Here is a 461,373-nt window from a genome sequence, read left to right on the forward strand (position 1 = left end):
AATGTAGGGTTAGATTATCTCAGCCTTGCAAGGGAAACCAAGACACTTTCAGGGGGAGAATCCCAGAGAATAAGGCTTGCCACACAGATAGGCTCTGGTCTAACAGGTGTGCTCTATGTCTTAGATGAGCCAAGCATCGGACTTCATCAGAGAGACAACAACAAACTTCTCGCCACATTAAACAGGCTAAAAGACCTAGGAAACACCCTTATTGTAGTAGAACATGATGAGGATACAATGTTTCAGGCAGACTATATATTTGATTTAGGGCCCGGGGCAGGAAGGTTCGGGGGAGAGATTGTAGCCAAGGGAACTCCCAAGCAGATCATGAGATCAAAAAAATCTCTCACTGGAAAATATCTAAATAAAAATATAAAAATAGAGACTCCTGAAAAAAGAAGAAAATGGAAGAAAAGCATAAAATTACAGGGGGCTTCGGGAAATAACCTAAAAAATGTAGATGTGGAAATACCATTAGGAGTAATGACTCTGGTAACAGGGGTAAGTGGAAGCGGGAAATCCACCCTTATAAATCAGACTTTGTTTCCTCTGCTGTTTAATATGCTCAATAAAGGGAAGTTATATCCCCTTGAAAACAAGGGAATAAAAGGAGTGGAAAAGTTAGATAAGGTTATAGATATAGATCAGAGTCCTATAGGAAGGACACCGAGATCAAATCCGGCAACTTATACTAAAATTTTTGACGACATAAGAAATCTATTTGCAGAAACAAAAGAATCTAAGATCCGGGGATATAAAAAAGGAAGATTTTCATTTAATGTGAGAGGCGGAAGATGTGAGGCCTGTCAGGGAGCCGGAATAATAAAAATAGAGATGAACTTTCTCCCAGATGTATATGTAGAGTGTGAGGTGTGCAAGGGAAAAAGATACAACAGAGAGACTCTAGAAGTAACTTATAAGGGAAAAAATATCTCTGACGTGCTGGGAATGAGTGTAGGAGAGGCCTATGAGTTTTTTGAAAAGATACCCTCTCTTGAGAGAAAGCTAAGGGTTCTGATGGAAGTGGGCTTAGACTATATCAAACTCGGCCAGCCTGCCACAACCCTTTCTGGGGGAGAAGCCCAGAGAATAAAACTAGCCACAGAGCTCTCAAAAGTTGCTAGAGGTCATACTGTCTATATCTTAGACGAGCCTACAACAGGACTTCATTTTGAAGATATCAGAAAATTACTAGAGGTACTCAATAGGCTGGTGGACAAGGGAAATACGGTAATTGTAATCGAACACAATCTAGACGTGATCAAAACTGCAGATCATATAATCGATATAGGGCCTGAGGGTGGAGATGAAGGTGGAAAGATAATAGCGGTGGGAACACCTGAGCAGCTTATTGAAGTAGAAAAAAGTTATACAGGGCATTATTTGAAAAAAGTGATGGAATAAATTTTATAAATTGAAATTCCTAGTGAAAGTTATCAATATTTTTAGGGGTGGGGTAATTGGAGAAGAGGTTTGGTGCATTTAGTGGGGTTTTTCTCCCGACGTTTTTAACTATAATAGGTGTAATTTTTTACCTGAGATTTGGATGGATAGTTGGTAATGCTGGAATTATGGGGACTATCAGTATAGTTGTATTGGCTCATGTGATAACAATAGCAACGGCACTTTCTATATCTTCTATAACTACCAATATGGACGTCAAGGGGGGAGGAGCTTATTACCTTATCTCTAGAAGTCTGGGCTTAGAGATCGGAGGAAGTATAGGAATTCCTCTATACCTGTCCCAGGTCATATCTGTAGCCCTATACATACTTGGGTTTGTAGAATCGGTAAAGATGATATATCCGGCCATAAATGATAAAATTGTAGCCCTTGCAGTGACAGTAGTAATAGGGATTATATCTGCCGTAGGAGCAGATCTGGCTGTGAAAACTCAGTATGTGGTTTTTTCCGTGATTATTCTATCTCTAGGAACCATAGCTATATCTGGTAACTATGATATGGTACCTTTGTCTTTTGGAAGCTTTTCTTCTAGTGGAAACTATTGGAAGGCCTTTGCTGTGTTTTTTCCTGCAGTAACAGGGATATTGGCAGGGGTGAGTATGTCTGGAGATCTTAAAAACCCAAGGAAAGATATTCCTAAGGGAACCCTTGCGGCTATAGGGGTTACCTTTGTCATCTATCTTATACAGATATTCTGGCTTGGAATGAATATTTCCGAGGAAGACCTTCTGAATAATAAACTGATAATCATATCCAAGACAAGGTTTCCTATTCTTATAATCGGCGGGATATGGGCAGCTACTTTATCTTCTGCATTAGGGAGTATGGTAGCAGCTCCTAGAACTATGATGGCTCTGTCAAAGGACAGTGTATTTCCGAAAATTTTTGGTAAGGGAAGCGGAAAATCCAATGAACCTAGGATAGCTTCTTTGGTGAGTTTTGTCATAGCCATTATATTTATAATAAAGGTGAATTTAGATTTTGTGGCTCCTGTAATAACAATGTTTTTCCTAAATACCTATGGGGCAATAAACACAGTGGCGGCTCTCGAGACTCTGGTTGGTAACCCAAGCTACAGGCCTACCTTTAAGACTCCCTGGGTGGTATCCCTTATAGGGGCTTTAGGCTCATACAGAGTTATGTTTTTGATAAATTCCAATGCTACTATAATCTGCCTGGCCTTTACTCTCTGTATCTATCTATATCTAAGTAAAAAAAATATAAGCCGAACCTGGGGAGACTTGAGAGACGGAGTTTTAGTTTCTATCATAAGAATATGTCTTTTAAAACTCAGGTTTAACCAGAAAAAGGAAAAAAACTGGAAACCTGATGTGCTTGTTTTTTCAGGAGAACCAGAAAGCAGAAGTGATCTGGTTTATCTTGCCCAGCAGTTTTCAAAGGGAAGAGGAATAATAACTTTAGTTCACTATATTTTTGGAAGAATAGAGGATAAAAAAGAGGAAGTAAAAGAGGCAAAAAAAGGTTTGGAAAAATATATAAGAGAAAACAGCTTAAATGCTTTTTCTGAGGTGGTAGTAGGTTCAGATATGACTGCTACAATGGAAAAAACAGTACAGACCAACGGAATAGGCTTGCTAAAACCAAATACTGTACTTATGGGAATTCCAAAATCTTTAGAACGTGTCCCTCCTCTTATTAGGTTTATAAGAAAGATCACTTATTTTGATAAAAATCTTATTCTTTTGGTGGAAAATGACGAGAATTCCTTTGGAAATAAAAAGACCATAGATATATGGTGGAGGGGTCTAGAAAATAATGGAAATCTCATGCTGAACTTAGCACATCTTATGTCACTCAATGATGACTGGAAAAAATGTCGGATAAGGCTTCTCAGTATAGTGAGAACTCCAAATGAATCAGATGAAAGAGAAAGAATATTAAAAAAAATGCTAGATTATCTAAGGATAGATGCTGAGGTAAAGGTGGTAAGTAAAGAGAAGGAAAAGAGTATATCTGAGATGATATATGAAAACTCCTTTGAGACTGACCTGGTATTTATGGGGCTCGCAGTTCCAGATGAACACCGGGAAGAAGAGTATTATGAGAGGCTTATGAACATGACAAAGGGGCTAAAAACTGTGCTGCTTGTGAAGGGTAGATTGGTGTAGTTCTTTGTAAATTAAGGAATTAATTAAAGGCTTCTGTTACTTTCTTTTCTTAATAAAAGAAAGTAACCAAAGAAAATCAAGAATTTTCAAACGTCTAGAAAGTAGATATTTCTTTTATCGCCTTTGTAAGCTACAGTCCTCGGTTCCCTGCTCATCCACAGGATAAGGTGTTTCATAGTCGCTATCGCTCCTTGAACTCCCTTAACTTATTCTGTAGAACGGCTGAGTGCAGGTTCTTTTATGTATAAGCCCTGCGACTTGAAAATTCGATAGAGAAAAAATAACAACAAAGAGTAATAAATGGAATTATGCTATAATTATTTTAGAGGTGAATATAAATATATGGATAATAGAGGAATAGGGGTTTTTGATTCTGGATTCGGGGGCCTTACAGTTGTAAAAGAGATAAAAAAAGTACTTCCTGGGGAAAAAATATATTATTTTGGAGATACGGCGAGACTGCCCTATGGTTCAAAATCAAAGGAAAATATAATTCATTATTCTCTGGAGATAGCCGAATTTCTAAAAACCAAAGATATAAAAGCTTTGGTGGTGGCCTGTAACACAGCATCTGCCTTTGCCTTGGATGAGCTAAAAAAACACTGCTCTTTTCCTGTTATAGGGGTTATAGAAGCAGGAAGCAGAAGGGCTCTGGGAATAACTAAGAATGGTAAAGTAGGGATTATAGGTACAAAGGGGACTGTATCTAGTGGTGTGTATGATAGATCCTTATCTAAAGGAAGAAAAGGTATAGAGGTCTACTCTAAACCATGCCCGTTATTTGTGCCTCTTGTGGAAGAGGGAATGGTACAGGATGAGGTTACAGAGATAATGATAGACAGATATTTAAGAGAATTTAAAAACAAGGTTGACTCTCTTATCATGGGATGCACACACTATCCACTATTGGAAGATGAGATAAAAAGATATTTTGAAAAATATGAGCTGGAAGTGGTAAATCCCGCTGTGGAAACTGCCCTTGAGCTAGAAAAACTGCTGGCAGAAAAAGCTATTCTCTCTAAAAAAAGTAATGGGGAGATAGAGTTTTATGTCAGTGACTCTCCTAATCACTTTAAAGAATTAGGTGAGATGTTTTTGGGAGAAAAGATAGACAGGGTGGAAAAAATAAATATAGAAGATTATTGGAGAGGATAAAATGTTTGAATATCTAAAGGGCGAACTGACATTGAAAAAATTGGAATATGCAGTGGTAGATATAAATGGAATAGGCTATAAGGTGAATATTTCTCTTAAGACCTATGAGAAACTGGTTTTGGGAGAAAAGACAAAGCTGTATATATATAACTATATAAGAGAGGATATGTTTAAACTCATAGGTTTTGCAGAGGAGAAAGAAAGAAATTTATTTGAAATTCTCATAAATGTAAATGGTATAGGGGTTTCTTTAGCCCTTGCCATACTGTCAACCTTTGATGTAGAGGACATGAGGGATATTGTATCTAGGGAAGATGTAAAACTTCTAACCAAGGTTCCAAAACTTGGGATAAAAAAGGCACAAAAACTGATAGTAGATGTGAAGGACAAATTGAAAGGTCTGCAGCTAGAGGAGGGGGCATCTGGAAGTACGGCTTCAAAAGGAATTCAGATAGAGGAAGAGTTGTATATGGCCTTAGAATCTCTGGGTTATAGTAAAAAGGATATAGAGAAGTTAGTTACAAGGGAAGAGATCATGGCTTATGAAGGTATAGAGGCTGCAATAAAAGATGTTCTGAAAAAGATACAGAGCAAACTTTAATGTGGAAATTTAGGATAAAGTCTGAAATTATAAAGGAGTAGTACCTCTATCAAAGGTACCACTCTTTTTTATATGAAAAAAAAGTTTTATAGAGGTTAAACAAGAAACCTTGACTTTTATGATATTTTTATTAATTATCAAGATTCGTTCAAAATTTTTTATTAGTGTTTATTCATGACAAAACTGATTTTGATTTTTAGTAAAAATTTTAGTTTGATTTTCTTGGGAAATTTAATTGCAAAGTGGATAAATTTTAAGAGCTTAAATGTAAAGGAAATTTAGGTTAAAAGAGTAAAATACAGAAAGGGTATACTGGATAAAATTTTTTGAAAAGTAACAAAAGGAGTGGGATGATTATGAAGGTTATAATTTTGGCAGGAGGATGTGGAACAAGGTTGTGGCCTCTTAGCAGAGATCACTATCCAAAACAGTTTATAAAGATAAAAACTGAAGAACCCTCTCTTTTTCAGGAGACCTTTGAAAGAAGTCTTTTGATATCAGAGGTTGACGATATCTATGTGGTTACCAATGAAAAATATAAATTTCTGGTAATGGGGGCTATAGAGGAACTGGGATATGATTATAATGAATCTAATATTTTTGTAGAGCCTGAGGCAAAGAATACCCTTCCAGCTATTTATGCAGGTGTACACGGAGCTTCTAAAGACATTGACAGCACATTTGTAGTGTTTCCGTCTGATCACAGGATATTGAAATCAGATGAATTTACAGATATTATAAAGGCCTCAGAAAACCTGGCAGAAAACCATATAATAACCTTTGGAATCAAGCCTGACGGCCCAAATACCGGATATGGTTATATATCTCCTGCTGAAAAAAGATTGAACGGTTATATTGTAGAAAAATTTCATGAGAAGCCAGATTGTGAAACTGCCTTGTCTTATATTGAAAAGGGGTATTTCTGGAACAGCGGGATATTTATGTTTAATTCAGAGTTTTTTACAAATGAGGTTAAAAGTCACGCCAAAAATATCTACGAGGCATTTGATACCAGTACTGATATCAAAGAGGCTTTTTCAAAGATCCATACCAAGGTTTCAATGGATTACGGGATAATGGAAAAAAGCAGTAGGATAGCTGTCGTTCCTGTGGACATAGGATGGAATGATTTAGGGAGTTTTGATGCCTTTTATGATGTCTACAAGAGAGATGACAATGATAATATTGTAGAGCCTGAAAACATTGTTATTGATTCAAAGAATAACTATATATATTCTGAAACAGGCAAGCTTGTTGCGTCTATCGGAGTGGAAGATTTGATAATAGTCGACAACAGAGATGCTCTGCTAGTATGTAAAAAAGAACAGTCACAGAAAGTAAAACAAGTAGTTGAAACTTTAAATTTCAGAAATGATCTGAGATCGCAGTACCATGTGAAAGAATACAGACCCTGGGGACATTCTAAAGTTTTGGAAGAGGAAAAAAATTCATTTAAAATAAACAGAATAGTTGTAGGGGTTGGGAAAGAACTGAGTTACCAAGTCCATTATCATAGAAGTGAACACTGGGTAGTTGTGAAGGGAATGGCTAAGGTAATTCTAGAGAATAAAGAAAAACTTGTTTCTGCAGGAGAGAGTATATTCATAAAGCCTGGAGAAAAGCATAAACTTGAAAATCCCGGGAAAGTTCCCTTAGAAATTATAGAAGTACAAATGGGAGAATATCTTGAAAATGACGATATAATCAGATTTGAAGATTAAACATAGAAAGTAATTTGCTATAAGAAACTAATCTAAATTGATCTTTTATTTCCGATTAAAGTATTGAATTTATCGGGATTCTTTACTTTTCTCTTGAAAGAAAAGTAACCAAAAGTTCAAGAATTTTCAAATGTCTAGGAAGTAGATATTTCTTTTATCGCCTTTGTAAGCTACAGTCCTCGGTTCCCTGCGGAACTTATTCTGTAGGACGGCTTAGTGCAGGTTCTTTCCTGTATAAGCCCTGCGACTTGAAATTCAAAAGACATAAAAATAATAAAGCCCAAACAAATAGTATGCACACAGTTATTTTTTAATTTTTGACTATTATTAATTCTGATTTTAGCCATAGTATAGGAAGAGGAATAAAAAACCTCTCGCAATAGAAAATGTATATACTTTAGTTTTAACTCTGTGAAACTCTCTCTTTTTCTCTGCGTACTCTGTGGCCAAAAGGTTTTATCTTTATTCGTGTTAATTTTTTTGCCTTTTATCGGTTTTCATTCGTGACAAAATCTTTTGACTTTAATATTCTTGTAAATTCAGTAATTTACGAGAATTTGTTTCAACTAGCAACTTGAGTCAAATTAGATGAAAAGATAAAAGGAAAGGCGAACTGTTATCTAATATAATTTATATCAAGATGATACTCAAAGGGAGTGAGAGCTGTGAGGAAAATATATGTATTAGATACCAATGTATTGATTCATGATCCAAAGGCAATATTTAATTTCGTTGACAACGAAGTAATAGTCCCGATATCTGTTATAGAGGAAATAGACAAACTAAAGAGAGATCCCACTACAGGGGCGCAGGCTAGGATAACCTCTCGGGTTATTGATAAAATAAGAGAAAAAGGCTCTCTTTCCAAGGGAGTAGAGCTAGAAAATGATATATTTTTTAAGGTGGAAATAGGATATGGGACTATCAAACTCCCGGAATTTATGCATAAAGAACTGGTAGACAATAAGATACTGGCCGTCACCTTAGGAATAAAAGAAGAAAATCCAGATAAAAAAGTAGTAATAGTAACCAAAGATATAAACATGAGGATAAAAGGAGACTCTCTAGGTTTAGAGGTAGAGGATTATGAGACAGATAAGGTAAATTATTCTGAGCTCTATGAGGGAAGTTATGAGGTTGATGTATCTGATGAGACGTTTAAAACTTTTGAAAAAACCGGAAGAGTAAAAATAGAGGATGTAGCTTCTAAAGAAAATGAACCAAACTGTTTTTTTAAAATGAAAAATTCTGGGAAAGTGATTTCCGGGAGGTATTCTAAAACAAAAAAACGCATCGAAAGAATGGCTTTCGCCGATGTCAGTGCCTGGGGAGTCCGGGCTAGAAATGATGAACAAGAGTACGCTATGGATCTTCTCATGGACGATAATATAAGGGTGATAACCCTAGTGGGAAGAGCCGGTACAGGTAAGACCCTTCTTGCAGTTGCTACAGGTCTTGAGCAGGTAGTTGAAAGAAAAAAATACAAAAAACTTTTTATAGCTCGTCCTATCATACCTATGGGTAAAGATATAGGGTATTTACCAGGAAGTGAGAAAGAAAAACTAAAGCCATGGATGCAGCCTATATATGATAACATTGATTTTCTTTCTGAAAATAAGGAGGATAAGGCTGGAGAAAAAGTAGTTATGGGTCTAGAATCACTAGGGTTACTGAAAATAGAAGCTCTTACTTATATAAGAGGAAGATCTATACCTGCAGGGTTCATTATAATAGATGAGGCACAGAATCTAACTCCTCTAGAGATAAAAACCATTGTTACAAGGGCAGGTGAAGACACTAAGATAGTCTTTACAGGAGACCCAGACCAGATAGACAGTCCTTATTTGGATGCCAACACAAATGGTCTGACTTATCTTGCTGAAAAATTCAGAATGGTAGATATATCGGGGCATATAACCCTTAAAAAGGGTGAAAGATCAAAGCTGGCAGAACTGGCTGCAAAACTTTTATAAAAATATAGTTAAAATTTCATTAAAAAAAAGGGCCCACTCTTGGATTTTTGGGTCTTTTTTTTATAAAAAATTTATTATTGACAGATGGGGAAACATAATGTAATATATACTGCATAAATCGAAATATAAAAAAAAATATAAAAAGTGAATGGTGTTTCTTTGAAATGAAATAAAGTAACCCTTTATTTTAGCAGCGGAGAGTCCATTAAGCCAGATTACTTTCATTATTATGCACAATAATATGGGAGGAGTCTGTTTTTTTTTATAAAAATTTTAAAAACTATACCTGAGGAGAGTGAGATGTATGAAAAAAATTGTTAAGATTCTGGGTGTTTTGGGAATGATTATGGCTCTGGCTGCATGTGGAGGCAAAAAAGAGGAGGAAGCTTCGGTAATAAAAATCGGATCTATTTTACCTCTGACAGGAGACATTGCAACCTTTGGAGAGTCATCTAAAAACGGACTTTTGATTTTACAGGATGAGGTAAATGAAGCCGGTGGAATCAATGGTAAAAAAATCGAGTTTTTATTTGAAGATGACGAAAACAAACCTGCTAGTTCTGCCAGTGTTGCTCAAAAACTTATAAACAATGACAAAGTGGTAGCTATAATAGGATCTATCGCTAGTAAATGTAGTATCGCAGTTGGACCTATCGCAACACAAAGTAAAATACCTATGATAACACCTACTTCAACAAACCCTAAGGTAACTACACAAGGTGGAGAATATGTATTTAGAGCATGCTTTATAGATCCTTTCCAAGGAAAGATTCTTGCAAAGTTCTCTGCAGAAGATCTAAAAGCTAAAAAAGCTGCTGTACTTTATGACGTTGCAAATGATTACAGTAAAGGTCTTGCAGAATTCTTCCAAAAAGGATTTGAAGAAGCTGGTGGAGAAGTCGTATCAGTAGAAACTTATAATACAGGTGACTCAGACTTTAATGCACAACTTACAAAGATAAATGCTCTAAAGCCTGAAGTATTATTACTTCCTGATTACTACAATACTGTAGGACTTATAGCAAAACAAGCTAGATCAACTGGAATTGATGCAATATTCTTAGGTGGAGACGGTTGGGATTCTCCAGATTTATTCACTGTTGGTGGAGACGCAGTAGACGGAGGATATTTTACAAATCACTACTCTCCTGAGGACACATCTCCTGAAGTTGTTGCATTTAAAGAAGCTTATGAAGCAAGATTTGAATCTGTACCAAGTGCTTTCTCGGCTTTATCTTATGATGCAGGTAAAATACTTGTAGCTGCAATAGAAAAAGCAGGATCTACAGATGGAGAAAAAATCAAAGAAGCTCTAAAAGCTACAGATATAACTGCCGTATCAGGTAAGGTAAAATATGACGCAGACAGGAATCCTATCAAGGGAGCAGTAATACTAAAAACTGAAGCTGGTAAACAAAAATTCTTTAAGAAAATAAACATCGACTAATATTTAAATTTATAACATAAGAATAAAAAAAAGGCGGCCTTTCTGGTTTTCATATTAATAGAAAGGTCGCCCAAATAATTATTTTTAAACAGGTCAAATCAATTAATAAAAGATAAGAATTATTTATGTACTGGATTTGTGTAATTTTATGTATGAAAATTAAATTCTGAATAAAATCTTTGAGAAAATAAATTAAATTATAGTGGGATTACATAATTCAAGTAAAAAAAAAATTAAAATAATCTAAGAATGAGGTGAAATTATGGAAATAATACAACAGCTTCTAAATGGTTTGGCTTTGGGTAGTGTTTATGCTCTTATAGCCATAGGGTACACGATGGTTTACGGGATAATAAAACTAATCAATTTTGCTCACGGGGATATATATATGGCTGGGGCTTATTTTGGTTATGTGGCTGTGGCAAGACTTAATCTAGGGTTTATACCGGCTCTTATACTGGCAATGACTCTGAGTGCGCTGCTTGGGATTATAATAGAAAAAGTTGCTTATAAACGGCTTAGGAATTCTCCTAGAATAACACTTCTTATAACGGCAATAGGTATGTCCTTACTTCTAGAAAATGGTTTCAGGTTAATATTTGGACCAAATCCAAAGCCATTTCCAGAACTTCTGAAAACAAAAATATTTCATTTGGGATCTCTTCGTATAAATAATATACAGCTTATAATATTTGCAGTGTCCATAGTGCTAGTTATTATCCTTGAATACATTGTATTTAAGACAAAAACTGGTAAGGCCATGAGGGCTTCTTCCTATGATATAGAGGCAGCAAAACTAATGGGGATAAACGTAGACAAAATAATATCACTGACTTTTGCAATAGGATCGGCTCTTGCAGGTGCAGGAGGGATACTAGTGGGAATAGCCTATCCGAGAATAGAACCTTACATGGGTATAATGCCTGGACTAAAGGCTTTCGTAGCAGCAGTTTTAGGTGGTATAGGGGTATTGCCAGGTGCGATGCTCGGAGGTCTAGTAATGGGTGTGGCCGAGACATTTACAAAGGCATTTATTTCTACAAAGCTTTCTGATGCCATTATTTTCAGTATACTGATAGTGGTACTTATTGTAAAGCCAGACGGGCTTTTAGGAAAGCAAATCAAAGAGAAGGTGTAGGTGGACTATGAAAAAATTAAAAAATTTAAAATTGATTTTGGGTATAGTGGTTATGGTGATATACAGTATTTTCTTCTTACTTATTCAAACAGGAGCTTTAAACCCTTATTATGGTCAGATTCTTATTGTATTGGGAATAAATATAATACTAGCAGTAAGCTTGAACCTCGTAATAGGATTTACCGGGCAGCTGGCTCTAGGACACGCAGGGTTTATGTCTATAGGGGGATATACAGCGGCGATAATGAGTCTGAATTATAATCTTCCATTTTTTATATCACTTGTTATAGGGGGACTAGTTTCTGCAGTTATCGGGTTCTTAATAGGGATGCCTATACTGAGACTAAAAGGGGACTACCTTGCTATCACAACTCTGGGTTTTGGAGAGATAATAAGAGTAGCAGTGGTAAATATGGACTTTTTGGGAGGGCCTAGAGGTCTTGCTGGTATTCCAAAGAAGACAAATTTTACATGGGTTTATTTTATAACTTTATTTACTGTAATAATTATTTACAACATAATAAGATCACCTTACGGAAGAGCTATGCTTTCTATAAGAGAAGATGAGATAGCATCTGAATCTATGGGTATAAATACTACGAAATTTAAAATGATGGCCTTTGTAATAGCTTCTTTTTTTGCCGGGATAGCCGGAGGATTATATGCTCATCAGTTTATGTTTTTAGATCCAAAATCTTTTGATTTTCTAAAGTCCTTTGAAATACTGACATTTGTTGTTTTCGGTGGAATGGGAAGTCTTTCAGGAAGCTTGATGGCTACAACAGTTCTTACGTATCTTCCTGAAGTTTTAAGAACATTTGCTGAATATAGAATGATAATTTATGCAGCATCCCTTGTAATGTTGATGCTCTTTAGACCTCAGGGTATAATGGGAAATAAAGAGATAAACCTTGCTCACATAAAAGAATTTATTTTATGTAAATTATTAAGGAAATGTAAAAAAAAAGGGGGGGCTTTTAATGTCACTATTGAAGGCTAATAATCTGACAATGCAGTTTGGTGGTATAACCGCTGTATCGGATTTTTCTATAGAGGTTGGAGAAAATGAACTTATGGGTCTCATCGGACCAAATGGTGCGGGAAAGACAACAGTTTTTAATATGCTGACAGGAGTTTATAAACCGACTAAAGGTGATATAAACTTTGCAGGCGAGGATATCACCGGGCTTAAACCTTATGATATAACCAGAAAAAAAGCAGCAAGAACATTTCAGAATGTAAGGCTTTTTAAGGATTTATCGGTTATAGATAATGTAAAAATATCTCTGACATATCAGATAAAACTGGGTCTTTTTGAAAGTATATTAAGGACTCCTAATTATTATAAGGTAGAAAAAGAGATACATGAAAAAGCTATGAAAATCCTTGAGATTTTTAAGCTTGAAAATAAATCAGAAGAATATGCTAAAAACCTTCCCTACGGAGAACAACGTAGGCTAGAAATAGCAAGGGCACTGGCAGCATCTCCAAAACTACTTTTACTAGATGAGCCTGCGGCTGGAATGAACCCACAAGAAACCCAAGAGCTCATGGAACTGATTACTTGGATAAAAGAAGAGTTTAAAATAGCTATTTTACTTATAGAACACGATATGAAACTCGTAATGGGAATATGTGAAAAAATACTTGTACTGGACTACGGTAAAATTCTCACTGTGGGAACTCCTGACGAGGTAAAAAATAACCCAGAGGTTATAAAAGCATATTTGGGTGAGGAGGGTTAAAATGTTAGAGATAAAAAACTTGAACCTTCACTATGGGATGATACATGCCCTTAGAGATATAAATGTAAAGGTTAATAAGGGAGAAATTGTAACGCTGATAGGAGCTAATGGTGCTGGTAAAAGCTCCACTCTTAGAGCCTTATCCGGTCTTGAAAAAGCAAGTTCTGGTGAGATATTGTTTGAGGGAAAGGATATTGCAAAAAATCCTGCAAATGAAATTGTGGCCATGGGGATGTCTCATGTACCAGAGGGAAGAAGGGTTTTCGCTAACCTTACTGTTTATGAAAATCTGGAGTTGGGAGCTTATCTCAGAAAAGATAAAGATATAAAAAAAGATATTCAACTGATATTAGATAAATTTCCACGTCTTAGAGAGAGACTTTATCAAAGGGCCGGAACACTAAGTGGGGGAGAACAGCAGATGCTCGCCATGGGAAGAGCACTTATGATAAAACCTAAGCTTCTTCTACTAGACGAACCATCAATGGGACTTGCCCCTATAATAGTAAAAAACATATTTGATATAATACTAGAGATAAATAAAAACGGGACAACAGTCCTCTTGGTAGAACAAAATGCCCATGCAGCTCTTAAAATAGCTCATAAAGCCTATGTACTAGAAACAGGATCAATAGTCTACGAGGGAGATGCAAAATCTCTTCTTGAAGACGATACAATAAGAAGTGCATATCTTGGAGAATAAAACAGTAAATCTATGTTTTTTAAAGAGTTAAATACAATTTATTCTTATTAATACTAAATAAGTGAGTCTTATAAAGAACAAGAAGGATATCTATATATCTCTCTAGATTCTGACTATAGGGCTCTTTTATATTTAATGAATATCTGATAAGTGACGGCAGAATACCTATTTCCTAAAAAAAAGCTTTAATTTTAAAGGGGTATGTATTATAATGTGTAAGAAAACTAGTAGTAATTCAGGAGGAAAAAATGGTAGGATTTCTAACAGCTTTGCTCTTTATCTTTGCTCTATCCCTCATTATTTTGGTGCTGATACAGCCTGACAGAAGTCGTGGTATGTCAGGAAATATGGGTATGGGGGCATCAAATACTGTATTTGGTGTGTCTCAAGACGGAGGACCACTTGCAAAGATGACAGAGGTTGTTGCAGCTTTGTTTATTGTAACGGCACTTTTATTATACCTTTTAAAATAAGGTAGAGGGCGTGTTGGTAGCTCAACATGCCTTTTTATTTGCCACTTTTTCCCTGATTCAAGGATTTATCTGTTAACTTATACAATTAATTTTGATATAATAGGGGAAATTTGTTATGAAAAGTTTATTTCACGGAAATTATGATAATATAAGGCCTCTGGCATATCAGATGAGGCCAAAAACACTCTTAGATTATGTGGGACAAGAGGAAATTATAGGGGAAAAAAGTGTCCTCAGAAAACTGATCACCAAGGGTAAAATGATAAACTCCATATTCTTTGGACCACCTGGCACAGGGAAAACCTCTTTGGCTGAGATAATTGCAGAGGAGCTCAGTTATTCATTTGAAAAGATGAATGCCACAACTGCAAATCTAAGCGACTTCAGAGAAGTGGTGGAAAGGGCCAAAAAAAGAGTGGAGCTTGAAAACAGGAGAACTTTACTGTTTCTTGATGAGATTCACAGGTTTAATAAACTCCAGCAGGATTCCCTGCTTCCTTATACAGAGGAAGGACTCATAGTCTTGGTAGGAGCCACCACAGAAAATCCCTACTATACTCTTAATAATGCACTTCTTTCAAGATGTATGGTTTTTGAGTTTAAAAAGCTCGAAGAAAGGCATATAAGGGAACTTGTGAAAAAGGGCTGCAAACGCCTTGATATTCTAGAAAAACTGTCTTCTGAGATGGAGGATATCATATTAGAACTTTCCAGAGGGGATGCTAGAGTCGCTTTAAACTATGTGGAGCTTTTTGCAAATACCGCAGAAGACTTAAACGAGAATGAATTAAAAGAATTATTTAAGAAAAGAAACGATGCTTATCATAAAAAAGAAGATAAATATAATATAGTATCTGCATTTATAAAGAGTATAAGAGGAAGTGACCCAGATGCAGCAGTATACTGGATGGCCAGGATGCTCTCTGGAGGGGAAGACCCAAGATATATAGCAAGAAGGCTCATGATACTTGCCAGTGAGGATATAGGTATGGCAAACCCAGAAGCAATGCTAATAGCACATGCAGCAATGGATGCCTCTGAGAAGATAGGAATGCCTGAAGTAAGAATCATCTTGTCACAAGCAGCCATCTACCTAGCTATATCTTCTAAAAGCAACTCTAGCTACGAGGCTGTAAATTCAGCCCTTGATGATATATCAAAGGGGAAAATAGAAGATGTTCCAAAACATCTGAAGAATCAGTATGGTGAGTTGTACAAATATCCCCATAGTCATCCAGGGAACTTTGTGCAACAAGTATATAAAAAAGACAGAAAAAAATATTATAATCCCGGAGACAATAAAAATGAGAGACTTATATCACAGAAACTTTTAAAGTTGTGGGATGAAAAATAAATTTACTATGAGGTGAATCTATGAAATTACTGAAAGCAGTAAGAGGGACAAAAGATATTTTCGGGGAAGATGCCTTGAAATATAATCATATAGTCAACACAGCAAAAGAAGTATTTGAAGCTTATGGCTATTCTATGATAAAAATACCTATTTTTGAGGAGACAAACCTTTTTAAAAGAGGTATAGGAGAGGGAACAGATGTTGTGGAAAAGGAGATGTATACCTTTACTGACAGAGGTGACAGAAGTATAACCCTAAGACCTGAAGGAACAGCTTCTGTTGTAAGATCTTACTTAGAGCACAAGATATACGGTAAGGAAGAATTTACGAGATATTATTATACAGGATCTATGTTTAGATATGAGAGACCTCAGGCCGGAAGGCAGAGAGAGTTTAATCAGCTTGGTATAGAGGCTTTAGGAGAGGGATCTCCGATCTTAGATGCTGAAGTAATAGCTATGAGCTATACTCTTCTAGAAAAGCTAGGGATTACAGATTTAGAGGTGAATATTAACTCAGTAGGTGGGAATGAATCTAGATCAAAGTATAGAGACACCCTTATAAACTTTCTAACTCCGTCAAAAGATGAACTTTGTGAAGACTGCAGGGCTAGATACGAAAGAAATCCTCTGAGAGTTTTAGATTGTAAAAATCCAAAATGTAAAGAGATAACTGAAGAGGCTCCTAGCATTATAGATTCGCTTAACCAAGAAGAAAGAGAACACTATGAGTCGGTAAAAAAATACCTTGATATTTTCGGAATCAAATACAGAGAAAATTCGAGACTCGTAAGAGGCCTAGATTATTATTCTAGTACAGTGTATGAGGTAATCACAAATAAACTGGGGTCACAAGGGACTGTTTTAGGTGGGGGAAGATATGACAACCTCTTGAAACAATTAGGAAATAAAGAGATTCCCGCAGTTGGATTTGCAGCGGGAATCGAAAGACTGATGATGCTTCTTGAAGATTACCCGAAAAATAATCCAGAGGTGTTTATAGCGTGGCTTGGAAAAGATGAAGCAACCTACGCTTTCGGAATAGCCAAGGCTCTACGGGACGCAGGGATAAAAACTTGTATCGAGTTTTCAAGCAGGTCTCTAAAGGCTTCTATGAAAAAAGCCGATAAACTTGGAGTAGGGCATGCAATTATCATAGGTGATGAAGAGATGGCCAATAAAAAGATGGTTCTTAAGAACTTTCAAGAGAGAACACAGGAAACCCTGAGTATAGAGGATGTTATTAAAAGATTGAAAAAATAGATCGAAATAAAACTAGCAGAGGTGATTTTTAATAATGATATATAGAACGCATAACTTAGGTGAACTGAGAAAAGAGGATATTACTAAAAAAGTTACTCTTTCAGGATGGGTTGCCACAAAAAGAGATCTTGGAGGACTTACATTTATTGACCTTAGGGACAGAGAGGGAGTTACCCAGATAATATTTAACCCTGAAGAAAATGCTGATCTGGCTGAAAAATCTCAGAAAATCAGGACAGAGGCTGTAATCAAAATAACAGGTGAAGTGAGAGAGAGATACAGTAAAAATCCTAATATGCCTACTGGAGATATAGAGGTTTTTGTAGAAGAGTTAGAAATTTTGAATAATTGTGATGTTCTTCCTTTTCAGATATCCGGTGAAGAAAACTTAAGTGAGAATATGAGACTTAAATACAGATATTTGGATTTAAGAAAACCTAAAATGACAAGAAATTTAAAAATGAGACATAAAATGCTTATGGCAATAAGAAACTACATGGACGAAAAAGGGTTTTTGGATGTAGACACCCCTATACTTACAAAGTCAACTCCTGAAGGAGCAAGGGATTTTCTTGTGCCTAGCAGAACCAACGAGGGGGATTTTTATGCCCTTCCTCAATCACCGCAATTATTCAAGCAACTTCTAATGATATCTGGAGTAGAGAGATATTATCAGATTGCAAAGTGTTTCAGAGATGAAGATTTAAGAGCAGACAGACAGCCTGAATTTACTCAGCTTGATATAGAGATGTCTTTTGTAGAGATGGAAGATGTAATAAATGAGATAGAGGGACTAGCAAAGAGGGTATTCCAAAGTGTTACGGAAGAAGCTGCAGATTATGAATTTCAGAGAATGGAATACGCCGAGGCAATGGAGAGATTTGGTTCTGACAAACCTGACATCAGATTTGGAGTGGAGCTCAAAGAACTTACAGATATAATGAAAAACTGTGGTTTTAAAGCATTTTCAGGAGTTGCCAATTCTGGAGGACTTGTAAAGGCAGTAGTTGCCCCAGGTTCTGCAGAGAATTTTTCAAGAAAAGTCTTAGGTGAATATGAGGATTATGTAAAGACTTATTTTGGTGCTAAAGGACTGGCGTGGATAAAAGTAACTGAAGAGGGAGTTAACTCCCCTATAGCAAAGTTCTTCTCTGAAGAGGAAATAGCTACTATCCTAGCAAGAACAGGAGCAGTTGCAGGGGATGTAATAATGATTCTTGCTGACAGGGCAAAAGTGGTTTATGACGGACTAGGAGCCCTCAGATTAAAGCTTGGAAAAGATCTAGATCTTATAAATAACGATGAGTATAAATTCCTTTGGATAGTTGATTTTCCTATGTTTGAGTGGAGTGAAGAGGAAGAGAGATATAAGGCTCAGCACCACCCTTTCACATCTATAAAGGCAGAGGATATGGATGCATTTATGACTGGAGAGATGGACAAGGTAAGAACTAACTCTTACGACCTTGTGCTAAATGGTGCTGAAATCGGAGGAGGTTCAATCAGAATACACAATCCTGAAGTTCAGGCTAAGGTATTTGAAAGACTAGGACTTTCAGAAGAAGAAGCTCGTGAGAAATTTGGATTCTTTATAGATGCCTTTAAATATGGTGCTCCTCCTCATGGGGGACTAGCCTTCGGAATCGACAGATGGCTTATGGTGATGCTAAAAGAAAGTTCTATAAGAGACGTGATTCCTTTCCCTAAGACAAACAAGGGACAGTGTTTAATGACTGAGGCGCCTTCTAAAGTAGAAGATGGGCAGCTCGAGGAACTTTACCTTAAAAGTACTTATATTCCCGTTAAGTAACAGTTTACAAGTACCGATATTATTGAGATGAATAAAGATTTAACACTTGCAAAATAAATAATAGAATGATATAATTTAGTCAAGAAGAAGGGATACTGGCCTATTTGCTATCTTTCCTTGATGTTTTGGGCCTAAGGTCGTCAAGGGAGTTGGCGCTGTTCGCGGCACAACAGAAAAGTCACGAGGGTACAACGAACCCCTACGGACCCTGTATGTCAGCGTATATCTGACTACCACCTATAAGATATGGCGACCAAAACTATACAGGAGGCGGTAGGCTGGTTACTTTCTTTATGGACTTTAACTATTTAAGGTCCTTTTTTATTTTTTGGAATTATAGCTGCATAAAAGTTGAGGAGGAAATATGATTTTAATCGAGAAGGAGCTAGGGGCCATATTTGAAGAGACCATAAAAAATATTTATGGTGAACAAGAGATAAAACCCATAGATATAGAGGCTGCATCTAACGAGAAGTTTGGAGATTTCCAGACAAACTTTGCCATGGTAAATGCCAAGGTTCTCAGAAGTAATCCTAGAGCCATAGCAGAAAATGTAGTAAACAACCTTGTGGATAATAATGTAATCGAAAAAATAGAGGTTGCAGGTCCAGGGTTCATAAATATATTTTTAAAAGAAGAGTATCTCGGAGACAGAGTGAGAAAAATATCCACTGAAAAATATGATCTGTCATTTTTGGATACCCACGGAGACGTAATAATCGATTACTCTTCTCCTAATATAGCCAAAAGAATGCATATAGGACACCTAAGATCTACTATTATAGGAGACTCTATAAAGAGAATATATAGATATTTGGGATATAAGGTGGTGGCAGACAACCATATAGGGGACTGGGGAACACAATTTGGAAAACTGATAATAGGATACAGAAACTGGCTTGACAGAGAAGCTTATAAAGCTAATCCTATAGAGGAATTAGAAAGAGTATATGTTGAATTTTCCAAAAATTCAGAAGAAAATACAGAACTTGAAGACCAGGCCAGAGAAGAGCTTAGAAAACTCCATGAGGGAGATGAGGAAAACTACTCATTGTGGCAGGAATTCATCAAGGTTTCCTTAGATGAGTATAATAAAGTATACGGCAGATTAGGTGTAGACTTTGATACCTATTATGGTGAGTCTTTTTATCATGATATGATGCCAGCTGTAGTAGAGGAACTTCTAGATAAAAATATAGCCAAGGAAGATGACGGGGCGAATGTTGTATTTTTTGAAGAAAAGGACAAACTTCATCCTTGTATAGTCCAAAAGAAAGACGGAGCATTTCTTTATGCAACTTCTGATATCGCAACTGTAAAATTCAGAAAAGAAAATTATGATGTAAATCAGATTATATATGTAACTGATGAGAGACAGCAGGATCACTTCAGACAGTTTTTCAAGATAACGGATATGCTAGGGTGGGAAGTGAAAAAAAATCATGTTTGGTTTGGAATAATGAGATTCGCTGAAGGAATATTCTCTTCTAGAAAAGGTAATGTAATAAGATTAGAGCACCTTCTAGACGAGGGGAAGAAGAAAGCTTTAGAAGTGGTAGAGGAAAAGAATCCTACTCTTTCGGCAGAGGAGAAGGCGAATATATCTGAAGTAGTAGGTATAGGGGCTATAAAGTATGCAGATCTATCTCAAAACAGGCAGAGTCCGGTTATATTTGAATGGGATAAAATTTTAAGTTTTGAAGGAAACACGGCTCCTTATCTTCAGTATTCTTATGCAAGAATACAGTCTATCTTGAGAAAAGGTGCAGAAAACAGCAAGGTGTTAAAGGAAGATTCAAAAATAATTTTGGAAGAATCAGCAGAAAGATCTCTAGTTCTTTATATGAGTCTTTTCCCTAAGATGGTTATGAAGGCTGCAGAATCATTTAGACCCAACTTAGTTACTGATTACCTTTTTGAACTTTCAAGAAGATTTAACACATTTTATAATTCATGCCCAATATTAAATCAAGAAGATGAAATCTTATATTCAAGACTTCTTATCGCAGATAGAACAGCAAAAGTTCTAAAAGAGGGGTTAGACCTCCTAGGAATAGGAACTGTAGACAGAATGTAATTGAAAAAGAGGGATAGTTTTATATCCCTCTTTTTGTGTATTTTTTTAGGATATGGGTAAATTTAAAACTTTAACTGATAATTTATTTGAAGTAGACTTGTCTATCTGCTAAAATCTAAGTAGTATAAAGGGGTGTGAGATAATGAAAAATATTCAGCTGATAATAATAAGCGGACTAAGTGGAGCAGGTAAAACTTCTGCCATTAATTCCTTTGAAGATATGGGATATTTTACAATAGACAATATCCCGTGTACCATGGGGAATGTACTTTTGAAAGCCATAAAAAACGGAGACATGGACAAAAAGAAACTCTGTATGGGTATAGATGCAAGATCCTTTGAAAAAGTAGAGGAATTTAGTTCTTTGCTAGATGAATTAGAGGCTTCTGGCATCGACTACAGGCTGATATTTTTGGAATCAAAGGTAGAGGTTATATTAAACAGATATAATCTAACCAGAAGAAAACATCCTATAGAAGCTAAAACAATTTTAGATAGTATAATCGAAGAAAGAAGCATAATGGGTGACATAAGAAAAAGGGCCTCTGTGATACTAGATACAAGCTCATTGAAACCAAAGGATATAGGTCTGAAATTAAAAAAACTTCTTTTTGACAGACAGGATGAGGAGATAACAGTACATTTCCAGTCCTTTGGATTTAAGTATGGAACTCCTATAGATCTTGATCTCATGTTTGACGTGAGATTCCTAAAAAATCCCTATTACTTAGAGGAATTGAGAGATAAAACCGGTAACGATAAAGAGGTTTCAGAATATGTAATGGGATTTCAGGAATCACAGGAATTTTTTAAAAAACTCGTGGACATGCTGGAATTTCTCATACCTAAATTTATAACTGAAGGTAAGAGTCATCTCTCTGTGGGAGTGGGATGCAGCGGAGGAAGACACAGATCGGTTACCTATATTAACCTTTTAAAAGATTATTTTTCCGGGAGAAGTGATATCCGAGTGGTAACAAGTCACCGAGAGGAAGAGAGGGGGCACTGGCTCTGACATATGGATATAAAGAAAATAGATATTCCTGAAAATCCAGGTGTATACCTTATGAAAAAAGGCGATAAAGTAATATATGTGGGAAAAGCCAAGAATCTGAAAAAAAGGGTATCATCATATTTCAACAGGGAACATATAGATGAAAAGACAAGGGAACTTGTCAAAAATATCGAAAGCCTGGATTTTATAATATGTAATAGTGAGCTAGATGCATTGGTTCTTGAAAATAATCTGATAAAAAGATATTCTCCCAAATATAACATAAGCCTTAAGGACGAGAAAACTTATCCATATATTAAATTTACAAAGGAAGATTATCCGAAAATAACAATTATAAGGACTACAAAGTCTTTAGACACAGAAAGTGGTTATTATTTTGGTCCTTATCCTTATGGATGTAGAAATCTAAAAAAAACATTAATAAAAATTTTTAAAATAAGGGACTGTAAAAGGGATATGTCAAAAAAATATGACAGACCCTGTTTAAAATACTTTATGAACCTCTGTACGGGACCTTGTGTGTATAAAGATGTAATGCATGAGTATAGAGAAAATGTAGAAAATGCAAAGAAACTCCTAAAAGGAAGAGGCAAAGAGGTGATAGCACACCAGAAGGCAAAGATGGAGAAGGCTTCTGAGGAGCTAAGATTTGAAGAGGCGATTCTTTACAGAAATCAGCTAAAAGAACTTGAAAATGCAGAAAAAAGTCAGGTGGCAGAATACGACAAAGCAGTAGATGAGGATTTATTTGTATTTTCCATAGAGGGAGAAAGACTTTTTCTTTGTGTTTTAAATATGAGAGACGGGAAGATACTTGAAAAAAAATCTTCAGGGACAGACCTTAAGGGCAAGGTCTTTGATAATCTTTTTCAAGAAGTTGTGACTGATTATTATTCCAAGCATTCAATCCCAAAGAATATAGTGTTTCAGAAAGAAAATGAGGAAAACAGTGAAATAGTAGGAAAATGGCTGACATTGAAATCCGGTAAAAAAATTGACCTTTATTTCCCTAAGGTGAAAAGCCGTAGAATGGACTTGTTGGATATGGCCCTCTTAAACTTGAACAGGGATATAGAAAGTTATTTTACAAGAAAAAATGTTCTTGAGGAAGGTCTTATGAGTCTGTATTCAATATTAGAACTCAAAAAAATTCCAAGAAGGATAGAGTGTTTTGATATATCCAATATTCAAGGTAAGGACGCTGTAGCTTCTATGTCTGTGGCTATAGAGGGGAAACTATCAAAGAAAGAATACAGGAAATTTAAGATCAAGAGCAAAGATACTCCAGATGATTTTCAGATGATGAGAGAGGTGGCAGAGAGGCGCTACTCAAAGCTCAAAGAACATGAACTTCCGGATTTGATACTTATTGACGGTGGTCTAGGGCAATTGGGGTCAGTTGGAAATATACTTAAAAAATTGAAAAAGTCTGAATTTTTAGATATAATAAGTATTGCTAAAAGAGAAGAAGAAATTTTTAAATTGGGTGAAACTACTCCTTATATATTTCCTAAAAGTGAAGAGTCTCTTAAAATACTTCAAAGGCTGAGAGATGAAGCACATCGGTTTGGAGTGAGCTATCACAGGAAACTTAGGAGTAAAAGGGTATTGGCTAGTGAATTAGACAGTATAGAGGGTATTGGACCAAAAAGAAAAGAGGCTCTTTTGAAAAAATTTGGATCAGTTTCAGGTATAAAAAAAGCTGGTGAGGATGAGCTTTGCACTGTTCTTTCAGAAGCACTGGCAAAACGTGTAATCAGGGGGTTAAACGACGATGGGAAAAAAAAGGATACTGGTAATAGATGATGAGGAAAGTATAAGATTTCTATTAAGGGAAGTTATAGAGGATCTCGGTTATCATTGTCTTGAGGCAGAGAGTGCTATAATTGGTATTGAGGTAGTAGTGTCTGAAAATCCCGACCTTATTATACTGGATATACAGATGCCGCAAATGAATGGTCTAGAAGCTATTCAAAAGATCAGAAAAATAAATAAAAAAGTTCCAATTTTTATGCTCAGTGCATTTAGTCATATGGAAAATGTCATTGAAAATATGGGGGTAGATGTACAGGAGTTTATTCCAAAACCTTTTGATATAGACTATCTCAGTAAGAGAATAACAGAGGAAATGGGGTAAGGGGGCAAAATGAGAAAAATTATTAAAGTTGCTATTTTGGTTACTGTTTTTTTATTGACAGCAGGATGTAATCACGTTGTGCTAAGACAGGATCTTTATGAAAAAGTTGCCTTTAAAAGTGAAAAAATACAACCTGGAAAAAATATAATAAAGGTTTATTCACTTGAATTTCCAGAAAATTATTTTGAAAAACTAAAATATATGGAAGACTTTGAACTTATATCAAAGCAGCTTTTATTAGAAGATAAAAGTCTAAACCTTTTGGTTTCTCGTAGTATGTATGACACAATAGATAGTCTGAAAAAAGGTGATGTTCTTCCTGAAGAGAAGATCTATTTGAAAACAGCCTCAGATTTGACCGATGCTGAGTTGGCAGAAATAGATAAGAAGATAGATGTTTATGTAACAGACAGAGGAGGCAGTGTCCAGAGACATCTCAACAAACAGGTGTACTTTTGGATGGTGCTCAATGGTAACAAAAGTGAATTTGTAGGAGAAAACCTCTATACTGAGCTTGATAAGCAAAAACTTGTAGAAAAGGTCAGAACAAGCAGAAAAGAGTTTTCCAGAGTTTTAAATAATGTTAAATTGAATTTGATAATAAAAGAGAAGAACTTATATGCAACTAAAAATTCTGTGTTAGATACTTCTGAAGGGATATTAACGGAAGAAAAATCCATGTATCTAAAGGGTATGAAAGATAGTGATTTTAATAAGATTCTTGGAAAAGAAGTAAAGTTTAATTCTCCTCTTTTGATTTTAGACTCTGAAAAATTTAAAGGTTATACAGTGGTAGATGGAAATTACATATTTTTCTACGGAGGATCAGATGTGAAAAGCTCTTATCACAGATATGATTTTGAAGTTGAAATATCAGAGATCGTATTAAAAGATCTTCTTAAGGTGGAGAGTGGAATATTGTTAGATGAATTATTTGAGAGAACAAAACCTGAAATAAACGGGATAGAAGAAAAAGCAGCTCAACCTGATAAAAAGAGTGTGAACTGGGGGATAAATTAATGATTTATGCAGGTCTGATATTTGTTTTGTTTTTGACGTTTTTAAAGATCCTAAAAAGCCAGGAAAAGGCCTATAGGGGAGAGATAAGTACTATCCTGAGGAAACTCAGGGAAAAAGAGGAATACAACGGGATAATAGACAGTGTACATGAGGAATATGACCAGACTTTGCAGACAATACTAAAACAGGGAAAAGAGCTGGAAAACTCTCTAGAAGAGCTAAAAGAGTACAGGGTAGAATTAGATATTACTTATAACAGCTTGATAAAAAAATCCACCCAGCTTGAATATAGTAATGAAATATTGGAGAGAAGGGTGGCAAATCTCTCAAACCTCAATGCTGTTGCTAGAACGGTACTTTCCATAATTAAACTTGAAAAAATAATCGATATAATATTAGATGCTTATTTTGTTCTAACTGGGGCCAAAAAAATATCCCTGTATTTATGGGAAGATGGGATGTTGGTAAATAAAAAAACCAAGGGAAATATTATTTTTAAGGGAACTCTCAGTTATCCAATTGAAACCTTAGAAGGTTTTAGCAGAAATGATTTCAGGAGAGTTTACGAAGAACTTTCCCGTGGGTTTAAAGTAGAGGAAAATGAAGCTGTAATAATATCTGATCTCAATGTGAAAGGTAAAGAACTTGGAGTCATCTATATTGTAGAAGACAGGGAACGACTTATAGACAGTGACCAGGAAACAATATCAGCTTTAGCGATCCAGGTAGCGAATGCTATAAATAATGCTAAGATGTATGAAGAACTTCTTATTAAAGAAAGAATTTCTAAAGAGCTCGAGGTGGCATCTAGAATCCAGAAGAAAATACTTCCTGTGGAGATGAAGAAAGTCTGCGGATTAGAGATTGCAAATTATTTTGAACCTGCAAAAGAAGTTGGAGGGGATTATTATGATTATTGTCAGAGAGAAGAGGACAGAGTATCTATAACAATAGCAGACGTAAGTGGAAAAGGTGTCCCGGCGGCATTTTTGATGGCTCTTATAAGATCAGTTCTTAAGACCCTGAATTACAAGAATATCCAGCCTTCTGAGATGCTGACTACTCTAAATGAGATAATATACCCGGATATAACTGAAGATATGTTTGTAACACTATTTCACAGTAAGTATATTGCCAGTGAACGAACTCTCTATTATTCTAATGCAGGACATAATCCTCTTATAATTTATAAGGCGGATCTTGGAGAAGTAGTCGAATATAATGTAAAGGGAGTAGCAATAGGGTTTATTCCAGAATACCAGTATAAACTTGGGAAAGTAGAACTTTCTAAGGGAGATATTCTCCTTTATTATACTGATGGTATTACTGAAGCTGAAAATAGTAATAGAGATATGTTTGGAATAGATAGGTTGAAAGAGGTTATTTATGACAACAGAGGAAAAAGTGCAGAAGATGTCAAGAAAGCTATTTTAGATTCAATAAATAATTTCAGAGGAGATCATGAACAGGTGGACGATCTGACCTTTGTGGTAATAAGAAATAATGAGTAGGATTTATCCTGCTCTTTTTTTTATATTGGGTATTTAAGGGTGGTAAAGTTCTATATTCGAACTATAGGATATATAAAAGATATATAATATCCAATGTAATAGGACAAATGGCATATTTTTTTTTGAGAATATTCGATACCATAATATGTTAGATATTATGGCTTTTGTAGAGGAAATAACAGGTTTTATTTGGAGGGAAAATGGAGATAAACTGGATTGAATGGTTTGGGTATATATCATCCTTTGTGGTATTGATATCCCTTACAATGAGTTCTATTATAAAACTGAGGTGGATAAATCTTATAGGGGCGATTATGTTTTCAATTTTTGGATTTATGATTAATTCTTACCCGACGGGAACTTTAAACCTGGGGATAGCCTTTATAGATTTATATTATCTGTATAAGATTTATATGCGGAAAGAAGAGTTTTCTATGGTGAAAGCCAACTTTGACTCTGATTATTTTAAGTATTTTATAAATTTTAACAGAAAAGAGATAGATGAGCAGTATAATACATTATCTGAAACTTCTGATTACAAGGCATACTATTATCTTAGAAACAATAATATATCAGGGGTAATGATAGGAAGAGCTCTAGACAATGATACTTTTTTTATTGAGTTAGATTATGTCACTAAGGAGTTCAGAGACTTTAAAATAGGTAAATATTTCCTTGGGGAAAATAGGATAAAATTGCTTTTAAAGGGGTACAGTATTTTAAAGGCGAGGGCAAATTCAAAGCATCATGCCCAGTATCTTGAAAAAATAGGATTTAAAAAAGTCGGTGACGACACTAATGAGTATATTAAGACTATTTAAAAGACAATAAATTTAAACTTTGACTGATGGAGGGTTATTATGTACGATAAAGTAATGGAGACAGTTACGTATCTCAATGAAAAAGTGGCTTATAGGCCTAAAGTAGCTATTATTCTTGGTTCTGGACTTGGAGATTTGGTAGATTACATAGAGGAGAAGGTAGAAATATCCTATGAGGAAATACCTAATTTTCCAGTTTCCACTGTTGCAGGCCATGCAGGACAGCTTGTTTTTGGTAAGATAGGCGGTGTAGAAGTTCTGGCAATGAAGGGTAGATTTCATTACTATGAGGGCTATGATATGAAACAGGTGACTTACCCTGTATATGTGATGAAGCAGTTTGGTATAGAAAATATCATAGTAAGCAACGCAGCAGGTGGAGCTAACAGTACTTTTAAACCTGGAACACTGATGCTTATAACTGATCACATTAATGCCTTTGGGACAAATCCTCTTATAGGAAAAAATGACGAGAGATTCGGACCTAGATTCCCTGATATGAGTGAAACTTATACTAAAAAACTTCAGGAACTGGCTAAGACAACTGCTAAAGAAATGGGAATAGACTATAGAGAAGGAGTTTATCTAGGAACAACAGGTCCGACTTATGAGACAGCTGCAGAGGTAAGAGCTTTTATAAGTATGGGGGCAGATGCCATTGGAATGTCTACTGTTCCTGAGGTAATAATCGCAAACTATACCGGTATGAATATTTTGGGAATATCTTGCATTACAAATATGGCAACAGGTATAGCAAAAGAAGCCCATTCCCATGAGGCAGTGGTGGAAATAGCTAAAAGAACCGGAAATGAATTCTGCAGATGGGTTGCAGAGACTGTAAAAAAAATCTAGCTTTAGATATAAATTTGTTTAAATGAATATTTCTATTTCTGTTTCATTATTTTTAAAGGCAGGGATATAAAAAATCTTAATTTTTAGGAGGATTTCAGGTGAGTGAGTATATCTTAGAGATGAAAGATATTAGGAAAACCTTTCTCGACGGAAAAGTTGTTGCCAATGATAATATTACATTGAAGATTAAAAAAGGTGAAAAGCATGCCATAGTAGGAGAAAACGGAGCTGGAAAATCCACACTTATGAAAATACTTAACGGACTCTATCAGCCGACTTCAGGGGAAATATATTACCATGGGAAAAAAGTCGAGATAGATGGTCCGGGAGAAGCTTCTAAACTGGGTATAGGGATGGTGTATCAGCATTTTATGCTTATTCCGACACTGACAGTTGCAGAAAATATGATATTGGGAGTAGAACCTAAAAAAGGTATGATGCTCGACTTGAAAACTGCCAGAGAAGAGGTCAGAAGGGTATCTGAAAAATACGGATTGGAAATTGATCCTGATGCCCTTGTATCTGATATATCGGTGGGAATTCAGCAAAGGGTAGAAATACTTAAAATACTCTTTAAGGGTGCCAATCTTCTTGTTTTTGACGAACCTACAGCAGTTCTTACTCCGCAAGAGGTAAAGGAGCTTTATAAGATAATGGACAACCTTATAGAGGAGGGAAAGACCATAATATTTATATCCCATAAGCTACAGGAAGTTTTGGACATATCTGACAATATAACCGTAATAAGAAGAGGTAAGGATGTTTCAAATTTTCCTACTTCTGAAGCCACCAAGGAAAAAATTGCAAATGCAATGGTCGGAAGAGCGGTATTATTTACAACTGAGAAGCCAGAGGTAGAGCTAGGAAAGGAACTTGTAGCTGTAAATAACCTTATTGTAAAAAATAATAAGGGGATCTTGGCTGTAGACGAAGCCTCTTTTAATATAAGAGAGGGGGAGATTCTAGGGATAGCAGGTGTGGAAGGATCAGGTCAGACTGAGCTTATAGAGGCTATCACAGGTCTCAGGAAACCACAGGCAGGGACTATTCTTTTAGATGGAAAGCCTATAACGGGAAAATCTGCAAGAAAAATAATTCTTGATGGTGTGGCACATATACCTGAAGACAGGCATAAAAGAGCTGCAATATCTGAATTTTCAGTAAGAGATAATTTTGCCCTTGGAGTGCACAGGGATAAATATGCTAAAAACAGATTTCTTTTAAATTTTAAAAAAATGAAAGATGAGGCAATAGGTTTCATGGAAAAATATGATGTAAGACCTCGTGAAATAGGCACAGGTTTTGGAAGACTTTCAGGAGGGAACCAACAGAAACTCGTTGTTGCAAGAGAATTAGAAAAAGATCATAAATTTATAATAGCCTCTCAGCCTACAAGAGGAGTGGATATAGGGGCGATAGAATCTATTCATAGAATGATTTTGGAAGAAAAGAAGAAATCTAATGCCGTTCTTGTAGTGTCGGCAGAACTTTCTGAAATATTAAATCTTTCAGACCGCATAGCTGTAATGTGCGGAGGGAAAATAACAGGGATTCTAGACAGGGCAGATGCTACTGAAGAAAAAATAGGAATTCTAATGGCAGGAGGGGAATTGCATGAAAACTAAAATACAAAATGCCATGGTTCCTGTGTTGGCAGTGGCAATTGCACTTTTGATAGGAGCTGGAATTATCGCCTATCTCGGAGAAAATCCTTTAAATGCATATTATTATCTTTTTAAGGGTGCTTTTATGGGAGAGAGAGCCATTGCAAGAACTCTTTTAGAAGCAACTCCTATGATTTTTACGGGACTTTCAGTTTTATTTGCCTTTAAAGCAGGAATGTTTAACATAGGTGGCCAGGGTCAGGTAATAATGGGTGGACTCGCAGCTGCGGCAGTAGGTGCCTTTGTGCAAAACATTGGAATCAATAATCTGTTTGTTGTTCTTATACTCTCTGGGCTAGCAGGTTTTGCATGGGCTGCCATTGCAGGATATTTGAAAGCAAAACTCGGAGTACATGAAGTAATATCCACAATTATGTTAAATTATATTGCTATGAGTTTTGAGCAGTATGCATTGAATTATCCTCTAAAACAAGGGGGAATCATGGGGCCTAGTCCTCAGACTCCGCCTGTAATGATGGCATCTAGACTACCTCAGCTAATCCCTTCTACAAAAGAAGCTTTAAATGTAGGATTTATTCTTGCAATAATAGCCGCAATAGTTGTGTGGTATATATTTGAAAAAACTATTTTGGGATATGAGATAAAGGCGGTTGGTCACAACCCAACAGCTTCTGAAAATGCAGGGATAAATGTGGCTAAAATAACAGCACTCTCCCTTGGAATAGCCGGTGTACTTGCGGCCTTAGGAGGAGCAGAAAGAATTCTCGGAGGAGTGGGGCAGTACACTTACAGACAGGGGATAATGGCCTCTTATGGATTTGACGGTATAGCGGTAGCTCTTTTGGGTAAAAACTCTCCTGTGGGAGCTGTATTGGCCGCTATATTATTTGCATGTCTTCGTGTTGGCGGACGGGCTATGCAGTTTAACACAACTATACCGAGTCAGATAGTAATTATTTTACAGTCCATAATAATACTACTTATTGCTGCAGAGAATATGTTTAAATTTTTCCTGGAAAGAAAGAAGGTGAGTGAATAATGCCTATAATAATTAGTATAATAATGGCTACACTAAGACAGGCAGCCCCTATACTTATAACTGCAATAGGCGGCATGTTTTCTGAAATTTCAGGTGTTGTAAATATCGGCCTTGAGGGAATGATGCTAATGGGTGCATTTTCGGCTGCAGTAACATCATATTATACTGGCAGTCCACTCATTGGAATCCTAGGAGGGATGATGGCAGGGGGACTTACAGCAGCGATTCACGCTGTTTTGAGTATAAAGTACAAGGGTAATCAGACAGTTTCCGGTGTGGCGATAAACCTTTTTGCCTCTGGTTTTACTGTGTTTATGCTAAGAGTTCTTTTTAATCAGTCTGGAAACACACCTACTGTTCCCAAGGCACCTGCACTTTTCGGGGTCTCAATAATAGTTGTGCTTATATATGTCATTGCCATATGGTCTCAGTTTTTCCTGTACAAGACAACTACAGGTCTTCGAATGAGAGCTGTAGGTGAACATCCCCTTGCAGCAGATACAGTTGGAATAGATGTGGCCAAGATAAGATACTTTGGTGTAATAATGTCAGGTGTTTTTGCTGGTCTAGGAGGGGCTTATCTTTCTATAGGGGCTCTTTCACAGTTTACCAAGGAGATGTCTGCCGGTAGAGGATTTATCGCTCTTGCAGCTCTTGTGTTTGGTAAGTGGACTCCTAAAGGTGTTTTAGCAGCAAGTTTGCTTTTTGGTTTTGCAGATGCAGGTCAAACTCTCATACAGCAGTATGTAGATTTTATACCTCCTCAGTTTATACAGATGATACCTTATATATTGACACTTCTTGCTCTTGCAGGAGTTGTGGGTAAAGCTGTGGCTCCAAGTGCCTCAGGAAAACCCTATGACAAAAATTCAAATTAGAATATTAAATAAAAAAGAGTCGAATTCCTATAAGGAATTCGACTCTTTTTTATCTGCTGATATTTTTAGTATATAATCTCGTATTTATCTTCAGCTTTTTTAAATATTAATATAATAATAGAAGATACAGCTAAGTATATAAGTCCACATAAAATAAAAGGCATTATTGTGAAATCTCTAGCAACGATCTCTTTGGAATTTCTAAGAATCTCAGCCATACCTATTGAAGATATTAACGCAGTATCCTTGACCAGGTTCACCGCCTCATTAGATAGGGCAGGTAAAGACATTCTAAGGGCCTGAGGAAGTATAATATGCCTCATAGTCTTAAAATAATTCATACCAAGGACTCTAGAAGCTTCATATTGTCCTTTTGGAATACTCTGGATACATCCTCTTAAAATTTCACAGGTGTAAGCAGAATAGTTTAGGATAAATGTAAGTGAAGCCGCGGTAAATGGTGTAAGGGTGATACCCATAACCGGTAGTCCGTAGTATACGAAAAATAACTGAAGGAGAAGAGGGCTACCTCTAAATATCCAGGTATAGAGGGCGATACCTCTTCTGACGAATACACTTTTAGAAACTCCTCCTAAAGACAGAAAAAGTCCGAGGGGAAGAGCCAAAACTCCTGTGGCAATATACAGGAGGGCTGTTAACTTTAGCCCGCCTAGTATATAAATAAGCATACCCTGCGTTTCCATTACGCCTCCTTGCCACCAAACCACTTGTCGTGGATCGTGTCAAAAGTTCCGTCTTTTTTCATTTCGTCAAGAATTTTATCGATCTCTTTCTTTAATTTTTTATCTTCTTTTCTAAGTCCTACACCAAAGTCCTCTTTACCTAGGGCCTTATCTAGAGATTTGAAAATATCTTTTCCCTCTCTAGCTTCTTTTTTAGCCGCATAATATTCTCCTACAATTACATCCATTACTACTGCGTCGATTCTTTTTGCCTCAAGGTCCATAAGAGCTTCGGCATTAGTAGCGTATTTTTTGATTTCAGAAGCACTTTCTGAGATAGGGTTCTTCATAACGAGTGTGTAGCTGCTGCTTCCAAGCTGTACTCCTATGATTTTACCCTTTAGGTCTTCTGCTGTTTGGATTGGGCTGTCAGCTAAAGTCATTATAATTTGATCATTTGCAAAGTAAGGTTCAGAAAATGCTATCTGCTCTTGTCTTTCAGGAGTTATTGTCATTCCGTTCCAAACCATGTCTATATTTCCACTCTTTAATTCAAATACTATGCTGCTCCATTCACGAGGAGAAAACTCAGCCTCTACACCCATTCTGCTTGCCACTTCTTTTGCCAGGTCAATATCAAATCCTACAATTTCTCCACTTTCATCTCTGAATCCCATTGGAGCAAAAGTATCATCTAGACCCACTATAAATTTACCCTGTTCTTTGATTTTGTCATAAGAATCTGTGCTTTTCTTTCCACACCCTAAAAGTGCTATTGTAGCTAAAAAAATTAATACGATTTTCTTCATTTATTTTCCTCCTAAATTAAATTATTTATAAAAAAACATTAAAAAAAGCCACCTGGTAAAAAAGACCTAGATGGCTTAAGTTTCTAAAGAATGTAAATTTTTCTCTTAGCCACCAGTATAAAGCAATTTAAATATAATGCAGTAAAGGCTAGTATTCTTAATTACTAAAAAGAGATACAAACCTTATATTTGGTGGTGATGAATTTTAGTTAGAGGTCTATCGGATTTATAAAACATGACTAATTCTCCTAGTTTATCTTTCTGAAATAGTACAGGTAAAGCGTAAAAAAGTCAAGGGCTTTTTCCTGACTTAAAATTTCCCCTTTAATTAATATGAAGGGAAAAGATTGCTTTTTTTAAAGAAATTACTTATTATATTGTATATAAATTAGGAGGGTGCTTATGAAAGGAAAAAAAGGTGTGTATACGGCAAGCCTAGGTTTGATCGGATCAGCTATAGGTCTTGGGAATCTCTGGAGATTTCCATATATGGTTGGAAAAAATGGTGGGGGAGCTTTTCTTATAGTTTATTTTTGCTTTGTTGCTTTGCTTGGAATCCCCCTTATGTTAGGGGAGTTTGTACTTGGAAGAAGTTCACATGCAGGTATTGTGGGAGCTTTTAAAAATTTCACTCCTGGGAAACCTTGGTATCTAGCAGGGGGGTTAGGAATACTAACCTCTAGCCTTATACTGGGTTTTTACGGAGTTGTAGGAGGATGGTCATTGAGATTTTTCTACCTTTCCTCTACCAATGCCCTTATCAACAAAAACCCTGATGAATTGGGGAATGCTTTCAGAAGTTTTATTACTTCACCTGCAGACCCGATATTTTGGCAGGTTTTATTTATGGTGATAACGGCTCTTGTACTTATAAGTAAGATAGAAGGAAGCATAGAAAAAATAACCAAAATAATGATGCCGATGCTTTTTCTTATAATAATGGTTCTTTGTATGAAGGCACTTGTCCTTCCTGAATTAGGAAAGGGTATGGCATTTTTTCTGAAGCCTGATTTTTCCAAAATTACTGCAGGGGGAATACAGGCCGCCATGGGTCAGTCATTTTTCAGTCTCAGTATAGGGATGGGAGTGCTTATAACATACGGATCTTTTATGAAAAGAGATGAAAATCTTTTGGTTTCAGCTCTTCATGTTATAGGTACAGACACACTTGTGGCATTTTTGATAGGAGTTATTGTTTTTCCAGTAGCCTTTACTTACGGAATAGATCCTGAGTCAGGTCCGGGTCTTATATTTACTACACTGACGTCTCTTTTCAATGAGATACAAGGAGGATACGGATTAGGAGTGATGTTCTTTTTGCTTCTATTTTTGGCGGCTTTGACTACTGCGATCTCTTTATTAGAGTCTGTTGTGACGTGTCTTAATAATCAGTGTAAATTACCGAGAAATACAAGTGTTTTAATTGCAACTGTAATTATAACAGCTTTAGGAGCTGTAACTTCGTTATCTCTTGGAGTTTGGGGAGAAAGTAATATATTCTATGTCTTAGATTATATAACAGTGGACGTTTTTCTACCTGTTATGGCCATGCTGACCTCTTTTTATCTTGGTTATGTTCTAGAATTAAAAGTAATTAAAGAGGAGATGTCAAATGACGGAATTCAGTTTAAATATACTAAGCACTTACAGATGATGTTAAAATTTGTATGTCCTGTTATTATAGCTATTGTTCTTTTAGGTGGCTTGGCACTGAATTAGCATAATTGATAATATAAAAGGAATATGATATAATTTCTTTATTAAACTAATGAATAATAGGCGGTAGTGTATATGAAAAATAAAGAAATTACTGTAGGCGGACAGGCGGTTATAGAGGGTGTAATGATGAAAGGCTCTAAAAATCTGGCAACGGCTGTGAGGAAACCTGACGGTGAAATAGTCTATAGAAAGACGGATATTTCCAGTAAAAGTGGAAAGATTTCGAAACTTCCTTTTGTCAGAGGGTCTATAATTTTATTTAGTACCCTTATTTTAGGAACAAAAGAACTTACTTTTTCTGCTAATCAGGCAGATGACACAGAAGAGGAGCTTAGTGATAAGGAGCTTTTTATGACTGTTACATTTGCCCTTTTACTAGGAGTTGGACTCTTTATGGTTCTTCCATCGGCTATAGGGGGCTTATTGTTTTCGGCTAACAAGCTTTATGCAAATATTCTAGAGGCCTTTTTAAGATTGTTGTTTTTCGTAGTATATATCTGGGCAATATCTTTTTCAAAGGATATCAGAAGAGTCTTTGAATATCACGGTGCTGAGCATAAATCTATATATGCATTTGAGAATGGTTTAGAACTTACTCCAGAAAATGCAAAACAATATACGACGCTTCATCCTAGATGCGGTACAAGTTTTCTGCTTATTGTGATGCTCTGCTCTATATTTGTATTTTCTATTGTAGACTTTGTAATTCCTACACCTGCAACTATGTGGGGGCGTATCGGGTTAAAAGCAGTTCTGAGAGTTCTCTTCATGCCTGCTATAGCAGGGTTGTCCTACGAATTTCAAAGATTTACCAGTAGAAATCTTCATAAAAAGTGGGTAAGAACATTGGCTTCACCTGGTCTTCTTTTGCAGAAAATAACTACTAAAGAACCTGATTTAGATCAGTTAGAGGTTGCCATAGTTGCACTAAGAGTTGCAATGGGAGAAACAGTGGACAACGCAGTTGAAATAGAAAATAAAAACCTTAAAGTAAAAGAAGAGCACGCTTAGCGCTGCTCTTCTTTGCTTTTAGAGCTAGAAATATAGTTTTAACTTTTGTGGTATACCTCTACTCTGTTTCTTCCGTTTTTTTTGGCGAGATAAAGAGCTGAATCAGAATTTTTGATGGCTGCTTCAATTGTATCAAAAGAATCGTCTAAGGCTGAGATCCCTATGCTAAGAGTCACCTTGATACTGGTGTCATTGAAGATAAAAGTTTCTTCAGCTATTGTCTTTATTATTTTTTCTGCAACAATTTTTCCGGCCTTCAATTCTGTTTCAGGTAAGGCGATTAGAAATTCATCCCCGCCGTATCTTCCAAAGATATCTTCGTTTCGGATTTTATCATGAATAATTTTGCTTATAGCTTCAAGAATGTAATCTCCTGCAAGATGTCCGTAGTTATCATTTATGCTTTTAAAATGATCGATATCAAAAATCATACAGCACAGAGATAAATGGTGTCTTTTTAATTTTGTCAGTTCTTTTGAAAAAAGTTCTGAGAAGTATCTTCTGCTATAGGTTTTTGTCAGAGGATCTATTGTGGAATGTAAAAAAAGCTGTTCGTTTTTTTCTTCAAGATAAGTGTTCATTTTTTTTAAAGTTTCTTTTTTTGTTTCAATCTCTTTGTTTTTTTCTGTCAGCTCTGAGTTTTTTTCTTTTATCATTTCCAGACTCAGATATTCAGAATATTTTGACTTTGAATAAAGAAAAGCTAGAAGTGCAATAAAAATAGATATAATATAAAATTTCCAAATCAGCTTATGATTAATTTCTGATTTTATTTTAATAAAGTGCTTTTCAGGTATAGTGGAAATTATTATCCACCGATATTTTTCAAAGTCTTCATTGGAGTAATTATTCTGGGGATTTTCAGACAAAATATATTTGTCTTTTGTGGGGTTTACTTTTGTATATGTGAAAAGGCTATTGTCTAAAAAAAGCTGACCCATAAGATTATTTTTCATTTCTTCCAATAACTCAGGATTGTCATTTTTCATGTTGATTGACTTTTTTTCATCGAACATGAATCCCCATTCTTTATTTTTATCTTGATGTATCAGATAATAAGAACTGCTGTTTATCATAAAGTAAGAGCTTGAATTTTTGAGGTCGGAGTTATTTTCTATATCGCTTAATATATTTTTTCCTAAGTAATTTACAATAACTATTCCCAGTTTTTTTCCTGATTTATCAATTACCGGAGTGGCAAAACGAAGTACCGGTTTATAAGGTAATTCTATATTTTTATCTTCTATATTGAGATCAAAATCAGACATAAAAATTTCACCTTTGTTTAATTTGATGGAATTTTTAAAATAATAACGTTCTTCTTTGTTTTGTAACTGTGTATTTTCTACAATAACAGGATTCCCATCTTTATAATTCACCCTTATTTTTTCAAGACCTGAGTTATCTATATAGCGTATCTGATCATAAATTTTTTTGTATTTTATAAAGTTAAAATACTGGTGAGAAGTCTCTTTGAAATCTAAAGGGGATTTTTTTAAATCTTTGTATAAAGAAATGTTCTGGGAAAGATAAAGAACATCGGAAGTTACACTAGAAAGATCATTTAGTATAATTTCATGTACTGATTCTATAGAAATTTTTTCTGAAATTTTGATTTGATCTATTTCATTTTTTATACTGGAATTTCTGACAACTGTGAAAAAAATAAGAGTTAAAATAAAAAAAGGTGCAAAAATATAAAGGAAATATTTTATTTTGATATATTTACTTTCTGTTTTATTCATTGTTTCTCCCTGTAGAACATGATTTTATAATTTCATTATAATCTAAGAAGTGAATATATTCTACATGATATCAGGTTATTTATGATTAAATTTTTTTATAATTATAGACTTTATTTAGTTTAAAGTATAAAAAATTAATTTTAACAGAATTATTTTATGACTGAAAATTTTCTATCAAATAAAAAAGTTATTCTTAAGGGTTTGAAAGGAAATAAAACAGAAATGTAGAAACTATTACCTAAGTGGGGTGAGTACAATGAACTTAAAAAAAGAACTGGGATTCTGGGAAGTTTTCAGCATAGCCACTGGAGCGATGATTAGTTCAGGTATATTTATTTTGCCTGGCATAGCTTTTGAAAAAGCAGGTCCAAGTATAATATTGTCTTATTTTCTAGGTGGTATTCTTGCTCTTTCAGGGATACTCAATGTTATAGAATTAGCCACTGCAATGCCAAAGGCTGGAGGTGACTATTTTTTCGTCATGAGAACTTTGGGTCCCCTATTTGGAACCGTGTCTGGAGTTTTGAGTTGGTTTGCTCTGTCTCTAAAAAGTGCCTTTGCCATTCTAGGTATAGCAAGTTTTATTGACGGTATTTTTTACGGGTCTGTGACTGCCAATGATATGTTTTTTATATCCATATTTGTCACTATTTTTTTTATGGTATTAAATATAATAGGAGTAGATGTAGCTGCCAAATTTGAAGTTACTCTGGTAATTATTTTAATATGTGTAATGGTGCTGTATGTGATAGTAGGTTCGAGTTCTGTAGATGTTTCAAGGTATACTCCATTTATATCTTCTTTTGAAGATGGAAAGATAAAAGAAATTTTTCCGATATTTAAAAATTCAGGGATGTATAAAATAGTAGGTACAACTTCTCTTATATTTGTTTCTTTCGGAGGGCTTTTGAAGGCAACAACTGTGGCAGAAGAGGTAAAAGATGCAGGTAATAACATAACCAAGGGAATGATAGCCTCTATAATGACCATAACTATACTCTATGTACTTATGCTTACAGTTACTGTGGGTAATATCGATGGAGGGTACCTAGCAGGGTCCTTGTCCCCTATCTCAGATACGGCTAAAAGAGTTTTTGGACCGTGGGGATACTATCTTATAAATTTTGCAGCTCTTTTGGCTTTTTTTACCACTGCCAATGCAGGTATAATGGCTGCGTCGAGGTATCCCATGGCTCTTTCTAGAGATGGACTTGTACCTCCTATAATGAGTACGGTAAGTATTAAATTTAAAACACCTGTTCTATCAATACTTTTTACAGGAACATTCATAATGCTTTCTCTTATGCTGCCACTGGAGTTGCTTGCTAAAACAGCATCGGCAGTTATACTTTTGGCCTATATGTTAACAAGTCTGTGTGTAATAATACTTCGGGAAAGTAATGTCAAAAATTATAAGCCTATATTTAAGGCACCTCTATACCCCTGGCTTCAGATAAGCTGCATAATAATATTCAATTACTTTATGTTTAGTCTAGGATGGAAGGTCCTAAAGATAAATGTTTTACTGATAATAATAAGTATAATGGTGTATTTTCTTTACGGTAAAAAAAGAACATCACAGGAATATGCACTCCTTCACCTTCTTCTAAGAATAACTGAAAATCTAGGACTAAAGCATGGTCTTGAAGAAGAGCTAAGGGATATAATACATGAAAGAGACGAAGTGGAGTTAGATGAATTTGACAGGCTTATAAAAAATGCCAAGATTCTGGATCTTAAAGGACCAGTCACTCTAGATGAACTTTTCGATATAGAGGCTAGGCATCTGACAAGTGTAGTTGATAAACCAGAGCATGAACTGATAAAACTTTTTAATGACAGAGAGAGGGAATTTAGTACTGCCATAACTGATTTTACAGCCATTCCACATATAGTGGTAGATGAGAAGGATCTCTTTTATCTCATGGTTGTAAGATGCCGAGAGGGGATAAGGTTTAACGAAAAAAGAAACTCTGTCAAAGCTGTATTTTTATTTATAAGCAGTCCGACCCTAAGAAAAACTCATCTTAGAACCTTGGCCTCTATAGCCTCACTCACAAGAGAGGAAAGTTATGAGAGGAAGTGGATGAGTGCCAAAAATGAAAATTATCTGAGAGACATGATTTTGCTAAGTAAAAGAGAAAGGATACATCATAAATTTTAAAATATATTGACTTTTTAATGAGAGATTATTAATATAGAAACATCTTGATAAAGGGGGAATAAGATGAATTTGAGTAACCTTAATAACATCGATCCGGAAATTTACGATGTTGTATTAAAAGAAGAAGACAGACAGGAGTACGGGTTAGAGCTCATAGCTTCTGAAAATTTTGTGTCAAAGGCCGTAATGGAAACTACGGGGAGTGTACTTACAAACAAGTATGCTGAAGGGTACCCTGACAAGAGATATTATGGTGGATGTCAGTTTGTAGATGTCGCTGAAAAACTTGCTATTGAAAGGGCAAAGCAATTGTTTGGTGCAGAATATGTAAATGTTCAGGCACATTCAGGGTCACAGGCTAATATGGCTGTGTATAAAAGTCTTATAAACATCGGAGACACTATATTAGGGATGAAGTTAGACCATGGAGGACATCTTACTCACGGTATGCATGTAAACTTTTCAGGGAAAGACTATAAAGTGGTTTCCTATAGCGTGAAAAAAGATGATGAACTTATAGACTATGAAGAAGTAAGAAAATTAGCTCTTGAGTCTAAGCCAAAAATAATAATAGCAGGGGCAAGTGCCTACCCTAGAATAATTGACTTTAAAAAGTTTAGGGACATAGCAGATGAAGTAGGAGCTTACCTAATGGTAGATATGGCACATATAGCAGGTCTAATAGTGGCAGGAGAACATCCAAATCCTGTAGAGTATGCCCATGTAGTAACAACAACAACTCACAAAACACTCAGAGGACCTCGTGGAGGTATGATACTCACAAATGATGAAAATATAGCAAAAAAAGTTAATAAAACAATCTTCCCAGGTATCCAGGGCGGACCACTTATGCATATAATTGCAGCAAAGGCAGTGGCTTTCAAGGAAGCATTGCAGCCTGAGTTTAAAGACTACCAGATACAGGTAGTAAAAAATGCCAAGGTACTAGCAGATGCGCTACAAAAGGGAGGTTTAAGAATCGTCAGCGGCGGTACAGACAACCACATGATGTTAGTTGACCTTACACCTAAGGGACTTACAGGTAAGGCAGTAGAAGAGGGGCTAGGTAAGGCTCATATAACTGTAAATAAAAACGGAATACCATACGACACTCAAAAACCTATGATTACTAGTGGAATCAGAATAGGAACTCCAGCTCTTACAACAAGAGGAATGAAAGAAGAAGAGATGAAAAAAGTCGCTTCATTTATATTAGCCGTTGTAGATAATATCCAAGACGATGCTAAAATAAAAGAGGTAGGAGAAGAGATAAAAGAATTTTGTAAAGATTTCCCTCTCTATAGATAATTGACACATTAAGGCTGCTTTAGGCAGCTTTTTTTTTACCAAAGAGAAAAAAAGAACATTATTTTAGAAAGTTGAAATTTAATCTAAAGATGATTTATCCATTTAAAATTGCATAAAAATATAGGTTTTTTTTAAAATAATATGGATATAAATATTATTTTAAGTGTTGACATTTAGAGAAAGTGAAATTATACTCATACTAAGAAAAGTAAAAAGCTTTTCTAAATTATTGCGACGATCTGTAGGACGTGCAGAATCTCGTAAACAACAATCTACTACACCCACTTAAGACCAGGTTGCCCACCTGGTCTTATTTTTTGTGAGTTTTAGCTTTTATTAAATTCATCTGAAATGCTCTTTTATTATAAGTATAATAGATAAGATTATATTAATTACAAGATAAAAATGATAATATAGTATCAACACTTATTGGTAAAAAATAAGTGTTTTTATAACTGTAAATATTATTTTTTAGAAAGGGATGTGTAAAAGTGAAAAAAATTTATGAGATAAATTGTGATCAAAAAGGAAGTTTCATAGAGAGGCCTAACAGATTTATAGCCAAGGTAAAACTCGACAACGGATCATTAGAGACAGTACACGTTCATGACTCAGGAAGAATAAGAGAACTCCTTTTTGAGGGGAATCGTGTGAATATAAAAAGTGCTTCAAATCCAAATCGAAAGACAAAGTGGGATATGATAAGTGCATTGAGTGACGACGGGGAAGAGATACTTATAAACTCTGCCTACCATCGATATATATCTGAAAATATTATCCGTGATCCGGAAATTTCACCCTTTGGAAAGCTAGACAGCCTAAGAGCAGAAGTTAAATACGGAAAAAGCAGGATAGACTATATGCTGACTAAAAACGGTGAGAATATATGGGTGGAGGTAAAGGGAGTGTCTCTGTCTGTAGATAAAATGGCCATGTTTCCAGATGCTCCTAGTACAAGGGCTCAAAAGCATCTAAAAGAACTAATGGAGCTTTTAGAAAAAGGTGATAAAGCTGCAGTGCTACTTCTTATTTTCAGAAAATCAGAATGTTTCAGACCTAAATGGGAAACGGATCCTGTATTCTCAGCGCTTTTTTATGAGGCAATGGAAAGAGGGGTAGAAATTTATCCGGTTCAGTTAGAACTGAAGGATGGGAATATAAATTATAAAGGGTTGTTGCCTATAGAGGAAAGAAATGAAAGAAAGCCTGTTTGACTTGATTTAAAAGTCTAAAGTGAATTTTTTTCTTGATTTTAAGGTGCTATAGAGGTATCATCTAAATGAAAGTCATATATAAATTGGAGGTATTTAAGTGTTTGAGAGTGACGGTTTTAATTACAAATTTGTACAAAACAGCAAGTGTGAATATTTTCCATGTCACGATATCAAAGATAAGGAAAAATTCAATTGTCTGTTCTGCTACTGCCCTCTATACATGATGGGTGAAGAGTGTGGTGGTAATTTCAAATATACAGAACACGGAATAAAAGATTGCTCTAAATGTGTTCTCCCTCACATTAAAGATGTGGGATATGATCATGTTCAGGAAAAAATGATGACGGTTATAGATATGGTAAAAGATGAATATTTAATTAAGAAGGTAAAAAACGGAGGCTAGATAAAAGCCCCCGTTTTTTTTATAAATATTCTTTTATGTCGATGGTAGGATGGTTTTCGTAATCGATAACCACTCCTTCCCATGTTCTTATTTTTACTGAATTTTTACTTCTAGAAAGAAGGTATTGAGGCATAATAGGAGTTTTACCCTGTCCTTTAGGAGCATTTATTATATATGTAGGGATAGCCATTCCAGATGTATAACCTCTAAGGTATTCCATGATCTCTATACCATCATCTACAGATGTGTTGAAATGAAGAGTACCCTTTACGTGTTTTGCATGGAAGATGTAATAAGGTCTTACTCTTATTTTTAACATCTCGTGGTTCAAGAGTCTCATAACGTATTTATCATTATTGATCCCGTTTAAAAGAACGGCCTGATTCCCCAGGGAAATACCTCCGTTGGCCAGTTTATCACAGGCCTCTTTAACTTCTGGAGTTATCTCCTTTGGATGGTTGAAATGTGTGTTTATATATATAGGCTGGTATTTTTTTAGCATATCCACAAGCTCGTCGGTTATTCTCTGAGGCATTGTAACTAAGGTTCTTGTTCCTAGCCTGATATAGTCGACGTGAGGAATACTTTTTAATTCTTTTAGTATCCACTCTAGCCTCTTGTCAGACAGACACAAGACATCTCCACCTGTAAGAAGGACATCTCTTATTTCTGGATTATTTCTTATATAATCTATAGATTCCATTATAACAGCGTCACTTTTATGAGTGTCTGTTTCTCCTATATTCCTTCTTCTCTGACAGTGTCTGCAATACATTGCACATTCATTGGTAGTATTTATAATTAATCTGTCTGGATATCTTCTGGTGATACTTCCAGCAGGATTTGTAAATTCTTCTCCCATAGGATCTACTTCTCCTTCAGGGTGTGCTGCTTCTGAGCCTGTGGGTACAGAAAGAAGCCTAATTGAGTCATATTTATTTTCAGGATCTATAAGAGCGGCATAGTATGGTGAAATAGCCCATCTATATGTCGCGCCCACATTTTTGATCTCTTCTTTTTCTTTTTCAGTAAGATTCACAATAAGACTAAGTGTTTCTATATCACTGATTCTATTTATAAGCTGCCATTTATAATCATTCCATTGTTCTTCAGAAGCCCCAAAATGCTTCATTAAAATTTCTTTTGATTTTTTATACTGTTCCTGCACTTTTTCTGAAAAACCTGTCGGGATAGAGTCTCTTACACTGAGGTAATCCTCAATTCTTGATTTTAATTCACCGGCTCTCTCTAGAGAAATTTCACGTCTTTTGTTCATCTGTACCTCCTCGAAATTTGTAATGTTAGTTATATCGTATATAACCCCCCCTTGATGGATGGTTGAATAATGATAATATAAAACTTATCGAACTCTTTCATTATATATCAAATATATTTTTATGTCAACTTTTGTATACTTATTCTATTTGTTTGGTAATACAAACAACACAGTTTGGAACTTCGAGTTTCACAAAAGCCCTTTACGTTTTATTTCAGAACAATTACCAGATTGTAAAATTCATGAACTATACACCAGGTATATAGTGATAGATTGTAAGAGAGAGAAATTTAAGAGATTAGTTGTAAAATGATTTCATATAAAGGCTTAAATACGTTGGATAAAAAGTATAATTGTGATATAATTCTAGGTAGACTTTGAAACGAGGAGAAATCAGGGTGGATGGAATTATAAATATAGACAAATCTTCTGGAATGACATCCTTTGATGTGGTCAGAAGACTGAAAAGAATACTAAAGATGAAAAAAATAGGACACACTGGAACTTTGGACCCCATGGCTACAGGAATACTGGTGATCTGTACAGGACGAGCAACCAGGCTGGCCCAGGATATAGAGGGACAGAGAAAGACATATATAGCAGGATTTGAATTGGGTTACAAGACTACCACATACGACACTGAGGGAGAGATAACTCACAGAACAGACAAAGGTGCCAAGAGAGAAGAACTAGAAAAAGCCTTGGAAAATTTTAGAGGTGAAATAGATCAGATTCCTCCTATGTATTCTGCTCTCAAAGTGAACGGTAAGAGGCTTTATGAATTGGCTCGAGAAGGGAAAGAAGTAGAGAGAAAATCTAGAAGGGTTACTATAGAAAATCTGGAGATACTGGATTTTGACGGAAGAAAAGGGACCTTTACCTGCACTGTGTCTAAGGGAACCTATATAAGATCTCTTATTTATGATATAGGGGAACTCTTGGGAACCTATGGGGTGATGACTTCACTAAGAAGGACACAGGTAGGAGAATATACTCTTGATATAGCCTATACCCTAGAAGAGATAGAGGACATGATGGGAAAAGAGGATTACAGTTTTTCTAAAAGTATAGAGGAAAGTTTTTTATATCCTACTATTGAGATCTCAGGAGAAAAAAATATAAAATTATTTAATAACGGAAATACTTTGATTTATGAAAAAGAAGATGGAAGATACAGAATATATAATGACAAAAAATTCCTTGGACTGGCAGAAGTAAAAAAATGTCGTCTCAAGGGTTATAAATATTATAATGTGTAGAAAGGGAGTAGTATGAAGGTAAAGAATATAGCTATTATTGCCCATGTTGATCATGGGAAAACAACTCTTGTAGACGGTATGTTGAGACAATCAGGAGTATTTGGATCTCACGAAGTTTTAAGTGAGAGGGTAATGGACAGTAACGATCTTGAAAAAGAGAGAGGAATCACAATATTTTCAAAGAATGCTTCACTTAGATTTAAAGATTACAAAGTGAATATTGTAGATACTCCAGGCCATGCTGATTTTGGTGGAGAGGTGCAGAGAATACTTAAAATGGTTGATTCGGTTCTTCTTCTTGTAGATGCATTTGAAGGAGTAATGCCTCAGACAAAATACGTGCTGAAGCAGGCTCTTGAGCATGGGCTTAGACCTATCGTAGTAGTAAATAAGATTGACAGACCAAACTCTACACCTGAAGAAGTTGTAGATTCTGTATTTGATCTTTTTGTAGAATTAGGTGCAAATGATCTACAGCTTGAGTTCCCAGTAGTGTATGCTTCTGCGAAGAATGGTTTTGCAAAGTACAACTTGGAAGATGCTGATGAAAATATGCAGCCGCTACTTGAAACTATATTAGAGCATGTAGAAGATCCTGAGGGAGATCCTGAGGCACCGCTACAAATGCTTGCAACAAATATAGCTCCGGACAACTACCTGGGTAAACTTGGAACAGGAAGAATATATAACGGAGTTTTAAGTAAAAATCAGGAAGTTACCCTAATCAAAAGAGACGGAGAACTTATAAATTATAAAGTCACAAGAATATTCGGATATGAAGGGCTTAAAAGGGTAGAGATGGAAAAGGCTGTAGCTGGAGACATAGTTACAATAGCAGGTCTTGAGAAGATAGATATAGGGGAAACTGTTGCAGATAGAGAAAATCCTATGGCACTTCCTCTTATAGATATAGATGAGCCTACTCTTGCCATGACATTTATGGTAAGTGACTCTCCATTTGTAGGAAGAGAGGGTAAATTTGTAACCTCTAGAAATATATGGGACAGACTTCAAAAAGAACTTGAACATAATGTAAGTATGAAAGTAGAAGAAACAGAATCTGCAGACGCCTTTATTGTAAAAGGAAGAGGAGAACTTCAGCTTTCAATACTTATTGAAAATATGAGAAGAGAGGGATTCGAGCTTCAAGTGGCGAAGCCTCAGGTAATCTTCAAAGAGGTAGACGGGGTAAAATGCGAACCTATCGAGCTTGCTATAATTGACGTTGCTGATGAATTTACAGGAGTAGTTATAGAAAAACTTGGTATCAGAAAAGGTGAAATGATCAACATGGTACAGGGGACAGACGGTTATACAAGAATCGAGTTTAAAGTTCCGGCAAGAGGACTTATCGGATTCAGAAATGAATTTATGACTGAAACAAGAGGTACAGGTATCCTAAACCACTCATTCTATGACTATGAAGCTCACAGAGGAGAGGTTCCTACAAGACAAAGAGGAGTACTTATCTCTATTGATGCTGGTACGACTACAGCATACTCTCTTGGAAATCTTCAGGACAGAGGAGTATTATTCGCACCTCCAGGACAAGAAGTATATGCTGGAATGATTATTGGAGAACACTCTAGAGAAAATGATCTTACTGTAAATGTAACTAAAGGAAAGCAGCTTACTAATATGAGAGCTTCGGGATCAGATGCAACTGTTAAACTGGCTCCCCCAAGAGAGTTTACTCTTGAGCAGGCTTTGGAATATATAGCTGATGATGAGTTAGTAGAGATAACTCCGGAAAGTATAAGAATGAGAAAGAAAATATTAGACGAAGGTGCTAGAAAAAGATCTCAAAGAAAGGGATAATCATATGAAGAAAATAGTCTTTATGCTTTTGACAATTTTGATATTAATAGGTTGTAGTAATAGACAGACTGATGGAGGGATCGATATTGACAATGTCAAAGTGACTCCTGAAGATGTTTATACATCTATATTTTTAGATGACTCGGACAGTGTAAAACTTTTTTTAGATAATGGATTTCCAATAAATTATAAAGATGAATTGGGAGAAACCCTTTTAATAAAAGCTGTAAAAGGTAATTCCAAAAATGTGATTAATCTTCTAGCTTTAAGGGGTGCTCTTCTTGAGGAAAGAACATTTTCAAAATCAAGAAAAAACACAAACATAACTGTACCTGGAAGAACAGCGATTTATTTTGCAGAAAATCTTGACATTTTAAATCTTCTTGTAGATAATGGTGCAAATGTTAACTTTGTTAACGGTGAAGGAGAACCACTTTTAATTTATTTCATAAAGCATAAGCCAGATGAATATACAAAACTTCTTATAAAAAAAGGGGCCAAAGTTAATTCTGTTGATGAAAATATGTGGACTCCTTTAATATGGGCCGTCGTGAACTCAAAAGAGGAAATAGTTAAGGAACTTATAATAGAGGATGTAGATTTATTTTACAGAGATTCTCAGGGGAATTATGCTGTCTATTATGCTTTCAATAAAAACATTATCTCTCTTCTTTTAGAAGATGGATATAGAATAAAGGCTGAAAATAAAGATGATGAAACAATTATGGGAGAAGTTTATCTCAAATGTGTATCCAACGGATACTATGACGAGGTAGAAAAGCTCTTGGAAATGGGGATTGATGTAAACTATATGTCTTATGGCGATAGTGCCCTTTCTCTTGCAAAAGAAAATAAAGATGCAAAAATGACGGTTTTGCTGAAAAGTAGAGGAGCCGTTGAATAATATACTAAAATGCATAAGTTTGCCCTAGGTAGAAAACTACCTAGGGCAAACTTATTTTTTGTTTGGAAAATTTATAAATAATATTATTTTTCTTTTGAAAAACTAGAAATTAGATTTAATAAGCTTTCCAGAACAAATGTTTGGAACAAATGTAAAAAAATTCTTTTTATCCCTTGACATTTGTAAAATACAAATGTATAAATTAGTAGAAAGACTTAATAAATAAGTTGTTTAGGATGGATGGAAATGATTTTAAACAAAGAAAATTTTGTAGATATGCTCAATTCAAGTTGTCAATTAATAGATAAAAACATAGATAAACTTGGAAATATAGATGCAAAATTTGGTGACGGTGACCACGGTGTAACAATGTCAAAGATAAGCAATATCATAAAAAAATGCATAAATAATTGGGAAAATGAATCGGTATATGAATTTTTTGAAAATATGGGAGAAGAAATAATGGATGTAAATGGAGGGTCTGCGGGACCTCTCTACGGAACTTTTTTTCAAGGATTGGGAGAAGGGATAGAAAACTCAGAAGAGATAGATAATAAAGTATTTAAAAAAATGATTTTAAGTTCTTTGGAAAATATGCAAATGATCACAAAAGCGAAGGTAGGAGATAAAACAATGATGGATACACTTATTCCTGCAGCAGAATGTGCAAAAAAATCTTCTTTAGAATTACCAGAGTGCATAACCGAGATAGCAGATGCTGCCTGTAGAGGAGCAGAAAAATCTAAAGAGTTTCCTTCTAAATTTGGAAGAGCTAGATTTTTTAAAGATGAAACAATTGGCTATATGGATGCAGGTGCTATGTCTTTAAGTTTAATTTTTATGGGATTCAATGAAGGAATAAAAAAATAACAGGGGAGGATTAAAAAATGAAAATGAAGAAATTTATAAACAACCCGGAGAATTTAACACAGGAATTATTGGAAGGACTGGCACTGGCCAACAAAGAGATACTTACTTTGGTAGAGGGACATCTGGTTGTAAGTAAGGATCTAGAAACAGCAGATCGTGTGACAGTGGTAACATTAGGCGGTACAGGTCATGAGCCGGCACTACAAGGGTTTGTAGGTAAAGGTATGGTTGACATAGCAGTTTGTGGAGATATATTTGCTGCACCTGGTCCAGATAGTTGTGTAAAGGCAATTCAGATGGCAGACAAAGGTCATGGGGTTTTGTTTGTAGTATTAAATCATTCGGGGGATATGTTGACAGCAAACCTTACTATGAAAAAAATAAAAAAAATGGGAATTAATGTAGCTAAAGTAGTAACACAAGAAGATATCTCGTCGGCTCCGAGAGAAGATGCAGATAACAGAAGGGGTTTTGTAGGGTGTGTTCCTTTATACAAAATTGCAGGAGGAGCAGCTTTACAGGGAAAATCCTTAGAAGAAGTAGCAAATGTGTCTCAACGTTATGCAGATAATATGGCAGCGATCTCTGTATCACTCCGTGGAGCTACTCATCCAGCAACCGGTGGACCTTTGGCAGAGTTAGATGAGGAAGAAATGGGTGTCGGAATGGGACAGCACGGAGAAGGGGGCGGAGAAAAAATACCTATGGAGACAGCAGATGTGACTACTGATATTTTAATGGAAAAAGTATTGGATGATTTGAAAATAAAGTCAGGGGAAAAGTTAATGGTTGTGGTAAATGGATCTGGAGCAACAACTTTAATGGAGATGCTAATTGTTTACAGAAGGGCTGTAAAGCACTTGGAAGAAAAAGGTATAGAGGTAGTCGGAAATATGGTAGGTGAAATTTTGACAGTTCAAGAAACGTCTGGATTCCAGTTATTCATAGCAAGAATGGATAATGAGTTACAATCTTACTGGAATGAACCTTGTAAAACACCATATTATTCTAAATAATAATTTTAAATATTGAGGAGAGATAAAATGGCAGATTTAGAAGGAAACAAAGTTTCCAAGAATTTTCATTTAGATAAAAAATCAACATTAGAAGGATTTCATGTGAAGGGCTTAAATCACAGCGATTGGGGAATGAAAACAAGGCTTTCAAAGATATTTAACGAAGAATCTGGGAACTCGGTAATTTTAGCTTTTGATCATGGATATATAATGGGGCCAACATCTGGATTGGAAAGGTTGGATATAGTGGTTCCTCCATTACTGCCTCACATCGATGTATTGATGGCAACAAGAGGAGGACTAAGGAGTTGTATATCTCCGGCTTGTGGTAAAGGAATAGCTTTGAGGTGCACTGCGGGAAGATCTGTATTAGATGATGATCTGTCAAATGAATTTAAGGTGGTGGATACAGAAGAAGTTATAAGAATGAATGCTTCTTGTATGGCTATTCAGGTTTTTATTGGTTCTAAAAATCAACATGAAAATTTGAAAGAGTTAAACAGAGCAGTAAATGAGGGAACTAGGTATGGTATACCAACAATGGGGGTAGTTGCAGTAGGGAAAGAAATGAGTAGAACAAAAGAATATTTTTTATTGGCAACTAGGATGATTGCTGAATTCGGAGCTCATATAATTAAAACATATTATTGTGAAGGATTTGAAGAGGTAGTTGCAGCCTGTCCTGTTCCGATTGTAGTTGCAGGAGGGAAAAAAATACCAGAAAAAGATGCCTTAAATCTTACATACATGGCTATAAAAGCAGGTGCTAGAGGTGTAGACATGGGAAGAAATATCTTTCAAGCTGAAAATCCTGTAGCCATGGCAGAGGCTGTAAGTCTTATTGTACATAAAAATTACACAGATGAGGAAGCATATGAAATTTATCTGAAGAATAAATAAAAATAATCAGTTTATATGTAAGAAGTAAGGAGGGCGAAATGACTAAAAAAGAATATATAGTTGGTCCGATAATTGTAGCAGCTATTGCAATGGTAGTACAAGTGATAGATCAAACTTCAGTTTTAAATATTTCATCGGTAGGTACGGGGTTTGGATGGGTTTCTTTTCAAGCGTGGGCCTGTTACTTTTTAGCCGGTTGTACACCTAAAGGCGCTATTAGAACATTTAATAGTTATCTACTAGGATGCATCGCTTCTATTATCATAATGATATTAGGGGGAACTTTGGCGTCAATATTGGGATTTTTCGGGTTTCCGATGGCGATCTTAATATGTGTTGTACCTGTTATATGTCTAGAAAAATCAGGTGAATGGTTTGACTTTGTACCGGGTCTTTTTATAGGGGCAGGAGCATTCTTTGGTTTCATGAGTTATGTTCCAGGAGCATCATTTTTAAATGCGACTGTTACAATAATGATCTATTGTATATTGGGGTTATTAGCAGGATATTTTACTATTTTATTTAGAACAAAATATGAAATGGTTTTAAGCAAATAAAAAAAGGAGAAAAAAATGGAGATATTACATGTTGGAGTTATAACAAATGTACCTGTAGACGGGGAAGCATATAATGATGGTTTAAAAGTTCACTTAACAGATCCGGAAAACCATCCTTTTAAGTATGAATTTTTAAGATTTGAAGACGGTTCTCCCTTACATAAAAGAATCCAAACAGAACCTCATATTGCAATAAAAGTAGATTCGATAGAGGAAGAAGTTTCAAAGGCGACTGAAATTTTATCAGAAGAGATGGACTGTGGCGGAATGTTTATAAGGTTTGCTGATATAGATGGTTTCATATTTGAATTTACAGAATTTAGAAATTAATATTGAAGAATAAGACCTTTTCGGTTACTGATCTTATGTCATCAATAACCGAAAAGGTTTAGTTTTTATTTTAAGAATTTTTAATTGGAGAATCTTTGGGTGACAAAATTTATTACTTTATTGTATAATGTTTTAAAAAATAATATTTTGGAGTGTTTTCTAATGATTTATGAGATTGATAAAATAAAAAAAATTGTAGATGTTGCCAGGATGTATTATGAACAAAATTTGACACAAAATGAAATAGCCAAAGCTTTATCTATCTCTAGGCCATCTATAAGCAAAATGCTGGCCGAGGCAAAGAATTTGGGGATTGTTAAAATAACGATAACCTCTCCTCTCGAACAAAATGAAGAGCTTTTAAAAAATATAAAAGAGACATTTAATTTAAAGGGTGGAATTATAGTCCATGGAGCAGCTTCTGAGAAAGTAAATAATGCTTTTATAACCAATGAAAGTGCAATATATATCATGAATAAACTAACTAAATCCAATAAAATAGGACTTGGTTGGGGTAAGATGATGAATTCTATTGTGAAAAGAATAAGTGAAACATCTTCTGTAAAAACTTCGGGGAGTATCTGTCCATTGTTAGGTAACTCGGTAACTCCTTATGAAGAATATCATCCTGACTCACTTGTCAGAAAATTAGGAGAAAAAATGGGACTCAAGCCATTTTATATATATTCTCCAACATTTTTTGCAAGTAAAGAAGAATTTGAAGGTTTTTTAAACTTGGAAAATCAAAAGATAATAAATAATCTTTGGAATTCTCTGGATATTGCCATATTAAATATAGATAATCACCCGTCAGTGCCTGATTTTGCAACGGCCTCACGTTTTGGTGAAAGCCTAAATACAAAAAAAATTATTGGTCATATGATTTCATATTATTATAATATAAATGGTGAAATTTTAAAGAGTTCAAGTGACTATACAAATCATATTAGTTTATCTGATCTTAAAAATACTGAAACAGTTATCGGGGTTTGTTCTTCTGATACAAATGTTAAAGCAGTAATTGGGGCTCTGAAAACTGGATTAATAACGCATCTTATTATAGATGATGAGTTAGCAACTAAGGTTCTAGAAACAATAAGCAAATAGGAAGCATTGCCAATAAAGTTATGATTGTGCAATGCTTCCTATTAATTTGAAAGTTTATTATTGAAATTAACTTTTATATCTGAATGTCTCCGAGTCGTCTAAAATTTCAATTTTTACAGGTATCACTCCGCTATTGAGCGAGGCTATACTTTTAAAGGCCTTAGGACTGAGGTCTATAACTCGACCTTTAACAAAAGGGCCACGATCATTTATTTTTACTCTTACACTTTTTCCATTGTTTAAATTAGTGACACGCACGATAGTTCCAAAAGGAAGGGATTTGTGTGCAGCAGTATAATATCTAATATTATACTTTTCTCCGCTGGCAGTTAACCGCCCATGAAAATCTTTTCCATACCATGAAGCCATACCTTTTAGAGTGTGAGTCTTGGAATAAACTTCGGTTTTTTTTGATACGGCAGAACATCCAGATATAAGTAAAAGTATCAAAATTATAAAAATATTAAATTTGTTTTTCATAAATCACTCCTTTACCAAACCTTTCTCTTTTAAAAGCTCATCATATGATTTTCCTGTTTTTTCACATTCTTTCAGAATTTCCGATAAAAGCTCATAACCTAGTTGGTCTATATGACTTGTTATAGTTGAGAGGCTAGCTCTCAGGTGTTTTTCACATCTTTCTTTATCAGCGGTAATTCCTTTGATAACCTTTTCTCTAAACATTTTTATACCATCTCTTAAAACCTCTATACTTTCAAGAACAGATTCAGAAATAATTGGAGTGAGTGCATTTAATTCAAACTCTCCTTCAGCTGCCGCCGCTGAAACAATAAGGTCATTTCCCTGTACCTTATGAAATATCTGTTTTATAAATTCTGCTCCTACAGGGTTTATTTTTCCCGGCATTATAGAGGATCCCATCTGTATTGAAGGAAGTTTTATCTCTCCTATACCACCATTTGGACCTGAAGACATAAGCCTTAGGTCGTTAGATATCTTATTTAGGTTGACGGCCATTGTTTTAAGAAGGCCTGAGATTTCTACAAAAACATCTAGGTTTTGAGTGGCATCTATTAGGTTCTCTGCCCTTGCAAGGCCGTATCCGGTGAGTCTCTTAAGCTCTTCAGTCACATAATAACGATACTTTAGGCTAGCCCCTATACCGGTTCCTATGGCAGTTCCTCCGATGTTGATTCTTCTGATTCTTTCTTCTATTTTGTACAGTCTCCACCTGTCTCTAGAGACAGCTTCGGCAAATGCACCGAAACTTTGTCCTAAGGTGAGTGGGACGGCATCTTGAAGCTGTGTTCTTCCTAATTTGAATATAGGTGAGAACTCTTTTTCTTTTTTTTGAAGTTCTTCTTGCAGAGCCATGGCTTCTGTTACTAATTCTCTCAAGATTCTGATCACAGTTATTTTAACTGCAGTGGGATATGTATCATTGGTACTCTGGCTGAGGTTGACATCTTCTATGGGGTTTATGAGATCATATCTTCCCTTTTCTTCTCCCATCTCTTCTAGGGCAGCATTTGCAACTACCTCATTTGCATTCATATTTGTAGAAGTACCTGCACCACCCTGGATTGAAGAAAGAGGGAACTCAGATTCTAGCTCTCCATTATAAACCCTTTCACAGGCTCTAACTATGTAGTTTTTTTTATCTTCATCAAGTTTTCCAGCTTTGAAATTGGCTTCAGCAGCAGCAAGTTTCACCAGAGCAAAGCTTTTTATCAATTCTGGATTTGTTTTTTTCCCATTTTTAAGGTAGAAATTATCTATTGCTCTTTGAGTGTGGATTCCGTAATATTTGGTTTTAGGTATTTCTAGTTCCCCTATACCGTCTTTTTCAATTCTCATCTGTAGGTATCCTCCTTAATCTTCTAGCCACTGGAAATATACCTCTGGGAAAGGTTTCAGTGCCCTGTCTAAAATTCCATGGAGAGTGGCTATGCAGAGTCCGTAATTCAGTACAGGGACTCCTTGTACTGAACTCACCTCGATTCTAGAAAGCATCTCTTTCCTGTTTAGAGTGCAGCCTCCACAGTGTATCACAAGCTTGTAGTCTGAAAGGTTGTCTGGATAATCTCTTCCTGCACAAAAGTCAAAAGTGAGATCATTTTCTATGTTCTGACGAATCCATCTAGGAATTTTTACTTTTCCGATATCATCAGGCTGAGCATGGTGTGTACATGCTTCTGCCATAAGTACTTTGTCCCCGGCTTTTAAATTCTTTAAAGCTTTTGCGCCTTTGACCATCTTCATGAGATCTCCCTTGTATCTTGCAAAAAGTATGGAAAAAGATGTAAGGAGGATATCATCTGGAGTATCTGCTGAAACTTTTGAAAATTCCTGGGAATCAGTTATTACCAGTTTCGGTTTTTCTTTTAACTTATCGAGAGTCCAACGAAGCTCCCTTTCTTTGCAAACATGAAAGACTCCGTCATTGTCTAGAATGTCCCTCATAGTCTGTACCTGAGGGAGGATGAGCCTTCCCTTGGGCATTCCTGTATCTACCGGGATTACTAAAACGATGCTCTCTCCAGGATTTATAAGATCTCCAACTATGGTAGGTTGTTCAAATTCCTTAGGAGAGTATTTAATAATGAGCTCTTTTAAAGTGTGTATCTCTTCTTTTAGTTGTGCCGATACAGCTACATAAGGGATATTTTTTATTTTCAATTCTTCTGTGAATTCTGAATTTGCAGGTATTATATCTTTTTTGTTTATAACTGTTATAAAAGGAATATTTTTTTCCTCTAAAAGTTTTATTATCTCTCTGTCAAAGTCACTAAATCCTTCTCCGGTAACTGTGAGAAGAGCAATATCGGTTTTTTTTAAAACTTCGAGACTTTTTTTGACTCTCAATTCTCCTAGATCTCCCAAGTCATCTAGTCCTGCGGTGTCTATTATGACACAGGGACCGATTGGAAGGATTTCCATAGCTTTGTAAACAGGATCTGTTGTGGTACCTGCATATTCTGAAACTATAGCAAGGTTTTGCCCTGTGAGGGCATTTATCAGTGTGGATTTTCCCATATTTCTTTTTCCAAATATAGCTATATGAAGTCTGCTAGAACTAGGAGTTTTATTAAGTTCGGACATGGTTCCTCCTTGAAAAAAATATTATAGTTAATTTTTTTATTATAAATATAAAGATAGTTATAAGATCATTATATTATAACTATGTGATTTTGTGCAAACTTCTATTTGAAAATAAATAAATACCATACCTAACCAAAGTTTATTTATCGCTTTATTTAGGTTAAAGTATTGAATTTCTCCAAAGTTCCGTTACTTTTCCTTGATGAAAAGTAACCAAAAATCAAGGCCTGTGAAAAATAAGCTAAATGCCTTCGGAAATCTAAGTAAAAATCAAAACTCGCTGCGCTCAGACAGTTGATTTTTTCTAGAGATTTCTCTCAGCCATTCTTAACGCTTATTTTATCAATGGCCAAAAACTTAAAAAACCTTTTGTGTGCATAAACCTTGGTAAACCTTTGCGCTTGCTTTTTAAGTGAGAACATATGGTTTTAAATTTTTTTGAATTTTCAAGTCGCAGGGCTTATACAGAAAAGAACCTGCACTCAGCCGTCCTACAGAATAAGTTCCGCAGGGAACCGAGGACTGTAGCTTACAAAGGCGATAAAAGAAATATATACTTCCTAGACATTTGAAAATTCTTGAACTTTTGGTTACTTTTCTTTCAAGAGAAAAGTAACAGGTTCAAATAAAGTCAGTAATTTATCAGAATTCATTTCAAATATCAACTTGAACTACATAATATTAGAGTTTGGGATGTTATTTTAAGTTGAGATTTTTTTAAAATAATTTAATGGTTCACAAATAAGTTTAATTATCTTATAATAAATCTAAAAATGGAGGTACTAATAACTATGAAAATAAAAACTTTTTATTTGGGCGAGATGATGTCTTGTGCTTATCTTACTTGGAATGAGGATACAAAAGAGGCTTTTCTTTTTGACTGCGGTGGAGAAAACCTAGAAAATCTTTTTGCATTTTTAAGAGCCAATGAACTGACTTTAAAAAAAGTAATATTCACTCACGGACACCACGATCATATAGTGGGACTAAAGAAACTTCTTCAGCATGTTTCAGATGTAGAGATTTATATAGGGGAAGAAGAGGAAAAATTTCTTACTGATGCCAACTTAAACCTTTCAGCTTTCTTAGGAAAAAGTTTCACTTATGAAGGGAAGGTAAAAACTGTAAAAGAGGGAGATATGATAGGAGGATTCAAGGTTATTGATACTCCAGGGCATACAGTGGGATCAAAATGCTATTATAATTCCAAGGAAAAAATAATGCTTTCAGGAGACACTCTTTTTAAAAGAAGTTATGGTAGATATGATCTTCCAACAGGTAATGGAGAAGTTTTATTTGTGAGCTTGGGGAAAATATGTAATGAATATCCAGGTGAAACAAAGGTTTACAGCGGTCATACAGAGGTAACTACCCTTGGAGAAGAAAAAGTATTTCTTCAGATGAATGGGCTTATTTAAAATTTGACAATGCATAGGGAAAGTAGTATTCTGATATTATAATATGTAAATAGGAGTAGAGTTGTGGAAATTGATAAGGCTGTCTTACTGTTTAAAATGATGTCAAATCCCATAAGGCTTGGAATCTTAAAGGAGCTTTCTGAAAAAGGTGTTCTTTGTGTAAGTATGCTAGAGGAAGCTATAGGGTCTTCTCAGTCTAGTACTAGTCAACATCTGGCACATCTCAGAAATTCTGGAATACTTACCTGTCAAAAAAATGGTAAGAAGGTGTGCTATACCATAGCTGACAAGAATGTGGAGGAACTTATAAAACAACTTAAATTAGAGGAAAACTAAATTTAGAGACTGTCTTCTCATAGCGGATGGCAGTCTCCTTTTGTTTTGAAAGGAGAGAACTGTGGAAAAAATATATGACATGATAATTATAGGGGGGGGACCTGCAGGGCTTACAGCTGCCATATACGCAGGCCGTGCACAGTTAAATGTTCTGGTAATAGAAAAAAGAGAACTAGGAAGTCTTATTTCAGCCCATAAAATAGACAATTATCCTGGATTTCCAGACGGGATAACAGGCAGAGAGTTATACCAGCTGAAAAAAGAACATGCTTTAAAATATAATGTAAATATTGTAGAGGGGACTTTTCTTGAACTTGATATTTTCTCTGAACCAAAGATCGTAAAGACAGACGTAGAAAATTACCACGGTAAATCAGTTATAATAGCCAGCGGTTGGCCTAAAAATAGTGTTAAGAAGATAAAGGGAGAGCAGGAATTTATAGGAAAGGGGGTATCCTATTGTGCCACCTGTGACGGGGCTTTTACCAGAAATCTAAAGGTGGGCTTATTCGGTCAGGGGGATGAAGTTGCAGAAGAGGCACTTTTTCTCACAAGATACTCTAAGGAGATATTTATTTTCTCAAAGGAAAACAGTCTAAAATGCAACGAGGAACTAAAAAATGCTCTTTTATCCCATGAAAATGTAAAAATAATTCCAAATAGCAGTATTGTTGAAATAAAGGGAAATGATTATGTGGAAGAAGTTGTTGTATCAAGAGATGGCCTAGAGGAAAGTTACTCTTTAGATTATACTTTTTTATATTTAGGAACGAGGTCCACAGAGGAACTTTTTTCTGGATTTGCCAAACTAGATCCAAACGGATACATAATAACAGGAGAAGATATGAAGACCGAGGTAGACGGAGTCTATGCAGCGGGTGACATAAGATCAAAGGCTATAAGGCAAGTTACCACAGCGGTGGCAGATGGAACAATAGCCTCATTAGAAGCTGCCAAGTATATACTGAAACAAAAAAAAGAGAGTTAACCCTCTCTTTTTTTACATAGTATACCTAAACTTATCTCTTAACTTATCGATAGCTTTGAGCTGAATTTGCCTTATTCGCTCTCTGGTTAGGTTCAGATGGTTTCCTATCTCTTCTAGAGTAAGAACATTTTTGTTGAAAAGTCCAAATCTGTGTATGATGACGTCTCTTTCCTTGGAATTAAGTATTTTTAAATTACTTATAAGTTCTTCGTTTACACTGTCTGTTATTATCTGCTCTTCAAAAAGATCATCACTTGGAATAATGCTGTGAAGGTCTCCGTTTTCACCGTAGGATTCTTCAAGTGAATTCAGGGATTGTTCAAAAATATTGAGGTATTTCTCCACATCTTTTTTCTTGAATTCAAGGCCTGTGGCGATAACTTCAATAGATGGAACGGAACCATATTTATTTTTGTAATCTCTTATGAATTTGTTTATTTTTGAGATATTATCATAGATATAAGTAGGATATCTTATAACCCCTTTATTTGATGAAATATATCTTAAAATACTCTGCTTTATCCAAAAAGTGGCATAGGTGGAAAACCTTTTATCCATGGTGGTATCAAACTTACTGACAGCTTTTATCAGTCCGATATTTCCTTCTTGTATGAGATCTAAGACAGGAATGCCGATATTTATATATTTTTTTGCTATACTTACTACGAGTCTTAGGTTGGATGTAACCAACTTTTCATGAGCTGATTCGTCTCCATTCTGGGCTTTCAAGGCAAATTCTATCTCTTCTTCCTTGGTTAAGAGGGGATAGTGGCTTATCTCTTTTAGATAATTGGATATATTCATTTTACGTAGCCTTTTAAGGCCCCCTCCTTTCAATATAAGAGTTTGTTTTCTAAGTAAGATATACGTTGCAGTATGAGAAATCCTTTTTTATAGAATTTTTTTTTAATCTATGGTAAACTTTTAAATAGGGGTGAAATAAATAGTGAGAGTTTTAGGTATTGATCCGGGAACTGCAACAGTGGGATACGGAATCGTAGATTTTAAAAATAATAATTATGATACGGTAACTTATGGATGTATATATACAGACAAAGATCTTCCCATGTCAAAAAGGCTTGAAAAAATATATGATGAACTTTATGCTCTCATAGAAGAATATAAGCCCGCTCATATGGCTGTGGAGGAGCTTTTTTATTTTAAAAACAATAAAACAGTTATAAGTGTAGGTCAGGCAAGAGGAGTAATAATCCTCTGCGGTGAGAAACAGGGACTCTGTTTAGACAGTTATACACCTCTTCAGGTAAAAATGGGGATAACTGGATACGGGAAATCTGAAAAAAAACAGGTTCAGATTATGGTTCAGAAGATATTAAAACTAAATGAGCTTCCAGAGCCTGATGATGCTGCAGATGCCTTGGCTATAGCAGTGACTCACATAAATTCACTAAACTCAGGATGCTACAGCATATCTGATAATAAAAAAATATGCGGGAAAAAAATAGGAAGTGGGAAACTAACAGCGAAGGAATATAGGGAATTGTATAATATCAAGTAAACCAGAATAAAGGAGGTGATTGTGTGTGGGGTAAAATAAATTATAATCTAAGCAGAAAAACAATTATTGGAAAAAAACTTACAAATAATGAAAAAGATATCTCACATATGATCCAGGAATTTGAATCTATAGAAAAGATGATGTCAGTTATTTATAGTGAAAAAAATGAAGGTAGAGTGATATTCTGCATTCTTCTTCTTTTGATCGGGAAACTAGACTTAGGGTATGTTGAGAGTTATTACTTCCATTATGATGAAGAGTCTAAGACTCTTCAGTATAAGGAGGGATATTTTAATCTAGATAAAATAGAGGAAGAGGAATTAGATGAGATATATGATTCTCTCAGTGACATTATAGAGGTAGATCAGGCACCATTCTTAAAAGAGATATTAGAGATTGGGGAACCAGTTTATGATATAAAGAAATTTACAGAATTGACTCCCTATACATTTCTCAGCAGGCTGAATAATTTTTCTGTGATCCCAGTGGGTTATGCAGATAAAAATTATGGCGTGCTTATTATGGCGGGAAACAAAAAACTTCTTAAAATGGGTAAAAGAAAACGGGAACTCGTAGATATATTTAAGTACAATTTATCTATGTATCTTTATAACAGAGACTTAGAAAAAAAAGAACTCAAAGACGATAGATTAAAAACCATAGGATATTTTGCCAACTCCATAGTTCATGAGTTTAAAACTCCTGTATCAGTAATAAAGGGCTTTGCAACTCTGGCTAAAAATAAACTAGATGATCCTGAAAAGCTAAAGATATATCTAGAAAATATAATTAATGAATCAGATAGGATAATAGAGATGTCTGACGAGGTTGGGGAATATGCTCAGACAAGGAATTCACTTAGTATAGAGGAAGAGTTTTATTTTCAGGATGTTGTAAAGGAAATCTATAAAAAATTCAAAAACAAATTTGAAAGACTGGAAATAAAACCAATATTCATGGAGGAGAAAAAAATATTGGTAAAAGCCAATAAAAAAACTTTTTCAAGAACAGTATGTCATATCCTAAAAAATGTAGCAGAAAATGTGGACTATAAGAAAGATAACAGATATATACTGTTTAGATTTGAGGAACAAGACGGAAGAGATGTTGTGGTATTTGAAGACAATGGCTGCGGGATACCTGAAGATAATTTATCGAAAGTATTTTCACCATTTTATACTACAAAAATAAATGGAACAGGTCTTGGAATGACCATAGTAAAAGAATACTACGAAAAAATAGGAATGGAAATAAAACTAGAGTCAGTTTGTGGAAAGTACACTAAGCTGACAGTAATATTATAGGAGGAGTTAGATGAATATAGTTTTGCTGAATCCAGAGATACCTTACAATACAGGAAACATAGGAAGAAGTTGTGTTCTTACCAATACCTCACTTCATCTTATAAAACCAATGGGATTCTCTCTAGATGAAAAGCAGGTGAAAAGGGCAGGCCTAGATTACTGGAACAGTGTAGATCTTCATACTTGGGATAGCCTAGAAGAACTTATAAAAGCCAATCCTGATTCAAATTTTTATTTTGCTACGACCAAGACAAAAAAAAAATATTCAGATGTAAAATATGAAAAAAACGATTTTATTGTTTTTGGACCTGAATCTAGAGGAGTGCCAGAAGAGATACTAGAGGCAAACAAAGAAAACTGCATAACAATACCTATGATAAAAATGGGAAGATCTCTGAATCTTTCAAATTCTGCAGCAATAATATTATATGAAGCTTTAAGACAAACTGGCTTTGATTTTTAAAATAGATTTTATGGGGTAATATAAAAGATCAATTTATGGGATATTTCAACAAATTATTATACTTACAAATTGAAAATAAGGGGGCATTATATGAGTATGGAATACACAGGGTTTCAAAATGAGATGGAACCGGCTTTACGTTTGGTGGCGATGCCAGCAGACACAAATCCAGCAGGTGATGTATTTGGGGGATGGATCATGGCACAGGTGGATTTGGCAGGTGCAGTTATTGCATCACAGAGAGCCCAGAGCAGAATTGTAACGATAAAAGTAACTGACTTTGTTTTTAAAGAACCTGTCTATGTAGGGGATTTGGTAACATGTTACGGAAAGATAGAAAAAATTGGAAATACGTCTATTACTGTAAAAGTAGTTGTCTGTGCCCAAAGAAACAGGTATGAAAAAACTTGTATAAAAGTAACAGAGGCTACTGTAGTATATGTGGCAATCGACGAAGATGGTAATCCTAAGGAAATATCAAAGTAATTTAAATTTTGAAAAGATATAAATGTATATTTTTTCAGAAAACATATTAAGAAGCATTTGAAATAAGGTTTTGTCTTTTAAAGTCCTTCTCTTAATTATTAAATGATACTCTAGTATCTATTTGATTAAGGGGGGACTTTTTTGTTGCTGGCTATGTTCTCTTCTAGTAAAGTTTTAAAAGTTCTTTGTGATGCATCACTATATATGTTATTTAGATTCTACATAATAAAGAGAATCTTTATTCATTAAATAGAGAGTTCAGATAATGATAAATATTCTATTTTTTAGTTTTATAGAAAAAAATTGCGTGATATAAATTTTTTAAAGGATGTATCTCCTCTATTTTAAGGCTTTGTGTCTTGTATTTAAAAGCTTTAAAGCAAAATAATATTAGTTTGACTAGAATTTTTATCAATAATTATATTTTGAAAATATTTTTTAACTATTGTAAGTTCTTGTGCTTAAATACTTAAGGATCAGCCATTAATTTTATCTTTATATACTCTTTTTGTGACGCGTCACAAAAAAATTAGAGACCTGTACCATTGTGATTTAAAAGAAAACCCTTTATAATCTTAGTATATTAAATCTTACAAGTCAGTTTCCGGAACTATTTTCAAGTAAATAACTATGGTAATCGACTTTGATAAAATATTGAATTATCTATCATTAAATAATATATCATATAAAAGTAAATGGCATCTTATCAGCAAAAAGAAGAGATCCCTCTTTAATACCCTGGAAAGGTACAAAGTCGTTTTACTTTCTCTGAATATCAGATGGAAGTAATGCGACTTTTTTGTTATAGATATATTGTTTGGTATAAATTCAATTTAATTTGATTTAAAAAAATTATTAGGAGGTTTAAAGTATCGGTAGAAGCTGGTATCATTAATGCTCTAGAAATGGATATCCTTCCTGAAGTTTAAAATTTATGAGATGAGAATTCAACTATTTAATTTTCTATTTAACACTTTTCATTACTTGGCATCTGTTCAAAGCCTTTTCTTGAATTTTTAGATCTATTGAGATAATCAAAATCAGGAGATTATCACTATAATATTTTGAAAATGCAAACAACAATCAAAAAATAAGGTAAAAAATATGGGAAACAATATTATGGGATATTCAAGGGCATATTTTAACTAATTATTCAATAGGAGGTTACAGTATGACAAATCAAAAATTAGGGTTATCGAGTGCAATTTCAGCAGGTATTGGTCTAATTGTGGCGACCAGTTGTTTAGTAACATTATCACAAGGTGTTGGTTTTGCAGGTAAGGGATTTATCATCGCTTTGGCTATTGCCTGTGGATTAAATATTTTAGTATCTTTTTCTTTTGCAGAACTCAACGGATTAATGCCTGTTACTGGTGGGTTGGGTCAGTACACATTAGCAGCAATGGGGCCTTTTGTATCGATGATTGCCGTTATTGGAGGATATATCATCTGTGGTATTTTGGCAGCCAGTTCAGAAGCCGCTATGATTGGTTTTGTGGTTAATTCATCTATTTTACCCAATGTCAGTCCTTTATTGATTACACTTATTTCGATTTTATTCTTATTTATAATTAATGTTTTCGGAATTCGTTCCTATGCAAGAACTCAGATGATTACCACAGTTATAATGATAGGTTCCATGATCATAATAGGTGTAATGGGAGCTTTGAAACTTGGCTCTGGTGAAGTAGTTACCCAAGCGAATCAGGCTTTCAATCCTATGGGATTTGGAGTTGTTTCTATGACAGCTTTGGCTTTCTGGTTGTTTATCGGAGTTGAATTTGTATTACCTTTAACAAAGGATATGAAAAAACCAGAGAAAGACATTCCTAGGGGGATGATACTAGCCTTACTTATACTAATGGTGGTTCAATCAATTATGATATTCGGTATCTCTAATTATGTACCTTATGAAATATTGCAGACATCAAATCAGCCACATATGGATTTCGCCAGACTTTTGTTAGGAAAGGTAGGGACCGGATGGATGACTATTATAAGTATAGGTGCAGTTGTAAGTACATTAAATACAATCCTTGCCGGTATTCCTAGAATGCTATTGGGAATGGCTGAAGGTGGAATGCTTCCAAAAGCTTTTACAAAAACTAATCGTTACGGAGTGCCATATAATGGATTGTTTCTTATTACAGGTGGAATTGTAACAGCTCTACTTACAGGTATTACATCAGCCGATGATTTAATAATATTTATTCTGACAGGATGTCTATTCTGGATGGCGTCATATATTGTAGCACATTTAAATGTCTTGGTTCTTAGAAAGCGTTATCCAGATGCTAAGAGAAGCTTCTGTGTCAAATTATTCGGGCTACCTCAAATTGTTGGGATTCTAGGAATGATCTATATGATGACACACATTATAGATGTACCTGATTTAAGAAATGCTATCTATTCAAACGCTGCAATCTTAATGATGGCTTTAGTTGCTTATTGTTTTGTGTGGGTTAAGTTTGTTATGAAAAAAGGTCTTTTTGAGACTATAAGTATGGAAGAAGTAATTGCTCAAGATGAGAATAGTTCCGATCTAGATTTAAATAATGATCCAGATTACGATGATGAAAAAAAATTAGAAACTGTTTTCAGTTAATTAAAAAAGGGATTATAAAAATAATTTTTTAGGGGGAAATGAATATGAAAGATAGTAAAGTAGATTTTATTTATTTAAGTGAAAAGGATATGATTGAAGCTGGAGTCAAAGATATGGGTGGTTGTGTAGATGCTATGGAGGAGATGTTCAAACTTCTTAAGGTTGGAGATTTTAGAATGGGTGGGTCTAACGGATTTTCTCACGGCTGTATGGTAACTTTTCCTGAAGAATCACCTTTTCCTAATATGCCTTTAGACGGCCCTGACAGAAGATTTATGGCAATGCCTGCATATCTTGGTGGTCAATTTGATATGGCTGGAGCAAAGTGGTATGGATCAAACTCTGACAATAGAGAAAAGGGATTACCAAGATCTATTCTTATGCTAACACTGAATGATAAAGATACTGGTGCACCTGTAGCACATATGTCAGCTAACGTTCTCAGTGCCTACAGAACAGGAGCTATTCCTGGAGTGGGAGTGAAATATCTGGCACATGAAAATGCCAAAGTCTGTGGTATTGTCGGTCCTGGAGTAATGGGGAAAACAGCTTTAGCTTCATTTATAGCTGTAAGACCTGGGATTGAAACAGTGAAAATAAAGGGGAGAAGTCAAGGATCAATAGATTCTTTCGTAAAATATGTAAAAGAGGAGTTCCCAACTGTTAAAAACATTGAAATCGTTGATGATATAGAGTCAGCAGTTAAAGATGCTGATGTTGTATGTTTAGCTACTTCTGCAACACTTGGAAATCTTGATGAATATCCATATGTAAAAGAGGAATGGATTAAACCTGGAGCAGTAATATGCTGTCCTGCGTCAGCAAGATTTGATGAAGATTTTATTGTAAATAAAGCCAGAACAGTTGTAGATTGTTTACATCTATATGAAGCATGGGCAGAGGAATATCCATATCCAACATTCCATACTATTCCTATTCCAGCTTGTTACAATATGGATTTACTGCATGAAGGGAAAATAACAAAAGATGACATACATGATCTCGGAGATATTTTAATGGGAACAATTCCTGCCCGTCGTAATGATGAAGAGATAATAATATACTCTGTAGGTGGTATGCCTGTTGAAGACATAGCATGGGGAACGATAGTATACAGAAATGCACTTAAAAAAGGCATCGGTACAAAACTTAACCTTTGGGAAAAACCAGAGTTGGCCTAAGAAAAATAGTTGACATAAAAAAGTTAACTTAAAAAATTGAAAAATTAGGAGGGTCTCCACATGAGAATAGAAGAACACCCGGTACTGGGAAAGATAGAAAAAGGTGAATTAGTGGATTTTACCATGGACGGTAAGCCGCTAAAAGGACATGAGGGAGAACCAATATCTGCAGCTTTAAAAGCTGCAGGTGTTATGGTTCACAGACACACACACAAGCATTCTCCAAGGGGAGTATTCTGTGCTATAGGACGTTGTACAGACTGTGTTATGGTGGTTAATGGCAAGGCAAATGTGAGAACCTGTGTTACTCCTTTAGAGCAGGGAATGGTAGTTGAAACTCAATATGGTGTTTCGGCAAAGGCAAAATAGACGAAATTAAATAAAGTTACTTTTTGAATAATTGATGTAAGTTATTGATTTTCTTATATTTTTAGTCACAAATCATAAAAATAAACTAAAAGAATGTAAAATTTTGGACACAGAGTATAACAGAGGAAATAAATGAGTTTATTAGAGTCCTAGCAGAAGAGTTCAGTTTAATTTATAGATTTTAATTATAGAATAGCAAAAAGGATGGGATGAATATGAAAAGATATGATCTTATAGTAGTCGGTGCAGGACCTGCAGGACTTTCAGCTGCCATTGAAGCTGCAAAAAGAGGTCTCGAAGTAGCTGTTTTCGATGAAAACTCTAAGCCAGGTGGCCAACTATTTAAGCAAATACATAAATTTTTCGGATCCAAAGAACATAAAGCTAAAATAAGAGGGTTTAAAATCGGGGATGAGCTCCTTGAAACAGCTAATGAGCTGGGTGTTAAAGTTGTGTTGAATGCAATTGTTATTGGAATTTATTCTGAAAAAGAGATAACAGTTAATATAGATGATGAAATAATACACTATAAAGCAGATTCAATTATAGTAGCTACAGGGGCATCTGAAAACATGGTTACATTTGACGGGTGGACACTTCCAGGTGTTATAGGTGCAGGAGCTGCACAGACTATGATGAATTTACACGGAGTGAAACCTGGTAAAAAAATACTAATGCTTGGGAGTGGTAATGTAGGCTTGGTTGTAAGTTATCAACTGTTACAAGCAGGATGTGAGGTAGTTGCAGTTGTAGATGCAGCACCAAAAATCGGTGGATATGGTGTTCATGCTGCAAAAATAGCACGTTGCGGTGTTCCTTTTTACCTGTCACATACAATTATCAAAGCAGAGGGTGATGACTGTATTAATGGAGTTGTGGTAGGAGAAGTTGACAGTAAATGGCAGATTGTAGAAGGAACGGAAAAACACTTTGATGTAGACACGATATGTCTGGCTGTAGGTCTATCTCCTATATCTCAGCTATTAAAAATGGCAGGGTGTGAAATGATTGAAGATCCTAAAAAAGGAGGACTGGTTCCTGTCTGTGATAATTATGGTGCCACGTCACTTCCAGGGATATTTGTTGCAGGGGATGTATCGGGTATAGAGGAAGCGAGTTCTGCAATGATAGAAGGAAGAATAGCTGGAATTGCAGCTGCTCACGCTTTGGGTTATATAGAAAAAGAAGAATTGATAAAAGAAGCTGAAGAACTAGAATCTTCTCTTATAAGCTTACGTCAGGGAATGTTTGCCCCTGAAAATCGAGGTAAAGACATTCTTAAAACTGATGAAGGTTTTGATGTTTCAAACAACTTACTAAGAAAAGGTTATTTAACAGATGACGAAGTGACAAAATATCCTGGTGTAAAATCAGTAAGCGGAGTACATCCTATTATTGAGTGTTCACAAAATATTCCGTGTAATCCTTGTCAGGATGCCTGTCCTAAAGGATGTATAAAAATTGGTTCTGATATCACAACATTGCCAGCTTTTGACGAGTCAACAAAATGTACTGGTTGTGGCTTGTGTGTAGTATCGTGTTCAGGACAATCAATATTCTTAATAGATGAGGATAAAGAAAAAGGATATACTCACATTACTATGCCTTATGAATTTTTACCATTGCCTGAAAAGGGTGACAAAGGAAAGGCATTGGATCGTAGTGGTAAACCAATTTGTGAGGCTGAAGTTGTTGGTGTGAGGACATCAAAGAATTTTGATCAAACAAGTTTGCTAACTATTAAAGTTACAGATGATATGGGGATGAAAGCCCGTTTCTTCAAGCAGTTGCAGGAGGTAAAATAATATGAGTAAAATAAATGATCGTTCAAAAGATATAGGAAAATTTATTCCTCAAGCTGATGATGATACGATAATCTGCAGATGTGAGGAAGTAACAAAGGGTGAAATTCGTCAAGCAATACATGCAGGGATGTTTACGCTTCAAGAAGTACGTAAATATTTGAGAACTGGAATGGGGTTGTGCCAAGGTCAGACCTGCGGGAAACTTGTTAAAAAGATTATTTCCCAAGAATTGGGGATTTCTCCTTTAGAATTGGAATCGGCTGTATCAAGAGCTCCAATGAGACCCATCGAAATGAAAGTTCTTGGGAACGAGAGGAAGGGGTGAGAAGATGATAAATAAAGCAGATGTAATTATAATAGGAAGTGGAGTTATAGGGAATGCCACTGCATATAATCTTGCAAAAGCAGGGAAATCCGTTATTGTACTGGAAAAAGATGAAAGCATCGGTGACGGGGGATCGACACGTAACGGTGGAGGTGTGAGACAGTCTGGGCGTCATTCTGCCGAGCTTCCACTGGCAATGTACGGTGTAAAAAATCTTTGGCCAAACCTTTCTGAGGAATTGGGAGTAGATGTTGAGTACTATCAAGAAGGGAATCTTCGGTTGGGGAAGACTGAAGAACATCTGAAAGTACTGCAGGGAATAGTGGACAGAAGTAAAGCCTTAGGTTTGGATCTAAAAATGGTAGAAGGAGACGAGGCCAGAGAAATATGTCCTTACCTCTCTGATGAAGTTATAGGGGCGAGCTGGTGTCCTACAGATGGCCACGCGAACCCTATGCTGGTCACTTTGGGATATTATAAAAAAGCCCGTGAACTTGGTGCCTGTTTTATTACAGGGGAAGAAGTTGTCGAGATAAAGAAAATTAAAGGTAAAGCCCGGCAGGTAGTGACAAAAGAAAATATTTATGAAGGGGATAAAATCATCCTTGCAGCAGGATATGGAAGCCGTAAAATTGCAGAAACAGTAGGTGTCGATGTACCGATGAATCCTATTTTAATGGAAGTATTGGTCACAGAAGCACAATCTCCGATGTTTTATCAGATGCTGGGAACAGCAGAAGCGGATTTTTATGGACACCAAAGTACCCACGGTTCCTTTGTTTTTGGAGGAACTTCAGGACATGAAGCCTTTAACAAAGATGGTGGAATCCATGCTACTAACAGTAAAACAGCATCGGCAGTCTGCAGAGGGATCATGAAGTATTTTCCTGATTTAGGTGATCTTAAGATCATCCGTACATGGGCCGGACATCTAGATTATTGTGTAGACGGTATCCCTGTAATGAGTCATGTGGAGGAAGTTCCGGGACTCATTCTTGCATGTGCTTTTTCAGGGCACGGATTTGGTATCGCACCTACTGTAGGGATGCTGCTTAGTGAAATGGCGATGGATAAAGAGACAACACTGGATGTGACTCCGTTCAGATATGACAGATTTAAAGCTAAAATATAGATGATTTAAAATTTAAAAATGTGGAGGAAAATATATGGAAATGGTAAGAACAAATTATTCTTCAGGTGCACCTTTAGAAGAAAAAGCAGGATATTCAAGAATGGTTACAGTGGGACCTTTTGTATATTTAGGAGGGACAACATCTGTAAAACCAGATGGAACAGTACACGGTGAAGATGACCCTTATGAACAGACAAAATTTATTTTTGATAAATTATTGAAAATTATGGAAAAAGCAGATTCCGGAGCTGAAAATGTCGTAAAAGTAAAAGCCTATGTTACTGATATGAAATATGCTCCTGAAGTTGCGAGGGCTTATTCTGAATACTTTTTAAATATAAAACCACTTTTTACTATGGTTGGTACAACTATGCTTAACCGTCCAACTCAGTTAGTTGAGATTGAAATGGATGCAATAAAATATTAATTCACATAAATAAAATAATTAATTGAAAAAGGAAAAACCGGGCCTAATTAGGCTCGGTTTTTTACTGGATAATTGTAGTGATAACAGAACAATACAGCCTTCAGGCTATATTTTAATATGTAGGAGGAAAAAGATGAATTTTATTTTTGATATACCAGCAACTGTATTTTTTGGAGATAATAAAATAGTAGAAACAGGTAACTTATTAAAAGGTTTTGGTACAACTAAAACGATGATTGTTTGTGATAAAGCTATGTTAGACTTAGGGTTTGTAGATAAGGTTATTAGTTCGCTTGAAGAAGAAAATATAGAATATGTTATTTTTGATTCGGTTATGCCAAACCCCACAGATGTATTGATGCATGAAGGTGCTAAAATTGCTGAAGAAAAAAATATTAATTCTTTCGTTGCAATTGGTGGTGGAAGTGTTATGGACAGTGCTAAAGCTATTAATATTTTACTTACTAATAAAGGTAAGATAGCTGATTATGAAGGGATAAACAAAGTTGCAATATCTACACTGCCGTTGATTATGATTCCGACAACATCAGGGACTGCCAGTGAAGTGACCTCTGTGAGTGTTGTGACAGACACAAAACGTCACAAGAAAATGGTCATTGCCGGTCAATTTGTTGGTGGGAATATAGCACTATGTGATCCAAGCTTAACTATGAAACTGCCAAAAGGCATAACTGCTTCTACTGGTATGGATGCATTAACTCATGCAATAGAGGCTTATGTTTCCAAATGGGCATCCCCTGTAACAGATGCCATGGCATTAAAATCAATTAAATTGATAATGGAGAGCCTTGAAGAAGCTGTTCTTAAAAGTAGTAAAATATCTAGAGAGAAAATGATGTTAGGGAGTGTTACAGCAGGAATGGCTTTTAACTCTGCATTGTTAGGGTTAGTACATTCTCTGGCTCATCCGCTTAGTGCTCATTATGATATTGCTCATGGGGTAGCCAATGCTATTTTTCTACCTTATGTAGTTGAGTATAATATTGAAACCTTCGGAGATAAACTTAAGCCTTTGGCTGAATCCATGGGTATTGAAATTGGTGGACTTGATGAGAAAACATTGGCTGACTCGGTTGTAAATAAGCTGATAGATTTATCAGAAACCATAAAGATTCCAAAGCTCAAATCATTAAATATTCCAAAAGAAGATTTTAAAATGCTCGCAGAAGAAGCGATGCTTGAAATGAGTACGATGACTAATCCTAAGGAAACAAATGTTGATGATTTGATTATGATAATTGAAAAAGCATACTTGAGATAAAAAGATACAATAATAAGTATGGGAAATTTTATCTTCTATTTTTTAATTGTGCAAAAAATATTTTAGATTACAATTCCCATAGAATAACCCCTAAAAAATAAACTTAAAAAGATCTAGAATCCTAAATATCTATTCTAAATATATTAGGAGTACTCATGAAAACATATTATTAAGATTATATTAAGCTCGTTCAGGACGAATCAGTAGATATAAATATTGATAAAATAATGATATAATAAAATATGAGCTCGGAAGGATTTTGAATATTATATCCTTATAGGATTGTAAGATTAAAAAAAGGGGAAATTATGGCTATAAAATTAAGTGAATTATATAAATCTACTAGCAGAAAAAATATGAAATTAATTGCCGGTAAAAATGGTATTAATAATATTGTTACATGGGCACATATGATTGAAAGTATTGAAACATCAATTTTCTTGGATGGTAAGGAGTTGGCTTTTATAACTGGTATTGCTCTAGAAAAAGTTGATATAGAGGAGAAATTATATGAGCTAGTTGAGCATACTTATAAACATAAGGCCAGCGGCATAGTTATAAATACAGGTCCGTATATTGAAAAAATACCAGAGGATGTTATACAGTTCTGCAATGAAAATAATTTTCCACTTTTTGAAGTTCCATGGCATACTCATTTGGCTAATCTTATGAAAGATTTTTGCTATCAAATAACCCTATCAGATAAAACTACCCTCGAACTGTCAAGTGCTCTAAATAATGCGATCTTTTTTCCAAGCCAACATGAACTCTATATTCCCTACTTAGAAAGCAAAGGTTTTAGAACTATATGGCCATATTGCGTTGTTCTTATAGAAATATTTGAGCGAGACGGAATAACGGCAGTTAATAGTAAAAAGAGAATTAAACTTTTAAGATTCATAGAAAATATTTTGTACTCCTACGAAAGAACTATCATTTATGATGTGGATGCTAAGATTACTCTTGCTTTCGCCAATTATACTCAAGAAGAAATAAAAAATATACTTGATGAAATAAAAAAAAGATGTATGGAAATATTGAAAAAAGATGAAAAAATATATTTATGTGTTGGAGAAAATACTAAAAATATCCAATGTATTGCAAAAAGTGCTCGGCAAGCAATGGATGTATTGAAACTCCAAAGAAAAAAAGAAATTTATGATAAGGTCAGTATGTATAGTGATTTGGGGGCGTACAAACTACTCTTGGCAATAGAAGATAAAGAAATTATTAAAAAATACTTCCGAGAAACCATAGAGGAACTTGTTAAAAATGATGAATTAAAGGGGACAGATTACTTAACAGTATTAGAAAGTTATCTTAGAAATAGCGGAAGCATCAAAGCAGTTTCTGAAGAACTTTTTTATCATAAAAATACCGTGTGCTATAAATTGTCCAAAATTGAGGGTATACTAGGGTGTAATTTATCCTACTTAGATAATAGAATGACATATAGGTTGGCTCTTATGATAATGGATATAATTTAAAAAATATTTTAGAACCTCTGCCGGGAGGTCCTTTTGTAATGTTAATCTATTCAATGATAAGATGTAAAATTCTATATAAAAATTCATTTTTTATGATATGATGTAAAAAAAATAGGCAGGTAATAATTTATGATTGATAGAAATTCAAGAACACCTATATATGTCCAAATAGAAAAATATTTTTTAGAACTAATTCAAGAAAATAAGATAAAAGTCGGAGAGCAGTTTCCATCTGAGACTGTTCTGTCAAAAGAACTTGGTGTAAGCAGAATGACAATAAGACAGGCAATAAATAGTCTTGTTATAAACGGTTATCTCGTTAGAAGTAGGGGGAAAGGTACTTTCGTTAAAGAAAGAGATACTAAAAAAATAGAGTTACCGTTGGATAAACTTCGAAATTTTTCAAAAGAAGTGCAAAAATCTGGTAAAGAACCTGTAAATATAGTTGTGGTCTTTAAGCTGACAGAAGCACCATTAAATATTTCTAAAATTTTAAAGATAGCAGATGGGGAAAAAGTTTTTTATATGGAAAGACTTAGGTGTTTGGGCGATGTACCAGCAGTATTAGAACAGACATATATGCGTAATGATCTTTTTGACGATCTTACAGAGGATGTCATACTTTCTTCTAAATATAAATATATTCAAGAAAAAGGTTATAAGATAAAAGAAAGTAAGAGAGAAATCATGGCCGAAATTCCATTGGAAAATGTAGCAAGTCTTTTAAAATTAAATAGAAATGAGCCTGTTCTCAAGGCTAAATCCATAACTTTTTTAGCCGATGGAACCCCTTTTGAATACTCGGAAATAAGCTATAATCAAAAAAAATATAAGTTCACTTTGATAGCAGAATATGATTAAAAACACACAATGGCTGTTCTAAAAAAAAACTTTATGTTGACAGAATTGTTTTTTTTAACTATACTTGAATTGTCTAGACAATTAGACAACTTGGAAATTTGTTAAATTTGTAATATATTTTTAAAGAGGAGTGAGATGATGGATAAGAGATTTAATATTGTATTAGTCGGTGGAGGATCTACATGGACTCCAGGAATTTTAAAGGCAATTTGTAAAAAACAGAAAGATTTTCCTTTAGCGAGTATAGTATTATATGATGTTGATGAAGAAAGGCAGGAGGTTATTGGAAAGTTTGGAGAAATTCTTTTTAGGGAAGAATATCCAGAAGCAAAATTTATTTATACAACGGATAAAAAGGTAGCTTTTACAGATATGGATTTTGTATTCTGCCAAATGAGGACAGGCGGATATCCAATGAGAGAACTAGATGAAAAGATACCATTAAGTGAGGGTGTTATTGGTCAAGAAACTTGTGGTCCAGGAGGATTTGCATACGGTATGAGATCAATAAGAGATATGATAGAATTAGTTAATGACGTAAGAGAAATGTCTCCAGATGCTTGGATACTAAACTATACAAATCCTGCCGCTATAGTAGCAGATGCTTTAAACAGGGTATTTCCTGATGATAAAAAAATTCTCAACATCTGTGATCAGCCGGTAAATCTTTTGAGGTCATATGGAAGGTTGCTTGATATGGATCCAAGTGAATTTGAACCTGTATATTTTGGACTCAATCACTTTGGATGGTTTACACACCTGTATAATAAGAATGGTGTAGACATGGCACCTAAGTTAAAGGAGATAATTACGACTGGTGGATTTATTCCTGTAGATGCCGAACAGAGAGATCAATCTTGGCTCGATACATATGCAATGGTTAGAGATATGCTGGTAGACTTCCCGGAATATCTACCGAATACTTATCTTCAATATTATTTATATCCTGATTATAAAGCAAATAAGTTAGATCCTAATTATACAAGAGCCAATGAGGTAATGAACGGAAGAGAAAAGAGAGTGTTCCAGGAGTGTAGAGATGCTGTAAATGCCGGAACAACAAAGCTTTCTGATGTAGTTCACAATGATGCTCATGGTGATATGATTGTTGAAGTAGCTGAGGCTATTGCATTTAATAAAAATAAAACATATATTGTTATTATTCAAAATAATGGACTTGTTGAAAATGTTCCTAACGATGCCATGGTAGAAGTAGCTGCGTCACTAGGGATAAATGGTCCCAAACCTTACGGTGTTGGAAAAGTAGATACTTTTTATAAGGCTATGATAGAAAATCAATTTGCATATGAGAGACTAACTGTGGAGGCTTACTTTGAAGGGTCATATAATAAGGCACTGAAAGCACTTACGCTAAACAGAACTGTTGTTGATGCAAAAAAAGGAAGGAAAATATTGGATAAACTTATTGATGCTAATAAGGATTATTGGCCTAAATTAGTGTAGAATAATTTGAAATAGGGGTGAATTATGAAGGATAAGGTTATGAAATATCTGCAGGATTTTGGTAGAAGTTTAATGTTACCAATTGCCCTCTTAGCAGCGGTGGGTATATTGTTTGGATTCACTGCTGCATTGAGTAGGCCGCAAATTAAAGATATGCTGCCCTTCCTTAATGGTGGTGGAGTAGCATATGTGCTTTTCTTGATTAGAACTATGAGTATTAAAATATTTGGTCTAATTCCTGTGCTATTTGCAATTTCTATTTCTTTGGGACTTGCAAAGAAAGAAAAAGAAATAGCTGCACTTGCAGGGTTTGTATGTTATTACACATTAATGTGGAGTTCAAGTTACATGGTAGCATCAAACTATATATCATTTCCAAATTCAGCATTGGGAAGCGCCTTAGGACTAGGTGGAGTTCCTGAAATGGGAGCTGTCGGAGGAATGATAGCAGGTACACTCACTGCTTATATTCACAATAAATATTATAATATTAATCTTCCTGTTGCTATAGCCTTCTTCGGAGGAAAAAGATTTGTGGCAATCGGGGTAATTATTGTGGGATCAATATTAGGTCAAATTCTTCCATTTATCTGGCTACCTATAAGTAATACAATACAATTTGTAGGTATTGGAATATCCAATCTGGGACTTTTTGGAACATTTCTATATGGTTTTTTAGAAAGACTTTTAATTCCTACTGGGTTGCATCATATTTTAAATGGTATATTCAGAACTACAGCTGTAGGTGGAGAACTAAATGGAACTGTTGGAGTATGGAATATCTTCTTTGAGTATTTTGGTAAAGTAGATATAAACGAGTTGAAAGAATATACAAGATTTTTATCTCAGGGAAAAATTCCTTACATGGTATTCGGTCTACCTGCGGCGGCCCTAGCTATGTATAAAACCGCCCCAGAAGGTAAAAAGAAAACCACAGAGGCACTTCTTATAGCAGGAGTTCTTGCTTCTATGACTACAGGAATTACAGAACCTTTAGAGTTTACATTTCTATTTATAGCTCCATTATTATTTGTTTTCCATTCGGTAATGGCTGGTCTATCATTTTTACTAATGGATTTATTCAGTGTAGGAATTGGAAATACTCAAGGTGGTCTTATTGATCTATTGGTATATGGAACTCTGGTACCAGGCTCAAATTGGATATATCCAGTTATAGTTGGTCTGGGTTACTCTGGAATATATTACTTTACCTTTAAATATTATTTCACCAAAAAAGGAATAATTATAGACTCAGGTGTAGAAAGCACGGAAAAATCATCTACAAATATATCCGAAAGCAAAGATGAAAAAACAGCATTAATAATAGATGGTCTCGGTGGAGATTCTAATATAGTGTCGGTGGACAACTGTTTTACTAGACTTAGACTTGAGGTTAAGAATTCAAAAGACATTGACGAAGTGAAACTAAAATCAACTGGTGCAGCAGGAATAAAGATAATTTCTGAGACACAGGTGCAAGTTATATATGGTCCGAAAGTAAATATTATAGCAAGTGGGGTCAAGGATCATTTAGGTTATTAAATTAAAAAGGATAGAGGTGTCTATCCTTTTTAATATTAGATATTTTAAAATTAAAGATTTCTTTGAATAATCTAAGTCTGGTTGTATTTGGGGGTAAGGATTTTAATGAAAGTAGTTATTGCGGTAGATTCCTTTAAGGGAAGCCTTAGTTCATTAGAGCTTGGACAGCTTATAGAAAATGGTATAAAAAAAATATATGAAAATGCAGAGGTAAAAAAAGTCCCTGTGGCAGACGGGGGAGAAGGAACAGTAGATGCCCTTGTAGAGGGAACAAAGGGTCAATTTGTAGATGTAAAAGTACACGACCCTTTTATGAGACTAATAGATGCTAAATATGGAATAATGGGAAATAATGTGGCTGTTATAGAGATGGCAGAGGCATCGGGACTACCCCTTTTAAAACCGGAAGAGAGAGATCTCAGAAAAGCCACAACATATGGTACTGGGGAACTTATAAAAGATGCAATTGAAAAAGGGTGTAGAGAGTTTATTATAGGTATAGGTGGAAGTGCAACAAATGATGCAGGTCTTGGAATGATGCAAGCATTGGGATATAAATTTTTGGATAAAGATGGAGAACTTCTTGGTTACGGCGGCGAGATAATGGGAAAAGTGGCTGAAATAGATTCTAGTGGTACCATGGACGGTCTTAATAAATGCCGGTTTTCTGTAGCCTGTGATGTGGATAATCCTTTTTATGGTCCTAAAGGAGCGGCTCATGTGTATAGCAGGCAAAAGGGTGCCGATGATGAAACGGTGGAATACTTGGACTTATCTCTTCAAAAACTAGCTTTGACTCTTAAGGAAAAAACAGGTAAAGACATATCTGATATACCTGGAGCAGGAGCGGCAGGAGGTCTAGGAGGAGGCTTTGTAGCTTTCCTAGATGGGGAGCTGAAGCCTGGGATAGATATAATCCTTCAGGAGGTAGGACTTGCTGAGAGTATAGAGGGTGCAGACTTTGTAATAACTGGTGAAGGAAGGATAGACTTTCAGTCAGTTATGGGGAAAGCCCCAATGGGCGTATCTAAAATGTCTAGGGACAAAGGAATTCCTGTAATAGCAATAGCAGGATGCGTGGCAGATGATGCAGGAGCCATGCATGATCACGGCTTAGATGCCTTCTTCTCTACTATAAATTACCCTGTTTCTCTTGAAGAAGCAATGAATAAAGAGAGAGCCGGAACTTTTGTAGAAAAAAACGTTGAAGAGATATTTAGATTAATAAAGGTTTGTGAAATAAAATATAAATCGAGATAAAAAAATCAACTTTATTCTTAGGAGGTTAGTATGGGATTATTTAATTTTTTTAAAAAGGAAAAAACAATTGAAGATAATTGGTTTGATATCTATTCACCATTAAATGGTAAGGTTATAAATATTTCCGAAGTTCCTGATGAAGCTTTTGCAAGCAAGATGATAGGAGACGGGTGTGCAATAGAACCATATGAAGGGTCAATATTTTCTCCAGTTGCAGCGGAAATAAATATTTTTGAAACTAATCATGCTGTTAGTTTTGAAGTGGAAAATGAAATTGAAATGATAGTCCATTTTGGAATAGATACTGTTAATCTTAAGGGAAATGGGTTTGAAAGGATTGCTGAATCAGGATTAAAAGTAAAAATAGGAGAAGAGCTTGTTAAATATGATATTGACTTTATAAAAGAAAATGCCAAGTCTGTAAGAACTCCAGTTATCATAAATAATATGGACTTGGTTGAAGAGTTGAAGATTGTGGCCAATGGAGATGTCAAAGTCGGAGATTTGCTGATGAGAGTCAAAATGAAAAAATAGGTATATTCGAAATTAAGTTTAAATAACCTTTTAAATTACCGATAGGGCTCTAATCAGGGCTCTTTTTTTTATCCCGAAGGTGGTAAAATTTGAAGAGTTATAGTACCAGATCTTTTGTCATAGTGAATTATATTTTTGTGGAAACAGAAAAAACAGCATAATAGATAATTTTATTGATTAAAATAAAATATCAATCAAAACTAACTATATGAAAAATTTTTAAAAGTTATTTGAAAAAGTGTTGTCATTATAGATATTTACTACTAAACTTATATAATGAGATAAAAAAGTTGTGGGTACTTTATACAATGTCAATTTTAATAAATACTGGGGTAAAATATTTACGGTTAATAAAAAAATGTTCTGAATATTCAGATCATTACGAGAGGGTTTTTAATATAATTGTAGAACTTAGGAGAAATTATTATGAGTAAGTATATAATAGGCATAGATAATGGTTCACAAAGCACTAAAGTTACTATTTTTGACTTGGAAGGAAATGAAGTTTGCTATGGATCTAAAACTTTAAAAAGCCTCTATACAGCCGAAGGCGGTGTAGCATTACATCCTAATGATGATCTATGGGATAGTGTCCTAGGTGGATTAAAGGACTGTCTAAGTAAATTTACTGGAAATAAAAATTCTATCTTGGCCATAGGACTTTGCACAATAAGGTGTTGTCGTGTACTCCTAAAAAAAGATGGTTCACTAGCCTATCCTGTTTTAAGCTGGATGGACAAAAGGTTGTCTGCACCCTATGTGCATGATAATGATGAGGTGAAATATGTTACAACTACTTCAGGTTACTTAGCTAGCAGAATGACAGGCGAATTCAAAGATACCTGCAGTAATTTAGAAGTTTACTGGCCAATTGACAGAAAAACTCTTGACTGGTCAACAGATGACCAAGTTATAAAAGATAATGGACTAAAGAGAGATCAATTATTTTCTATAATAAAACCGGGCGAGAGCTATGGTTCTTTAAAAACTGAGTTGTGCAGAGAATTTGGTCTGAAAGAGGGAATTCAAGTTGTATCAAGTGGTAATGATAAGGCTGTGGAAGTACTAGGTTCTGGCATCAATGACGATAAATCAATTATGATCTCTTTGGGAACTTTTATATCTTCTATGCTTTTGAGAGAAGATTATTTTGAAGATGCCAAGAGTTTCTTTCCAACATTAGCCTGTGTTCCTTTTAAATATGTCTATGAATCTAAAGGAATAAGAAGGGGAATGTGGACTGTAAGTTGGTATAAAGACCTTCTAGGTGAAGAAGTAATCAAAAAATCTAAAGAATTAGGTGTTTCTGAAGAAGATTATTTAAATCAAATTGGGGAAACAATACCTCCAGGAAGTGATGGGCTGATCACTTTATTAGACTGGCTAAACAATTCAGATTATGAGTTCAGGAAAGGAGTTATGCTAGGTTTTGACCATAGGCATACAAGTGCTCACATATACCGTTCTATTCTAGAGGCCATCTCCTACAACATTAAAAATAATATATATGAGATGCTAGATGAAATAGGAGCTGAGATCGATAATATTACTGTAATCGGTGGAGGCTCTAAGAGTAACTTAATGATGAAGATAATAGCTGATATGTTTGGTTTACCGGTTAAAAGAAACAAAGCAACGAGTTCTGCTTGTCTTGGTGCAGCAATATGTGCTGCCAAATATCTAGGCATATATAAATCCTTTGATGAAGCAATGGAAAAAATGGTTAGAGTCAGTGAAGTCTTTGAACCAGATAAAAATCTTTATAAATTTTATGATGAGATAAATACAAAGGTAATTAAAAATATAAGAAAACATACTGATGAAATTTTGAAGATAACACATTCAGTCTTTTAATCTAGGAGATACTTTATTTAAATTTTTTTAAAAAAATCTACGACTTTTTTTACAGCTTTTTCTTTTCCTTTGGCCTCTATCTCAACGTCGAAAAGGTCAAAGTATTTTCTGAATTTTATTAGATCCTCGGTGGAGATATACTCTGAATGGGATTTATAGCTGTTTTTTTCATCTCCAGCAGGAGAACTTATATGAGCCAGTGGAACTTTGTTTTTAGAAAGGTTCAATATTTTTTCTATATAGTTTTCGAAACTTTGAGAAGATGGCTTTATCCTGTCGTGATGAAAATCCAAACACGGTCTAATGCCGGTCTTCTCACAAATTTCTATGACATCCTCTATACCCACACTATGACAGTTTTCCAATAAAATCTTGGCCTTTAATTTTTTATTTAAAAGCTTGGTGTTTTTGATAAATCTTTCCTTGTAATCTCCCTTTGAACTTCCCACATGGATGATAATATCCTCTACTCCTAAAAGCTCAGATATTTCATAATGGTGATTCAATATTTTAATGGAATTATGAACCACTTCATTATTCTCACTGTTCAATACAGTAAATTGATCTGGATGCATTATTAGTCTTATATTATTATCCTTAGCGAATTTTTTTAAAATCTTAAGTTTTTCTAAAATACTATCAAAATTTTTCCAATTCCAAAATTCATTGTAGGGTATAAGGCTGCTAGAAACCCTAAACATACCTTGCCCGTGGTTTTTTACCCATTTTAAGCATTCTAGGGTGTAGTCTATATTATAAAGTGCTGCCTCACAGGCTTTTTTATCAATTTCAACTTGGCTTAGTTTTTCTAGTGCCTTTATACCTGTAAACCCTTTTTTCATACCTCTTCCTTTTAGCATACAGACTAAACCTATCTTCATATTATCCCCCTTAATTTGACTATGATAAAAGTTGGAATTTGTATAAAAAGTATAACTCAACTATTTCACTTTTCCAAGTATACTTTAGAATTTTATACTTTAGATATGGGAAAAGTTGACTTTTGTGTGTTAGATGTACTATACTGTAACTAGAATCGCTTGTGATAAAATGTACTAAGTTTTACTGCTGAGGTGATAAATGAACGAAAGAATAGCTACACTTTCTGTTTTTATAGAAAAAAAAGAGAGTGTAAAGAAAGTAAATGACATACTGTCAGAATTTTCAGAGCTTATTATCTCAAGGATGGGGATACCCTACCGGGAGAAAAGAGTGTCTGTAATAGTGCTTATATTAGACGGAACCAACGAAGATATGAGTGCACTGTCTGGAAGAATAGGCAATCTTGAAGGAGTATCTGTAAAGACTGCTGTGAAAAAATAAATAAAGATGATATTCCTAATTACAAAGATGAGAAAAGATGATTCTGAGTAAAAGGGAAGGTTGAATCTGAAAAAAGTACTATATTTTATATAGGTTTATTGAATTTTTATTGGGAGAATTATAATCTCTAAAAATACTTTAAAATCTTTATAAAAAACTTTTTAAATGATTTTAAAGGCCTTCCTAAATTTAGGAAGGCCTATTTTTATTTCTTTTAGATTACTTAAATAATGTAAATTAGGGGGCATAAATGAAGAAAACATGGAAAGATGAAGTGGAAGAAAAAAGTTTTATAAACGGAGAGCTCATAGAAACCCTTTTGGAAAAGAATAACAATCCCTCAGATTCTGAGTTTGACCTTGTTATGGAAAAGGCAAAGAGACAGGAAAGACTCTCTATAGATGATGTATCAATACTTTTAAACAGTGACCAGGAAGATAGGGTAAATAAAATATTTTCCCTGGCAAAAGATATAAAGGAAAGAGTTTATGGAAACAGGGTTGTACTTTTTGCCCCCCTATACATAGGAAACAAATGTACTAACTCATGTACATACTGCGGATTCAAGGTGACCAATGACATAATGAGAAAAAGTCTGTCCCTTGATGAGGTGCAGCACGAGGTAGAGGCATTGGTAGACGAGGGTCATAAAAGAGTAATCATGGTTTATGGAACTCACCCTGACTATCCTGCAGAGTATATAAAAGATACTGTAAAAAAGGCATATACAGTAAAAAAAGGTAAGGGAGAGATAAGAAGGGTAAATATAAATGCCTCTCCTATGGACGAGGAAGATTATAAAATAGTAAAAGAGGCTGGAATAGGAACTTATCAGATATTCCAGGAAACCTACCATGAGGAGACTTATAAGAAGGTACATCCTAGGGGAGAAAAATCCAACTTCAAATGGAGACTTTTCGGTCTTTCAAGGGCTATGAAGGCTGGAATCGATGATGTAGGTATAGGGGCCTTATTCGGTCTTTACAAATGGAAGTTCGAAGTTATGGGACTAATGCAGCATGTAGAACATCTAGAAAGTAATTTTGGTGTGGGACCTCATACTATTTCATTTCCGAGACTGAATGAAGCAACTGGGTCTAAAAAAGATCCTGAGTTTATTGTGGGAGATATGGAACTAAAGAGGATAATAGCCATCTTGAGACTTGCAGTACCTTATACAGGACTTATCCTTACTGCCAGAGAAAATGCAGAACTAAGAAGAGAATGCATGACCCTTGGTGTGTCACAGATAGATGCAGGAACACAGATAGAGCTTCAAGGATACAGTAAAAAGAAAGAGGAGCAGGATCTTTCTAAAGAGCAGTTTAAAATAGGAGATACAAGATCTTTAGATGAAGTTATGGGAGAACTTATGTCTAGTGGATTTACTCCTTCATTCTGTACAGCCTGCTATCGTCTAGGAAGAACAGGTGAACACTTTATGGAGTTTTCAAAACCAGGCTTCATACATCATTTCTGTACTCCTAATGCTATACTGACCTTGGCAGAGTATTTGGAGGATTATGCAGGAGAAGAAACAAAGGCTGTGGGATACAGCCTTATATTTGAGCAGATAGAAAAAAGTGAACTTTTACCTGAGGTAAAAGAAACTCTGAAACTAAAGCTTGAAAAAGTAAAAAAAGGTGAAAGGGATCTTTATTATTAATTATGATAAGTTTAATAGTGGCCTTTGATGAAAACAGGGTTATAGGTAAAAATAACAAATTACCTTGGAATATACCTGAAGATATGGAAAAGTTTAAAAAAGCAACCATGGGAAATATTATAATTATGGGAAGAAATACCTTTGAGGGGATAGGAAGACCCCTTCCAGGAAGAATAAATATTGTGATCACAAAAGATGAAAGTTTTCATTATAAAGGGGTAGAAGTTTTCCACAGCGTTGAAGAAGCCCTAGAAGAAGCTTTAAAACTTGGAAAAGAGGTATTTTTCATAGGTGGAGAGAGTATATATCGTCAGGTGGCAGATCTTGTAGACAAGTTTTATATTTCATATATTCACGGAAAGTATGATGGAGATTCATATTTTCCAGAAATAAGTTTGAGCAATTTTCAAATTATTAAAGAAGAGATTTATGATGATTTTATTTACAAAGAATATGAGAAAAATACCCTGGCTCTTTAGCCGGGGTATTTATATTAAAATAAAACTTATTATATAATGGAATCATTACAAGTTTAAATCTAAAATATCTTATCCTAAGTCAGATTTGACAAAGGGATGAGGTTTTTAAAAATTACTTATGGTTTTTTAAAAAGTTTAAAAATTATTTTATATTAATTAAAAGTTAATTTAAAATTAATTAAATTCTGATATATTACACCGTTGATTAAATAAGAAACACAATGACCATGTGCTTAAAGGAGAAAAATAAGATTATGAAAATAATAAAACTGACTACTGGAATATTAGGGATACTTTTTTCAACGGTGTCATTTGGAGCCTCTATAGACCACGTACAGAACTTATCAATGGAGTATAACGCCAACCCTGCTCAGCAGGGAGCCATAAGTCCTGGGTCTAGTCCTTACTTTAACCCTGCAGGTTTAATGCAGCTTGAAAACGGAAATTATTTTGGTGTGGGACTTCAGCTTGCTATAGGTGAGGAAAAGATGGAATACGACGGGAAGGAATATAAGGCTGACCTACTAGAACCTATGCCAAACGTATCATTTGTAAGTAAGAATGATGAAAGAGCCTGGTACTGGACTCTGGGAGGTATAGGGGGCGGAGGTGACCTAGAATATGAAGACGGTGTTGCCGGGATAGGTTTTCTTACTGATTTAGAGGTTTCTGGCATGTCTCCGGTTACCTCGGTAAATGATAACTATGCAGAAGGATCTAACAAATATATTCAGTCAACCTTGGGAAGAGCGTGGTTTGTGACAGATAAAATATCTGTATCTGCTGCAGGTCGGGTAGTTTACGGTATGAGAAGCCTTGTTGCAGAAGCGGACTTGACACTTTTAAATGGTGACGATGAAAGCATATCCATAGATTCAGAAAGAACTGCCTGGGGGTATGGAGGACAGTTTGGTATGAACTATAAGGCGACGGAAAAACTCAATATAGGGATGAGGTATGATACAAGAATTGTCATGGAATTTGAGGCAGATGCAGATGAAACCTATGTAAACAGCTATCTGGGAAGTGTATTTGATTCTATTCCTAACTTAGGGAATGGTGACGGGTATTTTGGAATATCAGATTTTTATCCTGAATATGCTGACGGTGTAAAGATGAGAAGAGACCTGCCTGCTGTGGCGGCTATAGGGGCTTCTTATGCAGTCAATGACAGGTGGAATTTATATGCAGGAGGGAATTACTACTTCAACAAAGACGCTGATATGGATAGAGAAGTGGAAGAGGCTAACAGCAACTATGAAAATGGATGGGAGCTTGCAGCAGGTTCTGAATACTGGCTCAATAATAAATGGGCATGGCTTATAGGGGTAAATTATGCCTATACTGGTGCCCCTGAAGAAACTTATGACGATGTAGAATATGCCCTAAACTCAATCATGCTTGGAACAGGGTTTAAATACAGACAGTCAGAGACTACTGAATGGGTTGTATCTGTGGCAAACTACTGGTATGAAGGAAATGAAGGTATCTATTCAGAAGACTATGGTACAGAAGAAAATCAAAAATATGATAAATCAATAGTTTCAGTGGGAGTTGGACTGACTAAGAAATTTTAGTAAAAGCTGTGGCCTATGCCACAGCTTTTTATATTAAGTTTAGAGATAGTTTTAAATTAAGTTGCTATTTGAACTAACTTCAGATAAATTACTGAATTTACAAGAATATTAAAGTCAAAAGATTTTGTCACGAATGAAAACCGATAAAAGGCAAAAAAATTAACACGAATAAAGATAAAACCTTTTGGCCACAGAGGACACAGAGAAAAGAAGAGAGTTTCACAGAGTGAAAACTAAAGTATATGCATTTTCTTTTGCGAGAGGTTTTTTATTCTTCTTCCTATACTATGGCTAAAATCAGAGTTAAGAATAGTCAAAAATTAAGGAATAACTGTGTGCATACTATTTGTTTGGCCTTTATTATTTTTATGTCTTTTGAATTTTCAAGTCGCAGGGCTTATACAGGAAAGAACCTGCACTAAGCCGTCCTACAGAATAAGTTCCGCAGGGAACCGAGGACTGTAACTTACAAAGGCGATAAAAGAAATATCTACTTCCTAGACATTTGAAAATTCTTGAACTTTTGGTTATGCCCTGACCGAAGGGAGGAAATGCCCTTGGGGTGCTTTTCATCAAGGAAAAGTAACGAATCCCAATAAATTTAATACTTTAACCTGAAATAAAAGGGTAACTTGTTTATTTTAGGTTATCTTCTTTTCTTTGAACTTAGAGGATAGAATCTTATATTTTGAAAAGAAATTTTAATTAAGATAAAGCTACTCTTTTGTAAAGAGTATAATAATTTAGTTGAAAAATAAAAAATTAAGTGTTATATTATAGGTGTAATTTTATTTTGGGAGGTTGGAATGCCAAAAAAAGCAATTTTCACTAAAGATCATATATTAAATAAAGCCTTTGAAATGCTAGAAAAAAAAGGCCTTGAAGAGATAACAGCCAGAAATCTGGCAAAGGCTCTTAAATCCTCGCCTGCACCTATATATGGTTTTTTTAAATCTATGGACGACTTAAAGAAAGAACTAATAGAGAGGTCTAAGAGTGTTTTCATGGAGTATGTAAAAAATCAAAATACCGAACTTCCATTGTTGAATATAGGGATGGGGATAGTTACCTTTGCAAGGGAGGAGAAACAGCTCTTCAGATCTATATTTCTGAGAGAAAAATCTTATCAGGGTCTGATACAGGAATTTAAAGAACTTGTAGAGGAAGAAATAACAGCTGATAACAGATTTATGGGACTTCCTAAAGAGGTAAAAGAGACATTGTTTTTAGACTGTTGGACTTATGCCCACGGGATGGCGACCCTCACATGTACAGGATATTTTGAGAACCCTTCAGATGAGTTTATAAAAGATAGGCTCATGCAAAGTGCAGCTGGTATTATATACAGAAGGCTAGAAGAGGCACCGGAACTGGAAAATTTTTTTAAGGATCAGGGATAACCTGGTTCTTTTTTTGTTTTTTAGATAGTAAAAAAAGGCCTTTTAAAAGACCCTTTAGAAAATATCTTTATCAAAAAAATGCGAGAATATCTTTTGTTGAGAAAATTTCAGTGTAATTTTTTATGTTTTTTAGTATTTCTATTTTTTCCTTATAAGGTAGTTTTTTTGTATAGAATATTTTCTGTATATCATATAATTTTACCAGTTGAGATTCAGGTAAAATTTTGATATTTTGAGGCAGTGAATAGCTGTCCTTTATCTTATGGAATCCTTCTATAGATATATCTGTATGAGAAATTACAAGTATATTTTCACGAAGAGTTTTCATCTCATTTCCAGGGGTTGTATTCATAAAAATATAATAATCATACCCCTCTAGATATTTTTCAGAAACCTGAGTATAATTTTTTAATTTCTCTGGAATATTTCCCTGTGTAACAAGAAGGAGTTTTTTTCCAGAAATAAAATTATAAATACCGATGGTTTCAATAACAGCCCCTATACCCCGTCCTGGGTCTGTTATTGCGAGGGTTCTCTTACCCTCCTTAAAAACTGATGAGAGTATTTTTTTCTGTATTGAGTTATAATTTAACTCTCCAAGAATAAATTTTTTGATTTCCTTAAATATCTCATTTTTCTTATATGCAAGGGTTGAAAAAGAATAATCTCTTTTTATATTGAGATGTATGTTGTAGTTTTCAGGTTTTTTAACAACTTTCTTGATTTCAGTGATAAAATTAAAGTTATAAGAATATTTCAGTCTTTTTAAAACTGCTGCAGTCTGATAATCTATGAATCCAGCAACCCTTCTTTCTTGTATAAGTTCTACACCATCAGAAAAACTTAAATAAACATCCTTGTCCGACGGCTCTCTTCTGCTGTAGATAACTGCCTCCATGGGAAAAACCGTATCATAAATTGCTATACTTTCTTTGAGATAGTTTCTCTCGTTTTGTGAGGGATTAAGGTCCTCTATGTATATCTTATTCATATATCTGTCCTTGAATATCTCTTGTTTCAGCTTGAATGCCACGTCAATCTCCCTCATATGAGCTATCTCCTGAAAATTATGACCGCTGCTGAACCAGACACAGTTTTTGATCTCATTTCCATCTTTTAATATGGTGAACATCATGTGGTTTTTATCTTTACCTATCATTCTCAGGTCTTTGAAAAGGCAGTTTTTTATGGAAAATATGGGAGTGGGGTTTCCGAAACCAAAGGGTTCTAAAAGTCTGAGTTTATCCAAAAATTCGTAGGAGATCTTATGAAAAAGAATCTCTTTTTCTATTTTTACAGGCTTTTGAAAATCACTTTCATCTAATATAGAACCTGCATAACTGTTTATCCTGTCACTAAATTCTTGGATTTTATCTGCAGGTATTGAAAAACCTGCTGCCCCGTCGTGACCTCCGTATTTTAAAAATATATCAGGCATGGTGTTCAAGGCATCAATCATACTGAAGTTATCTATACTCCTGCAAGATGCAACAGCTATATTTTCTTTTTCCTTTATCTCCATTATTATTGTAGGTTTGTAGTATTTGTCCACTATCTTTGATGCTACTATCCCGATTACTCCGTGGTGAAAATCTTTGCTGGCAACTACTATTACGTTTTTCATATCCAGGGATTCTTCAGATATATTTTTTTCCACAAGATCTAAAATTTCACTCTGAATCTCTTTCCTTTCATTGTTTTTTCCCATGAGGTTCTGAGATATCTCTCGGGATTCCTTTTTAGAGTCAGAAACAAAGAGTTCGACCCCGATTTTGGCGTCTTCAAGTCTTCCTGCAGCATTAAACACAGGGGCAATGACAAATCCCACATCATATGTATTGAAAACTTTTGTTTCATATTCTGGGTAGAGAAAACCAAGAAGAGTCCGAAGTCCCAGATGTTTTGTATTTTCCAAAAGTTTCAGTCCGAATTTTGAAAAAATCCTGTTCTCCTCAACAAGGGGAACTATATCGGCAATTGTACCAATGGCAACAATATCAAGGTACTGGTGCATTTTTTCCCCTATACCCATCTTCCTGTAAATGGCATATAAGAACATAAAGGCAGTCCCCACCCCTGCTAAAAATTTAAAGGGGTAGACATTGTCTTCTCTTTTGGGATTGATAACTGCATAGGCAGAAGGCAAGGCGTTGTTTATCTCATGATGGTCGGTGATTATGACATTTAGCCCTATTTTGTTGGCATGCTCTATCTCTTCTATAGATGAGATTCCGCAGTCTACAGTTATTATTACATCTCCCCCTTCATTTTTTATATATGAAAGAGCCTCTTTATTGAGTCCGTATCCCTCGTCTCTTAAGGGGATATAATATCTCACATTGAGCCCTATATCTCTAAGGGCCATAAAACACATAGAAGTAGAGGTGATGCCGTCTACATCATAATCTCCGTAGATCCATATCTCTTCTTGTTTTTCCTTGGCTTTTAAAATCCTGTTCACAGCCAGATCCATATCTGCTAGGGTCATAGGGTCTCTAATATCCTCTATAGAAGAGTAAAGAAATCTGTTTATCTCCTTTTCATCTTTTATACCTCTGTTATAGAGGATGTTCAGTATATCTCTGTCTATGGGAAGGGAGCTATTTTCATGAAGATAGTCCCCTTTGTATATCCATTTTGTATTATTCATCGTCTTATCTTCCCCTTTATAAAATAATCAGTTTAAACTTTTCATTTGTTTATTCAGTTAATTTAACAGTCAAATAAATTATATCATAGGAATTATCATAAATCATAATTTAACCTAAGCTGATGTTCTATTTTAAATTATAGTTTAGTTGATATCTCTGCTTTTTATTGATTTTAATTCGTGGAAAAATATTTTGACTCTGATATTCTTATGAATTTCACTATCTTTTATAATGTAAGGCAATTAAAAAACAGGAGGATAAATTTAAATAAAAGAGAATATATAAGAAAAGAGCAGGAGGTCCAATAATGTACAAAACCAAAAGCATATATACACAAGTTGCGTTAAGTAGTATCATGGAAAATTTTGCAAAAGAAGAAAAAATATTATCAATACCTGATGAGCTCAAAGTAAAGGCCGCATGTTTTGTGACTCTTCATAAAATAAATGGTGAATTGAGGGGATGTATCGGAACCTTAGAGCCATTTCGTGAGAACCTTTATGAAGAGATATGGGGAAATGCAAAATCAGCAGCCTATGATGATCCTAGATTTCCACCCCTAAGAGAATATGAGCTAGAAGAGATAGAGATTTCTGTAGATGTGTTGGAAAAAGCTGAAAAAATAGACAAAATAGAAAAACTCGATCCCAAAATATACGGAGTCATAGTATCTAGCAGAGGACGAAGAGGTGTGCTACTCCCAGATATAGAGGGGGTAGACAGCCCAGAAAAACAAGTCTCTATAGCCAGGGAAAAGGGAGGGATACTACCTGGTGAAAATGCTGATATTTACAGATTTCAGGTAAAGAGATATCACTAGGAGGAAAAAATATGAAAAAAGCACTTTTTTATAATTCAGAGGGAGAAAATATACGCTGTTTTCTCTGCCCCCACAACTGCCTTATAGGTGAAGGAAATTATGGGATATGCAATATGAGAAAGAATATAGAGGGGGAGCTTTATACCATGAATTACGGTATATCGTCAGCTGTGAGCCTAGACCCTGTAGAGAAAAAACCCATGTACCATTTTTATCCGGGATCAAAAGTTCTTTCTGTAGGAAGTATAGGATGCAACCTAAAATGTAAATATTGTCAGAACTACACCATAGCCCAGGGAAAGTTTGAAGAGTTTGAAGGATATACAGAGGGACTCTCCCCTGAAGGGATAGCAGGAGAGGCAGTGAGGCTGAAAGAAAATGGAAATATAGGGGTTGCCTATACGTATAATGAACCTATTATATGGTATGAGTTTATGTATGATATATCAAAAGTTATAAAGTCCAGGGGAATGAAAAATATAATGGTTTCCAACGGATTTATAAATCCAGAACCTTTAGAAAAACTCCTTGAAACAATAGATGCCTTTAGTATAGATTTAAAGGGTTTCACAGATGAATTTTATAAAAAAATAACAGGCAGCAGACTAGAGCCTGTGAAAAGGACTCTAGAAACAATAGCGGCATCAGACAGACATTTAGAGGTTGAATACCTTGTTATACCTGGTCATAATGATGATAAAAAGAAGTTTTCAGAGATGCTAGACTGGTATGAAAAATCCCTTGGAAAAGATGTTCCCCTTCATATAAACCGATATTTCCCCATGTATAAGATGACAGAACCTGCCACTCCTATGAAAACCTTAAAAGAATTATATGAGATGGCTAAGAATAAGCTAGATTATGTCTATCTGGGAAATACAGAGAGTGACCTAGGAAGTGACACTTATTGTCCTAACTGCGGCAGCCTAATTGTGAAAAGGTCGGGATATTTTTCAGAAGATTTGGGATCAAAAAATGGGAAATGTAAAAAATGTGGTTTAAAGATAAGAGGTGAAGGGTTATGACAGTTAGAAAATGCGGTGTAGCAGGAAGTTTCTATCCAAATTCTCCAGAGGAGATAAAAGAGATATTTGAGGAGGCCCTCCAAAAAGAAAGTGACAATATAAAAACAGAACTTAAAAATAAAAATATAATAGGAGGTGTAAGCCCTCATGCTGGCTATGTTTACTGTGTCAGAGAGGCGGTGCATCTTTTTGAGATACTGAGAGAAAAGGGTGAAAAATATGATACGGTGGTATTGGTGAATCCCAATCACACAGGTTACGGAGAAGCAGTCTCGATAGATTCCAATAAGGCTTGGGAGACACCCTTTGGTAGTATAGAGTTGGATAGTGAGTTTGGAGACGAGCTTTCTTTCCCAGTAGAGCCAATGGCACAGAGGTTTGAGCATTCAGGGGAGGTTATGCTTCCTTATCTATATTATTTTATTAAAAAAGGCTTTAAAATACTTCCAATATGCATGATGAGGCAGGATCTCAAAACAGCAAAAAATATAGCAGAAAAGATAAAAAATGCCTCAGAAAAGCTAAACAGAAAGATATTAATTCTCATATCTTCAGATTTTACACATTTTCACTCTTCTGAAGAGGGAGCAAAATTAGACAGCTATGCAATAGAATCATTGCTCAAGATGGATTCTGGTGAATTTCAGGATAGGATACTAGAAAAAGATATATCCATATGCGGAATGGGTCCTATAATGGTACTTTTGGAGTACAGTAAGATGATTCTTAAAAATCCAAAACTGGAGATACTAAAGAGAGGACATTCAGGAGAAGTCTATCCTTCTGATGAGGTTGTAGACTATGTATCGATACTTGTTTATGAAGAATAAATAAACCCCTACAGTTTATCTGTGGGGGTTATTTTTATGAAAATTAGTTGAAGTTATCTTCTTCCCACATGCTTTCATCTTTCATATCATCTGGAAATGACATGCTATCACTTAGAGGCTTATATACAATAACTCTAGGAATAATATATGAGGAGGAAACAATATCTATCCTGCAGAAGGGAGAGCTGTCGCTTTTTTGAACCAGTATAGAGGGGTGATATTTACTGTAAAATCCGTTTTTCAGAAGAGTTCCGTCATTATCGTAAGTTTCAGTTAGGGTTCCGTCATCTGCAATTTTAAAAACAACATTGTCAGAAGTTACTAACTCAGTTGTCTCACCCTTAGAGGAGTCTCCCATTTCATCATCGTCTGTTTTTGTTACTGCGAAAAAAGAATAAGAATAATTTTGAGGTAATTCTATCTCATTGCTTCCCTCCTTTATATATTTAGAAGATAAGTTTATCTCTATCTCTTTCTCATCTCCGTCTTCAAAGGCTTTGTTAGTCTCTGTAAAGATAATTTTAGGAATAAAAGTAGCTATCTTTTGATAATCATTTCTTTCAATGGCTTTTTTTATAGATAAACCTGCTATACCCAGTACCACAAGGGTAATAGCAATTACTACAACAAGTTCGATCAAGCTAAATCCATTTTTTTTCATTCAAACACCACCGCCTGTAAATTTAGTATATTTTATAATACTACACTTCCTTGTAAAATCCCTTTTTATTAATTTGATTTTATAAAGATATGCTTTTTAACTTAAAAATTAATGTTTTTAGAAGGAAAAACCAATGCTGAAAGCAATAGCTATTTATAAAGTTTATTTACAGGAGTGATAGATATGTCCAAGAAAAAGGGAACTATTATGCTAGAGGTGGTTATTGCAATTGTAATATTCCTGATAGGGATTTTACCGATTATCGGTTTTACGGTAAAAGTTCTCGGACAAAACAGGAGAACCACAGAGATAGAGGAAGACACAAGGGTTGTAACCTCAGTAATAGATTATATAAAATCCATGGGATATGACTATGTATCTGACTATGTTTTGAGTGGTGTATCAACTTTGGATAAAGAATATGTGTTGGAGTACGAAGAAGCTGAAGACTCTTATGTCGTGGATACTGTGAAATCAACTTCAGATTTTGAAACAGACTTTTGGGGGGAAATATACAATGAAAAATCAGATGAGGCTGATGCATTATTTTTGTTAGAGAGCCGTGGACTTGACCTAGAAGGTGCAAAACTGAGTATTGTTATAAATAAGACAGACCTCTCCATGAATGAGAACAGTTATAAAAATCCTGTAAATAATCAAACAACGACTAATATTATAGGATATGAAGGAGTAATAGACGACAAAATCTTATACGGAAGAGTAATCTTAGAATATACTTCTACCAAAGACAACTCAGGGGAGACAAAGGAGTATGGACAAAACTTTCTGCTGACTCCTGTAGAGAATTGGGGGCATTTATATGAATAAAAGAGGATTTACAGTTATAGAGGCATTAGTGGCAGTGGCGGTTTTGGCAGTGGTCTTTCTTTTATCTTCACCTCTCATAAAAGGCTTCGGAATGGTGAGCAGACGTGTACAGATGCAGAAAAAAGTGGATCATAAATTTTCAGTTGTGACCAAGTTCATGAAGAGCAAGGTCAGAAGTGCAAAAAACAGCAGAGATCTGTCGGGATATAACGATAAATTAGGTTATGTAGGAGTGTTTAAGAAATTTAAATCAAAAGATGTAGATGATGTAGATTATTATTCAGAAGATTATTATGAAGCCAAAGATTTTTTCAAAGAATTGGAAACTGATGAAAAAAAGAGTGGCCCTATTCTTTTTCTAGAGATACCTGCTGATTCAACATCAGACTCTGTAAATTCAAAATTTGTATTTTTTATGTTTGAAAAAGATAAAATAAAGTACAGAGAATCAAAGGAGTTTACAGAGTCTGACGAAACAGATGACACCTTTACTTTTGACGGGAATGGGTGGGAGACTATTATGGATGATGTAGAAGACTGTAGTTTTAAGTACAGAGAAGGAATCGTAACATTTTTTATAGATATGGATGTAGATGAGTTTGAAGGTAAAATAAAAGACACAGTGAGAGATACTGTAATAAGCAGAATTGATATAAACAGCCTTTAAGGGAGGGTGAGTTATGAAAAACTTTATATTTTTAAAATCCGTTTTCCCTTGTAGGAGAAATAAAAGTACAAAAGGGGAAAAAAATGGATCAGCAATAATACTATCTGTGATGTGCCTTGCCTTTTTTCTAAGTATGTCTCTGAATATATATTATACAGGTGCAAAAAAAGCAGAGTCGGCCATTGACAAAGTAACAGGAGAAAAAATCACCAACAATATAGATACTGCTTCAAGTATCGGTTATCAGGAGCTGTATCTGGCTGAGAATTTCGTCAGAAAAGGATTTATATATGATGATGATCATCCTTCCAGTTTTGGAGATACAGACAGTTATGCAGTGCCTAATGAAGATGGTCAATCATCGTATTTTAATTACGGTACCGGTGAATACACTAGTGAATATTATGGAATTCAATTAAATAGTTTCTCGGAATATTTTGACTCACACTGGGACTACACTCTAACAGATAGTTCAAAACAAAAGACAATGATCAGTGAAAATATAGAAGAAATAAAATATACTTATAACAAAGCAAAAGATGATAAGGTCTACAGGGTAATGGAAAGATCCTGGCAGTCTGGAGGTGTACCGGAGAAAACACAAAAATTATGGAAAAGTACAGGTTCATCTTATGATGAGGAAAAAAAGGTGAGTATAGGAGGATACAGGCTGACACATATTATCCTCAAAGATTCAAGTGGAACTGAAAAATACAATGAGGATGTGACAACAACTACAACTCTGAAAAGTGATATAGAGGACATACTAGCCACTGGAACGGTAGGGGATGAGTACAGTATAGAGGCTACCTTTGAAAAAACTGTTGTCCTAGCAGCTTATGAATCAGACGGAGATGTCAAGATACCAGAGATGAGCTTTGACATAATAGTAAATGAAACTATTGATCTAAATACAGATGACGGACTTCTCCTCACAGATGTTGAATATGAAAATTCAGCGATTTCAATGGAGATAAATCAAGTTAATTAGAATAATTAAATTTTAAATAATAAAAGAGGCTGGATTATCAGCCTCTTTTATTATTTTATTTTTATAAAGTTTTATTTGGATATTCTTTTTATCTTGAAACTGTTATCACCATCACTGACATCCATTATTTTTATCCCTATGTCACTATTTCTCTGACGATCACTTTCTGGTGAATTAGTGATCATAGAAGTAGCTGAATCGACTTCCACTCCTTCGTCAGTAATAAATGTCATCGTTGCACTTTCACTAGAATTTGAATAAAGTTTAATCAGAACAACAAAATCCTGCATATCAGAATAAGATGCAGTTGAACTATAATTTCCTCCGTGTTCAAAAAGGATAAGGGCGTCATTGCTTCCCATGGTTATATTATAATAATCTGGATTATCTGCATCTTGATCTTCTGGAACTTCAAGAGCGATATCTTCGTCATCTTCGTCTTGTACAAAATCAATATAGGATGTCTGGTCATTTAAACCGGGAATTGGTAGGATGGTGTCTCCGTCTTTCTTTACAAAGATGTACTCACCACTATGAGTGCTAGAATCCGAATCGATAATCTGATCTTCATTCCCACTCCATTTTTGGGTTCCGGATCCCTGTCTGCTGTAAACTGTTATTACATCGCCGGCATCTCCTGAAAGACTGACAGATAAAATTCCTAAGAGACTATAGTCACCGGTACTTGCATTTTTTCCAGTGACAGAGTTTGTGACAACTTTACCGTCAGATGAGGTTGTTGAAGAGACAGATTCGCCAGGGGTCCAGTTTGTATATTCTCCATTTGAACTATAATAGGAATCAAATTCGGTTTTGAAATCATCAGATTCTTTCCATTCCTTTATTTTGGAATTTCCGTCCTTGTCAGTCACCGTAACAGCTCCTGATATATTTGACTGGGTATATTCAGAAGCGATAACTTTAGCAGTTCCTGTATATTTATCTGTTGTAATTATCTTACCGTTCTCTATGGTAAAGGGAGCCGGGAAAGGTATCTCTTCTATAATATTAGAAGAGATGTTTGAAGAGTCGTCTCTTACTGGCACGGCAAAGAACCTCATATCACTTGTGACTTCAACTCCCGGGAAACTGGAATACGCGGAATAGTAGGATGTATTTAATATATCCAAATAATCATAATCGCCATCAGAATCATTTTCTACTATGGTGTCTCTGACATCTTCAAAACCATCGGCAGCTTCGTTGGCTAATAAGACATAATAGTCATCATAACCTTCACCACCTTTCCAATCATATCCTGCAGCGACCTTTATTTTTTCCTCGTCTGTATCTATGGATATTTTTACAGTATCGTATTCATCCCCATCTGTCTTGGTGGTGGTTATACCGGTAATTTTGTTTCCGCTGGTATCCATGGCAGATACAAAAAAATTACCACTTCCTACCTCTGTATTTTTATGCACTATAAGGTAAACTTTTCTTTTACCAAATGAATTGAGAGATATAATAAAAATAAATATTAAAAACACAGCTTTTTTCATAAAAATCTACCTCCTGAAAATTATGCTATAGGGAGCTTTACCATACTTCAGGTTTATTTCCTGTCAATTTTAAATTTAGAATTTAAAATAAAAAAAACTCCCCTGTGTAAGTTTACAGGAGAGTTTTTACTCGGCTTTAAAGATCAGTAGTGATATATTCTCTTATATTTATAATAATTATTTATGACTCTTTTGACGTATTTCTTGGTCTCAGAAAAGGGTATCTTTTCTATATCCAGATCACCTTTTTTGTCAGACTTCCATTTGACTACATTGCCGGCACCTGCATTATAAGCAGCTACTGTTTTTGGAATGTTTCCGTCAAATTTAGTCAAAAGACTTTTTAGGTATCTAGATCCTAGTTCTATATTTATATCTGGAGCAAGAAGTTTCTCCTGTGTTATATCTGGGTCCATATCTTTGGCTGTAGAGAGCATTATCTGCATGAGTCCTGTGGCTCCTGCCTTTGATATAAGAGATGGTTCAAAGACACTTTCCTGAAGGATGACACTGTAGATCAGTGCTTCTTCTATATTATATTTTTTAGCTGCCTTTTTTACCATAAAATCATAATATCTGGGATAAAGGAAAGTTATTAAATTTGAATATTTTGAAAAATCATTTTGATATTTCCTGGACTTTAAGACTGCACTCAGATAAAACCCGCCCTTTTCATATATACTGCTCATGAGATATTCTCTGAAAACTCTGTCTTTTTCAGGAAAGTCCATATTTTCAATTTCTATTTTTAGTATTTCTCCGTCTTTTAGTTCTGCCAGTGATTCTAGTCTTTGGACTTTTTCCCTGTATATTCTTGATTTATAATTTAGAGGGTAGGCCTCGAGATTTCTCATGTTTTCCATGATAGAATAAGCCAACTCATAATAATAGGTGTTTATATTATATTTTATTATCCAATTTAGATAATTTGGATTTTGACTCTCTTTATAGAGGAGGAATCTATAATATGCTGCCTGATCGCTATAGGGGTATTTTTTTATATAGTTTACAGAAGCTTTTTTAAATTCTTCTGTCATCCCTGCCTTTATGTATGTTTCCATAAGAAGGTTGTTGGCATAGGAAGATTTGATGCTTTTTAATATTGAAATAGCCTTTTTATATTCTCTTCTTGAAGACAGGATCCTTGCAATACTTATAGAGGCGGCTTTTTTATATTTTCCGGTTTTTACTTTGGAGAATGTTTGTTCTGCATCTGATTTTTTTCCTAGCTGCATCTGTGCAAGAGCCAGATAGTAATAAAAGTCACTGTTGTCGGATAAAGTTATAAAGTCTGAGGATTTCTCCAGGAGGACATCATATTTTTTTGATCTTTTGAGAGTTTCTAAAAGTGATAACTTTACCTGATGAACATCTTTTTTCTCAAGATTAAGATATTCTGAATATACCTTTTCTGCAGATTGGTAGGAACCTTTAGATAGAAAAAAATCTCCCAATGCCAGAATATCCTCATTTTTTAAAGATAAAAGAATAGGAAGGGCATTTTCATATTTTACCATGTATAAAATTTCAAAATAGGGGTCGTGCTTTTCAAGTTCTTTCAGAGCCATTTTCTCATAGGTTTCTAATTCCTTTGAATAGTAGTTTTTTACGAGGAATTTAAAATGTTTTAGAGCCTCATCTTTAAGTCCCTGTTCCAGATAAATTTTAGCCAGATAATAATTTCTTTTATATTCAAACAAGTGTTTTTTAGATTTTTGGAAATAAGGATCCTCTGCTTTGAAGTCCTTTGGTGTGTATATAGCTCTTTCTAAGAAATTTCGGGCATTGTCATAGTCACCGAGATTATAATAAGTTATTCCTATGTAATAATTGGCATAATTACTTTTGAATAATAGTGATTCTGGATACTTTTCTGACAAAAGTTCAAATTGAGTTAAAGCATCTTTGTAATTATTTTGGGAAAGAAAGTTTTTTCCAGATGCAAAAATTTTATAGTCCTTAATGTTGACATCATCAGCTGCAAAGCTTATAAGAGAATTTATAGCTAAAATAATAAAAAAAAGTATTTTTTTCAAAATGTTTCACCCCTTGCCAGTTTGATTTTCTATTGCTATTATTGCAAAATTTGAAAAAAAGAGCAACTTGATTTAAAGTGTTAATGAAGTATAATAGAAGAAAAAGATAAAAATATTAATTTTATCAAAGGATTTTTATGAAATTTTATAAAATATATATAGTTTTTAGAGATGTTCAGCAGCTTGAAAAACCAATAATACTAATGTCATGTAGCTGAGAAATTTAATCAAAAATTTATAGAAAATTATTTTTAAATCTGCTATAATCAGTTTTGGAAAAAAATAGGCTGGTGTCTGCAGGCAACAGAAGAGTTGCCTTTTTAATTTTACCGTTTTTTTAAGGGGGAATCCATGGGAGTTATAAAAATTTTGGACGAGTCAGTCTCTAATATAATAGCTGCCGGTGAAGTAGTGGAGAATCCAGCGAGCATGATAAAAGAGATTCTAGAAAATTCTTTGGATGCAAAGAGCACAAATATAAGAATTCAGGTAAAAAACAGCGGACGTGATGTCACAATATCCGACAATGGCGTAGGAATGTCAAAGGATGACCTTCTTCTTTGTATAGAAAGGCATGCCACCAGTAAGATTTTTAATAAAGAGGATATTTTTAACCTCTATACCTACGGATTCAGAGGTGAGGCACTGGCCTCAATAGCCTCGGTGTCAAAGATGAGAATAACGTCTAAAAGAGAATCAGACGAGCTAGGCACTGAGATAAAAGCACTAGCAGGCAAGGTCACCAAGGTTTCTCCTGTGTCTGTCAATGAAGGGACAGAGATAGAGATAAAGGAACTTTTTTATAACACACCTGCAAGACTGAAGTTCTTGAGAAAAAAAAGTACAGAGTATGGAAAAATAAAAGAAACGGTTCTGAAGGAATCTCTTGCAAATCCAAATGTGGGATTTTCTCTGGAAATAGACGGAAGAGAGCTTTTGAAAACCAGCGGTAAGGGGATTCAAAATACTATCTTAGAATTATTCGGAAGAAACGTTCTAAAGAATCTAAAAGAGTTTCCATTAGGTTTTTTGGGTAACTTAGAGATAACCAGATCTTCTAAGGATTATATGCATACCTATGTAAACGGGCGATATGTAAAATCTCAGATATTAGAAAAAGCCATTATAGACGGCTATTATACCAAACTCACTAAGGGCAGATATCCCTTTGCAATAATTTTTCTGGAAATAGATCCTAAAGAGATAGATGTCAATGTGCATCCTTCTAAAAAAATAGTAAAATTTTCAGAAAGTTCTTTTGTGTATAACCAGGTCTTTTCTGAGATAGAAAAGGCAATAGGTGAAGATGAAGATATAGTATCACTAGAAATGAGTTTTCAAAATAGAGAAAAAAATGTGGAAAACTTTTTGGACTTAGATGAATTTAAGGGGATAATTGATAAAGAGATTAGTACTCCTAAAAAAACCCCAGATAAAGAACACTCGGAAAAAGAAAAAACAGAAGAGAAAAATAATGAAAAAACTGTACCATCCTTTAAAGAAGAAGTAATAAAAACCCAAGAGGTAAGTTTATTAGATGGTGAAGGTGTTTTTCAGAAAAAATATTCTGCAGAAGATAAAAATATAAAAAATAGACCTGAGGTTTTACAAGAGGAAAAGAAAATCTATCAGAGTATTGATGTTTCAGAAAAAAAGCCTGAAATACCTGAAAAAACAATAGAAGAAAAAAATTATTTCAGAGTAATAGGGCAGTTTATGAACTCCTATATAATTGTAGAGAGGAATAAAACCTTAGAGATATATGATCAGCATATAGTACAGGAAAGAGTATTATATGAGACTCTGAAAAAAAGGCATTTTTCAAGAGAGGTAGCCACACAAAATCTTTTGGTTCCCTTGAAGTTACGGCTGAGTTATGAGGAAAAAAATATAGTTTTTGAAAATTTAGAAATTTTTAACGAGTTTGGATTTGAGATAGAAGACTTTGGAGATGACGAGGTTCTTTTAAGAGGTGTCCCTGTATTTGACTTTCGGACGAGTATAGAAAATACCTTTAGATTTATGCTAGAAGAGCTTAAAAATGAGACAGGAGTAAAGGACTTTAGGGAAAAAATAATAATATCCATGTCATGCAGAAATTCAATAAAGGCAGGAGAAAAACTTTCTTTTGACGAAATGGAACTCCTCATAAAAAGGCTTCACGATGTTGGGAAATATACCTGCCCCCACGGGAGACCTATTATACTCAAAGTTACTTTAGAAGAACTTGAAAAGAACTTTAAAAGAAGATAAAAAAGCAAAATTTTTAATAAATATAGTGTATTAAGGAGATAAGGGTGATAAGTGTAAACCTGATCTGTGTAGGTAAAATAAAAGAAAAGTATATAAAAAACGGGATAGATGAGTTTCTAAAAAGAATGAGTCTCTATGCAAAAGTAAAGATAATAGAGCTAAAGGAAGACGGTAATGACAGCAACAGAAAACAGTCTTTAGAAAAAGAGTCTATGGAAATCATAAAAACAGCAGAAAAAAATAAAGGGTATAATGTTCTTTTGGATATAGGTGGAAAGAACCTTTCCTCTGAAGAGATGTCTAAAGAGATAGAACGACTTACAGTTACTGGAACAAGTACCATAAATTTTATAATCGGTGGTTCTTACGGTGTTTCAGAGGAAGTTCGGAAGATATCCCAAATGAGGCTTAGTTTTTCCAAGATGACTTTTCCACATCAGCTTATGAGGCTTATTCTTATGGAGCAGATCTATAGGTGGTTTAGTATTTTTAATAATAGTAAATATCATAAATAATATGAAAGAGGTGTCTTAAAATGTATGCTGTAGGCGAGACTTTTTATTATGAAATTTTTGATGAAGAGTACGAGCTCCATGTAGTTGGAGATATAATTCTTAGCGGAAAAGAATACATAATAGCAGAGGATTTTGAAGGAGAAAAAAGAGCTTTTTTATTTGATGAGAATGAAGAGGATATAGTTCTTCTAGAGGATGATGATGCTATTGAAGTAATAGAGCATTGGGAAGAGGAGTATTTTGGAACCAGCTCTGATATCGGTGACTGGGACGAAGACGGATACTATGACAGAGAGGATAGTGTTGCCATATCTGATGATGGTGATGAGGAGAGCTATATAAGTGAGAATTATATAGAGGAAGAGCCTGTTTATGACGAGTATGAGGAAGATGTAGATTCCTTTATAACTGGGTTAATGGGGAAGTAGGAGGAGATTATGTACCTTATCATAGAAAGCCGAGACAGTTTCGGTGAAAAAAGCAGTGAAAAGGTCAGCTGCCAGAAAGAAGTAACTTCAAAAGGAATAAAATATTCCTATAAAAATGAGCACGGGGACTGTAAGATTTTTATTTTCAAAGATATGGTGCAGATCACAAGAAAAGGAGTTATAAATAGTGCCCAGATATTTAAGGACGGGAAGACAACTTTTTTTCATTATCAAACCCCCTATACTTCAACTAAATTTACCCTGAAAACCACAGAGATGAAACAGAAAAAAGAGGGACTTTTTCTGAGCTATGAAATCTATGACGGTGAGGAAAAGGTAAACGATATTGAGGTAGCTATAAAAGAAGTTTGGAATTAATACTATTTAGATTTTTAAATAAGATAAAATCTGTTATAATAGAGCATGTATGTGCTCTATTTTTTTTATTTGAGGGTGATTTTATGAAAAAGTATACTATAGCGGCATTTATTATGGCAGTCTTTTATCTTGGAGCATTGCCATATAATAAACTGTACGCCATGGGAAGCAAGAAGGAAAAAGTACTAAAAGAGGAAGTTCAGGATATAAATCCCTATGGAGGGAAATCCAAAAAGGTGGACTATAAAATTGTTTCAGAAAAGATAAATCTCAATGAAAACAATGTTAGTGAGGTCTACAAAGAAATTGTGAAATCTATAAATACAGCCGGGGTAAGAAGATATCCAGATTCCTATAGGGGTGAAGACTATGAGATTCTCACTGGAGAAACCCTAAATGTGAGTTTTCCTGAACCAGGTGAATATAAGGTGGAGATTATAGAAAGTCCATACCTTTCCAGATCATCTGTTGTTGTGAAAAATCAGAATATATTTTTTGAGACTGGATACCAGGGGGAATACATCCTAAATGTCACAAAGGATGGTATGTTTTATAAGCGATTCAGAGTGAATTCTAAGCTTAAATATAGTTTTACTCAGGAAAAAAATTATGATATAATATTGAACAGTTATGAAAATGAGAAATTAGATATTTTGTTAACCTCTGTGAAACTATCAAGAGTTGCTTTTCCAGATGCCTTATATCATAAGGATACTGCATTTATGATATTGGAAAAAACTCTTGTCAGCAAAAAAATGGCTGAGGCAGAAGAAGCTGCAAAATTTATACGAAACAACTTTCAGTTGGATTTTATGGAAAAAAAGCAACTTTTTTACTTTGACATGGAGATAGCAAAAGATGACCCTTTTAAATATAGGGATTTCTTAGAAAAAAATATTCATGAACCAGGGTTTTCAGATAAACTGGTAAATATAATTTTGTCAGGTAAAACTTTAAGAGAGAAGGATGAACTCTTTCTTAAAAAAACATATAGCGAAACCCTGAATCCAGAGATAGCAGTATATCTAGGAAAATGGTATATGGATAAAGGGAATATCATAGATGCCGAAAGATATCTTATCTACGGAAAAGAATATTACACTCTTTGCATGCTATATCTTCAAAATGAAGATTTGGATAGATTTGATGCCACTCTTTCTAAAGTTTCGGAAGATAAAGTACATCAACTGAAAAAAGAGAGGGAGATATATCACAGAGCGAAGCTTATAAAAAAAGAGGTGGACCTTGGAGATGAAAAATATCAAGGGGAAAACTATGAGGAAGCGGTGCTTTTTTACAAAAGAGCTGAGGAAAAGGATATAGAGGCAGCTAGAAAATTGGACACTGATATGAAGATCGGGATGAGTTATTATTATATTACCCGTTATGAAGATGCTGCCAATTATTTTGAAAAAGCCATGGAATCAGAGAAAACTCCCATGAAAAAAGCCGAAATAGCTTATCTCACCGGAGTATGCTATTACAGGATGCAGGATAAAGAAAAAAGTATGAAAACTTTTGAAAAACTGGCGAAAGATTATCCCGGGACTACCTGGTCTAAAAAAGCTATGGTTTATATAATCAGATTAAGATAAAAAAATTATAAATATAAAGGAGATGTGGAATGGAAAGATACTTTGACAGAGTAGCAGATGACCACGTTATTATGGATAAGTGGGAAAAAGTTAAAGAAATTAAAGAGGCTGGGTTAGAGCCTTTTGGAAGAAAGTATGATAAAAAACATATGGTGGGGGAACTTCTGAGCCATACTCTGAAAGAGGAAGATTCTACAGTTTTTAAAACAGCCGGAAGGATAATGGCCTGCAGAGGACAAGGAAAGGCTGTATTTGCTCATATAGAAGATGAAACAGGAAGAATACAGGTATACCTCAGAAAGGATACCCTAGGGGACAAAGTATTTGAAATTGTAAAAAAAATGGGTACAGGAGACTTTGTAGGAGTAGAGGGAAGTCTTTTTGTAACTAAAAAGGGAGAACTTACTTTAAGAGTCGCTGGATTTGAATTTCTTTCAAAAAATATAAGACCACTTCCTGAAAAGTACCACGGACTTACAGATGTGGAAACAAGATACAGAAAAAGATATCTTGATCTTGTTATGAATAAAGAGGTAAAAGAAACTTTCGTCAAGAGAATACAGATAGTAAACTCAGTAAAAACTCTTCTTAACAGCAAAGGATTCATGGAAGTGGAAACACCTATTATGCACCCTATCGTAGGAGGAGCATCTGCAAAACCATTTGTGACTCATCACAATACCCTTGATATGACTCTTTACCTGAGAATAGCTCCAGAACTTTATTTGAAAAGACTTATTGTAGGTGGATTTGACAAGGTATATGAGATAAACAGAAGCTTTAGAAATGAAGGGATATCCACAAGACACAATCCTGAGTTCACAATGATGGAGCTGTACCAGGCTTATGCAGACTTTAATGACATGATGGATTTAACTGAAGAGATAATAATGAATGCTGCAAAAACAATAAACGGAACTACTACTGTAGAGTACAACGGAAAAGAACTTGTTCTTGAAAACTTCAAGAGAGTACACATGGTTGACTTTGTAAAAGAGATAACAGGTGCAGACTTCTGGGGAGATGTTTCTGTAGAAGATGCAAGACTTCTTGCAAAGCAGAACAACGTAGTACTTGCACCTCATATGAACACAGTAGGACATATAATAAATGAGTTCTTTGAGCAGAAATGTGAAGAACATATCATCCAACCTACATTTGTCTATGGACACCCTGTGGAGATATCTCCATTGGCCAAAAGAAATGCAGATGACCACAGATTTACAGACAGATTTGAGCTGTTCATTGACGCAAGAGAATATGCAAATGCTTTCTCTGAACTAAATGACCCAGCAGATCAAAGGGGAAGATTAGAGGCTCAGCTAGAAGAGGCTATGCTTGGTAATGAAGAGGCCAACGCAGAGATCGATGACGATTATATAGAGGCTCTAGAGTACGGAATGCCTCCAACAGGTGGTTTAGGGGTAGGAATAGACAGACTGGTAATGCTTCTAACTGGTGCCCCGTCAATAAGAGATGTAATCTTATTCCCACAAATGAGAAAAAAGGACTAATATTTTAGAATTATAATAAAATTATTGGAAAAATGGTAGAGCCATATGGTTTTACCATTTTTTTTAATTCTATTTCGAATATTTTTAAGAAAAAAAATAAATTTTGTAATAATTGTGGTAATATTTTAACGATCCAAAAAAATGGATATGATTCAGATTCGTCGAAAGGAGAGATTATTATAAATATAGATATGAGAACCATACTGCTGAGCCACAGCATAAGTGATACTGTAATCACTCTTGTTTTGTATTTTGTATGGAAGCAGAATAAAGGAAGATTTGAGGGAATATCAGACTGGGTGATGTGTTTTGCACTTCAGTCTGTTGGCATAACAATGATACTTATGAGAAATTTGATTCCAGATTTTTTATCTATTGTAGTGGCCAATGTTTTATTAATAGCAGGGTCTGTGAAATTTTATTTTGGAACTGCACTTTTTATAGACAGGAAAATAAATAAAAATTTTTACTTTGGACTTCTGGGAATTTTTACTCTGATATACCTATACTTCGGATTAGTTGAGCCAAAACTTACGGTTAGAGCAGTTGTATTTTCTCTTTTCGTAGCATTTATAAATATCGATGCTGCCAGAATACTGTATAAGAGTGATAATAAAAAGATGGCAAACAATTATAGGTTTACTTGGGCTTTGTTATTACTTATTTCTTTATTATATTTACTGATGGCAGGATATTATATAATTGGTGCTGCCGGCGTGAAGTTTTTAAAAGTTGGTTTCGTAATATCTCTCATGACAATTATATCTCAGATGCTGCTGATCTGCATAACATTCTCTATTTTGGTGATGATAAACAGTAGGCTTGTTCTTGGCTTAGAGGAGGAATCACAAAAGAGGGATAAAATACTTGAGGATTATAAATATTTAGCTACTGTAGATGGACTTACCAAACTATGGAACAGGAAAACTATAGAGGGAAGGCTTAGAGAGGAGTTTGACAGGAGTCAGAGATATAGAAGCAAAATGTCGGTAATTCTTCTGGATGTGGATCATTTTAAGAAGGTCAACGATAACTTTGGACATCCAACAGGAGACTTGGTACTTGAAAAAATCTCTGAGATACTAAAAAATACCCTTAGAAAAACGGACTTTATTGGTCGGTGGGGGGGAGAAGAATTTATAGTTGTGTGTGTAGAAACTGATCAAAGAGCTGTGTGGAAAGTTGCAGAAAAGTTGAGACAAGAAATTGAACATTATAACTTTGGGCTAGAGTCTCAGGTGACTATAAGCCTAGGGACAGCTACCCTAGACAGAGGTGAGAGTCTAGAGGATATATTGAAAAGGGCAGATGACAATATGTACAGGGCGAAAAAAGCTGGGAGAAACAAAACCATCCCATCTTTAAACTCTAAAGAAAAGTTTTATGAGAAGCTGGAAAATGATTTTGAAATCTGCGATTTAAAAGTTTAAAGAAGGGAATCTGAAATTTTTTTTGAAGGTTATTTTATAGATTGATTAAAGGGGGTCTTAAAAATGCTGGATAAAAAATATATTGGATTTTTGAAAGAGTTAAAGAGCCTGAAATCAAGTGCATCAAACCTTTTAAAAAGTGATTCTGGAGAGGAGTTTGAAAACATAAAATGCCATGAAATCATAGGATATCTCAAAGTAGAGATCGAAAATGCATTACATGAGATGGAGCTCCTCAGCAAAACAACCTTAGAGGGAAAACTTGTTTTAAACAGTCAGGGACGGTTCAATCTAGACACAGCCCAGGAGCTTTATTTTACTTGTGGAAGCCCTATAGAATTACTAATAGATGGTGAGTGGTATAGGGGAAGAGTGGAAAGTGACGGCGATGATTATTATTTTTATAATTATGAAAGTGAAAACCAGACTCTAGAGGAAGGTATGAAAGCGAGGATCAGAGTTGACCGGGGATAGCCTATAGGCTATCCTTTTTTTTGTATAATTATAAACAGAACCGTAATTTAAATTGGTTTAGCACTTAATAGTTTTTAATTTAAAAATATTATTCAGGAGAAATATCTCTCATAAAGGAAAGAAAAACTAAAATGAGTACAATATTTTAATTAGTAATTTTGTGGAGGTAGAAATTCATGAGAAGTATAAATGAAGTAAATTTAAAAGAACTAGCCAAAGATAGAGAGTATTATAAATCTCCCCAAAACTGGGAAGATGAAATACTTTATTTTCTTTTGGTAGATAGGTTTTCAAATGGTGCAGAAAAGGATCTATACAGGCACACAGATTATGAAAATGTACTCTGTAACGAAGAGACCAAAAAAATATGGGAAGAGTTTGGAGATAAGTGGAACGGTGGAAATTTAAAGGGAATAAAGAGTAAAATAAGCTATTTAAAAAATATGGGGGTAACGGCTATATGGATAAGTCCCGTACTAAGGCAGGTGGCCTTTGAAGAAAGTTACCATGGATATGGGATACAGAATTTTTTAGATATAGATCCACATTTTGGCGTAAAGGAAGATCTGAAAGAACTTGTAGATGAAGCTCACAAAAACGGCATATACGTAATCATGGATATAATATTAAATCACACTGGAAATGTATTTGCCTATGAAGAAACAGAGACAGTTTATAACGGAAGTCAATTTCATGTAAAGGCTTTTCGAGATAAAAACGGGCAGCCGGTAATTCCGTTGGATAATCCTCCAATTGATGAGATATGGCCAGATGGAGGAGTGTGGCCCCTAGAGTTAATGAATAGAGAGACTTTTACCAGAAAGGGTCACATAATTAATTGGGATGTGTATCCTGAATATGCAGAGGGTGATTTCTACTCTCTTAAAAATATATATACAGGTAGTGGTGACTACACTGAGTTCAATCCGTCAGAGGCCCTTAAAATACTCACAGAATGTTATAAATACTGGATTGCATATGCTGATATAGATGGTTTTAGGCTAGATACGGTAAAACATTTAGAGCAGGGAGCCACAAGGTACTTTACAACTGAAATTCACGAATATTCAAAAACAATAGGTAAAAATAATTTTTATATTATAGGTGAAATTACAGGGGGGATCGAATTTGCAATTGAAACTTTAGAAAAAACAGGTCTAAATGCAGCTCTTGGAATAAATAAAATACCGGAAAAATTGGAAAATATAACAAAGGGATATGCTGATTCTGTTGAATTTTTTGATATTTTTAGAAATTCAAACCTTCTAGGAGAAAATGAAAACACGTGGTACAGGGATAATGTCATAACCATGTTTGATGATCATGATATGGTCATACACAGAGATCAAAAGCATCGATTCTGTGCAGACAAAAGTACTAACTCTCTTATAGTGAATGCACTATTTTTAAATCTTTTTTCTCTGGGAATCCCATGTATATACTATGGTACTGAACAGGGCTTTGATGGCAGTGGAGACAGAGAAAAATATGTAAGAGAAAATATGTTCGGAGGGGAATTTGGAACTTTTAGGACAAGAGGAAAACATTTTTTTGACGATAAGAACCCCCTATACCTTAATATTTCTAAAATGTGTAAGGTGAGAAAGGAAAATCTCATATTAAAGCAGGGAAGACAGTACCAGAGGGAAATTTCCTATGATGGATTGGATTTTTCTTTTCCTCATAAGTTGGGAGATGGCAGGCACGAAGGAGTTGTGGCGTGGTCACGTATTCTCAGCCAGGATGAGGTGGTCATGGCAATGAACTCCCACATAGAAAAAGACCTGAAGGTTGATGTAGTCTTAGATCCAGGGATTCACAAAGAGGGAGAAAAATTTACATGTATTTACTCATCAGAAGAATCTTTTGAGGAAACTACGGTCAGTAGTTTTTTTATAGGAGAGAGACTTGTGATACCGGTTAATGTACCAAAGCATGGCTGTGTAATATACAGTAAAAAACAATTATAGTAAAAAAAGAGGGTATTTTACCCTCTTTTAGTTTTTATAGAATATTTTACATGGAATCTCTGAATAATTGAATTATCTGATTTTTAGATGATTTTCTGGGATTTGTGGCAATACATACATCTTTTAAGGTGTTATCAGCAAGAATAGGAAAATCTTCTTCTTTGACTCCTAATTCTCTAAGACCAGAAGGTATCCCAACATCTTTTGATAATCTTTTGATTGCGGATATGGCTTTTGCTCCAGCTTCCATTGGTGAAATTCCCTCTATATTTTCTCCCAATGCTCTGGCGATATCTGCAAATCTTTCTGGATATGCAATGAGGTTGAACTCTTGAACCTGTGGAAGAAGGATAGCGTTACACACTCCATGGGGAAGGTTGTAAAAACCACCTAGCTGATGAGCCATAGCATGAACATTTCCAAGGCTGGCGTTGTTGAAAGCCATACCTGCTAAAAATGCAGCATATGCCATCATTTCCCGGGCCTCTATATTTTCTCCATTAGCAACTGCCGGACGCAGGTATTTGCTAATGAGTTCAACTGCCTTGATTGCTGCTGAGTCTGTAACAGGAGTGGCAATAGTGGATACATAAGCTTCTATGGCATGAGTTAGGGCATCCATTCCTGTGGCAGCAGTAAGGGAAGCTGGCATACTGATCATAAGTTCAGGGTCATTTATAGAAACTGTAGGAGTCACGTGCCAGTCAACTATTGCCATTTTTACAGAAGTATCTGTATTTGTAATAATTGTAAAACGAGTCATTTCACTTCCTGTACCTGCAGTTGTGTTTATTGTGATAAAGGGTGGCATAGGATTTTCAGATTTGTCCACACCCTCATAGTCACTTATGTTTCCACCATTGGTGGCCAAAATACCAACACCTTTTGCGCAGTCGATAGAACTACCTCCACCTAATGCGATTATAATATCGCATTTTTCATTTTGATAAACAGAAAGAGCATCACTTACATTTTTTACCGTTGGATTGGGATTAACTTTGTCATAAACAGATGTTTCGACACCACTTTCATTTAAAAGTGAAATAATTTTTTCAGCAACACCAATTTTTACAAGTATTTCATCTGTGATAAGTAAAGCTTTAGAACCGTTTAAAATTTTGGCCTGTTTTCCAACATTTGATACTGCACCTCTGCCCATTAGATTTACCGTTGGTATAAAATACGAATACATAACACTTCCCCCTTTAAAAAAATTATTATATAAAAAAAAATATCAACTTTGGTTTCAAATGTTGAATTTGAAAACACAACTGTTTCAGTAATAACCAATTATTGAAATTGTGGATGTAATAGATTATTTCTTATAATCATGAATTGTTCAAGAATAGTTAAAAAAATACTTTAATTTTAAATCCTTATTTTGTTGAGGTTTAATGCATTCAGAAGCGTAGGTTAAATTATTCTTTTGTATAAAATAATTTTTTATTGTGAATATAGTGAAAAAATTTTTAAAAAATACTGAGTTTAATTTAAAAAAAGAGCTTAAAAAGATCATCATAAAAGTTTTAAATATGATAAATGTAGATTTCATTGTGGTATAATGAACATTAAAAAGATCTATTAACCTTAAAAAAATTAGGAGGAACCATGATAAATGAAATTGCACCAAATATTTTTAATATATCACTCTTGAGCAGAGAGGCTATAAAGTCAGAAGAACAGGTTTTATGCTATAAAAATGGAAAAGTTCTTATGAAAACTTTAGAGGATAAATTTCTTATCCCTAAAAAAAATGAGCTGGGTGAATGGGTAACAGAAGGGATATTATTAGGAGAGGTAGACGGAGAAAAATGTTTTATTGCAGAGGGGAAAGACAAGATGCCCCAGGGATTTGAATATGTGGGAATGAGGGATATTAGAGGCCAGTCAGATAAACTTTTTAAGTGGGTTACTGCCGTTGGATTTCATCTTTTTAGCTGGATCTCTGACAATAAATTTTGTGGCAGGTGTGGTAGTTCTATGGAGTTTAAAGAAAACGAAAGGGCTTTAAAATGCACAAGTTGCAAAAATATAATATTCCCCAAATTATCTCCAGCTATAATTGTGGCCATAACAAAGGGAGATAAACTTCTACTTGCAAAAAACAAACTGCATCCAGGATCTTTTTACAGTCTTATAGCAGGATATGTAGAGGCTGGAGAAACAATAGAGGAGACTGTAAAAAGAGAGGTTATGGAAGAAGTGGGGATAAATGTTAAAAATATAAGATATTACAAGAGCCAGCCCTGGCCTTTTTCCAGTTCTCTCATGCTTGGATTTTTTGCTGAGTATGATGGAGATAAACCTATAAAAGTAGATGGAATAGAGCTTTCACACGCAGACTGGTTTGATGCAGATAATTTACCTGAAATACCAAACAAAGACTCTGTGGCTGGAGAGATGATAAGAATCTTCAGAGAAAAAAATAAAATATAGAGGTTTTAAAATTATAAAAGGAAAAGCTAAAACTGATTGAAAATTCTAAGTAAGGAGTTTTTATATAAACTACTGAATTCATCTGAAAATCAGAATCAAAAGATTTTGTCACGAATGGACACTAATAAAAGATAGGGAAATTAACACGAATAATAAAAAAACCTTTTGGTCACAGAGGACGCAGAGAAAAAGAGGGAGTTTCACAGAGTTAAAACCAAACTATAGATGCTTTCTTTGCGAGAGGTTTTTTATCCTTTTTCCCGTACTACCTATAAAATCAGAATTAATAATGGTCAAAAATTAAGGAATAATTGTGCACATATTTTTTATTTAGGTTTATATTATTTTTTGTTTTTTGAATTTTCAAGTTGCAGGGCTTATACAGGAAAGAAACTGCACTCAGCCGTCCTACAGAATAAGTTCCGCAGGGGACTGAGGACCGTAGCTTACAAAGGCGATAAAAGAAATATCTACTTCCTAGACATTTGAAAATTCTTGAACTTTTGGTTATGCCCTGACCGAAGGGAGGAAACACTCTTGGGGTGCTTTTCTTTCAAGAGAAAAGTAACGAATCCTTATAAATTCAATAATTTAATTTTAACTTATTAAAATATATTTAGAAAGGTAGGTGTTGGTATGGAATGGAAAATAAAGAAATTTGATGAACTTAGCAACAGAGAACTGTATGACATAATTCAGCAGAGAGTAGATGTATTTGTGGTAGAGCAGAACTGCCCCTATGCAGAGGTAGATGGAAAAGATATAGATGCCTACCATCTTTTTGCAACTGAAGATGGGAAGATAGCTGCTTATACTAGGATACTACATCCTGGAGTCTCTTTTGACGAGGTTTCCATAGGGAGGGTACTTGTGAATATGGGGTATAGAGGTGAGGGCCTAGGACAGGAGCTTATGAAAAAAACAATGGAATTTGTAACTAAAGATCTGAAAGAAAAATCCATAAGAATTTCTGCTCAGGAATATCTTTTGGAATTTTATCTTAGCCTTGGATTTGAAGAGGCATCAGATGTTTATCTAGAGGACGGAATACCGCACATAGATATGCTATTTACAAAAGGCCAGTAACAAGATAGATAAAATTCTGTATAGGGGGCTACTATGAAGAGTTTTCTTAAGATTTTTATAATTTTTTTAACTTTTTTTATATATTCCCAGTCTTATTCGTGGAGGAGACAAGAAAAAAAATATGGTATTTCAGAGTTTCAATCTGAAAAGTACCTCGGTAAATGGTATGAAATTGTCAGAAAAGACCATGGTTTTGAAAAGGGCCTTAGTAATGTGACTGCTCAGTATGAGCAACTGGGAAAAAACAAAGTAAAAGTAGTAAATAGAGGATATGATATAAAGAATGAAAAAATAAAAACTGTTGTAGGAAAGGCAAAGATAAAATATAAAAATGTTGACAATATACTCAAAGTCAGTTTTTTCTGGCCTTTTTATGCAGACTATATAATAATGGATTATGACAGAGAAGAGTATAAATATGCTTTAGTTAGGGGAAGAAGTGACAAGTATCTGTGGATATTATCTAGGACTCCTGTTTTAGACAGTGAAATCTTGGAAAAATTACTTGAAAAGGCAGAGAAAGACGGAATAAAGCTAGACGACCTTATCTACGTGAAACATGATAAATCTCAATAGACTGATTTTAAAAGCCGGATACTACCGGCTTTTAAAATTGATTTATTCAAGTTATTGGATAAAAAATAAAGTGGATTTTCTCTATGAAACTTACTTTTATTTTCTATAGATAAGTATCTGTTGAGTATGATCTTTATATGGTGTATAATTCACCTATAAATGGAAATACTATAAATAAAGGAGAAAAAAGCATGATAGAGTTTTTTATTGCTAAAAAACACATAATAGAGAGAAAAAAACAAAGTATAATCTCTATTCTCGGTATGACCATAGGAATAGCTGTTTTGATAGTGTCTATAGGGATAGCAAATGGTCTAGATAAAAATATGATAGAAAGTATCTTGTCTATAACCTCTCATGTGGTGGTACAGGACAACGGAGATATGGAAAATTACAGAGATATACAGAAAAAAATAGAGAGTATAGAGGGGGTAAAAGGAGTGGTTCCGAAAACTTCTACCCAGGGGATACTGAAATATAACGGTGTACTAGGAAGTTATGTATCTGGAGTAAAAATAGAGGGACTAGATTTAGCCGATGCCAAAAGAGCCATGGAACTGGATAAAAAAATTGTTCAGGGTACCATGGATTTTGATAATCCTACACAGCTTCTTATGGGGAAAGAATTATACGAGCAGTTAGGTGCAAATCTTGGAGATGAGGTTTCTATAGTTTCTGCAGACAACCGAGAGGTCAGGTTCAAAATAGGGGGGGTTTTTCAGAGTGGATATTATGAGTATGATACCAGCCTTGTGATGCTGCCGCTAAGAGCAGTACAGGTCCTGACATACTCTGGAAATACAGTGAGCAAAATGGATGTGATGCTTTATGATGCCTATAAATCAGATGAGGTGGCATCTGAAATAAACAGTACTACAGGCTTGAATACCAAAACATGGGGACAGCTGAACAGAAATCTTTTGTCTGCCTTATCCCTAGAGAAAACAGTTATGATAATAGTGTTTTCTCTGATCGTTGTAATTGCAGGGTTCGTGGTTTGGGTGACTTTGAATATGCTTGTAAGGGAAAAAACAAGGGATATAGGAGTTATGAGGGCTATGGGGTTTTCTAGTGAGAAAATAATGAAAATATTTCTTATAGAGGGTATGGTTCTGGGAGTTATGGGAATAATAATAGGTACAGCAGTTGCTCTTGGAATACTTTGGTATGTAAAAAATTATTCAATTGCTCAACTGACGAGCATATATTATCTTACAAAGATACCAGTTGAGTTATCTTTGAAGGAGATTTTCACCATAATAGGAGCCAATCTAGTAGTGATATTTATTTCAAGTATTTTTCCAGCATACAGGGCAGCAAAATTACAACCGGTGGAGGCGTTAAGATATGAGTAAAATAGTACTGAATCTAGAAAAACTTAATAAAAACTATAAGGATAAAAAAAGGGAACTTCATATTATAAATAATCTGGATTTGAAAGTAGAGGAGGGGGAGTTTATCTCTATACTGGGTAAATCAGGTTCTGGAAAATCTACTTTGCTCAATCTTATGGGACTTTTGGACAAGCCTGACAGTGGAAAGATATATTTTGATGGTATAGAGGTGGATAACCTAAAAGGCAGCAACATTGATAAGATAAAAAATGAGATGCTTGGATTTGTATTTCAATTTCATTATCTTCTTCCTGAGTTTACTGCTTTAGAAAATGTAATGCTGCCAGCCTTATTGAAAAATTTCAAGGATAAGACTGAGATAAAAGAGAGAGCCATAAAGCTTCTAGAAGAGGTAGAGCTTGGAGAAAGAATGGGGCATAAACCCAATGAACTTTCTGGAGGAGAGAAACAGAGGGTTGCCATAGCGAGGGCCCTAATAAACTCTCCTAAGATACTTTTGGCAGATGAACCAACTGGAAATTTAGACGAAGAAACCAGCGAAAAAATACACGCTCTTTTGAGAAGAATAAATTGTGATATGAACCAATCTATAATTGTGGTTACTCACTCAAGAGAACTTGCTAAAATATGTCACAAGAGATATTATCTAAAAAAAGGATACCTACATTTGGAAGAGGAAATAAAGTAAATAAAAATAATAAAAAAACTTTTGAAAAAAAACTAGGAAATACGTTAAATAGTTGTATAATCTTAATAGTTGACAACGATTCAACAAATACACCGGAGCTTATGCTAAGGATCGACGAAAGGAAGTGGTTTTATATGAGATTAATCATCCACGGGAGACATTTAAACGTTACAGAACCAATCAGGCTACATGCTGAGAAAAAGATCAACAAGATAAAAAAATATTTCGACAATATTATGGAGGTGGATGTAACATTATCGGCTGAAAGTTTGAAAACGGGAGATTACCATACTGCAGATGTATTGGTCTATATGAATGGTAATAAAATCAAAGCTACTGCAACTGATGAAGATCTATATGCATCAATAGACGAAGTGGTGGACGTATTAGAGCAGCAGGTAAAGAAACATAAAGAAAAATTAAGAGATAATAAGCACAATGCAGGACGTAAAAATACTATTAAGTATAATCCTGAAACTAAGACAATAGATAAAGAGGACAGTAAAAAAATTGTTCAAACAACAATCTCTGCAAGACCAATGTTTGTAGAAGAAGCTGTAATGCAGATGGAAGTTCTTAATAAACAGTTTTATGTTTTTATGAATGCTGATACAGAGGAGCTCAATGTAGTCTACAGAAGAAATGATGGAGATTATGGTCACGTAGAACCAGCATAAAAAGATCAGGACCGGCTGAGCCGGTCCTTTTTAATTGTAATTACAAAGCCCTTTGTTATTGATATTTTGTTCTGTAAGTGATATAATAAAAATTGTGATAACTTAAGTTTTTAAAGGGGGAAACATGGGTAGAATCATCTATGTTACTGGTGGTGCCAGAAGCGGAAAAAGCAGCTTTGCAGAAGACCATGTGGCGGCGAGTAAGTTGAAAAGAGTATATTTAGCCACCTCTATTCCTTTTGATAATGAGATGAAACTCAGAGTAGAAAAGCATAAGGAGCAGAGAGGTGAAAATTGGCTGACCATAGAGGCCTATAAAAATCTCTATGAGATCCTCCAAAACAAAATAAGAGATGAAAAAATTATTCTTTTGGACTGTCTCACAGTAATGGTGACTAACCTAATGATAATGGAAGAAGAACGGGACTGGGACAACATAGGAAAAGATGAACTTTATTCTATTGAAAAATCTATAGAGGCTGAGATAAAGGGAGTTTTTAATTTTGTAGAAGAAAAAGATTTAGAACTGGTAGTGGTGTCAAATGAGCTTGGAATGGGACTTGTTCCACCCTATGCATTAGGAAGACACTTTAGAGATATAGCAGGGAGAATGAACCAGCTAGTAGCCAAAAGAGCAGATGAAGCCTACTTAGTTGTATCAGGACTGCCGATGAAATTAAAATAATACGGAGGGAACAAATGAAGGGAATTTTACTTTTATTTCAATTTATGACCAGGTTACCTATACCTGTTAAGGTGGAATATGATGCAGACGAAGTGGGGAAAAGCATGAAATTTTTTCCTGTTGTGGGAGTGATTATAGGGGGGATACTTTGGGGGGCTTATCTTGTGCTGAGCAAGTATATAAATAATCCTTATGCCATTGCATCTCTTGTGGTACTTCTAGAAATAATATTGACTGGAGGACTTCACTTAGACGGTCTGGCAGATACATTTGACGGTATATTCAGTTACAGAAGTAAACATCGAATGCTTGAGATAATGAAGGATTCAAGACTGGGATCTAATGGAGCTCTTGCACTGATTATTTATTTTATACTTAAAATATCTCTAATTGTAGAGGTGGGATTTGCAATTATACTTATAATGCCTGTAATAGCAAGGCTAAACAGTGTACTTAATGCAGCAATAGGGCCTTATGCAAGGGCTACAGGAATGGGAAAATCCATAGTAGAGCACACTAATGCCATTGGGGTATTGATTTCTACTGTTTTGACCTCCCTTTATGTATATTTTATAGGTTGGCATTTTGGAGAGTTTGAGTTAGGACTTAGACTTCTTGCAATAATACCGCTTGTGATGCTACCTGGAGCTTATTTTGCAAAACTTATGGACAGAAAGATAGGCGGAGTTACTGGAGATACATTAGGAGCTGTTCTTGAAATGACAGAGATTTTAGTTATTTTCTTTGCAGCGATTATATTATAAAAAAATTAGGAAATGGTGAATATATGGGAAAAGTCATACTGGTAAGACATGGTGAAAGTGAGATGAACAGAGACGGCCTGTTTTTCGGATGGCTCGATCCTAAACTCACAGAAAAAGGTATAAAGCAGGCACATAATGCTAAAAGCGTAATACAAAGTTTTGAATATGACGAAATATATTCTAGTGACTTATCTAGGGCAAGGGAAACTGCAGATATAGTAAATTATCAAGGACTTCCTGTAAAGCTGTCTCAAGAACTTAGGGAGATTAACTTTGGAATTTTTGAAGGGCTCACTTATAAAGAGATAAAGGAAAAATATCCTGATGAAGTTAAATTGTGGAGAGAAAAGTGGCAGGAGTATGACTACGAAAACGGAGAGAATGTAACTCAGCTTCAAAGAAGGGCTGTGGAATTTCTAAAATCACTGGATAAAGAGAAAAAGGATATAGTTGTAGTAACCCACTGGGGAGTAATAAACTGTATATTAAGTTATTATATAACCGGAGGTCTAGAAGGGTATTGGAAATTTGCACTAGATACCGGGGGAGTCAGCATATTAGAATTCAGAGAGGGATTCCCTGTGCTGCACGGCCTTAATATAGGGGGAAAATAAATGAAACTTTTTGAAGAAACCTTGAGAAGTATAGGGGGTCTAGATAAAGATGCCGTAAAAAGGGCTCAGGCTAGGCTAGATTCTAGAATGAAACCTAAAGGGAGTCTAGGGAAACTTGAAAGGATAGCAGTACAGTTTGCTGGTATTACTGGAAAAGTTTTTAATAAAGCCGACAGAAGATGTCATATAGTGGCATCAGCAGACAACGGTGTCATAGAAGAGGGAGTTTCGTCATGTCCTTTGGAATTCACAGAAATAGTATCTGAGGCTATGCTAAATGAGATAGCAGCCATAGGTATACTGTGCAAATCTATAGGGGTTGACTTTAAATTGATAGATATAGGTATAAAAGGTGGTATAAAAAGAGACTATCCAAATTTACACATAGAAAAAGTGAAAAATGGGACGGCCAATCTGAGAAATGAACCTGCTATGACCAGGGAAGAGTGTATAGAGGCTATAGAAACAGGTATTAGGACAATAAATAATCTAAAGGATAATTATGATATATTTTCTAACGGTGAGATGGGAATAGCCAATACAACTACTAGTTCTGCAGTGCTTTATGCACTAACAGGTGAAGACATAGAACTTATAGTTGGAAGAGGAGGAGGCCTTAGTGACGAGGGGCTTCTCAAAAAAAAGAGAGTTATAAAAGAGGCTTGTGAACTGCACAAAGTAATGGAAATAGACCCTGTAGATGTAGTTGCAAAGGTTGGTGGACTAGATATAGCCTGTATGACAGGGATGTATCTAGGGGCCGCAGCAGCAAAAAAACCGATGTTGGTTGATGGATTTATATCTGGAGTAGCAGCTCTGGCTGCCTCTAAGATAGCTCCTCTTTCAAGAGACTATATGATAGCTACTCATAAAAGCGAAGAGCCTGGAATGAAAGTTTTACTAGATAGCTTGGAACTTGATGCTATGCTTCATATGGATATGAGACTCGGTGAGGGAACCGGAGCAGTTCTTGCTTATCCTGTAATAACGGGAGCCCTGGAAATTATAAAGAAAATGAAAAAAGTCGATGAAGTGTATGAACTTTTTGCCTAAAAAAATCCCTGCCTAAGCGGGGATTTTTGACAAAATGACGTTTTAAAGTATATAATTGATGGAATTCTTTTATAAGGTGATGGTCTATGAAAGAGACAATAGGGCACAGGAAAAGACTCAGAGAAAAGTATATAAAAGGTGGGTATGATTCCTTTTTAGACTATGAAAAACTTGAACTGCTTTTGACATATAGCATAGTTAGAAAAGATGTAAAACCTGTTGCAAAGGAACTTTTAAAAAGATTTAAAACATTGGAAGGTGTTATGAAGGCTCCTTTTGATGAACTTTTTAAAGTAGATGGCTTAGGAGAGGGAAGTGTAGTTTTTTTGAAACTTATCTCAGAGACATCTAAAGATATATTTAAAGGTTCCTATTCGAAAAAAGACGTCACTACCATATCTGGGACCAGAGACCTTTTGGCTTTTTTGAGAAATGACATAGGATTTTCTCCTATAGAGGAGTTTAAAGTTATTTTTCTTGATACTGCTAATAATCTTCTTTGTGAGGAAACCCTGTTTAAAGGGACTATTGACAGAAGTGGTGTATATCCTAGAAACATAGTAGAAAAAGTCTTAAAACATGGAGCCAAATCCGTAATTTTTGCACATAACCATCCCTCTGGGAATTTGAACCCTTCTAAGGCGGATATAGATTTTACGGACAAGATAACAAAAGTATTAAATGCCATTGAGATAAGGGTATTAGACCATATGATAATAACTAGAGACTCTTATTTTAGTTTTTTGGAAAAGGGACTCATTTAATTGGGAGGATAGAATGAAAAAGGATGTAGATGTCAAAAATAAAAAAATAAATTCAGAGGAAACAAAGCCCTCAGAGGCAAAAGAAGAACATGAGAAAAAAACCTATAAAGTATTAGGAGTTATATTTGAAGTCACAAAAAAAAGATATTATTTCGAGGTGACAGATAATACTGAATATAAAAAAGGCGATAAAGTCGTTGTAGATACTGCCAGAGGTAGAGAATTAGGGGCTGTCTATGCTGAGGCTAGGGAACTTCCGGAAAAAGAACTTGTACTTCCACTTAAGCCTGTAATTAAAAAAGCATCAGAAGAGGAGTTGGAAAGATACAACAATTTAAGAGATGAATCCGAAGCAGCTTATCTAGTGTGTAAGGTAAAAATAGCAGAACATAAATTACCAATGAAGATTGTTGCTTCAGAGTTTACTTTTGACAAGTCAAAACTTATATTTTATTTTACGGCAGAGGGAAGAATAGATTTTAGAGAACTGGTAAAGGATCTTGCAACTATATTTAAACTTCGAATAGAGCTAAGACAGATCGGTGTCAGAGATGAAGCTAGAATCCTTGGAAGTATAGGTATCTGCGGAAAGGAACTTTGCTGCAGAACATTTATAAATAAGTTTGATTCGGTATCAATAAAAATGGCCAGAGATCAGGGGCTTGTAATAAACCCTTCGAAAATATCAGGGGCCTGCGGAAGACTGCTATGCTGTATAAAATATGAGCACAGTCAATATGCAGATGCTTTAAAGAGTTTCCCAGCAGTAAATCAGACAGTAGGAACTGAAGATGGAGACGGTAGAGTAGTAGGAGTAAATCCGTTAAATGGTTATCTTTATGTGGATATACCTACTAAAGGCATGATGAGAAAAGATTTAGTGGATATAAAGTTTAATAAAAGAGAGGCTAGAAAACTTCAGAATAAAACCAGTGCCGAAGAGCGTAAATTGAAAGGGTTAGAGAAGGAGTAATGATTCTACCAGATGAAGATATAACCATTTTAGGTGAAGTGGAAAGGGATATAATCCAAAAGAAAAATGGATTTAGATTTTCTATAGATGCCGTGATATTGGCAGATTTTTTTAAGGGGAAGAAATTAGGGAAATTACTGGAAATAGGTACAGGTACAGGTATAATTTCCATACTGCTTTCAGACAGGGAAGAGATAGAAAAAATAACTGCCCTTGAGGTGCAGGCTGAAATGGCGGAGTTAGCTGAAAGAAACGTGAAAAGAAACTCTCTGGAAAAACGTATAGAAGTAGTTTTAGGAGATGTAAAAGAGATGAAAGCTGGGAATGTTTATGATTATGTTATAAGTAATCCCCCCTATATGCCTTTAGACGGAAAAAAGATAAATTTACATGACAACAAGGCCCTGTCTAGGCATGAAATAAATCTTAACCTGGAAGAATTGATAAAAAATGCAAAAAGACTTTTAAAGCCAAGAGGTCAGTTTTTCATGGTCCATAGGACTTATAGATTTGCAGAAATATCAACGGTTCTTGAAAGAGAAGGATTTTCCATAAAAAGGGTTAGATTTGTGTATTCTGATCATAAGAGTAGTTCCAATTTGGTGCTTATAGAGGCATCTAAGGGGAGAAAAGAAATATTAGAAGTAGAAAAGCCATTATATTTGAACAATTAAGAGAGATCGTTTTTAACGGTCTTTTTTTTTATAGAAATTTCAAGAAATAATTCTTTGTAATCTATAGATTTATAAGGGGTTGGAGAAGAGTATTTTCTATAATATTAAAAATATATTTTTTAAATCATTTTGAGTTAAAAAATGTATGATTCTAAGGTGAAATCTAATTGACTTTTATCAGGAAAAGAAATAAAATACCTTACTAAATAGCCATTTTACAAGGTTAAAATAGATTTTTATAAGTTTTATTTGAATTGCATTTAGAAAATATCCTGAAAAAATAGTTTATTTCAGAGTTTTCAATAACTTTCAGCTTTTATAAGGAAGGGGCTCCTGACAAAAGCTGGGAGGGTTTAAAAATATAGTGTGTTTGTAAAAATTTATAGAGGTGGATGATGGAACTTTTAAACTATTTAAAAGAGGAAAATGCGGAACTTTTTAAGGAAAATCTTCATGTGGATCTTATTGATGAAAAAGATGAAAATGGATATACATTTCTTCATCATGCTGTGACAAAAGGAAATTATGAGATTGCTGATTTTCTGGTTTACAATGGCGTAGATGTAAATATCAGGGACAAAAATGGAAATACTCCTGTTCATTTGGCTGCAGAGTTTAATGAAAAAGAGATTTTCAGTCTTTTACTTGAGTACGGAGGAGATCTAAAAATAAAAAATAATAATCAAAGAACTCCGGAACAAGTTGCCAGAATGAACAAATCATCAGCCATCCTTAAGTTACTAAAGAATTACAGTGAGGACTATGGATATTGTGAAAAAATGCATGCCCCTAAAAAATGGGATGAGTAAATCCTGAAAATGCACCAAAAGAATATATAAAAAAAAGCGGGTGATAAACCCGCTTTTAAATTTCTCTGGGGATATATTTTTTACAGACTTTAAAATAATTTTTTCTAAGATTTTTAATTGCCAGAGAAATATTTTCAAGCATCCTAGTCGGAAGGACACCGTCTTCACCGTATCTTTCAGAAGTAATATCTCCTGTGTATCCGTGGACAAAAACCCCTGTAGAACAAGCTTCTAAAGGCGGAAGGGTACAAAGTTTCATGGCTATTATTCCCACTAAAAGATCACCACTTCCAGCCACTCCCATGCCGCTGTTACCAGTAGTACTAAATAAGAGCTCTCCCTGAGGAGATGCTATTATGGTAGTTGCATCTTTTAAAACAATATAACTTTTTAAATTCTTGGCTGCTTCTCGTAAGATATTTACTCTGTCTCTTTGTATTTGCTCAATTGAAAGTCCGGTAAGTCTTGAAAATTCCCCTATATGAGGAGTTAGAATAGTAGGGGATTTACGATTTTTTAAAATTTCTAAATTTTCAGAAATAGCGCTAATACCGTCTCCGTCAATGATTATAGGATTTCTGCATTTTTCTATTACCTTTCTTGCAAGGTTTAGAGTATGCGGATCAATGGAAATACCGGAACCTATAGCTACAACATCATTTTTTTTAGAGAGTTCTATTATGTCTTCAAAATTTGATAGAGATAAGCTTCCAAGATCTGTGGCAGCCCCCCTTTTAAATACAAGTTCCCTTGCAAAATTAGAAACTGAGTTGATTACCTCTTCTGTTGAAAAAAGGGTAGAATAACCTCCCCCAGAGTTCAAAAAAGAGTATGAGTTCAGCAGAGGTGCTCCAAGATAGTCTCTGGATCCGGAGATGAAAAGAGCTTTACCAAAACTTCCCTTGTGACCTGTTATATTCCTTGGTAAAAGAGGATCTGGAATATTAATAGATGTTTTGAAGTCGGTTGTAAAATATTCTGGGAAAGAGATGTTGCAGTTAAATAATTTTCCACAAAATTTCCTTCCTTTGTTGATCAAATGGCCATATTTTAAAGTTCCAAAAGATATGGTGTAGTCGGCCTCTATACATCTTCCCATGATACAACCATTGTTTCCGTTTAAGCCTGAGGGAATGTCAAGAGACACAATTTTCGCCCTTGATAAATTGATCATGTCTATGAGTTCACCTGGAGTTCCAGTGATATCTCTGTCTAGTCCTGTCCCAAAGATGGCATCTATAATGAGATCCGCCTCTGAAATATCTTTTTTTATTCTGTCTGTGCTGTTGCCATTTAAAATCTCCCACTTTATTCCCAAATTATCTGCAACCTTGAAATTGGTAAGAGAAGCATCTTTAAATCTGTTTGGCTCCTTTAGGAAATAAATCTTTATGTTATCGTTGAAAGAGAATATTTTTCTGGCTAGAGCTATGCCGTCTCCGCCGTTGTTTCCTCCACCACAGAAAACCAGAATTTTTTCAGATAGATGCAGATTCTTTTTTCTCATAATTTCAAAGGCACCAAGGGAAGCGTTCTCCATAAGTACTCCTTGGGGAATTCCGAATTTGTCTATATATGAATTATCAAGGTCTCTCATCTCCTGAACACTCAATATTTTCATTTTTTAACCTCCTGATATTTTGGATTTATTTTTATTATATTATACATCGGGACCTGATTCTTTTTTTAAATTTTTTAGATGAGTGTTTTTTTATAAATTACTGACTTTATTTGAACCTGTTACTTTTCTCTTGAAAGAAAAGTAACCAAAAGTTCAAGAATTTTCAAATGTCTAGGAAGTAGATATTTCTTTTATCGCCTTTGTAAGCTACAGTCCTCGGTTCCCTGCGGAACTTATTCTGTAGGACGGCTTAGTGCAGGTTCTTTCCTGTATAAGCCCTGCGACTTGAAATTCAAAAAATATAAAATCGTATGATCTATCTATAAGAAATAAGCGCAAAGGTTTACCAAGGTTTATTCACACAAAAGTTTTTTTTAAGTTTTTGGCCATTGATAAAATAAGCGTTAAGAATGACTGAGAGAAATCTCTAGAAAAAATCGACTGTCTGAGCGTAGCGAGTTTCGAGTTTTTCTTGGATTTTCAAGGTTATTTAGCTGATTTTTCACAGGCTTGAACTTTTGGTTACTTTTCTTTCAAGAGAAAAGTAACGAATCCCGATAAATTCAATAATTCAAACTAACTAAAATTATAAAATAAGCTAAATTTTCAATTAATCACAATAAAAAATGAAACTTATTTGTACCAGGTGAAGAAATCTGTTAGAATTCAGATATATATTGCTGAAGAAGGGGGATAAAAGATGTTTAAACTCCATTCAAACTATAAACCAACAGGAGATCAGCCTGAAGCTATAAAAAAAATATCTGAAAATATAAAGGAGAATGTAAAGGACCAAGTGCTTTTGGGGGTAACAGGATCTGGAAAAACCTTTACCGTGGCAAATATAATAAAAGATACTGGAAGACCTGCAATTATAATGGCTCCTAATAAAACCCTGGCAGCTCAGCTTTACTCAGAATATAAATCTTTTTTTCCGGAAAATGCTGTGGAATATTTTGTCTCGTACTATGATTATTATCAGCCTGAGGCATATATTCCATCTACAGATACCTTTATAGAAAAAGATTCATCAATAAACGATGAGATAGATAAGTTGAGGAATGCCGCCACTGCAGCACTTATAAACAGAAGAGACGTAATAATCGTGGCATCTGTATCTGCTATATATGGTTTAGGATCTCCAGAGACCTATAAAAAGATGACCATTCCAATTGATCTTAAGACAGGAATAGAAAGGAAAAAGTTTCTTGAAAAACTTGTTTCCCTGAGATACGAAAGAAATGACATAGCCTTTGAAAGGGGAAAGTTTAGGATAAAAGGGGATGTAGTAGACATATATCCTTCATACATGGAAACAGGCTACAGACTTGAATTCTGGGGGGATGACCTCGAGAGCATATCTGAAATAAACACCCTTACTGGGAAAAAAGTAAGAAGCGGACTTGAAAGAATCAGTATAATGCCTGCCACACATTATGTTACAGAGGAAAATGAAATAGAAAGAATAATCGAAGATATAAAAGAAGACCTCAAAATTCAGATAAAGAAATTTGAGAGTGAAGGAAAACTTCTTGAAGCTCAGAGAATAAAACAAAGGACAGAATATGATCTAGAGATGATTAGAGAAGTGGGATACTGTAAGGGTATAGAAAATTATTCTAGATACCTGGCAGGAAAAGAACCTGGGGAATCCCCGCATACACTCTTAGAGTATTTTCCAAAGGATTTTCTGATATTTATAGATGAGTCTCATATAGCTGTTCCACAGATAAGGGGAATGTACAAGGGAGACCGTTCTAGGAAAGAAACTTTAGTTGCCAACGGGTTCCGACTTCCATCTGCGTTAGATAATAGGCCCCTTAGATTTGAAGAATTTCGTGAGATAGCAAATCAGACTGTCTTTGTATCTGCAACTCCAGGAGACTATGAGATGGATGTAAGCAAAGGACAGGTGGCAGAGCAGCTGGTTAGACCTACAGGTATACTCGAGCCCCTTATAGATGTGAGGCCGACTGCCAATCAGGTAGACGACCTTTTAGAAGAGGTGAGAATAAGGTCAGAAAAAAAACAAAGGGTTTTGGTTACCACTCTCACCAAAAAAATGGCGGAGGAGCTTACAGAATATTACATAGGATTCGGAGTAAAGGCAAAATACATGCATTCAGATATAGACACACTGGAAAGAATAGAAATTATACGAGGACTGAGACGTGGAGAGTTTGATGTCCTTGTGGGAATAAATCTATTGAGAGAGGGTCTAGACATCCCAGAGGTCTCTCTTGTGGCGGTGCTAGAAGCAGACAAAGAAGGCTTCCTTAGAAGCAGAAGATCCTTAATACAGACCATGGGAAGGGCAGCAAGAAATATAGAGGGAAAAGTTATACTTTATGGAGATGTCATGACCGGTTCTATGAAAGAAGCTATAGAGGAAACAAAAAGAAGAAGAAAAGTACAGAAAGAATACAACAAAACATATAATATAGATCCTAAGACAGTTATAAGAGAGATATCTGAAGAAGTTTTAAATTTTGACTATGGAGTGGATATAGACAGTTATGAAAAAGAAAAAGTAAAAAGAGTATTTACTTCTAAAAAGGATATAGAAAAAGAGATTGGAAAATTAAAGAAAGAGATTAAAATCTTGTCAGAAGAACTGGATTTTGAAAAAGCGATCATAAAAAGAGATGAGATGATCAAATTACAGGAACTTTTACTGGAACTATAAAATTCTAGAGAGAGGTGAGATTATGATATGGGAAAAATCCTGTGGAGGAATAATATTTTTTTCAGAAAATGGTAAAGATAAATTTTTGGTGATAAAACAACTGAGTGGTTATTACGGATTTCCAAAGGGGCATATAGAAGATAATGAGACGGAGGAAGAGACTGCTCTAAGGGAGGTATATGAAGAGGTAGGTTTGAAAGCAGTGATAATAGAGGGATTCAGAGAAACTCTAGACTATCAGATAAATAAGAATATAATGAAGGAAGCTGTTTTTTTTCTTATGAAAAGTGACGAAAAAAATGTTATCCTAGATAAGAATGAAGTATTGGAATATGCGTGGCTAGATTATAAAGAAGCCTGGCAGAAGATAACCTTTGAAGAGGAAAAAGAAGCTTTTTTACGAGCCTATGAATATCTGAAAGAGGTGAAAAATGGAAGATAGGATATATACAGTTTCCCAGTTTAATAAGATGGTCAAAGATTATCTAGAAGATAACAATAATCTGAAAAACTTTTTTTTAAAGGGTGAAATTTCAGGGGTTAATTATTATAAAAGCGGCCATCTTTATTTTAGTCTGAAAGATAAAAACTGTCAGGTAAGATGTACTGCCTTTGGCTATAGATATAAAAAAATACCTGAGGATCTAAAAGAGGGAGACAGTGTAAAAATATTCGGAGATGCCACACTCTATGAGGCCAGAGGTGATTTTCAGATTATGGTACGTCACCTAGAGAAAGAGAATAAAATGGGTGCTCTCTATGAAGAGTTGGAAAAGGTTAAAAAAGAACTTTCTGAAAAAGGGTATTTTGACCGGGATAAAAAAAGGCCCATGCCATCACTGCCTCAGACAATAGGAGTTATAACCTCAGGAACAGGTGCCGCAGTGAGAGATATAATAAATACAGCAAGACTCAGATATCCAAATATAAATATATATGTATATCCTGCAAAAGTACAAGGACTAGGTGCGGCAAAAGAGGTCATAAGAGGAATAGAGGCTTTGAATAAAATAGAGGAGATCGATTTGATAATAGCCGGAAGAGGTGGAGGAAGTATAGAGGATTTATGGACATTTAATGAAAAAGATGTGGCTCTGGCGTATTTTAATTCTAAAAAGCCCATCGTCTCAGCAGTGGGGCATGAAATAGACGTATTACTTACAGATTTTACTGCTGATCTAAGATCTTCTACACCTACCCATGCTTCAGAAATGGTAGTTCCTGAAAAGAAAAAACTTCAGGAAAGTATTGAAAATCGTGAAAAATACCTGAAAAGTTATCTGAGAAAATATATTCACAAAAAAAAGGATGAGATCAGCAATAGAAGGAATTCCTTTGTTATAAAAAATTTCCAGAGATTAGTTCAGGAAAAAAATATGGAAGTTTTAGACAAAGAGCGGGAGTTTATAAAAAGTTATGAAAGATATATTTTGAAAAAAAGACAGGAGATGGAGATGAAAGTGGAAAAACTAAAGGCTCTAAATCCTGATAATATACTCAAAAGGGGATATAGTATAACCAGCTCTAATGGAAAAGTAATAAAAAATGCCCATGATATAGAACCTGGGGAAATACTGGAAACTATTTTTCATATAGGGAAATCAACTAGTGTAGTAAAGGAGATAGATGTTGATGAAAAAGGCATTATTTAGTCTTATTTTTATTTTTACAGGGATATTTTCCTATTCAATGGAAAAATCAGAGCTTATAAATGAAGGTATTTATCAAATTCAGATGGGAAATTACTGGAGAGGAAAAGAGTATCTCGAAGATTATCTGACCTTAGAAGAGGATATAGAGGCTTATCTTTATCTTATAGAAGCAGATAAAAAACTAGGAAATTTAAACCGGGCAGACAGCGTAGCTTCAACAGCTTCGAAAAAATATCCAGAAGATACAAGACCTTTATATGAGAGAGTCTTGATAAGAAAACTCATGGCAGATAATGAGAAAACAGGGTGGAAAAAAAATAAATATAATAAAGAATATTATGAGATGTTTGAAAAGTACCTGGCCAAAACAAAATATACAGACAGCGACAAAATATTCCAGCTTGGGAGTATATACTTTAAAAATAATTTATATGAAAAGGCCAATAATATTTTTGTAAAAGAAAAGAACCACGATGAGAGAAATATCTTTGGTGCAGCGACAACATATAGATTTTTGGGAGAGTATAGAAAAGCGGCTCTTTTATACGGTAAGATACTTCAGGTAAATCCGGATTTTTATGAGGCCTACCTTGGAAGAGGGGTATCCTATCAGCTGCTAGGTGATTATGGAAGAGCTGCAAAGGATTTTGAAATATGTCTCGAATATAAAAAAAATATAAACATTTATGTAGGGCTGGCAAACATGTATATTAATATGGAGAGATATAACAGTGCAAAAGAAATCTTGGAAAAAGCACAAAAGGATTATCCAGGTTCTCAGAATATAAAACGCCTTCTTATAGAGGTGTATTCTAAAATCGAGAGATAGGTGATTGGATGGAATGGTATAGACTCAGGGTGGCAGGAGTAAAGGATTCTCTTATAAGAAAATTCATGAAAAATTTTGATAACTATGAAGATATACTGAAATTGGACGGATCACAATTAGAGAGATACTACAATCTTAATTCAGAAGAGGTAAAACTCATCATGGGCTCTTGTAATCTGGATTCTGAGCTAGAAAAAGAAATGGATATACTGGAAAAAAACAAAATAAAAATTATGAGCCTACATGACAGCAGATATCCTATTTTTCTGAAAAATATAGCATCACCTCCTGTGTTTCTTTATGTAAAGGGAAAGGGAGAGTTTTGTGATAAGAATATAGGGGTTGTAGGGACTAGAAAAATGACTGCCTATGGACAGACGGCCTGTGAACGTATAACAATGGATCTAGTAGATGCAGGTGTAACTACAGTAAGCGGACTGGCTTTAGGGATAGACGGTGTCTGTCACAGGAAGACCTTGGAAAAAAACGGGAACAGTATAGCTGTAGTAGGCAACGGCCTGGATATAGTATACCCCCAGGAAAACAGCAAAATATGGGAAAGAATGGAAAGAGAGGGTACGATAATAAGTGAATTTCCTTTGGGGACAAGGCCCAATCACTATAATTTTCCCATGAGAAACAGAATAATAGCAGGTCTGAGCAAGGGAGTGGTGGTAGTAGAGAGTATGGCTAAAGGTGGCAGCCTTATCACAGCTGGACTTGCTTTGGAAGAGGGAAGGGACGTATTTGCAGTTCCTGGGGATGTTTTTTCACCTTCTTCAGAAGGATGCAACGATCTTATAAAAAAAAGTGAAGCAAAATTAATAGTATCGGGCATGGACATCTTAAAAGAATACGGATGGGACAGGGGAAAAGAAAGTATTTCCCAAAATGCCGGTGTAAATCTTAAAGGAAAAGAAAAAATTGTTTTTAATATTTTAAAAAAGGAAATGAACCTTGATGAACTTATAATGTCTACAGGCATAAGGGCTGGAGAACTGTTAGCAGTTCTTATGGAGCTTGAATTAAAGGGCCTTATATGCGGAGCTCCAGGGGGGAAATACAGACGAAAAGTCGTCTAACCTTGATTTTTTAAGACTTTTCGAATATAATTAAAATCAACATACCACAAAATATTCAGATAGGAGTGGAGACATTGGCGAAAAAAAATCTAGTTATTGTTGAGTCGCCTGCCAAGGCAAAGACCATAGAAAAAATACTGGGAAAGAATTATGAGGTAACCGCCTCGTTCGGACATATAAGAGATCTGCCTAAAAGTAAAATAGGCGTTGATATAGAAAATAATTTTGAGCCTTCTTATTCTACAATAAAGGGTAAAGGCGAGATCACAAAAGCTCTGAGAGCCCTTGCAAAGAAATCAAACAAAATCTATCTAGCATCCGATCCGGATAGAGAGGGAGAAGCCATAGCCTGGCATATCGCACATATTTTAAAGTTGGATGAGGGTGAATCAAACAGAATAGAGTTTAATGAGATAACTAAAACAGCCATAAAAGATGCAGTTAAAAACCCTAGGAAAATAGATATAGACAGGGTAAATGCACAGCAGGCCAGAAGAATATTAGACAGACTTGTGGGATATAAGATAAGTCCCCTTCTTTGGAAGATAATATCATCAAATACAAGTGCAGGAAGGGTTCAGTCAGTTGCACTGAAGCTTATTTGTGACCTTGAAGACAGCATAAAAAAGTTTGTACCAGAAGTATACTGGGAAGTATCCGGTGACTTTACCGGGGGAATAAACCTTAATCTCAATAAAATAGATAATAAAAAAGTCGATAAAATAAAAGACGAAGAGATAATAAAACAACTTAAAAAAGAGATTCCAGGTAAATCCTTTGAGGTGACAAGTGCCAAAATATCAGACAGAAGTAAGAAACCACCTCTTCCGCTTAAAACCAGTACACTTCAGCAGTTAGCCTCATCTTACTTGGGATTTTCAGCATCGAAGACAATGAGGGTAGCTCAGACTTTATACGAAGGACTGAATATAGACGGAAACCAAAAGGGTCTTATAACATATATGAGAACAGACTCCACAAGAATTTCAGATGAAGCCAAAGAGAGTGCCAAGGTCTTTATCGAAGAAAAGTACGGGAAAGAGTATGTGGGGAATTACACAGAGAAAAAAGGAAAAGGTAAGATACAGGATGCCCACGAGGCAGTAAGACCTACAGATGTACTTCTAGAACCTTTGAAGATAGAAAAACATCTGAATACAGACCAATTTAAACTTTACAGACTTATATGGGAAAGATTTATAATTTCTCAGCTGGCTCCGGTGAAGTTTAAGCAGTTTGAGCTTCTGACTAATTATGATAAGTACCAGTTTAGAGGTGTGGCAAATAAGATAATTTTTGACGGTTATTATAAGGTATTTAAAGGTGAAGATGCCATAGAGTCGGTAAAATTCCCGTCTATAAAGCAAGGAGACGCCCTTGTTCTTGAAAAATTAGGAGTAAAAGAGGGAATCACAAAGGCTCCTGCAAGATTGACAGAATCCTCTCTGGTAAAAAAACTTGAATCTGAGGGAATCGGAAGACCTTCTACTTATGCATCTATAATAGAAACTCTTAAAAAAAGGGAATATGTGGTGAGTGAAGGAAAAAGCTTTGTACCTACATCATTAGGCTACGAGGTAAAGGAAAATCTTCAGGAAAATTTCCCTCATATACTTAATGTAAAATTTACAGCTGGGATGGAAGAAAAACTCGACCGTATAGAAGAAGGAGAGCTTGACTGGAAAGAGACTTTAAAGGAGTTTTATGATGACCTTTCAAAATATCTCACAGTTTTTGAAAAAAAAGTGGAAGAGATGGAAAATAGGATCATTGTTTCAGATGTTCTTTGTCCATGCGGTAAGGGTAAAATGCTCATGAAAAGCGGGAGATTCGGAAGATACCTTAAATGTGAAGATGAAGAGTGTAAAGAAAAGTTTTCCCTAAAGGGAATAGATATACCTAAGGAGCAAATAGAAAAAGGCGAGATAATAGTAAATGAGATAGTTCAGGAAAGAGAAAAGCTAAAAAGGGGAAAACCTACTGATGTCTATACAGACAAGGGAGCCAATTTATTCCTAAAGGCAGGAAGATTCGGAAGTTATCTAGAAAGTGAAAACTTTGCAGAGGATGAGATCAGGACACCGTTACCTTCTGAAGTGAGAAAGATGCTGGCAGAAAACAGAGTAATAGAAAAAGACGGAGTGGTACAGCTGAACTCTATATTGAAAAAGATAGAAGAGGAAGAGGCTGAGCTTATAAGAAAAGCCGGACCTTGTGAAAAATGTGGAAGTCCTTTTGAGGTAAAAAGGGGAAGATGGGGGAAATTCCTGGCTTGTACGGGATATCCTGAATGTAAAAATATAAGAAAGCTTCCCAATGATAAAAAGAAAGAAGCAAATAAAAAGAAATAAACCCGCCTAGGCGGGTTTTATTTATGGGGATAAAAAAACTTCCTATAATTTTTAAAATATTGTATAATAAGGATAAATTGTATAGTGTAAAAAGTATAGAGGAGTAGAATATTTATGATAAAAGAGGTAGTGATAATAGGGGCGGGTCTTGCAGGTAGTGAGGCAGCCTATCAATTGGCTAAAAGAGGAATAAAGGTAAAACTTTATGAGATGAGGCCTTTAAAAAATACAGAGGCACATAAAAGTGAAAAATTTGGAGAACTTGTATGCAGTAACTCCCTAGGGTCTAATGCAACTTCTAATGCATCGGGACTAATGAAGGAGGAACTTAGACAGTTAGGGTCACTTTTGGTGGAAGTTGCAGATAAAAACAGAGTACCTGCAGGTCAGGCACTAGCTGTAGACAGAGAAGGGTTTTCTAAAGAGATAACTGAAACTCTGGAAAACATGGAAAATATAGAGATAATAAGAGAGGAACTGACAGAAATACCAGAGGAAGGAATAGTTCTTATAGCAAGTGGGCCTCTCTCATCAGACAGTATATCAGAAGAGATCAAAAAAATAACCAAGGACGAGCATCTTTATTTTTATGATGCTGCTGCTCCTATAATAGCCTTTGATTCTATAGATAAAGAGAAGGTATATTTTCAGTCAAGATATGATAAAGGTGACGGAGAATATATAAACTGTCCTATGAATATAGAGGAATATACAAATTTTTACAATGCACTGATAACTGCAGAAAGAGCTCCTTTAAAGACCTTTGAAGAGGAAAAACTTTTTGAGGCCTGTATGCCAGTTGAAAAAATGGCTGAAAGAGGAGAAAAAACTCTTTTGTTTGGGCCTTTAAAGCCAAAGGGTCTTACAAATCCAAGACATCCAGATATAAAGGATTATGCTGTAATCCAACTGAGACAAGATGACAAAGAGGGAAGACTTTACAACATGGTGGGATTTCAGACAAACCTCAAATGGGGAGAGCAGAAAAGAGTCTTTTCTATGATACCAGGTCTTGAAAATGCTGATTTTGTCAGATACGGTGTTATGCACAGAAACACTTTTATAAATTCAACGAAACTTCTCAAAGATACCCTTAATTTAAAATCCAATGAGAATATCTATTTCGCAGGACAAATAACAGGAAGTGAAGGGTATGTGGCTGCTATGGCTACTGGAATGATGGCTGCTATTAATATAGCCAATAGACTAGAGGGAAAAAAAGAATTTGTATTAGATGACAGAAGTGCTATAGGGGCGATAATAAAATATATAACAGAAGAAAAAAAGAATTTTCAGCCGATTGGTCCTAATATAGGTATAATAAGACCTTTAGAAGGAAAAAAGATAAGAGATAAAAGAGAGCGTTATACAAAGGTGGCAGAAAGAGCCCTGGATTATCTAAAGGAAAAACTGGGGGAAGAATAGTTCTTTTGGGGGATAGTCATGGAACCTTTTTTATTAGAAAAACTTATAAAAGATTTTATATATTTTGAGGAATTCGGAGACGGGAAGAGTCTGAATACTATAAAATCATTTAAAAAAGATCTTGGACAGCTGAGAGATTATCTCAGCAAAAAAGAAAATATAAATAATCCCAAGGATATAAAAGAGATGGCTCTCAGGGGTTTTTTGGTAGAATTGCAAAAGGAAAACATAGGAAAAAGATCTCTCAATAGAAAGATATCTTCCTTGAGAACCTTTTTTAAATACCTGAAAAATCAGGGATATATTGAAAAAAATCCCACGATTCTTCTTACTGGCCCGGCTTTTAAGGCAGATCTTCCTGAAATATTAACAAAAGAGGAGATAGACAGAATCAGAGAGGTCATAGATATAGAAAAAACAAACGGAATAAGAGACCGTCTTATTGTGGAGCTTTTGTATTCTAGCGGCATAAGAACCAGTGAACTTCTTTCTCTAGGAGAGAGTCTTTTTGATCTTGAAAAAAGACAGCTCAGAGTCACAGGGGGAAAACAACCTAGAATTGTATTTTTCAGTGAAAGAACAAGGGAATATTTTAAAAGATATGTAGAGTCTAAGAAAAAAAAGTACAGAGCAAAATACACAGCAGATATACTTTTTGTGAATGGTTCTGGAACGAGGCTGAGTGACCGGTCGTTGAGAAGAATAATAGAACGTTATGCAAAAAAGGCTGAAATACAAAAAGAGATAAGTCCCCATACTTTTAGACATACTTTCGGAGTGTATATGCTGACTCATGGAATGGGCCTTATGCACCTTCAGGAACTAATGGGACATGTGAGTGTTGAAAGCACTAAAATATACGAAGAGTTTGTAAATAAACCCAAAATTTTAAAGGGATATAATAATTATTGATTGATAACTGAGGTGGCAGATGGAAAAGTTTAGAGCAACAACGATAATAGCTGTAAAAAAAGATAACAAGGTGGCCATAGCCGGAGACGGACAGGTAACTTTCGGAGACACTGTATTTAAAAGCGGAGCTAAGAAAATAAGGAAAATGTATGATAATACAATACTCATGGGATTTGCAGGAAGTGCTGCCGATGCCTTTGCCCTTTTTGATAAATTTGAGGGGAAGCTTGATGAGTTTGGTGGGAATCTTAAAAAAGCTTCTGTAGAACTTGCAAAAGAGTGGAGACACGATAAAGCTCTGAGAGTCCTTGAAGCAATGCTTGTGGTAGCAGATAAAAGCAATGTACTAATTGTATCTGGAAATGGTGATGTAATAGAGCCAGACGACGGGATAGCGGCAATCGGAAGCGGAGGAAGTTATGCCTATGCTGCAGCTAAGGCTCTTGTAATGCATAGTGATTTAGGGGCTCCACAGGTAGCGGAAGAGGCTCTTAAAATAGCTGGGAATATGTGTATATATACAAATCTCAACATCAGTGTTGAGACTCTTTAGAGGAGGTTTAAATTGGCAAAAATAAAAAAATGTATCGGCTGCGGAATAGAGCTGCAAAATGAAAGCTCTGAAAAGCAGGGATTTGTACCTAAAAGTGTCTTAGAGAGTAGAAAAGAGATTTACTGTCAGAGATGTTTTAAAATAAAAAACTATGGAGAATATCTTCCGGTGGAGATGACAAAGGAAGACTATAGGAAAGAGGTTGGGAAACAGGCAGAAAGAGCAGATGTGGTCTTGGCTGTTTTTGATATAATCGACTTTGAAGGATCATTTGACGATGAGATACTAGATATTCTAAGGGAAAAGGATTCTATAATAGCAATAAATAAACTCGACCTTGTACCTGGGGAAAAGCACCCTTCTGAAGTATCGGACTGGGTAAAAGAAAGACTGGCTGATGAAGGGATAGCCCCACTAGATATAGCTATATTAAGTGCAAAAAGTGGATATGGTGTAAACGGGATAATAAGAAAACTCAGACATTTTTTCCCTGATGGTGCCAAGGCAATGGTCCTAGGAACTACAAATGTAGGTAAATCAAGTATAATAAACGGACTTTTAGGAGATAAAAAGGTAACTACATCTAAATATCCTGGAACTACTTTGAAAAGTCTTGAAAATATTATTTCAGGAACAAAGTTAACTTTGATAGATACTCCAGGGCTTATTCCTGAGGGAAGAGTTTCGGATATGGTCTGTGAAGAGTGTAATCTAAAAATAGTACCTGCCAACGAAATTTCTAGAAAAACATTTAAACTGGAAAAAGACAGGGTTCTCATGTTTGGAGGACTTCTCTGGATGAAGGTTATGAACTCTGAAAAGGCTATATTCTCTGCCTTTGCATCTAAAGATGTTAGTTTTCACGAAACAAATGAGGGAAGGCTAGAGGATCTCTTAAGAGATCATTCTGGAGATGCCATCTCACCTCCCTGCGAAAAATGTAGAGATGAGTATGCAGCTCTTCCTATGAAAAAAGAAGAATGGACTGTAGAGTCTGGAGAAGAACTGGTATTTAAAGGCCTAGGATGGATCTCTGTGAAAAGAGGCCCTCTGACTATAGAGGTTACTATTCCAGAAGGGGCAGAAATAATCTTAAGAGATGCCTTTATCAAACCAAGAAGATGATATGGGGGAGAATTCTCCCTCTTTTTTTGGATCTTTATTTTTGAGGTAAGTTATTGAATTTATCCAAAGTTCCGTTACTTTTCCTTGATGAAAAGTAACCAAAAATCAAGGCCTGTGAAAAATCAGCTAAATGCCTTCGGAAATCTAAGTAAAAATCAAAACTCGCTTTGCTCAGACAGTTGATTTTTTCTAGAGATTTCTCTCAGTCATTCTTAACGCTGATTTTGTCAATGGCCAAAAGAATTTCAAAAGATTTTAAATTCCCCTTTAAAAAATGCCGTTAAGAAATCATCTTGTGAAATCCACTTTCATTGAAATAAGGAGGTTTACCGACTATATTTCAATAGAAAGTTAGTTCAGAAGTGATTTTAGGTATTTTTTAGGGGTGCCTTTTCTTTGGTTACTTTCTTTGGGCAAGCAAAGAAAGTAACACAGCTTTTGGATAAATTCAGTAACTTATTTTAAATTCAATGGAAAATTGTAAAAATAAAAGTTCAGATGTAATTGTGTAAAGCAGGAGGTGGTGGATGTGAAAAAAGGTTTTACAATATTGGAGCTCATAATTGTGCTAGGTGCCTTGGCATTGTTTTTTGTAATGGCAGTACCTAGACTGAGTGATGTAAGGGATTCTACCAAGGCAGCAAGGGTACAGAAAGACCTTGTGGGAATGAGGGTGGCTCTGGAAAGTTATTATACTGCGACTGGTGAGTATCCCGACCTTATATCAGAAGGAATGAAAGATAACCTGAAACTTATAAAAGCTGAGAGTATAGAGGGGAAAAAGGTAAATTTTGCTCAGTTTCTGGAAAGAGACAGTATACCTAAGACTCCTAAAAGTGGTCTAATAGAAGAGAGTAACCTGGTGATAGACTGGGAAAATTCAGAGCAAATAGGTATAGGGGGATGGAAATATAATTACAGTGGAAAGACAGGGGAAATACACGCGAATCTTCCAGAGAATATGTATAATCAGCTTATAGAGTGGAGTGAGGAATAGGAACTGTAACAGACATGTAAAAAATGTAAAAATAATTGACAGGGGTAAAAGTATGTGGTAATCTCATAAAGATACTTTTGTATAAAGGAATGATTACATATTTGAGAATAGGATGAATTTGTATGAAAATCCTCTAGGGAAGGGGCACAACTTTACAATTTTTTAACTTGTAGAGTTTGGAAAAAATGAAAAAGTTTCAAATATACAATGTCGATAATGTTTTACAACACACATAAAAAAAAGGGAACTAGGAGGAAAGAGATTATGAAGAAAAGAGGATTTACTTTAATTGAACTTATGGTAGTAATCGCTATCATAGGACTACTGGCAGCAATAGCTTTACCAAAATTCAGCGATGTAACATCACAAGCAAAAGTGGCTAGTGTACAAGGAAACATATCTACTTTAAGAACATCACTTGGTATGTTTTATGCAACAGATGGAGCTTATCCTACTGCTTTATCTGCAGATTTATCAGCAATAAAAGGAATAGATTCGGATGGAGAAGACATTTATTTTACAGATTTTTATAATAAAAGCATAATGCCTGAAACTCCAACAACGGAATTAAAAGTTGCTGCTACAAATGCTGTAGTAACTACAAAAGATTCAAAAGGTGGATGGGTTTATACTTCCGATGGTACAATTAAAGCAAATATTATAGACGATGCATATGGACAAGGTACTGTATGGAGTGATTTTTAATTTAAAATATTTATAATAAAGAGGGGCTTCGGCCCTTTTTTACTTTGGGGGATAAATGAGGGAGAAATTTGGAATTTTGGGATATCTTTTGGCAACATCTGTGGCACCGCTTATAATTTTCGGTAAAAAAATAATTTTGGAAAATGATAGCAAAAGAGCAATGACTTATATAACTTATGATGGATATCAGATTGATTTTATTAGTTATTATAAATTAATGACTCTGATTACCGGAGCTGTGATCCTTATATTCTCAATGGCTGGAAAAATTGATCTTAAGAAAGAGTGCATTGGGATAAAATCTAAATATTATATAATGGGATCGACTTTGCTAGTTTTGTTAGTTATGAGTTTTATATTTTCAATAGACAGGAAAATATCTTTTTTAGGGATAAGCGGTAGATTTGAGGGATTTTTGGCAGAAATTTCATATATGGTGATATTTCTCACTGGACTTAGTTTCTTTAAAAACAGAAATTCAAGAGAAAAAATACTTAAATTTATAATCGGTTTCAGCGGGGTAATGTTTTTAGTAGGAATCTTCCAGTTTTTCGGATTTAATATTTTAGAAACTGATTTTATGTCAAATGTAATGACCGGTTTTGATGTCGAAAAGTTTGGCGGTTTAAAATACAGTTTCGGAAAATATGCAAGCTATGGTACACTTTCTAATCCTAATTATATGGGGAGCTATTCAATTATGCTTTTTTTTCTGGGGCTGGGTTTTTATCTGAGTTCTAGAGAAAGAATAAAAACTATTTTTTTTCTTGGGTACACTGGTCTAGCTTTTGCTAATCTCATAGGCTGTCATTCAAGAGCTGGATTTTTAGGTTTTCAAGGTGGGGTTCTTCTTTTTATTATTTTTATGAACAGGGAGATTCTGATTAACTGGAAAAAAATATTAGTATTGTCTCTTATGTGTATTTTGATCTGGAGTGGAATGGATATATTTTCTCAAAAAGCTCTGGGGAAGAAGCTGGGAAATATTTCAAAGGGAGTTAAGACTGAAGTTTATGGTATAGAGTCGGAAGGGAACCGTGTCGAGATCGACGGGGTAAGTAAACTCAAGATAATAGGAAGCTCGAATGGGCTAGAGTTTTATGACGCTATAAATGAAAAAATTCCTGTAAAAGAAAAAGACAGGCTTATTAATCTTCAAAAATCTGGGTATGAAAAATATTATGTTAAAAGACATAAAACTATAAAAGATCTTTATCTTTTTGGATATGGGGAGAGTTTTAATTATCAGCTTTATTTTATAGAAGGAAAATTTTACACTATTGATCATATGGATAATATAACAGAGATACCTGCTGTAAAAAGAATAAAATTTTTTGATGGTTATGAAAAAAAAGGATCATCGAGAATTTATATATGGTCTCGGAGTATTCCAAAGATATTTGAAAAGCCTGTATTTGGTCATGGGCAGGACACCTTTCCCCTTGTATTTCCTCAAAATGATTTTTTCGGAAAAAAACTGTCTTTTGGAATTAAAGGTATGTTGGTAGACAAGCCACATAATTATTTTATTCAGATAGCCATAAACAACGGAATACCAGCCCTTATTTTAATTGGATTTTTATTTTTGAGTTTTTTTTATGATTCTTTTAAAGTTTTTATAAAAAATAGGAATATTTTTACAGGATGTATCTTTCTGAGTGTTTTTTCTTATTTTATAACCTGTTTTTTTAATGACAGCGTAGTTTCTGTGGCTCCTTTATTCTGGACGTTTTTGGCAGTAGGAACATGCTTAAATACAGAAGGTTAATAATTTTTTATAGCAGGAGATGAAAAATGAAGAGAAAAGGTTTTACTCTTATTGAACTTATAGTAGTAATAGCAATAATAGGTATTTTGGCAGCAATAGCTCTTCCAAAATTAAGTGATGTAACTTCTCAGGCAAAGGCTGCAAATGTACAAGGAAATCTGGCAAATGTTAGAACATCTATAGGGATATACTATGCAAAGACAGAGACATATCCTGATTTTAAAGGTACAAGTACTTACAGTACAGGAGACCTTTCTGATGTTAAAAGCACTGGTATAAACGGAGAAGAGGTTTATTTTACAGATTTTTATAACAAAAGTGAGATGGTGTCAACTCCTTCGTTTGAAGGGTGTAGTACCCAAGAAACAGCCTGGAATAATATAACCACTGGTAGTGATGAAAATGGAGGCTGGACTTATTCCTATGACGACGGGACACTAATAGCAGACGTTCCAGACGATGCATTTGGACAGGGAATAATTTGGTCAGAGTTCTAGCTTGTGTGATTTATCAGAATATTTAAGTATAGAAAAATAGAAATAAAAGTGTTGTCCTAAAATAAAAACTGTGATAAAATTTATATTGGTGTCTCATAATAAAGAGGTGTAATATATTGGAAGACAGATTATTTTTTCATCGCAAAAAAGGATATTTATGTTTTTTTTACGATGGGATAGGTATATCCTTTTCTAAAGAAAAAATTTATGGGACAAGTATAAACAAAATAAAAGTTTATTATAAGCCTGATTCTATACTAAAAGTTTAGTATATTCCGGGCTTTTTTACATACTTAATAGGTTTTAGGAGGTTATCATGAAGTATGATATTATTTTTGTAGGCGGGGGACAGGCAAATATTTTTGGAGCTTATGAAGCAATAACAAAGAATCCAGATATAAAGATTCTGATTGTAGACAAGGGAAGGATGCTGAAAGAAAGAGTCTGTCCTAAGGAAAAAACGGATAAGTGTGTGAAGTGTGATACTTGTGCCATAATATATGGGATAAGCGGGGCAGGGGCATACTCAGATTCAAAATTTAACATGGATTATAGAGTTGGCGGAGATGTACATACAGTTACAGGAAAACAGCTTGTAAATGATACTATAAATTATGTGGCGGAAATTTATAAAAAATTTGGTTTTGACGAAGAACCTGCAGGGATAAAATACAATGAAGAAATGGAAGAGGTAAAAAGAAGGTGTATAGAAAATAATGTGCAGTTGGTTGACACTCCTACAATGCACTTGGGGACAGACGGATCTAGAGAGTTGTACACAAAACTTGTGGATTACCTTTTGGGTAAGGGAGTAGAATTCCTGACTGGCCATGGTATAGAGGAACTGATTATAGAAAATAATCAGGTGAAAGGAATAATACTTTCAGGTAAAAAATCTGAAACAATTTATTCTGATAATGTAATTATGGGAATAGGTAGAAGCGGAGCCAAGAAAATGATGAAACTCTGCCAAAAGCATGGAATAGATTACAGCACAGGGGCAATAGATGTAGGAGTGAGGGTAGAAGTACCTGATGTGGTAATGAAAAATATAAATAAAAATTTTTATGAAGCGAAAATGGTATATTACACCGAAAAGTATAGAGATAAGATGAGAACATTTTGTAGTAATCCCAGTGGTTTTATTGCTGTGGAGAAACACAGTGATGATGTAATATTGGCAAATGGTCATGCGTATAAGGACAGGAAGTCTATAAATACAAACTTAGCCCTTCTTTGTACAAAAACTTTCACTCATCCATTCAGCCATCCCTTTGAGTATGCCACTGCTATAGCGAAGATGTCATCTATGCTTACAGGGGGAAAAATACTTATGCAGTCATATGGAGATTTGAAGGCAGGAAGAAGGTCCACAGAAGAGAGGTTATCTAGGCTGAATATAGTTCCCACAACAGATGACTATGTTGCTGGGGATATAGCACTAGCCTGTCCTAAAAGGATACTGGACAACATAATCGAGTTTATAGAGGTTCATGACAAGATAACCCCTGGTTTTGCATCTAGTGATCTATTGCTTTATTTTCCAGAGATAAAGTTTAGAAGTACAAGAGTGGCTATAAATGAACACATGGAAACTAGTATTAAAGGGTTTTACTCTGTGGGAGATAGTTCGGGATATGGAAGTGGACTTAATATTGCAGCAGTAATGGGAATACTAGCAACTAGAGATATAATAAGCAAATAAAAAAAGTCTATGTCTATAAGCTATGAAATTTTTCAGTTTTAACCTAAATAATCAAGATAATCTGATTGGGTTAAATGAATTGTTTTTAATGTTTATTTTTGAATATCAAAAATTATTGACAAAAATATAACAGAGGTATATAATTTATATAAATAAAATTGAATAATATACGATTCTTATCGAGAGTGGTGGAGGGACTGACCCTGTGAAACCCGGCAACCTGCCTTAAAAGGTGTGGTGCTAAATTCAGAGCTAAAAAAGCGAAGATAAGAGAGAGACCCGATCTGTACAGCCTCTTTCTTACTGAAAGAGGCTTTTTTTATAACAAATAATATTACCAAGGAGGATTTATATAAATGGAAAACAAAATATTTTTTACTTCAGAATGTGTTTCACCGGGCCATCCTGATAAGATAGCCGACCAGGTATCAGATGCAGTGCTAGACGCCTGCATAGCAGAAGACCCAAATTCTAGGGTAGCCTGCGAAGTATTTTGTACAACAGGTCAGGTAGTGGTAGGAGGAGAGATAACTACCAATACATATGTAGATGTGCAAAAGATAGTAAGAGACAAGATAGAAGAGATCGGATACAAGCAGGGAATGGGATTTGACTCAGACTGCGGAGTGCTTAATGCAATACATTCACAGTCTCCTGATATAGCAATGGGTGTAGATATCGGAGGAGCAGGAGACCAGGGAATAATGTTCGGAGGAGCTGTAAAAGAAACTCCTGAACTTATGCCTTTAGCCCTTGTTCTTGCAAGGGAGATAATCGTAAAATATACAAGAATGGCAAGATCTAAAGAGGTAATCTGGGGAAGACCAGACGCAAAGTCTCAGGTAACTCTTGCGTATAATAAAAACGGGACTGTAGATCATGTTGATACAGTAGTAGTATCTGTACAGCATAACCCTGAAGTAAGTCAGGAAGAGATTCATGAAACAATAATAGAAAAGGTAGTAAAACCTGTCCTTGAAAAATATAAAATGAATCCTGGAAGGGTAAAACATTACCATATAAATCCAACAGGAAGATTCGTAATCGGCGGACCTCACGGAGATGCTGGTCTTACAGGAAGAAAGATAATAGTAGATACCTATGGTGGATACTTTAGACACGGTGGAGGAGCTTTCTCAGGAAAGGATCCTTCAAAGGTGGACAGGTCTGCCGCTTATGCAGCAAGATGGGTAGCTAAGAATATAGTTGCTGCAGAACTTGCAGAAAAGTGTGAAATACAGCTTTCTTATGCTATAGGGGTAGTAGAGCCTACATCTGTAAAAGTAGATACCTTTGGAACAGGAAAAATAGAAGAGGTAAAGCTAGCTGAGATAGTGCAAAAGGTATTTGACCTAAGTCCTAGAGGGATAGAACTAGCCTTAGAGCTAAGATCAGGAAACTTTAAGTATCAGGATCTTGCAGCCTTCGGTCATATAGGAAGGACAGACATAGATCTTCCTTGGGAAAGAACAAATAAGGTAGAAGCTATAAAAAAACTTGTATAGAATAAAAACAGTTTAACAGGCAGTCTAATGACTGCCTGTTTTAATATTCAAATCATAAATGCAGCAGAAGATAAAACTTGACATAAATAATAAAGAAATGTAAAGTTATTGATAACAAAAGAATTTTCATAAAAAATGTATTTTTAAAATGAATCAGCAAAGAAAGAGGAATTAATTTTTTATTATAGAATAATATTTTTGTCAAGAAAAATCCCGGTTATAAGTGAAAGGGGGAGAGTATGAAGATACTAAAACCAAGAGGCGGAGTTCATCCAAAAGAGATGAAGGAGTTGACCTCAGATAAAAATATAGAAGTGATGCCTGATCTAAAGGAGTATAAAGTATCCCTCCATCAGCATATAGGGGTTCCTGCTTTTCCAATGGTATCTGTAGGAGACTATGTAATGGCAGGTCAGGAGATAGGTAAATGTACTGCAATGTTATCAGTGGCAGTTCATTCTCCTGTATCTGGATATATCAAGGATATAGTGAAAGAAAATAATGAAACATTTATAATTGTAGAAAACGATTTTGAAAATAATTGGGTTGATTTAAAACCTTGGTATGACACAAATTTATTTGTGGGTAAAACTTCCACAAAATTTGTTACTTTTATAAGGGAGATGGGGATATGCGGTCTAGGTGGTGCAATGTTTCCAACTCACATGAAATTTCAGGCTGATGAATATGAAAAAATACATACTGTAATAATAAACGGGGCAGAGTGTGAACCTTATTTAAATTCAGATAACAGGATCATGGTGGAAAAAACCTCGGAAATTATGATTATATTGAATAGATTATTTGATTTTATGAATATAAACAAGGTAATTATCGCTGTAGAGGACAATAAAAAAGAAGCCATTGAAAAAATAAGAAAATTTTTGGACGACTCTGGAAAAATAGAGCTGGCAGTTCTCGAAAGTGTATATCCTCAAGGAGGAGAGAAGCAGATCATAAAATCTCTGATGGGTATAGAGGTACCTGTACACAAAATACCTATGGAGTACGGGATGGCAGTAATAAATGTGGGGACCTTGTATGCCTTGTATGAGGGAATGTATAGAGGAAAACCTCTTATAGAAAGAGTTGTTACTGTATCTGGACTGGGGATAAAAGAACCTAAGAATATTTTGGCTAAGATAGGTACTCCTATAAAGGATATTCTGGATTATGCAGGCATAGACAGAAGTAAAACTTATAAAGTTATTCTAGGTGGACCTATGATGGGAAGAACCATAGGAGATGAAAAAGAAAATCTCAAGAAGGGTACTGGCGGAATACTGGCTTTGCTCAAAGATGAATGCAACGAGTATGAAACAAAGGCATGTATAAACTGTGGCGCCTGTGTAGATGTATGCCCTATGGGACTTATGCCTTTAAGATATGTGGAACTAGCAAGAAAAGGGGACTACAGCAGGATGGAAAAAAGGTACAGCCTTAGCAGTTGTATAAAATGTGGTTGCTGTGAATATGCATGTCCTACTAAAAGACCAATTATAAAATCAATATTTTTAGGTCTGAAAAAATTGAAGGAGGAGAAAAATGGATTATAAATTAAGTGCTTCTCCTCACGTAAGAAAAAAAGATACTTTGGAAATGGTAATGTATGACGTAGTAATAGCACTTCTTCCCTGCATGGCAAGTGCTGTGTATTATTTTGGATGGGAAGCGGTAAAAATAATGTTGGTGGCTGTGACCTCTGGTCTCATAACAGAAGCAATACTGGCAAGGCTAATGGAAAAATCCTGGAAATGCATACTTGACGGAAGCGGACTGGTGACGGCACTTCTTTTGGCACTTATTGTCCCCCACCTGACTCCTTTATGGATGGTTGCCTTGGGAAGTATTTTCGGTATAGGGGTTGGAAAGATGGCTTACGGAGGTGTTGGAGAAAATATTTTTAACCCAGCCCTCGTAGGAAGAATATTTATGATGATATCCTTTCCGAGCACTCTTTATAAATTTCATACTGCTGATGGTTTAGCAGGTGCTACAGCATTTCCATTGGTTAAATATATGGGTGCAGATTGGCTTGCATCAAATGTAGGGGGAAAGGCAGAACTTTATAAAAATTTATTTACAGGAAAAGAAATTTTGGGGTCAATGGGTGAAATAAACAAGGGAGCTATCTTAGTTGGTTTTTTATATTTGGGTTTTAGAAAAAGATTGAAATGGAGAGTTCCTCTGGTGGTAGTTTTAACCAGTGGACTTTTGAGTTATTTAAATGGAGAAGATCCTATTATTTCCATTCTTTCAGGAGGACTGATTTTTGGAGCAGTGTATATGTGCACTGATATGGTGAGCGGACCTGTAACTGAAAATGGAAAGGCTGTTTTTGCTATATTTGTAGGAACGTGTGCTTTTTTTATAAGGAAGTACACATCTCATCCTGTGGGTATAGGGTATGCTATTCTTCTTGGAAATGTAATTGCACCACTTATAAATAAATATACGGAACCTAGAGTATATGGAAAGGATAGAAATATGAAAAAAATATATGGTATTTTATCAGTGGTGATTCTATTTATAGCAGGGATATTTATGCTTACCAGTCTCGATAAAATAAATCAAAAAAGAAAAGAGGCCCGTGAGGAAAAAATTATGTCACAGGTTAAAAGTTATATTTTTCAAAAAGATCTGAGGTATGACGATGAAGAGGGAATCTATTATGAGGGTTATGTTTTTATACCGGCATATGATGAATATGAAAATAGGTATTACCTTGTTTTAGGAGAGGCACGGGGCTACGGGAGTAAAATGATAAAATTTGCTATGGGTATTACTCCAGATAAAAAGATAGCCGGAGTGAGAATACTAGAAGCCAGTGAGACAGAGGGTCTTGGAGCTAAAATAACAGATGAAAAATGGATGGAGCATTGGCGAGGAATGGATTCTGACTATAAGTTTGATAAGGAAAAAGATGCAGCAGCTGGAGCTACATACACTTATAAAAATATACATAAGACGTTTAATGACGTATTGGTCAAAAGTAAAAATCTATCGAAAGACGACTCTCAAGAAGAAGAGGAAGAGTTAGACGGAGAGGGAGGAGCTACAGATACTGAAGGTTGGGGAGAAGAGGAAACAGAAACTCGAGATACTCAGATGTCAGAAACAGAGGAACTAGATGGAGAGGGAGGAGCCACAGATACTGAAGGTTGGGGAGAAGAGGAAACAGAAACTCAAGATACTCAGATATCAGAAACACAAGACGGAGAAGGGGGAGCTACCGATTCTGATTGGGAGGAAGAGGGTGATTCAAAATGGTAAAAAGAGGCCGTGAACTTCTATTGAAAAGCGGAGTTTTTATACTTATACTTGCTTCTAATTTTAGTCTCACGACTATATTTAAGGTATGGCTTCTGGAAACCGCTTTTCTTACAGTACTTTTTTTCTATGGTACAATTCAAAAAAAATTGATAAGGGGCAGATATTATAGATATAATTTAATGATTTTTTCACTTTTAATGGTAGCAGGTTTGATGAATTTTTCCGGTGAAATATTTCAAAATGGAGAGGAAAGATTTTCTAGGCTTTTAGTGGTTGTAATTTTAAACTACTATATGTATCTGGATATGAAAAATGGTTTGAAAGATGTGAGAGATGTAAGTATTACTTTTATAAGTTTTGGACTGTTGATGTGGGGCATCAGAAAGGCATTTTTATATTTTCCTGAACCGGTCTTGTTTTTTAGTCTGCCTCCGGGAATATTATTTTCATTCGCTTTGCTAGCTGCCATTATCAGGAAAGCTTGTAAGAGAGGTGGAGAAAATGTTTAGATTTGTAATGGGAATCGTGTTGGCTGCATTCATTACGGAAAATGTATTTTTTTCAAGGTATGACTCGGTTGAACATTTTAGTGAGGATAAGAATGATGAAAGAACCCTAGGGATAATGGCATTGACTATAATTGGTCTTATCTGGATAGGATATAGTTTTTCATATTTGTTGTCTGGAGGAAAATTATTCACAATAATGGTCATTATTTTTTTCTTGGGAGAGATGATAAAAAATATTTTTAGAAAGTATTGTAAAAGAAGAGATATAGACGATCTTATAAAGATAACAATTATACTTTCTGCTTTCAATATAAATTTTGAAAAAGGTTATATTGAAAATTTAATACTGGTTTTTATATCTGGATTTACATATTTTATATTTTGTCTTATATTTGCCAATATAAATGAAAGGTTAGAATACCTTGAAATTCCAAAATTTATGGAAGGGGGACCAATAAAAGTAGTTACTTTTGCTCTGATAGCAATGGTTTTTTATGCTTTTACAGGGATAAAGATTTGAAGACAGACCTCGTTGGTGAGGTCTTTTTTTCTTGAAGCAATGTTGAGATACAATTTATTTCAGAATTTGCTTTATCTTGAAAATGGGTATTAAATGTGATAGTATTTACTAAAAACCTTGTAAAATAAGTGTTTAGGAGGGAAAAATGGGTATTTTAAAGAAAATATTTGGATTTGGAAAGAAAAAGGAAAAGATTCCTGAGGAGATAGAAAAGGAAAAGGTAATATACGAGGAGAAAAAAGCTGAAGAGGTAAAAAAGGTCATAGAGGAAGTGGCTAAGGATGAGTTTGTAGGGGGAAAGAAAGAGGTTAAAAAGAAACCCGAAGAACTTGAAGAGCCAAAAAATGAAGTTTCTGAAGAGTCAGTGGAAGAAAAAGCAGAAAAACTGAAACTTGAAGAGGAAAAAGTAGAGGTTGAAAATGAAAGCATAGACTTAAAACAGAGTGAAGAAAAAGAAATAGTAGTTCCAAAAAAGAAAGGTTTTTTTACTTCTTTAAAAGAAAAACTCTCAAAATCAAGGGAAGGTTTTTTTGGAAAGGTAAAAGGCTTCTTCTTAGGTAGAAGTGTTATTGACGATGAGATGTATGAAGATTTAGAAGAGATGCTCATACAGTCGGACATAGGAATGGATATGACTCTCAAAATAGTGGGTGCTCTTGAAAAAGAGGTTAGATCAAGAGGGATAAAAGACCCAAAAGAAGTATACGGAGTCCTTAAAGATGTAATGGAAAACTTCCTTATAGAGGAAGAAAATGAATTGAAAACAGAAAAACCTGGACTAAATGTAATTCTTGTAGTAGGAGTTAACGGAGTGGGAAAAACTACCACAATAGGAAAGATAGCTTCGAAATTAACTAAAGAAGGAAAGAAAGTAATTGTAGGTGCAGGAGATACCTTCAGGGCAGCAGCAATAGAACAACTAGAAGAGTGGACAATAAGGGCAGGAGCAGAGATTATAAAACACCAGCAGGGAACAGACCCAGGCGCAGTTGTTTTTGATACGCTGAAGGCAGCAGAAAACAGGAATGCAGATGTTGCAATAATAGATACAGCTGGAAGGCTGCACAATAAGAACAACCTTATGAAAGAGCTGGAAAAGATAAATAGGATCATAGAGAAGCATGTAGGGGACTCATCTTATGAAAGTATACTTGTAATAGACGGAACCACAGGACAAAACGGACTGAATCAGGCAAAGGTATTTAATGAGGTGACAAAGTTAACAGGGTTTATTGTCACTAAATTGGACGGAACGGCAAAGGGCGGGATTGTCTTTGCGATCTCAGAGGAGCTTAAAAAACCAATCAAATTTATAGGTGTTGGAGAGGGTATAGAGGATTTGAGACCTTTCAAACCTAAAGAATATATTGATGCTATTTTTGAGTAATAAATAACTTTTTTTTATATTTAACTGACAAAAAAATGCTCTAAAAAGATTAATAGTGCTGATTTTGTAAAGCTAGAGTTAAAAAGTGTTTATAATTACTTGTAAAAAAAATTTTTTTCTGATAAAATACTCCCGTGAGGATAAATAAACCTAGAAGGGTTGATTACTTTAGGAGGTAAATGAGTGAGTTTTATATCGGAAGTAAGGGAAAAGGCTAAAAGTTTAAACAACAGGATTGTTTTACCAGAATCTACAGATGAAAGAGTCCTAAAAGCAACAGAGGAAATTGTCAAAGAAAAATTATCAGTACCTGTATTAATTGGAAATGCAGAAGAGTTGACAAAACAGGCTCAGGAATTAGGTGTATCTTTAGAAGGTGCAGAAATTATTGATCCAATTAATTTTTCAAAGCTTGATGAGTATGTTGCAAAACTTGTAGAACTTAGATCTAAAAAAGGAATGACCGAGGAACAGGCAAAAGAAATATTAACTTCAGACGTTAACTTTTTTGGTGCAATGATGGTTAAATTTGGAGATGCTGCCGGAATGGTTTCTGGATCTGATTCTCCTACGGCTAATGTACTAAAGGCTGCACTCCAGGTAGTAGGAACTAAACCAGGAATGAAAACAGTTTCATCTGTATTTTTAATGGAACTTAAGGATAAGATAGAGGAATATGGTCAGCTTCTTTTATTTGGAGACTGTGCTGTAATTCCTGAACCAACTTCAGAACAATTAGCTGATATAGCTGCTAGTGCTGCAGAAACTGCAAAATCAGTTGCAGGCGTTGAACCTAAAGTAGCGCTAATGTCTTTTTCCACAAAGGGATCTGCAAGGCACGATTCAGTAGATGTTGTAGTTGAAGCAGGAAAACTTTTAACTGAAAGAAAGGTAGATTTTGATTTTGAGGCTGAACTACAGGCAGATGCGGCATTAGTAAATGCAGTAGGAGCTAAAAAAGCGCCAGGATCAAAGGTCGCAGGAAACGCAAATATACTTATATTCCCTAATTTAGCAGCAGGAAATATAGGATATAAATTAGTTCAAAGACTTGCAGGAGCAGAGGCACATGGTCCATTACTTCAAGGTCTTGCAGCTCCAATAAATGACCTTTCTAGAGGATGTTCTGTTTCAGATATAACTAACTTAACAGCAATAACTTCAGTACAAGCGGGATAATAAGCTTTTTTTCAGAATAAATTTTAAATAATCGGGAGGATTTTTATAATTATGAAAGTTTTAGTAATAAATTGCGGAAGTTCATCATTAAAATATCAACTAATTAATCCAGAATCAGGAGAAGTTTTTGCTATAGGTCTTTGTGACAGAATCGGTATTCACGGATCTAAACTTGAATTTGAAGTTCCTGCTATAGACTTTGAAATAGAGATAGAAAAAGATATGGAAACTCATAAAGAAGCTCTTGAGATGGTAATAGCAGCTCTTACAAATGAGGAATATGGAGTTATTAAAACTGTAGAAGAGGTAGATGCTATCGGTCACAGACTGGTACACGGAGGAGAGGATTTCTCAAGTTCTATACTAATCGATGAAGAAGTAATGGCTGCTGTAGAGGCCAACAACGGACTAGCTCCACTTCATAACCCTGCTAACTTAATGGGTGTAAGAACATGTATGGCACTTATGCCAGGTAAACCAAATGTAGGGGTATTTGATACTGCATTCCACCAAACCATGCCTGCTAAAGCGTATATGTATGCACTTCCGTATGCAGATTATAAGGATTTAAAAGTTAGAAAATATGGATTTCACGGAACTTCTCATAAATTTGTTTCCACTACAGCTAGTGAGATCATGGGAAATCCTGAAAAATCTAAAATTATTGTATGCCACCTTGGAAATGGGGCATCTGTATCAGCTGTAAAAGATGGTGAATGTGTAGATACATCTATGGGACTTACTCCTGTTGCAGGTCTGATGATGGGAACTAGATGTGGAGACGTAGATCCTGGAGCGTTAATATACATAAAAAATAAAAGAGAACTTACTGATAAAGAATTAGACACAAGAATAAATAAAGAATCTGGAATTCTTGGAATATTTGAAAAATCTTCTGACTGTAGAGATTTAGAAATCGCCAGAGAAAAAGGTGATGAAAGAGCACAATTGGCCATAGATATGATGACTTACAGAATAAGAGCCTACATAGCATCTTATGCTGCCGCTATGGGTGGAGTAGATATGATATGCTTTACAGGGGGAATAGGTGAAAACTCTTCATTGATAAGATCAGAATCTTTAAAAGGTCTAGAATTTATGGGAGTAGAGCTTGATCAAGAAGTCAACGGTGTAAGAAAAAAAGGTAATGTAAAACTTTCTAAAGAATCATCTAAAGTTGCGATTTATAAAATACCTACAAATGAAGAATTAGTAATAGCAAGAGATACTCTTGAAATAGTTAACGGATAATAAATTTTAGCACCTGCCATTGGGCAGGTGCATTTTTTTGTAACTTTTTTTAGATTAAATGAAAAAACTCCAATAATTAATTATATAACTTGCATAAATATTTAAATTATATGATTTTTAATTTAGGGTTTAGGATTTTTCACAAGTTATCAACTATAAAAAAAATAAAGAGTCAATTTCAAATTAAAATTGGAATGAATATGTAAAGTTCAATTTAACTTAAAACTCATGCAATAAAAGTCACAAAATAAATACATAGTGTGAAGCTTAGATTAACTTATATTTTTTACATTCACTGTTACAGTTCGGAAAAAGCACTTAAATTACGATATTTGTAAAAAAAAACAAAAAGTTTACAGTTATCAAATCAATAGAAAATTATTGACAAAACAGAGTATAACTAATACAATGAACTAGTGTAAACAGAAGAAGTCAGTCAAAATAATGAAATAAAAAAAAACAAATAAAAATGTTTGAGCATTGTTGACAGAATGATGTTTATAAAGTAATATTTTAATTGACTGGAAATTTTACAATTACACACAAAAGTAAGAAGATTATTAACTTATACTTTAAGGAGGCGACAATTAATGGTTAAAAAGATGCAAACTATGGATGGTAACCAGGCAGCAGCTTGGGCGTCGTATGCTTTTACAGAAGTAGCGGGGATCTATCCTATAACTCCATCATCTCCGATGGCAGAATACACTGACGAATGGGCAGCAAAAGGGAAGAAAAACTTATTTGGTGTTCCTGTTAAACTTGTAGAGATGCAATCAGAGGCTGGAGCAGCTGGAACTGTACACGGATCACTTCAAGCTGGTGCTCTTACTACTACTTATACAGCATCTCAAGGATTACTATTAAAAATACCTAATATGTATAAAATTGCTGGAGAACTTTTACCAAGTGTAATTCATGTATCAGCAAGATCACTTTCTGCTCAGGCACTTTCAATATTTGGAGACCATTCAGATATTTATTCTGCTAGACAGACTGGATATGCTATGCTTGCATCTGGATCGGTTCAAGAAGTAATGGATCTAGGAGGAGTTGCTCACCTAGCTACTTTTAAAACAAGAGTACCGTTCATGCATTTCTTTGACGGTTTCAGAACTTCACATGAAATTCAAAAAGTTGAAGTAATGGACTATGAAGTATATGATAGATTATTAGATAGAAAAGCAGTTCAAGAATTCAGAGACAGAGCGATAAACCCTCACCACCCAGTGACAAGAGGAACGGCTCAAAATGATGATATATATTTCCAAACTAGAGAGGCTCAAAACAAATTCTACAATGCAGTTCCTGATGCAGTTGCAGAATATATGGAAGAAATCTCAAAAGTAACAGGAAGAGATTACAAACCATTTACTTACTATGGTGCAGAAGATGCAACTAATATTATAGTTGCTATGGGATCAGTTACAGAGTGTCTAAGAGAAACTGTAGACTACCTAACTTCGAAGGGAGAAAAAGTAGGACTTTTAACAGTTCACCTATACAGACCATTCTCTGCAGAGTACTTCATGAACGTACTTCCTAAAACTGTAAAGAAAATTGCTGTTCTTGACAGAACAAAAGAACCTGGAGCAATGGGAGAACCTCTATACCTTGACGTAAGAAACTTATTCTACGGTCAGGCAGATGCACCAGAAATCATCGGAGGAAGATACGGACTTTCTTCTAAGGACACTACTCCTGCACAGATGATCGCAGTATTTGAAAACTTAAAATCAGAAACTCCTAAATCACCATTTACTGTTGGTATCGTAGATGACGTTACTAACCTTTCACTAGAAGTTGGACCAAATGTATTTGTAGGATCAGACGATGTAAAAGGTTGCTTATTCTTCGGACTAGGATCAGACGGTACGGTAGGAGCAAATAAGAACTCTATTAAAATAATCGGAGATAAAACAGATCTTTATGCACAAGGTTACTTTGCATATGACTCTAAAAAATCAGGAGGGGTTACTAGATCACACTTGAGATTTGGTAAAACTCCAATCAGATCGACTTACCTGCTTTCTGCACCTAGTTTTGTAGCATGTTCTGTACCTGCGTATCTTACACAGTATGATATGATATCAGGACTTAAAAAAGGTGGAAGTTTCCTACTTAACTGTATCTGGGATAAAGATGAGACTATAGCAAATCTTCCAAATTCAATCAAAAAAACTTTAGCTGAAAAAGAGGCTAAATTCTACACTATCAATGCTACTAAGCTTGGTGAAGAGATTGGTCTTGGAAACAGAACAAACACAATCATGCAATCAGCGTTCTTTAAACTTGCAGATGTAATTCCGTTTGAGGAAGCTCAAACTTACATGAAAGAATATGCTAAAAAATCATATGAGAAAAAAGGTCAAGATATAGTAGAAATGAACTATGCAGCTATCGACAGAGGAGCAGGAGAATTAGTAGAGATACCTGTAGATCCAGCTTGGGCTAACCTTAAAGAAGAAGATACTGCAGAGTGCTGTGGATCTAGAGACTGCTCATGTGGAACTAAGCCAGAATTTGTAACTAAAATCTGTGACCCAATAAACTCAATAAAAGGATATGACCTTCCAGTATCTGCATTTGACGGATATGAGGATGGTACTTTTGAAAATGGTACAACTGCTTATGAAAAAAGAGGAATCGCTGTAAACGTACCTCACTGGGTTTCTGAGAACTGTATCCAGTGTAACCAGTGTTCTTATGTATGTCCTCATGCAGTAATCAGACCTTTCTTAATCAACGAAGAAGAGATGGCTAATGCACCTGAAGGTCTTACAACTATAAAACCAATCGGAAAAGGTTTAGATGGTCTTCAGTACAAGATTCAAGTTTCTACACTTGATTGTACAGGATGTGGATCATGTGCAAATGTATGTCCTGCACCAAAGGGAAAAGCACTTGTAATGAATCCTATCGGTGAAGAAGTAGCTGCAGGAGAACCTGAAAATGCTAACTTCCTATTCAACGAGGTTACTTATAAAGATGACTTAATGGCAAAAACAAATGTTAAAGGATCACAATTTGCACAGCCATTATTTGAGTTCCACGGAGCATGTGCTGGATGTGGAGAAACTCCTTATATCAAAGCAATAACTCAACTTTTCGGAGACAGAATGATGGTAGCAAACGCTACTGGATGTTCTTCAATCTACGGAGGATCAGCACCATCTACTCCATATACTAAAAATGCAAATGGTGAAGGACCAGCTTGGGCATCATCACTATTCGAAGACAATGCTGAATTTGGATTCGGAATGCATGTAGGAGTGGAAGCTCTAAGAGACAGATTAGAAGCAGTAATGACAAGAACTATGGATAAAGCTCCTGCAGAAGTTGCAGAACTTTACAAAGAGTGGCTTGAAAACAGAAACAACGGTGCTAAAACAGCTGAAATCAGAACTAAGTTACTTCCATTAATCGAAGGAAAAGACTTTGATGGAGCTGCTGAAGTACTTTCGCTTAAAGATTACATTGTTAAGAAATCTCAATGGATATTTGGTGGAGACGGATGGGCAAACGATATAGGATACAGTGGAATAGACCATGCATTAGCGTCAGGTCAAGACGTAAATATCCTTGTAGTAGATACAGAAGTTTACTCAAATACAGGTGGACAGGCTTCAAAGGCATCTCCTTCAGGAGCAGTTGCTAAGTTTGCTGCTGCAGGTAAGGGGATTCAGAAGAAAGATATGGCTGCAATATTCATGTCTTACGGATACATATATATCGCAATGGTATCTATGGGAGCGAACCAAGCTCAATACCTAAAAGCTATACAAGAAGCAGAAGCATTTGACGGACCATCAATCATAATCGCTTATGCTCCATGTGTAAACCATGGTATCAGAAAAGGTATGGGACAATCACAGCTTGAGATGAAACTTGCAACAGAGTGCGGATACTGGCCTTTAATCAGATACAACCCTGCCTTAGAAGCAGAGGGTAAGAATCCACTTCAATTAGACTCTAAAGAGCCTAACTGGGATAAATACCAAGAGTTCCTAATGGGAGAAGTAAGATATGCTACTCTTACAAAATCATTCCCTGAAAGAGCAAAACAGCTTTTCGCTGCAAACCAAGCTGAAGCTAAGAGAAAATGGGAGCAATACAAGAGACTTGCGTCACTTGATTACTCTGCAAAATAATTTTAAAATTAATAAACTGAAAGGACCGGAGATTTTCCGGTCCTTTTTTAATATTTGTATATAAAACTCTACTTTGAATTTTGAAATACAAATTTCGATTTTTATATTGATATAAATTGAATATAATGTTATAATCAAGTTGAAAAAAGTCAATTTATAATCAAACAAATATATAATTTAAAATTGAAAATCGTCGTATTATATTCAAATATATGATGATTTAAAATTGAAAAACGTTAAAAGAGTTTGTAAAGAAGAAGTTTTAAGTAGTCTCGATTTAAAAATATAAAAATAAAATTTGTCGCTCCAATAATCTACGAATTCAAATACTCAAATCAATTTCTTGTATAAAGTTATTTTAATTAATTAATTATATAAAAATAGGGGGAGTTAAAAGATGGTTAAGTTGTTGAAAAGGATTGTACTTGTTATGATGATTGTAGTATTTGCTGCCTGTGGTAAAAAAGAGGCTAAGCTAGAAATGATAACATTGGGGCACACAAACTTTACAGAGCAAAGAGTATTGGGACAATTATTTGCAGTTATGATCGAGAATCACACTGATTATAAGACTGATGTAAAAGAATTGGGTGGAACTAAAATTGCATTTGAAGCTATAAAAACTGGGGACATATCTATTTATCCTCATTGTACAGGTACTGGGTATTCAGTTATTTTAAAACAGACTGAACTTAAAGATCCAGATGCGGTTTATGAATATGTAAAAAATGCATATGCAGAAAAAAAGTATAATTTAGAATATTTAAAACCACTTGGATTTAATGACACATATACACTGGCAATAAAACCTGAAACCGCTGAGAAATATAATTTGAAAACATTTTCAGATTTAGCAAAGGTTTCTGAAGAACTTGTAATCGGGGCAACCATGGAATTTTTAGAAAGAGAAGATGGAGTACCTGGTCTAAAGAAAGCCTATCCAGGTATGGAATTTAAAGGAGAAAAAGCCCTTGAAGGAGGACTCCGTTATACTGCTATAAAAGAAGACAAGATAGATATTGCAGATGCTTTCTCTACAGATGGGAAACTTCTAACATATAATCTTGTTATACTAGAAGATGATAAAAATTTCTTCCCACCTTATTACGCAGCACCACTTCTTAATGGAGAATTTGCAAAAAATCACCCTGAAATAAAAGAAGTTCTTGAAAAGCTTGCAGAACAGATTAATGAGAATGATATGCAAAATATGAACTATAGAGCTGATGAAGAAGGGATTCCTGCAAGAGTCGTTGCAGAAGAGTTTCTTAAAGGAAAAGGTCTTATATAAAGTTTTAAATTTAAAATTTTATAAAGTATTAGAATGAGGGCATCCATATGTCTTGATTTTTAGGTAAAGTTATTTTAATCTTGAATTGTATAAAAATAGGGGGAGTTAAAAGATGGCTAAGTTAATGAAAAGTATTGTAATTGTCATGATAATTATGGCATTTGCTGCTTGTGGTAAAAAAGAATCAGAGGTGGAAATAATCAACATCGGTCACAAAAATTATACAGAACAAAGATTACTTGGACAAATATTTGCTGTTATGATAGAGAATCATACAGATTATAAAACAGATGTAAAGGAACTCGGAGGGACACAAATTGCATTTGAAGCCCTAAAAAGTGGAGGTATAGACCTTTATCCGGAGTATACTGGATCAGCATATGCAGCTCTTTTAAATGAAAGCGGTTTAAAAGATCCTGAGAAAATTTATAATCTTGTTAAAGATAGAACCAAGACTTTATATAATTTAGATTATTTAAGTCCCTTAGGTTTTAACAATGCATGGACTCTGTCAGTAACACCTGAAACTGCTGAAAAATATAATCTAAAAACATTTTCAGATTTAGCAAAACAGTCTGGAGAATTGGTAATTGGAGCAAGTATGGAATTTTTTGAAAGGGAAGATGCAATGCTGGGTCTGAAAAAAACATATGAGGGCATGGAATTTAAAGAGGGAAAGGCTCTCAATGGGGGACTTCGTTATACTGCCATAAAAAGTGGTAAGATAGATGTTACAGATGCTTATGGTACAGACGGGAAATTAGTAACATATAAACTTATCACTTTAGAAGATGACAAAAATTTCTTCCTACCGTATCATATAGCCCCACTTTTGAACGGAGAATTTGCAAAGATTCATCCTGAAGTAGCAGAATCCCTAGAAAGGCTATCGGGACAGTTCAATGAAACAGAGATGCAGAATATGAACTATAGAATTGATGAAGAAGGTATTCCTGCAAGGGCTGTGGCAGAAGAATTTCTCAAGGAAAAAGGACTTATATAAAATTTAAGTTATGATTTGTTAAAAGCACCGGAAATATTTTTCCGATGCTTTTGTTTTTTATTCTAAGGAAAGTAAGCTTATTTTTTGTATAAGTATGTAAGATTTAGAATAAAAGGAGGCAAGGATATGGAATTGAAAAAAGAAAAATGTCTTCCATGTGAGGTCGGTGGAGTTCCATTAGGTGAAAAAGAGGTCTTGGAAATATCTAAGATGATAAATCCTGAATGGGGTATAGAGGGCAGTAAAATAATCAAAAGAACTTTTAAATTCAAAAATTTTAAAAAAGCTTTGGAATTTGTAAATAGAGTAGGAGAAATTGCAGAGTCAGAGGGTCATCATCCTGATATAGAATTAAGTTGGGGAAAAGTAACGGTTAAATTTACCACACATAAAATAGGGGGATTAAGTACTAATGATTTCATCATGGCTGCAAAAATAGATGAGGTGGAAATTTAAATTCCACCTCATCTATTTTAAATTATGAAAATATTTAATTAAAGAGAGTTGTAAAACTCTTTTTTTATAAGAGACAAAAAAACTGTTACGGCCAAAAGGTCTGCACAGCCACCTGGACTAATTCTTTTTTTAGAAAATTTTTTATCTAGCTCATAGATTTCCACAAGAAGCTCTTTATTTAAAAGACTGCCTTTTTTTAAGAGATTCTTACATATGTCCTGAACTTCTTTCAAGATATCAATATCATGTCTATGAAGTATGGTGGTATCATCACAGTGGGCCATAATTGTGATAAGGGTGTGCAGAAGTCTTTCGTTGTCGCCTGCGTTGGAAAATGTTAGGTCATCATATGCAGGAAGGGCATAGTCAAATATGACAGGAAGACCTGATTCAACTTCTCCACGAATACCTGTAATGCCGTATTCTAAAAAAACCCTTTCTCCATGGGTGAGATTAGTTTTTTTCTCTAAGGTTTTTAGTTCACTTCCAACTAACCCTTTGGTCATAAAACGGATATTTTCCTGAATCGAATGGAACTCTTTATTTTCATAAAGAGTTTTTGCTGCTGCTATCACAACTATTCCAAGGACGAAGATCATTCCTTTATGGGTGTTTATTCCTTTGGTTTTTTTAAACATCTCTTTTTCAGCCTCTATACCAAGCTGCCGGCAGTCCTTAAAAATTACCTCTAGTCCATCAGGAGAAAAAGCCCTGTTGGCAATTTTTAACATATATTTTTGCAGTGAGGCTGTGCTTTTTATAAATGTAAAATAGTCCATATCCTCATGAGCTCCCTTTGATACAGGAGAAACAAGTCCGAATGATGGAAAACAAGCTACTTCCATAAGCATGGACTCAAGAGCAAATTCACCTAAGCTGTATATTTTTTCAGAATACATTTATTTTTTCACCTCATTTTTCTTAAAATTTTCATAAGAGATGTGGATATATTTGATAAGCTCATCCAATGAGTGAGCTCTGCTTCTGACACAGATATGGGCATCATTTTCACAGATAAAGCATTTTCTTTTTGGTAGATTCAGCTGACTTCTGCTGATACCTTGAGAGTCATCTTTGTAAACATCAATGTCCACTAGTCTTCCGAGAGGATGATTTTTTTCTAGATCTATCATTGATTTTTTTATGTTTACAGGGTCTTCTTTTATAAACATAAGATATACAAGTCCTTCAAAGGAGTTAAGTGTTTCGTTATGTATTATTTTATTCTCAAAAATTCTGTGACATTCATTATTCATAATAGATGCTATATCATTGGCTACAAAATTATTCTTATCTAGGCCAGGGTAATTTGTTCTGAGGGCTATAAATGGGAATCTATATTTTTTTGATAGTGATTCTTGCAATCTCACCCTATTTTCTCTGGCGTTTAATATATCTATGGGATTAATGTTTTTTATCTTCATTAGTGTCTGGTATGTGAGGAAATAATCTTCTCCACAATCTCCTTTCCTTCTCTTGACAATAGAAATTCAATGGTAACTTTGGGAATAAGGTCTGACAGTTCATATGTATTGACACCTTTGTTTGTTTTTAATGACTCTCTCACCTTTGAAGCACTTATAAAACCAGTCTTTTTTTCTCCTTCTTTTCTTTTTATGGTTTCGAGACTTACTCCTGATTTTTCAAGGGTTTTTAAAAGTGCCTTATTGTAAGCGTCAGTAACTTCACAGTAAGGTTCATCACCTACAATTCTCTTGGTAATGTTGAATTTTTTACAAAAATAATTTGCAAAGATTTTTGCATCCAAATTGGTATAAGCTTCCAAAAATTCACCAGATTCTCTTAAAAAATATGCGGGGAATGTGGCTGAAGAGATAATATATTGTCCTCCTGGGATTACCTTTACATTTTTAAGGTCAGAAATCCCATTTTTTACCAGATTATATCTGATTTTAAAAGGGAAAAGGGACTTGTTTTCTTCTACAATGAATAATAAAACCTCTTGGGAGTTTTTGCTAGCCTGTTCTATAAGGTATCTATGTCCCAAAGTAAAGGGGTTGCAGTTCATTACTAAAGCTGTTTTTGGTTTAGATGAATCTATAGAATATTCCGAAGCTATTTTTTTTAGTTCATTGTCAATGCTTCCCATTCCTCCTTCTAATAAAACCACCTTATCAACTTTTTCCACAACCTTATATCCAAGAGATGTAAATATGGTTTCATAGACAGGTTTTGTAAAAATAAAAGAGTGAAAAATACCCTCTTCAAAAAGTTTATCTTGGATTGATTTCAAAAGTATATTTGTTATACCAGTTCCCTGCATAGATGGGTCAATTGCAAAACATTTCAGTATATCCTTTGATTTTGAACAGGAGGCAACTATTTGTCCCTGTTCTCTTATTGCAACTGTATAATCAATATTTTCTTCAAAATCAAGCTGAAATTTTTTTAAAAATTTTTTTACTTCGTCAACTTCAGCTGGATTTCTCAGATGAATTTTTTCTGAAGAATAAATCATAGAACCCCCTTTTAAAAATATCTTTACGACTATTATACCTTAAATTTATAATAATTATTATTTAAAGAATATATAGAACAACTGGCATCTATTATATAATTTAAGCATAGAAAATATTCATCAAAGCAAAAGTAAAAGTTAATAAATTATTAATTTTTTTTAATGGTAATAATCCAAATGAACAGTTATACCTCAGTAGCTCTTTAATAATGGGCTTAAAATCAGCAGTAATAAGACGATAAGTTTATAAAAATTTGCATTAAATTAAAATTTAATATTTTTATACATATAGATGGTATAATATATCTTATAAATAATAAAAGTGGGGACTTTTAACGTAACTGGGGGGGTATATAAATGAATTTTATATTTTTGAATTTAGCTGAAATTTTTGTAGGGGGTGAAAATTTTATATGAAAGAGATGTATTTTAAAATTTTTGGAAATCCTCAAATAAAAGTTGATAATATAGTTATTTCACCGAGTCTCAAAAGGGGAGAGGCTCTATTGTATTATATGGTAGTCAATAAAAGGGTGTGCCGAGATGAAATTATAAATTTATTTTGGAAAGATTCAGAAAAAAAGAACGCCAGAAAAAATTTGAGAAATTTGTTATATAAGCTGAAACAAGATCTAGGATTTGATCTTATTATATCAATAAATAGGGAAACTTTGGTATTGAACCCTAATATAAGGATCTCAAGTGATTACAATGAGTTTATGGAAGGAATTGGAGAATATGAAGGCAGTATTTTAGAAGATTTCTGTGATGGGATTTATATGTTTAGCCTGTGGAAAGAAAAACTGCGGAAAAAAGTTAATTATAAATTTCTGGATTCAATACTTTTACAGTTAAAAAATAACTTGAAAAATCAGGAATTTGATATAGCTGAAAAACTTGCTCTAAAAATAATAAAAATAGACTCAAAAAATGTAAGGGTATATTTTGACCTTATGAAAATTTATGATGCAAAGGGTGAAGATGAAAAGGTTCATAATATATATGATAAGTTCAAAAGTGATTTTGATGATCTTTTAGATGATAACTTAAGAGAAGATGTAGAAAAATTTTATAAAGATGTTTTTATGGAAAAAGCAGACCGGGTACCTAGGGTAAAATTTGACAGGGAAAGTTTTTTTGTTAGAAATAAAGAACTTAATATTCTAAAAAAAGAGTACGAGGATTTTATCCAAAATGACGTAAAGAAAATTGTCATGATACACGGAGAAGCAGGTGTAGGTAAAACTCATCTAGTTAATAAATTTTTTAAAGAAGTAGACAATGAAGAGGCTGATATTATTTACTATGATTGCAGCAAAGACGATTCACATAAGAATTTTAAATTATGCAAGGAGCTTTTTTATCAAGCCAGGGAATGCTGGTCTTCTGGGAATGTGTCTCTTTCAAAATATTTTATGAGGTCGGGAGCCAGAATATATTCATTTTTGGAGAAATTAGATGAAAATACAGTTTTAACAAAAGAAGAGGAAGATGAGAAACTTAAGTATATAGAAAAATCCATGAGTCAACTATTTGGGGAAATAAAAAGAAAGTTTATTTTTGTAGTTGATAATATTCAGTGGGGAGATAAAGCAAGTTTATTTCTCTTAGAAAAAAGAATACCATTTCTCAAAGGAAAGGTTATGTTTATTTCTACTGTTAGAGATGAAGGGGGACCCTGGGTAAAGGATTTTCTTACTATTTGCTTAAATTATGACAGAGTTAAAAAGATTGATTTAAAAAGGTTTAGCACAGAGGAAACTTTTGAATTTATTGATAAATATTCAAATAATAGTGTCTCAAGTGTTGTAAAAGAGAGTATCTACAGGGAGTCAGAGGGGAATCCGTTTTTTATAGTTGAATATCTTGAAAATTTAGGAAAAGATGGCACTATAAAAGAGATCTTTACTAAAAATATAAGTGCTGTTCTAAATGGGAATCTTAAAGGGCTATCAGACGATGAATATAAATTACTTAAGATTCTATCCTTGTTTAATATAGGCTTGGAATTAGATACCCTAAAAAAATTGTATGATTTTGATAAAGATAAGCTTAGAGAAATTCTAAGAAATCTTATTCTATCAGGAATTATAAAAGAGAAATATGGCTTTGATGAAGTCAGATATAAGTTTAAACACAGAAAGTTTAAGGAATTTGTTTATTCTATAATAGAGACATCTGAAAAAAAAGGTCTGTATAAAAAGATTAGGGAAAAACTTGGAGCAACTCAAGTTCAAGGTGAAAAAAGTTTTTTATATTCAGAAAATACAAATTCACTTATATGATAAAGAAATCAAATGTTGATATATAAAAAGACCGTCCATTTGGACGGTCTTTTTATTATTAGAATAATTTTTAAATTAACTTTTTTGTTCCTCTTTGTCTAGCATGTTCTGGATAATTACTGCACATGAAGCATCTCCTGTAATATTAACAGCGGTTCTCATCATATCAAAGATTCTGTCAACACCGAAAAGTAGTGGGAGAGCCTGTACAGGAAGTCCTGCAGCCAGTAGAACTGCTACTACTAGGAGAGATGGACCTGGTACACCAGCCTGTCCTATAGAACCTATTGTGGCAGTTATTATTATAGCAATATACTGAGTCATTCCAAGTTCAATCCCGTACATTTGTGCAAAGAACATAGCACAAAGGGCGTAATATATAGCATTACCATCCATGTTAATGGTAGCTCCAAGAGGAAGTACAAATGAAGTGGTTTCATTTGAGACTTCTAGCTCTTCTTCGCAGACTTCAAAAGTTACAGGAAGGGTAGCCATTGATGATGCTGTAGAAAGAGCAACTATCTGAGCTTTTGATATCTTCTTAATGAACTTTGTAGGAGAAGTCTTAGATAAAAGCTTAACAAATAACGGATAAACACCAAATGTTTGTAAAGCAAGGGCAACAGTATAAACAATAAGAAGCTTGAGTACTAAAGCCAGTATATCATAACCAAATGTTCCAACAGCATCAGCCATTAATCCAAAAACTCCTATAGGAGCTAAAATCATTACTTTTAATATCATCCATATCATAGCCTCGTTGAGACTTTCAAGGAGACTGATAACAGGTTCTCTCTTTTCCTTTACAAGCTTCGAAAGAGCGATACCTAAAAATAAACTAAAAAATAAAATTTGTAAAATATTTCCGTTTACCAATCCAGCTAAAGGATTGGTAGGTATGATCCCTAGTATAGTATCCCAGAATCCAGCTATCTCACCTCTAGATGCAAGTTCACCAGTCTTATCTAAAAACTGAGCTGGAAGACTTCCTTCTTGAAGTCCTAGACCAGGCTTGAATATCCCACCGAACACCAGTCCTAAAGTAACTGCTACAGCAGTAGTACTAAGATAATAAACAAATGTTCCTAAACCTATTTTTCCTGCTGATTTCGTCTCTCCTAGTGAAGCTGCCCCTAAGATAATTGATACTGTTACCAGAGGAATAACCATCATCTTAATTAGGTGAATAAAAATGCTACCTAAAGGTGCAAACATAACTGATTTTTCTTTTAAAATAGCACCAGTTACAATACCTAACAACATAGCAATTAAAATTGCTACTCCCAAGTTTAACTTTCCTTTTTTCATATACCCTCCCAAGTAAAATTTTTATATTTTATATTCAGATGACTCTGATTATGACCCTGTAATTTTTTTATTAATGATAACTTAATCATATATTAAGAGTAGTGTATAAATAGAATAAATACACATCGGATATTATCATTTATAGAAGAGATTGTCAAGTTGATAAGGGGAGGGATGGTGTTCTTTTGTAAATTTAAAGTTCAAATAAACCTAATATAGTACAATAGTTATTTCCATATTGAATTTAGAAACTGATCTCTTCCAGAGCTATATCTATAAAATTTATAACGCAACTTGTTTTTTATATAGTAATCCTGATGATAATCTTCTGCAGGATAGAAGTTTTTAAATTTTACGATATCAGTTACAATTTTTTTTTCAAATTTTTTTGAATTTTCTAGATTTTCAAGAGATTTTAGAGCTTGAGACCTCTGTTCTTCAGTGGTATAAAAGATGGCTGAGGAATATTGAAAGCCTCTGTCTACAAATTGTCCGCCAGGATCGGTGGGGTCAATCTGTTTCCAAAATATTTCCAAAAGCTCGGGATAGGTAACAACAGAATCCTCGTAGATTATTTTTACAGCCTCTCGGTGCTTAGTTTTACCTGAAGCGACCTCTTTATATGATGGGTTTTCAATGTCTCCACCTGAATACCCAGAGGTTACAGATAAAACTCCTGCCAATTTTTCAAAGGGAGGTTCCATGCACCAAAAGCAACCTCCTGCAAAGTATGCCTCTTTTTCAGCTGCAAATGAAAATATAGAAATTATAAAGAAAAGAATAATTTTTTTCATATTTATCACCTCAATATAAAAATTCGGTGTCACTTAAAAAAATCCTTTTAACCATAATTAACCTAAGCTGCTTTTTTACTCTAAATTAAATTATTGAATTTATCGGTATTCGTTACTTTTCTCTTGAAAGAAAAGTAACCAAAAGTTCAAGCCTGTGAAAAATCAGCTAAATAACCTTGAAAATCCAAGAAAAACTCGAAACTCGCTACGCTCAGACAGTCGATTTTTTCTAAGGATTTCACTGCGGTTATTCTTAACGCTTATTTTGTCAATGGCAAAAGAAAAAAGATCGAAAACCTCTCGCAAAAGAAATCGTATCTAGTTTTCGTCTTAACTCTGTGAAACTCTCTCTTTTTCTCTATGCAACATACACTTTTATGATGCTCTGTGGCCAAAATCTTTTCTCCTTATTCGTGTTAATTTTTTTTGCCTTTTATCGGTTTTAATTCGTGACAAAATCATTTGACTCTAATATTCTTGTAAATTCAGTAATTTATAGTAATTATCTATGAAATAGCAACTTGAATTAATTAGGAATTATAGTTTAGTTTAGGAAATATTTGAAAGTTATTTATGGAATCTGACTTTTGATTAGGTAAAAGTGGTTTCAGATTTAAAAAAATTAAGAAAAAAAACAGATGAGTAATGGTAATAAATTCTAAGATTAAAAAAAGATTAAAACAAACGAGAAGTTATTAGTTAAAAATTGCTTTACTCATTTATCAAAAGAATGAGTTTAGTTATAAACATATGCTTGGAATATCAAACGGACCTTCTGGATATACCGAATAGAAAGGCTTAATAGTTTGCATATAAAAAATAAATAGTTGTTGCAATAAAAAAAAAAGAGAGTATACTCTGTGTATAAAGAGGCATAAAACAATTAAGATAACAAACAAAAAGTTCTTTTATAAAACAGGGAGGCAATCGAAGTTATGGAAAAAAATGGAAAGAAAGTTGTAATAGGAGTAATAGGATCAGACTGTCATGCTGTAGGAAACAAGATTATTGATCATGTATTGGCTAAACAAGGTTTTGATGTTGTGAACATAGGAGTGCTATCTCCTCAAGAGGACTTTATAAATGCAGCAGTTGAAACAAATGCTGACGCTATAATTGTCTCTTCACTTTACGGACATGGAGAACTAGACTGTCAAGGGATGAGAGAAAAGTGTCAAGAAGCTGGACTTAAAGATATTACTCTTTATGTTGGTGGTAACATAGTAGTTGGAAAGCAAACTTGGGAAGATGTTGAAAAAAGATTTGAATCTATGGGATTTGACAGAGTATATGCTCCTGGAACTCCTATTGAGATTACAGCCAAGGATCTTAAAAAAGATTTGTCAATTGCAGAGTAGTTAGTCTGTGTGTGTAGTTAAATTTAAAAGATTATAGAAGAGAGATGATTTTTTATGAAAGTATATCTTACTATAGATTTTGGGAGCACCTACACGAAGCTTACAGCTATAGATATAGATAATGAAGTAATTTTGGCAACCTCTAAAGATATCACCACAATAGAGGATGATATCATGAAAGGTTATAACAAGGCTTTTGAAAGTCTAAAAAATAAAATAAGTAAAAAATTAAATTTCGATGAAGTTGATTTTGTAAAAAAAATTGCATGTTCATCAGCTGCCGGTGGATTAAAGATGTTTGCCATCGGACTGGTTCCTGACCTCACAGTGGAAGCAGCTAAAAAGGCGGCCCTTGGAGCTGGTGCAAGGGTGATGAAAACTTATTCTTATGAACTCAGTCACAGAGAGATGCAAGAGATAAAAGACTCTAATGCAGATATAATTCTCTTGGCAGGAGGAACAGACGGTGGAAATAAGGAGTGTGTGATCCATAATGCAAAAATGATAGCTGACTTCGGTATAGAGGTTCCAGTGGTTGTAGCTGGTAATAAATCAGCTGTAGATGAGATTGAAGTAGCTTTTAGAAAAAATAAGATCGACTATCAGGTAGCTGAAAATGTTTTACCCCAGCTGAAAAAACTCAATGTAGAACCTACAAGGGAAGAGATCAGAAAAGTTTTTATGAATAAAATCGTAGAAGCTAAAGGACTTAAGAATGCAGAAGAACTGGTAGGAGATATAGTAATGCCAACTCCTGCAGCTGTTTTAAAAGCAGCGCAAGTTCTGGCAGATGGCACTGATGAGGAATCCGGACTAGGAGACATAATAATAGTAGATATAGGCGGGGCAACTACAGATATACACTCTATAGGAAGAGGCGAGCCTACACAACCTGGTGTTGTGTTAAAGGGATTAGAAGACCCTTATTCAAAGAGGAGTGTAGAGGGAGACCTTGGAATGAGGTATTCTGCACTTTCACTACTAGAAGCAGCGGGATCAAAAAAACTTAGGAATTATTTAGAAGATCCAGAAAGAGAAATAGATATAAAAGAGAGATGCCTGTACAGGCACGATAATATAAAGATGGTTCCTTCTAGCAAAGAAGATTTTAAATTTGATGAATCAATGGCAAAAGCTGCCACAGAACTGGCTATGAAGAGACACTGTGGATTCTTAGAGTGCATCTACACCCCTATGGGAACAATGTATCACCAGATAGGTAAAGACTTGATGGAAGCGCCTTATATAATAGGTACCGGTGGAGTGATTGTCCATAGTGAAAATCCTTCTCACATATTAAAGGCAGGAAATTTTCATTCAAGTGAACCGATATATCTAAGACCTAAAAATCCAAAATTCTTAATAGATAAATCGTATATACTTTCGGCTATGGGGCTCTTTGCCCAGGAAATGCCAGATATGGCAGTGAGAATTATGAAAAAATATTTAGTAGAAGCTAATTAAGGAGGCTAACATAATGAAGTTAAAGTTTAATAGGTGGACAGAAGAAGAGTTCATGAAGGTAAGAGAAGAGGTACTAAAGCAATGGCCAACAGGAGCGGAAGTTGATCTTGATGAGGCTGTGGCTTACCATAAAGCTTTACCTGATCACAAGAACTTTGCAAAGAAGTTAATAGATGCAAAAGAGAAAGGGATAACCCTTGCACAGCCAAGAGCGGGAGTTGCACTTATTGATGAGCATATTGAACTTCTTAACTTTTTAGATGAAAAAGGGGGAGCAGACCTTCTTCCTTCGACAATAGATTCTTATACTAGACAAAATAAATACGAAGAGTGTGAAAGAGGAATTATCGAATCAAGAAGAGCAGGAAGATCTCTGCTTAACGGATTCCCAGGTGTAAACCATGGAATAGAAGGATGTAGAAAAGTAGTAGAATCTGTAAATCTTCCTCTTCAATTAAGACACGGGACTCCAGATGCAAGATTACTTTCTGAAATAATGATAGCTTCAGGATTCACTTCAAATGAAGGTGGAGGAGTTTCTTATAACATTCCTTATGCAAAATCAGTATCTCTAGAAAGAACACTTTTAGACTGGCAATATGTTGACAGACTGATCGGATGGTATGAGGAACAGGGAGTATCAATAAATAGGGAGCCATTTGGACCGTTAACAGGAACACTAGTTCCACCAAGTATGTCAAATGTAGTTCAAATTCTTGAGTGTCTTTTAGCTGCTGAGCAAGGAGTGAAAAACATAACTCTTGGATATGGTCAGTGTGGAAACCTGGTACAAGACGTAGCTGCAATAAAATCTTTGAGAGAGCAAGCTGAAGAGTACTGTGCAGAGCTGGGTTATGAAAATATGATGATAACTACAGTATTCCATCAGTGGATGGGTGGATTCCCTGAGGATGAAGCAAAAGCATTTGGAGTTATCTCAAATGCATCTGTTACTGCAGCACTTTCGGGAGCGACTAAAGTAATAGTTAAAACTCCCCATGAAGCATTGGGAATACCTACAAAAGAAGCAAACGCAGAGGGAATTAAAGCAACTAAAATGGTTCTTAATTTATTGGAAGGTCAGAATATTTCTGACTCTGAAGAATTAAATGCTGAAGTTGATCTTATTAAAAAAGAAGTTAAAGCTATAATGGATAAAGTAGCAGAATTAGGAAACGGAGATTTAGCTGTAGGTACAGTTAAAGCTATCGAGCAAGGAGTTATAGATATTCCATTCGCTCCATCTATGTATAATGCAGGGAAAATGCTTCCTGCAAGAGACAACCAAGGAAAAATTAGATATCTAGAAGTAGGAAATGTTCCTTTCTCTCAAAAAATCGTTGATTTCAACAAATCTGCCCTTGAAGAAAGAGCTGAATTTGAAGAAAGAGAAGTTGGTTTCCAACTAACTGTAGATGATATATTTGCTGTATCAAAAGGGAAACTTATCGGAAGACCTGAGTAATATAAAAACGTTGATTTAGGGGAGTCTGAAAGGACTCCCATAAATATTGGAAATTTTGCCTTGAAAATAATTTTATCTGGGAGGATATAAATGAAAATTATAGATATCGTTTGTTCAGAAGGAAGAACTGGATTTTATTTTGATGATCAAAAGGCTATAAAAAATGGAGCTGTAATCGACGGCGTAAACTATGTGGGAGAACCAGTAACTGCAGGATTTTCAAGCATAAGACAAGCTGGAGAATCTATATCGGTTATGTTTGTTTTAGAAGATGGACAGGTATCTCACGGAGACTGTGCAGCAGTACAATATTCAGGTGCAGGAGGAAGAGATCCTCTATTCTTGGCTGCAGATTTCATTCCTGTGATAATGGAAAAAATTGCTCCAAAATTAATTGGAAGAGAATTGACAAGCTTTAGAGAATTGGCAGAAGAGATTGACAGAATGGAGATCGACGGAAAAAAACTACATACAGCTATAAGATATGGTATCACACAGACTATTTTAGATGCAGTTGCTAAATCTAGAAAAATAACTATGGCTGAAGTTATAAGAGAGGAATACTCAACAGGCTTAGAAGTAACTAGAAGACCTATATTTACTCAGTCTGGAGATGACAGAAAAAACAATGCTGATAAAATGATTATAAAGGGTGCAGATGTAATGCCACACGCACTTATAAATAATGTGGACACTAAACTTGGTAAAGACGGATCACTTCTTAAGGACTATGTGACATGGTTAAGAGATAGAGTTTTATCACTGAGAACAGACGAAGATTACAGCCCTATATTCCACATAGATGTATATGGAACTATCGGAATGGCGTTTGATCAGGACATCAAATCTCAGGCTGACTATATTGCTGATCTAGCAGAGGCAGCAAAGCCATTTGCCCTTAGAATAGAAGGTCCTATGGACGTCGATGACAGAGACAAACAGATCGAAGCTTTAGCAGCTTTAACTGCTGAGGTAGATAAAAGAGGCATAAATGTAGAGCTTGTTGCAGATGAATGGTGTAATACTTTAGAGGATATTAAACTCTTTGCTGACAACAAGGCTGGACACGTAGTTCAAATAAAAACTCCAGATTTAGGAGGAGTAAATAATATCGCTGAAGCAATCCTTTACTGTAACGAAAAAGGAATAGGTTCTTATTCAGGAGGAACTTGCAACGAAACAAACAGATCAGCTGAAGTAACTACTAATATAGCAATGGCCTGTGGGGCACTTCAGGTACTTGCTAAGCCTGGGATGGGTGTAGATGAAGGGTTCATGATAGTTAACAATGAGATGAACAGAGTAATGGCACTTGTCAACAGAAGAAAGTAGTTGTAAATATATGATGGAAAAGTAGTTCTAGGACTACTTTTTTCCATTATATAAATTTTTTAAAAATAGTTATCTAATAATTCTCTGAAATTTGTAGAGATGATAAAAAATCAGAAATAATTTATATTTTTAAACTTAGAGTAAAGTGAGGTCGATTGACTTTAACTAAATAGATTTAAGAGGTGAAGGATATGACTATTAACAAACCTTCTAAAGCTGGTACTTTAGAATCCAATGATATTTATGTAATGCTTATGCCTGGTGAAAATGGAATCGATATTGATCTTGAAAGTATCGTAGAAAAGCAATTTGGAGAGGATATAAGAAGAGTAATAATAGAAAAACTCCAAGAAATGGGAATAAGTTCGGTAATAGTTAAAGCTCAGGATAAGGGAGCTTTAGACTACACGATTAAATCAAGAATTGAAGCTGCTGTTGCAAGAGGACTGTAGAAAGTCCTGTAGAATAGAGGCTAATTTTTGTGGAACAAGCAGTTTTTACATTTAATAAAATTTTGTGTTTAAATTGTAACTTATGATTTGAGAGGTGTTGAAATTGAAACTTAGAAGAAGTATGTTATTCATGCCTGGAAACAACCCTGGGATGCTTCAAACTGCTGTGGACTTTGGAGCAGATGCAATAATCCTTGATCTAGAAGATGCAGTATCTCTAACAGAAAAGGATGCAGCAAGGATATTGGTAAGGGAGGCTATGAAGGTTAATGACTATTCGTCGGTAGAAGTGGTTGTTAGAATAAATCCTCTGTCTACTCCATTTGCAGATGAAGATATAGATGTAATAGCGAGACTAAATCCAGATGCTATATTACTCCCAAAGGCTGTCCCTGAAGATGTAAAAATTATTGATGAAAAACTTTCCAAGATAGAAGAGGAAGAGGGATTAGAAAAAGGAAGTATAAAAATTCACTGTCTTGTGGAAACCACTTATGGAGTAGAGACAGTGTATGAAACTATAAAAGCAAGTTCAAGAATACAAGCGGTACTTTTGGGGGGAGAAGATCTTGCTGCAGACCTAGCAGTGAAAAGGACCAAAAGTTCAGAAGAAATATTTTACGCAAGAACTAAAGTTGTAAATGCCTGTAAAGCTTTGAAGATAGATGCTATAGACACTCCTTTTACCGATACAAATGACTATAGCGGACTTAGAGCAGATACGGAAAAAGTGAAGGGTCTTGGGTTTAATGGTAAACTTTCCATAAATCCTAGACAGATAGACACAATCCATGAAGTATATTCTCCAAGTGAGGCAGATATAAATTATGCTCTTAGAGTTATGTATGCACAGGATGAAGCTGAAAAAGAGGGGCTAGGTGTATTTTCTTTAGATGGTAAAATGGTCGATCTGCCTGTTATAAACAGAGCAAAGCAGACTCTTGACGTAGCAAGACTTATAGGTCTTATAAAATAATAATAAATAGGACATAATTATATATATGTGAGGTGCTTTAATATGAAAAATATTTTGGGAAGAGATATTCCCGATTATATAGAAGGCTATGGTGAAGTAAGACACTATAACGGTTATCTTGCCGGTAAAGGTGAGAAATTTAAAAGAGCTTTTAAATTTAAAAATATATTACCAGGCGACGACAAGTTGCATAGAGGATTGGATACTCTTATGGATAAGCTGCCTCTAAAAGACGGAATGGTTTTATCTTTTCATCACCATCTGAGAAACGGAGATTATGTTCTTAATATGGTAATGGATGAAATCGCCAAAAGAGGATATAGAGATATAACTATTGCAGCGAGTTCAATATTTCCATGTCATAAGGATATGGTAAAACACATAGAAAATGGTGTGGTGACACAGATATATGCAGCTTATATATCTGGACCTGTGGCTGAGGCTATATCAGCTGGTAAGCTAGCTAAACCTGCTGTAATGCATACACACGGAGGGAGAGCTAGAATTATGGAGTCTGGTGATTTAAATGTTGACTTTGCATTTATAGCTGCTCCAACTTCAGATGAATATGGAAATATAAACGGAGTGGACGGAAAATCTGCTTGTGGGGCCTTGGGTTATGCTCATTCTGATGCTCAGTGTGCAGATATCACAATAGCACTAACAGACAACCTGGTAGAGTATCCAAATCCTCGATTTGAAATTGATCAGACACTTATAGACTACGTTGTAGTTGTAGACGCCATAGGAGACCCTAATGGCATTGTTTCTGGAACAACTCAGATCACAAAAAATCCAATAGGACTTAAGATAGCTTCGCTTACTTCAAAATTTATAAAAGATTCAGGATATTTTAAAGATGGAATGAGTTTTCAAACTGGAGCAGGGGGGATCTCACTAGCTGTAGCTGCAGAGGTAAGAGAGCAGATGAAAAAAGACGAAATATGCGGTAGCTTTGCCTCTGGTGGAATCACAGGTTATATAGTGGATATGTATAAAGACGGGCTTTTTAAATCACTTTTTGATGTTCAGTGCTTTGACCTTGAGGCTATCAAATCTGCAAAGGAAAATCCCGAGCATATAACTATGTCTGCTTCTATGTATGCAAATTCTGATAACAAAGGTGCAGTTGTCAATAAATTGGATGTGGTTATATTGGGAGCAACAGAGATGGATGCTAATTTTAACGTCAATGTAACTACAACTTCAGATGGGAAAATCATGGGAGGTTCTGGGGGGCATAGTGATACCTCTGCAGGATCAAAACTTTCCATAATAGTTTCTCAGCTGGTAAATTCTAGAATTTCTGTACTAAAGGATAAAATAACTACGGTAACAACTCCTGGAGAAACTGTAGACGCTCTTGTAACTGAAAAAGGGATAGCGATAAATCCAAAAAGGACAGATCTTATTGAAAGATTTAAAGACTCTAATCTTCCTATAAAAACAATAGAAGAACTTCAGCAGATTGCCGAATCTATGACGGGGAAACCTAAAGATATCGAGTTTGGTGATAAGATAGTAGCAGTTGTAGAATATAGAGATGGTACAGTGGTCGACGTAATAAAAGATATGAAACAATAAAAGAATCCGGCTTGATTATCAAGTCGGATTCTTTTATTGTCATTGTGATAAAAATTCAGTTATAGTATTTCTAATTTTTCAAGTTCCTTAAAAAGATCCTCTGGTTTTTTTAAAACAATTCCTTTTATGCCGAAATAGTCAGCATTGGATATGTTTTTACTCGAATCGTCAATTAAAAGGGTTTCTTTAGGAATAAGTTGGTATTTTTTCAAAAAATAGTTATACATCTCTTTTTCAGATTTCAATATATTTATTTTACAGGATATTACTTTTCCGTAGACCTGCTGAAGCATCGGTATTTCAGAAAGATATTCGTCTAGGAGATCCTCATGGAAGTCTGCCAAAAGAAATATTTTGTAGCCGTTGTTGCCCAGTCTTTCCAGTATCTTTAGATTATCTTTTATTGGAATTATATATTTTTTTCTGTCATCCAATATTTTTTTTGCTTCCTCGTAGGAAACTGAGGACTTAGAAGAAATTCTTTTTGCAGCTTCTTCGGGATTTATTAAACCTCTGCTCAAATCCTCCCATTCCTTTTCTCTGAAAACCTCTTTGTATATTAAATCTCTTTTTTCATGGCTGAATTCTTTTTCTAGATAATGCTTTGGAGTGAATTTAAAAAGTACCTGTCCCAAATCAAAAACTACGTTTCTTATCATTGTATAACCTCCCTATTCTTTCAGGATTGGTACGAAAGTCGGTTGAAAATCTGTTGTTAAAAATGCTCTTTCTTAATTTTACAATATATATTGTAAAATTCAAATAAATTTAATTAAAAAACTTTGTTTTTTAGCAGTTTAAACTGATATAGTAAAACAAACATTAAACAAATTAAATTTTTATTTTAACTGTTTTTAATAATTAAAATGGAATTTTTATCGAAAATGTAGTAATTTATATATTGTAAAAAGAAAAAGGGGTGGGATTTAGTGAATTTGAAGAGTGTGGTAGATTTTTTAAATGGAATAATATGGAGTAAGACACTTATATACTTGTGTCTTGGTATAGGGGTTTACTTCTCCATAGTTACAAGGTTTTTGCAGATAAGACATATAAAAGAGATGATAAAACTTATGTTTAAAGGGAATGCTTCAGAAAAAGGAATATCATCATTTCAAGCACTTGCCATCTCTATCTCGGGTAGGGTAGGGACAGGTAATATCGCAGGAGTTGCAACAGCCATAGCATTAGGAGGACCAGGAGCTTTGTTCTGGATGTGGGCAATCGCCTTTTTAGGAGCTTCATCTGCGTTTGTGGAATCGGCTCTTGGACAGATATACAAGGTGGAAAAAGACGGACAGTATAGAGGGGGGCCATCCTACTATATAGAAAAAGGTTTGGGGATGAAGTGGTATGCAGTTTTATTTTCGATAGCTACTATAATAGGAGCAGGGGTGTTTCTTCCTGGGGTGCAATCGAACAGTATTGCTTCTGGATTCAAAGGAGCTTTTGGGATTTCTTCTACATTAACTGGAATTCTTATAGTCGTACTTTTGGGTATTATTGTATTTGGCGGAGTTAAAAGAATAGGAAAAGTTGCAGAAATAATTGTTCCTTTTATGGCACTGGCATATATTATCATGGCAGTAATAATTTTGATCATGAATATAGAAGAAATTCCTAGGATATTTACCCTGATAATAACATCTGCCTTTGGTGCCAATGAAATTTTTGGTGGTATACTGGGGATGGCAATATCATGGGGAGTAAAAAGAGGAATATATTCAAATGAAGCTGGTCAGGGAACAGGACCGCATGCAGCATCAGCGGCGGAAGTTTCTCATCCTGCTCAACAGGGTCTTGTACAGGCGTTTTCGGTATATATTGATACCTTATTTGTTTGTTCTGCTACTGGATTTATGATATTGATCACAGGTAATTATAATACTTATAACCCAGCGGGAGGGTTTCTGGTGGAAAATCTTGCTGGAGTAGAAATAGGACCTGCATATACAATGGCTTCAGTAGACAGTGTGTTTCCAGGAATAGGAACTATATTTATAGCCGTAGCGTTATTTTTCTTTGCTTTTACCACTATAATGGCTTATTACTATATAGGTGAGACAAATGTGGCTTATATAGAAAAAGAAGGGGACACTAAGTATATAACAATCTTCAGAGTATTGTTTCTAGTTGCAACTTATTTTGGTGCCGTTAGAACTGCTAGCCTTGCATGGGCTATAGGAGATATTGGAGTAGGGATGATGGCATGGCTAAATATTATAGCCATAATACTTTTACGTAAACCGGCTTTGATATGTTTAAAAGATTATGAAAATCAAATTTCTCAGGGGATAAAAACCCCAATATTTCATCCGGAAAAACTTGGAATCAAAGGTGCTGAGTTCTGGGAAAAAAGAATTGCTGAAAAAAGTACAGATAAGAAATAATTTGATAATAATAGCCTTAGCCATATAAATTTGTAAAATATTTAGAGTTATAAAATAAGAGTCGAGAAATAAACTTTTCTCGACTCTTATTATTTATTAAAAAAATTTGATATTTTATCTGTAATTTTTCTTTTAAAGTAGATCTTGTCATCTAACTTGTTAACCCACATTATATGCATTAGGGAATTTGTTATGAAAACCTCATCAGCCTCTATAAGCTGAGAGAGATGGTAGTGTCCTTCTTCATAAGGAATGTTTTCTTCTTTTAATTTTTCAATAACTTTATTTCTCATAATTCCAGGCAAAAGTCCGCACTCTGTTGCCGGAGTTTTTACTGTTCCATCTTTAATGAAAAAGATGTTGCTTATGGCCCCTTCACAAATCTCTTCTATAAAGTTCAAATGTAAAGATTCGTCAAAACCTAAAGACCTTGAATTTTTAAGGGAGATGAGGTTGTCGGAATAACAGGTGCTCTTTATATAAGTTAGAGAAGAGGTGGGGTTTTTTCTCAAAGGGGAAGTTTTTAGAGAAAAACCCCTTTGGTAATCCTCGTCTGAGTAAGCTAATTTTCTGGTGTTTATTAAAATGTCATAACCTGTTCCTCTTTTCAAGAGTGTAAACCTCAGAGCAAAATTATCTAGTTCGAATTTTGATATAAAGTCCAAGATAATTTCTTGAAATTCTTTGTAAGGCATTTCAAAAGAAATGTCTAAAGAGTGACCTCCCTTATATAGTCGTTCATAATGATCTGAAAGATACTCGGGTTTTTTATTGCAGATGCAGATAGTCTCAAATAGTCCTGTTCCATAGAGTTCTCCTTCTGAGAAATTAGTTTCGGTATATTTTCCGTTTAAGTAGTTCATGCTATTCCCTCCAAATAAGAGCTTCTTTCAGAGCTTTTCCCTTTAAAATACTCTCCTGGTATTCGCTTTCTGGATCAGAATCCCACACTATTCCTCCGCCCACCTGGAAATAACCAGTGTTTTCTTTGCACAAAATCGTACGTATGACAATGTTCAGATCGATACTCCCGTCAAATCCCATATAACCGATAGATCCAGTGTAGATGTTTCTGGCTGTGGGCTCTAGTTCATCTATTATCTCCATAGCCCTTATTTTGGGGGCTCCAGTTATGGAACCACCTGGAAAGGTGGCTTTTAATATATCTGCTGTGGAAATATTTTTTTTTAGTTTTCCTGTAACAGTGGCTACCTGCTGAAACAGAGTGGAATATTCTTCTATACTGAAAAGTTCAGTAACTTTTACACTTCCAGTCTCTGAGATCTTTCCTATGTCATTTCTTTCTAAATCTACTATCATAAGTAGCTCTGACTTATCCTTTTCGCTGGCTTTTAGGATTTTTTTATTTTTTTTATCCTCTTTTAAAGTGGCCCCCCTGGCGATGGTTCCTTTTATAGGCCTGGTTTCTATTATCCCTTCTCTTACTTGTATAAATCTTTCTGGAGAACAGCAGACTATCTCTCCTTCTCCAAAGTTTATATAGCTAGCAAAGGGGGCGGGGTTAGTGGATCTTAACCTCTCGTAGATTGTATAGGGGGATTTATTGAGTTTACACTGAAACCTCTGGGTGAAGTTAATCTGATAGATATCTCCAGAATAGATATAGTCTTTCACCTTTTGTATAGATTTGAGATAAGATTTTTTATTCATATTTCTATGAAATATTGTTTCTTTTTCATCAGTTTTATTTTGGTGTAGATTTATTTTTTTTTCTGTTTTGATTTTTAATTTTTGTATTATTTGGTCAGCCGATTCTTTAAACCCGTGAGCTATTAGGTATTTTTTATTTTCCAAATGATCTACTGCCAGAACACCATCGTAAAATCCTAAGAAAAGATCTGGAATATTGATGTCGTCTGTCACAGATTTTGGAAGAGCCTCTATATGATGGCAGAGGTCATAAGAAAGATAACCGGCAGCACCTCCTGTAAAGGGGATGTGAGATTTTTCATCTGTCTTGTATTTTTCTAGAAGTTCTTGAAGAATATCTAAAGGACTGTCCTGTAAATTTTTTTTGCTGTTTTCTTCTAGTATTTCTATATTATTACCCTTTGATTTTATCACAAGAAAGGGATCTGACATTATAAAGCTGTATCTCCCCAGTTTTTCAGGATCTTTTTGGCTCTCTAAAATAATGGGGTATTTGTCTTCTTTAAATTTTTTAAAAAGACTCCCTACATCTTGAGTGGTTACAAGTTCTTTTATCAGCATTTGTACCCCCTGAAATTACAGCACTCTCTTAAAAAGTTTTTTAGCAATTCTAATCCCTGTTCTGTGAGTATTGCCTCAGGGTGAAACTGGACACCCTCTATAAGATAGGTTTTGTGCTTTAAGCCCATGATCTCTTTATTTGGTCCAAAAGCTGTGATCTCAAGACATTCTGGCAAGGATTTTTTTTCCACAATAAGAGAGTGGTACCTTGTAACTTTCAGAGGGTTATTGAGATTTTTAAAAACACCGGTGTTATTATGAGTTATCTCGTGAACCTTTCCGTGGACAGGCTCTGATGCCTTTATAATTTTGGCTCCGAATACCTGAGCTATTGACTGGTGCCCTAGGCAGATTCCGAGTATAGGGATTTCCCCCTTGAATCTTTTTATGACCTCAAGACTAATTCCCGCATCGTCAGGTGTGCAGGGTCCTGGAGATATTACTATCATATTTGGAGAAAGTTTTTTTATCTCTTGTAGTGTTATCTCATCATTTCTTTTTACTACAACCTTTTCACCTAGCTGTGAAAGATACTGAACAAGATTATAGGTAAAAGAATCATAATTATCTATCATTAATATCATTGTTACTCCTTGAAAATAATATATATCTACCCCTTGATATTTTAAGATAAAACCAGGGATGGTAGTGTATCTGAATTATATTATAGCAGAGGTGATATTTGCAAATTATTTATTTTCAAGTTCTTTTTTTATATAACTTTTTAGCTGCTCCATTATATCGTCAAAATAAATCCATACATCCTCTTTTACAAAGGTTGCAATATGAGGTGACATTATAATATTTTCCAATTCTTGGAAAGGGTATTTTGAAGGGAAACACTCTTTTTTTATTCTGTCTGGATAATCGTACCAGACCTCTATACCTGCTCCCTTGAGTTTTTTATTTTTAAGAGACTCATATAAAGCTTTTTCCTCAATTGTTTTACCCCGTCCTACATTTATGAGATACTTTCCTTTGAGTTTATCTAATATTTTTTCATCTATTATTTCCTCTGTATTCTCATTTAAAGGCAGAGATACGAAAAAAACGTCGCAGTTTTCAGCCAGTTCCTCAATTGTTTTAAAATATTTTTTTACTCCAGGATAACTTTTGCCTCTGTCTAAGGTGTAAATTTCAGATGTAAATGGTTTTAAAAGGGCTGTGATATTTTGCCCGATATGTCCTATTCCCAAGAGGGCACATCTTTTGTCAAAAAGTGTCTCCCAACGGTTTTTGTTTCCTGTTCTCGGACCCCAGTTACCCTTTCTCATATCTTTGTCATATTCGGTGATTTTCCCCATGATTCCGAGGGCCAAGGTAAGGGCTCTTTCAGCCACATATTTTGACTTTGCATAACTGTGATATATTTTGATTTTTCTTTCTTTTAAATATTTTTGGGGAAATTCATCTAATCCAGTATATGGGACAAAAATTGCCTTCATATTAGTAGCTTTTTTGGCTTCTTCTATTGTCATATCAACTGCTAGAATAACATCTGAATTTTTATAATCTTTTTCATCTTTTGTAAAATATGTTTTTATATCGACTTCTGGAAACTCTTTTCTTAAATTTTCGATTGCATTTTTAAAATGATCTAATTCTTTCCAAAGATATATGCTGACTAACATAGATATCCCCTCCTTTATTAAATGATAACCTAAATAAGTTGATTCTAGCAACATAAATAAAAAATCCCCCTTTGAAATTTCAAAGGAGGAAATCTTTTTTTGTTTTTACAGGGACATTTTATTAAAAACTTCTAATGATTTCAGGGCGTTCTCACGGGGTCTGACCTCTATAATATAAGTCATATCTTTTTTCCCTATGATATCAAAGTGTTTTTTAAAATCCACATTTCCCTTGCCGATTATCTGGTGGTCACTTTTTCCATTGTTGTCATGGACATGGCAGGTTCTTATTCTGTCCTTATGCTTTATAAAAAAATCCACTTCGTTATAAAGGTTTTCATATGAGTGACCTATATCCCAAGTGAGAAATAAATTTTTATTTTCCTTTAAAACTTCTTCTAGTGTTTCCTGCACGAGTTTTTCAGGGAAACGTCCGGAGTTTTCCACACAAAGAATAGTTTTACCTACAGAGTAATCTGCGAGGTCTACAAGGGATTCTTTTAAAACAACCTTGTATTCGTCATGGTAGGTTTCGTCAAGATATGACTTTCTGTCTGTGAGGGTAAAGCATACGGCAGGTCCCACATGCATAGTTAATCTGGTTGCTCCTATATCTCCTGCAAAATCTATAACTGTCTTGAACCTTTTTATTGTAGCTTTTCTTATATCTTTTTGAAGCTGAAGCAGTGTGAGGTCCTCAGGGGCGTGTAGGGTGATCTCTACTCCTAGATCTTCACGGTATTTTTTTATTTGTTTTTTTTCTTGCTCTGTAAAATTTTCTGGAAAAAATATAGGCATGTTTACATTTAGTTCTACTGACGAGAAGCCGTTATCTTTGGCGTATTTTATAGAATCAAATATATTTTTTTCTCCAGAAGAAGCTGCGTATCCGAATTTCATAGTATTTTCCTCCTTTAAACTAAAGGAAGTCTATATAGACTTCCTTCTTTTGAATTATTTATTAAAGAACAACACTCTTTGCAGTGACCACATTGTCCATTTTCTTGAACTCTTCTAAAGTAGTGCTAGATACTTCCTCATCGATAGTTAATATCATGATGGCAGTGTCTCCCTTGGTTTTTCTTCCAACCTGCATTGTTGCTATGTTGATTCCTTTTTCTCCTGCCAATGTTCCTACGTGTCCTATTACACCAGGGACATCTTTATTTTTTACGAAAAGCATATACTCGGTAGGTTTTACCTCAAAGTCATATCCTTCAAGTTCAACTAGTTTTCCTTCGGCGTTTGAACTGATGGTTCCTGAAATTGTAAACACATAATTCTTACTGTTTGTTATTTTTATTGTCACAAGGTTGGAATAATTTCCGAAGTTCTCTATGAATTTTTTTTCTTTCATTCCTATTCCTGCATTTTCAGCCATTATTTTTGCATTTACATAATTTACGCTGTTTCCTAAAATAGGCTGTAAAAGTCCCTTTGTGAAGGCTAGGTCAGCCATCTGAGTATCTAAATTTGAAACATCTCCCCAGTAGTTGATCTCTACGAATTTTACAGATTCTGTGTAAAGCTGATAGTAAATTTTACCGAGATTTTCCATTAGCTCGATATATGGCTTGACATCTTTTAGACCTTCTCTTTCCATTACAGGTAAGTTTACAGCAGTCTCTACTATCTCTCCGTTAAGACCGTTTGATACCTGCTGTGCAATGGCGATACCCACGTTCTCCTGTGCCTCAGAAGTGTTCGCACCTATATGAGGAGTAGGGATAAAGTTGTCAAATTCGTATAGAGGGCTTTCATATCTCGGTTCTACTGCGTGGACGTCTATTCCTGCCCCTCTTATTTTCCCACCTTTAAGCCCCTGATAAAGAGCATCTTCATTTACAATTTTACCTCTTGCCACATTTACTAAGATTACATTATCTTTCATTTTATCTATTTCATCAAAACTGATCATGTCGATTGTTTCTTCGGTTCTAGGTGTGTGAATTGTTATGAAATCAGAAACTTTTAAAAGATCGTCTAAATTTTCAGCTTTTTTTACTCCAAATCTGCTGAATCTTTCGTCAGAAATATAAGGATCGTATGCTACGATTTTCATCCCGAAAGCTTTCATTCTAGTGGCCATAAGTGAACCGATCCTTCCAAGACCGATTATTCCTAGAGTTTTATTATATAGTTCCACTCCTTCAAAGGAGTTTCTGCTCCATTTCCCAGCCTTCATATCTTTGTCAGCAACTGAAACATCTCTTGCACATGCCATCATTAGAGCAATTCCCAATTCGCATGCTGAGATTGAGTTACTTTCTGGGGTATTGGCTACTATTACACCTTTTTTTGTGGCAGCATGAATATCTATATTATCTGTACCGTTTCCTGCACGTCCTACGATTCTGAGTTTGGTGGCTTTTTCCAAAAGCTCATCATTTACCTGAGTTGCACTTCTTACCAAAAGAGCATCATAATCGTGGATTCTTTTTAAAAGTTCCTCACGGCTTATACCGATACAGACGTCTACATCAAATTGATTTTGAAGAAGTTCTATTCCCCTTATATCCATTTTTTCTGCAATGATTACTTTGAATTTACTCATTTAAATTCCCCCTTTGAACTGTTGAAAATAAAATTTATATTATCCCACATATCAAATTACCCATTTTGATATGTTTGGATTTTTTATGAAAAGATCTGTAAAAATAACAAAATATTTTTGTTGTAACTTTCAGATATACTATCACAAAAAATAAAATAATTCTAGGTAAAGTTAATATTTACGGGCTTAGATGAGGTTTTGGCATAGTGTGTGGGATGTGGAAATTTCAGTATTTTAAAAAATAAATAATACAAGTTTTTTATGAAAAAAATAATTTAAATGTTGATTTTTATAGTAAAAAAAGACCCTGATAAAGTTTTTTTTCTGAAATAGAAATATCAGAATATAAAATACTTTTTCTTTAAATAAAAGTAGGAGTGTAATTAAATTCATTTTTTTATAATTATGAAATATAAATTTTAATTAATTTTTTTTATGATTTTTTATATATTCTTCTGCAAAGATTCTATTTTTTCCTTTTCTTTATATTCATTTGAGTACAAATACTTTGTTTTTAATTAAAGAGATTTACTTTTGGTCTGAAGTGTTGTCAGCAGTGTTATATTTATAACGTTGATTCGAGATCGTTCCTGCTGAAATAATGAGTAATATTTTATTTTTTTGACTAGCGGAAAACTCTTGTTAAGCTCATTAAGAATATGTTTTGTAGAAAATAAAATTTTTAGAATTTGACTTTCTTTTTTTAAAAGGCTAAAGTTTACTAGGTTAGTAAATAATCAGAAGAGATAAATGGTGATAAGGTTTGATTTTTTTTGTCTTTTGTGCTATAATTACCACGGATAATGTAAATATGTCGAAGTTGGAAAGAGTGGGTTAAGGCCCACTCTTTCTTTATAGTTTTTTTGGAAGTGGGGTGAAAATCACAAGATATGGAAAAAAATGCAAAGGCAGCTATCGTGGAAAAGATTTGGGATCTTACAACTCCAGTTGCAAGTGAATTCGGACTCGATATAGTGGATATCGAATATCTGCAAGACGGAGGATATTGGTATGTAAGAGTATATATAGAGAAGCCAGATGCTGAAATAACCTTAGTGGATTGTGCCAACGTAAGTAACAGAATTGAAGAGGACGTAGACGCCCTTATAGACAAAAAATTCTTTTTAGAGGTTTCTTCTCCAGGTATAGAGAGGCCGCTTAAAAGTGAAAAAGATTTTATTAGGTTTGTTGGAGAAAAAGCTAGATTGATCCTTAAGCATAAACTTGAGGATTCAAGAAACTGGACTGGAGAAATCTCTAGTTTTGAAAATGGAATCATCTACCTCAGTACAGACGGGAAAAAGTTAGAGATTCCTTTCAGCGAGGTTAAAAAAGCCAACCTAGTCTTCGAATTTGGGGATTTATAATATTTCAGGAGGTAATTTGAATGAAGAGTAAAGACGCAAAGGTTTTCCTCGAAGCTTTGACGGAACTAGAGAAGGAGAAGGGGATAAGCAAAGAAAGTCTTATCGAAACTGTAGAGCAGGCTCTTCTTGCTGCATACAAAAAGCACTATGGAGAAGAGGATAGCTCTATAGAGGTGGAAATCAACAGAGAATCAGGAGATGTCAAAGTATATGAGATCAAAACTGTAGTAGAAGCGGAAGATCTCTATGACTCAGCTTGTGAGATAATACTTGAAGATGCCCTTCTAGAAAAAAAGAGAGCAAAAGTAGGGGACGTATTAAAAATTGAAGTAAACTGTGAAGAGTTTAGAAGAAATGCTATCCAAAACGGGAAGCAGATCGTGATACAGAAAGTCAGAGAAGCAGAAAGACAATTTGTCTTTGATAAGTTTAAAAGCAGAGAAAAGGACATAATAAACGGAATAATCAGAAGAATAGACGACAGAAGAAATATCTTTATAGAGTTTGATGGTATAGAGGCAATGCTTCCTATCGTAGAGCAGTCTCCATCTGATGTATATAGAGTAGGAGACAGGCTTAAAGTATATGTTGTAGAAGTGGAAAAAACAAGTAGATTCCCAAAGATATTAATTTCTAGAAAACATGAGGGACTACTGAAAAAGCTATTTGAATTAGAGATACCTGAGATTGAAGACGGTCTTATAGAAATAAAGGCAGTTGCAAGAGAAGCAGGCTCTAGAGCAAAAGTGGCAGTTTACTCTGAGAATAAAGAGATTGACACTGTAGGGGCATGTATAGGACAAAAAGGTCTAAGAATTAAAAATGTGGTAAATGAGCTTAACGGAGAAAAAATAGACATTGTAGAATGGCTCGATTCCCAAGAAGAGTTCGTATCTGCAGCTCTTAGTCCGGCAAAAGTAATGAGCGTAGAGGTTTTAGAAGACCAGGTGACAGCGAGAGTAATCGTAGACACATCACAACTTTCCCTAGCTATAGGTAAAAATGGTCAGAATGCAAGACTTGCGGCGAAACTAACTGGTATGAGAGTTGACATAAAAACTCCTGAAGCTGCTGCAGAGGAAGAGAATTAATGAAAAACAGTGACTTGCCAGAAAGAACCTGTGCTGTCTGCCGTAGTAAAAAAACTAAGGATCAGCTTTTTAGAATTGTGGAAAAAAACGGTGAATTTATCTATGATAGAGAACAGAAAATTCAGTCTCGTGGAAGCTATGTCTGCAGAACTCACGAATGTGTGAAAAGATTGTTAAAACATAGAAAATATAAAATGGACATTTCTGAATTAACTAAGATGGTAGATGACCTTAAAAAAAACAGTAAGGACTATATGGGAATATTAAATGCAATGAAAAGTTCTCAGTTTCTGACATTTGGAATTAATATGGTTTTTGAAGATATAGAAAAAGTTCATTTTCTGATAATTGCAGAAGACATCAGTGAAAAAAATGATAAAAAGATAATTTCAAAAGCGAAAGAACAAGGGATAAAGTATATCCATTATGGTAATAAAAATCAGCTTGGAGAGGTATTTGGTAAAGCTGAGATTAATGTTATAGGCGTAAAAAATAAAAAAGTGGCACGTGGTCTCATGGAGTAAACGTACTGGAGGTGTTATTATTGAAGACAAGAGTACATGAATTAGCTAAGAAGCATGATATGTCAAATAAGGATTTTTTAAATCTTCTTCATGAAATGGGAGTGGAGGTTTCTTCACATCTTTCTGGTTTGAGTGATGAAGCTGTGAAAGAGATAGAAGAGTATCTTGAGTCAGAAGAGAATACAAATTCAAAGAAAAAAAAGAAAAAAAGAAGTAAAGGAGCAGCCAAAGAATCTTCTAAGGATAAAGAGGAAAAAGGAAAAACAAAAACTTCTAAAAAGAAGAAAGGTAGAAGATCTGATTTTACCGTAAAAAAAGCTGAAGAGGTAGAAGAAATTGTCTTAGAAGAAGACGGAATGAAAATAGTAAAGTTAAGAGGTGAAATCACAGTTGGTGAATTTGCTGAAAAGCTTGGAATCAATGCTACAGAAATTATAAAAAAACTTTTCCTTAAAGGGCAGATGCTTACAATTAACAGCACTATGTCTTTAGAATTAGCAGAAGAGATGGCTGTCGAATATGATGCACTTATAGAGATAGAAGAAGAAGTAGAAATGGAATTCGGAGAGAAGTTTGACCTTGAATTAGAGGACAAAGAATCTGATCTTGTGGAAAGGCCTCCTGTAATCACAATAATGGGACACGTTGACCACGGAAAGACTTCACTTCTAGATGCACTTAGAGCGACTAATGTAGCAGATGGAGAAGCTGGAGGAATCACTCAAAGAATCGGTGCCTACCAGATATCAAAAAATGGTAAGAAGATCACATTTGTAGATACTCCAGGACATGAGGCCTTTACAGATATGAGAGCCAGGGGAGCCCAGGTTACAGATATAGCTATCCTTGTAGTAGCAGCAGATGACGGAGTAATGCCACAGACAATAGAAGCATTATCCCATGCTAAAGCTGCAAAAGTACCGATCATTGTGGCAGTAAACAAAATAGATAAACCTGAAGCCAATGCTCTAAGGGTAAAACAAGAGCTTATGGAACACGGATTAGTATCTGTAGAATGGGGTGGAGATGTAGAATTCGTAGAAGTTTCGGCAAAGCAAAGACTAAATCTTGACGAACTTCTTGAAACAATCCTTCTTACTGCAGAGATATTGGAATTAAAAGCGAATCCTAAGAAAAGAGCTAAAGGTATAGTCCTTGAATCTAGACTAGATCCAAAAGTAGGACCTATAGCCGACGTTCTGATACAGGAAGGTGAACTTAAAATAGGAGATGTCATCGTCGCTGGAGAGGCTCAAGGTAAAGTAAGAGCTCTAATGAGTGACAGAGGGGAAAGAGCAGAATCTATAGGTCTTGCTCAACCTACTGAGATCGTTGGATTTAACATAGTTCCAGAAGCAGGAGACGTAGTATATGTAATCCAAAATGAACAGCATGCTAGAAGAATCGTAGAGGAAGTAGCCAAGGCAAGAAAGATATCAGAAGTATCTAGAAAGTCTATCTCTCTTGAATCACTTTCTCAGCACATGGAAGATTCAAATATAAAAGAACTTAATCTAATACTAAGAGCTGATTCAAAAGGTTCTGTAGAGGCTCTAAAAGAATCTCTTCATAAACTTTCTACTGATGAAGTTGCAGTAAACATAATACAGGCTGCGTCAGGAGCTATAACAGAAAGTGACGTAAAACTAGCAGAAGCCTCAGATGCTATCATCATAGGTTTCCATGTAAGACCTACAACAAAGGCCCTTAGAGGAGCAGAAGATTCAGGGGTAGAGATAAGAACATCAAATATCATCTATCATATTACTGAGGATATAGAAAAAGCTCTTACAGGAATGCTAGACCCTGAATTCAGAGAAAATTATCAGGGAAGAATAGAGATCAAAAAGATATTTAAAGTAAGTAAAATCGGAAATATAGCAGGATGTATAGTTGTAGACGGTAAGGTGAAGAGTGACTCTAACATAAGACTCCTTAGAAATGGAGTAGTAGTTTATGAAGGGGAACTTGATTCACTAAAAAGATTCAAAGATGATGTCAAAGAGGTTGTTGCTGGTCAAGAATGTGGACTAAACATTCAAAACTTCAATGATATCAAAGAAGGAGATATCGTCGAGGCCTTTGATGTCATTGAAATAAAAAGAACTTTAAAATAAACTTAGTAGCAGGAGAATGCATCTTCTGAAGCTTTCTATGGTTATTTAGAGAAAGAGGGTGTTATCATGAAAAAACAAAGAATTGCTGCCATTGAAAAAGAGATGACAAAGGTAATTTCTAATGTTTTGTTTGGAGAACTTAAAAATCCTAAAATAAAAGGAATAGTCTCTGTTACTCATGTAAGGGTGACGCAGGACCTGAAGTTTGTGGATGTTAGTTTTAGTGTTCTTCCTATGGCAGGGCAGACTGTAAATAGAGAAACTGTACTAAAAGGCCTTAATGAAACAAGAGGATATTTCAGAAAAAGAATCGGTGAAGAGATAAAAATCAGATTTGTACCTGAAGTAAGAGTTCATTTAGATGACAGTATAGAACATGCAGTTAAAATTTCAAAACTACTAAATGAAGTAAAGGAATAGTGGTTGTATGTTGTGGGAATATAGTGATGTGGCGGAGTCCCTGGTGGACTCTAAGTCTAAGGAATGGCATGTATCAAAATGCCTTTCCAGACTTCTCCTCAACAGAGGAATAAACACCGAAGACAGATTAAAGGATTTCCTCAATCCCCACATTGATAAATTTAGAGATCCTTTTGATTTTGAAAGGATGAATGAAGTTGTCAAAAAGATAATCGATGCCAAAAGAAAAGGTGAAAAGATTTTTATCTACGGGGACTATGATGTAGATGGAATAACAGCAGCCACTTTTCTGGTATTGGTCTTTAGGCAGATAGGAATAGATGTGGACTACTATATCCCAAACCGGATGGAAGAGGGATACGGTCTAGACAGAAAGGCTATCAATTATATTAATGATAAAAATGGCAAACTTGTCATAACTGTAGATACAGGAGTAAATTCTATAGAAGATGTGCAGTATGCTAATAAACTAGGTATAGATGTGATAATATCTGACCACCACAAAATAATCAAGGAAAAAGGTGACGAACAGCTGCTGATAATCAATCCTAAATTCAGCGAAAAATATCAGTTTAAGTTTTTAGCTGGAGCAGGAGTGGCTCTTAAAGTAGCTCAAGCTGTATACATAACTTTAGGAGAAAATCTTGATAAACTATATCAGTATATTGATATAGTTATGATAGGAACTGTGGCAGATGTAGTACCTATGATAGATGAAAACAGGATTATAATACGAAAAGGTCTTGAAGTAATAAAAAAAACAAAGGTAAAAGGTCTAGTCTATCTCATGAAATATCTGAGGCTTCAGAATAAAGATATAACCACTACTGATGTGAGCTTTTTTATATCGCCACTTCTTAACTCTCTTGGCAGAATAGGCACATCAAAGGTGGGGGCAGACTTCTTTATAAATGAAGATGACTTTGAAATATATAATATCATCGAAGAGATGAAGAAATCTAATAAAAAGAGAAGAGAGTTAGAAAGAACTATTTTTAATGAGATAGATGAAGAAATTCAAAAGATGAAGGATAAGAACTTTAAGTATCTTTTCCTAAAATCTTCTAAGTGGCATCCCGGTGTAATAGGTGTAGTCTCGTCGAGACTATCGATAAAATATCATGTCCCTGTAGTCCTTGTGGCTGTAAAAGACGGGATAGGAAAAGCATCCTGTAGAAGTATAGAGGGAATAAATATTTTCAATATACTCAGGGAGATGGCAGATAAGTTATTAAGATTTGGAGGCCATGATCTGGCATCTGGTTTTATAGCTCGAACTTCTAATCTTGATGAGATAGAAAAGAGATTAAAAGGATGCCTTGAAGTACCTGGCAAGAAAAAAGAGATAAAAACTTTAAAAATAGATGGAACTTTTTCTATTGAAAATATAGATGAAAACATTTTAACAGATTTACAACAGGTTTCACCCTACGGGCTAGAAAATGAACACCCTATTTTTCTTGATGAAGGTCTTGAATTTGAGAATCTTAAAAAATTCGGTGTTGAAAACAGACACTTTAAAACTTTTATAAAAAAGAACGGTAAGAGATATTCTGCCGTGGCCTTTGATCTCGGTTCTAAGATAGATGAAGAGGAGTATAAGCTTCTGAGATTTGATATAGCCTATTATCCTGAAAAGGTATATTATAAGGGTGATGAAACCCTTCAGATCAGAATCAAGGATTTTAAAGTAAAAGATAATTTTTATAATATTTTTACATAATAAATAAGGAGGAAATTGATGAATTACGAAATTAAGAAACTTGAAAACTCTACTGTTGAGATCTCTTTAGTACTAGAAGGTGCAGAAGTTAAGGGGTACAAAGATGAAGTAATAAAAAATCTAGCTGGAAAGGCTGATGTTCCTGGATTCAGAAAAGGTAAAGCACCTTCTTCGGCAATTGAATCTAAATTCAAAGAGGTTATTCAAGAAGAAGTAACTGAAAAAGTACTTCAGGCACACTATGAGACTGTATTAAAGGAAACTGGATTAAAACCAGTAAACTTTGTAAATTCAGCTAATGTAGAATTAGAAGATGAAAAGTATGTAGGAAAATTCCTAGTAGACGTTTATCCTGAGTTTGAAGTTGCAAACTACAAAGGTCTAGAAGCTGAAAAAGAAACTTTTGAAATGAACGACGAAGTTCTAAACAGCGAGATCGAACTTATGATAGAAAAGGAGTCAAAACTTGCAGATGCTCCTGAAGGATACAAAGCTCAAATAGATGACACTTTAGACCTTGCCTTTGAAGGGTTTATAGATGGAGAAGCATTTGAAGGTGGAAAAGCTGACTCACATATGCTAAAATTAGGTTCTAAAATGTTCATAGGGGACTTTGAAGAGCAGTTAGTAGGATATGAAGCAGGACAAGAGGGAGAAGTAAATGTATCTTTCCCTGAAAATTACCATGCACCAAACCTTGCAGGTAAACCAGCTTTATTCAAAGTAAAAGTAAATGCAGTTAAAGTTATGGAAAAACCAGAACTTAACGATGAATTTGCAAAGGCTCAAGGATTTGAATCTGTAGAGGACTTAAAAGCTAAGAAAGCTGTAGAAATCAAAGAAAGAGAAGAAGCTAGAACTGTAAATGAATATAGAGGAAAACTTCTTCAACAAGTAGTTGACAATACAGAGATGGCTTTACCTAACTCAATGATCGAAAGAGAGATAAAAGGAAGAATCACTGAGATGGAGCAGCAACTTTCTACACAAGGTATCGGACTTGATATGTACCTAAAAATGTCAGGTGTAACAATGGAAAAAATGAATGAGCAGCTTAGACCAATGGCAGCTCAAAAAGTTAAGCTAGATGTAATCTTAGATGCTATAGCAACTGCTGAAGATATCACAGTTTCTGATGAAGAACTTGCTGATAAAATGGAAGAAGTAGCTAAAATGTACGGAATGGATACTGAAAAACTTAATGAAGAATTAACAAAAGCAGGAAACTTAAACACATTTAAAGAAAACGTAAAAATAGACACAAGAATCCAAAAGACAATGGACTTTATCGTAAATAACGCCAAGTAGTCTTTTAAAAGTTATAGGGCAGATTATTCTGCCCTATAAACTCATAAACTGATTTTATATAATGAGCAGCTTAAGGGACAAGAGGGTCACTTGTGGCTTTAGCTACTGATTAAGGAGGGATAATAATGTATAATCCAACAGTAATAGAAAACACAGGTAGAGGAGAGCGTGCTTATGACATCTACTCCAGACTTTTAAGAGATAGAATTATATTCTTGGGAACTGAAATAGATGACCGTGTGGCTAACTCCATAGTGGCGCAACTTTTGTTTCTAGAGGCCGAAGATGCTGAAAAAGACATTATCATGTATATTAACAGTCCTGGCGGGGTAATTACCGGGGGAATGGCAATATATGATACTATGAATTATATTAAACCTGATGTACAGACGGTGTGCATAGGACAGGCAGCAAGTATGGGTGCACTTCTTCTGACTGCAGGGACTCCAGGGAAAAGATACTCCCTGGAAAACTCGAGAATAATGATACACCAGCCTTTAGGTGGAGCCAGAGGACAGGCAACGGATATCGCCATTCAGGCAAAAGAGATACTAAAGATGAAAGAACTCACATCACAGATAATTTCCAAAACCACAGGCCAGCCTTTTGACAAGGTAATGGAAGACACTGAAAGAGATAAATACATGAACCCTTATGAAGCAAAAGAATACGGATTGGTCGATCATGTATTTAAAGGGACAAGAGGTGAAGAAAAAAATGGATAAGGAAACTAGATGCTCCTTTTGTGGAAAAAAAGAGGGAGAAGTAGCAAAACTTATAGCAGGTGTAGGAGGAGCTTTTATTTGCAATGAGTGTGTAGAGGCTTGCGTAGAGATGTTAGACTTTTCAATAGATGCACTTCCCTATGACAGAGAGGACTTTTCTGAAATCAACCTTTTAAAACCAAAGGAGATAAAGACGAGCCTCGACGAATATGTAATAGGACAGGAACATGCAAAAAAAGTACTAGCTGTGTCTGTTTACAACCACTACAAAAGAATCCTTCATAAAGACAAAAGAGAAGAATCAGATGTAGAACTTCAAAAATCAAATGTACTTCTTATAGGACCTACAGGTTCAGGTAAGACGTTACTTGCACAGACTCTTGCAAGGACTCTTCATGTTCCATTTGCAATAGCAGATGCAACTACACTCACAGAAGCTGGATATGTAGGGGATGATGTAGAAAACGTGCTTGTAAGACTACTCCAGGCTGCAGATTATGATGTAGACGCAGCAGAGAGAGGAATAATCTACATAGATGAGATAGATAAAATTGCCAGAAAATCCGAGAATACCTCTATAACTAGAGATGTGTCGGGAGAGGGAGTGCAGCAGGCACTTCTGAAAATAATAGAGGGAACAAAGGCACAGGTTCCACCTCAGGGAGGAAGAAAGCATCCTCACCAAGAATTAATTGAGATAGATACCTCTAATATCCTATTCGTAGTAGGAGGAGCTTTTGAGGGTCTAGATAAAGTCATCAAGTCCAGAACTAAGAAAAAGGTAATAGGATTTGGTGCAGATATGAAATACGATTCCAAAGAATCTGAGGATGAGACACTATCAAAGGTTTTACCAGAAGATCTTGTAAAACATGGTCTTATACCAGAATTAATAGGAAGATTACCTGTTCTCACAACCCTTGAACATTTAGATGAAGATGCCCTTATAAGTATTCTTGTCGAGCCTAAAAACGCCATCATAAAACAGTATAAAAAGTTTTTTGAGTTTGAAGAAGTAAAACTTGAATTTGAAGAAGATGCGCTTAAGAGAATAGCACATATGGCTATAGATAGAAAAATTGGTGCCAGAGGTCTAAGGTCAATATTAGAAAGCACTATGCTTGCTCTTATGTATGAAGTTCCATCTAGCGGAGATGTGGAAAAAATAATCATAACTGAGGGAGCTGTCAGCAACAGCAAAGAAGCTGTTATTGTAAAAAAGGAGGGATAACTCAATGATTAAGACACCGTTTATACCCACGAGAGATTTAGTTATCTTCCCAGGAATAATAACTCCACTTTTTGTGGGAAGAGAAATAAGTATAAATAGCCTTGAAAAGGCAATGTTAAATGAAAATAAGATAGTTCTTTGTATGCAAAAGGATTTCCTTAAAGAGGAACCTGAACTTCCTGAAGATGTTCACAGTGTGGGAGTTTTGGCAAATGTACTTCAGACGGTAAAAATGCCAAATAACACTATTAAAGTACTCGTAGAAGCTCAGAAAAGAATTACTTTAAAAAATGTTGTAGAAGAGGGAGATTCGTATTTTGCAACTTACAAAATAGTAGAAACAAAAGAGCTTGATCCTGTAGTGGGAAAAGCCCTTTACAGAAAAGTAATTGATATATTTGAAAAATATGCAAAAATGAACAGCAGAATACTGCCAGATCTTATTGCAAACTTAAGAGGACTTACTGATATTGAAAAGGCCTTTGATCTGGTGGCATCAAATCTTCAGACAACAAGTGAAGAAAAGCAAAAGCTTCTTGAAACTTTCGACACAGAGGAAAGAGGCTACCTGCTTATAGATATAATATCAAAAGAGATCGAAATAGCTGGAATAGAGAAAAAAATAGACAGTAAAGTCAAAGAAAAAATGAATCAAGCCCAAAAATCATACTATCTAAAGGAAAAGATAAATGCTATGAAGGATGAGCTTGGTGAAAACTTTGAAGATGATGACATAGCGGAACTAAAGGAAAAGATAAAAAAAGCAAAACTTCCTCAGGAAGCGAAAAAGAAAGTTGAAAAGGAACTTTCTAGACTGACTAAGATGCCTGCATTTTCTGCAGAATCAACAGTTTCAAGAACTTATATTGAGACTATAGCAGAACTTCCTTGGAATAAAAAAACAAAAGATATACTTGATGTGAAAAAGGCTCATGAAGTATTGGAAGCAGATCACTACGGCCTTAAAGAAGTAAAGGAAAGAATCTTAGAATATCTTTCTGTAAAGAAACTCAATCCTGGAATGAAAGGAAGTATACTTTGTCTTGTAGGGCCTCCTGGTGTAGGGAAAACATCCCTTGCAAAATCAATAGCATCAGCTATGGGTAGAAAATTTGCAAGAGTTTCTCTAGGAGGAGTCAGAGACGAAGCTGACATAAGAGGACACAGAAGAACCTACATAGGATCTATGCCTGGTAGAATAATAAGAACCTTAAAAGATGCTCAGTCAAAAAATCCTCTTGTTCTTTTAGATGAAATAGATAAAATGTCTAGTGACTTTAAGGGAGATCCTGCTTCTGCAATGCTTGAAGTTTTAGACCCTGAGCAAAACAAGCATTTTGAGGATCACTATGTGGATATGCCTTTTGATCTTTCAGACGTATTTTTCATCGCTACGGCTAATGACCTAAGAACTATACCTGCACCTCTTAGAGACAGGATGGATATAATAAGTCTTTCGTCATATACTGAGTATGAAAAACTTCACATAGCAAAAAGATACCTTATAGAACAGGCTAAAAATGAAAATGGATTAAATAATATAACACTTGAACTATCTGACAGAGCTCTTATGAGAATAATAGACGAATATACTAGAGAAGCCGGGGTAAGAACATTAAAGAGAGAGATATCTAGACTCTTTAGAAGAATTGCCAAGGAGATAGTGGATACAGATAAGAAAAAAGTAGTTGTAAATATAAAAAATCTTGAAAAATATATGGGTAAAGTAAAGTTTAGACCTGGAAAAATGAGAGAAAAAGAATATAAGGTCGGAGTGGTAAACGGTCTGGCATGGACTGCAGTAGGTGGAACTACTCTTGAGGTACAGGGAGTATCAATGCCTGGAAAGGGAAAGCTTTCCCTGACAGGAACTCTAGGAAATGTCATGAAAGAGTCTGCTCATGTAGCCTATACCTTTGTAAGAGCCAAGGGACAGGATTTTGGAATTGAAGAAGCTGACTTTAACGAAAAGAAAGATATTCACCTTCATTTCCCTGAAGGAGCTACTCCAAAAGACGGACCTTCTGCTGGTATCACAATAACAACGACAATTATCTCAATTCTTTCTGGAAGAGGAGTAAGACAAGATCTGGCAATGACTGGAGAAATCACCATAACAGGTGAAGTCCTTGCAGTGGGAGGTATAAAAGAAAAGGTTATAGGGGCCCACAGGGTCGGTATAAGAGAAGTTATTCTTCCTGCTGAAAATGAATCTGATGTTTCTGAAATACCTTCAGAGGTTTCAAAAGATATGAAATTTAACTTTGTTAAAAACTATGAAGAGGTAGAGAAATTAGTTTTTGAGAAATAGTAAAAAGGGGAGAATTCCCCTTTTTACATTTAAAGGGACGACTACCACTAGAATTGATATAAGAGAAATTGTAAAGATACTTAGAAAGGAGGTATAGGGGATAAAATGAACATTAAACAAGCGGATTATGTAAAATCAGCTGTATTTGAAAAAGATTACCCAGAGGAAGTGGCTTCTTATGAGTTTGCATTTGTAGGAAGATCGAATGTAGGGAAATCTTCGCTAATAAACAGTATAACAGGCAGAAGGAAACTGGCCAAAACGAGTAAAACACCTGGAAGGACTCAGCTTATAAATTATTTTATTATAAATAAAGAGTTCTTTTTTGTAGATTTACCTGGATATGGTTTTGCAAAGGTTCCTAAGATCATGAAAGAAGAGTGGGGAAAAACTATGGAAACATATTTGGCCTCAGCCAGACAAAAGTTGGTTTTTGTGCTGTTGGATATAAGAAGAATACCAAGTGAAGATGACATCAATATGCTAAAATGGCTAGAACACTATGAAATTCCATTTAAGATTATTTTTACAAAGGTAGATAAACTTTCTAATAATGAAAAGTTTAAAAATTTAAAGAATATAAAGAAAAAACTTGTATTTGACAATTCAGATGTCTTTTTTCATTCAGCTCTCAATCACACAGGTAAAGAGGAGATATTGAATTACGTGGAAACAGTTCTGCAAAATGGGATATAAAAGACTTTGAAAATATATAAAAATTTGATATAATTGAAAAATAAAAAAGTTTATATTTCAATTTTATTTAGAGAGGATATTAAAATTATGCCTAAAAATAGAGTGGTCAAAGTCGTAGTAAAGCAAACAAGTTAATATAACTGGGGTAGCTATGACTAGTGGTATAGTTAAATATCTAAAAGGCTTATAATTAGAGGTTTGTGCAGCTATCTTAGTGATTAAAGGACTAATAATAGCTGCTTTTTTATTGCGGTGCACTAAGATAAAAGTTAAAATTATAATAAATTTCAGGAGGGACAGTAATGGACGAGCTAAGTAAAATTTATTCTCCTAAGGAGATTGAGGATAAGTGGTATCAAGATTGGGAAAATAACGGATATTTTTCTGCCACAATGGATGAGGAAAAGCCAAATTATTCAATTGTAATCCCTCCGCCTAATGTAACAGGAATATTACATATGGGACACGTACTAAATAACACTATTCAGGATACAATTATCAGATTTAAAAGAATGAGTGGTTATAATACTCTTTGGCAGCCTGGAACAGACCATGCCGGGATTGCCACACAAAATAAAGTAGAAAGAAAACTAGCTGAACAGGGTCTTAAAAAAGAGGACCTGGGAAGAGAGAAATTTTTAGAAAAAGTCTGGGAATGGAAAGATGAGCACGGAGGACTTATAACAAATCAACTTAGAAAATTAGGAGCGTCACTTGACTGGGAAAGAGAAAGATTTACCATGGATGAGGGACTTTCAGATTCTGTAAAAGAGATATTTGTAAAGCTATATAATGACGACCTGATTTATCAAGGTGAGTACATGGTTAACTGGTGTCCTCGTTGTGGTACTGCTTTAGCTGATGATGAAGTGGATCATGAAGAGAAAAAGGGAAGTCTATGGCATATAAAATATCCAATTAAAGATTCAGATGAAAATTTTGTCATAGCAACTACAAGACCTGAAACAATGCTAGGAGATACAGGAGTAGCAGTAAATCCAGATGATGAAAGATATAAACATCTAATAGGGAAAACAGTAATTCTTCCGTTAGTTGGAAGAGAAATACCTATTTTTGCCGATGAATATGTGGATATGGAGTTTGGAACAGGTGTGGTAAAAATGACTCCGGCACATGATCCTAATGATTTTGAAATTGGAAAAAAGCATGACCTTGAAATCATAAATATTATGACAGAGGATGGAAAAATCAATGAGCTAGGAGAAAAATATCAGGGGCTCGATCGGTTTGAGGCAAGAAAAGCAATAATAGAGGACTTGAAAACTAAAGGTATACTTGTAAAAACAGAGGAACATATTCATAAAGTGGGAGGATGCTACAGATGTGACACAGTAGTTGAGCCTAGAGTATCTAAGCAATGGTTTGTTAAAATGAAGCCCCTTGCTGAAAAAGCGCTGGAAGTAGTTAGAAATGGACAGGTAAAAATAGTTCCTAAAAGATGGGAAAAAGTTTATTATAATTGGCTAGAAAATATAAGAGACTGGTGTATATCAAGACAGATATGGTGGGGGCACAGAATACCTGCTTATTACGGTCCTGACAACCATATGTTTGTAGCTAGAAATCCAGAAGAAGCTGCACAACAGGCAGAAGCACACTATGGGGAAAAAGTGAACCTGACACAGGAAACTGATGTGCTTGATACTTGGTTTTCATCTGCCCTATGGCCTTTCTCTACTCTTGGATGGCCAGACAAGACTAAAGAATTGGAGATGTTTTATCCTACTGCCACTCTCGTAACAGGGGCAGATATACTTTTCTTCTGGGTAGCCAGAATGATAATGATGGGTCTTTATGAAATGGAAGAGATTCCGTTTGAGACTGTCTATCTTCATGGAATTGTAAGAGATGAAAATGGTAAAAAAATGTCTAAATCCCTAGGTAACTCACCTGATCCACTGAAATTGATAGATGAATACGGTGCAGATGCCATAAGATTTACAATGCTATACAATACATCTCAGGGACAGGATGTACATTTTTCTGAAAAACTAATTGAGATGGGTAGAAATTTTGCCAATAAAACTTGGAATGTGTCAAGATTCGTACTTATGAATCTTGAAGGTTTCGATATAAAATCAGTGGGAAAAAATGAACTGAAGCTTGAATTGGTAGACAAATGGATATTCTCAAAATTCAACAAAACTGCAAAGGATGTGGCTGCAAAATTAGATAAAAACACTCTAGATGAAGCTGCTAAGTCTGTGTATGAATTCTTGAGAGGGGATTTCTGTGACTGGTATGTAGAGATGGCTAAGGTGAGACTTTACAATGCAGAAGATGAAGTTTCAAAAAAGACAGCCCAATATGTACTGTGGACAATTTTAGAATCTTCTCTTAGACTGCTTCATCCTTTCATGCCTTTCTTAACAGAAGAGATATGGCAAAAGCTAGGAGCAGAGGGAAAAACTATAATGCTTGAAAGTTTCCCGCTATGCCAAGAGGAACTTGTAGATGAAGATGCCGAAAAAGCCTTTGAATATATTCAGACAGTGATATCTTCTGTAAGAAACATCAGGGCTGAAATAGGTATATCACCTGCTAAGCCGGTAAACATGATAGTGAGGACTTCTGATGCACTTGAATTAAAAGCCCTTCAAGATAATAGAGGCTTCCTTTTAAATCTGGCTAAACTTGAGACTCTAGAAGTTGGTGAAAATCTTGAGAAACCTAAACAAGCTGGATTCAGAGTTGCAAAAAATTCTGAATTATATGTTCCTTTGACAGGTCTTTTAGATTCTGAAGCAGAGATAAAAAAAATAAATGTGCAGATGGAAAAAATACAAAAAGACCTTGATAAAGTTACAGCAAAACTTTCGAATGAAAAGTTTACATCTAAGGCTCCTGCTCAGATAATTGAAAGAGAAAAAAGAATTCAAAAAGAATATCAGGATAAAATAGATAAACTTCAAGAAAACTTAAAAAACTTTTTATAATATACAGGCAGAGTACCCGGCGTTTATGTCGGGTACTCTGTTTGTCTTTACAAGGCTAATAAAGGATTTATAAAATAAATTAAGATAATAAATTTACTGAGTAACTTAAAATTAGTTGCTACCTTTGTTTTAGATTAAAGTAATGAATTTATCCAAAGTTCCGTTACTTTTCCTTGATGAAAAGTAACCAAAAATCAAGGCCTGTGAAAAATAAGCTAAATGCCTTCGGAAATCTAAGTAAAAATCAAAACTCGCTACGCTCAGACAGTTGATTTTTTCTAGAGATTTCTCTCAGTCATTCTTAACGCTTATTTTATCAATGGCCAAAAACTTAAAAAAAACTTTTGTGTGAATAAACCTTGGTAAACCTTTGCGCTTATTTCTTATAGATAGATCATACGGTTTTATATTTTTTGAATTTCAAGTCGCAGGGCTTATACAGGAAAGAACCTGCACTCAGCCGTCCTACAGAATAAGTTCCGCAGGGAACCGAGGACTGTAACTTACAAAGGCGATAAAAGAAATATCTACTTCCTAGACATTTGAAAATTCTTGAACTTTTGGTTACTTTTCTTTCAAGAGAAAAGTAACAGGTTCAAATAAATTCAGTAATTTATTTAGAATTTCTTTCAAATATCAAATTAAGTTAAAGTAACAAATAAAAAAACTATCAAAATTATTTTTCTAGCAGGATATCTTATTTTTTTTTGTAAGTCCTTTTATCTGTTTTTAGATATTAACAATTCATATGTCTGACATATGAATTGTTTGCAAGTTTTTATCAAATATATAGTGAAAATTATTAAAATATATGATAGAATTATAGTAAAGATTATTTTAGTAGGGAGTGAGGATATTGGATTTACACTATCTAAGAATATTTTATGAAGTTGCAAAGGAAAGAAGTTTTACTAAAGCAGCAAATAAATTGTATATAAATCAATCTGCAGTGTCTATTCAGGTTAAAAAATTTGAGGAACTTTTAAATACAAAACTATTTGACAGAAGTTCTAAAAAAATAAAACTGACGTATTCTGGAGAAGTTCTTTATAAAATGGCTGAAGAGATATTTCAGAAGGTAAAGAGAGCCGAAAAAGAGATGACTAGGATAATAGAACTAGACAAGGCGAAGATATCAATAGGATCAACATCTACAGTAGGAGAACCACTTATTCCTAAATTGATGAAAGCTTTTTCTAAGGTGCACTCTGAGATAGAATATGATATAATCTTTTCTGATAAGCAGAGACTTCTCAAGAGTTTGAAAGAGGGAGAGCTTGATGTTATCATAATAGATGAAGAACACATAACAGACTCAAACCTAGAAGTAATAGAAGTGGATAAATTTCCTTATGTACTTGTAAGTAAAGAAGACTACAGGGATATAGAGGATGTCATAGATACTCCGCTTATATCAAGAAAAACTATACCTAACAATAATGAAGCCATAGCTGCACTTGAAAATAAATATAAAATCTCTTTTGATAATCAGATTTCAGTTATGGGAAGTCTAGAAACAATAAAAGGTATGGTAAGAGAGGGAGTAGGAAACGTAATACTTCCGTATTATTCAGTTTATAAAGAGGTAGAAGCTGGAGAGTTTAAGATAATAGAAAAAATAGAAGAGGTTGAAGACGCTTATCAGATAGTTATAACTAAGGATAAGAGAACACTTCTTGAAATAATTAAATTTATAAACTTCACCCAAAATTTTAAAATTATATAGGAGGATTTATGCAACTTATTGATTCATATATAAAAACTTACAATTTATTGGAAACTTTTATAAAGGAAGAGAAAATATCTAATACAACTGAAAAAGTTGCCATGTGTCTTGCTCGTGTTTTTGAAAACGGAAATAAGGCTCTCATCTGCGGAAACGGAGGGAGTAACTGTGATGCTCTTCACTTTGCAGAGGAGTTTACAGGGAGATTCAGAAGTGACAGAAAAGCCCTTCCTGCTATAGCCATATCCGATTCATCTCATATAACATGTGTGGGAAATGATTATGGATTTGACTATATTTTTTCTAGAGGTGTAGAGGCCTATGGAAAAGAGGGAGATTTCTTTATCGGAATATCAACAAGCGGAAACTCTGCAAATGTAATAAAAGCTGTGGAAGCTGCTAAAAAAGCAGGTTTAAAAACATGCCTTCTTTTGGGAAAAGACGGAGGAAAGCTAAAGGGAATGTGTGACTACGAGTTCATAATTCCTGGAGAAACCTCAGACAGAATACAGGAGATTCATATGATGATTCTTCATATTATTATAGAAGGTGTAGAAAAAATAATGTTTCCTGAAAACTATAAATAAAAAAGAGCCATATGGCTCTTTTTTATTTATCTAGTGAACAGCTGCTGATATCATTTTCTTGGTCTGGTTTATCTATACTAATTACTTTTATCTTTTGGTCTATAAGTTTTTCCCCTCGTTGCTTGTCAAAAAAGTATATAAGTCCAAATGAGACAGCTAAAAATAAAAAGCTCATAAAAACTCCCTGTCCTTCAGTAAAGCCTAATTTCTGACCTAAAAAGTATCCTGCCATCATAAAAATAATAGGCATCAGATAAACCAATGCTGCAATATTTAGCAGAGATGAATCCTCTATTTCAAAGGTAACAATATCACCTATACTAAGTTTTTCCTTGCATTTAAAAGAAAAAGTCGAGCCCATCTTGGTACTAGAACTGCATCCTGAACAGTGGGCACAGGCACTGTCCCGATATAAGTGAACCTTTATATTGTCGTTGTTTATTTTTTCTATAATCCCTTTGTTTATCATAAAAATACCACCTTTAAATAGAATAGTTAATTTGTGACATAATCGATATGTAAATTATATCACAGGAAAACCTCTTTGTAAAAGTAGGATAGGAATATCTTGAAAAGTAGGGGGGGATATGATAAAATTAGAGTAAAAGTTTTTAGGGGGTAAAGGTGGAAAAAGCTAAGGATAATAAAGAGGTAAAACTAGCAACTCTTTTTATATCTTTATTTTTTTTATATCATTTTATAAAGGGGAAATTCTTTTTTGAAAGTAGAATTTTTGAACTTCTTTATACAATTTTTGGAGTTTATTATTATTTCTTGATAGCTTACCCGCTCCTTATATCCTACTCCTGCTCTTTAGAGGACAGTAAAAGAAAGATGGTTTTGAAAACCCGAATGTTTTTCACAGTCCTTTTTTTCTTTTTTTGCACCCTTATGACGGTGATTTTTCAGATGAAAGAGTATAACTATGACGGTGTAAGGCTGGAAAAGCAACTTATAAAGGTATCCTGGATAGAAGATGAGCTAGGAGGAATGGCCACCATGCTCATAGATTTATTATATTTTAATTTTGAGAAATTACATCTTTATATTTTTTCAACTGTTGTAATTTTTATCTCCTTCTTTTTTATTTTTGGAAGTAGCGTAAGAGGATTTATAAAAAGTATCGGAAATATAAAAAACTTTTATGTAGAGAAAAAAGAGCTTGTAAAAAGGGAAAGAGAGTTACAGGAAAAAATCAGTATAAAAGAGAGTATCGAAAAAGAGATGCTTATTAAAAAAGAAAAATATCTCCAGGAAAAAGAGCGAAAGATAAGAGAAAAAGTAAAAGAGGTTCTACAGGACAGTTCCGATGGATACCAGGGAGAGCCTGAAATACAAAAAATTACTTCTGAGTCTGCTGCAGTGGATGACTTGATAAAAGAAGAAAAAATTGTCACTGAGAAGGAGAAGGATTTAATAAATGATATTGGCATCTAAATCACCGAGAAGGAAAGAGATATTGGAAGGATTTGGCATAGAGCTAGAGATCCTGACTTCAAGTATAGAAGAAACAAGTGATAAAGACGGACTTTTAGAGCAGATAATGGATATTTCTAGAAAAAAATCTCTGGATATTTCCGAAAAAAGAAAAAAAAGTTATGTGGTATCAGCAGATACTGTCGTTGTATTAGAGGGTAAGATACTAGGGAAGCCAAAAGACGAGGACGAGGCCTTTTATATGCTAAACTCTCTGTCTGGAAAACAGCACAAGGTTCTCACCGCCTATACTTTAATGAACTCTGAGAAAAAAATAGATTTCACAAGTTATGATACTACAGAAGTTTTTTTTAAAGAACTTTCAGAAGAGGAAATAAGATGGTATATATCAACTGGTGAACCTATGGACAAGGCCGGTGCTTATGGTATACAGGGAAAGGGATCAGTACTGGTAAAAAAAATAGAGGGTGATTTTTTTAATGTAATGGGATTCCCTATAAGCAAGTTTTACGATGACCTTAAAGATCTAGATTTAAGCATAGATGAACTAAATAAAACTATAGAGGTGGAAGAATGTTAAAAGCAATAAACAAAGCACTTGGGATGTTTTCAGAAGATTTAGGTATAGATTTAGGTACTGCAAATACTCTGGTTTGTGTAAAAAATAAAGGTGTTGTTTTAAACGAACCCTCTGTAGTTGCTGTAAATAATAAAACAAAAGAAATATACGCAGTGGGAGATAAAGCCAAGAGAATGATCGGTCGTACTCCTGCAGTGATAGATGCCATAAGGCCCCTTAAAAACGGAGTTATTGCTGACTATGAAGTGACTGAGAAAATGCTTCGTGAATTTTATAAAAGGGTGCATAAAAGAAAGTTTCTTGCAAATCCAAGAGTTGTGATATGTGTACCTGCAGGGGTTACACAGGTAGAAAAAAGAGCGGTTATCGATGTGACCAGAGAAGCTGGTGCCAGAGAGGCTTACCTTATTGAAGAACCTATGGCGGCTGCAATCGGGGCGGGCTTAAATATATTTGAGCCCGACGGTAATTTTATAATAGACATAGGAGGAGGGACTACTGAAATCGCAGTAATATCTCTAGGAGGAATAGTCAAGACCTCGTCTTTAAGAGTTGCAGGAGATAAATTTGACACTGCAATAGTTCAGTATGTGAGACAAAAGCATAACCTTCTTATAGGGGATAAAACTGCCGAAGAGATCAAGGTTAATGTAGGCAGTGCAATAGATTTAGAAGAGGAACTGACAATAGAGATAAGCGGAAGAAACGTTTTAAATGGACTTCCAAAGAATGTATCCATTAATTCCTCTGAAATAAAAGAAGCCTTAGACGAGATGATGCATCAAATTATAGAAGAGATAAAAGTTATATTAGAGAAAACTCCTCCTGAATTGTCATCAGATATAAAAAGAAAAGGGATAGTTCTTGTAGGAGGAGGAGCCCTTATAAGAGGAATAGACAAGAAAATTTCAGATGCTCTGCAACTTAGTGTACAGATAACTGAATTTCCTCTGAATGCAGTGGTGATGGGTATAGAGGAGTTATTAAAGAATTTTGAAAAATACAGAGAGGTTATTATTTCTCCAGAAACAGATTATTAAGTTTATTTAGGAGAAGCCTATGAAGAAAATTTTATTGTTTTATATAATGATATCGACATTTTTGTATGGAGAGTATCTAAGTACCAACGGAAAAGTTAGTTTTTTTTATGATACAGAAATGCAAAGACTTCACAGTATAAAGGGAGATGTTTTTGACTCTCCATCTATATCGCAGATAGAGGTAGGAGTTATGCTAGAAAAGAAAATCTACTTACTCAGGGATCATGTCCTAGATGTAAGTCTAGTGGAAGGAACTAGCATACTTGTTATAAAAAGCAGGATAGAGGATGTGGACATAAATACCTATGTATTTCCCTCTTCTTATGATAAAAAAAGGGTGTATCTTATAAATGAGTTTCTGAATCCTTCTGTGAAAAAAGATATTGAGATCTTATATAGAGTTATTCCTTATAATGATACAGGGGTAATAGGCTATATTCCATATAAAAATTATTATACTTATGGAAAAGCAAGGTTTAAATCATTGAATAACGGATCAGGGCTTTATATATCCAATGATGAATACTTAGATGTTTTTAAATTCCGTAAGGTAAAAAATAAAGATGTAAAATACCAGGAAGATAAACTTTTTTTGTTACTAAGATTGTTGATAAAAAGAAAAAAAGTTATGACATGGTGGCTTTTGATTTTTCAAATGATGAATGGCCCAATAAAATTATTTTAACTGCTGAGGCCCTGAAAGAGGAATATTTGTCTTGGGGAGACTGGAACTGGGATTTTAAAAGATATCCAAAGGATATAGAGGCACAGCTTTCTCACTTAAAAATGCTTATAACAGGGGGAAAAATACCTGACCTTGTGTATTATGGTAAAAGCAGAGAAAATCTGTCTACAAATCTTGATTTAGCTACAATACTTTCCATCTATGGGAAATCAGAAGAAAGCAGAAAAATCTTACAAAGTTATAAATTCAGAAGAAAAAACAGTGCTGAAGATGTAGCAGTCTTGCTTTCCCTGTTTAAAAGCTGGGAGTTCTCAGAGGAACCCTTTGACAACTCTAAGTTTTTAACCAAGGTCTATCCCGTAATAATGAGAACCCTAAAGGGGATAAACTCCGACGGAAAGTTTGACAGTGAAAGCCAAGAGATAAAAGTTTACTATGACCTCATAGTACTTATGGAGGAACTCATAGTGAATTCCATAGATATAAAAAATCTTCCTAGAAATCTACTGATAGAGAAGCTAGAGAAAGTAAAAAAATATGTGGAAATAAATTTTATGACGCCTGACGGGATAAAAGACAACCCTAAATCTGCAGAGGTTAATCCAAAAAATATAAAATTTGTAGAACTTTATCCTGAAAAGTCCAAAAGATTTTTTATTGAAGAGGAGTTTGAAAAATACTACGACAAAAGACTGGGATACCTTATACTTGAAGGTGAGCCTTTTATGGACTTAGAATATAACCTAAATTTTACTCTGGTTCTTTACAACAACTTTTTTCAAAGAGAGGGAGAAAGATTGTACAGTAGAATAAGAGAATTGGTGGTAGAAAATAAAAATTATCTGGTTCCAGAAATGTATACCAGGGAGAAAAATATGGCAGGCATATACGGTGAACTGATACACTTATATCTGCTGACCAACTATTACAGGGGGATAGAATGAACCTAAAACTATACTTAGAATCCATACTGCTCTTATCTGGAGAGGAACTTAAAATTTCGGAACTCTGTAAATTTTTTAAAAAAGATCACCAAGAAATTGTTGAAATACTGAACGAGATAAAAAATGAGAGAAAAAACACCGGAATAAATGTTGAGATAAATACTGAAAACGTCTATCTTACAACCAATCCAGCTAGCGGAGAGATTATACACAAGTTTTTTAACCAGGAGTCAAAACCTAAAAAACTCTCTGGGGCAGCCTTAGAAACGTTGTCTATAATAGCCTACAGGCAGCCAGTTACCAAAAGTGAGATAGAAGGAATAAGAGGTGTGTCTGCAGAAGGTGTTATTCAGAATTTAGAGGACAAGAAATTAATTAGAGTTTGTGGGAAAAAAGAAAGCGTAGGGAGACCAAATCTATACGAAGTAACAGATAGGTTTTTTAGTTATCTGAAAATAGATTCGATAGAGGAACTTCCAAATTATGATGAGGTGAAAAGGCACATTGAAAGAGAAAATGAGGATAAATAAATATCTTTCTTCTATAGGGGTAGCATCTAGAAGAGAAATAGACAGACTTGTAGAAAAAGGGTCTATAAAAGTGAATGGTGCAATAGCAACTCCTGGAATGCAAGTGTCTGAATCAGATACCATAGAGATAAACGGAAAAAAATTCAGAAAAAACCGGGGAAAAGTTTATTTTATGCTTTACAAACCCACTGGAGTAATAAGTGCAGCAAAGGATGACAGAGGAAGAAAAACCGTAGTGGATCTTGTAAAATACCAAGAGAGAATTTATCCTGTAGGAAGACTTGACTTTGATACAGAGGGACTAATTCTTTTGACCAATGACGGAGATTTTTTTAATAAAATAATGCATCCCAAATCAGAAGTGTATAAAGAGTACCATGTAGACGTTATGGGAAAAGTAAATAAGCTTGAGATAGACAAACTAAAAAGAGGAGTAAGACTAGAAGACGGAATTACCCTGCCTGCTAAAGTTGAGCTTCTAGATTCTTCTCATGAAACATCAAAACTGAGAATATCCATAAGGGAAGGTAGAAATCGTCAAATAAGAAGAATGTGCAAAGCAGTAGGACATCCTGTGACTCATCTGAAAAGAGAAAAAATAGGAGAATTATCCTTGGGAAGATTAAAAAAAGGAGGGTTCAGAGAGTTGTCCAAAAAAGAGATCGAATACCTATACTCTCTGTAAAGAATTATGAAAAAAAGAATTTTTTTAGTGGATTTTGATAAAACGATATCTGACAGAGATACTACAGATGCAATCTTAGAACGGCATAATCCAGACTTACTGGCATCTACCCGTAAGTTGTTTCGAAAAGGTGAAATAGATATAAAAAAGTATCTTCAAATCCTTGTAGAATCTCTTTCAATGACGGAAAAAGAGTTTGAAAAAGAGATCTCTGTTGGAATAAAAATAGATTCTTTTTTCAAAGATTTTTTTCAAAAAGATCATGAAATCAGAATTGTAAGTGCCGGAACTTACCATAATGTAATTTCAAATTTGAAAAAGGCAGGTATTAAATTTCCTGAAGAGCATATTTACTCGAATATACTAAAATTTCAGGGAAAGAAGATAAAGGTAGAGTTTCCTGATGCAGATTCTTTTGAGGGAATATGTAAAAGAAGAGTTGTGGAAAAATATAAAGAAGAATATAAAGAAGTTGTGTTTATAGGGGATGGATCGTCAGACTATTACGGGGCTTCTAAGGCACACAGAGTTTTTGCTAAAAAAGGACTCAGATTAGAGGAGTATTGCCTTGCAAATAATATTGAATATACTTCATTTGAAAGTTTTGAAGAAATAATTAAAATTTATAATATATAGGAGGATAAGAATGTCTTTAACAAGAGAAGAAGTTTTGAAAGTGGCTAAACTTGCCAGACTTGAATTTAAAGATGAGGAGATACAAAAATTTCAGATACAATTAAACGACATATTAGGATATATAGATATCTTGGACGAGGTAGACACAGACGGGGTAGAACCATTGATTCATGTAAATGAGGGATTAGGGAAACTGAGAGAGGACGAGATAAGAAAATCCTTTACTGTAGAGGAAGCCCTTAAAAATGCTCCTCAGTCAGAAGCAGACACTATAATAGTTCCAAAAGTTGTAGGAGAATGATTTAAAAAAAGCTTTTTTAAGTGAAAAATATTCTCTATTTTTTGTAAATAGATAGATTGTAAATAAAAGAGGAGGAAAAATATCTTATGGATAGATTTTATAAACTTACTGCCTTTGAAATAAAGGAAAAAATCTCCACAGGAGAGATAAAGGCAGTAGATGTAATAGCTGATATTTTTGACAGGATAGAAAAAACTGAAAGTAAAATAGACAGCTTTGTTTCTCTGAGAAAAGAGGGAGCCCTTGAAGATGCTAAAAATATAGATGAAAAAGTAGCTAAGGGAGAAGCACTCGGTGCCCTTGCAGGAGTACCAGTGGCTTTAAAGGACAACATGGTATCCTACAATGAACCGTCATCATCTTGCTCCAAGATTTTAGATGGATATATTGGTGTATATGATGCCACAGTAGTAAAAAAAATAAAAGAATCTGACGCAATTATAATAGGTAAAACAAACATGGACCAATTTGCAATGGGTTCTTCTACAGTGACTTCCTGCTATAAAAAAACTAAAAATCCTTGGGACCTTGAAAGAGTTCCAGGAGGAAGCAGCGGAGGATCGGCAAGTGCTGTAGCAGCACAGCAGGCAATAATAACTCTTGGTTCAGACACTGGTGGAAGTATCAGGCAGCCTGCATCATTCTGTGGGACGGTGGGATTAAAGCCTACTTACGGAAGAGTTTCGAGATATGGTCTCATGGCTTTTGCATCTTCATTAGACCAGATCGGACCATTTACCAAGACTGTAAAAGATGCAGCTCTCTGTATGAATGTAATTTCAGGATCAGATGATTATGATTCTACAGTTCAGGATGTGGAAGTTCCAGATTATACGAAATTTCTTACAGGAGATGTAAGAGGAATGAAAATAGGAGTTCCCAAGGAATATTTTGTTGAAGGAATGAAACCTGAGGTAGAAAAAGCCGTAAGAGATGCAATGGTGAAATTTCAAGAAATGGGTGCTGAGATAGTGGATATCTCTTTACCTCATACTAAGTATGGGGTATCAGCATACTATATAATAGCTCCTGCTGAAGCTAGTTCAAACCTTGCTAGATTTGACGGAGTAAGATACGGACACAGAAGTGAAAACTATAAGGGTGTAGAAGATCTTTATGTTAAATCAAGAAGTGAAGGTTTTGGAGATGAAGTAAAAAGAAGGATAATGATGGGGACATATGTGCTTAGTGCAGGTTTTTATGATGCTTATTACAAGAAAGCACAAAAAGTCAGAAGGCTTATGAAGGAAGATTTTGAAAAAGCCTTTGAAAAAGTGGATATTATCTTGACTCCTACCGCTCCAAGTGCTGCCTTTAGGCTAGATGATGAGAAGACTCCCCTCGAGATGTATCTAGAAGATGTATTTACAATTCCTGTTAATATGGCGGGACTTCCGGGGATATCAGTTCCTGCAGAAATAGTTAACGATCTTCCTGTGGGGATACAATTAGTGGGGAAACCATTTGGTGAAGGGGATATTCTAAAAGCTGCTGATGCCTTTGAAAAGGCAAGAGGAGAATGGAATTTTCCGGAGTTTGAGTAATAACAAAAGAGGAATGGAGGGTTAAATATACATGGCTATAGAATGGGAATCGGTAATTGGACTGGAAGTTCACTTGCAGTTAAAAACAGGGACTAAAGTATGGTGTGGATGTAGTGCAGACTATGACAACTCGGCACCGAATACTCATACATGCCCTATCTGCCTTGGTCATCCAGGAGCACTTCCAAAATTAAACAGAAAAGTTGCAGAGTATGGTGTAAAAGCTGCACTGGCACTTAACTGCCGAATAAACAACGAAAGCAGATTTGATAGAAAAAATTATTTTTATCCTGATTTGACAAAGGGGTATCAGATAACTCAGTTTGATGTACCCTACGCAGAAGAAGGTCATATAGATGTAAAACTTAATTCTGGAAAAGAAAGCAGAATAGGGATAACAAGAATACAGATAGAAGAGGATACAGGTAAATCTATACATGCAGGAGAGGAATCTTTTATCAATTATAACAGGGCTTCTATGCCACTAATCGAAATCATATCAGATCCAGATATAAGAAGTTCAGAAGAGGCATATGAATACCTAAATCTACTGAAAACATCCGTAAAATACACCGGAATAAGTGATGTATCCATGGAATTAGGATCCTTGAGATGTGATGCAAATATATCTGTAAGACCTAAAGGAGAGGAAAAGTACGGTACAAGGGTAGAAGTAAAAAATCTGAATTCCTTTAAGGCAGTGGCTAGAGCTATCGACTATGAGATAGGAAGACAGATAGAGGAAATCGAAAACGGAGGAACAATCCACCAGGAGACTAGACTCTGGGATGATGAATCTCAGGTGACAAGACTCATGAGAAGCAAAGAGGAAGCTATGGATTACAGGTACTTTCCAGAGCCTGATCTAGGAGTGCTCTATATATCCGATGAACTTATAGATAATATCAAAAAAGAGATGCCAGAATCCAAAATAGAGAAGGTTAAAAGATTTATTGAGGATTATGGTCTTTCTGAATATGATTCAAACATACTTTGTGATGAAATAGAACTTGGTAATTATTTTGAGACTGCTGCAAAAATATCTGGAAATTCCAAGACTACTGCGAACTGGATAATAACAGAAGTTTTAAGGGTTTTAAAAGACAGTCAAAAATCGATAGAAGAGTTTGAAATATCACCAGAAGATTTGGGTGAAATAGTAAAATTAATAGGAAACGGATCTATTTCAGGAAAGATAGCCAAGAAAGTTTTTGAAATAAAGCTAACAGATAAAAGATCACCTGAAGAGATAGTAAAGGCTGAAGGACTTGCACAAGTAGCTGATGAAGGTGCAATTGAGGCCATGGTAGACGAAGTACTTGCTAATAATGGAAAACTTGTAGAAGACTATCATAATGCAGATGAAGGCAGAAAACCAAGAGTTCTTAAAGGACTTATAGGACAGGTTATGAAGGCATCTAGGGGTAAGGCAAATCCTCAGATGGTAACAGATCTTTTGACAAAAAAATTATAATAATCAAAGAGGATTCCCTAGGGAATCCTCTTTGATTATCTAATTAAAATTTTACTTTAGTAATGGCAAACCGTATTTTTCAGGAGAGACTATACGGGTGCACTTCTGGGAATATCCAAAGATTCCCCAGGGATCAAGTGAGCCTTTTAATTTTAGGATGTCAGGTTCAGATAACACAGCTTTTCCGTAGTATTTTTTACCGTTCCAGGAGTCATATACCCAGCCATCTTTTAAAATATTGCTGTTTTTAGAGTCTAATTTCATATTTCCCACTACTTTTAATCCCATTACCTTTCTATTTCTAAGGAGAGGGTCAGGATTTCTTCGATCTATCTGGATCTCACTTTCCATAGGGTCTCTTTTGGGGTATAGAGGGTTTTTTAACCACACTACATGTCCAGAGAATTCTTTGTTCTCCTGAGTTATATGTATTATGGTTTTTCCCGATGGTATGAGCCAGTAACCTTCAAAAGATTTTCCCATTATATTTATTGATAAGACTATAAAAATAAAAAAAAATTTCACAAAAACCGCCTTTTATTATTTGTTTGATTAATTATTGAGTTTATAAAAATTCCTTATTTAATCTATTTTTTTAAATATTTTTTTTTTCAAACCGCAGGTTGGACAGGTCCAATTATCGTCAAGTTGATCAAAGGGAAGATTCATCTGATTTCCATTATCATATTCAATATAAACATATATATACCCACAGTGGATACATTGATATTTTTCAGTTTTCATATCTAAACCTCCTCATAATTTTAATATATGTACATAAATCATACCTTAATTCTGCTGATAAAATCAATTTTACTTAAAAGTTTAATTAATTTTACTAGATATTTCAAAATATAGATATAATTAACCAAAGAAAATTATCTTTTTTTTATTACTAAAAACGGTATACTGTTTTAAACTAAAGTTATTTACAGATCAAGGAGGAAAAAAAATGAAAAAAATTACCGAAAGATTTTTTAAATATATAAAAATTGATACCAAATCAGATGAAAGCAGGCTGACATGTCCAAGTACAGAAAGTCAGATGGGATTTGCAAAACTCATGGTAGAGGAACTAAAGGCCATAGGAATGGATAGAGTATCCCTAGACGACAATGGCTATGTATCTGCTACTCTTTCTTCAAATACAGATAAAGATATACCTGTAATAGGATTTGTAGCTCATATGGATACTGCCCCGTCTTTTTCTGGTAAAAATATAAATCCAAGAATTGTTGAAAAATATAACGGAGAAGAGATTATCTTAAATAATCAGGATAATATCATAATGTCTCCTAATGATTTTCCTGAACTAAAAAATTATCTGGGACAGGATCTCATAGTCACAGACGGGACTACTCTTCTAGGAGCAGATGATAAGGCAGGGATAACAGAGATAATAACAGCCATGGAATATCTAATAAATAATCCTCATATAAAACATGGGGAGATAAAAGTGGGGTTCACACCTGATGAAGAGATAGGAAAGGGAGCTGATTTATTTGATGTTGAAAAATTTGGAGCAGACTATGCCTATACAATTGATGGAGGTGAGATAGGGGAGCTAGAGTATGAAAATTTCAATGCAGCATCAGCAATGATAAAAATAAACGGAAGAAATATCCATCCTGGAACCTCTAAAAATAAAATGGTAAATTCTGTGCTTCTCGGTATGGAGTTAAATTCTATGCTCCCTGTAAATGAAAGACCTGAATATACTGAAAACTATGAGGGGTTTTTTCTCCTCTGTGATATAAAGGGAGATGTAGAGAGTACCAACATGAACTATATCATAAGGGATCATCATATTGAAAAATTTGATCAGAAGAAAAATCTCATAAAAAATGCAGTTGATTTTCTCAATAAAAAATATGGCCTTGGAATTTTTGAACTGGAAATAAAAGACAGTTACTATAATATGAGGGAAAAAGTTTTACCTGTTATAGAAATAGTGGATATTGTAAAAAAATCAATGGAGGATATTGGAATAAATCCCATTGTGAAACCTATAAGAGGCGGAACAGACGGAGCAAGACTTTCTTATATGGGCCTGCCATGTCCAAATATATTCACAGGTGGGCATAATTTTCACGGGAAGTTTGAGTATATTCCAGTGCAGTCAATGGAAAAATCTGTGGAACTTATAGTTAAAATCTGTCAAAATTATGTAGAAAGTGAAATTTCAATTAAGAAAAAAAAGTAACTTTTGCATATTATTTTTTAATAGGTTTTGACAGTTAGATTGTTTATGTGTATAATAAAGAATATTCCTTATATAAAAAATAAAGAAAGGGGATTTTATGATTGTCAACAATTCAGTAGAGCTTATAGGAAATACACCTGTAGTAAGGCTGTCCAATCTACATCAGGACGGAATGGCTGAAATTTATATAAAATTAGAGGGTAAAAATCCAGGTGGAAGTATAAAAGACAGAGCTGCTCTAGGAATGATAGAAGAAGCTGAAAAATCAGGGATACTGAAAAAAAACGGAGTTATAATAGAGCCTACAAGTGGAAATACAGGTATTGCATTAACTCTTATAGGGGTTTTAAAAGGTTACAGGGTAATAGTTGTAATGCCTGACACCATGAGTGTAGAGAGAAGAAATATAGTAAAATCATACGGTGGGGAACTTGTGCTTACTGATGGTTCTCTTGGCATGAAAGGTGCTATTGAAAAAGCTGAAGAACTTTCTTATAATATTGCCGGTAGTTTTATACCTCAGCAGTTTACCAATAAAGCCAATCCTGCAAAGCATTATGAAAGTACTGCAGAGGAAATTCTTGAGGATTTTGATAGTTTAGATGCTTTTGTCACAGGAGTAGGTACCGGTGGGACAGTCACAGGTATTGGTAAAAAATTAAAAGAAAAGATGAAAAATATAAAAATATATGCAGTGGAACCGGAAACATCTGCTGTAATGTCAGGAGAAAATCCAGGAAAACACAAGATACAGGGTATAGGGGCAGGTTTTATACCTGAAATATTAGATATGGATATTGTGGACGAAGTGATACAAATAAATGATGCTGAGGCTTACGAATCTGCCAGAGATACAGCTAAAAAAGAGGGACTGCTTCTTGGGATATCATCTGGGGCAAATATTGCAGCTGCAGTAAAAGTAGCCAAAGAACTGGGAGAAGGGAAAAAAGTTTTGACCATATCTCCAGACGGAGGAGAGAAGTATCTCTCTACAGACCTTTACGGATAAAATATAAAGAATAAAAAAATGGAAAGAGAGGTATATCTATGTTTAAAGGATTAAAATACGATTTAGATAATATACTTAAACAAGATCCTGCTGCTAGAAGCAGACTGGAAGTCTTTTTTCTTTACCCGAGTATTCACTCGGTTATTTTTCACAGAATTTCCAGTTTTCTTTACAATAAAAAGTTTTTTTTCCTGGCTAGATTTATCTCTCAATTTGCACGTTTTTTAACAGGGATAGAAATACATCCAGGTGCTAAAATAGGAAAAGGCCTATTTATTGATCACGGTATGGGAGTAGTAATAGGTGAAACAGCTGTTGTTGGAAATAACATAACCCTTTATCATCAGGTCACTTTAGGAGGGACAGGAAATGAGAAAGGTAAGAGACATCCTACAGTAGAGGATGGTTGTATAATTGGATCTGGAGCCAAAGTTTTGGGTAATATAACATTGGGTCCAGGAAGCAGAGTGGGAGCCAACTCGGTGGTTTTAAAAGATGTACCTGCTGGAGCTACTGTAGTTGGGATACCAGCAGCGATAAAAAAAAAGCGGTATAAAATAAACAAAGAAGCTGAAATGACTTCAAAAAGAGCGTAGATTTAAACTGTGGAATTTGTTCCACAGTTTTTTTATAAAATTTTTGAAAAAAAGTTTTCTTAATTTATGATATATTAGATATAAATCGAAATAACAAAAGATTAATGTGCAGAGACAGATAGGAGAACAGAGTATGAGCAGATTTGATATAGGAAAATTAATGATAGGGAACATAGAACTTACAATGCTTTTTAAAGACTCCTATATGGATCTTCTGAAAATAGAAAAAAATATGAAAACAGAGATAAAAAAACTGGATTTTTCAAAGGAGTTTTACTTTTCAGGTAAAAAGACAGAATTTTTTTACTCTTCTTATACTGAGTATATTAAAGCAAAGTGGGATAAAAGATATAAAACTTTTGGAATACGGAAAGGTTATATATTGTCTGAGGGCAATAATTACTTGTACGGATAATATTATAGATAATGAAAATAAGGGTGTGCTTTTTTTGAAAACGCCCAAAAATACTGTGGTAAATAATGTGCTTCTGCTGATGGTATGTCAGAATATACTTATAAACACCTTGAATAATCTAGGGGATGACAAAGGAGAGGTAGCACGGGTTATCTTAGAAAAAATTCATAGAGTGGCAGAAAGTGAGGGCCTTAGAGATGAAGGACTATATAAAAAATATCCTAATCCTCAAGAAATAATAGAAAAAATCCACAGGGGTATAGGGGGTGAACTTTTACAACTTTCCCTATGGGCACCTATGGAATTAGAAAAATTAGCTTCTTTGGATAAATTTAACAGAGGTTTGTATGATATCGGAATGGCCCTTCAAGGTCTAGATGACCTAAGTGATATGGAGGAAGACCTTGATGCTAATAAAGTGAACCTCGGAATATCACACCTGATAAATAATTTATCTTTTGAAAAAGACAATTTGAAGCTTAAATTCTGGATCTCTGATGAAAACATTACTGGGGAATTCAGAAGGTTTTTATCCCAGTGCACAAAGGAATGTATAGAAAAGTCACTGGAGGGTTTTGAAAAACTGAGAGAAGGTGGATATCCTGTTTCGACAAATGAAGCAGTCACCCTAATGAAAATTCTTTTTAAACTTAGGGGACTTGAGAATCTATGGGAAATCAGTTATGAAAACAGATAAAAGGTAAGTCGGTTGTTTTTAAAATGGAGGTGTATTAAATGTCAATAAGTACAAAATCTGGAGATAAAGGAAATACCAGTCTCTGGAGTGGAGAAAGAGTGAATAAATCTAGTAACAGAGTTGAAGCCTATGGAACTGTAGATGAACTTAATTCCTTTATAGGTGAGGCAAAACACTATGTGAAAATTTACAGAATAAAAGAGATAATATCCGAAATACAAGATGATCTTTTTAAAGTGGGTGGGTCCCTTGCAAGTATAGGGGAATTTAAATACCCGGTGACTGATGGAGATGTAGACAGAATAACAGGTTATGTTCATGAGTTTGAAAAGAAAATTTCTTTTAATGGGTTTGTCATTCCAGGAACCACCATACAGTCGGCAAAACTAGATGTATGCAGAACCATAGCAAGGAGAAGTGAAAGAAGGGTTAACACTCTTTCAGAAAATGAAGAAACAGATGAAAACGTAAAAAAATACTTAAATAGATTGTCGGATTTGATATATATAATGGCGAGGTATGAGGAAAAATCTGAGGGGAAACTACGACTTAAAAAGTGGGATTGAAAAAAGGAAGGTTATGACCTTCCTTTTTAATTACATGGAACTCAAAAGATTATCTTTGAGGTTTCTGAATTCAAATAAAATCTCTTTTAAGAGATCTTTGTCTTCTATTGAAAATCTAAAATACTGATTCAGAGAAGTAACAAGTTTATTTAGTCTAGATTTTGAAATGCCCTCTTTGAAAACCAAAATAAGTTTTTCTTTTATTTTTTCCTTGGATGATAGTGTCTCTTGAAAAATAGCAATATTATCTAAATGTTCTTTTATAGTAGATTCTTTTAGATTTTTTTCTTTTAAATTATCTTCAAAGGCCTCTATACTACAAGTTTTAAGGTCCTCTAAAGGAGAGTCATCACTGTCTGTCTCATTCTCAAAATTTTCACAGACATCTAATGGTATATTTGATTTTAAGAACTCTATGGAACCTTCGGCTGAATTCCAATATTCTCCAAAATTTTCCCAATAATACAGAAACTTATTCTGAAGTGAGTTAAAAGGGATGTACTTATGAGATTCCTCTTGGAAAAAGCTGTTTTCTTTTTCAAGCTGTAGATATACCTTTATATTTTTGCTGTTTAGGTTAGAGATCAAAGCTTTTGCTTCGTCTAATTTACCCGTTATATACAAAGATAAAATCTCATTGAAGACCATAGATGGATTTTTATCTTTATCATAGTTTTCTGAAACTTTTATAACAGAATTATAATCTTTTAATTCAAAAAGAGTGTCTACAAGAATTTCACTTACATCCTGTTCGTCACTAGGGTTTAACTTTAACAAAAGACTGAAAGTCTCCTTTGCTTTAACTGGATTTCCTGCATTTAAACTTCTCACACCAATATTATATACAAAGGTTAGGAAATCTCTGTTTGATCCATACTTCCAGCAGATCATATCTTCCGGTTTCAAATTTTTTAGGATTAGTTGTACATCTTTTTCTCCTTGTTTAAAGAGTTTTGAAACCTTGAGATGATTTCCCTGACCAAGTGCTATATCTATAAGGGAGTTGTATGATTCATAATGACATTTAAGATTTTTTACAACGTTGCTTAGCATGGTTTCAGACTTTGAAAACTCTTCTTTTTCAAGAGCCTCCATGGCCAGATTATATTTTTCAATATATGTGTTTGCTTTATCTGGAAATAACAATATAAATTCATTTTCTGCAGCCCTTTCTAGATTAGGGGTAATTACCAAGTTCTTTTTATTTATTTTTCTTACCAAAAAAATCCGCTCCTTCTAAAAAAAATTACCCTGTATTTTAACACGAAGAGAGATATAATTCAAGGATGCTTACTCTTGCAAGGGTCTTTGAAATAATGTATAATAAACGAAGGGTAAAAAATAAATTTTATACGTGAAATAGACACTGCAGCTAATTATCTAAAATTCTTGAGATAGTTGGCTGTTAAATATTTTAAAGTATATTATTGGAAATTTAAAGTGAATTTTTTAAAGCTTATACTTTAGTTTTATAAAAAACAAAAATTTTAAAGAGGTGTATGTGATGATTGGTTTTGCACTAAAAAAAATGCCTCCGTCGAGAATATTGCTTTTGGTTTTTGTTGTCGCGATATTTGTGGGCAGTTTTCTTCTTCTTCTTCCTGCTGCAGTAACCCCTGGGAATAAGATAGGTTATCTCACATCTATTTTCACCGTTACTTCGGCAGTTTGTGTTACAGGTCTCACAGTAGTAGATGTCAGCAAGGTTTTTTCTCCCTTTGGTCAGAGTGTAATACTTTTTTTCATACAGTTGGGTGGGCTGGGAATAATGACTTTTTCATCTATTTTATTTATGATGATAGGAAAAAGAATAACCTATCATGAGATGAAAATACTAAAAGAAGATTTAAATGCAGAAAATACAGGTGAGATAGTTCAACTGGTTAAAAGACTGGTAATGATTGTCTTTACAATTGAGATTATTGGGACAATTTTTTTAACATTGGAATTTTTAAAAGAGATGCCCTTTAAAAAAGCACTACTTTTTGGGATTTTCCACTCTATATCGGCATTTTGTAATGCTGGATTTTCTTTATTTACAACAGGTCTTGAGGGCTATTCGGGAAGTGTTATTATCAATCTTACAATTGCACTGCTGATAATATTAGGTGGTATTGGCTTTGCAGTTATAAGTTCTTTTATTAGCTATTATAAGACGAAGAAAAAAAGATTTAATCTGAGTTCTAAAATGGTTCTCAGAATTTCGACAATATTAACCTTAGGGGGAATGGTGCTTTTTTTTGCACTAGAATACAGGAATCCACTGACCATTGGAAAGATGAATTTTTTCCATAAGATCATGGCATCTTTTTTTCAGAGTGTGACAACAAGGACGGCTGGGTTTAATACAGTGCCTATAGGAAGTCTTACTCCAGGTACAATCTTTTTATTTTGTGTACTTATGTTTATAGGGGCCTCACCTGGATCTACAGGAGGAGGTATCAAGACTACAACCTTTGGAGTAATAATGGTCTATGTAGTCGGGATAGTAAGAGGACAGGAAGATATAGAAATATCAAACAGAAGAATCACCTGGCAGATATTAAATAGAGCCCTTGCAATACTAGTCATATCGGTAGCCTATGTGAGCACTATTATTTTAATAATGTTAATGACGGACCATCTGGGATTCAGTGAGACTATATTTGAAGTTATATCAGCTTTCGGAACTGTGGGTCTTTCTATGGGTGTTACTGCTGATATGAATGAATTTTCAAGAATACTAATAATAATAACAATGCTTATTGGAAGAGTGGGTCCTCTCACCTTTGCACTGGCTCTAGGTGAACAGTCAAAGAAGAAAGAGAGAAAATATCCAAAGGAAAATATTCTGATAGGATAAATTTTAAAAATGAAAAATTTTAATAAAACAGATTATTGGGGAAAGGTGAAATTATGGCAAAACAGTATCTTGTTATTGGACTAGGAAGATTTGGAACAAGCGTGGCAAAGACATTATACGAGGCAGGGGAAGATGTCTTAGCAGTGGACATAGACGAAGATCTAGTACAGGAAGCGGTAAACAATAGTGTAGTTGATAATGCAGTTACTCTAGACGTTGCCGACGAAAGAGCCATGAAAGAGATCGGTGCAGGAAATTTTGATGTAGCCTTTGTCTGTATAGGTTCAAAGCTTCAGTCTAGTATAATAATAACCCTAATTCTTCAGGAGATGGGAGTAAAAAATATAATAGCCAAGGCGGTAAGTAAAAGTCACGGTAAGGTATTGGGTAAAATAGGAGCAACAAAAGTAATATATCCAGAAGAGTACATGGGGAAAAGAGTGGCATTACTTGCTATGGAGCCAAACATGATAGAACACTTGAGATTTTCTCAGGATTTTCTTCTTGTGGAGATAAAGGCACCGAGCATATTTTGGGATAAAACCCTTATGGAACTTGGAATAAGAAATAAATATAATGTTAATATTGTAGGTATCAAGAAAGGGAACGGGACATTAGATCCAACTCCTCGGGCAGACAGTGTCATCGAAAAAGATGATATACTTTTGGTAATAACCGATGCAAAAACTGCCAAACAGCTTGAAGACCTAAAATAATTCAGGAGGAAATAATGCATAACTTTGATGTAATAGTAGTGGGAGCTGGCCATGCAGGATGTGATGCAGCTCTAGCAGCAGCGAGAATGGGGATGAAAACTGCGATATTTACCATAACCTTAGATAATATAGGGGTGATGTCGTGCAATCCTTCCATAGGAGGACCTGCAAAATCTCATCTCGTGAAAGAGATAGACGCCCTAGGGGGCGAAATGGGGAGAAACATAGATAAGACCTTTATACAGATGAGGATACTTAATACCAAGAAAGGTCCGGCTGTACGGTCTTTGAGAGCCCAGGCAGATAAGCAGCTCTATCATATGGAGATGAAAAAAACAATAGAAAATACAGACAATCTGGAATCTATACAGGGGATGGTAACAGAGGTTCTGGTGGAAGATGGTAAAATAGTAGGTGTAAAAACTAAGGTCGGTGTAGAGTACAGGGCAAAGGCGGTAATTATAGCTTCTGGGACTTTTATGAGAGGACTTATACATGTGGGAGACAAGCAGTTTAGAGGTGGAAGAATGGGAGAACTCCCTTCAGATGAACTTCCAATTTCCTTGGAAAAAATAGGACTTAAACTGGGAAGATTCAAGACTGGTACACCTCCTAGAATTGATGCAAGAACCATAGATTATTCCAAAATAGAGGAACAGCCTGGAGATAAGGAGCTGCTTAAGTTTTCAGACAGAACACCGTACTCTGAAATAGAGGGAAGAAAGCAGATACCTTGTCATATAGTTTTCACCAATGAAAAGGTACATGAAACTATCTTAAAAAGCAAGTCTAGATCTCCCCTCTTTAACGGGACTATACAGGGAACAGGTCCTAGATACTGTCCCTCTATAGAGGATAAGGTATTTAGATACCAGGACAAAACCAGACATCACCTATTCCTTGAAAAAGAGGGTTATGGAACAAATGAGGTATATATAAGCGGCTTTTCTAGCTCACTTCCTTCAGATGTACAGTATGAGATGCTTAGAAAAATAGAGGGTCTTGAGAATGCCAAGATAATGAGATATGCCTATGCAATAGAGTATGATTATATCCTTCCAGAGGAACTAAAGTTTTCATTGGAGACAAAAAAAATAGACGGACTTTATCTGGCAGGTCAGATAAACGGGACATCCGGTTATGAAGAAGCTGCTTCTCAAGGGCTCATTGCCGGGATAAATGCTTCTAGAAAAATACAGGGAAAAGACCCTGTGGTTTTAGACAGGGCAGATTCCTATATAGGAACCCTAATAGACGACCTCGTAACAAAGGGAACAAATGAGCCCTATAGAATGTTTACTGCAAGAAGTGAATACAGGCTCATGTTAAGAGAGGACAATGCAGACTTAAGACTTTCTAAGATAGGTTATGAAATAGGACTTCTTCAAAAAGAAGATTATGAGAGAGTGTTGAAAAAAGAAAATGAAACAGCAGAGATAATAGAAAAACTCGAACTTCAATATGTGGGATCATCCAATGAAAGAGTGAATGAAGTTTTGGAAAAAGCCAAAGAACCTGCTCTTAAATCTGGTACTACCTTAAAAGAACTTTTGAGAAGACCTAGGGTAACATTTCAAGATATAAAATATGTTGCGGAACTTGTAGAAAATTTTGACTTGGATGGATATTCAAAGGATGCAGAATATCAGGCAGAGGTACAGGTGAAATATGCAGGTTATATAGAGAGATCATTAAAGATGATAGAAAAGCACAAGGCTATAGAGGGGAAAAAAATACCAGATGATTTTGATTATGAAACTGTCTCTGGTCTTCCTAGAGAGGCGAAAGAAAAACTAAAGGGAGTAAAACCGATGAATATTGGTCAGGCTTCTAGGATATCTGGTGTCTCTCCTGCTGATATACAGGTACTTTTGATAAACTTGAAAATGAGAGGTAAATAAGATGAGGGAATATCTTTTAAAGGGGCTAGAGTCTCTGGGCCTAGAATTTGACAAAGTTATAATAGATAATTTAATAGCATACGCCAAACTACTTTTAGAAACAAATAAACACACAAATCTAACAGCTATCAGGGATGAGGACTCTCTTATAGAGAAGCATTTTATAGATTCAATGCTTCTTCAGAAATCAATATCTGAAAATACAGAAACAGCCATAGATATAGGGACTGGAGCTGGTTTTCCAGGAATGGTGTTGGCCATATGCAATCCTAAGATTAAGTTTACCCTTATGGATTCAGTAGGTAAAAAAACAGATTTTCTGGAAATGGTTAAAAATGAACTCGGTCTTGAAAACGTGGAAGTAATAAATGACAGGGCAGAAGAGTTTATAAAAAATGAAAAAAGAGGGACCTATGACCTCGGTTTATGTAGGGGAGTATCAAAATTAAATGTCATTTTAGAATATATGATACCTTTTTTAAAGGTAGACGGAGTATTTTTGGCTCAGAAGATGGAAGGAACAGGGGAAGAGAATGAATCTGAAAACGCCCTGAATGTCCTTGATTCTGAGATAGAAGAGATATATAAGCTAGAGCTTCCATTCAGCAGTGATCCTAGAACTATTATAAAAATAAGAAAAAATAAAGCTACTAACAGCAAGTATCCGAGAAGAACAGGAATACCTTTAAAAAGACCCCTTTAAAATATAACGGAGGATCCTATGAAAGACTTATTGAGAAAATATCATAAAGTTTTCGCTGCATTTGTTGTAGTGATTTTAATAATGATATCCTATAGTCTCTATACAACTGTGAGGTACAGCCTTCCTCAGACAGTGAGAACGATCCTCATTAAGGCAGTGGGTCCTGACATAGAGATGCAATCTATTAAATTTAGGGAATTTGGCCGTATAGAGGCTAGTGGGGTGACTCTAAAAGACGGAGAAGAACTTATTTTATCAGCTCCTAAAGTAGAAGTTAGATATAGCTTCAGAAGAATAATAAAAGGCCGTATAGACAGTATAGATATAAAAAATCCTAAAGTTTGGATAAGCCGTGATAAAAATAATAATATAAATATAGTAAAAGCTTTTTCAAAAAAATCCCAAAGCGGTAAATCTTCAACATCTAAAGCAGGAACTGGAGTTCCCATAGATATGATTACTGCAACAGGAGGGGAGCTCATATACCGAGATATAGCTTATGAAAGGCCCATAGAGAAGACGGTATACAATGTCAAAGGCTATGTATCTTTTCACAAGGATAAAGGTATAAATTTAGATTTTGACGGGGATATTGGAGAAGAAAAGTATAGGTTTTTATTTGACAATAATGACACAAGGTATGCCTTGGGAATAAAGTTGAATAATATAAATATAAATAATAACCTGATGCAGTATGCTTATAATTCAGAAAAAATATCTTATCTTTCAGGAACTGTAAATCTTGATCTGACTTTGAAGCCGGGATCTTTTACAGGAAGTGGTGACTTCAGAAATGCCAGTGTAACTTATGAGGGTTTGAGTGGAACTCCTGAAAATATAAGCGGAAATGTATCCTTTAACGGAGACAAAATTTATATAAACTCAGATTATGATTTTGATGGAAAGAAAGGTCAGTTTCTTTTGAGCCTTGTGAGGAAAGAGAGACTTGATCTTGATTTTTATTTTAAAGATGTAGATTATGCATTTTTAGAAAAATACGATCTTTTGAAAAGACAGAAGTTTCCATTAAAGGGCACTGAATTTGATCTTGTTCATGTAAATTTGAATTTTAATAAAGATTACAAGCTGGCAGTTAATGTGGATTTTAAGTCTCCGGAGTATTTTTATAAAAATTTAAAAGCTAAAGATATCCAAGGAATATTCCGATATGAAAATGAAAAGTTTTATTTTGATGATGTGAATTTTATGGGATACTTTGAAAACTCCGCCTTCCCAATAAACGGGATGGTAGACTTAGAATGTGTCTTAGACAAAGAAGGCGGAAGACTCCAGTATGAAATATCAGATATAGATAGTAAGAGCAATCTAAAAAAATCTTCTGGAAATGCATATTTCGACTTTAATGATAAAAAAATTAATTTTAATATGGACTCTAATCTTATATCTTTTGAGGGAGATGTGGATATTGAGAAAAAGCTATTATCCATAAGGCAGGATTCAGAAGAAACCTTAGAAGTAACTTTAGAAGACAGAGACTATTCAAATAAAAGTACCCTTGAGATAATATACGACTATAAAGAAAAAACGTTTCTACTTGGAAAGGGTAATATAAATATAAAAACAGGTGAACATGAAGTTACAGCAGATATTTTTGCAATAAAGGATAACTTTAAAGTTAGTTCTTTAGTCTATACAAAAGGTAACACTGAAATAACAGGGGACGGACAGATCAATGTGAAAACGATGAAATACTCTCTGAACTTTGCTAGTGTAAATATGGACATAAGTTCTTTTATTAAGATTCCAGACCTAAAACTTATTGGAGATTATAGGGGGAGTATAGAGGGTCAAAACCTTGAATTTCAAGGCGATATAAAGGTAAAAAAAATAAATGGAAAATATTTTGCAGAATTTAATAACCTTGAGGGAGATATATACGTCAAATATGACGGAAAGCTTAAAGGGTACTTTAAAGGGTATCTAGACAAGCTCTCCTACCTTGACACCTCCTTCTATGATTTTCAGTTTGATGGTAGCCTAGAAAATGATATTCTTACCATAAAGGAGTTTGGGAACAACATTTTGACAATTCAAGGTGGCTATAATATAATTGAATCAAATGTTGATTTTCAATATAAGATTTCAGAACTTTCTAACAAAAAACTAAATTTTCTTCATGTGGATTTTAATGCAGACAAAATTTACGGAAATGTGAAAGGGCCTCTAAGTAATGTATCTGCCGAAGCTTTTTTAGATGGAGTTACTGTAAAAATGCAAAGAGGTGAAAATCTAAAGCTTTCTGGTAAGGTAGAATTTAAGAATAAAACTGTAAAATTTCAAAACCTGAAAGTTAACGAAAATATATTAAACGGGACTTACAAAACTGACGAAAAAATTTACAGTTTAAAATTGAATCTCTTTGAGGAAAATCTTCCTGCTTATTATGGTGATATAAATCTGAAATATCGTGTTATGGGAGAAGTATATATCTGGGGTTACGAAGATAATATTCGTAGTTATGGAAAAGTTTCTGCAGACAGAGTTTACCTCCGTGGAAAAAGAGTTCCCAATGCTTATCTTGAGGGTAGTTTTTTAGGTAAAACAGGAAAAGAACTGGGAAAAAACGGACGCGTTGATTTAAGCAGAGTAGTACTTTTAAACGATACAGGGGAAGATATTTTAGAAGCCAAAGCTTATTTTGACCTCAATAAAAGGTATATTGATGTGGTGAGTAGTGAAAAAAATCTAGATTTGTCTAAAACTTCCTATCTTTTCCCCTATACAAAAGAAGAGGGTATAATGAACTTGGATTTTAGAATCTATGGGCCCTTAGATAATCTATTGTACAAAATTGACTTATCTGGAGATTCTATTAATATTTCTGATATAAAACTTGATAACATCGTTTTAAATTTAACAGGGGATCTTGAAAAGTTTTCTTTAAGCAAATTTAGTCTAGATTATCTAGGAAATAACCTCAGTACCAAAGGTAATTTGAAATTTAAACCCTTTACTTATAATTTCAATATTCTTTCTTCTGAAATAGACCTGAAACTCTTAAATCTTTTTTTTGTTTCTTCAGGCATTGAAAAGATAGAAGGAAAATCTAAAATAGATATCCACCTGAACAATGAAAAGAACAAGGGACGTTTTTATGTAGAAAACCTAAGAGCTGATATACCTAAATATGGTATACTTATTCAAGATGTAAATTCAGATATAAGGTTAGACAATGACCGTGTATTTATAGAAAAGTTTAAAGGAGATGTCAACAATGGAGAGGTTTCTCTTGACGGTTATTTAAAAATACCGAATTTTGATGAAATTAAAGTTGACTTTGACCCTATGACTTCATTAGATTACTCTCTTTCTCTTAATATGAATAAAGTAAGATATGATTATCAAAATGTAGTGAAGTTAATTCTAAGCAGTGACGCTCTTTTTAAGGGAAATAAAATAACTGGAAACTTTGTTATAGAAAGAGGAGAGTTAACTGGAATACCGGAAATTTCAAATGAAAATATTGACGACCTAAAATCAAAGGTGTCTGTAGGTCAAAACCAGCTGGTATATACTAGTCAAGAGCTCGGTTCTGATTTTTCAATAACAGGAACAGGAGAAAAAAATCTTGAAATAGATATAGATGCTACAATTAACGAAGGAATATTCATAAAGCTTGACAAGGTGGCCACCCTCGTTGAAAATCTAGAGGCAGTTATAAAAGGTGGAGGTAAATTTACTCTGAAAGATAAAAAATCTCAATTTTTAGGACAGATAGAATCCCAAGGAGGAGAGATAACAATAAATAATAATCTTTTTGAGATAGACAGAGCCATAGCCATTTTTGATAAGACAGATGAATATATCCCAAATGTCAATCCAACCCTGCTTGTAAGTGCCAGGTCCACAATATCCAATGAAGAAGTTTATATAGGAGCAAGTGGAGAATACAAAAATATAGATTTGACTCTAAGTTCTAGCTCTGGACTTCCTCAGGAAGATGTAGCAGCACTTTTGGCCTTTCATAAAACATCTGATTCTACAGGAACTTCAAATGTAATGGTTAAAAATATACTGGATACCCAGATTTCAAAACAGTTGTTTAGTCCTGTATCAAATGAAATTCAAAAGGTGCTTAGAATATCAAAATTTAAGATATCTTCTGACATAGTGGCCTACGATGAGAGCGAGGAAAATTATCAGGAAAGTTCTTCTTTGGGATTCGGGGCATCTATAGAAGCTGAAAATCCCATATACAAAGATAAAGTCTTTTGGAATGCCAGCGTAAGGATAGCAGATACCAAATACGGAGATTCTCTAGATAAGTATGACCTGAGTTTAGAACACAAATTTGCAAAAAGTTTTTCATGGGGTTTAGGAGTTGGAAAGCTTCCTCAGGGAAGTTTAAATATAGATGAGGATGAACAGTCAGACTTAAATTATCATATAGACTTCAACTTTAGAAAGACATATGATAGTCTACTAGACATCTTCAGAAAAAAATAGTGGAGGGTATGATGAGAAAACAATTATTAGTACTACTTACGTTTCTTTTTTCTCTTTTAGCTTTTGGTGACGATGCAAATTACCAAGTTAAAGAGATAGAGGTCACAAACAACAGAGAGGTACCTGTGGAAGTTGTCCAGTCTGTTATGGAATCCAGGGTGGGAGAGAATTATTCCACAACAAAAATGGTAGAAGACTATAAAAGGATCAAAAATCTCAGTTACATAGAAGATGTGGTCATCTACCCGAAAATCTATGATGCTGGAATAAAGCTCAGCATAGAAATTAAAGAAAAAGAGGATTCAAAAAAGATTTTGGAAGATAGCGGAATTATACCTTTGTCTGAAAGAGAAAACATTGACAAATCTCTGGTTGTAAATTCAATAGAGATATACGGTAACCGTTATATATCAAGAGAAGATATACTAAATATGATACCTGTGAAAACAGGAGGATATTTTTCCAAAAAGAAGGTCCTTGATGGACAGAAAAATATAATTAACTCGGGATATTTCAGAGAGGTGACCCCAGAAGTATACAAATACGGAGAAGGGGTATTAGTAAGATACAACCTCACAGAAAACCCAGTTATAACAGGAATAAATATCTATGGGAATACAGTATATTCTACTGAGGAACTTATGAAGGGGATAAAAACTGAACCTGGGAAGATATACAATCTGAACACCCTGAGAGAGGATAAGGATGGAATTATTGCTAAATATCATGAAGGTGGGTATGCTCTTACGGAACTTGCAAATATAGGTCTGAATGACAGCTATGAACTAGAGATATACCTAAGTGAAGGTGTGATAAGAGATATTCAGTTTAGGAAAATGGTGACAAAACAAAAAGGTGCCAGAAGAAAAGCTACAGATAATGTTTTAAAAACTAAAGACTATGTTATAGAAAGAAATTTAGAGTTTAAAGTGGGAGAGGTGTTTGATTATAACAAGTACCAAGAATCCATTAAAAACCTTATGAAATCAGGAAATTTTAAAAACATAAAACCTGAGTATAAGACTATTCCAGGTGATCCAGATGGAAGAATAGTCGTTATGTTATTTGATGAAGAAAGAACTGCCTCTCTTCAAGGATCACTTTCTTATGGATCTGAAGTTGGGTTCTTGGGTAGTTTATCAGTAAAAGATACTAACTACAAAGGTAGAGGCCAGGATTTTGGTGTGACTTATGAAAAATCTGATTCAGACTATAGTAAATTTTCGCTTGATTTTCAAGATCCTTGGATAAAGGATACAGAAAGAATCTCATGGGGATGGAGTCTTTATAAATCACAATATGAAGATGACGACAGTGAACTGTTTTATGATGTAAATACCTATGGATTCAAGGTAAATGCAGGTAAAGGAATCACCAAAAATGTCAGATTGAGTTTAGGTACAAAGGTTGAGTATGTAACTGAAGATGATGAAGACGGCGACAGAACAGATGATTACGGACTGACAAGTATATTTCCTGCTATAACCTATGATACTAGAAATCATTTCTGGAATCCAACTGAAGGAGAATACGCTAAACTTCAAGTTGAAGGTGGATATGCAGGGGGTTATGATGCAGGTGCTTTTGGAAACACAACTTTGGAACTGAGAAAGTACCATAGAGGTTTCTGGAAGACAAATACCTTTGCCTACAGGGCTATAGGTGGTATTATGACAGATTCTACTAAAGAATCACAAAGATTCAGAGTAGGTGGAGGAAGCTCCCTCAGAGGTTATGACGGAGGATATTATAAAGGAACAGAAAAACTAACCTTTACAGTAGAAAACAGAAGCCAGATAAACGACGTATTAGGTTTTGTGGTCTTCGTAGATGCAGGAAGAGCTTGGAATCAAGACGGAAGAGATACTTCTTATGAACATGATGGAGATTTTCCAGATGACATAGGAGTAGGTGCCGGAGTGGGAATGAGACTTAATACACCTCTAGGACCACTTAGATTTGATTTTGGATGGCCAGTTGGAGATACAGATGAGTCTGGAATGCAATTCTACTTTAACATGGGACATACATTTTAAAAATTTATAATACAGGGGGAAAAACATGAAAAAATTAACGATTCTAGCTCTGGCGGTGACAATGTCAATGTCGGCATTTGCTATGAAAGTGGGATATGTAAGTTCTCAAGAGGTATTTTCAAAGTATTCAGGAACAAAGGTTGTAAAAGAGCAGCTTGTTAAAGAAAAAGGTAGATTAGAAAATCAGATTAAAAAGCAAGAAGTGGATCTTCAAAAGCTGCAGGTAGAACTTCAGGCAAAAGGTAAATCAGTTACAAAACAGGAAAAAGCTAAATTCCAGAAACAAGCAGAAGAATTTCAAAAATATGTAAATCAAGCACAGATGAATTTAAATAGGCAGGAAAAAGCTAAATTTAGTGAAATAACTAAAAATATAGAGGCTTCTATCCAGTCAGTTGCTAAAAAAGAAAAATTCGATTATATCTTTGAAGATGGAGCAATCAAATTTGGTGGGGAAGACATAACTCAAAAGGTATTAAACCAGATGGAAAAAGGACAAAAGATAAAGTTGAAATAAATTAAATAATATACTGGGAGGCTGTTTTATGAAGTATAAATTACAAGATGTAGCTGCCCTCCTAGGCGGGGAAATAAAGGGAGATAAAAGTCTTGAAATATCAGGACTTTCTCCCTTTTTTCAAGCCAGGGAGACAGAGCTTACTTTTGCTGCAGATGAAAAATTTTTAAGGAAAATATCAGAAACAAAGGCTGGGGCTGTAATAGTACCCCCTATACCCGGGCTGCCTGGGGATAAAACTTACATAGTTGTAAATGGAAATCCAAGGGAACTTATGCCGAAACTTCTATCCTTTTTCAAAAGAAAAACAAAACCTATGGTAAAAATGATTGAGGATACAGCCAAAATAGGAAAAAATGTATCTATTGCTCCAAATGTATATCTAGGACATGATGTAGAGATAGGAGATAATGTGGCAATATCTCCAAATACAACCATATGCCAAGGTGTAAAAATAGGAGAGGGTTCGGTAATCTACTCAAATGTAACAATAAGAGAGTTCAGTGAACTGGGAAAAAAATGCATAATTCAGCCAGGAGCCGTCATAGGTTCTGATGGATTTGGATATGTAAAGGTCGCCGGAAAAAACCAAAAGATAGAGCAGATAGGAAGAGTATTAATAGGCGATGAAGTCGAAATAGGATCAAATACCACTATAGACAGAGGTGCTATAGGAGATACCATAATAAAAAACTATACCAAAATAGACAACCTGGTTCAGATAGCACATAACGATATTATAGGTGAAAATTGTATAATAATATCCCAGGTAGGTATAGCAGGAAGTACCGAGGTAGGAGACAACACAACTCTAGCTGGTCAAGTAGGAGTTTCAGGACATTTAAAGATAGGAAGTAACGTTATAGTTGGTTCTAAGTCTGCAATACATGGAAATGTAAAGGACAATCAGATACTGTCAGGTTTTCCTCTTGTAGATCATAGAGACGATTTGAAGATAAAAGTATCATTAAAAAAACTTCCTGAAATGATCAAAAAAGTAAAAGAGTTGGAAAAAATATTGCTTAAAAAATAAAAAAGCAGCTTTGCTGCTTTTTATTTTGAACGAGAGAATATAAAAATAAAAGGAAATGCCTATTATATTTTTAATAAAGATTGAAAATATAAAAATCATAGATATAATAAATTAATAGTGCATTTAAAAAATATTTTTGATAAGATATATGTATAGAGCGAATATAAAATTTTATAAAAATATTTATGTTACAAGATAGGGGGTAAGATTTATGGAAGCAATTTTTAACCGTAGAAGTGTAAGAAAATATTCAGGACAAAAAGTAGAAGAGAGTAAAATAGAAAAAATTCTCAGAGCCGCTATGCAGGCTCCTAGTGCTGGGAATCAGCAAGCCTGGGAATTTGTAGTGGTAAGGGACAAGGAGATGCTTAAAAAGTTATCAGAGGTAAGTCCTTACTCAAAAATGGCTGCAAATGCAGATGTTGTAATCGCAGTAATGGCCAACGAAGAGTATATGAGGTATCCTTCATACTGGCAGCAAGACTTGGGGGCAGCAACTGAGAACATTCTGCTTCAGGCAGTGACTGAGGGACTTGGAAGTGTTTGGATAGCAGTAGCACCTAGAGAAGACAGAATTTCTACTATGAGGGAAATATTTTCACTTCCTGAAACAGTGATACCTTTTTGCATGGTTGCCTTAGGATATCCTGATCAAGAGGTAAAATTATCTGACAAATGGGATGGAAATAAGGTACATTATGAGGAATACAAGCCTGTATAAATATAATAAGCAAATAAAAGAGGAGGCCTAGCCTCCTCTTTTATTTGTGAAATTTTGACAAGTAACTACATAATTATGTATAATTAGTGTTCGTAGAATGGAGGGGTATTATTGAAGTGTCATTTATGTAACGGTGAAACAGAAGAATTTTTAGTAAAAAATAAGAAATTTGAACAGTTATATTATAGATGTAAAAATTGTAGTTTTATCTTTTTAGAAGAGAAAGCCTTGTTGAAAGGTTCGGAAGAACTTGAAAGATATGAGATGCACAATAACTCAATTGACGATCCTGTATACAGAGAATATTTTGAAAAATTTATAGAATATTCTTTTGAAGACCTTGATAATGTAGAAAATATATTGGACTATGGATCCGGACCTGAACCTGTACTAGCTTCGGTTTTGAGGGAAAAAGGTTATAAGGTGGATATTTATGACAAGTATTTCTCACCTGAAAAAATTTATAAAGACCGTAAATACGATGTAGTGTGTTCAACAGAAGTTATAGAGCATATATATTACCCGATGGAAGTTCTAAAAGAGCTTGTAGGGTCTGTGAAAAAAAACGGTCACCTTATAATTATGACAAATTTTCATAAAGATTCCTGGACACACTTCAAAAATTGGTGGTATATCCAGGATCCTACTCACACGGTTTTTTACAGTATGAAAACTTTTAAGTTTATAGAAAAAGAATTTAAACTTAAAATTATAAAAAACAATGGAAAAAATATAATAATTTTTAAAAAGGAGGATTGATGAAAGAGTTAAAATGGAGTTTGTTTTTTCTTTATCTGTTTCTACAAGTAGTGACCGTTTCTTCAGGAAACTACATGAGAAATATAAGCGATAAAAAGCCAGATGTGGTGGCAGTAAATACAAGAGAAAAAACAAGTTCAAATTACAAAATTATATACGTAGACAGTCCAGAGGACTTAAAAACAAAGGAAAAATCTAATAAATATGTCTATGCTGTCAGAAAAATAGACTTGAATTCCTATCCTGTGAAGGAAAAAAAAGAATTATTTGTAAACTTAATGATGCCTGCAATAGAAATTTCAAGAAATCAGATATTAGAAAACAAAAGCTTGGTAAAAAAAATAATAAAAAGAGGCAGTATTAAGAATAAGGAGAAAGATAAGCTAGAGAGATTGTTTGACAATTATGGTATAGAGGATAAAGATACAAAACAACTTCTTGAAAAAATGATTGTTCCACCCACTTCACTTATTTTAAGTCAGGCAGCTCTAGAAAGTGGCTGGGGAACCTCTAGATTTTTTAGAGAGGGAAACAATGTTTTTGGGATATGGTCCTATGACAGCAGTGATGAACGTATGAAAGCGGGAGAAACAAGAGAAAATGGTTTTACTGCACATCTTAAAAAATTTAGTAATTTAAAAGAGGCTGTAGACGCGTATATTCTGCTTATTTCTACAGGAAGTGCATATGAAAGTCTCAGAAAAGGTATAAACAGAGGAGAGAATTCTGAAAAACTGGCGAAATATCTGGTGAAATATTCTGAACTCGGATATAGTTACACTGAGAGAATCGAAAAGGTTATAAGGGTCAATGACTTAGAAAAATACGATATTTAGGAGGTATAATGAATAGAATTTATTATAGTGATAACTTTCAGGTGGAAGATATAGAAAGTGTAAAAAATGAGCTTCAAAAACTTTTGGAAAAAGATCTGAAAAGTGTCGAAGACTTAGAAAAATATATAGATAAATATAATGAGTTAAGTGCCATAGTAGAAGAGGTCATGGCCTGGAAATATATCAAAATGACAAGATTTGCGGATCAGGAAGAGTACTCTAAGGATTTTAACGAATTTTACGGGACAATCATATCTGAATTTAACAGACAGTCATTTCATATAAATAAAAAAATATATGATAGTCTTTATATCAGTAAACTGCCTGAAGAGAGGTACAAAAATTATAAACTTATTTTAAAAAATGATATTGATATTTTTGAGGAAAAAAATATTCCTCTTCAGATTGAGGAAAATGAACTTTCAAATCAGTATGGAGAGATAATTTCAAAAATAATCATTGAGTTTCAAGGAGAAAGCTACACCCTTTCCCAAATGAACAGGTTTCTTAAAGATAATGACAGAAAAATCAGGGAAGAGGCGTGGAAAAAGATATATGTCGCAGTTTCGGAGAAAAAATCTGAATTAAACGAGCTATTTAACAAACTTTTAAAGATAAGAGTTGAAATGGCTAAGAATAAGAATTTTGAAAACTACAGAGATTATATGCATAAGGCAAAGGGAAGATTTTCATATACTCCAGAGGATTTATACAAATTTCATGAATCTGTGGAAAAAGTAATAGTTCCGATGCTGAGAGAGATAAATGAAAAAAAGAAAGTGAAAATAAATCTTGATACACTTCGTCCTTGGGATACAGAGGCTAGTGAAGACGGGAAAATATTAAAACCTTTTGAAAATGAAAAAGAACTACTGGAAAAGGGAATATCTGCCTTGATGGATGTAAAAGAAGAGTTTGGTTCAAAGCTTCGATACATGGCTGAAAAAGAGTTCTTAGATCTTGGAAACAGAAAAGGAAAGGCTCCTGGAGGATATAATTATCCCTTGAGTGAAAGTGGAGCCGCATTTATATTTATGAATGCAGTGGGAGTACAAAGGGATGTTGTGACCCTTATGCATGAGGCCGGGCATGCTCTTCACTCTTTTGCTACAAAAGACGAGAGACTGATGTCTTATAAAGAAACTCCTAGTGAGGTAGCAGAGCTGGCATCTATGTCCATGGAATTTATCAGTATGGATAAGTGGCAGAGGTTTTATGAAAAAAAAGAGGACTTTAAAAAAGCACAGAAAGAGCAGATTATAGGGGCACTTCAGACTTTTCCGTGGGTTATGACAGTGGATGCCTTTCAGCACTGGATATATCTTAACCCAGATCATACCCAAAAAGAAAGAGATGCAAAGTTTGAAGAACTAATGGATAGATTTAACACTAAAGTAAACTGGCAGGGCTTAGCAAATGAAAAATCCATGGTCTGGCTAAAGCAGCTTCATATTTTTGAAGTTCCTTTTTATTATATAGAATATGCAATAAGTCAGCTTGGAGCAATAGGAATGTATAAGAATTATAAACAAAATCCAGAAACCACCCTTATTAAGTATGAAGAATTTCTTTCTTTAGGCTACTCTAAATCAATAGAAGAAATATATGAGACTGCCGGAATAAAGTTTGATTTTTCTGAAGGATATATAAGTGAACTAGCGAACTTCTTAAAAGGAGAGTTAGAAAAGTTAGATTAGATAAATGTTTTATAAGGGGGATATAATGTATTTATGGACTGTTTTCTTTTTGTTTTTTATAGATGTTTTCAGCAAAGTAATAGCAGAAAAGAAATTGAAATTTCATCCTAAAAGTATTTTATCCGGAGCGATTCACCTTTATTATGTAAGGAATTTTGGTATTGCATTCAATAAACTAAGTCATAAAAAGTGGCTTATTCTTACATTAAATTTTGTTTTGCTTATTTATATAACTTCTCTCTATACCGCTCCAAATATAAATAAGATGGGCCTCTCCCTTGTGCTGGCAGGCGGACTGGGGAATACCCTAAACAGACTGTTCAGAGGCTATGTGATTGATTTTATATATTTTAATATAAAGGGATCTCCGGTTTTTAACATGGCAGACTTTTATATACTATCTGGGATTATAGTGATTCTCCTAGAGGAAATTTTAATTATTTAATGTAACTTATGAAAGGGAAAAGATGGAAAGACTAAAGTATCTCGGAGCTTATGACTCCAAATTAAAGGAACAGGTTATAACACTTATAGAAAATAAAAATCTCGGAAAGTTAATTTTAAAAAAATATCCCACTCCCCATAATATAACAACAGATAAAATGCTTTATGATTATGTTATAGATATAAAAAATAAGTATCTGAAAAAATCCAATCCCATAAGCAAGGTTTCCTATGATTCAAAGATCAATTTTTCAAATCAGGCACTGGGACTCCATACTTATGTATCCCGAGTCCAGGGAAACAAATTAAAGACGAAAAATGAGATTAAGATTTCCAGTCAGTTTAAAAAAATGCCCTTGGAATTTTTGAAAATGATAGTGGTTCATGAATTGGCCCACCTAAAAGAAAAATCCCATGACAAGTCTTTTTATAAACTTTGTGAATATATAGAGCCAAACTATCACCAGTTAGAATTTGATATGAGATTGTATCTTACCTATATGGACATTTTTAAGAAGTCATTGTATTAAATTTCTTTGAAGTTGTAAGTTATCTGTGCTAAAATAATCAGTGCTGACAATATGTAGAGTTTGGTTTATGAATAGGAGAGTGTATGAAAAAAAGACTTTACTTCGATAAAATCGAAGACATGAAGTATATATCCCATCTGGACATGATGAGATTTCTAGAAAGGCTTTTAAAAAAGGCTAAGATAGAAGTCAAGTATTCAGAAGGATTTCACCCGAGACCTAAGATGTCATTTGGTAATCCAGTATCTTTAGGAGTAGAGGCTTATGATGAGGTAATGGACCTAGAGCTTTTAGTGGAGATGGACAACAAAGTTCTTTTAGAGAAACTAAATGCAGAGTGTCCTCTGGGATTTAGATTTAAAGGTGCAGAGGATGTCCCTAGAAAATCAAGTATTGCAGAGGAATTTCAGATAATGATATATGAGATATCTGGAGATGAAAAAACACTTGAAAAACTCAAAAGACTTCTTGAACAGGATGATATTATAGAGGTCAAGATTAAAAAAGGTAAAAGAAAAGAGAGAAATCTCAAAGAAAGAATACAGTATTATAAAATAGAGGAAAGTAAGCTTCGTCTAGAACTTATAAATACCTCTCCAAATGTATTTTTGGGAATGGCTGAAATAAGTCCCACAGAAGTTGAAATAAAAAAATTAGGATATAGAAAGTAAGAAAGAGGAGGAGAGTTTGGTATGTTAGATTTGAGATACATGCGTGACAACATCGAATTTTTAAAGGGGATGCTGAAAAACAGAAATGCTTCAGTAGATCTTGACGACTTTGAACAGCTAGATGCAGAAAGAAGAGACCTTCTTACTGAGGTTGAAGCATTAAAACATAAAAGAAACAATGTTTCCCAAGAGGTAGGGAAATTAAAAAGAGAGAAAAAAGATGCCTCTCATATAATAGCTGAGATGGGAACGGTTTCTTCGAAAATAAAAGAGCTAGATTCAAAACTTTCAGAAATAGATTCAAAACTTCAGTATTATCAGATGACTATACCAAATGTATATCATGAATCCACTCCTGTAGGAAAAGATGAAGAGGACAACCTTCTTGTGAGAACTTGGGGAGAACCTACTGAATTTGAATATGAGCCAAAAAATCACTGGGAACTTGGTGAAGAGCTAGGGATTCTTGATTTTGAAAGAGGAGCAAAACTAGGTGGAGCTAGATTTACAGTTTATAGAGGGCTTGGTGCCAGATTAGAGAGAGCATTAATAAACTTCATGCTTGATCTTCATACAACTGAACATGGCTATACTGAGCATATAACTCCTTTTCTAGTAAGAAGAGATATTTGTGAAGGTACAGGACAACTTCCGAAATTTGAAGATGACATGTATAAGACAACAGACGAGATGTTCCTTATATCAACGTCTGAAATAACACTTACCAACCTCCACAGAAAAGAGATATTAGAAGAAAGTGACCTTCCAAAATACTATACTGCTCACTCTCCTTGTTTTAGAAGAGAGGCAGGTTCATATGGAAGAGATGTAAAAGGACTTATAAGACAGCACCAGTTTAATAAAGTAGAGATGGTAAAAATAACAACACCTGAAAACTCTTATGATGAATTAGATAAAATGGTTGTAAATGCTGAGACTGTTCTTCAGAAACTAGGACTTCCTTACAGACTTGTACAGCTTTGTAGTGGGGATATAGGATTCTCTGCAGCAAAAACTTATGACCTTGAAGTATGGCTTCCAGGACAAGGGAAATACAGAGAGATCTCGTCTTGTTCAAACTGCGGGGATTTTCAGGCAAGAAGAATGGGATTAAAGTACAGACCAGAAGGAACTAAAAAGAGTGAGTTTGTTAATACACTAAATGGTTCTGGAGTAGCAGTGGGAAGAGCCCTTCTTGCAATAATGGAAAACTACCAGCAGGAAGATGGTTCAATAATTATACCAGAAGCTTTAAGACCTTATATGGGGGGAATAGATGTTATTAAAAAGTAGTTTGTTCTTGCTTTTTATAGGAAATATCTATTTCAGTAAACCTCTTAATATGATAAGCATAGCAGTTGTTCTGCTTTTGATAAATTTATTTTGTAATAAAGATTTTAAAAAATGTCTTAAAAAAATGAAATTTTTGTTTTTTTTCTACTTGGGCACCTGTCTTTTTCAACTTTTTTATCTTCAAGAAGGTGAAGTCCTTTGGAGAATATACAATTTTTATATCACAAAACCTGGTCTTATTTCGGCGGCTGTTAATTTTATGAGGATAAGTAACCTTATTATGATTTCCTGGATGGTAAATTCTAAAGGAATACTAAAGGGGAGGTTAAGAAATTATCAGGTAGTGGTTGAAAATGTTATGGAGCTTGTTCCTGAGGTTTTGACCATGTTTAAAAGGCGTATGAAGTTAAAATGGTTTTTTAGATATATTTTGACTAGAATAAAGAGTAAAATATGACCGTGTTTAAGTTTGATTTTAGGGTATAAATTTGTTAGAATAAATATATAAAAAATTTTAAGTGGAGGGTTATCAATGAAATATAACTACAAAGATCTAGGTCTTGTAAACACAAGAGAGATGTTTAAAGCTGCCAACGAAAAAGGGTATGCAGTACCTGCATTTAACTTTAACAACATGGAACAGGGTATGGCTATAGTTGAGGCATGTGCTGAGATGGGTTCTCCTGTAATCCTACAATGTTCTTCTGGTGCTAGAAAATATATGGGAAAAGAGATAGTTCCTATGCTTGCAAAAGGATTAGTAGAGCATGTAAGAGCTAAGGGTTCTGATATACCAGTGGCATTACATTTAGATCACGGATCTGATTTAGAGTTAATCAAAGACTGTATCGACTATGGATTCTCATCTGTTATGATAGATGGTTCACACTATGATTTTGAAAAAAATATTATAGTATCTAAAGAAGCTGCAGACTATGCTCATAAATTTGACGTAACAGTAGAAGCTGAGCTTGGAGTTTTAGCAGGAGTAGAAGACGATGTAGTAGCAGACGAGCACGTATTCACTCAGCCTGAAGAGGTAGAGGAATTTGTATCTAGAACTGGAGTAGATTCCCTTGCAATAGCAATTGGAACTTCTCACGGAGCACACAAGTTCAAACCTGGAAGCGACCCTAAATTAAAACTTGACATACTTGCTGAAATAGAGAGAAAGATCCCTGGATTCCCTATCGTACTTCATGGTTCTTCAGCAGTACCTGCAAAATATGTAGATATGATAAAAGAGTTCGGTGGAGAGCTTACAGATGCTATAGGTATCCCCGATGATCAGCTTAGAGGAGCTACAAAATCAGCTGTTTCTAAGATCAATGTTGATACAGATGGAAGACTTGCATTTACAGCTGGAATAAGAAAAGTATTTGGTACAAACCCTAAAGAGTTTGACCCAAGAAAATACTTAGGACCTGCAATGAAAGAGATGAAAGAATACTACCAATCTAAAATAGTAGATGTATTCGGATCTGAAGGAGCTTATAAGAAAGCTGCTAAATAAATATAATTAAAAAACCCCGCTTTTTAGGCGGGGTTTTTACTATTAAGACTCTTTTTTAAACCTTTCAAACATAGATGTTAGCTGTTCTAATTCTTCAGTATATTTTTTTATGAGTATATCATTTTCTTCGGCATATGCTTTTTCAAGATCTTTTTCAAGTTGGTTCATTTTTTCTCTACAATCTTCTAATTTTTCTCTACACTTTTCCATATAGCCTACCTCCTGATAAATAATATTACTATTAATTAGTTACAACGACAGATAAAAAAAACCTTTAAAAAAACTAAAAAATAATTTAAAAAATTAAGAAATTACTATTGATATTAAGTGTAAAAAAATCTTGAAAATAACTAAAAGTCGTGATATACTTTTACGAGTGATTAAAGAAATCTATTAATTTATAGTGAACACAGAACCTAATAATTTTTGAAATGAGTTTTAGAAATTTATTTCAAAAAAAAATCTCTTGAGACGATTTTTTTTTTTCGTCTTTTTTTATTGTCAATTATTAATTAGAAATTTAAATAGGAGGTATATTTTTGATGAAGCAAACAAAGTATATTTTTGTAACAGGTGGAGTAGTATCATCACTTGGAAAAGGTATAACTGCAGCATCTTTAGGGAGACTTTTAGAAGAAAGAGGGTACAGCGTAACTATACAAAAATTTGATCCATATATTAACGTAGATCCTGGAACCATGAATCCTTATGAACACGGAGAGGTTTTCGTAACTGATGATGGTGGAGAGACAGACTTAGATCTAGGACACTATGAAAGATTCATCGATAAGAGCCTTACAAAATATAACAGTGTAACTACTGGAAAAATATATCAATCAGTTATAAATAAAGAGAGAAGAGGGGAGTACCTTGGTAAGACGGTACAAGTAATTCCTCATATCACAAACGAAATAAAATCGAGAATAGAGATTGTAGGGAAAGAAAGTAATTCTGACATCGTAATCACTGAGATTGGAGGAACAGTAGGAGACATAGAATCTACTCCATTCTTAGAAGCTATAAGACAGTTCAGATATGACGTTGGGAGAGAAAATGTAATCTACCTTCACTGTGCACTTTTACCTTTCTTAAAAGCTGCAGGAGAGCTTAAAACAAAGCCGGCTCAGCACTCTGTGAAACAGTTAATGACTTTAGGAATAAGACCTGATGTTTTGGTTTGCAGAACAGAGCATCCTACGACTGAAGAGATAAGAAAAAAACTTTCTCTATTTTGTGACATAGATTCTGATGCAGTTATAGAAGCTCCAGATGCTTCTACTATATATGAAGTACCTCTTATAATGGAGGCTAACGGACTAGCTACTGTAGTCTGCAGAAAACTAGGGATAGAAGATAGAGAAGTAGACCTGACCAAGTGGGAAGAGATGGTAGACAGAATAGTAAACCCTAAAGACGATATAAGGGTGGCTGTTGTAGGTAAATACGTAGAGCTGAAAGATGCGTATATATCAGTAAACGAAGCTATAGAACATGCAGCTTACTCTATGGGACTAAAGGCAAAAATAGACTATCTGCAGGCAGATAAAATAAAGACATCTGATCTTGAAGTTTACAGTGGAATACTTGTCCCAGGAGGATTTGGAGACAGAGGTATAGAGGGTAAAATAGAATCAATCAAATTTGCCAGAGAAAATAAGGTTCCTTTTCTTGGAATATGTCTAGGAATGCAAAGTGTTGTAATAGAATATGCAAGAAATGTAGTGGGATGGGAAACGGCTCACTCAAGTGAATTTGATAAAGAAACAAAATATCCTGTAATAGATATTCTTCCAGATCAGAAAACTATTGAAGATATGGGTGGAACTATGAGACTAGGGGTGTATCCTTGTAAACTAGAAGAAGGTACACTAGCAAGAGATCTTTATAATGAAGAGTTAATATATGAGAGACACAGACACAGATATGAATTCAACAATGAATTTAAGGACGATATTCAAAATGCGGGACTTATTATTTCTGGATCTTCTCCAAACGGAAGACTTGCTGAAATTGTTGAGATTTCAAGAGAAGAGCATCCTTTCTTTATCGCAGGACAGTTTCATCCAGAGTTGAAGACAAGACCAAATAGACCTCATCCTTTATTTAAAGGGTTTGTAGAGGCTATTTATAACAGAAAAAAAGGTTTATAAAAAAACCAGGAGAATGAATTTTTTAATTCATATCTCCTGGTTTTTATTTGTATTTTGCAACTAAAATTGTACTAATAATTGTTTTGCTTGCTAAGTTGAGAGATATTATATAAAGCTATATACATTAATGTAAGAAAAAAGCTGAGGATAACCACAAAAATAATAGTCTCAAAATTAAAACTCCATAAAACACCTTTGACTAGGTTATAGGGGTTTGTTACAACGTGCCAGCTGTTTAGACGAATAAATCGTCCCAAATATATTCCATAGCTTGATAATATCTCTGCAGCGATAATAAACCTCCAACCGGCATAGAAGCCAATTTTTGTTTCTATTTTTTTGTGTAGTAAATACAGAGATAGAAATCCTATCAACAGACCTGTAAAAACAAAAAGCGAAATCATCAAAAAATCATACCAAACAATGACCTCTATACCAGTTTGATGATTCAGATGATATCCCCCCCTGCTGATGTGTATAAAATCGGTTATAAAGTAAGAAGCATTGGGATAAAAGATAATCCAGGCAATCCCGAAACAGATCCTGGGCACTTTATGAATTCCTTCGATAATTAAAATAAGGGATATAAACAGTGGAATCCAGGCAAGAAAAAGGTTCCATATTAAAAAAAAATAATAGGTATTAAGAGTAATTAATGCACGTATTGCGACCATTAAACATCCAGAAAATGAGAGAATTAAAAACATTATAAATAAGTTAAAAGTTCTTTTGTTAGGGAGAAAATTGTCTAATAAATCCATTTTATCCGCCCTCCTATTATAAAAATTTCCAATTATTTGACTGCCTTAAACTTTAATAAAGGTATAAATATTTATACTTAAAAAAAATAAAAAATCCTATAGGCAAAATTTTTATAAAATATCAAATGAAATTATTTAAATTTTTGCATAAGTTGTATTTCTAGATTAGAATTATATTGTAGGGGATATAATCTACTTTTTAAATTAATGTATTTAAAAGAATTTTTCGGGGGAATTTTTATGAAAAGAGGTTCTATATATTATTTTTCAGGTACAGGGAATAGTTATTATACTGCTAAACTTTTAGGTGAGAAGCTCGACCTTTCTGTGGAGAGTATAGATATCAAAAATATTCCCAGGGGAAGACAGGAGTATATAGGGATAGTATTTCCTGTGTATGCATTTGGACCTCCTAATATTGTAAAGAAATTCATGGAAAAGTTAGAAGGGTTAAATGGGGAGTATGTTTTTATAGTGGTAACCTACGGAGGACAGTGTGGCCCTACAATAGATATCACAGAAAAACTTTTGAAAAAATCTAGAATTCAACTGAATTATGCTGGGAAAGTTAAGTTTCCTGATAATTATATATTGAGTTTCAAAGTTCCTGAAGAATCTAAACAGATGAGAATTTTAGAAGAAGCCGACAGAAAGATAACACTTATCTCAAAGGAGGTTTTAAAGAAATATGTAAAAATAGAAAAAGAAAAATTTCCATTTAACCTGATTCCTGAGAAAATACATTTTTGGTCGGCAAGCAGGTTTAGAAAAATGGGGAAAGAACTAAAAGCAGATTCAAGATGTAATCAGTGTGGATTATGTGTAAAAAACTGCCCTGTAAATAATATTAGGTTAATAGATAAAAAGATAATTTTCGGAGTAGTATGTGAACTTTGTCTCAGATGTGTCCATACCTGCCCAAAAGAAGCAATAAATTATAAAAATAAAACTCAGGGCAAGAAGCGTTATTTAAACCCTAAAGTTTATATGGATTAACGGGGAGTTTTGAAAAGATTACCCTTAAAAAAATGTGATATTATTTTATTTTTTTAGAATTTTTTTTAAATTTTTTCATTTTATATTTGATTTATTTTTTGATTTACGGTATTATTTGACTAGTATATGAACACAACATTGTTACATTATTAACATAATATAATGAAAGGGAGGATGAAGATGTCTTGTAAAAACCAACTTAAGGAAGAGTGCTTCAAACAGTTAGATGAGTTTATCTTGAATCTTGAGGATAAGCAAGGGGCATTAATCACAGTACTTCACAAGGCTCAGGAGATATTTGGATATCTACCGAAAGAAATTCAATCATTTGTAGCAGAAAGATTGGATTTACCATTAGCCAAAGTTTACGGAGTTGTCAGCTTTTATTCGTTTTTCACAATGACTCCAAAGGGTAAATACCCTATTTCTGTATGTATGGGAACTGCTTGTTATGTAAGGGGAGCAGGAAAAGTACTAGAAGATTTCCAAAAGCAATTGGGAATCGAAGTGGGGGAAACGACTTCAGACGGAATATTTTCAATCGATGCACTAAGATGTGTAGGAGCATGTGGACTAGCACCAGTTGTTCTTGTGGGAGAAGATGTTTTTGGTAAAGATGAAGCTAAAGATGTAAAAACAATACTAGATACTTATAAAGCCAGAGGGTAAGGAGGTTTTCTTATGTCAAAGAAGATAGCATCTTATGAAGAGCTTTTAAAAAAGAACAAAGAGTGTGAAGCTCTTATCGAAGTAAGAAAAAAATGAGAAGAAATAGATCTTGAAAATGTCAAGGTCGCAAAAATAGGAATCGGGCAGCCTACGCCTGAATCCAAAAGACTTGCAGATGAAGTAGCACTAGAGATAATAAAATATCTAAAAGAGTGTAATATAGAAGATGTGGCCGTTATTCAGACGGAATTTTATGGATATTCTGGTGAAAAGCCTACTTTAGAAATAATTATACCAAAAATGGGGAATGTTGTTTTTGGCAACATAACACCTCATGAAGCTGTAGAACTAGTAAAGAAATATGTTTTAGATACGGAGAAAATAAAAGATTTTCTTGTAGATAATGACGGAAACAATAAGTGTAATCATTAATTTAGGGGGTAATTAGATGTCAGATAAAAAGCACGTCCTAATATGTGGAGGTACAGGATGTCTTTCTTCCAAGAGCAGACAAATTGCGGATAATATCAACACTGTCCTTAAAGAAAAAGGGATGGAGGATCAAGTAGAGGTAGTATTGACTGGATGTTTTGGTTTCTGTGAAAAGGGACCAATTGTAAAGATAATGCCTGAAAATACATTCTATGTTGAGGTTAAGCCTGAAGATGCTGGAAGAATAGTAGAAGAGGATTTAATAAAGGGAGATAAAATAGAAACTCTACTTTACAGAGATCCGAAAACTGGAACAAGAATTCACGAAGGTGAAAACATGGAGTTCTATAAGAAGCAGATGAGAATAGCTCTCAGAAACTGTGGTCTTATTAATCCTGAAAATATAGAGGAGTATCTAGGTAACAGAGGTTACATGGCACTAGGAAAATGTCTTAATGAAATGAATCCTCAATCAGTAATTGACGAGATGAAGCTTTCTGGTCTTAGAGGAAGAGGTGGGGGAGGATTCCCTACTGGTCTCAAATGGCAGTTTGCTGCAAATAATAGTGCTGATCAAAAATATGTTGTATGTAATGCTGACGAGGGAGATCCGGGAGCATTTATGGACAGATCGATACTCGAAGGTGACCCTCACTCTGTTATAGAGGCTATGGCTATCTGTGGATACTCTACAGGTGCAAGCAAAGGTCTTGTATACATCAGAGCAGAATATCCTCTAGCAATCAATAGACTTAAAAAAGCTATGGATGATGCTAGAGAATATGGACTACTAGGAAAAAATATTCTTGGATCAGGTTTTGATTTTGATATAGAGATCAAATATGGTGCGGGAGCATTTGTATGTGGAGAAGAAACTGCTCTTATCCATTCTATGGAGGGAGAAAGAGGGGAACCTACATCAAAACCTCCTTTCCCAGCTGAATCAGGATACTGGGGAAAACCTACAAACGTTAACAACGTTGAAACTTTTGCAAATATACCGGAAATCATCTTAAATGGTGGAGAATGGTTTAAATCTATAGGAACTGAAAAGTCTTCAGGAACAAAAGTATTTGCACTTGCTGGGAAAATAAACAACGTAGGACTTGTAGAAGTACCTATGGGAACTACTTTAAGAGAAGTAATTTTTGAAATTGGTGGCGGTATCTCAAACGGTAAGAAGTTTAAGGCTGTTCAGACAGGAGGACCTTCTGGTGGATGTCTGACTGAAAGAGACTTAGATACTCCAATTGATTTTGACTCTCTTTTAGCAAAAGGATCTATGATGGGATCTGGTGGAATGATCGTAATGGATGAAGATAACTGTATGGTTGCAGTATCTAAATTCTACCTTGAATTTACTGTGGAAGAATCTTGTGGAAAGTGTACTCCATGTAGAATAGGTAATACGAGATTATATGAAATCCTAGATAAGATTACAAAAGGTAACGGAACACTTGAAGACCTTGAATTGCTAAAGGAACTTTCTGAGACTATCAAAGACACATCTCTTTGCGGGCTTGGACAGACAGCTCCAAACCCTATACTATCGACACTTGATCAGTTCTGGGATGAATATGTGGCACACGTAGTGGATAAAAGATGTCCAGCTGGTGCTTGTACAGATCTTTTACAATATTCGATCAACGACAAATGTATCGGATGTACGGCATGTGCTAGAGTATGTCCAGTAAATTGTATAGCTGGTAAGGTAAAAGAGAAGCATGTAATCGACCAAAGTGTATGTATAAAATGTGGAGCTTGCTATTCTACATGTAAATTTGGAGCTATTGATAGAGGATAAATCTTAGTTTTGGAAGACAAAATTAAAAGGAGTGAATCGGGCGAATGGAAATGGTAAAGCTTATTATAGATGGAAAAGCAGTAGAAGCGCCTAAAGGTGCAACAATCGTTGCAGCTGCTAAATCGTTGGGAATAACAATTCCTACTCTTTGTCATCTTCAGATGGGAGGAGTAGGTTATAAAAATGACTGTGCTTCATGTAGAGTCTGTGTAGTAGAGGTAGAGGGAAGAAGAAACCTTGCACCGGCATGTGCTACACCTGTATATGACGGTATGGTAGTAACTACAAATTCAATGAAGGTAATGCAAAAAAGAAAAACAGTATTGGAACTTCTTCTTTCTGATCATCCAAAAGACTGTCTTGCTTGTTCTAAGAACGGAGAGTGTGAACTCCAAGACCTTGCAATGCAATTTGGTGTTAGAGAAATAAGATTTGCAGGTAAAGAATCTACATATAGACAAGATGTATCACCTTCTATAATCAGAGATATCGACAAATGTATCATGTGTAGAAGATGTGAAACTATGTGTAATGTAATACAGACTTGTGGAGTTCTTTCAGGGGTAAACAGAGGATTTGAAGCTGTTGTGGCTCCAGCATTTGAACAAGATCTAGAGGATACGGCATGTACTTACTGTGGACAGTGTGTGGCAGTATGTCCAGTAGGGGCACTTCATGAAGCTGACCACACATGGAGACTTGTAAAAGACCTTGCTAACCCTGCTAAAAAAGTGGTAGTTCAAGTGGCTCCTGCAGTCAGAGTAGCTCTTGGAGAAGAGTTTGGCTTTGAACCTGGTACAAATGTTGAAGGTAAGATGATAGCTGCACTTAGAAAGTTAGGATTTGATATGGTATTTGATACTAACTGGTCAGCTGACCTTACGATAATGGAAGAGGCTTCTGAGCTTATTGACAGAGTAACAAAGAAACTTGCTGGAGATGAAGATGTAAAACTTCCTATCCTTACTTCTTGTTGTCCTGCATGGGTTAAGTTCTTTGAGCACAATTACCCTGATATGCTAGATGTACCTTCTACAGCTAAATCTCCTCAACAAATGTTTGGTGCAATAGCTAAAAATGTTTGGGCAAAGGAAGAAGGAATTGATAAGAAGGATCTTATAGTTGTATCTATAATGCCTTGTCTTGCAAAGAAATATGAAGCTTCTAGAGAGGAATTCGCTGATAAAGACGGAAATCCTGATGTAGATTATTCTATCTCGACAAGAGAACTAGCAAAGCTTATAAAACAAGCTAACATCAACTTTAATGGTTTAGATGAGGAAGAAGTAGATAATCCTCTAGGAAGCTACACAGGGGCCGGAGTAATATTCGGTAGAACTGGAGGAGTTATAGAGGCAGCAACTAGAACTGCATACGAATGGATTACAGGAGATACTTTAGAGTCTGTAGACTTTACTGTATTAAGAGGTATGGAATCTGTAAGAGTAGCAGAGGTTTCTATTCCAGGATTAGATGAAAAGTTAGGTTCCAAATTTAGAATCGGAATCGCTCATGGTCTTGGATCAGCTAGAGAACTTCTAGATAAGATTAGATCAGGAGAAGAAACAGTACACGCTATAGAGATTATGGCTTGTAAAGGTGGATGTGTAGGTGGAGGTGGACAGCCTTATCACCATGGGGATTTTGGAGTAATAGTGAAAAGAGCAGCTGGACTGACTTCTATAGATGAAGGTAAAGAGCTAAGAAAATCACATGAAAATCCTTATATCAAGGAACTTTATGAAAAGCACTTAGGTAAACCAATGAGCCACAAGGCACATGATATATTACATACAGAGTATTTCCCAAAACATAAAATGTAAAATTTTTAGACAGCGGATATTATCCGCTGTCTTTTTTTCTTTTTTGGTAATGTAACCAGAAAAGAACTATCAGAAAGGAAATTTCAAATATGTAATATTTAAAATATTTCAAAAAAAATAAGTCATCAAAGAAAAAATAAGATATAATGAAAAGTGTAGATTTTATTTGGGGAGGGCAATGTGAAAGTTTTAATAGTTGAAGATGATCTTGAAATACAACAGCTGGTAAGTTATTTTTTCAGCAAGGAAGGTTATGGAGTAGAAACTGCGTCAGATGGTTTAGAAGGACTCAGATTTTTAAAAAAATCCAAGCCCGACTTAGTGATACTTGATATTATGCTGCCTAGTTTAGATGGGAAAAATTTTACTAAAATAGTAAGGGAACTTCCTGAAGAGTATGGGAATCCAGTTATCATAATGTTGACTGCCAAAACAGAGATAGAAGATGTTCTAGAAGGTCTCGAGATAGGTGCCAATGATTATATGAAAAAACCTTTTGATCCTAGAGAACTAATACTCAGATCTAAAAAATTCCTGAATAATGGGGCTAAGGTATCGAAAAAATATATTTTTAAAGATGTAGTGGTAGATGACGATAGACACCTTGTGACCGAAGAAGGAGTAGAAGTTGAACTTTCTAAAAAAGAATACGATCTATTGCACCTTCTCATAAGAAATAAAGGTCTGGTTCTTTCTAGGGAAAAGATTTTGGATAAGGTATGGAATACAAGCTACTACGCCGGAGATAGATCTGTAGATATATATATATCTAAATTGAGAGAGAAAATAGTTAGTATTTCTAAAAATATAAAAACAGTGAAAGGAGTTGGATACAAATTAGAAGAAAAGAGATAATAACTCTTATCTTGATTTTTTTCCTTGAAATATTCTTTGTAAAGATAAATACGGACAGAGTATCAACTCTCTATCAAGAAGTTGCTAAAAAAACCTTGAGGGAGGATGCTATTCTCATAAAAAATATTGCTAGGAATAATTCAAGAGAAGATTTTCAGGATATATTTGGAAGTGTGGAAAAGAGATTTACATTGATAAATGCCAAAGGAACAGTAGTGTATGATTCTGAGAAATATGAAGAGGAGTCAACCATGGAAAATCATGGGACAAGACCTGAAGTTATAGAGGCTCTTGAAAAAGGGCAGGGGTTTAATGTTCGAAAGAGTGAAACCCTAGGAGAACTTCTTGCATACTATGCAATGCCATACACCGACGAGTACGGAGAAGACTACATAATAAGAGTTGCCAGGGGATATGATTCGGATCATAGCAATATAAGAAATATTCTCACAGGACAGATTATATTTTTTATAATTCTAAATATATTTATTCACCTTAGTTATAAAAATTATCTAAAAAGACACTTATTTAGTAAAGTTGACGAGATAAGAAAATCTTTAGAAACCGGAATTGAGGTAAATGAAATATATTCTAATGATGATATGTGGCTCGTAGAATTTTGGAAAGTTGTCCAGGCCTGGCAAAGTGAGAATATAAAAAACTTGGAAAAAGTTAATTTGGAAAAACAAATACTGAGGCGGGTAATATCGTCTGTTGATATGTCAATTGTTCTTATAAATGTAAATATGGAAGTAATACTAAAAAATGAATCACTAAATTATCTTTATAATTTTTACCAGGGTGGGCACTATTATCAGGGAATGAAATATATAGAGATCATAAATGTGGTAAGAAAAGCCATAGACGAAAAAAAGGATATAAAAGAAGATGTGTATATTACCAAATTGAAAAAATATCTGGTAATAGGAGTGAAATATCTAGAATTTAGAAATCAGTTTATTATAACTATAAAAGATGTAACTAGAAATCGTGAAATGATGGAGGTTCAGAGAAACTTTATAAGCAACATAAGTCATGAACTCAAAACCCCTTTGACCAACATCAAAGGCTATCTCATAGCTTTAGAAGATGCCCCAGAGGCTATGAGAGGTAATTTTTTAAAGATTGTAAAAAATAATGTGGATAAATTGGAAAACATAACCATGGATTTTTTAAATATATCTAAAATAGAGAATTCTAAGGTTCTTAACCTGGCACCTGTTTCCTTTGGGAAAATACAGGAAGAGATAGAAAAAGTGTTATCTCGATATATAAAATCAAAGGAAGCTGAAATAATATATTCGGTAAACCTTTTAGGTGCCGATGATTATATGAGGGTGGATTTTGACAAGCTGACCACCATACTTAAAAACCTCATAGAAAATGCAATTATCTATAACGATAAAAAACCTGTTATAAGAGTTGAGATAAAAGAGATTTATGACAGATATAAAATGGTAATAGAGGACAATGGATTGGGCATACCTGAAGAGGATATAGAAAATATTTTTGAAAGGTTTTACCGTGTGGATAAAGCTAGGACCAGTAATGTAGCCGGGACAGGTTTGGGGCTTAATATTGTTGCAGAACTTGTGGAAATATGTGGCGGAAAGATAGAAGTGAAATCTAAAGAGGGAAAAGGAAGTGTTTTTAGGTTTTCAATGTTGAAGTAAAAGTATCTGCAATTTTAAATTGCAGATACTTTTATTTTTTGGAAAAAGATTTGAACTTAGGTGTTAAAGATGTCGCGATATAAAAAGAACTTTAAAAGTAGACAACACTAGAGTAATAATAGTAAAATATAATTATATTAAATGGTTAAAATGACTATTTGCAAGAACTTTGGAGAAATTCAATACTTTAATTTAAAATAAAACTGTCAGCTTAGGTCAAATTTTAGGAGGATCTTATGACATCAAGACAATACGAGGAATTTTTGAAAATCAGGGAAAAATTTAGAATGAAAGTAGATGAATACAGAGATAATTATCCTGGTTTTGCAAAGGATATTTTAAAAAGATATGACCAGAAAGAAAGTGATATAAGGGCATTTGTCTATAATGAAAAACTTGACTATTTAGGAAAGGATGATAGTATAAAGTATATATGGGTAACAGACAACCCCGGATTCAATGAAAGTAAACAGAACAAGTATGCTGTGGGAATATCCGGGAAAACCGGAAAGAATTTCATGGAAGAAAATGGATTTGTGAATGACTTTGACAGAGAAGTAATTGTTTTGAACAAGAGTTTTGTTCATACAAAAGTAACCTCAGAACTTGGTAAATTTGATTTATACAGAGATATTCTGATGGAGAACCAAAAGTTCATGGGTGAATTAGCCTGTGATTTGCAAAGAGTATTTAAATGTGATATGTGGATACTCGGAACTTCAAATCTGAATAAAATTTTTAAAAGTTTCAAAGATACTATAGAGGCAAATAAAGAATTTGATAATATATATTTTTATTATCATTTTTCTCAGGGTCAGTTTAAAAAGGCTTATAACAGGGAAAAGAATAAATTGATAAGTGAAAATCCAAAGGAAATATGTAAAAATATTGGAATAGAGAATAGAAATAAATTATTCAAGGGGTGATCGAAGATGAGAAAAAGACTCCTTATACTTGCACTTATAGCAGTTTTTGGAATAGCAGGACATGCTTATATAAGTGGTAAAAATATGGGAAAACCGTCAAATGAAAAAAATAATGAAAAAATATCAAATGAAGGAAAAGAAGGAGTGATAGAAGTGGTAAAAGAAGATAAAACCCTGAAAAGGGAAGATATAGATCAGAAATATAAATGGAATCTTAACGACATATATGAAAACTGGGAAGAATGGGAGGCTGATTTGGTAAGGGCGAAAGAACTTATGGAAGAGATTCCGAAGTATAGAGGAAAAATAAAAAATGATCCTAAGGCTTTTTCTGAGCTTGTGGCAATGGAAAATGAACTGTCTAAAATAACAGATGAAATATATTTGTATCCTTATCTCATGAGAGATCTTGACTCTACAGATGAAGTAGCCTCAAAAAAACTACAAGAGATAATGGCTATTTATACCCAGTACAGTGCTACTGTGGCATGGATAAATCCTGAGATTTTAGAGATTCCAAAGGGAACCATGATAAAATGGATAGATGAGAACAAAGAGCTTGAAGAGCACAGATTTCAAATTATGGAACTCTATAGACTTCAGGGGCATGTATTAGATGCAGAAAAGGAAAAACTTCTCTCATATTATGGTCAGTTTATGGGAGCACCAGGAGATATATATAAAGAACTGACCACTTCTGATATAAAGTGGAATGAGGTAGAACTTTCCACCGGTGAAAAAACAAAGGTTACAAATGCAGTGTATTCAAAAATATTGTCTACAAATAAAAATCAGGAAGATAGAAAAAAAGCCTTTGAAGCCCTCTATACTGCTTATGCAGACAATCAGAATACCTATGCTGCAATATACCGTTCCATCCTTCAGAAAAGCAACGCCACTGTCCAGGCAAGGGGTTATGGCTCTACTTTGGCTAAGGCCTTAGAGGGAAATAACATTCCTGTGGAAGTATATGAAAATCTGATAAAAGTTACCAGAGAAAATACACAGCCTCTTCAGAGATATGTGAACCTAAGAAAAAAACTCTTGGGACTAGATGAATATCACTATTATGATAATCAGATAACCTTGGTAGATTATAACAGAGAGTTTGAATATGATGAGGCAAAGGAACTTGTTTTAAAGTCCGTAGCTCCATTGGGAGATGAGTATGTAAAAGGAATGGAAAAGGCTGTCAGCCAAGGCTGGTTAGATGTCTATGAGACTCCAAATAAAAGAAGTGGGGCATATTCTCTAGGAATCTACGGAGTACATCCTTATATGCTTTTAAATTACAACGGGACTTTAGATTCTGTCTTTACCCTAGGACATGAGCTAGGTCATACAATGCACACAATGCTTTCTAGTGAGAATCAGCCTTATTCTACTCACGGGTATACTATTTTCGTGGCAGAGGTTGCATCTACATTTAATGAGAGACTTCTTTTGGATAACATGTTAACAAACACCAAAGATCCAATAGAAAGAATAGCTCTTATAGAGCAGTCTTTAGGCAATGTGGTGGGAACTTATTTTATACAGACACTTTTCGCAGACTATGAATACCAGGTACACAAGATAGTGGAAAATGGCGGTGCCATAACACCGGATGTTTTAAGTGGAATAATGGATCAGTTATTTAAAGATTATTTTGGTGACACAGTTGCCATAGATGAACTTCAAAAAATAATATGGGCGAGAATACCTCATTTTTATAATTCTCCTTATTATGTGTATCAGTATGCTACTTGTTTTGCATCCTCTGCAGTTCTTCATGACAGAATAACCAATGAAAAATACAGTGAAGACGAAAGAAAAGTAGCTCTAAACAAATATCTAGATCTTTTGAAATCTGGAGGAAGTGATCATCCTATGAATCAGCTTAAAAAGGCCGGGGTTGATCTAACTGAGACTGAGACTATAGAGGCTGTGTCTAAAGACATGAATGCACTTTTAGATATTTTGGAAAAAGAGATGGAAAATCTAGAAAGAAAATAGAAATATCGAAAATTTATAAAAATAATCCAGAGTATTGGCAGATAAAGCCAGACTCTGGATTATTTTTATAGAAGAAACTTTATAATTTTATTATTTTTTGGTTAGTTTCTCGAATTTCTTTTTAAACTGCAGAGGAGTAAGGGAATATTTTTTCTTAAAGTGTGATGAAAATTTACTTCCACTGGAAAAATTTAGTCTAAAAGCAATGTCTGTAACTGAAATATCTGTTTCTAGAAGAAGTTGGGAAGCTTTTTCTAGTTTTTTATTTATGATATATTTCGAGGGAGACATCTCTAAATTATTATTGAACAAAGAGGCTAGATTATTTTTATTGAGACCAAACTCACGTTTGATCTGAGCCACATTTAGGTCATTATCTATATTGTATTCTATATATTCTATAATTTTATTCAATTCTTTATTTGTAGCTCTTTCTAAATCTAATCTATGCTCTTCTCCTAAAAAACTGAGAATAATATCTGTTATGAAATTTAACATTATTATTCTTGAATTCTTAAATGAAACAAGGTTATCTAGCTTATAAAGTGTAGATGAATCCAATTTCCACGGGAGTTTTTTTAGAACATACTCAGGGAAATCAATCTGAAAATCCTTAAAAAATTTATCTTTAATATGAAGGGTAACATAGCTGATATTTTGAGATAAGACTTTGTAGTCTCCAAGGGAAATTCCTTTAGAGAATAAGGCTTCCCTTTCATGTAAAAAGATGGCATCTTTTTCAAAACCGATCTGACCAGTTTGGCAAAATCTTATTATAAGTCCATCTCTTGAAAAAAATGAAGGATTCATATCAGAAAAAAAATTTTTTCTGATGATAATTATATCTGAATAATCATCTGAATATATTCTGTAAAAATCTTTTTCAGAAGGAAGGCTCTCTAGTTTGTCTCTAAAACGATGTTCATTGAAATTAAAAACCTCGTCTAAAGTTCTGGCATTTCGCCTTAAAAATTCTATAAGTGATGAAGAGTAGAGAGCATTATTTTTTTCAATAAGATCGATACTTTTTTCATTGGAAAGGGAAAATTCATATCTGTTTCTAAAGTATTCTAAAGCCATCCTAAAGTTTTTTTCTCTGAACTTATCTCCTTTAAATATAAAACTATCTGTAGTTTCTAACTTTGAGTAAATATTTTCTACATCTCCTAAAACGGATTCATAAAAAAATGAAAGGATTTCTAGTCTGTCATTGGGAGTAAATTCTTGTATATTTCCGATAAAGTACTTATAAAGATGTAAGATCCTCAGATATTCATAGTATGTATCTTTGTTGTGATCTTTTATTAAATTTTCTAGTTTGGATATAATATTTCTGTTAATGAAAATCACCCCACAGGATTATAGTTAATTGTATAAAATATATTTTTATTTATTTTAACATTTAAAAAATTATAAATAAAGCCAATTTTTATAAAGGAAAAGGGAAAAAAGGTATTAAAAGTTTCATTTATATTCTTATATCATTTTGGAAACTCTTCAGTTGTACTTTAACAGTTCGCTTTGTCTGTAAAAAATGATTTTTAATATAACTATATAGAATAAAAAAAGTGTTAAATTGAAATTATATTGATTCTCTAGAAATATTATACTGTAAAAAACATATAGAATATAAGGAGGGTGATGGTGAAGATATTAGTTAACGGAGAACATTATAATGTTTCTCATGAGAAAAAACTTATCGATGTACTGGGAGAAGTTGGAGTTGAGATACCTAGCTTCTGTCACGATACAAGGATAATAGAAAAGAACGAAAGCTGTGGTATATGCAGTGTCGAAGTAAATGGTGAGATTAAAAAAGCCTGTGAAATAGAGGCTCAAGATGGTATGGTCATAGAAACACATACAAATGCAGTGACAAATATGAGAAAAGGTATTCTGAAAGAGATCATAGAGGATCATCCCTTAGATTGTCTGGGATGCGTGAAATCCGGAGATTGTAAACTTCAGGATTATTGCTATGAGTATAATGTGGAACAGACAAGTAATGCCTGCAAAGAAAGTCTGATGGCAGATTCAAGTAATCCTTTTTTTACAATTGATTCTAATAAATGTATTTCATGTGGCAAGTGCGTAAAGGTATGTGAAACACTGCAGTGTAACAATGTATTAAAATTAGATCCAGTAACTAAGAAAGTGTTAGTTTCTGAAGGTGTTAAAATAGATGAATCTAACTGTGCCTTCTGTGGAAACTGTGTAAGTGTGTGCCCGGTGGGAGCGCTACAGCCAAAGGAGAAAACCAGATTTAGGAAATGGGAAGTAGAAAGGACACAGACGACATGCTCATACTGTGGTGTAGGATGCCAGTTTAATCTTCTCTCTAAAGGAAATAAAATTGTTGGGGTAGAGCCTATAAATATGGCTCCAAATGATGGGTTACTCTGTGTAAAGGGGAAATTTGGTTATAAGTTTATAGATCATCCAGAAAGAGTGAAAACACCTCTTATAAAGGAAAATGGAAAATTTAGAGAAGCTAGCTGGGAAGAGGCGTATGACCTGTTTTTAAGCAAGGCGACTAAGATAAAAGATGAATTTGGTCCTGACGCCTTTGCAGGGTTAGCATCTGCTAGATGTACAAATGAAGATAACTTTGTATTTCAAAAATTTATGAGGGTTGGTATAGGAACTAATAATATAGATCATTGTGCACGTCTTTGACATGCCTCAACAGTTGCCGGGCTTGCAACTACATTAGGAAGTGGTGCTATGACAAATAGTATCTCAGAAGCAAAGGATTCAGATCTGATATTTGTAATCGGGTCAAATCCAAGGGAAAATCACCCTGTAATAGGGGCAAAAATCAAACAGGCATTCAGGAATGGTACTAAAGTGATAGTAGCAGACCCGAGAAGAATAGATTTAGCTGATGATGCTGAAGTATTTATGCAGGTTAAGGTAGGAGCTAATATAGCTCTTATAAACGGAATGATAAACACAGTGATAACTGAAGGTTTAGTTGACGCTGATTATATAAAAAATCATACTGAAGGATATGAAGAACTAAAGAAAATGGTAGCAAAATATACACCTGAAGAAGTATCTGAAATAGCAGGAGTGTCTGCTGAAGATATCAGAAGGGCTGCAAGACTTTATGCTACAAGTAAGGCTTCCTCTATCTATTATGCAATGGGAATTACTCAGTTTAAAACAGGTACAAATAATGTAATAGCCTTGTCTAATCTGGCATTGATTACCGGGCAGATGGGAAGACCTGGAACTGGAATAAACCCTCTTAGAGGACAAAATAATGTACAGGGGTCCTGCGATATGGGAGCATTCCCAGACGAATATCCAGGGTATCAAAAGGTATTAGATAAAAATGTTATTGATAAATTTGAAAAACTATGGGGAGTAGAAGTTCCCAAAAAAGTAGGGCTGACTCTACCTCAGATTATGGATGCGGCTCATCATGGGCATGTTAAATTTATGTATATAATGGGGGAGAATCCAGTTGTATCTGATCCTGATACAAAACATATATTAGAATCTTTGGAAGCGTTGGATTTTTTAGTTGTTCAGGATATATTTATGACTGAAACAGCTAAAAAAGCAGACCTTATCCTTCCGGCTTTGTCATTTGCAGAAAAAGATGGAACTTTTACAAATACCGAAAGAAAGGTTCAGAGGGTAAGAAAAGCAGTACAGGCTGTACCAAATGCCAAGGCCGACTGGAAAATATTTACTGAACTTTTAAATAAGTTTGGTTATAAGGAAGATTTCTCACATCCATCTGAGATAATGGATGAGATAGCCACTCTTATACCTCAGTATGCAGGAATATCATATGACAGGATAGAAGTTGATGGACTCCAGTGGCCTGTAAAGGATAAAAATCATCCTGGAACTCCAATACTTCATGTAGATGGTGCAATTAGAGGTAAAGGGAAGATAGTGCCTGTAGAGTATGAGCTTCCTGGAGATCTTATAAATGAAGAGTATCCTATAATTCTTACAAATGGTAGAAATCTTTATCATTATCATACAAGAACCATGACTGCAAAGACTGAAGGTCTGCACAAAAAGTCTCCAGAATCTTATATTGAGATGAATCCTCTTACCTGTGAAAAAATCGGGGTAAAAGATGGAGACATGGTAAAAGTAACTTCTAGAAGAGGAAGCGTAAAAACTAAGGTTTTAAAAACAGATATTATACAAGACGGAACTGTATTTATGACATTCCACTTTGCCGAAGGGTCGGCTAATGTACTTACAGGTACAGATGCAATTGATGTAAAGTCAGGGGAACCTGAATTAAAATTGACAGCTGTGTCTGTGGAAAAATGTGAGGTGAACTAGGAATGGATATTAAATTAACTGTAAACAATAAAGAAACGATCTTCGACGGTGGAATAAGTCTATTGGAAAATCTTGATAATATGGGTATAGATATTCCCTCTCTTTGCTATCATAAAGATCTAGGTAGTCAGGATGTTTGTGGAATATGCGTAATAGACATAGACGGAGAACTGGTAAAATCCTGTTCTACAAAACCAAAAGAGGGTATGGTAATAAGAACTTATACAGATGATATAGAGGCAAGGAGAAAAGATATCCTTGAAAAACTTATGGAAAACCATTCAAATGACTGTCTGACATGTGAAAAAGCAAAGGGAGACTGTCAGCTGCAAGATGCCTGTTATGAGTACGGAGTGGAAAACAGAAACTCAAAGCCAGTTACGATGTATGAAATAGACCGATCATCTGAAGGGATGGTAAGGGATATGAACAAGTGCATAAAATGTGAGAAATGTGTGGCTGTATGCAAAGACATTCAGGGTATAGGGGTTTACGATGTAGAGGTAGTCGACGGAGAAAAAGAGATAGTCTTAGTCGGTGGGAAGAACTTATCTGAGACAAAGTGCATAAGCTGTGGTCAGTGTGTAAAGGTCTGCCCAGTGGGAGCCCTTGTTGAAAATAACACTGTTTCTGAATTAAGCAGAGAGCTTAAAAAAAGAGAAAAGCACTTTATTGTGCAGATGGCTCCTGCAATAAAACACACTATAGGGGAGGAGTTTTTTATAGCCCCTGGGCAGGACGTTACTTCTATGATGGTAGGGGCATTAAAAAAACTTGGATTTTCCAAGGTGTTTAGTACAGATTATTCTGCTGATGTAACAATCATGGAAGAGGGAACAGAGCTGATACAGCGTCTTACCAAAGGAAAGGGAAAGACTCCGATGTTTACATCTTGCTGTCCTGGGTGGGTGAATTACGTGGAAAAAAATCATCCGGAATTTCTTGGGAACTTATCTAGTTGTAAGTCTCCCCAGCAGATATTCGGTGCCTTGGCAAAGAGTTATTATGCTGAAGAATCTAAAGTACCAAAGGAGGATATCGTAGTGGTATCTATAATGCCTTGTACTGCTAAAAAAGGTGAGGCTCAAAGAATTGAGATGGAGGATCACGACAGAGTAAGGGATGTAGATGTAGTAATTACAACTAGAGAATTTGCAAAGCTTGTAAAAATGAATAACATAAATTTTGCTGCTTTGCCTAATGGGCAGGAATACGATTCATTTATGGGTAAGGGTTCTAGTGCAGGAAGACTTTTTGGTACTTCTGGAGGAGTAATGGAAGCAGCTCTTAGAACTGTAGCCACTATTTTAAGTGAAGAAAAAGTCGGAGTTCTTGAATTTGAAGAGATAAGAGGCTTCAAGAATGTAAAAGAAACCACCGTAGAGATTGGGGAAAATAAACTTAAGCTAGCCGTTGTAAACGGGATTGGATCTGCACATTCGGTGATGGAGGGCATAAAATCCGGCAGGCTTTATTATGATTTTGTAGAAGTAATGGCCTGTCACGGTGGATGTATAAGCGGTGGAGGGGCACCTATCCCTGACAATTTGGATGTGAGAAGACAAAGAATGGAAGGTATGCACGGTTTTGACAAAACAAGTACTTTGAGAAGGTCCCATGATAATCCGGAAATAAAGAGGCTTTATGAAAACTACTTGGAAGATCCATGTGGCCATAAAAGCCACCACCTATTGCATACCACATACAGCGACAAAAGTTAATGTCAAGATACAAAAAAACTGCTGTAATCCTTGCCGGTGGAGAAGGCAGCAGGATGGGACATATAGATAAAGCATTTTTAAAATATAATGGAAAAACTTTTATTCAGTGTATACTGGAAAAGGTGGACGGGTATGAGGAAATACTCATAGTATCTAACAGCCCTGAAAAGTATAAAGATCACAAGATAAAAGTGGTAGAAGACAGAGTAAAGGGAATAGGCCCCCTTGGAGGCATATATACCGGACTCATAAACAGCTCTTATGACGAGGTACTAATTCTCTCCTGTGACACGCCATTTCAAAACAGAAATTTTTTGAAGTACCTGGGAGAGATGTCAGGAGATTATAAAGTAGCTTTGCCAGTACACAGAGAGGGAAGAGAACCATTGACGGCGCTTTATAAAAAATCTCTTATTGGTGATATAGAAAAACTTATAGAATCAAAGATGCACAAAATCGCTTTTCTTTATGATAATAATCCTGTAAAAAAAGTGGATATAGATAAACTGCCTGAAAACATAGATATAAAAAATGGATTTAGAAATATAAATACCATAGAGGAGCTAAGAGAGGTGGGGGGAGAGAAAGAATGAGAAAGTCAAATGTTTTTACTGAAGAAGCTGTGGAACTATTTGTAAACGGTAAAAAAATGATAACATTTATGTGCACCCCTGAAAACCTTGATGAGATGGCTCTGGGATATCTTTATTCTAGGGGTATAATAGAATGTGTAGATGAGTTTATGGGCGCGGCTCCTTGTAGCAGCGGTAAAAGAATATTTGCCATTGTGAGCAAAAAATTAAAAGATGAAGTATACAGCATTAAAAATATAGTTATGAGCGGATGCGGAAGCGGTGAACTTCCTAAGGAATTGGATTTTTATAAAAGAGATATAAGATCAGGATACAGAGTGGAAATGGGGAATATAAAGGAAACCTTTGGGGAGATGCTTGAATCCGCTAGACTTCACCAGACTACTGGGGGAACCCATTCAGCTGCGATAAAAGATAATGAAGGAAGGGTCATTGTAAGGGAGGATATAGGAAGGCACAATGCAGTGGATAAGGTTATAGGGGCTGCTCTTCTTGAGGGTATGAACCTAGAAAGGTCAACTGTAGTAATAACAGGAAGGGTGTCTTCAGACATGGTAGTAAAGGCAGCAGGTGCAGGAGTTCCTGTGGTGGCTTCTATGAGAATAACCAGTAATATGGCAATAGAGATAGCAAACAAATATAAGGTAAATCTTATAGGTAGAATAGGTAGTAATGAACCACTTATTTATAATGAAGTAGAGGGAACCTATATAGAAAGATAAAATAAAGTGACTGGGAGGTTTCGATCATGTACTTTGTCCAGTATATATACGAAGTAGTCGGGGACTATAGTGTAACAAAGGAGCTAGGGACGGTAATTTTGGATAAACTTAGCAGTGATATAGATGGCATAATATATGAGGTGTCTCTAAAAACTGAGAGATCTGTAGTGGGGATTAAAGAAATACAGTTTATAGATAACTAGAAATAATGAAAGAGCAGGATTTTACTGCTCTTTTTTCTATATTTTTGAGTTTTTATTAATATGATTTAATAGTTTTGATAATTAATTTGAGTTGCTGCTTGAAAGAGATTTAGATAAATTACTGACTTTATCCAAAAGCTGTGTTACTTTCTTTGCTTGCCCAAAGAAAGTAACCAAAGAAAAGGCACCCCAAAAAAATACCTAAAATCCCTTCTGAACTAACTTTCTATTGAAATATAGTCGGTAAACCTCCTTATTTCAATGAAAGTGGATTTCACAAGATGATTTCTTAACGGTATTTTTTAAAGGGGAATTTAAAATCTTTAAATGATTTTTTTTAAATCTTTTGAAATTCTTTTGGCCATTGATAAAATAAGCGTTAAGAATGACTGAAAGAAATCTCTAGAAAAAATCAACTGTTTGAGCAAAGCGAGTTTTGATTTTTTCTTCGATTTCCGAAGGCATTTAGCTTATTTTTCACAGGCCTTGATTTTTGGTTACTTTTCATCAAGGAAAAGTAACAGAAGCTTTTGGATAAATTTAATACTTTAATTTGAAGTAAAAGGACAATTGAGGTTATTTAATAATAGTAGTTATAGTGTTTAAAAAATATTGGTTGTAAATATTGATAATTTGAAAAACTATTAATATAAATGGTTGTATAAGTTGAATAAGTGTAAAAGATAAAGGGGAAATATACTTAAATTTACAGGAATTTATAATATTGTGCAGAAAAAAGTATTTATGGCATCAAAATTTTACCTGAAGAAAGAGAATTTAATTGCAAAGAGTATTGGAATAAAGTATAGTAAATGATAGACTAATATTTCTGGGAGGTAGAATATGATTGTGTTTAGATGGTTTAAAAACGCCCTTCTATTTATAATGAAAGAGATAGCCTCTTTTCTTATAAAGATAGTGATGGTTATGGTGATATTAATAATTTTACTAACGGTCTTTGTTCCAAAAACTCCGGTGGAAAAAGCTCCAATAAGGAAAAATACATATATTGAGTTAGATTTATCAAACCCTGTGGGAGAAAGGGGAAGCCTTTCTATATTTACAATAGAGGGTGAAAAAGTCAATTTTTATAACATGCTGAATTATCTTGATAAAGGGAAAAATGATCAAAGGATAGATGGACTTATTTTAAAAGTTGATAGTGTGGCATTAAACAGAGCCCAGGTAGAGGAACTTGGAAGAAAAATCAAAGAGTACAGGGAAGTAGGTAAAAAAGTATATGCATTTTCTAGAGGGTTTCAAAACAGAAATTATTCTCTAGCAGTGAATGCAGATGAGATAATTATGCCTCCTAGCAGGGGGGCAGGGTCAAATATATCGGGATACTTTATGGAGCTTCCATATATGAAAAGGCTCAGTGATAAAATAGGAATAAAATATGATGTTATACATGTTGGGGATTATAAATCTTACGGTGAAAACTATGTGAGAGAAGAGATGTCACCTGAGTTCAGAGAGAATATCACCAGACTGTTAGACAGAATATATTATAATTTTGTCCAGGATGTATCTGTTTCTAGAAATATAGATGAAAGAACACTGAGTAGAAAAATACTTAATGGAGATTTCGTTTTGGCAGATGCTTTTAAAATGAAGGAGGAGAAACTTGTAGATTCTCTAATGTATTACCATGAATTTTTAAAAGAGAGAAAGATAGCAAATATAACAACTCTGGGAAAATATGCCAGAAGTGTAGTTGGACATCAGAGTTCAGGGAAAAAAATAGCGGTAATTTACGGTGATGGAGAAATATTATATTCAAACAGCGGAAGAGGAGCACAACAATCAATAACTCCAGATACAATTATATCTGAGCTAAATATGGCAGTTAGAGATAAAAATGTGGTGGGAATAGTTCTAAGAATTGATTCTCCAGGAGGGTCTGCTCTGGCATCTGAAGTTATAAATGCTAAAATAAGAAGTATAGAAAAACCTGTCTATGTGTCTATGGGTGGAACTTCAGCTTCAGGAGGGTATTATATATCGGCTTCAGGAGATAGAATTTTTGCAGAAAGGGATACCATAACAGGATCTATAGGGGTAGTAAGCCTAGTACCTGATGTAAGTGAGCTGGCTGGAAAATTGGGAATCAAAATTGAGTCTGTACAAAAAGGAAAATTATCCGGAATTTACTCTATAACTGACGGAATGACAAAGGGAGAAAGGGAAAGAATCTATGAATCTAGCTCTAAAATTTATTCTGAATTTAAAGAAAGAGTGAGTTCAGGAAGGAATATTCCAATGAGTCAGATGGAATCTCTGGCAGGAGGAAGAGTATGGCTAGGTGAGGAGGCTCTGGAAAAAGGTCTTGTAGATGGTATAGGGGGGCTCCAGGATACTATAAAGATTATGGCCAAGGACCTTCAGCTGTCTGAATACAATGTGGTAGAGATAAGAAGAGAAAATCCTTTTGAAAAATTATTTATGAATTACAAATATTTAGAAAATTTTTATAATAAATTCAACAGTCTTCTCAATATGGAATTTAATAAAGAAAAAGATATGACAGAGAGTGAACTTATTATTAAACCGGTGACTTATTTACCATATAGGATTTAAAAAATCAGGGATTTTTCCCTGATTTTTTATTGCTGATAAAATCGAATATTATATTTTATTATTATTTTGTTTATTTTTCATAAAAATATAAATTTTCTTGATTAATAAGGTAAATTATGTTAAATTTATATAAATACAAATATACGTGTATTAAGTGTAGTTTTAAAAAGATTGTTAAATAAGATCTTTTGTTGATAGGTACAGATTAAAGGAAATACAATTATTGCGAAGAAAAAACAGGGGGAGAATATGAAGTATAACTTTGACAGAGGTTTTAACCATGAGATAAAGGATTCTCTTAAGTGGAATACTGTAAAAAAAATATCAGATAAACAGGATATCGTTCCTATGTGGATAGCAGATATGGATTTTGAAACTGTACCTGAAGTTAAAAAGGCTATTATTGAGAGGGCAACCCAGGGAATATACGGTTATAGTGAGATGAAGGATGAGTACTTTGAGTCACTGTCAGAGTGGACAAAAAAAAGATACAACTGGGAAATTAAAAAAGAGTGGTTATGCTTTAGTCCCGGAGTGGTAACAGGGATCAATCTTGCGATACGTGCACTGACTCATCCTGGAGACAGGGTACTTATACAAACCCCAGTTTACAGTCCTTTCTTTGGAGCCGTGACAAAAAGCGGATGTGAGCTTGTGAGTAGTTCTCTTAAATTAGTTAATGGAAAATATAAGATGGACTTTGATGATCTTGAAGAAAAGCTTACGGATGAAAGAACAAAAATAATGGTTCTGTGCAATCCACATAATCCAGTTGGAAGGGCATGGACAAGAGATGAATTGATAAAACTGGGAGAAATTTGCATTAAAAATAATATAATAGTGATATCAGATGAAATTCATTCTGATCTTGTGTATAAAGGATACAAATATACACCTTTTGCAAGTATATCAAAGGAATTTGAGCAAAATTCCATAATTTGTACTGCACCAAGTAAAACTTTCAACTTAGCCGGTCTTCAGAGCTCTAACATAATAATACCAAATGAAAATTTCCGAAGGGAGTACAAAATTGCTCTTGAAAATATAGAGGTTTCAAGATTGAATGTATTTGGGATGGTTGCCTGTGAAACTGCGTATAAATATGGAGAATCATGGTTAGAGGAACTTTTGGATTATCTAGAAGAAAATAAGGAACTTGTAAAAAAACGAATAGAAAACAGGATTCCAAAACTCAAACTCATAGAACCTGAAGCTACCTATTTGTTATGGATAGACTGCAGCGGCTTAGGATTAAATGACGAAGAACTTAAAAAATTTATGATAGAAAAAGCCGGAATTTTACTTAATGATGGTAGCAGCTTCGGAGAAGAAGGGAAAGGATTTCAAAGAATGAATATAGCCTGTACTAAAAATACTCTTGAAGAAGCTTTGAATAGACTGGAAAAAGCTGTAAACAGTATATAAACTAGGGGGAGTTGATACAGGTGGAAAAAGATAAATTTATAGATACAAAAGTTGTGCATGGATATAAGGGGTATGACGAACATACGGGAGCCATTAGCTATCCTATTTATCAGACGGCTACCTTTAGACATCCTGCCCTAAACGAGACAACAGGTTATGATTATTCTAGACTCCAAAATCCAACAAGGGAGGAACTTGAGAACACAGTGGCAGGTATAGAGGGAGCTAAAGCTGGATTTGCATTTTCAACAGGATTGGCGGCAATTTCTGCAGTTCTTAATATATTTTCTCCTGGAGATCATATAATCGTATCAGATGATCTATACGGAGGGACCTATAGACTTTTTGAAGAGGTGTATAATAAGTATGGCATAAGTCACAGCTTCGTAGATACAACAGATACCAAATTGGTATCAGAAGCTATAAAAGAAAACACAAAGGCTATATTTATAGAGACTCCTTCTAACCCTATGATGAAGGTCACAGATTTAGCGGAAATTATAAAGTTAGCTAAGTCTAATAAGGCATTAACTATTGTGGATAATACATTTTTGAGTCCTTATTTTCAGAATCCTATTTTACTTGGGGCAGATATAGTTGTACACAGTGGAACCAAATTTTTGGGAGGACATAATGATACCTTGGCAGGACTTGTTGTATTAAATGACGAGGAAATAATTGAAAAAATTAGATTTTTGCAGAACTCCGTAGGTGGAGTTTTATCTCCCTTTGACAGCTGGCTTATTCTGAGGGGTATAAAAACCCTGGCTATCAGAATGGAAAAACAGCAAGAAAGTGCCATGAAAATAGCCAATTGGTTAAAGCAACAAAAAGACAGAATAGATGAAGTTTATTATGTGGGACTTCCAGAGCATAAAGGCCACGAAATATCTTTAAAACAGGCTAGGGGATTTGGTGCTATGATCTCTTTTACAGTAAAAAATGTCCAGGCAGTGGAAGAGATTTTGAAAAATGTAAAAATAATAACATTTGCAGAAAGTTTAGGGGGAGTAGAGAGTCTGATAACCTATCCACAGACCCAGACCCACGCCTCTATACCTCAGGAGATAAGAGACAGAATAGGGGTAACAGATAAACTCCTCAGACTATCGGTAGGAATAGAGAATGCAGAAGATCTTATCAATGACCTAGATCAGGCTCTGAAGAATATATAGAAAATTCTTTTGGATTAAAAAATTATTGTTTTTTTAATAATAAACACAAAGGAGTGGTGAAAAATGATAGCTAAGAGTTTAGTAGATTTAATAGGAAATACTCCATTACTGGAACTTTCAAATTATAATAAAGCCAACGAATTAAAGGCTAAGGTAATCGCCAAATTAGAATATTTTAATCCTTTAGGAAGTGTAAAAGACAGAATCGGCTATGCGATGATAAAGGATGCTGAAGATAGAGGAATTATAAATAAAGATAGCGTAATAGTAGAATCAACAAGTGGAAACACAGGTATAGCTCTTTCTTTTGTAGCTGCGGCTAAGGGATACAGGCTTATCTTGACCATGCCAGATACCATGAGTGTGGAAAGACGTAACCTGCTGAAAGCTCTAGGATCTGAGCTTGTTTTGACACCTGGGTCAGAGGGAATGAAAGGAGCCATAAACAAGGCTAAAGAACTTGCAGATACTATTCCTAATGCTATTATTCTTCAGCAGTTTGAAAATCCAGCCAACCCCGATATCCATAGAAAGACAACAGCAGAGGAGATATGGAGAGATACTGAGGGAAAAGTAGATATCTTCATAGCTGGAGTTGGGACTGGAGGAACTATAACAGGAGTAGGAGAAACTCTCAAGGAAAAAAATCCAGATATAAAGATAATAGCTGTAGAGCCAGAGGACTCTCCGGTGCTTTCGGGAGGGAAGCCAGGGCCTCATAAGATACAGGGTATAGGGGCTGGATTTGTGCCAACTGTGCTGAAAGAATCTATAATAGACGAGGTATTTAAAGTCAAAAATGAAAGTGCCTTTGAAACTTCAAGAAAACTTGCTAAGTCAGAAGGGCTTCTGGTTGGAATATCCTCTGGGGCAGCACTTTTTGCAGCCACTGAAATAGGCAAGAGACCTGAAAATTCTGGTAAAAATATAGTTGTTCTCCTTCCAGATACTGGGGAGAGGTATCTTTCTACATCTTTGTTTAAAGATGAATAAATTAGTGACTTTATTTGAACCTGTTACTTTTCTCTTGAAAGAAAAGCACCCCAAGAGTGTTTCCTCCCTTCGGTCAGGGCATAACCAAAAGTTCAAGAATTTTCAAATGTCTAGGAAGTATATATTTCTTTTATCGCCTTTGTACGCTACAGTCCTCGGTTCCCTGCGGAACTTATTCTGTAGGACGGCTGAGTGCAGGTTCTTTCCTGTATAAGCCCTGCGACTTGAAATTCAAAAAATATAAAATCGTATGATCTATCTATAAGAAATAAGCGCAAAGGTTTACCAAGGTTTATTCACACAAAAGTTTTTTTTAAGTTTTTGGCCATTGATAAAATAAGCGTTAAGAATGACTGAGAGAAATCTTTAGAAAAAATCAACTGTCTGAGCGAAGCGAGTTTTGATTTTTACTTAGATTTCCGAAGGCATTTAGCTTATTTTTCACAGGCCTTGATTTTTGGTTACTTTTCATCAAGGAAAAGTAACGGAACTTTGGATAAATTCAATAATCTATTTAAAATTAAAATATTAAAAATGAGGGTGGCCCAAGGGGGTCACCCTCATTTTATCATTGATAAATAAATCATTAGGAAATATAATATTAAAAAAACAGATTTAAGGAGGTAAAATGCAAGAAAATAAGGTCAACAATGAATTTAAATTTTCTGATACTGATATAGAAGAAAAGATAGAGCTTGAACCCTTTGAAACTATATACCACTACGATCTGAGATTCTCCTTTGGACTCATGACCAAGGGGAAGCTTCTTTTGGTCTATGAAAATGAAAAGGGAAGAAGGGTGCCTTTGAAGACTCTCACAAAAAAGGAAACTATTCTAGGTGGATATGCCTATCTTTTGGAGGGGAAGGCCATTGACAATCTATATTATATCGCTATAGAAAAAACTGAAATCCTTAAAGTTTCACCTGAAAGAAGCAGGGAACTTCTTTTAGACAGAGATTTTCTTTTTAGGTGTTTAAAAAACGCCAAGATGGATTCCTTATCGTTGATAGAAGAACTGGTATATCGTCTAGATAAAAATATTGAAAAATTTCTTGCTTATGTCCTCCTTAACTATTCTGAAAATGGAAAGATGAGAATAAAAAATTTTTCACTATTTTCTGAGTTTATAAAGTGTAGTAGAAGCAACTTTTATTTGGCTTTAGGAAAGTTAGTTGACAGGGGAATCGTAGAAAGGGATGGTAGAGTTATCACCATAGTGGATTGGGAAGAATTAAAAAAATTTGCTGAAATATAAAAAGAGCTCCATTATGGAACTCTAGTTAATAGTTAGGACTCTGAATTATATAATCTTTTTGAGAAACCAAAAAGTCCTTTATAAAAAAGATTAAAGCCCCTGCAAAAAATATAAAAAGGATAACCAACTAAAGAATAACTTCATAGTATCCTACCATTGAAAGCTTTGACACCCCTAAAAAATTACCACTGTTTGCATGTGCCATAGCAGCAGCAGAAGTGTGGAAGGTGAGTGAGACCCCTGTAACTCCAAGAGCCAGACCACAGTAACTTATGTCTGTTTTTTTTTAATCCAAGGGATACCTCCCAAAAATTTGCTTTTATTTTATAAAATTAAAATAATCGTTTTTTCTTTCAGGATAATTAAATACCTTTGCATTGGGATAACCAACTGCTATTGCGTGATGCAGAGTGTGACCTTCTAGAATTTCCAGATATTTTATAAATTCTTCTTTTTCAGGACCTCTGAATATCCCAAATATAAATGCACTCCAGCAGGTACCAAGCCCCATAGACTCAGCTTGAAGTAAGATGTTTTCAGTGGCTGCTGATATATCCTCTAGCGGAGTAATGGCATCATTCTTATGAGAAACAATTATTACGGTGGGAGCCTTATGAAAAATATTAAAATCAGGATTATTTGCCATTTTACGCATTTTTTCTTTTTCTGCGTCTTTTGCTGTATATTTCGATCTGTCACTCATCTTTTTAATGAGTTCTTTATTCTGAACCACAGTGAATTGCCAAGGTTGCTTATTATGGCCGCTTGGAGCCCAAGCACCTGCTTCTAATAAGGCCATAATTTCATCTTTTTTGACTTGTTCCTCTTTGTATGACCTTGTGCTTCTTCTGTTTTTTATTACTTCTAGTATTTTATTCACAGTAATTCCCCCATTTCATAAATATACTTATTAAGCCTTATTGCTTACTGTTTCTGTCGCATCTCATACATCTTGTAGCTTCTCTTAAAGCTTCTTCTCTTGTATAAACTACTTTTATATTTTCAAAGTTTTTACATCTGTATGTTGATTCTGTTTCTTTTTCTTCCTGTTTGGGAATATTCCATGTAGTCAGATCAAGCTGTTTTTCAGGAATTTCAATCTCATCTCCTACATAAATTCCCTGGCCACCCAAAGCCTTATCAATACTAATTGCTACTTTTTTAGCTTCTGCTATGGCACTGATGGCAATTTTAGAGTATCCCCCCATATCTCCGGCTACATAGACGTCTTCTGCTGTTGTTTTGTAAGTATTTTTATCAAATGATATCCATCTGTCAGAACCGATCTCTATATCACAATCTAGATAGCTGTAGTCTGCTCTTTGACCTATTGCCATTACCACTAACTCAGAATCAATTTTAATAGTTTTTTCTTCATCAAACTTCGGGCTGAACCTGTACTGACTATCCATTGTGGATATGCATTTCTTGAGTTCAATTTTCTTTAAAGAATCTTTTTCTTCAAGATACTTGTTTATGGTATAACCATTTAAAAAATTAATCCTCTCTTCGGCTGCTCCATGTTTCTCTTCATGAGAGGCAGGCATACCATCATACTCTTCAAGTGAAACAACTGTCACATCAGATCCGCATCTCATAATGCTTCTGGCAGCATCCATGGCGACATCTCCACCACCGATAACTGTTACTTTTTTAGAGAAGTTTCTCTTTCCTTGAAGCTTTATCTCTTTTAGAATATCCACTGCACTTACGATATATTCTTTATCAGGGCCCACTTTTACACCTGTCATCAAACCTGTTGCAAGAATAGTTGCATCATTGGCTTTTCTGATTTCACCAAGTTTTATATCTTCTCCTACTTTTACTCCTGTTTTAATCTTTACACCAAGATTTTCAATAAGTTTTATTTCTCTGTTTATTGCTTCATTATTTATTCTGTACTCTGGAATCATTATTGCGGGAACTCCACCTGCCGTTTTCTCAGCTTCGTATATAGTTACATTATAACCGCTACGACCAAGGAAATAAGAGGCACTTAGTCCTGCGGGTCCGCTTCCGATAATAGCTATCTTCTTCCCGTTACTTTCCAGTTTATCTTCTTTGATCTTGTTATCTTCAAGAGCCATAGTTGAAGCGAAGTATTTAAGTGCTCTTACACCTACAGATTGCTCGAGCTCTCCTCTGCGACATCTCTCTTCACAAGGTCTTGCACAAATCATTCCACAGACATAGGATAAGGGATTGGCCTGTCTCATTACTGAATAAGCTGTGTCCATATCATCTTCAGCCATATATGCTACATAACCGGGGATATTTACCTCAGCAGGACATGCATTGACACACTGAGCAGAAGCTAATCTATGGCATACTCCAGGGTGGCATTTTTTCTCTGTAATATGTTCTTCAAAAATTTCTCTAAAGTTATTTAATAAAAACAGTACTGTTTTTTTCATTTTTCTTTCAGCAGGAATGACAGTTTTCTCTTCCAAAAGTTCTTTTAATATGTCTAGTTCTAAAATTCTTTTGCTTGTTCCGTTGCTTATTTTCTCAATGATTTCCTCTATCTCTTCTATAGTTTCATTTGTAGTTCTAAGCTCTTTAATAAGATATCTCACACAAAATCTGGCATAATCTACAGGACAGGTAAGGTCATTTAAAAACAGGATAGTATCTGTATCGATGTTTTTAGTATAGTCACTTAGAGGATTTTCAATATCTTTTAAAAGTACAATTTCACCGAAAGGTCCACCTATTTGAACCATTGACAGTCTTCCGTTGTTCCAGAGGCCTCCTGCCAATTTAGTAAAAATATCTATCAATGATCGATTTTCATCTATATTATATGTTCCTGGATTATTTATTTTGCCGCATAAAATGAATTTCTTCATTACTATTCTCCTCCTCTGATTTTATCTTTATCTATAATATCAGTCATAACGTTATACATGTTGTATTCAGGTAAACTTTGATTTACAATTTTATCATATCCGAATCTGCTTAACGGACAAACTTTGAGACAGTGTCCGCAGTATCTGTTTGTTGCCATAGACCAGCCACAGCTTTTTCTAACTGATCTTCTTTTAAATTGACCAAACCACTCATGTTCATCTTTGGGAATGCTGGCCACAGGACAGGTCTTATAGCACATTCTGCATCTTGCACAAAACTCCTCAAAATTCATGTCTTCTGTTGCATGGTCTAGCTCAATGTCAGCATCAATGGTTACACAGCATAGTCTTAATCTTGTTCCATACTCTTTGGTAATCAGCAAGCCATGAGTGGAATACATTCCAAGACCGGCATTCACTGCATGAGGGGGAAAGTTTATTTCATCACCTAATGCTGGAGTTGAAAGAGCCTTATATCCCTTACTTCTAATAAAATCGGCTACTTTATTTGCAGCATCTCCAGCTTCGGCATATATATGCCAATCAAATATCTTTCCAGTATCTTTTGTAGGATAAGGTATTTCTTCTATCTGATCCGCCTCCATCTCCATACCCAATACAAGCATAGTGTCATATGGGAAAGAGTCGTCAAAGCCCTCATTGATATACCTTCTGTCAACTAAGGTAAAGGCTCCAATCATTCCCAGGCTCTTTACATACTCTAAGATATTATCTTTAAGCTGCTTTAAGTCTTTCAAAGGTTTAACTTTACCGGCTTCTATATCTGCTTCTAGTTTTTTATTAAATTCTGGATTTTGTTTTGATAGAGCAATACCCTTCATTACCCTCTGTGCATCTTTTATGAACACGTCTCTGATTTTAGGTGTCATACCATCATCTTCAACATACTTTGCAATGTTTTTGATGTAGTCTGAATCTATGTCTATAGAGTCTCCTTTACCATCCCCTGGATGTATAGAAGTATAGTGATCAAATAACTCTCCATCTATTTTTACATATGGGTTATTATCAGTCAGTTCTTTTCCTAAGTTATCTTTAGTGTAGGTATAAAAAAATTCTTTGTCATGCCTTAAAATTCCTTTTTCACTCACTTTAAATGGAGCTCTCTTACTAACTTTTGGAACATCTAAATCGAAAGTGTTATTAAATCCGTTGTCTATCACTACTATCCCCTCCTTAAATTATTCTCAGTAGTTCTACAGAGTTTTGAAAAAATACCTGAAAGTTTTACTAACAGGGTTTTTTAGTTGCCGATTTTCTTAAGGAATATTCCGATCTTCCCATATGACAGTGTATCTTTTACCGGACAGCTGCTTATACACTCGAAACAGTTAATACACTGGGGATTTCTGATGCTATCCTTATCTGACACAGCAATGTTCATAGGACATACTCTGTTGCATTTTTTACAGTTTACACAACTTTTTTTATTTCTCTTCACTGAGAAAAATTTAGTCAAGCTTGCAATCCCGAACTTGGTTCCGTCTATGCAAAGATAATTGCAGAATGGCCTTTCAAATACAGTTGAAACAATTAGAAAACCAGCCATTATAATTAATGATGCTGAGATGACAACACCTGAAAAATTACTTACTGTAGAGGTGAATGTTTTATTGCCGTTTACAGTTTCATAGATACCTACCCCTATACCTGCAACTAAGAGTGCCATAACGATATATCTTGAAAATATCAGATATTTTTGAATATTTTGTGGCATCTTATATTTTTTTGTAAAAATCCTGTCCCCTATGGCACCAAAAAATTCCTGAAGGGCTCCGTATGGACATACCCATCCGCAGAAAAAATTACCCACTACCAATGAAAAAATAAGCAGTAGTGGAAATACAGCCTTAAATTTCATAAATAAACCCGCTACTAACAATCCAATAAAAAAAAGTTGAACACTGTTTCTAATTAATTGAATTTTTTTGTTCAAATGGCTCACCTCTATACAAGAATGTAACAAAAGACCTCTTGGCTTATGTTATGTTAAAATAATAACATTTTAATAGAGATACTTCTGTCCTGTTTAGGACACTTTTTTAATGAAAATAAATTTTAAATAAGTTGGTGGCTTTTTTTAAATGATAATTTGATTTTAGATACTCGCAATTATTTTAATTCAATTATTTTTTTTATTTTTATGGTTTTTTTAATCTTGTAAAATCACAATTTACACCTTTTGGTAAGTATTTCACCAAAAAGTGCCTTCTTTTTTTTAATTAGTTTTTTTTGTATACTGAGTGCACATAAAAAATTAAAAAAATTAGGAGGTTACAAATGCAAAGATTTACAATACCAAGAGATCTATATTTCGGAGAGGACTCGCTATCTCATTTAAAAAATATCAATGGAACTAAGGCTCTTATCGTTATCGGTTCAGAGAGATTAATAAACGATGGAACAGTACCTAGTGCTGTTGAATATTTAAAAGAAGCTGGAATAGAAAGTGAACTGTTCGTAGGAATAGAAAATGACCCTTGAGTAGCTACTGTTATGAAAGGTGTAGAAGCTATGAATAAATTTAAGCCCGATACAATAATAGGAATAGGTGGAGGATCACCGATAGATGCGGCCAAAGCTATGTGGATCTTCTATGAGCACCCAACATTCACATTTGAAGAAGCTGCAAAACCATTTAACCTACCAGAATTAAGAAACAAGGCTAAATTTATAGCAGTTCCGACAACAAGTGGTACCGCTACAGAAGTTACATCATTTGCTGTAATCACAGACAATGAAACTAATATCAAATATCCAATCGCAGACTACAACATCACTCCAGATGTAGCTATTGTAGATACAAACTTAGTACAAACAATGCCTAAGGTATTAGTAGCAAACACAGGAATGGATGCATTAACTCATGCACTAGAAGCATATGTTTCAAAGGCAAGAAATCCATTTACAGATGCACTAGCGATGAAATCTATCGAGATGATCTCAGAGACTTTAATCAACTCTTATAACGGTGAAGACTCTGCGAGAAAAGATATGCATATCGCACAAAACTTAGCAGGAATGGCATTCTCAAATGCAATCCTTGGAATAGTTCATTCAATGGCTCATAAGACAGGAAAAGTTTTAAATATTGATCATGGATTAGCCAATGCAATCTACCTTTCATATGCTGTCGAATTCAATGCAAAAGATGAAATCGGAAAAGCACAATATGCTCATGCCGCTAAAACAATAGGTTTAGCCGGAAATAACGAAACTGAATTAGTTGAATCATTAGTAAACTTAATTAAAGAATTAAGAGAACAAATGGATATGCCTCATTCATTAAAAGAATTTGGAGTAGAAGAGGAGTTCTTCTTGGCTAACTTAGATGAGATCGCAAGAACATCTGTAGGAGACCCATGTACAGGGACAAATCCAAGAGATATATCTGTAGAAGAGATGAAAAACTTATTTAAAGCTGTTTATTACGGTGAAAAAGTGACATTTTAATTTAAAAGTCCTCCCGCTTTTAGGGGAGGACTTTTTACTATTTATCTCTTTCAAATATATAATCTTTTCCCCAGACATCCATTTCTTTTAAAATAGGGATGAGCTTTTTTCCTAATTCAGTTAAAGAATACTCAACCATTGGAGGCACAACAGGATAAATTTTTCTAGTGATTAATTTATTTTTTTCCAAATATCTAAGCTGCTGGGTAAGCATCTTCTGACTTATCTCTGTTATATACCGTTGAAACTCATTAAATCTTATAACCCCGTGATTTCCAAGTTCCCAGAGGATCAAGGCTTTCCATTTACCTCCTATTATCTCAAGGGTGAGCTCTATTTCGCATCTATAATTATTGCAGCTAACCTTATTTGATCTGTCTTCTGGCATGATCTCCTCCTTTAACTTAGTCGTTGGTAATAGTGTAAAAGAATGCAATACATATATATGAGTTAACAGATTTAAACACAGATTTTATTATAGCAATGGTAAATAATTAAGTCAAACTTACAAATTTTGTTTAGGTTTGAATATAAAAATCAATAAGTTTTAAAAATAAAAAAGCACTATAAGAGTGCTTTTTTGGTTTGAATTTATACGGGATCTTGTTTTTCCTCATCTTTTAAGAGGGAAAAATTTATGTGGCAGTAGCCTGATGGATTTTTTTCAAGGTACTCTTGATGATAATCTTCCGCTGGGAAGAAATTGTGTAAGGGTTCTATTTCTGTCACGATTTCTGAACTATATTTCTTGGCTATGGATTTTACAAACTCCTTTATTTCAGGGAGGTCATCATCTGAAGAATAATAGACCCCAGTCCTGTACTGGGTACCTGTATCATTTCCCTGTCTGTTTAAAACAGTTGGATCAATGAGTCTGAAAAAATGATCTAAGATTTTATCGAGAGGTAGAATGGAATCGTCATAATCAATCTTGCATACCTCGGCATGACCGGTTTTTCCAGAGCAGACCTCCTTGTAGTCTGGATTTTCTTTTGTTCCGTTGGAATAGCCTACACTTGTATGAACTACTCCTCTTACTCTTTTGAAATAAGCCTCTATACCCCAGAAACAACCACCGGCAAGTGTAATTGTCTTCATAATATATACCACCTCCATACTTTTTTATACCTGAAGACTTATCCTTTCCCTTTTAGGATGACAAAAATATATTGAGTTATTTTTGACAAAGAAGGCTCTTCCAAGTAAAATGTCCTTGAGATCGTAATGAAGGGAAGTGGTCAAAATAAGGACAGATATAGTTATTGGATTAGTTGCAAATATAAGGGAAAAAAGTGCCCAGTTTATCAATGGGGAGCTCAAAAGATTAGGTGTAGAAGGGATAAACTCTAGTCATGGGACTATTTTGTCTGCTCTTTATGACAATGACGGACAGATGACAATGAATGAGATAGCAAAATATATAGCGAGACGAAAATCAAGTGTCACAGATATGGTTAAAAAACTTGAAAAACTTGGATACGTTGAGAGAAAACAGGATGAGCTAGATGCAAGGGTTATAAATGTGACCCTTAGCCCTAAAGGAATAGAGTTTCGAAAAACATTTTTGAAAATATCAAAGGCTCTTTTGGAAAAAGCCTATGATGGTTTTGAAGAAGAGGAAAAAGAGATCTTGGTAAAGTACCTTGGAAAAGTGAGAAAAAATTTCCAAGATATATAACTTTTAATTTTAAATAAATTCTGGCTTATGGGCTAAATCTATAAAAAAAATCTTGTAAAAAACAGTTAGATCAGATATAATAAAGTACGAAAACGTATTTTATTATATTGGAGGAATTTATAGTGGAATTGACAAAAGCAATAAAAGATAGAAGAAGTGTTAGAAAATTTACAGACTACTATGTGACAGACGAAGAGCTAAATGAAGCCATGGAAGCGGCAAGAGTTGCACCTTCTTGGGCAAACACTCAGTGTTCTGAATTTCTGGCTTTGAGAGATAAGGAAAAGATCAAAGAACTTGTGGAAAACTGCTATCCTAAAAATCCATCAACTGCATGTTCTTTAGATGCTTCTCTTGTAATTGTGGCATGCTACAACAGAAAAAAATCTGGTTTCTATAAAGAAACTTCATTTAATGACGTGGGAACATGGGGAATGTTTGATCTTGGACTAGCTTGTCAGAACATGATGCTAAAACTTCATGACCTAGGTTTAGGGAGCGTGGTGGTAGGTGCTTATGATTCTAAAAAAGCATCTGAAATCTTAGATATAAAAGGAGATATTCAGATAGCAGCTATTATACCTGTAGGTAAACCGGCAGTTGAGACAAGACCTGTTCCAAGAAAAGAACTTTCGGAACTTTTACATATAGATAAGATAAAATAAATTTTAGACACCTCTTGTAAAAGAGGTGTTGTTTTTATAATAGTGGCGTATCTTGTATATTGCCAAGAGAGTGATCATATGATATAATCTTATGGCATAAGTATAGTAAGAGGAGGCGTTTAAGTTGGTTAGAAAGTTAAAGGCTAAAGGGAATAATAGTCAGATGGATATAATGAAGCAGGCACAGGCGATGCAGCAGCAGATGCTTGTAGTACAAGAGGGGTTAAAGGAAAAAGAACTTGAGACTTCTGTAGGCGGAGGAGCAGTTACTGTAAAAGTAAATGGTCAGAAAGAGGTCCTTGAAATAAAGCTTTCAGATGAAATCTTGAAAGAGGCTGTGGAGGATAACGACAAAGAGATGCTAGAAGATCTTCTTGTTTCAGCAGTAAAAGAAGCAGTTAGACAGGCTGAAGAGCTTGCTGAAAAAGAGATGGGAAAAGTAACTGGCGGAATCAACATTCCAGGTCTTGTTTAGGAAAGTTTAAAAAGAGGGAATTCCCTCTTTTTTTCAATAAGAGCTATTTTTAATTAGAGATTGTTATTTGGGCACTGTGTCAGTGTTCTTTTTTTGGCAAACTTGAGGTATATATAGATAAGAGTAATTGAAGAGTTTCGGAGGATATGTTATACTTTTTAAAAAACTCAGGAGAAAACCTATATGGATAAAAAAAAGAGAAAATATAGAATATACGGAAATATGCTGTATTTTCTATTGAAATTTATACTGAAAACCTTGAAATTAGAAGTGAAAAGAAGTGAAAAAATAGACCTTAATAGCAACTACGTCTATGGTTTCTGGCATAATAAACTTATAATAACTTCTGTTTGTCTGGATTATTATAAAAAAAAGGCAGGGCTTGCAAGTCCCTCTAATGACGGAGAACTTATAGCAGTTACCCTTGAAAAATTTGGATTTCAGGTAATAAGAGGGTCATCGGACAAAGAAGCAGTGAGGAGTCTTATCAAGCTGGCCAAACTTGTGAAAAACGGATATAGTGCAGGAACCCCTGTAGATGGACCAAAGGGACCTATCTATAAGGTGAAACCCGGGATGCTTTTCTTGGCACAGAAATCAGGAAAAAAAATGATTCCAGTGGGTGGAGCTTTTTCAAACTGCTGGACCTTTGAAAAGGCCTGGGACAAATTTCAGTTTCCAAAACCCTTTTCTAAGATGGTGTGTATAGAGGGTGATCCCATAGAGATACCCAAAGGAGCGGATTTAGATAAGTATGCTCTTTTTTTAGAAAAAGAACTAAACAGACTAGACAAAGAAGCTGAGGAATATTTGAAAAAAGACAAATCTAAATAAAAATTAAATGAGATAAATAGTGAAAAATCAAAAGCCTAATTTAGGAAAGGGGAAAATTTTGTGAGTAAGAATTTTTATGTAACTACACCAATATACTATGTAAATGGGGATCCTCATGTGGGAAGTGCCTATACAACAATTGCTGCTGATGTCATTGCAAGATACAAAAAGACAATGGGATATGATGTGTTTTTCCTTACTGGAACAGATGAACACGGTCAAAAAGTTGAAGAGACTGCAAGGGAAAAAGGATTTACACCACAGGAATGGACAGATAAGATGGCCCCTAGATTTGAAGATATGTGGAACCTTTTAAATGTTTCCCATGATGATTTCATAAGAACCACCCAGATAAGACATAAAAAAGCAGTTACAAAAATTTTGAAAAAAGTATATGAAAAAGGTGATATCTACAAAGGTGAATACGAGGGGAAATACTGTGTCTCTTGTGAGACCTATGTACCTGAAAATCAGATAGTGGGAGAAAACGGATGTCCAGACTGTGGAAAAGATCTAAGAGTTGTAAAAGAGGAATCTTATTTCTTTAAAATGTCGAAATATCAGGACGCCCTTTTAGAGCATATAGAGAAACATCCTGATTTCATACTGCCTCACTCTAGAAAAAATGAAGTTATCTCCTTTGTGAAACAAGGACTTCAAGATTTATCTATTTCTAGAAACACTTTCGAGTGGGGAATACCAATTGAATTTGCTCCAGGACATATCACCTATGTATGGTTTGATGCCCTTACAAATTATCTTACTGCAGTTGGGTATGAAAACAATCTTGATATGTTCCAAAAATTCTGGAATGACGGAGAAGTAGTGCATTTATTAGGAAAAGATATTCTTAGATTTCATGCAATAATATGGCCTTGTATGCTCTTAGCAGCAGAGGAAAAACTCCCGGATAAAATTGTAGCCCATGGATGGTGGACTGTAGAGGGAGAAAAAATGTCAAAATCAAAGGGTAATGTAATAGATCCTCAGGCAGAAACTGAGAGATATGGCAGAGATCCATTTAGATATTTCCTTATGAGAGAGGTTCATTTTGGAAATGACGGAGATTATTCTACGACATCTATGGTAAACAGAATAAATGCCGACCTTGCCAACGACTTAGGAAATCTTTTAAACAGAACTTTAGGAATGTATAAAAAATATTTTAATTCCACAGTTGTAAAGGGAACTGGACATCAGATATATGACGATCAGATAAAGGAACTATGGAAAGAAACTCTAGAATCAGTTGAAAAATCTATGAGTAAATTGGAGTTTTCAAAGGCACTGGAAGCTATCTGGAAATTTATATCTAGAATGAATAAATATATAGATGAGACGATGCCTTGGGCACTTGCCAAAGATGAAGATAAAAAACCAAGACTTGCAGTGGTTATGAATAACCTTGTAGAGGCACTGTATAAAGTAGCAGTGTTGGTATATCCTTATATGCCAGAGTCTGCACAGAAAATATGGGAGCAGCTAGGTTTTTCTGAGGATATAAAAGATGCTAAGTTATCTGTGGTATCTCCTTGGGAAGTAATAAAAGAAGGACATAACCTTGGAGAAGCAAAACCTATTTTCCCAAGAATAGAGGTTCAGAAAGAGGAGCCTAAATTAAAAGTAGAGGAAAATCTTAAAATTGAAAATCCCATCTCCATAGATGATTTTAACAGTGTAGAGATAAAAGTTGTTGAGATATTAGAGGTTTCCACAATAGAGGGAGCAGATAAACTTTTAAAATTTAAAGTCAGCACAGGAAAGGGAATCAGACAGATAGTTTCAGGTATTGCAAAATACTATAAGAATCATCAGGAGCTCGTGGGTAAAAAAGTTCTGGCTGTCTTAAACTTAAATCCTGTAAAACTAAGAGGAGAACTTTCTCAAGGAATGCTTCTAACTACTGAAGAGAAAAAAAGAGTAAAACTCGTAGAGATAGATAGTGCAGTAAAAACAGGGTCGAAGGTAAAATAATTTAAAATAAATCAGTGAGATATAAAACCTGATATTTTTCAGATTTGATTTTAGGAGGTTATTTTTATGACAAAAGTAACAAAGGCAGTAATTCCTGCGGCAGGTTTAGGGACAAGACTTCTTCCGGCTACAAAAGCACAGCCTAAGGAGATGCTTACAATAGTAGATAAACCATCTCTTCAGTATATCGTAGAGGAACTTGTAGAGTCTGGTATAAAGGATATAATAATAGTTACAGGACGTAACAAAGATTGTATAGAGGATCATTTTGATTATTCTTATGAGCTAGAGGATACTCTTTTAAAGCAGGAAAAACATGCTCTGCTGGCTAAAGTTGCAGAGCTTTCCAGTATGGTTAATATTTTTTATGTGAGACAGACTCACCCTTTAGGACTAGGGCATGCAGTTCTGAAAGCTAAGCCATTTATAGGAGATGAACCTTTTGTAATAGCCTTAGGAGACGATATAATGTATAACCCTGATAAACCTGTAAGCAAACAGATGATGGAAAAATATGAAAAGTATGGAAGTAGTATTATAGGGGTTCAAGAAGTTGCGAAGAAGAATGTTTCTAAGTATGGTATAGTAGATCCTGGGAAAAAATTAGACGACAAGACTGTTGAAGTAGAAGATTTTGTGGAAAAACCATTTGTAGAAGATGCTCCATCGAGGTTTGCTTGTCTAGGAAGATATCTCTTAGATGGTAAAATCTTTGATCATTTAGAAGGTGCAAAACCTGGAAAAGGCGGAGAGATACAGCTGACAGATGCAATTCTCAAGCTTAGGAAATCCGGTGAAAAAGTGGCGGCCTATAACTTTGACGGAAAGCGTTATGATATAGGGGATAAATTGGGTCTTTTAAAAGCCAATATTGAATATGGGCTGAAACATGACGAAACAAAAGAAGGGCTATTAGAATACTTAAAAAATGATTTGAAACTAGTTTAACAAAATAAAGTCTGACCTTAATGGATTTGCATTAGGGTCAGACTTTTCTGTTAATTTATAAAGAAATTAAAGATCACCAAAGTTGATCATTTGGATGTTTTTATCGGCTATCAGTTCTTTTGTCTTTTGGGATGTGAGAATATCTAGCTCTATCATTCTCGGCTCTACATAGTTGCTGAAGTTTTTTAAATGGAGATCTATAAAAGCCGGATGGGTGCAAATTTCTAAGCTTGAAATATCGGGCTGCGAGACAATATCTTTAAATTTTTCAAATGTAGCTTTTTCGTCATAAAACTCCCATTCAAAATTTTCAGTTGTTTTTATATTATTGTCAAATTCATCCCAGTTTTTTTGTTCAGGAACAGTCCTCATGGCCAAGTCATACTCTTTGCAGATCTTACTCATTATTTTTAAGACCTTTGGGATCTGATGTACATGGTGATGGCTGTCTGCATGGGTTATTTTGTAACCTTTTTTAATTAGAAGATTGAGCTGTGCCCTTAGTTCAGCCTCTATAGTCTTTTCCGAGCACAGAGCGATTCTGTCAAAATCCCTGTCCATGACACCATCTTTACCTAGTAATTCCGATGAATTGGTTAGAGGGATATAACTTGTCAATACGAAATGTATTCCTAGTCCAAGACCTTGATTATCCTTGTATAGATCCAAGGCATGGTCGACATAGGGCATATTCATCATTATGGTGGTAGAAGTGACCAATCCATTTTTATAAGCCTCTATAATGCCGTAGTTTACACCTTTTGAATAACCGAAATCATCTGCATTTATTATTAATTTCATCTGTTTTCTCCTTTTTTTTACCTGTCATTAAAGGTTATTTAATAATTTCAAAAAGTTTGACTGCTAATTTTTTCGGACCTTCTTTTTCCATACCTGTTATACCAAGACAGGTCTTTACTTCTCCCACTTTGACCCCTCTTTCGAAGAGTATGCTAAAATACTTATTTAAAAGCATATCACAACGGCCTTTTCTCTGTATGGGACCAAATGGATTTGCAAAATAAGAGGTTACCATCCCTTTTTCACTGGTAGTTCCCTTAGCCAGTCTCTTTGCTTCTTTAAATACTTTTAGGGCTTCTTTAGAATTTTTGAAGAACTTTATCTCATCTTCATCTTCGTAGTTGTTTGCGTAGAAAATATAGTCTACAGGATACTCTTTGACTATGTCATTATAAGAGGTTATAGGAAGAACCACCCTTGAGTTTTCTCTGTCAGGATTCATAAATATACTTCTGTCCATGGACTGGTAGGCATAACCCTGTTCTAAGTCATCCATCCTTATAAAGGCTCCTATCTCTGTACCAGAGGCCACCACCTGATTTTTAGAGTTCAGCTTTAGAACCCCCATATCGTCAAATATTATTTTCATATCTTTTACATAGTTCTCACTGAGGGCTCTTAAAGCCTCTATACTCTCTGATTTTCCTGCACCACTGTCTCCTACGATGACAATATTACTCTCTTTACCTGTTTTTGTAACTACATTTACCATGGCTCCGTGTACAGGAAGGTTTCCTTGCTCCATCATATATACGTTGTGAAGGGTCAGGATCATAGTTTTCATATATCCGAAATAATCAATATCTTCGTGATAATTGGCGTATCCCAAAATTATACTGTTCTCTTTATCCTTGTAAAAACAAGTTGTTTTTTCGTTATTAAAATCCTTCATTCCATAGACATATATAATGTCGGGTTTTTTATTTCTGTACTCATCCTCTTTGGCCAACTCAAAAAGGTTGCATAAAGTTACTCCGTGGCACATGAAATCCTTGTGGAAATATATATAGGCTAGAAGGTTTCCTACCTTTGCAGGATAGCAGAACCAGTGGTGTTCATTTACAGAAGCTTCTGATAAAGGGGATGTGAAAACCTCTTTAGCTATTCCCTCTCTTTTGTTCTTCTTTGGATATATGATAAAAGGAGGCTCTAGGATTATAGTCTCGATAAAAGGGACTCTTTCAAGGAATGAATATTCGTGTGGGCATGGCCATTTTACCTCATTTACAATAAGCCCAGCATTGGCACCGGCAGGAAGCTGACGATAAACCCTGTGCTGATATCCGATGACAGTTTCCTCTATACGCCTGTATACTCCTAAGATCATGTTGCTGAAGTTATTGTTGGCCTCTATAAAGCCAACATTCTGAAGGCCTTCTCCCTGTCTTCTGTTTGATACTACAGAGTATCTTTCTAGTTTTCTCCAAAAGGAGTAGATTCCCTCAATAAGTTCTACAAAGTATTCTTTTTTATCAAAATAAAGAGTGTACTTTGAATCTATTTTTGAGATATCCTCTACCTGTAGAACCAAAAGCAGTTTAAATACTACAATGAGGTTGTCTACCATATTGTCCAAATCATTGTCTGATCGTTTTATAAAATAGTTATATACTGCATTGTCCTTGCTTTTTATAATCTCCATATATGAGGTCAAAACCGTTTTGAATGCTTGGCTGTCAAGGAGTTTTTCTCTTGTATCACAGTATTTGGCAGTGAAGTTTATGATGGCACTCTGTCTGCTGAGCAGAAATTCTTTTCTCATTATGACTCCTCCAATTTTATAAAAATATGAAACTTTGTAACTTTAAACTCACAATTCTAATTGAACATTTATTTAACTAAAACTAAAAATTCAAAGTTCAAAAAAATATAATCCTATCAGTAATTATAATATATTTTTATCAAAAAAGTATATATAAAATAAAAGCACTTGTCAACGTAAGATCTCCTGTAAAAAAACCCCTAAAATACAGGGGAATGAAGTTAGACAAACAAATTTGTTTGTGATATAATGAGGAATCTTTGTTAAAAATTCATTGTTCAATGAGAAACATAAGGAAAATCCAGGTTGAGCTCTTAAAAAATGAGGTCAGCTTTATTTTTCAAAGATAGTCGGGGAGGTATAGATGTCTGTTTTTTATGATACAGTTGCCAGGGAGCTGAAGATAAAGGCTAGCCAGGTAGAAAACACTATAAAACTTTTAGACGAAGGTGCTACGGTTCCCTTTGTGGCAAGGTATAGAAAAGAGCTTACAGGGGATCTCGATGAAACAGTTATCAGAGATATTCTTGAAAGAATGAACTACCTCAGAAACCTTCAAAAAAGAAAGGATGAGGTGCTGAAAAGTATAGAGGAGCAAAACAAGCTGACAGAGGATCTGAAAAACAAGATTCTAAAGGCTGAAAAACTCCAGGAAGTGGAAGATCTCTATCTTCCGTACAAGAAAAAAAAGAAAACTAAGGCCGATATAGCAAAGGATCACGGTCTAGAACCCCTTGCAAAGCTGGCTTTAGGTAGGATAAACTATGATGAACTTTTAATAAAGGCAGAAAAGTTTTTATCAGAAGATGTAAAGACTAACGAAGAGGCTATAGAGGGGGTAAAACTAATCTTGGCCCAGGAAAATTCTGAGAATCCTGTTTTTAGAGAGGAAATCAGAAATAGGATGCAAAAATATGCATCACTTTACTCAAAGGCTACCAAAAAATCCCCTGAACTGGATCTAAAGCAGGTTTACAGGGATTATTATGAATATAATGAGGCTGTTTCAAAGATACCATCTCACAGAATATTGGCTGTGAATCGTGGAGAGAATGAAAAGATACTCAAGGTTTCAATAAAGTTTGATGAAAAGACAAGATCATTTATAGAAAATATGATTTTGAGAGAATACAAGAATCAGAGTCTGAAGGACTTTTATCTTGAAGTTATAAAAGACTCTTTAGACAGGCTTATTCTACCGTCTATAGAGAGGGAAGTCAGAAATATTCTTACAGAAAAAGCAGAGGGAGAAGCCATAGAATCATTTAAGGAAAACTTAAAAAATCTTCTTATGCAGCCTCCACTTCAGGATAAAAATATTTTAGGGCTAGACCCAGCATATAGAACCGGGTGTAAAACTGTAGTTATAGACAAAGATGGGTTTTTTAAATGTGATGACGTTCTTTATCTTGTTGAAGGAATGCATAACCCAAGACAGCTAGAACAGGCTAAAAATAAAATAATTAAATATATAGACCAGTACGATATAGATATAATTGCCATAGGAAATGGTACTGCATCTAGAGAGACAGAAAGCTTTGTTGCAGGAATGCTAAAAGAAGTAAAAAAAGAGGTTTATTATCTCATAGTAAATGAGGCGGGAGCTTCTGTTTATTCTGCTTCTAAACTTGCTAAGGAAGAGTTTCCAGACTTAGATGTAACTGCAAGAGGGGCTATATCAATAGCCAAGAGAATACAGGACCCTCTGGCAGAGTTGGTAAAAATAGACCCTAAGTCTATAGGGGTTGGAATGTACCAGCATGATGTAAACCAAAACAAATTAGACAGTTCTCTAGGGGAAGTAATTGAAAGTGTCGTTAACTCTGTTGGAGTAAATGTAAACAGTGCTTCTTGGGTTCTTTTGTCATATATATCTGGGATAAAGAAGAATGCTGCCAAGAATATAGTGGATTTTAGAAAAGAAAACGGTAACTTCACAAACAGAAAGAAACTTCTGAAAGTAAAGGGAATCGGTGCAAAAGCCTATGAGCAGATGGCTGGTTTCTTGGTGATACAGGACGGGGAAAACATTTTAGACAATACCATTATTCACCCGGAGTCTTACGGAATAGCAGAAGAGATACTAGAAAAAGCAGGATTCACCCTGGAGAAATACAGAAAAAGTATAGGGGATGCAAGAGCGGCATTGAAGAATTTTAATGTGGAAGCCTTTTCAGAAGAAAAAGGTTATGGAAAAGAAACTGTAAGAGACATCTACGGAGCTCTTATAGGTGATAGGCGTGACCCGAGGGAAGAATTAGAAAAACCAGTATTAAAATCAGATATACTTAAGATGGCAGACCTTAAGCCTGGTATGGAACTTGAAGGAACTGTTAGAAACGTAGTAAAATTCGGGGCCTTTATTGATATAGGGCTAAAGAACGATGCTCTCCTTCACATATCTGAGATATCAAACACATTTATTTCAGACCCATCGAAGGTTCTTTCTGTAGGTCAAATAATAAAAGTAAAAATTAAAGATGTTGATTTTCAGCGGGAAAGAGTGACTCTCACTAAAAAGGAGAAGTAATTTATGAGGCTAAAAAAAGATTCTTTGCTCCTAAAAATAATCTTTTATAATAATATGGCGGTTCTTCTCACTGCTTCAATGATCGCTTTTATACTTGCCTTTATTACTTTAAAAGATATTGGAGCTCAGGTTCCCAAATTGGCGGCAGAGAAGATAAAGACCTTAGACAGGTATTATACTTTTTACATGTCTAAGATGCGCGACGATATCTCTATGATATCTCAGAACCCAAATACTTTTTTCGATTCCAATACATCTCAGAATAGCAGATTAAATTATCAGCTTCTTTCTGACAAACTAAAGTCGCAGTTAGAAAAGCAAAATTATAAAATTTACAACGATACAATATTTTCTATAATAGGAAAAAACAATGAAATTATCGGAGAATCTGGTGATGAAGAAGTTTTAAAAAAATTCTCTGCTTCTAAAAGTAGGAATTATCTTAATTTTATAAATAAAAGGTCTAAATATCAGATGAAGACCTCTTTTAGTGAAAAAATATCTGATGATATAATAGTTAGAATCTCGGTACCTTATTATGGGGATCCTGAAATCAAAGCTTATGTACTTACCTTTATGATTGATGAAAAATTTTTAGAAGTCTGTCATGATTTTATGGGTCTAGAAGCTGAACACAAGATATTTCTACTGAGTAGTGGAGATTACAGTAAAGGAACCCTAGAAGTTTCCAATGGGGAAAAATTTCTGAGTGATAAGGTTCGTTCAGAACTTCAGCTGAGAGACCACAAATATTTTTATATAGAGAAGACATTAAATAAGGAACCTTATTACATGGCACTTTACCCCATAAGAAATACCAATGGTATATTTTTAGGGAGTATAGGTATAGCAATATCACAAGGAGAAGTTATCCGTATAAAGGCTCTTGTATTTCTTTTTATAGCCAGTGTGGCGATAACTCTGATACTCTTTAACTCTACATTTTTCGGGAAGATCTTCTATAAGACTTTAACTCCCTTGGCAGAAATAGCAGAGGCTTCTGACAGAATATCACAGGGAGATTATGATGTAGATCTCAAAATAAAGAGTACTGGTGAGATAGGGACACTTATAATGTCCTTTAAAAAAATGATTAAAACCATAAGGTGCACACAAAATAAGCTTAGGTCACAAAATCTAAAACTTCAGGAAAATATATTTAGGATAAATGTAATAGAAAGACTACTACTAGGAATACATGTAGAAGATGATATCTTTGATGTGATAAGATCAATAGCAAATGCTCTTACTTCTGAAATGGGGCTTGGATACAGTCGGGCAATATTCCTAAGGTACAGCAGAGAGATAGAATCTCTTGTCGGAGAGTATGCCATCATAAACAGTAATGTGATAGAAACAAAGGATGACGGAGTCGCTGGTGCAGTAGGAGGTTTTAGGTTTCAGAGTGAATCACTGAATGAACTAGTTTCATATATAAAGATTCCAGTGAGAAAGCCAAGTTTAATGGCAGAATCAGTCAAGGATAAAAAAATAATATATCACAACGACAGAGGTTATAAATACAACCTGGGAAATGAGTTTTTAATGAGTCTTGGACTAAACAACTTTATAATCATTCCTATATACAGTAATGAAAGAGATTATGGTTGTATATTAGTGGATAATTTTATGAAGGATAGAGTTGTTACAACTGAAGAGGTAGAGCTACTAAATCTTCTTATATTAAATCTAGGGATACATTTTAAAAACAGAATTCTAGAAGAAGAAAAGATAGATAATGAAAGAGCTATAACAATAGGTAAACTTTCTGAGAAATTCTTAGACGGAAGAAAGCCTCTTTTAGAAAAAATAGATGCAATAGTAGAAAAGGCAAAATTAGGAACCGATGACTTTAGGAAAGAAATTTTAGAACTAGAAAGGGAACTCTTAAATGTAAAACGTGAAAACAGCATATTAACTGATTATTCTGATATGAAAGAGTATAGGTTTGAAGTTTTTGATTTAGAATCTCTATTTGAAGAGATATACAATGAACACAAGGATAATATGATTTCAAATAATATTACAGTTTCTCTTTTTGTAAAGTCTAGAGAAAAAATTTATGGAGACAGAGCAGAGCTAAAAAAAGCATTTACTGAAATAATAGATAACGCCTTTGATGCAGTTATAAAAAGTGATAAAACAAATAAGAAAATCAATATTATTCTTTCAAGAGCTAAAAATACAGAAAAAGTAAGAATCAGAATTTTTGATAATGGTATAGGAATGAATGAAAGTCAGCTACAGAATATATATGAGCCCTTTGTAAGCTATAAAAAGAATGCTTCAGGACTAGGACTTTCCATTGCCTATAGAATAATAAAACACCATAGGGGAATCATAAAATTTGAATCCCAGGAAAATGTAAATACGCAAGCAAAAATAACTTTAAATGCATATAAGGAGGAGAAATAGATAATGTCTGATGAAAGAGACTATGGGAAGACCTTAAACCTTCCAAAGACAAGCTTTCAAATGAGAGCAAATCTACCTAACAAAGAGCCACTAATATTAAAACAGTGGGACAAGGACAAAATTTATAAAAAGAGTTTAGAGGGGAAAGAAAAACAGTTTATTCTTCATGATGGACCTCCCTATGCCAATGGAAATATCCATATAGGTCACGCTCTTAATAAAATTTTAAAGGATATAATACTGAAGTATAAGAGACTTCAAGGATACAATGCACCTTATATTCCAGGATGGGATACACATGGACTTCCTATAGAATTAAAAGTTACAGAGGAGCTTGGAGAAGCAGCAAAAGATATGTCTCCTCTTAAAATAAGAGATAAATGTACAAAATATGCTAAAAAATGGGTACAAAAACAAAAATCTGACTTTATCAGATTGGGAGTAATGGGAGATTGGGATAACCCTTATCTTACTTTAAACCCAGAATATGAGGCAAAACAACTAGAAGTATTTAAAGAATTATATGAAAACGGATATATATTTAAAGGACTTAAGCCTATTTATTGGTCTCCGGCAACAGAAACAGCCCTTGCAGAAGCAGAGATAGAGTATAAAAACCACGTATCACCATCTATCTATGTAAAGATGGAAGCTAATTCTGATCTTTTAGAAAAACTAGGTCTAGATGAAGCATCTCTTGTTATATGGACCACAACTCCTTGGACTATTCCGGCAAATGTGGCTATATGTTTAAATGCTGAATTTGAATATGGGGTATACAAAACTGAAAAAGGAAACCTTATCTTGGCTAAAGGTCTATCAGAAAAGGCATTTGCAGATATGGGTATAGAAAATGTTGAGCTTTTAAAAGAGTTTACAGGGGATAAATTAGAAAGAACAACTTATAAGCACCCTTTCCTAGACAGAACGGGAGTGGTGATCTTAGGAGAACACGTAACTATGGAAGCCGGTACAGGGTGTGTACATACAGCACCTGGACATGGTCAAGATGACTATGTTGTAGGAACAAGATACGGATTACCTGTTATCTCACCTATAAACAACAAGGGGCACCTTACAGAGGAAGCTGGAAAGTTCGCAGGAATGTTTTATAAAAAAGCAAACAAAGAGATCGCAGCTCATATGGATGAAACAGGACACCTTCTTATGTTAAAAGAGATAGAACATTCTTATCCTCATGACTGGAGATCAAAAACTCCTGTAATATTCAGAGCTACAGAACAATGGTTTGTGAGAGCTGAAGGTTCTGACTTGAGAGAAAAGGCTTTAAAGGCCATTGAAGATGTAGATTTCATACCTGCATGGGGTAGAAACAGAATAAGTACTATGCTTGAATCAAGACCTGACTGGTGTATCTCAAGACAGAGAATCTGGGGAGTTCCTATCCCTATATTCTATAATGAGGCCACTGGAGAGGAGATTTTTTACGGTGAAATCATTGACAGGGTTATAGGTATAGTGAAAAAAGAGGGAACAATAGCATGGGTTAAATATTCTCCAGAAGAACTTATAGGAGAAGAACTTCTTGAAAAATATAACTTAGCAGGTTTAGAGCTGAGAAAAGAAACAAATATAATGGACGTATGGTTTGACTCTGGAGTTTCTCATAGATCGGTATTAGAAACAAGAGAAAACCTAAAAAGACCTGCTGACCTTTATTTAGAGGGTTCTGACCAGCACAGAGGATGGTTTCAGACATCACTTTTAACTTCTATAGGGTCTACAGGAGATGCACCGTATAAGCAGGTTCTTACTCATGGATTTGTAAACGACGGAGAAGGAAAGAAAATGTCTAAATCTACAGGAAACGTAATGTCTCCTGATGACGTAATCAAAACGTATGGTGCAGATATACTTAGATTGTGGTGTGCCTCTGTAGATTACAGAGAAGATGTTAAAATATCAGAGAATATTCTAAAACAGATGGCAGAGGCTTATAGAAGAGTCAGAAATACTGCTAGATATATATTAGGAAATACAAATGACTTTGATCCTATCAAAGACAGAGTATCTTATGATGAGCTTCCTGAGATAGATAGATGGGCTATGCATAAGCTTGAAACACTCAAAAGAAAAGTAACTGAAAACTACAATAAATATGAGTTCTACAACCTATTCCACGATATACATTATTTTGCCGGAATAGATATGTCAGCTTTCTATCTTGATATAATCAAAGATAGACTTTATGCTGAAAATGGTGATTCAGTTGATAGAAGGGCAGCTCAGACAGTTATGTATGAGGTACTTGTATCTATGAACAAAATGATAGCTCCTATTCTTTCATTCACAGCTGAAGAGATCTGGAGTAAAATTCCTGAAACTTCAAAAGACGCAGAATCTATACTGATCTCTAAATGGTATGAAAATAATGATCAGTATATAGATGAAGAGCTTGCAGCAAAGTGGGATCAGATCATAAAAATCAGAAAAGATGCAAATAAGTCTCTTGAAAAAGCAAGACAGGGAGAAAACAGAATAATAGGAAATTCACTTGATGCCAAAGTTCTAATAAAGTTAAATGATGAAGGTCTGGCAAAGCTTCTAGAAGAAAACAGAGAACTAATAGAGGGAGTTCTAATTGTTTCTTCACTTGAAATAGTTTCAGAAACAGATGAAACATTTACTGAAGGAGAAGAAGTCGAGGGAATGTTTGTAAAGGTACTTCACGCTGAAGGAGAAAAATGTGAAAGATGCTGGAAGTATTCTACTGAAATAGGTACTTTAGAAGAACACCCTACAATCTGTCCTAGATGTTCAGAAGTTTTGAGTAAATAAAAAATTGTGACGGGGATTCCCGTCACAATTTTGAAAAATAAATTTTTTCTGAGAAGGTGAATTTATGTTGTATCTTCTGTTAATCCTTCTGCTAATAGCCCTAGACCAAATTTCAAAAATAATGATAGTTGGCAGGATGGTAGAGGGAGAAAGCATAGCTCTGCTGTATGATTTTTTGCATATAACCTATGTAAAAAATAGAGGGGTTGCCTTTGGGATGCTCCAGGGGAAAATCAACATTATCTCCTTAGTGACAGTGGCAGCAATAATTGGAATAATAATATATCTTGCAAAGAATTTGAAAAAAGGAAACACACTAGAAAATTTTGCATATTCCTTCATACTTTCCGGTGCTATCGGAAATATGCTCGACAGAATTTTCAGAGGATTCGTTGTGGACATGGTTGATTTCAGAGGGATCTGGAGTTTTGTCTTCAATCTGGCTGACGTTTGGATAAATATAGGGGTAGCCCTTATTGTTTTGGAATCAGTTTTGGCAACGAAAAAAAAGGAGAAAAGTATAGAGGAGGAAAGTAAATGACCTTTCAAGAAATGATATTTGCACTCCAACAGTACTGGAGTTCTAAAGGATGCATATTAGCAAATCCTTACGACATTGAAACAGGGGCAGGGACATTCAATCCCAATACATTTCTTATGTCTCTGGGACCAGAGCCTTGGAATGTAGCCTATGTAGAGCCGTCTAGGAGACCTAAAGACGGAAGATACGGAGAAAATCCAAATAGAGTGTATCAGCATCACCAGTTTCAGGTAATAATGAAACCATCGCCTAAAGATATACAAGAGTTATATCTTGAGAGTCTTAGAGTTCTCGGGATTGATCCTCAAAAACACGATATCAGATTTGTAGAAGATGACTGGGAGTCACCTACTCTGGGTGCTTGGGGACTAGGATGGGAAGTATGGCTTGACGGAATGGAGATAACACAATTTACTTATTTCCAACAGGTAGGAGGACTTGAATTAGAAGTTGTGCCTGCAGAGCTTACATATGGTTTAGAGAGAATAGCACTTTATCTTCAAGGAAAAGAGAGTGTTTATGATCTTGAATGGACAAAGGGTGTAAAATACGGGGATATTAGATTCCAGTATGAGTATGAAAATTCAAAGTATTCCTTTGAAAAAGCAGACTTAGACCTTCATTTTAAATGGTTTGACGATTATGAAAAGGAAGCTCTTAATGCACTAGAAGATGAGCTTGTTTTCCCTGCTTATGATTATGTGTTAAAATGTTCTCATGTATTTAACGTATTAGATTCAAGGGGAGCTATCTCAACAACAGAGAGAATGTCTTATATATTAAGAGTAAGAAACTTGGCTAAAAGGTGTGCAGAGGTTTTTGTACAAAACAGAAAAGACCTAGGTTACCCATTATTGAAAAAAGAGTCGAATTAATATAATCTCGCTGCAAGAAAGGAGAGAATGACGTGAAGATCCTATTGGAAATAGGTATGGAAGAGATACCTGCAAGGTTTTTGAAGCCTGCACTAAATGATATAGAAAAATATATTAAAAAAGAATTTGAAAGCCAGAGAATAAAGTTTGAAACCCTGAAAACTTTTGGGACTCCTAGAAGGTTAGTTCTTCTAGTAGACGGAGTTTCAGAAAAACAGGAAGATCTTGATATAGTAAATACAGGTCCTGCAAAAGAAGTAGCATATGACGTAAATGGTGAGCTTACAAGGGCCGGTGTTGGATTTGCAAAATCTCAAGGAATTGATCCTACAGATTTAGAGATTCTAGAAACTCCTAAAGGTGAATATATTGCCGTAAGAAAGTTTGTAGAGGGTAAGGATACTAAAGAGCTTCTTTCAGGACTACTTAAAAACCTTATCACAGGATTAACATTCCCAAAATCTATGAAATGGTCTGACTTAAGTATGAAATTTGCAAGACCTGTCCAGTGGTTTTTGGCAATGGCAGACGATGAATTGGTAGAATTTGAAATAGAAGGGATAAAAAGTTCCTTAAATTCAAAGGGACATAGATTTTTTGGCGAGGAGTTCGAAGTAACTTCAATTGAAGAGTACTTTACAAAACTCAGAGAAAATAACGTAATAGTGGACATAGAAGAAAGAAAACAAATGATCATAGATATGATAAAGGAAAAATGCACCAAGACAGGGGAACAGGTACTTATAGAGCCTGACCTACTAGATGAGGTGACAAATCTTATAGAATATCCTTATCCTATAGTTGGAACTTTCAACTCAGAATTTTTAGAGGTTCCTCAGGAAGTTCTTATTATATCTATGCAGGTCCACCAGAGGTACTTCCCTATTTTAGATAGCCAGGGTAAGCTTTTACCTAAATTTGTAGTTATCAGAAATGGGATAACATCTTCTGAGCATGTAAGAAAGGGTAATGAGAAGGTTTTATCTGCAAGACTTTCTGACGCCAGATTTTTTTATCAGGAAGATCAGAAAAAATCTCTTGAGGAATTTGTAGATAAGCTATCTACTGTGGTATTCCAAAAAGATCTAGGAACAATAGCTCAAAAAATCTCAAGGAGTAAAAAACTTGCTGAATATATGAGTGAAAAATTAGCATTAAGGGATTCAAAAGAAGATATTATGAGAACTATTCATCTTGCAAAGGCTGACCTTGTCTCTAACATGATAGGGGAAAAAGAGTTTACAAAGCTCCAAGGGTTTATGGGAGCAGATTATGCTCTTAAGGCCGGAGAGAAAGAGGTCGTTTCAAAGGGTATAGAAGAGCATTATTACCCTAGATACCAGGGAGATAAGCTTCCTCAAGGTATAGAAGGAGTAATAGCAGGAATATGCGACAGAATGGATACCCTAGTGGGATGTTTTGGCATTGGTATGATCCCTAGTGGTTCAAAAGACCCTTTTGCCCTAAGAAGAGCCGCACTTGCAATTGTAAATATTATTTTAAATTCTAAACTTGTGATTTCTTTAGAGGAGCTTACTTCTAAAATGCTTGATATTTTAGAAGAAGACAATGTTCTTAAGAGACCTAAAAAAGATGTTTTAAAAGATCTAATGGAATTTTTTAAACAGAGAGCTATAAATGTATTTGCTGACCATGGACACAGAAAAGATGTTATTGGTGCAGTCTTAAGTATAGATTGTGATGTTCTTTTAGAGGCCTCTGAAAAAATAGAGACACTGGAAAAAGTTTCTAAGGAAGAGGGATTTAACGATCTGGTACTCCTTTTAAAAAGAGTAGGAAATATATCTAAAGATCATCATGAAAAAGCAATTTCAACTGATTTACTTGTAGAAGACGCTGAAAAGGAACTTCATAAATTTTATGTAGACCTTGATTCAAAAACAGAATTGAATCTTCAAACTAAATCTTATGAAGAATTTTTTAGAAATATTCTTGCGGGTAAAAATGTAATAAATAGATTTTTTGACAGTGTAATGGTAATGGATAAAGATCAATCGTTAAAAAATAATAGACTTTCTCTTTTGAAATCTCTAAATGAGATTTTTAACAGAGTAGCTAAATTGAATTTGATAGAAGAAAAATAAAAAAGGTGTCTTAGGACGCCTTTTTTTATTTATCCAATGAAAAACAAAAATATTTTGAAAAAAAACTTTTTTTTTTGTATCAAATAATTGGTACTAGCTTATAAAACTTCTCAATTAAAAGATCATGAAAATTTTATTAAATTTATAAAAGAAAGACAAGTTTTATAGAGTGAAACATTGTTTAACCCTTGTTAACTCTGGGTTTATTATGAAATATATTTATACTAAAGGCAGATTTTTATTAAAAACCTAGAAAAATTAATATAATGCAAGGAGTTATTTATTAAAAATTTTTAACTTGACGTTAATGGTCTATAACTGCTATTATACATAAAAGTTCTTCTAGGAAAGACAAAGTTATAAAAAACAGTAAAAAGTTTCGAAAGTAAAAATAAAAGTTGTGATAGAGTATTGTCACAAAAGTATAGAGGAGAGAAATGCTATGTTTAGACTAACTATAACCACCACCATAATTATTATGTAGGGTTTGCAATCAGAATTTCTGCTGATTCAGACCCATTTTAGAATAATGAAAATGTGGAATGTTTCTAAGTGGGATAGAGTCTAAAAGTAGTCAAATGCCCGTTTAGAACATATGTTCTTAACGGGCATTTTTTTATAAAATTAAATAACAACCTCATCAAACAGTGAAAAGTCTCAGCCTGATAAATTATACATTAATAAAGGGCTAAAGCTGTAGTGATTAAAGATAATTTTATCAGAGTGAACATAATAATGTTAAATAAAGAAAAAAACTTTTGACATTTCTTTAAAAATCTATTATTATAATCTTCAACACGGTAAATAAATGTCGAGTCACTGACAGCTTAATAAATCGGATGAAGGTATAGGGAGAGAGCTGGTAAAACAGCCACCGAAGAAGTAAATCTTTCAGGTAAATGGACCTATGCTGGACGAACCTCAGGAGAGAACTGTTTGATCAGTCACCGAAGGAGTAACACTCTCAGGTAAAAGGACGGAGGAAAACCCACGCAACTATTTTTGCGTATGGATTGTTTTCTTGAGGTTACATTTTTGTAACCTCTTTTTATATATTTAAATTTTTTTAGGGGGGATTATCAATGAGTTATGTTGTAGCGGTAGTTGGGGCAACTGGTATGGTAGGAAGGAAAATGTTACAGGTACTTGAAGAAAAAAAGTTTCCTGTTAAAGAGATAAAGCTTTTGGCTTCGGCTAGGTCAGCTGGTAAAAAGATGACTTTCAGAGGAAAAGAAGTAGTTGTAGAGGAACTTAAAGCTGAAAGTTTTGTAGGAGTAGATGTAGCACTATTTTCAGCCGGTGGAGAAACAAGTAAGAAATTTGCTCCTGAAGCTGCAGAAAGAGGAGCTATCGTAGTAGACAACTCAAGTGCATGGAGAATGACAGAAGATGTTCCGCTAGTGGTACCTGAAGTAAATCCAGAGGCTATAAAAAATAGCAAAATAATAGCAAATCCAAACTGTTCAACAACACAGTGTGTACTTCCTTTAAAAGTGGTTCAAGACTTATTTGGACTAAAAAGGGTTGTTTACAGCACTTATCAGGCTGTCTCAGGATCTGGTAGAGATGGTATAGAGGAATTAAAAGAAGGGAAAAGATTTTATCCTTATCAGATAAAAAATAACTGCCTTCCGCATATAGATGTATTTTTAGACAATGGCTACACCAAAGAAGAAGAGAAGATGATAAATGAAACCAGAAAGATTCTTGAAGTTCCAGAGTTGCCTATAACTGCAACTTGTGTAAGAGTACCAGTACTTAACTGTCACGGAGTTTCAATAAACGTAGAAACAGAATCAGAAGTTGATATTCAGAAATTAAGAGATGCACTACAAGATTTTCCAGGAGTTGTGCTGTATGACGACCCTAAAAACAATGTATACCCACTGGCTTCAGAATCAGATGAAAAAAATGAAGTATTCGTAGGAAGACTTAGAAAAGATCCAAGCATAAAAAATGGTCTCAACATGTGGGTAGTATCAGATAACCTTAGAAAAGGTGCAGCAACAAACACCGTACAAATAGCAGAGGTACTTGCAAAAGGGGGAAAATTATGAAATTAGGTGTAATAGGATTAGGTACTGTAGGCGAAGGAGTCTTAAAAATTCTTACACTTGAGAAAGATAGATTAGAGGCCATGTTTGGAGAGAAAATAAATGTTACAAAAGTTTGTGACCTTGAAGAGAGAAACTTTCCATTTGGTAAATTTAACTTTACAAATAATTATAAAGAAATACTAGCAGATGAAGAGATCAATACAGTTGTAGAACTAATCGGCGGAGTGGGGATAGCCTTTGAAATAGCAAAGGAAATCCTTGGATCAGGAAGGAACTTAGTGTGTGCAAACAAGCATCTTATAGCTACTCACGGAAAAGAATTATTTGCTCTTGCAGAAAAAAATAATGTTAAGTTTTTCTTTGAGGCAGCAGTTGCAGGAGGGATTCCAGTTGTAACTCCCCTTAAAGAAGGACTTTTTCCAAATAGATTTGAAAGAATAAGAGGGATACTAAACGGTACTTGTAACTATATGCTTTCAAAAATGGAAGAGGGAATGAGTTATGATGAAGCACTTGCAGACGCTCAGGAAAAAGGCTATGCAGAAGCAGATCCTACATTTGATGTAGCTGGTATCGATACAGGACATAAAATAAGTGTTCTTGCATATTTAGCTTGGGGAGAACTAAAGGAATTTTCATCAATACCTATAACAGGGATTGATAAGTTAACTAAGGAAGATATCGAAAAAGCCAAGGCAGAAGGAAAAAGATACAAACTTTTAGGAGAAGCATTTAAAGAAGAAGGAAAGCTGACAGTAAGAGTATCACCACAACTAATTGAAAGCAGCGAACTTCTTTATGATGTAGGCGGAGTTTACAATGCTGTGGAGATAGACGGTTCATATACAGGGAAAACAATATTCTTCGGAGAGGGAGCAGGGATGGACGCAACTGCTTCAGCTGTAGTATCTGACATATATAAAGTTTTAGCCAGTCGTTCTTGGAATTAATACGAGGGGGTAAGGAGAATGGCATTAATAGTACAGAAATTTGGTGGAACAAGCGTAAAGGACACTGAGAGACTGCAGGAAGTCGCTAAGTGGGTAGTTAAAAATAAAGAAGAGGGCAACAAGATGGTGGTAGTTGTATCTGCACCTGGAGGCATGACTGATTCTCTGATAAAAAGAGCAGAAGAGGTTAACAGCAACCCTCAAGGAAGAGAGTTAGATGTGCTACTCTCTGTGGGAGAACAAATATCAGCGGCACTTCTTTCAATGGCAATAGAACAGCTTGGACACAAGGCCATCTCTTTTACCGGACCACAAGTAGGAATAAAGACGACTAATGATTTTAATAATGCAAAGATACTGGATATATCACCTGAAAAAATAATGGAAAAATTAAACAGTGACCATGTGGTTATAATAACAGGATTTCAAGGTGCAGACGAAAATGGTAATATTACTACCCTTGGAAGAGGGGGATCGGATACAACGGCTGTAGCTGTGGGGGCAGCTATATCTGCAGATCAGGTGGAAATTTACACTGATGTAGATGGTATATACACAGCTGATCCGAGAGTGGTAAAAAATGCTGGAAAGATACCACAGGTGTCTTTCACAGAGATGATAGAGATGGCGGGGAAAGGAGCTAAAGTTCTTCACTGCAGAAGTGTGGAACTAGCTGCTAAATATGGGATCGATATTCATTTGAGATCAGCGTTTACATGGGAAGAAGGAACTTGGGTAAAGGGGGATGAAAAAATGGAAAAAGCAATGGTAAGAGGAATAACGCATGTCAAAGGACTTGCTAAATTGACTATAACTCAGCTTGAAAGTAATAATTATCTAAGTGATGTAATGGATATATTAGAAGATAGGGAAATTGATATCAGACTGGTAAGTCAAGGACTTAATCCTTCTGGGCATTTTGAAATTTCATTCCTTTTAGAAGAAAAAGAGGCAGTGAGAGTTTCTAAACTTATCCAAGAGAAGCTGGGAAACAAAGAAAATATAGATGTAAAACTGAATTTGGGAATGGTCTCTGCAATAGGTATAGGGGTTCGTTCAAACAGGCTTCAGGGAAGTGTAATGAGAATACTTAATAACAACGGGATAAAACCAAAAATGATGTCTTCTTCGGAAACAAGTCTTTCTTATGTTGTAGCAGAAGAAAATGTAGATAAATTAAAAAGGCTGATGCATGATGAACTTATAGAAAAAAGCCTTTCTGCCTAAAATGGAGGTCGGTAAACAGTGGCTGTTTATACTAAATTGAGCGATGAATATATAAAGAATATATTGAAAAGTTACTCCTTTAAAAAGGTGGACAGGATAGAGGAGATATCTGAGGGGATATTAAATACTAATTATTTTGTAGAAGGTGACAAAGGTAAATTTATTTTTAGAATATTAGAAGGTGAGAGGGATTACACAGAAGAGGTAAAGGAACTCGAATTTCTAGAATATCTTAATTTAAATGGGTTTCCATGTCCAACGGCTATAAAAAATGATTTAGGAGAAAATTATACATTTATAGATGGTAAGATGACTTCGGTATTTACATTTATAGAAGGAGAAAAAGTAAAGTCTATAAATGAAAATAATATTAAAGAGATAGGCCAAAAGCTAGGTAAAATGCATAACCTCTTGAAAGACAGAGATATAAAAAGAAACAGAAAAATAGATATGCAGTATTTTTATGATATAATATCAAAGGCTGATCTCAGAGGAATACTTAAAGATGATTATGATTTCATTATGAAGTATTATGAAAGGGCATCTAAAATAGATTACTCAAATCTTCCCTTTGGTATAATTCATAACGATATTTTTCCTGACAATGTTTTTATGCAAGAAGGTGAAATATCAGGTATAATAGATTTCAACGACTGTCTTAGAGGACCTCTTATTCTTGATTTGGCTATAGTTATAAGTTTTTGGATAAGAAACAGAGGTTTTTCAGATGAAGTTGAAAATAGGCTAACTGAAGTATTTTTAAATGCCTATGAGAGTGAAAGAAAGATAACCGAAGAAGAGAAGGAGCTCATGAATGAAGCTCTCATAAGAATTGCTCTTACTTTTATATTTTTGAGAGTTAATAAATTTCATGTAGAGGACAACAGCAGTGTAAATATGGAGTTTAAAAATTACAAAGATCTCCTTCCATTGCTGAGATATTTCTAAGGAGGAAAAAATGAGATACGTTAGTACTAGGGGAAACCTTGAAAAAAGTTATTCGGCAGCAGAAGCCATAAGAGAGGGAATGGTTCCAGGAGGAGGACTTTTTGTACCTGAGAGTTTTCCTAAATTTACTCTTGACGAAATAAACAGCTTGAAAAAACTTAACTACCAAGAAGTTTCTATTGAAGTACTGAAAAAATATCTTTCTGACTATACAGAAGAAGAGATAAAAGAATGTGTAGAGGGTGCTTACAGCGACATTAATTTCTCACACAAAGAAAGAACTCCTGTGGTGAAAGTCGAGGATGAAGTATATGTAATGGAACTATGGCATGGTCCAACAGCTGCATTTAAGGATATGGCACTTCAGCTTATGCCAAGACTCTTTGTGAAAGCTAGAGAGAAAACAAATGCTGTAGACGATACCCTTATACTTGTTGCTACTTCTGGTGATACTGGAAAGGCAGCTCTTGAAGGATTTAAAAATCTTAAGGGGATTAAAGTAGTTGTTTTTTATCCAGAAGAGGGTGTAAGCCAGGTTCAAAAACTTCAAATGATAACAACAGAGGGAGATAATCTAACTGTTTCTGCATTAAAAGGGAACTTTGATGACTGCCAGACAGGTGTAAAGGATATTTTTTCAGACGAAGAGTTTAATAGTATTTTGAAAGGCCTAGAGCTGTCTTCGGCAAATTCCATAAATCTAGGCAGACTTCTTCCTCAAGTAATATACTATTTTAAGGCCTATGCACAGATGCTGAGAGACAATGAAATTACCCTAGGGGAAAAAGTGGACTTCTGTGTTCCAACAGGAAACTTTGGAAATATACTAGCAGGTTATTATGCTATGGAAATGGGTCTTCCAGTTGGAAAACTGATCTGTGCTTCTAATAAAAACAATGTTTTGACAGACTTTCTTCAGAGCGGAACCTATGACAAAAAAAGAGATTTTCATAAAACAATGAGTCCATCTATGGATATTTTAGTTTCTTCAAATCTTGAAAGATTTCTTTATCATACACTGGGAGATGCTGACAAAGTTTCTAAGATCTACGAAAGGTTCAATAGAGACGGAGTTTTCAGTATAGAAAAGCAGGAGCTAGAAAATATTCAGAATATTATGGAATCTGGATACACTGATGAAGATATGTGTATAGATACAATAAAAAATGTTTTTGAAAATGATAACTATATAATGGACACTCATACTTCGGTAGCTATGAATGTAGCACTTAGAAAAAAAACTGAAAGAAAAGTAGTAGTATTATCCACAGCCAGTATATATAAATTTCCTTCAAGTGTCTTAAGGTCATTTGGGAAACAGGGAGAAACTGAGTTTAAAGAAATAGAGATGTTAAATGAAATAACAGGTGTAGAACTTCACAGTGCAGTAAAAGGGATAGATAAACTTCCTGTACTCCATAAAAACTGCATAGAAAAAGATGGAATGAAAGAATTTTTGGAAAATCTAATAAAAAAATAAATTTTAAAATTTATCAGAGGTTAAACATGTAAAAGGGGGTGTCTAGAATACTAGATGCCTCTTTATTGTTTAAAAATAAATAAATTTGACATATTAGGTAAAACTGATATAATTTTTATATAAAAATTTTAGGAGGAAAAAATTATGAAGACATTTAAAACTTCAGGGGTCTGTGCAAGAGAGATCTCTTTTAAAGTAGATGGAGATGTTATTGAAAGTGTTGTTTTTAAAGGTGGATGCAGTGGAAATACCCAGGGTCTAAGTGCTCTACTAACAGGAATGAAGGTAGATGACGTAATAGAAAGGCTCTCTGGGATGAACTGTGGATCAAGAGAAACATCTTGTCCTGATCAGTTGGCAAAAGCCTTAAAAGAGTTATTATGATGAAAGATTGATATAAAAATGATTGTTTTTTCATCTTTTTAAACAAAAATATTTTCTTGAGAAGAAAATAATGTTATAATACATACGTAATAGAATATTTTCAAGAAATAATAAGATGAAAAATTATTGATGATAACTTTAATAGTATACCATCGGAGAAAAACATCTTGGTAACAAGATGTTTTTCTTAAAGATAGCTTGTGAAGTTCGTGAAAAAAGTTGTAATATTATTGAATATAAATTATAATTAATTGATATTAAAAACTAAAAGTTATTTTTGTCTAGGAGGCAACTTTTCATGCTATCAAAAAAGGTTAAAATAAAAGTACTGACAGGGGTTTTTTTTGTCTCTGATTTTACTTTTTATTTATAAGGAAATGCACACTTTACTGTTTGGGATGTCACTTTTTTATTTTTTTTACTTTACATAATAAGTAGAGATAGTGAAAAATACAAGTATTCTAATTTCACAACCAGAAGTAAAAATCTTTCGAGGACCTGTCTTTTTTTTATGTTGATTTTGATAACACGTCTGTATCAAGTACAGGTGATAGAGCATAAAAAGTATGAAAAGACACTTGTTGACCAAGTAGAGGCAACTTATTCGATTATGGGTAATAGAGGTAAAATTTTGGATTTTAGAGGAAAACCTTTAGCTTATAATTCAAATTTATATACAGTAGCTATAGATCCTAGAAGAGTTTATAAATTTGAGACTGCAATGAATGCCCTAGAGGAGATAGATAAAAATCATATTAAAATAGGGTATAGGGCACTAAAAAAAAAATTACCTTCTTTATCTGAGTCTAAATATAAAATAATAGCTAAAAATGTAGAAGAAGATAAAAAAGAAGAGATAGAGAAACTAATAAAGGAAAAATATAAACTCAAACACAACGAAATATTCTTTCAGAAAAAAGGTAACAGAGAGTATTATAGAAAAGAAATATTTTCATATCTGGTTGGAATTACAGGGTTTACTAAAAAATCAAAAGATTCTAAAACAGGAATTTTCGGAGTGGAAAGAAAGTATGAAAAGTATCTTAGAGCCAGAACAATAACAAAAAAAGATATATTTACCAGAAGTCGTTTTATGAGACTTCCAACGGCATCAGATGAGTTGGAAATATCTGCAAATGGTAAAAATATCTATTTAACTATAGATTATTTTTTACAATATATACTCAATGAAGAAGTGAAAAAACAATTTGACAACACCAGGGCTGAAATGGGTCTAGGACTGATAATGGATCCAAATACAGGCAGAATACTAGCTACATCAATATTCAACAAAAGCCCCCAGAAAAACCTAAAAAATCAGATAATACAGAGTCAGTATGAACCTGGTTCTACATTTAAACCTCTGATTGTGGCGGCTGGGATGGAAGAGGGATTGATTTCTCCTAATGATACCTTTGATGTGGGAGATGGTAAAATAGTAAGACACAGGCACACCATAAGGGAAAGCAGCAGACACACAAAGGGAATATTGTCTACAGAAGAGGTATTGAAAAAATCCAGTAACGTGGGAATGGTACTTATAAGCGACAAATTCAGCAATGAAACATTTGAAAAATATCTTGAAAAGTTTGGTCTAGAAGATAGAACTAAGGTGGATCTTCCCGGAGAGTTAAAACCATATATGCAACATTACAATAAATGGGATGGTCTTAAAAAAAATACAATGGCTTTTGGTCAGGGGATAGCAATAACCCCTATACAACTAGCAACGGCTTTTTCATCGGTAATAAACGGAGGAGTACTTTATCAGCCTTATGTGGTTGATAGAATAGCCGGAGATGACGGAGTAGTAATACGAAGAAATACACCTCAAAAGGTGAGAAGGGTGATATCTCCTAAGATTTCACAAGAGATGAGAAGTATGCTCGAACATGTGGTAGCTGATGGTACAGGTAAAAATGCAGCCATAGATGGTTATAGAATCGGAGGAAAGACAGGAACAGCCCAGATAAGTTCTAAGGGCGGCTATCTCAGGGGCGAATATCTAGCGTCCTTTATAGGTTTCTTTCCGGCAAATAACCCACAGTATTTAATGCTCTTTATGTTTTTGAAGCCACAGGCAGATATTTACTATAAGAAGTTTGGTGGATCTGTAGCTGCCCCAGTATTTAAAGAGGTTGCCAAGAGAATAATAAAGTACAACGACATCCTTCCGGGAGATGTGGAATATCTTGGAGATTCTGAAATGGAATTTCCAGAAAATAGTTCTAATGAACCTCTGGTTGAAATGCCTGATCTTTCTGGGAAAAGTGCCAGAGAGGTACTGAAGATATTAGGTAAACTGGGTATAGAGGTTAAAATTTCGGGAACTGGGTTGGTGGATTCACAATGGCCGAAAAAGGGTACCGCTCTTGAAAAAATAAATAAGGTGAAAATTCACCTGAAATAGGTGTTTAAAATATGAGATATTACGGAGTTTATGTAGACGGGACAAACGACTTTTTTACCTATTGCGACATGAAAGATGAATTTAATATAGGAGAGAGAGTTGCAGTTCCTTTTAGAGGAAGAATAAAAAGTGGTCTGATAGTTTACAGGGAAATGTCTGAGAACTTTGAGTTTAAAGTTCTTTCTATAACCAGAAAATTAGATAGTCATATTCATCTTTCTAAGGCTATGGTAAAGCTATTATTATGGATGAAAAATTATTATCTTTGCTCTTTTGGACAAAGTTTTGGAGCCGCTGTTCCAGGCAACCTGAAGGTAGAATACTCTTATAACTACAGATTTATAGAAGAAATTCCTATAAAAACAGAGGAAGAAAAAAAAATCGGAGATTATTTCAGAGAAAAATCAGAAGTAACAAAAACTACTTTGTATAAAAATTTTTCTAAGGATCTTATTAAAAGTGCTTTGGAAAATAAAATTCTAAAAGGTAAAAACAAACTAACAATTGGAGATAATTTAAAAGAAGAGTATTTTGAATTGTCAGAATATTTTTCTCAGAGGATGTGTGTAACTAAAGCAACCTTAGAAAAGAAGTTTTCTAAGGAGTTAATAGATAAAATGGTCAGACGTGGGTCACTTTCATTGGAAAAGACCTTAAAAGACAAGAGAAAAACTTATGATATAGATGAGGCTGACGGGATATACTCTAAAGAAAGCACAGTTTTGAATAAAGAACAGGAAACAGCAGTATCAGAGATAGAAAATTCAAAAAAAAGGTATTTTCTTTTAAAAGGTGTTACCGGTTCTGGAAAGACAGAAGTATATCTGAGGCTTATAAGAAAGGCCTTAGAAAGAAATCAAGGTTCTATCTTTTTAGTTCCTGAGATCTCCCTAACTCCACAGATGGTAAAGAGGTTCAAAGGTGAATTCAGGGAAAATATAGCTATTTTACACAGTAAACTAACTCCTGTACAAAGAGCAAAGGAGTGGCTCAGTATCTATACCGGAGAAAAGAAAGTGGTTCTTGGAGTAAGGTCTGCGGTATTTGCACCTGTGAAAAATCTTAAATATGTTATAATAGACGAGGAACATGAAGCAACCTATAAACAGGACAGTAACCCAAGATACAATGCAAAGTATGTTGGGATAAAAAGAGGGGAGTTAGAAGATGCAAAGGTTGTATTAGGATCGGCAACCCCTTCAATAGAAAGTTATTTTTTTGCAAAGGAGGGAGTTTTTAAACTCCTAGAACTGAATGAACGTTACAATGGTGCAAATCTACCAAAACTAAAGTTAGTGGATATGAAGGATGAGAAGAGCCATTATTTCAGCAGGGAACTTCTGAAAGATATGTCTGAAACTTTAAGAAAAGACGAGCAGATAATGTTACTGCTAAACAGAAAAGGTTATTCTACATATATTCAATGTCTAGAATGCGGCCATGTAGAGGAATGTCCTCATTGCTCTATAACCATGAATTATTATATGAGCCAGGGGATCTATAAATGCAACTACTGCGGGGAAACCAAAAGATATACAGGAACCTGCAGCAAATGTAAAAGTAAGAATCTGAGCCACATGGGAAAAGGAACAGAAAGACTCGAAGAAGAGATAAGAAAGCACTTTGATGTGGGGATAATAAGAGTTGATTCTGAAAGTAGCAGAGAAAGGGACTTTTATGATAATATGTATAGAGAGTTTCTGGAGAAGAAATACCATATAATGCTTGGAACTCAGATAATATCTAAGGGTTTTCATTTTCCAAATGTAACTCTGGTAGGGGTTATAAATGCCGATTCCATAATGAATTTTCCGGACTTTCGTTCTGGTGAAAAGACTTTTCAGCTGGTGAGTCAGGTAGCTGGAAGGGCCGGTAGGGAAAGTAAAAAAGGAGAGGTTCTGATACAGACTTTTCAGCCGGAAAATCATGTGATGAAAAGAATAATAAAAGGCGACTATGAAGGATTTTATACTGATGAGATTGAGACTAGAAAAATACTCTCGTATCCGCCCTTTTCAAGAATTATAAATATAATAATAACCTCAACAATAGAGGAGGGCCTAGAAAACTATGCCAAAAGATTTTATGATATGATAAAAGACAAGGGTATAGAGGTCTACGGGCCTATGAAAGCCCCTATATATAGGATTAAGGGAAGATACAGATATCAGATTTTTTTAAAGGGAACAAGAAAGAAGATGAATGCAGTAAAACCTTTCCTTGAGAGATGCAGCTGCGAACTTCGAGATGAAAAATACAGAGTGGTCATAGATGTTGACCCGATAAATTTAATGTAATGAGGTGATAAATATGATTTATGATATAAGAACTTACGGTGACCCTGTTCTGAGAAAAGAGGCGCTGCCAGTGGAAGATGTAAATGATGAGATAAGAGAGATAATAGACAGTATGGTTGAAAGCATGCATGAAGCCGGTGGAGTAGGCTTAGCAGCACCTCAGATCGGGGTAAGCAAGAGGATATTTGTAATTGATATAGAGGACGGTAAAATAAGGAAAGTTATAAACCCTGAATTTTTAGAATTCTCAAAAGAGATTGTAGAGCATGAAGAGGGATGCCTTAGTGTACCGGGAGTTTATAAAAAAGTAAAAAGACCAGCAAGAGTCAAAATAAAATATACTAACGAAAATGGAGAAAAGGTAATAGAAGAAGCAGAAGGACTTCTTTCTAGAGCATTTCAACACGAAGCAGACCATTTAGACGCCACTCTTTTTGTGGATAAATTGTCTCCTGTGGCCAAAAGAATGGTTTCAAAAAAATTACAAGCACTGAAAAAAGAGACTGAAAAAAAGGACATTAAATAGAGAGGATGGTTTGATTGAGAATACTTTTTATGGGTACCCCGGATTTTGCGGTACCGTCACTTGATTTATTAAATAAACACCATGAAATTGCAGGGGTTTTTACAAAAATAGACAAACCTAATATGAGGGGTAAAAGAATAAAATTTACACCGGTAAAAGAGTATGCGTTAAAACATGAAATTCCTGTGCACCAGCCAAAATCGGTCAAAACCGATGAAACATTGGATCTTGTGAGAGAGATAAATCCTGACCTAATAGTTGTGGTGGCATATGGTAAGATTCTTCCGAAAGAACTTATCGAAATCCCAAAATACGGAGTTATAAATGTTCACTCCTCTCTTTTGCCTAAATACAGAGGAGCGGCGCCTATTCATGCTGCAATAATAAACGGAGATACAGAGTCGGGAGTGTCTATAATGTACATTGCAGAAGAGCTAGATGCAGGCGATGTCATACTTCAAGGGAAGACACCTATAAATGATGAGGACACCTTAGAAACCCTCCATGACAGGTTGATGAGTATAGGGGCAGAAACACTTTTAGAGGCTGTAGATCTAATCGGAAAAGAAAAGGCTCCTAGAATATCCCAGGATCACGAAAAAGCGACCTTTGTAAAACCTTTTAAAAAAGAGGACTGTGAAATAAATTGGAATCAAGAAAATTTTAAAATATATAATTTTGTAAGAGGAATGAATCCTTTTCCAAGTGCACATACATATAACCAGGGTAAAATCTACAAAATCTACAAAGTTGAAAAAATCTCACGTGAATACGAGGGAGAGCCAGGGGAAATAGTTGAATTACTAAAGGGAAGGGGCCCTGTTGTAAAAACTGGCAACGGAAGTGTGATAATCGCCGAAGCTAAGCCTGAAAACAAAAAAAAGCTTACGGGTCCAGACCTTGTTAACGGAAATTATTTTAGTATTGGCGAGAAATTTGAGAACAGCAAAATAAAATAGCTTAGGAGGAGTAATCGTGATTAGTTTGGTGACTGACAAAGAAAAAATATCCCCGAGGGTAATAGAGAGGCTGACTAGATATTTAAGATGTCTGGAAAATCTCTCTCCTGATGATTACATATCTTCTGAGGAGATGGCTGAAAGAATGGGGCTTACAGCTGCTCAAATCAGAAAAGATCTATCGAATTTCATTTCAGATTTTGGAGAGGGTTTCGGAGTGAGAGGAAAAGGGTATCAAGTAAGGATTTTGTACAGCGGAATAGAGAAAATTTTAGGAGTTCATAAAACAAATAATATAATAATCATAGGTGCCGGAAGACTAGGAGGAGCTCTCCTTGCAGAGCCTGAGTTTACAAAGGAAAGTTTTAACGTAATAGGTGTATTTGATGTAGCAGAGTACAAGGTAGGAAAAGAAGTAAACGGAATAAAAATAAGACATACTTCTGAGATAGAATACTTTTTGAATACAAAAGATAGGGTTGATATAGCTATTCTTACTGTTCCTAAAGGAGTTGCTCAGGATATAGCTACAACTTTAATAAAGGCAGGGGTTAAGTCCTTCCTAAATTTTGCACCTTTGAAACTAGAAGTCCCTGAAGATGTAGTGGTATCTAATATAGATTTGTACGGGAAACTTCAAGAACTAAATTACTGGAAGGAGAAAGTAAATCAATGGTAGTTATAGATGGTAAAAAAATATCCGCAGAGATAAAGGAAGAGGTAAAAAAGGAAGTAGCAAAGTATAAAGGAAGTGCAGGTCAGACTCCTGGTTTGGCAGTGGTTTTGGTAGGAGAGAATCCAGCTTCGAAGGTTTATGTAAACTCAAAGGTTAAAAGCTGCGGAGATTTGGGTTTTTATTCGGAAAAACATGTTTTAGATGAAAATTCAAGTGAAAAGGAAGTCCTAGAATTAATAGATAAACTCAATGAAAATGAGAAAATTCATGGAATATTAGTTCAGTTGCCACTTCCAAAACATATAGACGAAAAAAAAGTTACAAACAGAATAGCTTCAGAAAAAGATGTAGACGGTTTTAAACCTGAAAATCTCGGAAAAGTCATGATAGGTGAAGATGACGGATTTAAATCTTGTACGCCTTACGGAGTGATAGAGTTACTTAAAAGAAGTGGTATAGAGATAGCCGGAAAAGATGCAGTGATAGTAGGAAGAAGTAACATAGTTGGTAAGCCTCTGGTAGGGCTTTTGATCAGTGAAAGTGCCACAGTGACTATATGTCACAGCAGAACTAAAAATTTGGCAGAAAAAACCAAACAGGCGGACATACTGATAGCTGCTGTTGGTAAAGCTGGATTTATAAAAAAAGATATGGTAAAAGAGGGAGCAGTAGTCATAGATGTAGGTATAAACAGAAATGAAGCAGGAAAACTCTGCGGAGATGTTGAATTTGATGAAGTGGCTCCAATGACCTCTGCAATAACACCTGTTCCCGGTGGAGTAGGACCAATGACAATTGCTATGCTGATGAAGAATACCATGGAATCATTTAAGAGATCACTGTAAATTTATTGGGATATTTTTGACTTGAAAATCTATACTGAAAATGCTAAAATACATTTTAGTGGTTTATAAAACATATTTATAGAAGGTGATTGAGGGATGAGCAAAAAAGAGAAAAGAGAGTACTACATAGTAGATAAACGTATTCTGCCAAACTCAATACAAAACGTAATTAAAGTAAATGATATTGTTCAGCTTGAAAAGATATCTAAGTATGAAGCCATAAAGAGAGTAGGAATAAGTAGAAGTACTTATTATAAATATAAAGATTTTATAAAACCTTTCTTCGAAAGTGGAAAGGAAACAGTTTTTAGTGTTTATATGTCTCTGGAGGACAAACCTGGAGTTTTGGCCAGAATACTCGATGTCGTAGCAGACACAGGTATGAATATACTGACCATAACGCAAAATATACCAATTGACAGAACTTCTAAAGTGACGATATCTCTACAGACCAACGAGGATATGCTCAGAAAAATCGAAGCGATGCTAGAGAATATAACAGGACTAGAAGGAGTAAAAGATCTAAGGGTCATTGGTAGTAACTAGATATAGGGGGAAATATGAAGATTGATGTAAAAACTATAAGAGATTTGGCAGAAAATATAGAAAAATACAACTTGCAAGAGGTAAGTGTAGAAAGTGACGGAACAAAAGTAACTTTAAAAAGAGAGATAGCAACATCTGAAACAACTTATGTAAGTGCAGCAGCTATGACTACTCCTACGGCAGTAGCAAGCAAAGCAGAGGTACCAGCTGTAGAAGAAGCAGAAGACAAATATGAATCAGTTGACTCTCCTATGATGGGGACTTACTATAAAGCACCTTCACCTGATGCACCTGACTTTGTAAAGGAAGGACAGGAAGTAAAGCAAGGTGATACCCTTTGCATAGTTGAGGCTATGAAACTAATGAATGAAATAAAGGCTTCAAGAGATGGAAAGATAGTAAAAATTCTTTTAAAAGATGGAGCCCCTGTAGTCAAAGGAGATAAATTATTTCTTATAGACTAAGAAAAGCGGTTATACACCGCTTTTTTTATATCTATATTAATAAAAAAATGAAAAATTAAAATAAGCTGTTAAAATAATACGACCAAAAATATTATGATAAATTATAGACAAGAAATAAAGACTTAGTAAAAAAGAAATTAACTTTATACGAGTATATATATAACATAATTTGGGAGGTATATTCATGGAAAAAACGCTACTTATAATCAAACCTGACGGTGTTCAAAGAGGCCTTGTGGGAGAAATTCTTGGGAGAATCGAGAAGAAAGGGTTTAAAATCTCTGCAATGAAACTTGAAAAGATTTCCAAAGAAAAAGCTGGAATTCATTATGCAGAACACGCAGGAAAGGGTTTTTACTCTGAGCTTTTAGAGTTTATTACTTCTAGTCCCAGTGTCTTGGCGGTTATAGAGGGTAAAAATGTTATAGATGGTGTAAGAAAAATGGCTGGGAAAACAAATCCTCTAGAATCTGACCTAGGAACAATAAGAGGAGACTTTGCAGTTGCAGTATCTCATAATGTAGTTCACACATCAGATGGACCTGAAAGTTCTAAAAGGGAGATTGAAAACTTTTTTTCCAATGAGGAGATACAGACACATATTTTATGCACTGAAGAGTGGACTTGTGAAGCTTAGGGCTGATTTGTCTTTTGATTCCTTTTATGCTAAAATTCACTAAAATTGGAGGGGTAACTTATGAAAAAAATAGCCGATGTTGTAAATAAAGAAGTTATTTTCATTAGTAAAGAAACATCTTTTGATGATATAATATCCATTATGAAAGAAAAAGGCGTAGGAAGACTTCCAGTAGTATCAGAAGAAAAAGTGATCGGTGTAGTTACAAGAGATGACATTCTTATTAGAGAGGAAAAAGCACCTCTCCCACCTGTAATTGCATTTTGGGATCTTTTGATAACACTTCCGGGGAATAAAGAATTTAAGAGTAAGTTGAAAAAAATAGCTTCATTCAAGGCGGAAGATATAATGACAGAGGAGTTTTTGAGTAGCAGTCTTGAAGATGATCTAGAAGAAGTGGTCACAAAGATGATAGAGGAAGAATATTCTTATACTCTAGTATTAGAGGATGAAAAATTAATTGGGATTGTAACAAAAAGCGATCTTATAAAAACTTGTTTTTAATAATAAAATTATTTATGTGTAGAAACACACTATTAAAAAGGAAGGTGTAATTCAAACTTGGGCACGTATGGACAAATTTTACTACTAGTTCTTTTGGTTCTACTATCGGGATTTTTCTCGGCTTCTGAAACAGCTTTAACTGCATTTAAAACTAGGAATCTCGAAGAGATAAAACATCCTAAAGCAGGAGAGCTTTTGAAAAAGTGGCTTAAAAGGCCTAACGAGATGCTCACAGGGATACTTCTAGGAAATAATATTGTAAATATTTTGGGTTCTTCTATAGCGACAGCGATAACATTTAATGTTTTGGGAACAAATAGTAAAGCTATATTAACAGCTACTGCTTCTATGACTGCTGTTATTTTGATTTTCGGAGAAATAACTCCTAAAATTGTGGCTAAGAATTATTCTGCCAAAATAGCTAAAATTGTTGTAATACCTGTATATTATTTTACTTTGCTGACTATACCTTTGATAAAGATACTCATGATTATTTCAAAATTTATAGGGAAAATTTTGGGCATACATATCCATGACGAGGCCCTTATGATAACTGCACAAGACATAATCTCTTATGTAAATGTGGGAAAAGCAGAGGGAATCATAGAAGAAGAAGAAAAGGAGATGATACACTCAATATTTGAGTTTAGTGACACTACAGCCAAAGAGGTCATGACTCCTAGAACATCGATGTTTGCTTTAGATGGAGAGAGTACAATAAATGAAGTATGGGACGACGTTTTTGAAACTGGGTACTCTAGAATACCTGTATATGAAAACGGAATAGATAATATTATCGGTGTTTTGTATATTAAAGACCTTTTAAATGTCATAAAAGAAGGGAAAGCCGATACTCAGATAAAAAATTATTTGAAAAAAGCATATTTTGTACCGGAAACAAAGTCAATTGTAGAAATACTAGGGGATTTTAAAAGAACGAAGGTGCATATTGCCATAGCGATAGATGAATATGGTGGAACAGTGGGTATAGTAACAATAGAGGATCTCCTAGAAGAAATTGTAGGAGAGATAAGGGATGAGTATGACAGAGAGGAAGAAGAAATTATTCGTCCTTTAGGTGATGGTAAATATGAAATAGATGCAATGATAGATATAGAAACTTTGAATAAGAATCTAGATATTGAACTTCCGGAATCTGAGGATTATGAAAGTTTAGGTGGACTTGTGGTTACAGAATTAGGCAAGGTAGCAGATACAGGGGATCAGATTACGGTAAATGATGTATCTATTAAAGTTCTAGAAGTAGATAAGATGAGGGTTTCTAAAGTATTGCTTGAAAGGGAGACAGAGGTGCAGGAATGAGAAAAAATTTGAAAAACTGGTTTTATACAGGATTAATAGCTTTATTACCAGTTATACTTACCTTTTATTTTCTTTCTTGGATTTTTCAGATGGTAATAAATTTATTAAAAGATTCCTTTATTGTAAGAAATTTAACAAATTTTTTATTGGGTCTAGACAGATTTAGTAAGGTTGAACAGATTGAGATATATATAAAGCTATCTGTGTATGTGATTTCAATTGTAGGCATATTTTTCATAATAACCCTTGTAGGATTGACCTTGAAGCACGTAATGGGGAAAAGAATAGCTAGTTTTTTTGAAAGACTCTTTATAAAACTACCTGTAATAAAACAAGTATATACTACACTTAGTCAGATAACTGGATTAGTATCTTCGGATAAGGCAAAATCATATCAAAAGGTAGTTTTAATAGAATATCCGAAAAAAGGGATTTATAGTCTGGGTTTTTTAACCAGTAATGGAAATAGCTATTTTGAAGAGGTAATGGGCAAAGAAAAGTTATTAAATATATTTGTCCCAACATCTCCAAATCCGACTTCTGGAATGTTTATAATGATGGAAGAAAAAGACGTGAAAATTCTTAATATTAGAGTTGAAGAGGCTATAAAATTAATTATTTCAGGTGGAGCGATAATTCCATATTCTGTGTCAAATAGGATTTAATAAAACAGGGGGGACTATGAAAAAATTACTTTATATTATTCTTTTAATAAGTCTGATGGGATGCACAAATACTTCGAAAACATCTGAAAGCACAACTGACAAAGAGGAATACAATGTCATAAGAGGGATTAATCTTTCTCAAGAAGGTAAGTATTTAGAGGCACTCAGGGAGTTTGAAAAAGCTTACGGGAAAAATGATAAGAACATAATAACTTTAAGAGAGATGGGACTAGTTTATGCTCAACTCTCAGATTATAAAAAATCAGAGGAATTTTATAAAAAGGCTCTTGTATTAGACGAAAGAGATCAGACGGCTATAAAAAATCTTGCTTTACTCTCATATGTAAAAGGGGATTATGAAAAATCTGAGGAATATTTAGAAAGTGTATCCAAAGATTCTATAGACAATATGGTTTTGAAGTTAAAGGGATTTATTTCTTTTAAAAAAGGTGAAAATATTAAAGCATATGACATTTTAAAAAGAGCTCTTTACTTGGAGTCTGACATAGATATGGAGTTTTACAGTGTGTATTCACAGGTTTTACTGGAAGAATCCAAATTTATGGAGTTGTATAAAGTTCTTGAAAGCGGGTATGAAAAGTATAGTTTAGATAAAGATTATATACTTTTTTATACTAGAATACTTTCAGTCAATTATAGTGAGCATGATAAAGCTGAAAAAACTCTGAAAAGGTATATGGCAGAAAATGGTATTGATGATGAACTATTGTTGCTGCTAAGTAAGATATCTTTTACAAACGGAGATATGGACAGTGCAGAAAATTCATTAAAAATGATTTCAGATGACTACAAATATGATCTAGAATATCTCAATCTAAAAAAAGACATACTAGATAAAAGTAATAAAAGTGAAGAAGCCCAAAAAATAAATATCCTTATTGAAAGGCTGACTAAGGGAAAAAGCTAAAAAGAGCGGTGTAAAAGCACCGCTCTTTTACTAAAAAATATTGAGGAATGCTTAAAATTATGTTATAATTTTATCTGCTTTCTTTTTTTATATAAGGGGGGATTGCCTTATGGAAATAAGGGTTAGAGTAGCTGGTGTTTTAACTATAAAAGATGAGATACTTTTTGTGAAACATCAAAAAAATGGAGAAGAGTATTGGCTACTTCCTGGAGGGGGAGTAGATTACGGTGAAACTATGGAGGAATCTTTAGCAAGAGAATTTTTAGAAGAGTGTAATTTAGAGATAGAAGTTGAGAATTTAATGTTTGTTTCTCAAGGGATTTCACCAGATAAAAAGAAGCATATAATCAATATGTTCTTTAAAGTAAAATATTTATCAGGTGAGCTTAAAATCGGTGAAGAAGAAAGACTTAAAGAGGCCGCTTACCACAATATAGATGATATAAATAATATGACTCTTTATCCCAATGTAAAAAAAGAACTTTTAGACTACTTTAAAGGAAATAAGGAGATAAAGTATCTAGGTCACAGGTGGGAATAGAAATGGCCAGGATTATAAAAAAAAGGCTTGGAGACACTCTGGTTGATGAAAAAATAATAACGGAAGACGAGCTGGTAAAGGCCCTTGAAAAGCAGAATATAACACACAAAAAACTCGGAGAAACCCTAGTTGATATGGGATATGTAAGTAGTGAGGAGATAGTGAGAATACTAGGAGAACAGATGGGGATTCCCTATGTTTCTCTAGAAAGATTAGTAATTACAAAGGAAGCCATACTACTCTTAAGCAAAGAAACTGCTGAAAAGTTTTGTGTGATGCCACTATTTAAAAATGAAAATGTGTTGCATGTGGCCATGGAAGATCCTCTAGACGTCTTTGCAATAGATCGTATAGAGGAAGAAAGCGGCATGGAAGTCTTTCAGTCTATAGCCAGAAGAGATGATGTGGTACGAGCAATAGAAAAATATTATTCACCTGTATTTTTGAAGGAAGATTCGAGTTACTTAAAAGAAAGAAGAAGCTTTGAGAGAACGGATACTTCTGCTGTAGAGGTTGTAAACCTCGTTATGAAAAAGGCGATAATCGAAAATGCAAGTGATATTCATATAGAACCTGAAGCCAATATTTTGCGGGTGAGATTTAGAATAGATGGTTTACTTCATGAAATACTTACGCCTCCTAAATCACTTCATTCAGCTATAGTATCTAGAATAAAGATAATTTCTAAGCTTGACATAGCTGAAAAAAGAATACCTCAAGATGGTCGGGTAGAAATAAATTTTGAAGAAAAGCTGATTGATATGAGAGTATCAATACTTCCCACTATTTTTGGAGAAAAAGTCGTAATCAGACTTCTTGATAAATCCAATGTAAAGGTGAGTTTAGAAAGCCTTGGATTTGGGAAAAGCAATGTAGAAAAATTAAAAAAACTCATAAATAGACCCAACGGGATAATATTTGTAACCGGTCCCACGGGAAGTGGTAAAACTTCTACTCTGTATGCATCTCTAAATGAGATCAATACTCTAGATAAAAATATAATAACACTTGAAGATCCGGTAGAATACCAGATGGAAATAATAAATCAAGTTCAGGTGAATTCTCAGGTAGGGCTAGACTTTTCATCAGGGCTAAGGTCAATATTGAGACAGGATCCAGATGTTATAATGATAGGTGAGATAAGGGATGTGCAGACTGCTGAAATAGCTATAGAATCTGCCATGACAGGTCATTTAGTTTTTTCTACCTTACATACAAATTCTGCAACAGGAGCAATATCACGACTTATAGATATGGGAGTTGAACCATTTTTACTTTCAGCTTCTCTAGCTGGAGTATTAGGGCAAAGACTATTAAGGAAACTTTGCACACACTGTAAAGAGGAGATATTAGTTTCTGGAACAGAATTAAAAGAGTTTAATGTAAATCCCATTGAAGATTATAAACTTTATAAGGCTAAAGGTTGTAGCTTTTGCAGAAATACAGGCTATAGTGGGAGAACAGCTGTAATTGAGCTTCTGGAAATTGAGAGTGAGATAAGGACTATGATAAACAAGGGTGCAGATATTTTTCAGATAAAAGATGCAGCTACGAGAAAAGGCATGAAAACAATAAAGCAAGAGGGATTTGAGAAAGCCTTAGAAGGAATAACCAGTATAGAAGAAGTTTTAAGAGTAGCACAGGATGATATATAATGTTTTTAGGAGGATTCAAATGAATTTGAAGGATTATGTAGCCTTAGTTGAGGACTTTCCAAAAGAGGGAATTAAATTTCGGGATATAACCCCATTGATGAATAATGGTGAGGCTTTTCGTGCTGCAACGGATAAAATAGTAAAATATGCAGAAGAAAAAAAAATCGACCTTGTTGTTGGACCAGAGGCCAGAGGTTTTATTTTTGGATGTCCAGTGTCTTATGCACTAGGAGTTGGATTTATTCCTGTAAGAAAGCCAGGAAAGCTTCCTAGAGAAGTTGTAGAATATGACTATGACCTTGAATACGGGAGAAACGTACTTTGTATACACAAGGATTCTATAAAGCCAGGGCAGAGAGTTCTCATTGTAGATGATCTTTTAGCTACTGGTGGAACTGTAGAGGCTACTGTAAAATTAATAGAGGAACTGGGTGGAAAAGTAGCAGGGCTAGCTTTTCTTATAGAGCTCAAAGAGCTTGAGGGAAGAAAAAAATTAGATGGCTACGATGTATTTACACTTATGGATTATTAAAAAATAAAGAGCGGCGCATCTGCCGCTTTTTATTTAAAAATTTTGAAAAGTATGATATTATTAACTTTAAAATTTAATTATTTTTGAGTTTTTAAAGTTAATAATATTCAATTAGGAGAGAAGAGGGATTTATATGGGATATAAACACGAGATATTAGATGCCATAAAAAAGAATAATCTCAAAGTTGACACAGATAAGATACTCTTGGCTTATGAATTTGCAAAGGAATGTCATGTGGGACAGTTTAGAAAATCTGGAGATGAGTATATTATCCACCCGATAGAGGTGTCTAAGATACTAATCAATATGAAGATGGATACTGATACCATAGTTGCAGGGATACTTCATGATATAGTAGAAGATACTCTTATAACAGTTTCTGATATTGAATATAATTTTGGAAACTCGGTGGCTAAACTTGTAGATGGAGTAACAAAACTTAGTGTTTTGCCAAAAGGAACTAAAAAACAGCATGAAAATATAAGAAAAATGATAGTTGCAATGGCTCAAGATATAAGGGTTGTAATAATAAAACTTGCTGATAGACTTCATAATATGAGAACACTAAAATATATGCCGGCTCATAAGCAGGAGAGAATTTCAAGAGAGACTCTTGAAATATTTGCCCCTCTTGCCCACAGACTTGGAATGGCTATGATCAAATGCGAGCTCGAGGATCTTTCCCTCTATTATCTAGAGCCTGAAATATATAGAGAGTTAGTCAAGCTCATCAACTCTAAAAAAGCTGAAAGAGAAAAATATACAGAGGCTACGAAAAAAGAGATAGAAAAATTCTTATTGGAAAATAATATAAAAGGTGAGGTTTCAGGAAGGCCTAAACACTTTTACAGTATATATAAAAAGATGTACGAAAAAGGTAAGGAGTTTGATGAGATATACGACCTTATAGCCCTTAGAATAATAGTTGAAACTGAAGGAGAATGCTATAATGTGCTAGGTGTACTTCACGGAAACTATAAACCTGTCCCAGGAAGGTTTAAGGACTATATAGCAGTGCCAAAGTCAAACGGATACCAGTCAATACACACAACTATAGTTGGACCTCAAGGGAAATTTATAGAGGTACAGATAAGAACAGAAGAGATGCACGGTATAGCTGAAGAGGGAGTAGCTGCCCACTGGAGTTATAAGGAAAGAGGTAAGGTAACTAAAAAAGACCATGTATATTCATGGCTGAGACAGATATTAGAATGGCAGCAGGAAGCTGACAATTCAGAGGAATTTGTAAAAACTGTTACCGGAGATATACTTCATGAGACAGTATTTGTATTTTCTCCTAAGGGTGATGTTGTAGAACTAGCTTATGGAGCCACTCCTTTAGATTTTGCATTCCATATTCATACTGAGATAGGCTTGAAATGTGTGGGAGCAAAAATAAATGACAGAATAGTTCCGATAGACTATAAACTTCAAAATGGTGATAAGGTAGAGGTAATAACCTCAAGAAATGCTAAGGGTCCCGGTAACGATTGGTTGGATATTGTTGTTACCCAAAGTGCCAAGAGTAAAATAAGAAAATGGATTAAAGATAAAAAGTTTGATGAAAACGTAAAACTTGGAAAAGAGATAATGGAAAAAGAACTTTCTAAGTTTGGAGTCTCTATAAAAGAGTTTGAAGCCAGTGAGATAACATTAAAATATATTGAAAAGCAGAATATGCAGTCTAAAGAGGATCTTTATTTTAGACTTTCACAAAATAGAATAAAGGCTGAAGCTCTGGCAGGAAGATTCAAACCTGAGGTTGTCAAAGAATTGAATTTTGACGATATAGGAGAAAGAAAAAAGCCAAAAAGCAGAAAGAAGAATGACTATGGGGTTGTTATAGATGGCCTTGATAACACTCTTATAAGATTTGCAAAATGTTGTACTCCTCTCCCAGGCGATGAGATAGGAGGCTACATAACCAAAGGAGCCGGTATAGCTGTCCACAGAAAAGACTGTAAAAATTATCAGGGGATGATAAAAAGTGATCCTCCTAGAGAGATAGACGTAAAATGGGATGAAGATGTTTTTGCAAAAAAACTCAATAAATATCAGTTTAATTTTAATGTTTTCGTAGTGGAAAGACCTAATATGCTAATGGATATAGCCACTATTATAGCTAACCACAAGATAAATGTTATCGGTGTAAACTCTAATCTTATAGTTAAGGGTCTAGACAGATATATGAATTTAAAATTTACAATAGAAATCTCTGAAAAAGATGAATATGAAAAACTCTTGAAACATCTTTCTGGAATAAAAGATATAATAGAGATACAGAGATAAGGAGGAAAAATGTCAAATAAACTGCCTGTAACCTATAAACTCTACTCTAAAGACGGAAAGGCTAGAACTGGAAAAATAACTACACCTCACGGAGAAGTGGAAACACCTGTATTTATGCCTGTGGGGACTCAAGCAACTGTAAAAACAATGACACCTGAGGAGCTAGAAGCCATAGGTTCTGAAATAATACTGGGAAACACCTATCACCTTTTCCTAAGACCTGGAGATGACTTGGTTGCAAAATTTGGTGGACTTCATAAATTTATGAACTGGAAAAAACCAATACTAACAGACAGTGGAGGATTCCAGGTATTCAGTCTAGGAGCAATAAGAAAAATAAAAGAGGAGGGGGTGGAGTTCCGTTCTCATATAGACGGATCAAAGCAATTCATCTCTCCTGAAAAATCGATACATATTCAAAACAACTTAGGGTCGGATATCGTCATGTTATTTGATGAGTGCCCTCCTGGGATGTCTACAGAAGAGTACCTTATACCCTCTATAGAAAGAACTACAAGATGGGCTAAAAGGTGTGTAGAGGCTCATAAAAGGCCTGATGAACAGGGTTTATTTGCTATAGTTCAAGGTGGAATATATGAAGAACTGAGGGAGAAGAGCAGAAAAGGGCTAATGGAGATGGATGAGTATTTTTCTGGTTATGCTATAGGGGGATTAGCTGTAGGAGAACCTAGAGATGATATGTATAGAGTTTTAGATTATATAGTGGAAAAACTTCCTGAAAATAAACCAAGATATCTCATGGGAGTAGGGGAACCTGTAGATATGCTAGAGGCTGTAGAAGCTGGTGTGGATATGATGGACTGTGTGCAGCCCACAAGAATAGGGAGACACGGGACAGTGTTTACTAAATACGGAAGGCTTGTAATAAAGAATGCATGCTATTCTGAAGACCCTAGACCTCTAGACGAAGGGTGTGACTGTTATGTATGCAGAAATTATACTAGAGGATATATAAGACATCTATTTAAATCTCAGGAGATTCTTGGATCCAGACTGGCAACTTATCATAACCTTTATTTCCTTATAAAAATGATGAAGGATGCTAGAGAAGCCATAAAAGATAAAAGGTTTAAAGAATATAAAGATGAGTTTTTGAACAACTATTCCAAAAGAGGCGAAAGTGACTGGATAAAAGCTCAAAAGCTAGGAGAAGTATAGAAAATCTTTTTAGTAAAATAAGGTATTAAAAGTATAGAGGGAGCTGCAGTCTGCAGCTCCCTCTTAATATTATTTTTTTCTTGAAAAATATTTTGTGTGTAACAATTCGTGTGCTTTTTCACCCATTGGTTCTCCAAGAAATTTTTCATATAATTCTTTAATATAAGGATTTTCATGAGATTTTCGTATTTTTTTTCCACTGTCGATTGCCTGTATTCCGTCAAATCTCTTTTTAATAATGCTAAATTTACCATGATGATAAGGTTGTCCTCCGCCCCCTATACACCCTCCCTTACAGGCCATAATCTCTATTGCATGCAAGACTTCCTCTTTATTTTTTACTTTTTCCAGCAGTTTTCTAGCGTCTCCGAGTCCATGGGCAATTCCTATCCTCAAAGGGGCACCGTCTATCTGAAGTTCAGGTATTTCTGCGACTCTCGATCCTTCTAGTCCTCTCAGCTGTTTGAAATCTACATTCTCTAGCTCCTTACCTGTTATCCATTCGTATGCCGTTCTAGTAGCAGCCTCTATAACTCCGCCTGTTCTTCCAAAAATATTCGCAGCTCCACTAGACATTCCGAAAGGCTTGTCAAATTCTTCTTCTTGTAACATGTTAAAACTTATTCCGCTTTGATTTATAAGACTTGCAAGTTCTCTTGTTGAAATTGAGATATCTGTGTCAGGATTTCCATCCTTTGAAAATTCCTCCCTAGAAGCCTCGTATTTTTTTGCTAGGCATGGCATTACAGAAACCACAATTAAATCTTCTCTTTTTATCCCCATTTCCTTTGCCCAAAACTCTTTTGCTATTGCACTAAACATCTGCTGAGGAGATTTTGCAGTGGATGGGATATCCAGCATGTCGGGAAAATTATGTTCGATAAATTTTACCCAGGCAGGACAGCAGGAGGTCAGGATAGGAAGTTTTACATCTTTATCTCCATCTAGATATCTAACTACTCTTGATTTTAACTCAGCTGCCTCTTCCATAATTGTGAGGTCAGCTGCAAAATTTGTATCAAATACATAGTCAAATCCTATCCTTCTAAGGGCAGTAACCATTTTTCCAGTGACATCTGTACCAGGCTTATGTCCAAATTCTTCTCCAAGAGCAACTCTTACAGCAGGGGCTACTTGCACAATTACGGTTTTAGACGGATTGGCAAGCATATCTACTACTTCCCAGGTATAGTCTTTTTCATGAAGGGCACCTACTGGACAGACGGCCACACACTGACCGCAGAAAGTACATGCAGTATCTTCTAGATCTTTTTCATGGGAAGGGGCCACCACCGTTTCAAATCCCCTGTTTACTGCTGATAAAATGTTGCATGTTTGTATTTTGTTACACATTGTCTCGCATCTTCTGCACATTATACATTTATCCATATCCCTAATTATAGCAGGTGAAGAATCTGATCTGTAAACCGATTTTTCTCCTTCAAACCTTATATTTTTTATCTTAAATTCATCTGCAAGATCTTGAAGTTCACATTCTCCCGACTTTGAACATGTAAGACAATCCTTTGGATGGTTAGATAAAATAAGTTCTAGAATATTTTTTCTTATCTGTATTAGTTCTGCCGAATTGGTAATAATCTCCATTCCTTCGTAAACCTTTGTTTCACAGGCAGGATAAAGATTTTCCTGTTCATTTACCTCTACTACGCACATTCTACATGAAGCTGGATCGTGGACATATCCTATATCACCCATTTTAAGCTGGCATAAAGTAGGAATTCTGACCCCTATACTCTTAGCAGCTGCCAAAATAGTAGCGTGTTTTGGAGACTCGACCTCTATACCGTTTATCTTTATTTTGACCGTTTCCATAGTTAACCTCCCTATCTATGCTTTCTTTATGGCATTGAATCTGCATGCATTATAACAAGCACCGCACTTGATACATCTATCCTGATAAATATAGTGCTTTTCTTTTACCCTTCCAAGAATGGCCTCTGTAGGACAGACCTTTGCACAGGCAGTACATCCGATACACTTGTCTGTTATAGTAAACTGAATAAGACTTGTACAGACAGTTGAAGGACATTTTTTATCTTTGACATGAGCCAGATACTCATCATAAAAATTGTTTAAAGTTGAAAGCACAGGATTAGGTGACGTTTTACCCAGACCGCAAAGAGATGCCCTTTTTATTGTTTTAGAAAGGTCTTTCAAGAGGTGAAGATCATTTACCGATCCTTTACCCTTTGTTATTTTGTCAAGAATCTCATACAACCTTTTGTTTCCTATTCTGCAAGGTGTGCATTTTCCACAGGATTCCTCCACAGTAAATCCCAGATAAAATTTTGCCACTGCAACCATACAGTCGTCTTCATCCATTACGATCATTCCACCTGAACCCATCATAGAGCCTTTTTCTTTTAGGGAATCAAAATCTATAGGTGTATTTAAATCTTTTTCTGTGAGGCAGCCTCCAGAAGGTCCTCCTGTCTGAACGGCTTTAAATTTTCTATTTTTTGTGATACCACCACCGATGTCAAAGATCACTTCCTGAAGGGTGGTACCCATAGGAACTTCGATAAGCCCGACGTTTTTTACCTTACCAGCTAAAGCAAATACCTTTGTTCCTGGAGATTTTTCCGTTCCGATACTCTTGAACCACTGAGCTCCCTTATTTATGATCACAGGGATATTTGCAAGAGTCTCTACATTGTTTACATTTGTAGGTTTTTTCCAGTAACCTGCTTCTGCTGGAAATGGAGGTTTTAGAGTTGGTTCACCTCTTTTACCTTCCATTGAATGTATAAGAGCAGTCTCCTCACCACAGACAAAAGCCCCGGCTCCATATTTTAATCTTACTTTAAAATTAAAATCCGTCCCAAAAATATTTTTCCCTAGCACACCATATTCGTTTGCTTGTTTTATGGCTTTTTTGAGCCTATTTATTGCAAGGGGGTATTCTGCTCTGATATAGATTAAGCCCTCATCTGATCCTATTGCATATCCGCATATTGCCATAGCTTCAAGTACAGAGTGTGGGTCACCTTCGAGAACAGATCTGTCCATAAATGCCCCAGGGTCTCCCTCATCGGCATTGCAGACTACATATTTTTTATCCACATCTTTGTTGAAGGCAAATTGCCACTTAAGACCTGTGGGAAAACCTCCGCCCCCTCTTCCTCTAAGACCGGAAATTTTTATCTCATCTATCACATCCTGTCTAGACATCTCTTTGAGTGACTTGTATAAGGCAAGGTATGCGTCTCTTGAAACAGCTTCCTCTATATTCTCAGGATCCATAAAGCCACAGTTGCGAAGAACTACTTTTTCTAATTTATCGCTTATAAATACGTCTGTCTTGTGGATTTTTTTATATTTTATATCTTTCAGTATTTTTTCTGCCTTAGGCAGATCTACATTTCCAAAAATTTCTGGCTGTTGGCCAGGGATAGTTACCTCTATAGTTGGCTCAGAGTGACACAGACCCATACAGCCAGTAGAAACAAGTTTTATACTGGCATTTCCTTCTCTTTCCAGCTCCTCTTTAAAAAAATCATAGAGGGTATCTGCCCCTGCTGTTATACCGCAGGTTGCCATAGAGATTTTTATAAGGGTTTTTTCATTTTCAGATTTTTGATAGTTTTCTTTTATGTTTTTTAAATCTTCGATAGTATTAAGCACAATCATCCCTCCATTTACTCATATTCTTTTAAGATATGCTTTACCTGCTCAGCTTCTACCCTACCGTAAGTCTTATTTCCTATTTTTATAATAGGAGCCATACCACAGGCACCTATACATCTCAGAACGTCTATGGAGAATTTTCCGTCATTAGTAGTCTCTCCGACCTTGACTCCTAGTTCTCTTGTCAGTTCGTTTAAAATTGTTTCAGATCCGTTTACATAACAGGCTGTTCCCATGCACACAGAGATTGGATGTTCACCTTTTGGTGTAGTTGTAAAAAAGGAATAAAAAGTAATAACACCATAAATCTCAGAAATAGGTATTCCCATTTTTTCACCTATGAATTCCTGAACCTCCACCGGGAGATAGCCAAACATATCTTGAGCTTTATGCAGTACGCTTATGAGTTCGCCATCTTTTGTTTCAAGTTCACTAATAAAAGTATCTAGTTCACTGAACATGTTTTTTTTGTAATTATTTTCACAATTCATATAATCCTCCCTTTTCATAAAAATATAACTACACCATTAATATATCTATTAAGAATAAATAGAACCTTTCCTATTAAAATATATTTTTCTCATTGAAAATTTTTGTTGATTGATTTAAATTGCTACTTAAAAGAAGTTAGAATAAATTACTGACTTTATTTGAACCTGTTACTTTTCTCTTGAAAGAAAAGTAACCAAAAGTTCAAGAATTTTCAAATGTCTAGGAAGTAGATATTTCTTTTATCGCCTTTGTAAGCTACAGTCTTCGGTTCCCTGCGGAACTTATTCTGTAGGACGGCTGAGTGCAGGTTCTTTCCTGTATAAGCCCTGCGACTTGAAATTCAAAAAATATAAAAGCATATGTTATCACTTGAGAAGTAAGCGCAAAGGTTTACCAAGGTTTATTCACACAAAAGTTTTTTTTAAGTTTTTGGCCATTGATAAAATAAGCGTTAAGAATGACTGAGAGAAATCTCTAGAAAAAATCAACTGTCTGAGCGTAGCGAGTGACCATAAAATAACGAGTTATACGAGTATATTTTATGGTTCTCAGAAACTTAATTTCTGAGTTTCATTACTCTTATTAGATTTCCGAAGGCATTTAGCTTATTTTTCACAGGCCTTGATTTTTGGTTATGCCCTGACCGAAGGGAGGAAATGCCCTTGGGGTGCTTTTCATCAAGGAAAAGTAACGGAACTTTGGATAAATTCAATACTTTAATTTGAATTAAGTAAATTATGCTTAATTTTAATTTAATTATTATAATTTCTGGAAAAAGATAGAGATAATAAAAATAATAGTAAAAAAAATTTTATTTTCAAAAAACATGTGGTATACTTTATTTATACAGTATATACAAAAGGAGTTGAGGATTCATGTTATTTATTCTAATTTGTGTGCTTATTTCATTATGTTCATATATGTTCATGTCTCAAAAGATGACAAATCTAAATTACTCTAATTTGGAAAAAGTTTTTAGTGAAACTGATTATTATGTAGATAAAACAAAAGAGGAGACTGGAGAAGAAAAAGTAGTTCCTTACTTTTACATGATAAATCCAAGGAAATCTTCGGGTGTTATAATGAAATATGATTTTTTCAAAGAAAACTTTTCGTTTTTATATGATGCTTATAAGAAAAATAATCTAATTGTAAAAAGACTCACTCATCATGGAATTACAAACAGTTATGTTCTCAGCTTCTTAAAGGAGAAAGTGGTAATATATCCTTATATATCAGTAGCTGAAAAGCCATGGGAATTAAAAAATAAGATGGACAATGTATATCCTGATATATATTTTTTAGAGAGTAAAGATATGAATAAAATATGTAATGAGCTACAGATAAACGATATGGCATTTGAATAATAAGAGAAATTTTAAGGGGCAGTTATTTACTGCCCTTTTTCTATGTCTGAAAAAAGTCTTATTATAGTAAAATTTACTTTAAATAAAGGAATTTTCAGATTTTTTAAAATAAAGTTTAAAAACAATGTGTCTTAAAACAAAAGTTTTACCCAGTAAAATAATCTTTAGAATTTATGTGTTATTATAATAAGATAATTCAGTAAAATAATATGTATAAAAGGAGATCAAAGTGCCAGGTAAATTTTATTTGGATAATGATATTTTTATAAGAGTTTGGGATGATGTAAAAAACCCAAAGGGGATAATACAGATAATCCATGGTATGGGAGAGCACAGCCTGAGGTACGACACTGTAGCCAAATGGTTTAATAAAAATGGATATATAGTATATGCAGATGATCACAGAGGACACGGGTATTCAGCAGAGAGTATCGAGGAGTTAGGGAGTATAGAGGGTGGATTTGAAACACTTGTGGATGATGAAAAATATATAACCGATTTTATATCAAAAAGTTGTCCAGGACTTCCAATTTATGTGTTAGGTCACAGTATGGGTTCTTTTATTGCCCAGGGTCATATGTCTGATTTATCACGTTTTGTAAATGGGTATATTCTTACAGGTTCTTGCGGTAAGAGGATGGCAGAAACTTTTTCAGGATGGATTTTAAGTGGGATAATAAGAATATTTTTTAGTAAAAGCAAGAGTCCACTTATGAAAAGACTGATATTTCTAGGATATAACAAAAAGATTAAAAAGAAAAAGACTGTCTCTGACTGGCTTACAAGGAGAGAAGAAATTGTAAAGGATTATATAGACGACCCATTCTGTGGATTCGTTTATACCTCAGGGTTTTATTTTTCATTTCTGAAATATCTAAAAAATCTATTTACCAAAAAAACTTTTGAATCTGTAAAAAGGACCATACCAGTTTTTATACTATCTGGTGAGTCTGACCCTGTTGGATTATATGGAAAGGGAGTAAGGAAATTGCTAAAATTTTATAAGAAAAATCATTTTAATTTTGTGAAAATGAAGTTGTATCCTGGTGCAAGGCATGAAATACTAAATGAGATAAACAGTATAGAGGTTTTAGAAGATATAAAAAACTGGATAGAAAATAAAAAATAGGAGGTATTACTCTCCTATTTTTTCACCCTTGATATTCCATATCTCTTGTGCATATTTGGCAATGGTATTGTCAGAGGAAAAGTGTCCTGACATCGCTATATTTACAAGACATTTTTTAGCCCATTTATCCTTATTTTTATAAAGTTTTTCTATTTTTTCCTGGGCCTTTACATATTCTTTGAAATCTTTTAGAACAAAATAATAGTCATTCTTTTCTGTTAACTCTTTGTATATTTCTCCAAACTCAGTTATAGAAACACCTAGAGTTCCATCAACTAAAGTTTCTACCAATTCTGCTATCTCTTGATTTTCTTTTAGGAAATTTACTGAGTTGTATTTATGGGAACTATAGAATTTTAAAACCTCTTCTGATGTTAGACCGAAGATAATGATATTTTCATCACCGACTAGCTCTTTTATCTCTATATTTGCACCATCTAGAGTGGCTAGGGTTATGGCTCCGTTCATCATAAATTTCATATTTCCTGTTCCTGAGGCTTCTTTTGATGCGGTGGAAATTTGTTCACTTACATCAGCAGCAGGAATTATTTTTTCAGCCTTACTGACATTATAGTTGTCTATAAATACGACTTTAATCTTATCATTTACTTCAGGATCATTATTTATAAGATCTCCCAGTGTATTGATAAGTTTTATTATTTTTTTGGCGAATACATATGCCGGTGCTGCTTTGGCACTGAAAATAAAAGTCCTTGGATAAATATCAAAGTTCTTATCGTTTTTCAGTTTTTTATACAAGTAGAGAATATGAAGACAGTTGAGGAGCTGTCGTTTATAGCCGTGGATTCTTTTTACATGAATGTCAAAAATAGAATCCGGGTCTACAACTATTTCTTTTTTATCAAAAATATATTTTGCAAGCTTCACCTTGTTTTCACGTTTTATATCCTCTATTTTGGATAAAACATCTTTATCTTTTTTAAAGATCATCATTTTTTCAAGATCTTTAGGATTTCTTACCCAGCTGTCCCCTATACAGTCGATAATAAGGTTCGTAAGGGCTCTGTTACTCTTTATAAGCCACCTTCTATGGGTTATACCGTTAGTTTTATTATTAAATTTTCCTGGGTAAAAATCATTAAAGTCCTTTAGCTCTTTTGTTTTAAGGATCTCAGTATGAAGTGCTGCCACTCCGTTTACAGAATGGCTTCCAACGATTGCAAGGTTGGCCATTTTTACCATTCCGTTTTCGATTATAGACATTCTTCCGACTCTGTCCCAGTCTCCGTGTCTGGCAATAATCTCCTGACAAAACCTTCTATTTATCTCTTCTATAATCATAAATAATCTAGGGAGTAACCTTTTAAATCCAGAAGCCGGCCATTTCTCAAGAGCTTCAGCCATGATAGTGTGATTTGTATAGGCACAGACCTTTGTTGTTACGTCCCATGCCTCTTTCCAGTTAAGTTCATCTTCATCCATAAGTATTCTCATGAGCTCAGCCACTGCTAAGGCAGGGTGAGTGTCATTAATGTGTATTGCCACATAATCGTCTAAATGTTTAAAGTCAACTTTCACTTCTCTGTGATAATTCAAAATAGACTGAAGACTGGCACTTACAAAGAAATACTCTTGTTTTAGTCTAAGCTGTCTTCCGTTTTCTGTAGAATCATCAGGATAAAGAACTTGAGATATTAGTTCTGCAGTATATTTACCCTCTACTGACTGAAGATAGTTTCCGCTGTTAAAGTTCTGAAAATCAAATTCGTCTGTATCAGCCTCGGAACTCCATAACCTCAGTGTGTTGACAGTTTTATTTAAATATCCAGAAAGGGGTATATCGTATGGAACGGCTTTTACTGTATAGTAGTTTTCATGTACAGCCTCTAGCTCGTTACCCACTTCTTTCATATAGGCAGTTCCGCCAAATCTTATCTTTATACTCCTGTTTTCTTTTCTTACCTCCCAAGGGTAGGGCTCTTTCAGCCAAGGATCTGGCATCTCTACCTGATAGCCATCCTTTATCTCTTGTCTAAACATACCGTATTTATATCTTATCCCACAGCCATGTCCCGGAAGACCAAGGGCTGCAAGGGAATCCATAAAACAAGCAGCCAGCCTTCCTAGACCTCCGTTTCCAAGTCCTGCATCAGGCTCTACCTTTATCAGTAGGTCTAGATCCATTCCCATATCCTCTAAAGCTTCTTTTGCCAGATCTGATATTCCGAGATTGATTAGATTTTTTTCAAGAAGCTTACCAATTAAGAATTCCATTGACAGATAATAAACTTGCTTTACTTTCTTATCTTTATACTGCTGATTGGTTTCAAACCAACCTTCAGACATATAGTCTCTTATTAGGTTGGAAAAAGCTATATATTTCTGAATATCAGAAGCATTTTTCAAATCTTTAGAGTAGAGGCTTTTTAATTTTAAAGCAAAGCCGTTTTTTATCATCTCTTTTGTAAATTCCAATTCAACCAACTCCCCACGTGTTAACCCAATATTTCTTTGTAAAAAGATTTATAATTTTTTGCAGCATGACTCCAGCTATTCTTCTCATTCATACCCCTAAGAATGAGTTCTTTCCATGCTTTTTTATTCTGATATACTTCTACAGCACATTTTATTGTATCCAACATTTCATGGGCATTGTAATTGGAAAAAGTAAATCCGGTTCCCTGTTTTTTCTTTGCGTTATAAGGCTTTACTGTATCTCTTAAGCCACCTGTCTCTCTTACCACAGGGACAGAACCATATCTCATTGCAATCATCTGAGAGAGTCCACAGGGTTCAAAAAGTGAAGGCATTAAAAACATGTCAGATGATGCGTATATTTTTTTTGCCATTGCATCATTGAAAGTAATGTTAGAAGACAGTTTAGACGGATAAACTTGTGAATAATACTCAAAGATATCCTCGTAATCCTGATCCCCTGTACCCAAAATGACTATTTGAAGGTCCATCTGTAGAAGTTCCTGAAGCACGTGAGTTATAAGGTCGATTCCTTTTTGTCTCACCAATCTTGTTATAATACCGATCATAGGAATATCCTCTGATACAGTGAGGCCTAGTTCTTTTTGAAGTTCCAGCTTATTTTTAATTTTTTTATCTATTTTACTCTGGCTGAATTTAGTTGCGATATCTTTATCAGTCCTAGGATTGAAAATATCATAGTCTATACCATTTACTATTCCAGAAAGCCTGCTGTCTATATGTCTAAATAATCCGTGAAGATTTTCTCCGTAAAATTCCATCTTTATCTCTTCTGCATAGGTGCTGCTTACAGTGGATACATAGTCTGAATAATTTACTCCCCCTTTTAAGAAGGAGATAGCGTCAAAAAATTTCATAGAGTCCTCTCTAAAGTGGATATCATGTGAGAGTCCTAGAACATCATCTAGAGTTTCCATAGAAAAAATACCCTGATATTTTAGGTTATGTATAGTATAGAGGGTTTTTACATTCTTATAGGTATCATTTCTCTGAAGCTCTTTTAGATAGACAGGAGTAAGTCCTGAATGCCAGTCGTTGCAATGAATGAGATCAGGCTCGAATTCCATAACTTCTAAAGCAGCTAATACCGATTTTGAGAAGAAACCAAATCTTTCACAGTCATCAAACTCGCCATATACATTATCTCTCTTAAAATAATGCTCGTTATCAACAAAATAATACTTAACTCCGTCGTATTCGAGCATATCTATCCCACAGTATTGATTTCTCCAGGAAAGCTTCACATATGTGTGTCCCAGATGCTTCATTTTGCTCTTGTATTTATAGTCTATCGCCTTGTATTTAGGCAGGATCACTCTAATATCTACCCCGGTTTTTACGAGTGATTTTGGGAGAGAATGAGATACGTCTCCCAGTCCTCCTGTTTTAATAAAAGGCCATGCTTCACCAGTTACGAATAATATTTTCATATTAGTTTTTCCTCCTTCCTCTATTTACATATCTTCTAGAGGCCAATAAAGTTCCTTGAATCGTTCTGAATTGATTCCTATTTTCTTTTCTATGACAAGAGGGAATTCCACTGAAGCTTTTAATTCCTCTCCTTCTGCTATTACTGTATTTTTATCAATTACGACATTTTTTAATTTTGAACCTTTTTTGATGGTGCAGTCTTGAAGGATTACACAATCTTCTATCTCAGTTCCTTCTTCAATTTTTACGTGTCTTGAGACGACACTGTTTTTAACCGTTCCCTCTATAGTACATCCGTTGGCAACAAGTGAATTTGTAACTTCCGACCCATTTTTAAATAAAGAAGGCGGAGTATCTTTTATCTTTGTAAGTATTTTTCCGTGTCTGAAGAATAGATCTCTTCTCACATCTAGATCAAGTACATCCATGTTAAATTTGAAGTATTCCTTTGTAGAATTGATACATCGTAGATAACCTTCAAATTCAAGACCTTTCACTTTATATTTATTTACGTTTCTAGAGATTAGATCTTTGAATGAAGTATAAGATCCATTTTGAGTTGCTTCACAGATCATTTTTATGAAGGTATCTTTTTTCATTATGAATCCCTCTAATGAGATTTTTTCCTCTTTTTTAAAATGAAGATTTTTTCCGATACCTTCTACATATCCGTCTTCATTTAGGTTTATTGTATCACATCCGTAAAAACTTACATCAGCATTTTTTACATTTTTATAGATAATAGATATATCTGCTTCGCTTTCCTCATGTTCTTCGATGAATTTTTTAGCATCCATGCTGCACACCATGTAAGAGGAAGTTACAAAAACATGATCCTGTTTACTTCTGTAAAAGTATTCTAAGTTGTTTTCTAAGATAGAAATGTCAGTACGGGATCCCTCTCCACCTGCAAAGTTGAAAAGAAACATTCCGTCTATTTTTCTGTCTAGATCCCAAGGTCCTCCGCTACCTAAGTGGTCTACTAAAGATCTACTGTTTTGCTTACCTACAAAGAGCCCTACATTTCTCAAACCTGCATTAACCATGTTTGAAAGTGCAAAGTCAATAACTCTATATCTTCCTCCTACTGGAGTGGAGGCTATATTTCTATTTTTAGTTAGCCCTCTTATATCGTCGTCTTTTTCCGTTAGGAGTATCATCGCCATATAGTTGTTTGTCATTTTAAACCTCCCCCTTTATTTTATGATCTGATTTTTTTGGATGATTGTATTGTCTGGTATTACTTTTATTTCTATTCCGTCTCCTATAGAGGCATGATCATTGATCATTACATTTGATCCGACAATTGCTTTTTCTATAACTACGTTGTCCCCTATAGCTGATTCAGACATAATAACAGAATTTTTTATTTTTGTATTTTTACCTATACATACTCCTCCGAATATAATGGAGTTTTCAACTTCTCCGTATATGTCACATCCTTCTACAATAAGGGAGTTTTTAATCTTAGCATTTTCACCTACGTATTTTGGGGGATATGCCTTTTGTGGTGAATATATTTTCCAATTTCTATCAAAAATATTTAGTTCATTGTCTGGATTTAAAAGATCCATATTTGCTTCCCATAGGCTGTCTATAGTTCCTACATCTTTCCAGTATCCTTCGTAAGGATAAGCCATCATTTTATGTCCGTCATTTAGCATTTTTGGGATTATATCTTTTCCGAAGTCATGACTAGAGTCTTTATTTTCTTCATCTTCTATCAAGAATTTTCTAAGAAGATCCCATCTGAAAATATATACTCCCATAGATGCTAGGGTACTCTTTGGATTTGCAGGTTTTTCTTCAAATTCATAAATAGAGTAATCTTCGTTTGTATTCATAATACCAAATCTCGAGGCCTCTTCCATTGAGACATTTATTACAGCTATAGAAGCATCTGCATTATTCTCCTTATGAAAATCAAGCATTTTACTGTAATCCATCTTGTAAATATGGTCACCTGAAAGTATCAAAACATACTCAGGGTTGAATTTGTCGATATAGTTAATATTTTGATGGATGGCATGAGCTGTTCCCATGTACCAGTCTCCACCGTCCATACTTGTGTAAGGCTGAAGTACAGATACACCACCGTTTTGTCTGTCTAGATCCCAAGGGGCCCCTATACCGATATGATTATGTAGGGCAAAGGGTTCATATTGTGTGAGCACCCCAACAGTATCTATTGCCGAGTTAGAACAGTTACTTAGAGCGAAGTCTATTATTCTGTACTTTCCTCCAAACGGCACAGCAGGTTTTGCTATTTTTTCTGTAAGAGACTTTAGTCGTGTACCTTGTCCCCCTGCAAGAATCATTGCTACTATTTCTTTTCTAGCCATTGCTTTTCCCCCTTTTATTTAGTTGAGCTTTATAGAATACCGCTGATAGAGGCGGGATATCAATCATGATGCTGTATTTCATTTCATGCCATGGTTCCGGTGAAGGATGAAGTTCTTCATTATTTGTCATACCAGTACCTCCATATTCGTGAAGGTCGCTGTTGAATACCTCTTCGTATACTGCGAAGCGAGGCACTCCTAATCTATATCCTTTTTTAGAGACAGGTGTAAAATTGAATACACCTATTACAAAATCATCTTTGTCTTTACTCTTACGTATAAAAGAGATTATACTCTCTTCATAATTTAAACAGTCTATCCATTGAAAACCGTCATGAGAACAGTCATTTTCCCAGAGAGCTTTTTCTTTTTTATAAAACAAGTTTAGAGCTCGGGTATACTTTTTCATCTCTTTATGTTTTGGATATTCCAAGAGATTCCAGTCGAGGTCTTCATAATATTTCCATTCGACAAACTGACCGAATTCCCCTCCCATAAACAGTAATTTTTTACCAGGATGAAGCATGGTATAGCCATAAAAAGCTCTTAAGTTGGAGAATTTTTCTTCATATGTACCTGGCATTTTGTCCAATAATGACTTTTTACCGTGTACCACTTCATCGTGAGATAAGGGAAGTACGTAATTCTCTGAGAATGCATACATAAAGGAAAAGGTGATATAGTTGTGATGCCACTTTCTGTATAGAGGGTCGAGCTCCATATAAGCGAGCATGTCGTTCATCCATCCCATATTCCATTTATATGTAAAACCTAGTCCTCCGACATAACCTGGTTTTGTCACAAGAGGCCATGCAGTAGATTCCTCAGCGGCGATATAAACCCCTGGATATTCCTCGAGAATTGATTTATTCAGTTCTCTCAAGAATTCTACGGCCCAAAGATTTTCATTTCCACCATGTTCGTTTTTTAGTTCTGGATGGTCACCTTTTTTACCGTAATCTAGATAGATCATATTTGCAACGGCATCTATACGAAGACCGTCTATGTGAAACTCCCTTATCCAATAAAGGGCATTAGAGATAAGAAAACTCTTTACTTCGTTTCTAGAAAGGTCAAAGTTCGCAGTTCCCCAGTCATAATTCTCTCCTAAAAGTTCCCACTGGTATTCATAGGTTGGAGTCCCGTCGAATCTATATAAGGCGTGACTGTCTTTACAAAAATGCCCAGGAACCCAATCTAATATAACCCCTATATTTTTTTCATGCATCTTTTCTACAAAATACTTAAAGTCCTCAGGTGTTCCGTATCTGCTGGTTACAGAATAATAACCTGTCCCTTGATAACCCCAGGAAGCATCTAGGGGATATTCTGACACAGGCATTATTTCAATATGGGTGTATCCCATATATTTTACATATTTAGATAGTTCATCTGCGATCTCTCTAAAGTTATAAAAACACTCATGGTCAATCTCGATTATATTTGACGAATGATCAATATTTTTTATCTTATCTCCTGAGAGTTCTTTTTGCTTCCATGAACCTAAATGTAGTTCATAAATATTCATAGGACTCTCGTAATGATTGGTCTTTTTACGTTTTGTCAGCCATTTACTGTCTTGCCATTTGTATTTTTCTAGACCATATACTATAGATGCAGTATTAGGTCTTAGTTCAGAATAGAAAGCGTATGGATCACTTTTTTGAACCCTGTCTCCAAACTGAGTTTCTATGTCAAATTTATAAATTTCACCCTTGGTGATTCCGTCTATTTCAAGTTCCCATATACCTTCGTTATTAATCTTTGACATGGGATTGGCAGAGGAATTCCAGTTGTTGAAATTTCCTATGACACTTACGGACTTTGCTCTAGGGGCCCAGACCCTGAAAAAAGTTCCATTTTTTGTAAGGTGTGCTCCCATATATTCATAGGTTCTTTTGTGTTCTCCTCTGTGAAAGAGGTATCGGTCTATTTCGGTTTTATTGCTCATTGTACCTCCTCTCAATAAAAAATATGTCCTTTATATTAATACTTCAAATTATTAATTTTCTTTTTATATTTTTTAGTTTTTTTTAACAGGGTTCATCTATGTATACCAAAATCACTAAATTCTTAATGTTTTTATATGAAAGAAGAGAAGATAAATTCTTCTCCTCTTTTAGTAAGTTAATGACAGTAAGTTTTTTAATTTTTTATTCATATAAAATTCAAAGAAAAAAATTATATTTTTTGAAAATGTTGTTTACAAGTATATCACCAATGGTATATTTAAATCAAATAGATATTTCTTAAAAAAAGGAACTTTTTATGGTTAAAAATTATTCGTTTTTGTCATGAAATATTTTGTTGAAAAAGTAAAACTAGATTTTATGGGATTTTGAATTGAAGATTAAAAAAACTAAACCAGTCAATGATAAAAAAAAACAGCCGAAAATTAATCCGGCTGTTGATCTATGATTTTTCTTATACGGTTCATATAGTTCTCTTTTAACACTCTTCTCTCTCTTCTTAATTTTGTTGCTTCTTTCTGAAGCTGTTCAAATTTTTTCATGTCTGGTTCTTTAGAAAGCATACATTTATTCATTTCAGACCTCAAATCCCTCGCACGATTGTTTATTTCTGACTCTTTATTGACAAGCTCTGCTCTCAGCTCCATCACCTTCTCTTTTTGATCTGGAGTCAGATTATCATAGGAAACACCGGTTTTCATGTTTTTATGTTTCATTGGATTATTATTGAAGGGAGCTGCATCAGCTGAGACTGCAAAGATTACAAGAATAAAAATCAAACTTAATTTTTTCATCATATCTCTACCTCCCCTCCTTCAAACCAGAAAAGCAAACCTTTTTCTACTTTTTCCACTCCATATCTATATCCGTGACTGCTCAGAATTTTTCTAACTATGGTCAGCCCAAGACCAGTGCCGCTGTCCCTTGTCCGGGATTTATCGACTCTGAAAAAAGGGACCCATAATTTTTCTAATTCATCTTCCTCTATATCACAGTTGTTAAAAATCTCAAATCTCATATTTTTATCGATTTTTTGGAGTTTGATATGTATAGAACCATTATCTGAAACATATTTTACAGCATTACTGATAAGGTTTCTTATTACCATAGAGATTTTATCGTGATCCCCTAGGATTTGGCCATTCTCTAGTTCTGATTTTAAAGTGATAGATTTTTTATCCATAAGGAGCTTGTTTATGCTTATCTCTTTTTCTATTATCTCTTTTAGGTCTAGCTCTTCCATTGCAAAGTCTTCATAACCTCTTTCCAATTTTGAAAGAAACAGAAGTGATTTAACAAGCTTATCCATCTCTAAAACCTCATCCTGTATGATCTCAAGATAAAAATTTCTTGTTTTTTCATCAGGAGCTATTCCGTCTCTTAATCCCTCAGTATAATTACTTATAACAGCTATGGGGGTTTTCAGCTCATGACTTACATTGGAGATAAACTCCTTTCTCATTTGGTCTATTGCTTTTTCTTTTTCTATATCTTTCAGAAGTATTTTATTTGCCTCTAGAAGTTTTTCTTTAGCAGAGTTGATCTCTAGAATGTTGCTTTCAAGGCTCTCTGACATCATATTTATACTTTCTCCCAAGTCGCCTATTTCATCCTTTGATTTTTTTGTGAACCTTTTTGAAAAATCAAATCTTGCAACTCTATGAGCAAGATTTTGTATTTCTATGAGAGGTTTGGTTATTCTGCCAGAAAAAACTTTGACTAAAATAATCCCCAGTATAAAAGCTATAAATATTATTTTTAAATGGTAAGCTGTTACTATGTCCATCTGCTCTTTTATAAAGTTTACAGGAACACCCACTACCAGAAGTCTTTTATTGTCGTATGCGGTAAATAGGACAAGAGTTTCCACTCTAAAAAATCTATCAATACTTTTTTTGTAAAAATAAGTTCCTGGATTCTTCAAAAGTCCCAAAATTTCCTCTTTTTTTGTCCCACTATCCTGAAGGAGTTCAGGTTCTATGAAATCAAAGGGAAATAAATCAACCCGAACACCGGTTTCTTGCTCAAGCTTTCCTATATCGATATCATAGCCTGATGTTTTTACATATTCAGAAACCTCTAGGAGTTTATCTTTTTTAACATTAAAATAATACTTTTCAAAATGTATTTCACTGAAAAGATACAAAGATAAAGTTATTATTATCATTATCAGTGATAAAAGAAAAAATAATTTATTTTTTATGCTCACTTATGACACCTCAAATTTATAGCCCACGCCTCTTACAGTTTCGATATATTCTCCGCCAAGTTTTTTTCTTATTCTTTTTATCTGGGAATCTACTGCCCTACGATCTCCCTCATAGTCATATCCCCACAGTGAAGTTATTATTTTTTCTCTACTTAATGCTATTCCTTTATTTATTACAAAATACAAAAGCATCTCATATTCTCTAGGAGACAGTTCTAAAATCTCTCCGTCTAGAGTAACAACGTGGCTGCTGTCATTTATGATTAGTTTTCCCATATTGATAATAGAGTCATTGTTATTTCTTCTCAAAAGAGCCTTTACCTTTGCCATTAAGATTTTAAGTGAAACAGGTTTGGTGACATATTCATCGGTCTTAAGTTTATACCCTTTTAATATATCATCTTCATCGCCCTTGGCGGTTAGCATTATTATAGGGACATTTTTCCTTTCGCTTCTGATCTCTCTGCAGACATCCCAGCCGTCTAATTTTGGCATCATGATATCTAGTATTACAAGGTCTATTTTGTTGTTAAAAAAAAACTCTATAGCTTGTTCGCCATCCTCAGCTTCTATGACGAGATATCCTTCTTTTTTTAAAAAGTCTGAAGCAATCCTTCTTAATTTCCAGTCGTCCTCTGCAAGGAGTATTTTTTTATCCATATTTTCCTCCAATTAAAATCTTTTTAAATATTTGATATCAAAGATCTTTCTCTGCTATTATTATCCTTACCACATCAAAAAAAAGATCTTTTCTTTCTGTTATTTTGAATCCGGATTTTTCTATATTTTTTTGGGTCTTTCTTATCATAGAAGTTCCCAAAAAGAATTTTGACATAATATTCATCATAAAAAGAAAGATGTTTATCAGCGGATTTTTACTTCTCATATGTTCTAAAAAAAGTACCTTCCCTCCAGGCTTTATAACCCTGTATATTTCTTTCAAACCTGCTACAGGATCAGGGACGGTACAAAATACACAAGTTGATACAGCACAGTCAAAGCTATTATCCTCAAAAGCCATAGTCTGTACATCCATTTCTTTAAGTTTAATATTTGTGATATTATTTTTTTTAATTACTTTTTTTGATTTTTCCAGCATGTTTTTGCTGAAGTCTATTCCTATAACTGAAGTTTTTTCAGAGTAATAGGGAAGATTTGCTCCTGTTCCCACTCCTACTTCTAAGACTTCACCCTGTGCGAGAGATATTAGATCTTTTCTATATTTATTGAAAAACAACATTTTTTCCATTCTATCATAAATTTTAGCTACTTTGTCATATTTATCTTTTGTATTCATATAAATCTCCCTTTATACATTATTATCCTTTATTTGTGTGACGAATTTGTGTCATCCTTTAGAAAAGGTTGTTTCAAAAGGAAATAAAACTTTTGGTACCCTTCTTCATTATACCCAGGTATTCCGTATTTTGAAGTTGAAAATTTTCCCTGGGGTGTGAAACTTCTGAAAATTTTGTCCCAGAATATAAGGAAAGATGAGTAATTTGAGTTGCTCTCTTTATATTTTATGGAATGGTGTATTCTGTGAAGATATGGGGTCACGATTACTTTAGATAAAATGATATCAATTTTTACAGGTATTTTGATATTACTGTGGTGGAAATAAACGTTGCCGTTTAGAATCACCTCGTACATTAATACCGCCTCTATACTTATTCCTAGCAGTGCTATAGGTACTAATCTAAAAATGTTCCCCAAAAAAATCTCGATAATGTGAAATCTAAGGGCTGAAGTTGAATTTAAAAATTTATCAGTGTGGTGGACATTGTGAAATCGTCTCAAAAAATTTATATTGTGAAGAAGTCGGTGCCAGGTGTAATTAGTAAGGTCTAACAAAAGTATTTCTAATAACAAAATCATATTTGTGTTTAGAGAAATTAGATTAAAAAGACCCCAATTGTTTTTTTCAAAAAATGATACTACTGCATAGACTGTAAGTATGGCTATTAGGCGTCCTAAAACTGTATTTATAATTCCGATTTTTATATTTGTTTCGTCGTGTTGCTTTGACCGTTTACTGTTATCCATCTGAGGCTGCAATCGCTCAAGAGCGAAAAAAAATAGAAATATAAATAAAAGTAGCAGTCCTCTATCCAATTTATCCACCTCCTTAAAAAATTTCTTGATTATATGATAAATTATTTTAACTAAATTTTTTTATTAAAGAGAAAAATTATCCGTTTTATAAAAAAAAGTCCCTGATAACTCAGGGACTGACAGTTTAGTGTCTTTTTATTTTTAGATTTGTTTTTTCAGGGAGCTTGCTAAGATGTATGTGCCTATGCTCTGCTACCAATGACAATCTATCTATAATAGCTCCTAAGTCTGATGAGTCAAATATCTCTTTAAACCTTTCTTTTTCTAATAAGGAATCTTTAAATTCATAGCTACATGGACTTTGGGGTTTGAAAACTATGGCATCTGAATATATTTTTTCTCCTAATACCTCGCTCAAAAGATCTGCTACTGTCATGGTAAAAACACCCTCAACTTCCACAGTATTTCTCGAATGGTTTATTTCTGTACGGTATTTAGGCTCATACCTTTTTTCGATTGTGGAATAGGAATTTTGCATACTCATATAATCCCCTCCTTAATATATAACATTTGTGTATCTATAAACAATTTACAATTTTTTTACAATATTCCTTTAAAAAAATAAAGCCTGTTTTAAGAGGCTTTATCAGTACTTATAATCAAATTTCAACACCATTCTACCGTCAGACTCATCTTCTATAGGGTCTATGAGATAATTTTCATAGGCTACCTCCAGGCTGAGATCATTTAAATCCACACCGGCTCCGACACTATAATACTTGTTGTCTGCAATGTCTGAAAGAGCTGTCTCTGTAGAGCTTTCATCAGAGACATAACTATATCCCATATCACCTTTTACATAGGGAACGGCCTTTGTGCCATCGTAAAATTTGTATTTCATTTCTGCGTATACAGGAGTCGCCTTTGATTCATCCATAAGCTGCATAGAGTGTGAGGATACTCCCACCTGCATATTTTTATATTCTATTCCTTTCAAATCCTGAGAGAAGAGTTGAATGGAGATAATTACAGAAAACATAAAAAATATAAGTGCTCTTCTCAAGATATTTTCCTCCTACTAGAGATAATAAAAGTCACAGATAAATTTTATCACCTTCTAAAAAAAGTGTCAATTATTAGTGGCTTTATTTAGATAGTAATTTACCCCTATAGAATTTTCTATATTTAACACAGCTTCATTTTCCTTGAATAAATACTCTTCAATAAGTATAAATACGTTGTGTTCGTCCTTGTAAATATATCTAAACTCCAAGTCATCTACATGATTTCTGTTTTTTCTGTTATTTATAAAAACTTCGTCTATTTTAAATATTTTTTTTAAAGTCTGTCCTTCTGTTTTTTTTAGTAAACATGGAAAGTGGTCTTTTTTTAACATGATATCCATTATTTCAAATTTCATAATAACATCCCCTCCTTTTAAAGAAGATATTCTTATTAAATTCTGTCATCCTTTTTATATATTTTTATCACTTAAGTCGATAATTCTAAAACTATGTAAATTAAAATGGGCTGTATTTAGCCCATTTTAATTTAGTTGATCTAATTTTCCATGTCACTTTCTGTTATGTAGTCATAAAATTTTTCTTTTAATTCTAGTCTGTTTCTAAGCATGGTTTTTTCCATCTCACTCTGTATTTTTATTCTTTTCTCTGTGAGCATCTCTATTTTTTCCATATTTGGATTTTCTGAGAGCATCTCTTTTTGCATATCTAGTTTGATCTCTCTTATCTGAAGTCGATACTCTAAATTTTCTTTTCTGTTATCAATATTGTTTTTTCTGATCTCCTGCTGCTGTTCCTGAGTAAGTTTCTGATTAGAAGGGTTTTTTCTACCCTTGTTATTTTTCATATTTTGTCTCATAGCACCATGAAAATTATCAATTCCAAATTTTTCTTTTAATTGGATTCTGTAATCTAGCATCGTTTTTTCTCTTTTGATTTTAAAAGCGGCTTTTTTATTGATTAATTTATCTAATTTTTTCATGTTTGGTTTATCCTTAAGAAGTTCTTTTTGCATATCCAGTTCTGTTTCACGAATCTGGATCATATAACTTTTAGATATTTTCATAGCTTCTTGATTCATTTCGTAGAATTCCTTCTGCTGCTCAGGAGTCAAAATCACAGCCTGCTGATGCCTCATTACTTGCTGACCTGTATTTTTAACATTTGAGTTTACCGGTGTTCCAGCCTTGGCAAAGGAAACAGCTGACATAGATAAGGCCATAATAGCTACCATTTTCTTCATATTCATTTCTATCATACTCCTTTTTAATTAATAGGTTTGTAAGATAATAGATTTGCAGTAAGTTTGTTTAATACACATTGATAATACCTCTCTTCTGTGTCATTTCTATGTCTTTTGTGTGCCATATGACAAATTTAACTATAATTCAGTTTTTTCCTTTAAATACGTATATTTATTAGTAGTAACTCGAGTTTTCTATTTGTAAGAAATGCTGATAAGTTACTGAATTTATCCAAAAGCTGTGTTACTTTCTTTGCTTGCCCAAAGAAAGTAACCAAAGAAAAGGCACCCCTAAAAAATACCTAAAATCACTTCTGAACTAACTTTCTATTGAAATATAGTCGGTAAACCTCCTTATTTCAATGAAAGTGGATTTCACAAGATGATTTCTTAACGGCATTTTTTAAAGGGGAATTTAAAATCTTAAATGATTTTTTTAAATCTTTTTAATTTTTTTTGGCCATTGATAAAATAAGCGTTAAGAATGACTGAGAGAAATCTTTAGAAAAAATCAACTGTTTGAGCGAAGCGAGTTTTGATTTTTACTTAGATTTCCGAAGGCATTTAGCTTATTTTTCACAGGCCTTGATTTTTGGTTACTTTTCATCAAGGAAAAGTAACGGAACTTTGGATAAATTCAATATTTTATCTTGAAGGAGAAGTAGAAACTAAGGCTAAATAATAGAAAAAAGGCAGATACTTATTCTGCCTTTTTTCTAAATCACTATGAGAATGATTTTAAATTAACACTATACTTCTTGAAATCTGGCACCTTCACATAAAGGGCAAAGATCCAATTCTTCTTCGTTTTCTATTTCTATCTGAAATCCACAGATAACGCATTGATATATTCCTTTTTTTATCTTTTCTCCTGCTATAGGCATAATTTTCACCTCTTCAAGTTTTGATATATGAAGTATATTCCTTATATTGTGAAAATACAAGAGTTATTATTAAGATAGAAAAATTTTATGAAATCTAACAGGTTAGTAATAAAAACCCCCTTGGATTTACCAAGGGGGACGTAATTTCATATAGTAAGACTATTTCTTATAGAAGAGCAGCCCTGAAAGGGTAGCTAATAGAGAGATAAGCATATATTTAGGGTTGCTGATGGCGGCATATACTCCGATGGATACTCCCCCTAGAATTGCTAGGATGGGAACCACAGGGTATAGGGGAACCTTATAAGGTCTTTCTAATTCAGGCTCTCTTTTTCTAAGGATGATTACCCCTAAAAATACCATAGAGTAGAACAACCAGAATATTGCCACCGGTATATCACCAAATACATCGGGATTCCCAGTAATAAACATAGCTATCAGATAAACCATAGAGAGTATAAACATAAGTCCTGCTGATCTCATAGGCTGGTTGCTTTTTTCCTCTACCTTGGAGAAATAATTCTTTGCCGGGAAATGCCCCTCTATAGCCAGAGAGTAAGGGACTCTCGTAGATATAAGGGAGAAACCGTTTAGTCCTCCGAAAGAGGAGATCATTATTCCTAGGAATATAACCTTGGCACCGTAATTTCCAAATAAATTCTGAGCAACTCCAAACATACCCTGGTTTACAAGTTCATCTGCAGAGAAAACCTTGAGAAGTCCGATGTTTAAAGCTACATATATTATGGTAATAAATCCAAGACCGAATATAATGGCCTTTGGAAGGTCTTTTTTTACATTTTTCAAATCTCCTGAGATTGTTCCCACGTAGATCCAGCCGTCAAAGGCAAACATCACAGGTACCAACGCCATACCCAAAAGAAGAATAGGAGGTTTTGTAGAAACTGCCTCTGTAGATGTATAAAAAATCCCGGCACTGTTGTTGTTTGACATGAATCCGAATATGGTTATTGCCGCCAGAGGGATTATTTTGGCTCCTGTTGCCAGGGCCTGGATTATTCCACCTGCTCTTTGTGTAAAAGTGTTTACAGCAAAGACAAGTACCAGTGCTCCTGCTGACAGGGGAAGCATATATTTAGGACCAGCTTCTACTCCTAAAAACTGTGTGGTGAAAAATGCAAAATAATAGGCTATGAGAGCCACTATTGCAGGGGTGTATACTATAGCCTGAGTCCATCCAACGAGAAACGCCACCTTATCCCCGTAAACCCTTCTTATCCAGGCAATGATTCCACCTGTTTCGGGAACTGCCGCTCCGATCTCTGCCGCTGTTAGCCCAGAGAGAATAGAGATAGTCCCACCCAAGATCCATGCAGAAATTGCGATTTTTGGGTGAAGCCCCGATGCTATAAGAACAGGTTTCGCCTTGAAAAATATTCCTATACCGATTACTACTCCTACTACCATTGAAAAAGCAACTGGAAAGCCGTACCTTCCCTTTAGTTTATCTTCCATATTATTTTCTCCTTATATATTGTGTAATTTAGTTTATGTGTAACACAACTTTTTATATCTGTAAAAATTCTGAAATTAAGAATTGTTTAATTACAAAATTTAATTAAAAATTACAATATTATGTTTTTTCTTATTGTGTTTAATATCATCCTTACATAGTTATTGTTCGATATAGTATAGGTTAAAAGAGTTATATCTTTTGAAATATCTATCTTTTAAATAATTGATTAATTCTAGATTGTTCGTACATCAACTTTATTATAATAGCATAATTTTTAAAATATTGAAATAAAAATAAGGGTAAAATCATAATTTTTACAACAAATTTTATATCAAAGATGCTGATTTTACGGATGAAATGATCTCTTTCGGTGTTTTTTGTCAAGTGAGCTTTGTTTATAAATAATCTGAAAGACAGTTAATATGGAAAAAAATAGTACAGTTACAATACGACATAGACCTGACACAAACATGACAATAGTCTGACACAAAACAACAATATATATTTACTGAGAGGAATATGAAAAAGTATGATAATAAGTGAAAAGTATAGGGGGAGTATGATTGATGAAAAGAAAAGGTTCTGTGCTGATAGAATGTTTAATTGCCATTGTGATATTTCTTATTGGAATGATTCCCATAACAAGGTTTACTATAAATTCCCTATGCATGGACAGAAGGTCTGCTGAGATTGAAGAGGCTGCAAGAATTGCAACAACCATAATAGATTATGTAAAATCCAAGGGATATACAACTGTTGTTGCTAATGCCAGTTGGGATACAGATAAATACTATGCAGAAAGCCATACAATAACAGATGGTGAAACTGATACAGGAGATCTTTTAGACAGTACTTTGACACTAGAGGGGCGAGGGATAGATCTGGAAGATGCAGAATTTACTATATCTATGATGGAAACAAACCTAGAGCTGGTTACAGAGGACACTTATACAAATCCTGTTACCAATTCAACTGCATCAGATGTAATCTTTGGAACCGGTGGTCTGTTAGAAGATCAACCAGTATACGGGACTGTCACACTGACATACCAGTCCAGTAAATCCACAGAAGAAGAGATCAGGGAATATAGCGAGAACTTCATTTTAGTTCCCATGGAAAACTTAAATTAAGGGGAGACTGTCATGAAAAGAAAAGGTTTTAATATCATAGAGATGATAATAGTAGTAGCAATAATAGGGATAGTGTTTTCACTGACAGCTCCTCTTGTAAAAAGCTTTGGAATGGTAAACGAAAGAATAAGAGTCCAAAACGAGGTGGACAGGGAGTTTGCAGTAGTCAGTAAATTCATAAAAGAAGAGGTGAGATCTGCAAGGAGGACATCAAAATCTCTAGATGTAGACGTAAAATACGCTGCAATTTTTAATTTAAATGGAGAGGATTTTGATAGTTTTAGTGATTTAATCCTTGAAACAGAACTAGATGAAGATACAGGCACGATAAGTGCTCTTAGCACAGGTTCGGTATTATTTTTAGAAATCCCCTATGAAGACTCTGAGGATGGCTCAGACGATGATTCTAAGCTGGTGTTTTTGTTTTTTGAAGATAGCCAGTTAAGATACATAGAAGATTTTGATGACAGCACAGAAGAGATACTCATGGAAAATATATCAGATGGAAGCTTTGAACTTAGCACAGATGGGGTAGTTATTTTTTCAATTGATTTAGACGTGGGAGATTATGAAGGGAAAATCAAAGATTCTATAAGGGAGTCTGCTGTGAGCAGGATAGACCTGGATATATAGGGGTGAAAAATATGAAGAGAAAAGGATCATCTTTAATACTAGCGGTACTGTTACTTGGGTTTTTTACGGCAATGTCCATGAATATATACTATATAAGTCAGAAAAAGGCGGAAAACGCAGGGGATAAAAAAGGTGGTGAGCAGCGTACCAATGAGATAGATATAGCTTCTAGTATAATATATCAGGAGGCCTATCTTGCAGAGAATTTTGTGAGAAAGGGAGTCGTATATGACCCTGATCATCCTGCCAGCTTAGGTGATACAGACGACTACACAGAGCCCGATGAGGATGAGATCTATTTAGATTATGATTCTGATTCAGGTGAATGGACATATTCATATACTTATTGTGGGATACAGCTCAATGATATTTCAGAATACTTTGACTCTAACTGGGATTATACAAAGGATGATTCAACCTCCCAGAATATAATTATAAGTGAGGAGGTAGAGGACGGAGAGGTAAAAAGCAGGATATGGCAGACTGGGGAAGTTCCTAGCAAGATAACCAAGCTTTGGGATGATTCTGACCTTCTAAGTATAGGGGGATATAAGCTAATCAGTAAAACAGATAACGGTACAGAAAGAACAGCTGTCTTTGAAAAAACAGTGAAAATTGTGGGAAATGACGATGAGATTTCCAGTATGACTTTTCTCATAACGGCTACAGAGACTGTAAATGTAAGTACAAATTCAGATGATGAGGAGGAATATTCTGGAGCAGAGATGAGTTTAGCCATAGAAAAGATAGATTAGGGTGAAAGGCGGATCATCTTTTAAAGGAAGACATGGGATTTTTTATAGCACTTTGGATTGTTGAGTATAGGGGGAAATATGAAGAGGGTAATGATATTTTTGATGTTTTTGATTTTGGTGAGTGGGATGGCCTATTCTGAAACAAGGACAGTTTATCTGATAGTACCTGCAGATGCAGGAACTTTGAGCTATTATGCCGTGGATGAATACGAAGCCGAGGTAACTATAACAGCTTCAACGGAAACAACATCATACCTGGGAAATTCAAACCTTAAGTTGGTGACTCTAGACGCTAGTACATCAGATACATTTAAGCTGATGGCCAAGTATAAGTTAAATGATAAGTATTATTTTTTGATATCATCGAATACAGATACAGAAAGTGATGACAATTTAGAAATTCTCGAAACTAACTTTGTAAGCACTAATTCCCCTTCTGAAGTCTATAATGTATTTGGCAGCTTTGATGATTATCCAGGGATAAAAATACAGGATGATGTGAGACTTTCGATGATCCCCGTAACAGATGAATTTACAGAGTTTACTGATGGTATAGTAGATGAAGTCTATCTCAGTGATGACGATGAAACGTATAATAATGTAGCAGTAAATGGTTATGCTGGAATAAGTCCTAATAATTCAACAACATTTACTATTAAAGAAAAAGACAGTGAAACAGAGACGGTATATACAGACCTAAAAACTATATCAGACCCCCTAACATACTCTTACACTGACGATGACGGCAATGATCATTATACTGTCACAGTCACTTATGCACAATTTAGAGCAAAAAATACAAATAGTTCGACATTCACTTATGACGGTAAAAATGATGGAAATGAAACATATACATTAACTGGTGAAATGGTTCTAGATCTTTATGCATATAATTCAGGTCAGGGTAGTTACTGGATGGAGATTATACCTGAAGGAGACACCGTGGTACTTATAGATGACATAGGAGTCACTGCTGAAAGGGAAATAGATGCGACGAGTAAAGCATCTGATAAATCAAAATCAAGGGATACAAATATAAAGACAAGCCTTATTGATAGCGACAATTTCATAATAAAAAATATAGAAGAATAATCAACTTAAGCTGCTACTTGAAATAATTTCTGATAAATTACTGAATTTACAAGAATACTAGAGTCAAAGGATTTTGTCACGAATGAAAATCTATAAAAGATAAAAAATTATCACGAATAAGGATAAAAGATTTTTGCCACAGAGCATCATAAAAGTGTATGTTGCGCAGAGGAAAAGAGAGTTTCGCAGAGTAAAAGTAACACAGTTTTTCTGAGAAATTCAATAGTTTGATTTGAAATAAAAGGGCAACTTGGGTTAATTTTAGTTTCTCAGTTGAAAGTAGTTTAAATTTTAAGTCTGTTCTTATTGAAGGTTGGATAAAATTTATTGTAAAAAAACTTGGGGTGGAAAGCAGATGAAAAAAAAGGGATATACTGCTATAGAATTTGTGGTTGCGATAGCAATACTTCTGGTCCTTGCATGGATAGGAGGACTTTCTGTTATAGAGTCTATAAAGAGAAATGATTATAATGAGATGATATCTATAATCCCCAAGGCTATATTTGTAGAAACAAACAAGGCCTTTGAAGAGGGAGAGGAAAAAATCATCACATTAGATTTGACTTCAAAGTTTATAGAGGCAGAGGAGGGGGAGAAATATCTTCCGGAAAATTATACTTATTCTGTGTACTCTGTAACCAGGGATGATGACTGGAGTATAGGGGAATCTTCTTCTAGCACAGATGTAACTGAGAAACTTACAGATTCTCATTCAGAGGTTGAATTTGAGGTAGATGATGAGGGTAAGATCAATTCTGTCTATTATGACGGTGATGATTCTTCTGAAGATTCAGGGTTTTACAGCAAATACCACCCCTCTATACTGGTGGAAAGCGACGGTGAGCCATTTTGCAGAATCGATATAATCTCCTCTTTGCATATAACTCCGAAGGTAAAGGTTTATAGGCCAGATGGTGCTGATTCGACTATAGAGGATATGAAAGACCCGGATAAGTGGATTCTTGATTCAAGGATTTAATATTTGAATTCAAAACAAAAAAGGAAGAACAAGATTAAAAATCCTGCTCTTCCTTTTTTATTTTGCCAGTTGATTTATTTTGGCTTATTTTGTTGAAAAAAAAGGAAAAAAAGTATACCATTGAGTATATGTTTTTTAAAGGGGATGTTTTTTATGAATAAAAAGGGTTCTGTGCTTATAGAGTGTCTTATTGCTATAGTAATATTTTTGATAGGGATAGTGCCGATAACTAACTTCACAATTAGTTCACTTAGTATAGACAGAAGGTCTAACGAGATAGAGGAGGCGGCACGTATAACTACCACTGTTATAGATTATATAAAATCTGAAGGCTATGACACTATTCTTGCAAAAAATTATTGGGGCACAGATACATATAAAATAGCCAGTGGTTCTGTTCAGATAGACTCTGATAATAATAAAAGTAATGAGATCTTGGGCAGTTCTTTTGACCTGGAAGGCCGTGGAATAGACCTGGAGGATGCAGAACTTACCATATCAGTCATGAAATCAGACCTGGTTTTGGATACGACTGAAACTTATACCAACCCTGTTACTAGTGTGGCATCTAATGTTTTGTTTGGAAGCAGTGGTCTTTCAGAGGAACAGTTTATATACGGCAGGGTTACTTTGAAATATGAATCACTAAAAAATGGTTCCGGAGAGAAAACATACGGCCAAAATTTCATCTTGGCACCTATAGAAAACAGAAAATAAGGGGCGTTGTAATGAAAAGAAAAGGCTTTAACCTCATAGAGATGATAATAGTTGGAGCTATAATAGGATTGGTGTTTCTCCTTACAGCACCACTTGTAAAGAGCTTCGGGATGGTAAATGAAAGAATAAGAGTCCAGAATGAGGTGGACAGAGAGTTTGCCGTAGTGAGCAAATTTATAAAAAAACAGGTGAGGTCTGGAAAAAATACCAGAGAAAATGAGAAGCTGACCTACACTAAAAGTGACGGTAGTGAAAAAACAATCGATGGAGTAGGATACTCTAAAGTATTTGAAACGGAAACGGATTTTGTAAATTTCAGCGATCTCTACTATGATGATCTAAAAAAGAAGGATGACGACAAAGAAGGCAATGTACTTTTCGTAGAGATACCAAGTGAAAGCGGTTCAAAATATGCATTTTTTGTTTTTAAAGAGGATGAAAATCAAAAAGGTCAACTTATATACACAGAGGTAGACGAAGATGCTACTGACTTCGGTTTAGTGGCTGAAGAGGTCTTGATGGAAAATGTATCGAGTGCAAGCTTTGAACTGAGTTCAGAGGGAGTAGTTACTTTTTCTATAGATTTAGATGTGGGAGAATTTGAAGGGAAAATCAAAGATTCTATAAGGGAGTCTGCTGTGAGCAGAATAGACCTGAAAATATAGGGGTGGATTTATGAAAAAAAAGGGATCGGCTATAATACTTACCGTCTTACTACTTGGATTTTTTACGGCCATGTCACTGAATATATATTATATAGGGCAGAAAAAGTCCGAAACGGCAGGGGATAAAAAAGCCGGAGAGCAGCTGACAAACGATATAGATATAGCTTCTAGTATAATATATCAGGAGGCTTATTTGGCTGAAAATTTTGTGAGAACCGGCGTACTTTATGACTTGGATAAGTACGGGACAGACCTCAGCGGTTTCGATGATTATGAACTAAAAAACGGAGATAATTCATATTTTGATGTTTCTGATGGTACTTATGATAAGGAATATCCTGGGATACAGCTAAGCAGTATATCTGAATACTTTGACTCTAACTGGAATTATAAACTTGATAATGATGGAAATGAAACGGGAGCAGCATCTCAAAAGCTCATTATGAGCGAGGTGGTAGAGGACGGCGAGGCAGAAAGCAGGATATGGCAGTCTGGGGGGGTTCCCAGTAAGATAACCAAGCTGTGGGAGGACACTTCTCTGCTCAGTATAGGGGGATATAAACTTAAAAGTATCGAGATAGATGGCGTCGATGTGAGCGTCGGTACTAATACTAAAACTGAAATAGAAAACGAGCTGGATACAGATTCTACTTATATAAAAGCTTCTTTTGAAAAAACTGTGGAAATAGAGGGGAATGGCGATATCCCCAGTATGAAATTCGTAATAACGGCTACAGAGACTGTTAATCTGGATACAACTTCGGGAACAACTTTGGCTGATGTTGATTTTTACGGAGCAGTGATGAATTTGACCATAGAAAAACAATAGGGAGAGAAAACGAATCTACGAAAAAAACTGGGAGAATCTGTGTATAACATTATGGGATAATTAAGTATAGGAGGGAAAGATATGAAGAGGATAATGGTATTTTTGATGTTTCTGATTTTACTGAGCGGGATGGCATACTCCAGAAGTATTTATCTTGTAGTTCCAAAGGACGCATATAGTAGTATGAGTTATTATGCTGTTGACAAAAGTGGAACTGTGACAATTATCGAAGATAAAGACTTATTGAATAAAAAATATATGGGAAACGATAAACTTTATCTTGTGACGCTGAAAGCTGGATCTGAAGGAACTTTTAAAATGATGGCCAAGTATAAACTTGATGGTAAGTATTATTTTTTAGTATTACCAGATGCTGATGTAGATACTATAAAATCTGAGTTTAATAGTACCGACACATTGTCAGAGGTATATGATAACTTTGCAAGTTATAGCAGCTATCCGGGAATAAAAATAAAAGATGATGTGAGGCTGTCCCTGTTACCTATAAATACCGGGGACAAAAATATAACCGAAATTACTGAAGAAGTTACCTTAAATGGTTATACAGGGATTAATCCTAACAGTAGCGATGATAAAGAGTTTTATATGAAATTGGAAAGTGGTACAGAATATGGTTTGAAAAAAAATAGCGATGTAAGTACCGATAAAGACAAAGACAAAGACAAAGACAATACTTATAACCTGTATTCAATTGTTACAGATAAAGATGGTAATAAAAGTTATTCAAAGGCTGGGACAACTGAATTTGAGAAAATAACTACTATCCGTTTTACATCAAAAGATATAAAAGATACGACCGATAATGTTTTAACGGAAGACGGTGTATCCATTAAAAATAATGAGACCTATACCTATGAAGGGGATATGAAAGCAAGTTTTGAAAAGGAAAATGGTAATGGTCAGTGGTCAATGGTTATAGATGGAACTGCCGGAGGGGGAGACACTATAGTTTTCATAGAAGACACAGGGGTGTCTGCCGAAAGCGGGATAGCTGTGAAGAGTAAGGTAAATAATAAGTCAAGAGCAAGAGACACAAACATAAAGACAAGCCTTATTGACAGTTATAATTTTGTAATAGAAAATATCAAGGAATAATTTAAGATTTCACAGCCTGGAATAATCTTTTCCAGGCTGGAATTTTTTATATTTTATTAAAAAGATTACTGTGAGACAAAGACTATATTTTTACCGGAGGCATAGTTCTATGAAAAAAAAGGGATATACGGCGATAGAGTTGGTGATTGTGGTTGCCATAATACTAGTGGTAACAGGGATCGGAGGACTATCTATGTTAAAGGCCATAAAGAGAAATGATTATAATAAGATGCTGTCTATCATCCCAAAGGCTATATTTGTAGAAACAAACAAGGCATTTGAAGAGGGGGAGAGCAAAACCATTACACTGGATCTGAGCTCAAAGTCTATAGAGACTGAGGATGGTGATAAATCTCTTCCTGAAAATTACACTTATTCTGTGGGAAATGTTACCAGGTCAAGCTTAAGTGATACAGGTACATATTCTGGTTTAATTGCCAGTACAAGTGTTGATTTTGACATTGACTCAGAGGGGAAGATAAACAATATAAAATTAGATGGGACAACATACATGGATGGATCAGACCCGAAAGAATTTAACAGCAAGGATCACCCTTCTATACTAGTGAAAATCGACGGTGAGTCATTCTGTAGGATTGATATAATCTCCTCTTTGTATATAACTCCCAAAATAAAGGTTTATAAACCTGACGGTTCTGACTGGATTCTTGATTCAAGAATTTAGTATAGTTAATTTCAAAGGTGAAAAGGAAGGTTAGGATTTCATATCCCTGCTCTTTCCTTTTTTTATTTTGACCATTGATTTGGTTTTATATTTAATTCGATGTGTTACTAAATAAATTACTGAAATTTACAAGAATATTAAAGTCAAAAGATTTTGTCACGAATGAAAACTAATAAAATACAAAAAAATTAACACGAATAAAGAAAAACCTTTTGGCCATAGAGGGCGCGGAGAAAAATAGAGAGTTTCACAGAGTTAAAACCAAACTATATATGCTTTCTTTTGCGAGAGGTTTTCAGTCTCTTTTCCCTTGCCATTGACAAAATCAGCGTTAAGAATAACCGTAGAGAAATCCTTAGAAAAAATCGACTGTCTGAGCAAAGCGAGTAGCCAAAAAATAACGAGTTACACGAGTATATTTTATGGTTCTCAGAAACTTGTTTTCTGAGTTTCATTACTCTTCTTAGATTTCCGAAGGTATTTAGCTTATTTTTCACAGGCCTTGATTTTTGGTTATGCCCTGACCAAAGGGAGGAAATGCCCTTGGGGTACTTTGGGCAACCAAAGAAAGTAACACAGCCTTTCGGAGAAATTCAATAATTTAAAACAGACAATAGCTAAGTAAGAACTTACTTTTACTGAATCAAACTAGGATCTATACAAATAAAATTTAGTTTTACCTAAAATTTGTACTATAATTTTAATACAGTTTTAATATAACTTTAGAGGAGGAGTTTATGATTAGATTTGGAGTAATAGGGACTAATTTTATAACAGATTCTTTTATAGAGGCGGGGAAAAAACTTGCAAATTTTAAAGTGAAGGCAGTTTATTCGAGAACATCAGAGCGAGCACTGACCTTTGCCGAAAAACACAGTATAGACAATACCTTTACAGATATAAGTGAGATGGCTTCTAGCAAAGAGATAGATGCTGTCTATGTGGCAAGTCCCAATTCTCTGCACTGCAGTCAGGCAATAGAGATAATGAAGGCCGGGAAGCACGTCCTGTGTGAGAAAGCAATGGGAACAACTTCTAAAGAAGTAGAAAAAATGATAAAAACAGCTCAGGAAAATAATGTACTTTTGATGGAGGCTATGAAAACGACATACCTTCCGAATTTTAAGGTTATAGAGGAAAATATTCCTAGGATAGGGAAGGTGAGAAAATTTTACGGAAATTATTGTCAGTATTCCTCAAGGTATGATAAATTTAAAAAGGGAGAAATTTTAAATGCCTTTAATCCAAAATTCGGAGGAGGCGCCCTTATGGATATAGGGATATATCTTGTGTATGTGGATCTCAAGCTCTTTGGAAAACCGGAAGAGGTAAAGTGTATCTCAAATATTCTTTCATCGGGAATTGACGGTGAGGGAAGCCTTCTCTTGAAGCACAAAACATCTACCTCTGTTCTTTCTTATTCAAAAATAACAGATTCTGATGCTCCTAGTGAGATACAGGGAGATCTGGGGAATATAATCATTGATGACATCTCAAGGGGAGGATCTGTGAAGCTGGTTTTACGAGACGGTACAATTGAGAATCTTACATTGGACCAGGAAGAAAATTTACTCTGTTATGAAATAGATGAGTTTATTTCCCTTGCTATGAAGGGTAAAAAAGAGTCTAAAAGAAATTCCCACCGTCTTGCTCAGAAGGTTGCAAATGTTTTGGAAGAGGCGAGGGAGCAGTCGGGAATAATTTTTGGTCAAGAATTGCACGAATAGAAACAAATAAAAAAAGGAGGGTTTTCAGGTGAAAGGTATAGGTTTGGTTCTTGAAGGAGGAGGTTTGAGAGGTATGTATACTGCAGGGGTTTTAGATTTTTTCTTAGAGAAAAATCTGGAATTCAACTATGCTGTGGGAGTATCTGCAGGTGCAATATATCCAGCCTCATATGTATCCAAACAAAAGAAAAGAAATTTCTATACCCAGATGAAATATCTAAATGACAAGAGATATATGGGTCTGAAATATCTGTTGACTACAGGGAGCTATATAAATATAGACTTTACCTATAGAAAAATGGCCTATGAGCTGGTTCCCTTTGATTTTCATGCTTTTATGAATTCCAAAGTTGATTTCAAGATAGGGGCCTTTAACTGCAGAACCGGGAAAACAGATTATTTTTCCAATGAGGATTTTCTGAGTAAAGAAAAAGTCTTGGAAATATTAATTGCTTCGGGAAGTCTTCCTTTTATCTCAAAAGAGGTCTTTATAGAGGGGGAGCCTTATCTTGACGGAGGAATAGCCAGTCCCATTCCCATCAAGAAATCTATAGAAGACGGGAACTGTAAGCACGTTGCTATTTTGACTCAGGACACCTCCTATGAGAAAAGGCCACTCAGGTATAGGGGCATGACCAAGATTTTTTACAGAAAATATCCCAAAGTTGCCTCGGCCCTCATAAACAGACATAAGGTCTATAATGAATCCATTAAAATACTGGAAAAACTTGAAAAATCAGGTGATGTCTATGTGATCAGACCAGATGAAAAATTGAATGTTGCAAGATTGGAAACAGATTTAAATAAAATAAAAGAACTGTATAATCTAGGGATTAAAGACGGTGAAAAGCACTATGAAAAGCTTCTGAAATGGATAAAAAAATAAGTTGAAAAAGGAACCTAACTATCTATTTTGTTAAGTTCCTTTTTTTATTTATCTGTGAAATCATAGGTAATGCAATCAGAATAATAAATATTATTTATAATTTATTTGCTGTTTCTAGTATCTTATTTTTAATGGATTTTAAATTTTCTATTATCTTTTCAGGATTATTTTTTTCTTGGAATAGTTTTTTATTTTTTACCAAGATTTCACCATCAACTATAACTGTATCAACATTACCAGGGTTTGAAGAGTATACCAAAACAGAATAAAAGTCATAAATCGGCTGCATGTTTATGGAATCTGTTTCAAATAAAACCAAATCTGCTTTTTTACCAATTTCTATAGAACCGATCTCATGATCTAAATTTAATACTCTGGCACCTCCTATTGTGGCCAATTCCAAAATTTCTTTGGCGGGAAATATGCTACGATCTTGATTAAAGAGTTTGTGTATTTTTCCTACCAAGGGCATCTGGGTCAGAATATCTAAAGTGTTACCACTCATTGGTCCGTCTGTTCCTAGACCGATCTTCATATTTTTTTTATACATAGCTGAAATTGGGGCAACCCCTTTGGCGCCTTTGGAATTTGCTCCCATATTATGTGAAATTCCAACACTTTTTTTGTTCAGTAATTCGATATCTTTTTCTGTTACCAGTATTGAGTGAGCAGAAATAAATCTTTCACTAAGTACCCCTATACTGTCTAGATATTCTACCGGCGTCATATTATATTTTTTTTCACATTCTTCAAACTCATAGTCCATCTCTGCAACATGCATCATCATAGGGATGTTATATTTTTTTGATAATTCAGCAGTCTTTTGTAAAGCCTCTGTGTCATTGGTATAAATAGCATGTGGAGCCACTGCGGGAGTTATGAGTTTGTCATCTATCCATTTTTCTATAAACCATTTGCTATATTCAAGTCCCCCATAGGGTTCATTTGAGTCGGGAGAAGGGAAATCAACGATGGTTTCTCCTAGTACCCCTCTTATACCAAACTCTTTTGCTGCCCTGGCAACCTGGTCTTCATAATAATACATATCTGTAAAAGTAGTTACACCGCCCAAGAGCATCTCCATAATTCCGTATTTTGCTCCTAGATATACCAACTCCTTATCAACCAGCATTTTTTCCAAAGGAAATAAGTACCTCTTAAGGCGGTCCTGGACATCGTCTGCAAGACTTCTAAATACAACCATAGAAGTATGAGTATGAGTATTTATCATTCCAGGAATCATAATTCCGTTTTTTCCGTCAATAATATTATCACATGAATATTTTGCTAGAAGAGTTTTGTCACCGATATCAAATATAAGATTATCCTTGATTACTAAGACTCCATTTTCTATAATATCTTTATCTTTATTCATGGTGAGGATATTGATATTTTTTATAATCATTGAAACCATATAGTTATCTCCTGTTCATAATCTATTATAAACCCTTGTAAAATAAAGGGACTATTTCCTGTTTAACAACATCAATTAATCCTTTATCGGATATTTTTAGGCTTGGACTAACTGGTAGAGAAAGAGTACTAAAAGACATTAATTTATTGTGATGAACATAGCCCAATTTACTCATGCAGTCACTTACAGTTTTTACCTTTTCTGCCAGCAGATCGATTCTTTCATCTGATATGATACCCCCTATAGGAAGCTCTACACCGGCAATAATCTTTCCGTCCTTAATTACACAGTAGCCTCCACCGTTTTCAATGATCCAGTTAGAAGCAGTTACCATGTCCTTTGCATTTCTACCCATGACCATAAGATTATGGTGATCGTGAGCATAGCTAGTGGCAATGGCACCTTTTTTTATTATACTTCCCGTCACTAATCCAAAAGATTGATTTTTACTTTTTCCGTATCTGTCAAACACCGATATCAGACAATAATCAGACTTTTCCCACTGTAACTTATTATTTTCTACATTGAGAGTAGTTTCTTTCTCGATTGTAAAGGTGCTTTCAGGTATCACTTCTATTGCTCTGCATTTCACCAGACCACCTTCTATAGGAGCCTGTACTTGAAAATCTGTTTCTTTTAAAAAATTTAATTTTATACTGTTATAAAATTTTTCTGGGAATTTTTTTTCTGATTCTTTGTATTTCACCTTACCGTCAAATATCAATTTACCGTTTTTATATACTTTTTCAATATGAAACTCCTCTATACTTTCTAAAAGTACAAAATCTGCGATTTTTCCTGGAGCGATACTTCCTCGGTCGTCTAATAGCATTCTCCTTGCAGGAGTATATGTGCTTACGTATACTGCCATCTCTTTAGGAACTCCCATACTGATTGCCTTTTTTACAAGCTTATTTAGATGTCCTTTCACAAGTTTGTCGGCCATAGTATCGTCTGTCACAAGACAGAAATGTTCATATAACTCATTTTCAACAAGAAAGTTTATATTTTCTTCTGTCATGGATTTTTCCTGAATCTCCATAAACATTCCATTTTTAATTTTTTCCTCGAGAGAAGCCGGTGTTTGCTGAGTATGATCAGCATCAACTCCCTGATAAATAAATTTAGCCAAGTCTAAACCGGATATTTTTGGGCAGTGCCCCTCTATTCTCATGTGAGATTTTTTATTTTTTATTTTTTGAATTATTTTATTGATGGTGGACTCTTGATCACCAACTAAATCCTTGAAATTCATAACCTCTCCCAGACAGCATACATCCTCTATATCCAGGAGTTTTTCCACATCTTCTGCCTTTATACTGGCTCCTGTGGTTTCTAGTTCCTTGTTTGTAGAGGGTACCGAACTGGGGATGCCGTAAAAAAAATCTACGGTACTATTTTTAGAATTATTGATCATTTCTCTTATACCGTCCACGCCAAAAACATTTGCCATTTCGTGAGGATCGGCAACTAGCGTGGTAACCCCGTGGGGAACAACTCCCTGAGAAAACTGAAAAGGAGTTGTCATAGAGCTTTCTACATGCATATGAATATCTATAAGTCCCGGGATCATATATTTAGAATGCCCGTCAATAACTTTTTTAGCTTTTAATTCTTCATCTTGCACTTGAGAAACGTTTCCGATATATAAAAACTTGCCATCTAATATGGCTACATCTCCGTGAATAAATTTTTTCAGATAAGAATTATAAACCTGTACATTTTTTATTATTAAATCCAGCTCCATAACAATCTCCCTCTTTAATTTTCATATATAAATCTATAGTTTAACCAAAGTAATTTATTGGTTTAAAGTTCTGTTCCAGCTATCTATCCACTTAAATTTAACTGAATTTACAAAAGCATGATCAACAGTGTTAGATTTTTCAACTACGTCGCCATAAGTCAGGCTTGCTGATTCTTCTTCAGTCAATTCTACCTGAGAATTCACAGGGGATTCTCCCAGTGCCTTGGCAGTTCTGCTCTGAACTTCTTTGCTTAGTGCATAATTTATAAACTTTGTAGCTAATTCCTTGTTCTTAGAAGATTTTAATATGTTTATAGTATTAAAGTTTATAAATGCCCCTTCTGATGGATCTACAAATATTACATCTGGTGCTCCGCCTTTGACTCTTCCATAGGCAAAATCAGCAGTGATAGCTGCAGCTATCTCATTGTTAGCAAACATATTTGCCAGGTCTGATGATCTACTATAAGTTTTAACCAGGTTTGGTTTTAATTCTTCTAGAGCTTTAAAAGCTGCATCTCCGTTATCAGAGCTTATATCAGTGTTTTTATAATTAGAAGCAATATACATAGTAGCAGGTCCAAAAGTTGTTGTAACATCAGGAATTGATATTTTTCCTTCTAAGCTAGAGTTCCATAGGTCGTTCCATGATTTGATCTCAAAACCTGTTTTATTTGGATCATAGGCAATCGCTGCACGATTTAAAGTATAAGCAGGACCGTACCCAGATTCTGTTAATTTTTTTGCTTTTTTATCTAGATTTTCTGCATTAGGAATTTTGCTGTAATCAATTTTTTCAAATAATCCGGCTTCTATACCTTCTTGAGCAAAGGCCTCTGCCAAATAGATAATATCAATGTTACTGTTAGGGTTGCTCTTTAATTTTGTCAGTCTTTCTGAGTTATTTCCTGTTTCCAAAATTATTTTTACATTGTTTTCTTTTTCAAATGGTGTAAAAACATTTTCCCACAGCAAGTCCTCACTGTATCCCCATGTAGAAATAACTAATTCAGTTGGAGCATCACCCTTTGCTTCTTCTACTTCTTTTTTTCCTCCGCACCCTGTTAGAGCCGCCAGTGTCAGTATTAAAGTTAAAATAATCGATAATTTTTTCATAATATCCCTCCCTTTTTTTATACTAATATTAATTTATTTGATGGCATGTATAACCTTACCCTGTTGCCCTTACTAAATTTTTTATCATTGCCGGCAGTTACCAGTATATTCCCTATCTCTGTATTTACAGAATACTGATATTCCTTCCCCAGATAAGTTCTGACTTCTATAGTTCCGTCTATTGTATTGTTTTCCTTGGTAGTTTCACAATCATGAATTTGAATATCATCTGGTCTTATTGTACCTACTTTTTTGTCATTTACAGATATATTCTCACTGTCGTAGTCACTGGCAAAATTTATTCCTGATTTTGCAACATATAAATTATCACTGGTTTTACTCAGATCTAAAAAGTTTTCAAAACCTACAAACCTTGCCACAAATTCACTTGCAGGATTTGAGTATATTTTTTCAGGTGTGTCGTATTGCTCTATTATACCTGCATTCATTACAGCTACTTTATCTGATATGGAAAAACATTCTTCCTGATCGTGAGTTACAAAAACTGTTGTAATACCCAGCTTTTGCTGAAGTCTTCTTATTTCCACTCTCATTTTCAATCTTAATTTTGCATCCAGATTACTGAGAGGTTCATCTAATAACAACAACTTTGGTTTGATAACCAAGGCTCTAGCAAGTGCGACCCTCTGTCTCTGACCACCAGAAAGCTCCTTTGGATAACGGGAACCGAAACCGTCTAAGTCAACAAGCTTCAGTATTTTTTCCACATCTTCTTTTATATCTTTTTTATTTGTCTTTTTCATCTTGAGTCCAAATGCCACATTATCAAAAACAGTGAGATGTGGGAATAATGCATAACTTTGAAAAACCAAGCCAAAATTTCTTTTATGCACAGGAATATGTGTGTAATCATCTTCATCAAATACAAACTGACCGCTTTTTGCATCTATAAAACCTGCGATTACCCTAAGGGTGGTAGTCTTACCGCATCCACTTGGTCCCAGTAGAGAAACCAGTTGTCCTTTTTCTATATCGATATTTAAGTTTTTTAATATATTTGTACTGCCGTCATAAGAAACGACAATATCCTTTAAATTTATCAGTGACATACTAACCTCCAGCTTTTTATTTTGAAAAATAACTAAGTCCTAATGTTTTTTCCACAATAAACATAATTCCTATTGTCATAAACATCAATGTAACTGACAAGGCTGAAATTGTGGGATCGTAATAATATTCAACATAACTCATCATTCTGATAGGAAGAGTACTTACTCCAGGTCCCGTAAGGAAAATAGATATCGGAACATTATTAAATGAATTTATGAAAGCCAGCATAAAGGCAGCTATGACACCTGATGTTATATTTGGGAATACAACCAGGAAGAATGTTTTTAATCTACTCGCCCCTAAACTCACTGCCGCTTCTTCTATAGAATAGTCAAAGCCCTCTAAACTAGAAGCTACAACTCTTATAATATATGGCAGTATAACGATAGTGTGTCCTATTAATAAGCTTGTATAGACAGGCAATCTCAGTTTTATAATGACAAAATTGAAAAGTGAGAAACCAAAAACTATCCCAGGAACTATAATTGACGAGAAAAACAAATTTTTAATAACATTTTTTCCTTTGAAATCATTTCTGCTCATGGCATAGGCAGCTGGGATTCCGATAATCAGTGCAATGACTGTAGCAATAACTGCAATCTGAATACTTATCTTAAAGGTATTCATAAACATATCTGATGTAAAGATGTTGTTAAACCACTTAAGGCTAAATCCCTTTGGTGGAAAAGCAATAACCTCATCTGGACCAAATGCCGTCATTATGATAATAACTATAGGGGCAAATAGGAAAAAATATACACAGAAAGTAAAAAATGTCAGCCACTTATTCTTTTTCATACTAAACTCCCCTTTCATTTAATTTACCGGCTAGTTTATTTATAATTCCAATAACAGTCAGAGTGGTAATTATCATTACTGTAGCCACAACAGAGGCTCCGGTCCAGTCTCCCAAAGTCATTGCCCGTTGATAAACAAGAGTAGCTAAAACCATATTTTGATTTCCACCTAAAAGCTGAGGAGTCGTATATGCTGTAAAGGCTCCGGTAAAAACAAGGACACTTCCCACTATAAGTCCTGGCATACTTAAAGGGAATATAACTTTAAAAAAAGCAGTAAATTTATTTGCTCCGAGGCTTTCTGCAGCCTCTAGGAGATCATCTTCGATATTTTCCATGACTCCTACCAATGAAACTACCATGAGGGGTAAAAAAAGATAAACAGAACCGATTATAATCGCAAACTCTGTATATAGAAGTTTTACCGGTTTATCAACTAGATGTAGGGCCATAAATATATTGTTGAAGACTCCGTTTTTACCTAAAATCGTCATCCAGGCAAAAGACCGGACAACTGAATTGGTCAGAAGAGGGAAAACTGTACAGGCGATAAATATTCCCCTTAGGCTTTTTTTACTTCGGGATATAAAATAAGCAACTGGAGTCCCCAGTATCATAGAAATAACTGCCGTAATAAGTGCTATTTTGAGAGTCCTGTTATATATCTTCAGGTAATACTCATCTTTAAAAAAAACCAGATATCGTTCTAAAGTGAGTTTACTTCCATCAATGACAGTAGAGCTCGTTGTATAAACTAATGGAACCAGTAAAAACAAGACTATCAGAATCAATCCGGGGAGTAACAGGGCATAGAGCCATTTTTTCTTCATAAAAATCTCCTTTTTCAGTTTAAAATTTAAATATAAAAGTTTATATTTTCTTTTTATTCACAAAATCTGCAGATTCACGTTCAATGAGTCTTGCAAAAAGACAGCTGCTCATATAATCTCTTTCTGATCCTGAGATACTTTGTATTACAGCTTCTATGGCAAGTTTACTCATTTTTACAAGTGGATAAGCAATTGTTGTAAGCTTCGGAGTAATAGATGAAGCCAGCTCTATATCATCAAAACCAACAATTGAAATGTCTTCAGGTATCTTGTATCCCTTAAAGTTTAGATAATTTATGGCTCCTATTGCCATTAAGTCATTTCCGGCTACAATACCGGTAATATCTTTAGACGAATTCATCAGTTTTTTTATAGACTTGTATCCAGATTCCAAACTGAAATCACCGTGTTCTACAATGTTTTTATTATAATCTAGCTTGTGTTTTTCCAATGCCATTTTGTAACCCTTGTGTCTGTAAAAGGAAATTTCCATATTTTCTGTACCGCCGATAAAAGCGATTTTTTTATGTCCCAATTTGATCAGGTACTCTGTTGCCAAATATGCTGCATTTTCATTATTTACCGATACTGAATCTACCTGAATGTTTTTAAGTTCCCGGTCTAAAACTACAATTGGAATTTTGATCTCCTTTGCTTTATTTATGACATCTTCCAAACGAAAGGATGATGTATAAATAATCCCGTCAATACCTGTTCCTATAAGATTTAGAAGAAAAGATCCTCCGTCATTTTTTAGTCCGCTCAAATTGATAAGCAGAATATTATAGTCCAATGTATTGGCAATTTCACTTATTTCTTTGGTTAATTTTGCAAAAAATGGGTTTTCAATATCAGGAACGACCAAAGCTAATGTTCGTGTTTTTCTGTTTTCAACGTTTCTTTGCAGTGGTTTATAATCTAGTTCATTGATTGCCTTGAGAACCCTAGCCTTCATTTCATCACTGACATATCCAGATCTGTTGATGACTCTAGATACTGTGGCAGTAGAAGTTTTTGCCAATTTAGCAACCTCTTTTATGTTGGACATAAATCAACACCTTTCTTCACTTTGTAATAATTTTCATACTCATATGTAAACTGTTACATATGAGGCTAAAATAAAATGACATAGATATGCCAAAAAATCAAAATATTTTTTTTATTTGAGAATACTATAAACTAAATATTGTATTTAGTCAATATTTTTAAAGCTGTATTTTTCAAAAGAAAAACCTTGATCAAATTAGTTTCCCCATAAAGAATAATGTTATTAGAGAATTAGTAATCTGAATAATTAATCTCTTATATCAAAGAAGCTTCATAATTACATCACATAAATATGAAATAATATGGCACAATAAAAACAATGTAAAATAAAAACTACAGACTTAAAAAAACTAAGAGGTGTAAACTATTATGAAAAAAATATTCAAGTATTTATTTTTATTTGTCGGAGCCGGTGCAGCAGTGGCTTTTGCTACGGGACTAATTTTACTGTTTTCTGCCTATAGGAGCCTTCCGGATATAGAGGAACTGGTAAAATCCTATAAGGACTCGGAGCCAACAATAATCTATGACAGCAAAGGGAAACAGGTGGATCTTATAACCAAACGTAGGGGAGAACCTATACATATTGATGAGATTCCTGAAAACATGAAAAATGCTGTTATTGCTATAGAGGATAAAAGGTTTTATACTCATCACGGCTTTGATATGAGAAGACTAGGGAAAGCAGTTTTGGTAAATCTATCAAGGGGAAGAGCGGTCCAGGGAGGAAGTACCATTACCCAGCAGCTGGCAAAAAATGCATTTCTGAGCAATGAAAAAACTTTTCTCAGAAAAGTGAAAGAAGCCTTGATAACTCTGGAAATAGAGAAAAGATATGAAAAAGACGAGATCCTTGAAAAGTATCTGAATGAAATATATTTTGGATCAGGATCCTATGGAATAAAAGAAGCTTCAAGGTCGATATTTGATAAAGATGTGTCTAAAATAAATCTGGCTGAGGTCGCTATTCTTGCAGGTGTTCCAAACAGGCCTTCTAAATATGACCCTAGAAAGAATTTGGATAAGGCCATAGAAAGAGGTCAGCTGGTTCTGAAACTAATGTTAAAGCAGGAGTTCATAACTGAGCTAGAGTATGAGAGAGCTATGAATCATAAATTTGTCTATGAAAAAGATCTTAAAAACAGCGGAAAGAGTAAGTATGTGTCTGCAATATTGGACAAAAGAAGTAAAAGATACTTTAAATCACCTGAATTTACAGACATAGTGGAAGACGAATTAGTTGAAATGTTTGACGAAAAAACAGTTTATGAAGGGGGCTTAAAGGTCTACACAGGACTTGATGCAGATATGCAAAAAATTGCCCTTGAGACCTTTAACAATTATAAACCCTTTACAAATAATTCAAAACTTCAGGGAGCACTTGTAACAATAGACACTGAAACCGGTTATGTAAAAAGTATTGTAGGTGGAAAAAATTTCCGTTCAGGAAATTTTAACAGGGCAATTAGTGCCAAGAGACAGCCTGGATCTGCATTCAAGCCTTTTGTATATTATACAGCCTTGGAAAAGGGAATAGCTATGAATGAATTGAGGGATGACTCTGCTGAAAAATACGGAGACTGGCAGCCGAAAAACTATGGTAATAAAAGTTATGGAGAGATAACAATACTCCAGGCCATTGAAAATTCTGTAAACACAATAGCTGTAAAACTTTTAAAAGAAGTTGGTATATCAAGTGTTATAAGTAATTTTAAAAAGACAGGAGTTTCCATAGATATACCCAAAGATCTTTCTATAGCTTTAGGAACTATGAGTATTACTCCTATGGAATTGGCAACATCTTATGCTCCCTTTTCAAATGGAGGATATTCAGTGCAGCCTATATTCATTACAAAGATAGAAGACAGAGATGGAAATGTATTGTATGAACAGTCTGTAGTGAAAAAACAGGTTTTAGACAGTGAAAATATATCACTTATTACACATATGCTAAAAGATGTTGTAAGTTATGGATCTGGAAGGCGTGCAAGAGTAAGAACTGCAAATGGGAAATATGCAGAACAGGGTGGAAAGACAGGAACTACAAATGACAACAAATCTGCTTGGTTTGCAGGTGTAACCCCGGAATATGCAACTACTGTATATATAGGATATGATGATAATACATCTATGCCATCATATGCAAGCGGAGGATCTATAGCTGCACCTTTATGGGGTGAATATTATCAGGCTATGATCAACAGAGGTGTATACACTCCAGGAGACTTTGGATTCATTAATGAAAACCTAAAAAACAAAACTCTAGTATCTAGAACTATCGATCTGAGAACCGGAGAATTGGGGTCTCCTTCAAGAGAGTATAAGAGAACTGCTCTTTTCAAGAAGGGACAGGTTCCTGACGGATTTACTGATAATCTTTACTGGGGAATCAAAAATATGTTTGGGAATAAGGATGATCAAGTAGAAGACGAAGAGAATGAAGACGGAGAGAAAAGTAAGAAAAAAAAGTCCAGACTTTTTTTCAGACATTTTTTCTAAAAAACTCTAAGTAACTGAGTATATGAACTATATTAAGATAAAAATAAAGCCATTGTTATAGATGAGATTTCTGTAACAGTGGCTTTTATTTTTGGATTTTATTATAAATTTGTGAAGAAGCTTGAAAACTTTACTCTTATATATTAGTATTTAAGTTAAGCGGCTATTTGAAGTTATTGCTGATAAATTACTGAATTTATAAGAATATTAGAGTCAAAGGATTTTGTCACGAATGAAAACCGATAAAATTCAAAAAAAATTAACACGAATAAGGATAAACCTTTTGGCCACAGAGGATCATAAAAGTGTATGTTGCACAGAGAAAAAGAGAGAGTTTCACAGAGTTAAAACCAAACTATATACGCTTTCTTTTGCGAGAGGTTTTCGGTCTCTTTTCCCTTGCCATTGACAAAATCAGCGTTAAGAATAACCGTAGTGAAATCCTTAGAAAAAATCGACTGTCTGAGCGTAGCGAGTTTCGAGTTTTTCTTGGATTTTCAAGGTTATTTAGCTGATTTTTCACAGGCTTGAACTTTTGGTTACTTTTCTTTCAAGAGAAAAGTAACGAATCCTTATAAATTCAATAGTTTAATTGAAATAAAAGAGTAACTTAGGTTATTTATATATTTGTAATAAATAGGAGGATATATTTTGGATGTTAAAAATAAGATAAAAATTGTGGCAATTGATTTAGACGGAACTCTTCTTAATTCAAATCATGAGGTTTCCCCTAAAAATGCCGATGTTTTAAGAAAACTGGAAAAAAATGGAATTAAGGTTGTAATTACAACTGGCAGGGCCTATGAGGCCATGATAAGATTCTATAAGGAAATAGGGTTGAATGGTGAGGCAATCTGCTATAACGGGGCAGTTGTCTATGATAAAGATCATAATCCTGTATGGAAAAACACACTAGACCATGAGACAGGCCTTGAACTGGTAAAAGTGGGAGAAGAATTTAACACCTATCATCATGGTTTTATCGACAATAAATGGGTTCTTCCAGAGATGACAGATATAGCAAGAGAATACAAAAATAGAACCGGACTAAATGAAACTCTGGTTGATTTTCATCAGCTAGAAAATATCGCCTTTACCAAGATGATGTATATAGGGGAAAATGAGATACTTATGGATATATACAATGTTCTAGATGATAAATTTGGGGACCAGCTTTATAAGGCATTTTCAAATCCTATGTTTTTGGAGATAATGCACAGAGACTCATCTAAGGCTAAAGCACTTTCCTTCCTCTTAGAGGAAAACAATCTGACTTCAGATAACTTATTGGCTATAGGAGACGGGTATAATGATTTTGAGATGCTTTCCATGGCGGGTATAGGGGTTATTATGGAAAATGCTCCTGAAGAGCTTAAAAAGCATTTTATGCACAAGGCTCTTTCCAATGATGAAGACGGAGTAGGGAGATTTTTAGAAAGTTTTTTTGAAATTTAAATAAATCCCCCTCTGTATACAGAGGGGGATTTATTTTTGTGTTATTTAATTATTTCTTCATAGCGATATAGAGACAGTAACCGAAACCACCCCAAAGGATAGAGATACTTACTGCAGCAGTTATTATAGAACTAGTACTCATAATTATACCTCCTTCTCAGTTTCTGTTTTGTCATTTACTTTTACAAACTTAGGTAGGATTACAGCAAGTAAAATTGTTCCAAGCATAAATCCGCCTCCGTATAAAGCAATAGCATTCATAGAATATCCTTCATAAGGAGAAGAAATATCACCGATGATATTTTTAACTGTCATAACTCCAAGGATAGCAGGAGTCAGGAATTTCAAACAGAAGTTCCACCATTTACCGATTTTGAAATCTGATAAAGGGTTAACATATTCTCTTATACTTTCAAGGTTAAAGAACCAAGAAAGAAGGATTATCTCTATAAGACCGGCAACGGCAACACCGTAGTTATTGATATAGTGATCAACTATGTCTAAGATGTAAAGACCGGCTCCAGTTGCAAATATAAGTGATGTGCAAAGACCTACTAAAACCACTATATTAAGGGCCTTTCTACGCTCCATACCAAAGTTGTCGATTATAGCAGAAAGTACTGTCTCAACAAGAGAAATACTAGAAGATATACCTGCAAATAATAGTGAAAGGAAGAAAGTCACTCCAAACAGAGAGTTCATTCCAGGTAGAGCACTGATTGCTTTTGGGAAAACAATAAATGCAAGTCCTACTCCTGCACTTGCAACTTCACTAACTTCTACTCCCTGAGTATGAGCCATGTATCCTAAGATACTAAATACCCCTATACCGGAAAGAATACTGAAACTACAGTTTCCAAGTCCTGTTATAAATGCGTTGTTAACGATATCAGAATCTTTAGGAAGATAGCTTGAGTAAGCAAGCATTATTCCAAAAGCGATACTTAAAGAATAAAATATCTGACCGTATGCAGCGACCCAAACTTTTGGATCTGCCAGTCTGCTGAAATCAGGTTTAAAGAAATACTCTAGTCCTTTTGCAGCTCCAGGAAGAGTTACTCCTCTTACTGTGATAGCGATAAGACTAAGTACAAGTAAAGGCATGAAGATTTTACTTGCTTTTTCTATTCCGCCTTTGATACCCATTCTTAGTACAATGAAATTAATTCCCCAGATTATAAGAAGAGGTATAACAACTTTAAGGTTAAGTCCTCCTAAATGCAGAGGGGAATCTGAAAGGTTAAGATAAGTTCCAAACAGGAATCCCTTTGTGTCTTCACCCCATCCAGTTGTAAATGCAAATTTTAGATAACTCATCGCCCATGCTATTACTACCATATAATAAACAGTTATAGCGAAGGATATAGCTGTCTGCCACCATCCGAAAGCTTGCCATTTTTTGTTAAGAGATCTAAATACCCCAGGTGCACTACTTCTGATCTTGTGCCCTAATCCAAACTCTAAGATCAAAATAGGAATTCCCGCAGTAAGAAGTGCGACCATATAAGGAATCAGAAATGCTCCTCCACCATTGCTTGCAGCTGTATATGGGAACCTCCATATGTTACCAAGTCCAACAGCAGAGCCTATCGCAGCCATTATAAAACCAACACGCGAGCCCCACTCTCCTCTATTTTTTTTACTCACTGTAACCACCTCTTTCTAAAATTTTAAAAAATTAATTTATATTAAATTAAAAATTAAATTTCACGCTTAATGAACTTTTATAATTTAATGTAAAATTTATTTTTCACTTATGGTTACATATTATATATCATTTTTTTGTTATGTCAATACTATTTTTATATGCCTAATTGGACATCACTTCTGTAGAGCTTTTAAATAAAAGGTTTGTTATTCCTGAGAAAGTCGAAATTAATATACAATATCAATACAAAATAACCTGAAAATATATTTAAGTAATTTTTTTCATAAATTTTTCAAAAAAACACTGTATTATTTATTAGGAAATATATGGAATTAAGTACTTTTTTTTAATACAATTAAATTATCACAGATTATTTAGAAATATTTTTTCATTATTTTGTATAAAAATGTTTTTAATAAGCTTATACAATTAATTTATATTTAATCTTATTTTAATAAAATAGATATAAAAAAAGTAGGCTTATGCCTACTATATTTTCACCCATCCCATCATAATATCCGATTCTAGTTCGTCTCGGAAATTTTTGATTCTTCCTCTTAAACGGCCTTCTTTTATAAACCCGACTTTTTCATAAAAATAAATAGCTCTTGGATTGGATTCACGGACTAAAACTTCAAGTCTCATAATATCTTTCATCTTGTTTACCTTTTTAAAAAAATATTTAAAAAGAGATTTTCCTAATCCCATGCCCCTATACTCCCGAAGTACTGCTATATTGATATCACTTATTACGTGGTCAAAAAGATAAAAGTTTTCTCTGCAACCGTGTAGTTCACCGATTATTTTTCCTTCTACTTCTGCTACCACTATGATTCCGCTGTCTATGGCTTTTTTCACAAATCCTTCTACATATTCACGGGTTATTTCATTTTTTAATATAGGAAGTCCGCTTCCTTCATAGGCGGCATTTTTATAGAGATTTTTTATTCCCTCTACATCTTCAATCTTTCCAAGTCTAACGATCATTTTTATCCTCCAAACTCTATGTGATTTCAAATTAAATTATTATCATACTTAAATCTAAATAAAAAAACTTCTGCCTAAACATAATTCTATCTCTTAAATTTATATGTGTCAATTTAAAAAAATGATTAGTTTGTATTTATTTATTGAATATCTGCCTGAAACCACTGTAGGGTGGACATATTTGAAAAAAAATGTTATTTTATTATAATTTAAAAATTGTTTCAGACTGTGAATTATACTATATACCTTAGGGAGGAGAACTAATATGTTTGATTATCATATACATTCGGAGTTTTCAGATGATTCAACTGAAAAGATGAGTAATATAGTAGAGGAGGCCATAAAAAAGGGCGGTAAAAAACTTTGTTTTACGGAACATATGGAGTTTAACTATCCCCATGAAGAGTTGAAGTTTGAATTAGATTATGATGCTTATAAGAGTGAGTTTGAGAGAATAAAATCAATTTATGGTAAAAAAATAGACCTATATATGGGTGTTGAGATGGGTATTCAGGGAAATGACAGAGAGATAAAGGAAACTATAAAATACGCCAAAAACCATGAGTTTGACTTTATCATAGCATCTGCCCACTGTCTAGAAGGCGAAGATTTATACAGTATGGATCCTGAGACTCAGAATATAGATGAGTTTTTTACAAGATATTTTCATGAGATGCTAAGTGTTTTCAAACAATACAATGATTATGATGTGGTAGGACACATAGACCTTATAAGAAGATATTTCCTCAAGGCCCATGATCATAAGTTGGAGAAATCTCAAGATGTTTTAAGGGAACTTTTATCTCATGTGATAAACAACGGCAAAGGTATTGAGATAAATACCGGAGGTCTTTTTTATAAGTCTGCAAATATAAATCCCACTCTAGATATATTAAAGTTATATAGGGAAATGGGAGGAGAGATAATCACCATAGGAAGTGATGCCCATGTTGCTGAGAGGGTAATGAGTAACTATTCAAAGGCTATAGAGGCTCTAGATACAGCAGGATTCAAATATGTGACTACTTTCTCTAAAAGGGAAAAAGAGTTTCATAAGATAAAATAAAAGTTTAATTATTTTGTAAAATTTAGCAGTAATTTAATATTCTTTCCTGTATCATTAGATATATAATCTATTGGTGCAGGAATTTTTTTATGATTGAAAATAAAAAAAAGGAGAGTCTATGGTCATTAAAAATTTTGAAGAACTCATAGAAAAAATAAAAAAAGGTCACAAACCCAAAAGAGTTGTTGTTGTCTGTGCAGACGATCTGCATACATTAGAAGCTCTGAAAAAAAGCTGAAAAAGACGGGATATTAAAGTCTGTTTTAATAGGAAATAAAAATAAAATAAAAAAACTTTTAAAAAAATATCCTTTGAAAAAAAAGAAAATGAGATTATTGACGCAGAATCAGATACTTTTGCAGCATCTAAAGGTGTAGAGATAATAATAGGTAAGAAGGCGGACTTTATGATGAAAGGGAAAATTCAGACATCCGATCTCTTGAAAGCTGTGGTTGACAAAAAAAACGGACTTGGTAAAAGTCGAATAATGTCTCATGTCTCTATTTTGGAAATACCTACATATCATAAAATTTTGGCTGTAAGTGACGGTGGTATGGTAATCTGTCCCAGTTTAGAAGAAAAAAAACAGATATTAGAGAATACCCTTGAGGTTTTTTTGTCTTTAGGTTATGAAAATCCAAAAGTAGCAGTGCTTGCAGCAATTGAAAAAGTAAATCCTAAAATGAAAGAAACTCTTGACGGAGAAGCCTTGAAAAATATGTACATAAATAAAGAGATAGAAAACTGTATAATCGAAGGACCTATTTCTTACGATCTGGCAATATCGATGGAATCAGCCAATATAAAGGGATACAAAAGTCCTGTAGCAGGTGATGCTGATATTCTTTTAGCACCGGATATTACCACAGGAAACATTTTGTCAAAATCTTTGGTTTATTCTGGAAAGGCAAGGATGGCAGGGTTTATAATTGGAGCAAAAGTTCCTATAGCTCTTACTTCTAGAGGTGCATCTTCAGAGCAAAAATATTTATCTCTGGTTATATGTTCGGCTATGTTTTAAATTGACTTTTAATTTGTAAGTTGGGAGGAAGATATGGGGAAATATATACTGGCTATAAATCCCGGTTCAACTTCGACAAAGGTAGCAGTGTATAAAGATAAAAAAAATTTATTGGAAAAAAATATTGAACATTCATCAAAAGAGTTGTCTAAGTTTGAAAAAATTACAGATCAATATGAGATGAGATATAAAGAGATCGAAAAGATGCTGTGTGAAAATAATTTCCAGTTAGATATTTTTTCTGCAATTGTTGCCAGAGGCGGACCAGTTTCTGTTTTAGAACCTGGTGCATACAGAATAAATGAGGCCATGGTGGAAAAGCTGATGAATAATCCCTTGGTGGACCATGCATCAAATTTGGGGGGAGTAATAGCTTTTAAACTGGCTGAACCACAAAATATACCGGCATTTATCTATGACGCAGTTTCAACAGATCAGATGACAGATATTGCGAGGATTTCCGGCATGAAGGATATAAGCAGAAAAAGCCTTGTCCATGCTCTGAACATGAGGGCGGTAGGAATGAAATGTGCCGAAAATATGGATAAAAATTATGATGATGTGAATCTTATAATTGCTCATCTAGGTGGAGGGATAACCATTGCTGTTCATGAAAAGGGAAGGATGACTGACCTTGTATCAGATGACGAAGGTCCTTTTTCTCCTGAAAGGGCAGGGAGAATCCCGGGAAAGGACTTGGTCGCTATGTGTTATTTATATGATAAGGATGAGATGGAAAAAAAGCTCAGAGGAAAAGGGGGACTGATCTCTTATCTGGGAACCATAAGCACTCTTGAAGTGGAAAAAAGAATAAAAAATGGTGACGAATATGCAAAACTTATCTATGAAGCAATGGCATATCAGGTTTCTAAAGGAATATGTGAGCTTACTGCTGTTGTAAAGGGAAAGGTAGACAGGATTATAATCACAGGAGGGATTGCATATTCTGATTTGATAACTTCCTGGATCAAAGAAAGGGTAGAATGGGTAGCCCCTGTTGAGATATTTCCCGGGGAAAAGGAACTAGAAGCATTAGCTTACGGTGCCTTAAGAGTCATAAAAGGTGAAGAAAGGGCTCGTGAATTCAAATAATATAAGTTGTATTTTTTTTCAAATTAAAGTATTGACTTTATCCAAAAGCTGTGTTACTTTCTTTGCTTGCCCAAAGAAAGTAACCAAAGAAAAGGCACCCCTAAAAAATCCCTAAAATCCCTTCTGAACTAACTTTCTATTGAAATACATTCGGTAAACCTCCTTATTTCAATGAAAGTGGATTTCACAAGATGATTTCTCAACGGTATTTTTTAAAGGGGAATTTAAAATCTTTAAATAATTTTTTTAAATCTTTTGAAATTCTTTCGGCCATTGATAAAATAAGCGTTAAGAATGACTGAAAGAAATCTCTAGAAAAAATCAACTGTTTGAGCGTAGCGAGTAGCCAAAAAATAACGAGTTATACGAGTATATTTTCTGGTTCTCAGAAACTTGCTTTCTGAGTATCATTACTTTACTTAGATTTCCGAAGGCATTTAGCTTATTTTTCACAGGCCTTGATTTTTGGTTATGCCCTGACCGAAGGGAGGAAATGCCCTTGGGGTGCTTTTCATCAAGGAAAAGTAACGGAACTTTGGATAAAGTCAGTAATTTATCAAAATTTTTTTCAAATGGATATTAGAATTAAAAAATAGATAAGAATCAAAAAAGGAACCCGAAGGTTCCTTTTTTGGGGTAAAAACTTATGGCAAAGTCTTTTTAGTTTAAAATGGGGAATTAAAAACTGCGGCTAAGACATATCATTGCCATATTCATAACTGGTAATAATAGTATAAACCAACACATATCAAAAATCAACACTTATTTCAAAATTAAGCCTTTTAAATCTGAAAAAGAACTAATAATTTATTAAATTGAAAATTCTCATCAAAAAAGAAGAGTATTTTTGATTTTAGTAAAGGGTTGAAGCTTTACTTTTATTTGCATTTTTTCATAGTTTCCTTTATAATATGGTGTGAAAATTTAGATTTTGATAGGAGGACTTAAGGTGTTACAAAAGTTTAAGAGGAATTTCTCGATAATTGCACATATAGATCATGGTAAGTCTACAATAGCTGACAGATTGCTACAAGTAACCGGAACTGTATCAGAACGTGATATGAAGGCTCAGGTTTTAGATTCTATGGATCTTGAGAGAGAAAAGGGAATCACTATCAAGGCTCAGGCTGTTACTCTTTATTATGATGCAAAAGATGGAAATAGATATGAATTAAATCTAATAGATACTCCGGGGCACGTAGATTTCATTTATGAAGTTTCAAGATCCCTTGCGGCATGTGAAGGGGCAATTCTAGTTGTTGATGCTGCCCAGGGAGTAGAGGCTCAGACTCTTGCCAATGTTTATCTGGCTCTTGAAAATGACCTAGAGGTAGTACCTGTAATAAATAAAATAGATCTTCCTGCAGCTGACGTGGATAAAGTAAAAAATGAGATAGAGGATGTTATAGGTTTACCTGCTGACGATGCTGTTCTTACTTCTGCAAAGGCGGGAATTGGTATAGAGGAGCTTTTAGAAGCGATAATAGAGAGAATACCTGCTCCTGAACATCAAGAGGAAGGACCCTTAAAGGCTCTTATCTTTGATTCACATTTTGATGACTATAGAGGTGTAATCACCTATGTGAGAGTACTTGACGGTTGTATCAAAAAAGGTGATAAAATAAAAATCTGGTCAACTGGAAAAGAATTGGAAATACTAGAATGTGGAGTTTTCTCACCTGTTATGAAATCTACAGGTGAACTAAGCTCAGGTTCAGTAGGATATATAATTACAGGGGTAAAAACAATACAGGATACTCAAGTGGGAGATACTATTACCCATGCCAAGAAACCTTGTGCAGAACCTCTACAGGGCTATAGACCTGCCCAGTCGATGGTTTATGCAGGATTGTATCCTATATCAACAGATGATTATTCTGATTTAAGGGATGCCCTTGAAAAACTTCAGCTAAATGATGCTTCTCTTTCCTTTGTACCGGAAACTTCACTGGCTCTAGGATTTGGTTTCAGATGTGGATTCTTAGGATTACTTCATATGGAGATTATAGTAGAGAGACTGAGAAGAGAGTATAACATAGATCTTATATCTACATCTCCGTCAGTTGAATACAGGGTTCATATGGAAAACGGAAGTTCATATACCATTGATAACCCTTGCGAATTTCCAGAGGCAGGAAGCGGTAAAAAAGCTGTAGAAGAGCCTTTTATAAAAGGAAACATCCTTGTTCCAAAAGATTATGTAGGTAACGTAATGGAACTTTGCCAGGAGAAAAGAGGAGTTTTTATCGATATGAATTATATCGACGAAAACAGAGCCATGATAACCTACGAACTGCCTTTGGCAGAAATAGTAATAGATTTTTACGATAAGTTAAAATCTAGAACAAGAGGTTATGCATCTTTTGAATATGAGATGATAGGATATAAAGAATCTAAACTTGTAAAAGTGGACATACTGGTATCAGGTAACCCGGTAGATGCCTTTTCATTCATATCCCATGCAGATCACGCATCTTCTAGAGGAAGGGCGATATGTGAAAAACTAAAAGAAATTATTCCTAGACAGCAGTTTGAGATACCTATACAGGCAGCACTAGGGGCAAAGATTATAGCTAGAGAAACTATCAGAGCATTTAGAAAAAATGTAACTGCAAAATGTTATGGTGGAGATATCACAAGAAAGAAAAAACTCTTAGAAAAACAAAAAGAGGGTAAAAAGAGAATGAAGCAAATAGGAAATGTTGAAATTCCTCAGGAAGCCTTTGTATCTGTCTTAAAATTAAACGACTAAATATAAATAAATTTTATCAGGCTCACGTCTTTTCAAATAAAAGGCTTGAGCCTGATTTTCTTTTGATAACCCGTTGGAAAATTAAATTTGTCCCAGGAAAAACTATAATATTGAATTTTTTTGGTTAAAAGGGTATAATTTTGTTTGAATATTTTATAAGCGGAGGCTAAAGTTGAAAATATATGATTTAATTGTAATAGGTGGAGGTCCGGCTGGGATTTTTTCCGCCATATACGCTGCAAAGAAAAATATGAGTGTGGCCATTATTGAGAAAAAAAATAATATAGGTAAAAAAATACTCGTGGCAGGTTCTGGAAAATGTAATGTAACACATCAGGGTGAAATTAACTATTTTTTAAATAGATACGGCGACCACGGGAAATTTTTAAAAAATGCCTTATACAATTATAAGCCAGAAGATTTAATTGATTTTATAGAATCAAAGGGACTGAAGATGCAGGCTCTGGAAAATGGTAAAATATTTCCTGAAACCATGAGATCTACAGATGTTCTGAATCTTTTGATTAAAGAGCTGAAAAAATTAAAGGTGGATATTTTTACTAATAATTCGGTGATTTCATCAGAGAAAAAAAGTGAGACTTTTAAAATTGAAACTGATAAAGAGATGTTTTCTGGAAAAAATTTACTTATATCTACAGGAGGGAAGTCATACCCGGCAACGGGATCAGAGGGAGATGGCTACAAGTTAGCTCAGATGTTTGGGCACAGTATAGAGGCTCCTAGACCTGCCTTAACAACTGTATATGTAAATGATTACCCATATGCAGATCTTTCAGGTGTATCTTTTCAAAAGGTAAAAATAGAACTTTACAGGGAAAATAAGAAGGTTAAGGAGCATTGCGGAGACGTACTTTTCACCCATAGTAACCTGAGTGGACCTGGAATTATTGATTTTTCACGATATTTTCTAAAGGGGGATACTCTTTTTATTAACTTTACAGGAAAAGAACTGGAAGATATCTCAGAGGAGATTATAGAGGCTTCTAAAACAAATGGCAAGCAAAGTATAAAAAGATTTTTTTCTAGGTATAATATTCCTGAGAGATTTTTGAAAAAGTTATTTAAGATGCATGATATTGATGAAAATGTAAAACTCGGGGAACTTTCTAAAGCAGATAGAGTTCTTCTAACAAAGAAACTGTCAAAACATGAATTCTTAATATCTAGACTTGGTAATTTTGATGTGGCTATGGCTACAGCAGGAGGGGTCTCACTAAAAGAGGTGAATCAGAAAACTATGGAGTCAAAACTTGTAAAAAAGCTCTATTTTGCAGGGGAACTTCTTGATATTGATGGAGACACAGGAGGATTTAACATACAGGCTGCGTGTTCTACGGGAGTTTTAGCTGCAAAAAGTGTAAAAGTATAATAAAAGCCGTGGTAATGACCACGGCTTTTATAGTTAAATCACTAATGTTATTTCTCTAAAGGTTTCTTGAGAGTACCGATAAGAAGTGCCGCTAGTGAAGAACCGGCTATAATGGCAACTAAATACATCGCTGCATTTTTTACAAGAGGGATAACAAATAAACCTCCGTGAGGAGCAGGTAATTCACAACCAAACATCATCGCTAATCCACCTGCTACAGCCGAACCTAATATGCACGCCGGGATAACTCTTCCAGGATCTGCAGCGGCAAAAGGAATTGCCCCTTCAGTTATGAATGAAGCACCCATGATGTAATTTGTGAGTCCAGATTCCCTCTCTTGAAGAGAGAACTTATTTTTAAAGAATGTAGTTGCCAGTGCAATGGCTATAGGGGGAACCATTCCTCCTGCCATAACAGCAGCATGAGGAGCGAGGTTTCCAGATTCGATGGCGGCTATACCAAATGTAAATGCTGCTTTGTTTACAGGTCCGCCCATATCTACAGCCATCATTCCACCAAGGACTATTCCCATAAGAACAAGGTTTCCTGTACCCATATTAGTCAGGAAGTTTGCCATAGCTGCATTAATAGAAACTACAGGTATCAATATAATTTTCATAGCAAGTCCAGTAAAGAGAAGTCCTAAAATAGGGAAAATAAGGACAGGTTTTAAGCCTTCTAATGTTTGTGGCATTCCACTTGTAGCTTTTTTTACTGCACGAACTATATATCCACCTATGAAACCGGCAATTAGACCACCTAAGAAACCTCCACCTTGGTTGGCAGCCATAAAACCACCGACCATAGCAGGCATGAATCCAGGTCTGTCAGCTATAGACATACCGATAAATCCTGCAAGGATAGGTATCATAAGAGCAAAAGCTCCTCCCCCACCGACATCCATAAGGAATTTTGCTATAGGACTAAATGTAGGATCATTTGGATCAAATGCCTTTATTCCAAACATAAAGGATATGGCAATCAGGATTCCACCAGCAACAACGAAAGGAAGCATGTTAGAAACTCCGTTCATAAGGTGTTTATAGAAACCTTTTCTTTCACCAGACGAAGAGCTGTTGCTTTTTTCACCTGATGCCTTGTACACAGGAGCTTCTTTATTTAAAGCTTTTTTTATAAGACCTTCAGGGTCTCTTATACCCTCTTTTACAGGAACTTCTAGAAGAAATTTTCCATCAAATCGATCCATTTCTACTTTTTTGTCAGCTGCAATAATTATAGCCGCTGCATTGTCTATCTCTTCTTTAGTCAGAGGATTTTTTATACCAGTTGATCCGTTAGTCTCAACTTTTATATTTATTCCCATCTCTTGGGCTTTCTTCTTGAGGGAATCAGCAGCCATGTATGTGTGTGCAATTCCCGTAGGGCAGGCAGTTACTGCCAGTAAAAATCCTTTTTCCTCTGAATCCATTACATTGTTTTCTTCTGAACTTTCTTCTTCTGAATCTTTTTTGGAAATTATTGATACTACCTCTTCTTTTGTTTCAGCTTTTAACAAGGCTTCTCTGAAATCATCATCAAGAAGTGAAGTGGTTAATTTTGTAAGAGTTTCTATATGAGAATCACTAGCTCCTTCTGATGCAGCTATCATGAAAAATAACTGAGAAGGTTCACCGTCAAGAGCATCATAATCTACTCCTGATCTGTGAAGACCAAAGGCAAGAGCAGGTGTTTTAACTGCCGCCACTTTTGCATGGGGAATAGCTATTCCTTCTTCGAGTCCTGTAGAGGACTGGGATTCTCTTTTTAATATTGCTTCTCGATAGGCATTTTTATCAGATAATTTTCCGGATTTATCTAGAGCCTCTATAAGTTCGTCAATAACAGCTTCTTTTGTATCGCCCTTTAGATCCATAACCATGGTATTTTTTTCTAATAAATCTAAAATTTTCATTTTTTCACCTCACTAGTTTATTTTTTCTATTTTTATCTCATTTATTAAATTTTCTACTTCTGAAAGAGTGCATAAATTTTTTGAAAAGGCTGAAGCACTTCCAGCTGCTATCCCTCTGCTAAAACAATCCCCTATACTTAAGCCCTCTGCTATCCCGGCAGTAAATCCTCCCACCATGGAGTCCCCGGCACCTACAGAATTTATAACTACTCCCTTTGGGACATTCCCAAAGTAAACTGCATCTTCAGTAATAAGGAAGGCACCGTCACCAGCCATGGAGATAGCCACATTTTTTGCCCCCATTTTCTGGAGTTTTTGTCCGTACTCTATTAGCTCATTTTTATTTTGTATTTTTACATCAAAAAGTTCTTCGAGCTCATGGTGATTTGGTTTTATTAAATATGGTTTTGCTTTAACTGCAGATTCCAAAGCTTTACCCTTTGTATCCAGTATTACTTTTACGCCTTCTGGGAGAGCTGCCAGGATTTTCTCATAGATATCACTTTCAAAAGACAAAGGAACACTTCCTGCCATTACTAGGATATCGCCTTTTTCCAGTTTTTCTAGCTGTTTAAAAAGCTCTTCTTTTTTATCCTCGCCTATTTTAGGGGAATTCCCGTTTATCTCAGTTTCTACATTTTTGTTTTTCATTTTTACGTTTATACGGGTATCCTCTTTTAACTGTATAAAATCACATTTTATATCTTTTTTCAGAAGTTCTTTGTGTATAAAATCTCCTGTAAATCCTCCTAAAAATCCAAGGGCGACAGACTCGTGCCCCAAGTTTTTTAAAACTTGGCTAACGTTTATTCCTTTTCCGCCTGGAAGTTTGTGTTCACTTTCACTTAAGTTTACTTTTCCCTCCTGAAAGGATTTTAATTGGATTATATAATCTAAAGATGGGTTGAGAGTAAGGGTATATATCATACTAACACTCCTTTATTTTAGTTTTTTTTCGATACTCCTCTGGGGGAAGCTTATCTGTTATTATTGTACATTCTTTTAGTTGGGCAAATGAAACGAAAGAGGTCTTTCCGAATTTATTGAAGTCAGCTAAGATATAAGATTTCTGAGATTGTTTTATTACCTCTCTTTTTATCTCTGCTTCTTCTATATCTGGTGTTGTATAACCAGTCTTTAAGGTTATTCCGTTGACCCCTATAAAACATTTGTTGAAGTTGTATTTTCTCAGGGATTCGACGGTTTCTACTCCTACGAGAGCCCCTGTATTATTTTTTATTTTTCCACCTGTTAGATAAGCTCTTATATTGTATTTCATGAGCTCAGGTATATGGGTGACACCATTTGTTACCACAGTGACATTTTTACCATGGAGGTATTTTATGATTCTTTCTGTGGTTGTTCCTGCATCGATAAAGATGCATTCACCATCTAAAACGATTTTAGAAGCAGATTCACCTATTTTATCCTTCTCAAATTTATTTTGTATATTTTTAGTGTCGAAATCAGCTTCATAAGAATTTTCAGGTAAGGTAGCTCCACCGTGGACTCTTTTAAGAAGTCCGTTTTTTTCTAAATAACTTAAATCACGTCTGATCGTTGATTCTGAAATATTTAAAGTGTCAACGATCTCTTTCATTTTTACAATCTCTTTATTTTTTAAAAGATTTAATATTATGTCATACCTTTCTTGACTTAACATTTTATCAACTCCTCATTTAAAATATACACTAACTTCTAAAAAAAATCAACCAAAATAATTCAAAAACAATCAAAAATAGTCATCAAAAATACATAAAGCTTCAAAAAAAAGCACAAATACTTGAAGTGAAATTAAAAAATCCTCCCTTTTCAGGGAGGAAAAATTGATTAAAATTATTTATTTGAAATAAACTCTTCGAGAACCATTTTTATCTCTTCAGCAGTACCCATATCCAAAAGTTTTTCAACTAAAGATTCGCATTCTTTTTTATTTAATTTCATAATGTTTTTCTTTACTCTAGGTATAGAAATGGCAGACATTGAAAATGCATCTAGTCCCATTCCTAATAAAACTGGAGTAGCTTTTTCATCTCCGGCAAATTCACCACACATAGATATTGTGATACCCTCTTCATGAGCTCCGTCAATAGCCATTTTTATCGCCTGAAGTACAGCAGGATTAAATGGATCATACAGATGTGCAATATTTTCATTTCCTCTGTCTACAGCAAGAGTATACTGAGTGAGGTCATTTGTACCGATAGAGAAGAAATCAACCTCTCTTGCAAAATGTTTAGCTCTCATGGCAACGGCAGGAGTTTCTACCATTATACCGAACTGAATATCTTCGTCAAATTTTATTCCTTCTTCTCTTAATTCTGTCTTACACTCTTCTAAAATAACTTTTGCTTGTCTCACTTCAACAAGAGAGATTATCATAGGAAGCATGATTTTAACATATCCAAAAGCAGATGCTCTGAGAAGTGCTCTAAACTGAGTTTTTAATATATCTTTTCTGTCTAGACATACTCTTAGTGCTCTCCATCCTAAAAATGGATTTTCTTCTTTTGGAAGATCCATATAGCTAAGAGCCTTATCTCCGCCAATATCCATAGTTCTGATTGTTACAGGCTTACCTTCAAGTGATTCTACAACAGTTTTATATGCTTCAAACTGTTCATCCTCAGTAGGAAATCTATCGTTATTCATGAAAAGAAATTCAGTTCTGTAAAGTCCGATTCCTTCGGCACCATTTCTGTGCAGTCCTGCTACATCATTTGGACTTCCTATATTTCCCCACATATTGGCTTTTACACCGTCAATAGAAACGGCCTCTTTATCTATAAGCATTTTAAGTTCTTCTTTTTCAGCTATAAAAGCTTCTCTTTTCTTTTCGTATTGAGAGATCTCCTCATCATAAGGATGGATTATTATATCTCCTGTAGTGGCATCTACTATGATAGTCTCTCCGCCTTCTACATGACTACATACATCTCCAGTTCCTACAACGGCAGGGATTTCTAATGATCTGGCCATGATAGATGAGTGAGCTGTTCTTCCACCTATCTCTGTAACAAATGCTAGGACATTTTCAAGGTCAATCTGAGCAGTGTCAGAAGGGGTAAGGTCTTTGGCTATGATAACTGTATTAGGCTCTAGTGAACTAAGGTCTCCTATATCATGTCCCAATAAATTGTGCAGCCATCTGTTACCTATATCTCTCAAATCTGCAGCTCTTTCTCTAAGGTACTCGTCTTCAAGGTTTCCGAGCATTTCACAATAAGATTCTATCCCACGTGACAAAGCATTCTCTGCAGAGATTTCCTCATCTTCTATAAGTTCTACAACTTCGTCAAATAGATCCTCATCTTCTAAAAGAGTAATATGACCATCAAAAATAGCTGCCTTGTCTTCTCCTAATTTAACAGCAGTCTTTTTTCTTATCTCAGTAAGCTGTTCTTTTGATTTGTCTCTAGAAGTGATTAGTCTTTCTTTTTCTTTTTCTGTATCCTCTATATCTCCAGTATTGATCACTAGCTCTATTTCTTTATGAAGGTATACCTTACCTATCGCAACTCCCGGGGAAGCATCTATTCCTTTGATAAATTTTCTCATCTGTAAATTCTCCTTCTTCATCAAGTTATCAGCGATATTATCTAAAAATTAGAAGGTACATAGTACCCTCTAATTTTAATTGTCTATTAATTAGTCTCTTAAGTTTGCTAAAAGAGTTGCTAGTTTTTCAACAGCTTCATCAGCGTCTGATCCTTCAGCGTGAACAGTTATTTTAGCTCCTTTTTTTATACCAAGAGAAAGAACTTTTAGAAGAGATGTTGCCTTTACAACTTTACCAGCTTCATTTTCAACCTCTACCTTTGAATCGAAAGTTTTTGCCATAGTTACGAATTCATTACCAGGTCTTGTATGTAAACCAGTTTCATTTTTAATCTCCACCGTTCTGCTTACCATTTTAAAAATCACTCTCCTTTTAAAATTATTTTATAATATTTTTAAGTGTAAAATTAAATTTTTAACTAAGTCGAAGCCTGGATAAAAAATTTAGCTTCTTAATATTATAGTTAAATATTTAAATGTTGCAAAAATTAATCACAACGCTAATTTAACACTACATCATAGAGTAAAATTTGTCAACGTATTTTTTTTGAACAGGTGCGCTTCATTAGGACACAATTAAGCTCAAAACTATAAATTTACTATGTATATTAAAGGTATTTTTTATTATTTTTTTTTGTTATTTGACATAATTTATTATGTGAGATAGACTTTTTTTAAGGATATGTTTTTAATTTTGGAAAATTTTTAACAGTGTTTCAACATTAATTTAGGGAGGTTATATGGAACTAAGAGAAGTAAGATCAAACGCTAGAGGGAAGATGAAGGGGTTTTGTAATTTATGTACCGAGTGCAACGGGGTTTGGTGTGCTGGTCAAGTTCCGGGAATGGGAGGAGCAGGAACAGGAGAATCTTTCAAGAGAAGCTTTGAAAAATTGAAGAATATAAAATTGTCCATGAAAACTCTTCACAGTGCAACAAATCCGAACACTTCTTTTTCTATTTTTGGTGAAAAATTATCCATTCCTGTTATAACAGCTCCTATCACAGGAACAAAATTTAACATGGGTGGAAGTGTAACTGATGAAGAATATATAAATGATGTTGTATTTGGGTCTATAGATGCAGGAACAATAGCCATGATAGGAGATACCGGGGATTCGAGCTGCTATGTACATGGTATAGAGGCCCTGAAAAAATCAAAAGGAAAAGGAATAGCCATAATAAAACCCAGAGAAAATAGTGAGATTATCTACAGAATAAAAATGGCAGAAGAAGCAGGTGCTTTGGCTGTAGGTGTTGATATAGATGGAGCTGGACTTGTGACAATGAAACTTTTCGGTCAGCCTGTAGGCCCTAAAACTCCGGAAGAGTTAAAAGAGCTTATTGAATCTACAGAGCTTCCTTTTATAGTAAAGGGTGTTCTTTCAGTGGAAGAAGCTAAGATTTGTGTAAAGGCAGGAGCTTCAGCAATAGTAGTTTCAAACCACGGAGGGCGAGTCTTAAACCATACTCTGGCTCCATGTGAAGTTTTAAAAGATATAGTCAAAGCTGTAGGAGATGATATTATAGTTCTTGCTGACGGAAATGTCAGAGAGGGAGCTGATGTCATAAAGTACATAGCATTAGGTGCTAAAGGAGTTCTTATAGGAAGACCGGTGATATGGGGATCTATAGGGGGTAGACAGGAAGGTGTAAAAACTATACTGGAAACTATAAAATCTCAGCTTTATCAGGGAATGATTCTGACAGGTTCACATAGTATAGAGGCTATAGATAAAGACAAAATAATATTATAAAAAAAGCTGTGGCTTCGGCCACAGCTTAAATACTTAATTGGGATAATTCTATATCTTCAGGAAATATTTTCTGAAGTGCATCTAAAATTTCTATGTTTTTTTCATTTCTCTCATTATAAATTTTTAATTCATCTTCATAAACATATTTTTCATAGGTCAGTCGGTATTTTTCTAACTCCTCTTTTTCCAGTAAAATCTCTTTTTTAAATTTATCCTTAAGTGCTTTTAATTTTCTTTTAGATATTTTTTCACACATATACATTTCTATATCATGTTTTGTGACATGTCTTTTACTAGACATAATGCTCACTCCCCTTTTGTTATCTCGATTTCTTTGTATCCTGTTTTTTTGTCAAAATTCCTCTTAAAAGAATACTGGCTGAACTCCCCTATAACAAGTTCACATGTTGTATTTATTATATTTCCTTCAACTAGGTGTCCTCCAAAGACATTCCCTTTCACATCACTGTAAGAGATATGAAGATGGTTTCCGTCTGGAGAAAGGGTGCCGTTGATAGATATAATCTCTAACCTTTCTTCTAATTCTCTTATACTTTTTCCATCTGCCAGTCTTATTCTTCCATTTATAACGCAACCTACAGAGGATAGTACCACTCCTGCCTGGATACTTTTTTCTGCCAAATAATTAGTTATGAAATTTTTTATATCATCTCCCTTATTTAATCTGACGCAGTGTATTTTTATACTTTCCACCTCCCCTATAGAAATCAATTTTTAAAAGTCCAATAGTAAATATACCATACTTTTTTTATTATCCTTTTGTTATTTTAAAAAAATATTAGAAAAAAATAAAAAAAGTCCCAGTAGGGACTTTTTTTAGAAAATAATTAAGGTTTAAGTTTTGACAGTTCTTCTAGATCGACATCTTCTTCGTAATTGACTCCTTCAACCTTAAAGCCGTTTAATTTTAAAAATTCAGTCTTATATTTATCAAAATCTGTAAGTTCTTTAAAATTGTTTTCTGTAACTTTTTTATAGATCTCTAGAACCTCTTCTTGCACATCGTCTCTAAGCTCCCAAGAATCCGGTCTCATTCTTTTTTCAGAATCAAATTCTGGTTTATCTCCGTAAACCATGTCTGCAAAGAGTCGGTGAGTGTGCTCAATGGCATTTTCTTCGATACCTTTTTCCTCCATGACTCTCATAAGTGCAGAGGCATACAATGGAAATATAGGTATATAGGCGCTGGCCTTTGTTACGATTGCCTTGTTTACAGCTACATAGGCCTCTCCTGATTTTTCATCTTTTAAAACTTCATCAAGGTCACGTGCAGTTTTTTCAAGATGTTCTTTGGCAGAACCGATAGTTCCATGTCTATAAATTCCCTCCATTACAGCAGGGCCTATATAGGAGTAAGCCATGGTTTTAAATCCTTCAGAGACAACATTTGCTTCTATAAGGGCCTTTACCCATAGCTCCCAGTCTTCTCCTCCCATTACTTTTACGGTATTGGTAAGGTCCTCTTCTGTGGCAGGAGATAGAGTTACCTCTTCCATACTTTCTTTTTCCACATTAAAAGTAAATCCAGTGAGTGACTCCCCCTGAGGTCTGAGATTTGACTTATAGATTTTGTTTGTGTCAGGATCAGTTCTCATACCAGAGGCCAGAGAATAAACCAGAAGGTCTATCTTTCCTCCGAATTCCTCTTTTATATATTTTATTACTTCTTCTTTCATGTTGTGGGAAAAAGCATCACCGAGGATATTTTTTGCAATAAGACCTTTTTTCTCTGCTTCTTCTCTAAACCAGATATTACTGTACCATCCGGCACTTCCTACTTTTCTCTTTGAACCCTCTCTTTCGAAGGAAACCCCTATAGTATCGGAATCTGAACCTCCGAAAGCCAAAGATATCCTTGTGGCCAGTCCGTATCCTGATGAGGCACCGATTATCAGTACTTTTTTGGCACCCTTGTATTTTTTAGAATTTTCCACATATTTTATCTGATTTAAAACTTCCTCTTTACATCCTACAGGATGGCAGTTAAGTGCAAGACTTCCCTTGATTTTAGGCTTTATAACCATTTATTTTATCCTCCGATTTTAGAATTTACCAGGTATTTTAACATTTTTTGACTGATTTTTCAATTTTGAGATCTTTTTCACCTGTAATTATATATTTTTTTAATAACATTGCAGGGTTGTAGGATTCTTTTGCTTTTTTGATTCCGTCTATACCTAGATCCTCCTCTCTGTTTACATATTCTAGATGTGAAAATTCTTTTTTTAGAAAAATTTTGTTCATCTCCTGATATACTCCTTGGTATTTTATATCTCCTTTTTCTATATGTATGAGCCCTGTATTTGGTGTAATCTCTTCTCCTATGGAAAAAGCGACTATATCTCCCTGCACCCTAAGAAGTCCCCCCTTGAGATAAAGAGATTCATAATTTTCAAAGATTTCTCTTATCCCAAGGCTTTCTTTGTCTAGCCCCTTATAGATACTGCATTCTCTGTCTTGACACCATTTGTCTTCAAAGTCCATTACCTCTTTTATATTTGTACTGTCTATTTTTTCATATGAAAAATCATATATTTTTTCAAATCTGTTTACCTGGTTTTTTTTATTGTGAAATTTTCTTCCTTTTAACTCTATAAGTTTTTCCACCTTATAAAGGTAATCAAATCTGTCTCTTTCCTCTTGAAATGAAAAGTAATCTTCAAGAAGTATTCTCACTCCCTCAGGAACAGCACGTATCACTGTATTGACTTTTAAGAGCTCTGATATTTGTTTTTTTATTTTTCTGAAATCCCCATGTTTAGGTAGCGGGATATAATAAAATTCACTTTTATCTTCAGTTCCTTTTATATATAATATATCGTCATTGATTTTGTATTTTAGATTTTTTCCTATTCTCCATATAAAAAGGTTTGTAAAGGTAAGGTCACCTGTCTGAAACCTTCCTAGTAAAAATTCATTGAGTCTTTCTCTGTCGTCTAACTCGATATTTTTCCATTCCATGCAACCACCTCTTGTTTATATAGATTAGATTTTAAGAAGGTTTTCCTTTTTACCCAAATGAGGAAATAAAAAGAATCTTGTATAGACAAGCCGACTGAATTTAAGTATAATAGAATTAAAAAGGAGGGATAAAATGTATCCGTTAAAATTTAAAAAATGTTTTATCGAAAAAATATGGGGGGGAAGAGCCTTTGAAAGCGTCCTCGATATAAAGCTTCCTGAAAATAAAAAAATAGGTGAGTTGTGGGAAGTAAGTTCTCATAAAAACGGGATGTCTTATGTTGAAAATGGAGATTTAGCAGGTAAAAGCCTCGAAGAACTAATGGAGAGTTCAGGTGAAGAACTTCTAGGAAAAGAAGTCTATAACAGGTTTAAGGGAAAATTTCCTGTTCTTATAAAGTATCTTGATGTAAATGACAGACTTTCTGTACAGGTTCATCCTAGTGACGAATACGCCCTGAGAGTAGAAAAAGAATTCGGTAAGTCTGAAGCTTGGTATATAATAGATGCCAGCCCTGATGCCAAACTTATAATGGGACTTAAGGAAGGAATGACAAAAGAAGAGTTTACAGAAAAAGCCAAGGCTGGAAACTTTGAAGATATGTTTAATATAATATCAGTAAATAAAGGTGACTGCATCTATGTGAAACCAGGTCTAGTTCATGCAAGTCTAGAGGGGTCTGTAGTGATCTGTGAAGTTCAGCAAAATTCAGACACCACGTACAGAATATATGACTTTGACAGGGTGACAGACGGAAAGAAGAGAGAACTTCATATAGACAAGGCAGCAGATGTTATAAATTTTGATGAACATCCAGAGATAACCACTGTAGATACCAGAAAAAGTATCAGACTAGAAGGGGCAGTGAAGGAAGAGGTAGTTAGATGCCAGTACTTTAATATTGACAGACTTCAAGTAGAAGGAGTCTATGATGACCAGGTGAGTCCGAGTTTTAGAGTATACTCCATCCTTGAGGGCGAGGGTAAGATTGTTCACTCTGGAAAAGAGTATTCTGCTAAAAAGGGGGATACATATTTTATTCCGGCAGGACTAGATGTGAGTATAGAGGGAAAATTGGATATACTGAAATCCTTTCTGTAAAGGGGGAAAATAATGCTAACAAAACATGAAGAGATAGAAAAATTTATATTAAATGGAGTAATTAAAGGAAATTACAAACCCGATGAGAAGGTGCCTTCGGAAAATCAGCTGGCTGAAAGTTTTTCTGTAAGCAGGATGACAGCCAGAAAAGCCCTTGATACCCTGGTAACCAAGGGTTATTTATACAAGATCAAGGGTAAGGGAACCTATGTAAAAGACAGGGAGAACAGGGATATAATCTATCTAGACGAGATGATAGGTTTTACGAAAAGGGTAAGGAGAACAGGAAAAGTTCCACGAACAGACGTAAAAGCCTTTGAACTAATAAAGCCAAGTGAAGATATAGCAGCTAGGCTTGGAATTACAACTAAAGATGATGTGTATTATATCGAAAGAATCCGTAATATAGATAATGAGCCCGTTATTTTAGAGGTGACTTATATGCCTGCTTATATATCTCCTGATCTCACAATAGATCATGTACAAAAGTCAAAATATGATTACCTAAGAGCAAAAGGGCACCGGATAGAAGAGATGGTCAAAGAATATATCCCGGTAATTCCTGAATCTAAAGTAAGGGAGGATCTTTCTTTAGATAAAAATATGACTGTATTTAAAATAGAACTTATTTCTATATTAGAGGACAGGAGTATATTTGAGTATACTAAATTGTACTATAATCAAAATAAATACAGATTTCTTCAGATAACAAAAAACACCGGAAAGAGTTTTTAATCTTCTGGTGTTTTTTTCTGAAAATCAAAAAATCTTAAAATTTTTTAAAATATATATTGACAAATAAAGAAATAGAATATATCATTGTGTTAACAAAGCAAACTAGTAGAACGGAAAGAGGTCATTTTTTTTAACAATGATTGTTGTATATACAACTAACTGAAGCAATATTTTTTTAAGCCTTTACCTTGTATATACATGTAAAAATAAGGAGGAGACCATGGATTTAAGAAAGTTAACAAATGAGAATCTGATATTTTTGAACTCTGATTTTAAAAACAAAAAAGAGATACTGGATGTTTTTATCCAAAAACTTTATGACGAGGGTAAAATAACATCAAAGGAAGAATTCTATTCTGCAGTTATGGAGAGAGAGGCTATAGGGGCAACAGGGATAGGAGAGGGATTGGCTATTCCTCATGGTAAATCAGATGCAGTAAAAGAGGCATCATTTGTAGTTGCAACTCTTAATAATGAAATGGAATGGGAAACCCTAGATGAGGAACCTGTAAATCTTGTAATTTTACTGGCTATACCAAAATCTGAAGAAGGAAGCACTCATGTTGACCTGCTGGCCAAGCTTACTACAAAGTTAGCAGATGATGACTTTAGAGAAGAACTGGTAAAATCAAAAGACCAAAAAGAATTTATAGATAAACTTAACATAGGTGAAGATACAGAAAAGTCAGAAGAAGTAATGGCTGAGGATGCCAAGACAATAGTAGCAGTAACAGCCTGTCCTGCAGGAATAGCTCATACTTATATGGCAGCAGAGGCCTTAGAAAAGGCGGGTAGAAAGCTAGGAGTAAGAGTAAAGGTAGAAAAACAAGGGGCAATGGGTATAGAGGACAGGATAACAGATGAAGATCTAAATAATGCTCATGCAGCTATATTTGCTGTGGAAGTAGCAGTAAAAGAAGCAGAAAGATTTGACGGAATTCCTGCAGTGGAAACTGCAGTAGCAGATCCTCTAAAAAGAGCAGAAGGGATAATAAAAGAAGCTCTAGAAGCTGGAAAAGATGGTAGAACTGCAGCGAAAAGAACTTCTACTCCTAGAAAAGAGATGTCAGCAGGAGAAGAGGCTAAGAAAGCACTTCTAAACGGGATATCACATATAGTTCCTCTAATCGTAGCAGGAGGTACTGTACTTGCAATAGCAGTTCTTATAAAGGAGATATTTGGTCTTCAGGAACTTTATGGTCAGGAAGGATCTTGGCTATGGATGTATAGAAAACTTTCAGGTGGAATGTTAGGAACACTAATGGTTCCTGTACTAGCAGCTTATGTGTCTTTCTCTTTAGCAGATAAACCTGGACTTGGGCCTGGATTTGCAGCTGGACTTGCAGCTAATCTCATCAGTAGTGGATTCCTAGGCGGTATCGCAGGAGGTTTCATCGCAGGTTACACAATGAAATGGGTTAAGAAAAACGTAAGAGGTCCTCAGCATTTAAACGGATTCTTTACTTTCTATCTTTACCCTGTAATTGGTACATTGGTAGCAGGTTCACTTATGTTGTTCGTAGTAGGAAAGCCTGTGGCGGCTCTGAATACTGGTCTTACAAATTACCTTAACGGTCTGTCTGGTGGAAACGCTATGCTTCTAGGAGCAATAATCGGAGCAATGGTTTCATTTGACCTTGGGGGACCTGTAAACAAGGCAGCTTACGCATTCTGTGTAGGATCTATGGCAAACGGAAACTTTATGCCTTATGCAACATTTGCTTCTTGTAAAATGGTATCGGCTTTCACAACAACTTTAGCTACAAAACTCAGGCCACATCTTTATTCTGAAGAGGAGATTCAGTGCGGAAACTCAACTTGGATTTTAGGATTAGCAGGAATCACAGAGGGAGCTATCCCACTTATGATAGAAGATCCATTTAGAGTTATTCCTTCATTTGTAGTAGGAACTGCAGTTACAGGTGCTATGGTAGCATCAACAGGAATAGGACTACAGGTTCCTGGAGCTGGAATAATCTCTATGTTTGTATTAGAAGCTGGAAAACTATCAAAATTAACAGAGGCTGGAATATGGCTAGGTGCAGCTTTAGTTGGTACAGCAATATCCACTGTGGTTTTGACAGTTTTAAGAAGTAAAAAGCATAAATTATTGAAACAGCAAGCACACATGGAAAATGCTCACACAATATAAGCACATTTGTCTAAAAAAGAAGGAGAGTAATTATGAAAAAATATAAAGTACACGTAGTTCCCCATATGCACTGGGACAGAGAATGGTACTTCACAACAGAAGAATCAAGAATCCTACTCTTAAACAACATGGAGGAAATACTTGAAAGGCTTGAAACTGATCCCCAGTATAAGTATTATGTACTAGACGGTCAGACAGCTGTACTGGAAGATTATTTTGCCATAAAACCTGAAAATAAAGATAGAATCAAAGCTCTTGTACAGGCTGGAAAGCTGATTATAGGTCCGTGGTATTCTCAGACAGATTCTATAATTGTAAACGGAGAATCTATAACCAGAAATCTTTTATATGGAATAAAAGACTGTAAAGAGTTTGGACCTCATATGTCGATCGGTTATATCCCTGATTCTTTTGGACAAAGTGAGCAGCTTCCACAGATATTCAATGGTTTCAATATTGATAAAAGTATGTTCTGGAGAGGGTGTTCTGAGAGACACGGAACTGATAAAACTGAGTTTTACTGGGAAAGTCTTGAGGGAAGTAAGGTATTAAACCAGGTAATGCCACTAGGGTACGCCATAGGTAAATACCTTCCTACAGATAAAGAGGGCCTTAAAAAGAGACTAGATACTTACCTAAAGGTACTAGAGCACGGAGCAACTGGAGAAGCCCTTATTTTACCAAACGGACACGATCAGATGCCTCTTCAAAAAAATATATTTGAGGTAATGGATACTCTAAATGAGATGTATCCCCAACATGAATTTTTTATGAGTAACTTTGATGAAGTATATAAAGATATTGAAAAAAATGCAGACCAACTAGACACAATCAGAGGGGAATTCATAGATGGAAAGTATATGAGGGTTCATAGATCAATCTCATCTACTAGAATGGATATAAAAGATATTCATGCAAAACTTGAGTACAGAATTACCAATGTACTTGAGCCCCTCGCCGCTGTTGCAAGCAGTCTTGGGTTTGAATATCATCACGGTCTTATAGAGCATATCTGGAAACTTATCATGAAAAACCATGCCCATGACAGTATCGGATGCTGCTGCAGTGACAAGGTTCACAGAGAGATTTTAGAAAGATTTGTCTTGGCCAGCGATAAGGTAGAGAGTCTTATCATTCATTATAAGAGAAAGATAGCAGATCATTCACCGGCAAAAGACGGTGCAGACAAACTTGTAGTATATAACCTTCTTCCTAATAAAGTAAAGAGAGTTGTAGACGCAACTGTAAGAATAAGATCCAATGATTTTAGTTTAAAGGATTATGAAGGAAATAATGTAAAATATAATGTGATTTCAAAGAAGGAGATCGATCCTGGTCTAATTGACAGACAGATCGTTCACTATGGTGTATATGAGCCGTTTTTAGAATATGAGATTCAGTTTGAAGCTGCTGTCCCTGCAATGGGATATGAGACATTGTATATATCCAAAGTTGATGCCGAAAACAGTCCAGTAAAGCCAGAAGCTAAGGAAACACTTGAGAATGAGTTTTATACAGTGAGCTTCAATAAAAATGGTACAATCAACTTGGAAGATAAAGAACTAGACAGAGAGTATAAAAACTTGCTTCTTCTAGAAGAGGGATCAGATGACGGAGATGAGTATGACTACTCACCCCTTAGACCTGAAGAAGAGATGATCATAACCAATGAAAGTGTAAAAGCTGATATAGATGTATTTAGCCTTGGACTTGAAGAAAAAGCCGTAATAAAATACAGACTTGATCTGCCTCAAAATCTCGAGGACAGAAAGAAGAAGATCATCAACTCATATAACGACTTTGAAATAGAAGTATCTCTAAAAAAAGGTCAAAAGAGAGTAGATGTAAAAGTAACTATAGATAATAATGTCTCAGATCACAGATTGAGAATGCATCTGCCTACTCCTTATAAGTCATCTATCTCAGTTGCTGACCAGCATTTCGGATCTATAGAGAGACCTGTACATGACGCTGCTATGGAAGTATGGGAAAAAGAGAAGTGGAAAGAGATGCCTGTAAGTATCTATTCTATGATGAGTCTAGTGGGACTTCATAACAATGAAGAAGGACTTGCAGTTCTTACCAAAGGACTGAGAGAGTATGAGGTAATAGGTGAAGGCTATGATACCATTGCAATCACTCTTATGAGAGGTATAGGGGTTCTTGGTAAGGAGGAGTTATACTACAGACCAGGAAGACCTTCTGGGATAAAGCTACCTACACCAGACTCTCAAATGCTTGGAAAACAAAGTTATGAGCTTTCTTTATACACTCACAAGGGACCTACATTAGAAGGAGAAACATTTAAAGCCGCTAAGGACTATACGACATCTTATGACATCTATAATAAGATTCCTTACGATGCTATGAAACTAAACCTTGAAGACTTCAAACTGCCTTTAAGCTACAGCCTGTTTGAAGCAGAAGGCAAAGCAGAGCTAAGTGCAGTAAAAATGTCTGAAAACAATGAGTATCTTGTAGTCAGAATTTTCAACCCTTACAGAGACAGAGAAATTGACGAGACTCTTATATTTAACAGAGAGTTTAAAGAGGTTAAGGCAGGAAACTTAAATGAAGAGGTCATAGGAGAGCTGTCTTATGACGGAAACAAAGTGAAGATAGAAAAACTAAAACCTTGCCAAGCTAGAACTATATTATTAAAACTATAAAAGAAGGGCAGCTTAAAGGCTGCCCTTTTGCCAATAAAATCAGGTTAAATATAAACTAGGAGGAGATAAAATGAAAGTCGTTGTAGCGATAGATTCATTTAAAGGAAGCCTTAGCTCACTTGAACTTGGACTGCTTATAGAAAAAGGAGTAAAAAAAGTATATAAAAATGCAGAAGTAAAAAAAGTTCCCATAGCAGATGGTGGAGAGGGGACAGTAGAAGCCCTTGTAGAGGGAACAAATGGAAAATTTGTAGACATAAAAGTACACGATCCTCTCATGAGAGTTATTGATGCAAGATACGGGATAATGGGAAATAATGTGGCTGTTATAGAAATGGCTGAGGCCTCTGGACTGCCCCTTTTAAAACCTGAGGAAAGAGATCTAAGAAAAGCTACAACATATGGTACAGGGGAACTTATAAAAGATGCCGTTGAAAAAGGATGTAGAGAGTTTATCATCGGTATAGGGGGAAGTGCCACAAATGATGCAGGTCTTGGAATGATGCAGGCCCTTGGATATAAATTTATGGATAAAGATGGAGAAGTTCTTGGTTACGGTGGAGAAATAATGGAAAAAGTCGCCGAGATAGATTCTAGAGGAGCTATAGAGGGTCTTGATAAGTGTAAATTTAATATAGCTTGTGACGTGGATAATCCTTTCTATGGGCCTAGAGGCGCTGCTCATGTATATAGCAGACAAAAGGGGGCCGATGATGAAATGGTGGAGTATTTAGACTCATCCCTTCAAAAGCTGGCCTTGACTCTGAAGGAAAAGACATGTAAAGATATAGCAGAAATACCTGGAGCAGGAGCAGCAGGAGGTCTAGGAGGAGGATTTGTAGCCTTCTTAGACGGGGAACTGAAGCCTGGGATAGATATAATTCTTCAGGAAGTTGGACTTGCTGAGAGTATAGAGGGCGCCGACTTTGTAATAACCGGTGAAGGGAAAATAGACTTCCAGTCTATTATGGGTAAGGCCCCTATGGGTGTATCCAAACTTTCTAGAGAAAAGGGGATTCCTGTCATCGCAATCGCAGGATGTGTAGCAGATGATGCAGGAGCTATGCATGATCATGGTTTAGATGCCTTCTTCTCCACGATCAATTACCCTGTCTCTCTCGAAGATGCAATGGATAAGGAAAGAGCCGGTATTTTTGTAGAAAAGAATATAGAAGAAATATTCAGACTTGTAAAAATCTGTGAAAAAAAGTTCAGCTAAGTCATAGAAATACTGATACAGGCTCCTTTGATATAGAGCTCTATATCAAAGGAGCCTGTTTGCTTATGAATTAATTTTTTTATTGAGGAAATATCTTTTAACTCCGTCTGGATATCCTTCTAAGATGCCGAATATTTTATAGCCATTACTTTGGTAAAAGCTAGGTGCCTGGAAGCTGAATGTATCTAAATGAATGAAATTACATTTTTTTGAAGCTGCAATCTCTTCTGCTTTTTTTAACATTTTAGATCCGTATCCATGTTTTCTAAGACTTTCTTCAACCCATAAAATATCAATAAACAGACAGGATCTGTAAAATTTTCCGATAAGTCCACCATATATTTTTTTATCGTCTCCTCTCAGAGTAATGCCAAGTTTTTCAAAAATTGGGCCATCTTTTACAGGAGCTCTTTCTAAATTATGCTGAATAAGTTTATCCTCTATAAACTCGGCCTCTTCTTCTTTCATATCTAAATCTATTGTAAACTTTGTCATAGTTACCAGCTTCCGCCGCCACCGCCTCCTGAACCTCCTCCAGAAGAACCACCGCTAGAAGAAGATGACCCAGGTCTTGAGCTCATTGTGTTTCCTATAGAGTTGACAGATTGATTTATCTCTCGTATAAAGGAATGAGTGGTAAATCCCCTATACCCCCTATACCAACGAGGTGGTTTGCTAGCGATACCGTCAAATTTGTCCGCCCATACATTTGTAACTCCAAGAACTATTGCATAAGGTAGTATGTTGTAATAGTATTGAGGATTTTTCTTTACCAGTGTTTCCAATCGGTTCTTTTCGGCATGTATCAAAAAGTTTCTAAATCCTTTTAATTTCCCCAAAACTTCGGTACTGTATTCTGTCCTTTTAAGGGTGAATTCTGCAAGGATAAATGAAATAATAAAAATTATCGCTTTTATAACAAACTCAACTATGTTGAAGACAATACTTAAATTTGCTATTCTGAATATATTAAAGGACACAAATAATATAACTAAAAATGGTATTATATTCATTATTTTTCTTGAGAGCCTTAGTTTCATATCCTCTCTTTTAACTTCGAAATTCATAATGAATTTAACAGTTTTTTCTGTCACACCGTAAATTAATAAGGAGATGGCTCCTGCAAATGGAATACTGATATAGAGGTCTCCGGTGAGAAGATAAAATCTGGTGTAACTTTCCAAAAATACAGGAAGTATTGCCAGTACCTTCATAAAAGCAGAAAGATTTTTACTATTATTTGTATATAACGTCTGAGTCTTAAGAGACTTATGTTTTTTTATGATGCTTTTTACCTTATTTGTAATTTTATAAAAATTATTTCTAAGAGATGATAGTTTTACCTTTTCACCGTCACCATATTTATAAAATAATTCGTTGAACATCATTGTCTCATAATAAGGTGCATCTCTTCTGTCTTTTAGTTTTATAAAAGTATAATCCTTTCCTAACAACATCTTTATCATGCCATTGGTTTCTTCCTCTTCTATTTCAATATAACCTTTTTCAGCCCAATAAAATAAAAGTGAAGTAACATCTTTGGTATCTACCGATCCGTCTATCATGTATCCAGCTTCTGCTGGAGTAATACCTTCTGGAGGATAAAACTCAACTGACTCGATGATTTTTTTGTCTCTTCCGAAAAAGAACCATACAAATGAAATGATTGTGAGAAATAAAATTCCGGCCCATTTTTTTAAATAGTAAAGTACATCTAGAGGCCCATTGAATTTAGAGGTATTTCTGTAGTACCCTTCTGGGAGGGGAAGAGCTATTGTCAAAGCTTCTCTAGGACCTAAAGGTTTCAGAGTCTCTCCACTTATGGTGTTTTTCTCTATACGATAGTCTATACCAGAGCTGTCTGTGCTTCCTCTGATTCCAGATGTAAAGTTTACCTTGCTTTTGTCAAAATCTGACGGCATCTCTATGGTAAATTTAACTTTTTTTATGGTTGTATCCCATCTGTCCCCTATAATATTGTGATAAAATTCATCCATTTTTTTATTGCCGTCATCTCCTACAGTATAGTCATAGGAAATAATATATTTTTTCTCTCCTAAAACAAATCTATAGGGGTCTCCTATTTTTATTCGGGTATTACTTCCAGAACGTAGCTTTTTGAAAGGTGATCCCTTTACTGCTATGTTGTCAATTTTTACATTTTTCCCATTATAGGTAGATGGAATATCCCGGTAGATTCCGTGTCTCTCTGTGTCAAAATTTACAAGTAGTTCTTCTTGGATATTATAGCTGTTATTTTCATTTACCTTTATGTCTACAATATAATTTTCTATTGTAAAGTATTCCTGTCCATAGGCTCCTATAGACAAAACCAGTAGTAGCACAAGGATGTATTTAAAACTTGACCTGAACATTTGATCTCTCCTTTTCATCTGTAATTTCAAAATACTCTTTTTGTGTAAAAGAGAATATCTTTGCTATAATCAGGCTTGGAAAGGTTTCACACTTTGTGTTAAAGGACCTCACCACACCGTTATAATATTTTCTAGACTGAAGAATATCTCCCTCTATAGTTTCGAGCTGTCCCTGAAGTTTCATAAAGTTACCGTTAGCCTTTAGATCAGGATAGCTTTCAGACAGTGCAAAGATAGTTTTTAGTGCCCCTGTGAGTTCTCCTTCCATCTTTTGACGGTCTTTGAGATTCCCCGCATTCATAGCCATATTTCTTTTTTCTATGACATTTTCAAGGGTCTTACTTTCATGGGTGGCATATCCCTTTACCGTCTCTACCAGATTTGGTATAAGATCGTATCTTTTCTTTAAATAGACATCCATTGTTGAAAATGCCTCTTCTACAATATTCTGTAGCTGAACAAAACCGTTGTAGCTCATTGTAGTATAAATTCCTGCGATTAACATAATCGCTGCAAAAAGAATCATATTTTTCCTCCCCTTCATAATCACTTAATTTCATGATACCATAACCAAAGCCGCGAAACAATGCACATCTAATTTTTCAGATTTTGATTTTTCCACAATATTTTAAATTATGAAAATCTATTGGTATTCAAAAAAATTGTTCAAAAGATTATATTTTATGTTTCAACTCTATTTTACCCCATTTAATCCCAATGTTAAAAGGTTTTTTATATTTGCAAGAGTATATCAATTATGAGGTGGTTTTCATGAAGTTCATCAACAATCTAAGAAGTATTTACAGTAATATAATGAATGAAAGTCTTTATACATATGATTCTAGTAAGAAAAAGGCGGCCTCACTGGTGAGAATGGTTGTTTTCACTGCAGAAAATTACAAAAAAACCCGTTCAAATTTATGGGCATCTTCGATATCCTATTATGCCCTCCTATCTATAGTTCCCATTCTAGCAATAGCTTTTAGTATAGCCAAGGGACTAGGAGTAGAAGAGTTAATAAGAAATGAGATTTTAAAAAATTCTCCTCTTCAGGAGGATGCTCTGGAAAAACTTATTCTCTTTTCTGAAAAATTAATGTCTAGTGCCAAAGGCGGAGTACTTGCAGGAGTAGGATTTGTATTTTTGGGCTGGTCGGTAATAAAGATTTTTACTCTAATAGAAAAATCCTTTAATGAAATATGGGGAGTAAAAAGACAGCGAAGTATAATCAGAAAATTTACAGACTATTTTTCCATAGTTCTTATGTTTCCAATGGTTTTACTGCTTTCAAACGGTGTAATTACGACACTTCAGATGCATTTTATAAGTGAGGGGTCTCCTTTGTTTTTTATAATACACTGGATACCTTATTTGCTGTTAATATCCTTTTTCACTTTGCTTTACCTTATTATTCCTAATACAAAGGTTAATTTTTCCCATGCTCTGTTGGCAGGGCTAGTTGTGGGGATACTTTTTCAAGGGCTTCAGCTTTCCATGATAAAATTTCAGGTTATACTTTTAAACTACAACAAGGTATACGGAAGTTTTTCAGTGATACCCATATTTATGATTTGGCAGAAGATAGTCTGGATAATAATAATTTTAGGTGCTCATCTGTCTTTTATACTTCAAAACTCTTATAAGTTCAGCTATACAATAGCAGGAGTAAATTTAACTTTTGCTTCTAAACGGGATATACTATTTATTATATGTCATGTTATGGCAAAAAATTATCAAGAGGAAGGACCCTCCTTAACAGCGGACTTCATAGCTGAAAAACTTTCTATAGCCACAGGAACAATAAGTGAGATGCTAGAGATTCTTCTTCAGTTAGACATTGTTGTCGAGCTTTTTTCTCCTGTTGAGGACAGGGAGTTCAAACTAAAAAAGAATATAAACACTTTTACAGTAAAGGAGTTTGTAGACCTTCTTGAAAACTATGGATTTATTCAAAATATTCAGGGTGATGAGGAGATTATGTCTACAGTTACAAATTTTCATAAAATTTACCGAGGAAATAAATTGGAGACACTTATCAAAGATGTTTAGCAGGAGGTTATATATGAAGAAAATAGTAGTTCTGATGATGTTCTGTTTATTTGTGTTAAGCTATGGTGAAACACCTATAACCAGAACCATAAATGTCCAGGGTAATTCACAAGTATCTGCAGTACCAGATACTGTGACAATAACTGCCATGGCAGAAACAAGAGACATAGAGCTTTCAAAGGCTGCAAATGAAAATAATAAAATAATAAGAAATGCCAGAGAATTTTTGCTGAGAGAGGGAATAAGAAAGGATGAAATTTATACTTCCAGATACACTGTATCTCAGCAAATAGAAAGATTGTCAAAAAATGTTCCTGGAGTAAGAAAGTATTTTGTTAAAAACCAGATTGTTATAACTTCAAAAAAAATAGATAAGATAGGAGAGATAATAACAGCTCTTGAAAAGGCAAAAATAAACAACGTTCAGGGTCTGAGTTATTCCTCTTCTAAAAGCAAAAAATATGAAAAAGAGGCTATGGTTCTAGCTTATAAAGATGCAAAGGAAAAGGCTGAAGCAATAGCAGCCCTAGAAAACTATTCCATTATTCCTATGTCGATCAACTCAAGTGTTTATTTCCCTAGAAATACAAATTATATGGTTCAGGCAGATAGTTTTTCAAAAGCTGCCCCTGCCCCTATATACACTCCCAAAACCATTGATATAACTGGAAATATAAATGTTACTTTCCAACTAAAAAAATAAAGGGCTTTCACCCTTTATTTTTTTACCTATTATCTTTTTAATGTCAATTTAATCGTCTAAAAAGGGTTCATAGTTTGCATTTCTTTTGCTTATATAATTTACTTCGGCTTTTTTCAAGATAAATATCATAAAGAAAACTATAACAGTGACCACGAATCCTAAAAAGTAAAACCCCATACCAAATGCTATTCCGATAGCTGCGACTACCCATATTATAGCTGCTGTGGTTATACCCTTTATACTTCCTTTTTCGTGTATAATGGCTCCTGCACCTAAAAATCCTACTCCTGATATAATCTGAGCCGTCATTCTAGCAAGGTCACTTTTAAATACAAGGGCATTATTGGGGTCTGAGGCGATAAGCTCTAAAGAATCCCTAATAATAAGTACCTGTATTACCGATATTGTAGCAGCTCCGACGCACACTAGCATATTAGTCACAAATCCAGCTGCTTTTCCTCTTCTTTCCCGTTCCCATCCAATGATTCCTCCTGCTAAAAGTGCACTGCAGACTCTCAAAACAATCTCCCACTCATCTATCATATATCTTTCCATAAATATCTCCTTATATAGCAAAGTATTGTCAAAATAAAAACCGTCCCGGACAAACCCTGACGGTTTTTAAATATTATTTTGCAAGTTTATATATGGCTTCAGTGTATATTTTGAGCCAAGTATCTATTTTACTTATCTCAAGATATTCATCTTTTTGATGCATATTGTCCTCTTGATCGTGTAAGAGAGAACCAAATGCTACGCAGTTTTTAATAGCTCTGGCGTAGGTACCTCCCCCTATAGCGATAGGCTCGGCTTCTAAGTCACCAGTCACATCCTTATAGACATCCATAAGTGTTTTTACAAGGAAGTGATCTCTAGGAATGTATAGAGGGTCCTTACCTCCAACTACTTCCATTTCCATCCCAAATTCTGAAGCATTTTTTTCTAGCCCATCGAGCACTGAATCTTTTTCTATAGTCACAGGATATCTTATATCAAATGAGATTTCCAGGCTGTTTTTTTCTAGAGAGATCATACCTATGTTGAGGGTAAGTTCGCCAGAATCTTTATCTTCAAAGTTTACATCCATAGATGCGCCGTTAGTCTCCATCTTTATCTTTTCAGAGAAAAATTTTGCTATCTCTTCTAAAGGTCCACCTTTATATCCTGATTCAGAGATGCATTTCATCAGTGCGGAGATAGCATTATATCCCTTATCAGGTCGAGAAGCATGGGCAGATTTACCATTTGATGTAAAAATAATATTTCCTGATTTTTTTTCCACTTCTAGTTTATAATCTTTATCTTTATTGAAAGAATCAATATAATCTAAAATTATTTTTCCAGAGTCCTCTGAAATCTCTAAAAATGCTTTTTCAGAAACAGAATTAAAGGCATTTCCACCTTTTATTTTGATGTTCTCTGAATCTTCATAGTTTTTCTTTAAAACTACCTGCATAATTCCCTTCTCAGCAAAGGTAACAGGGAAAGTAGAGTCAGGTGTAAAAGAAAGTTCTGGATGAGGCATATTAAGTTTTCCAAAATAATGATCCATGCATCCCCAACCTGATTCTTCATTGGCACCTAGAATCATTCTTATTTTTTTATCTGTTTTAAGTCCAGAATCTTTTATGGCTTTCATTGCATAAAGGCATGTTATCATAGGACCCTTGTCATCAAGAACTCCACGTCCGAATATTTTGCCATCTCCGATTTCTCCTGCATAGGGAGGATGGCTCCATCCTTCACCTTCTGGAACCACATCTACATGGCCTAATATACCTATTGTCTCTTCACCAGAACCAAAGTCTATATGACCTGCATAATTATCAAAGTTTTTTACTTCAAAGCCCATACTTTCTCCCAACTGAAGAAAATATTTAAGTGCCTCTGCAGGTCCCTTTCCGAAAGGTTTACCAGGAAGCGGAGCCTCCTCTACACTTTTTATTCTAACAGCTTCTTGTATTGATTTTATTACATCTTCTTTGTAACTTATAGCTTTTTCCTGTAAGTTCATCCAAGTATCCTCCCAAAATTATTTTATAGATAAAATTATAACATATATCAGACTTGGTTGCGAAGGTTTCAGTCTTTTATCTAAAATAAATAAAATGACTTATTTTTTAGAATAGAACATCTGCATATTCTTCATATCTTCTGAAAAAAGTAACTGCAAAGCTGCAAACCGGTATTATCTTGTAGCTGTTTTCTCTTGCGTATTTTACACACTCGATTGCAAGTTCTTTTGCCAATCCTTCACCTCTGTGATCTGGCTCGACATATGTATGGTTTATAGCTATTTTTCCCTCTCCGCCGTAGACATAAGTAAGCTCAGCTATTCTTAGTCCCTTTTGCTCAATATAAAATATTTTCTCACTTTCATTGTGTAATATCTCCATATTAAACACCTCCATTATAAATTATTTTATAATTTTCTATGTTTCCTTTCTTTTTTTTGATTAAATAAAAAAAACTTCTACGAAATTATAGAAGGTTTAAGAAATATGCTCTTAGATCCTCTTTACTTTAACCTGAACTTGGTATATACTTCCTGCTATATTTAAAAATGGTAAAAGCAGAGGTACGATGATGGTATTACCAGAAGCTACATAACCGTTTTTACTACACCATTCATCTATAATACCTGAATTTTCCCCTTCCAAAAAAAATCCATTTCTGTAAAAGCAAAGGTACTCTCCCTTATCAAACTTGTAATTTTGGACTCCATCATCAGACTTATCGACTTTACTAAATATACCAATGGAAATTTCCTCTTCTTTTCCCTCTGAACATTTCTTTACTGCAGCCACATCTCCTACCACCAAAACATCTTTTTTAAGAATTTTTTTTTCAAGATTTAAAACAACAGGGGGCAGATCTTCCAATTTTTTACTTTTTATATTGGAATAGATGAGATATCTAAGAGGCATCTCTTTGAGTTTGAATTCTATTTCGTCTTTGAGGTCTACTATCTCTTCTAAGCAGTTTAGTTTATCTGCCAATATTTTTTTTGCAGTTTGTATTTCTGCAAATTTTTTTTCAATTATTTTTTCCTCTCTTTTGAGATTTTTTAAATAGTCTTTTATATTTGTGTTTAGGTATTTTTCCTTGATCTCTCCTAATGTTACTCCTATGGCCTGTAAAGACTTTATCATTGCCAGTGACTTGATCTGTTGAATAGAGTAATATCTGTATTTTGTATCAGGGTCTGTATAGGCAGGTTGAAGTAGTCCCATTTTGTCATAATGTATAAGCATTTTTCTAGATGTTTTACCTAGCCTTCCAAATTCACTTATTTTTAAAAAGTTATTAGAATCCATATTTACCAACTTCCTTTAACTGAGGTTTACCATTATATTTTACCTGATTATTTCTTCTTTTGAAAATCTTTTTTCAACATAGTCATAAGCTATTATATACAGTATTCCTGTAAAGATAAATGATATACCTACCAATTTAGATATTGGAAAATTATATCCATATATAGAATCCAAAATAAGACTGGCTATGATCTGTCCTAAAAAAGTAAAAATAGTGCTGTAAATAAGAGGCAATTTTGGTATCAAAAAATTTGCCAAAAGTGTTATAATGATAACTAAAAGACCACCTGAAAAAAATACAAAAGGTATATCAGAAATATTTGAAAAATTATAAAAATCAAATTTATACGCCCTGTATATAAAAAGAACCACAAAGGCTACGAAAAAATTTATAAAAGTTGCATTTATTAGACCTATTTTTTTTGACAGTGAAGAGTTACATACTAGTTGAATGTTAATAACAACTCCAGTTAAAAAAGCGACTAAAAAGAACATATGAATTTACCTCCGTTATTATACGTTTATAATGATTATTCCTATAAAAATGAGCATAAGTCCCATGGTTTTCTTTAGAGGAAACTTATGTGATGATCTTCCGAATAAACCAAAATGATCAATGGTTAGGGAAGAAGTTAGCTGGCCGATTATTAAAAATAGTACTGTGAGAGAAACACCAATTTTTTTCATTGTGACGCTTTCAAGTAATATAATAAAAATACTGAGAATTCCACCAGTATATAAATATAATTCAGCTGGGAATTTTTCAATTTTACTTTTAGTAAAAATCTTCACAACTAATATAGATAAAAAAGCAAGAGTGTGTACAATAAAAACAGCTTCTGAATCTCCGACAAACTTTGATAAAATTCCATTTGAAAATATTAAAAGGCTTATCAGTCCCCCGGTAATTATGTTTCCAATATGATAATTCACTTTCATCACCTCAATAGAAATATATCAGAGACATAAAAAATATGACCGGACATATGACCGTAATCCAAAGGAGAATTATGGAAAACAGCAGAGAAATAGAAAAATTTATAAAAAAATATAAGCTGGATAAATACTTAGAAGGCTATAACTACAGAGATATTGAGATTAAAGTACTTGAAAAGGGTTCATATCTAATGATGTCAGGTATGGATAAGAGAAAGCTTTATCTTTTTGTAGATGGACTTTTAAAAGTAACTTTGTTATCTAGTGACGGTGATGAGATGCTTCTTGAACTAACTAAACCCTTTGATATTTTAGGGGATGTAGAGTTTCTTTTAGAGGAAGATGTCCATTATAACATCCAGATAAAAGAAAGAAGTACCTTTCTTGAGCTTGATTTTGACAAGGCGGTAAAAAACCTGAAGTTTTATCAACTAATGGCAAAAACTCTGGCTAAAAAACTTCGAAATACTTCTAAAAAATATTCTGCAAAAAAACTTTGCAACAGTGAGGTACTTGTGGCAAAGTTTATCCTTGAAAATAGAGAATATTTTTTAAGTACAATAAAGTACGGGGATATTTCAAAATTACTAGGACTTTCTGAACGGCAACTGAGAAGAATTCTGAAAAAATTTGAAGATGAAAAGCTCATAAAGAGAAATGGGAGAAAAATAGAGATCCTAAACAAAAATGGAATAAAAAGATTAACATAATAATGCATTCTTTACTTATATCTGCATTTCATATATAATAAAATGAATGTTTTAAAATATAATAAAAGTATATCTATAGGAGAATAAAACTCCTAATATTTGATGAAGAGGTGTAATAATTTGAATGTAAAAAAGAGAATCATAAAACTTTTGGGAGAATTTGAAGATGGAAAATATTCTAATATCCTTTTAAATGAATATTTCAGAGAAAACAATCTAAGCCGTGGGGAAAAGGCATTCATCACAGAGGTTTTTTACGGAGTTATAAGAAATATAATATTTTTAGACTATCAGATAGATAAGAGAGCTACTAAAAAAGTTCACAGAAGATGGCTGAGAAATCTTCTGAGAATCTCCTACTACCAGGCTTATTTTATGAGAAGTGACGATGCAGGAGTGGCATGGGAAGCCACAGAGCTTGCAAAACAAAAATTGGGAGTATATGTGGGAAGATTTGCCAATGGTATCGTCAGATCTTTTATGAGAGAGATGGACCAAGAGGCTGAAAACTTAAAATCCCAAGGAAAGATGGACATTTTATATTCATGTCCAAAATGGTTTTATGAGAAAATAGAAAAAGAGTATGGAGAAGAAACAGAAAAACTTCTGAAATCCTATAAAAAGATACCATATCTAAGTGTAAGGGTCAATAAACTGAAATATAACGAGGATGAATTTGAAGCTCTTCTTGAAAAAATGGGAATCAATATAATGAAACAGATAGATTCTGTGTATTACTTAGATTCTGGGGCACTTATTGATTCTAAAGAGTTCAAAGAGGGTAAAATAACAGTCCAGGATGGATCCTCATATCTGGCTGCTAAAATGCTAGGTGCCAGACCAGGAGACATAGTTCTTGATACATGCAGTGCACCTGGATCAAAGGCTGTAGTTCTGGCTGAACTAATGGAAAACAAGGGAGAGATAACAGCTCTTGACATACATCAGCATAAGATAAAACTTCTAGATGCCAACGCCAAAAATCTAGGGGCCAAAATAATAACAGGTGTAAAACTTGATGCAAGAAAAGTAAAAGAACAGGGAAAAAAGTTTGACAAGATACTGGTAGACGCACCATGCAGCGGTTATGGGGTACTACGTAAAAAACCAGAGGCCCTTTATAATAAAGATATGACAAATGTAGAGGAGCTTGCCAAACTCCAGTATGAGATACTTGAGTCGGCATCTAAATCTCTTAAAGAGGATGGAGAGCTGGTATACAGTACCTGTACTATTTTCAATGAGGAAAATACAGACAATGTCCAGCGTTTCCTGCAAAACAACCCTGAGTTTGAGGTTGTAGAGCTTGAGTTTCCTGATGGAGTAGAAGGTCATAAGGATATTTTAGGGGGACTTGTAATAGATTACAAAGAGGAGTTTCTAGACAGTTTTTACATCATAAAGTTTAGAAAGAGGATAGGATAATGTTAGAGGAATTAAGAGAAGCAAACAGTTATATAACTTCGAAAATAAAAGAAACAGATTCGGTTATTCTTGAAATGGAAAAATTTGCACAAGAGCAAAATGTTCCCATTGTCACCAAAGAGGTGGCAGAATACCTGAAGTTTATGGTGAAAATGAATAAAAGTAAAAATATCCTAGAGATAGGGACAGCCATAGGTTATTCTGGGACTATAATGGCAAAAGCAGTAGAAGAGTATGGTGGGCATCTTACCACCATAGAGATTGATGAGGAGAGGTTTAACCAAGCCAAGGAAAATTTTGCCAAGGCCAAAGTAGATAATGTGACCCTCATTCTAGGAGACGGACTAGAAGAGATAAAAAAACTTCAAGGTGAATTTGATTTTATATTCATCGATGCAGCCAAGGGGAAGTATAAGGAGTTTTTTGAGGATTCATACAAACTTTTGTCTAAGGACGGGATTATTTTTATAGATAATATTATGTTTAGGGGCTATCTCTACAAAGAATACCCCAAAAGATTCAAAACTATAGTGAGAAAATTAAACGAGTTTATAGATTATCTTTATGAAAACTATCCAGGATTTACCCTACTTCCTTTTGGAGACGGAATAGGTCTATTACAAGGGAAAAAATAAGTTGTTTTAATCGAGACTAACAATTTTTTTGAAATTAAAGTATTTTCATCTGCATGGATTTATCATAGTACTTTGAATGGCAATAAGTGTATAAGAAGCTTTACTTTAAGCTGTGAATTTAAAACTTCTGAAAATTGTAGACTAAGCGGGAGATCAGTATTGATCCCCTTTTTTCTTTATGACAAGAAAAATTATTTTACCTTTTGTTATTGATGTTTTTTAAACTTTTTATCACATAGAAAACACAAAATTTTAGTATAATTTATTGCTAAGAATACATTGTCGGAGGAATATATGAAAAAAATTATTTTAGCTTTTTTTACTGTTTTGGTGATGAGCGGATGTAGTTCTATAAGTGCTGAAGGAAGATACGGCAGTATTTCACTAAAAAATCAATCTTATTTTAATACTAAAAAATCAACTGGAAATGCTTATGGACATAATAATCCGAATAATCCTCACTATAAAAAATATTAAACAAGGAGAAATTTATGAAAAAACTATTAATAATGCTGAGTATTCTATTGTTCACAGCCTGTATGAATAAACAAGTTGAAATGGGTGACCCTAATTTGGAACTAAAAAATGGAAAATTATATTATAAAGAGAAGCTTTTTACAGGAACTCTTACTCAAAAGATACCTTTGACCGATAAAAATATTGTTGAGATTCCCTATAAGAAAGGACTTATTACAACTGAGTAAGTCTATCTCTATTCTGTTTTCTTTAATTGATATTTATAAAAAGAGTGGACTTTTACGAACTAAAAATACTCTTTTTTAAGTGCTGGGGGCTTGATTTTTTTATAAAAGAAAGTCAGTTGAAGAGAATTTATTGTTATACAAAAATTTTATATACAGGAGTTAAATTTTTATGAGTATTTTAAACGTTAGTAATGTAAGCCACGGCTTTGGGTCTAGAGTAATTTTGGAAGATGCATCTTTCCGTCTGCTAAAAGGTGAACATGTGGGACTGGTAGGTGCCAATGGAGAGGGAAAGTCGACTTTCCTAAATATCATAACAGGTAAGCTCATGCCTGACGAAGGGGATGTGAGCTGGTGCAACCATATAACAACTGGGTATCTAGACCAGTACAGCACTCTCGAAAAGGGGAAAAGTATAAGGGATATTTTAAAATCAGCTTTTTCCGCTATGTTTGAACTGGAAAAAGAGACAATGGAACTCTACGAAAAGATGGCAGATTGTACACCTGAAGAGATGGATGCTATCCTTGAAGAAGTAGGAGAGATACAGAGTATTTTAGAGAGTTCAGATTTTTATAACTTGGATTCTAAAATAGAAGAATATGCTGCAGGTCTTGGACTAATGGAGATTGGGTTGGATAGAGACGTGTCTGAACTGTCTGGTGGTCAGAGAGCAAAGATTTTACTTGCAAAGGTACTTCTTGAAAATCCTATGATTCTTATACTAGATGAGCCTACTAACTTTTTGGATGAAAACCACATTGTCTGGCTGAAAAATTTCCTAAAAAATTATGAAAATGCCTTTATTCTGGTATCTCACGACATTCCTTTTCTAAATGAGGTTACCAATGTTATATACCACATTGAAAAAGCTGTCCTCACAAGATATACAGGAGACTACTATCAGTTTAGGGATATGTATGAACTAAAGAAGCGTCAGATAGAGATGGCCTATAAAAAGCAGCAGAAAGAGATAGCCAATTTAGAGGATTTTATTGCCAGAAATAAGGCCCGTGTTGCCACGACAAATATGGCAAAGGACAGACAGAAAAAACTAGACCGTATGGAGATTATAGAGATAGCCAGGGAGAAACCAAAACCGATCTTTGGATTTAAAACTGCTCGTACTCCCTCTAGAGAGATTATAGAGGTAAAGGATCTGGTTATAGGTTATGATGAGCCGCTGACAAGGGCTCTTAATTTCTCTATAGAGCGTAACCAGAAGATCGCCATAAGAGGTGTCAATGGACTGGGGAAATCCACCTTACTGAATACTATTTTGGGAAAAATACAGCCTATCTGCGGAGAGGTAGAGCATGGACAGTTTCTGGAAATAGGTTATTTTAAGCAAGAGGAGAAAAGCAGCAACACTCCGGCCTTAAATGAATTTTGGGATGAATTTCCAAGCTTTACAAATGCTGAAGCCAGGGCTGCCTTGGCTAGATGTGGACTTACAAATGATCATATTACCAGTCAGATGAGAGTCTTATCTGGTGGAGAAAATGCAAAAGTAAGATTGGCCAAGATAATGAACAGAGAAATTAACTTTTTAGTTTTAGATGAGCCTACAAATCACTTGGACATAGATGCCAAGGAGGAATTGAAGCGGGCTATTAAAGAATTCCAGGGGACGGTAGTTATGGTTAGCCATGAGCCTGATTTCTACATGGATATAGCCACGGAAATCTGGGATGTAGAAAATTGGACCACAAAGGTGGTATAGGGGCTAGGGGAAATTCCCTAGCTCTTTTATAACAAAAAAGAAACTATGTAAAATTACGATAAAAATGTTAATATATATGAATTCGGCTGTAAATCACTAAAAAAATGTAAGAGAAATTATAAAAAGTGAGGTAAATAATGAAAATCAAAGCAGGAGATATAATAAAAGTCTCCAGAAAAAACAAGAAAAACTACCAGTATGGTTTATACATAGGACAGGAAGAGGTCATCTATTACTTAGAAACCCTTGAAATAAAGGGAAGGGTAACTAAAACTAGCCTAGAAGATTTCAGAAAGAAAAACGGGATCATTGAAGTTGTAGATTTTCCAGCGACTAGAGAAGGAAGAAGCACAGTAGTAAAATCAGAGGAATTCATGAAAAAGAAAAATCTGATATCTGAGGGAACATGGCCTGAGTGGTTTATTTCACAGTTTGATGAGTATGTATTGAGCACAATATGGGATACAATACAGAGAGCCAAAAGCAGATTAGACAAAATGGAAGAACCGGTATTTAACAATGGAGAACATTTTGTATGGTGGTGTAAGGTGGAGTTAAAGAGGAAAGAAAAAAAAGAGGGTAAATTAGACGAGTTTTTTAATCCTTCAACGCCACTGGCAAGATTTCCTCTGTCTAAAAAACCATTACCAGTTAAATAGTATTTTTCAATCAACTAAAATCCACGAAAATTTAAAATTTAGCTCTGTCTATACCAAAACTGGTGAGATATAACCTAATTATATTAAAAAATCAGGGGGTCATCTCCCTGATTTTTTAACGTACATAGCGTTAATTTTTATGTGGTTCGGTATGGCTATAGCAATTTCCTGCTCTTATTTTACCATCTTTACCATGTATTTTAGTATTTGATTTTTGATGTCTTGCTATTTCTTCGGCGATCTCTATGGCTTCTTTTTGAGTTAAGGTAATTTTAGTTACTCTCTCGTTGCCTTCGCCTCTTACAGCCCACTTACCATTGTGTGGGACAACATGTTGATTTTTACCCATTTCATATCCCTCCTTGAACTAAAAGTGATAGCTTTATTTTTTCCAACTTCACAGTAGATTCGGCATAGGAGTATATAGATATTCTTCCTGTCTATAATATATTTTACACCTAGTTCTGGTATATTCCTCTTTAATACAGCGTTTTAATAATATTTTTTATTTCTGGTTTTTAGTTGAAAGACTGTGGAAAACCATTCCACCGGCGACAAATATTATTCCTGTAAGGGATACTGGAGTTGGAAATACACCTCCTATAATAAAAAGTTCACCCATAAGAGAAAAAATAAGCTCTCCAGATTGTGTGGCCTCAACAACTGCCATCTTTTGGCTGTCGCCTTTTGTAAGGTCTGTAGCCTTAAAAAATAGTATTGTTGCTATGACCCCTGAGCTAATGGCCACAATGAGAGATTGGATTATCTGTGGTTTGCTAGGTGCCCCTATACTGGAAAATCCAAAGGCTGAAAGGATAATCCAAAAAGGAAGGCTAGCTACTGTCATTCCCAAAACTCTCTGGTAGGTATTTATCTCTCCCTTGCAGACTTCCATCATCTTCCTGTTGCCAAAAGGATAGGCAAAAGCCGCTATTATCACTGGAAAAACACCTCTTACTATCTCTTTTTTGCTTATAACAGACATCTGATCAGTCTGCATAATAAATACACCGATTAATATAAAAAGAGATATACTGAGACTTTTCACAGGAATTTTTCCTCTGATTTTTTTGATACTGTCACCATCTGTTTTCTCTATATAAAACAGTGGGGAGAGCAAAGCCCCGGCAATAATAGTAGTCTGCCACGTGCTGGCTATAAGCCATGATGGCCCCGATCTGGCAGCAAAGCAGAGGGGAGCGTAAAATATTCCAAATCCAATTGTGCTCCATTTTATCCACGTGACTATATTTGACTTCATATGCTCTATAAGAGGCTTGAGATCTCCCCTTATGAAAACAATAATATATAAAAATGGCACCATGAAAAAAAACCTCAGAGATGAACTCCAAACCCAGCTCCCTCCAGTTAGCTCCATAGATCTATTTAATATAAAAGAGGCTGAAAAAACAGAGATGCCAGGCCTCCTAAAAAAACCGATTTCATATATAGATACCTCCTTGAAATAAAAATCTAACTTACCAAAACATATTTATGTATGTTATAGCATATTTTTAAAGATTATAGCATACAAATGTATTTTATGATATAATTATTTGGATTAAAAGGGGTGAAAAAATGAAAGAATTAAGTGAAGTTATAGGAAAAAATCTAAAAGAGATAAGAAAAAAACAGAATCTCAGCCTAGACGAAACCTCTAGACTCACAGGAGTAAGTAAGCCTATGCTAGGACAGATAGAAAGAGGCCAATCAAATCCCACTGTGTCCACTCTCTGGAAAATAGCTACGGGATTAAAAGTTCCATTTTCAGAGTTTATGAAAAAGTCGACAGCGGACTATGAAATTGTTTCCTTAAAAAATATAGATCCCGTTTTGGAATGCGGAGAAGATATGAAAATTTACACCATGTTTCCCTTTAATAATGAGGAAAATTTTGAGATTTTATATATTAAACTAGAATCGGGGGCTGTACACAAATCTCAAAAACACAGGGATGAAGTAAAGGAATATGTCTTTGTAATTGACGGGGTTCTCCATATGAAAATAGGGTCAGAGAATCTGACTATAAAAAAAGGAGAGGCTCTAAAATTCAAGGCAAATATAGATCATGAATACTCTAATCTGAATAAGGAAGAGTGTTTTTTTCAAAATATAATAGTATATCAGAACACACACCAAAATCAGGTCTGATAGACTAAAGTTTTATGGTCGGCTGTATAGGGAGGAAAACAAGAGAGATGAATGATTCAAAAAAATATCTATATGTTATAAATTATCCGGCATACGAAGAGGAACTTTGCATGCTAGAGATGAGGGCCTTGTTTGACAGAGAGCCAGAGGACAAGGTTCTTATTTCTCAAATAAAATTTAATCCTTCCAATAGTATTTTTATTAAAAAAAGACTGGAGATAATCTACGAAAAAGAGACCCTACAGGAAATTTTGGATTATTTGGAAAAAGATGAGATGCATCTAAAAGATTTTAAATGTGAATACCTAAGACTCCAAAAGGGGAATATAAGCTACGAAGAGAGAATCAAGAGTACGAGAGAGGTAGGTCTTAGAATAATCGGGAACTCAACTATGATAGAACCTGAAACTATTCTCGGAGTAACCAAGTATAATGATAAATGGTTTCTAGGGATAAATGAAAATAATGACTGCAAGTGGCATCTCCATGAAACGAAGCCATGCTCCTACTCAAACTCTTTGAGTGTACGGACGGCAAGAGTATTGGTAAATATAGCATCAAAAGGTGATTCGAAGAAAAAAATAATAGATCCCTGCTGTGGGGTAGCAACTACACTGGTAGAAGGTCTTTCCATGGGGTATGATATTTTTGGCTATGAAATAAACCCGAAAATAGTAAAAAATGCAAAAATAAACCTTAAACACTTTGACCTGGAAACTAAAATCATGAAAAAAGATATGCATGAGATAAAAGAAAATTATGATGCCTCTATAATAGATATTCCCTATGGCCTATTCAGCCATACCACTGAAAAGGATCAGCAGGATATAATAAATACAGCCAGAAGAATTTCTAAGAGAATGGTTATGGTGTCCTTTGAAATTTTAGATGAAATGGTTTTGAACGCAGGCTTTGAGATAATAGACAGATGCACCGTCACCAAGGGAACCTTTAAAAGGTATATCCTAGTGTGCCAGTAATTCTTATAAAATTGGGATTAAATAGGTAGCATACCTTGTAGGCATACTACCTATTTTTTAATGCAAAAATTAAAATAAATAATTGCTGGATAAAATTAATATAGTTATAAATATTGATATATTAATAAGATCATAAATGCATACTAAAAGGATAAGGGTGGAATAAAAAAGTTGACAAATAATAGTAAAAAGGTTATGCTGAAATATAGGGTATAGGGGTATATTAATACTTTAAATATGGAGGTGTAAGATGCGTCAGTTGTGTTTTGAATACTTTAATAGAGGCGGAATGTTTAGATGGATGGGAGGTGGACTTATGATGCTTTTTCCGATACTACTTATTGTACTGATTTTTTATTTTTTCAATAAGAATGACAAGAACAACAATATAGAAAATGTCACTCCCTTAGATATACTGAAGAAAAGATATGCAAGAGGAGAGATAACTAAGCAAGAGTTTGAAGATATGAAAAAAGATATACAGTAAAATTAAGCTTTTGAAAAATATAGCCGAATATACAGAAAGGACAGTAGCAGTCTGACCTAGTTTATTTGTAACAAGAGACATGAGAGTATAGAGGTTTTTTAATATTATGAAGACTACAGAAGCGGCCTGTTAAGATGGCCGCTTCTGTAATTTAAAAAAGATGGATTGTTTAATCTATTGAGTGTTTTTAAGTTTTACTGCCGTACCATAGGCAAAAAGTTCTGCAGCACTTCCCACAACACTTGTTGTCATATAGCGGATGTTTATGACAGCATCGGCTCCTATTTCCTCAGCCTGTGCAAGCATCCTTTCTGCAGCTATTTCCCGTGCTTTTCCCATCATATCAGTGTATTCAGTCAATTCTCCTCCAAGGATGAGTTTTATTATAGCAGAAAGGTCTTTACCTAACCAGATGGCAAATACTGTATGTCCCTGAACTAATCCTAAAATTTCAGATACTTCAGAACCAGGGAGTACAACTGAGTTTGACATTAGAATTTTAGTTTTATGTTCATATGAGCCATTTGCCTTTTCCGGAGCTTTATATTTTTTCTGACCTAATCCCACTGTGACAAGGACTATGAAAATTCCTCCCAACAGAGAAAAAACAGCTGTCCTCAACCATAAGGGGACAACGGGGTCTTCAGCAGTTATTACAGCCCATGGAATACCGGCAAATATAGAGGTGAAAAGTCCCAAAATAAAAAATATAGAACCGATATATCGAATTGTTTTCATAATATCCTCCTCCTCTTATATAATTTACTATGAGACATAAAAAACTCCTGTACAGAGTGCACAGAAGTTTTTATGGTTAATTCTCAAAATTTTTTTTAAAATTCACGTCCTCCGGATATTTCAAGATCCTTTTCATTTTTTCCGATTGCAGAAATAGCAGCTTCAAGGCCCTGTGAAATAATATCTAGTCCCATAGAGGGAAGATTTTTTTTACCTATAACCTGTTGCGGGATATATGGCACATGGATAAAGCCACCTTTTTTCGCCACATTGGATTTTTCTATGTGATAAAGGAGACCGTACATGATGTGGTTGCAGACGAAGGTTCCGGCAGTATTGGATACAGATGCAGGAATCCCAGTAGATTTGATAGCCTCTGTCATTGCCTTGATAGGAAGGTTGCTAAAATAAGCACTGTCACCATCAGGATAGACTTTTTCATCGATGGGTTGATTTCCTTCGTTATCCTTGATCCTTGCATCGTCCAAATTAATGGCTATTCTTTCCATGGAAATCTCATATCTTCCCCCAGCTTGTCCGACACAGATAACTGCATCAGGTTTATGCTTTTCTATTCCAGACATTAAAACATCGATGGATTTCTTAAAAACTGTGGGGATTTCCAGTTTAATAACCTCTATACTCTCTATAGTATCAGGTAAGAGTTTTATTGCTTCCCAGGCGGGATTTATTTTCTCTCCTCCAAAAGGATCAAAACCTGTAATTAATACTCTCAATAATCTCAGCTCCTTAAATTTTTATAATTTTAAATTTACTAGAATGCCCACAGGTACATAACAACAATATGAAGAAAAAGTAGTGCTAGTCCAACTGGGGCCTGAGCTGCGATTACACCATTTTTATTTTTCATTTCCATGATAGCTGCAGGAACTATATTAAAATTTGCCGCCATTGGAGTAAGAAGGGTACCACAATAACCTGCTGTAAGACCTAATACCCCTGCAATTGCAGGATTTGCACCGTGTGAAAAAACAAAGGGGATTCCGATTCCAGCTGTAATTACGGCAAAGGCCGCAAAGGCGTTACCCATTATCATTGTGAAAAGAGCCATGGCAAGGCAGTATACTGTCACACCTGCCAAAATATTATTTTCTGGAATAATTCCACTCATGATTTCAGAAATAACTGTTCCTACACCAGCAAGTGCGAAGAGAGCCCCCAACGATGCCAAAAGTTGTGGAAGTATTGTGGTAGATCCTATCTGTTGCAGCATTCTAGAGCTTTCATATCCTATATATTTTGGATTTTCTTTTGTTACAACAAGAGTAAAAATCAAGGAAATAATAGAACCTAAGCCTAAGCCTACTAATCCTCCTAAATCTGTAAACTGTGCAACAGCAAAGGCAATAAGTCCAATTGAGGTAGCCGGGAAAAATATTGAGTCACCAATTTTATGACTTCTTTCTTCTCTGTACTCTTCAGAGGATAATTCCTGGGAACCACACCCGACTTTATTAAAGGCTGTGAGTCCTCCCATTACGAAAATAAGTATGCCCACAATATGGGAAGGAATGTTTTTACCGGCCATGAAAATAACACCAAATATTATCCAAAAGATACCTGTTCCTATTTTAGTTTTGTGTTTTTTATCGGTAAGTGCATATGCACCCGTTGCAATGGCAACTAGTCCTGTGAGAAGATACATTATTTCTAGAATCATATTTTTCATTCTTTTACCTCCTTTTCCAACTGAGTATCTACATGAGCTTTTGAAAGGGTCATATCAGTCCAGTAATTTTGAACAAAGGATAATATAACAGAGATAAATGCCATAGGAATGGCAGCCTTAGAAACAGAGTAAGGTTCCACGATTATTCCGAGTTCCTGAAGTGTACCAACAATTAGAAGAACTCCACCAGATGCTACAAAAACATTTTGCCCGAAAAAGTTACCGTAGTTTTCCACAGCACAGGCCACACCTTTTAGTTTGTCATTTTCTTTTTCTGAAAGATTTCTACTCAACTTGTTTTCAGAGGCACTCTGTGCCATAGGATGAATAAGAGGTCTGATAAATTGCACATGCCCCCCTAGTCTGACAGATAAGGCAGCAGCAAGAGTCCTTATAAGCATGTAAAAAGATAAGATTCTTCCGCTGGTGAGGCTATTCATTCCCTTGATAAAATGAGCCCCTCTTTCTTTTAGTCCATTTCTTTCAAGTATCCCTATAACTGGTAAAGTTAATAGAAAAAGAGTCATATATCTAGTTTTCACAAAAGCCTCTCCTAAAGTAGAAAGTATTGTCATGAAATCTACGCCAGATACAAGACAAGTTGTGACACCTGCAACTAATACAACAGCAATGGTGTCAAGTCTAAATGTGAAACCCAATACAATGATAAGAATTCCAATAAGCTTGATCATAAATATTTCCCCCTTTTAATAAATTTATTATACCCTCGGATCTTTATCATATATTATTTTTGATTATATTTTTGTAAGCTATTTTACATTAGAAAGATATATTTAAATTATAGTCTTAATACAACACTATAGTTGCTTTTTTGGCATTAAGTGTTTACTAACAGAAAGTGAAATAAAACTAATTCTGTCAGAAAGAAATTAATTGACAGAATTTACTTTTTTTTATCAAAAAATTAAAACAGACAACTTTTTGAGGAGCTCTTCTTGAACCCCAAAATCAGTTGCCTGTTTAAAATATATCTATTTAAATTTTGTATTTCTAGGAAATAAAAGAGAAGGATTTAAACACAAAATTATAAATGACTATCTGTTTTTCCTGATACTTTCTCTGTATTCTGCCAAATTTTCTACAGATTTTACAATTATAAGTTTTCTTTTTATGATTATCAGCCCTTTTTCTTCTAGTTTTTTTAGGATATTCGTTATACCTATCCTAGAAACATTAATACCCTTTCCTATATCTTCATGGGTGTAGCCTTCTATTTTTATATTTACAGTTGAATTTGGTTCCCTTATTTTGCATATTCTTAAAAGAAATTCAGTAAGTTTTTCCTCGCTGGAATAGAATTTATTAAACCCTGATTGTATAAGAGAAAGGTTGTACTTTCGACTCATACTGTGCATAAAATAGTTGTAATATTCAGGCTTGTCTTTGAGGATATTATTTATTTTGCATTTTTCTATTTTCCAGAGAGTACTATCTTCTAAAAAATGTAGGGTATAATTCTGACTGACTTCTGAGAAAATTTCAAATTCTCCTAAAATTTCTCCTGGATATAATCTATAAATCATCTGCTCTTCTCCGCCTATGTCACAGATGGAAATATTAACTGCTCCAGTTTTGACAACATAGAGATAGTCTTCAATATCTCTGGATATTATAGATCCCTTTGGATATTTTTCAACTTTTCCACATGGACCTAGGATTTCCAAAAAAAATTGTCTCATATTGTTTTGTTTATTTAAATCAAATAATTCTGTATATTTTGTATTCATTTTTTTCTCCTGATTTTAGAAAGTTATTTTAATATTACTACAAAGGCTATTACAAATCAATGCTTTATGTGGTACAAGCAGAATAAAAGAATTGGGTCTTTTCCAAATCATCTGTAAATAATAATTATAAAAACTATATTTACTATAATTTCAGGTACTTATAGTAAATGTTTGTAGACCTGTTTTTTAGTCTTAGCTGTAATATAAAAATTTTTTTATAAAAAGTACTTGCTTTATATGATATTTTGGTATAATATGATTTCATAATCATATATAAAAGGGGTTATGTTATGGAGATAATGGATATATTAAAATTAATTTCTGACAACAACAGAATGAGAATACTAAATATATTATATAAAAAGGACAAAATTTGTGTATGTGTTTTAGAAGATATATTAGGATTAAATCAATCTAATCTTTCAAGACATCTCAATAAATTAAAAAAGGCAGGAATAATTGTAGGGGAAAAAAGATCCCAGTGGGTTGATTATGAGATATCTGAAAAATTTCTTCAGGAAAATCAATTTGTAAGAGAAATCTTAGAGACAAGGCTGACTGGAGAAATATTTTTAAGGGATTTAGAAAATCTAAAATGTTCAACATGTTAATATGTGTGTAATTAGACATGGACTTATAAATACTGTGTCTAAATTATAATAAAATTTTTTAACATTATATATGATTATTTAATCATATTGAGGAGGAGAAAGATGAAAAAGGAAACTGGAATTAATTTTTTTGAAAAATATCTTACAGTTTGGGTGATACTCTGTATGATAGTTGGGGTGTTAATAGGTAAATATCTACCTCAAATACCAGCGTCTTTGGGGAAATTGGAATATGCAAATATATCTATGCCAATAGCAGTGCTTATATGGCTTATTATCTATCCTATGATGCTTAAGATTGACTTTAAGAGTATCGTAAATGCCACTAAAAATTTAAAAGGGTTAGCCATAACGACTAGCATAAACTGGTTGATAAAACCCTTTACAATGTATGCTTTGGCAGTGTTTTTTTTAAAGGGTATATTCAGCGGGCTTATTTCTGCAGAACTTGCCGATGAGTATGTTACAGGTGCAGTTCTACTAGGAGCAGCACCGTGTACAGCCATGGTATTTGTATGGAGCAAGCTAACTAAAGGGGATACAGCTTATACCCTAGTACAGGTAGCTGTAAACGATCTTATTCTGTTAGTTGCTTTTGTTCCGATAGTGGGACTGCTTTTAGGAGTTTCAAATGTTACAGTACCTTATGCAACTTTGTTTTTGTCAGTGGTTCTATTTGTGGTAACACCTCTCATTGCGGCGTGGATTACGAGAAAATCTGTAGTTGCCAATAAGGGCTTGGATTATCTGGAAAATACATTTATTAAAAAGTTTGATAAGAGTACCATGGTGGGCTTGCTGTTGACACTTGTTATTATATTTTCTTTTCAGGGAGATAAGTTACTTACTAACCCTATGGATATAGCACTTATTGCGGTTCCTCTTACTATACAGACATTCTTAATATTTGTTTTGGCCTATGTTTGGGCAAAAAAGTGGGATATGCCCCATGAAGTTGCGTCTCCAGGAGCCATGATTGGTGCAAGTAACTTCTTTGAATTAGCAGTTGCAGTTGCAATATCTCTGTTTGGTATCAATTCAGGTGTAACTTTAGCAACTGTAGTGGGGCTTTTGGTAGAAGTTCCAGTTATGTTAATTTTAGTAAAAATATCAAATTCAACAAGAAAACATTTTGAGACCAAGGCATCGATTGCATAAAAGATTATTTCGGGGAGGATGTAATGAAGATAGTAATAATTGGGTCTGTAGCAGCTGGAACATCAGTGGCGGCAAAAGCTAGAAGAAATAACGAAGAATGTGAGATAACCATATATGAAAAGGACAGCGATATAAGTTATTCAGGTTGCGGGCTTCCGTATTATATAGGGGATAGTGAAATAGAAAGAGATGTTCTGACACCTAGAACAGATAAATGGTTTGAAAAAAGATTTAATATGGATCTAAAAATAGGACACGAAGTATTATCTATAAATAAAGACAATAAAACCCTTGTTGTAAAGAACCTTAATACAGGAGAGGAATTTGAAGATAATTATGACAAGCTGGTAATAGCTACTGGTGCTTCACCTATAAAACCCCCTATAGCCGGTATAGATGGAAAGAATGTATTCTTTTTGAGAAATGTTAAATCTGCAGATAATATAATAGAATATATAGCATCTAATTCTCCTAAAAAAGCTGTCATTATAGGGGCCGGATATATAGGTTTAGAACTTTTGGAAAACTTGGAAAATCTCGGTATAGAGGTCACTGTAGTAGAAAGAGAAGATAGAGCTATGTCTAAGATGGACAAAGATATGGCAGTATATTTAGAGGACTACCTGACCAAAAAAGGAGTAAACCTTATTTTGGGAGAGGAAGTCACTAAAATAAACGAAAAATCTGTAGAGACAGCAACAGGGAAAAAAATAGATGCTGATTTTGCAGTAGTATGCACAGGGGTTAGACCAAATTCTAAACTAGCCAGTGGTATAGGGGTAGAGGTATATCCAAATGGTGCAGTAAAAGTAAATCATAAGTTAGAAACAAATATAGACGATGTATACGCCGTAGGTGATGTGGCTATGGCATGGTCAATAATAAACGGAGAACCAATGTATGTACCACTTGGATCTACTGCAAATAAGATGGGAAGAATTTGTGGAGATGTAATCACAGGGGGACACCTTAGGTTTAAAGGGATTCTCGGAACAGGTATATTTAAAGTATTTGACATGGCAGTGGCATCTACAGGTATGACAGAGGAACAGGCATTAGAAAGAGGTTATGATGTTGAAGTCATTCATAATATAAAACCCAATCAGACTGCATATTTTGAAACAAGTAGAGAGATGGTAATAAAAGCTGTTGCCGATCGAAAAAGCGGGAAACTACTAGGAGTACAAATACTAGGAGAAAACGGAGTAGATAAAAGAATGGATGTATTTGTGGCACTTATGAGTACCGGAGCCACTGTAGATGAGTTTTTCCATCTTGATTTAGCATATGCGCCTCCATTTTCTACTACAAAAGATCCTGTAATGTATACTGGAATGATATTAGAAAATGCTATCTACGGGAAAAATAAGATCTTATCAGTAAAAGAACTTATGGAAAATAGAGAATGTTATACTGTTATCGACGTAAGGGCTAGCAAACAATATGACGCCGCTCATATTCCAGGGGCAATTAATATTCCTCTTGGAGATTTGAGATCAGAGGCTCTAAAACTTGATAAAAATAAGAAATATGTTGTTCATTGCAATAAAGGAGTGACAGGAAATGCCGCTCAAAATGTAATGTTAAACCTTGGTTTTGATTGTTATAACCTTTCAGGTGGATACAAAAATTATTCTGTACAAACAAAGAACTAGCTGCCATTGGCAGCTAGTTCTTTGCATTTAATCAAAAATGTCTAGTTGCCAATTATTAAATATCAATGTATGATATTTATGGAAGAGAAAATATGTCTTATAAAGGGAGTGAAATAATTCATGTATACCTGCGGAATTTGTAAAGTCCATGCATGCAGGACAGGGGACAGAGAGAAGATGCCGAAAAACTGTCCTTGTCTAGAAAAAGATCAGGATGTTATTGATAAAAGTAAAGAACTGTATAAAAATGAAGAAAATGCCAAGATAGCTTACCAGTCTGCCTTGATTGAGTCATGGGGATACTGTCAGAAGACCAGAATAGAGGAGACCATGGAATTTGCCAAGAGGTGTGGCTACAAGAGTATAGGGGTTGCATTTTGTGTAGGGCTCCACAGAGAAATGAGACTTTTACATAATATTCTTACAGCCAACGGATTTGACGTAAACTCAGTGGTATGTAAAAGTGGAAGTATTCCAAAAGAAGAGTTAAACATAAAAGAAGAGCAAAAAGTCCGTCCATGCACTTATGAACCCATGTGTAATCCCATTGGTCAGGCATTATATCTAAATAAGGCAAAAACTGATTTTAACATTCTTCTTGGACTGTGTGTGGGACATGATTCACTGGTTATAAAACATCTAGATGCTCCTGTGACTGTACTGGCTGCAAAAGACAGGGTACTTGGACACAATCCACTGGCAGCGATTTATCTGTCAGAGGGTTACTATGGCAAAAAACTTTATCCAGAGAAATAATTTATTAAGTTTGGGCCTTTTTTAGTCGAGATCAGACGTCGGTTCTGAGAGAGTATAGTAAAATAAATTGAGAAATAAAAAGGAGTGAAAAAATGACAAGAACAGAAAAAGCTGTTGGAAACTTTGGAGATTATAATTGTTGTCAGGCAACAATAAGTGCTTTTGCAGAGGAATTGGATTTGGACATGAAAACTGCCTTGAAAATTTCATCAGGATTTGGTGGAGGACTTTCTAAAGCAGAGGTATGCGGGGCTGTAAGTGGAATTTGCATGGCCCTCGGTCTTAAATATGGATCTGCAGATGCTGGAGATTTGGAGACAAAGAAAGAGGTAAAAGAATTAGTAAAAACATTCATGGATAAGTTTATTGAGAAAAATGGGGCCTGCACATGTAAGGGTTTGTTGGGATATGACAAATCAACAGAGGAAGGAGCTAAAGTTGTGGAAGAAAAAGAACTTACACAAAAGCTCTGTCCAGGGTTTATAGAGGATGCTATAAAAATAGCAGAGGATATGATTTAGGTTGTATTTCCAATTAAGTGTAGATTATATTTTTAGCCGTTTATGGGGTTCCAAATGGAACCCCTTTTAAAATTCACGAATTTAAAGATTTTCAACTACTTTACATTGAATTTCATAATAAGAATTTAAAAAATAAAGTTTAGGAAGGATTTTAGTAAAAGAAAAGGTAAATGAAAAGAAAAAGGAGGAATAAAAAAATGAAAATTGGATTGGTAATTTTATTATTTTTATTTTTTATAGGATGTTCCCAAATTGATAGTTATAATAAAACAAGTGAAAATCACAGCGAATATATGATAAAGTCAGATCCAAATGAACAATTTGAGTATTATAATAGAGGATTAATAAAATATTTTTCAGGAGATATTATCGGTTCGAGAAAAGATTATGACAAAACAATACAGTTGGATCCAGAATTTAAATACGCATATGACAATAGAGGTATATCTAAAGGGGATTTGGGAGATTTCGAGGGAGCTGTAGAAGATTTTGACAAGGCGATAGAATTGGATCCCAAATTTATATATGCATACAGTAATAGAGGTTTCACAAAAACGAAATTAGGGGACTTAGAAGGTGCTATAGCGGACTATGATAAAGCAATAAAATTGAATCCAAAATTTAAACTAGCATATTTTAATAGAGGAAATGCAAAGTATTTCTCTGATGATTACAAAGGTGCAATAAATGATTACAGTAAAGTGATAAATATAGATCCAAAATCTCAAGTTGCATATAACAATAGAGGACTAGCAAAATGGGAGTTGGGAGAATATAAAAGTTCTATAGAGGATTATAATAAGGCCATAAGATTAGATCCAAAATACAAACTTTCGTATAATAATAGAGGTTTTACAAAAGCCCAATTAAAAGATTATAAAGGTGCGATAAATGATTATAATAAAACAATAGAATTGGATCCTGATTTTGTACTAGCATATAGTAATAGAGGGATGGCAAAACTAAAACTACAAGACTATAATGGTGCGATGGAAGATTATAATAAAGTAATAGAGTCAGATCCAGACTATGAAGTTGCCTATTATAGAAGGGGATTAGTAAAAACCAAATTAAGAGATTATCACGGGGCACTAGAAGATTATAATAAAGTAATAAAATTAGATCCGAATTTTAAACAGGCATATTATAATAGAGGAATAATAAAAACTAAACTAGGAGATTTTGACGGAGCACTGGAGGATTTTGGTAAAACAATAAAATTGGACCCAAATGATAAAGATGCAAAGGAAATGCATAAAAAATTTCAGCTTACTGTAAGTGAAAAATAAAAATTATCATTGATTTTTAGGGTGATATAATAGTTTTTATGCTTTTTAAAATTATATGATTGCGTAAAGTTTGGAAATAAAAAAGGAAAAGATTTATTAAATAAAGAGTAGGATAGTATAGAGGTCTTGTTAAGGCCTCTATTTTTTTATTGGAATAAGTGATCAACTTTTCTATTTATTTTATTTAAATTAGAAAAATAGCAATTATATTACTTTGCTGCTTGAGAGATAAAACTTAAAAAGATTCAATGTGATTCTATATAAAGACCAGGTATATACATAGGTAAAAAAATAATAAAAAGGAAATTAAGTGTTTTATTTTGGTTCGTTTTGATTTTGTGGTATATATTTTATTATGATTCAAGGTTAAGTAGTATTTTTCAATGAAAAAATAAATAATTAATAGAAAGGATATCAAAAAGGATTTATACGAGTATTTATGTATTGCTATAAATTTTTATGTTTTTGAAACAGAATAAACTTTCATCATAAATTGGGGGGTGAGAGAGTTGATATTGTTGACAACAATGGACTCTACATTTGCATCTAAGAATAAAAAAATGTTAAAAGATATAGGATACAAAAGTCTGCTTGCACGTTCTTCTGAAGAATCAATCAGTTTACTGGAAATGAATGACGAAATAAAACTGGCTATTATAGACATAGATACCGTCGAAGATGTACTTTCTCTTGTTAATCATATTAAGTCTAAAATTTTTATCCCGGTGATATACACCACGGTTGATAAAAAGATTCCAATAAATCTGTATAATGATTTTTATCACAGCTGTCTTCCAAAAGATAGCAACGAGTTTTTATTAGAGAACTTATTGGAAGCAGCCCTAAAACTATTCAGCGGGATCAGAGATTGTAGAATAAAATGCTCACTAAATAAGAATAATGAGAATTTGGAGAGAAGAGAACAATACAGGGCTATTTTTGAAAATGATCAAGTTGTAATGATGATTATAAATCCTGAAACTAAAAAAATAGTTGATGTAAACTTCGCTGCCACAAGATTTTACGGCTGGAGTAGAGAGGAAATGACTAAAATGTCGCTGTCAGACATTAGTCTTATCAATGAAGATTTACTAGAAAAAAAGTTTAACCTTGTAAAATCTCAAAAGAAAAATTACTTTACAGTAAAAAATAGGATAAGGAATGGAGATGTCATAGATATTGAAGTTTATTCAGGCCCCATAAAAATAGAGGGAAAAAACTTAGTGTTTGAGATAATAAAGAATGTAACACATCGCAAAGAATTCGAAAATATGATTAAGAAGTTAGCCTATTATGATGTACTGACTGATCTGCCAAACAGAAAGTCATTTTCAGCTCATCTTACAGAGTCAATAAAAAAAAGTGAGCTTAATAACTCTAAAATAGTACTGATTAATTTAGATATCGATTATTTTAAGGATGTAAATGATAGTTTTGGACAGCATGTCGGGGATAGTCTTTTAGTGGAGGTAGCTAGGAGGTTAGAAAAAAGTATCAGGGAATCCAATCAGGTGTATCGTAAAGGCGGAGACGAGTTTGCAATAATCATCAATGAAACTTTGAACCAAAATGAAGTATCTAAAATTTGTGACAGACTTTTATCTCAGTTAAAAAAGCCTGTTAATATTGAGGGACATCAAATTTTTGTGACAGGCAGTATAGGGGTATCAATTTATCCAGAGGACGGTACTGATAGCGAAACTCTTCTTAAAAATTCGGATTTAGCAATGTATAAGTCAAAAGAAAAAGGTAAAAACACCTATCACTTTTTTTCTGAAAAAATAGACTTAGAAAAAAACTTAAGAGAGAAATAGCGAGTAACCTTAGGCAAGCTCTTTTGAAAAAAGAGTTGCAACTTTATTTTCAACCTAAAGTCGATTTAAAAAAGAGTGAAATAATGGGATCTGAATGTCTTGTCCGTTGGATCAAAGATGGAAAACTATATAAGTCACCTGGAGAGTTTATACCTGTGGCTGAGACCTCTGGACTGATTTTGGACTTGGATAAATATGTTTTGTCAGAAGCATGCAGACAGATCGAAATATGGGAAAGCTCTAATATGAATGGGCAAAAGATTTCGGTCAATATTTCAGGTGTACATTTTAAACAGAAACGGATTATCGATACTTCAAAGAGTGTTCTTAATAGATTTAAAATACCTAAAGGGTCTGTTGAGTTAGAAATCACCGAAGGAATATTTTTGGAAGACATAGAAGAAGCTGCAGATACATTAATAGAGTTAAAAGCTTTGGGGTTTGGAATTTCCATAGATGACTTTGGGACAGGGTACTCATCTTTCAAGTATTTGAGCCGATTGCCTATAAATCGAATAAAAATAGATAAAAGTTTTATTGAAAATATAGGTAATATAGAAAATGATATTGCTATAACCAAAATGATAATATCAATGGGGAAACTTCTTAATCTAAATGTTATAGCAGAAGGAGTCGAGACAAAAGAGCAGCTGAATTTACTTATTGAAAATGGATGTACAGAGGTTCAGGGATATTATTTTGGAAAACCTATGCCTCTAAAAGAATATGAAAAATTCTACCGAATAAATAAGGATAAAATTGATGTACTTTACTTTCAAAAGTTATTTAAGATTGGTTAGAAAAATCATTTAAATTTAACTTATCTAATGGGAGTATTCATTAAAAACTAAGTTTTGAAAGGAACTTTTTATGAAAATCAAATCAAAAAAAGCATCTATAATTGTGACATGGTACTTAATAATTTCGTTTATATGGATATTTTTTTATGATCAAATCATATATGTAGAGGCTCAGAATATTAAGTACTATAAATCATTTCAGATTTTTAAATGGATATTTTTTATCTTAATAACATCTCTTTTTCTGTATGAGTTAATAAAAAGAAGCCATTCAGAAATTGAAACTTTAAATAACGAGCAAGAGGATAGTCTTAGAGATTTAAAATCCCGTCTCAATGAACTTGAAAAAGTAGCGTATGTAGATTATTTGACAAAATTGGCTACAAGAAGATTTCTTATGGAGAAATGTGAATTGTTGTTCGAAAGTGCAAAAAGATCAGAAATCACTTTAACTCTCTTAATGTTCGACATAGATTATTTCAAAAAATATAATGACAGATATGGGCATGTCGAAGGAGACCGTATTTTAAGAATAATAGGAAATCTACTAAAAAAGAATTTCAAAGGGAAAACAAATGCTATCGGAAGGTATGGCGGAGAGGAGTTTTTAATTGTTTTGCCCCATACAGATTTAAGAACATCAATATCCTTGGTAGAAAAATTTCAAAAGAAGTTGAAAATCTGTTTTCTTGAACATGGAGACTCACCTTTTGGTGAAATAACGGTTAGTATTGGAGTAAAAAGCGGTAAAATTTCAGAGTATGAAAGCGTAGATGATTTAGTCAGAAAAGTTGATGAAGAACTTTACAGAGCTAAAGAATCTGGAAGAAATAAATATAGTTTTTCTGAAAAAGACAATAGATAATATTTTTAAACACGATTTAAATTAGGGTATCTATCAATAGATGATTTTAAGAGAGGCTCAGTCTCTCTTTTTATTGTAAACTTTAATTTTATGATTATATTCAAATAAAAAAAAGGGAACCAACGGATTTTTAAATCCAGTTACTTCCCTAAAAAATTCATATATAATGGCGATGGAGGTGGGATTTGAACCCACGGGGCTGTTACACCTTACACGCGTTCCAGGCGTGCTCCTTAGGCCACTCGGACACTCCACCAAGTTTGTGGTACCTGAGAAGGGACTTGAACCCTTAAGGACCGAAGTCCGGGGGATTTTGAGTCCCCTGCGTCTACCATTCCGCCACTCAGGCATTTGTTACCTCAATAATATAGACTATTTGAAATTATTTGTCAACAGATTTTTTGTTATTTTACCCGTGAAGAGTTTAGGACTACCTTTTTTCAGTCGTAATCTTGATTTTAGATGAACTACTTCATTGTTAAGTTTGTTTTATAAAATTATATTTATAGAAGTTTCTTTTGATGATAGATATAATAAAATATTAAAAATAGGTGCATCTTTTATAGAGATGCACCTAAAAATTAAATTACAATTTTTTTGTACACTCTTGAATATGTTTATTTATTTCTTGTTAGCTGTCTTTCAAAAGCTCTTAAATGCTTTTCTGAACTATTTTTAAGTTTTATAAACACCATCTTAATGTCTTCTGGAAGTTCGTTTCCCAAAAGTTTTTCATACATAGCAATATTGGCAATTTCAGATGAAACCCCAATACGATAAGCTTCTTCTAGACTGTCAGGCAAAACCACAGTATTTTTTGTTATAACAGGATAGTCCACATTGTATTTTTCAAGAAGTGGCTCGAGATATTTTATATGTCTTTTTTCTGCTTCTATGATATTTACAAAGGGTCTTATTTTACCGTATTTTGAAATTATTTTATCATATTCTGCTTTTGCCATGAGTTCGTCTTCCATAGAATATGTAAGAGCTTGTTCTATACTAAGGGAATTCATACTATCTGTTCTAGAAGCACCAACATTAGAAAAAGCAGTAATTGAAATAACCATTAATCCCAATACAAGAGTTTTTATTTTCATTTTATTTCCACCTCCTGATTCCATACTAAATAATACTTTTTAATTGTGACAGAATTGTTACAGAAAATTATTGTACAATATAATTATATCTTATCAGTAAATTTTATAAAATTCTTTCACTGGAATTATATTTTGAAATTTGTTTACCGATTTAGTAAAATTCTGAGAAGTTTAAGCTACTTAAATTCTTTGTTGGAAAAAAATTTGATTAATAGATAAAAAATATGATATTCTAGTACTACGAACAGGTTAAAAAACATATGTATTTTAACCTGTTAATATTGAGATAGGAGTTGTTTATGAAAAAAAGAGAATTTTATATTGTGAGCGGTCTTGTAATGTTTCTCTGTATGGGAACTATCTATTCATGGAGTGTTTTTCAAAAGCCTTTAGTAGAGGCATTGAAACTGACTTATGGCAAGAATATATCACCAACTATGGCAAGTATGCCATACACAGTATTCTTATTCTGTTATGCTTTTTCGATGCCTGTAGCTGGGAGGTTTATAAAAAAGGTAAACCCAAAAGCTCTTGCAATAGGTGGGTCATTGGCGATATCTTTTGCCTGGATATTAGCTGGATTTGCTGACAGCATCCACTTTATTATAGCTACTTATGGTATTATTGGCGGTATAGGGGTAGGGATTGTGTACGGAATACCTATGGCAGTAGTTACTGAGTGGTTTCCTGATAAAAAAGGATTTGCTGTGGGACTTACACTTCTTGGATTTGGATTATCTCCTTTTATCACTGCACCACTTGCCAACAAATTAATACAAACCTTTGGAGTTTTTCCTAGTTTCAAAATACTAGGTGTATCATTTGCAGTTATACTGAGTCTGTTATCCTTGACTCTTAAATTTCCAGATAAAAAAGAGGATAACAAAACAATAAGTGATAACATAATGCTCGAGCTTACTCCAAGAGAGATGATGAAAACGACGACATTTTATACAATGTGGTGTTGTTTTGTGATCGGTACTTTTTCTGGACTGATGATTATTGGTTTATCTAGTACCTATGCACAAGAAATTGTAAATTTAAATCCTGCTAAAGCGGCTATGTTTACATCCTTTTTTGCAATTTTTAACGGGATAGGTCGACCGATCTTTGGTGCACTTACAGACAAGCTTGGAACAAAAAAGACCATCACTTTGTCATATTTACTGATAATAACTGCAGGAGTACTTTCTTTACTATTTAAGGGGAATATATTTATATTCGGACTTTCCTTTGCAATTATGTGGTTAAACCTAGGTGGGTGGCTAGCAATTGTTCCAGCCTCTACAGTTAATTTATTTGGAAAAAGTCATTATAGTGCAAATTATGGTATTCTTTTTACGGCCTATGGTATAGGGGCTTTATCCCAAGGATTCGTAGGAGGATATATCGACGAGGCTTTTGGTTCTTATTTTTATATTTTCTATCCTGTAATAGCAGCATGTGTGATCGGACTGATTATTTCTAATAAATTTATAGGTGAAAATAAATAAAGACCTTTTTTCTATAGAGGTTATTATAATATATGAATTAGAACTTAATAAATTGTTTGATTTACTGAAAATAAAATAAATAACGATAAGATAGACTAAATAAAAAAGGTGGCAGCAGTAGGATAATCTACTGAAGTCACCTTTTTTATCTTTTGTAAATTTAAAATTTAAACTTCATAATTAAGTGGAATAATCCCATCTTTTTTCCATTTTTCAAGAGGGTATTCGATCTCTTTAATCTTTCCGTTCCTGATATCTAAGATCCATCCGTGAATCTTTGGATATTTTCCAGAAACTATTTTGTTTTTTACAAAGGGTATTTTAAAAACATGCATTAGCTGTTCCAAAACATTTAATTCTGTGATTCTGTCCAATCTATCATCAAGATTTTCAATTTTTTCAAGTTCTTCTCTATTTTGTATGATTAGTTTTTTTATAGGCATCAACCAATTTCCAGTAAGATCTGTACATCCCTCATTTTTATAGGCTGATTTTATTCCACCACATTCATAATGACCTGAGACTATAATATGTTCAACTTCGAGACTTTCCACAGCATATTCTATAACAGAAAGAAGATTCATATCATTTGAAAATACCTGATTGGCTATATTTCTGTGTATAAAAAAGTTACCTGGTTCAGATTTTGTAAATGTGTCTATTGGCATTCTACTGTCTGAACAGCCTATGTATAAAAAAGGAGGTTTTTGCCCACTGGACAATTTTTCAAAGTAGTCTCTATCAGAGTCTACTTTTTCTTTTACCCAATCACTATTTTTTTTAACCAAATCTTTATATCTCATATTTTTTTCCTTTTATTAATTTATTGGTTTCATTTTTTAAACTTTGGAGTGTATAATTATATACATCTATGCCTATAGCAATATAATTATAAGTTATTTTTATTATTATATATATAATTGGTATTTCTTTCAACTAAATTCTTGTAAGGAAGAAGAAATTATTATATTATAAAAAAAATAGGAGGGGAAAATTTTATGGATAAAATTACAGTTGTTTCATGTGAAAAAGTAAAAAATGGATATAAAATAACTCTGGAGGATTCACCCCTATACCAAGACGGTAAGGGTGGTCAGTTAGGAGACAGAGGGAGTATAGCGAACAAAAATATCCTGTCCGTAGAAAAAAATTATATACTTGTAGATGGAGAAGTTCAGTTAGGAGAAAACGATCTTTTTATAGATTATGACAGAAGAAAAGATATAGAGGTACAACACACTGCTCAGCACCTATTCTCGGCTATAGCTTACAATGAGTATTCTTTGAATACAGTTGGCTTCAGAATGGCAGAAGAGTATTCCACAGTGGACTTAGACTCAAAGGATCTCACAGAAGAAAATATAAAAGGCATCGAAAAAATGGTTAATAATGCTATCAAAAGTTCTATTCCTGTAGAAACCTCAATAGTTAAAAGAGAAGAGGTTATGACCTTAGAAGGAATGAGGAAAACAGTGAGTGAGAAGGTTACTGGTGACGTCAGGATAGTAAAGATAGGCGACTTAGATACAAATGCCTGTGGAGGTTTTCACGTAAATAATATTTGTGAGCTGCAAATATTCAAAATCCTGTCATGGGAAAAAATAAAAGGAAATTATACAAGATTTTATTATATAGCAGGAAACAGAGCTATAGAGGATTATTATGGTAAAAATAAACTAATAGGGAAATTATGCCAAACTCTTAGCTGCAGGGAAAATGAAATAATAACCATGATAGATAAGATGGTTTCTGATAAAAAATCTTCAGAACTAGAACTTCGTTCCATTACACAAAATTATGCAAAAATTTTAGCTAAAGATCTTATGAACAATTCAGAAAATATAAATGGAAAGAAACTTATATTTTACCCGGAAAACAGTTTAGTCTCAAACTTTCTTCCAAAATATATAGATATTTCAAAGTATATTTTGATTTTTGGAGATTCAGGACAGTTTACAATCACTTCTGAAAATATAAATTGTAAAGATTTTTTTAGTTTTTTAAAAACAACAGGACAGATAAAAGGTGGGGGAAATGAATCAAGAGTCAATTTAAAAGGTGACATATCAAGAGATCTTATTTTTCAACAGTTGAAAGTATATTTATCTAAGTTGTAACTTTGTCTATTTTGTGGTATGATATACCCCGATTGATTAATATTTGGAGGTAATTATGGAGAGTACAACAAATCTCTTAAATTTAAATTTAAAAGAGTTAGAAGATTTTATTGTTTCTATCGGAATGAAGAAGTTTAATGGTAAGCAGATATTCGACTGGCTTCATGGAAAAATAATAAGAAATATAGACGATATGACAAATATCTCTAAAAAGAACAGAGAACTTCTGCAGTCTAAAAGCTACATTCCTTTTTTAAACGTTGTAAAACACAAAACTTCTAAGATAGATTACACTGAAAAGTTTGTTTTTAAATTAGAGGATGGAAATACAATAGAAACAGTTCTTTTAAAGCATAAAGAGAGAAATACTCTTTGTATTTCATCACAAGTGGGATGTCCTGTAAAATGTAGTTTTTGTGCTACGGGATTAGATGGTTTTGTGAGAAATCTAAATGTACATGAAATCTTAAATCAGGTATATACAGTACAGAGAAGATTTTTCAAAAGTGAAGGAAAGAATATAACAAATGTTGTTTTTATGGGCATGGGAGAACCAATGTTAAACATTGAAAATGTCATTAAAGCAGTGGATATTCTTTCAGATGAAAATGGTATGAATATTTCAAAGAGAAGAATAACTATCTCTACTTCAGGTATTATTCCTGGAATCGAAAAGCTTCTACAGGAAAAAATACCAGTAGAACTTGCAATATCTCTTCATGCAATAACAAACGAGAAGAGAGATGCTTTGATACCTATAAACAGAAAATATCCTTTAGAGGATCTATATACAATACTAAATGAATACCAAAAGATTACAAAGCGAAGGATAACTTTTGAATATGTTCTTATTGACAAGCTGAACGTAACACAAAGTGATGCAGATAGACTTGCTGAATTTATGCATAGTTTTGACCATGTTTTGAACCTTATCCCTTATAATCCAGTTCCTGGAAACGATTACGAGAGACCAGCTCCTGAAAAGATAAAGAAATTTTATAATTATCTTTTAAATGAGAGAAAGGTTAATGTAACTTTAAGACATGAAAAAGGTTCTGATATAGATGGTGCTTGCGGGCAGCTAAGACAGAGCATCAAGAAATAAATTTATTCCCCCTAATTTAAAGGGGGATTTTTTATGCTTATATTTATCTAAAAAAATTAAAAATTTTAAAGAGGTACGCTGTCCTTTATTGTTTACTTATTCTGTTTATGTTAAAATGTAAATATAAAATTATAAAGAGGATGATTATGAAAGATAATATGAAAAAAATATTTAAAGTCTCTATTTTATTTGCTTTTTTATCCATTATTGTTGTAGGGTTAATATCTTTTTCACTTATATATAGTGCTTATAAAAGTCTACCAGATGTAGGGAAGCTTGTGGAATCATATACGCCTTCTGTACCCACAATTATATTTGACAGCAACGATGAGGTAATAGATTCAATATACCGTGAGAGGCGTGATACTGCGACGATTTCAGAAATACCTGAAAATGTAAAAAATGCCTTTGTAGCAATTGAAGACAGAAGATTTTATACACATCATGGCCTAGACCCCCTTAGACTTGGAAGAGCGATAGCTGTCAACATCTCTCAGGGAAGAGCGGCTCAGGGAGCTAGTACAATCACTCAGCAGCTGGCAAAAAATGCTTTTCTGACTCATGAAAAAAAACTTACCAGAAAAGTAAAGGAAGCCCTGATAACCTTAGAGATTGAAAGAAGTTACACAAAAGATGAAATTTTGGAAAAATATCTAAATGAGATATATTTTGGTGCAGGATCATATGGTATAAAAACTGCAGCAAGATCTTTTTTTGAAAAAGATGTAGAAGATCTAAATCTTGCAGAGGGAGCTATGCTAGCAGGAATGCCAAATAGACCATCTCTCTATAACCCAAGAAAAAATTTAGAACAGTCTTTGAGAAGAACTAAGTTAATTTTGAATCAAATGAAAAAATTTAATTATATTACTGAAGATGAGTATAACAGGGCTTTAAAACAAAAATTCCTTCTTGAAAAGGATCTTCCAGAAAATTATATCGCAGATGACTACACCTCTGTGATAAAAGAGAAAAATAGCAGGAAATCTCTTAATTCACCTGATTTTACTGATATAGTTGAAAAAAGAATATTTGAAATGTTTGATGAAAATACAATTTATGAGGGCGGACTGAAAGTTTATACTTCCCTTGATCTGCAGATGCAAAAGGCTGCTATTGAAACTTTTAATAATTACAAGTTGCTAAAAGAAGATCCAAAGTTACAGGGAGCACTTATAACTATAGATTCAAACAACGGTTATGTAAAAAGCATAATAGCTGGGAAAAACTTTAAAACAGGAAATTTCAACAGAGCAACTATGGCAAAAAGACAGGTAGGGTCTTCATTTAAACCTTTTGTATATTTTACTGCTTTAAAGAAAGGGATTCCTATGAATGCAGTTGTAGAGGACTCTGAGATAGAATATAAAGACTGGAAACCCCAGAATTACGGAGGTTACTTTTCAGGGAATATTACTGTTTTGCAAGCTATGGAAAAATCTGTTAATATTGTTGCAATAAAGCTTCTAGAAAAAGTAGGAGTGAAAAGTGTTATAAATACATTTAGAAAAACAGGGGTAGATGTAGATATACCGTATAATCTTTCTATTGCTCTAGGGACAATGAGCATGAGTCCACTAGACCTCGCTACAGCTTATATACCTTTTTCTAACGGAGGTTATAAGGTTAAACCTATATTTATATCAAAAGTTCTAGATAGATATGGAAATGTCCTTTACGAATCACCTGTAGAGAAGGAAAAAATATTTGCCAGTGACAACGTGTCTTTAATCGTTCATATGATGAAAAATGTAGTTGCCAACGGTTCAGGAAGAAGAGCCCGTGTTACTGATAAGGACGGAAACTTCGTGGAGCAGGGAGGTAAAACAGGAACAACCAATGATTATAGATCTGCCTGGTTTGCAGGAATTACTCCTGAGTATGTCACAACTCTTTATATAGGTTATGATGATAATTCACCGATGAAAAAAGCCACAGGTGGAGGAGCAGCTGCACCTCTTTGGGGAGAATATTATCAGGCAATGATAAATAAAGATGCCTATACACCTGGGGAATTTCAGTTTATGGAAGACCATATAGAGAATGGGAATCTCATAACTGCAAATATTGATTCTAAGACTGGATTACTTGGGGATTCCTCTAGCATATCCATAAGAAAAGGACTTTTCAAGCGAGGACAGGTTCCTGTAGAAAATAATAGCAGTTATTCCAAAGGACTTGAAAGTTTCTTTATAGGAGATGTTACACTTACAGATGAACTTTCAGCAGATGAGCTAAACGAGATAAAAAATCATCCTGATTTAGAAGAGGAGAAAATAATCTCCAGTGATCTTTTTTAAAGCTAAATATACTGAAGAAGTTACCTATCTTTGATGGACACATATAGAAAAAAATGTTATAATTTTTAAATATTGTTTTATAGAAAAATCTGATTCCAGTTGCTAGAATACATAAATAGTCTTTTAGTAAGATGTTTCAGAGTGTAGATAAAAAGGGCTAGGCAATGGGGCTTAGCCTTTTTAAATTTTTATTTAAACATTTACAAGTATATTTTATCGGAGGTAAAGATGAGTAATAACGACATTATGAGAGGATTTAGGTATGCTCTAGATATTAAAGATTCAGAGATGGTAGAAGCATTTAAAATTTCGGGTTATGAACTCACAGTGGAGGATTTAAAAAACTTTTTAAAAAAAGACAGTGAAGAAGGGCAGGTTAAATGTAACGATCGTATTATGACTTTGTTCCTAGACGGCTTTATTACTTTGAAAAGAGGTAAAAAAGAACCTAAAGAGGGAGAAGTCAAAAAGCCTGAAAAAAAACTTACTAACAACATGATATTGAAAAAAATGCAGATATCCCTTAACTTAAGAAGTGATGATATGTTGAAAATATTCAAGGCAGCAGGACTAGAACTTTCAAATTCTGAATTATCGGCTTTGTTTAGAAATAAAAGTCATAAAAACTACATGGAATGTGGCGATAAATTTATGAGAAATTTTTTAAAAGGACTTACGATAACATATAGAGGGTAGTTGAAAGGGTAAATTATAATTAAAAAGGCTATATAAAAACAGAGGGAAGTAACTTGTATCCCTCTGTTTTTATATTATGTTAATATGCTCCTTTTCGGTTTAATACATACTTAATAGTTTGAAGTAAAAGGACTATATCTAGCCACAAAGACCAGTTCCGTATATAATATAAGTCTGATGCAATTCTCTCTTCATAGTCTTCCACATCTGAACGTCCGTGGGACTGCCACATTCCTGTTATCCCAGGTTTTATTTGAAATACTTTTTTTCCAATCTCATAACCATAGTGCAGTTCGAGTTCTTTTTTAACAATTGGTCTAGGCCCCACAATGCTCATTTCACCTTTTAAAACATTTATAAATTGTGGAAATTCATCTAGGGAGCTTTCCCGAAGGAATTTACCAATTGGAGTAATTCGTGGATCATCTTTTAGTTTGAAATTATTGTAATATTCCTCTCTTTTCTTTTCGTCTTTCAACATCTCCTGGAGTCTCTCTTCTGCATCGGCATACATGGTTCTAAATTTATATATTTTAAATTCCTTTAGGTCTTTTCCTATCCTGGTATGCTTAAAGAAAAGAGGACCGCCATCTTTTTTAATTTTTTTAGAAAAAATAACTATTAATATTCCTAGAATCAAGATTCCACCAAGACTTAATAAAACATCCATAATTCGTTTTATGAAATTTCTGAACTTTGAATGTATTTGCTGAGTGGCGGTTATAAGGAGCAAACCGTCATAATCCTGGATCTGAGAATTTAAGTTGAATATTCCATTATTGTCAGGTATAAATTTCAATTTTTTGATATGCCCGTCTAAGTCATTGCTTATTTTTCTCCAGTTTAAATCTTTTAGGTCCGTCCCAGGAAGTGCAACTATAACCTGATCTATAGGGTTAGTTTTTAGAAAATCAAGTAATTCACTGTATTTACAAACTACCTGACTTTCAGGCACATCACACTGATCACTTATTTGAACAAAACCTATAAGCTTGTACATAGAGGAGTGATGAATTTTTATTAGTTTGGCAAAGTGTTTTGCAGTAATTCCAGTACCAATAACCAATATTTTTTTCTTGAGGTATTTCCAGAAATGATTTTTAATAAAATTGGTGAAAAAGATATTGAAAAAAATAAATATAGTACTAAGAAATAGATAAAACCAGACATATTGAAAACCTAAGAATACAAAGTCAGTTATAACTATTATAACAAAAAATTCAGAGTGAAGCTGAAGTTGCTTTTTTAGGTCTTCCCAGACCAAAATATTATTTAAAGAGTAAGTCCCGTTGAAAATATTTAACACGAAATAGATAAAAAAAGTGTAAATAATAAAATTATTTTCTACATTAAAGATATAATTTAGGAAAAAATAAAATAAAATTTGGGCTGTGATTAAAAAAATATTTAACATAGTCTTAATTATAATCACACAAATCCCTCCCACCCTTATAAAAGTTTAAATAACTTTGCATAAAAAACGAACCACAATTTTTTGTAGTTTTAATATTCTTGTTAAAGTTAATTTAAATTATTTTCTAAGATAAGTTTTAGTCCATTTAAAATATTTGTAAAGGTTATGTTTTTTTAAAAAATAACCAATTTTTCCAATGAGATCCAAATCATAATATTTTTTGAACTCGTAAGTAATACTGTCATTTAAATTGAGGTCATCAGTTAAATTTAGTTTATTTTCGTAGAGTTCTGTTTTATATTTAGATCCGGAACTTGTACAGTGAGTTGAAGTTTCACCAAAACCTATATTTTGAAGTTTTGATTTTACTGGATATACTGTGTACATATTTTTCCTGGCTTGAGAATAGCATGATCTTATTGCCCAAGAATCCAGTTTTCCAATTTTTTGTAGTTTTAACATTTCTAAAAGATCGCTACCACCTTTTTTAAATTTTTCAACTAAATTGGGACTAGAAATAAACTCATGGTAATCAGATAGATACCAGTCGTGTTTTTCCCACCTATCTTTCCAGGTACCCCATCCCCAGCTACACCCTCTATAGGATAGATATACATCGTATTTGTAATTTCTGTCTATTTCAATAGGAGGGCCGTATCCTGTTACTGTCCATATTGAGTCATTTTTTTCATAAAGATCCAGAGCCTCGTTCATATATTCTAAAAAATCATTTGCTAGCACAAGGTCGTCTTCTAAAACTATAACTTTTCCGTATCGATCGATTATCTTACTGACACCAGATATGACAGAATGAGCAAGTCCGTTGTTTTCCCTTGACTCAAAAATTTCAATATTCTTAAATCCAGATAATTTATTGAGTATAGCTCTTGTTTCTTTTACTTTTTCTGCTTGCTCTGGCGATTTTGGAGCATCTGAAAAAATAAACAATAGACTCTCTTTAGCAAGTTTATTTTTTTTGAGAGATTCTAAAAGCCCAGCCGTTTCCTTGGGGCGGTTATATACAAATAAAGCTATAGGAGCTAGATCTTTCATAATAAACCTCCTCAAGAAAACTTATTTAACAGAAGAAGTTATGATTCTGTCTACTCTGTTTACAAAATCCTCTGCTTTATAATTGTTTACTGCTTTTTCATAATTGTATTTCTGAAATAATCTTAATTTTTTTTCTGTATTATAAATGGCAGTAGAAATCGAAGATGGTTTTTTCTTGATGCACTCTATTCCATTTATGTCTTTTTCAAAGATATCTCCTATTCCTCCCTGGTTTGTTGTTATTATGGCACATGCATTTGTCATGGCCTCTAGTATAGAGATAGGCTGGCCTTCGATTGGATAGTATGTTGGCAGCAAAAAGATGTCACTTTTTAAAAGTAATTTTCTTTTTTCTTCTCCAGCGACTACTCCAAGATAATTTACTCTGTCCTTATGTTTTTCAATAAGTTCAAAGACATCTTTTTCAAGGTTTTTTTCAATGTTTCCGGCCAAATCTAAATCAAAGTCAATTTTTTTTTCTTCTAGATATCTCAAAGAGTTTAAAAGATCTAAGATCCCTTTTTCCTCCATAAGGTTACTGAGATAAAGGAGTTTTAACTTTCCCTTGTCCCGGTTTAATTTTTTTTCTATCTCTTCTTTTGATGACTGTACATCGTTTGGTACACCGTTATGACAGATAAAAATCTTTTCTGGTGGAAGGATCTCTTGAAACATCCATTTCAAACTTTCTCCTAAAACAATTCCTCCCTTTGATTTTTTTATGAAAAATTTCATTGATTTTTTTTTAAGAGGACCTACATCGTTATAGGTATAGCCTAGCTGTCCACCGTGACTGTGTAGAAAGTAAGGAGTTTTTTTTATTATACATGACAACATATAGGGGGAATATCTCATAAAACCTACAAAACTGTGACCAGGTGTAATATAAACTAAATTATATTTATTTCTGAAAAGTTTTATAAGTTCCCCTGCCATATGTTTAATTGCAATAAAAAATTTTTCGAAGGATATTTTCTTTTGATCTTTTGTACTTTGAATTTTTGAAAGTAAAGCGGTATTTATATGGTCCATTTCATAGCCCTTTTCACATAGCCCACGGAAAAGAATATCATTTGCCATACTCATCCCATGGACTGGTTCAGGAAAGGGTCCTATCATCAGTATTTTTTTCATATTAACACCTGACTTTTTTTAGTCTTTATTTTCGAGATACCATTTATAAACCTCTCTTATCCCTTCTTCTAGCTCAATCTGATGTCGCCACCCAGTAGCGTGTATTTTCGCAACATCTAGGGATCTTCTCGGAGTTCCATCGGGTTTTGTTGTATCAAAAACAACTTCACCTTCATAACCGACAACTTTTTTTATTAGATGAACCAAATTATTTAATTCAATCTCGATGCCGGTCCCTATGTTGATGTGTCCTTCTTCAGAATAATTATTCATGAGATGTATCAGAGCATCAGTGAGGTCTTCTACAAATAAAAATTCTCTGGTAGGTTTACCTGTACCCCAAACAACAACTTCTTTACTACCATTTTTCTTACCGTCATGGAATTTTCTTATTAATGCAGGCATAACATGTGAAGTTTTCAGGTCAAAATTGTCCTTTGGTCCATAGAGGTTAGTTGGCATCGCACAGATAAAATCATCACCATACTGACGTCTGTAGGATTTGCATAGCTCTATTCCAGAAATTTTTGCTATTGCATATGCTTTATTTGTAGGCTCAAGCTCACCAGTGAGAAGGTATTCCTCTTTTATAGGCTGCCCTGCAAATTTTGGATAGATGCAGGCACTTCCTAAAAATAATAATTTTTTAACTCCATATTTATGAGCCGAATTTATAACATTGGCTTCTATCATCAGATTATCATAGATAAACTCAGCAGGATATGTATTGTTAGCGTGTATGCCTCCTACTTTTGCAGCGATTAAAAATACATATTCAGGTCTTTCTTTTTCAAAGAATTTTTCTACTTGATCCTGTTTTCTTAGGTCTAATTCACTGAAATCCTTTGTGACAATATTTTTATAATTTTTACTTTTTAAATTATTTAACAGAGACGACCCAACTAAACCATTGTGCCCAGCAAGATATATTTTTGAATTTAGTTCCATAATTAACCCCCTATAAACTTTTGGTGAATTTATTTATTAAATCAATATTTCTATTAAAAATTCCATTTTTTAATGAATTCTTCATGTCCCATTCTTATGATATGGTCTTTTTCGACAAAATCTAAATCGTGCTCAACCATTATTTTTACAAGATCTTCAAATGAAGTTTTTCTCGGATTCCATCCTAAAGTAGTTTTAGCTTTAGTTGGATCTCCAAGAAGAGTTTCTACTTCTGCCGGACGGAAATATTTTGGATCTACCTCTATCAAAACTTCTTCGGTTTCTTTTGAAAACCCTTTTTCATTTAATCCTTCTCCACGCCAATCGATCTCTATACCAACTTCATGAAAGGCAAGTGTTGCAAACTCTCTAACTGAGTGCTGTTCTCCGGTGGCTATTACAAAATCTTCAGGCTTGTCGTGCTGGAGTATCATCCACATACACTCAACATAATCCTTGGCATATCCCCAGTCTCTCAGAGAGTTTAGGTTTCCAAGATATAGTTTTTTCTGATATCCCTTTGCTATTCTGGCAGCAGCTAAGGTTATTTTTCTGGTTACAAAGGTTTCACCTCTTCGTTCAGACTCGTGGTTGAACAGTATACCGTTTGCAACAAACATATCATAAGATTCCCGGTAATTTTTTGTTATCCAAAAACCATATTGCTTTGCAACAGCATAAGGAGATCTTGGGTAAAATGGAGTAGTTTCTTTTTGAGGTATCTCCTGCACCTTTCCATAAAGCTCAGATGTAGATGCCTGATAGATTTTTGTCTTTTCAGTCATTCCTAGAAGCCTAACAGCCTCTAATACTCTGAGGGTTCCTACTGCATCTGAGTCAGCTGTATACTCAGGAACTTCAAATGAAACTTTTACATGGGACTGAGCCGCAAGATTATATATCTCATCAGGCTGTACCATCTGTATAATCCTGATAAGGTTACTAGAATCAGTCATATCTCCATAGTAAAGTTCTATATTTCGTTCTTTACGCATATCCTCTATAGCTTCCTCTAGGTATAGATGCTCGATCCGTTTTGTATTAAAAGAAGAAGATCTTCTCATTATACCGTGTACCTCATATCCTTTATCTAATAAAAATTCGGCTAAAAATGAACCGTCTTGCCCTGTTATTCCAGTTATTAGAGCGACTTTTTTTTGCATAATAACCTCCTTGTTTAGAAGCGCGTAAAGTCTTCCTGTATTTTTTAAGTGAGTAGGTTGCGGATTTTTTTCTCTAAATTATTCATTACATTTTCATATTTATAGTTTTCTATAACATGTTTTCTAGCTTTTCTGCCTTTTTCCTCTCTCAGATTGCAACTTCGGATCTCAATTATCTTTTCTAGACAGCGGTCATAGTTGTTTTCATCTAAGACGTATCCCAAGTCATTGTTGTAAATCTCAAGATAAACTGATGAATTTTTATTGGCCAAACAAAGGAGAGGACGACCTGTGGCTTTTATCCCCATAACTTTTGAAGGCATGAAACTGTCCACCTCATTTTTCTTTTGAGGAAGAATGTGTAGGTCAGCAAGATTTAAAAAATCATTCAGCCTTGATTTGGGCTGGAGAGGAAGTAAAATTGTATTTTTTAAATTTTTTAAAGCACTATGAACATACTCTTTCTTGTTTCCGTCACCTGCAATTACAAATTTAATATCCTGCTCAGAGGGTATTTTTTTTATTGTTTCTATGAGGATATCCCAGTCCTCTTTTTTTCCTATATTCCCAGAATACATAACTACAAACTCATTGTCCTTTATTCCAAGTTCTTTTCTATATGGACTCTTAGGAATGGGATAGAGAAAATCTACATCGGCCCAGTTGGGCAAAAGAAACTGTTTCTCCTTAGAAGCTCCCCTAGTGTCGAACTTCATAATCATTCCCTCGCTTATTGTACTCACCATATCAAACTTGGAAAAAAGTTTTTTTTCGATAAAGTGAAGGGAATTTTTAACACTTTTGATTTTTCCAAGATTTTTCATCATTTCAAGTCCTGCATCGATTTCAAAATCCTGAACATGTACCCAGATTTTTAGCTGCGGAGATTTCTTTTTTAGTTTTATAGCCAAATTAAGCAGGAATATATTTGGAAGAATTACCATAACCATGTCAAATTTTTCTTTATGGCACACAGATAAGGCCTTGCGATAAAAGTCCCAATAGTGAAAAAGCCGATTTGCAGGATTGACCTTCGAAGGAACATACTGCTTAACCCTTGTTATTTCTACATTGTTTACAGTTTCTTCTAGAATTCCATTTTTTTGAGAATAAGACTCTTCTATTTTCCATTCGGGATAATAAGGATATCCAGTAATCACTTTTACTTCAAAATGTTTTGAAAGATACTCACACATCTCAGTTGTATAAAGTCCAGTTGAGGAAATCTCTGGAAAGTAATTTAATCCTATTACACATATTTTTTTCATAGGAGACCTCCTTAAACAATTTGATAAAAAAATAAAATCTATAAAGATTTTACACTTGTTTAATCTAAATGTTAAAAACATCCTCATTACTTATACAGATAAAGCACTATCATAATCTTCTACTAAAGGAGATCTAAAAACCCTTTTTTTTAAAATATCCATAATTAATTTTTATGACTTAAAGACTAGAGACTTTACTATAATTAAAATTTAAAGAGGAAATCATAGGCAATTACGAAAATAAATTATAATCTTTATATAATCAATCAAATTAATCAGAGGTGATTTTATGCTATTTAATTCCCTTGAATTTATGATGTTTTTTATATTGGTGGTCACAGGTTATTTTTTATTACCCTATAGATTTAGATGGGGATTATTGTTAGCTTCTAGTTATTATTTTTACGGAAGTTGGAATTCAAAGTATCTTATTTTGATTATCATATCTACATTAATTGATTATTTTGCAGGAATTATGATGGGAAATGAAGAGAAAAAAGAAAAAAGAAAAAAATACTTATATTTAAGCTTGGCCAGTAATTTGGGGATGCTGTTTGTATTTAAATATTTTAATTTTTTTATCGGGAATGTTAACAGTATTTTCAACTATATAAAACTTGATTTTACAGCACCGGGACTGAGGCTTCTTCTTCCTGTGGGTATTTCATTTTACACATTTCAGACTTTGAGTTATACCTTTGATGTGTATAGGGGTACAAGAGAGGCCGAAAAGCATCTGGGGATATTTGCAACTTATGTTGCTTTTTTCCCGCAACTGGTTGCAGGGCCTATAGAAAGCTCTACAAATTTACTTCCGCAATTTAGGAAAAAAACGGATTTTGATTATATCAGAATGACAGAAGGACTAAAATTAATGGTTTGGGGATTATTCAAAAAAGTAGTCGTTGCAGACAGGACAGCATTAATAGTAGATAGGATTTATAATGATGTAAACAGTTTTGAAGGTCTTACACTACTTATAGCCTCTGTTTTTTTTGGTTTTCAGATATACTGCGATTTTTCAGGTTATTCTGATATTGCTATTGGATCGGCCAAGGTTATGGGCTTTGATCTGATTGAAAACTTCAAAACTCCGTATTACTCAAAATCTATTTCTGAATTCTGGAGAAGATGGCATATATCTTTGGGGAAATGGTTTAAAGATTATCTATATATATCTTTAGGGGGAAACAGAGTATCGAAAGTCAAATTTTATAGAAATCTTATGATTGTATTTTTAGTGAGCGGACTCTGGCACGGTGCTAGCTGGAATTTTGTAATATGGGGTGCTCTTCACGGTATCTACATCGTGGTAGATATTTATACAAAAGCTAATAGAAAACAATTTTATGAAAAAATTAAACTGACTAAATTTCCAACCTTGATGAAATTTATACACGTAGGTTGCACTTTTTCATTGGTTACCTTTTCGTGGATTTTTTTTAGAGCCAATACACTTAAAGACGCTTTATATGTAATAACCCATACTTTTAGCAGCATGGAAAGTTACACTACATTCAACGGAATATATCAGGCTTTAGATGCTTTAAATGCAGGTAAGATAGGCTTTATAATTACTCTTTTATCCATAGGGATTATGGAAATTTTTCACCTTAGATCAAGAAGTAAAAAAATATCTGATGTATTGAAGAAAAGGCCACTTTACTTAAGATGGGGTGTTTATTATTCTTTGATGCTTTGGATAATTATGTTTGGAGTATTTGAAGGTGCCAGCGAGTTTATATATTTTCAGTTTTAGGGGAGGTGATTTAATTGAAAATCAATGTCAAGGAGAGCATTATATTTACAGGTATATTTATTTTTATAATATACTCGATATCTATGTTTATGAATTCAAAAATTTCACCTTTTGGCTATAACGAAAAGAGATATCCAAAGATTCAAGAGGCAACTAAACAGTCAGATCTTCTTATTTTGGGTAGCTCTCAAGCTTATAGTGGTTTTAATCCAAGAATTTTTGATACAAATCTTGGTATTCACACATACAACTTAGGTACTCCTGCAGAGGTTCCTGTGATAACTTATTATAGATTTGAAGAGGCAATGAAAAAATCCAATCCCAAAGTAGTAATAGTGGATATTTATTTCAGAATTCTACGGTATGATGTGAATTTTCAGTATATTCCCCAGTGGATAAAAAGTGTTTCTAGGGAAACAAAGGAAAAAATGCTTAAGGAACTTCCTTTAAAGGACAGATTAAAGGTGATTTTTAATATAACAGGCATGGATAAAAACATGAGTGAATATATTAGAAATTTTGCTAAAGAAAGAGCAGCCGGTCACAAAGGCTTTGTATCGGTAAAGACAAAAGCAAGTCTAGAAAGTCTAGAGGAAGAAAACAGATTTGCAAATTACACCTTTGAAACCAATCACTATGTAATGAAAAATATAGAGTATTTGGATAAAATAATCGACAGCAGCAAAAAAAAGGGAATAAAGGTAATCTTTGTTACAACGCCTCTTCCAAAAAGTTCTGTGGAAAAAATAGAGAATTACATTGAAATTCATAATTTTATAGAGGACCATTTGAGAAAAAAAGGAGTAGATTATTATGATTTCAATGTTTTAAAAAATCCTGTTTTTGTTGATACAGAAGATTTTGAAGACGGCAATCATCTAAATTATTACGGAGCTGCCAAAATAAGTGAATATATGTCTAAGGAAATATTAAAAAAGGAAATGTTTGAATAAATTGTTATTTTAACTGTAAGAATAAAACGAAATACTGATTTATATAACTATTGTGAGGTGAAAACTATGAAAGCGGTTATCCTAGCTGGTGGATTTGGAACAAGGCTTAGTGAGGCGACTCATCTGATACCAAAACCTATGGTTGAGGTAGGTGGAAAGCCGGTATTGTGGCATATAATGAAAACTTATTCTCACTATGGGATAAATGAGTTTGTAATATGCCTTGGATATAAGGGGTATATAATTAAAGAGTGGTTTGCAAATTATTTTTTGCACAGTAGTGATGTGATGATAGATCTGTGGGACAACAGTATAGAGATTTTAGACAATCACTCAGACCACTGGAAGGTGACCCTTGTGGATACGGGACTTCACACAATGACTGCAGGAAGGGTAAAGAGGATACAAAAGTATATAGGGGAAGAAACTTTTTTGCTTACATACGGAGACGGTGTAGGAGATATAGATATTCATAAATCTCTAGAACATCACAAGAAAACCAAAAGGGCTCTGACTGTCACTGCCTACAAGCCACAAGGTAAGTTTGGGTCTCTTGAACTTGATAATGAGGGGAATGTCCTTTCGTTTACTGAAAAGCCCAAAGGTGACGGCATGTGGATAAATGCAGGATATTTTGTCTGTGAACCTACTATCTTTGACTATCTTGGGGGAGATGACATGATGTTAGAAAAAGAACCCCTTGAAAAATTGGCAAAAGAAAATTTGATGACTTCATATGTGCATGATGGATTCTGGAAACCTATGGATACCTTAAAGGATAATAATGACTTGAATGAATTGTGGAATTCAGGAAAGGCTCCTTGGAAGGTATGGTGATTTTTATATTATTGTAACGGAGGTACTATGGAACTATACAATGATGTGTATAGGGGAAAAACGGTTCTTGTAACTGGTCATACAGGATTTAAAGGATCATGGCTTTCCATATGGCTAAGAGAGATGGGAGCCACAGTAATCGGATATGCCTTAGACCCCTATACAGATAGGGACAATTTTGTGTTAAGTCATTTAGATGAAAAAATTATAGATATCAGAGGAGACATAAGAGACGGTGAAAAACTTGCCTCTGTATTTAAAAAATATAAACCTGAAATAGTGTTTCACCTGGCAGCACAGCCTATAGTAAGGCTTTCCTATGAAATACCTGTGGAAACATATGAGGTAAATGTAATGGGAACTATAAAACTCTTGGAATGTATAAGAAATACAGATGAAACAAAGGTTGGGGTAATGATAACCACAGATAAATGCTATGAGAATAAAGAGCAAATTTGGGGATATAGAGAAAGTGATTCTTTTGGAGGTTATGATCCATATTCCTCATCAAAAGGGGCCTGTGAAATTGCTATTAATTCCTGGAGAAGATCTTTTTTTAATCCATGTGATTATAAAAATCACGGGAAGGCAATTTCTAGTGTAAGAGCGGGAAATGTCATAGGAGGGGGAGACTGGACCAAAGACAGAATCATACCTGACTGCATAAAAGCTATAGAGAATAATCAGGCTATAGAGATTCGAAATCCAAAATCAATCAGACCATGGGAGCATGTCTTAGAGCCTTTGAGTGGCTATCTATTACTCGGGCAGAAAATGTGGGAGAATCCGACTGCTTACTCTGAAGGATGGAACTTCGGACCTGATCCAGATTCTATAGTGGATGTAATGAATGTAGCAGAAAAACTAATAAAAATATACGGAAAGGGAAGTATAGAGGATGTTTCTTCTGAAAATGATCTCCATGAGGCTAAACTTTTATTATTAGATATTACAAAGGCCAGACTGAGACTTGGTTGGAGTCCGACTCTTGATTTTTATGAATCCCTTGAAATGACTGTAGAGTGGTATAGAAATTATCAAAATGAAAATATATATAGCCTTTGTGTGAAACAGATAGAAACCTTTATAACAAAGGGGAGGTTAAAATGAAATTTACCGAAACAGAGATAAAAGGTCTTTTCATAATAGAAGACTTCCATGTGGAAGATGAAAGAGGAAGTTTTACAAAAACATACAACAGAAGTCTTTTTAAAAATAATAAACTCAAGGGGAAATTTAAAGAAAGCTTTTATTCTGTATCTAAAAGAGATGTAATAAGAGGAATGCACTTTCAGCTTCCCCCACACGATCAGGATAAAATGGTGTATGTTACCAGAGGTAAAATTATAGATGTAATTTTAGATCTTAGAAAAAAATCTAAGACATATGGACAAGTGTTTTCAATAGAGCTTTCAGAAGAGAAAAGAAATTCATTATATATACCCAAGGGGTGTGCTCATGGTTTTAAATCTTTAGAGGATGATTCAACTGTTGTCTATGATGTAACGACAGTTCACAGTCCAGAAAGTGATTCAGGAATAAGATGGGACAGTTTTGGATATGATTGGAAGACAAATATTCCTTTAATGTCTGAGAAAGATAAAAATCTTATGGAATTTAGTGAATTTAAAAAGAAAAATCCATTTTAATACATAGGAGGCTGCTTAGATGAAAAAAGCTATTATAACAGGGGGAACAGGTTTTGTAGGCTCCAATCTTTCAAGAGAGTTATTGAGGCAAGGGTGGGAGGTTTCTATAATTGCACAAAAAAAATTTGGCTATAAAAATATTGAAGATATAAGAGATAAAGTTAATATTTTTGAATACGAAGGAGATATAGATCAACTTATAAATTTTTTTCAAAACACCAACGCCAATGTAGTTTTTCACCTTGCATCTGTATTTATCTCAGAACACAAATCAGAAGAGGTCGATCTTCTCATTGACAGTAACTTGAAATTTGGAGCACAGATTTTAGAAGCTATGAAAAAATCAAAAACAAAGCTTATTATAAATACAGGAACCTCTTGGCAGCACTATCACAGTGATGCTTATAATCCTGTGTGTCTTTATGCCGCCACAAAGGAAGCTTTTGAAAAGTTAATAGAATATTATATAGCAGGAGAAGGAATAAGAGGAATTACTTTAAAATTATTTGATACCTATAGTGAGACGGACACCAGACCAAAGCTTATCAACCTTCTTCACAAATTCTCACTTGAGAAAACTCAACTGGATATGAGCCCTGGAGATCAAGTAATTGACTTAGTTCATGTTGATGATGTGGTAAATGCCTTTATAAAAGCATACGAATATATATCTGAAAATAAAGAAATTCAATATGAAAAATACGCAGTAAGTTCAGGGAGAGAGGTAAAGCTTAAAGAACTGATAGAGCTTTATGAAAAGGTTTCGGGAGAAAAAATACTTGTGAAATGGGGAGGGCGTACATACAGAAAAAGAGAGGTTATGAAGCTATGGAGAAATTTTAAAACACTTCCTGGATGGACCTGTAACATATCCCTTGAAGAAGGCCTTAAAAGAGTCTCACATCCAAATAAATAAAATAGAAATTAAAGGTGATGAATATGGAAAAATTTGTTTTAGAGAAAGAATTAGCTAAAGATTTGAAATTGATTAAAATGACCTCTTTTAAAGATATGAGAGGGGAGTATATCAAAAGTTATAGCTATAGAGACCTTTCTTCTTTGGGGATAGACACTAAATTTTTGGAGGATAACTATCTTATATCAAAAAAAGGCAGTATAAGAGGCTTACATTATCAAAGAGATAACCCTGAAGCCAAATTGATACGTTGTCTCGAAGGAAGTATAATGGATATCGTTGTAGATCTACGGAAGGATTCTGATACTTATAAAAAGGTGTTTAAGATAAGGCTTTCTCGAGGGGATGATTTGCTTTTTTCAATTCCAGACGGATTTGCTCATGGATTTATAAGTTTGACTGATTCTACTGTACTGTACAAAAGTTCTAACTATTATTATCCAAAGGATCAGTATGGAGTTTCTATTTTTTCTTCAGAAATTGGTCTAGATAAGATATTAGAAGAAGAAAATATAGAAAATGTAATAGTAACTGAAAAAGATAAGTCACATGCAAAAATTAGAGATATATAGGGTAGATAAAAAGTATATGTTAAATTGGGGAACAAATATTTTTATTGTTTTTCTTTAAGGCGGGGATGATTATGGAAAGTGAAAGTTTAATAAGTGTAATAATACCTTTTTATAATATAGGAGATTACATAAAAAAGACTGTGCAAAGCCTGGAATCTCAAACTTATAAAAAATTTGAAGTCATATTTGTGAATGATGGTTCTACAGACAGGAGTTTAAAAATTTTGAAAGCAGAACTAAAAGAAGTAACTTTTGATTATAAGATTATAATTTTACCGGAAAACAAAGGTTTAAGTAATGCCCGAAATAGAGGGGTATCATCTTCAAAAGGGGAATATATATATTTTCTAGATGCTGACGATTATTTGGAAAATAATGCATTTGAAAAAGTCATGGAAATGTTTAAAGCTCATAATACAGACGCTGTATTCTTCCAATTTAAGCGTGTCGACGAGAATGGAAATGTGTTGAAGAATTATAATGAATCATTTAAAGATGTAAATAAAATTGAATCGAGTAGAGATATTTTATTTAAATATATAAATCTAGAAATTTTTATATGTTCATGTAGCATAGTTTATAGAAAAAAGACTATAAATAACTTATTTTTTAATGAAATTAGTTATATAGAGGATCAGGATTTTAACATAAGAGCTCTTATTAATTCCAATAAAGTGGGGTATATAAATTCTCAAATTTTTAATTATTGTCAAAGAGAAGGGTCCTTGATGAACAGAAAGTTTAATTTGAATATATTGGATAAAATAAAACTTTTTGATATTTTTTATCAAGAGTATGAGGTAAAAGATAAAGAGTTGAGTGAACTTTTTTTAAAAAGAAGAGCTAAAGAAGTGTTATGGATAACCCGAGCTTATATAAAAGAAGAAAAAAAAATAAAAGCAGGAGAGATAAAAAAATATATAGAAAAAAATTTTCCTTCTTTATATGTAAGGATAGTCCAAACTTCTAAAATAAACAGAAAAAATTTAATTCGTTTTAAGAGAAGCGCTATGTGATTATTAAAATAAAAAAAATTCCGATTAAATTTTAAATACCTTAGAAGCATCATTTATCTAATTAAATTTTTAAAACAAGAAAAAAATAATATTTACACTTACTACTACTACTTTTTCAAATAAATTAAGAAGAATAATTATGAGAATAAATGAGAAATTAATTTTTTAAGAACTGTTGAAAATAATTTTTATAAGTTAATGTAAGGAGGTGGAAATACGATGGAGAAGTTTTCATTATCAGTTTCTGTATATTCAAAAAAAATTAAAATAATCCATTATCTTTTTTTATTGTTATTTTTTATGAATTTATTATCTATATTTTTCAAATATATTTTGGGGCATCCTCATGTGTATGGTTTCGTTCCTCTGTTTGATTTTGATTCTGAAAATAATATACCGACTTATTTTTCATCTATTATTTTATTGATCTCTGCAGTCCTTTTAAAAATAATTGCAATTTTCAAGAAGAGTATAAGTGATGATTTTCATTTAAACTGGTCCGTATTATCTTTTATATTTTTGTGGATGTCTGTGGATGAGTTATCAAAAATCCACGAGCTCTTATCTGGACCGATAAAGAATTTGTTTGATTTACCTAGGATATTCAATTATGCCTGGGTTATTTTGGGTACTTTATTTATTCTGATTTTATTTATATTTTATTATAAATTTTTATTGAATTTGCCAAAAAAAACTATGTTTTATTTTGTAGTAGCTGGATTAGTCTTTGTGACTGGAGCCATAGGAGTAGAAACCATAAGTGGCTACTATAGATATGTTTCAGTTGAAAAAGACTTTGTATATATAATTATGATAACAATTGAAGAATCTTTTGAAATGCTCGGTGTTATAATTTTCATAAATGGACTATTTCAATATGCCGAAGATAATATTTCAAGAATCAAGTTGAAATTTGAACCGTGATTTTCATATAAATTAATAATAAAAAATATCAGATAGTGTGCCTCTATACTATCTAAAAATATTGAGGTGATCTATTATGGAAAAAAAATCATTTTCAATTTTAATTTCTTTTAAAAAAGTTTTTAAAATAATTATATGTATGTTTTTAATCTTACTTTTTTTTAATATAATTACAGGTTATTTTAAATTTATACTAGGACATCCTTATGTGTATGGAATGGTTCGATTATTTGATTTTGATTCTGAAAGCAATATACCTACATATTTTTCTTCATTTATTTTACTGTTTTCTGCTGTACTTCTTCAAATAATAGCTCTATTTGAAAAAAATAAAGGAAATATATTTTCTTACAAATGGTCCTTTCTCTCGCTTGTTTTTTTATTTTTATCCATTGATGAAGCTTCGAGTACTCATGAATTATTTATACTTCCATTGAGGGAAAAATTCAATTTATCTGGTATATTTTATTATTCCTGGATTATATTGGGAATTATATTTGTTTTATTATTGCTTATATTTTATTATCGGTTTTTATTTGAACTGCCAAAAGAGACTCGAAATAAGTTTGTTATTGCTGGAATAGTATATCTAACGGGAGCGATAGCTTTTGAGATGATAGGAGGGTACTATATTGACTTAAATCCGGGAAAAACTCTTATATACGCCTTGATTACATCATTTGAAGAATCCCTGGAAATGTTAGGAGTAATTATTTTTATTAATTCGCTACTACACTATATTGAGAAAAAAAAATTTGAAATTAATTTAAGTTTTAGACGTTGATGTTATTTTAGCTGGTTTGTTTTATCTCATATAACTATAAAACAAATATTGTGAATGGTAGGGGATATAATGAAGAAAGACAGAATGATAAGTATAATAATCCCTTTCTATAATGTGGGTAATTATGTGAAAGAAACAATTAAAAGTCTTGAATCACAGATTTATAGGGAGTTTGAGGTTATATTTGTAAATGATGCATCTACAGACAAAAGTTTAGAAATTGTGAAAAATAATCTGAAAAATGTAACATTTGACTATAAAATAATAGACATGCAAAAAAATACAGGTCCCAGTGCTGCTAGAAACAAGGGACTTTCAGAGGCAAAAGGAAAATATATATTTTTTTTAGATTCAGATGATATTTTATCAAAAGACATGATGGAAAAAGTTATGTGCAAATTTTTATATGATGATCCAGATCTTGTTTTTTTTAAATTTAAAAGAATAGATGAAAATGGAAGAATAATTCAAAATTATAATGAAATATTTGATGATGTTGAAAAAATAAAAAAATCCAGAGATATTATAAAAAAGTACATAGACCTAGGGATATTTCTATTTACAGGGAACGTAGTTTATAAAAAAGAGTTATTGAAAGATATTTATTTCAATGAAAATAATATTTATTGTTATTATGTAGAGGATCAGGAATTTATCATAAGAGTATTGCTAAAATCAACTAAAGTAGGATATATAAATCTTGATTTGATCGGGTATGTCCAAAGAGAAGGCTCGATAATGAATAGTCAATTCAATTTGAAAAGATTTAATAAAGTAAGGGTTTTCAACGATTTTTATGAGCAATATAGTGAAATAGATATTGAACTTGGTAGATTATTTCTTAAAAGACGTAATAAAGAGATTTTGTGGATTACAAGGTCCTATATAAAAAGTGTATCAGATCAAAAAAATATACATATTAGTAGATCTATAAAGGAAAATATTTTAACCATAGAGACAAGATCTTATTTGAAATGGAAATATCTAAGAGAAATGGAAGCAAAACATAAAATTCAGATTTTTCTCTTGAAATATTTTCCTTACTTATACGTAAGAATTTCAAAAATAATTTAAGGGGACGAGGGAGGACATAGATGAATTACAACATAGTAATTTTAGGAGCAGGAATATCAGGAATTTCAACGGCTTATCATTTAAAAGAGGAGGGTATAAATTCAGTAATCTTTGAAAAAAATTCTTCTTGGGGAGGGATGTTAGATAATTTTGAGATTGACGGATTTAGATTTGATAGGTTTGTACATCTTTCTTTTGCTGTAGATGAGCATGTAAAGGAAATATTTTCAAAATCTACAGATTTTTACACTCATGTACCTGATCCATTTAATTACTATAAGGGATATTGGGTAAAGCATCCAGCTCAGAACAACCTTTATCCACTGCCGGAAAAAGAAAAAACAGCTATACTAGAAGATTTTAAAAAAAGAGAAAATAAAGATGTATCTGAAATAAAAAATTATGAGGAGTGGCTTAGAGTTCAGTTCGGAGATTATTTTGCTGAAAATTTTCCAATGGCATATACGAGAAAATACTGGACGGTAGATGCGAAAAAGTTAGAAACAAAGTGGGTTGGTAAAAGGATCTACCTTCCTTCTGTAAAGGAGATTGAAGAAGGGTGTAAAACAAATGAAACCCCAGTAACTTATTATGCTAAAGAGATGAGATATCCTAAAACAGGAGGATATAAATCATTTTTAACTTCTATGGTTGAGGGGATAGACATTAGACAAAAGAAAGAAGTAATAAAAATAAACTTAGGTAAACATAAAATATATTTTTCAGACGGTACTCAATGCAAGTATAAAAAACTGGTATCGAGTCTACCATTACCTGAAATATGTAAAATTATAGAAGATATACCAGAAAAAGTAGTTTCAGCTTCTAAGGAACTTCTGTGCACTTCTGGATATCTTGTGTCTTTGGGATTTAATAAACCCGATATACCTAAAAATCTTTGGTTTTATATCTACGATGAAGATATACTCAGCGCCAGAGTGTATTCACCTAGCCTAAAATCACCTGAAAATGCTCCTGAAGGATGCAGTTCTATTCAAGCTGAAATTTATTTTTCAAATGAAAAGAAGTTTAACCTTTCAGAAGATGAGATTCTAGATAATATGGTAAAAAAACTTATAGAGATGAAAGTTTTTAAAGAGGAGGATTTGATTTTAAAGGATATAAGAAGAGAAGAGTATGCAAATGTTGTTTTTAAACACAACATTTATGAAAACAGAAAAATTGTTCTAGATTTTCTAAAAGAAGCAAATATAAAGCCTATAGGAAGATTTGGGGAATGGAAATATTTGTGGAGTGACCAGAGTCTTATAAGTGGTCAGATGGCTGCAGAAAAAATCATAAAAGAGTTATAAATTTTAATATAACTTGTATCAACAGGAATTTATTTCATTATTTAGGAGTGGTTTTTATGAATATTGAAAAAAATGACATATTCAAATATAAAAATAACTTTAAGAAATACAGCCATGTAAAATCCTGGTTGAATTTTGGAGATCCCAATTATAAAAGTAAACCGCATCTGACAATTGCTATACCTACATATAAAAGGCCTGAAATGTTAAAAGAAGCCATTGACAGTGCTCTTAATCAAAAAGATTTTGACGATTATGAAATCATTGTTGTAGACAATGATTCAGAGTGTATTTCTAAAATAAGTAAAACAGAGGAATTGATTAAAAGCTATAATAATCCAAAGATATTATATTATAAAAATGATGAAAATCTTGGTATTTACGGGAACTGGAACAGATGCATTGAACTTGCGAGAGGTAAGTGGTATACAATGCTTCATGATGATGATCTTTTGCTAGAAGACTTCTTAAAGGAAGTATTTAAGCTAATAAAAAATACTCCTGAAATATCATGTGTTAAAGCTAGACATTATATTTATGATCAGAGAATAGATGCAAAGAAAAAAAAGTTTAAGGAAAAACTCAAAAATTTACGGGGTAAGGTACAAAGATACAATGAGCTTGATTTTTTAATATCAAATCCAATAGGTGGACCTGTGGGAATTGTAATGGAAAGAGAGAAAGCTGTGGCTATAGGGGGGTTCAACGAAGAGTATTATCCCTCTAGTGACTATGTATTTTTTACAAATTATTGTACAAAATATAATATTTATTATTATAATAAAGTTTTGTGTTTTTATAGAATATCAAAAAATGAAAGTTTGAACAACGGTACCATGATAAAGGCTACAAGGGTTCATTACGATGTTATTAATATCTTGAGAGGAAAAAATAACTTCAGAAATTTTTTCTTTAAAGAATATTCACTTTATTTTTCTTTAAGGGCTTTGAAAGAGATAAAGTCGCTTTGGAGGGTAGAGGTTAAAAAAGAAGAGATGCAATTTTTAGGGGATAATCCAAGATTAAATCCTCTAGTATACTACTTCTATTTCATATTTAAAGGGTTATGGATTTTAAAAAGATCTATTCCACTCAGACCTTTTAAGAAAAAAAGAACATTTAAAAATATTATTTCCCGGGTGAAGAATCTGAAATTTTCTTTATTAAAGTTGAAATAAAATCTAAAATCGCATACATAGTTAGAAATACTAATTAAAGAGTAGGTGCCTTATGTCTCTAAAAGCTGAACTTAAATCAGGACTTATAATAAACTTTATAGCAAGATATTCTGGAGTTTTAATACAGATAGTTATTCTAGGTATCTTATCAAGGTTACTGACCCCAAAAGAATTTGGATTTGTTGCTGTTATCATGGTATTTCTCACTTTTTTTGAAATGATAAGCAGCATGGGAATCGGACCTGCAGTGATACAGGAAAAGACTCTTTCAGAAGAGGATAACTCTACAATATTTAATTTAACTATTATTTTAGGGTTATTATTTGGAATTTCATTTTATTTTTTTTCATTTGTAATAGCTGAATTTTATCAAAATAATGAGTATATAAGCGTTGGAAAATATTTATCGTTAATTGTCTTTTTAAGTTCACTTAATATTGTCCCGCTATCTTTGCTAAAAAAATCAAAAGAGTTTAAAAAAATAGCTATGATAGGAGTTAGCGGTAATCTTATATCAGGGTCTATAGCGGTTTATTTAGCATTCGGTGGGATGGGGTATTTTGTGTTGATCTTGAGACCGATTATAGGCTCTATATACGTTTTTATACTTACTTATAGGATATCTAGACTTAGATTTAGATTTATTTTTAATTTGGAAACATTGAAAAAAATAGCACAATTCTCAATTTTTCAGTCACTGGCGGATATTTTATATTATTTCACAAAAAATCTGGACAATATATTGATCAGTAAAATAATCGGTATAGAGGCATTGGGATTTTATGATAAGGCTTATAAACTGATGGTTTATGCAGTACAAAATCTGACTAGTGTCATGAATCCTGTACTTTTGCCGGTTTTTTCAAGTTATAAAGATGATAGTGATCTGATTTATAATTCCTATTCCAAACTCAGTAAAATATTGACATTGTTTGGCTTGCCGCTGTCAGTATATCTTTATTTTACTGGTGAAGAAATAATCTATATTATTTTTGGAAACCAGTGGGGGCAGAGTGTTCCAATATTTAAAATACTTGCTTTAAGCGTCTGGATGCAATTAATATTAATAAGTTGTGGATCAATATTTCAAGTATCAGGAAGATCCGATCTATTATTCGTAAACGGGATTGTTTCTTCTGTTATCTTAGTCTGTGGAATCTCTTATGGCCTAATCAAGAAAGATCTTATTTTAGTAGCTGTGGGTGTTTTAGTAGCTTTTTTTATAACTATTATTTTTAGCTATTGGATGATGTTTAATAAAATTTTCAAAAAGAATTTTTCAATATTTTTTAAAGAGTTAATAACTCCATTTTTAATTTCTGTTATTGTTTTTATTTGTTTGTATTTAACAACTAGATTCTTACATATAAAAAATCATTATGAAACGTTAATTATAAAAAGTTTTTCAACTTTGATTGGGTTTTTATGTGGAATTTATATAACCAAAGAATACAAACTTCTAATAAAGGTTTTGTTTAAAAAATAGTTAACCGGGGGAGATTTAACTCTAAAATTAAGGGGTGGTTATAAATGAAGATAAATACAATATTTTTGACTAAATCAACCCAAAGCGGGGGAGTTCAGACCCTAATAAAGACAATAGAAAAAGAGGTCTTGAAAGCGGGCTTAAAAGTAAACGAAATTTATCATAAAAATCCATGGACAGAACTTTATAGAGAAATAGATGGCGTAAACTATATAAAATTAAATACAGCTTTTGAAAATAAATCTTTTACTGCTAACTTTATTTTAAATATCTACTATGCCAGAAAAAAACTAAAAGAAACTGTTGAGGAAAAAGATAAAATCATAATTTATAGTCCAAATTATTTATTGTTTATTCCATTTAAAATATTAAAAAATAATCAAGTAATCTTAGTTCAGACTAACAAAATGGATGTATACTTTACCAAGAAAGCTAGGATTGTGTTTAAATTATTGAGTAAATATATAAACTTTTTCGCTATATTTACAGAATATGATAAAAAAAGACTGGATAAAATTTTTCCAAAATTGATTTTTACTTTGAAAGATAGAATAAGATATATTCCGAGGGCATGTACTATAGAACCTGCAAAAGGTCCTCATAAATATGGAAAAAATCTTGTATTTATCGGGAGAATTATGGAAGACCAGAAAAATTTTGTAGGTCTTATAGAAGTTATGAAACATCTCCCTAAAAATTTTAAGTTGAATATATACGGCAACGGATCAGAAAATGAAATAAATACTTTAATTGATAAAATAAAAGACTATGACAACATTAAGTTTTGTGGTGCAACTAAAAATGTAAAAAAAGTATTGAATGAAAATAATATATTTTTGATGACCTCTTTTTATGAAGGGTTTGCAAATACTCTGGTAGAGGCAAGGAGCCAAGGGCTACCTATTGTAGCATATGATACTTTTGAATCATTAAAATGGATAGTCTGTGACGGTAAAAGTGGATATGTAATTCCATTAGGGGAAAGCCAAAAATTTGCCGATGCTATTAAAGAGGTAGTCAGTTCAGAAGAGAGATACGGTGAAATAAGTAAAAATGCCCTTAAAATGTCAGAAAGTACAGAATATAATAAAATAATGAAAAAATGGATGGATATTTTGACTTGTTAAAATTTCTATATTTTGTAATTTATATTAAAAAAGGTGGGTGTTGCAAATGGAATATTTTATTAATAATAAATATTTTAAATCTATAGTTACTTTTATTTTTTTTATTACTTTTAGTATTAGTTCTGTGTCAGCGGACTTCTTTGTTTCTCCTGAAGGAAGTGATCTAAATCCAGGTACTAAAGAAAAACCATTTAAAACACCTGAAAAAGCAAGAGATATCATTCGGGAAAAAAACTTGAATAAAAAAGAAACTGTGGTAATTTG

General features: G+C 34.4%; 414 protein-coding genes, 2 tRNA genes and 3 riboswitches (2 of these 419 running past the window's edge). Of the genes, 310 read left to right on the top strand and 106 right to left on the bottom strand.

The window, feature by feature from the left end:
* The 26 genes from uvrA to ILYOP_RS02265 all read left to right on the top strand — a co-directional run.
* A protein-coding gene (gene uvrA, locus ILYOP_RS02140) for an excinuclease ABC subunit UvrA (RefSeq protein WP_013386866.1) crosses the window boundary here: on the top strand, nt 1-1,404 show its end. Its footprint begins 1,425 nt before the window's first position; the window shows 1,404 of its 2,829 coding nt (coding positions 1,426-2,829); the start codon falls outside the window, past its left edge; its stop codon occupies nt 1,402-1,404.
* Between the two features lie 56 nt (nt 1,405-1,460).
* Nucleotides 1,461-3,593, top strand: coding sequence for an APC family permease (locus ILYOP_RS02145; protein ID WP_013386867.1), 2,133 nt, complete (start codon nt 1,461-1,463; stop codon nt 3,591-3,593).
* A gap of 342 nt (nt 3,594-3,935) precedes the next feature.
* Nucleotides 3,936-4,748: a glutamate racemase gene (gene murI / locus ILYOP_RS02150; protein ID WP_013386868.1), complete on the top strand. Its 813-nt coding sequence runs from the start codon at nt 3,936-3,938 to the stop codon at nt 4,746-4,748.
* Nucleotide 4,749: 1 nt separating this feature from the next.
* Nucleotides 4,750-5,349, top strand: coding sequence for a Holliday junction branch migration protein RuvA (ruvA, locus tag ILYOP_RS02155; RefSeq protein ID WP_013386869.1), 600 nt, complete (start codon nt 4,750-4,752; stop codon nt 5,347-5,349).
* Nucleotides 5,350-5,705: 356 nt separating this feature from the next.
* Entirely contained in the window at nt 5,706-7,070 is a 1,365-nt protein-coding gene (locus tag ILYOP_RS02160; RefSeq protein WP_013386870.1) for a mannose-1-phosphate guanylyltransferase/mannose-6-phosphate isomerase, read from the top strand.
* Nucleotides 7,071-7,735: 665 nt separating this feature from the next.
* Nucleotides 7,736-9,043: a PhoH family protein gene (locus ILYOP_RS02165; RefSeq protein ID WP_013386871.1), complete on the top strand. Its 1,308-nt coding sequence runs from the start codon at nt 7,736-7,738 to the stop codon at nt 9,041-9,043.
* Between the two features lie 304 nt (nt 9,044-9,347).
* Nucleotides 9,348-10,490 (top strand): ABC transporter substrate-binding protein, encoded by a 1,143-nt coding sequence (locus ILYOP_RS02170; RefSeq protein WP_013386872.1) that lies wholly within the window; start codon nt 9,348-9,350, stop codon nt 10,488-10,490.
* A 262-nt stretch (nt 10,491-10,752) separates the two neighbouring features.
* The gene (locus ILYOP_RS02175) at nt 10,753-11,628 is read left to right on the top strand and encodes a branched-chain amino acid ABC transporter permease (RefSeq protein WP_013386873.1); all 876 of its coding nucleotides are present in this window, start codon (nt 10,753-10,755) and stop codon (nt 11,626-11,628) included.
* A 7-nt stretch (nt 11,629-11,635) separates the two neighbouring features.
* Complete coding sequence (locus tag ILYOP_RS02180; protein WP_013386874.1) at nt 11,636-12,628, top strand: branched-chain amino acid ABC transporter permease; 993 nt, start codon at nt 11,636-11,638, stop codon at nt 12,626-12,628.
* Nucleotides 12,609-13,373: an ABC transporter ATP-binding protein gene (locus ILYOP_RS02185; protein WP_013386875.1), complete on the top strand. Its 765-nt coding sequence runs from the start codon at nt 12,609-12,611 to the stop codon at nt 13,371-13,373. Before ILYOP_RS02180 ends, ILYOP_RS02185 begins: the two co-directional genes overlap by 20 nt.
* Before the next feature lies 1 nt (nt 13,374).
* Entirely contained in the window at nt 13,375-14,076 is a 702-nt protein-coding gene (locus ILYOP_RS02190) for an ABC transporter ATP-binding protein (protein WP_013386876.1), read from the top strand.
* A gap of 248 nt (nt 14,077-14,324) precedes the next feature.
* Nucleotides 14,325-14,549, top strand: a complete 225-nt coding sequence (secG, locus tag ILYOP_RS02195; RefSeq protein WP_013386877.1) for a preprotein translocase subunit SecG — start codon at nt 14,325-14,327, stop codon at nt 14,547-14,549.
* Between the two features lie 115 nt (nt 14,550-14,664).
* Nucleotides 14,665-15,903, top strand: a complete 1,239-nt coding sequence (locus ILYOP_RS02200; protein ID WP_013386878.1) for a replication-associated recombination protein A — start codon at nt 14,665-14,667, stop codon at nt 15,901-15,903.
* Nucleotides 15,904-15,923: 20 nt separating this feature from the next.
* Nucleotides 15,924-17,165, top strand: a complete 1,242-nt coding sequence (gene hisS, locus ILYOP_RS02205; protein ID WP_013386879.1) for a histidine--tRNA ligase — start codon at nt 15,924-15,926, stop codon at nt 17,163-17,165.
* 34 nt (nt 17,166-17,199) lie between these two features.
* Nucleotides 17,200-18,975 carry an aspartate--tRNA ligase gene (gene aspS, locus ILYOP_RS02210; RefSeq protein ID WP_013386880.1) on the top strand — a complete coding sequence of 592 codons (1,776 nt, stop codon included), beginning with the start codon at nt 17,200-17,202 and terminating at the stop codon, nt 18,973-18,975.
* 364 nt (nt 18,976-19,339) lie between these two features.
* Nucleotides 19,340-21,052, top strand: a complete 1,713-nt coding sequence (argS, locus tag ILYOP_RS02215) for an arginine--tRNA ligase (RefSeq protein ID WP_013386881.1) — start codon at nt 19,340-19,342, stop codon at nt 21,050-21,052.
* 142 nt (nt 21,053-21,194) lie between these two features.
* A complete protein-coding gene (gene rapZ, locus ILYOP_RS02220) occupies nt 21,195-22,067 on the top strand; it encodes an RNase adapter RapZ (protein ID WP_013386882.1) in 873 nt (290 codons plus the stop codon).
* A 3-nt stretch (nt 22,068-22,070) separates the two neighbouring features.
* On the top strand, nt 22,071-23,873 hold the full coding sequence (gene uvrC / locus ILYOP_RS02225; RefSeq protein WP_013386883.1) for an excinuclease ABC subunit UvrC: 1,803 nt from the start codon (nt 22,071-22,073) through the stop codon (nt 23,871-23,873).
* A complete protein-coding gene (locus ILYOP_RS15460; protein ID WP_013386884.1) occupies nt 23,842-24,204 on the top strand; it encodes a response regulator in 363 nt (120 codons plus the stop codon). The genes uvrC and ILYOP_RS15460 overlap by 32 nt, the downstream gene beginning before the upstream one ends.
* Before the next feature lie 9 nt (nt 24,205-24,213).
* Nucleotides 24,214-25,224, top strand: coding sequence for a hypothetical protein (locus tag ILYOP_RS02235; protein WP_013386885.1), 1,011 nt, complete (start codon nt 24,214-24,216; stop codon nt 25,222-25,224).
* The gene (locus ILYOP_RS02240; RefSeq protein WP_013386886.1) at nt 25,224-26,735 is read left to right on the top strand and encodes a PP2C family protein-serine/threonine phosphatase; all 1,512 of its coding nucleotides are present in this window, start codon (nt 25,224-25,226) and stop codon (nt 26,733-26,735) included. The genes ILYOP_RS02235 and ILYOP_RS02240 overlap by 1 nt, the downstream gene beginning before the upstream one ends.
* Before the next feature lie 200 nt (nt 26,736-26,935).
* Complete coding sequence (locus ILYOP_RS02245) at nt 26,936-27,556, top strand: GNAT family N-acetyltransferase (RefSeq protein WP_013386887.1); 621 nt, start codon at nt 26,936-26,938, stop codon at nt 27,554-27,556.
* A gap of 39 nt (nt 27,557-27,595) precedes the next feature.
* Nucleotides 27,596-28,408: a purine-nucleoside phosphorylase gene (locus ILYOP_RS02250; RefSeq protein ID WP_013386888.1), complete on the top strand. Its 813-nt coding sequence runs from the start codon at nt 27,596-27,598 to the stop codon at nt 28,406-28,408.
* 98 nt (nt 28,409-28,506) lie between these two features.
* Complete coding sequence (locus tag ILYOP_RS02255) at nt 28,507-30,033, top strand: ABC transporter ATP-binding protein (RefSeq protein ID WP_013386889.1); 1,527 nt, start codon at nt 28,507-28,509, stop codon at nt 30,031-30,033.
* Nucleotides 30,023-31,072 carry an ABC transporter permease gene (locus ILYOP_RS02260; RefSeq protein WP_013386890.1) on the top strand — a complete coding sequence of 350 codons (1,050 nt, stop codon included), beginning with the start codon at nt 30,023-30,025 and terminating at the stop codon, nt 31,070-31,072. The genes ILYOP_RS02255 and ILYOP_RS02260 overlap by 11 nt, the downstream gene beginning before the upstream one ends.
* Nucleotides 31,072-31,950, top strand: a complete 879-nt coding sequence (locus tag ILYOP_RS02265; protein ID WP_013386891.1) for an ABC transporter permease — start codon at nt 31,072-31,074, stop codon at nt 31,948-31,950. Before ILYOP_RS02260 ends, ILYOP_RS02265 begins: the two co-directional genes overlap by 1 nt.
* Before the next feature lie 65 nt (nt 31,951-32,015).
* On the opposite strand, the gene ILYOP_RS02270 is transcribed toward ILYOP_RS02265, so the two are convergent.
* Nucleotides 32,016-32,654 (bottom strand): amino acid ABC transporter permease, encoded by a 639-nt coding sequence (locus ILYOP_RS02270; protein WP_013386892.1) that lies wholly within the window; start codon nt 32,652-32,654, stop codon nt 32,016-32,018.
* A complete protein-coding gene (locus ILYOP_RS02275; protein WP_013386893.1) occupies nt 32,654-33,442 on the bottom strand; it encodes an amino acid ABC transporter substrate-binding protein in 789 nt (262 codons plus the stop codon). Before ILYOP_RS02275 ends, ILYOP_RS02270 begins: the two co-directional genes overlap by 1 nt.
* A 402-nt stretch (nt 33,443-33,844) precedes the next feature.
* Between ILYOP_RS02275 and ILYOP_RS02280 the strand changes: the two genes are divergently transcribed.
* Both ILYOP_RS02280 and ILYOP_RS02285 read left to right on the top strand, forming a co-directional pair.
* Complete coding sequence (locus tag ILYOP_RS02280) at nt 33,845-35,161, top strand: sodium-dependent transporter (RefSeq protein WP_013386894.1); 1,317 nt, start codon at nt 33,845-33,847, stop codon at nt 35,159-35,161.
* 72 nt (nt 35,162-35,233) lie between these two features.
* Entirely contained in the window at nt 35,234-36,172 is a 939-nt protein-coding gene (locus ILYOP_RS02285) for a DUF1385 domain-containing protein (protein ID WP_013386895.1), read from the top strand.
* A gap of 38 nt (nt 36,173-36,210) precedes the next feature.
* Here the strand turns inward: ILYOP_RS02285 and ILYOP_RS02290 are convergent, their stop codons facing one another.
* On the bottom strand, nt 36,211-37,917 hold the full coding sequence (locus ILYOP_RS02290) for a GGDEF domain-containing protein (protein WP_013386896.1): 1,707 nt from the start codon (nt 37,915-37,917) through the stop codon (nt 36,211-36,213).
* A gap of 256 nt (nt 37,918-38,173) precedes the next feature.
* Here ILYOP_RS02290 and ILYOP_RS02295 point away from each other — a divergent pair, with 256 nt between their 5' ends.
* From ILYOP_RS02295 to ILYOP_RS02310, 4 genes are all read left to right on the top strand, one after another.
* A complete protein-coding gene (locus ILYOP_RS02295) occupies nt 38,174-40,081 on the top strand; it encodes an amino acid permease (RefSeq protein ID WP_013386897.1) in 1,908 nt (635 codons plus the stop codon).
* Between the two features lie 63 nt (nt 40,082-40,144).
* On the top strand, nt 40,145-41,389 hold the full coding sequence (gene glyA, locus ILYOP_RS02300; RefSeq protein WP_013386898.1) for a serine hydroxymethyltransferase: 1,245 nt from the start codon (nt 40,145-40,147) through the stop codon (nt 41,387-41,389).
* A 491-nt stretch (nt 41,390-41,880) separates the two neighbouring features.
* Nucleotides 41,881-42,603 carry a DNA/RNA nuclease SfsA gene (gene sfsA / locus ILYOP_RS02305; RefSeq protein ID WP_013386899.1) on the top strand — a complete coding sequence of 241 codons (723 nt, stop codon included), beginning with the start codon at nt 41,881-41,883 and terminating at the stop codon, nt 42,601-42,603.
* A gap of 97 nt (nt 42,604-42,700) precedes the next feature.
* Complete coding sequence (locus ILYOP_RS02310) at nt 42,701-43,006, top strand: cysteine-rich small domain-containing protein (RefSeq protein WP_013386900.1); 306 nt, start codon at nt 42,701-42,703, stop codon at nt 43,004-43,006.
* 19 nt (nt 43,007-43,025) lie between these two features.
* On the opposite strand, the gene eam is transcribed toward ILYOP_RS02310, so the two are convergent.
* Nucleotides 43,026-44,282: a glutamate 2,3-aminomutase gene (gene eam / locus ILYOP_RS02315; RefSeq protein ID WP_013386901.1), complete on the bottom strand. Its 1,257-nt coding sequence runs from the start codon at nt 44,280-44,282 to the stop codon at nt 43,026-43,028.
* Nucleotides 44,283-44,680: 398 nt separating this feature from the next.
* Between eam and truB the strand changes: the two genes are divergently transcribed.
* The 9 genes from truB (at nt 44,681) to ILYOP_RS02360 (ending at nt 53,043) form a co-directional block, all read left to right on the top strand.
* Entirely contained in the window at nt 44,681-45,541 is an 861-nt protein-coding gene (truB, locus tag ILYOP_RS02320) for a tRNA pseudouridine(55) synthase TruB (protein WP_013386902.1), read from the top strand.
* 12 nt (nt 45,542-45,553) lie between these two features.
* Nucleotides 45,554-47,359 carry a translational GTPase TypA gene (gene typA / locus ILYOP_RS02325; RefSeq protein WP_013386903.1) on the top strand — a complete coding sequence of 602 codons (1,806 nt, stop codon included), beginning with the start codon at nt 45,554-45,556 and terminating at the stop codon, nt 47,357-47,359.
* 4 nt (nt 47,360-47,363) lie between these two features.
* A complete protein-coding gene (locus ILYOP_RS02330; RefSeq protein WP_013386904.1) occupies nt 47,364-48,263 on the top strand; it encodes an ankyrin repeat domain-containing protein in 900 nt (299 codons plus the stop codon).
* 240 nt (nt 48,264-48,503) lie between these two features.
* Nucleotides 48,504-49,133, top strand: coding sequence for a dihydroxyacetone kinase subunit DhaL (gene dhaL / locus ILYOP_RS02335; RefSeq protein WP_083789070.1), 630 nt, complete (start codon nt 48,504-48,506; stop codon nt 49,131-49,133).
* A 17-nt stretch (nt 49,134-49,150) separates the two neighbouring features.
* Nucleotides 49,151-50,149 carry a dihydroxyacetone kinase subunit DhaK gene (locus tag ILYOP_RS02340; RefSeq protein ID WP_013386906.1) on the top strand — a complete coding sequence of 333 codons (999 nt, stop codon included), beginning with the start codon at nt 49,151-49,153 and terminating at the stop codon, nt 50,147-50,149.
* 27 nt (nt 50,150-50,176) lie between these two features.
* Nucleotides 50,177-51,049: a 3-hydroxy-5-phosphonooxypentane-2,4-dione thiolase gene (gene lsrF, locus ILYOP_RS02345; protein ID WP_013386907.1), complete on the top strand. Its 873-nt coding sequence runs from the start codon at nt 50,177-50,179 to the stop codon at nt 51,047-51,049.
* 38 nt (nt 51,050-51,087) lie between these two features.
* Nucleotides 51,088-51,606, top strand: coding sequence for a DUF1097 domain-containing protein (locus tag ILYOP_RS02350; RefSeq protein WP_013386908.1), 519 nt, complete (start codon nt 51,088-51,090; stop codon nt 51,604-51,606).
* A 15-nt stretch (nt 51,607-51,621) separates the two neighbouring features.
* Nucleotides 51,622-51,936 (top strand): VOC family protein, encoded by a 315-nt coding sequence (locus ILYOP_RS02355; RefSeq protein ID WP_013386909.1) that lies wholly within the window; start codon nt 51,622-51,624, stop codon nt 51,934-51,936.
* Nucleotides 51,937-52,098: 162 nt separating this feature from the next.
* Nucleotides 52,099-53,043: a sugar-binding transcriptional regulator gene (locus tag ILYOP_RS02360; protein ID WP_013386910.1), complete on the top strand. Its 945-nt coding sequence runs from the start codon at nt 52,099-52,101 to the stop codon at nt 53,041-53,043.
* A 66-nt stretch (nt 53,044-53,109) separates the two neighbouring features.
* Here the strand turns inward: ILYOP_RS02360 and ILYOP_RS02365 are convergent, their stop codons facing one another.
* From ILYOP_RS02365 to hydF, 3 genes are read right to left on the bottom strand one after another with little or no spacing between them, the layout of a single operon-like run.
* Entirely contained in the window at nt 53,110-53,523 is a 414-nt protein-coding gene (locus ILYOP_RS02365; protein WP_013386911.1) for a septal ring lytic transglycosylase RlpA family protein, read from the bottom strand.
* A 3-nt stretch (nt 53,524-53,526) separates the two neighbouring features.
* Nucleotides 53,527-54,861 carry an aspartate ammonia-lyase gene (locus ILYOP_RS02370; protein WP_013386912.1) on the bottom strand — a complete coding sequence of 445 codons (1,335 nt, stop codon included), beginning with the start codon at nt 54,859-54,861 and terminating at the stop codon, nt 53,527-53,529.
* Between the two features lie 15 nt (nt 54,862-54,876).
* Complete coding sequence (gene hydF, locus ILYOP_RS02375; RefSeq protein WP_013386913.1) at nt 54,877-56,106, bottom strand: [FeFe] hydrogenase H-cluster maturation GTPase HydF; 1,230 nt, start codon at nt 56,104-56,106, stop codon at nt 54,877-54,879.
* Between the two features lie 791 nt (nt 56,107-56,897).
* On the opposite strand from hydF, the gene ILYOP_RS02380 reads away from it, so the two are divergent.
* The 3 genes from ILYOP_RS02380 to ILYOP_RS02390 all read left to right on the top strand — a co-directional run bounded on the left by ILYOP_RS02380 (nt 56,898) and on the right by ILYOP_RS02390 (nt 58,848).
* Nucleotides 56,898-57,524 carry an MBL fold metallo-hydrolase gene (locus tag ILYOP_RS02380; RefSeq protein ID WP_013386914.1) on the top strand — a complete coding sequence of 209 codons (627 nt, stop codon included), beginning with the start codon at nt 56,898-56,900 and terminating at the stop codon, nt 57,522-57,524.
* A 63-nt stretch (nt 57,525-57,587) separates the two neighbouring features.
* Nucleotides 57,588-57,860, top strand: a complete 273-nt coding sequence (locus tag ILYOP_RS02385; protein WP_013386915.1) for an ArsR/SmtB family transcription factor — start codon at nt 57,588-57,590, stop codon at nt 57,858-57,860.
* 61 nt (nt 57,861-57,921) lie between these two features.
* Complete coding sequence (locus ILYOP_RS02390; RefSeq protein WP_013386916.1) at nt 57,922-58,848, top strand: NAD(P)/FAD-dependent oxidoreductase; 927 nt, start codon at nt 57,922-57,924, stop codon at nt 58,846-58,848.
* A 12-nt stretch (nt 58,849-58,860) separates the two neighbouring features.
* On the opposite strand, the gene ILYOP_RS02395 is transcribed toward ILYOP_RS02390, so the two are convergent.
* Nucleotides 58,861-59,652: a sigma-70 family RNA polymerase sigma factor gene (locus tag ILYOP_RS02395; RefSeq protein WP_013386917.1), complete on the bottom strand. Its 792-nt coding sequence runs from the start codon at nt 59,650-59,652 to the stop codon at nt 58,861-58,863.
* 142 nt (nt 59,653-59,794) lie between these two features.
* Here ILYOP_RS02395 and ruvC point away from each other — a divergent pair, with 142 nt between their 5' ends.
* The 19 genes from ruvC to ILYOP_RS02490 all read left to right on the top strand — a co-directional run bounded on the left by ruvC (nt 59,795) and on the right by ILYOP_RS02490 (nt 80,748).
* Complete coding sequence (ruvC, locus tag ILYOP_RS02400) at nt 59,795-60,367, top strand: crossover junction endodeoxyribonuclease RuvC (protein ID WP_013386918.1); 573 nt, start codon at nt 59,795-59,797, stop codon at nt 60,365-60,367.
* Between the two features lie 23 nt (nt 60,368-60,390).
* Complete coding sequence (locus tag ILYOP_RS02405) at nt 60,391-61,671, top strand: sensor histidine kinase (protein ID WP_013386919.1); 1,281 nt, start codon at nt 60,391-60,393, stop codon at nt 61,669-61,671.
* A gap of 10 nt (nt 61,672-61,681) precedes the next feature.
* Complete coding sequence (locus ILYOP_RS02410) at nt 61,682-62,134, top strand: tRNA (cytidine(34)-2'-O)-methyltransferase (RefSeq protein WP_013386920.1); 453 nt, start codon at nt 61,682-61,684, stop codon at nt 62,132-62,134.
* A gap of 90 nt (nt 62,135-62,224) precedes the next feature.
* A complete protein-coding gene (locus ILYOP_RS02415; RefSeq protein WP_013386921.1) occupies nt 62,225-62,620 on the top strand; it encodes an acyl-CoA thioesterase in 396 nt (131 codons plus the stop codon).
* 1,171 nt (nt 62,621-63,791) lie between these two features.
* Nucleotides 63,792-65,225 (top strand): APC family permease, encoded by a 1,434-nt coding sequence (locus ILYOP_RS02420; RefSeq protein WP_013386922.1) that lies wholly within the window; start codon nt 63,792-63,794, stop codon nt 65,223-65,225.
* A 44-nt stretch (nt 65,226-65,269) separates the two neighbouring features.
* Complete coding sequence (locus ILYOP_RS02425) at nt 65,270-66,406, top strand: ornithine cyclodeaminase family protein (protein WP_013386923.1); 1,137 nt, start codon at nt 65,270-65,272, stop codon at nt 66,404-66,406.
* A 60-nt stretch (nt 66,407-66,466) separates the two neighbouring features.
* Nucleotides 66,467-66,775 (top strand): (2Fe-2S)-binding protein, encoded by a 309-nt coding sequence (locus ILYOP_RS02430; protein ID WP_013386924.1) that lies wholly within the window; start codon nt 66,467-66,469, stop codon nt 66,773-66,775.
* Between the two features lie 215 nt (nt 66,776-66,990).
* The gene (locus tag ILYOP_RS02435; RefSeq protein ID WP_013386925.1) at nt 66,991-68,580 is read left to right on the top strand and encodes an FAD-dependent oxidoreductase; all 1,590 of its coding nucleotides are present in this window, start codon (nt 66,991-66,993) and stop codon (nt 68,578-68,580) included.
* Nucleotide 68,581: 1 nt separating this feature from the next.
* Nucleotides 68,582-68,905 (top strand): (2Fe-2S)-binding protein, encoded by a 324-nt coding sequence (locus ILYOP_RS02440; RefSeq protein WP_013386926.1) that lies wholly within the window; start codon nt 68,582-68,584, stop codon nt 68,903-68,905.
* Between the two features lie 4 nt (nt 68,906-68,909).
* On the top strand, nt 68,910-70,037 hold the full coding sequence (locus ILYOP_RS02445; protein WP_013386927.1) for an NAD(P)/FAD-dependent oxidoreductase: 1,128 nt from the start codon (nt 68,910-68,912) through the stop codon (nt 70,035-70,037).
* A 34-nt stretch (nt 70,038-70,071) separates the two neighbouring features.
* On the top strand, nt 70,072-70,464 hold the full coding sequence (locus tag ILYOP_RS02450) for a Rid family hydrolase (RefSeq protein ID WP_013386928.1): 393 nt from the start codon (nt 70,072-70,074) through the stop codon (nt 70,462-70,464).
* A gap of 133 nt (nt 70,465-70,597) precedes the next feature.
* Nucleotides 70,598-71,746, top strand: coding sequence for an iron-containing alcohol dehydrogenase family protein (locus ILYOP_RS02455; RefSeq protein WP_013386929.1), 1,149 nt, complete (start codon nt 70,598-70,600; stop codon nt 71,744-71,746).
* 308 nt (nt 71,747-72,054) lie between these two features.
* Nucleotides 72,055-73,233: a PucR family transcriptional regulator gene (locus tag ILYOP_RS02460; RefSeq protein WP_013386930.1), complete on the top strand. Its 1,179-nt coding sequence runs from the start codon at nt 72,055-72,057 to the stop codon at nt 73,231-73,233.
* Nucleotides 73,234-73,362: 129 nt separating this feature from the next.
* Nucleotides 73,363-74,094, top strand: coding sequence for a GntR family transcriptional regulator (locus tag ILYOP_RS02465; RefSeq protein WP_013386931.1), 732 nt, complete (start codon nt 73,363-73,365; stop codon nt 74,092-74,094).
* 135 nt (nt 74,095-74,229) lie between these two features.
* A complete protein-coding gene (locus ILYOP_RS02470; protein ID WP_245546507.1) occupies nt 74,230-75,558 on the top strand; it encodes a 6-phospho-alpha-glucosidase in 1,329 nt (442 codons plus the stop codon).
* Between the two features lie 24 nt (nt 75,559-75,582).
* Nucleotides 75,583-77,100 (top strand): PTS transporter subunit EIIC, encoded by a 1,518-nt coding sequence (locus tag ILYOP_RS02475; RefSeq protein ID WP_013386933.1) that lies wholly within the window; start codon nt 75,583-75,585, stop codon nt 77,098-77,100.
* Nucleotides 77,101-77,205: 105 nt separating this feature from the next.
* Nucleotides 77,206-78,360: a glycerate kinase family protein gene (locus ILYOP_RS02480; protein ID WP_013386934.1), complete on the top strand. Its 1,155-nt coding sequence runs from the start codon at nt 77,206-77,208 to the stop codon at nt 78,358-78,360.
* A gap of 30 nt (nt 78,361-78,390) precedes the next feature.
* Nucleotides 78,391-78,894, top strand: coding sequence for a PTS sugar transporter subunit IIA (locus tag ILYOP_RS02485; RefSeq protein ID WP_013386935.1), 504 nt, complete (start codon nt 78,391-78,393; stop codon nt 78,892-78,894).
* A gap of 426 nt (nt 78,895-79,320) precedes the next feature.
* The gene (locus ILYOP_RS02490) at nt 79,321-80,748 is read left to right on the top strand and encodes an FGGY-family carbohydrate kinase (RefSeq protein WP_013386936.1); all 1,428 of its coding nucleotides are present in this window, start codon (nt 79,321-79,323) and stop codon (nt 80,746-80,748) included.
* Between the two features lie 17 nt (nt 80,749-80,765).
* Here the strand turns inward: ILYOP_RS02490 and uvsE are convergent, their stop codons facing one another.
* Nucleotides 80,766-81,629 carry a UV DNA damage repair endonuclease UvsE gene (gene uvsE / locus ILYOP_RS02495; protein WP_013386937.1) on the bottom strand — a complete coding sequence of 288 codons (864 nt, stop codon included), beginning with the start codon at nt 81,627-81,629 and terminating at the stop codon, nt 80,766-80,768.
* Nucleotides 81,630-81,828: 199 nt separating this feature from the next.
* On the opposite strand from uvsE, the gene ILYOP_RS02500 reads away from it, so the two are divergent.
* The 5 genes from ILYOP_RS02500 (at nt 81,829) to ILYOP_RS02520 (ending at nt 87,193) form a co-directional block, all read left to right on the top strand.
* Nucleotides 81,829-82,071 carry a TM1266 family iron-only hydrogenase system putative regulator gene (locus ILYOP_RS02500; protein WP_013386938.1) on the top strand — a complete coding sequence of 81 codons (243 nt, stop codon included), beginning with the start codon at nt 81,829-81,831 and terminating at the stop codon, nt 82,069-82,071.
* Between the two features lie 250 nt (nt 82,072-82,321).
* A complete protein-coding gene (gene hydG / locus ILYOP_RS02505) occupies nt 82,322-83,737 on the top strand; it encodes a [FeFe] hydrogenase H-cluster radical SAM maturase HydG (RefSeq protein ID WP_013386939.1) in 1,416 nt (471 codons plus the stop codon).
* A gap of 2 nt (nt 83,738-83,739) precedes the next feature.
* Complete coding sequence (locus ILYOP_RS02510) at nt 83,740-84,216, top strand: dihydrofolate reductase (protein ID WP_013386940.1); 477 nt, start codon at nt 83,740-83,742, stop codon at nt 84,214-84,216.
* 254 nt (nt 84,217-84,470) lie between these two features.
* On the top strand, nt 84,471-85,793 hold the full coding sequence (locus ILYOP_RS02515) for an OmpP1/FadL family transporter (RefSeq protein ID WP_013386941.1): 1,323 nt from the start codon (nt 84,471-84,473) through the stop codon (nt 85,791-85,793).
* 806 nt (nt 85,794-86,599) lie between these two features.
* A complete protein-coding gene (locus tag ILYOP_RS02520; protein WP_013386942.1) occupies nt 86,600-87,193 on the top strand; it encodes a TetR/AcrR family transcriptional regulator in 594 nt (197 codons plus the stop codon).
* 70 nt (nt 87,194-87,263) lie between these two features.
* Here ILYOP_RS02520 and recJ (ILYOP_RS02525) read toward each other — a convergent pair whose 3' ends face one another.
* Nucleotides 87,264-89,843 (bottom strand): single-stranded-DNA-specific exonuclease RecJ, encoded by a 2,580-nt coding sequence (gene recJ / locus ILYOP_RS02525; RefSeq protein ID WP_013386943.1) that lies wholly within the window; start codon nt 89,841-89,843, stop codon nt 87,264-87,266.
* Nucleotides 89,844-90,151: 308 nt separating this feature from the next.
* Between recJ (ILYOP_RS02525) and amrA the strand changes: the two genes are divergently transcribed.
* Genes amrA through amrB form a run of 3 tightly spaced genes read left to right on the top strand, consistent with a single transcriptional unit; the run spans nt 90,152 to nt 92,519 of the window.
* A complete protein-coding gene (gene amrA / locus ILYOP_RS02530; RefSeq protein WP_013386944.1) occupies nt 90,152-90,664 on the top strand; it encodes an AmmeMemoRadiSam system protein A in 513 nt (170 codons plus the stop codon).
* Nucleotides 90,665-90,675: 11 nt separating this feature from the next.
* Nucleotides 90,676-91,689, top strand: coding sequence for an AmmeMemoRadiSam system radical SAM enzyme (gene amrS, locus ILYOP_RS02535; RefSeq protein ID WP_013386945.1), 1,014 nt, complete (start codon nt 90,676-90,678; stop codon nt 91,687-91,689).
* Nucleotides 91,686-92,519, top strand: coding sequence for an AmmeMemoRadiSam system protein B (gene amrB / locus ILYOP_RS02540; RefSeq protein WP_013386946.1), 834 nt, complete (start codon nt 91,686-91,688; stop codon nt 92,517-92,519). The genes amrS and amrB overlap by 4 nt, the downstream gene beginning before the upstream one ends.
* Before the next feature lie 43 nt (nt 92,520-92,562).
* Here amrB and ILYOP_RS02545 read toward each other — a convergent pair whose 3' ends face one another.
* Nucleotides 92,563-93,180 carry a type II secretion system protein gene (locus ILYOP_RS02545; protein ID WP_013386947.1) on the bottom strand — a complete coding sequence of 206 codons (618 nt, stop codon included), beginning with the start codon at nt 93,178-93,180 and terminating at the stop codon, nt 92,563-92,565.
* Nucleotides 93,181-93,363: 183 nt separating this feature from the next.
* On the opposite strand from ILYOP_RS02545, the gene ILYOP_RS02550 reads away from it, so the two are divergent.
* Genes ILYOP_RS02550 through ILYOP_RS02560 form a run of 3 tightly spaced genes read left to right on the top strand, consistent with a single transcriptional unit; the run spans nt 93,364 to nt 95,666 of the window.
* Entirely contained in the window at nt 93,364-94,008 is a 645-nt protein-coding gene (locus ILYOP_RS02550; RefSeq protein WP_013386948.1) for a type IV pilus modification PilV family protein, read from the top strand.
* Nucleotides 94,001-94,675: a prepilin-type N-terminal cleavage/methylation domain-containing protein gene (locus ILYOP_RS02555; protein ID WP_013386949.1), complete on the top strand. Its 675-nt coding sequence runs from the start codon at nt 94,001-94,003 to the stop codon at nt 94,673-94,675. The genes ILYOP_RS02550 and ILYOP_RS02555 overlap by 8 nt, the downstream gene beginning before the upstream one ends.
* A gap of 13 nt (nt 94,676-94,688) precedes the next feature.
* Nucleotides 94,689-95,666: a hypothetical protein gene (locus tag ILYOP_RS02560; protein WP_013386950.1), complete on the top strand. Its 978-nt coding sequence runs from the start codon at nt 94,689-94,691 to the stop codon at nt 95,664-95,666.
* A 71-nt stretch (nt 95,667-95,737) separates the two neighbouring features.
* On the opposite strand, the gene ILYOP_RS02565 is transcribed toward ILYOP_RS02560, so the two are convergent.
* Nucleotides 95,738-97,168 carry a hypothetical protein gene (locus ILYOP_RS02565; RefSeq protein WP_013386951.1) on the bottom strand — a complete coding sequence of 477 codons (1,431 nt, stop codon included), beginning with the start codon at nt 97,166-97,168 and terminating at the stop codon, nt 95,738-95,740.
* Between the two features lie 143 nt (nt 97,169-97,311).
* The gene (locus ILYOP_RS15060; RefSeq protein ID WP_013386952.1) at nt 97,312-99,204 is read right to left on the bottom strand and encodes a lytic transglycosylase domain-containing protein; all 1,893 of its coding nucleotides are present in this window, start codon (nt 99,202-99,204) and stop codon (nt 97,312-97,314) included.
* A gap of 351 nt (nt 99,205-99,555) precedes the next feature.
* On the opposite strand from ILYOP_RS15060, the gene mutL reads away from it, so the two are divergent.
* From mutL to ILYOP_RS02615, 9 genes are all read left to right on the top strand, one after another.
* Nucleotides 99,556-101,457, top strand: a complete 1,902-nt coding sequence (mutL, locus tag ILYOP_RS02575) for a DNA mismatch repair endonuclease MutL (protein ID WP_013386953.1) — start codon at nt 99,556-99,558, stop codon at nt 101,455-101,457.
* Between the two features lie 47 nt (nt 101,458-101,504).
* Entirely contained in the window at nt 101,505-101,972 is a 468-nt protein-coding gene (rlmH, locus tag ILYOP_RS02580; protein WP_041921092.1) for a 23S rRNA (pseudouridine(1915)-N(3))-methyltransferase RlmH, read from the top strand.
* Between the two features lie 20 nt (nt 101,973-101,992).
* Nucleotides 101,993-102,400: a hypothetical protein gene (locus ILYOP_RS02585; RefSeq protein WP_013386955.1), complete on the top strand. Its 408-nt coding sequence runs from the start codon at nt 101,993-101,995 to the stop codon at nt 102,398-102,400.
* 9 nt (nt 102,401-102,409) lie between these two features.
* Nucleotides 102,410-102,778, top strand: coding sequence for a DUF1934 family protein (locus ILYOP_RS02590; RefSeq protein WP_013386956.1), 369 nt, complete (start codon nt 102,410-102,412; stop codon nt 102,776-102,778).
* 83 nt (nt 102,779-102,861) lie between these two features.
* Complete coding sequence (locus ILYOP_RS02595) at nt 102,862-104,373, top strand: tetratricopeptide repeat protein (RefSeq protein WP_013386957.1); 1,512 nt, start codon at nt 102,862-102,864, stop codon at nt 104,371-104,373.
* A gap of 29 nt (nt 104,374-104,402) precedes the next feature.
* Complete coding sequence (gene lysS, locus ILYOP_RS02600) at nt 104,403-105,887, top strand: lysine--tRNA ligase (protein ID WP_013386958.1); 1,485 nt, start codon at nt 104,403-104,405, stop codon at nt 105,885-105,887.
* 191 nt (nt 105,888-106,078) lie between these two features.
* Entirely contained in the window at nt 106,079-107,317 is a 1,239-nt protein-coding gene (locus ILYOP_RS15065) for a GGDEF domain-containing protein (RefSeq protein ID WP_049774844.1), read from the top strand.
* A 63-nt stretch (nt 107,318-107,380) separates the two neighbouring features.
* Nucleotides 107,381-107,791 carry a DUF5348 domain-containing protein gene (locus ILYOP_RS02610; RefSeq protein WP_013386960.1) on the top strand — a complete coding sequence of 137 codons (411 nt, stop codon included), beginning with the start codon at nt 107,381-107,383 and terminating at the stop codon, nt 107,789-107,791.
* A 176-nt stretch (nt 107,792-107,967) separates the two neighbouring features.
* Nucleotides 107,968-109,761 carry an alpha-amylase family glycosyl hydrolase gene (locus ILYOP_RS02615; protein ID WP_013386961.1) on the top strand — a complete coding sequence of 598 codons (1,794 nt, stop codon included), beginning with the start codon at nt 107,968-107,970 and terminating at the stop codon, nt 109,759-109,761.
* 46 nt (nt 109,762-109,807) lie between these two features.
* Here the strand turns inward: ILYOP_RS02615 and ILYOP_RS02620 are convergent, their stop codons facing one another.
* Nucleotides 109,808-110,953 (bottom strand): iron-containing alcohol dehydrogenase, encoded by a 1,146-nt coding sequence (locus tag ILYOP_RS02620; RefSeq protein WP_013386962.1) that lies wholly within the window; start codon nt 110,951-110,953, stop codon nt 109,808-109,810.
* Between the two features lie 416 nt (nt 110,954-111,369).
* On the opposite strand from ILYOP_RS02620, the gene nudC reads away from it, so the two are divergent.
* From nudC to ILYOP_RS02690, 14 genes are all read left to right on the top strand, one after another.
* Nucleotides 111,370-112,197 carry an NAD(+) diphosphatase gene (gene nudC / locus ILYOP_RS02625; protein ID WP_013386963.1) on the top strand — a complete coding sequence of 276 codons (828 nt, stop codon included), beginning with the start codon at nt 111,370-111,372 and terminating at the stop codon, nt 112,195-112,197.
* A gap of 636 nt (nt 112,198-112,833) precedes the next feature.
* Nucleotides 112,834-113,283: a GNAT family N-acetyltransferase gene (locus ILYOP_RS02630; RefSeq protein ID WP_013386964.1), complete on the top strand. Its 450-nt coding sequence runs from the start codon at nt 112,834-112,836 to the stop codon at nt 113,281-113,283.
* 33 nt (nt 113,284-113,316) lie between these two features.
* The gene (locus ILYOP_RS02635; RefSeq protein ID WP_013386965.1) at nt 113,317-113,859 is read left to right on the top strand and encodes a lipocalin family protein; all 543 of its coding nucleotides are present in this window, start codon (nt 113,317-113,319) and stop codon (nt 113,857-113,859) included.
* Nucleotides 113,860-114,050: 191 nt separating this feature from the next.
* Nucleotides 114,051-115,214, top strand: a complete 1,164-nt coding sequence (locus ILYOP_RS02640; protein ID WP_041920990.1) for an ABC transporter permease — start codon at nt 114,051-114,053, stop codon at nt 115,212-115,214.
* The gene (locus ILYOP_RS02645) at nt 115,207-115,902 is read left to right on the top strand and encodes an ABC transporter ATP-binding protein (RefSeq protein WP_013386967.1); all 696 of its coding nucleotides are present in this window, start codon (nt 115,207-115,209) and stop codon (nt 115,900-115,902) included. Before ILYOP_RS02640 ends, ILYOP_RS02645 begins: the two co-directional genes overlap by 8 nt.
* Nucleotides 115,903-116,036: 134 nt before the next feature.
* A complete protein-coding gene (gene hpf / locus ILYOP_RS02650; protein WP_041921094.1) occupies nt 116,037-116,579 on the top strand; it encodes a ribosome hibernation-promoting factor, HPF/YfiA family in 543 nt (180 codons plus the stop codon).
* A gap of 124 nt (nt 116,580-116,703) precedes the next feature.
* Complete coding sequence (gene cobU, locus ILYOP_RS02655) at nt 116,704-117,264, top strand: bifunctional adenosylcobinamide kinase/adenosylcobinamide-phosphate guanylyltransferase (RefSeq protein ID WP_013386969.1); 561 nt, start codon at nt 116,704-116,706, stop codon at nt 117,262-117,264.
* 14 nt (nt 117,265-117,278) lie between these two features.
* The gene (gene cobS / locus ILYOP_RS02660; RefSeq protein ID WP_013386970.1) at nt 117,279-118,028 is read left to right on the top strand and encodes an adenosylcobinamide-GDP ribazoletransferase; all 750 of its coding nucleotides are present in this window, start codon (nt 117,279-117,281) and stop codon (nt 118,026-118,028) included.
* A gap of 23 nt (nt 118,029-118,051) precedes the next feature.
* The gene (gene cobC, locus ILYOP_RS02665) at nt 118,052-118,642 is read left to right on the top strand and encodes an alpha-ribazole phosphatase (protein ID WP_013386971.1); all 591 of its coding nucleotides are present in this window, start codon (nt 118,052-118,054) and stop codon (nt 118,640-118,642) included.
* Nucleotides 118,643-119,695: a nicotinate-nucleotide--dimethylbenzimidazole phosphoribosyltransferase gene (gene cobT / locus ILYOP_RS02670; protein ID WP_013386972.1), complete on the top strand. Its 1,053-nt coding sequence runs from the start codon at nt 118,643-118,645 to the stop codon at nt 119,693-119,695.
* A gap of 86 nt (nt 119,696-119,781) precedes the next feature.
* A complete protein-coding gene (gene radC / locus ILYOP_RS02675; RefSeq protein WP_013386973.1) occupies nt 119,782-120,459 on the top strand; it encodes a RadC family protein in 678 nt (225 codons plus the stop codon).
* 13 nt (nt 120,460-120,472) lie between these two features.
* The gene (locus ILYOP_RS02680) at nt 120,473-121,432 is read left to right on the top strand and encodes a PSP1 domain-containing protein (RefSeq protein WP_013386974.1); all 960 of its coding nucleotides are present in this window, start codon (nt 120,473-120,475) and stop codon (nt 121,430-121,432) included.
* On the top strand, nt 121,432-122,106 hold the full coding sequence (locus tag ILYOP_RS02685) for a tRNA1(Val) (adenine(37)-N6)-methyltransferase (protein ID WP_013386975.1): 675 nt from the start codon (nt 121,432-121,434) through the stop codon (nt 122,104-122,106). Before ILYOP_RS02680 ends, ILYOP_RS02685 begins: the two co-directional genes overlap by 1 nt.
* A 392-nt stretch (nt 122,107-122,498) precedes the next feature.
* On the top strand, nt 122,499-122,915 hold the full coding sequence (locus ILYOP_RS02690) for an ankyrin repeat domain-containing protein (RefSeq protein ID WP_083789071.1): 417 nt from the start codon (nt 122,499-122,501) through the stop codon (nt 122,913-122,915).
* 55 nt (nt 122,916-122,970) lie between these two features.
* Here ILYOP_RS02690 and ILYOP_RS02695 read toward each other — a convergent pair whose 3' ends face one another.
* On the bottom strand, nt 122,971-124,536 hold the full coding sequence (locus ILYOP_RS02695; protein ID WP_013386977.1) for a bifunctional ADP-dependent NAD(P)H-hydrate dehydratase/NAD(P)H-hydrate epimerase: 1,566 nt from the start codon (nt 124,534-124,536) through the stop codon (nt 122,971-122,973).
* Nucleotides 124,537-125,236: 700 nt separating this feature from the next.
* Between ILYOP_RS02695 and uvrB the strand changes: the two genes are divergently transcribed.
* The 27 genes from uvrB to ILYOP_RS02830 all read left to right on the top strand — a co-directional run bounded on the left by uvrB (nt 125,237) and on the right by ILYOP_RS02830 (nt 159,348).
* Nucleotides 125,237-127,222, top strand: coding sequence for an excinuclease ABC subunit UvrB (gene uvrB / locus ILYOP_RS02700; protein ID WP_013386978.1), 1,986 nt, complete (start codon nt 125,237-125,239; stop codon nt 127,220-127,222).
* A 22-nt stretch (nt 127,223-127,244) separates the two neighbouring features.
* Nucleotides 127,245-127,664, top strand: a complete 420-nt coding sequence (locus tag ILYOP_RS02705; protein WP_013386979.1) for a bis(5'-nucleosyl)-tetraphosphatase — start codon at nt 127,245-127,247, stop codon at nt 127,662-127,664.
* Complete coding sequence (xseA, locus tag ILYOP_RS02710) at nt 127,654-128,874, top strand: exodeoxyribonuclease VII large subunit (protein WP_013386980.1); 1,221 nt, start codon at nt 127,654-127,656, stop codon at nt 128,872-128,874. Before ILYOP_RS02705 ends, xseA begins: the two co-directional genes overlap by 11 nt.
* A complete protein-coding gene (locus tag ILYOP_RS15070; protein ID WP_013386981.1) occupies nt 128,855-129,703 on the top strand; it encodes a tetratricopeptide repeat protein in 849 nt (282 codons plus the stop codon). Before xseA ends, ILYOP_RS15070 begins: the two co-directional genes overlap by 20 nt.
* Before the next feature lie 8 nt (nt 129,704-129,711).
* On the top strand, nt 129,712-130,785 hold the full coding sequence (dprA, locus tag ILYOP_RS02720; RefSeq protein ID WP_013386982.1) for a DNA-processing protein DprA: 1,074 nt from the start codon (nt 129,712-129,714) through the stop codon (nt 130,783-130,785).
* Nucleotides 130,786-130,859: 74 nt separating this feature from the next.
* Nucleotides 130,860-133,136, top strand: coding sequence for a type I DNA topoisomerase (gene topA, locus ILYOP_RS02725; protein ID WP_013386983.1), 2,277 nt, complete (start codon nt 130,860-130,862; stop codon nt 133,134-133,136).
* Nucleotides 133,137-133,250: 114 nt separating this feature from the next.
* Nucleotides 133,251-134,561: a methylenetetrahydrofolate--tRNA-(uracil(54)-C(5))-methyltransferase (FADH(2)-oxidizing) TrmFO gene (gene trmFO, locus ILYOP_RS02730; protein WP_013386984.1), complete on the top strand. Its 1,311-nt coding sequence runs from the start codon at nt 133,251-133,253 to the stop codon at nt 134,559-134,561.
* Nucleotides 134,562-134,579: 18 nt separating this feature from the next.
* Entirely contained in the window at nt 134,580-135,473 is an 894-nt protein-coding gene (locus ILYOP_RS02735; protein WP_013386985.1) for a tyrosine-type recombinase/integrase, read from the top strand.
* Nucleotides 135,474-135,492: 19 nt separating this feature from the next.
* Nucleotides 135,493-136,026 (top strand): ATP-dependent protease subunit HslV, encoded by a 534-nt coding sequence (gene hslV / locus ILYOP_RS02740; protein WP_013386986.1) that lies wholly within the window; start codon nt 135,493-135,495, stop codon nt 136,024-136,026.
* A 12-nt stretch (nt 136,027-136,038) separates the two neighbouring features.
* Nucleotides 136,039-137,151 carry a ribosome biogenesis GTPase YqeH gene (yqeH, locus tag ILYOP_RS02745; RefSeq protein ID WP_013386987.1) on the top strand — a complete coding sequence of 371 codons (1,113 nt, stop codon included), beginning with the start codon at nt 136,039-136,041 and terminating at the stop codon, nt 137,149-137,151.
* A 529-nt stretch (nt 137,152-137,680) separates the two neighbouring features.
* Nucleotides 137,681-138,148, top strand: coding sequence for a type II secretion system protein (locus ILYOP_RS02750; RefSeq protein ID WP_013386988.1), 468 nt, complete (start codon nt 137,681-137,683; stop codon nt 138,146-138,148).
* A gap of 264 nt (nt 138,149-138,412) precedes the next feature.
* On the top strand, nt 138,413-138,853 hold the full coding sequence (locus tag ILYOP_RS16110) for a type II secretion system protein (protein WP_013386989.1): 441 nt from the start codon (nt 138,413-138,415) through the stop codon (nt 138,851-138,853).
* A gap of 55 nt (nt 138,854-138,908) precedes the next feature.
* The gene (locus ILYOP_RS02760; protein WP_013386990.1) at nt 138,909-140,621 is read left to right on the top strand and encodes an O-antigen ligase family protein; all 1,713 of its coding nucleotides are present in this window, start codon (nt 138,909-138,911) and stop codon (nt 140,619-140,621) included.
* Between the two features lie 26 nt (nt 140,622-140,647).
* Entirely contained in the window at nt 140,648-141,118 is a 471-nt protein-coding gene (locus tag ILYOP_RS16115; protein WP_013386991.1) for a type II secretion system protein, read from the top strand.
* Nucleotides 141,119-141,434: 316 nt separating this feature from the next.
* On the top strand, nt 141,435-142,823 hold the full coding sequence (locus ILYOP_RS02770; RefSeq protein WP_013386992.1) for an NAD(P)/FAD-dependent oxidoreductase: 1,389 nt from the start codon (nt 141,435-141,437) through the stop codon (nt 142,821-142,823).
* Between the two features lie 173 nt (nt 142,824-142,996).
* Nucleotides 142,997-143,096, top strand: a riboswitch (SAM riboswitch).
* An 83-nt stretch (nt 143,097-143,179) separates the two neighbouring features.
* Nucleotides 143,180-144,328: a methionine adenosyltransferase gene (metK, locus tag ILYOP_RS02775; RefSeq protein WP_013386993.1), complete on the top strand. Its 1,149-nt coding sequence runs from the start codon at nt 143,180-143,182 to the stop codon at nt 144,326-144,328.
* Nucleotides 144,329-144,567: 239 nt separating this feature from the next.
* On the top strand, nt 144,568-145,884 hold the full coding sequence (gene rsxC / locus ILYOP_RS02780) for an electron transport complex subunit RsxC (protein ID WP_013386994.1): 1,317 nt from the start codon (nt 144,568-144,570) through the stop codon (nt 145,882-145,884).
* The gene (locus ILYOP_RS15080) at nt 145,874-147,601 is read left to right on the top strand and encodes an RnfABCDGE type electron transport complex subunit D (RefSeq protein ID WP_013386995.1); all 1,728 of its coding nucleotides are present in this window, start codon (nt 145,874-145,876) and stop codon (nt 147,599-147,601) included. The genes rsxC and ILYOP_RS15080 overlap by 11 nt, the downstream gene beginning before the upstream one ends.
* Nucleotides 147,595-148,110: a hypothetical protein gene (locus ILYOP_RS02790; RefSeq protein ID WP_013386996.1), complete on the top strand. Its 516-nt coding sequence runs from the start codon at nt 147,595-147,597 to the stop codon at nt 148,108-148,110. Before ILYOP_RS15080 ends, ILYOP_RS02790 begins: the two co-directional genes overlap by 7 nt.
* Nucleotides 148,103-148,630: a hypothetical protein gene (locus ILYOP_RS02795; protein ID WP_013386997.1), complete on the top strand. Its 528-nt coding sequence runs from the start codon at nt 148,103-148,105 to the stop codon at nt 148,628-148,630. The genes ILYOP_RS02790 and ILYOP_RS02795 overlap by 8 nt, the downstream gene beginning before the upstream one ends.
* A 145-nt stretch (nt 148,631-148,775) precedes the next feature.
* Nucleotides 148,776-150,017 (top strand): signal recognition particle-docking protein FtsY, encoded by a 1,242-nt coding sequence (ftsY, locus tag ILYOP_RS02800; RefSeq protein WP_013386998.1) that lies wholly within the window; start codon nt 148,776-148,778, stop codon nt 150,015-150,017.
* A gap of 183 nt (nt 150,018-150,200) precedes the next feature.
* Nucleotides 150,201-151,196 carry a phosphate acetyltransferase gene (gene pta, locus ILYOP_RS02805; protein WP_013386999.1) on the top strand — a complete coding sequence of 332 codons (996 nt, stop codon included), beginning with the start codon at nt 150,201-150,203 and terminating at the stop codon, nt 151,194-151,196.
* Between the two features lie 51 nt (nt 151,197-151,247).
* Complete coding sequence (locus ILYOP_RS02810) at nt 151,248-152,447, top strand: acetate/propionate family kinase (RefSeq protein WP_013387000.1); 1,200 nt, start codon at nt 151,248-151,250, stop codon at nt 152,445-152,447.
* A 590-nt stretch (nt 152,448-153,037) separates the two neighbouring features.
* The gene (gene nifJ / locus ILYOP_RS02815) at nt 153,038-156,598 is read left to right on the top strand and encodes a pyruvate:ferredoxin (flavodoxin) oxidoreductase (RefSeq protein WP_013387001.1); all 3,561 of its coding nucleotides are present in this window, start codon (nt 153,038-153,040) and stop codon (nt 156,596-156,598) included.
* Between the two features lie 397 nt (nt 156,599-156,995).
* A complete protein-coding gene (locus tag ILYOP_RS02820) occupies nt 156,996-157,889 on the top strand; it encodes a glycine betaine ABC transporter substrate-binding protein (RefSeq protein ID WP_013387002.1) in 894 nt (297 codons plus the stop codon).
* 112 nt (nt 157,890-158,001) lie between these two features.
* Nucleotides 158,002-158,892 carry an ABC transporter substrate-binding protein gene (locus ILYOP_RS02825; protein WP_013387003.1) on the top strand — a complete coding sequence of 297 codons (891 nt, stop codon included), beginning with the start codon at nt 158,002-158,004 and terminating at the stop codon, nt 158,890-158,892.
* Between the two features lie 126 nt (nt 158,893-159,018).
* Nucleotides 159,019-159,348, top strand: a complete 330-nt coding sequence (locus ILYOP_RS02830) for a 4a-hydroxytetrahydrobiopterin dehydratase (RefSeq protein ID WP_013387004.1) — start codon at nt 159,019-159,021, stop codon at nt 159,346-159,348.
* Nucleotides 159,349-159,386: 38 nt separating this feature from the next.
* Here the strand turns inward: ILYOP_RS02830 and citG are convergent, their stop codons facing one another.
* Genes citG through citC form a run of 3 tightly spaced genes read right to left on the bottom strand, consistent with a single transcriptional unit; the run spans nt 159,387 to nt 161,827 of the window.
* A complete protein-coding gene (gene citG / locus ILYOP_RS02835) occupies nt 159,387-160,247 on the bottom strand; it encodes a triphosphoribosyl-dephospho-CoA synthase CitG (protein WP_013387005.1) in 861 nt (286 codons plus the stop codon).
* On the bottom strand, nt 160,248-160,772 hold the full coding sequence (citX, locus tag ILYOP_RS02840) for a citrate lyase holo-[acyl-carrier protein] synthase (protein WP_013387006.1): 525 nt from the start codon (nt 160,770-160,772) through the stop codon (nt 160,248-160,250).
* Complete coding sequence (gene citC / locus ILYOP_RS02845) at nt 160,772-161,827, bottom strand: [citrate (pro-3S)-lyase] ligase (protein WP_013387007.1); 1,056 nt, start codon at nt 161,825-161,827, stop codon at nt 160,772-160,774. The genes citX and citC overlap by 1 nt, the downstream gene beginning before the upstream one ends.
* Nucleotides 161,828-162,240: 413 nt before the next feature.
* Between citC and ILYOP_RS02850 the strand changes: the two genes are divergently transcribed.
* Nucleotides 162,241-164,112, top strand: a complete 1,872-nt coding sequence (locus tag ILYOP_RS02850; RefSeq protein ID WP_013387008.1) for an ATP-binding protein — start codon at nt 162,241-162,243, stop codon at nt 164,110-164,112.
* A 75-nt stretch (nt 164,113-164,187) separates the two neighbouring features.
* Here ILYOP_RS02850 and ILYOP_RS02855 read toward each other — a convergent pair whose 3' ends face one another.
* Both ILYOP_RS02855 and msrA (ILYOP_RS02860) read right to left on the bottom strand, forming a co-directional pair.
* Nucleotides 164,188-165,420: a dicarboxylate/amino acid:cation symporter gene (locus tag ILYOP_RS02855; RefSeq protein WP_013387009.1), complete on the bottom strand. Its 1,233-nt coding sequence runs from the start codon at nt 165,418-165,420 to the stop codon at nt 164,188-164,190.
* Nucleotides 165,421-165,647: 227 nt separating this feature from the next.
* Nucleotides 165,648-166,214 carry a peptide-methionine (S)-S-oxide reductase MsrA gene (msrA, locus tag ILYOP_RS02860; protein ID WP_013387010.1) on the bottom strand — a complete coding sequence of 189 codons (567 nt, stop codon included), beginning with the start codon at nt 166,212-166,214 and terminating at the stop codon, nt 165,648-165,650.
* Nucleotides 166,215-167,149: 935 nt separating this feature from the next.
* Between msrA (ILYOP_RS02860) and glmS the strand changes: the two genes are divergently transcribed.
* The 7 genes from glmS to citF all read left to right on the top strand — a co-directional run bounded on the left by glmS (nt 167,150) and on the right by citF (nt 174,845).
* Complete coding sequence (gene glmS / locus ILYOP_RS02865; RefSeq protein ID WP_013387011.1) at nt 167,150-167,572, top strand: methylaspartate mutase subunit S; 423 nt, start codon at nt 167,150-167,152, stop codon at nt 167,570-167,572.
* A gap of 54 nt (nt 167,573-167,626) precedes the next feature.
* Nucleotides 167,627-169,036: a methylaspartate mutase accessory protein GlmL gene (gene glmL / locus ILYOP_RS02870; RefSeq protein ID WP_013387012.1), complete on the top strand. Its 1,410-nt coding sequence runs from the start codon at nt 167,627-167,629 to the stop codon at nt 169,034-169,036.
* A 13-nt stretch (nt 169,037-169,049) separates the two neighbouring features.
* On the top strand, nt 169,050-170,501 hold the full coding sequence (locus ILYOP_RS02875; protein ID WP_013387013.1) for a methylaspartate mutase subunit E: 1,452 nt from the start codon (nt 169,050-169,052) through the stop codon (nt 170,499-170,501).
* 90 nt (nt 170,502-170,591) lie between these two features.
* Complete coding sequence (locus ILYOP_RS02880) at nt 170,592-171,833, top strand: methylaspartate ammonia-lyase (RefSeq protein ID WP_013387014.1); 1,242 nt, start codon at nt 170,592-170,594, stop codon at nt 171,831-171,833.
* Nucleotides 171,834-172,024: 191 nt separating this feature from the next.
* Nucleotides 172,025-172,285, top strand: coding sequence for a citrate lyase acyl carrier protein (gene citD, locus ILYOP_RS02885; protein WP_013387015.1), 261 nt, complete (start codon nt 172,025-172,027; stop codon nt 172,283-172,285).
* Nucleotides 172,286-172,379: 94 nt separating this feature from the next.
* Complete coding sequence (locus ILYOP_RS02890) at nt 172,380-173,261, top strand: HpcH/HpaI aldolase/citrate lyase family protein (RefSeq protein WP_425364867.1); 882 nt, start codon at nt 172,380-172,382, stop codon at nt 173,259-173,261.
* Nucleotides 173,262-173,303: 42 nt separating this feature from the next.
* A complete protein-coding gene (gene citF, locus ILYOP_RS02895; protein WP_013387017.1) occupies nt 173,304-174,845 on the top strand; it encodes a citrate lyase subunit alpha in 1,542 nt (513 codons plus the stop codon).
* A 59-nt stretch (nt 174,846-174,904) separates the two neighbouring features.
* Here the strand turns inward: citF and ILYOP_RS02900 are convergent, their stop codons facing one another.
* A complete protein-coding gene (locus ILYOP_RS02900) occupies nt 174,905-175,504 on the bottom strand; it encodes an HAD hydrolase-like protein (protein ID WP_013387018.1) in 600 nt (199 codons plus the stop codon).
* Nucleotides 175,505-175,774: 270 nt separating this feature from the next.
* Between ILYOP_RS02900 and ILYOP_RS02905 the strand changes: the two genes are divergently transcribed.
* Nucleotides 175,775-177,235, top strand: a complete 1,461-nt coding sequence (locus tag ILYOP_RS02905; protein WP_013387019.1) for an alanine/glycine:cation symporter family protein — start codon at nt 175,775-175,777, stop codon at nt 177,233-177,235.
* 89 nt (nt 177,236-177,324) lie between these two features.
* Here ILYOP_RS02905 and ILYOP_RS02910 read toward each other — a convergent pair whose 3' ends face one another.
* The 6 genes from ILYOP_RS02910 to serA all read right to left on the bottom strand — a co-directional run bounded on the left by ILYOP_RS02910 (nt 177,325) and on the right by serA (nt 183,652).
* Nucleotides 177,325-178,098 carry an aminotransferase class IV gene (locus ILYOP_RS02910; RefSeq protein WP_013387020.1) on the bottom strand — a complete coding sequence of 258 codons (774 nt, stop codon included), beginning with the start codon at nt 178,096-178,098 and terminating at the stop codon, nt 177,325-177,327.
* 1 nt (nt 178,099) lies between these two features.
* A complete protein-coding gene (gene pabB, locus ILYOP_RS02915; RefSeq protein WP_013387021.1) occupies nt 178,100-179,467 on the bottom strand; it encodes an aminodeoxychorismate synthase component I in 1,368 nt (455 codons plus the stop codon).
* Nucleotides 179,461-180,051: an anthranilate synthase component II gene (locus ILYOP_RS02920; RefSeq protein WP_013387022.1), complete on the bottom strand. Its 591-nt coding sequence runs from the start codon at nt 180,049-180,051 to the stop codon at nt 179,461-179,463. Before ILYOP_RS02920 ends, pabB begins: the two co-directional genes overlap by 7 nt.
* A gap of 105 nt (nt 180,052-180,156) precedes the next feature.
* Nucleotides 180,157-181,098 (bottom strand): 2-hydroxyacid dehydrogenase, encoded by a 942-nt coding sequence (locus ILYOP_RS02925; protein ID WP_049774845.1) that lies wholly within the window; start codon nt 181,096-181,098, stop codon nt 180,157-180,159.
* Nucleotides 181,099-181,203: 105 nt separating this feature from the next.
* Nucleotides 181,204-181,998, bottom strand: coding sequence for a sugar phosphate isomerase/epimerase family protein (locus ILYOP_RS02930; protein ID WP_013387024.1), 795 nt, complete (start codon nt 181,996-181,998; stop codon nt 181,204-181,206).
* A gap of 61 nt (nt 181,999-182,059) precedes the next feature.
* Nucleotides 182,060-183,652, bottom strand: coding sequence for a phosphoglycerate dehydrogenase (serA, locus tag ILYOP_RS02935; RefSeq protein ID WP_013387025.1), 1,593 nt, complete (start codon nt 183,650-183,652; stop codon nt 182,060-182,062).
* Nucleotides 183,653-184,542: 890 nt separating this feature from the next.
* On the opposite strand from serA, the gene ILYOP_RS02940 reads away from it, so the two are divergent.
* The 14 genes from ILYOP_RS02940 to gmhA all read left to right on the top strand — a co-directional run bounded on the left by ILYOP_RS02940 (nt 184,543) and on the right by gmhA (nt 202,435).
* Complete coding sequence (locus ILYOP_RS02940) at nt 184,543-185,019, top strand: ribosome maturation factor RimP (RefSeq protein ID WP_013387026.1); 477 nt, start codon at nt 184,543-184,545, stop codon at nt 185,017-185,019.
* 20 nt (nt 185,020-185,039) lie between these two features.
* Nucleotides 185,040-186,110: a transcription termination factor NusA gene (gene nusA / locus ILYOP_RS02945; RefSeq protein ID WP_013387027.1), complete on the top strand. Its 1,071-nt coding sequence runs from the start codon at nt 185,040-185,042 to the stop codon at nt 186,108-186,110.
* A complete protein-coding gene (locus tag ILYOP_RS02950) occupies nt 186,110-186,634 on the top strand; it encodes a DUF448 domain-containing protein (RefSeq protein ID WP_013387028.1) in 525 nt (174 codons plus the stop codon). Before nusA ends, ILYOP_RS02950 begins: the two co-directional genes overlap by 1 nt.
* Before the next feature lie 59 nt (nt 186,635-186,693).
* Nucleotides 186,694-188,751 carry a translation initiation factor IF-2 gene (gene infB / locus ILYOP_RS02955; protein WP_245546514.1) on the top strand — a complete coding sequence of 686 codons (2,058 nt, stop codon included), beginning with the start codon at nt 186,694-186,696 and terminating at the stop codon, nt 188,749-188,751.
* Nucleotides 188,752-188,817: 66 nt separating this feature from the next.
* Nucleotides 188,818-189,171, top strand: a complete 354-nt coding sequence (gene rbfA, locus ILYOP_RS02960) for a 30S ribosome-binding factor RbfA (RefSeq protein ID WP_013387030.1) — start codon at nt 188,818-188,820, stop codon at nt 189,169-189,171.
* Nucleotides 189,172-189,178: 7 nt separating this feature from the next.
* Nucleotides 189,179-190,894 (top strand): single-stranded-DNA-specific exonuclease RecJ, encoded by a 1,716-nt coding sequence (gene recJ, locus ILYOP_RS02965; RefSeq protein WP_013387031.1) that lies wholly within the window; start codon nt 189,179-189,181, stop codon nt 190,892-190,894.
* Nucleotides 190,895-190,912: 18 nt separating this feature from the next.
* Complete coding sequence (tig, locus tag ILYOP_RS02970; RefSeq protein WP_013387032.1) at nt 190,913-192,202, top strand: trigger factor; 1,290 nt, start codon at nt 190,913-190,915, stop codon at nt 192,200-192,202.
* 125 nt (nt 192,203-192,327) lie between these two features.
* Nucleotides 192,328-192,927, top strand: a complete 600-nt coding sequence (gene clpP, locus ILYOP_RS02975; RefSeq protein ID WP_013387033.1) for an ATP-dependent Clp endopeptidase proteolytic subunit ClpP — start codon at nt 192,328-192,330, stop codon at nt 192,925-192,927.
* The gene (clpX, locus tag ILYOP_RS02980; protein WP_013387034.1) at nt 192,908-194,158 is read left to right on the top strand and encodes an ATP-dependent Clp protease ATP-binding subunit ClpX; all 1,251 of its coding nucleotides are present in this window, start codon (nt 192,908-192,910) and stop codon (nt 194,156-194,158) included. The genes clpP and clpX overlap by 20 nt, the downstream gene beginning before the upstream one ends.
* A 4-nt stretch (nt 194,159-194,162) precedes the next feature.
* Nucleotides 194,163-196,469 carry an endopeptidase La gene (lon, locus tag ILYOP_RS02985; protein ID WP_013387035.1) on the top strand — a complete coding sequence of 769 codons (2,307 nt, stop codon included), beginning with the start codon at nt 194,163-194,165 and terminating at the stop codon, nt 196,467-196,469.
* 105 nt (nt 196,470-196,574) lie between these two features.
* The gene (gene yihA / locus ILYOP_RS02990; protein WP_013387036.1) at nt 196,575-197,165 is read left to right on the top strand and encodes a ribosome biogenesis GTP-binding protein YihA/YsxC; all 591 of its coding nucleotides are present in this window, start codon (nt 196,575-196,577) and stop codon (nt 197,163-197,165) included.
* Nucleotides 197,166-197,467: 302 nt separating this feature from the next.
* Complete coding sequence (locus tag ILYOP_RS02995) at nt 197,468-200,122, top strand: valine--tRNA ligase (protein WP_013387037.1); 2,655 nt, start codon at nt 197,468-197,470, stop codon at nt 200,120-200,122.
* Between the two features lie 856 nt (nt 200,123-200,978).
* Nucleotides 200,979-201,848 (top strand): LysR family transcriptional regulator, encoded by an 870-nt coding sequence (locus ILYOP_RS03000; RefSeq protein ID WP_013387038.1) that lies wholly within the window; start codon nt 200,979-200,981, stop codon nt 201,846-201,848.
* A gap of 8 nt (nt 201,849-201,856) precedes the next feature.
* The gene (gene gmhA, locus ILYOP_RS03005; protein ID WP_013387039.1) at nt 201,857-202,435 is read left to right on the top strand and encodes a D-sedoheptulose 7-phosphate isomerase; all 579 of its coding nucleotides are present in this window, start codon (nt 201,857-201,859) and stop codon (nt 202,433-202,435) included.
* Nucleotides 202,436-202,457: 22 nt separating this feature from the next.
* On the opposite strand, the gene ILYOP_RS03010 is transcribed toward gmhA, so the two are convergent.
* Entirely contained in the window at nt 202,458-202,904 is a 447-nt protein-coding gene (locus ILYOP_RS03010) for a SoxR reducing system RseC family protein (protein WP_013387040.1), read from the bottom strand.
* A 155-nt stretch (nt 202,905-203,059) separates the two neighbouring features.
* Between ILYOP_RS03010 and ILYOP_RS03015 the strand changes: the two genes are divergently transcribed.
* The 11 genes from ILYOP_RS03015 to gatB all read left to right on the top strand — a co-directional run bounded on the left by ILYOP_RS03015 (nt 203,060) and on the right by gatB (nt 212,291).
* Nucleotides 203,060-203,872 (top strand): hypothetical protein, encoded by an 813-nt coding sequence (locus ILYOP_RS03015; protein ID WP_013387041.1) that lies wholly within the window; start codon nt 203,060-203,062, stop codon nt 203,870-203,872.
* Nucleotides 203,856-204,452, top strand: a complete 597-nt coding sequence (locus ILYOP_RS03020) for a Maf family protein (RefSeq protein WP_013387042.1) — start codon at nt 203,856-203,858, stop codon at nt 204,450-204,452. The genes ILYOP_RS03015 and ILYOP_RS03020 overlap by 17 nt, the downstream gene beginning before the upstream one ends.
* Nucleotides 204,446-205,492 carry a rod shape-determining protein gene (gene mreB / locus ILYOP_RS03025; RefSeq protein ID WP_013387043.1) on the top strand — a complete coding sequence of 349 codons (1,047 nt, stop codon included), beginning with the start codon at nt 204,446-204,448 and terminating at the stop codon, nt 205,490-205,492. Before ILYOP_RS03020 ends, mreB begins: the two co-directional genes overlap by 7 nt.
* 19 nt (nt 205,493-205,511) lie before the next feature.
* Complete coding sequence (locus ILYOP_RS03030) at nt 205,512-206,177, top strand: hypothetical protein (RefSeq protein WP_013387044.1); 666 nt, start codon at nt 205,512-205,514, stop codon at nt 206,175-206,177.
* Nucleotides 206,126-207,121 carry a hypothetical protein gene (locus ILYOP_RS03035; protein WP_013387045.1) on the top strand — a complete coding sequence of 332 codons (996 nt, stop codon included), beginning with the start codon at nt 206,126-206,128 and terminating at the stop codon, nt 207,119-207,121. The genes ILYOP_RS03030 and ILYOP_RS03035 overlap by 52 nt, the downstream gene beginning before the upstream one ends.
* On the top strand, nt 207,118-207,651 hold the full coding sequence (gene scpB / locus ILYOP_RS03040; RefSeq protein WP_013387046.1) for an SMC-Scp complex subunit ScpB: 534 nt from the start codon (nt 207,118-207,120) through the stop codon (nt 207,649-207,651). Before ILYOP_RS03035 ends, scpB begins: the two co-directional genes overlap by 4 nt.
* Nucleotides 207,638-208,336 (top strand): pseudouridine synthase, encoded by a 699-nt coding sequence (locus tag ILYOP_RS03045; RefSeq protein WP_041921107.1) that lies wholly within the window; start codon nt 207,638-207,640, stop codon nt 208,334-208,336. Before scpB ends, ILYOP_RS03045 begins: the two co-directional genes overlap by 14 nt.
* A gap of 6 nt (nt 208,337-208,342) precedes the next feature.
* On the top strand, nt 208,343-208,972 hold the full coding sequence (locus tag ILYOP_RS03050) for an HAD-IB family phosphatase (protein ID WP_013387048.1): 630 nt from the start codon (nt 208,343-208,345) through the stop codon (nt 208,970-208,972).
* Nucleotides 208,973-208,982: 10 nt separating this feature from the next.
* On the top strand, nt 208,983-209,273 hold the full coding sequence (gatC, locus tag ILYOP_RS03055) for an Asp-tRNA(Asn)/Glu-tRNA(Gln) amidotransferase subunit GatC (protein ID WP_013387049.1): 291 nt from the start codon (nt 208,983-208,985) through the stop codon (nt 209,271-209,273).
* Between the two features lie 86 nt (nt 209,274-209,359).
* Nucleotides 209,360-210,817 carry an Asp-tRNA(Asn)/Glu-tRNA(Gln) amidotransferase subunit GatA gene (gene gatA / locus ILYOP_RS03060; protein ID WP_013387050.1) on the top strand — a complete coding sequence of 486 codons (1,458 nt, stop codon included), beginning with the start codon at nt 209,360-209,362 and terminating at the stop codon, nt 210,815-210,817.
* Nucleotides 210,818-210,848: 31 nt separating this feature from the next.
* Nucleotides 210,849-212,291 carry an Asp-tRNA(Asn)/Glu-tRNA(Gln) amidotransferase subunit GatB gene (gene gatB, locus ILYOP_RS03065; RefSeq protein WP_013387051.1) on the top strand — a complete coding sequence of 481 codons (1,443 nt, stop codon included), beginning with the start codon at nt 210,849-210,851 and terminating at the stop codon, nt 212,289-212,291.
* Nucleotides 212,292-212,342: 51 nt separating this feature from the next.
* Here gatB and ILYOP_RS03070 read toward each other — a convergent pair whose 3' ends face one another.
* Both ILYOP_RS03070 and ILYOP_RS15470 read right to left on the bottom strand, forming a co-directional pair.
* Nucleotides 212,343-212,816 (bottom strand): DUF2147 domain-containing protein, encoded by a 474-nt coding sequence (locus tag ILYOP_RS03070; RefSeq protein WP_013387052.1) that lies wholly within the window; start codon nt 212,814-212,816, stop codon nt 212,343-212,345.
* Nucleotides 212,817-212,873: 57 nt separating this feature from the next.
* Nucleotides 212,874-213,035, bottom strand: coding sequence for a rubredoxin (locus ILYOP_RS15470; RefSeq protein ID WP_013387053.1), 162 nt, complete (start codon nt 213,033-213,035; stop codon nt 212,874-212,876).
* Nucleotides 213,036-213,243: 208 nt separating this feature from the next.
* Between ILYOP_RS15470 and pepT the strand changes: the two genes are divergently transcribed.
* The 6 genes from pepT (at nt 213,244) to ILYOP_RS03100 (ending at nt 217,777) form a co-directional block, all read left to right on the top strand.
* Nucleotides 213,244-214,494 carry a peptidase T gene (gene pepT / locus ILYOP_RS03075; RefSeq protein WP_013387054.1) on the top strand — a complete coding sequence of 417 codons (1,251 nt, stop codon included), beginning with the start codon at nt 213,244-213,246 and terminating at the stop codon, nt 214,492-214,494.
* 97 nt (nt 214,495-214,591) lie between these two features.
* Entirely contained in the window at nt 214,592-215,503 is a 912-nt protein-coding gene (cysK, locus tag ILYOP_RS03080; RefSeq protein WP_013387055.1) for a cysteine synthase A, read from the top strand.
* A gap of 38 nt (nt 215,504-215,541) precedes the next feature.
* Nucleotides 215,542-216,099 carry a serine O-acetyltransferase EpsC gene (gene epsC / locus ILYOP_RS03085; protein ID WP_013387056.1) on the top strand — a complete coding sequence of 186 codons (558 nt, stop codon included), beginning with the start codon at nt 215,542-215,544 and terminating at the stop codon, nt 216,097-216,099.
* Between the two features lie 133 nt (nt 216,100-216,232).
* Nucleotides 216,233-216,514, top strand: a complete 282-nt coding sequence (locus tag ILYOP_RS03090) for a hypothetical protein (protein ID WP_013387057.1) — start codon at nt 216,233-216,235, stop codon at nt 216,512-216,514.
* 55 nt (nt 216,515-216,569) lie between these two features.
* Nucleotides 216,570-217,211 (top strand): hypothetical protein, encoded by a 642-nt coding sequence (locus ILYOP_RS03095; protein WP_222838866.1) that lies wholly within the window; start codon nt 216,570-216,572, stop codon nt 217,209-217,211.
* A gap of 38 nt (nt 217,212-217,249) precedes the next feature.
* A complete protein-coding gene (locus ILYOP_RS03100; RefSeq protein WP_013387059.1) occupies nt 217,250-217,777 on the top strand; it encodes a cob(I)yrinic acid a,c-diamide adenosyltransferase in 528 nt (175 codons plus the stop codon).
* A 30-nt stretch (nt 217,778-217,807) separates the two neighbouring features.
* Here the strand turns inward: ILYOP_RS03100 and ILYOP_RS03105 are convergent, their stop codons facing one another.
* A complete protein-coding gene (locus tag ILYOP_RS03105; protein WP_013387060.1) occupies nt 217,808-218,998 on the bottom strand; it encodes a tetratricopeptide repeat protein in 1,191 nt (396 codons plus the stop codon).
* 283 nt (nt 218,999-219,281) lie between these two features.
* On the opposite strand from ILYOP_RS03105, the gene ILYOP_RS03110 reads away from it, so the two are divergent.
* From ILYOP_RS03110 to ILYOP_RS03195, 18 genes are all read left to right on the top strand, one after another.
* Nucleotides 219,282-220,619 carry a TrkH family potassium uptake protein gene (locus tag ILYOP_RS03110; protein WP_013387061.1) on the top strand — a complete coding sequence of 446 codons (1,338 nt, stop codon included), beginning with the start codon at nt 219,282-219,284 and terminating at the stop codon, nt 220,617-220,619.
* 53 nt (nt 220,620-220,672) lie between these two features.
* Nucleotides 220,673-221,335, top strand: coding sequence for a potassium channel family protein (locus ILYOP_RS03115; protein ID WP_013387062.1), 663 nt, complete (start codon nt 220,673-220,675; stop codon nt 221,333-221,335).
* Between the two features lie 14 nt (nt 221,336-221,349).
* On the top strand, nt 221,350-223,236 hold the full coding sequence (gene mnmG / locus ILYOP_RS03120) for a tRNA uridine-5-carboxymethylaminomethyl(34) synthesis enzyme MnmG (protein WP_013387063.1): 1,887 nt from the start codon (nt 221,350-221,352) through the stop codon (nt 223,234-223,236).
* Nucleotide 223,237: 1 nt separating this feature from the next.
* Nucleotides 223,238-223,939, top strand: coding sequence for a 16S rRNA (guanine(527)-N(7))-methyltransferase RsmG (rsmG, locus tag ILYOP_RS03125; RefSeq protein ID WP_013387064.1), 702 nt, complete (start codon nt 223,238-223,240; stop codon nt 223,937-223,939).
* 18 nt (nt 223,940-223,957) lie between these two features.
* A complete protein-coding gene (locus tag ILYOP_RS03130) occupies nt 223,958-228,406 on the top strand; it encodes a translocation/assembly module TamB domain-containing protein (protein WP_013387065.1) in 4,449 nt (1,482 codons plus the stop codon).
* A gap of 11 nt (nt 228,407-228,417) precedes the next feature.
* The gene (locus ILYOP_RS03135) at nt 228,418-230,442 is read left to right on the top strand and encodes a BamA/OMP85 family outer membrane protein (RefSeq protein WP_013387066.1); all 2,025 of its coding nucleotides are present in this window, start codon (nt 228,418-228,420) and stop codon (nt 230,440-230,442) included.
* 25 nt (nt 230,443-230,467) lie between these two features.
* The gene (locus ILYOP_RS03140) at nt 230,468-230,959 is read left to right on the top strand and encodes an OmpH/Skp family outer membrane protein (RefSeq protein ID WP_013387067.1); all 492 of its coding nucleotides are present in this window, start codon (nt 230,468-230,470) and stop codon (nt 230,957-230,959) included.
* A gap of 28 nt (nt 230,960-230,987) precedes the next feature.
* Entirely contained in the window at nt 230,988-231,992 is a 1,005-nt protein-coding gene (gene lpxD, locus ILYOP_RS03145) for a UDP-3-O-(3-hydroxymyristoyl)glucosamine N-acyltransferase (RefSeq protein ID WP_013387068.1), read from the top strand.
* A 211-nt stretch (nt 231,993-232,203) separates the two neighbouring features.
* Complete coding sequence (locus ILYOP_RS03150) at nt 232,204-232,713, top strand: nitroreductase family protein (RefSeq protein WP_013387069.1); 510 nt, start codon at nt 232,204-232,206, stop codon at nt 232,711-232,713.
* Between the two features lie 111 nt (nt 232,714-232,824).
* Entirely contained in the window at nt 232,825-233,472 is a 648-nt protein-coding gene (locus tag ILYOP_RS03155) for a class I SAM-dependent methyltransferase (RefSeq protein WP_013387070.1), read from the top strand.
* On the top strand, nt 233,472-234,308 hold the full coding sequence (locus tag ILYOP_RS03160) for a glucosaminidase domain-containing protein (protein WP_013387071.1): 837 nt from the start codon (nt 233,472-233,474) through the stop codon (nt 234,306-234,308). Before ILYOP_RS03155 ends, ILYOP_RS03160 begins: the two co-directional genes overlap by 1 nt.
* 8 nt (nt 234,309-234,316) lie before the next feature.
* Nucleotides 234,317-236,005, top strand: a complete 1,689-nt coding sequence (locus ILYOP_RS03165; RefSeq protein ID WP_013387072.1) for a M3 family oligoendopeptidase — start codon at nt 234,317-234,319, stop codon at nt 236,003-236,005.
* Nucleotides 236,006-236,030: 25 nt separating this feature from the next.
* A complete protein-coding gene (lspA, locus tag ILYOP_RS03170) occupies nt 236,031-236,450 on the top strand; it encodes a signal peptidase II (protein ID WP_013387073.1) in 420 nt (139 codons plus the stop codon).
* A gap of 22 nt (nt 236,451-236,472) precedes the next feature.
* Nucleotides 236,473-236,979 carry a YgjP-like metallopeptidase domain-containing protein gene (locus ILYOP_RS03175; protein ID WP_013387074.1) on the top strand — a complete coding sequence of 169 codons (507 nt, stop codon included), beginning with the start codon at nt 236,473-236,475 and terminating at the stop codon, nt 236,977-236,979.
* Between the two features lie 83 nt (nt 236,980-237,062).
* Entirely contained in the window at nt 237,063-237,650 is a 588-nt protein-coding gene (locus ILYOP_RS03180; protein ID WP_013387075.1) for a TIGR03936 family radical SAM-associated protein, read from the top strand.
* A gap of 21 nt (nt 237,651-237,671) precedes the next feature.
* A complete protein-coding gene (gene serS, locus ILYOP_RS03185; protein ID WP_013387076.1) occupies nt 237,672-238,943 on the top strand; it encodes a serine--tRNA ligase in 1,272 nt (423 codons plus the stop codon).
* A 259-nt stretch (nt 238,944-239,202) separates the two neighbouring features.
* Nucleotides 239,203-239,400, top strand: coding sequence for a hypothetical protein (locus ILYOP_RS16015; RefSeq protein ID WP_245546508.1), 198 nt, complete (start codon nt 239,203-239,205; stop codon nt 239,398-239,400).
* Nucleotides 239,401-239,475: 75 nt separating this feature from the next.
* Nucleotides 239,476-240,456 carry a class II fructose-bisphosphate aldolase gene (locus tag ILYOP_RS03195; protein ID WP_013387078.1) on the top strand — a complete coding sequence of 327 codons (981 nt, stop codon included), beginning with the start codon at nt 239,476-239,478 and terminating at the stop codon, nt 240,454-240,456.
* A 42-nt stretch (nt 240,457-240,498) separates the two neighbouring features.
* On the opposite strand, the gene ILYOP_RS15720 is transcribed toward ILYOP_RS03195, so the two are convergent.
* Nucleotides 240,499-240,666: a hypothetical protein gene (locus ILYOP_RS15720; RefSeq protein ID WP_187288107.1), complete on the bottom strand. Its 168-nt coding sequence runs from the start codon at nt 240,664-240,666 to the stop codon at nt 240,499-240,501.
* A 332-nt stretch (nt 240,667-240,998) separates the two neighbouring features.
* Here ILYOP_RS15720 and ILYOP_RS03200 point away from each other — a divergent pair, with 332 nt between their 5' ends.
* Nucleotides 240,999-242,606: a CTP synthase gene (locus tag ILYOP_RS03200; protein ID WP_013387079.1), complete on the top strand. Its 1,608-nt coding sequence runs from the start codon at nt 240,999-241,001 to the stop codon at nt 242,604-242,606.
* A 71-nt stretch (nt 242,607-242,677) separates the two neighbouring features.
* Here ILYOP_RS03200 and ILYOP_RS03205 read toward each other — a convergent pair whose 3' ends face one another.
* The gene (locus tag ILYOP_RS03205) at nt 242,678-243,367 is read right to left on the bottom strand and encodes a DUF1361 domain-containing protein (RefSeq protein ID WP_013387080.1); all 690 of its coding nucleotides are present in this window, start codon (nt 243,365-243,367) and stop codon (nt 242,678-242,680) included.
* 240 nt (nt 243,368-243,607) lie between these two features.
* Here ILYOP_RS03205 and ILYOP_RS03210 point away from each other — a divergent pair, with 240 nt between their 5' ends.
* The 9 genes from ILYOP_RS03210 (at nt 243,608) to pepF (ending at nt 254,540) form a co-directional block, all read left to right on the top strand.
* Complete coding sequence (locus ILYOP_RS03210; protein ID WP_013387081.1) at nt 243,608-244,363, top strand: EFR1 family ferrodoxin; 756 nt, start codon at nt 243,608-243,610, stop codon at nt 244,361-244,363.
* A gap of 180 nt (nt 244,364-244,543) precedes the next feature.
* Nucleotides 244,544-245,032, top strand: a complete 489-nt coding sequence (locus ILYOP_RS03215; protein ID WP_013387082.1) for an NADH-quinone oxidoreductase subunit NuoE family protein — start codon at nt 244,544-244,546, stop codon at nt 245,030-245,032.
* A gap of 228 nt (nt 245,033-245,260) precedes the next feature.
* Complete coding sequence (locus ILYOP_RS03220; RefSeq protein WP_041920994.1) at nt 245,261-245,464, top strand: hypothetical protein; 204 nt, start codon at nt 245,261-245,263, stop codon at nt 245,462-245,464.
* A 16-nt stretch (nt 245,465-245,480) separates the two neighbouring features.
* Nucleotides 245,481-247,268, top strand: a complete 1,788-nt coding sequence (locus ILYOP_RS03225; RefSeq protein WP_013387084.1) for an NADH-quinone oxidoreductase subunit NuoF — start codon at nt 245,481-245,483, stop codon at nt 247,266-247,268.
* A gap of 44 nt (nt 247,269-247,312) precedes the next feature.
* Entirely contained in the window at nt 247,313-249,091 is a 1,779-nt protein-coding gene (locus ILYOP_RS03230) for an NADH-dependent [FeFe] hydrogenase, group A6 (protein ID WP_013387085.1), read from the top strand.
* A gap of 180 nt (nt 249,092-249,271) precedes the next feature.
* The gene (locus ILYOP_RS03235) at nt 249,272-249,946 is read left to right on the top strand and encodes a response regulator transcription factor (RefSeq protein WP_013387086.1); all 675 of its coding nucleotides are present in this window, start codon (nt 249,272-249,274) and stop codon (nt 249,944-249,946) included.
* 11 nt (nt 249,947-249,957) lie between these two features.
* Complete coding sequence (locus ILYOP_RS03240; RefSeq protein WP_013387087.1) at nt 249,958-251,619, top strand: sensor histidine kinase; 1,662 nt, start codon at nt 249,958-249,960, stop codon at nt 251,617-251,619.
* Between the two features lie 236 nt (nt 251,620-251,855).
* Nucleotides 251,856-252,545, top strand: coding sequence for a hypothetical protein (locus tag ILYOP_RS15085; protein ID WP_013387088.1), 690 nt, complete (start codon nt 251,856-251,858; stop codon nt 252,543-252,545).
* Between the two features lie 6 nt (nt 252,546-252,551).
* Nucleotides 252,552-254,540 carry an oligoendopeptidase F gene (pepF, locus tag ILYOP_RS03250; RefSeq protein WP_013387089.1) on the top strand — a complete coding sequence of 663 codons (1,989 nt, stop codon included), beginning with the start codon at nt 252,552-252,554 and terminating at the stop codon, nt 254,538-254,540.
* A 90-nt stretch (nt 254,541-254,630) separates the two neighbouring features.
* Here the strand turns inward: pepF and ILYOP_RS03255 are convergent, their stop codons facing one another.
* On the bottom strand, nt 254,631-255,890 hold the full coding sequence (locus ILYOP_RS03255; protein ID WP_013387090.1) for a helix-turn-helix transcriptional regulator: 1,260 nt from the start codon (nt 255,888-255,890) through the stop codon (nt 254,631-254,633).
* A 291-nt stretch (nt 255,891-256,181) separates the two neighbouring features.
* Between ILYOP_RS03255 and fdhF the strand changes: the two genes are divergently transcribed.
* The 10 genes from fdhF to ILYOP_RS03305 all read left to right on the top strand — a co-directional run bounded on the left by fdhF (nt 256,182) and on the right by ILYOP_RS03305 (nt 269,524).
* Nucleotides 256,182-258,854 (top strand): formate dehydrogenase subunit alpha, encoded by a 2,673-nt coding sequence (fdhF, locus tag ILYOP_RS16020; RefSeq protein ID WP_013387091.1) that lies wholly within the window; start codon nt 256,182-256,184, stop codon nt 258,852-258,854.
* Between the two features lie 2 nt (nt 258,855-258,856).
* The gene (locus ILYOP_RS03270) at nt 258,857-260,575 is read left to right on the top strand and encodes a [FeFe] hydrogenase, group A (protein WP_013387092.1); all 1,719 of its coding nucleotides are present in this window, start codon (nt 258,857-258,859) and stop codon (nt 260,573-260,575) included.
* Complete coding sequence (locus tag ILYOP_RS03275) at nt 260,575-261,168, top strand: molybdenum cofactor guanylyltransferase (RefSeq protein ID WP_013387093.1); 594 nt, start codon at nt 260,575-260,577, stop codon at nt 261,166-261,168. The genes ILYOP_RS03270 and ILYOP_RS03275 overlap by 1 nt, the downstream gene beginning before the upstream one ends.
* The gene (fdhD, locus tag ILYOP_RS03280; RefSeq protein ID WP_013387094.1) at nt 261,165-261,890 is read left to right on the top strand and encodes a formate dehydrogenase accessory sulfurtransferase FdhD; all 726 of its coding nucleotides are present in this window, start codon (nt 261,165-261,167) and stop codon (nt 261,888-261,890) included. The genes ILYOP_RS03275 and fdhD overlap by 4 nt, the downstream gene beginning before the upstream one ends.
* Before the next feature lie 26 nt (nt 261,891-261,916).
* Entirely contained in the window at nt 261,917-262,093 is a 177-nt protein-coding gene (locus ILYOP_RS15725; protein WP_013387095.1) for a hypothetical protein, read from the top strand.
* A gap of 843 nt (nt 262,094-262,936) precedes the next feature.
* Nucleotides 262,937-264,673, top strand: a complete 1,737-nt coding sequence (sppA, locus tag ILYOP_RS03285) for a signal peptide peptidase SppA (RefSeq protein WP_013387096.1) — start codon at nt 262,937-262,939, stop codon at nt 264,671-264,673.
* A gap of 249 nt (nt 264,674-264,922) precedes the next feature.
* Nucleotides 264,923-266,098 carry a MalY/PatB family protein gene (locus tag ILYOP_RS03290; RefSeq protein WP_013387097.1) on the top strand — a complete coding sequence of 392 codons (1,176 nt, stop codon included), beginning with the start codon at nt 264,923-264,925 and terminating at the stop codon, nt 266,096-266,098.
* 20 nt (nt 266,099-266,118) lie between these two features.
* Nucleotides 266,119-267,273: a trans-sulfuration enzyme family protein gene (locus tag ILYOP_RS03295; protein ID WP_013387098.1), complete on the top strand. Its 1,155-nt coding sequence runs from the start codon at nt 266,119-266,121 to the stop codon at nt 267,271-267,273.
* Nucleotides 267,274-267,336: 63 nt separating this feature from the next.
* Nucleotides 267,337-268,266, top strand: coding sequence for a cysteine synthase A (cysK, locus tag ILYOP_RS03300; RefSeq protein ID WP_013387099.1), 930 nt, complete (start codon nt 267,337-267,339; stop codon nt 268,264-268,266).
* A gap of 628 nt (nt 268,267-268,894) precedes the next feature.
* On the top strand, nt 268,895-269,524 hold the full coding sequence (locus tag ILYOP_RS03305) for a cyclic nucleotide-binding domain-containing protein (protein ID WP_013387100.1): 630 nt from the start codon (nt 268,895-268,897) through the stop codon (nt 269,522-269,524).
* A 319-nt stretch (nt 269,525-269,843) separates the two neighbouring features.
* Here ILYOP_RS03305 and ILYOP_RS03310 read toward each other — a convergent pair whose 3' ends face one another.
* From ILYOP_RS03310 to ILYOP_RS03325, 4 genes are all read right to left on the bottom strand, one after another.
* Complete coding sequence (locus ILYOP_RS03310) at nt 269,844-270,404, bottom strand: nitroreductase family protein (RefSeq protein WP_013387101.1); 561 nt, start codon at nt 270,402-270,404, stop codon at nt 269,844-269,846.
* 37 nt (nt 270,405-270,441) lie between these two features.
* Nucleotides 270,442-272,373: an FAD-dependent oxidoreductase gene (locus tag ILYOP_RS03315; protein WP_013387102.1), complete on the bottom strand. Its 1,932-nt coding sequence runs from the start codon at nt 272,371-272,373 to the stop codon at nt 270,442-270,444.
* Between the two features lie 2 nt (nt 272,374-272,375).
* Complete coding sequence (locus ILYOP_RS03320) at nt 272,376-273,557, bottom strand: Fe-S protein (RefSeq protein WP_013387103.1); 1,182 nt, start codon at nt 273,555-273,557, stop codon at nt 272,376-272,378.
* Between the two features lie 80 nt (nt 273,558-273,637).
* Nucleotides 273,638-274,255: a 4Fe-4S binding protein gene (locus tag ILYOP_RS03325; RefSeq protein ID WP_049774847.1), complete on the bottom strand. Its 618-nt coding sequence runs from the start codon at nt 274,253-274,255 to the stop codon at nt 273,638-273,640.
* 419 nt (nt 274,256-274,674) lie between these two features.
* Between ILYOP_RS03325 and ILYOP_RS16230 the strand changes: the two genes are divergently transcribed.
* Nucleotides 274,675-274,878, top strand: a complete 204-nt coding sequence (locus ILYOP_RS16230) for an iron-containing alcohol dehydrogenase (protein WP_280985337.1) — start codon at nt 274,675-274,677, stop codon at nt 274,876-274,878.
* A gap of 12 nt (nt 274,879-274,890) precedes the next feature.
* On the top strand, nt 274,891-275,847 hold the full coding sequence (locus ILYOP_RS03330) for an iron-containing alcohol dehydrogenase (protein WP_280985338.1): 957 nt from the start codon (nt 274,891-274,893) through the stop codon (nt 275,845-275,847).
* 37 nt (nt 275,848-275,884) lie between these two features.
* Here ILYOP_RS03330 and ILYOP_RS03335 read toward each other — a convergent pair whose 3' ends face one another.
* Both ILYOP_RS03335 and msrA (ILYOP_RS03340) read right to left on the bottom strand, forming a co-directional pair.
* Nucleotides 275,885-276,235: a winged helix-turn-helix transcriptional regulator gene (locus tag ILYOP_RS03335; RefSeq protein ID WP_013387106.1), complete on the bottom strand. Its 351-nt coding sequence runs from the start codon at nt 276,233-276,235 to the stop codon at nt 275,885-275,887.
* Nucleotides 276,236-276,438: 203 nt separating this feature from the next.
* Entirely contained in the window at nt 276,439-276,945 is a 507-nt protein-coding gene (gene msrA, locus ILYOP_RS03340; RefSeq protein WP_013387107.1) for a peptide-methionine (S)-S-oxide reductase MsrA, read from the bottom strand.
* A 136-nt stretch (nt 276,946-277,081) separates the two neighbouring features.
* On the opposite strand from msrA (ILYOP_RS03340), the gene ILYOP_RS03345 reads away from it, so the two are divergent.
* From ILYOP_RS03345 to galU, 6 genes are all read left to right on the top strand, one after another.
* The gene (locus tag ILYOP_RS03345) at nt 277,082-277,525 is read left to right on the top strand and encodes a MarR family winged helix-turn-helix transcriptional regulator (RefSeq protein ID WP_013387108.1); all 444 of its coding nucleotides are present in this window, start codon (nt 277,082-277,084) and stop codon (nt 277,523-277,525) included.
* Between the two features lie 122 nt (nt 277,526-277,647).
* Nucleotides 277,648-278,190, top strand: a complete 543-nt coding sequence (locus ILYOP_RS03350; protein ID WP_013387109.1) for a nitroreductase family protein — start codon at nt 277,648-277,650, stop codon at nt 278,188-278,190.
* Between the two features lie 124 nt (nt 278,191-278,314).
* Nucleotides 278,315-278,665 carry a YbaB/EbfC family nucleoid-associated protein gene (locus tag ILYOP_RS03355; protein ID WP_013387110.1) on the top strand — a complete coding sequence of 117 codons (351 nt, stop codon included), beginning with the start codon at nt 278,315-278,317 and terminating at the stop codon, nt 278,663-278,665.
* 183 nt (nt 278,666-278,848) lie between these two features.
* Complete coding sequence (locus ILYOP_RS03360) at nt 278,849-279,499, top strand: lysophospholipid acyltransferase family protein (RefSeq protein ID WP_013387111.1); 651 nt, start codon at nt 278,849-278,851, stop codon at nt 279,497-279,499.
* 60 nt (nt 279,500-279,559) lie between these two features.
* A complete protein-coding gene (gene metG / locus ILYOP_RS03365) occupies nt 279,560-281,473 on the top strand; it encodes a methionine--tRNA ligase (RefSeq protein ID WP_013387112.1) in 1,914 nt (637 codons plus the stop codon).
* Between the two features lie 66 nt (nt 281,474-281,539).
* Nucleotides 281,540-282,421: a UTP--glucose-1-phosphate uridylyltransferase GalU gene (gene galU, locus ILYOP_RS03370; RefSeq protein WP_013387113.1), complete on the top strand. Its 882-nt coding sequence runs from the start codon at nt 281,540-281,542 to the stop codon at nt 282,419-282,421.
* A 66-nt stretch (nt 282,422-282,487) separates the two neighbouring features.
* On the opposite strand, the gene chbG is transcribed toward galU, so the two are convergent.
* On the bottom strand, nt 282,488-283,222 hold the full coding sequence (gene chbG / locus ILYOP_RS03375) for a chitin disaccharide deacetylase (RefSeq protein ID WP_013387114.1): 735 nt from the start codon (nt 283,220-283,222) through the stop codon (nt 282,488-282,490).
* A gap of 34 nt (nt 283,223-283,256) precedes the next feature.
* Nucleotides 283,257-284,984, bottom strand: coding sequence for a phosphoenolpyruvate carboxykinase (ATP) (locus ILYOP_RS03380; protein ID WP_013387115.1), 1,728 nt, complete (start codon nt 284,982-284,984; stop codon nt 283,257-283,259).
* Nucleotides 284,985-285,348: 364 nt separating this feature from the next.
* Here ILYOP_RS03380 and ILYOP_RS03385 point away from each other — a divergent pair, with 364 nt between their 5' ends.
* The 30 genes from ILYOP_RS03385 to tgt all read left to right on the top strand — a co-directional run bounded on the left by ILYOP_RS03385 (nt 285,349) and on the right by tgt (nt 322,272).
* On the top strand, nt 285,349-287,514 hold the full coding sequence (locus ILYOP_RS03385) for a Tex family protein (protein WP_013387116.1): 2,166 nt from the start codon (nt 285,349-285,351) through the stop codon (nt 287,512-287,514).
* 3 nt (nt 287,515-287,517) lie between these two features.
* Nucleotides 287,518-289,929: a sensor histidine kinase gene (locus ILYOP_RS03390; protein ID WP_013387117.1), complete on the top strand. Its 2,412-nt coding sequence runs from the start codon at nt 287,518-287,520 to the stop codon at nt 289,927-289,929.
* Between the two features lie 3 nt (nt 289,930-289,932).
* Nucleotides 289,933-292,728 carry an isoleucine--tRNA ligase gene (gene ileS / locus ILYOP_RS03395; protein WP_013387118.1) on the top strand — a complete coding sequence of 932 codons (2,796 nt, stop codon included), beginning with the start codon at nt 289,933-289,935 and terminating at the stop codon, nt 292,726-292,728.
* Between the two features lie 64 nt (nt 292,729-292,792).
* A complete protein-coding gene (gene lspA, locus ILYOP_RS03400; protein ID WP_013387119.1) occupies nt 292,793-293,269 on the top strand; it encodes a signal peptidase II in 477 nt (158 codons plus the stop codon).
* A complete protein-coding gene (gene glyQ, locus ILYOP_RS03405; RefSeq protein ID WP_013387120.1) occupies nt 293,266-294,144 on the top strand; it encodes a glycine--tRNA ligase subunit alpha in 879 nt (292 codons plus the stop codon). Before lspA (ILYOP_RS03400) ends, glyQ begins: the two co-directional genes overlap by 4 nt.
* A gap of 32 nt (nt 294,145-294,176) precedes the next feature.
* The gene (gene glyS / locus ILYOP_RS03410) at nt 294,177-296,249 is read left to right on the top strand and encodes a glycine--tRNA ligase subunit beta (protein ID WP_013387121.1); all 2,073 of its coding nucleotides are present in this window, start codon (nt 294,177-294,179) and stop codon (nt 296,247-296,249) included.
* A gap of 839 nt (nt 296,250-297,088) precedes the next feature.
* Nucleotides 297,089-297,166, top strand: a riboswitch (glycine riboswitch).
* Between the two features lie 2 nt (nt 297,167-297,168).
* Nucleotides 297,169-297,232: riboswitch (glycine riboswitch) on the top strand.
* 99 nt (nt 297,233-297,331) lie between these two features.
* Complete coding sequence (locus ILYOP_RS03415; RefSeq protein ID WP_013387122.1) at nt 297,332-298,306, top strand: aspartate-semialdehyde dehydrogenase; 975 nt, start codon at nt 297,332-297,334, stop codon at nt 298,304-298,306.
* The gene (locus ILYOP_RS03420; protein ID WP_013387123.1) at nt 298,303-299,256 is read left to right on the top strand and encodes a homoserine dehydrogenase; all 954 of its coding nucleotides are present in this window, start codon (nt 298,303-298,305) and stop codon (nt 299,254-299,256) included. The genes ILYOP_RS03415 and ILYOP_RS03420 overlap by 4 nt, the downstream gene beginning before the upstream one ends.
* A gap of 18 nt (nt 299,257-299,274) precedes the next feature.
* On the top strand, nt 299,275-300,483 hold the full coding sequence (locus tag ILYOP_RS03425; protein WP_013387124.1) for an aspartate kinase: 1,209 nt from the start codon (nt 299,275-299,277) through the stop codon (nt 300,481-300,483).
* 18 nt (nt 300,484-300,501) lie between these two features.
* Entirely contained in the window at nt 300,502-301,431 is a 930-nt protein-coding gene (locus tag ILYOP_RS03430; protein WP_013387125.1) for a homoserine kinase, read from the top strand.
* Between the two features lie 10 nt (nt 301,432-301,441).
* Nucleotides 301,442-302,911, top strand: coding sequence for a threonine synthase (gene thrC / locus ILYOP_RS03435; RefSeq protein ID WP_013387126.1), 1,470 nt, complete (start codon nt 301,442-301,444; stop codon nt 302,909-302,911).
* Between the two features lie 144 nt (nt 302,912-303,055).
* Nucleotides 303,056-303,295: a TIGR03905 family TSCPD domain-containing protein gene (locus ILYOP_RS03440; RefSeq protein ID WP_013387127.1), complete on the top strand. Its 240-nt coding sequence runs from the start codon at nt 303,056-303,058 to the stop codon at nt 303,293-303,295.
* 511 nt (nt 303,296-303,806) lie between these two features.
* Entirely contained in the window at nt 303,807-305,705 is a 1,899-nt protein-coding gene (locus tag ILYOP_RS03445) for a penicillin-binding protein (RefSeq protein ID WP_148223659.1), read from the top strand.
* Between the two features lie 11 nt (nt 305,706-305,716).
* Nucleotides 305,717-308,002 (top strand): replication restart helicase PriA, encoded by a 2,286-nt coding sequence (gene priA, locus ILYOP_RS03450; protein WP_013387129.1) that lies wholly within the window; start codon nt 305,717-305,719, stop codon nt 308,000-308,002.
* A 13-nt stretch (nt 308,003-308,015) separates the two neighbouring features.
* On the top strand, nt 308,016-308,528 hold the full coding sequence (gene def / locus ILYOP_RS03455) for a peptide deformylase (protein ID WP_013387130.1): 513 nt from the start codon (nt 308,016-308,018) through the stop codon (nt 308,526-308,528).
* Between the two features lie 14 nt (nt 308,529-308,542).
* Entirely contained in the window at nt 308,543-309,487 is a 945-nt protein-coding gene (fmt, locus tag ILYOP_RS03460; RefSeq protein WP_013387131.1) for a methionyl-tRNA formyltransferase, read from the top strand.
* Nucleotides 309,488-309,503: 16 nt separating this feature from the next.
* Nucleotides 309,504-310,166 (top strand): redox-sensing transcriptional repressor Rex, encoded by a 663-nt coding sequence (locus ILYOP_RS03465; RefSeq protein ID WP_013387132.1) that lies wholly within the window; start codon nt 309,504-309,506, stop codon nt 310,164-310,166.
* Entirely contained in the window at nt 310,160-311,008 is an 849-nt protein-coding gene (folD, locus tag ILYOP_RS03470; RefSeq protein WP_013387133.1) for a bifunctional methylenetetrahydrofolate dehydrogenase/methenyltetrahydrofolate cyclohydrolase FolD, read from the top strand. The genes ILYOP_RS03465 and folD overlap by 7 nt, the downstream gene beginning before the upstream one ends.
* A 96-nt stretch (nt 311,009-311,104) precedes the next feature.
* Nucleotides 311,105-311,554 carry an ACT domain-containing protein gene (locus ILYOP_RS03475; protein WP_013387134.1) on the top strand — a complete coding sequence of 150 codons (450 nt, stop codon included), beginning with the start codon at nt 311,105-311,107 and terminating at the stop codon, nt 311,552-311,554.
* Nucleotides 311,555-311,568: 14 nt separating this feature from the next.
* Nucleotides 311,569-312,018, top strand: a complete 450-nt coding sequence (gene accB, locus ILYOP_RS03480) for an acetyl-CoA carboxylase biotin carboxyl carrier protein (protein WP_013387135.1) — start codon at nt 311,569-311,571, stop codon at nt 312,016-312,018.
* 184 nt (nt 312,019-312,202) lie between these two features.
* On the top strand, nt 312,203-312,655 hold the full coding sequence (gene ndk / locus ILYOP_RS03485) for a nucleoside-diphosphate kinase (RefSeq protein ID WP_013387136.1): 453 nt from the start codon (nt 312,203-312,205) through the stop codon (nt 312,653-312,655).
* A gap of 60 nt (nt 312,656-312,715) precedes the next feature.
* Complete coding sequence (locus ILYOP_RS03490) at nt 312,716-313,159, top strand: CBS domain-containing protein (RefSeq protein ID WP_013387137.1); 444 nt, start codon at nt 312,716-312,718, stop codon at nt 313,157-313,159.
* A 57-nt stretch (nt 313,160-313,216) separates the two neighbouring features.
* Entirely contained in the window at nt 313,217-314,482 is a 1,266-nt protein-coding gene (locus tag ILYOP_RS03495) for a hemolysin family protein (RefSeq protein ID WP_013387138.1), read from the top strand.
* Complete coding sequence (locus ILYOP_RS03500; protein ID WP_013387139.1) at nt 314,479-315,147, top strand: DUF502 domain-containing protein; 669 nt, start codon at nt 314,479-314,481, stop codon at nt 315,145-315,147. Before ILYOP_RS03495 ends, ILYOP_RS03500 begins: the two co-directional genes overlap by 4 nt.
* A 16-nt stretch (nt 315,148-315,163) precedes the next feature.
* The gene (locus ILYOP_RS03505) at nt 315,164-316,075 is read left to right on the top strand and encodes a tetratricopeptide repeat protein (protein ID WP_013387140.1); all 912 of its coding nucleotides are present in this window, start codon (nt 315,164-315,166) and stop codon (nt 316,073-316,075) included.
* Nucleotides 316,076-316,184: 109 nt separating this feature from the next.
* Nucleotides 316,185-316,616, top strand: coding sequence for an NUDIX domain-containing protein (locus tag ILYOP_RS03510; protein WP_013387141.1), 432 nt, complete (start codon nt 316,185-316,187; stop codon nt 316,614-316,616).
* Between the two features lie 2 nt (nt 316,617-316,618).
* Nucleotides 316,619-318,271: a GspE/PulE family protein gene (locus ILYOP_RS03515; protein WP_013387142.1), complete on the top strand. Its 1,653-nt coding sequence runs from the start codon at nt 316,619-316,621 to the stop codon at nt 318,269-318,271.
* A gap of 19 nt (nt 318,272-318,290) precedes the next feature.
* The gene (locus tag ILYOP_RS03520) at nt 318,291-318,803 is read left to right on the top strand and encodes an adenine phosphoribosyltransferase (protein WP_013387143.1); all 513 of its coding nucleotides are present in this window, start codon (nt 318,291-318,293) and stop codon (nt 318,801-318,803) included.
* A 133-nt stretch (nt 318,804-318,936) separates the two neighbouring features.
* Nucleotides 318,937-321,093: a RelA/SpoT family protein gene (locus tag ILYOP_RS03525; protein ID WP_013387144.1), complete on the top strand. Its 2,157-nt coding sequence runs from the start codon at nt 318,937-318,939 to the stop codon at nt 321,091-321,093.
* Between the two features lie 9 nt (nt 321,094-321,102).
* Nucleotides 321,103-322,272, top strand: coding sequence for a tRNA guanosine(34) transglycosylase Tgt (tgt, locus tag ILYOP_RS03530; RefSeq protein ID WP_013387145.1), 1,170 nt, complete (start codon nt 321,103-321,105; stop codon nt 322,270-322,272).
* A gap of 69 nt (nt 322,273-322,341) precedes the next feature.
* Here the strand turns inward: tgt and ILYOP_RS03535 are convergent, their stop codons facing one another.
* From ILYOP_RS03535 to ILYOP_RS03545, 3 genes are read right to left on the bottom strand one after another with little or no spacing between them, the layout of a single operon-like run.
* Nucleotides 322,342-324,105 carry an NADH-dependent [FeFe] hydrogenase, group A6 gene (locus ILYOP_RS03535; RefSeq protein ID WP_013387146.1) on the bottom strand — a complete coding sequence of 588 codons (1,764 nt, stop codon included), beginning with the start codon at nt 324,103-324,105 and terminating at the stop codon, nt 322,342-322,344.
* 15 nt (nt 324,106-324,120) lie between these two features.
* A complete protein-coding gene (locus ILYOP_RS03540; RefSeq protein WP_013387147.1) occupies nt 324,121-325,917 on the bottom strand; it encodes an NADH-quinone oxidoreductase subunit NuoF in 1,797 nt (598 codons plus the stop codon).
* Between the two features lie 14 nt (nt 325,918-325,931).
* The gene (locus tag ILYOP_RS03545) at nt 325,932-326,411 is read right to left on the bottom strand and encodes an NADH-quinone oxidoreductase subunit NuoE family protein (RefSeq protein ID WP_013387148.1); all 480 of its coding nucleotides are present in this window, start codon (nt 326,409-326,411) and stop codon (nt 325,932-325,934) included.
* Nucleotides 326,412-327,308: 897 nt separating this feature from the next.
* Here ILYOP_RS03545 and ILYOP_RS03550 point away from each other — a divergent pair.
* Nucleotides 327,309-327,779: a hypothetical protein gene (locus ILYOP_RS03550; protein WP_222838867.1), complete on the top strand. Its 471-nt coding sequence runs from the start codon at nt 327,309-327,311 to the stop codon at nt 327,777-327,779.
* A gap of 229 nt (nt 327,780-328,008) precedes the next feature.
* The gene (locus ILYOP_RS03555; RefSeq protein WP_013387150.1) at nt 328,009-328,908 is read left to right on the top strand and encodes an alpha/beta fold hydrolase; all 900 of its coding nucleotides are present in this window, start codon (nt 328,009-328,011) and stop codon (nt 328,906-328,908) included.
* Nucleotides 328,909-328,914: 6 nt separating this feature from the next.
* Here ILYOP_RS03555 and ILYOP_RS03560 read toward each other — a convergent pair whose 3' ends face one another.
* The 16 genes from ILYOP_RS03560 to ILYOP_RS03630 form a co-directional block, all read right to left on the bottom strand.
* Entirely contained in the window at nt 328,915-331,344 is a 2,430-nt protein-coding gene (locus tag ILYOP_RS03560; protein WP_013387151.1) for a glycogen/starch/alpha-glucan phosphorylase, read from the bottom strand.
* Between the two features lie 20 nt (nt 331,345-331,364).
* Nucleotides 331,365-332,795: a glycogen synthase GlgA gene (gene glgA / locus ILYOP_RS03565; RefSeq protein ID WP_013387152.1), complete on the bottom strand. Its 1,431-nt coding sequence runs from the start codon at nt 332,793-332,795 to the stop codon at nt 331,365-331,367.
* A 24-nt stretch (nt 332,796-332,819) separates the two neighbouring features.
* A complete protein-coding gene (glgD, locus tag ILYOP_RS03570; protein WP_013387153.1) occupies nt 332,820-333,977 on the bottom strand; it encodes a glucose-1-phosphate adenylyltransferase subunit GlgD in 1,158 nt (385 codons plus the stop codon).
* Nucleotides 333,978-333,992: 15 nt separating this feature from the next.
* On the bottom strand, nt 333,993-335,138 hold the full coding sequence (locus ILYOP_RS03575; protein ID WP_013387154.1) for a glucose-1-phosphate adenylyltransferase: 1,146 nt from the start codon (nt 335,136-335,138) through the stop codon (nt 333,993-333,995).
* Complete coding sequence (gene glgB / locus ILYOP_RS03580) at nt 335,131-337,089, bottom strand: 1,4-alpha-glucan branching protein GlgB (protein WP_013387155.1); 1,959 nt, start codon at nt 337,087-337,089, stop codon at nt 335,131-335,133. Before glgB ends, ILYOP_RS03575 begins: the two co-directional genes overlap by 8 nt.
* Nucleotides 337,090-337,533: 444 nt before the next feature.
* Nucleotides 337,534-337,905 (bottom strand): Spy/CpxP family protein refolding chaperone, encoded by a 372-nt coding sequence (locus tag ILYOP_RS03585; RefSeq protein WP_041921001.1) that lies wholly within the window; start codon nt 337,903-337,905, stop codon nt 337,534-337,536.
* The gene (locus tag ILYOP_RS03590; RefSeq protein WP_013387157.1) at nt 337,902-339,317 is read right to left on the bottom strand and encodes a sensor histidine kinase; all 1,416 of its coding nucleotides are present in this window, start codon (nt 339,315-339,317) and stop codon (nt 337,902-337,904) included. Before ILYOP_RS03590 ends, ILYOP_RS03585 begins: the two co-directional genes overlap by 4 nt.
* Complete coding sequence (locus tag ILYOP_RS03595) at nt 339,318-339,977, bottom strand: response regulator transcription factor (protein ID WP_013387158.1); 660 nt, start codon at nt 339,975-339,977, stop codon at nt 339,318-339,320.
* Between the two features lie 37 nt (nt 339,978-340,014).
* On the bottom strand, nt 340,015-340,614 hold the full coding sequence (locus tag ILYOP_RS03600; RefSeq protein ID WP_013387159.1) for a class I SAM-dependent methyltransferase: 600 nt from the start codon (nt 340,612-340,614) through the stop codon (nt 340,015-340,017).
* 29 nt (nt 340,615-340,643) lie between these two features.
* The gene (locus ILYOP_RS03605) at nt 340,644-341,432 is read right to left on the bottom strand and encodes a sterol desaturase family protein (RefSeq protein WP_013387160.1); all 789 of its coding nucleotides are present in this window, start codon (nt 341,430-341,432) and stop codon (nt 340,644-340,646) included.
* Between the two features lie 124 nt (nt 341,433-341,556).
* On the bottom strand, nt 341,557-341,916 hold the full coding sequence (locus ILYOP_RS03610; RefSeq protein ID WP_013387161.1) for a hypothetical protein: 360 nt from the start codon (nt 341,914-341,916) through the stop codon (nt 341,557-341,559).
* Between the two features lie 102 nt (nt 341,917-342,018).
* On the bottom strand, nt 342,019-342,435 hold the full coding sequence (locus tag ILYOP_RS03615) for a hypothetical protein (protein ID WP_013387162.1): 417 nt from the start codon (nt 342,433-342,435) through the stop codon (nt 342,019-342,021).
* A gap of 66 nt (nt 342,436-342,501) precedes the next feature.
* Nucleotides 342,502-342,792 carry a hypothetical protein gene (locus ILYOP_RS03620; RefSeq protein WP_013387163.1) on the bottom strand — a complete coding sequence of 97 codons (291 nt, stop codon included), beginning with the start codon at nt 342,790-342,792 and terminating at the stop codon, nt 342,502-342,504.
* Nucleotides 342,793-342,932: 140 nt separating this feature from the next.
* Nucleotides 342,933-343,643: a hypothetical protein gene (locus tag ILYOP_RS03625; protein ID WP_013387164.1), complete on the bottom strand. Its 711-nt coding sequence runs from the start codon at nt 343,641-343,643 to the stop codon at nt 342,933-342,935.
* A 743-nt stretch (nt 343,644-344,386) separates the two neighbouring features.
* Entirely contained in the window at nt 344,387-344,521 is a 135-nt protein-coding gene (locus tag ILYOP_RS15480) for a zinc ribbon-containing protein (RefSeq protein WP_013387165.1), read from the bottom strand.
* Nucleotides 344,522-344,680: 159 nt separating this feature from the next.
* A complete protein-coding gene (locus ILYOP_RS03630; protein ID WP_013387166.1) occupies nt 344,681-345,997 on the bottom strand; it encodes an APC family permease in 1,317 nt (438 codons plus the stop codon).
* Between the two features lie 567 nt (nt 345,998-346,564).
* On the opposite strand from ILYOP_RS03630, the gene ILYOP_RS03635 reads away from it, so the two are divergent.
* The 12 genes from ILYOP_RS03635 to ILYOP_RS03690 all read left to right on the top strand — a co-directional run bounded on the left by ILYOP_RS03635 (nt 346,565) and on the right by ILYOP_RS03690 (nt 357,212).
* Nucleotides 346,565-347,128 (top strand): type IV pilus modification PilV family protein, encoded by a 564-nt coding sequence (locus tag ILYOP_RS03635; protein ID WP_013387167.1) that lies wholly within the window; start codon nt 346,565-346,567, stop codon nt 347,126-347,128.
* Nucleotides 347,129-347,140: 12 nt separating this feature from the next.
* Entirely contained in the window at nt 347,141-347,761 is a 621-nt protein-coding gene (locus tag ILYOP_RS03640; RefSeq protein ID WP_013387168.1) for a prepilin-type N-terminal cleavage/methylation domain-containing protein, read from the top strand.
* A gap of 11 nt (nt 347,762-347,772) precedes the next feature.
* The gene (locus tag ILYOP_RS03645; RefSeq protein ID WP_013387169.1) at nt 347,773-348,516 is read left to right on the top strand and encodes a hypothetical protein; all 744 of its coding nucleotides are present in this window, start codon (nt 347,773-347,775) and stop codon (nt 348,514-348,516) included.
* A 78-nt stretch (nt 348,517-348,594) separates the two neighbouring features.
* A complete protein-coding gene (locus ILYOP_RS03650) occupies nt 348,595-349,608 on the top strand; it encodes a hypothetical protein (protein WP_013387170.1) in 1,014 nt (337 codons plus the stop codon).
* Between the two features lie 355 nt (nt 349,609-349,963).
* Nucleotides 349,964-350,587, top strand: a complete 624-nt coding sequence (locus ILYOP_RS03655) for a prepilin-type N-terminal cleavage/methylation domain-containing protein (protein ID WP_013387171.1) — start codon at nt 349,964-349,966, stop codon at nt 350,585-350,587.
* Between the two features lie 153 nt (nt 350,588-350,740).
* Nucleotides 350,741-351,304 (top strand): type IV pilus modification PilV family protein, encoded by a 564-nt coding sequence (locus ILYOP_RS03660; RefSeq protein WP_013387172.1) that lies wholly within the window; start codon nt 350,741-350,743, stop codon nt 351,302-351,304.
* Nucleotides 351,305-351,315: 11 nt separating this feature from the next.
* The gene (locus tag ILYOP_RS03665) at nt 351,316-351,969 is read left to right on the top strand and encodes a pilus assembly FimT family protein (RefSeq protein WP_013387173.1); all 654 of its coding nucleotides are present in this window, start codon (nt 351,316-351,318) and stop codon (nt 351,967-351,969) included.
* 10 nt (nt 351,970-351,979) lie between these two features.
* Complete coding sequence (locus tag ILYOP_RS03670) at nt 351,980-352,798, top strand: hypothetical protein (protein ID WP_013387174.1); 819 nt, start codon at nt 351,980-351,982, stop codon at nt 352,796-352,798.
* An 81-nt stretch (nt 352,799-352,879) separates the two neighbouring features.
* On the top strand, nt 352,880-353,914 hold the full coding sequence (locus ILYOP_RS03675; RefSeq protein ID WP_013387175.1) for a hypothetical protein: 1,035 nt from the start codon (nt 352,880-352,882) through the stop codon (nt 353,912-353,914).
* A 109-nt stretch (nt 353,915-354,023) separates the two neighbouring features.
* The gene (locus ILYOP_RS03680) at nt 354,024-354,599 is read left to right on the top strand and encodes a prepilin-type N-terminal cleavage/methylation domain-containing protein (RefSeq protein WP_013387176.1); all 576 of its coding nucleotides are present in this window, start codon (nt 354,024-354,026) and stop codon (nt 354,597-354,599) included.
* Nucleotides 354,600-355,336: 737 nt separating this feature from the next.
* Complete coding sequence (locus tag ILYOP_RS03685) at nt 355,337-356,326, top strand: Gfo/Idh/MocA family protein (RefSeq protein WP_013387177.1); 990 nt, start codon at nt 355,337-355,339, stop codon at nt 356,324-356,326.
* A 28-nt stretch (nt 356,327-356,354) separates the two neighbouring features.
* A complete protein-coding gene (locus ILYOP_RS03690; RefSeq protein ID WP_013387178.1) occupies nt 356,355-357,212 on the top strand; it encodes a patatin-like phospholipase family protein in 858 nt (285 codons plus the stop codon).
* A 94-nt stretch (nt 357,213-357,306) separates the two neighbouring features.
* Here ILYOP_RS03690 and ILYOP_RS03695 read toward each other — a convergent pair whose 3' ends face one another.
* The 7 genes from ILYOP_RS03695 to ILYOP_RS03725 are packed head-to-tail and all read right to left on the bottom strand — an operon-like array spanning nt 357,307 to nt 365,235.
* The gene (locus ILYOP_RS03695; protein WP_013387179.1) at nt 357,307-358,626 is read right to left on the bottom strand and encodes an amidohydrolase; all 1,320 of its coding nucleotides are present in this window, start codon (nt 358,624-358,626) and stop codon (nt 357,307-357,309) included.
* 25 nt (nt 358,627-358,651) lie between these two features.
* Entirely contained in the window at nt 358,652-360,373 is a 1,722-nt protein-coding gene (locus ILYOP_RS03700; RefSeq protein WP_013387180.1) for an adenine deaminase, read from the bottom strand.
* Nucleotides 360,374-360,427: 54 nt separating this feature from the next.
* Nucleotides 360,428-361,489 carry an ABC transporter substrate-binding protein gene (locus ILYOP_RS03705; RefSeq protein WP_013387181.1) on the bottom strand — a complete coding sequence of 354 codons (1,062 nt, stop codon included), beginning with the start codon at nt 361,487-361,489 and terminating at the stop codon, nt 360,428-360,430.
* A gap of 17 nt (nt 361,490-361,506) precedes the next feature.
* Nucleotides 361,507-362,559 (bottom strand): ABC transporter ATP-binding protein, encoded by a 1,053-nt coding sequence (locus ILYOP_RS03710; protein ID WP_013387182.1) that lies wholly within the window; start codon nt 362,557-362,559, stop codon nt 361,507-361,509.
* 16 nt (nt 362,560-362,575) lie between these two features.
* Nucleotides 362,576-363,358: an ABC transporter permease gene (locus ILYOP_RS03715; RefSeq protein WP_013387183.1), complete on the bottom strand. Its 783-nt coding sequence runs from the start codon at nt 363,356-363,358 to the stop codon at nt 362,576-362,578.
* A 1-nt stretch (nt 363,359) separates the two neighbouring features.
* Complete coding sequence (locus ILYOP_RS03720; protein WP_013387184.1) at nt 363,360-364,187, bottom strand: ABC transporter permease; 828 nt, start codon at nt 364,185-364,187, stop codon at nt 363,360-363,362.
* Nucleotides 364,188-364,227: 40 nt separating this feature from the next.
* Nucleotides 364,228-365,235: a LacI family DNA-binding transcriptional regulator gene (locus ILYOP_RS03725; protein WP_013387185.1), complete on the bottom strand. Its 1,008-nt coding sequence runs from the start codon at nt 365,233-365,235 to the stop codon at nt 364,228-364,230.
* Nucleotides 365,236-365,603: 368 nt separating this feature from the next.
* Here ILYOP_RS03725 and ILYOP_RS03730 point away from each other — a divergent pair, with 368 nt between their 5' ends.
* Together ILYOP_RS03730 and ILYOP_RS03735 are read left to right on the top strand one after the other, a co-directional pair.
* Complete coding sequence (locus ILYOP_RS03730) at nt 365,604-367,733, top strand: transglycosylase domain-containing protein (protein ID WP_013387186.1); 2,130 nt, start codon at nt 365,604-365,606, stop codon at nt 367,731-367,733.
* 651 nt (nt 367,734-368,384) lie between these two features.
* The gene (locus ILYOP_RS03735; protein WP_013387187.1) at nt 368,385-369,188 is read left to right on the top strand and encodes a Cof-type HAD-IIB family hydrolase; all 804 of its coding nucleotides are present in this window, start codon (nt 368,385-368,387) and stop codon (nt 369,186-369,188) included.
* A 49-nt stretch (nt 369,189-369,237) separates the two neighbouring features.
* Here the strand turns inward: ILYOP_RS03735 and ILYOP_RS15625 are convergent, their stop codons facing one another.
* The 3 genes from ILYOP_RS15625 to ILYOP_RS03745 all read right to left on the bottom strand — a co-directional run bounded on the left by ILYOP_RS15625 (nt 369,238) and on the right by ILYOP_RS03745 (nt 371,823).
* Entirely contained in the window at nt 369,238-369,330 is a 93-nt protein-coding gene (locus ILYOP_RS15625; RefSeq protein ID WP_013387188.1) for a MetS family NSS transporter small subunit, read from the bottom strand.
* A 2-nt stretch (nt 369,331-369,332) separates the two neighbouring features.
* Nucleotides 369,333-370,844: a sodium-dependent transporter gene (locus tag ILYOP_RS03740; RefSeq protein ID WP_342633605.1), complete on the bottom strand. Its 1,512-nt coding sequence runs from the start codon at nt 370,842-370,844 to the stop codon at nt 369,333-369,335.
* Between the two features lie 481 nt (nt 370,845-371,325).
* Nucleotides 371,326-371,823 (bottom strand): GNAT family N-acetyltransferase, encoded by a 498-nt coding sequence (locus tag ILYOP_RS03745; RefSeq protein WP_013387190.1) that lies wholly within the window; start codon nt 371,821-371,823, stop codon nt 371,326-371,328.
* Between the two features lie 265 nt (nt 371,824-372,088).
* Here ILYOP_RS03745 and ILYOP_RS03750 point away from each other — a divergent pair, with 265 nt between their 5' ends.
* From ILYOP_RS03750 to ILYOP_RS03770, 5 genes are all read left to right on the top strand, one after another.
* A complete protein-coding gene (locus tag ILYOP_RS03750; protein ID WP_013387191.1) occupies nt 372,089-372,889 on the top strand; it encodes a histidinol-phosphatase HisJ family protein in 801 nt (266 codons plus the stop codon).
* A gap of 334 nt (nt 372,890-373,223) precedes the next feature.
* Complete coding sequence (locus ILYOP_RS03755) at nt 373,224-373,910, top strand: phosphate acyltransferase (RefSeq protein WP_280985343.1); 687 nt, start codon at nt 373,224-373,226, stop codon at nt 373,908-373,910.
* Between the two features lie 33 nt (nt 373,911-373,943).
* Nucleotides 373,944-375,002 carry a butyrate kinase gene (gene buk, locus ILYOP_RS03760; protein WP_013387192.1) on the top strand — a complete coding sequence of 353 codons (1,059 nt, stop codon included), beginning with the start codon at nt 373,944-373,946 and terminating at the stop codon, nt 375,000-375,002.
* Between the two features lie 949 nt (nt 375,003-375,951).
* The gene (gene lepA, locus ILYOP_RS03765; protein ID WP_013387193.1) at nt 375,952-377,754 is read left to right on the top strand and encodes a translation elongation factor 4; all 1,803 of its coding nucleotides are present in this window, start codon (nt 375,952-375,954) and stop codon (nt 377,752-377,754) included.
* Nucleotides 377,755-377,926: 172 nt separating this feature from the next.
* On the top strand, nt 377,927-379,144 hold the full coding sequence (locus ILYOP_RS03770) for a BaiN/RdsA family NAD(P)/FAD-dependent oxidoreductase (protein WP_013387194.1): 1,218 nt from the start codon (nt 377,927-377,929) through the stop codon (nt 379,142-379,144).
* Nucleotides 379,145-379,191: 47 nt separating this feature from the next.
* Here ILYOP_RS03770 and ILYOP_RS03775 read toward each other — a convergent pair whose 3' ends face one another.
* From ILYOP_RS03775 to ILYOP_RS03795, 5 genes are all read right to left on the bottom strand, one after another.
* Nucleotides 379,192-381,057, bottom strand: coding sequence for a PTS fructose transporter subunit IIABC (locus ILYOP_RS03775; protein WP_013387195.1), 1,866 nt, complete (start codon nt 381,055-381,057; stop codon nt 379,192-379,194).
* A gap of 12 nt (nt 381,058-381,069) precedes the next feature.
* Nucleotides 381,070-381,984 carry a 1-phosphofructokinase gene (pfkB, locus tag ILYOP_RS03780; RefSeq protein WP_013387196.1) on the bottom strand — a complete coding sequence of 305 codons (915 nt, stop codon included), beginning with the start codon at nt 381,982-381,984 and terminating at the stop codon, nt 381,070-381,072.
* Between the two features lies 1 nt (nt 381,985).
* Nucleotides 381,986-382,720, bottom strand: coding sequence for a DeoR/GlpR family DNA-binding transcription regulator (locus ILYOP_RS03785; RefSeq protein ID WP_013387197.1), 735 nt, complete (start codon nt 382,718-382,720; stop codon nt 381,986-381,988).
* Between the two features lie 173 nt (nt 382,721-382,893).
* Nucleotides 382,894-384,615, bottom strand: coding sequence for a phosphoenolpyruvate--protein phosphotransferase (gene ptsP / locus ILYOP_RS03790; protein WP_013387198.1), 1,722 nt, complete (start codon nt 384,613-384,615; stop codon nt 382,894-382,896).
* Nucleotides 384,616-384,705: 90 nt separating this feature from the next.
* On the bottom strand, nt 384,706-384,969 hold the full coding sequence (locus ILYOP_RS03795; RefSeq protein WP_013387199.1) for an HPr family phosphocarrier protein: 264 nt from the start codon (nt 384,967-384,969) through the stop codon (nt 384,706-384,708).
* Between the two features lie 386 nt (nt 384,970-385,355).
* Between ILYOP_RS03795 and ILYOP_RS03800 the strand changes: the two genes are divergently transcribed.
* Nucleotides 385,356-386,372, top strand: coding sequence for an alpha-hydroxy-acid oxidizing protein (locus ILYOP_RS03800; protein WP_013387200.1), 1,017 nt, complete (start codon nt 385,356-385,358; stop codon nt 386,370-386,372).
* 25 nt (nt 386,373-386,397) lie between these two features.
* Here ILYOP_RS03800 and ILYOP_RS03805 read toward each other — a convergent pair whose 3' ends face one another.
* The 4 genes from ILYOP_RS03805 to ILYOP_RS03820 all read right to left on the bottom strand — a co-directional run bounded on the left by ILYOP_RS03805 (nt 386,398) and on the right by ILYOP_RS03820 (nt 389,354).
* Complete coding sequence (locus ILYOP_RS03805) at nt 386,398-386,673, bottom strand: hypothetical protein (RefSeq protein WP_013387201.1); 276 nt, start codon at nt 386,671-386,673, stop codon at nt 386,398-386,400.
* A gap of 5 nt (nt 386,674-386,678) precedes the next feature.
* Entirely contained in the window at nt 386,679-387,086 is a 408-nt protein-coding gene (locus tag ILYOP_RS03810; RefSeq protein WP_041921121.1) for a PPC domain-containing DNA-binding protein, read from the bottom strand.
* Between the two features lie 134 nt (nt 387,087-387,220).
* On the bottom strand, nt 387,221-388,417 hold the full coding sequence (gene fabV, locus ILYOP_RS03815) for an enoyl-ACP reductase FabV (protein WP_013387203.1): 1,197 nt from the start codon (nt 388,415-388,417) through the stop codon (nt 387,221-387,223).
* Between the two features lie 37 nt (nt 388,418-388,454).
* Nucleotides 388,455-389,354: a DUF2156 domain-containing protein gene (locus ILYOP_RS03820; protein WP_013387204.1), complete on the bottom strand. Its 900-nt coding sequence runs from the start codon at nt 389,352-389,354 to the stop codon at nt 388,455-388,457.
* A 133-nt stretch (nt 389,355-389,487) separates the two neighbouring features.
* Between ILYOP_RS03820 and ILYOP_RS03825 the strand changes: the two genes are divergently transcribed.
* The 5 genes from ILYOP_RS03825 (at nt 389,488) to ILYOP_RS03845 (ending at nt 397,231) form a co-directional block, all read left to right on the top strand.
* A complete protein-coding gene (locus ILYOP_RS03825) occupies nt 389,488-390,456 on the top strand; it encodes a type I phosphomannose isomerase catalytic subunit (RefSeq protein ID WP_013387205.1) in 969 nt (322 codons plus the stop codon).
* 12 nt (nt 390,457-390,468) lie between these two features.
* The gene (locus ILYOP_RS03830; protein WP_013387206.1) at nt 390,469-391,191 is read left to right on the top strand and encodes a GntR family transcriptional regulator; all 723 of its coding nucleotides are present in this window, start codon (nt 390,469-390,471) and stop codon (nt 391,189-391,191) included.
* 220 nt (nt 391,192-391,411) lie between these two features.
* Nucleotides 391,412-393,343, top strand: a complete 1,932-nt coding sequence (mngA, locus tag ILYOP_RS03835; protein WP_013387207.1) for a PTS 2-O-a-mannosyl-D-glycerate transporter subunit IIABC — start codon at nt 391,412-391,414, stop codon at nt 393,341-393,343.
* Nucleotides 393,344-393,375: 32 nt separating this feature from the next.
* Nucleotides 393,376-396,012, top strand: coding sequence for a mannosylglycerate hydrolase (gene mngB, locus ILYOP_RS03840; protein ID WP_013387208.1), 2,637 nt, complete (start codon nt 393,376-393,378; stop codon nt 396,010-396,012).
* Nucleotides 396,013-396,082: 70 nt separating this feature from the next.
* Complete coding sequence (locus ILYOP_RS03845; RefSeq protein WP_013387209.1) at nt 396,083-397,231, top strand: glycerate kinase; 1,149 nt, start codon at nt 396,083-396,085, stop codon at nt 397,229-397,231.
* A gap of 63 nt (nt 397,232-397,294) precedes the next feature.
* Here ILYOP_RS03845 and ILYOP_RS03850 read toward each other — a convergent pair whose 3' ends face one another.
* The 3 genes from ILYOP_RS03850 to ILYOP_RS03860 are packed head-to-tail and all read right to left on the bottom strand — an operon-like array spanning nt 397,295 to nt 400,132.
* Nucleotides 397,295-397,726 (bottom strand): GNAT family N-acetyltransferase, encoded by a 432-nt coding sequence (locus ILYOP_RS03850; protein ID WP_013387210.1) that lies wholly within the window; start codon nt 397,724-397,726, stop codon nt 397,295-397,297.
* A gap of 2 nt (nt 397,727-397,728) precedes the next feature.
* A complete protein-coding gene (locus ILYOP_RS03855; protein ID WP_013387211.1) occupies nt 397,729-399,606 on the bottom strand; it encodes a DUF2207 domain-containing protein in 1,878 nt (625 codons plus the stop codon).
* Nucleotides 399,587-400,132 carry a LemA family protein gene (locus ILYOP_RS03860; RefSeq protein WP_013387212.1) on the bottom strand — a complete coding sequence of 182 codons (546 nt, stop codon included), beginning with the start codon at nt 400,130-400,132 and terminating at the stop codon, nt 399,587-399,589. Before ILYOP_RS03860 ends, ILYOP_RS03855 begins: the two co-directional genes overlap by 20 nt.
* Nucleotides 400,133-400,377: 245 nt before the next feature.
* On the opposite strand from ILYOP_RS03860, the gene ILYOP_RS03865 reads away from it, so the two are divergent.
* Together ILYOP_RS03865 and ILYOP_RS03870 are read left to right on the top strand one after the other, a co-directional pair.
* Nucleotides 400,378-401,655, top strand: a complete 1,278-nt coding sequence (locus tag ILYOP_RS03865; protein WP_013387213.1) for a YihY/virulence factor BrkB family protein — start codon at nt 400,378-400,380, stop codon at nt 401,653-401,655.
* A gap of 13 nt (nt 401,656-401,668) precedes the next feature.
* Nucleotides 401,669-402,358, top strand: coding sequence for an SIMPL domain-containing protein (locus ILYOP_RS03870; RefSeq protein WP_013387214.1), 690 nt, complete (start codon nt 401,669-401,671; stop codon nt 402,356-402,358).
* 48 nt (nt 402,359-402,406) lie between these two features.
* Here the strand turns inward: ILYOP_RS03870 and ILYOP_RS03875 are convergent, their stop codons facing one another.
* From ILYOP_RS03875 to ILYOP_RS03900, 6 genes are all read right to left on the bottom strand, one after another.
* Nucleotides 402,407-402,913 (bottom strand): MgtC/SapB family protein, encoded by a 507-nt coding sequence (locus tag ILYOP_RS03875; protein ID WP_013387215.1) that lies wholly within the window; start codon nt 402,911-402,913, stop codon nt 402,407-402,409.
* Between the two features lie 73 nt (nt 402,914-402,986).
* On the bottom strand, nt 402,987-404,372 hold the full coding sequence (gene pepV, locus ILYOP_RS03880; protein ID WP_013387216.1) for a dipeptidase PepV: 1,386 nt from the start codon (nt 404,370-404,372) through the stop codon (nt 402,987-402,989).
* Between the two features lie 106 nt (nt 404,373-404,478).
* On the bottom strand, nt 404,479-404,754 hold the full coding sequence (locus tag ILYOP_RS03885) for a GNAT family N-acetyltransferase (RefSeq protein ID WP_013387217.1): 276 nt from the start codon (nt 404,752-404,754) through the stop codon (nt 404,479-404,481).
* A gap of 111 nt (nt 404,755-404,865) precedes the next feature.
* The gene (locus tag ILYOP_RS03890) at nt 404,866-405,675 is read right to left on the bottom strand and encodes a MerR family transcriptional regulator (RefSeq protein WP_013387218.1); all 810 of its coding nucleotides are present in this window, start codon (nt 405,673-405,675) and stop codon (nt 404,866-404,868) included.
* A 39-nt stretch (nt 405,676-405,714) separates the two neighbouring features.
* Complete coding sequence (locus ILYOP_RS03895) at nt 405,715-406,170, bottom strand: DMT family transporter (RefSeq protein ID WP_013387219.1); 456 nt, start codon at nt 406,168-406,170, stop codon at nt 405,715-405,717.
* 18 nt (nt 406,171-406,188) lie between these two features.
* A complete protein-coding gene (locus tag ILYOP_RS03900; RefSeq protein ID WP_013387220.1) occupies nt 406,189-406,608 on the bottom strand; it encodes a DMT family transporter in 420 nt (139 codons plus the stop codon).
* 77 nt (nt 406,609-406,685) lie between these two features.
* On the opposite strand from ILYOP_RS03900, the gene ILYOP_RS03905 reads away from it, so the two are divergent.
* The 7 genes from ILYOP_RS03905 to ILYOP_RS03935 all read left to right on the top strand — a co-directional run bounded on the left by ILYOP_RS03905 (nt 406,686) and on the right by ILYOP_RS03935 (nt 412,467).
* Nucleotides 406,686-407,321, top strand: a complete 636-nt coding sequence (locus tag ILYOP_RS03905; RefSeq protein WP_013387221.1) for a Crp/Fnr family transcriptional regulator — start codon at nt 406,686-406,688, stop codon at nt 407,319-407,321.
* A gap of 120 nt (nt 407,322-407,441) precedes the next feature.
* Nucleotides 407,442-408,746 (top strand): 16S rRNA (cytosine(967)-C(5))-methyltransferase RsmB, encoded by a 1,305-nt coding sequence (gene rsmB, locus ILYOP_RS03910; RefSeq protein WP_013387222.1) that lies wholly within the window; start codon nt 407,442-407,444, stop codon nt 408,744-408,746.
* Nucleotides 408,746-409,381 (top strand): O-methyltransferase, encoded by a 636-nt coding sequence (locus tag ILYOP_RS03915; RefSeq protein WP_013387223.1) that lies wholly within the window; start codon nt 408,746-408,748, stop codon nt 409,379-409,381. The genes rsmB and ILYOP_RS03915 overlap by 1 nt, the downstream gene beginning before the upstream one ends.
* A gap of 294 nt (nt 409,382-409,675) precedes the next feature.
* Nucleotides 409,676-409,858, top strand: coding sequence for a membrane lipoprotein lipid attachment site-containing protein (locus ILYOP_RS03920; RefSeq protein WP_013387224.1), 183 nt, complete (start codon nt 409,676-409,678; stop codon nt 409,856-409,858).
* Between the two features lie 14 nt (nt 409,859-409,872).
* Nucleotides 409,873-410,085 (top strand): hypothetical protein, encoded by a 213-nt coding sequence (locus ILYOP_RS03925; RefSeq protein ID WP_013387225.1) that lies wholly within the window; start codon nt 409,873-409,875, stop codon nt 410,083-410,085.
* Nucleotides 410,086-410,254: 169 nt separating this feature from the next.
* A complete protein-coding gene (locus tag ILYOP_RS03930) occupies nt 410,255-411,808 on the top strand; it encodes an ABC-F family ATP-binding cassette domain-containing protein (protein WP_013387226.1) in 1,554 nt (517 codons plus the stop codon).
* 137 nt (nt 411,809-411,945) lie between these two features.
* Nucleotides 411,946-412,467, top strand: a complete 522-nt coding sequence (locus tag ILYOP_RS03935; RefSeq protein ID WP_013387227.1) for a lecithin retinol acyltransferase family protein — start codon at nt 411,946-411,948, stop codon at nt 412,465-412,467.
* Nucleotides 412,468-412,597: 130 nt separating this feature from the next.
* On the opposite strand, the gene ILYOP_RS03940 is transcribed toward ILYOP_RS03935, so the two are convergent.
* Complete coding sequence (locus tag ILYOP_RS03940; RefSeq protein ID WP_013387228.1) at nt 412,598-412,816, bottom strand: DUF2188 domain-containing protein; 219 nt, start codon at nt 412,814-412,816, stop codon at nt 412,598-412,600.
* Between the two features lie 156 nt (nt 412,817-412,972).
* Nucleotides 412,973-413,845, bottom strand: a complete 873-nt coding sequence (locus tag ILYOP_RS03945) for a DMT family transporter (protein WP_013387229.1) — start codon at nt 413,843-413,845, stop codon at nt 412,973-412,975.
* Between ILYOP_RS03945 and ILYOP_RS16235 the strand changes: the two genes are divergently transcribed.
* The 4 genes from ILYOP_RS16235 (at nt 413,760) to ILYOP_RS03960 (ending at nt 416,085) form a co-directional block, all read left to right on the top strand.
* Entirely contained in the window at nt 413,760-413,936 is a 177-nt protein-coding gene (locus tag ILYOP_RS16235; protein WP_222838882.1) for a hypothetical protein, read from the top strand. The genes ILYOP_RS03945 and ILYOP_RS16235 overlap by 86 nt on opposite strands.
* A 109-nt stretch (nt 413,937-414,045) precedes the next feature.
* Nucleotides 414,046-414,618 carry a helix-turn-helix domain-containing protein gene (locus tag ILYOP_RS03950; RefSeq protein ID WP_013387230.1) on the top strand — a complete coding sequence of 191 codons (573 nt, stop codon included), beginning with the start codon at nt 414,046-414,048 and terminating at the stop codon, nt 414,616-414,618.
* A gap of 47 nt (nt 414,619-414,665) precedes the next feature.
* A complete protein-coding gene (locus tag ILYOP_RS03955; protein WP_013387231.1) occupies nt 414,666-415,598 on the top strand; it encodes a TRM11 family SAM-dependent methyltransferase in 933 nt (310 codons plus the stop codon).
* A 250-nt stretch (nt 415,599-415,848) separates the two neighbouring features.
* The gene (locus ILYOP_RS03960; RefSeq protein ID WP_013387232.1) at nt 415,849-416,085 is read left to right on the top strand and encodes an SHOCT domain-containing protein; all 237 of its coding nucleotides are present in this window, start codon (nt 415,849-415,851) and stop codon (nt 416,083-416,085) included.
* 174 nt (nt 416,086-416,259) lie between these two features.
* Here ILYOP_RS03960 and ILYOP_RS15090 read toward each other — a convergent pair whose 3' ends face one another.
* The 5 genes from ILYOP_RS15090 to ILYOP_RS03985 all read right to left on the bottom strand — a co-directional run bounded on the left by ILYOP_RS15090 (nt 416,260) and on the right by ILYOP_RS03985 (nt 420,261).
* Entirely contained in the window at nt 416,260-416,823 is a 564-nt protein-coding gene (locus tag ILYOP_RS15090) for a YbjQ family protein (protein WP_013387233.1), read from the bottom strand.
* Nucleotides 416,824-416,918: 95 nt separating this feature from the next.
* Nucleotides 416,919-417,560: a pyroglutamyl-peptidase I gene (gene pcp / locus ILYOP_RS03970; protein ID WP_013387234.1), complete on the bottom strand. Its 642-nt coding sequence runs from the start codon at nt 417,558-417,560 to the stop codon at nt 416,919-416,921.
* A 38-nt stretch (nt 417,561-417,598) separates the two neighbouring features.
* On the bottom strand, nt 417,599-418,513 hold the full coding sequence (locus ILYOP_RS03975; RefSeq protein ID WP_013387235.1) for a DUF979 domain-containing protein: 915 nt from the start codon (nt 418,511-418,513) through the stop codon (nt 417,599-417,601).
* On the bottom strand, nt 418,510-419,205 hold the full coding sequence (locus tag ILYOP_RS03980; RefSeq protein WP_013387236.1) for a DUF969 domain-containing protein: 696 nt from the start codon (nt 419,203-419,205) through the stop codon (nt 418,510-418,512). The genes ILYOP_RS03975 and ILYOP_RS03980 overlap by 4 nt, the downstream gene beginning before the upstream one ends.
* A gap of 363 nt (nt 419,206-419,568) precedes the next feature.
* On the bottom strand, nt 419,569-420,261 hold the full coding sequence (locus ILYOP_RS03985) for a Crp/Fnr family transcriptional regulator (protein ID WP_013387237.1): 693 nt from the start codon (nt 420,259-420,261) through the stop codon (nt 419,569-419,571).
* Nucleotides 420,262-420,551: 290 nt separating this feature from the next.
* Between ILYOP_RS03985 and ILYOP_RS03990 the strand changes: the two genes are divergently transcribed.
* From ILYOP_RS03990 to ILYOP_RS04025, 9 genes are all read left to right on the top strand, one after another.
* Nucleotides 420,552-420,872 (top strand): ArsR/SmtB family transcription factor, encoded by a 321-nt coding sequence (locus tag ILYOP_RS03990; RefSeq protein ID WP_013387238.1) that lies wholly within the window; start codon nt 420,552-420,554, stop codon nt 420,870-420,872.
* 102 nt (nt 420,873-420,974) lie between these two features.
* On the top strand, nt 420,975-422,030 hold the full coding sequence (arsB, locus tag ILYOP_RS03995) for an ACR3 family arsenite efflux transporter (protein ID WP_013387239.1): 1,056 nt from the start codon (nt 420,975-420,977) through the stop codon (nt 422,028-422,030).
* 23 nt (nt 422,031-422,053) lie between these two features.
* Nucleotides 422,054-423,685, top strand: coding sequence for an FAD-dependent oxidoreductase (locus tag ILYOP_RS04000; protein ID WP_013387240.1), 1,632 nt, complete (start codon nt 422,054-422,056; stop codon nt 423,683-423,685).
* A 120-nt stretch (nt 423,686-423,805) separates the two neighbouring features.
* Nucleotides 423,806-424,441: a DUF1847 domain-containing protein gene (locus ILYOP_RS04005; RefSeq protein ID WP_013387241.1), complete on the top strand. Its 636-nt coding sequence runs from the start codon at nt 423,806-423,808 to the stop codon at nt 424,439-424,441.
* Between the two features lie 92 nt (nt 424,442-424,533).
* Nucleotides 424,534-424,962: a C-GCAxxG-C-C family protein gene (locus tag ILYOP_RS04010; RefSeq protein WP_013387242.1), complete on the top strand. Its 429-nt coding sequence runs from the start codon at nt 424,534-424,536 to the stop codon at nt 424,960-424,962.
* A gap of 197 nt (nt 424,963-425,159) precedes the next feature.
* On the top strand, nt 425,160-426,251 hold the full coding sequence (locus tag ILYOP_RS04015) for a tetratricopeptide repeat protein (protein WP_013387243.1): 1,092 nt from the start codon (nt 425,160-425,162) through the stop codon (nt 426,249-426,251).
* 509 nt (nt 426,252-426,760) lie between these two features.
* Nucleotides 426,761-428,065 carry a diguanylate cyclase domain-containing protein gene (locus tag ILYOP_RS15095; protein ID WP_049774848.1) on the top strand — a complete coding sequence of 435 codons (1,305 nt, stop codon included), beginning with the start codon at nt 426,761-426,763 and terminating at the stop codon, nt 428,063-428,065.
* A complete protein-coding gene (locus ILYOP_RS15100) occupies nt 428,062-428,865 on the top strand; it encodes a putative bifunctional diguanylate cyclase/phosphodiesterase (protein ID WP_083789084.1) in 804 nt (267 codons plus the stop codon). The genes ILYOP_RS15095 and ILYOP_RS15100 overlap by 4 nt, the downstream gene beginning before the upstream one ends.
* A 70-nt stretch (nt 428,866-428,935) precedes the next feature.
* Entirely contained in the window at nt 428,936-429,730 is a 795-nt protein-coding gene (locus ILYOP_RS04025) for a GGDEF domain-containing protein (RefSeq protein ID WP_013387246.1), read from the top strand.
* Between the two features lie 167 nt (nt 429,731-429,897).
* On the opposite strand, the gene ILYOP_RS04030 is transcribed toward ILYOP_RS04025, so the two are convergent.
* From ILYOP_RS04030 to ILYOP_RS04040, 3 genes are all read right to left on the bottom strand, one after another.
* Nucleotides 429,898-429,986: transfer RNA gene (locus ILYOP_RS04030), tRNA-Ser, on the bottom strand.
* A gap of 7 nt (nt 429,987-429,993) precedes the next feature.
* A tRNA-Leu gene (locus ILYOP_RS04035) sits at nt 429,994-430,079 on the bottom strand.
* 268 nt (nt 430,080-430,347) lie between these two features.
* Entirely contained in the window at nt 430,348-430,830 is a 483-nt protein-coding gene (locus ILYOP_RS04040) for a ferritin-like domain-containing protein (protein WP_013387247.1), read from the bottom strand.
* 299 nt (nt 430,831-431,129) lie between these two features.
* On the opposite strand from ILYOP_RS04040, the gene ILYOP_RS04045 reads away from it, so the two are divergent.
* The gene (locus ILYOP_RS04045; protein WP_013387248.1) at nt 431,130-432,323 is read left to right on the top strand and encodes an L-lactate MFS transporter; all 1,194 of its coding nucleotides are present in this window, start codon (nt 431,130-431,132) and stop codon (nt 432,321-432,323) included.
* A gap of 167 nt (nt 432,324-432,490) precedes the next feature.
* Here the strand turns inward: ILYOP_RS04045 and ILYOP_RS04050 are convergent, their stop codons facing one another.
* Entirely contained in the window at nt 432,491-433,126 is a 636-nt protein-coding gene (locus ILYOP_RS04050) for a carbonic anhydrase (RefSeq protein WP_013387249.1), read from the bottom strand.
* Nucleotides 433,127-433,321: 195 nt separating this feature from the next.
* Here ILYOP_RS04050 and ILYOP_RS04055 point away from each other — a divergent pair, with 195 nt between their 5' ends.
* The 4 genes from ILYOP_RS04055 (at nt 433,322) to ILYOP_RS04070 (ending at nt 438,541) form a co-directional block, all read left to right on the top strand.
* Entirely contained in the window at nt 433,322-434,440 is a 1,119-nt protein-coding gene (locus ILYOP_RS04055) for an alanyl-tRNA editing protein (protein WP_013387250.1), read from the top strand.
* 52 nt (nt 434,441-434,492) lie between these two features.
* Entirely contained in the window at nt 434,493-435,545 is a 1,053-nt protein-coding gene (rlmN, locus tag ILYOP_RS04060) for a dual-specificity RNA methyltransferase RlmN (protein WP_425364869.1), read from the top strand.
* A 146-nt stretch (nt 435,546-435,691) separates the two neighbouring features.
* Complete coding sequence (locus ILYOP_RS04065; RefSeq protein ID WP_013387252.1) at nt 435,692-437,845, top strand: transglycosylase domain-containing protein; 2,154 nt, start codon at nt 435,692-435,694, stop codon at nt 437,843-437,845.
* Between the two features lie 228 nt (nt 437,846-438,073).
* On the top strand, nt 438,074-438,541 hold the full coding sequence (locus ILYOP_RS04070) for a YehS family protein (RefSeq protein ID WP_013387253.1): 468 nt from the start codon (nt 438,074-438,076) through the stop codon (nt 438,539-438,541).
* A gap of 79 nt (nt 438,542-438,620) precedes the next feature.
* Here the strand turns inward: ILYOP_RS04070 and ILYOP_RS04075 are convergent, their stop codons facing one another.
* The 6 genes from ILYOP_RS04075 to ILYOP_RS04100 all read right to left on the bottom strand — a co-directional run bounded on the left by ILYOP_RS04075 (nt 438,621) and on the right by ILYOP_RS04100 (nt 445,521).
* Complete coding sequence (locus ILYOP_RS04075; protein ID WP_041921128.1) at nt 438,621-439,955, bottom strand: sugar transferase; 1,335 nt, start codon at nt 439,953-439,955, stop codon at nt 438,621-438,623.
* 117 nt (nt 439,956-440,072) lie between these two features.
* Nucleotides 440,073-441,008 (bottom strand): glycosyltransferase, encoded by a 936-nt coding sequence (locus tag ILYOP_RS04080; RefSeq protein WP_013387255.1) that lies wholly within the window; start codon nt 441,006-441,008, stop codon nt 440,073-440,075.
* Between the two features lie 21 nt (nt 441,009-441,029).
* Nucleotides 441,030-442,142 (bottom strand): glycosyltransferase family 4 protein, encoded by a 1,113-nt coding sequence (locus ILYOP_RS04085; protein ID WP_013387256.1) that lies wholly within the window; start codon nt 442,140-442,142, stop codon nt 441,030-441,032.
* A gap of 18 nt (nt 442,143-442,160) precedes the next feature.
* The gene (locus ILYOP_RS04090) at nt 442,161-443,090 is read right to left on the bottom strand and encodes a GDP-L-fucose synthase family protein (RefSeq protein ID WP_013387257.1); all 930 of its coding nucleotides are present in this window, start codon (nt 443,088-443,090) and stop codon (nt 442,161-442,163) included.
* 53 nt (nt 443,091-443,143) lie between these two features.
* Nucleotides 443,144-444,253, bottom strand: coding sequence for a GDP-mannose 4,6-dehydratase (gene gmd, locus ILYOP_RS04095; protein ID WP_013387258.1), 1,110 nt, complete (start codon nt 444,251-444,253; stop codon nt 443,144-443,146).
* Between the two features lie 44 nt (nt 444,254-444,297).
* On the bottom strand, nt 444,298-445,521 hold the full coding sequence (locus ILYOP_RS04100; protein WP_013387259.1) for a WcaI family glycosyltransferase: 1,224 nt from the start codon (nt 445,519-445,521) through the stop codon (nt 444,298-444,300).
* Between the two features lie 289 nt (nt 445,522-445,810).
* On the opposite strand from ILYOP_RS04100, the gene ILYOP_RS04105 reads away from it, so the two are divergent.
* The 16 genes from ILYOP_RS04105 to ILYOP_RS04180 form a co-directional block, all read left to right on the top strand.
* Complete coding sequence (locus ILYOP_RS04105) at nt 445,811-447,280, top strand: MBOAT family O-acyltransferase (protein ID WP_013387260.1); 1,470 nt, start codon at nt 445,811-445,813, stop codon at nt 447,278-447,280.
* Nucleotides 447,281-447,294: 14 nt separating this feature from the next.
* Nucleotides 447,295-448,233, top strand: a complete 939-nt coding sequence (locus ILYOP_RS04110; protein WP_013387261.1) for an SGNH/GDSL hydrolase family protein — start codon at nt 447,295-447,297, stop codon at nt 448,231-448,233.
* A gap of 66 nt (nt 448,234-448,299) precedes the next feature.
* On the top strand, nt 448,300-449,070 hold the full coding sequence (gene rfbF / locus ILYOP_RS04115) for a glucose-1-phosphate cytidylyltransferase (RefSeq protein ID WP_013387262.1): 771 nt from the start codon (nt 448,300-448,302) through the stop codon (nt 449,068-449,070).
* Between the two features lie 27 nt (nt 449,071-449,097).
* Nucleotides 449,098-450,180: a CDP-glucose 4,6-dehydratase gene (gene rfbG / locus ILYOP_RS04120; RefSeq protein WP_013387263.1), complete on the top strand. Its 1,083-nt coding sequence runs from the start codon at nt 449,098-449,100 to the stop codon at nt 450,178-450,180.
* Nucleotides 450,177-450,719, top strand: coding sequence for a dTDP-4-dehydrorhamnose 3,5-epimerase (rfbC, locus tag ILYOP_RS04125; RefSeq protein ID WP_013387264.1), 543 nt, complete (start codon nt 450,177-450,179; stop codon nt 450,717-450,719). The genes rfbG and rfbC (ILYOP_RS04125) overlap by 4 nt, the downstream gene beginning before the upstream one ends.
* Before the next feature lie 19 nt (nt 450,720-450,738).
* Entirely contained in the window at nt 450,739-451,635 is an 897-nt protein-coding gene (locus ILYOP_RS04130; protein ID WP_013387265.1) for an NAD-dependent epimerase/dehydratase family protein, read from the top strand.
* A 23-nt stretch (nt 451,636-451,658) separates the two neighbouring features.
* Nucleotides 451,659-452,207: a dTDP-4-dehydrorhamnose 3,5-epimerase gene (gene rfbC / locus ILYOP_RS04135; RefSeq protein WP_013387266.1), complete on the top strand. Its 549-nt coding sequence runs from the start codon at nt 451,659-451,661 to the stop codon at nt 452,205-452,207.
* A gap of 71 nt (nt 452,208-452,278) precedes the next feature.
* Nucleotides 452,279-453,223: a glycosyltransferase family 2 protein gene (locus ILYOP_RS04140; RefSeq protein ID WP_013387267.1), complete on the top strand. Its 945-nt coding sequence runs from the start codon at nt 452,279-452,281 to the stop codon at nt 453,221-453,223.
* Nucleotides 453,224-453,442: 219 nt separating this feature from the next.
* Complete coding sequence (locus tag ILYOP_RS04145; protein ID WP_013387268.1) at nt 453,443-454,147, top strand: hypothetical protein; 705 nt, start codon at nt 453,443-453,445, stop codon at nt 454,145-454,147.
* Between the two features lie 76 nt (nt 454,148-454,223).
* A complete protein-coding gene (locus tag ILYOP_RS04150) occupies nt 454,224-454,931 on the top strand; it encodes a hypothetical protein (RefSeq protein ID WP_013387269.1) in 708 nt (235 codons plus the stop codon).
* 69 nt (nt 454,932-455,000) lie between these two features.
* Nucleotides 455,001-456,005 carry a glycosyltransferase family 2 protein gene (locus ILYOP_RS04155; protein ID WP_013387270.1) on the top strand — a complete coding sequence of 335 codons (1,005 nt, stop codon included), beginning with the start codon at nt 455,001-455,003 and terminating at the stop codon, nt 456,003-456,005.
* A gap of 20 nt (nt 456,006-456,025) precedes the next feature.
* Nucleotides 456,026-457,318, top strand: coding sequence for a protoporphyrinogen/coproporphyrinogen oxidase (locus ILYOP_RS04160; RefSeq protein WP_013387271.1), 1,293 nt, complete (start codon nt 456,026-456,028; stop codon nt 457,316-457,318).
* Between the two features lie 56 nt (nt 457,319-457,374).
* A complete protein-coding gene (locus tag ILYOP_RS04165) occupies nt 457,375-458,496 on the top strand; it encodes a glycosyltransferase family 2 protein (protein WP_013387272.1) in 1,122 nt (373 codons plus the stop codon).
* Between the two features lie 52 nt (nt 458,497-458,548).
* The gene (locus tag ILYOP_RS04170; protein WP_013387273.1) at nt 458,549-459,982 is read left to right on the top strand and encodes a lipopolysaccharide biosynthesis protein; all 1,434 of its coding nucleotides are present in this window, start codon (nt 458,549-458,551) and stop codon (nt 459,980-459,982) included.
* Nucleotides 459,983-460,026: 44 nt separating this feature from the next.
* Nucleotides 460,027-461,109, top strand: coding sequence for a glycosyltransferase (locus tag ILYOP_RS04175; RefSeq protein WP_013387274.1), 1,083 nt, complete (start codon nt 460,027-460,029; stop codon nt 461,107-461,109).
* Between the two features lie 46 nt (nt 461,110-461,155).
* Nucleotides 461,156-461,373 carry the 5' portion of a right-handed parallel beta-helix repeat-containing protein gene (locus tag ILYOP_RS04180; RefSeq protein ID WP_013387275.1) on the top strand. The gene runs 1,861 nt beyond the window's last position, so the window shows 218 of its 2,079 coding nt (coding positions 1-218); its start codon is at nt 461,156-461,158; its stop codon lies beyond the right edge, outside the window.

This window comes from Ilyobacter polytropus DSM 2926 (genome assembly GCF_000165505.1).
GTDB classification, from domain to species: domain Bacteria; phylum Fusobacteriota; class Fusobacteriia; order Fusobacteriales; family Fusobacteriaceae; genus Ilyobacter; species Ilyobacter polytropus.

Excerpts from the sequence above, each read along its gene's own strand:
- murI (WP_013386868.1), top strand. The coding sequence starts at position 3,936 with ATGGATAATAGAGGAATAGGGGTTTTTGATTCTGGATTCGGGGGCCTT.
- ruvA (WP_013386869.1), top strand. The coding sequence starts at position 4,750 with ATGTTTGAATATCTAAAGGGCGAACTGACATTGAAAAAATTGGAATAT.
- ILYOP_RS02160 (WP_013386870.1), top strand. The coding sequence starts at position 5,706 with ATGAAGGTTATAATTTTGGCAGGAGGATGTGGAACAAGGTTGTGGCCT.
- ILYOP_RS02170 (WP_013386872.1), top strand. The coding sequence starts at position 9,348 with ATGAAAAAAATTGTTAAGATTCTGGGTGTTTTGGGAATGATTATGGCT.
- ILYOP_RS02175 (WP_013386873.1), top strand. The coding sequence starts at position 10,753 with ATGGAAATAATACAACAGCTTCTAAATGGTTTGGCTTTGGGTAGTGTT.
- ILYOP_RS02180 (WP_013386874.1), top strand. The coding sequence starts at position 11,636 with ATGAAAAAATTAAAAAATTTAAAATTGATTTTGGGTATAGTGGTTATG.
- ILYOP_RS02185 (WP_013386875.1), top strand. The coding sequence starts at position 12,609 with ATGTCACTATTGAAGGCTAATAATCTGACAATGCAGTTTGGTGGTATA.
- ILYOP_RS02190 (WP_013386876.1), top strand. The coding sequence starts at position 13,375 with ATGTTAGAGATAAAAAACTTGAACCTTCACTATGGGATGATACATGCC.
- secG (WP_013386877.1), top strand. The coding sequence starts at position 14,325 with ATGGTAGGATTTCTAACAGCTTTGCTCTTTATCTTTGCTCTATCCCTC.
- ILYOP_RS02200 (WP_013386878.1), top strand. The coding sequence starts at position 14,665 with ATGAAAAGTTTATTTCACGGAAATTATGATAATATAAGGCCTCTGGCA.
- hisS (WP_013386879.1), top strand. The coding sequence starts at position 15,924 with ATGAAATTACTGAAAGCAGTAAGAGGGACAAAAGATATTTTCGGGGAA.
- aspS (WP_013386880.1), top strand. The coding sequence starts at position 17,200 with ATGATATATAGAACGCATAACTTAGGTGAACTGAGAAAAGAGGATATT.
- argS (WP_013386881.1), top strand. The coding sequence starts at position 19,340 with ATGATTTTAATCGAGAAGGAGCTAGGGGCCATATTTGAAGAGACCATA.
- rapZ (WP_013386882.1), top strand. The coding sequence starts at position 21,195 with ATGAAAAATATTCAGCTGATAATAATAAGCGGACTAAGTGGAGCAGGT.
- uvrC (WP_013386883.1), top strand. The coding sequence starts at position 22,071 with ATGGATATAAAGAAAATAGATATTCCTGAAAATCCAGGTGTATACCTT.
- ILYOP_RS15460 (WP_013386884.1), top strand. The coding sequence starts at position 23,842 with ATGGGAAAAAAAAGGATACTGGTAATAGATGATGAGGAAAGTATAAGA.
- ILYOP_RS02235 (WP_013386885.1), top strand. The coding sequence starts at position 24,214 with ATGAGAAAAATTATTAAAGTTGCTATTTTGGTTACTGTTTTTTTATTG.
- ILYOP_RS02240 (WP_013386886.1), top strand. The coding sequence starts at position 25,224 with ATGATTTATGCAGGTCTGATATTTGTTTTGTTTTTGACGTTTTTAAAG.
- ILYOP_RS02245 (WP_013386887.1), top strand. The coding sequence starts at position 26,936 with ATGGAGATAAACTGGATTGAATGGTTTGGGTATATATCATCCTTTGTG.
- ILYOP_RS02250 (WP_013386888.1), top strand. The coding sequence starts at position 27,596 with ATGTACGATAAAGTAATGGAGACAGTTACGTATCTCAATGAAAAAGTG.
- ILYOP_RS02260 (WP_013386890.1), top strand. The coding sequence starts at position 30,023 with ATGAAAACTAAAATACAAAATGCCATGGTTCCTGTGTTGGCAGTGGCA.
- ILYOP_RS02265 (WP_013386891.1), top strand. The coding sequence starts at position 31,072 with ATGCCTATAATAATTAGTATAATAATGGCTACACTAAGACAGGCAGCC.
- ILYOP_RS02270 (WP_013386892.1), bottom strand. The coding sequence starts at position 32,654 with ATGGAAACGCAGGGTATGCTTATTTATATACTAGGCGGGCTAAAGTTA.
- ILYOP_RS02275 (WP_013386893.1), bottom strand. The coding sequence starts at position 33,442 with ATGAAGAAAATCGTATTAATTTTTTTAGCTACAATAGCACTTTTAGGG.
- ILYOP_RS02280 (WP_013386894.1), top strand. The coding sequence starts at position 33,845 with ATGAAAGGAAAAAAAGGTGTGTATACGGCAAGCCTAGGTTTGATCGGA.
- ILYOP_RS02285 (WP_013386895.1), top strand. The coding sequence starts at position 35,234 with ATGAAAAATAAAGAAATTACTGTAGGCGGACAGGCGGTTATAGAGGGT.
- ILYOP_RS02290 (WP_013386896.1), bottom strand. The coding sequence starts at position 37,917 with ATGAATAAAACAGAAAGTAAATATATCAAAATAAAATATTTCCTTTAT.
- ILYOP_RS02295 (WP_013386897.1), top strand. The coding sequence starts at position 38,174 with ATGAACTTAAAAAAAGAACTGGGATTCTGGGAAGTTTTCAGCATAGCC.
- glyA (WP_013386898.1), top strand. The coding sequence starts at position 40,145 with ATGAATTTGAGTAACCTTAATAACATCGATCCGGAAATTTACGATGTT.
- eam (WP_013386901.1), bottom strand. The coding sequence starts at position 44,282 with ATGAACAAAAGACGTGAAATTTCTCTAGAGAGAGCCGGTGAATTAAAA.
- typA (WP_013386903.1), top strand. The coding sequence starts at position 45,554 with ATGAAGGTAAAGAATATAGCTATTATTGCCCATGTTGATCATGGGAAA.
- ILYOP_RS02330 (WP_013386904.1), top strand. The coding sequence starts at position 47,364 with ATGAAGAAAATAGTCTTTATGCTTTTGACAATTTTGATATTAATAGGT.
- dhaL (WP_083789070.1), top strand. The coding sequence starts at position 48,504 with ATGGAAATGATTTTAAACAAAGAAAATTTTGTAGATATGCTCAATTCA.
- ILYOP_RS02340 (WP_013386906.1), top strand. The coding sequence starts at position 49,151 with ATGAAAATGAAGAAATTTATAAACAACCCGGAGAATTTAACACAGGAA.
- lsrF (WP_013386907.1), top strand. The coding sequence starts at position 50,177 with ATGGCAGATTTAGAAGGAAACAAAGTTTCCAAGAATTTTCATTTAGAT.
- ILYOP_RS02350 (WP_013386908.1), top strand. The coding sequence starts at position 51,088 with ATGACTAAAAAAGAATATATAGTTGGTCCGATAATTGTAGCAGCTATT.
- ILYOP_RS02355 (WP_013386909.1), top strand. The coding sequence starts at position 51,622 with ATGGAGATATTACATGTTGGAGTTATAACAAATGTACCTGTAGACGGG.
- ILYOP_RS02360 (WP_013386910.1), top strand. The coding sequence starts at position 52,099 with ATGATTTATGAGATTGATAAAATAAAAAAAATTGTAGATGTTGCCAGG.
- ILYOP_RS02365 (WP_013386911.1), bottom strand. The coding sequence starts at position 53,523 with ATGAAAAACAAATTTAATATTTTTATAATTTTGATACTTTTACTTATA.
- ILYOP_RS02370 (WP_013386912.1), bottom strand. The coding sequence starts at position 54,861 with ATGAGAATTGAAAAAGACGGTATAGGGGAACTAGAAATACCTAAAACC.
- hydF (WP_013386913.1), bottom strand. The coding sequence starts at position 56,106 with ATGTCCGAACTTAATAAAACTCCTAGTTCTAGCAGACTTCATATAGCT.
- ILYOP_RS02380 (WP_013386914.1), top strand. The coding sequence starts at position 56,898 with ATGAAAATAAAAACTTTTTATTTGGGCGAGATGATGTCTTGTGCTTAT.
- ILYOP_RS02395 (WP_013386917.1), bottom strand. The coding sequence starts at position 59,652 with ATGAATATATCCAATTATCTAAAAGAGATAAGCCACTATCCCCTCTTA.
- ILYOP_RS02410 (WP_013386920.1), top strand. The coding sequence starts at position 61,682 with ATGAATATAGTTTTGCTGAATCCAGAGATACCTTACAATACAGGAAAC.
- ILYOP_RS02415 (WP_013386921.1), top strand. The coding sequence starts at position 62,225 with ATGAGTATGGAATACACAGGGTTTCAAAATGAGATGGAACCGGCTTTA.
- ILYOP_RS02420 (WP_013386922.1), top strand. The coding sequence starts at position 63,792 with ATGACAAATCAAAAATTAGGGTTATCGAGTGCAATTTCAGCAGGTATT.
- ILYOP_RS02425 (WP_013386923.1), top strand. The coding sequence starts at position 65,270 with ATGAAAGATAGTAAAGTAGATTTTATTTATTTAAGTGAAAAGGATATG.
- ILYOP_RS02430 (WP_013386924.1), top strand. The coding sequence starts at position 66,467 with ATGAGAATAGAAGAACACCCGGTACTGGGAAAGATAGAAAAAGGTGAA.
- ILYOP_RS02435 (WP_013386925.1), top strand. The coding sequence starts at position 66,991 with ATGAAAAGATATGATCTTATAGTAGTCGGTGCAGGACCTGCAGGACTT.
- ILYOP_RS02440 (WP_013386926.1), top strand. The coding sequence starts at position 68,582 with ATGAGTAAAATAAATGATCGTTCAAAAGATATAGGAAAATTTATTCCT.
- ILYOP_RS02445 (WP_013386927.1), top strand. The coding sequence starts at position 68,910 with ATGATAAATAAAGCAGATGTAATTATAATAGGAAGTGGAGTTATAGGG.
- ILYOP_RS02450 (WP_013386928.1), top strand. The coding sequence starts at position 70,072 with ATGGAAATGGTAAGAACAAATTATTCTTCAGGTGCACCTTTAGAAGAA.
- ILYOP_RS02455 (WP_013386929.1), top strand. The coding sequence starts at position 70,598 with ATGAATTTTATTTTTGATATACCAGCAACTGTATTTTTTGGAGATAAT.
- ILYOP_RS02460 (WP_013386930.1), top strand. The coding sequence starts at position 72,055 with ATGGCTATAAAATTAAGTGAATTATATAAATCTACTAGCAGAAAAAAT.
- ILYOP_RS02465 (WP_013386931.1), top strand. The coding sequence starts at position 73,363 with ATGATTGATAGAAATTCAAGAACACCTATATATGTCCAAATAGAAAAA.
- ILYOP_RS02470 (WP_245546507.1), top strand. The coding sequence starts at position 74,230 with ATGATGGATAAGAGATTTAATATTGTATTAGTCGGTGGAGGATCTACA.
- ILYOP_RS02475 (WP_013386933.1), top strand. The coding sequence starts at position 75,583 with ATGAAGGATAAGGTTATGAAATATCTGCAGGATTTTGGTAGAAGTTTA.
- ILYOP_RS02480 (WP_013386934.1), top strand. The coding sequence starts at position 77,206 with ATGAAAGTAGTTATTGCGGTAGATTCCTTTAAGGGAAGCCTTAGTTCA.
- ILYOP_RS02485 (WP_013386935.1), top strand. The coding sequence starts at position 78,391 with ATGGGATTATTTAATTTTTTTAAAAAGGAAAAAACAATTGAAGATAAT.
- ILYOP_RS02490 (WP_013386936.1), top strand. The coding sequence starts at position 79,321 with ATGAGTAAGTATATAATAGGCATAGATAATGGTTCACAAAGCACTAAA.
- uvsE (WP_013386937.1), bottom strand. The coding sequence starts at position 81,629 with ATGAAGATAGGTTTAGTCTGTATGCTAAAAGGAAGAGGTATGAAAAAA.
- ILYOP_RS02500 (WP_013386938.1), top strand. The coding sequence starts at position 81,829 with ATGAACGAAAGAATAGCTACACTTTCTGTTTTTATAGAAAAAAAAGAG.
- hydG (WP_013386939.1), top strand. The coding sequence starts at position 82,322 with ATGAAGAAAACATGGAAAGATGAAGTGGAAGAAAAAAGTTTTATAAAC.
- ILYOP_RS02510 (WP_013386940.1), top strand. The coding sequence starts at position 83,740 with ATGATAAGTTTAATAGTGGCCTTTGATGAAAACAGGGTTATAGGTAAA.
- ILYOP_RS02515 (WP_013386941.1), top strand. The coding sequence starts at position 84,471 with ATGAAAATAATAAAACTGACTACTGGAATATTAGGGATACTTTTTTCA.
- ILYOP_RS02520 (WP_013386942.1), top strand. The coding sequence starts at position 86,600 with ATGCCAAAAAAAGCAATTTTCACTAAAGATCATATATTAAATAAAGCC.
- recJ (WP_013386943.1), bottom strand. The coding sequence starts at position 89,843 with ATGAATAATACAAAATGGATATACAAAGGGGACTATCTTCATGAAAAT.
- amrA (WP_013386944.1), top strand. The coding sequence starts at position 90,152 with ATGTACAAAACCAAAAGCATATATACACAAGTTGCGTTAAGTAGTATC.
- amrS (WP_013386945.1), top strand. The coding sequence starts at position 90,676 with ATGAAAAAAGCACTTTTTTATAATTCAGAGGGAGAAAATATACGCTGT.
- amrB (WP_013386946.1), top strand. The coding sequence starts at position 91,686 with ATGACAGTTAGAAAATGCGGTGTAGCAGGAAGTTTCTATCCAAATTCT.
- ILYOP_RS02545 (WP_013386947.1), bottom strand. The coding sequence starts at position 93,180 with ATGAAAAAAAATGGATTTAGCTTGATCGAACTTGTTGTAGTAATTGCT.
- ILYOP_RS02550 (WP_013386948.1), top strand. The coding sequence starts at position 93,364 with ATGTCCAAGAAAAAGGGAACTATTATGCTAGAGGTGGTTATTGCAATT.
- ILYOP_RS02555 (WP_013386949.1), top strand. The coding sequence starts at position 94,001 with ATGAATAAAAGAGGATTTACAGTTATAGAGGCATTAGTGGCAGTGGCG.
- ILYOP_RS02560 (WP_013386950.1), top strand. The coding sequence starts at position 94,689 with ATGAAAAACTTTATATTTTTAAAATCCGTTTTCCCTTGTAGGAGAAAT.
- ILYOP_RS02565 (WP_013386951.1), bottom strand. The coding sequence starts at position 97,168 with ATGAAAAAAGCTGTGTTTTTAATATTTATTTTTATTATATCTCTCAAT.
- mutL (WP_013386953.1), top strand. The coding sequence starts at position 99,556 with ATGGGAGTTATAAAAATTTTGGACGAGTCAGTCTCTAATATAATAGCT.
- ILYOP_RS02585 (WP_013386955.1), top strand. The coding sequence starts at position 101,993 with ATGTATGCTGTAGGCGAGACTTTTTATTATGAAATTTTTGATGAAGAG.
- ILYOP_RS02590 (WP_013386956.1), top strand. The coding sequence starts at position 102,410 with ATGTACCTTATCATAGAAAGCCGAGACAGTTTCGGTGAAAAAAGCAGT.
- ILYOP_RS02595 (WP_013386957.1), top strand. The coding sequence starts at position 102,862 with ATGAAAAAGTATACTATAGCGGCATTTATTATGGCAGTCTTTTATCTT.
- lysS (WP_013386958.1), top strand. The coding sequence starts at position 104,403 with ATGGAAAGATACTTTGACAGAGTAGCAGATGACCACGTTATTATGGAT.
- ILYOP_RS15065 (WP_049774844.1), top strand. The coding sequence starts at position 106,079 with ATGAGAACCATACTGCTGAGCCACAGCATAAGTGATACTGTAATCACT.
- ILYOP_RS02610 (WP_013386960.1), top strand. The coding sequence starts at position 107,381 with ATGCTGGATAAAAAATATATTGGATTTTTGAAAGAGTTAAAGAGCCTG.
- ILYOP_RS02615 (WP_013386961.1), top strand. The coding sequence starts at position 107,968 with ATGAGAAGTATAAATGAAGTAAATTTAAAAGAACTAGCCAAAGATAGA.
- ILYOP_RS02620 (WP_013386962.1), bottom strand. The coding sequence starts at position 110,953 with ATGTATTCGTATTTTATACCAACGGTAAATCTAATGGGCAGAGGTGCA.
- nudC (WP_013386963.1), top strand. The coding sequence starts at position 111,370 with ATGATAAATGAAATTGCACCAAATATTTTTAATATATCACTCTTGAGC.
- ILYOP_RS02630 (WP_013386964.1), top strand. The coding sequence starts at position 112,834 with ATGGAATGGAAAATAAAGAAATTTGATGAACTTAGCAACAGAGAACTG.
- ILYOP_RS02635 (WP_013386965.1), top strand. The coding sequence starts at position 113,317 with ATGAAGAGTTTTCTTAAGATTTTTATAATTTTTTTAACTTTTTTTATA.
- ILYOP_RS02640 (WP_041920990.1), top strand. The coding sequence starts at position 114,051 with ATGATAGAGTTTTTTATTGCTAAAAAACACATAATAGAGAGAAAAAAA.
- ILYOP_RS02645 (WP_013386967.1), top strand. The coding sequence starts at position 115,207 with ATGAGTAAAATAGTACTGAATCTAGAAAAACTTAATAAAAACTATAAG.
- hpf (WP_041921094.1), top strand. The coding sequence starts at position 116,037 with ATGAGATTAATCATCCACGGGAGACATTTAAACGTTACAGAACCAATC.
- cobU (WP_013386969.1), top strand. The coding sequence starts at position 116,704 with ATGGGTAGAATCATCTATGTTACTGGTGGTGCCAGAAGCGGAAAAAGC.
- cobS (WP_013386970.1), top strand. The coding sequence starts at position 117,279 with ATGAAGGGAATTTTACTTTTATTTCAATTTATGACCAGGTTACCTATA.
- cobC (WP_013386971.1), top strand. The coding sequence starts at position 118,052 with ATGGGAAAAGTCATACTGGTAAGACATGGTGAAAGTGAGATGAACAGA.
- cobT (WP_013386972.1), top strand. The coding sequence starts at position 118,643 with ATGAAACTTTTTGAAGAAACCTTGAGAAGTATAGGGGGTCTAGATAAA.
- radC (WP_013386973.1), top strand. The coding sequence starts at position 119,782 with ATGAAAGAGACAATAGGGCACAGGAAAAGACTCAGAGAAAAGTATATA.
- ILYOP_RS02680 (WP_013386974.1), top strand. The coding sequence starts at position 120,473 with ATGAAAAAGGATGTAGATGTCAAAAATAAAAAAATAAATTCAGAGGAA.
- ILYOP_RS02685 (WP_013386975.1), top strand. The coding sequence starts at position 121,432 with ATGATTCTACCAGATGAAGATATAACCATTTTAGGTGAAGTGGAAAGG.
- ILYOP_RS02690 (WP_083789071.1), top strand. The coding sequence starts at position 122,499 with ATGATGGAACTTTTAAACTATTTAAAAGAGGAAAATGCGGAACTTTTT.
- ILYOP_RS02695 (WP_013386977.1), bottom strand. The coding sequence starts at position 124,536 with ATGAAAATATTGAGTGTTCAGGAGATGAGAGACCTTGATAATTCATAT.
- uvrB (WP_013386978.1), top strand. The coding sequence starts at position 125,237 with ATGTTTAAACTCCATTCAAACTATAAACCAACAGGAGATCAGCCTGAA.
- ILYOP_RS02705 (WP_013386979.1), top strand. The coding sequence starts at position 127,245 with ATGATATGGGAAAAATCCTGTGGAGGAATAATATTTTTTTCAGAAAAT.
- xseA (WP_013386980.1), top strand. The coding sequence starts at position 127,654 with ATGGAAGATAGGATATATACAGTTTCCCAGTTTAATAAGATGGTCAAA.
- ILYOP_RS15070 (WP_013386981.1), top strand. The coding sequence starts at position 128,855 with ATGAAAAAGGCATTATTTAGTCTTATTTTTATTTTTACAGGGATATTT.
- dprA (WP_013386982.1), top strand. The coding sequence starts at position 129,712 with ATGGAATGGTATAGACTCAGGGTGGCAGGAGTAAAGGATTCTCTTATA.
- trmFO (WP_013386984.1), top strand. The coding sequence starts at position 133,251 with ATGATAAAAGAGGTAGTGATAATAGGGGCGGGTCTTGCAGGTAGTGAG.
- ILYOP_RS02735 (WP_013386985.1), top strand. The coding sequence starts at position 134,580 with ATGGAACCTTTTTTATTAGAAAAACTTATAAAAGATTTTATATATTTT.
- hslV (WP_013386986.1), top strand. The coding sequence starts at position 135,493 with ATGGAAAAGTTTAGAGCAACAACGATAATAGCTGTAAAAAAAGATAAC.
- ILYOP_RS16110 (WP_013386989.1), top strand. The coding sequence starts at position 138,413 with ATGAAGAAAAGAGGATTTACTTTAATTGAACTTATGGTAGTAATCGCT.
- ILYOP_RS02760 (WP_013386990.1), top strand. The coding sequence starts at position 138,909 with ATGAGGGAGAAATTTGGAATTTTGGGATATCTTTTGGCAACATCTGTG.
- ILYOP_RS16115 (WP_013386991.1), top strand. The coding sequence starts at position 140,648 with ATGAAGAGAAAAGGTTTTACTCTTATTGAACTTATAGTAGTAATAGCA.
- ILYOP_RS02770 (WP_013386992.1), top strand. The coding sequence starts at position 141,435 with ATGAAGTATGATATTATTTTTGTAGGCGGGGGACAGGCAAATATTTTT.
- metK (WP_013386993.1), top strand. The coding sequence starts at position 143,180 with ATGGAAAACAAAATATTTTTTACTTCAGAATGTGTTTCACCGGGCCAT.
- rsxC (WP_013386994.1), top strand. The coding sequence starts at position 144,568 with ATGAAGATACTAAAACCAAGAGGCGGAGTTCATCCAAAAGAGATGAAG.
- ILYOP_RS15080 (WP_013386995.1), top strand. The coding sequence starts at position 145,874 with ATGGATTATAAATTAAGTGCTTCTCCTCACGTAAGAAAAAAAGATACT.
- ILYOP_RS02790 (WP_013386996.1), top strand. The coding sequence starts at position 147,595 with ATGGTAAAAAGAGGCCGTGAACTTCTATTGAAAAGCGGAGTTTTTATA.
- ILYOP_RS02795 (WP_013386997.1), top strand. The coding sequence starts at position 148,103 with ATGTTTAGATTTGTAATGGGAATCGTGTTGGCTGCATTCATTACGGAA.
- ftsY (WP_013386998.1), top strand. The coding sequence starts at position 148,776 with ATGGGTATTTTAAAGAAAATATTTGGATTTGGAAAGAAAAAGGAAAAG.
- ILYOP_RS02810 (WP_013387000.1), top strand. The coding sequence starts at position 151,248 with ATGAAAGTTTTAGTAATAAATTGCGGAAGTTCATCATTAAAATATCAA.
- nifJ (WP_013387001.1), top strand. The coding sequence starts at position 153,038 with ATGGTTAAAAAGATGCAAACTATGGATGGTAACCAGGCAGCAGCTTGG.
- ILYOP_RS02820 (WP_013387002.1), top strand. The coding sequence starts at position 156,996 with ATGGTTAAGTTGTTGAAAAGGATTGTACTTGTTATGATGATTGTAGTA.
- ILYOP_RS02825 (WP_013387003.1), top strand. The coding sequence starts at position 158,002 with ATGGCTAAGTTAATGAAAAGTATTGTAATTGTCATGATAATTATGGCA.
- ILYOP_RS02830 (WP_013387004.1), top strand. The coding sequence starts at position 159,019 with ATGGAATTGAAAAAAGAAAAATGTCTTCCATGTGAGGTCGGTGGAGTT.
- citG (WP_013387005.1), bottom strand. The coding sequence starts at position 160,247 with ATGTATTCTGAAAAAATATACAGCTTAGGTGAATTTGCTCTTGAGTCC.
- citX (WP_013387006.1), bottom strand. The coding sequence starts at position 160,772 with ATGAAGATAAAAAACATTAATCCCATAGATATATTAAACGCCAGAGAA.
- citC (WP_013387007.1), bottom strand. The coding sequence starts at position 161,827 with ATGATTTATTCTTCAGAAAAAATTCATCTGAGAAATCCAGCTGAAGTT.
- ILYOP_RS02850 (WP_013387008.1), top strand. The coding sequence starts at position 162,241 with ATGAAAGAGATGTATTTTAAAATTTTTGGAAATCCTCAAATAAAAGTT.
- ILYOP_RS02855 (WP_013387009.1), bottom strand. The coding sequence starts at position 165,420 with ATGAAAAAAGGAAAGTTAAACTTGGGAGTAGCAATTTTAATTGCTATG.
- msrA (WP_013387010.1), bottom strand. The coding sequence starts at position 166,214 with ATGAAAAAAATTATTCTTTTCTTTATAATTTCTATATTTTCATTTGCA.
- glmS (WP_013387011.1), top strand. The coding sequence starts at position 167,150 with ATGGAAAAAAATGGAAAGAAAGTTGTAATAGGAGTAATAGGATCAGAC.
- glmL (WP_013387012.1), top strand. The coding sequence starts at position 167,627 with ATGAAAGTATATCTTACTATAGATTTTGGGAGCACCTACACGAAGCTT.
- ILYOP_RS02875 (WP_013387013.1), top strand. The coding sequence starts at position 169,050 with ATGAAGTTAAAGTTTAATAGGTGGACAGAAGAAGAGTTCATGAAGGTA.
- ILYOP_RS02880 (WP_013387014.1), top strand. The coding sequence starts at position 170,592 with ATGAAAATTATAGATATCGTTTGTTCAGAAGGAAGAACTGGATTTTAT.
- citD (WP_013387015.1), top strand. The coding sequence starts at position 172,025 with ATGACTATTAACAAACCTTCTAAAGCTGGTACTTTAGAATCCAATGAT.
- citF (WP_013387017.1), top strand. The coding sequence starts at position 173,304 with ATGAAAAATATTTTGGGAAGAGATATTCCCGATTATATAGAAGGCTAT.
- ILYOP_RS02900 (WP_013387018.1), bottom strand. The coding sequence starts at position 175,504 with ATGATAAGAAACGTAGTTTTTGATTTGGGACAGGTACTTTTTAAATTC.
- ILYOP_RS02910 (WP_013387020.1), bottom strand. The coding sequence starts at position 178,098 with ATGAACTACTTAAACGGAAAATATACCGAAACTAATTTCTCAGAAGGA.
- pabB (WP_013387021.1), bottom strand. The coding sequence starts at position 179,467 with ATGCTGATAAAAGAACTTGTAACCACTCAAGATGTAGGGAGTCTTTTT.
- ILYOP_RS02920 (WP_013387022.1), bottom strand. The coding sequence starts at position 180,051 with ATGATATTAATGATAGATAATTATGATTCTTTTACCTATAATCTTGTT.
- ILYOP_RS02925 (WP_049774845.1), bottom strand. The coding sequence starts at position 181,098 with ATGTTAGTCAGCATATATCTTTGGAAAGAATTAGATCATTTTAAAAAT.
- ILYOP_RS02930 (WP_013387024.1), bottom strand. The coding sequence starts at position 181,998 with ATGAAATTCGGATACGCAGCTTCTTCTGGAGAAAAAAATATATTTGAT.
- serA (WP_013387025.1), bottom strand. The coding sequence starts at position 183,652 with ATGAGTAAATTCAAAGTAATCATTGCAGAAAAAATGGATATAAGGGGA.
- ILYOP_RS02940 (WP_013387026.1), top strand. The coding sequence starts at position 184,543 with ATGGAAAAAAATGCAAAGGCAGCTATCGTGGAAAAGATTTGGGATCTT.
- nusA (WP_013387027.1), top strand. The coding sequence starts at position 185,040 with ATGAAGAGTAAAGACGCAAAGGTTTTCCTCGAAGCTTTGACGGAACTA.
- ILYOP_RS02950 (WP_013387028.1), top strand. The coding sequence starts at position 186,110 with ATGAAAAACAGTGACTTGCCAGAAAGAACCTGTGCTGTCTGCCGTAGT.
- infB (WP_245546514.1), top strand. The coding sequence starts at position 186,694 with ATGTCAAATAAGGATTTTTTAAATCTTCTTCATGAAATGGGAGTGGAG.
- rbfA (WP_013387030.1), top strand. The coding sequence starts at position 188,818 with ATGAAAAAACAAAGAATTGCTGCCATTGAAAAAGAGATGACAAAGGTA.
- recJ (WP_013387031.1), top strand. The coding sequence starts at position 189,179 with ATGTTGTGGGAATATAGTGATGTGGCGGAGTCCCTGGTGGACTCTAAG.
- tig (WP_013387032.1), top strand. The coding sequence starts at position 190,913 with ATGAATTACGAAATTAAGAAACTTGAAAACTCTACTGTTGAGATCTCT.
- clpP (WP_013387033.1), top strand. The coding sequence starts at position 192,328 with ATGTATAATCCAACAGTAATAGAAAACACAGGTAGAGGAGAGCGTGCT.
- lon (WP_013387035.1), top strand. The coding sequence starts at position 194,163 with ATGATTAAGACACCGTTTATACCCACGAGAGATTTAGTTATCTTCCCA.
- yihA (WP_013387036.1), top strand. The coding sequence starts at position 196,575 with ATGAACATTAAACAAGCGGATTATGTAAAATCAGCTGTATTTGAAAAA.
- ILYOP_RS02995 (WP_013387037.1), top strand. The coding sequence starts at position 197,468 with ATGGACGAGCTAAGTAAAATTTATTCTCCTAAGGAGATTGAGGATAAG.
- gmhA (WP_013387039.1), top strand. The coding sequence starts at position 201,857 with ATGCAACTTATTGATTCATATATAAAAACTTACAATTTATTGGAAACT.
- ILYOP_RS03010 (WP_013387040.1), bottom strand. The coding sequence starts at position 202,904 with ATGATAAACAAAGGGATTATAGAAAAAATAAACAACGACAATATAAAG.
- ILYOP_RS03020 (WP_013387042.1), top strand. The coding sequence starts at position 203,856 with ATGATATTGGCATCTAAATCACCGAGAAGGAAAGAGATATTGGAAGGA.
- mreB (WP_013387043.1), top strand. The coding sequence starts at position 204,446 with ATGTTAAAAGCAATAAACAAAGCACTTGGGATGTTTTCAGAAGATTTA.
- ILYOP_RS03030 (WP_013387044.1), top strand. The coding sequence starts at position 205,512 with ATGAAGAAAATTTTATTGTTTTATATAATGATATCGACATTTTTGTAT.
- ILYOP_RS03035 (WP_013387045.1), top strand. The coding sequence starts at position 206,126 with ATGGTGGCTTTTGATTTTTCAAATGATGAATGGCCCAATAAAATTATT.
- scpB (WP_013387046.1), top strand. The coding sequence starts at position 207,118 with ATGAACCTAAAACTATACTTAGAATCCATACTGCTCTTATCTGGAGAG.
- ILYOP_RS03045 (WP_041921107.1), top strand. The coding sequence starts at position 207,638 with ATGAGGATAAATAAATATCTTTCTTCTATAGGGGTAGCATCTAGAAGA.
- ILYOP_RS03050 (WP_013387048.1), top strand. The coding sequence starts at position 208,343 with ATGAAAAAAAGAATTTTTTTAGTGGATTTTGATAAAACGATATCTGAC.
- gatC (WP_013387049.1), top strand. The coding sequence starts at position 208,983 with ATGTCTTTAACAAGAGAAGAAGTTTTGAAAGTGGCTAAACTTGCCAGA.
- gatA (WP_013387050.1), top strand. The coding sequence starts at position 209,360 with ATGGATAGATTTTATAAACTTACTGCCTTTGAAATAAAGGAAAAAATC.
- gatB (WP_013387051.1), top strand. The coding sequence starts at position 210,849 with ATGGCTATAGAATGGGAATCGGTAATTGGACTGGAAGTTCACTTGCAG.
- ILYOP_RS15470 (WP_013387053.1), bottom strand. The coding sequence starts at position 213,035 with ATGAAAACTGAAAAATATCAATGTATCCACTGTGGGTATATATATGTT.
- pepT (WP_013387054.1), top strand. The coding sequence starts at position 213,244 with ATGAAAAAAATTACCGAAAGATTTTTTAAATATATAAAAATTGATACC.
- cysK (WP_013387055.1), top strand. The coding sequence starts at position 214,592 with ATGATTGTCAACAATTCAGTAGAGCTTATAGGAAATACACCTGTAGTA.
- epsC (WP_013387056.1), top strand. The coding sequence starts at position 215,542 with ATGTTTAAAGGATTAAAATACGATTTAGATAATATACTTAAACAAGAT.
- ILYOP_RS03090 (WP_013387057.1), top strand. The coding sequence starts at position 216,233 with ATGAGCAGATTTGATATAGGAAAATTAATGATAGGGAACATAGAACTT.
- ILYOP_RS03100 (WP_013387059.1), top strand. The coding sequence starts at position 217,250 with ATGTCAATAAGTACAAAATCTGGAGATAAAGGAAATACCAGTCTCTGG.
- ILYOP_RS03110 (WP_013387061.1), top strand. The coding sequence starts at position 219,282 with ATGATTGGTTTTGCACTAAAAAAAATGCCTCCGTCGAGAATATTGCTT.
- ILYOP_RS03115 (WP_013387062.1), top strand. The coding sequence starts at position 220,673 with ATGGCAAAACAGTATCTTGTTATTGGACTAGGAAGATTTGGAACAAGC.
- mnmG (WP_013387063.1), top strand. The coding sequence starts at position 221,350 with ATGCATAACTTTGATGTAATAGTAGTGGGAGCTGGCCATGCAGGATGT.
- rsmG (WP_013387064.1), top strand. The coding sequence starts at position 223,238 with ATGAGGGAATATCTTTTAAAGGGGCTAGAGTCTCTGGGCCTAGAATTT.
- ILYOP_RS03130 (WP_013387065.1), top strand. The coding sequence starts at position 223,958 with ATGAAAGACTTATTGAGAAAATATCATAAAGTTTTCGCTGCATTTGTT.
- ILYOP_RS03135 (WP_013387066.1), top strand. The coding sequence starts at position 228,418 with ATGAGAAAACAATTATTAGTACTACTTACGTTTCTTTTTTCTCTTTTA.
- ILYOP_RS03140 (WP_013387067.1), top strand. The coding sequence starts at position 230,468 with ATGAAAAAATTAACGATTCTAGCTCTGGCGGTGACAATGTCAATGTCG.
- lpxD (WP_013387068.1), top strand. The coding sequence starts at position 230,988 with ATGAAGTATAAATTACAAGATGTAGCTGCCCTCCTAGGCGGGGAAATA.
- ILYOP_RS03150 (WP_013387069.1), top strand. The coding sequence starts at position 232,204 with ATGGAAGCAATTTTTAACCGTAGAAGTGTAAGAAAATATTCAGGACAA.
- ILYOP_RS03160 (WP_013387071.1), top strand. The coding sequence starts at position 233,472 with ATGAAAGAGTTAAAATGGAGTTTGTTTTTTCTTTATCTGTTTCTACAA.
- ILYOP_RS03165 (WP_013387072.1), top strand. The coding sequence starts at position 234,317 with ATGAATAGAATTTATTATAGTGATAACTTTCAGGTGGAAGATATAGAA.
- lspA (WP_013387073.1), top strand. The coding sequence starts at position 236,031 with ATGTATTTATGGACTGTTTTCTTTTTGTTTTTTATAGATGTTTTCAGC.
- ILYOP_RS03175 (WP_013387074.1), top strand. The coding sequence starts at position 236,473 with ATGGAAAGACTAAAGTATCTCGGAGCTTATGACTCCAAATTAAAGGAA.
- ILYOP_RS03180 (WP_013387075.1), top strand. The coding sequence starts at position 237,063 with ATGAAAAAAAGACTTTACTTCGATAAAATCGAAGACATGAAGTATATA.
- serS (WP_013387076.1), top strand. The coding sequence starts at position 237,672 with ATGTTAGATTTGAGATACATGCGTGACAACATCGAATTTTTAAAGGGG.
- ILYOP_RS16015 (WP_245546508.1), top strand. The coding sequence starts at position 239,203 with ATGAGGATAAGTAACCTTATTATGATTTCCTGGATGGTAAATTCTAAA.
- ILYOP_RS03195 (WP_013387078.1), top strand. The coding sequence starts at position 239,476 with ATGAAATATAACTACAAAGATCTAGGTCTTGTAAACACAAGAGAGATG.
- ILYOP_RS15720 (WP_187288107.1), bottom strand. The coding sequence starts at position 240,666 with ATGGAAAAGTGTAGAGAAAAATTAGAAGATTGTAGAGAAAAAATGAAC.
- ILYOP_RS03200 (WP_013387079.1), top strand. The coding sequence starts at position 240,999 with ATGAAGCAAACAAAGTATATTTTTGTAACAGGTGGAGTAGTATCATCA.
- ILYOP_RS03205 (WP_013387080.1), bottom strand. The coding sequence starts at position 243,367 with ATGGATTTATTAGACAATTTTCTCCCTAACAAAAGAACTTTTAACTTA.
- ILYOP_RS03210 (WP_013387081.1), top strand. The coding sequence starts at position 243,608 with ATGAAAAGAGGTTCTATATATTATTTTTCAGGTACAGGGAATAGTTAT.
- ILYOP_RS03215 (WP_013387082.1), top strand. The coding sequence starts at position 244,544 with ATGTCTTGTAAAAACCAACTTAAGGAAGAGTGCTTCAAACAGTTAGAT.
- ILYOP_RS03225 (WP_013387084.1), top strand. The coding sequence starts at position 245,481 with ATGTCAGATAAAAAGCACGTCCTAATATGTGGAGGTACAGGATGTCTT.
- ILYOP_RS03230 (WP_013387085.1), top strand. The coding sequence starts at position 247,313 with ATGGAAATGGTAAAGCTTATTATAGATGGAAAAGCAGTAGAAGCGCCT.
- ILYOP_RS15085 (WP_013387088.1), top strand. The coding sequence starts at position 251,856 with ATGACATCAAGACAATACGAGGAATTTTTGAAAATCAGGGAAAAATTT.
- pepF (WP_013387089.1), top strand. The coding sequence starts at position 252,552 with ATGAGAAAAAGACTCCTTATACTTGCACTTATAGCAGTTTTTGGAATA.
- ILYOP_RS03270 (WP_013387092.1), top strand. The coding sequence starts at position 258,857 with ATGGATATTAAATTAACTGTAAACAATAAAGAAACGATCTTCGACGGT.
- ILYOP_RS03275 (WP_013387093.1), top strand. The coding sequence starts at position 260,575 with ATGTCAAGATACAAAAAAACTGCTGTAATCCTTGCCGGTGGAGAAGGC.
- fdhD (WP_013387094.1), top strand. The coding sequence starts at position 261,165 with ATGAGAAAGTCAAATGTTTTTACTGAAGAAGCTGTGGAACTATTTGTA.
- ILYOP_RS15725 (WP_013387095.1), top strand. The coding sequence starts at position 261,917 with ATGTACTTTGTCCAGTATATATACGAAGTAGTCGGGGACTATAGTGTA.
- sppA (WP_013387096.1), top strand. The coding sequence starts at position 262,937 with ATGATTGTGTTTAGATGGTTTAAAAACGCCCTTCTATTTATAATGAAA.
- ILYOP_RS03290 (WP_013387097.1), top strand. The coding sequence starts at position 264,923 with ATGAAGTATAACTTTGACAGAGGTTTTAACCATGAGATAAAGGATTCT.
- cysK (WP_013387099.1), top strand. The coding sequence starts at position 267,337 with ATGATAGCTAAGAGTTTAGTAGATTTAATAGGAAATACTCCATTACTG.
- ILYOP_RS03305 (WP_013387100.1), top strand. The coding sequence starts at position 268,895 with ATGCAAGAAAATAAGGTCAACAATGAATTTAAATTTTCTGATACTGAT.
- ILYOP_RS03315 (WP_013387102.1), bottom strand. The coding sequence starts at position 272,373 with ATGAAGAAATTCATTTTATGCGGCAAAATAAATAATCCAGGAACATAT.
- ILYOP_RS03325 (WP_049774847.1), bottom strand. The coding sequence starts at position 274,255 with ATGAAATTTAAGGCTGTATTTCCACTACTGCTTATTTTTTCATTGGTA.
- ILYOP_RS16230 (WP_280985337.1), top strand. The coding sequence starts at position 274,675 with ATGCAAAGATTTACAATACCAAGAGATCTATATTTCGGAGAGGACTCG.
- ILYOP_RS03330 (WP_280985338.1), top strand. The coding sequence starts at position 274,891 with ATGAAAGGTGTAGAAGCTATGAATAAATTTAAGCCCGATACAATAATA.
- ILYOP_RS03335 (WP_013387106.1), bottom strand. The coding sequence starts at position 276,235 with ATGCCAGAAGACAGATCAAATAAGGTTAGCTGCAATAATTATAGATGC.
- msrA (WP_013387107.1), bottom strand. The coding sequence starts at position 276,945 with ATGAAGACAATTACACTTGCCGGTGGTTGTTTCTGGGGTATAGAGGCT.
- ILYOP_RS03360 (WP_013387111.1), top strand. The coding sequence starts at position 278,849 with ATGGATAAAAAAAAGAGAAAATATAGAATATACGGAAATATGCTGTAT.
- galU (WP_013387113.1), top strand. The coding sequence starts at position 281,540 with ATGACAAAAGTAACAAAGGCAGTAATTCCTGCGGCAGGTTTAGGGACA.
- chbG (WP_013387114.1), bottom strand. The coding sequence starts at position 283,222 with ATGAAATTAATAATAAATGCAGATGATTTCGGTTATTCAAAAGGTGTA.
- ILYOP_RS03380 (WP_013387115.1), bottom strand. The coding sequence starts at position 284,984 with ATGAGAAAAGAATTTCTGCTCAGCAGACAGAGTGCCATCATAAACTTC.
- ILYOP_RS03385 (WP_013387116.1), top strand. The coding sequence starts at position 285,349 with ATGTCTGTTTTTTATGATACAGTTGCCAGGGAGCTGAAGATAAAGGCT.
- ILYOP_RS03390 (WP_013387117.1), top strand. The coding sequence starts at position 287,518 with ATGAGGCTAAAAAAAGATTCTTTGCTCCTAAAAATAATCTTTTATAAT.
- ileS (WP_013387118.1), top strand. The coding sequence starts at position 289,933 with ATGTCTGATGAAAGAGACTATGGGAAGACCTTAAACCTTCCAAAGACA.
- lspA (WP_013387119.1), top strand. The coding sequence starts at position 292,793 with ATGTTGTATCTTCTGTTAATCCTTCTGCTAATAGCCCTAGACCAAATT.
- glyQ (WP_013387120.1), top strand. The coding sequence starts at position 293,266 with ATGACCTTTCAAGAAATGATATTTGCACTCCAACAGTACTGGAGTTCT.
- ILYOP_RS03415 (WP_013387122.1), top strand. The coding sequence starts at position 297,332 with ATGAGTTATGTTGTAGCGGTAGTTGGGGCAACTGGTATGGTAGGAAGG.
- ILYOP_RS03420 (WP_013387123.1), top strand. The coding sequence starts at position 298,303 with ATGAAATTAGGTGTAATAGGATTAGGTACTGTAGGCGAAGGAGTCTTA.
- ILYOP_RS03425 (WP_013387124.1), top strand. The coding sequence starts at position 299,275 with ATGGCATTAATAGTACAGAAATTTGGTGGAACAAGCGTAAAGGACACT.
- thrC (WP_013387126.1), top strand. The coding sequence starts at position 301,442 with ATGAGATACGTTAGTACTAGGGGAAACCTTGAAAAAAGTTATTCGGCA.
- ILYOP_RS03440 (WP_013387127.1), top strand. The coding sequence starts at position 303,056 with ATGAAGACATTTAAAACTTCAGGGGTCTGTGCAAGAGAGATCTCTTTT.
- ILYOP_RS03445 (WP_148223659.1), top strand. The coding sequence starts at position 303,807 with ATGTTGATTTTGATAACACGTCTGTATCAAGTACAGGTGATAGAGCAT.
- priA (WP_013387129.1), top strand. The coding sequence starts at position 305,717 with ATGAGATATTACGGAGTTTATGTAGACGGGACAAACGACTTTTTTACC.
- def (WP_013387130.1), top strand. The coding sequence starts at position 308,016 with ATGATTTATGATATAAGAACTTACGGTGACCCTGTTCTGAGAAAAGAG.
- folD (WP_013387133.1), top strand. The coding sequence starts at position 310,160 with ATGGTAGTTATAGATGGTAAAAAAATATCCGCAGAGATAAAGGAAGAG.
- ILYOP_RS03475 (WP_013387134.1), top strand. The coding sequence starts at position 311,105 with ATGAGCAAAAAAGAGAAAAGAGAGTACTACATAGTAGATAAACGTATT.
- accB (WP_013387135.1), top strand. The coding sequence starts at position 311,569 with ATGAAGATTGATGTAAAAACTATAAGAGATTTGGCAGAAAATATAGAA.
- ndk (WP_013387136.1), top strand. The coding sequence starts at position 312,203 with ATGGAAAAAACGCTACTTATAATCAAACCTGACGGTGTTCAAAGAGGC.
- ILYOP_RS03490 (WP_013387137.1), top strand. The coding sequence starts at position 312,716 with ATGAAAAAAATAGCCGATGTTGTAAATAAAGAAGTTATTTTCATTAGT.
- ILYOP_RS03500 (WP_013387139.1), top strand. The coding sequence starts at position 314,479 with ATGAGAAAAAATTTGAAAAACTGGTTTTATACAGGATTAATAGCTTTA.
- ILYOP_RS03505 (WP_013387140.1), top strand. The coding sequence starts at position 315,164 with ATGAAAAAATTACTTTATATTATTCTTTTAATAAGTCTGATGGGATGC.
- ILYOP_RS03510 (WP_013387141.1), top strand. The coding sequence starts at position 316,185 with ATGGAAATAAGGGTTAGAGTAGCTGGTGTTTTAACTATAAAAGATGAG.
- ILYOP_RS03515 (WP_013387142.1), top strand. The coding sequence starts at position 316,619 with ATGGCCAGGATTATAAAAAAAAGGCTTGGAGACACTCTGGTTGATGAA.
- ILYOP_RS03520 (WP_013387143.1), top strand. The coding sequence starts at position 318,291 with ATGAATTTGAAGGATTATGTAGCCTTAGTTGAGGACTTTCCAAAAGAG.
- ILYOP_RS03525 (WP_013387144.1), top strand. The coding sequence starts at position 318,937 with ATGGGATATAAACACGAGATATTAGATGCCATAAAAAAGAATAATCTC.
- tgt (WP_013387145.1), top strand. The coding sequence starts at position 321,103 with ATGTCAAATAAACTGCCTGTAACCTATAAACTCTACTCTAAAGACGGA.
- ILYOP_RS03535 (WP_013387146.1), bottom strand. The coding sequence starts at position 324,105 with ATGGAAACGGTCAAAATAAAGATAAACGGTATAGAGGTCGAGTCTCCA.
- ILYOP_RS03545 (WP_013387148.1), bottom strand. The coding sequence starts at position 326,411 with ATGAATTGTGAAAATAATTACAAAAAAAACATGTTCAGTGAACTAGAT.
- glgA (WP_013387152.1), bottom strand. The coding sequence starts at position 332,795 with ATGAAAATATTATTCGTAACTGGTGAAGCATGGCCTTTTATTAAAACA.
- glgD (WP_013387153.1), bottom strand. The coding sequence starts at position 333,977 with ATGACAAACAACTATATGGCGATGATACTCCTAACGGAAAAAGACGAC.
- ILYOP_RS03575 (WP_013387154.1), bottom strand. The coding sequence starts at position 335,138 with ATGGCTAGAAAAGAAATAGTAGCAATGATTCTTGCAGGGGGACAAGGT.
- glgB (WP_013387155.1), bottom strand. The coding sequence starts at position 337,089 with ATGAGCAATAAAACCGAAATAGACCGATACCTCTTTCACAGAGGAGAA.
- ILYOP_RS03585 (WP_041921001.1), bottom strand. The coding sequence starts at position 337,905 with ATGATGAAAAAATTAAGTTTGATTTTTATTCTTGTAATCTTTGCAGTC.
- ILYOP_RS03595 (WP_013387158.1), bottom strand. The coding sequence starts at position 339,977 with ATGGATAAAAAAATACTCCTTGCAGAGGACGACTGGAAATTAAGAAGG.
- ILYOP_RS03600 (WP_013387159.1), bottom strand. The coding sequence starts at position 340,614 with ATGAATACAAAAGATAAATATGACAAAGTAGCTAAAATTTATGATAGA.
- ILYOP_RS03610 (WP_013387161.1), bottom strand. The coding sequence starts at position 341,916 with ATGAGTATGCAAAATTCCTATTCCACAATCGAAAAAAGGTATGAGCCT.
- ILYOP_RS03620 (WP_013387163.1), bottom strand. The coding sequence starts at position 342,792 with ATGAAATTTGAAATAATGGATATCATGTTAAAAAAAGACCACTTTCCA.
- ILYOP_RS03625 (WP_013387164.1), bottom strand. The coding sequence starts at position 343,643 with ATGAATATGAAGAAAATGGTAGCTATTATGGCCTTATCTATGTCAGCT.
- ILYOP_RS15480 (WP_013387165.1), bottom strand. The coding sequence starts at position 344,521 with ATGCCTATAGCAGGAGAAAAGATAAAAAAAGGAATATATCAATGCGTT.
- ILYOP_RS03630 (WP_013387166.1), bottom strand. The coding sequence starts at position 345,997 with ATGGAAGATAAACTAAAGGGAAGGTACGGCTTTCCAGTTGCTTTTTCA.
- ILYOP_RS03635 (WP_013387167.1), top strand. The coding sequence starts at position 346,565 with ATGAAAAGAAAAGGTTCTGTGCTGATAGAATGTTTAATTGCCATTGTG.
- ILYOP_RS03640 (WP_013387168.1), top strand. The coding sequence starts at position 347,141 with ATGAAAAGAAAAGGTTTTAATATCATAGAGATGATAATAGTAGTAGCA.
- ILYOP_RS03645 (WP_013387169.1), top strand. The coding sequence starts at position 347,773 with ATGAAGAGAAAAGGATCATCTTTAATACTAGCGGTACTGTTACTTGGG.
- ILYOP_RS03650 (WP_013387170.1), top strand. The coding sequence starts at position 348,595 with ATGAAGAGGGTAATGATATTTTTGATGTTTTTGATTTTGGTGAGTGGG.
- ILYOP_RS03655 (WP_013387171.1), top strand. The coding sequence starts at position 349,964 with ATGAAAAAAAAGGGATATACTGCTATAGAATTTGTGGTTGCGATAGCA.
- ILYOP_RS03660 (WP_013387172.1), top strand. The coding sequence starts at position 350,741 with ATGAATAAAAAGGGTTCTGTGCTTATAGAGTGTCTTATTGCTATAGTA.
- ILYOP_RS03665 (WP_013387173.1), top strand. The coding sequence starts at position 351,316 with ATGAAAAGAAAAGGCTTTAACCTCATAGAGATGATAATAGTTGGAGCT.
- ILYOP_RS03670 (WP_013387174.1), top strand. The coding sequence starts at position 351,980 with ATGAAAAAAAAGGGATCGGCTATAATACTTACCGTCTTACTACTTGGA.
- ILYOP_RS03675 (WP_013387175.1), top strand. The coding sequence starts at position 352,880 with ATGAAGAGGATAATGGTATTTTTGATGTTTCTGATTTTACTGAGCGGG.
- ILYOP_RS03680 (WP_013387176.1), top strand. The coding sequence starts at position 354,024 with ATGAAAAAAAAGGGATATACGGCGATAGAGTTGGTGATTGTGGTTGCC.
- ILYOP_RS03685 (WP_013387177.1), top strand. The coding sequence starts at position 355,337 with ATGATTAGATTTGGAGTAATAGGGACTAATTTTATAACAGATTCTTTT.
- ILYOP_RS03695 (WP_013387179.1), bottom strand. The coding sequence starts at position 358,626 with ATGGTTTCAATGATTATAAAAAATATCAATATCCTCACCATGAATAAA.
- ILYOP_RS03700 (WP_013387180.1), bottom strand. The coding sequence starts at position 360,373 with ATGGAGCTGGATTTAATAATAAAAAATGTACAGGTTTATAATTCTTAT.
- ILYOP_RS03705 (WP_013387181.1), bottom strand. The coding sequence starts at position 361,489 with ATGAAAAAATTATCGATTATTTTAACTTTAATACTGACACTGGCGGCT.
- ILYOP_RS03710 (WP_013387182.1), bottom strand. The coding sequence starts at position 362,559 with ATGTCACTGATAAATTTAAAGGATATTGTCGTTTCTTATGACGGCAGT.
- ILYOP_RS03715 (WP_013387183.1), bottom strand. The coding sequence starts at position 363,358 with ATGAAAAAGAATAAGTGGCTGACATTTTTTACTTTCTGTGTATATTTT.
- ILYOP_RS03720 (WP_013387184.1), bottom strand. The coding sequence starts at position 364,187 with ATGAAGAAAAAATGGCTCTATGCCCTGTTACTCCCCGGATTGATTCTG.
- ILYOP_RS03725 (WP_013387185.1), bottom strand. The coding sequence starts at position 365,235 with ATGTCCAACATAAAAGAGGTTGCTAAATTGGCAAAAACTTCTACTGCC.
- ILYOP_RS03730 (WP_013387186.1), top strand. The coding sequence starts at position 365,604 with ATGAAAAAAATATTCAAGTATTTATTTTTATTTGTCGGAGCCGGTGCA.
- ILYOP_RS15625 (WP_013387188.1), bottom strand. The coding sequence starts at position 369,330 with ATGAGTACTAGTTCTATAATAACTGCTGCAGTAAGTATCTCTATCCTT.
- ILYOP_RS03745 (WP_013387190.1), bottom strand. The coding sequence starts at position 371,823 with ATGATCGTTAGACTTGGAAAGATTGAAGATGTAGAGGGAATAAAAAAT.
- ILYOP_RS03750 (WP_013387191.1), top strand. The coding sequence starts at position 372,089 with ATGTTTGATTATCATATACATTCGGAGTTTTCAGATGATTCAACTGAA.
- buk (WP_013387192.1), top strand. The coding sequence starts at position 373,944 with ATGGGGAAATATATACTGGCTATAAATCCCGGTTCAACTTCGACAAAG.
- ILYOP_RS03775 (WP_013387195.1), bottom strand. The coding sequence starts at position 381,057 with ATGAAAATTTTAGATTTATTAGAAAAAAATACCATGGTTATGGATCTA.
- pfkB (WP_013387196.1), bottom strand. The coding sequence starts at position 381,984 with ATGATATATACCCTTACTCTCAACCCATCTTTAGATTATATAATCCAA.
- ILYOP_RS03785 (WP_013387197.1), bottom strand. The coding sequence starts at position 382,720 with ATGTTAAGTCAAGAAAGGTATGACATAATATTAAATCTTTTAAAAAAT.
- ptsP (WP_013387198.1), bottom strand. The coding sequence starts at position 384,615 with ATGAGAAAATTTATCAAAGGAATAGATGCTTCCCCGGGAGTTGCGATA.
- ILYOP_RS03795 (WP_013387199.1), bottom strand. The coding sequence starts at position 384,969 with ATGGTAAGCAGAACGGTGGAGATTAAAAATGAAACTGGTTTACATACA.
- ILYOP_RS03800 (WP_013387200.1), top strand. The coding sequence starts at position 385,356 with ATGGAACTAAGAGAAGTAAGATCAAACGCTAGAGGGAAGATGAAGGGG.
- ILYOP_RS03805 (WP_013387201.1), bottom strand. The coding sequence starts at position 386,673 with ATGTCTAGTAAAAGACATGTCACAAAACATGATATAGAAATGTATATG.
- fabV (WP_013387203.1), bottom strand. The coding sequence starts at position 388,417 with ATGGTTATAAAGCCTAAAATCAAGGGAAGTCTTGCACTTAACTGCCAT.
- ILYOP_RS03820 (WP_013387204.1), bottom strand. The coding sequence starts at position 389,354 with ATGGAATGGAAAAATATCGAGTTAGACGACAGAGAAAGACTCAATGAA.
- ILYOP_RS03825 (WP_013387205.1), top strand. The coding sequence starts at position 389,488 with ATGTATCCGTTAAAATTTAAAAAATGTTTTATCGAAAAAATATGGGGG.
- ILYOP_RS03830 (WP_013387206.1), top strand. The coding sequence starts at position 390,469 with ATGCTAACAAAACATGAAGAGATAGAAAAATTTATATTAAATGGAGTA.
- mngA (WP_013387207.1), top strand. The coding sequence starts at position 391,412 with ATGGATTTAAGAAAGTTAACAAATGAGAATCTGATATTTTTGAACTCT.
- mngB (WP_013387208.1), top strand. The coding sequence starts at position 393,376 with ATGAAAAAATATAAAGTACACGTAGTTCCCCATATGCACTGGGACAGA.
- ILYOP_RS03845 (WP_013387209.1), top strand. The coding sequence starts at position 396,083 with ATGAAAGTCGTTGTAGCGATAGATTCATTTAAAGGAAGCCTTAGCTCA.
- ILYOP_RS03850 (WP_013387210.1), bottom strand. The coding sequence starts at position 397,726 with ATGACAAAGTTTACAATAGATTTAGATATGAAAGAAGAAGAGGCCGAG.
- ILYOP_RS03855 (WP_013387211.1), bottom strand. The coding sequence starts at position 399,606 with ATGTTCAGGTCAAGTTTTAAATACATCCTTGTGCTACTACTGGTTTTG.
- ILYOP_RS03860 (WP_013387212.1), bottom strand. The coding sequence starts at position 400,132 with ATGATTCTTTTTGCAGCGATTATGTTAATCGCAGGAATTTATACTACA.
- ILYOP_RS03865 (WP_013387213.1), top strand. The coding sequence starts at position 400,378 with ATGAAGTTCATCAACAATCTAAGAAGTATTTACAGTAATATAATGAAT.
- ILYOP_RS03870 (WP_013387214.1), top strand. The coding sequence starts at position 401,669 with ATGAAGAAAATAGTAGTTCTGATGATGTTCTGTTTATTTGTGTTAAGC.
- ILYOP_RS03875 (WP_013387215.1), bottom strand. The coding sequence starts at position 402,913 with ATGGAAAGATATATGATAGATGAGTGGGAGATTGTTTTGAGAGTCTGC.
- pepV (WP_013387216.1), bottom strand. The coding sequence starts at position 404,372 with ATGAACTTACAGGAAAAAGCTATAAGTTACAAAGAAGATGTAATAAAA.
- ILYOP_RS03885 (WP_013387217.1), bottom strand. The coding sequence starts at position 404,754 with ATGGAGATATTACACAATGAAAGTGAGAAAATATTTTATATTGAGCAA.
- ILYOP_RS03890 (WP_013387218.1), bottom strand. The coding sequence starts at position 405,675 with ATGGATTCTAATAACTTTTTAAAAATAAGTGAATTTGGAAGGCTAGGT.
- ILYOP_RS03895 (WP_013387219.1), bottom strand. The coding sequence starts at position 406,170 with ATGTTCTTTTTAGTCGCTTTTTTAACTGGAGTTGTTATTAACATTCAA.
- ILYOP_RS03905 (WP_013387221.1), top strand. The coding sequence starts at position 406,686 with ATGGAAAACAGCAGAGAAATAGAAAAATTTATAAAAAAATATAAGCTG.
- ILYOP_RS03915 (WP_013387223.1), top strand. The coding sequence starts at position 408,746 with ATGTTAGAGGAATTAAGAGAAGCAAACAGTTATATAACTTCGAAAATA.
- ILYOP_RS03920 (WP_013387224.1), top strand. The coding sequence starts at position 409,676 with ATGAAAAAAATTATTTTAGCTTTTTTTACTGTTTTGGTGATGAGCGGA.
- ILYOP_RS03925 (WP_013387225.1), top strand. The coding sequence starts at position 409,873 with ATGAAAAAACTATTAATAATGCTGAGTATTCTATTGTTCACAGCCTGT.
- ILYOP_RS03930 (WP_013387226.1), top strand. The coding sequence starts at position 410,255 with ATGAGTATTTTAAACGTTAGTAATGTAAGCCACGGCTTTGGGTCTAGA.
- ILYOP_RS03935 (WP_013387227.1), top strand. The coding sequence starts at position 411,946 with ATGAAAATCAAAGCAGGAGATATAATAAAAGTCTCCAGAAAAAACAAG.
- ILYOP_RS03940 (WP_013387228.1), bottom strand. The coding sequence starts at position 412,816 with ATGGGTAAAAATCAACATGTTGTCCCACACAATGGTAAGTGGGCTGTA.
- ILYOP_RS16235 (WP_222838882.1), top strand. The coding sequence starts at position 413,760 with ATGAAAACAATAATATATAAAAATGGCACCATGAAAAAAAACCTCAGA.
- ILYOP_RS03945 (WP_013387229.1), bottom strand. The coding sequence starts at position 413,845 with ATGGAGCTAACTGGAGGGAGCTGGGTTTGGAGTTCATCTCTGAGGTTT.
- ILYOP_RS03950 (WP_013387230.1), top strand. The coding sequence starts at position 414,046 with ATGAAAGAATTAAGTGAAGTTATAGGAAAAAATCTAAAAGAGATAAGA.
- ILYOP_RS03955 (WP_013387231.1), top strand. The coding sequence starts at position 414,666 with ATGAATGATTCAAAAAAATATCTATATGTTATAAATTATCCGGCATAC.
- ILYOP_RS03960 (WP_013387232.1), top strand. The coding sequence starts at position 415,849 with ATGCGTCAGTTGTGTTTTGAATACTTTAATAGAGGCGGAATGTTTAGA.
- ILYOP_RS15090 (WP_013387233.1), bottom strand. The coding sequence starts at position 416,823 with ATGAAAACAATTCGATATATCGGTTCTATATTTTTTATTTTGGGACTT.
- ILYOP_RS03975 (WP_013387235.1), bottom strand. The coding sequence starts at position 418,513 with ATGAAAAATATGATTCTAGAAATAATGTATCTTCTCACAGGACTAGTT.
- ILYOP_RS03980 (WP_013387236.1), bottom strand. The coding sequence starts at position 419,205 with ATGATCAAGCTTATTGGAATTCTTATCATTGTATTGGGTTTCACATTT.
- ILYOP_RS03985 (WP_013387237.1), bottom strand. The coding sequence starts at position 420,261 with ATGAATACAAAATATACAGAATTATTTGATTTAAATAAACAAAACAAT.
- ILYOP_RS03990 (WP_013387238.1), top strand. The coding sequence starts at position 420,552 with ATGGAGATAATGGATATATTAAAATTAATTTCTGACAACAACAGAATG.
- arsB (WP_013387239.1), top strand. The coding sequence starts at position 420,975 with ATGAAAAAGGAAACTGGAATTAATTTTTTTGAAAAATATCTTACAGTT.
- ILYOP_RS04000 (WP_013387240.1), top strand. The coding sequence starts at position 422,054 with ATGAAGATAGTAATAATTGGGTCTGTAGCAGCTGGAACATCAGTGGCG.
- ILYOP_RS04005 (WP_013387241.1), top strand. The coding sequence starts at position 423,806 with ATGTATACCTGCGGAATTTGTAAAGTCCATGCATGCAGGACAGGGGAC.
- ILYOP_RS04010 (WP_013387242.1), top strand. The coding sequence starts at position 424,534 with ATGACAAGAACAGAAAAAGCTGTTGGAAACTTTGGAGATTATAATTGT.
- ILYOP_RS04015 (WP_013387243.1), top strand. The coding sequence starts at position 425,160 with ATGAAAATTGGATTGGTAATTTTATTATTTTTATTTTTTATAGGATGT.
- ILYOP_RS04025 (WP_013387246.1), top strand. The coding sequence starts at position 428,936 with ATGAAAATCAAATCAAAAAAAGCATCTATAATTGTGACATGGTACTTA.
- ILYOP_RS04040 (WP_013387247.1), bottom strand. The coding sequence starts at position 430,830 with ATGAAAATAAAAACTCTTGTATTGGGATTAATGGTTATTTCAATTACT.
- ILYOP_RS04045 (WP_013387248.1), top strand. The coding sequence starts at position 431,130 with ATGAAAAAAAGAGAATTTTATATTGTGAGCGGTCTTGTAATGTTTCTC.
- ILYOP_RS04050 (WP_013387249.1), bottom strand. The coding sequence starts at position 433,126 with ATGAGATATAAAGATTTGGTTAAAAAAAATAGTGATTGGGTAAAAGAA.
- ILYOP_RS04055 (WP_013387250.1), top strand. The coding sequence starts at position 433,322 with ATGGATAAAATTACAGTTGTTTCATGTGAAAAAGTAAAAAATGGATAT.
- ILYOP_RS04065 (WP_013387252.1), top strand. The coding sequence starts at position 435,692 with ATGAAAGATAATATGAAAAAAATATTTAAAGTCTCTATTTTATTTGCT.
- ILYOP_RS04070 (WP_013387253.1), top strand. The coding sequence starts at position 438,074 with ATGAGTAATAACGACATTATGAGAGGATTTAGGTATGCTCTAGATATT.
- ILYOP_RS04075 (WP_041921128.1), bottom strand. The coding sequence starts at position 439,955 with ATGTTAAATATTTTTTTAATCACAGCCCAAATTTTATTTTATTTTTTC.
- ILYOP_RS04080 (WP_013387255.1), bottom strand. The coding sequence starts at position 441,008 with ATGAAAGATCTAGCTCCTATAGCTTTATTTGTATATAACCGCCCCAAG.
- ILYOP_RS04085 (WP_013387256.1), bottom strand. The coding sequence starts at position 442,142 with ATGAAAAAAATACTGATGATAGGACCCTTTCCTGAACCAGTCCATGGG.
- ILYOP_RS04090 (WP_013387257.1), bottom strand. The coding sequence starts at position 443,090 with ATGGAACTAAATTCAAAAATATATCTTGCTGGGCACAATGGTTTAGTT.
- gmd (WP_013387258.1), bottom strand. The coding sequence starts at position 444,253 with ATGCAAAAAAAAGTCGCTCTAATAACTGGAATAACAGGGCAAGACGGT.
- ILYOP_RS04100 (WP_013387259.1), bottom strand. The coding sequence starts at position 445,521 with ATGAAAAAAATATGTGTAATAGGATTAAATTACTTTCCAGAGATTTCC.
- ILYOP_RS04105 (WP_013387260.1), top strand. The coding sequence starts at position 445,811 with ATGCTATTTAATTCCCTTGAATTTATGATGTTTTTTATATTGGTGGTC.
- rfbF (WP_013387262.1), top strand. The coding sequence starts at position 448,300 with ATGAAAGCGGTTATCCTAGCTGGTGGATTTGGAACAAGGCTTAGTGAG.
- rfbG (WP_013387263.1), top strand. The coding sequence starts at position 449,098 with ATGGAACTATACAATGATGTGTATAGGGGAAAAACGGTTCTTGTAACT.
- rfbC (WP_013387264.1), top strand. The coding sequence starts at position 450,177 with ATGAAATTTACCGAAACAGAGATAAAAGGTCTTTTCATAATAGAAGAC.
- ILYOP_RS04130 (WP_013387265.1), top strand. The coding sequence starts at position 450,739 with ATGAAAAAAGCTATTATAACAGGGGGAACAGGTTTTGTAGGCTCCAAT.
- rfbC (WP_013387266.1), top strand. The coding sequence starts at position 451,659 with ATGGAAAAATTTGTTTTAGAGAAAGAATTAGCTAAAGATTTGAAATTG.
- ILYOP_RS04140 (WP_013387267.1), top strand. The coding sequence starts at position 452,279 with ATGGAAAGTGAAAGTTTAATAAGTGTAATAATACCTTTTTATAATATA.
- ILYOP_RS04145 (WP_013387268.1), top strand. The coding sequence starts at position 453,443 with ATGGAGAAGTTTTCATTATCAGTTTCTGTATATTCAAAAAAAATTAAA.
- ILYOP_RS04150 (WP_013387269.1), top strand. The coding sequence starts at position 454,224 with ATGGAAAAAAAATCATTTTCAATTTTAATTTCTTTTAAAAAAGTTTTT.
- ILYOP_RS04155 (WP_013387270.1), top strand. The coding sequence starts at position 455,001 with ATGAAGAAAGACAGAATGATAAGTATAATAATCCCTTTCTATAATGTG.
- ILYOP_RS04160 (WP_013387271.1), top strand. The coding sequence starts at position 456,026 with ATGAATTACAACATAGTAATTTTAGGAGCAGGAATATCAGGAATTTCA.
- ILYOP_RS04165 (WP_013387272.1), top strand. The coding sequence starts at position 457,375 with ATGAATATTGAAAAAAATGACATATTCAAATATAAAAATAACTTTAAG.
- ILYOP_RS04170 (WP_013387273.1), top strand. The coding sequence starts at position 458,549 with ATGTCTCTAAAAGCTGAACTTAAATCAGGACTTATAATAAACTTTATA.
- ILYOP_RS04175 (WP_013387274.1), top strand. The coding sequence starts at position 460,027 with ATGAAGATAAATACAATATTTTTGACTAAATCAACCCAAAGCGGGGGA.